Annotated in this window: 411 protein-coding genes, 1 tRNA gene, 1 other RNA gene and 1 pseudogene (2 of these 414 cut by a window edge); 215 read left to right on the top strand and 199 right to left on the bottom strand. The window is 44.7% G+C overall.

Annotation, left to right across the window (positions count from 1 at the left end):
* The 3 genes from FHS68_RS10960 to FHS68_RS10950 form a co-directional block, all read right to left on the bottom strand.
* Positions 1-463: the start of a SusD/RagB family nutrient-binding outer membrane lipoprotein gene (locus FHS68_RS10960; protein ID WP_167269907.1), read on the bottom strand. The gene continues 1,100 nt to the left of window position 1, outside the view; the window shows 463 of its 1,563 coding nt (coding positions 1-463); the start codon lies at positions 461-463; its stop codon lies off the left edge, out of view.
* A gap of 21 nt (positions 464-484) precedes the next feature.
* Positions 485-3,931 (bottom strand): SusC/RagA family TonB-linked outer membrane protein, encoded by a 3,447-nt coding sequence (locus FHS68_RS10955; RefSeq protein ID WP_229211852.1) that lies wholly within the window; start codon positions 3,929-3,931, stop codon positions 485-487.
* A 209-nt stretch (positions 3,932-4,140) separates the two neighbouring features.
* Positions 4,141-5,244 carry a FecR family protein gene (locus FHS68_RS10950; protein ID WP_167269903.1) on the bottom strand — a complete coding sequence of 368 codons (1,104 nt, stop codon included), beginning with the start codon at positions 5,242-5,244 and terminating at the stop codon, positions 4,141-4,143.
* A gap of 206 nt (positions 5,245-5,450) precedes the next feature.
* Between FHS68_RS10950 and FHS68_RS10945 the strand changes: the two genes are divergently transcribed.
* Genes FHS68_RS10945 through FHS68_RS10935 form a run of 3 tightly spaced genes read left to right on the top strand, consistent with a single transcriptional unit; the run spans position 5,451 to position 9,491 of the window.
* Complete coding sequence (locus FHS68_RS10945) at positions 5,451-5,861, top strand: hypothetical protein (protein ID WP_167269901.1); 411 nt, start codon at positions 5,451-5,453, stop codon at positions 5,859-5,861.
* Positions 5,862-5,878: 17 nt separating this feature from the next.
* Positions 5,879-6,325 carry a hypothetical protein gene (locus FHS68_RS10940; RefSeq protein ID WP_167269899.1) on the top strand — a complete coding sequence of 149 codons (447 nt, stop codon included), beginning with the start codon at positions 5,879-5,881 and terminating at the stop codon, positions 6,323-6,325.
* 28 nt (positions 6,326-6,353) lie between these two features.
* Positions 6,354-9,491, top strand: coding sequence for a T9SS type A sorting domain-containing protein (locus FHS68_RS10935; protein ID WP_229211851.1), 3,138 nt, complete (start codon positions 6,354-6,356; stop codon positions 9,489-9,491).
* A 14-nt stretch (positions 9,492-9,505) separates the two neighbouring features.
* Here FHS68_RS10935 and FHS68_RS10930 read toward each other — a convergent pair whose 3' ends face one another.
* The 9 genes from FHS68_RS10930 to FHS68_RS10890 all read right to left on the bottom strand — a co-directional run bounded on the left by FHS68_RS10930 (position 9,506) and on the right by FHS68_RS10890 (position 19,302).
* Complete coding sequence (locus FHS68_RS10930) at positions 9,506-10,114, bottom strand: RNA polymerase sigma factor (RefSeq protein WP_167269897.1); 609 nt, start codon at positions 10,112-10,114, stop codon at positions 9,506-9,508.
* Between the two features lie 201 nt (positions 10,115-10,315).
* Entirely contained in the window at positions 10,316-10,798 is a 483-nt protein-coding gene (locus tag FHS68_RS10925; RefSeq protein WP_167269895.1) for a RidA family protein, read from the bottom strand.
* A 23-nt stretch (positions 10,799-10,821) separates the two neighbouring features.
* Positions 10,822-12,312 carry a PQQ-dependent sugar dehydrogenase family protein gene (locus FHS68_RS10920; RefSeq protein ID WP_167269893.1) on the bottom strand — a complete coding sequence of 497 codons (1,491 nt, stop codon included), beginning with the start codon at positions 12,310-12,312 and terminating at the stop codon, positions 10,822-10,824.
* Between the two features lie 18 nt (positions 12,313-12,330).
* Positions 12,331-12,762: a c-type cytochrome gene (locus FHS68_RS10915; RefSeq protein WP_167269891.1), complete on the bottom strand. Its 432-nt coding sequence runs from the start codon at positions 12,760-12,762 to the stop codon at positions 12,331-12,333.
* Positions 12,763-12,878: 116 nt separating this feature from the next.
* Positions 12,879-14,618, bottom strand: coding sequence for a PQQ-dependent sugar dehydrogenase (locus FHS68_RS10910; RefSeq protein WP_167269883.1), 1,740 nt, complete (start codon positions 14,616-14,618; stop codon positions 12,879-12,881).
* 34 nt (positions 14,619-14,652) lie between these two features.
* On the bottom strand, positions 14,653-15,903 hold the full coding sequence (locus FHS68_RS10905; protein ID WP_167269881.1) for an amidohydrolase/deacetylase family metallohydrolase: 1,251 nt from the start codon (positions 15,901-15,903) through the stop codon (positions 14,653-14,655).
* A 29-nt stretch (positions 15,904-15,932) separates the two neighbouring features.
* A complete protein-coding gene (locus FHS68_RS10900) occupies positions 15,933-17,153 on the bottom strand; it encodes an aminotransferase class V-fold PLP-dependent enzyme (RefSeq protein ID WP_167269879.1) in 1,221 nt (406 codons plus the stop codon).
* A 286-nt stretch (positions 17,154-17,439) separates the two neighbouring features.
* The gene (locus FHS68_RS10895) at positions 17,440-18,543 is read right to left on the bottom strand and encodes a lactonase family protein (protein WP_208408281.1); all 1,104 of its coding nucleotides are present in this window, start codon (positions 18,541-18,543) and stop codon (positions 17,440-17,442) included.
* A 24-nt stretch (positions 18,544-18,567) separates the two neighbouring features.
* Positions 18,568-19,302, bottom strand: coding sequence for a carbohydrate-binding family 9-like protein (locus FHS68_RS10890; protein WP_167269877.1), 735 nt, complete (start codon positions 19,300-19,302; stop codon positions 18,568-18,570).
* Positions 19,303-19,536: 234 nt separating this feature from the next.
* Between FHS68_RS10890 and FHS68_RS10885 the strand changes: the two genes are divergently transcribed.
* From FHS68_RS10885 to FHS68_RS10870, 4 genes are all read left to right on the top strand, one after another.
* Positions 19,537-19,821, top strand: coding sequence for a hypothetical protein (locus tag FHS68_RS10885; protein WP_167269875.1), 285 nt, complete (start codon positions 19,537-19,539; stop codon positions 19,819-19,821).
* Positions 19,822-19,956: 135 nt separating this feature from the next.
* Positions 19,957-21,489: an MFS transporter gene (locus FHS68_RS10880; RefSeq protein ID WP_167269873.1), complete on the top strand. Its 1,533-nt coding sequence runs from the start codon at positions 19,957-19,959 to the stop codon at positions 21,487-21,489.
* Between the two features lie 19 nt (positions 21,490-21,508).
* On the top strand, positions 21,509-21,748 hold the full coding sequence (locus FHS68_RS10875; RefSeq protein ID WP_167269871.1) for a DUF6814 family protein: 240 nt from the start codon (positions 21,509-21,511) through the stop codon (positions 21,746-21,748).
* On the top strand, positions 21,745-22,932 hold the full coding sequence (locus FHS68_RS10870; protein WP_167269870.1) for an acetyl-CoA C-acyltransferase: 1,188 nt from the start codon (positions 21,745-21,747) through the stop codon (positions 22,930-22,932). Before FHS68_RS10875 ends, FHS68_RS10870 begins: the two co-directional genes overlap by 4 nt.
* Here FHS68_RS10870 and FHS68_RS10865 read toward each other — a convergent pair.
* Positions 22,929-23,435, bottom strand: a complete 507-nt coding sequence (locus FHS68_RS10865) for a GtrA family protein (RefSeq protein ID WP_167269868.1) — start codon at positions 23,433-23,435, stop codon at positions 22,929-22,931. The genes FHS68_RS10870 and FHS68_RS10865 overlap by 4 nt on opposite strands.
* 242 nt (positions 23,436-23,677) lie before the next feature.
* On the opposite strand from FHS68_RS10865, the gene FHS68_RS10860 reads away from it, so the two are divergent.
* Entirely contained in the window at positions 23,678-24,211 is a 534-nt protein-coding gene (locus FHS68_RS10860) for a hypothetical protein (RefSeq protein WP_229211850.1), read from the top strand.
* Positions 24,212-24,213: 2 nt separating this feature from the next.
* Here FHS68_RS10860 and FHS68_RS10855 read toward each other — a convergent pair whose 3' ends face one another.
* The 3 genes from FHS68_RS10855 to FHS68_RS10845 form a co-directional block, all read right to left on the bottom strand.
* On the bottom strand, positions 24,214-25,224 hold the full coding sequence (locus tag FHS68_RS10855) for an SMP-30/gluconolactonase/LRE family protein (protein WP_167269866.1): 1,011 nt from the start codon (positions 25,222-25,224) through the stop codon (positions 24,214-24,216).
* 92 nt (positions 25,225-25,316) lie between these two features.
* A complete protein-coding gene (locus tag FHS68_RS10850; protein ID WP_167269864.1) occupies positions 25,317-26,822 on the bottom strand; it encodes an alpha-amylase family glycosyl hydrolase in 1,506 nt (501 codons plus the stop codon).
* Positions 26,819-27,409 carry a Maf family protein gene (locus tag FHS68_RS10845; protein ID WP_167269862.1) on the bottom strand — a complete coding sequence of 197 codons (591 nt, stop codon included), beginning with the start codon at positions 27,407-27,409 and terminating at the stop codon, positions 26,819-26,821. The genes FHS68_RS10850 and FHS68_RS10845 overlap by 4 nt, the downstream gene beginning before the upstream one ends.
* 102 nt (positions 27,410-27,511) lie before the next feature.
* On the opposite strand from FHS68_RS10845, the gene FHS68_RS10840 reads away from it, so the two are divergent.
* Both FHS68_RS10840 and FHS68_RS10835 read left to right on the top strand, forming a co-directional pair.
* Positions 27,512-27,970, top strand: coding sequence for a MarR family winged helix-turn-helix transcriptional regulator (locus tag FHS68_RS10840; protein ID WP_167269860.1), 459 nt, complete (start codon positions 27,512-27,514; stop codon positions 27,968-27,970).
* A gap of 53 nt (positions 27,971-28,023) precedes the next feature.
* On the top strand, positions 28,024-28,629 hold the full coding sequence (locus FHS68_RS10835) for a YceI family protein (protein WP_167270903.1): 606 nt from the start codon (positions 28,024-28,026) through the stop codon (positions 28,627-28,629).
* 73 nt (positions 28,630-28,702) lie between these two features.
* Here FHS68_RS10835 and FHS68_RS10830 read toward each other — a convergent pair whose 3' ends face one another.
* Positions 28,703-29,152 (bottom strand): type I restriction enzyme HsdR N-terminal domain-containing protein, encoded by a 450-nt coding sequence (locus tag FHS68_RS10830; protein WP_167269858.1) that lies wholly within the window; start codon positions 29,150-29,152, stop codon positions 28,703-28,705.
* Positions 29,153-29,202: 50 nt separating this feature from the next.
* Here FHS68_RS10830 and FHS68_RS10825 point away from each other — a divergent pair, with 50 nt between their 5' ends.
* The 4 genes from FHS68_RS10825 (at position 29,203) to FHS68_RS10810 (ending at position 32,311) form a co-directional block, all read left to right on the top strand.
* Positions 29,203-29,976, top strand: coding sequence for an AMP nucleosidase (locus FHS68_RS10825; RefSeq protein ID WP_167269856.1), 774 nt, complete (start codon positions 29,203-29,205; stop codon positions 29,974-29,976).
* Between the two features lie 94 nt (positions 29,977-30,070).
* Positions 30,071-30,442, top strand: coding sequence for a globin domain-containing protein (locus tag FHS68_RS10820; RefSeq protein WP_167269854.1), 372 nt, complete (start codon positions 30,071-30,073; stop codon positions 30,440-30,442).
* 180 nt (positions 30,443-30,622) lie between these two features.
* Positions 30,623-32,038: a CCA tRNA nucleotidyltransferase gene (locus tag FHS68_RS10815; RefSeq protein WP_167269852.1), complete on the top strand. Its 1,416-nt coding sequence runs from the start codon at positions 30,623-30,625 to the stop codon at positions 32,036-32,038.
* 75 nt (positions 32,039-32,113) lie between these two features.
* Entirely contained in the window at positions 32,114-32,311 is a 198-nt protein-coding gene (locus FHS68_RS10810; protein WP_167269850.1) for a hypothetical protein, read from the top strand.
* Here the strand turns inward: FHS68_RS10810 and FHS68_RS10805 are convergent.
* The gene (locus FHS68_RS10805; RefSeq protein ID WP_229211849.1) at positions 32,292-33,602 is read right to left on the bottom strand and encodes a DUF2851 family protein; all 1,311 of its coding nucleotides are present in this window, start codon (positions 33,600-33,602) and stop codon (positions 32,292-32,294) included. The two genes, FHS68_RS10810 and FHS68_RS10805, sit on opposite strands and share 20 nt — an antisense overlap.
* Before the next feature lie 116 nt (positions 33,603-33,718).
* Between FHS68_RS10805 and mtgA the strand changes: the two genes are divergently transcribed.
* Entirely contained in the window at positions 33,719-34,405 is a 687-nt protein-coding gene (mtgA, locus tag FHS68_RS10800; protein ID WP_167269848.1) for a monofunctional biosynthetic peptidoglycan transglycosylase, read from the top strand.
* A gap of 6 nt (positions 34,406-34,411) precedes the next feature.
* Here mtgA and FHS68_RS10795 read toward each other — a convergent pair whose 3' ends face one another.
* The 3 genes from FHS68_RS10795 to FHS68_RS10785 form a co-directional block, all read right to left on the bottom strand.
* Positions 34,412-34,816, bottom strand: coding sequence for an OsmC family protein (locus FHS68_RS10795; RefSeq protein ID WP_167269846.1), 405 nt, complete (start codon positions 34,814-34,816; stop codon positions 34,412-34,414).
* Positions 34,817-35,012: 196 nt separating this feature from the next.
* The gene (locus FHS68_RS10790) at positions 35,013-35,687 is read right to left on the bottom strand and encodes a hypothetical protein (protein ID WP_167269844.1); all 675 of its coding nucleotides are present in this window, start codon (positions 35,685-35,687) and stop codon (positions 35,013-35,015) included.
* A gap of 104 nt (positions 35,688-35,791) precedes the next feature.
* The gene (locus FHS68_RS10785) at positions 35,792-36,631 is read right to left on the bottom strand and encodes an endonuclease/exonuclease/phosphatase family protein (RefSeq protein WP_167269842.1); all 840 of its coding nucleotides are present in this window, start codon (positions 36,629-36,631) and stop codon (positions 35,792-35,794) included.
* 161 nt (positions 36,632-36,792) lie between these two features.
* Between FHS68_RS10785 and FHS68_RS10780 the strand changes: the two genes are divergently transcribed.
* From FHS68_RS10780 to FHS68_RS10765, 4 genes are all read left to right on the top strand, one after another.
* Entirely contained in the window at positions 36,793-37,500 is a 708-nt protein-coding gene (locus FHS68_RS10780) for an NUDIX hydrolase (protein ID WP_167269840.1), read from the top strand.
* A gap of 99 nt (positions 37,501-37,599) precedes the next feature.
* Positions 37,600-39,285: a ribulokinase gene (locus FHS68_RS10775; protein ID WP_167269838.1), complete on the top strand. Its 1,686-nt coding sequence runs from the start codon at positions 37,600-37,602 to the stop codon at positions 39,283-39,285.
* Positions 39,286-39,309: 24 nt separating this feature from the next.
* The gene (gene araA, locus FHS68_RS10770) at positions 39,310-40,800 is read left to right on the top strand and encodes an L-arabinose isomerase (RefSeq protein WP_167269836.1); all 1,491 of its coding nucleotides are present in this window, start codon (positions 39,310-39,312) and stop codon (positions 40,798-40,800) included.
* Between the two features lie 12 nt (positions 40,801-40,812).
* Positions 40,813-41,517: an L-ribulose-5-phosphate 4-epimerase gene (locus tag FHS68_RS10765; RefSeq protein WP_167269834.1), complete on the top strand. Its 705-nt coding sequence runs from the start codon at positions 40,813-40,815 to the stop codon at positions 41,515-41,517.
* Positions 41,518-41,803: 286 nt separating this feature from the next.
* Here the strand turns inward: FHS68_RS10765 and FHS68_RS10760 are convergent, their stop codons facing one another.
* The 6 genes from FHS68_RS10760 to FHS68_RS10735 all read right to left on the bottom strand — a co-directional run bounded on the left by FHS68_RS10760 (position 41,804) and on the right by FHS68_RS10735 (position 48,942).
* Entirely contained in the window at positions 41,804-41,992 is a 189-nt protein-coding gene (locus tag FHS68_RS10760; protein WP_167269832.1) for a hypothetical protein, read from the bottom strand.
* A gap of 307 nt (positions 41,993-42,299) precedes the next feature.
* A complete protein-coding gene (locus FHS68_RS10755; protein WP_167269830.1) occupies positions 42,300-42,689 on the bottom strand; it encodes a response regulator in 390 nt (129 codons plus the stop codon).
* Between the two features lie 7 nt (positions 42,690-42,696).
* Positions 42,697-43,788, bottom strand: a complete 1,092-nt coding sequence (locus FHS68_RS10750; RefSeq protein ID WP_167269828.1) for a sensor histidine kinase — start codon at positions 43,786-43,788, stop codon at positions 42,697-42,699.
* Complete coding sequence (locus FHS68_RS10745) at positions 43,785-45,962, bottom strand: sensor histidine kinase (protein WP_167269826.1); 2,178 nt, start codon at positions 45,960-45,962, stop codon at positions 43,785-43,787. Before FHS68_RS10745 ends, FHS68_RS10750 begins: the two co-directional genes overlap by 4 nt.
* Positions 45,953-46,645: a hypothetical protein gene (locus FHS68_RS10740; protein ID WP_167269825.1), complete on the bottom strand. Its 693-nt coding sequence runs from the start codon at positions 46,643-46,645 to the stop codon at positions 45,953-45,955. Before FHS68_RS10740 ends, FHS68_RS10745 begins: the two co-directional genes overlap by 10 nt.
* Positions 46,645-48,942, bottom strand: a complete 2,298-nt coding sequence (locus tag FHS68_RS10735) for an Rv1355c family protein (RefSeq protein WP_167269823.1) — start codon at positions 48,940-48,942, stop codon at positions 46,645-46,647. The genes FHS68_RS10740 and FHS68_RS10735 overlap by 1 nt, the downstream gene beginning before the upstream one ends.
* A gap of 386 nt (positions 48,943-49,328) precedes the next feature.
* Here FHS68_RS10735 and FHS68_RS10730 point away from each other — a divergent pair, with 386 nt between their 5' ends.
* From FHS68_RS10730 to FHS68_RS10715, 4 genes are all read left to right on the top strand, one after another.
* Positions 49,329-49,793, top strand: a complete 465-nt coding sequence (locus FHS68_RS10730) for a response regulator (protein ID WP_167270901.1) — start codon at positions 49,329-49,331, stop codon at positions 49,791-49,793.
* Between the two features lie 232 nt (positions 49,794-50,025).
* Positions 50,026-50,454 carry an SRPBCC family protein gene (locus tag FHS68_RS10725; protein WP_167269821.1) on the top strand — a complete coding sequence of 143 codons (429 nt, stop codon included), beginning with the start codon at positions 50,026-50,028 and terminating at the stop codon, positions 50,452-50,454.
* Positions 50,455-50,496: 42 nt separating this feature from the next.
* Positions 50,497-50,808, top strand: a complete 312-nt coding sequence (locus FHS68_RS10720; protein WP_167269819.1) for a MerR family transcriptional regulator — start codon at positions 50,497-50,499, stop codon at positions 50,806-50,808.
* A 35-nt stretch (positions 50,809-50,843) separates the two neighbouring features.
* Complete coding sequence (locus FHS68_RS10715; protein WP_167269817.1) at positions 50,844-52,070, top strand: M28 family peptidase; 1,227 nt, start codon at positions 50,844-50,846, stop codon at positions 52,068-52,070.
* 3 nt (positions 52,071-52,073) lie between these two features.
* Here FHS68_RS10715 and FHS68_RS10710 read toward each other — a convergent pair whose 3' ends face one another.
* A complete protein-coding gene (locus FHS68_RS10710; RefSeq protein WP_167269816.1) occupies positions 52,074-52,583 on the bottom strand; it encodes a metallophosphoesterase family protein in 510 nt (169 codons plus the stop codon).
* 274 nt (positions 52,584-52,857) lie between these two features.
* On the opposite strand from FHS68_RS10710, the gene FHS68_RS10705 reads away from it, so the two are divergent.
* The 3 genes from FHS68_RS10705 (at position 52,858) to FHS68_RS10695 (ending at position 57,509) form a co-directional block, all read left to right on the top strand.
* Positions 52,858-55,662: a TonB-dependent receptor gene (locus tag FHS68_RS10705; RefSeq protein ID WP_167269814.1), complete on the top strand. Its 2,805-nt coding sequence runs from the start codon at positions 52,858-52,860 to the stop codon at positions 55,660-55,662.
* A 13-nt stretch (positions 55,663-55,675) separates the two neighbouring features.
* Complete coding sequence (locus FHS68_RS10700; RefSeq protein ID WP_167269812.1) at positions 55,676-56,422, top strand: GLPGLI family protein; 747 nt, start codon at positions 55,676-55,678, stop codon at positions 56,420-56,422.
* A 199-nt stretch (positions 56,423-56,621) separates the two neighbouring features.
* The gene (locus FHS68_RS10695) at positions 56,622-57,509 is read left to right on the top strand and encodes an OmpA family protein (RefSeq protein ID WP_167269810.1); all 888 of its coding nucleotides are present in this window, start codon (positions 56,622-56,624) and stop codon (positions 57,507-57,509) included.
* A 53-nt stretch (positions 57,510-57,562) separates the two neighbouring features.
* Here the strand turns inward: FHS68_RS10695 and FHS68_RS10690 are convergent, their stop codons facing one another.
* Positions 57,563-58,240, bottom strand: coding sequence for a response regulator (locus FHS68_RS10690; RefSeq protein WP_229211848.1), 678 nt, complete (start codon positions 58,238-58,240; stop codon positions 57,563-57,565).
* 78 nt (positions 58,241-58,318) lie between these two features.
* Entirely contained in the window at positions 58,319-60,316 is a 1,998-nt protein-coding gene (locus tag FHS68_RS10685; RefSeq protein WP_167269808.1) for a tetratricopeptide repeat-containing sensor histidine kinase, read from the bottom strand.
* 137 nt (positions 60,317-60,453) lie between these two features.
* Here FHS68_RS10685 and FHS68_RS10680 point away from each other — a divergent pair, with 137 nt between their 5' ends.
* Together FHS68_RS10680 and FHS68_RS10675 are read left to right on the top strand one after the other, a co-directional pair.
* Positions 60,454-61,407 (top strand): threonine ammonia-lyase, encoded by a 954-nt coding sequence (locus FHS68_RS10680; RefSeq protein WP_167269806.1) that lies wholly within the window; start codon positions 60,454-60,456, stop codon positions 61,405-61,407.
* Between the two features lie 143 nt (positions 61,408-61,550).
* A complete protein-coding gene (locus FHS68_RS10675) occupies positions 61,551-62,027 on the top strand; it encodes a hypothetical protein (RefSeq protein ID WP_167269804.1) in 477 nt (158 codons plus the stop codon).
* Between the two features lie 67 nt (positions 62,028-62,094).
* Here the strand turns inward: FHS68_RS10675 and FHS68_RS10670 are convergent, their stop codons facing one another.
* Genes FHS68_RS10670 through lpxK form a run of 4 tightly spaced genes read right to left on the bottom strand, consistent with a single transcriptional unit; the run spans position 62,095 to position 68,706 of the window.
* Entirely contained in the window at positions 62,095-65,001 is a 2,907-nt protein-coding gene (locus FHS68_RS10670; RefSeq protein ID WP_167269802.1) for a PD-(D/E)XK nuclease family protein, read from the bottom strand.
* A 31-nt stretch (positions 65,002-65,032) separates the two neighbouring features.
* Positions 65,033-65,632, bottom strand: a complete 600-nt coding sequence (locus FHS68_RS10665; RefSeq protein WP_167269800.1) for a MiaE family protein — start codon at positions 65,630-65,632, stop codon at positions 65,033-65,035.
* Between the two features lie 20 nt (positions 65,633-65,652).
* Positions 65,653-67,641 (bottom strand): putative porin, encoded by a 1,989-nt coding sequence (locus FHS68_RS10660; protein ID WP_167269798.1) that lies wholly within the window; start codon positions 67,639-67,641, stop codon positions 65,653-65,655.
* Positions 67,642-67,665: 24 nt separating this feature from the next.
* On the bottom strand, positions 67,666-68,706 hold the full coding sequence (lpxK, locus tag FHS68_RS10655; protein WP_167269796.1) for a tetraacyldisaccharide 4'-kinase: 1,041 nt from the start codon (positions 68,704-68,706) through the stop codon (positions 67,666-67,668).
* 68 nt (positions 68,707-68,774) lie between these two features.
* Here lpxK and FHS68_RS10650 point away from each other — a divergent pair, with 68 nt between their 5' ends.
* Positions 68,775-69,869: an o-succinylbenzoate synthase gene (locus FHS68_RS10650; RefSeq protein WP_167269794.1), complete on the top strand. Its 1,095-nt coding sequence runs from the start codon at positions 68,775-68,777 to the stop codon at positions 69,867-69,869.
* Here FHS68_RS10650 and hemF read toward each other — a convergent pair.
* Entirely contained in the window at positions 69,843-70,757 is a 915-nt protein-coding gene (gene hemF, locus FHS68_RS10645) for an oxygen-dependent coproporphyrinogen oxidase (protein ID WP_167269792.1), read from the bottom strand. The two genes, FHS68_RS10650 and hemF, sit on opposite strands and share 27 nt — an antisense overlap.
* Before the next feature lie 185 nt (positions 70,758-70,942).
* On the opposite strand from hemF, the gene FHS68_RS10640 reads away from it, so the two are divergent.
* Positions 70,943-71,143: a type II toxin-antitoxin system RelE/ParE family toxin gene (locus tag FHS68_RS10640; RefSeq protein ID WP_229211847.1), complete on the top strand. Its 201-nt coding sequence runs from the start codon at positions 70,943-70,945 to the stop codon at positions 71,141-71,143.
* A gap of 13 nt (positions 71,144-71,156) precedes the next feature.
* Complete coding sequence (locus FHS68_RS10635) at positions 71,157-71,492, top strand: HigA family addiction module antitoxin (RefSeq protein WP_167269790.1); 336 nt, start codon at positions 71,157-71,159, stop codon at positions 71,490-71,492.
* A 111-nt stretch (positions 71,493-71,603) separates the two neighbouring features.
* Here the strand turns inward: FHS68_RS10635 and FHS68_RS10630 are convergent, their stop codons facing one another.
* Positions 71,604-72,101 (bottom strand): hypothetical protein, encoded by a 498-nt coding sequence (locus FHS68_RS10630; RefSeq protein WP_167269788.1) that lies wholly within the window; start codon positions 72,099-72,101, stop codon positions 71,604-71,606.
* Positions 72,102-72,234: 133 nt separating this feature from the next.
* On the opposite strand from FHS68_RS10630, the gene FHS68_RS10625 reads away from it, so the two are divergent.
* The 4 genes from FHS68_RS10625 (at position 72,235) to FHS68_RS26405 (ending at position 76,419) form a co-directional block, all read left to right on the top strand.
* Positions 72,235-72,882 carry a CPBP family intramembrane glutamic endopeptidase gene (locus tag FHS68_RS10625; protein ID WP_167269786.1) on the top strand — a complete coding sequence of 216 codons (648 nt, stop codon included), beginning with the start codon at positions 72,235-72,237 and terminating at the stop codon, positions 72,880-72,882.
* A gap of 101 nt (positions 72,883-72,983) precedes the next feature.
* The gene (locus tag FHS68_RS10620; protein ID WP_167269784.1) at positions 72,984-75,296 is read left to right on the top strand and encodes a TonB-dependent receptor; all 2,313 of its coding nucleotides are present in this window, start codon (positions 72,984-72,986) and stop codon (positions 75,294-75,296) included.
* Positions 75,297-75,543: 247 nt separating this feature from the next.
* Positions 75,544-75,915, top strand: a transfer-messenger RNA (tmRNA) gene (ssrA, locus tag FHS68_RS10615).
* A 192-nt stretch (positions 75,916-76,107) separates the two neighbouring features.
* Positions 76,108-76,419, top strand: coding sequence for a phage integrase SAM-like domain-containing protein (locus FHS68_RS26405; protein ID WP_310588538.1), 312 nt, complete (start codon positions 76,108-76,110; stop codon positions 76,417-76,419).
* 389 nt (positions 76,420-76,808) lie between these two features.
* Here FHS68_RS26405 and FHS68_RS10605 read toward each other — a convergent pair whose 3' ends face one another.
* The 3 genes from FHS68_RS10605 to FHS68_RS10595 all read right to left on the bottom strand — a co-directional run bounded on the left by FHS68_RS10605 (position 76,809) and on the right by FHS68_RS10595 (position 79,265).
* Positions 76,809-77,489, bottom strand: a complete 681-nt coding sequence (locus FHS68_RS10605) for a flavin reductase family protein (protein WP_167269782.1) — start codon at positions 77,487-77,489, stop codon at positions 76,809-76,811.
* A gap of 285 nt (positions 77,490-77,774) precedes the next feature.
* Positions 77,775-78,785: a helix-turn-helix transcriptional regulator gene (locus FHS68_RS10600; protein ID WP_167269780.1), complete on the bottom strand. Its 1,011-nt coding sequence runs from the start codon at positions 78,783-78,785 to the stop codon at positions 77,775-77,777.
* An 87-nt stretch (positions 78,786-78,872) separates the two neighbouring features.
* Entirely contained in the window at positions 78,873-79,265 is a 393-nt protein-coding gene (locus tag FHS68_RS10595) for a RidA family protein (protein WP_167269779.1), read from the bottom strand.
* A gap of 220 nt (positions 79,266-79,485) precedes the next feature.
* Between FHS68_RS10595 and FHS68_RS10590 the strand changes: the two genes are divergently transcribed.
* Entirely contained in the window at positions 79,486-79,782 is a 297-nt protein-coding gene (locus FHS68_RS10590) for a nuclear transport factor 2 family protein (protein ID WP_167269778.1), read from the top strand.
* A gap of 40 nt (positions 79,783-79,822) precedes the next feature.
* On the opposite strand, the gene FHS68_RS10585 is transcribed toward FHS68_RS10590, so the two are convergent.
* The gene (locus tag FHS68_RS10585; RefSeq protein ID WP_167269777.1) at positions 79,823-80,170 is read right to left on the bottom strand and encodes a cupin domain-containing protein; all 348 of its coding nucleotides are present in this window, start codon (positions 80,168-80,170) and stop codon (positions 79,823-79,825) included.
* Positions 80,171-80,657: 487 nt separating this feature from the next.
* Here FHS68_RS10585 and FHS68_RS10575 point away from each other — a divergent pair, with 487 nt between their 5' ends.
* Positions 80,658-81,179: a Cif family virulence factor gene (locus FHS68_RS10575; protein WP_167269775.1), complete on the top strand. Its 522-nt coding sequence runs from the start codon at positions 80,658-80,660 to the stop codon at positions 81,177-81,179.
* A gap of 223 nt (positions 81,180-81,402) precedes the next feature.
* Here the strand turns inward: FHS68_RS10575 and FHS68_RS10570 are convergent, their stop codons facing one another.
* Positions 81,403-82,266: an AraC family transcriptional regulator gene (locus tag FHS68_RS10570; protein ID WP_167269774.1), complete on the bottom strand. Its 864-nt coding sequence runs from the start codon at positions 82,264-82,266 to the stop codon at positions 81,403-81,405.
* Between the two features lie 96 nt (positions 82,267-82,362).
* Between FHS68_RS10570 and FHS68_RS10565 the strand changes: the two genes are divergently transcribed.
* From FHS68_RS10565 to FHS68_RS10540, 6 genes are all read left to right on the top strand, one after another.
* Positions 82,363-83,322: an NADP-dependent oxidoreductase gene (locus FHS68_RS10565; RefSeq protein WP_167269773.1), complete on the top strand. Its 960-nt coding sequence runs from the start codon at positions 82,363-82,365 to the stop codon at positions 83,320-83,322.
* Between the two features lie 8 nt (positions 83,323-83,330).
* A complete protein-coding gene (locus FHS68_RS10560) occupies positions 83,331-83,687 on the top strand; it encodes a DUF1016 N-terminal domain-containing protein (protein ID WP_167269772.1) in 357 nt (118 codons plus the stop codon).
* On the top strand, positions 83,624-83,812 hold the full coding sequence (locus FHS68_RS26775) for a PDDEXK nuclease domain-containing protein (RefSeq protein ID WP_167270899.1): 189 nt from the start codon (positions 83,624-83,626) through the stop codon (positions 83,810-83,812). The genes FHS68_RS10560 and FHS68_RS26775 overlap by 64 nt, the downstream gene beginning before the upstream one ends.
* 259 nt (positions 83,813-84,071) lie before the next feature.
* Positions 84,072-84,905: an alpha/beta fold hydrolase gene (locus FHS68_RS10550; RefSeq protein WP_167269771.1), complete on the top strand. Its 834-nt coding sequence runs from the start codon at positions 84,072-84,074 to the stop codon at positions 84,903-84,905.
* Positions 84,906-85,088: 183 nt separating this feature from the next.
* Positions 85,089-85,682 (top strand): hypothetical protein, encoded by a 594-nt coding sequence (locus tag FHS68_RS26255; RefSeq protein WP_208408280.1) that lies wholly within the window; start codon positions 85,089-85,091, stop codon positions 85,680-85,682.
* A gap of 238 nt (positions 85,683-85,920) precedes the next feature.
* On the top strand, positions 85,921-86,343 hold the full coding sequence (locus tag FHS68_RS10540; RefSeq protein WP_167269770.1) for a RidA family protein: 423 nt from the start codon (positions 85,921-85,923) through the stop codon (positions 86,341-86,343).
* Positions 86,344-86,402: 59 nt separating this feature from the next.
* Here FHS68_RS10540 and FHS68_RS26400 read toward each other — a convergent pair whose 3' ends face one another.
* A complete protein-coding gene (locus FHS68_RS26400) occupies positions 86,403-86,486 on the bottom strand; it encodes a hypothetical protein (RefSeq protein WP_167270897.1) in 84 nt (27 codons plus the stop codon).
* Positions 86,487-86,904: 418 nt separating this feature from the next.
* Here FHS68_RS26400 and FHS68_RS10530 point away from each other — a divergent pair, with 418 nt between their 5' ends.
* From FHS68_RS10530 to FHS68_RS10435, 19 genes are all read left to right on the top strand, one after another.
* Positions 86,905-89,352, top strand: a complete 2,448-nt coding sequence (locus FHS68_RS10530; RefSeq protein ID WP_167269769.1) for an ABC transporter permease — start codon at positions 86,905-86,907, stop codon at positions 89,350-89,352.
* Between the two features lie 261 nt (positions 89,353-89,613).
* Positions 89,614-89,817, top strand: coding sequence for a hypothetical protein (locus FHS68_RS26660; RefSeq protein WP_310588537.1), 204 nt, complete (start codon positions 89,614-89,616; stop codon positions 89,815-89,817).
* 972 nt (positions 89,818-90,789) lie between these two features.
* Positions 90,790-92,388, top strand: coding sequence for a cysteine peptidase family C39 domain-containing protein (locus tag FHS68_RS10515; RefSeq protein WP_167269768.1), 1,599 nt, complete (start codon positions 90,790-90,792; stop codon positions 92,386-92,388).
* Between the two features lie 110 nt (positions 92,389-92,498).
* Positions 92,499-93,371 carry a thiopeptide-type bacteriocin biosynthesis protein gene (locus FHS68_RS10510; protein WP_167269767.1) on the top strand — a complete coding sequence of 291 codons (873 nt, stop codon included), beginning with the start codon at positions 92,499-92,501 and terminating at the stop codon, positions 93,369-93,371.
* Positions 93,372-93,376: 5 nt separating this feature from the next.
* The gene (locus FHS68_RS10505) at positions 93,377-94,726 is read left to right on the top strand and encodes a glycosyltransferase (protein ID WP_167269766.1); all 1,350 of its coding nucleotides are present in this window, start codon (positions 93,377-93,379) and stop codon (positions 94,724-94,726) included.
* A 22-nt stretch (positions 94,727-94,748) separates the two neighbouring features.
* On the top strand, positions 94,749-96,926 hold the full coding sequence (locus FHS68_RS10500) for a peptidase domain-containing ABC transporter (protein ID WP_208408278.1): 2,178 nt from the start codon (positions 94,749-94,751) through the stop codon (positions 96,924-96,926).
* Positions 96,927-96,929: 3 nt separating this feature from the next.
* Entirely contained in the window at positions 96,930-98,210 is a 1,281-nt protein-coding gene (locus FHS68_RS10495; RefSeq protein WP_167269765.1) for an HlyD family secretion protein, read from the top strand.
* An 81-nt stretch (positions 98,211-98,291) separates the two neighbouring features.
* The gene (locus FHS68_RS10490; protein ID WP_167269764.1) at positions 98,292-98,558 is read left to right on the top strand and encodes a hypothetical protein; all 267 of its coding nucleotides are present in this window, start codon (positions 98,292-98,294) and stop codon (positions 98,556-98,558) included.
* Between the two features lie 198 nt (positions 98,559-98,756).
* Positions 98,757-100,127 (top strand): DUF2927 domain-containing protein, encoded by a 1,371-nt coding sequence (locus tag FHS68_RS10485; protein ID WP_167269763.1) that lies wholly within the window; start codon positions 98,757-98,759, stop codon positions 100,125-100,127.
* Positions 100,124-101,299 carry a glycosyltransferase family 1 protein gene (locus FHS68_RS10480; protein ID WP_167269762.1) on the top strand — a complete coding sequence of 392 codons (1,176 nt, stop codon included), beginning with the start codon at positions 100,124-100,126 and terminating at the stop codon, positions 101,297-101,299. Before FHS68_RS10485 ends, FHS68_RS10480 begins: the two co-directional genes overlap by 4 nt.
* A 5-nt stretch (positions 101,300-101,304) precedes the next feature.
* Positions 101,305-103,812 carry a lantibiotic dehydratase gene (locus FHS68_RS10475; RefSeq protein ID WP_167269761.1) on the top strand — a complete coding sequence of 836 codons (2,508 nt, stop codon included), beginning with the start codon at positions 101,305-101,307 and terminating at the stop codon, positions 103,810-103,812.
* Between the two features lie 69 nt (positions 103,813-103,881).
* Complete coding sequence (locus tag FHS68_RS10470) at positions 103,882-105,762, top strand: glycosyltransferase family 2 protein (RefSeq protein WP_167269760.1); 1,881 nt, start codon at positions 103,882-103,884, stop codon at positions 105,760-105,762.
* 622 nt (positions 105,763-106,384) lie between these two features.
* A complete protein-coding gene (locus FHS68_RS10465; RefSeq protein WP_167269759.1) occupies positions 106,385-106,849 on the top strand; it encodes a nuclear transport factor 2 family protein in 465 nt (154 codons plus the stop codon).
* A 38-nt stretch (positions 106,850-106,887) separates the two neighbouring features.
* A complete protein-coding gene (locus FHS68_RS10460) occupies positions 106,888-107,760 on the top strand; it encodes a helix-turn-helix domain-containing protein (RefSeq protein ID WP_167269758.1) in 873 nt (290 codons plus the stop codon).
* Between the two features lie 105 nt (positions 107,761-107,865).
* Positions 107,866-108,627, top strand: coding sequence for an alpha/beta fold hydrolase (locus FHS68_RS10455; RefSeq protein WP_167269757.1), 762 nt, complete (start codon positions 107,866-107,868; stop codon positions 108,625-108,627).
* 124 nt (positions 108,628-108,751) lie between these two features.
* Complete coding sequence (locus FHS68_RS10450) at positions 108,752-109,570, top strand: alpha/beta hydrolase (protein WP_167269756.1); 819 nt, start codon at positions 108,752-108,754, stop codon at positions 109,568-109,570.
* 93 nt (positions 109,571-109,663) lie between these two features.
* The gene (locus FHS68_RS10445; protein ID WP_167269755.1) at positions 109,664-111,244 is read left to right on the top strand and encodes a M12 family metallopeptidase; all 1,581 of its coding nucleotides are present in this window, start codon (positions 109,664-109,666) and stop codon (positions 111,242-111,244) included.
* Between the two features lie 325 nt (positions 111,245-111,569).
* Positions 111,570-112,526: a c-type cytochrome gene (locus tag FHS68_RS10440; RefSeq protein ID WP_167269754.1), complete on the top strand. Its 957-nt coding sequence runs from the start codon at positions 111,570-111,572 to the stop codon at positions 112,524-112,526.
* An 81-nt stretch (positions 112,527-112,607) separates the two neighbouring features.
* The gene (locus FHS68_RS10435; RefSeq protein WP_229211846.1) at positions 112,608-113,153 is read left to right on the top strand and encodes an MDR/zinc-dependent alcohol dehydrogenase-like family protein; all 546 of its coding nucleotides are present in this window, start codon (positions 112,608-112,610) and stop codon (positions 113,151-113,153) included.
* Here FHS68_RS10435 and FHS68_RS10430 read toward each other — a convergent pair.
* Together FHS68_RS10430 and FHS68_RS10425 are read right to left on the bottom strand one after the other, a co-directional pair.
* Positions 113,054-114,013, bottom strand: coding sequence for a gluconolaconase (locus tag FHS68_RS10430; RefSeq protein WP_167269753.1), 960 nt, complete (start codon positions 114,011-114,013; stop codon positions 113,054-113,056). The genes FHS68_RS10435 and FHS68_RS10430 overlap by 100 nt on opposite strands.
* A 23-nt stretch (positions 114,014-114,036) precedes the next feature.
* Positions 114,037-115,242, bottom strand: coding sequence for a PQQ-dependent sugar dehydrogenase (locus tag FHS68_RS10425; RefSeq protein ID WP_167269752.1), 1,206 nt, complete (start codon positions 115,240-115,242; stop codon positions 114,037-114,039).
* A gap of 498 nt (positions 115,243-115,740) precedes the next feature.
* Between FHS68_RS10425 and FHS68_RS10420 the strand changes: the two genes are divergently transcribed.
* The 5 genes from FHS68_RS10420 to FHS68_RS10400 all read left to right on the top strand — a co-directional run bounded on the left by FHS68_RS10420 (position 115,741) and on the right by FHS68_RS10400 (position 123,198).
* Positions 115,741-119,850: an ATP-binding protein gene (locus FHS68_RS10420; protein WP_167269751.1), complete on the top strand. Its 4,110-nt coding sequence runs from the start codon at positions 115,741-115,743 to the stop codon at positions 119,848-119,850.
* On the top strand, positions 119,847-120,272 hold the full coding sequence (locus tag FHS68_RS10415; RefSeq protein ID WP_167269750.1) for a response regulator: 426 nt from the start codon (positions 119,847-119,849) through the stop codon (positions 120,270-120,272). Before FHS68_RS10420 ends, FHS68_RS10415 begins: the two co-directional genes overlap by 4 nt.
* Before the next feature lie 170 nt (positions 120,273-120,442).
* Positions 120,443-120,805, top strand: coding sequence for a PAS domain S-box protein (locus FHS68_RS10410; protein ID WP_167269749.1), 363 nt, complete (start codon positions 120,443-120,445; stop codon positions 120,803-120,805).
* A 19-nt stretch (positions 120,806-120,824) separates the two neighbouring features.
* Positions 120,825-121,688: a PAS domain-containing protein gene (locus tag FHS68_RS10405; protein WP_167269748.1), complete on the top strand. Its 864-nt coding sequence runs from the start codon at positions 120,825-120,827 to the stop codon at positions 121,686-121,688.
* Positions 121,603-123,198: a hybrid sensor histidine kinase/response regulator gene (locus FHS68_RS10400; protein ID WP_167269747.1), complete on the top strand. Its 1,596-nt coding sequence runs from the start codon at positions 121,603-121,605 to the stop codon at positions 123,196-123,198. The genes FHS68_RS10405 and FHS68_RS10400 overlap by 86 nt, the downstream gene beginning before the upstream one ends.
* 191 nt (positions 123,199-123,389) lie before the next feature.
* On the opposite strand, the gene FHS68_RS10395 is transcribed toward FHS68_RS10400, so the two are convergent.
* Positions 123,390-123,689 carry a chemotaxis protein CheB gene (locus tag FHS68_RS10395; protein WP_310588536.1) on the bottom strand — a complete coding sequence of 100 codons (300 nt, stop codon included), beginning with the start codon at positions 123,687-123,689 and terminating at the stop codon, positions 123,390-123,392.
* A gap of 134 nt (positions 123,690-123,823) precedes the next feature.
* On the bottom strand, positions 123,824-125,089 hold the full coding sequence (locus FHS68_RS10390; protein ID WP_167269746.1) for a sensor histidine kinase: 1,266 nt from the start codon (positions 125,087-125,089) through the stop codon (positions 123,824-123,826).
* Positions 125,090-125,160: 71 nt separating this feature from the next.
* Between FHS68_RS10390 and FHS68_RS10385 the strand changes: the two genes are divergently transcribed.
* On the top strand, positions 125,161-126,633 hold the full coding sequence (locus FHS68_RS10385) for an amidohydrolase family protein (RefSeq protein WP_167269745.1): 1,473 nt from the start codon (positions 125,161-125,163) through the stop codon (positions 126,631-126,633).
* A gap of 65 nt (positions 126,634-126,698) precedes the next feature.
* On the opposite strand, the gene FHS68_RS26245 is transcribed toward FHS68_RS10385, so the two are convergent.
* The 8 genes from FHS68_RS26245 to FHS68_RS10345 form a co-directional block, all read right to left on the bottom strand.
* A complete protein-coding gene (locus FHS68_RS26245; RefSeq protein ID WP_208408277.1) occupies positions 126,699-126,890 on the bottom strand; it encodes a glycoside hydrolase domain-containing protein in 192 nt (63 codons plus the stop codon).
* A gap of 288 nt (positions 126,891-127,178) precedes the next feature.
* Positions 127,179-128,834, bottom strand: a complete 1,656-nt coding sequence (locus FHS68_RS10375) for an FAD-dependent monooxygenase (protein ID WP_167269744.1) — start codon at positions 128,832-128,834, stop codon at positions 127,179-127,181.
* A 2-nt stretch (positions 128,835-128,836) separates the two neighbouring features.
* On the bottom strand, positions 128,837-129,451 hold the full coding sequence (locus FHS68_RS10370; RefSeq protein ID WP_167269743.1) for a TetR/AcrR family transcriptional regulator: 615 nt from the start codon (positions 129,449-129,451) through the stop codon (positions 128,837-128,839).
* Positions 129,452-129,740: 289 nt separating this feature from the next.
* Positions 129,741-130,346 carry a DNA-3-methyladenine glycosylase I gene (locus tag FHS68_RS10365; protein ID WP_208408276.1) on the bottom strand — a complete coding sequence of 202 codons (606 nt, stop codon included), beginning with the start codon at positions 130,344-130,346 and terminating at the stop codon, positions 129,741-129,743.
* A gap of 135 nt (positions 130,347-130,481) precedes the next feature.
* Positions 130,482-131,735 (bottom strand): lactonase family protein, encoded by a 1,254-nt coding sequence (locus FHS68_RS10360; protein WP_167269742.1) that lies wholly within the window; start codon positions 131,733-131,735, stop codon positions 130,482-130,484.
* Positions 131,736-132,047: 312 nt separating this feature from the next.
* Entirely contained in the window at positions 132,048-132,956 is a 909-nt protein-coding gene (locus FHS68_RS10355; RefSeq protein ID WP_167269741.1) for a helix-turn-helix domain-containing protein, read from the bottom strand.
* Positions 132,953-133,927 (bottom strand): NADP-dependent oxidoreductase, encoded by a 975-nt coding sequence (locus tag FHS68_RS10350; RefSeq protein ID WP_167269740.1) that lies wholly within the window; start codon positions 133,925-133,927, stop codon positions 132,953-132,955. Before FHS68_RS10350 ends, FHS68_RS10355 begins: the two co-directional genes overlap by 4 nt.
* 403 nt (positions 133,928-134,330) lie before the next feature.
* Positions 134,331-137,438, bottom strand: a complete 3,108-nt coding sequence (locus tag FHS68_RS10345) for a choice-of-anchor Q domain-containing protein (protein WP_167269739.1) — start codon at positions 137,436-137,438, stop codon at positions 134,331-134,333.
* A gap of 125 nt (positions 137,439-137,563) precedes the next feature.
* Here FHS68_RS10345 and FHS68_RS10340 point away from each other — a divergent pair, with 125 nt between their 5' ends.
* Positions 137,564-137,995, top strand: a complete 432-nt coding sequence (locus FHS68_RS10340; protein WP_229211844.1) for an integrin alpha — start codon at positions 137,564-137,566, stop codon at positions 137,993-137,995.
* Positions 137,996-137,997: 2 nt separating this feature from the next.
* Here the strand turns inward: FHS68_RS10340 and FHS68_RS10335 are convergent, their stop codons facing one another.
* From FHS68_RS10335 to FHS68_RS10325, 3 genes are all read right to left on the bottom strand, one after another.
* Entirely contained in the window at positions 137,998-140,169 is a 2,172-nt protein-coding gene (locus FHS68_RS10335; protein ID WP_167269738.1) for a T9SS type A sorting domain-containing protein, read from the bottom strand.
* Between the two features lie 202 nt (positions 140,170-140,371).
* Complete coding sequence (locus FHS68_RS10330) at positions 140,372-141,190, bottom strand: T9SS type A sorting domain-containing protein (protein WP_167269737.1); 819 nt, start codon at positions 141,188-141,190, stop codon at positions 140,372-140,374.
* A 55-nt stretch (positions 141,191-141,245) separates the two neighbouring features.
* On the bottom strand, positions 141,246-141,785 hold the full coding sequence (locus FHS68_RS10325; protein ID WP_167269736.1) for a type VI secretion system tube protein Hcp: 540 nt from the start codon (positions 141,783-141,785) through the stop codon (positions 141,246-141,248).
* A gap of 273 nt (positions 141,786-142,058) precedes the next feature.
* Here FHS68_RS10325 and FHS68_RS10320 point away from each other — a divergent pair, with 273 nt between their 5' ends.
* Positions 142,059-142,316 (top strand): hypothetical protein, encoded by a 258-nt coding sequence (locus FHS68_RS10320; protein ID WP_229211843.1) that lies wholly within the window; start codon positions 142,059-142,061, stop codon positions 142,314-142,316.
* A 62-nt stretch (positions 142,317-142,378) separates the two neighbouring features.
* On the opposite strand, the gene FHS68_RS10315 is transcribed toward FHS68_RS10320, so the two are convergent.
* The 7 genes from FHS68_RS10315 to FHS68_RS10285 form a co-directional block, all read right to left on the bottom strand.
* Positions 142,379-142,807, bottom strand: a complete 429-nt coding sequence (locus FHS68_RS10315) for a DM13 domain-containing protein (RefSeq protein WP_167269735.1) — start codon at positions 142,805-142,807, stop codon at positions 142,379-142,381.
* Positions 142,808-142,831: 24 nt separating this feature from the next.
* A complete protein-coding gene (locus FHS68_RS10310) occupies positions 142,832-143,569 on the bottom strand; it encodes a hypothetical protein (protein ID WP_167269734.1) in 738 nt (245 codons plus the stop codon).
* A 24-nt stretch (positions 143,570-143,593) separates the two neighbouring features.
* A complete protein-coding gene (locus FHS68_RS10305) occupies positions 143,594-144,010 on the bottom strand; it encodes a DoxX family protein (RefSeq protein ID WP_167269733.1) in 417 nt (138 codons plus the stop codon).
* Positions 144,011-144,088: 78 nt separating this feature from the next.
* Positions 144,089-144,532, bottom strand: coding sequence for a YHS domain-containing (seleno)protein (locus FHS68_RS10300; RefSeq protein ID WP_167269732.1), 444 nt, complete (start codon positions 144,530-144,532; stop codon positions 144,089-144,091).
* A 27-nt stretch (positions 144,533-144,559) separates the two neighbouring features.
* A complete protein-coding gene (locus FHS68_RS10295; RefSeq protein WP_167269731.1) occupies positions 144,560-145,018 on the bottom strand; it encodes a YHS domain-containing (seleno)protein in 459 nt (152 codons plus the stop codon).
* Between the two features lie 18 nt (positions 145,019-145,036).
* Entirely contained in the window at positions 145,037-145,585 is a 549-nt protein-coding gene (locus FHS68_RS10290; protein ID WP_167269729.1) for a YceI family protein, read from the bottom strand.
* Between the two features lie 17 nt (positions 145,586-145,602).
* On the bottom strand, positions 145,603-146,106 hold the full coding sequence (locus FHS68_RS10285; RefSeq protein WP_167269727.1) for a hypothetical protein: 504 nt from the start codon (positions 146,104-146,106) through the stop codon (positions 145,603-145,605).
* Between the two features lie 349 nt (positions 146,107-146,455).
* Between FHS68_RS10285 and FHS68_RS10280 the strand changes: the two genes are divergently transcribed.
* From FHS68_RS10280 to FHS68_RS10270, 3 genes are all read left to right on the top strand, one after another.
* The gene (locus tag FHS68_RS10280) at positions 146,456-150,322 is read left to right on the top strand and encodes a hybrid sensor histidine kinase/response regulator (protein ID WP_167269725.1); all 3,867 of its coding nucleotides are present in this window, start codon (positions 146,456-146,458) and stop codon (positions 150,320-150,322) included.
* Positions 150,323-150,426: 104 nt separating this feature from the next.
* On the top strand, positions 150,427-150,738 hold the full coding sequence (locus FHS68_RS10275; RefSeq protein ID WP_167269723.1) for an antibiotic biosynthesis monooxygenase family protein: 312 nt from the start codon (positions 150,427-150,429) through the stop codon (positions 150,736-150,738).
* An 80-nt stretch (positions 150,739-150,818) separates the two neighbouring features.
* Entirely contained in the window at positions 150,819-151,910 is a 1,092-nt protein-coding gene (locus FHS68_RS10270; protein WP_167269721.1) for a glycoside hydrolase family 113 protein, read from the top strand.
* 171 nt (positions 151,911-152,081) lie between these two features.
* On the opposite strand, the gene FHS68_RS10265 is transcribed toward FHS68_RS10270, so the two are convergent.
* The 7 genes from FHS68_RS10265 to FHS68_RS10235 all read right to left on the bottom strand — a co-directional run bounded on the left by FHS68_RS10265 (position 152,082) and on the right by FHS68_RS10235 (position 159,654).
* A complete protein-coding gene (locus tag FHS68_RS10265; protein ID WP_167269719.1) occupies positions 152,082-152,696 on the bottom strand; it encodes a LysE family transporter in 615 nt (204 codons plus the stop codon).
* Between the two features lies 1 nt (position 152,697).
* Positions 152,698-153,810: an ATP-grasp domain-containing protein gene (locus FHS68_RS10260; protein WP_167269717.1), complete on the bottom strand. Its 1,113-nt coding sequence runs from the start codon at positions 153,808-153,810 to the stop codon at positions 152,698-152,700.
* Positions 153,797-154,516: an NRDE family protein gene (locus tag FHS68_RS10255; RefSeq protein ID WP_229211842.1), complete on the bottom strand. Its 720-nt coding sequence runs from the start codon at positions 154,514-154,516 to the stop codon at positions 153,797-153,799. Before FHS68_RS10255 ends, FHS68_RS10260 begins: the two co-directional genes overlap by 14 nt.
* A gap of 141 nt (positions 154,517-154,657) precedes the next feature.
* Complete coding sequence (locus FHS68_RS10250) at positions 154,658-156,136, bottom strand: sigma-54-dependent transcriptional regulator (protein WP_167269713.1); 1,479 nt, start codon at positions 156,134-156,136, stop codon at positions 154,658-154,660.
* A gap of 35 nt (positions 156,137-156,171) precedes the next feature.
* On the bottom strand, positions 156,172-157,422 hold the full coding sequence (locus tag FHS68_RS10245; protein ID WP_167269712.1) for a dipeptidase: 1,251 nt from the start codon (positions 157,420-157,422) through the stop codon (positions 156,172-156,174).
* A gap of 10 nt (positions 157,423-157,432) precedes the next feature.
* The gene (locus FHS68_RS10240; protein ID WP_167269710.1) at positions 157,433-158,737 is read right to left on the bottom strand and encodes a hypothetical protein; all 1,305 of its coding nucleotides are present in this window, start codon (positions 158,735-158,737) and stop codon (positions 157,433-157,435) included.
* A 179-nt stretch (positions 158,738-158,916) separates the two neighbouring features.
* The gene (locus FHS68_RS10235) at positions 158,917-159,654 is read right to left on the bottom strand and encodes an SDR family oxidoreductase (RefSeq protein WP_167269708.1); all 738 of its coding nucleotides are present in this window, start codon (positions 159,652-159,654) and stop codon (positions 158,917-158,919) included.
* 171 nt (positions 159,655-159,825) lie between these two features.
* Between FHS68_RS10235 and FHS68_RS10230 the strand changes: the two genes are divergently transcribed.
* Positions 159,826-160,356 carry an SRPBCC family protein gene (locus FHS68_RS10230; RefSeq protein ID WP_208408275.1) on the top strand — a complete coding sequence of 177 codons (531 nt, stop codon included), beginning with the start codon at positions 159,826-159,828 and terminating at the stop codon, positions 160,354-160,356.
* Positions 160,357-160,429: 73 nt separating this feature from the next.
* Here FHS68_RS10230 and FHS68_RS10225 read toward each other — a convergent pair whose 3' ends face one another.
* Positions 160,430-161,320: a helix-turn-helix domain-containing protein gene (locus FHS68_RS10225; RefSeq protein ID WP_167269704.1), complete on the bottom strand. Its 891-nt coding sequence runs from the start codon at positions 161,318-161,320 to the stop codon at positions 160,430-160,432.
* A 257-nt stretch (positions 161,321-161,577) separates the two neighbouring features.
* Here FHS68_RS10225 and FHS68_RS10220 point away from each other — a divergent pair, with 257 nt between their 5' ends.
* Positions 161,578-161,766 carry a hypothetical protein gene (locus FHS68_RS10220; RefSeq protein WP_167269702.1) on the top strand — a complete coding sequence of 63 codons (189 nt, stop codon included), beginning with the start codon at positions 161,578-161,580 and terminating at the stop codon, positions 161,764-161,766.
* Positions 161,767-161,791: 25 nt separating this feature from the next.
* On the opposite strand, the gene FHS68_RS10215 is transcribed toward FHS68_RS10220, so the two are convergent.
* From FHS68_RS10215 to FHS68_RS10200, 3 genes are all read right to left on the bottom strand, one after another.
* Positions 161,792-162,982, bottom strand: coding sequence for a winged helix-turn-helix domain-containing protein (locus tag FHS68_RS10215; protein ID WP_167269700.1), 1,191 nt, complete (start codon positions 162,980-162,982; stop codon positions 161,792-161,794).
* 145 nt (positions 162,983-163,127) lie between these two features.
* On the bottom strand, positions 163,128-164,825 hold the full coding sequence (locus tag FHS68_RS10205; protein WP_167269698.1) for a glycosyltransferase family protein: 1,698 nt from the start codon (positions 164,823-164,825) through the stop codon (positions 163,128-163,130).
* A 139-nt stretch (positions 164,826-164,964) separates the two neighbouring features.
* Complete coding sequence (locus FHS68_RS10200) at positions 164,965-165,561, bottom strand: beta-class carbonic anhydrase (RefSeq protein ID WP_167269696.1); 597 nt, start codon at positions 165,559-165,561, stop codon at positions 164,965-164,967.
* Between the two features lie 270 nt (positions 165,562-165,831).
* On the opposite strand from FHS68_RS10200, the gene FHS68_RS10195 reads away from it, so the two are divergent.
* Complete coding sequence (locus tag FHS68_RS10195; RefSeq protein ID WP_167269694.1) at positions 165,832-166,071, top strand: thioredoxin family protein; 240 nt, start codon at positions 165,832-165,834, stop codon at positions 166,069-166,071.
* Positions 166,072-166,147: 76 nt separating this feature from the next.
* On the opposite strand, the gene FHS68_RS10190 is transcribed toward FHS68_RS10195, so the two are convergent.
* Complete coding sequence (locus FHS68_RS10190) at positions 166,148-166,900, bottom strand: SDR family oxidoreductase (RefSeq protein ID WP_167269692.1); 753 nt, start codon at positions 166,898-166,900, stop codon at positions 166,148-166,150.
* Positions 166,901-166,978: 78 nt separating this feature from the next.
* Complete coding sequence (locus tag FHS68_RS10185) at positions 166,979-167,929, bottom strand: helix-turn-helix domain-containing protein (RefSeq protein WP_167269690.1); 951 nt, start codon at positions 167,927-167,929, stop codon at positions 166,979-166,981.
* Between the two features lie 115 nt (positions 167,930-168,044).
* Here FHS68_RS10185 and FHS68_RS10180 point away from each other — a divergent pair, with 115 nt between their 5' ends.
* Positions 168,045-168,209, top strand: a complete 165-nt coding sequence (locus FHS68_RS10180) for a hypothetical protein (protein WP_167269688.1) — start codon at positions 168,045-168,047, stop codon at positions 168,207-168,209.
* A 29-nt stretch (positions 168,210-168,238) separates the two neighbouring features.
* On the opposite strand, the gene FHS68_RS10175 is transcribed toward FHS68_RS10180, so the two are convergent.
* The 5 genes from FHS68_RS10175 to FHS68_RS10155 form a co-directional block, all read right to left on the bottom strand.
* Positions 168,239-171,310: a right-handed parallel beta-helix repeat-containing protein gene (locus FHS68_RS10175; protein WP_167269686.1), complete on the bottom strand. Its 3,072-nt coding sequence runs from the start codon at positions 171,308-171,310 to the stop codon at positions 168,239-168,241.
* 119 nt (positions 171,311-171,429) lie between these two features.
* Positions 171,430-172,284 carry a HEPN domain-containing protein gene (locus tag FHS68_RS10170; RefSeq protein WP_167269684.1) on the bottom strand — a complete coding sequence of 285 codons (855 nt, stop codon included), beginning with the start codon at positions 172,282-172,284 and terminating at the stop codon, positions 171,430-171,432.
* 551 nt (positions 172,285-172,835) lie between these two features.
* Positions 172,836-173,492 (bottom strand): DUF2306 domain-containing protein, encoded by a 657-nt coding sequence (locus FHS68_RS10165; protein WP_167269682.1) that lies wholly within the window; start codon positions 173,490-173,492, stop codon positions 172,836-172,838.
* Positions 173,493-173,533: 41 nt separating this feature from the next.
* A complete protein-coding gene (locus FHS68_RS10160) occupies positions 173,534-175,444 on the bottom strand; it encodes a sensor histidine kinase (protein WP_167269680.1) in 1,911 nt (636 codons plus the stop codon).
* A gap of 14 nt (positions 175,445-175,458) precedes the next feature.
* Positions 175,459-176,097 carry a response regulator transcription factor gene (locus tag FHS68_RS10155; RefSeq protein WP_167269678.1) on the bottom strand — a complete coding sequence of 213 codons (639 nt, stop codon included), beginning with the start codon at positions 176,095-176,097 and terminating at the stop codon, positions 175,459-175,461.
* 182 nt (positions 176,098-176,279) lie between these two features.
* Here FHS68_RS10155 and FHS68_RS10150 point away from each other — a divergent pair, with 182 nt between their 5' ends.
* The 4 genes from FHS68_RS10150 to FHS68_RS10135 are packed head-to-tail and all read left to right on the top strand — an operon-like array spanning position 176,280 to position 179,778.
* Positions 176,280-176,588, top strand: a complete 309-nt coding sequence (locus FHS68_RS10150) for an EthD family reductase (RefSeq protein WP_208408274.1) — start codon at positions 176,280-176,282, stop codon at positions 176,586-176,588.
* A gap of 26 nt (positions 176,589-176,614) precedes the next feature.
* Entirely contained in the window at positions 176,615-177,463 is an 849-nt protein-coding gene (locus FHS68_RS10145; RefSeq protein WP_167269676.1) for an SDR family oxidoreductase, read from the top strand.
* A 21-nt stretch (positions 177,464-177,484) separates the two neighbouring features.
* Positions 177,485-177,937, top strand: a complete 453-nt coding sequence (locus tag FHS68_RS10140) for a hypothetical protein (protein WP_167269674.1) — start codon at positions 177,485-177,487, stop codon at positions 177,935-177,937.
* Positions 177,934-179,778: a LamG-like jellyroll fold domain-containing protein gene (locus FHS68_RS10135; protein WP_262889593.1), complete on the top strand. Its 1,845-nt coding sequence runs from the start codon at positions 177,934-177,936 to the stop codon at positions 179,776-179,778. The genes FHS68_RS10140 and FHS68_RS10135 overlap by 4 nt, the downstream gene beginning before the upstream one ends.
* Positions 179,779-179,832: 54 nt before the next feature.
* Here the strand turns inward: FHS68_RS10135 and FHS68_RS10130 are convergent, their stop codons facing one another.
* Positions 179,833-180,249 (bottom strand): hypothetical protein, encoded by a 417-nt coding sequence (locus FHS68_RS10130; RefSeq protein WP_167269670.1) that lies wholly within the window; start codon positions 180,247-180,249, stop codon positions 179,833-179,835.
* Between the two features lie 136 nt (positions 180,250-180,385).
* Here FHS68_RS10130 and FHS68_RS10125 point away from each other — a divergent pair, with 136 nt between their 5' ends.
* From FHS68_RS10125 to FHS68_RS10070, 12 genes are all read left to right on the top strand, one after another.
* On the top strand, positions 180,386-181,573 hold the full coding sequence (locus FHS68_RS10125; RefSeq protein ID WP_167269668.1) for a DUF5005 domain-containing protein: 1,188 nt from the start codon (positions 180,386-180,388) through the stop codon (positions 181,571-181,573).
* A gap of 6 nt (positions 181,574-181,579) precedes the next feature.
* Positions 181,580-183,331, top strand: a complete 1,752-nt coding sequence (locus FHS68_RS10120; protein WP_208408273.1) for a class I mannose-6-phosphate isomerase — start codon at positions 181,580-181,582, stop codon at positions 183,329-183,331.
* 70 nt (positions 183,332-183,401) lie between these two features.
* Entirely contained in the window at positions 183,402-184,133 is a 732-nt protein-coding gene (locus tag FHS68_RS10115) for a GntR family transcriptional regulator (RefSeq protein WP_167269666.1), read from the top strand.
* Positions 184,134-184,515: 382 nt separating this feature from the next.
* Positions 184,516-187,686, top strand: a complete 3,171-nt coding sequence (locus FHS68_RS10110) for a SusC/RagA family TonB-linked outer membrane protein (RefSeq protein ID WP_167269665.1) — start codon at positions 184,516-184,518, stop codon at positions 187,684-187,686.
* A 12-nt stretch (positions 187,687-187,698) separates the two neighbouring features.
* A complete protein-coding gene (locus FHS68_RS10105) occupies positions 187,699-189,564 on the top strand; it encodes a RagB/SusD family nutrient uptake outer membrane protein (protein WP_167269663.1) in 1,866 nt (621 codons plus the stop codon).
* Positions 189,565-189,675: 111 nt separating this feature from the next.
* Positions 189,676-193,257: a VCBS repeat-containing protein gene (locus FHS68_RS10100; RefSeq protein WP_167269661.1), complete on the top strand. Its 3,582-nt coding sequence runs from the start codon at positions 189,676-189,678 to the stop codon at positions 193,255-193,257.
* A 34-nt stretch (positions 193,258-193,291) separates the two neighbouring features.
* The gene (locus FHS68_RS10095) at positions 193,292-194,611 is read left to right on the top strand and encodes a vanadium-dependent haloperoxidase (protein ID WP_167269659.1); all 1,320 of its coding nucleotides are present in this window, start codon (positions 193,292-193,294) and stop codon (positions 194,609-194,611) included.
* Positions 194,612-194,957: 346 nt separating this feature from the next.
* A complete protein-coding gene (locus tag FHS68_RS10090) occupies positions 194,958-196,196 on the top strand; it encodes an ROK family protein (protein WP_167269657.1) in 1,239 nt (412 codons plus the stop codon).
* A gap of 43 nt (positions 196,197-196,239) precedes the next feature.
* A complete protein-coding gene (locus FHS68_RS10085; protein WP_167269655.1) occupies positions 196,240-197,646 on the top strand; it encodes a sugar porter family MFS transporter in 1,407 nt (468 codons plus the stop codon).
* A 26-nt stretch (positions 197,647-197,672) separates the two neighbouring features.
* Positions 197,673-199,991, top strand: coding sequence for a PSD1 and planctomycete cytochrome C domain-containing protein (locus FHS68_RS10080; RefSeq protein WP_167269653.1), 2,319 nt, complete (start codon positions 197,673-197,675; stop codon positions 199,989-199,991).
* A 162-nt stretch (positions 199,992-200,153) separates the two neighbouring features.
* The gene (locus FHS68_RS10075; protein WP_167269651.1) at positions 200,154-201,614 is read left to right on the top strand and encodes a DUF1501 domain-containing protein; all 1,461 of its coding nucleotides are present in this window, start codon (positions 200,154-200,156) and stop codon (positions 201,612-201,614) included.
* 35 nt (positions 201,615-201,649) lie between these two features.
* Complete coding sequence (locus FHS68_RS10070) at positions 201,650-203,812, top strand: FN3 associated domain-containing protein (RefSeq protein WP_167269649.1); 2,163 nt, start codon at positions 201,650-201,652, stop codon at positions 203,810-203,812.
* Between the two features lie 74 nt (positions 203,813-203,886).
* On the opposite strand, the gene FHS68_RS10065 is transcribed toward FHS68_RS10070, so the two are convergent.
* From FHS68_RS10065 to FHS68_RS10055, 3 genes are all read right to left on the bottom strand, one after another.
* On the bottom strand, positions 203,887-205,122 hold the full coding sequence (locus FHS68_RS10065; protein ID WP_167269647.1) for a PQQ-dependent sugar dehydrogenase: 1,236 nt from the start codon (positions 205,120-205,122) through the stop codon (positions 203,887-203,889).
* 247 nt (positions 205,123-205,369) lie between these two features.
* Positions 205,370-206,227 carry a DUF8740 domain-containing protein gene (locus FHS68_RS10060; protein WP_167269638.1) on the bottom strand — a complete coding sequence of 286 codons (858 nt, stop codon included), beginning with the start codon at positions 206,225-206,227 and terminating at the stop codon, positions 205,370-205,372.
* A gap of 5 nt (positions 206,228-206,232) precedes the next feature.
* The gene (locus FHS68_RS10055) at positions 206,233-206,946 is read right to left on the bottom strand and encodes a T9SS type A sorting domain-containing protein (protein ID WP_167269636.1); all 714 of its coding nucleotides are present in this window, start codon (positions 206,944-206,946) and stop codon (positions 206,233-206,235) included.
* Between the two features lie 348 nt (positions 206,947-207,294).
* On the opposite strand from FHS68_RS10055, the gene FHS68_RS10050 reads away from it, so the two are divergent.
* Both FHS68_RS10050 and FHS68_RS10045 read left to right on the top strand, forming a co-directional pair.
* On the top strand, positions 207,295-207,969 hold the full coding sequence (locus tag FHS68_RS10050; protein ID WP_167269635.1) for a hypothetical protein: 675 nt from the start codon (positions 207,295-207,297) through the stop codon (positions 207,967-207,969).
* A gap of 152 nt (positions 207,970-208,121) precedes the next feature.
* Complete coding sequence (locus FHS68_RS10045; RefSeq protein WP_167269633.1) at positions 208,122-208,397, top strand: hypothetical protein; 276 nt, start codon at positions 208,122-208,124, stop codon at positions 208,395-208,397.
* A gap of 44 nt (positions 208,398-208,441) precedes the next feature.
* Here FHS68_RS10045 and FHS68_RS10040 read toward each other — a convergent pair whose 3' ends face one another.
* Positions 208,442-208,723, bottom strand: coding sequence for a hypothetical protein (locus FHS68_RS10040; RefSeq protein ID WP_167269632.1), 282 nt, complete (start codon positions 208,721-208,723; stop codon positions 208,442-208,444).
* A gap of 162 nt (positions 208,724-208,885) precedes the next feature.
* Here FHS68_RS10040 and FHS68_RS26240 point away from each other — a divergent pair, with 162 nt between their 5' ends.
* Positions 208,886-209,536 (top strand): response regulator transcription factor, encoded by a 651-nt coding sequence (locus FHS68_RS26240; RefSeq protein ID WP_208408272.1) that lies wholly within the window; start codon positions 208,886-208,888, stop codon positions 209,534-209,536.
* Between the two features lie 75 nt (positions 209,537-209,611).
* A complete protein-coding gene (locus FHS68_RS10030) occupies positions 209,612-211,099 on the top strand; it encodes an alpha-amylase (protein ID WP_167269630.1) in 1,488 nt (495 codons plus the stop codon).
* Here the strand turns inward: FHS68_RS10030 and FHS68_RS10025 are convergent.
* Positions 211,096-211,893 (bottom strand): transglutaminase domain-containing protein, encoded by a 798-nt coding sequence (locus FHS68_RS10025; protein WP_229211841.1) that lies wholly within the window; start codon positions 211,891-211,893, stop codon positions 211,096-211,098. The two genes, FHS68_RS10030 and FHS68_RS10025, sit on opposite strands and share 4 nt — an antisense overlap.
* Before the next feature lie 27 nt (positions 211,894-211,920).
* Positions 211,921-213,045, bottom strand: coding sequence for an AI-2E family transporter (locus FHS68_RS10020; protein WP_167269626.1), 1,125 nt, complete (start codon positions 213,043-213,045; stop codon positions 211,921-211,923).
* A gap of 149 nt (positions 213,046-213,194) precedes the next feature.
* Between FHS68_RS10020 and FHS68_RS10015 the strand changes: the two genes are divergently transcribed.
* Positions 213,195-213,446 (top strand): hypothetical protein, encoded by a 252-nt coding sequence (locus FHS68_RS10015; protein WP_167269624.1) that lies wholly within the window; start codon positions 213,195-213,197, stop codon positions 213,444-213,446.
* A gap of 198 nt (positions 213,447-213,644) precedes the next feature.
* On the top strand, positions 213,645-214,376 hold the full coding sequence (locus FHS68_RS10010; protein ID WP_167269622.1) for an OmpA family protein: 732 nt from the start codon (positions 213,645-213,647) through the stop codon (positions 214,374-214,376).
* An 8-nt stretch (positions 214,377-214,384) separates the two neighbouring features.
* Here the strand turns inward: FHS68_RS10010 and FHS68_RS10005 are convergent, their stop codons facing one another.
* The 6 genes from FHS68_RS10005 to FHS68_RS09980 form a co-directional block, all read right to left on the bottom strand.
* On the bottom strand, positions 214,385-215,272 hold the full coding sequence (locus FHS68_RS10005; RefSeq protein WP_167269620.1) for a dienelactone hydrolase family protein: 888 nt from the start codon (positions 215,270-215,272) through the stop codon (positions 214,385-214,387).
* 211 nt (positions 215,273-215,483) lie between these two features.
* Positions 215,484-215,777 (bottom strand): putative quinol monooxygenase, encoded by a 294-nt coding sequence (locus tag FHS68_RS10000; RefSeq protein WP_167269618.1) that lies wholly within the window; start codon positions 215,775-215,777, stop codon positions 215,484-215,486.
* Between the two features lie 113 nt (positions 215,778-215,890).
* Positions 215,891-216,379, bottom strand: a complete 489-nt coding sequence (gene msrB / locus FHS68_RS09995) for a peptide-methionine (R)-S-oxide reductase MsrB (RefSeq protein WP_167269616.1) — start codon at positions 216,377-216,379, stop codon at positions 215,891-215,893.
* A 51-nt stretch (positions 216,380-216,430) separates the two neighbouring features.
* Positions 216,431-217,198, bottom strand: a complete 768-nt coding sequence (locus FHS68_RS26655; RefSeq protein WP_310588535.1) for a molybdopterin-dependent oxidoreductase — start codon at positions 217,196-217,198, stop codon at positions 216,431-216,433.
* Positions 217,182-217,907, bottom strand: a complete 726-nt coding sequence (locus FHS68_RS09985; RefSeq protein WP_229211840.1) for a cytochrome b/b6 domain-containing protein — start codon at positions 217,905-217,907, stop codon at positions 217,182-217,184. The genes FHS68_RS26655 and FHS68_RS09985 overlap by 17 nt, the downstream gene beginning before the upstream one ends.
* Positions 217,908-218,158: 251 nt before the next feature.
* Positions 218,159-218,710, bottom strand: a complete 552-nt coding sequence (locus FHS68_RS09980; RefSeq protein WP_167269614.1) for a dihydrofolate reductase family protein — start codon at positions 218,708-218,710, stop codon at positions 218,159-218,161.
* A 225-nt stretch (positions 218,711-218,935) separates the two neighbouring features.
* On the opposite strand from FHS68_RS09980, the gene FHS68_RS09975 reads away from it, so the two are divergent.
* The 14 genes from FHS68_RS09975 (at position 218,936) to FHS68_RS09910 (ending at position 229,677) form a co-directional block, all read left to right on the top strand.
* Complete coding sequence (locus tag FHS68_RS09975; RefSeq protein WP_167269612.1) at positions 218,936-220,018, top strand: ATP-binding protein; 1,083 nt, start codon at positions 218,936-218,938, stop codon at positions 220,016-220,018.
* 80 nt (positions 220,019-220,098) lie between these two features.
* On the top strand, positions 220,099-220,428 hold the full coding sequence (locus tag FHS68_RS09970; protein WP_167269610.1) for a response regulator: 330 nt from the start codon (positions 220,099-220,101) through the stop codon (positions 220,426-220,428).
* Between the two features lie 41 nt (positions 220,429-220,469).
* Entirely contained in the window at positions 220,470-220,733 is a 264-nt protein-coding gene (locus tag FHS68_RS09965) for a response regulator transcription factor (RefSeq protein ID WP_167269608.1), read from the top strand.
* Positions 220,730-221,329: a hypothetical protein gene (locus FHS68_RS09960; protein WP_167269606.1), complete on the top strand. Its 600-nt coding sequence runs from the start codon at positions 220,730-220,732 to the stop codon at positions 221,327-221,329. Before FHS68_RS09965 ends, FHS68_RS09960 begins: the two co-directional genes overlap by 4 nt.
* A gap of 7 nt (positions 221,330-221,336) precedes the next feature.
* A complete protein-coding gene (locus FHS68_RS09955; protein WP_167269604.1) occupies positions 221,337-222,056 on the top strand; it encodes a hypothetical protein in 720 nt (239 codons plus the stop codon).
* A gap of 173 nt (positions 222,057-222,229) precedes the next feature.
* Positions 222,230-223,276, top strand: a complete 1,047-nt coding sequence (locus FHS68_RS09950; RefSeq protein WP_167269602.1) for a hypothetical protein — start codon at positions 222,230-222,232, stop codon at positions 223,274-223,276.
* A 164-nt stretch (positions 223,277-223,440) separates the two neighbouring features.
* Positions 223,441-224,439, top strand: coding sequence for a bestrophin family protein (locus tag FHS68_RS09945; RefSeq protein ID WP_167269600.1), 999 nt, complete (start codon positions 223,441-223,443; stop codon positions 224,437-224,439).
* A 104-nt stretch (positions 224,440-224,543) separates the two neighbouring features.
* Positions 224,544-225,725: an acetate/propionate family kinase gene (locus FHS68_RS09940; RefSeq protein ID WP_229211839.1), complete on the top strand. Its 1,182-nt coding sequence runs from the start codon at positions 224,544-224,546 to the stop codon at positions 225,723-225,725.
* A gap of 92 nt (positions 225,726-225,817) precedes the next feature.
* A complete protein-coding gene (locus FHS68_RS09935) occupies positions 225,818-226,522 on the top strand; it encodes a helix-turn-helix transcriptional regulator (protein ID WP_167269596.1) in 705 nt (234 codons plus the stop codon).
* Between the two features lie 104 nt (positions 226,523-226,626).
* Positions 226,627-227,031: a VOC family protein gene (locus FHS68_RS09930; RefSeq protein ID WP_229211838.1), complete on the top strand. Its 405-nt coding sequence runs from the start codon at positions 226,627-226,629 to the stop codon at positions 227,029-227,031.
* 42 nt (positions 227,032-227,073) lie between these two features.
* Positions 227,074-227,652: a YdeI/OmpD-associated family protein gene (locus tag FHS68_RS09925; RefSeq protein ID WP_167269592.1), complete on the top strand. Its 579-nt coding sequence runs from the start codon at positions 227,074-227,076 to the stop codon at positions 227,650-227,652.
* Positions 227,653-227,716: 64 nt separating this feature from the next.
* Positions 227,717-228,706, top strand: coding sequence for a phosphotransferase enzyme family protein (locus tag FHS68_RS09920; protein ID WP_167269590.1), 990 nt, complete (start codon positions 227,717-227,719; stop codon positions 228,704-228,706).
* Between the two features lie 93 nt (positions 228,707-228,799).
* The gene (locus tag FHS68_RS09915; protein ID WP_167269588.1) at positions 228,800-229,273 is read left to right on the top strand and encodes a hypothetical protein; all 474 of its coding nucleotides are present in this window, start codon (positions 228,800-228,802) and stop codon (positions 229,271-229,273) included.
* Entirely contained in the window at positions 229,270-229,677 is a 408-nt protein-coding gene (locus FHS68_RS09910) for a hypothetical protein (RefSeq protein WP_167269586.1), read from the top strand. Before FHS68_RS09915 ends, FHS68_RS09910 begins: the two co-directional genes overlap by 4 nt.
* A 19-nt stretch (positions 229,678-229,696) precedes the next feature.
* On the opposite strand, the gene FHS68_RS09905 is transcribed toward FHS68_RS09910, so the two are convergent.
* Positions 229,697-230,026, bottom strand: coding sequence for a helix-turn-helix domain-containing protein (locus tag FHS68_RS09905; RefSeq protein WP_167269584.1), 330 nt, complete (start codon positions 230,024-230,026; stop codon positions 229,697-229,699).
* 183 nt (positions 230,027-230,209) lie between these two features.
* Between FHS68_RS09905 and FHS68_RS09900 the strand changes: the two genes are divergently transcribed.
* Positions 230,210-230,497: a hypothetical protein gene (locus FHS68_RS09900; RefSeq protein ID WP_167269582.1), complete on the top strand. Its 288-nt coding sequence runs from the start codon at positions 230,210-230,212 to the stop codon at positions 230,495-230,497.
* Here FHS68_RS09900 and FHS68_RS09895 read toward each other — a convergent pair.
* The 3 genes from FHS68_RS09895 to FHS68_RS09885 form a co-directional block, all read right to left on the bottom strand.
* Positions 230,464-230,817 carry a hypothetical protein gene (locus tag FHS68_RS09895; RefSeq protein WP_167269580.1) on the bottom strand — a complete coding sequence of 118 codons (354 nt, stop codon included), beginning with the start codon at positions 230,815-230,817 and terminating at the stop codon, positions 230,464-230,466. The genes FHS68_RS09900 and FHS68_RS09895 overlap by 34 nt on opposite strands.
* A 1-nt stretch (position 230,818) precedes the next feature.
* A complete protein-coding gene (locus tag FHS68_RS09890) occupies positions 230,819-231,223 on the bottom strand; it encodes a hypothetical protein (RefSeq protein ID WP_167269579.1) in 405 nt (134 codons plus the stop codon).
* Positions 231,224-231,397: 174 nt separating this feature from the next.
* Positions 231,398-232,018, bottom strand: a complete 621-nt coding sequence (locus FHS68_RS09885) for a hypothetical protein (RefSeq protein ID WP_167269577.1) — start codon at positions 232,016-232,018, stop codon at positions 231,398-231,400.
* Between the two features lie 405 nt (positions 232,019-232,423).
* Between FHS68_RS09885 and FHS68_RS09880 the strand changes: the two genes are divergently transcribed.
* Together FHS68_RS09880 and FHS68_RS09875 are read left to right on the top strand one after the other, a co-directional pair.
* Positions 232,424-234,001: an FG-GAP repeat domain-containing protein gene (locus tag FHS68_RS09880; RefSeq protein WP_167269575.1), complete on the top strand. Its 1,578-nt coding sequence runs from the start codon at positions 232,424-232,426 to the stop codon at positions 233,999-234,001.
* Positions 234,002-234,289: 288 nt separating this feature from the next.
* Positions 234,290-234,682, top strand: a complete 393-nt coding sequence (locus FHS68_RS09875) for a T9SS type A sorting domain-containing protein (RefSeq protein ID WP_167269573.1) — start codon at positions 234,290-234,292, stop codon at positions 234,680-234,682.
* 97 nt (positions 234,683-234,779) lie between these two features.
* On the opposite strand, the gene FHS68_RS09870 is transcribed toward FHS68_RS09875, so the two are convergent.
* Positions 234,780-236,339, bottom strand: coding sequence for a M12 family metallopeptidase (locus FHS68_RS09870; RefSeq protein ID WP_167269571.1), 1,560 nt, complete (start codon positions 236,337-236,339; stop codon positions 234,780-234,782).
* A gap of 231 nt (positions 236,340-236,570) precedes the next feature.
* On the opposite strand from FHS68_RS09870, the gene FHS68_RS26390 reads away from it, so the two are divergent.
* Both FHS68_RS26390 and FHS68_RS26385 read left to right on the top strand, forming a co-directional pair.
* Positions 236,571-236,984 carry a DUF1016 N-terminal domain-containing protein gene (locus FHS68_RS26390; RefSeq protein ID WP_229211837.1) on the top strand — a complete coding sequence of 138 codons (414 nt, stop codon included), beginning with the start codon at positions 236,571-236,573 and terminating at the stop codon, positions 236,982-236,984.
* Positions 236,985-237,082: 98 nt separating this feature from the next.
* On the top strand, positions 237,083-237,577 hold the full coding sequence (locus FHS68_RS26385; RefSeq protein ID WP_229211836.1) for a PDDEXK nuclease domain-containing protein: 495 nt from the start codon (positions 237,083-237,085) through the stop codon (positions 237,575-237,577).
* Between the two features lie 202 nt (positions 237,578-237,779).
* On the opposite strand, the gene FHS68_RS09860 is transcribed toward FHS68_RS26385, so the two are convergent.
* The 4 genes from FHS68_RS09860 to FHS68_RS09845 form a co-directional block, all read right to left on the bottom strand.
* Complete coding sequence (locus FHS68_RS09860) at positions 237,780-238,115, bottom strand: PadR family transcriptional regulator (RefSeq protein WP_167269569.1); 336 nt, start codon at positions 238,113-238,115, stop codon at positions 237,780-237,782.
* A gap of 84 nt (positions 238,116-238,199) precedes the next feature.
* Positions 238,200-239,381 (bottom strand): efflux RND transporter periplasmic adaptor subunit, encoded by a 1,182-nt coding sequence (locus FHS68_RS09855; protein WP_167269567.1) that lies wholly within the window; start codon positions 239,379-239,381, stop codon positions 238,200-238,202.
* 44 nt (positions 239,382-239,425) lie between these two features.
* Positions 239,426-243,814 carry a CusA/CzcA family heavy metal efflux RND transporter gene (locus tag FHS68_RS09850; protein WP_167269565.1) on the bottom strand — a complete coding sequence of 1,463 codons (4,389 nt, stop codon included), beginning with the start codon at positions 243,812-243,814 and terminating at the stop codon, positions 239,426-239,428.
* An 88-nt stretch (positions 243,815-243,902) separates the two neighbouring features.
* Positions 243,903-244,217 (bottom strand): DUF6660 family protein, encoded by a 315-nt coding sequence (locus FHS68_RS09845; RefSeq protein ID WP_167269563.1) that lies wholly within the window; start codon positions 244,215-244,217, stop codon positions 243,903-243,905.
* A 290-nt stretch (positions 244,218-244,507) separates the two neighbouring features.
* Here FHS68_RS09845 and FHS68_RS09840 point away from each other — a divergent pair, with 290 nt between their 5' ends.
* A complete protein-coding gene (locus FHS68_RS09840) occupies positions 244,508-246,085 on the top strand; it encodes a PGAP1-like alpha/beta domain-containing protein (RefSeq protein ID WP_167269561.1) in 1,578 nt (525 codons plus the stop codon).
* A gap of 28 nt (positions 246,086-246,113) precedes the next feature.
* On the opposite strand, the gene FHS68_RS09835 is transcribed toward FHS68_RS09840, so the two are convergent.
* Positions 246,114-248,870 (bottom strand): vWA domain-containing protein, encoded by a 2,757-nt coding sequence (locus FHS68_RS09835; RefSeq protein ID WP_167269559.1) that lies wholly within the window; start codon positions 248,868-248,870, stop codon positions 246,114-246,116.
* A 192-nt stretch (positions 248,871-249,062) separates the two neighbouring features.
* Here FHS68_RS09835 and FHS68_RS09830 point away from each other — a divergent pair, with 192 nt between their 5' ends.
* Positions 249,063-249,788 carry a 3-keto-disaccharide hydrolase gene (locus tag FHS68_RS09830; protein WP_167269557.1) on the top strand — a complete coding sequence of 242 codons (726 nt, stop codon included), beginning with the start codon at positions 249,063-249,065 and terminating at the stop codon, positions 249,786-249,788.
* 14 nt (positions 249,789-249,802) lie between these two features.
* Here the strand turns inward: FHS68_RS09830 and FHS68_RS09825 are convergent, their stop codons facing one another.
* Positions 249,803-250,210, bottom strand: coding sequence for a RidA family protein (locus FHS68_RS09825; protein WP_167269555.1), 408 nt, complete (start codon positions 250,208-250,210; stop codon positions 249,803-249,805).
* A 101-nt stretch (positions 250,211-250,311) separates the two neighbouring features.
* Positions 250,312-252,333: a polyphosphate kinase 1 gene (gene ppk1, locus FHS68_RS09820; protein WP_167269553.1), complete on the bottom strand. Its 2,022-nt coding sequence runs from the start codon at positions 252,331-252,333 to the stop codon at positions 250,312-250,314.
* Positions 252,334-252,447: 114 nt separating this feature from the next.
* Here ppk1 and FHS68_RS09815 point away from each other — a divergent pair, with 114 nt between their 5' ends.
* From FHS68_RS09815 to FHS68_RS09795, 5 genes are all read left to right on the top strand, one after another.
* Complete coding sequence (locus tag FHS68_RS09815) at positions 252,448-253,026, top strand: carboxymuconolactone decarboxylase family protein (RefSeq protein ID WP_167269551.1); 579 nt, start codon at positions 252,448-252,450, stop codon at positions 253,024-253,026.
* Positions 253,027-253,154: 128 nt separating this feature from the next.
* Entirely contained in the window at positions 253,155-255,305 is a 2,151-nt protein-coding gene (locus FHS68_RS09810; RefSeq protein ID WP_167269549.1) for a sensor histidine kinase, read from the top strand.
* Between the two features lie 139 nt (positions 255,306-255,444).
* Positions 255,445-255,771 carry an ArsR/SmtB family transcription factor gene (locus tag FHS68_RS09805; RefSeq protein WP_167269547.1) on the top strand — a complete coding sequence of 109 codons (327 nt, stop codon included), beginning with the start codon at positions 255,445-255,447 and terminating at the stop codon, positions 255,769-255,771.
* A complete protein-coding gene (locus tag FHS68_RS09800; RefSeq protein ID WP_167269545.1) occupies positions 255,761-256,264 on the top strand; it encodes an SRPBCC domain-containing protein in 504 nt (167 codons plus the stop codon). Before FHS68_RS09805 ends, FHS68_RS09800 begins: the two co-directional genes overlap by 11 nt.
* An 11-nt stretch (positions 256,265-256,275) precedes the next feature.
* Complete coding sequence (locus FHS68_RS09795) at positions 256,276-256,698, top strand: VOC family protein (protein WP_167269543.1); 423 nt, start codon at positions 256,276-256,278, stop codon at positions 256,696-256,698.
* A gap of 43 nt (positions 256,699-256,741) precedes the next feature.
* On the opposite strand, the gene FHS68_RS09790 is transcribed toward FHS68_RS09795, so the two are convergent.
* The 4 genes from FHS68_RS09790 to FHS68_RS09775 all read right to left on the bottom strand — a co-directional run bounded on the left by FHS68_RS09790 (position 256,742) and on the right by FHS68_RS09775 (position 260,605).
* Positions 256,742-258,817, bottom strand: a complete 2,076-nt coding sequence (locus tag FHS68_RS09790; RefSeq protein WP_167269541.1) for a prolyl oligopeptidase family serine peptidase — start codon at positions 258,815-258,817, stop codon at positions 256,742-256,744.
* Between the two features lie 169 nt (positions 258,818-258,986).
* A complete protein-coding gene (locus tag FHS68_RS09785; RefSeq protein ID WP_167269538.1) occupies positions 258,987-259,487 on the bottom strand; it encodes an SRPBCC family protein in 501 nt (166 codons plus the stop codon).
* Positions 259,477-259,815, bottom strand: coding sequence for an ArsR/SmtB family transcription factor (locus FHS68_RS09780; protein WP_167269536.1), 339 nt, complete (start codon positions 259,813-259,815; stop codon positions 259,477-259,479). Before FHS68_RS09780 ends, FHS68_RS09785 begins: the two co-directional genes overlap by 11 nt.
* 130 nt (positions 259,816-259,945) lie before the next feature.
* Positions 259,946-260,605 carry a hypothetical protein gene (locus FHS68_RS09775; RefSeq protein WP_167269534.1) on the bottom strand — a complete coding sequence of 220 codons (660 nt, stop codon included), beginning with the start codon at positions 260,603-260,605 and terminating at the stop codon, positions 259,946-259,948.
* Positions 260,606-260,744: 139 nt separating this feature from the next.
* Between FHS68_RS09775 and FHS68_RS09770 the strand changes: the two genes are divergently transcribed.
* The gene (locus FHS68_RS09770; protein WP_167269532.1) at positions 260,745-261,326 is read left to right on the top strand and encodes a DUF4142 domain-containing protein; all 582 of its coding nucleotides are present in this window, start codon (positions 260,745-260,747) and stop codon (positions 261,324-261,326) included.
* Positions 261,327-261,448: 122 nt separating this feature from the next.
* A complete protein-coding gene (locus FHS68_RS09765) occupies positions 261,449-261,949 on the top strand; it encodes a VanZ family protein (RefSeq protein ID WP_167270881.1) in 501 nt (166 codons plus the stop codon).
* 105 nt (positions 261,950-262,054) lie between these two features.
* On the opposite strand, the gene FHS68_RS09760 is transcribed toward FHS68_RS09765, so the two are convergent.
* Positions 262,055-262,303 carry a hypothetical protein gene (locus FHS68_RS09760; RefSeq protein WP_167269530.1) on the bottom strand — a complete coding sequence of 83 codons (249 nt, stop codon included), beginning with the start codon at positions 262,301-262,303 and terminating at the stop codon, positions 262,055-262,057.
* A 594-nt stretch (positions 262,304-262,897) separates the two neighbouring features.
* Here FHS68_RS09760 and FHS68_RS09755 point away from each other — a divergent pair.
* The 6 genes from FHS68_RS09755 to FHS68_RS09730 all read left to right on the top strand — a co-directional run bounded on the left by FHS68_RS09755 (position 262,898) and on the right by FHS68_RS09730 (position 268,514).
* Entirely contained in the window at positions 262,898-263,590 is a 693-nt protein-coding gene (locus FHS68_RS09755; RefSeq protein ID WP_167269528.1) for a class I SAM-dependent methyltransferase, read from the top strand.
* 11 nt (positions 263,591-263,601) lie between these two features.
* Entirely contained in the window at positions 263,602-264,426 is an 825-nt protein-coding gene (locus tag FHS68_RS09750) for an NYN domain-containing protein (RefSeq protein WP_167269526.1), read from the top strand.
* A gap of 407 nt (positions 264,427-264,833) precedes the next feature.
* Positions 264,834-265,205, top strand: a complete 372-nt coding sequence (locus FHS68_RS09745; RefSeq protein WP_167269524.1) for an ArsR/SmtB family transcription factor — start codon at positions 264,834-264,836, stop codon at positions 265,203-265,205.
* Positions 265,168-265,710, top strand: coding sequence for an SRPBCC family protein (locus tag FHS68_RS09740; RefSeq protein WP_229211835.1), 543 nt, complete (start codon positions 265,168-265,170; stop codon positions 265,708-265,710). The genes FHS68_RS09745 and FHS68_RS09740 overlap by 38 nt, the downstream gene beginning before the upstream one ends.
* A gap of 242 nt (positions 265,711-265,952) precedes the next feature.
* Positions 265,953-266,693, top strand: a complete 741-nt coding sequence (locus FHS68_RS09735) for an ImuA family protein (protein ID WP_167269522.1) — start codon at positions 265,953-265,955, stop codon at positions 266,691-266,693.
* Between the two features lie 84 nt (positions 266,694-266,777).
* Entirely contained in the window at positions 266,778-268,514 is a 1,737-nt protein-coding gene (locus FHS68_RS09730; RefSeq protein WP_167269520.1) for a serine hydrolase, read from the top strand.
* Here FHS68_RS09730 and FHS68_RS09725 read toward each other — a convergent pair.
* The gene (locus FHS68_RS09725) at positions 268,494-269,351 is read right to left on the bottom strand and encodes a helix-turn-helix domain-containing protein (protein ID WP_167269518.1); all 858 of its coding nucleotides are present in this window, start codon (positions 269,349-269,351) and stop codon (positions 268,494-268,496) included. The two genes, FHS68_RS09730 and FHS68_RS09725, sit on opposite strands and share 21 nt — an antisense overlap.
* Before the next feature lie 93 nt (positions 269,352-269,444).
* Between FHS68_RS09725 and FHS68_RS09720 the strand changes: the two genes are divergently transcribed.
* On the top strand, positions 269,445-270,353 hold the full coding sequence (locus tag FHS68_RS09720) for an SDR family oxidoreductase (RefSeq protein WP_167269517.1): 909 nt from the start codon (positions 269,445-269,447) through the stop codon (positions 270,351-270,353).
* 123 nt (positions 270,354-270,476) lie between these two features.
* On the top strand, positions 270,477-270,848 hold the full coding sequence (locus FHS68_RS09715) for a carboxymuconolactone decarboxylase family protein (RefSeq protein ID WP_167269515.1): 372 nt from the start codon (positions 270,477-270,479) through the stop codon (positions 270,846-270,848).
* Positions 270,849-270,850: 2 nt separating this feature from the next.
* Here FHS68_RS09715 and FHS68_RS09710 read toward each other — a convergent pair whose 3' ends face one another.
* From FHS68_RS09710 to dinD, 4 genes are all read right to left on the bottom strand, one after another.
* Positions 270,851-271,240, bottom strand: a complete 390-nt coding sequence (locus FHS68_RS09710) for a VOC family protein (protein ID WP_167269513.1) — start codon at positions 271,238-271,240, stop codon at positions 270,851-270,853.
* 139 nt (positions 271,241-271,379) lie between these two features.
* Positions 271,380-272,252, bottom strand: a complete 873-nt coding sequence (locus FHS68_RS09705; protein ID WP_167269511.1) for a CE1 family esterase — start codon at positions 272,250-272,252, stop codon at positions 271,380-271,382.
* A 102-nt stretch (positions 272,253-272,354) separates the two neighbouring features.
* A complete protein-coding gene (locus FHS68_RS09700) occupies positions 272,355-272,954 on the bottom strand; it encodes an alpha-ketoglutarate-dependent dioxygenase AlkB family protein (RefSeq protein WP_167269509.1) in 600 nt (199 codons plus the stop codon).
* A gap of 10 nt (positions 272,955-272,964) precedes the next feature.
* On the bottom strand, positions 272,965-273,801 hold the full coding sequence (gene dinD, locus FHS68_RS09695) for a DNA damage-inducible protein D (protein WP_167269508.1): 837 nt from the start codon (positions 273,799-273,801) through the stop codon (positions 272,965-272,967).
* A gap of 173 nt (positions 273,802-273,974) precedes the next feature.
* Between dinD and FHS68_RS09690 the strand changes: the two genes are divergently transcribed.
* Together FHS68_RS09690 and FHS68_RS09685 are read left to right on the top strand one after the other, a co-directional pair.
* Positions 273,975-275,474, top strand: a complete 1,500-nt coding sequence (locus FHS68_RS09690; protein WP_167269506.1) for a Y-family DNA polymerase — start codon at positions 273,975-273,977, stop codon at positions 275,472-275,474.
* 51 nt (positions 275,475-275,525) lie between these two features.
* Entirely contained in the window at positions 275,526-278,762 is a 3,237-nt protein-coding gene (locus FHS68_RS09685; RefSeq protein ID WP_167269504.1) for an error-prone DNA polymerase, read from the top strand.
* 20 nt (positions 278,763-278,782) lie between these two features.
* Here the strand turns inward: FHS68_RS09685 and FHS68_RS09680 are convergent, their stop codons facing one another.
* Complete coding sequence (locus tag FHS68_RS09680; RefSeq protein ID WP_167269502.1) at positions 278,783-279,982, bottom strand: amine oxidase; 1,200 nt, start codon at positions 279,980-279,982, stop codon at positions 278,783-278,785.
* A gap of 201 nt (positions 279,983-280,183) precedes the next feature.
* Between FHS68_RS09680 and FHS68_RS09675 the strand changes: the two genes are divergently transcribed.
* Positions 280,184-280,714 (top strand): DUF5655 domain-containing protein, encoded by a 531-nt coding sequence (locus tag FHS68_RS09675; RefSeq protein WP_167269500.1) that lies wholly within the window; start codon positions 280,184-280,186, stop codon positions 280,712-280,714.
* 2 nt (positions 280,715-280,716) lie between these two features.
* Here the strand turns inward: FHS68_RS09675 and FHS68_RS09670 are convergent, their stop codons facing one another.
* Positions 280,717-281,511 carry an MOSC domain-containing protein gene (locus tag FHS68_RS09670; protein WP_167269498.1) on the bottom strand — a complete coding sequence of 265 codons (795 nt, stop codon included), beginning with the start codon at positions 281,509-281,511 and terminating at the stop codon, positions 280,717-280,719.
* Positions 281,512-281,609: 98 nt separating this feature from the next.
* Between FHS68_RS09670 and FHS68_RS09665 the strand changes: the two genes are divergently transcribed.
* Both FHS68_RS09665 and FHS68_RS09660 read left to right on the top strand, forming a co-directional pair.
* A complete protein-coding gene (locus FHS68_RS09665; RefSeq protein WP_167269495.1) occupies positions 281,610-282,905 on the top strand; it encodes a YihY/virulence factor BrkB family protein in 1,296 nt (431 codons plus the stop codon).
* A 48-nt stretch (positions 282,906-282,953) separates the two neighbouring features.
* Complete coding sequence (locus FHS68_RS09660) at positions 282,954-284,672, top strand: FAD/NAD(P)-binding protein (protein WP_167269494.1); 1,719 nt, start codon at positions 282,954-282,956, stop codon at positions 284,670-284,672.
* Between the two features lie 302 nt (positions 284,673-284,974).
* Here FHS68_RS09660 and FHS68_RS09655 read toward each other — a convergent pair whose 3' ends face one another.
* Complete coding sequence (locus FHS68_RS09655; RefSeq protein ID WP_167269492.1) at positions 284,975-287,557, bottom strand: PAS domain-containing protein; 2,583 nt, start codon at positions 287,555-287,557, stop codon at positions 284,975-284,977.
* Positions 287,558-287,708: 151 nt separating this feature from the next.
* Between FHS68_RS09655 and xth the strand changes: the two genes are divergently transcribed.
* The 5 genes from xth to FHS68_RS09630 all read left to right on the top strand — a co-directional run bounded on the left by xth (position 287,709) and on the right by FHS68_RS09630 (position 293,120).
* Positions 287,709-288,485, top strand: a complete 777-nt coding sequence (xth, locus tag FHS68_RS09650) for an exodeoxyribonuclease III (protein WP_167269490.1) — start codon at positions 287,709-287,711, stop codon at positions 288,483-288,485.
* Between the two features lie 63 nt (positions 288,486-288,548).
* A complete protein-coding gene (locus FHS68_RS09645; protein ID WP_167269488.1) occupies positions 288,549-289,187 on the top strand; it encodes a (2Fe-2S)-binding protein in 639 nt (212 codons plus the stop codon).
* Entirely contained in the window at positions 289,184-290,182 is a 999-nt protein-coding gene (locus tag FHS68_RS09640) for an FAD binding domain-containing protein (protein WP_167269486.1), read from the top strand. Before FHS68_RS09645 ends, FHS68_RS09640 begins: the two co-directional genes overlap by 4 nt.
* 5 nt (positions 290,183-290,187) lie before the next feature.
* Positions 290,188-292,452, top strand: a complete 2,265-nt coding sequence (locus FHS68_RS09635) for a xanthine dehydrogenase family protein molybdopterin-binding subunit (RefSeq protein WP_167269484.1) — start codon at positions 290,188-290,190, stop codon at positions 292,450-292,452.
* 47 nt (positions 292,453-292,499) lie between these two features.
* Entirely contained in the window at positions 292,500-293,120 is a 621-nt protein-coding gene (locus FHS68_RS09630) for a TetR/AcrR family transcriptional regulator (RefSeq protein WP_167269482.1), read from the top strand.
* Between the two features lie 5 nt (positions 293,121-293,125).
* Here the strand turns inward: FHS68_RS09630 and FHS68_RS09625 are convergent, their stop codons facing one another.
* Positions 293,126-293,320, bottom strand: coding sequence for a hypothetical protein (locus FHS68_RS09625; protein ID WP_167269480.1), 195 nt, complete (start codon positions 293,318-293,320; stop codon positions 293,126-293,128).
* A gap of 191 nt (positions 293,321-293,511) precedes the next feature.
* On the opposite strand from FHS68_RS09625, the gene FHS68_RS09620 reads away from it, so the two are divergent.
* The gene (locus tag FHS68_RS09620; protein WP_167269478.1) at positions 293,512-294,684 is read left to right on the top strand and encodes a glycosyltransferase family 1 protein; all 1,173 of its coding nucleotides are present in this window, start codon (positions 293,512-293,514) and stop codon (positions 294,682-294,684) included.
* A 4-nt stretch (positions 294,685-294,688) separates the two neighbouring features.
* Here FHS68_RS09620 and FHS68_RS09615 read toward each other — a convergent pair whose 3' ends face one another.
* Positions 294,689-295,819, bottom strand: a complete 1,131-nt coding sequence (locus FHS68_RS09615; RefSeq protein WP_229211834.1) for an endonuclease/exonuclease/phosphatase family protein — start codon at positions 295,817-295,819, stop codon at positions 294,689-294,691.
* 37 nt (positions 295,820-295,856) lie between these two features.
* Between FHS68_RS09615 and FHS68_RS09610 the strand changes: the two genes are divergently transcribed.
* Positions 295,857-296,321, top strand: coding sequence for a DUF4488 domain-containing protein (locus FHS68_RS09610; protein ID WP_167269477.1), 465 nt, complete (start codon positions 295,857-295,859; stop codon positions 296,319-296,321).
* Between the two features lie 4 nt (positions 296,322-296,325).
* On the opposite strand, the gene FHS68_RS09605 is transcribed toward FHS68_RS09610, so the two are convergent.
* The 3 genes from FHS68_RS09605 to FHS68_RS09595 are packed head-to-tail and all read right to left on the bottom strand — an operon-like array spanning position 296,326 to position 301,384.
* The gene (locus tag FHS68_RS09605; protein ID WP_167269476.1) at positions 296,326-297,870 is read right to left on the bottom strand and encodes an alkaline phosphatase family protein; all 1,545 of its coding nucleotides are present in this window, start codon (positions 297,868-297,870) and stop codon (positions 296,326-296,328) included.
* A 4-nt stretch (positions 297,871-297,874) separates the two neighbouring features.
* Positions 297,875-298,672 carry a hypothetical protein gene (locus tag FHS68_RS09600; protein ID WP_167269475.1) on the bottom strand — a complete coding sequence of 266 codons (798 nt, stop codon included), beginning with the start codon at positions 298,670-298,672 and terminating at the stop codon, positions 297,875-297,877.
* A gap of 21 nt (positions 298,673-298,693) precedes the next feature.
* The gene (locus FHS68_RS09595) at positions 298,694-301,384 is read right to left on the bottom strand and encodes a PQQ-dependent sugar dehydrogenase (protein ID WP_310588533.1); all 2,691 of its coding nucleotides are present in this window, start codon (positions 301,382-301,384) and stop codon (positions 298,694-298,696) included.
* A 180-nt stretch (positions 301,385-301,564) separates the two neighbouring features.
* On the opposite strand from FHS68_RS09595, the gene FHS68_RS26565 reads away from it, so the two are divergent.
* Complete coding sequence (locus FHS68_RS26565) at positions 301,565-301,690, top strand: hypothetical protein (protein ID WP_262889581.1); 126 nt, start codon at positions 301,565-301,567, stop codon at positions 301,688-301,690.
* A gap of 88 nt (positions 301,691-301,778) precedes the next feature.
* On the opposite strand, the gene FHS68_RS09590 is transcribed toward FHS68_RS26565, so the two are convergent.
* Positions 301,779-302,534: an MBL fold metallo-hydrolase gene (locus FHS68_RS09590; protein ID WP_167270873.1), complete on the bottom strand. Its 756-nt coding sequence runs from the start codon at positions 302,532-302,534 to the stop codon at positions 301,779-301,781.
* 235 nt (positions 302,535-302,769) lie between these two features.
* Between FHS68_RS09590 and FHS68_RS09585 the strand changes: the two genes are divergently transcribed.
* Together FHS68_RS09585 and FHS68_RS09580 are read left to right on the top strand one after the other, a co-directional pair.
* Entirely contained in the window at positions 302,770-302,898 is a 129-nt protein-coding gene (locus tag FHS68_RS09585) for a type II toxin-antitoxin system HigB family toxin (protein ID WP_310588532.1), read from the top strand.
* 7 nt (positions 302,899-302,905) lie between these two features.
* Positions 302,906-303,265: a helix-turn-helix domain-containing protein gene (locus FHS68_RS09580; RefSeq protein ID WP_310588531.1), complete on the top strand. Its 360-nt coding sequence runs from the start codon at positions 302,906-302,908 to the stop codon at positions 303,263-303,265.
* 297 nt (positions 303,266-303,562) lie between these two features.
* Here FHS68_RS09580 and FHS68_RS09575 read toward each other — a convergent pair whose 3' ends face one another.
* Together FHS68_RS09575 and FHS68_RS09570 are read right to left on the bottom strand one after the other, a co-directional pair.
* The gene (locus tag FHS68_RS09575) at positions 303,563-304,315 is read right to left on the bottom strand and encodes a DUF3575 domain-containing protein (RefSeq protein WP_229211833.1); all 753 of its coding nucleotides are present in this window, start codon (positions 304,313-304,315) and stop codon (positions 303,563-303,565) included.
* A 260-nt stretch (positions 304,316-304,575) separates the two neighbouring features.
* Positions 304,576-305,457 (bottom strand): 3-keto-disaccharide hydrolase, encoded by an 882-nt coding sequence (locus FHS68_RS09570; protein ID WP_229211832.1) that lies wholly within the window; start codon positions 305,455-305,457, stop codon positions 304,576-304,578.
* 407 nt (positions 305,458-305,864) lie between these two features.
* Between FHS68_RS09570 and FHS68_RS09565 the strand changes: the two genes are divergently transcribed.
* Both FHS68_RS09565 and FHS68_RS09560 read left to right on the top strand, forming a co-directional pair.
* Entirely contained in the window at positions 305,865-306,638 is a 774-nt protein-coding gene (locus FHS68_RS09565) for a hypothetical protein (protein ID WP_167269473.1), read from the top strand.
* 2 nt (positions 306,639-306,640) lie between these two features.
* Positions 306,641-307,018 carry an iron chaperone gene (locus FHS68_RS09560; RefSeq protein ID WP_167269472.1) on the top strand — a complete coding sequence of 126 codons (378 nt, stop codon included), beginning with the start codon at positions 306,641-306,643 and terminating at the stop codon, positions 307,016-307,018.
* 26 nt (positions 307,019-307,044) lie between these two features.
* Here FHS68_RS09560 and FHS68_RS09555 read toward each other — a convergent pair whose 3' ends face one another.
* On the bottom strand, positions 307,045-307,560 hold the full coding sequence (locus FHS68_RS09555; RefSeq protein WP_208408270.1) for an RES family NAD+ phosphorylase: 516 nt from the start codon (positions 307,558-307,560) through the stop codon (positions 307,045-307,047).
* Positions 307,520-307,933, bottom strand: a complete 414-nt coding sequence (locus tag FHS68_RS09550) for an Xre family toxin-antitoxin system antitoxin (RefSeq protein WP_167269471.1) — start codon at positions 307,931-307,933, stop codon at positions 307,520-307,522. The genes FHS68_RS09555 and FHS68_RS09550 overlap by 41 nt, the downstream gene beginning before the upstream one ends.
* Before the next feature lie 158 nt (positions 307,934-308,091).
* On the opposite strand from FHS68_RS09550, the gene FHS68_RS09545 reads away from it, so the two are divergent.
* Positions 308,092-310,974, top strand: a complete 2,883-nt coding sequence (locus FHS68_RS09545) for a PVC-type heme-binding CxxCH protein (RefSeq protein ID WP_167269470.1) — start codon at positions 308,092-308,094, stop codon at positions 310,972-310,974.
* 2 nt (positions 310,975-310,976) lie between these two features.
* On the opposite strand, the gene FHS68_RS26770 is transcribed toward FHS68_RS09545, so the two are convergent.
* Both FHS68_RS26770 and FHS68_RS09535 read right to left on the bottom strand, forming a co-directional pair.
* The gene (locus tag FHS68_RS26770; RefSeq protein ID WP_208408269.1) at positions 310,977-311,231 is read right to left on the bottom strand and encodes a HepT-like ribonuclease domain-containing protein; all 255 of its coding nucleotides are present in this window, start codon (positions 311,229-311,231) and stop codon (positions 310,977-310,979) included.
* Between the two features lie 68 nt (positions 311,232-311,299).
* The gene (locus FHS68_RS09535) at positions 311,300-311,590 is read right to left on the bottom strand and encodes a nucleotidyltransferase family protein (protein ID WP_167269469.1); all 291 of its coding nucleotides are present in this window, start codon (positions 311,588-311,590) and stop codon (positions 311,300-311,302) included.
* A 167-nt stretch (positions 311,591-311,757) separates the two neighbouring features.
* On the opposite strand from FHS68_RS09535, the gene FHS68_RS09530 reads away from it, so the two are divergent.
* A complete protein-coding gene (locus FHS68_RS09530) occupies positions 311,758-312,909 on the top strand; it encodes an FG-GAP repeat domain-containing protein (protein ID WP_374757511.1) in 1,152 nt (383 codons plus the stop codon).
* 47 nt (positions 312,910-312,956) lie between these two features.
* On the opposite strand, the gene FHS68_RS09525 is transcribed toward FHS68_RS09530, so the two are convergent.
* On the bottom strand, positions 312,957-314,165 hold the full coding sequence (locus tag FHS68_RS09525) for a DUF748 domain-containing protein (protein ID WP_167269465.1): 1,209 nt from the start codon (positions 314,163-314,165) through the stop codon (positions 312,957-312,959).
* 159 nt (positions 314,166-314,324) lie between these two features.
* On the opposite strand from FHS68_RS09525, the gene FHS68_RS09520 reads away from it, so the two are divergent.
* Both FHS68_RS09520 and FHS68_RS09515 read left to right on the top strand, forming a co-directional pair.
* Entirely contained in the window at positions 314,325-314,666 is a 342-nt protein-coding gene (locus tag FHS68_RS09520; protein ID WP_167269463.1) for a YciI family protein, read from the top strand.
* On the top strand, positions 314,653-315,921 hold the full coding sequence (locus FHS68_RS09515) for an RNA polymerase sigma factor (RefSeq protein ID WP_229211831.1): 1,269 nt from the start codon (positions 314,653-314,655) through the stop codon (positions 315,919-315,921). Before FHS68_RS09520 ends, FHS68_RS09515 begins: the two co-directional genes overlap by 14 nt.
* On the opposite strand, the gene FHS68_RS09510 is transcribed toward FHS68_RS09515, so the two are convergent.
* From FHS68_RS09510 to FHS68_RS09485, 6 genes are all read right to left on the bottom strand, one after another.
* Positions 315,887-316,612 (bottom strand): LytR/AlgR family response regulator transcription factor, encoded by a 726-nt coding sequence (locus FHS68_RS09510; protein WP_167269461.1) that lies wholly within the window; start codon positions 316,610-316,612, stop codon positions 315,887-315,889. The genes FHS68_RS09515 and FHS68_RS09510 overlap by 35 nt on opposite strands.
* 57 nt (positions 316,613-316,669) lie before the next feature.
* Positions 316,670-317,122 carry a hypothetical protein gene (locus tag FHS68_RS09505; RefSeq protein ID WP_167269459.1) on the bottom strand — a complete coding sequence of 151 codons (453 nt, stop codon included), beginning with the start codon at positions 317,120-317,122 and terminating at the stop codon, positions 316,670-316,672.
* A gap of 5 nt (positions 317,123-317,127) precedes the next feature.
* The gene (locus FHS68_RS09500; RefSeq protein ID WP_167269457.1) at positions 317,128-317,610 is read right to left on the bottom strand and encodes a copper resistance protein NlpE N-terminal domain-containing protein; all 483 of its coding nucleotides are present in this window, start codon (positions 317,608-317,610) and stop codon (positions 317,128-317,130) included.
* 11 nt (positions 317,611-317,621) lie between these two features.
* Positions 317,622-318,692, bottom strand: coding sequence for a sensor histidine kinase (locus FHS68_RS09495; protein ID WP_167269455.1), 1,071 nt, complete (start codon positions 318,690-318,692; stop codon positions 317,622-317,624).
* 148 nt (positions 318,693-318,840) lie between these two features.
* Positions 318,841-319,494 (bottom strand): hypothetical protein, encoded by a 654-nt coding sequence (locus FHS68_RS09490; protein ID WP_208408268.1) that lies wholly within the window; start codon positions 319,492-319,494, stop codon positions 318,841-318,843.
* 108 nt (positions 319,495-319,602) lie between these two features.
* Entirely contained in the window at positions 319,603-320,541 is a 939-nt protein-coding gene (locus FHS68_RS09485) for an alpha-glucuronidase family glycosyl hydrolase (protein WP_310588530.1), read from the bottom strand.
* 169 nt (positions 320,542-320,710) lie between these two features.
* Between FHS68_RS09485 and FHS68_RS09480 the strand changes: the two genes are divergently transcribed.
* The gene (locus tag FHS68_RS09480; RefSeq protein ID WP_167269450.1) at positions 320,711-321,115 is read left to right on the top strand and encodes a DoxX family protein; all 405 of its coding nucleotides are present in this window, start codon (positions 320,711-320,713) and stop codon (positions 321,113-321,115) included.
* A gap of 179 nt (positions 321,116-321,294) precedes the next feature.
* On the opposite strand, the gene FHS68_RS09475 is transcribed toward FHS68_RS09480, so the two are convergent.
* On the bottom strand, positions 321,295-325,278 hold the full coding sequence (locus FHS68_RS09475; protein WP_167269448.1) for a hybrid sensor histidine kinase/response regulator transcription factor: 3,984 nt from the start codon (positions 325,276-325,278) through the stop codon (positions 321,295-321,297).
* 95 nt (positions 325,279-325,373) lie between these two features.
* On the opposite strand from FHS68_RS09475, the gene FHS68_RS09470 reads away from it, so the two are divergent.
* Positions 325,374-326,135 carry a DNA alkylation repair protein gene (locus FHS68_RS09470; protein ID WP_167269446.1) on the top strand — a complete coding sequence of 254 codons (762 nt, stop codon included), beginning with the start codon at positions 325,374-325,376 and terminating at the stop codon, positions 326,133-326,135.
* Positions 326,136-326,137: 2 nt separating this feature from the next.
* Here the strand turns inward: FHS68_RS09470 and FHS68_RS09465 are convergent, their stop codons facing one another.
* From FHS68_RS09465 to FHS68_RS09415, 11 genes are all read right to left on the bottom strand, one after another.
* Positions 326,138-327,121: a 3-keto-disaccharide hydrolase gene (locus FHS68_RS09465; RefSeq protein ID WP_167269444.1), complete on the bottom strand. Its 984-nt coding sequence runs from the start codon at positions 327,119-327,121 to the stop codon at positions 326,138-326,140.
* 34 nt (positions 327,122-327,155) lie between these two features.
* On the bottom strand, positions 327,156-328,280 hold the full coding sequence (locus FHS68_RS09460) for a Fic family protein (RefSeq protein ID WP_167269442.1): 1,125 nt from the start codon (positions 328,278-328,280) through the stop codon (positions 327,156-327,158).
* A gap of 93 nt (positions 328,281-328,373) precedes the next feature.
* A complete protein-coding gene (locus tag FHS68_RS09455; protein ID WP_167269440.1) occupies positions 328,374-328,637 on the bottom strand; it encodes a DUF3072 domain-containing protein in 264 nt (87 codons plus the stop codon).
* Positions 328,638-328,685: 48 nt separating this feature from the next.
* Positions 328,686-330,338, bottom strand: a complete 1,653-nt coding sequence (locus tag FHS68_RS09450) for a T9SS type A sorting domain-containing protein (RefSeq protein ID WP_167269438.1) — start codon at positions 330,336-330,338, stop codon at positions 328,686-328,688.
* A 96-nt stretch (positions 330,339-330,434) separates the two neighbouring features.
* Positions 330,435-331,841 (bottom strand): sensor histidine kinase, encoded by a 1,407-nt coding sequence (locus FHS68_RS09445; RefSeq protein ID WP_229211830.1) that lies wholly within the window; start codon positions 331,839-331,841, stop codon positions 330,435-330,437.
* Positions 331,838-332,506, bottom strand: a complete 669-nt coding sequence (locus FHS68_RS09440) for a transmembrane-type terpene cyclase (RefSeq protein WP_167269435.1) — start codon at positions 332,504-332,506, stop codon at positions 331,838-331,840. Before FHS68_RS09440 ends, FHS68_RS09445 begins: the two co-directional genes overlap by 4 nt.
* A gap of 24 nt (positions 332,507-332,530) precedes the next feature.
* Positions 332,531-334,462 (bottom strand): hydroxysqualene dehydroxylase, encoded by a 1,932-nt coding sequence (locus tag FHS68_RS09435; RefSeq protein WP_167269433.1) that lies wholly within the window; start codon positions 334,460-334,462, stop codon positions 332,531-332,533.
* An 82-nt stretch (positions 334,463-334,544) separates the two neighbouring features.
* Positions 334,545-335,894, bottom strand: a complete 1,350-nt coding sequence (locus tag FHS68_RS09430) for an alpha/beta hydrolase (protein WP_167269431.1) — start codon at positions 335,892-335,894, stop codon at positions 334,545-334,547.
* Complete coding sequence (locus FHS68_RS09425; RefSeq protein ID WP_167269429.1) at positions 335,891-337,252, bottom strand: hypothetical protein; 1,362 nt, start codon at positions 337,250-337,252, stop codon at positions 335,891-335,893. Before FHS68_RS09425 ends, FHS68_RS09430 begins: the two co-directional genes overlap by 4 nt.
* Before the next feature lie 124 nt (positions 337,253-337,376).
* Positions 337,377-340,685, bottom strand: coding sequence for a patatin-like phospholipase family protein (locus FHS68_RS09420; RefSeq protein WP_208408267.1), 3,309 nt, complete (start codon positions 340,683-340,685; stop codon positions 337,377-337,379).
* A gap of 205 nt (positions 340,686-340,890) precedes the next feature.
* Positions 340,891-341,319 carry a VOC family protein gene (locus FHS68_RS09415; protein WP_167269427.1) on the bottom strand — a complete coding sequence of 143 codons (429 nt, stop codon included), beginning with the start codon at positions 341,317-341,319 and terminating at the stop codon, positions 340,891-340,893.
* A gap of 180 nt (positions 341,320-341,499) precedes the next feature.
* On the opposite strand from FHS68_RS09415, the gene FHS68_RS09410 reads away from it, so the two are divergent.
* The 5 genes from FHS68_RS09410 (at position 341,500) to FHS68_RS09390 (ending at position 344,052) form a co-directional block, all read left to right on the top strand.
* Positions 341,500-341,572 (top strand) — tRNA-Lys (locus FHS68_RS09410).
* Positions 341,573-341,666: 94 nt separating this feature from the next.
* Positions 341,667-342,185 carry a PH domain-containing protein gene (locus FHS68_RS09405; RefSeq protein ID WP_167269425.1) on the top strand — a complete coding sequence of 173 codons (519 nt, stop codon included), beginning with the start codon at positions 341,667-341,669 and terminating at the stop codon, positions 342,183-342,185.
* A gap of 69 nt (positions 342,186-342,254) precedes the next feature.
* Complete coding sequence (locus FHS68_RS09400; protein WP_167269423.1) at positions 342,255-342,659, top strand: response regulator; 405 nt, start codon at positions 342,255-342,257, stop codon at positions 342,657-342,659.
* Positions 342,660-342,821: 162 nt separating this feature from the next.
* The gene (locus FHS68_RS09395) at positions 342,822-343,580 is read left to right on the top strand and encodes an oxygenase MpaB family protein (protein ID WP_167269421.1); all 759 of its coding nucleotides are present in this window, start codon (positions 342,822-342,824) and stop codon (positions 343,578-343,580) included.
* Between the two features lie 46 nt (positions 343,581-343,626).
* Complete coding sequence (locus FHS68_RS09390) at positions 343,627-344,052, top strand: YybH family protein (RefSeq protein ID WP_167269419.1); 426 nt, start codon at positions 343,627-343,629, stop codon at positions 344,050-344,052.
* 120 nt (positions 344,053-344,172) lie between these two features.
* Here the strand turns inward: FHS68_RS09390 and FHS68_RS09385 are convergent, their stop codons facing one another.
* On the bottom strand, positions 344,173-345,708 hold the full coding sequence (locus tag FHS68_RS09385; protein ID WP_167269418.1) for an MFS transporter: 1,536 nt from the start codon (positions 345,706-345,708) through the stop codon (positions 344,173-344,175).
* A 69-nt stretch (positions 345,709-345,777) separates the two neighbouring features.
* Positions 345,778-346,530 (bottom strand): DUF72 domain-containing protein, encoded by a 753-nt coding sequence (locus FHS68_RS09380; RefSeq protein ID WP_167269416.1) that lies wholly within the window; start codon positions 346,528-346,530, stop codon positions 345,778-345,780.
* A gap of 185 nt (positions 346,531-346,715) precedes the next feature.
* Between FHS68_RS09380 and FHS68_RS09375 the strand changes: the two genes are divergently transcribed.
* Positions 346,716-347,291 (top strand): porin family protein, encoded by a 576-nt coding sequence (locus FHS68_RS09375; RefSeq protein ID WP_167269414.1) that lies wholly within the window; start codon positions 346,716-346,718, stop codon positions 347,289-347,291.
* Between the two features lie 91 nt (positions 347,292-347,382).
* Here the strand turns inward: FHS68_RS09375 and FHS68_RS09370 are convergent, their stop codons facing one another.
* From FHS68_RS09370 to FHS68_RS09340, 7 genes are all read right to left on the bottom strand, one after another.
* Positions 347,383-348,168: a hypothetical protein gene (locus FHS68_RS09370; protein ID WP_167269412.1), complete on the bottom strand. Its 786-nt coding sequence runs from the start codon at positions 348,166-348,168 to the stop codon at positions 347,383-347,385.
* Complete coding sequence (locus FHS68_RS09365) at positions 348,165-349,151, bottom strand: polymorphic toxin type 23 domain-containing protein (protein ID WP_167269410.1); 987 nt, start codon at positions 349,149-349,151, stop codon at positions 348,165-348,167. The genes FHS68_RS09370 and FHS68_RS09365 overlap by 4 nt, the downstream gene beginning before the upstream one ends.
* Before the next feature lie 295 nt (positions 349,152-349,446).
* Positions 349,447-350,013: a DUF4256 domain-containing protein gene (locus FHS68_RS09360; protein WP_167269408.1), complete on the bottom strand. Its 567-nt coding sequence runs from the start codon at positions 350,011-350,013 to the stop codon at positions 349,447-349,449.
* Positions 350,014-350,637: 624 nt separating this feature from the next.
* The gene (locus FHS68_RS09355; RefSeq protein ID WP_167269407.1) at positions 350,638-351,216 is read right to left on the bottom strand and encodes a YdeI/OmpD-associated family protein; all 579 of its coding nucleotides are present in this window, start codon (positions 351,214-351,216) and stop codon (positions 350,638-350,640) included.
* A complete protein-coding gene (locus tag FHS68_RS09350) occupies positions 351,213-351,599 on the bottom strand; it encodes a DoxX family protein (RefSeq protein WP_167269405.1) in 387 nt (128 codons plus the stop codon). Before FHS68_RS09350 ends, FHS68_RS09355 begins: the two co-directional genes overlap by 4 nt.
* A gap of 7 nt (positions 351,600-351,606) precedes the next feature.
* Positions 351,607-352,089: an SRPBCC family protein gene (locus tag FHS68_RS09345; protein ID WP_167269402.1), complete on the bottom strand. Its 483-nt coding sequence runs from the start codon at positions 352,087-352,089 to the stop codon at positions 351,607-351,609.
* A gap of 1 nt (position 352,090) precedes the next feature.
* Positions 352,091-352,414, bottom strand: coding sequence for an ArsR/SmtB family transcription factor (locus FHS68_RS09340; RefSeq protein WP_167269400.1), 324 nt, complete (start codon positions 352,412-352,414; stop codon positions 352,091-352,093).
* Between the two features lie 255 nt (positions 352,415-352,669).
* Here FHS68_RS09340 and FHS68_RS09335 point away from each other — a divergent pair, with 255 nt between their 5' ends.
* Positions 352,670-354,739, top strand: coding sequence for a sensor histidine kinase (locus FHS68_RS09335; protein ID WP_167269399.1), 2,070 nt, complete (start codon positions 352,670-352,672; stop codon positions 354,737-354,739).
* Positions 354,740-354,759: 20 nt separating this feature from the next.
* Here FHS68_RS09335 and FHS68_RS09330 read toward each other — a convergent pair whose 3' ends face one another.
* The 4 genes from FHS68_RS09330 to FHS68_RS09315 all read right to left on the bottom strand — a co-directional run bounded on the left by FHS68_RS09330 (position 354,760) and on the right by FHS68_RS09315 (position 358,655).
* On the bottom strand, positions 354,760-354,966 hold the full coding sequence (locus FHS68_RS09330; RefSeq protein ID WP_167269397.1) for a helix-turn-helix transcriptional regulator: 207 nt from the start codon (positions 354,964-354,966) through the stop codon (positions 354,760-354,762).
* Positions 354,963-355,358: a hypothetical protein gene (locus tag FHS68_RS09325; protein ID WP_167269395.1), complete on the bottom strand. Its 396-nt coding sequence runs from the start codon at positions 355,356-355,358 to the stop codon at positions 354,963-354,965. Before FHS68_RS09325 ends, FHS68_RS09330 begins: the two co-directional genes overlap by 4 nt.
* A gap of 214 nt (positions 355,359-355,572) precedes the next feature.
* The gene (gene katG / locus FHS68_RS09320) at positions 355,573-357,855 is read right to left on the bottom strand and encodes a catalase/peroxidase HPI (protein WP_167269393.1); all 2,283 of its coding nucleotides are present in this window, start codon (positions 357,853-357,855) and stop codon (positions 355,573-355,575) included.
* A gap of 128 nt (positions 357,856-357,983) precedes the next feature.
* Entirely contained in the window at positions 357,984-358,655 is a 672-nt protein-coding gene (locus tag FHS68_RS09315) for a DNA alkylation repair protein (RefSeq protein ID WP_229211829.1), read from the bottom strand.
* Positions 358,656-358,804: 149 nt separating this feature from the next.
* Between FHS68_RS09315 and FHS68_RS09310 the strand changes: the two genes are divergently transcribed.
* The 6 genes from FHS68_RS09310 to FHS68_RS09285 all read left to right on the top strand — a co-directional run bounded on the left by FHS68_RS09310 (position 358,805) and on the right by FHS68_RS09285 (position 364,607).
* Positions 358,805-359,377, top strand: a complete 573-nt coding sequence (locus tag FHS68_RS09310; protein ID WP_167269392.1) for a hypothetical protein — start codon at positions 358,805-358,807, stop codon at positions 359,375-359,377.
* Entirely contained in the window at positions 359,377-359,670 is a 294-nt protein-coding gene (locus FHS68_RS09305) for a winged helix-turn-helix domain-containing protein (protein WP_167269390.1), read from the top strand. The genes FHS68_RS09310 and FHS68_RS09305 overlap by 1 nt, the downstream gene beginning before the upstream one ends.
* Before the next feature lie 66 nt (positions 359,671-359,736).
* Positions 359,737-360,405 (top strand): hypothetical protein, encoded by a 669-nt coding sequence (locus FHS68_RS09300; protein WP_167269388.1) that lies wholly within the window; start codon positions 359,737-359,739, stop codon positions 360,403-360,405.
* Between the two features lie 231 nt (positions 360,406-360,636).
* On the top strand, positions 360,637-363,198 hold the full coding sequence (locus FHS68_RS09295; RefSeq protein WP_167269380.1) for a TonB-dependent receptor: 2,562 nt from the start codon (positions 360,637-360,639) through the stop codon (positions 363,196-363,198).
* 351 nt (positions 363,199-363,549) lie between these two features.
* Positions 363,550-364,056, top strand: coding sequence for a VOC family protein (locus FHS68_RS09290; RefSeq protein WP_167269378.1), 507 nt, complete (start codon positions 363,550-363,552; stop codon positions 364,054-364,056).
* Between the two features lie 92 nt (positions 364,057-364,148).
* Complete coding sequence (locus tag FHS68_RS09285) at positions 364,149-364,607, top strand: SRPBCC family protein (RefSeq protein WP_167269376.1); 459 nt, start codon at positions 364,149-364,151, stop codon at positions 364,605-364,607.
* A 50-nt stretch (positions 364,608-364,657) separates the two neighbouring features.
* Here FHS68_RS09285 and FHS68_RS09280 read toward each other — a convergent pair whose 3' ends face one another.
* Together FHS68_RS09280 and FHS68_RS09275 are read right to left on the bottom strand one after the other, a co-directional pair.
* Positions 364,658-365,965 (bottom strand): sensor histidine kinase, encoded by a 1,308-nt coding sequence (locus FHS68_RS09280; protein ID WP_167269374.1) that lies wholly within the window; start codon positions 365,963-365,965, stop codon positions 364,658-364,660.
* Between the two features lie 170 nt (positions 365,966-366,135).
* Positions 366,136-366,825 carry a hypothetical protein gene (locus FHS68_RS09275; protein WP_167269373.1) on the bottom strand — a complete coding sequence of 230 codons (690 nt, stop codon included), beginning with the start codon at positions 366,823-366,825 and terminating at the stop codon, positions 366,136-366,138.
* A gap of 216 nt (positions 366,826-367,041) precedes the next feature.
* Here FHS68_RS09275 and FHS68_RS09270 point away from each other — a divergent pair, with 216 nt between their 5' ends.
* On the top strand, positions 367,042-368,112 hold the full coding sequence (locus FHS68_RS09270; RefSeq protein ID WP_167269371.1) for an NAD(P)-dependent alcohol dehydrogenase: 1,071 nt from the start codon (positions 367,042-367,044) through the stop codon (positions 368,110-368,112).
* Positions 368,113-368,138: 26 nt separating this feature from the next.
* Here FHS68_RS09270 and FHS68_RS09265 read toward each other — a convergent pair whose 3' ends face one another.
* Genes FHS68_RS09265 through FHS68_RS09255 form a run of 3 tightly spaced genes read right to left on the bottom strand, consistent with a single transcriptional unit; the run spans position 368,139 to position 371,805 of the window.
* On the bottom strand, positions 368,139-369,116 hold the full coding sequence (locus FHS68_RS09265; protein WP_167269369.1) for a glycosyltransferase family 9 protein: 978 nt from the start codon (positions 369,114-369,116) through the stop codon (positions 368,139-368,141).
* Positions 369,113-370,093: a glycosyltransferase family 2 protein gene (locus FHS68_RS09260; RefSeq protein WP_167269368.1), complete on the bottom strand. Its 981-nt coding sequence runs from the start codon at positions 370,091-370,093 to the stop codon at positions 369,113-369,115. Before FHS68_RS09260 ends, FHS68_RS09265 begins: the two co-directional genes overlap by 4 nt.
* Positions 370,093-371,805, bottom strand: coding sequence for a carbamoyltransferase family protein (locus FHS68_RS09255; protein ID WP_167269366.1), 1,713 nt, complete (start codon positions 371,803-371,805; stop codon positions 370,093-370,095). Before FHS68_RS09255 ends, FHS68_RS09260 begins: the two co-directional genes overlap by 1 nt.
* A 365-nt stretch (positions 371,806-372,170) precedes the next feature.
* On the opposite strand from FHS68_RS09255, the gene FHS68_RS09250 reads away from it, so the two are divergent.
* The 11 genes and pseudogenes from FHS68_RS09250 to FHS68_RS09200 all read left to right on the top strand — a co-directional run bounded on the left by FHS68_RS09250 (position 372,171) and on the right by FHS68_RS09200 (position 388,376).
* Positions 372,171-373,178, top strand: coding sequence for a glycosyltransferase family 4 protein (locus FHS68_RS09250; protein ID WP_167269365.1), 1,008 nt, complete (start codon positions 372,171-372,173; stop codon positions 373,176-373,178).
* The gene (locus FHS68_RS09245) at positions 373,150-374,472 is read left to right on the top strand and encodes a glycosyltransferase family 4 protein (RefSeq protein WP_167269363.1); all 1,323 of its coding nucleotides are present in this window, start codon (positions 373,150-373,152) and stop codon (positions 374,470-374,472) included. The genes FHS68_RS09250 and FHS68_RS09245 overlap by 29 nt, the downstream gene beginning before the upstream one ends.
* Positions 374,459-375,040, top strand: a complete 582-nt coding sequence (locus FHS68_RS09240) for a D-glycero-alpha-D-manno-heptose-1,7-bisphosphate 7-phosphatase (RefSeq protein WP_167269362.1) — start codon at positions 374,459-374,461, stop codon at positions 375,038-375,040. The genes FHS68_RS09245 and FHS68_RS09240 overlap by 14 nt, the downstream gene beginning before the upstream one ends.
* Positions 375,033-376,112, top strand: a complete 1,080-nt coding sequence (locus FHS68_RS09235; RefSeq protein WP_167269360.1) for a glycosyltransferase family 9 protein — start codon at positions 375,033-375,035, stop codon at positions 376,110-376,112. The genes FHS68_RS09240 and FHS68_RS09235 overlap by 8 nt, the downstream gene beginning before the upstream one ends.
* Positions 376,113-376,344: 232 nt before the next feature.
* Positions 376,345-379,488 carry a SusC/RagA family TonB-linked outer membrane protein gene (locus tag FHS68_RS09230; RefSeq protein WP_167269358.1) on the top strand — a complete coding sequence of 1,048 codons (3,144 nt, stop codon included), beginning with the start codon at positions 376,345-376,347 and terminating at the stop codon, positions 379,486-379,488.
* Between the two features lie 28 nt (positions 379,489-379,516).
* Entirely contained in the window at positions 379,517-381,058 is a 1,542-nt protein-coding gene (locus tag FHS68_RS09225; RefSeq protein WP_167269356.1) for a RagB/SusD family nutrient uptake outer membrane protein, read from the top strand.
* A 148-nt stretch (positions 381,059-381,206) separates the two neighbouring features.
* The gene (locus tag FHS68_RS09220; protein ID WP_167269354.1) at positions 381,207-384,638 is read left to right on the top strand and encodes a VCBS repeat-containing protein; all 3,432 of its coding nucleotides are present in this window, start codon (positions 381,207-381,209) and stop codon (positions 384,636-384,638) included.
* An 8-nt stretch (positions 384,639-384,646) separates the two neighbouring features.
* Complete coding sequence (locus tag FHS68_RS09215) at positions 384,647-385,699, top strand: glycoside hydrolase family 43 protein (protein WP_374757504.1); 1,053 nt, start codon at positions 384,647-384,649, stop codon at positions 385,697-385,699.
* A gap of 87 nt (positions 385,700-385,786) precedes the next feature.
* Positions 385,787-386,875 carry a Gfo/Idh/MocA family protein gene (locus FHS68_RS09210; protein WP_167269350.1) on the top strand — a complete coding sequence of 363 codons (1,089 nt, stop codon included), beginning with the start codon at positions 385,787-385,789 and terminating at the stop codon, positions 386,873-386,875.
* Between the two features lie 137 nt (positions 386,876-387,012).
* A pseudogene (locus FHS68_RS09205) lies at positions 387,013-387,279 on the top strand (alpha/beta hydrolase-fold protein); the annotation flags it as partial.
* Between the two features lie 23 nt (positions 387,280-387,302).
* Entirely contained in the window at positions 387,303-388,376 is a 1,074-nt protein-coding gene (locus tag FHS68_RS09200) for an endo-1,4-beta-xylanase (RefSeq protein WP_167269349.1), read from the top strand.
* A gap of 75 nt (positions 388,377-388,451) precedes the next feature.
* Here the strand turns inward: FHS68_RS09200 and FHS68_RS09195 are convergent, their stop codons facing one another.
* The 5 genes from FHS68_RS09195 to FHS68_RS09175 all read right to left on the bottom strand — a co-directional run bounded on the left by FHS68_RS09195 (position 388,452) and on the right by FHS68_RS09175 (position 394,034).
* Positions 388,452-389,369, bottom strand: a complete 918-nt coding sequence (locus FHS68_RS09195) for a DUF808 domain-containing protein (protein ID WP_167269347.1) — start codon at positions 389,367-389,369, stop codon at positions 388,452-388,454.
* A gap of 32 nt (positions 389,370-389,401) precedes the next feature.
* Complete coding sequence (locus FHS68_RS09190) at positions 389,402-389,830, bottom strand: EamA family transporter (RefSeq protein ID WP_167269345.1); 429 nt, start codon at positions 389,828-389,830, stop codon at positions 389,402-389,404.
* Between the two features lie 182 nt (positions 389,831-390,012).
* Positions 390,013-390,582 (bottom strand): Crp/Fnr family transcriptional regulator, encoded by a 570-nt coding sequence (locus FHS68_RS09185; RefSeq protein ID WP_167269343.1) that lies wholly within the window; start codon positions 390,580-390,582, stop codon positions 390,013-390,015.
* A gap of 36 nt (positions 390,583-390,618) precedes the next feature.
* Positions 390,619-393,066, bottom strand: coding sequence for an ABC transporter permease (locus FHS68_RS09180; protein WP_167269341.1), 2,448 nt, complete (start codon positions 393,064-393,066; stop codon positions 390,619-390,621).
* Positions 393,067-393,080: 14 nt separating this feature from the next.
* Positions 393,081-394,034, bottom strand: a complete 954-nt coding sequence (locus tag FHS68_RS09175; RefSeq protein WP_167269339.1) for a GIN domain-containing protein — start codon at positions 394,032-394,034, stop codon at positions 393,081-393,083.
* Between the two features lie 295 nt (positions 394,035-394,329).
* Between FHS68_RS09175 and FHS68_RS09170 the strand changes: the two genes are divergently transcribed.
* Positions 394,330-396,348 (top strand): M13 family metallopeptidase, encoded by a 2,019-nt coding sequence (locus tag FHS68_RS09170; protein WP_167269337.1) that lies wholly within the window; start codon positions 394,330-394,332, stop codon positions 396,346-396,348.
* 7 nt (positions 396,349-396,355) lie between these two features.
* On the opposite strand, the gene tal is transcribed toward FHS68_RS09170, so the two are convergent.
* Positions 396,356-397,453: a transaldolase gene (tal, locus tag FHS68_RS09165; protein WP_167269335.1), complete on the bottom strand. Its 1,098-nt coding sequence runs from the start codon at positions 397,451-397,453 to the stop codon at positions 396,356-396,358.
* A 393-nt stretch (positions 397,454-397,846) separates the two neighbouring features.
* Here tal and FHS68_RS09155 point away from each other — a divergent pair, with 393 nt between their 5' ends.
* Positions 397,847-398,302 (top strand): ferritin-like domain-containing protein, encoded by a 456-nt coding sequence (locus tag FHS68_RS09155; protein WP_167269331.1) that lies wholly within the window; start codon positions 397,847-397,849, stop codon positions 398,300-398,302.
* 62 nt (positions 398,303-398,364) lie between these two features.
* On the opposite strand, the gene FHS68_RS09150 is transcribed toward FHS68_RS09155, so the two are convergent.
* From FHS68_RS09150 to FHS68_RS09135, 4 genes are all read right to left on the bottom strand, one after another.
* Entirely contained in the window at positions 398,365-398,787 is a 423-nt protein-coding gene (locus FHS68_RS09150) for a response regulator (protein ID WP_167269329.1), read from the bottom strand.
* 77 nt (positions 398,788-398,864) lie between these two features.
* Positions 398,865-399,590: a LytR/AlgR family response regulator transcription factor gene (locus tag FHS68_RS09145; RefSeq protein WP_167269327.1), complete on the bottom strand. Its 726-nt coding sequence runs from the start codon at positions 399,588-399,590 to the stop codon at positions 398,865-398,867.
* Positions 399,565-400,752, bottom strand: coding sequence for a sensor histidine kinase (locus FHS68_RS09140; protein WP_167269325.1), 1,188 nt, complete (start codon positions 400,750-400,752; stop codon positions 399,565-399,567). Before FHS68_RS09140 ends, FHS68_RS09145 begins: the two co-directional genes overlap by 26 nt.
* 4 nt (positions 400,753-400,756) lie before the next feature.
* Positions 400,757-401,848, bottom strand: a complete 1,092-nt coding sequence (locus tag FHS68_RS09135; RefSeq protein WP_167269323.1) for a sensor histidine kinase — start codon at positions 401,846-401,848, stop codon at positions 400,757-400,759.
* A gap of 232 nt (positions 401,849-402,080) precedes the next feature.
* Here FHS68_RS09135 and FHS68_RS09130 point away from each other — a divergent pair, with 232 nt between their 5' ends.
* A complete protein-coding gene (locus FHS68_RS09130) occupies positions 402,081-403,400 on the top strand; it encodes a vanadium-dependent haloperoxidase (RefSeq protein WP_167269321.1) in 1,320 nt (439 codons plus the stop codon).
* Positions 403,401-403,487: 87 nt separating this feature from the next.
* Positions 403,488-403,925, top strand: coding sequence for a GNAT family N-acetyltransferase (locus FHS68_RS09125; protein ID WP_167269319.1), 438 nt, complete (start codon positions 403,488-403,490; stop codon positions 403,923-403,925).
* Between the two features lie 91 nt (positions 403,926-404,016).
* Here FHS68_RS09125 and FHS68_RS09120 read toward each other — a convergent pair whose 3' ends face one another.
* The 6 genes from FHS68_RS09120 to FHS68_RS09095 all read right to left on the bottom strand — a co-directional run bounded on the left by FHS68_RS09120 (position 404,017) and on the right by FHS68_RS09095 (position 412,132).
* Complete coding sequence (locus FHS68_RS09120; protein WP_167269317.1) at positions 404,017-404,973, bottom strand: 2-hydroxyacid dehydrogenase; 957 nt, start codon at positions 404,971-404,973, stop codon at positions 404,017-404,019.
* Positions 404,974-404,995: 22 nt separating this feature from the next.
* A complete protein-coding gene (locus tag FHS68_RS09115) occupies positions 404,996-406,111 on the bottom strand; it encodes an AI-2E family transporter (RefSeq protein ID WP_208408266.1) in 1,116 nt (371 codons plus the stop codon).
* A 193-nt stretch (positions 406,112-406,304) separates the two neighbouring features.
* Positions 406,305-406,640, bottom strand: coding sequence for a hypothetical protein (locus tag FHS68_RS09110; RefSeq protein WP_167269315.1), 336 nt, complete (start codon positions 406,638-406,640; stop codon positions 406,305-406,307).
* A gap of 83 nt (positions 406,641-406,723) precedes the next feature.
* Positions 406,724-407,947 (bottom strand): ice-binding family protein, encoded by a 1,224-nt coding sequence (locus FHS68_RS09105; protein WP_167269313.1) that lies wholly within the window; start codon positions 407,945-407,947, stop codon positions 406,724-406,726.
* 87 nt (positions 407,948-408,034) lie between these two features.
* Positions 408,035-408,604 carry a helix-turn-helix domain-containing protein gene (locus FHS68_RS09100; protein ID WP_167269312.1) on the bottom strand — a complete coding sequence of 190 codons (570 nt, stop codon included), beginning with the start codon at positions 408,602-408,604 and terminating at the stop codon, positions 408,035-408,037.
* Between the two features lie 243 nt (positions 408,605-408,847).
* Entirely contained in the window at positions 408,848-412,132 is a 3,285-nt protein-coding gene (locus tag FHS68_RS09095; protein WP_167269310.1) for a PAS domain S-box protein, read from the bottom strand.
* 224 nt (positions 412,133-412,356) lie between these two features.
* Here FHS68_RS09095 and FHS68_RS09090 point away from each other — a divergent pair, with 224 nt between their 5' ends.
* Positions 412,357-413,163, top strand: a complete 807-nt coding sequence (locus FHS68_RS09090; protein WP_310588526.1) for an alpha/beta fold hydrolase — start codon at positions 412,357-412,359, stop codon at positions 413,161-413,163.
* A 14-nt stretch (positions 413,164-413,177) separates the two neighbouring features.
* Positions 413,178-414,389, top strand: a complete 1,212-nt coding sequence (locus FHS68_RS09085) for a PAS domain-containing sensor histidine kinase (RefSeq protein WP_167269308.1) — start codon at positions 413,178-413,180, stop codon at positions 414,387-414,389.
* A 56-nt stretch (positions 414,390-414,445) separates the two neighbouring features.
* On the opposite strand, the gene FHS68_RS09080 is transcribed toward FHS68_RS09085, so the two are convergent.
* The 8 genes from FHS68_RS09080 to FHS68_RS09045 all read right to left on the bottom strand — a co-directional run bounded on the left by FHS68_RS09080 (position 414,446) and on the right by FHS68_RS09045 (position 424,070).
* Positions 414,446-416,212, bottom strand: a complete 1,767-nt coding sequence (locus FHS68_RS09080; RefSeq protein ID WP_167269306.1) for a glycosyltransferase family 39 protein — start codon at positions 416,210-416,212, stop codon at positions 414,446-414,448.
* Between the two features lie 38 nt (positions 416,213-416,250).
* Complete coding sequence (locus FHS68_RS09075) at positions 416,251-417,000, bottom strand: class I SAM-dependent methyltransferase (protein ID WP_229211828.1); 750 nt, start codon at positions 416,998-417,000, stop codon at positions 416,251-416,253.
* Positions 417,001-417,382: 382 nt separating this feature from the next.
* Positions 417,383-420,586 carry a histidine kinase dimerization/phosphoacceptor domain -containing protein gene (locus FHS68_RS09070; protein WP_167269304.1) on the bottom strand — a complete coding sequence of 1,068 codons (3,204 nt, stop codon included), beginning with the start codon at positions 420,584-420,586 and terminating at the stop codon, positions 417,383-417,385.
* A 91-nt stretch (positions 420,587-420,677) separates the two neighbouring features.
* A complete protein-coding gene (locus tag FHS68_RS09065; RefSeq protein WP_167269302.1) occupies positions 420,678-421,160 on the bottom strand; it encodes a YybH family protein in 483 nt (160 codons plus the stop codon).
* On the bottom strand, positions 421,157-421,666 hold the full coding sequence (locus tag FHS68_RS09060) for a YybH family protein (RefSeq protein WP_167269300.1): 510 nt from the start codon (positions 421,664-421,666) through the stop codon (positions 421,157-421,159). Before FHS68_RS09060 ends, FHS68_RS09065 begins: the two co-directional genes overlap by 4 nt.
* A 55-nt stretch (positions 421,667-421,721) precedes the next feature.
* Positions 421,722-422,261 (bottom strand): nuclear transport factor 2 family protein, encoded by a 540-nt coding sequence (locus tag FHS68_RS09055; protein WP_167269299.1) that lies wholly within the window; start codon positions 422,259-422,261, stop codon positions 421,722-421,724.
* A 133-nt stretch (positions 422,262-422,394) separates the two neighbouring features.
* On the bottom strand, positions 422,395-423,147 hold the full coding sequence (locus FHS68_RS09050; protein ID WP_167269297.1) for a tetratricopeptide repeat protein: 753 nt from the start codon (positions 423,145-423,147) through the stop codon (positions 422,395-422,397).
* Between the two features lie 185 nt (positions 423,148-423,332).
* Positions 423,333-424,070: a LytR/AlgR family response regulator transcription factor gene (locus FHS68_RS09045; protein WP_167269295.1), complete on the bottom strand. Its 738-nt coding sequence runs from the start codon at positions 424,068-424,070 to the stop codon at positions 423,333-423,335.
* A 312-nt stretch (positions 424,071-424,382) separates the two neighbouring features.
* Here FHS68_RS09045 and FHS68_RS09040 point away from each other — a divergent pair, with 312 nt between their 5' ends.
* Positions 424,383-425,270, top strand: coding sequence for an NmrA family NAD(P)-binding protein (locus FHS68_RS09040; protein ID WP_229211827.1), 888 nt, complete (start codon positions 424,383-424,385; stop codon positions 425,268-425,270).
* Between the two features lie 763 nt (positions 425,271-426,033).
* Here the strand turns inward: FHS68_RS09040 and FHS68_RS09035 are convergent.
* Positions 426,034-426,429: a DUF6544 family protein gene (locus tag FHS68_RS09035; RefSeq protein WP_167269293.1), complete on the bottom strand. Its 396-nt coding sequence runs from the start codon at positions 426,427-426,429 to the stop codon at positions 426,034-426,036.
* A gap of 219 nt (positions 426,430-426,648) precedes the next feature.
* Between FHS68_RS09035 and FHS68_RS09030 the strand changes: the two genes are divergently transcribed.
* The 12 genes from FHS68_RS09030 (at position 426,649) to FHS68_RS26555 (ending at position 440,550) form a co-directional block, all read left to right on the top strand.
* Positions 426,649-427,473, top strand: a complete 825-nt coding sequence (locus tag FHS68_RS09030) for a PstS family phosphate ABC transporter substrate-binding protein (protein WP_167269291.1) — start codon at positions 426,649-426,651, stop codon at positions 427,471-427,473.
* A gap of 6 nt (positions 427,474-427,479) precedes the next feature.
* Positions 427,480-428,367 carry a phosphate ABC transporter permease subunit PstC gene (pstC, locus tag FHS68_RS09025; protein ID WP_167269288.1) on the top strand — a complete coding sequence of 296 codons (888 nt, stop codon included), beginning with the start codon at positions 427,480-427,482 and terminating at the stop codon, positions 428,365-428,367.
* Positions 428,364-429,209, top strand: a complete 846-nt coding sequence (gene pstA, locus FHS68_RS09020) for a phosphate ABC transporter permease PstA (protein WP_208408265.1) — start codon at positions 428,364-428,366, stop codon at positions 429,207-429,209. Before pstC ends, pstA begins: the two co-directional genes overlap by 4 nt.
* Before the next feature lie 10 nt (positions 429,210-429,219).
* The gene (gene pstB / locus FHS68_RS09015; RefSeq protein ID WP_310588558.1) at positions 429,220-429,966 is read left to right on the top strand and encodes a phosphate ABC transporter ATP-binding protein PstB; all 747 of its coding nucleotides are present in this window, start codon (positions 429,220-429,222) and stop codon (positions 429,964-429,966) included.
* A 55-nt stretch (positions 429,967-430,021) separates the two neighbouring features.
* Positions 430,022-430,633, top strand: a complete 612-nt coding sequence (locus FHS68_RS09010) for a pyridoxamine 5'-phosphate oxidase family protein (protein ID WP_167269284.1) — start codon at positions 430,022-430,024, stop codon at positions 430,631-430,633.
* 518 nt (positions 430,634-431,151) lie between these two features.
* The gene (gene kdpA / locus FHS68_RS09000) at positions 431,152-432,840 is read left to right on the top strand and encodes a potassium-transporting ATPase subunit KdpA (RefSeq protein WP_167269282.1); all 1,689 of its coding nucleotides are present in this window, start codon (positions 431,152-431,154) and stop codon (positions 432,838-432,840) included.
* A 78-nt stretch (positions 432,841-432,918) separates the two neighbouring features.
* Complete coding sequence (gene kdpB, locus FHS68_RS08995) at positions 432,919-434,958, top strand: potassium-transporting ATPase subunit KdpB (protein WP_167269280.1); 2,040 nt, start codon at positions 432,919-432,921, stop codon at positions 434,956-434,958.
* A 32-nt stretch (positions 434,959-434,990) separates the two neighbouring features.
* Positions 434,991-435,548 (top strand): K(+)-transporting ATPase subunit C, encoded by a 558-nt coding sequence (locus tag FHS68_RS08990; RefSeq protein ID WP_167269278.1) that lies wholly within the window; start codon positions 434,991-434,993, stop codon positions 435,546-435,548.
* 136 nt (positions 435,549-435,684) lie between these two features.
* Complete coding sequence (locus tag FHS68_RS08985) at positions 435,685-436,809, top strand: sensor protein KdpD (RefSeq protein ID WP_167269276.1); 1,125 nt, start codon at positions 435,685-435,687, stop codon at positions 436,807-436,809.
* 21 nt (positions 436,810-436,830) lie between these two features.
* Positions 436,831-438,564, top strand: a complete 1,734-nt coding sequence (locus tag FHS68_RS08980; RefSeq protein WP_167269274.1) for an ATP-binding protein — start codon at positions 436,831-436,833, stop codon at positions 438,562-438,564.
* A gap of 35 nt (positions 438,565-438,599) precedes the next feature.
* A complete protein-coding gene (locus FHS68_RS26560; RefSeq protein WP_262889580.1) occupies positions 438,600-439,532 on the top strand; it encodes a KUP/HAK/KT family potassium transporter in 933 nt (310 codons plus the stop codon).
* Positions 439,426-440,550 carry a KUP/HAK/KT family potassium transporter gene (locus tag FHS68_RS26555; protein ID WP_310588557.1) on the top strand — a complete coding sequence of 375 codons (1,125 nt, stop codon included), beginning with the start codon at positions 439,426-439,428 and terminating at the stop codon, positions 440,548-440,550. The genes FHS68_RS26560 and FHS68_RS26555 overlap by 107 nt, the downstream gene beginning before the upstream one ends.
* A 192-nt stretch (positions 440,551-440,742) precedes the next feature.
* On the opposite strand, the gene FHS68_RS08970 is transcribed toward FHS68_RS26555, so the two are convergent.
* On the bottom strand, positions 440,743-441,591 hold the full coding sequence (locus FHS68_RS08970) for a CHRD domain-containing protein (protein ID WP_167269272.1): 849 nt from the start codon (positions 441,589-441,591) through the stop codon (positions 440,743-440,745).
* Positions 441,592-441,718: 127 nt separating this feature from the next.
* Here FHS68_RS08970 and FHS68_RS26765 point away from each other — a divergent pair, with 127 nt between their 5' ends.
* Positions 441,719-441,880, top strand: coding sequence for a VOC family protein (locus tag FHS68_RS26765; protein ID WP_374757503.1), 162 nt, complete (start codon positions 441,719-441,721; stop codon positions 441,878-441,880).
* Positions 441,881-441,882: 2 nt separating this feature from the next.
* Complete coding sequence (locus FHS68_RS08965) at positions 441,883-443,043, top strand: DmpA family aminopeptidase (protein ID WP_167269270.1); 1,161 nt, start codon at positions 441,883-441,885, stop codon at positions 443,041-443,043.
* Between the two features lie 65 nt (positions 443,044-443,108).
* Here the strand turns inward: FHS68_RS08965 and FHS68_RS08960 are convergent, their stop codons facing one another.
* Both FHS68_RS08960 and FHS68_RS08955 read right to left on the bottom strand, forming a co-directional pair.
* Complete coding sequence (locus FHS68_RS08960; protein WP_167269268.1) at positions 443,109-444,203, bottom strand: serine hydrolase domain-containing protein; 1,095 nt, start codon at positions 444,201-444,203, stop codon at positions 443,109-443,111.
* Between the two features lie 226 nt (positions 444,204-444,429).
* Positions 444,430-446,835, bottom strand: a complete 2,406-nt coding sequence (locus FHS68_RS08955; RefSeq protein ID WP_167269266.1) for a TonB-dependent receptor — start codon at positions 446,833-446,835, stop codon at positions 444,430-444,432.
* Positions 446,836-447,095: 260 nt separating this feature from the next.
* Between FHS68_RS08955 and FHS68_RS08950 the strand changes: the two genes are divergently transcribed.
* From FHS68_RS08950 to FHS68_RS08920, 7 genes are all read left to right on the top strand, one after another.
* Positions 447,096-449,471: an ABC transporter permease gene (locus FHS68_RS08950; RefSeq protein WP_167269265.1), complete on the top strand. Its 2,376-nt coding sequence runs from the start codon at positions 447,096-447,098 to the stop codon at positions 449,469-449,471.
* Between the two features lie 132 nt (positions 449,472-449,603).
* Positions 449,604-449,948: a winged helix-turn-helix domain-containing protein gene (locus FHS68_RS08945; RefSeq protein WP_167269264.1), complete on the top strand. Its 345-nt coding sequence runs from the start codon at positions 449,604-449,606 to the stop codon at positions 449,946-449,948.
* Positions 449,949-450,023: 75 nt separating this feature from the next.
* The gene (locus FHS68_RS08940; protein ID WP_229211826.1) at positions 450,024-451,580 is read left to right on the top strand and encodes a TonB-dependent receptor plug domain-containing protein; all 1,557 of its coding nucleotides are present in this window, start codon (positions 450,024-450,026) and stop codon (positions 451,578-451,580) included.
* A gap of 143 nt (positions 451,581-451,723) precedes the next feature.
* Positions 451,724-452,848, top strand: a complete 1,125-nt coding sequence (locus tag FHS68_RS08935; protein WP_167269263.1) for a cytochrome-c peroxidase — start codon at positions 451,724-451,726, stop codon at positions 452,846-452,848.
* 3 nt (positions 452,849-452,851) lie between these two features.
* A complete protein-coding gene (locus tag FHS68_RS08930; protein WP_167269262.1) occupies positions 452,852-453,361 on the top strand; it encodes a molybdopterin-dependent oxidoreductase in 510 nt (169 codons plus the stop codon).
* Between the two features lie 182 nt (positions 453,362-453,543).
* Positions 453,544-454,107, top strand: coding sequence for a lactonase family protein (locus FHS68_RS08925; RefSeq protein ID WP_167269261.1), 564 nt, complete (start codon positions 453,544-453,546; stop codon positions 454,105-454,107).
* A gap of 304 nt (positions 454,108-454,411) precedes the next feature.
* Positions 454,412-455,449, top strand: coding sequence for an SDR family oxidoreductase (locus tag FHS68_RS08920; protein ID WP_167269260.1), 1,038 nt, complete (start codon positions 454,412-454,414; stop codon positions 455,447-455,449).
* Between the two features lie 195 nt (positions 455,450-455,644).
* Here the strand turns inward: FHS68_RS08920 and FHS68_RS08915 are convergent, their stop codons facing one another.
* Positions 455,645-455,791, bottom strand: coding sequence for a hypothetical protein (locus FHS68_RS08915; protein ID WP_167269259.1), 147 nt, complete (start codon positions 455,789-455,791; stop codon positions 455,645-455,647).
* A 30-nt stretch (positions 455,792-455,821) separates the two neighbouring features.
* Here FHS68_RS08915 and FHS68_RS08910 point away from each other — a divergent pair, with 30 nt between their 5' ends.
* Positions 455,822-457,075, top strand: a complete 1,254-nt coding sequence (locus FHS68_RS08910; RefSeq protein WP_167269257.1) for a T9SS type A sorting domain-containing protein — start codon at positions 455,822-455,824, stop codon at positions 457,073-457,075.
* Between the two features lie 138 nt (positions 457,076-457,213).
* Here FHS68_RS08910 and FHS68_RS08905 read toward each other — a convergent pair whose 3' ends face one another.
* Positions 457,214-457,582, bottom strand: coding sequence for a VOC family protein (locus FHS68_RS08905; RefSeq protein WP_167269255.1), 369 nt, complete (start codon positions 457,580-457,582; stop codon positions 457,214-457,216).
* Between the two features lie 99 nt (positions 457,583-457,681).
* Between FHS68_RS08905 and FHS68_RS08900 the strand changes: the two genes are divergently transcribed.
* The 3 genes from FHS68_RS08900 to FHS68_RS08890 all read left to right on the top strand — a co-directional run.
* Complete coding sequence (locus FHS68_RS08900) at positions 457,682-458,278, top strand: MarR family winged helix-turn-helix transcriptional regulator (RefSeq protein ID WP_167269253.1); 597 nt, start codon at positions 457,682-457,684, stop codon at positions 458,276-458,278.
* Between the two features lie 172 nt (positions 458,279-458,450).
* Positions 458,451-460,859 carry a TonB dependent receptor gene (locus FHS68_RS08895; RefSeq protein WP_167269251.1) on the top strand — a complete coding sequence of 803 codons (2,409 nt, stop codon included), beginning with the start codon at positions 458,451-458,453 and terminating at the stop codon, positions 460,857-460,859.
* Between the two features lie 112 nt (positions 460,860-460,971).
* Positions 460,972-461,373, top strand: the 5' portion of a protein-coding gene (locus tag FHS68_RS08890) for a helix-turn-helix domain-containing protein (RefSeq protein WP_167269249.1). It continues 762 nt past the right edge of the window; only the first 402 of its 1,164 coding nucleotides appear in the window; it begins with the start codon at positions 460,972-460,974; its stop codon lies off the right edge, out of view.

The raw sequence follows: 461,373 nt of genomic DNA, 5'->3' as shown, positions 1-461,373 counted from the left end.
CTTTTCCAGCCTCTGAATAGGGAATGTCACCATATAGATCTGTCAGTCTATGATACAGGTATGCTCTCCAGATACGTGCCACGGACAGTTTGTTCACGTCTTCGGGAGCAGTTTTCACCGCACCGATTACCTGCTCAATGTCGATTACCGCACCTGCGCTGGCTGGGTCGCCGCCGTACAAAGCCCAGCTGCCATTGGAATAGCCATAATTGAAATACTTGTCACCAGCAGCAGGTACCTCCTTATAAGTGGCAAAGTGTTGCATGGATTGGCCGATCGTAAGGTAGGCGGCTCCGGTGAAGTTATTACTCACTGTGGTAAGCTGGGTCCTGGTAAAAAGAAAACCAGGAACAACTTCCGTGGAAGCATTGGGATTGACATTCATTTCTTCAAACCCGTTGTCACAGGAAGCAATGAAGAAGGCCATAGGGGCCAGATATAGTAGCTTGAAGTATTTTTTCATCTTCAATAAATATTTTAATGATTAAAATTTCACTTGCAGGTTCACACCGATATTTCTCGTCCGCGGCACACCGAATGCTTCCAGGCCCTGCGCATTGCCATTGGTATAGCTGGACTCAGGATCGAAGTAATTGTTTCTCTTGTCTTTGTAAAGCAGCAAAAGGTTACGTCCAACGAGCGAAAGTGAAGCGGATTGCAGCTTGGTGCCCAGGATCGACATCTTCGCCACAGGCAGGTTGTAGCTGATGATAACCTGACGCAGTTTGATAAAATCATTATTGAATACAAAAATACCCGTATAGTTCTTGTCATTGTCGTAATAGGTATCCACATCTTTTTTCTCCCAGGTCTTCGTGAAAGGAGCTCCCTCAGGCGTTACACCAGTCACAGTTACACCGGTTTCACGACCTGGAAGCGTCTCTTTCGGCAAACCGAAACGATATGCGTACTGGTACATATTGGAGTAAACCACGCTTCCGAACTTCCCGTCTATCAGGACATTCAGTGAGAAATTTTTGTATTTGAAGTGATTCGTGATACCCATTGTCCATGGTGGAATACCATTCCCCAGTCTCGCCAGGTCACCTCTTACTGCATAGCCGCTGGCTGTATTGAATACGGTATTTCCGCTGGCGTCTTTTTTCTTGTTATAACCCCAAACTTCGCCGTACGTACCTCCCACATAATTGTTGATAATACCGCCACCTACGCCGGTACCAATGGTTAGGCTTGGGAGTTTATCATCCAGTTTAATGATCTGGCTTTTGTTATAAGCCATATTATAGCTAACGTCCCAGGTAAAGTCAGAAGCTTTGACCGGCGTTGCAGTTACCAAAATCTCGACGCCTTTGTTACTCAATTCACCCAGGTTTAGCAGGGCGGATGTGTAGCCGGAAGAAGATGCAATGTTGCTTTGAACAATATCATTGGTTGTTTTCCGATTGTACAATGTCAGATCAAGACCGATACGGTTTTGAAGAATTTTGGCTTCGAGGCCAATTTCATAGGTTGTAGAAGTTAATGGTCTCAGGTTGGGGTTAGGTACCAATGCCGATCCCAGTTGTTGCACCGGCCGACCATTATGGCCACCTTGTGCCATGCTGTAACTTTGATATATTTGGTAAGCAGCCACGTTTGCACCACCCACCTGCGCCCATGAACCACGCAGTTTTGCAAAGCTTACGGCAGATGGCAACTTGAATGCTTCTGAAAGGATCAGCGATCCACCGATGGCCGGGTAAAAAATGCTGTTGCTCGCCGTGTTCAGCACCGAGAACCAGTCCTGACGACCTGACATTGTGATGTAGGCAAAACCTTTGTAACCCAAATCAACCGAACCAAATAAGGAATTGATGCCACTTTCGGTATAAGTAGGAACCGTGGTAGTGGTTGCCAGATTAGTAAAGCTGTAAAAGCCCGGAATGGTAAACTCGGTTCCGTTAAATGCCGTTTGATCGTAAATACTCCGCTGCATGTTACCACCCGCCAGCGCTGAAAAATTAAGGTCCTCGGAGAAATCCTTGCTGTAATTCAGCGTAAGCATTCCGTTGGTTTCCGACGAGGTAATTTTCTTCGACTCGTATTTTCCCAAAGGCTCGTAAGCATTGGCAGTGGGTACTACGAATTCGTAATTGAAGTTGTAGTAATCCTGGCTTACACTTCCTTTGACAAACAGGTTGTCCAGGATATCATACTTAATGTTAGCCTGTCCAAGGAAACGGTTCTTGCGGTCTTCGTTTTTGAATTTATTAATTACAAAATAGGGGTTTGGAGCGGCAGGTACCGGGTTCCATTCCACCTCTTTGCCGGTTGTTGCATCATAACCTGGCGAAAGGCTTCTGATGTCTACAGTGTTGGCAATCAAATGGGTAGCCCAATGCGGGTTATAGTCCGCATAACCTACTTTTGGCCGGGCGTGGCCATTTTCAATGTTGTACTGGACAACCGTTTCAATGCTCAATTTTTTACCCAGATAGGCATTCAGGTTCAGATTGGCAATTCTTCTGTTAAATGAAGAATTGGGCACAATGCTGGTTGCGCTGGTATTATTCAGGCCAAAGCGGAAATTGACAGTTTCGTTGCCTCCCGTGAATGAAATGGAATTAATGTAATTCTTACCGGTCCGATAAAAGTTTTTCAAATTATCCTTTTGAGGCGAATAGGTGCGCATTTGTCCATCAAATTGGATCACATTCGTACCATCCATTCTCGCTCCGTATGATAGACGGCCCGAGCTCTTGGCCTGCGTTTGCGTCGTCGGTTTTACACCATCCACACCTTGTCCAAATTCATATTGCCAGTCGGGAATAATCGAAAGATTATCCACACTGAAATTACCATTGTACTCCACACCAATCCCTTTTTGCGCGCGTCCCTTTTTGGTTGTGATCAAAATAACACCATTGGAAGCGCGGGCACCATAAAGCGCAGCAGCAGGACCCCCTTTCAAAACGCTGATTGATTCAATGTCATCCGGGTTGATACCACCGATCCCGTCACCCCGGTCCGTATTGTTACCGTTACCATCCGAAGCATTGCCGCCACCCGGAACGCTGTTGTCCATGGGCATACCATTGATCACATACAAAGGCTGGTTGTTCCCGCTGAGCGATCCATTTCCACGAATGATGATACGGCTGGAACCACCCGGACCAGTCGACATACCAGTAGCGTTGACACCTGCAATTTTTCCTGTTAATGCATTGGCCACATTGTTTTCACGGGCTTGCGTAAACTCACTTCCTTTTACCTCCGTTACCGCATACGCAAGTGCTTTCTTTTCTTTCGAAATACCCAAAGCAGTTACAACAATTTCATTCAGTGCCTTTGCCTCAGGCTCCAATTGTACATTCAGGGCAGTTTGGGTGCCGACGGTGATTTCTTGTGAAGTATAACCTACAAAACTGAATACCAAAACTGTGGATGCCACTTCTTCGTCAGCGATATCCATTGTATATTTTCCATCGGTGTCAGAAGAAGTTCCGCGCTGGGTACCTTTTACCAAAATGCTCACACCAGGCAAACCCACGCCTGTTTCGTCGGTTACCTTACCGGTAACATTGCGTTTAGGTGCAACCTTACTTGCCGGAATATCTGCCTGCACTGGTAACTGCTCACGTTTCAGGATAATGCGGTCCTGAACCACTTCATAAGTCACTTTATGAGGGGACAAGACTTTGGTAAGTACATCTGAAAGAGTTTCTTCCTGAAATTTATAGGACGATTTCTGATTGCTGAAAATCTGAGGGTTATACATAAACTTAACCTTCGTCACATTTTCAATTTTTTCCAGCGTCTTGTCGATATCGGCATTGGATAGGCGTAGCGTTACTTTTTGTTCTAAAACTCTTTGTCCACGGGCGTCGTTGGCATGCACTAGCGTGCCAACAGCGATGGAGAGTAAGGCTTGATACAGCGTAATGCGCATGATTTTCTGTAAAGCATGATGAAATTGTACTGGTTTTGGCATAATTTTGATTTTTGTCGGGTTAAAATTCGGCATCAAATGATTCCCGGACAGTTCCCGCCAAAAGCGGGAATGTCAGCTTGAACAAACGGGGGATTAACTTGGGTCGATGAAGTTGCAGCTTCATCGGCTTTTTTCAACGGGTCATTGGTGATAGATTATCGTCATAGGCGTCAGAAAGATTTTTAATTAATTATATAGGAATGCGCTGATTACCAGCAGCCTTTGCTGGTAATGATGATACTGGCGTCCATCTGCTCGTACTGGGCACCGATTGTCTTACAGATCAGGTTTATTTTTTCAAAAAGCGGTTCATCGGAAAGCGAGGCAGTCAGGTAACAATTTTGCATCACTTCCCCATCAAATATGATCGTTACCCCATAGGATTTTTCCAAAGTGGCAAAGACCTCCGTTATAGGCGTTTTCTTAAATTCAAATGATTGGCTCTGAATGGGTAGTTCTAGCAATTTCGGGTTTGGGACGAGACTTCTGGTGAGCCGCAGCTCTTTGGCAGTGTACGTAATCTGCTGATTAGGCGTCAGTACCATGCCACCAAGCTCGTCGTTCGCATGCTCGCTTGCCAATGCTTCCTTTGTCATCGGGAACACCGAAACTTTACCCGTTTTTACCACCACTTTCACTTCCTTGTCATCGTCAAAGGCGCTCACTTTAAAGCTGGTACCCAAAACTTTCGTCGCCAATGTGTGTGCGTATACATAAAAGGGTTTGTCAGGATTTTTGGCCACTTCAAAAAATGCTTCCCCATTCAGGAACACTTCTCTTTTGTTATTTTCAAATTTTTTTGGATAGGTGATGCGGCTTTCAGGCTGTAATAAAACAGAACTCCCATCTTCCAAGATCACGAGCTGTGCTTTGTCCGATGTGTTTTTCACCTCCACCAGAGGCTCGGTAATCTGGCTGAGAATCGCTTTATATTGATCCGATTGCTGTTGGGAAGTCGTTTGTTTGTTAAACAGCCAACCTGCGAACAACAGGATCAGTACAGAGGCCGCCATATGATACCAATTTGGTCTAAAACGGATCCAGATCGACGATTTCTTGGCCGTCTTTTCGCCAATTGCATGCGAAAGCCTGTAAATTTCATTGGCAATCTCCTCATCCGAAATCCTATCAAATTCACTTTCCGTCATCGCCAGAAAATGCTTCGCTTTCATGACCATTTCCAGCCTGTCAGGGTTTAATTCCAGCCATTCGGTCCAAAGCTTCTCGTGTTCAGGATCATTGTATAAAATCCAGTTTCTGAACGAAGGATCGGCAGCAAGCTCCTCCGGAAGAAAATTGCGGTAATTGGGCATATAAGGCAAATGAAAATGCGGCTAATTTCAATAAGGATGCATAATGATTGGGGCGATACTCTTTTTCTAAAAATTATTTTTCGAATGTTCGACCGGCAGATCAATGAATCTACCGCAGGATCATTCAAATCCATCATCCAAGGAAGTATTTGATTTATTTGACGAAGTAAGTTTTGGAGTTCGTCAATAATTAAAAGGAGGGAATTATGACTTTATCAAAATTAGTATTTGGGATCATGTTAATGGTAGCCCTGGCAAGCTGCGGCCCATTATTGAATAGAGTAACAGTTGTCTATGGCTTGATCACAGATGAAGATGGGCAGCCGGTGGATAGTGTTTTGGTTGAAATGTATGGGGGCCGAGCTATATCAGTATCAGGTAGTATTGGGGAAGCTTACTCGAATAAGCAAGGATTCTATGAAATCGAGGTTGATGTGTCCCACGAGTGGTGGGTTGCAAAAGTCGGCATTCCTTTCTATTCATTTGAAAATAAAAAACCTCTGAAGCCATTTAAATCTTACGAATCCACAAGAAATCAAACGAAACCTAGCTCGGGGGAATCTGGGTTAACAATGGGTTTAAGAACAAGATGTGACTTTAAACTCATTCGCAAATAACTTTTAAACACATAGTCATGAATCAAAAACTCAGACTCCCAGGCTTACAAAAGGCAATTAAACAGTCTCGCACGACGGTCATTCTTCTCGGAATCACTTTTTTTCTTACGAATTGCTTTTCGAAACAGGATCGAACGACGACGGTTTATGGTACAATTACCGATCATAATGGGCAGCCGGTTGATAGTATTTTGATAGTAGTTCAGGGCCTCAGGGACTTGACTTATGAAGAGCTACGAAGAACATATTCAGATAAGAATGGGATGTACGAAATGATTGTCGAAGTACCGAAAAAATACAATGCTGTAAATTCAGGCATCCCGTCTTTCCCGATTGAAAATAGAAAATTCGAGAGATTTTATAAAGGGTACGAAGTATTTCAAGATGGCAAGTCAACAAGCAGCTGTTGTTTTTCGTCAATCGGCGAAAAAGCGAATTATGATTTTCAACTAATATCTAAGTAATCAATTATCCATTTTAACATACACAATCATGAAGCATCTCCCCAAATGCGAAAGAGGAAAACTATGCAGTTTTCTTTCGGCTCTCGTTTTTACCTTTTGCTCCACTTTTGCCCAGGATTTTCAACAACAAAGGCAGAATCAAATCGACAGGCTTGATGTGACAGGTCTTGAGAAAACATTATTGCTAAATGCAGGTCTTACAAACGAAATAGAAAGCAATTACTTCAAAGAGCGTTCAACGAGTAATTTTCCAACATCCGAAAAGGTAACTGCAGAAGAATGGCGAAATCTTTATGAAAGGCTCATTTATGCCGATCTCAGAACAGAAGGGTCAAAAATCAAGGGCATTAATACCCTTGAAGAGACAGACCCATATAAATTAACTAAAAGCAATGTGATCCCAATTGGTATTATGAATCTGGAAAGTATATATATGTCCGTTAGTGAGATAGCCGATAACGAGGCAAGAAAAAAGAATGGGGAATCAATCGATTTTTCTATTTATAAAAAGTTCAACATTATCTACGCATCTGTCTTACAGGAAGATGTTTATCAATCAGAGGTTGAATTTAGTTTTAGTCCGGAGTTATACATTACCAATCATCCTTCCAAACTGGACAGCGTTGCGCTGGATTTTCAGGATGGAAAAGGGTTCAAAAATTACAGCGTTTCAGACAAACTTATTTCTCATCGCTTTGGCTCAACCGGACTAAATCCAATCGTTATTCGTTTCGATGCCAATGGTAAAACTTGGCTATTCGAAACCAGCGTGAATGTGCGTCAGCTCGAAAGAGTTACACCCTATAAGGAATTTCAACTATTTGCCAACCGCATTTCAACGGATACTGCCAAGTTCGACAGGTCAGCTAGAACGATGCTTGCAGGAGGGAACGTAAGAATCATTCTCGGATGTGACCAGCTATTTAATAAGCCTATAATCATTGCAGAAGGATTTGATATGGGACAAAATGTGACATTGGACGCGATTGAGGCGAATTATAGAATTCCCCTTTCGCAATACCTCACGGAGGGTTATGACTTGGTTTTACTAGATTATACAGATGCCCGAACTGCCATCGAGGACAATGCTCAGGTTTTGAAAGCTTTAATACAGCAAGTGAACCAGATGAAAATAGGCAACGATCAGTCAGTCGTAATTGGTGAAAGCATGAGCGGCCTCGTCGCACGTTGGGCATTGAGGCAAATGGAGAATGAGGGCATTGCGCACCATGTCAAATTGATGATTTGTTACGACACGCCTCATCAAGGGGCAAATGTTCCTGTTGGACTTACCCAGCTTCTGTGGGAAGCGAATCCTAGTTTATTCACACAGGTAATACTCAAATTTTTTGCAAAAAAATGGCGCAATTTTTATCAGGCACTTGCCACACCGGCAGGAACCCAGTTGCTCTTGCATTGGGGTGGTCAGCTCACCGGAGGAGTCGGAAGTAAAGCGCCTGCTTTTGACGCATTCCGCTCACAATTACTGGCATTGGGCAATGGAGGCTATCCGCAACAATCCAGGAATATCGCAATCATTCATGGTAGCATGAATGCGGGTGATAGGACTATTTTCAACAACTATAATTATGGAAGCCGGATATTGAGAAGCTGGACACCATTTGCGTTACAGAATAGCAATATTGATGTGCACACAAATGCGCTGAACCAAAACGAAAGCGTATTTCGGTTTGCTACATGGGGTATTTTCGCAAATGCCGTCGGCATAAACAGAAAATATAGCAGTCCGCTAAACGACGATTTTCTTCCTGGTGGACGATCGTCCGCTCCCGTTCCGAATAAGCTGTTTAAGGAAACTTCCAACTTTAATTTCTGCTTTGTGCCTACTTTTAGTTCCATAGATTATCAAGGGCCTAGAACAACACAAAGTGAACGGGAATTATTGAATGTATCATCTATTACTAATTCTCAGACTCCTTTCTCGACGATTTATGGTGGATTAGCAGCTAATACTAACACGGCACATGTTTCCGCAGCTTTCATAGGCTGGACTGCAATTGGACAATCCGAAAACCTCTTAACAAACATCCCCGCCTGCCCAGCCCTCCCAATCCCGCCAGTCCCAACCATTTCCACATATAATACCTGCTACCCGTTTAGCGAGAAGCGGACTACGGAGGATAACACAGCCAACATCAGCGTTTCCCTGGCTACCCCGTCGAACGGGCAGTACATTCACAACTGGACTGTGCTGCCAACGCAGCAGGCTTTCACCTCAACGGGCGACCAGATTACCTTTCAGGCTGAGCGGCCTGGGGCTTACCAGATAATATGCGTCCGGACTTATCCAAACCGCCGGGATCTGCAATCAGCTTTTACCACCACCATGATCGTGGATAATTGCGATGATACCACAGTAGTTCCTGAAAGCTCGAACCCGCCCATAATTCCCGACCCAGATCCTGCCGACGTTTGGGAAGGGGACTTTTTATTGACAACAGCAGCAGACCTATCCGTTTTCGCACACTACACGCCTGCACCTAAAACATTGTACGCGACCCTGGCTGACGGTACGTTTATTTCCAGCACTGTCCTGGAAGCCAGCGGGATGTTTGAAGAATTTGCGGCTTTGTTTGCAGAAATAGATCCGCGCATCGCACTCCCTGTCACATTAACTGCATTTAATGTAACAGCGAAAAGGAAAACAGGATCGTCGGCCGCAATCCTCTTAACATGGTCCACCAGCAGTGAAATCAATAGTGACCACTTTGAAATTGAAAAAAGCAACAATGGAAAAGATTGGGAAACGATTGCCGGTGTTCAGGCTAAAAATGACAGCTCCGAAAATGAAGATTACTCTTTCGTGGACACAGATTTGGATTTTACTACGACGTATTACCGCCTGAAAATGGTCGATCAGGACGGCACATTCGCATATAGCAAGATACAATCGCTTAGATTCGGAGTAGAACATGAGATAGTAGCTTTTCCCAACCCGATCGATACAGGGAATGAATTGCAATTACTGCTGGGAGATCAGCAGATAGCCAGCATCAGGATATTTAATTTAACAGGAAAGCTGGTGTTTGAATCGGATCGGCCGACACAAAAATACATTGTGCAGGACTTACCAGTCGGGAAGTATGTATTGGAAATTCGCCTCAAAAATGGAAGCAAAAGCAGCCGGACGTTTGTGAAGAGATAGTCGATAAGCTACTATTAGAAGCTGATGTAAATAAAAATTAACATGTGCGCTGCCCAGAGCATCTGACTTTTCAAAGAGTTAATCGCCTTAAAAAGCAGATTTGCAACAGATTGCCGATTCACCTGCATCAGATCGGCAATTTGCTCATTATCCATTCCTTCAAAATATTTAAGGAAAATAGCTTCTTTCTGGCGGCGGGGGAGCTCGTTCAGTGCGCTTCGAACCTTCACCTGATTTTCGGCGAAAGCCTCGGAATGTTCGATTTCGGTTTCAATGTTCTGGTAATCAGAAATTTGGCCCGCTTCGTTGAGGTCTAGTAGCGAATGTGCTGCATTGTTACGCCGAAATTCCTGCATTAATTGATTGCGTAATGCACGAAGAAAATAGATGGTAACAAACTGAATGTTAATCCCCTCGCGCTTTTCCCAAATGTGAATCATTAGTTCCTGGATGGAATCCTTGATAAACTCCCGATCGGAGGTGAATTGGGTAGCGTAACCGAAGAGTGTCCGGTACTGCTTATCAGCGAGCTGGCAAAATGCGAGGCTATCTCCGGCTTGGGATTGGTGCCAGAGGTTTAAGAGAAAAACATTCTCTTCCGCGATGCGTTGTCTCTTGTTCAAAGTTGATTCGGTAAGACAACAAAGTAACTGTTTGTCGCGGAATTTTAAAATATAACAGCAACTTAATTTTTTTATTTAAAATTATCTGTCGGGTAATTGGACAATAGCGAAATATTGTTGGTTTTTCCGGTTTTTTTTATTGAAGGGACTTACAAAGTCTTAAAGACTTGGCAAGTCCCTTCAATAAAAAAAACCGCCCGACTAGATATAAGCAATGCAGTCGATTTCAATCAGCGAGTTACCGGGAATTCCTTTAACGGCAACTGTGGTACGAACCGGAGGTTTTTTTCCGAAGCGGCCTTTGTATACCGCGTTCATCGTTGCCCAGTCCTCGATTTTGTCCAGATATACATTCACTTTCAAAACCTTATCCATCGAAGAACCTGCTTTTTTCAACTCCTCCTCGATCGCATCCAAAACAATTTTTGTATGCGATGTCACGTCACCCGGAACGTGGGCGCCTTTACCGGCGATAAAAACCATATTATTGAAAATGGTGTGTCCGGCAAATAAATCCTGCGACATTTCCATTCCGCCACTTTCATGTCTAGAAGCGGAAGCCTCTATCGGAGCCGCCTCTGCCCCTGCCGGGCCGGCCACAACCTTGGATGCAGCGCCGATTCCAGCGATACCAGCAACAGACGCAAACAATTTTTTGATAATTGATCTTCTTTCGGATTTCATATTGGTTTTATTAAGGTTAGATATTAATGGTCATTACGATTTTTTCTTTTGTTTCTTCTAGCCATTTTCTCGTTAGCCGGCATTGTAATCTTCCAAATACTTCCTCCCGCCTTATTTCCCCCTTGCTTACCTCCGTATTCGATGATATACAAGCTGTTTCCGACCAGCAACGCGTCCGTTGGGGCTGTGAAATTTTCTATCAATCTGGTTGTCTTCATCTTATAGTTGTCCGACGCTTTATCGTAGACCATATCCAGGTGCAGCAGATCCTTCCCTTGTCTGCGCAACGGGCTTGGATTAACGACGCCGTTTCTCGGTCCACCTGCATATCTGATCACAAATCCATCACCAGTGAAATCTTTGCCCAGGGCATTCTTATTATCAAAGAAAAGCGCCAGCGGTGAAGAATGTGCATTGAACGTTCCGACTGTTGCGCCGGTAGTATCCCCATCCATAACCGCACCCGTTTTCCGGTCGCGGTACTCGTTGGCATCAGGCCCGAGGTTCTGTACTGATGGGCTGAATGTTACACCAGCAGGTCTTTTTGGGAATTCGGGATCGTTGTGAAAGTACTTCATGAGCCACGCGGAAGCAAATTTGCTCAGGAAAGGATCTTTTTCAGGGTCTGGCTGGAAGTCGGGATATTGCTGAGGATTGTCGATGCCGCCCATCACCCAGGGAAAACCATAATGATGACCCTGCCTGATCCAGAACATATCTTCAGGGTGATCGTAATCGCCTGAATTGGATACGCCAAACAAATTTCCCTTTGCATCGAAAGCCATGTCGTAAGCATTCCGGATGCCTTCTGCATAGAGATAGCCATCAGCTTTCAATTTGGCTGCATCGGTTGAAAGTAGAAGGTCTTTGGCATTAATGGGAAATCGAAACACGTTAGAAGTCAATGCATTGTCGCGGGCATTGGGGTATTGGCCATCATTGTCCTGCACTTCTCCATGATCCGTTCTCGCACCGGTATTCACAAAAATGTATTTCTCGTCTGGACTGATCTCCAATGCATTCCAGCCGTGATCGAAAGTTGTTTTGTTAGCACCATATTCAACGGTATTGAACACAACCGTCATTTCGGGCTTATCCACACCGGTTTTCATTTCGTAACGGACCATTCTTCCTTTGTTTCCTTTGTTATTGTTCACACTCACATTGCCAGCCAAAAACAATGTATTGCCGTGAAAAGCAGCTCCCTGCAAACGGGGAATGCCATGATCTTCCACCGTAAGAAGTTTTTTGCTTTGTGGTTTTCCGTCGACATCCACAATTTTCAACACGTCCCCAAAAAAGGTAGTATAGTGAATCTCCCCTGAAACCGGATTTTGAATGATCCGAACCGCCTCGGGTTCTACTTTCATATACTCTTCGATGACAATGTCTTCACGCAGGGAAAGCGGTGTTTTGGTAACGACTTCCGTCCGTTGCTGGGCAAAAACGCCAACGGCTATACCCAGAAAAAGCAGGGTATAGCCGGTTTTTAGTAAAAATTTGGAATATAACATTTATGGTATGGTTCAGGATTAATCGGTTTTGCCTAAATGGCGAATGTATGCCACCAATTGCCAGCGCTGCTCGTCGGAGAATACATCTTTAAAAGGGGGCATATTACCCCGGCCGGTCGAGATTTTCCAGAATAAAGCGCCGTCACTTTGCACCTTAACGAGCGTGTCGTGGAAATTAGCGGGTTTCTGGCCTAATGCTCCGCCTGCTGCCCCGTCGCCATAACCTTCGTCGCCGTGACAGGAAGCGCAGTAAAGTGTGAAAAGCTCTTCTCCCTGCGCGAGGGTAAGCGGCTCTTCATGATAGGGACTTTTTAGGGTATCTGCCCACGCCGGGGCTTTCCATGGATCCTGGATGGAATGATGAACCGGCATTATTTCCGGTGAAAACCCTGCAAGGCCAACCCCTGAAAAAATGATAATACTGGCGGCGAAAAGTTTATTTCTGCGCATTCAACTTAATAAAAATGGTGATTTATAAACTTTGCCATTCTCCCTCCAACCCCTTAAAGGAACACTCAATTGCCGGAGAGTAATATCCGCTTAAACAGGTTGGAAGGAGAAAAGCGTTATTTCAAACTATCAATGGCAGCCCGTGCTTTGGACACTTCTTCAGTGCTGATCGGGCCTGCACTGTTTCCAAAATTGCTTCTGATGTGTGTAAGTACCTCTGAAATTTCCTCATCCTTTAAAAAACTATGCTGGGGCATCACATTGTTGTAAGATTGACCTTTCACATCAATCGGCCCCTCCAATCCCTTCAATAAAACATTGATGAGCTTTGTCTTATCTCCCATCACCCATTCAGCCCCACCGAGTGGGGGAAAACGCTGCGAATCACCCATTCCATTACGCTGGTGACAGGCGCTGCAATACACACCGTATACTTTTCCGCCAGCAATCGGTTCATCTTTGTCGAGATTATCATTGACAAAATCCGGCGTACGAATGTGGGTTAAAGACTTTCTTTTCTCCTGGGAAGCCAGTGAAGATTTACCAAATTTCTTCTTGTTGCCTTTATAAGTCACTTTCCAGATTTTGCCTTTTTCAGTTTCCCCAATGTAAATAGAGCCGTCAGGTCCCATCGCAATCCCCATCGGGCGATATATCGCGTCGCTCACATTCACAATTGGGTCGATTCCGGCAAAACCATCAGCGAAAATTTCGTATGGACCGGCTGGCTGGCCGTTTTTGAAAGGCACGAAACCAATGAAATAGCTGGACTGCGGATAAGGTGCTCGGTTTGTGGAGCCGTGAAATGCAATGAAGGAGCCGTTTTTATAATGTTCAGGAAATTGATTTCCCTGATAGAAATGCAGATCATTCGGTGCCCAGTGGCCTGGAAAACCAATCAGCGGTTTTTCATATCGTTCACAATCTCCAACTAGCTTTCCATCGCCGCCGTATTCAGGATTGAGGACTTTTTTGCTCTGCATCTGGTCCCAATAGCAATAGGGCCAGCCTGCATGGGTACCTTCTTTGATTCTTAAAAATTCCTCTGATGGCAGCATCGCACTTTCCCAGCCATTGAAAAGCTGTGGCCAGAGTCGCAATAAATCGTCGCGACCATGCTGTAATGCGTAAAGATTGTTATCTGTGAAATTCCAATCCAGCCCCACCACGCTGCGCAAACCTGTTGCAAATTTGACACCATCCTTCTGATGTTGCCCGGGCTTACTCGCATCAAACTTCCAGATACCACCGTGATCTTCCAAAATGGGGCATGGGGTCAATCCTTTATCCCAAGGCGTCCGATTGTCTTCCTGACAGGCATTGGAATTGGCCCCAAACGGGACATACATAAAACCTTTGTCGTCGAAGGTAAGCGGCTTTGCAATGTGCTCATGCATGCCGTGCGGGTGGTCGTCGGTCAGGATCACCTCTTCCTGGCTCGTTGGGACCAGTTCTCCGGGTGTTAACTTATAGCGATAAACAATTAGTTCGGAACTGAAATACATATATCCTTTGTAAATGCGCATGGCAGTTCCATAAGACCTTTCTTTGGCCGCTCCGCCAAAACGTTTGATAATATCTGCACGTCCATCCCCATTGGTATCGCGCAGCGCAATCACCGATTCACCTTTGTCTGCAAATCGCGCTTTCACATAAATATCGCCATTGTCATTCACCGCAATGTGCCGGGCTCGTCCTGGCAAGCTATCCGCAACAACAACAGCCTCAAAACCATCAGGTAAATACAATCCGCCGTTTTTGGAATTGAAAGGCTTGTCGTCATGATCAGAATGCTGCGTAAATCCCAGCGCAAAAAGCAGGAGGAATTGGGCAAGGAGGGTCAGGTAGGTTTTCATAGGGTTTAGATGCTAATAGCTATTAGCTAAAAGCTTACTTCAAATAAATCGGCTTTGTGATTCCATTCAAATCATAGACAATTTTACCTCCCATGACCGTCAGTTCGCATTCGAGTTTTTCTTTGCCTTCCATCTTGTAACCTGTTTTGTCATAAAATCCGAAGTTTCCTTTTCGCATGGAAAAAACGGCTACATCTGCAATGGCATTCTCGGAAATGTGTCCCAGGTTTTCTCTGTTGATCACCTGCGCAGGTGCCCAGGTGCTGGCTTTGATGATCGATGGCAGGTCCCAGCCCATGACGTAAAATTTGGACATAATGCTGAGCATATCCTTCATCGAGCCATTCATACTTCCCGTATGCAAGTCAGTACTGATCGTATTGGGATAGAAACCTGCTTTTAGAGCGGGGATAGCCTGTGAGTAATTGAAGCTCGCGCCCCCGTAACCCACGTCGAAAACAATCCCTTTTTTGCGTGCTTCGAGTGTGAAGGGTTTCACTTTGCCGGTTGCCTCGTCCACGATGGTCTCTCGGACATTGCCTTCAAGCAAAGTATAGGCATGTGTGAAAATATCTCCGGCACGAAGATGCTTCAGGAATAGATCTTCCAGCGGAAGTGGCGGCATGCTTCCCCCAAAATCCACCATAACAGGCATATTGGCCAGCTTGCCGGCTTTCACTGCATTATCAACAGGTTTCCAATCATGCCCCATAAAGTGCGCTACCTTGAAGCCGACCACGTCGTTACTGTTTTTCAATGCGACTGCGGCGGCCAATCCCGGATCCATATCACTGGTATCCTGTTCCATTTTGCCGCCGCTCATGCCTTTACCGACAATGTTCATAAAAGACAGCACCCGCGTTTTGGAATGGAAAATCACATTGTTTTTGAAAACATCAAAATTTGACCACCCCGCACCACCAGCGTCAACAATCGTAGTTACGCCAACGCGGAACGTGAAGCCGTCGGGAGGTAATGCCGTAAAACTATTGCTGAGATAATGATTGACCTCGGTACCAAAAAACACGTGTCCGTGGATATCAATGAGGCCGGGTGTGACGTACATACCTTTCGCGTCCACCACCTGACGTGCTTCTTTGGGATCAATATCCTTCGCGACTTTCTTAATCTTCCCTTCAAATATCCCCACATCCATGACCTGGTTGAGGTTGTTTTTAGGATCAATTACGGTTCCGCCTTTGATCAAAATACTGTAAGTCTGCGCATTGCAAACGAAACTTTGCGCGACCAACAGAAATGAAAGGAGAAGGGATTTATATTTCATTTGTTGGAAATAGCTGGCTAAGGGATTATTTAAACAGTAGCTTTTGATAATTCTTCTTTGAGTCTGCTTGCTACAATCTTTTCTTCACCCGGTTTCAGCATCCATGTCGTAATCGTCAGCGAATTATTTTCCGCAGGCATAATTTCGATCGACGGATCGCCTTTGCGCAGGTTTTCCTGCAATAGTTTTACTGCCAAACTTATTTTTGCGGGATCCCAGGATATTTTCAAGGTAGGGGTATGGTTTCCAAGTTCAGGAACAGTTACTTCTGTGGTTACGCCAGCCACACTTTTGGCCGCATTACCAATGTGCGCAACGCGGTCTTCCCACACTTTCCACTCCTTCTTGTGATCCATTTTCACAAAATTGTCGATCGCGACATACATGCCCAGAATTTCCTCTTTATTCACTTTCATTCCGCGTCCAATGGTCGATCCGCGAGGGGGCATGCTTAGTCTTGCTGCGTCGATCAGTTGTTTTTTCCCCATCAAAATACCCGCACTCTGAGGACCTCGCATGGCTTTTCCACCAGACACACACACCAGGTCAAAGCCCATATCATTGAATTTCCAAAGGTTTTCAACCGGCGGCACATCGGCTGCCATATCAATCATTGTAGGGATGCCATTTTTCTTGGCGATATCCAGCCACTGCTGATGGTTGATCTGTCCTTTGTCCGATTGTATATGCAGGAACCACATTAATGCAGTTTTTTCATTAATCGCTTTTTGCAATTCTTCCGCGGTTTCAACGACCACGATTTTACAGCCTGTATTGGTCAATGCATGTGAATAGCCGATGTTATGGCCTTTCTGGATGATCACTTCTGATTTCATTCCAGTTCCTTCCAAAAGTGGCAGGGCTTCAACCTTTTTCTGATCCATTCCGGTCAAAACTCCTGCCAATCCTAACGTCAATGCCGAGAAACAGCCTGCTGTTACCACGGCAGCCTCGGCATGTGTAATGGCGGCAATCTTTTCGCCCACTTTCGTCTGAACTTCGTCGAGCATCATGAATTCCTTGGCAGCGCCCTGGATGGTTTCCATTACTTCTTCCTGCATCAATGAGCCGGTCATGGCCGTGTAGGTACCCGCAGCATTAATAAAAGTTCGGATGCCAAGTTCTTTGGCCAGGTTTCTTGCGGCTCCTTTTGCAACGAATGCGGTCGTGGTCAGGCTGCTTTGTCCTAAAAATCCACCTAAGAGCGGAAAAGCAGACAGGTGTTTGATTAAATCTCGGCGGTTTATCATAATAGTCAAGGGGCTGAAATAATGAGATTAAGGCATTTAAAGAAATTGAGCAACTCGTGAAGTAAGGATGCAGAAAATATGCATGAATACTCTGTTTGTAAGATTAATTTTTTTGTTTATAGCAAATTAAAAAATAAAGTTTGGTCATAGTTGGTTCTAAACCCTTTTTAATTCTGTCAAACTATGTCTCACCAGATGAAAGCGGCGGTATCCTTTTCCGACAATTAAGGCCGCTCCTGGTGTACTAACGATGTCGATATACGTCGAGATTTTAACGTTTTGGTCATCAGTTCAGAAAAAGTTGCTTCACGCAAACCGGGGTGGGAATGCTGATCTCTTTTTCGGAATAAGTCAGTTGTCCGTTTGACTTATCTAAAGAGAAGAATACAACATTGTCCTTGTCCTTATTGGTCACAATGGCAAATTGGCCTTTCTGATCAATCAGAAAATTACGGGGATGTTTGCCTCGCGTATCGGCATGTCCGGCGACGGTCAGCTTACCTGTTTTGGCATCTACCGCATAAATTGCCAGACTTTCGTGACCTCTGTTGGAAGCATAAAGGAATTTGCCATCCGGGGAAAAATGGATATCGGCCGCGAAACTTTTACCCGTAAAATCCTCTGGCAGCATCGTCACCCGCTCCAATGGCACCAACGCACCCGTATTTTTTACAATCTGAAAGGAATTGACAACTGATGTAAGCTCACAGGCGGAATAAGCAAAATTTCCATTGGGATGAATTGCGAAATGGCGAGGGCCGTCACCTGCTTGAACTTCTGCATAAGGCACCGCACCAGGCGTCAATTTCCCGGTTTTGGGATCAACTGCATACACCATGATCTTGTCAATGCCCAAGTCGGAAGCGTAAATAAATTTACCGTCCGCGGAAGGGGTAATGGAGTGCATATGAGGCTTTTGGCTGGCTAAGCCCTTATCCTGAATGCTATCTGCTGCTGCGCCAATCGTGCCGTCGGTATTAAGCAGATACACCCCCAATTGTCCGCTGCCGTAATTGGAAACATACAAAAACCGGCCTTTCGGATCAATGCTGACGTGGCAGGGCCCTCTGCCTAGGGAGGGTTGCGCATTCAGGCTTTTGAGAGTCCCGGTAGCAGGGTCAATTGCAAAGGATGTGACGGTATTGTTGCCTTCATTAGCCGCGTACAGAAACTTTTTATTGGGATGAAATTCGAGAAATGATGGGCTGGTTTTGCTCGTCAAAACCTGTATTTCTTTCACAGAATAATCTTTGCGGTCCAATTCGTACACATATATGCCCTCACCCTTTTGGGTGTAAGTGCCTACGTAAAGAATCTCTTTTGTTGATTTTTGTGCAAATGCCATGATTGCAGAAAGGAAACAAATGAATGTAAGAATGGTTAATCGCATGGTTCAGGAAATGTTTAAAGATGGTTATTCAAAGATCAATGTGCCGAATTTGCGGAATTCGTGAAAGCTGCCGCCTGTTTTTTGCCAGGAATAATAAGCTGTTTCTGAATCATAATCAATGCGGTAAAAATTGCCTCGCCACTTGGTACCCGACTTCGGAATGGCAGGAACGATGGGGTTCATCAGGATATAAGGAATGAAAAATTCAGCTTTCCAACCCTCTACCGAGGCCATGCTTTTCTTCTGCCCGCCCTGGACACTGGTGGCATGCTGGACACGGTTCTTGTCATCATAATGCCATGGTTTCCAGCCTTGTGCTTTCCCATTCATATTGGGGACGAGGATAGGCAATTCGTAGTTGAGGGGGGAAACTTCGTATTCAAGGTAGATAGGAAATGAGGTGTCCGGCCAGAGAAAAACTTCTACTACATCCTCCTTGAACAATGCACCATAATCCTCCATGATTGTGGCAGTCAGTTTTTGATCGGCGCAGTCGAAAAGAAAATAAATCCCTTTGTCGGAGTACATGATCTTTACTTTTGTCGCAAATTGCTTCCCGGGAGCGGGTTGCTTCGGGCCTTTTTGAACGGTGAGGTCTAACCATTGCGCCGTTGCCCAGTTGGCCGCGGTACCTTCGCCATTGACCTTAAAGTCGGTCGTTCTTTTGATGACAAGTGTAGAGTCAGGAGCGGCAGCACATAAAGCGTGGTAACCTATAACCCCGGCAATCAGGCACCAGAGCGTAAGTTTTTTGAACATTTTATGAAAGGGATTAGGGTGAAAAAACCAATAAATCAACGAAAGTGCATTCCTTAATATATGGTGTGGTCGTAAACGCGGCCGGATAGCAATTTCATTAGGATTTTAGATTTTACCAAATGAATATTTTTGAGTAAAATTATTTTCCAAATAACTTAATACCGTTGTCCGGGCGTTGGAATGATTATTTATACCCGGAAATTGAATCATTGAAACCTTATAACTACAACTATCATGATACGCGAAAGAGGAGAACCGGCTATTGCGGACACTAGCAAGCCGATCATAGAACCGCCTGTTTTTCCGGACCTTCCGGAGAGCACGCAGCAAACACGTGCTGTTGCCCAAGACCCGGATTTACTTGGAGACGACGAAGAAGACGATGAGGATGTGGATTTGACAGAGGATGAGGATGTTGTTGTCGACGAATTTGATGATGATATTGACGACAGCAAAATTGTCATCGAAGATCCAGACGATATCCTTAATGCAGACGATGACGAAGACGACGATTTATAGAACATTGTTCAAATGTTGTATAAAAGCCCTCAGGAAACCTCTCCTGAGGGCTTTGTTTTTGCTAAAAATGAGTAATGAAATGATTCCTCGGACTTATTCAGCTAAATTGTGTTATTCTCATCTTTTCCTAAACTAATGACTGCCGATAAGAATGTTACCCAAAACATTACACAGGTAATTGCTGCTTCCTCCCTCGGTACTTTAATTGAATGGTATGATTTCTATATTTTCGGCAGTCTGGCGGTCATTATCGGACAACAATTGTTTCCCAGTGATGCTGGTGCTTCTGCGCTGATCAACACTCTTGCCATTTTCGCTGCCGGCTTTATTGTTCGTCCGTTCGGCGCATTGGTCTTCGGAAGGCTGGGTGACCTCATCGGTCGTAAATACACTTTTTTACTGACCTTGGTTTTAATGGGTGGGTCAACATTCCTAATTGGTCTGATCCCGTCCTATTCCAGCATTGGATATGCCGCCCCAATCCTGGTTTTGATATTGAGGCTGATTCAGGGACTGGCTTTGGGAGGGGAATATGGTGGGGCGGCTACCTATGTCGCCGAACACGCCCCTGTTGGGAGACGCGGGTTTTTTACAAGCTGGATACAAACCACCGCCACATTGGGACTATTCTTGTCGCTTGGGGTTATTGTATTGACAAAGAATCTGTTAGGTGCAGAGGATTTCGCGTCCTGGGGCTGGCGAATCCCTTTTCTGGTATCAATCCTGCTCGTGGTTGTTTCGATCTACATCCGGATGAAAATGCATGAATCGCCTGTTTTTACGAAGTTGAAAGCCGAGGGAAAAGTGTCTGCTAATCCGTTGAAAGAAAGCTTTCAGAAACGGGCGAATTTTAAAATGGTATTGCTGGCATTATTCGGGGCGACGATGGGGCAGGGGGTTATCTGGTACACCGGGCAGTTTTATGCGCAGTCTTTTCTTGAAAATACGTGCAAGCTGGATTTTAATGAATCCCGCTACATTTTACTCTGGGCGATCCTATTTGCAACGCCGTTTTTTGTCGTTTTTGGTTCATGGAGCGATAAGGTGGGGCGCAAATGGATTATGCTCACGGGTATGCTGCTCGGCGTGCTTTGCTACCGACCAATCTACCAGTATTTTCTGGACGCGACCAATGTAAAGGAAATGCAGAAAACAGCATTGAAAAGCACTTCGGAGCCTGTTGTGGAACGGGGATTGGTAAAAGATAAGCTGGATTCACTCATTACAACGACCGTTGTAAAAACACTGGATAATGGAATAACTTTCAGAGAATCGAATGTTGTCATTCTGCCCGATGATATACTGGCGCCTGTTCCCGAGCCACAAACGGTGATTAAGGACGTCACACTTTCCGGGCAAACGTACATTACGGTAATTCTGCTGGTTTTCTTCCAGGTTTTGCTGGTAACTATGGTTTACGGGCCTATCGCAGCGTTTTTGGTAGAGCTTTTTCCAACTCAGATCCGGTATACCTCCATGTCACTGCCTTACCACATTGGAAATGGCGTTTTTGGTGGGCTGGTGCCATTTATTGCAACGTTAGTGGCTTCTTTCAGCGGATCAACCCCGCTTTCGGGGCTTTGGTACCCGATCGGGATAGCAACCCTTTCGTTCATTATCGGGGCTATTTACATTGATAACCGGATTGACAAAACCGTGATGGACTAACAAGTATAAAACATTGATAATGAATGCTATAAAGAAATTTCTTGGTATTGTCTGGATGTTGCTGGGGCCAGTGATCATTCTGTTTTTATTTATGCAGGCAAGTGATAAAATCGCTGTTGCAGCGGAGGGGATTGCCCGTACCAACACCACTTTACAATGGTCGATCATTATCCTGATCTTCATCCCAATTTGTGCGGGATTAGTCATTTTTGGTTTCTACGCATGGAAAGGGGAGTACGATAAATTGCCGGAATCATGAGGGACGAAGTTTTTATATTATCCGCAGCCCGCACGCCAATCGGAAGTTTCGGGGGATGTTTGTCGTCAGTCCATGCCGCGCGCTTGGGTGCAAAAGCCATTCAGGGTGCTTTAGCGAAAGCAAATGTTGCGCCCGAATCGATTGAGGAAGTGTTGATGGGTAATGTTGTCTCAGCCAATCTGGGGCAGGCACCGGCGCGTCAGGCTGCGATTTATGCCGGCTTACCAGCGCATGTCATTTGTACTACCGTGAACAAGGTATGTGCTTCGGGCATGAAGGCGGTGGTTTTCGGGGCCCAGTCGATACAATTGGGAGATGCTGAATTGGTAGTGGCAGGTGGGATGGAATGTATGTCCCAAATCCCTTATTATCTTCCCAAAGCGAGAAATGGATATGGTTATGGAAATGGCGAAATCGTTGATGGTCTGGTTAAAGATGGGTTGACTGATGTTTATGATCAGATAGCCATGGGAATATGTGGGGATCAGACCGCATCCAAATATTCGATTTCACGCGAAGAGCAGGATGCATTTGCAATTCTTTCCTACCAACGGAGCGCTGCTTCCACAACTGATGGCTTATTTTCCAATGAAATTGTTTCCATTGAAATACCTTCACCCAAAGGCGGGGAATCCACTTGGGTTACAGAAGATGAGGAGTTTAAACGCGTCAAATTTGATAAAATCCCTTCCCTAAAACCGGCGTTTTCCAAAGACGGGACGGTGACTGCCGCCAATGCATCCACCATTAATGATGGCGCGGCCGCACTGGTACTTTCGGGCGTGACCACCATTAATGGCTCAGGATTAAAACCAATCGCCAGAATTGTCGCTTATGCCGACGCGGAACAGGAGCCAGCCTGGTTTACGACTACGCCTATCATTGCGACACAGAAAGTCCTGAAAAACGCAGGAATGTCTATCAATGACATTGATTATTTTGAGGTGAATGAGGCTTTTGCAGTGGTTGCGCTCGCCTATATCAAGGAATTGAATCTGGATGTTGATCGCGTCAATGTATTCGGCGGCGCTGTTTCGCTGGGACATCCATTAGGCGCATCCGGCGCCCGCATTATCACAACCTTGATATCTGTTCTGGGTAAAATGAATGGGAGATATGGCCTGGCCGCGATCTGCAATGGCGGCGGCGGAGCATCCGCTATTATTATCGAAAAGCTTTACTAATCTTTAATCAGCTCTTTCAGGCGGTCGTAGAAACCGGTGCTTTTGAAAGTGAAAGTTTTGTGAAGAATGTAGTTGCTGATAAAACTAAAACCCATCCCGCATATATAGGAACTCATTTCGGTAACATTAACCTCTTTTTTACCAAATGGCAGCTTTGCAATGTAAACGTCCATGCCCAGTACATCGACTGCCAGCGTGTAGGAGCCAATCGTGAATATTTGGGTAACGAGATAGGAAACCACGGCCACCATTAAAAACTTTACCATTTCGCGGCGCGTTTGGTTGGTGCGGCGGGCGTCAAACGCAAATAACTTCGTGAGGGTAAAACCGACTACAAAGCCGACAAGATAGGATGGAAAGATAGATGCGCTCCACGAAATATCGAACCAATCCTGAATTAAACTGCTGGAAACTAACTGGATGACTGCACCGGTACCTGCAACGATAAAATAAGCTATTAGATCTTTGGCATTAAAAATTTTACTCGTCTTCAATGGGTCCACGTGCGCGATAAGTTGGTTTTAAGATCGGCTGAATATGTAAATGAGCTCCAATATTAGCATTAAATAGATCCTGAAACAAAACGAACCGGTTAATTTGATCGAATGGATATGGGTCGGTTAGAGTCGGTGAGAATGGCACTGTTTTTGTTAAAGAGGATAAGTGCCTTGAATTAATTCCGAAATTCTTTTACTTTAATCTTAATATTGGAATCCGACTCTTACAAATTTCAAATCATAAACCATTGAAAAAGAACATAATATTCTACTGCACGCTTATTCTCGCTTTTATTCAAATGTCCTGCTCGGAAACATTGCAAAAAAGGTATGACCAGAGACACGGGACGACTACGGCCAGTGACCGTGATTTGGACGAACGCGAGCGAATACGCACTTCGCCAACCTCGACTGGAAAAGACGCCTACAAAAGGGATTACGATAAAATGATGGAGGAGGATGTTAAAAGCAATTATGCCAAGACGGACTATAACCAGAAACTGGTTATCCAGTATGAAGAAATGGATAAAATGGGTGAATTGGTTTTGTACGAACTGGACATCCTGGAAAGCCGTTGGACTGTGTTAGTCGGTGAATACAAAACGTCCAGTCAATCGGGTAAGGAGGTCATTTCAGAAGAGTTGGATAAAGTTACGGAAGACCGGCTGACACTTTACAAGGCTTATACCAATATCTATAAAAACGGCAAAACCAACTGGCTCGTCGTGAAGCGGGAAGTGGAAAACACGTTAAGGTCGGTCCGGAAAATTGGTGATAAATAAGATTACCAGCCAGCGCCTTTTGTATTTGTCTTGATCCGGCAAACGTATCCGTCAACTGTCATATACAATGTAGAGCCATCGTTTCCCCAGGCGCAATTGGATGTAAGTTCTCCCATATCGATCCGGCCAAGCAATTTTCCTGCTGGGGTCAAAATAAGCATTCCGCCAGGGCCCGACGACCAGAGATTTCCGTCTTTGTCCACCTTCAATCCGTCAGGCAATCCTGCTTTTCCTGCCTTAACCATTGCGGTAGCATCATAAACCAATTTCCCAGCACCAATTTTTCCGCTTGTCTCCACCGGATAGGACATAATAATTGCTTTATCCGGGTCCGATTGGGCTACATATAAAGTCTTTCCGTCTGGCGAAAATGCTAGTCCGTTTGGACGGCTTAGGTCCGCAATTTCCATCGTCACTTTGCCATCTTTTGCAATGCGATATACGCCCAGCTCCGGGATTTCCCTGCTCGTATCTGCATGTTTTTTGCTTAATCCATAGGGCGGGTCGGTGAAGTAATAGCTGCCATTGGAATGTTCTGTAACGTCATTCGGACTGTTGAAACGTTTCCCATCAAAACTGTCAGCCAAAGTTAATTTTCCGCCACCGTTCAAAGGCATAGCGGAAATTCTGCGGTCGCCATGTTCGCATGAAATCAGACGTCCTTTGCTGTCTATTGCGAGACCGTTGCTCCCTTCCTCATCACTGTAAAGCCCCAAACCGGTATAACCAGACGGTTCCAGAAAAACGGACAGGCCTGTTTTCTCCTCCCATTTATAAACTTTGTTTTTTGGCACATCAGAAAACAAAAGATAATTGCCTTCTTTATTCCAAACCGGGCCTTCTGACCATTCAAAACCCGAGGCAAGCACTTCTACCTTGGAATCTTTGGGTAGCAGTTTTTCAAATGAAGGATCTTCATAAATCACTTTTCCGAGTGTGGGATAGGATCTCTGGGCAAGTGAAATTTGGGCCAGGAAAAGGATCAGGATGCAAAGACGTAAACCGTGCTTCATGGAAAGAATGTTTTGTTCAAACAATAAGATATTTTTATCAAAAAGAAGCATCCCGGGTGCAACCTACTGCTTGTGTGAATTATACTGAAATTCTAAATAGCAGAGAGGATCAGGCTGCTGTATGGAGCTAGTGTCGCGTTGATGAATCCATCCGAATGAGACAAATCGGATGAAAAGAGCACATTCCGGAAATCAGCTTTATCTTCCGGAAGGTCTATGTGTTTAGGATAACCACTCAAATTGTGAATAATAACCAATGACTTATCCACATGTGGCCTGAAATAAGCTAGAAGCTGGTCATCGTGCAAGCATACCCGGTGCAGATTTGGTGCGAAAATCTGACATAATGCGGGCTCTGTTTTCCGGAGACTGATCAGGAAATGATAGTGATTGTAAATGGAAGCTGCATCTCTTTTTTGCTCAACAAGAGGCATTATCGTCTGATTAGTAGAAAATTGCGCATCGATCCAATGGGTATTTTCAGAATGATTCTCCTCGTCCTCGGACCATAAAAATGGCTCGCGAATATAGGGATCAGGTTTTGTGCCCAGCATACCTATTTCTTCTCCATAATAAATGTAGGGTTGCCCTGGTAGGGTAAGCAGGATACTCGCTGCCAGCTTTATTTTATCTTTATTATTTCCTACCACACTGCCAATCCGGTCCTGATCGTGGTTAGTGAGCATGATCGCGTCGATGAAAAGTGGGTTGTATTTCTCAAATAATGCATAACTGTCCAAAAGCTTTTCGATCATGGCTTCATCCTTCTCGTGGAGCACAATCCGCTGCAATGCAAAACTCAGGTCAAAGTGAAAGGTAGCATTGAGGTATTTGAAATAGGGGGCAACTTCTTCTGTTTCAGCCCAAACTTCGGCAACAGTGAATGCTTCAGGCTTGACATCTTTCACGAGCCTGGAAAAGTAGTCCCAGAAACCAATGCTTTCTTCCTTTTCCCAATCCGGATAAATGTGTCTGGCCGCATCCAGCCGAAACCCGTCCACGCCAACTTCGACCAACCAAAAGCGAATGATTTTTTCTAATTCATGGCGCAACTCTTCGGAATGATAGTTCAAATCGGGCATGCCTTTGAAAAACAGGCCATAATATTTCTCCTGGTCTTCGGGATTGTCGTGCCATGGATACACGACCTGGGAATCATCGGAAGTTTCCCTTTTCGAAATCCCAAGCGACTCGATCTGCGGCGGGGTCATCCACCAATAAAAATTTCTGAAAACATTGTCGCGGCTTTTTCTCGCTTCGGCAAACCAGGGGTGTAATGTGCTGGTGTGGTTGATGATCAGATCGAGGTAGACCTGGATATTCCGGTTATGGGCCTCTCGAAGGAGCATTCTGAAATCATCCAGCGTTCCATATTCCGGTTCGATGGAATAGTAATCGGTGACGTCGTATTTGTGGTAACTCGGCGATGGATGGATCGGAGTGAGCCAAAGGGCTTCAATGCCGAGTTCTGCCAGGTAATCCAATTTTGAAATAATGCCCTGTAAATCACCAATCCCGTCGCCATTTGAGTCACAGAATGAACGGACAAAAATTTCGTAACAAATCCGTGGAATAAATTTCGACTTGTCTGCAATCATGATGAGCTGGCAATGCCGAAATAGGGTTTTAACATTTGATAAACGACCTGGATGGGAAGCCCCATAATGGTATAAAACGATCCTTCAATTTTTTCAATCCCGACCATGCCAATCCACTCCTGAATACCGTAAGATCCCGCCTTGTCGAAGGGTTTGTAATGCTCAATATAGTAGGTTATTTCGGAATCTTCCAATGCGCGGAAGTAAACTGTTGCCTGATCAGATATGGTTTGCAGATAGTCGCCGGAGAGCAAACTTACCGCGGTGATGACCTGATGGCTTTGGCCCGAAAGCATTTTCAACAGGGAAAAGGCTTCATGGAAGTCGGCAGGTTTGTTCAATACCTGATTTTCTGCAATGACTACCGTATCTGCCGTCAGGATCAGGTGATCGGGCCGGATATTCCTGAACATTATCGCTTTTTCTTTGGAAATGTAGGCTGCTACCTCTTCAATGGGCAGATCTGCGGGGAAGCTTTCGTCGGTACTGATCACCTCAACCTCAAATTCAAATCCTGCATCTGATAATATTTGCTTTCTTCTTGGGGAATTGGAAGCGAGAATCAGGGATTTTTGTAATGAGATCATCAAAGATTTTTAAATATTTTTTTCAAACCGGAACCATTGTTTTATAAATAGATGTTTTGACATTAAATGTATCTACATTGTTCGCATTTAGATCAATCAGCTATGTCTATTGAAACTGATATTAAGCAAAATAAATTTCGGAACGCTTACCAGCGGTTGGCCCTGAACATTCTTTATACCAGTAACTGGCTGGAATACCAGCAGATGGAAACACTCAAGGCATACGATATTACGTCTCAGCAATACAATGTGCTCAGGATTTTGCGCGGTCAAAAGCAGAACCCGATTAAGGTAAGCGACATTACGGAAAGGATGCTTGACAGAAATTCTAATACTTCCCGGCTGGTGGACAAGCTATTGGCTAAAAATCTTGCCAAACGTACATCCTGTCCGAGCGACAGGCGGGCAGTAGATGTAGTAATTACCGAAGAAGGGCTGCAACTGCTTAGTGAACTGGATCCTTTTGTGGATGCCTGGGAAGAACGTTACAGCATTATTACTCCTGAAGAAGCAGACCAATTCAGTGCAATGCTGGATAAGCTTCGGGAATCCGGAAAATAACAATAATCACAATAAATCAATTTAATTTAATTTAATTCAAAATGAAAACTACAATGAAATCGGTTAAGCTTTTTGTTGCATCTCTTGCAGTAGCCTTGTTTGTTTCTTCTACTGTTTCGGCTGACGATAAAAAAGCCGCTAATCTTAAAGTGAACACTGCTAAAAGTGAGCTTACATGGCTGGCTAAAAAAGTTACTGGGGAGCATACTGGCAAAATTGCCCTGAAAGAAGGTTCAATGACTTTGGATGGTACTAAATTAACAGGCGGAAAATTTGTTGCAGATCTTACAAGTATCACTTGTACAGACCTTACCGACAAGTCTTACAATGAGAAATTAATTGGTCATTTGAAGTCCGAAGACTTCTTTTCAGTAGAGAAACACCCGACTGCGACTTTTATAGTAACAAAGGCGACTGCAAAATCGGCTGGCGTTTATGATGTAACAGGTGATTTGACAATTAAAGGAATTACCAAGCCGGTTACTTTCCCTGTGACGGTCACAACATCGGCCACAGGAGCAGAAGCTACGGGTAAACTGATTGTTGACCGTTCTAAATTTGACATTAAATACAATTCGAAATCATTTTTCGAAAATCTCGGCGATAAAATGATCCATGATGATTTCAGCATTGATGTGAAATTGGTTGCGGCCAAATAATTTTTCATGGCTAATAGTTGTTTTAAAGCCTGTCCGGTTGCGGCAGGCTTTATTTTTGTTCCTGAAAGGATGGTTAAAGGTTGTTTTCCCGATAAGCCGGAAAGTCATCCATAAAATGGACTTGGCCGTTGACCGCCTTAAAGCAATAGTGGCTCATGCCGTTGGTAACTGCCAGGAATTGAGGTTGTAAGGTGAAGTTATACCTGCTAATCTGAGCGAAGGTAGCGTCGTTGACGGTAATAAATGGTGCCTTGCATTCGACTAGAAGAAAGGGCAGTGAATTGGAGGATAGGATCATAATATCCGTTCTTTTCGCCAGCGTATTGTACACCATACCCGTTTCTACGGCGAAGAGTGATTTGGGATACCCATAATGGGTGATGAGTAAATGGATGAAATGCTGACGAACCCATTCTTCCGGCGTCAGAGAAACGAATTTCCTCCGTATAATATCGAAAATATATGGTTTCCCGGTAACCTGCTTAACTTTATAAGCAAATTCGGGAAGATTCAATGCTTCCATAAACGAAGATACACATACCGGCAACCCACGCCAATAAACCTTAAAAATTCATGACTACCAAAGATCAAATTGTCGAAAATTGGCTTCCACGTTATACAGGAACTCCGGTTGAAGAATTTGGAAACTACATCCTGCTCACCAATTTTGGGAATTATGTGACCATGTTTGCCGAGAAATTCGGTGTGGATGTAAAAGGGCAGGGCAGGGCGATGCAAACGGCTACTGCCAAAGACATTACCATCATTAATTTCGGCATGGGAAGCCCAATGGCGGCGACGATCATGGATCTTTTATCGGCAATTAATCCCAAGGCTGTGCTATTTTTGGGCAAATGCGGTGGATTGAAAAAAACACAGGTGGGGGATTTAATTCTTCCAATTGCAGCCATCCGCGGCGAAGGCACCAGCGATGACTATATGCCTCCCGAAATTCCCGCATTGCCATCCTTCCGTCTCCAAAGTACCGTTTCCGCAAGCATTGCCAAACATAAAATGGATTATTGGACTGGGACCGTTTACACTACTAACCGCAGGATCTGGGAGCACGACGACAGCTTCAAAGAATACCTCCGGGAAATCCGAGCCATGGCGATCGATATGGAAACAGCTACTATTTTCATTGTCGGTTTTGCCAATTCCATTCCACATGGTGCCTTGCTGCTCGTTTCCGACAATCCAATGGTACCTGAGGGTGTGAAAACGGAAGAAAGCGATAAAAAAGTGACTACTAACTATGTCAAAAAGCATTTGGACATCGGCATTGAAGCATTGACGGAACTTGCACGTTCAGGCGCTTCCGTAAAGCACTTGCGCTTCGAAAGCTGATAACCACCATGTCCATGTCACTAATTATTTTTAACACTGATGTGCTCTACCTGTAAAATACATTTTTCAGAAGGAAAGGAATTAATCTATTGGAATGGAAAACGAAACATTGTATGAACGTATTGGCGGTGACGAAGCGCTTAGGAAGGTGACAGATAAATTTTATGACCTCGTCTTTGAGCATGAGCTCATTTCGAGGCTTTTTAAAAGTGACAAAGACCTGATTAAGGAGAAGCAGAGATTGTTTTTAACGCAATTTCTGGGCGGTCCACAAATATATTCAGACGTGTATGGGCACCCCATGATGCGTGCCCGCCACATGCCCCACACGATCACCGAGGATGATGCCATTGCCTGGCTGCAATGCATGTCAGAGGCGGTAGGTCATCTGCCGATTAGCAAGGAATTGAAAGATGAATTGTTTGACAGGTTTCCCCGGACGGCGTTTTTTATGGTAAATAGCTGATGAAATGAAAATCATGGATTAAATAGCTATCGACGAGATATGGATCATCCAGCCATTCGGAAATCTCCATTTCTGATGTCAGTGATTTCTGACAAAAATTGGCCATAAGCCTTCCATTCGATCAAAAGCATTTTATTTAGACTACAAAACCTGACCATAAGAATTCAATACCTTTGCCGCATGAATTTTAAAGAGCACTTATTGGGCTATCCTATCCTGGATGTTGTGGCAAAGTCGGCAGCTGAGCTTGGTGTGGAGGCTTATGTGATTGGTGGTTTTGTAAGGGATCTAATTCTTAAAAGGAATAGTAAGGATATTGACATTGTCTCAATTGGAAGCGGAATTGAATTGGCTGAACTGGTAGCAAGTCAGCTTGGGCCTGATGTCTTTGTTAGTATTTTCAAAACCTTTGGAACAGCACAGATCCGGCAAGGCGATCTGGAAATTGAATTTGTTGGAGCCAGAAAAGAATCTTATCGGACCGATTCCCGGAAGCCGGCTGTCGAGGACGGAACATTAAGTGACGATCAGAACAGGCGCGACTTTACCATTAATGCAATGGGGATCAGCCTGGATAGAAATACTTTTGGAGACCTCGTCGATCCGTTTGACGGAATGCGGGATTTACGCAAAAAAATACTTCGAACACCGCTTGAACCTGAGATTACGTTTTCCGACGACCCGCTTCGAATGATGCGCGCGATCCGCTTTGCAAGTCAGTTGAACTTTGATATTGAGCCGGATACGTTCGATGCGATCATCAAAATGAAGGACCGCATTTCCATTGTTTCCATGGAGCGCATCTCCGACGAGTTGAACAAGATCATCCTTTCCCCAATCCCTTCCTATGGTTTCAAATTGCTGTTCCATGCGGGATTGCTGGCTATTATTTTCCCGGAAATGATTGAGCTACAAGGCGTGGAGAACATTGAAGGCAAAGGTCATAAGGATAATTTTTACCATACTTTGCAGGTGCTCGATAATGTTTCTCAGAATACAGACGATTTGTGGTTACGCTGGGCAGCGATTTTGCACGATATTGCAAAACCAGCGACTAAGAAATTTGACAAAAGAATCGGCTGGTCATTCCATAACCATGAGGAAGTGGGCGCACGGATGGTTCCTGTGATTTTTAAGAGGATGAAGCTACCGCAGAATGAGAAAATGCGCTTTGTGAAGAAGCTGGTACGTTTGCATTTACGTCCAATTGTTTTATCCAAGGAACAAATTACGGATTCGGCCATGCGCAGATTGCTCGTTGAGGCCGGTGAAGACATCGAAGCGCTGATGAAACTCTGCCGGGCGGATATTACTTCCAAGAATCCCGAAAAAGTAAAGCGTTACCTGCATAATTTCGACCTGGTAGAACAGAAATTGAAAGACCTTGAAGAGCGGGATAAGTTAAGAAACTTCCAGCCGGTCATTACCGGCGAAATAATCATGGAAACTTTTGGGTTAAAGCCAACCCGCGAAGTTGGCATCATTAAAGAAATGGTCAGAGAGGCTATCCTGGAAGGTACCATACCCAATGAATATGAGCCTGCCCTTGCCTATATGGTCGAGGAAGGTGAGAAAATGGGCCTGACAGCGCATTAGGAATATCATTATTTTTAAAGCACATTTTCTTATTTCTATTTTTACAAAACATCATTCTGACTTCTAAATTACCCAATGGAAAATACCCAGTTTAAACGTTTCTTCGGTGCATTATTAACTATCCTGGGCATCGTTGTCCTTCTTTTTGCCTGCGTGGCATTTCTCTCAGAAAAGCCGGTATTGGGCATGACAGTATCTAAGTGGGAGTCGGTCGTGCCATTTTTGGTGGGGACCGTTTTTCTTTTGACGGGTGTCAATCTTGTAAAAGGCTAGAAGTTCGCACCAATATCCCGCCAACGGTGCAATCAAGGCATTTTCGGGTGCTGCAAAAATTGTTGTACCATTCTATCAACGCCTGCGAATCCGCGGCTGTGTTCACGCGCATTCCCAATGTCGCCCAATCTCTCGTAATCCGGTTGTTTTCCGCCGGGACCTGGGACAGCCAGTAAATGGCCTTATCAAGTAACTCGGGTTGCTGGCGCTGTTTCGAAAAAGCGACCAATAGCGGCACTACAACATTGATAACCAGTAGGGCAGATGCGTCCTTGCCCATTGCTGGAACTTTGTTTTTTGATTTTTTTCCAAAAACATAATGTTCTGTCCAATATTCGGACTGTGTTCCGTGGAAAATTTCCTGTAAATCCGTGATGGACTGGGCTGAGGTCAGCATGAGAAATAAGCTACCCTCCCGGCTCAGTAATTTTGCAAGCTGCGCAAGCCTGACTGTCGGAAAACCAGCCGGTCGCAGCTTTGCATACTTCCATTCATGCGCCCACATGACCTTTTCAGTCAATTCGTATTTGGTAGTCAGAAATAGAAATTCCTTTCGCAACAGCCTGACATAGTTTTCGTCAGAATCTTCAGGTATCAGTCCGGCCATCCCAAAGAGCAACGCTTCGATCTGAACGAGCCGGACACGGTGTTTTTGAATGATTTTCCAGGGTGCAATCTGGGTTAGCCTTAAAAATGCATGGTCATTTAATTTGAAGCCAAAATGTCTGCCCAGCCATTGGTAAGCAGTCTTTTCCCAATCGTTTTGATTGTTTTCAAAAAGGTGCATTACTTCTCCAGCCTTGCGGTCCAGCCTACCCATTAATACCCTGTCCAGCATGGCGTATTTGTGGATGTCCAAAATTTCCTGAAACATACCGGCGCAGGGAATGCCCTCTTTTACATCCTGCAACATTGCATATCTTTCAAGGACGGCTGCGTTCACTAATCCTTTCAGGGATAATGTGGGGATCATGGTACCATCCTTTCGGATAATAGGTCTATCATTTTCCCAAACCACATGCAAAATGACACCTTCATAGGCAAGGTCTTTCTCATGCGTATGCAGGAACCAGTCCGAGGAACGCACATGGATTTCGATGCTCCCATGCCAATGAACGTTGTCAATGATCACAGCAGCCTGGGAGAAATCGGGTCCTGCATTTGCATTTTTGTATCCTGTCCGGAGTATCGAAACACTCACATTATCATCGGTTTGAAGGTTTGTAGTATTGAAATACTGGAAACGCCAGACAAAACTTAGGATATCCTCATTCATAAGATACAGGGACAAGGGTTGAAATATTTGGTGAATAATGGTCTTCGATTCTTTGTCTTAACCTGATTAGTTTCTGTTATTTGTACGCTGGTTTTGTCGTTTGGTTTCTGTTTTAGAAGTAAAAAAGTTTTATGCTCCGCCGTCTGCAATTTATTGCGCTCCGTATTTTCATTGTTTTTATTGTGCTTTCAATTGTTTGGGTGGTCATTCTAAGGTTCTTACCTGTCTGGGTAACGCCTTACATGATTTCCCGAAAAATCGAAGCATTCCGAGCGGATGATGACACTGAAATCTTTCACGACTGGGAGGCATATGAGGATATCTCAAAGGAGGTAGCACTTGCCGTGGTAGCTTCGGAAGATCAGAACTTTCCAAATCACTGGGGATTTGACTTTGACCAGATATATAATGCGGTTACTGAAAAGCGAAAGCGCGCCCGTGGCGCAAGTACCATCTCACAGCAGGTCGCCAAAAATGTTTTCCTGTGGCATGGAAGAAGTTTTGTCCGAAAAGGCCTCGAAGCTTACTTTACGGTTCTGATAGAAGTGATTTGGGATAAGGAGCGAATCCTGGAAGTGTACCTGAATGTGGCAGAAATGGGGAATATGACTTTCGGGGTAGAGGCAGCTTCGCTTCGGTATTATAACAAATCATCAAAAAAGCTCAGTAGATACGAAGCGGCTCGGATCGCGGCCGTCTTACCCAATCCGATCCGGTTTTCCATTAAAAATCCTTCTGCGTACGTCAAAAAACGTACAGGGCATATCGTACGCCAAATGCGTTATCTGGGTGGGCAAAAGTACATTGCGGGCTTATAATGCTTTTCAAAGTTGTCCTGCCCAAGTAACCTGTACTCCCTTTCGCAATGTATTGTGAATCTCGGCTATTTGGTCAGTATGCATGATCAGCTCTTCAATTTCTGAGGCGCTTGCGTCGGAGATCACGTTTGCTTTGTACCGAAAATTGTTTCCTGCCTCACCCGCCGCGCCGAAATCAGCGGTGCAGATTACTTCCACGCCGCTGACTTTAATATTTCTTTGCGCAGCCTCCCGGTAAATGTCATTACAAAAACATGTCGCCAGTGCAAGCAGAAGCATCTCTCCACCATTAACAGAAGATCCGTACCCTTCAGGTTTGGGGGCAATGTCCACCTGTTTGGACGAACCGTCCGTTTCGACTTTGATCTGATGTTGGTTAAATTCGCTTTTTACAATTGCCGAGATTTTCATTTTAAAATGAAGTTGATGGGAAGCAATATGCTTTCATGTAAAAACCTTATCCAAGAAAATCTAACTGTCAAATGGCTAGAACTCGGTAATTTAACGAGCAATGGTTTATTTTAAATTTTTCACTGCGGTACTTTTCAAGATCGATTTCATTTGTTTGATCGCAATTGCATTCAACATACCATTCATTATCCGATTCCTAATATCTCGTCACTCCTTTATTCCTGTCTTTCAAGAATTTATAGTTCCGATGGTGGGCGAGTGAGGAGTCTAATTTTTCAAACAGGCCCTCATTCTTCAATGCGAACCAATAAGTTTTTAGAAGATATAAGCTGACATATGAGCTCGGGTGCAGGGATATGAACGCTGCGGTTTTGTTCATTAGATCCGCTCGTTCGATGGTTTGCAGGTTAAGCCAATAAGCAGCACTGTCAGCCTTGCTTTTCTTGCGGAGCCGGCCTTCTTCCAACACATATGAGTTAATCCGCTGATCGAAGGGAATTTGAATGCTGTCCTGAAAAATTTGCCATTCCAGGTGGCTTTTTGAATGGGTTACCAATGATTTAGAAACATTGGCCGTATCTAATTTTACCTGAATTCCTGATTCGAAAAAGAAGATTAATGAACCCTTCATTTTTGAAACCTGCAATTGGTAAAGATCCGGCAGCAGGTTTTTGTCCATTTGCAAATGTGTGGTATCGAATCCCAATTGGATCGAATGGACAATAGCCGCAAAACCTTTTTCTCGGGTCAAGAGGATTGCCTTTCTATCGTTCAAAACCCTTGGGGCGGTAATGCTTATTTTAACATTTTGAGAAAAAGCGGAAACTAGGGGGATTATCGGGAAGAGAATAGACAGAATGCTTCTGATCATGTATTCTGAAATAATTTATCAACTTAGGCAACCGGCTATCGGCTTTCCAAGATAACAAAGTCCAAATGTATTTTAGAGAATTTTTATGATTGCCGACGGCGAAGTCATTGCAATGCTACCTTCACAACTAAAGGCTGATGATCAGATGGATAACGCTGTTCCCTTGCGTCGGTTAAGACGCCGTATTTAAAAACATCAATGTTCTTGCTAACGAAGATGTAGTCGATCCTTTTATCCATTGGAGCGTCGAATTTGAAACTGTTAAATGTGCCCTCAGGACCATAAGGTTTTTGTTTGGTCACCTCGTGCGCATCGCTCAAAATCGTCTGAATGGCTTTGATCTGCTCTGTATCCGGCGTTGAATTGAAATCACCAGTCAAAATAACAGTCGATTTGGCCGCGATCTCATTAATTTTTTTAACCATTAAATGCCCTGATTGTCTCCTTGCTTCAACGCCCTGATGATCAAAATGTACATTAAAAAGGAAGAATTCTTTTTTCGAAGTGATATCCTGAAATTTCCCCCAAGTGGCTATCCGATTGCAGCAGACTGCATCCCAGCCTTTGCCCGGTTTTTCGGGCGTTTCGCTCAGCCAGAAATCTCCCGATTTCAACAATTTAAATCGATCTTTCCTATAAAAAATAGCTGAATGCTCACCACCTTCCTTGCCATCGTCACGGCCTTTACCAAAAAAAACGTAATCGGTTAATTCAGCCACATCCCTCAATTGTCCAATCAATGCTTCCTGCACCCCAAAAATGTCAAATTCGTGGAATTGGATAAGGCCTTTTACATTTTCCTTACGATTGGGCCAGGCATTCATGCCGTCATTGGGAGTATTGTAACGCAGATTGTAGGTAGCAACGGTAATGGTATTGTTTTGCGCAAAAGTTGAAGATGAGCATGAGATTATAAGGCAGGCACAAAGAATAAGGTTTTTCATAGGACTAAGGAAAATGAAGTAATAAGCAAAACTCGCAATTAAATTAGTTAGCGACTACCTTGCCCAGATTAAGTATTCTGTTTCTTTTTTTTACTTTCTTAAAAGAAAATTAATACGCGACGGTAATCCAGACTAGCGCGAACCTCCATAATTTATTGTAAATGACAAATTATCCGCAGGCTACTCGCATTCTTGTGGCCATAGACTGTATCATTTTTGGTTTTGACGGCAGGGATATTAAACTCTTGCTGATCAAAAGAAATTTTGAACCGGAGAAAGGAAAATGGTCATTGATGGGCGGTTTTGTAAATAGAGACGAAGACCTATCAGACGGCGCAGCAAGGATTTTATATAATCTTACAGGTCTAAAAGATATATACTTCGAGCAGTTCGAAACATTTGGAAAAGCGGGACGTGATCCTGCCGAACGAACGGTTTCGGTCGTATTTTTCGCGCTAATTAAGATCGATGACCACGATGCCGAAGCAGTAAAAAGCCATAATGCTTTCTGGATATCTCTCGAATCCCGTCCGCAACTCATTTTTGACCATGAGCAAATGGTCATCCGCGCAACCGACCATCTCAAATACAAAGCCGCATTACATCCGATTGGTTTTGAACTACTGCCCGAGCGGTTCACGATTCCGCAACTGCAAAAACTGTATGAAGCGATCTACGGTATTCCTATAGACCGTCGAAATTTCAGTAGAAAATTGCTTTCAACCGGCCTGCTGATTGATACAGGTTATAAAAACAGTAACGGCGCAACCAAAAAGGCCACCTTATATAAACTGGATGAGGAAAAGTACAAAGCGAAATTTCACGCTTTCTGGAACTTCATGCCCGATTCTATGAAGGCGAATGAATAATCGTGTCAATCCTACACTAGAAGCAAAATTACTTATATTTGTTAGTTGGTAAGTTAAATAAAAACATAAAATTGCTCTAAGCTTATCCTAAACCTTCACATGAAAGAAAATTACGTTATCGGCATCGACTTTGGTACGGATTCGGTGAGGGCGCTTGTTGTGAATGCGCAAACAGGCGAGCAGGTCGGAACTGCTGTGAAAGAATATTCAAGATGGAAGCAGGGCAAGTATTGCAACGCAGCGGTTTCCATGTTCCGTCAACATCCACTCGACTACCTTGAAGGCGTTGAATCGGCGGTGCTGAACGCGCTGGATCAATGTCCGGGCAATGTAAAGCAAAATGTTCGCGGGATTTCAATAGATACGACAGGGTCCACGCCAGTTGCTGTAGACCGGAACGGCACACCACTCGCATTGTTACCCGATTTCGCTGAGAACCCCAATGGTATGTTTATCCTCTGGAAAGACCATACCGCTAATGCTGAGGCAGAGGAAATAAACGCGCTTGCACACTGCTGGTCAGTGGATTACACCAAATATGTCGGCGGCATTTATTCCTCAGAATGGTTTTGGGCAAAAATCCTTCATACACTGCGAACGGATTCAACGGTTCGGGAGAAAGCATTTTCCTGGGTAGAACACTGCGACTGGATTTCTGCCGAGCTGACCGGGCAAACAGATCCGCTTACGTTAAAAAGGTCGCGTTGCGCGGCAGGGCATAAAGCATTGTGGCACCGGGATTTTGATGGTTTACCATCCAATGAATTTTTCAGAGAGCTCGATCCTCTGCTGGACGGTCTGCGTGATCAGCTTTTCAGCAATACGGAAACTTCCGATCAAGTAATGGGCCCAATCTCCCAAAAATGGGCTGACAAACTAGGAATTCCGCAGGACACCGTGATCGGTGTGGGGGCTTTCGATGCACATATGGGTGCCGTGGGTGCTTTGATCGAACCTTATTCTTTGTGTAAGGTAATCGGCACCTCTACCTGCGATATGCTTATTGCGCCCAACGAAGAGGCAGGGCATTTGCTCATCAAAGGTATCTGTGGTCAGGTAGATGGTTCCATTATTCCGGGTATGTTGGGTATGGAGGCCGGTCAATCGGCATTCGGAGATATTTATGCGTGGTTTGTAAAGCTTATAATTGAGCCTGTTGCAGCATTGATCGGAGCGGAAGCTTCGGCTGAAATGTCCCGCAAACTTATTCCTTACCTCGCCGAACAGGCAGCGCTCCTGCCAATAACTGAGCAGGATATCATTGCTGTGGATTGGCTTAATGGCCGCAGGACCCCGGATGCAAAACACACCTTGAAAGGTGCAATCCTGGGTTTGAACCTGGCAAGTGACCATGCCCGGATATTCAAGGCATTGGTGGAGTCAACCGCGTTTGGATCCAAGCGGATCGTAGAGCGGTTCCGAAGTGAGGGTGTCCCGATCCATGAGGTGATTGCAATAGGTGGGGTGGCTAAAAAGTCATCATTTGTAATGCAGACGCTGGCGGATGTGCTAAATATGCCCATTAAAGTTGCCAGTTCGGAACAGGCCTGTGCATTGGGCGCTGCCATGTTTGCGGCCGTTGCATCCGGTATTCATTCAACATTGCAGGAGGCGCAGGATGCGATGAGTTCGGGCTTTGATCTCACTTATCAGCCCAGGCAAGAGCAATCAAAAGTTTATCAAACACTTTATCAAAAATATCTTCAGTCCGGTGATTTCCTGGAAAATCATTTTTTGGCCCAATCCAGGCCAGTCACTGTCGATTCTTTCTCAAATACCTTCTAACAAAACAACGCATCATCACTTCTAATGCTGGATTTAAAAAAATTTGAAATTTGGTTTATTACAGGCAGTCAACATTTATACGGTGAGGAAACGCTACGGCAGGTTGATGAACATTCCCAGATTATCAGCAATTATCTTGACCAATCTCCGGCAATACCTTTACGAATCATCTTCAAACCAGTTGTAAAGACGCCTGACGAAATTTACAACATTATTCAGGAGGCTAATAATGCTGTTAGCTGCGTAGGTATCATTGCCTGGATGCATACTTTTTCACCAGCCAAAATGTGGATCAGGGGATTGCAGATCCTGCAAAAGCCACTGCTCCATTTACATACCCAATTCAATCGCGATATTCCCTGGGCAGATATCGATATGGATTTCATGAACCTCAACCAGTCTGCACATGGCGACCGGGAGTTTGGATTTATGATGACCAGGATGCGAATGAACCGAAAGGTGATAGTAGGCCACTGGCAACAGGATAATGTGGCGGAGGATCTGGCCCAGTGGACTCGGGTAGCTGCAGCGAAACATGATATGAAAGGTGCCAAATTTGTGCGGTTTGGCGACAATATGCGACAGGTAGCTGTTACGGATGGAGATAAGGTGGCTGCCGAAATGACATTCGGCTTTTCAGTGAACACCCATGCCGTGGGCGATCTGGCAACTGTAATTGACCAGGTTTCGGATGAAGAAGTGGGTGTTTTGGTAGATGAGTATGAATCCATATATAATCTTGCTGAGCAACTCAGGAAGGGCCGGGAGCGTCACAACGCGTTAACGGATTCTGCCCGTATTGAATTGGGATTGAAGTACTTCCTGGAAGATGGGAATTTTAAAGGTTATACGAATACTTTCGAGGACCTGTATGGAATGAAGCAGCTTCCGGGCATAGGTTCACAGCGTATGATGGCGGCTGGGTATGGATATGCTGGTGAAGGGGATTGGAAAACGTCCGCAATGGTGCGCGCATTAAAAGTCATGGCTGTTGGTTTGAAAGGCGGGAATTCATTTATGGAAGATTATACCTACCATTTTAATCCGTCCAATAATCTTGTATTGGGTTCTCACATGCTGGAAATCTGTCCGAGTATCGCAGCCGGAAAGCCTTCCTGCGAGATTCATCCACTCGGAATAGGAGGGAAAGAGGATCCAGTACGGTTGGTGTTTAATGCACCGGCAGGTCCAGCTATCAATGTGTCACTGATTGATCTGGGCAACCGTTTCAGGATCCTGGTCAATGAAGTGGAGGCTGTAGATTTTTCTGAAGAGCTTCCCAAATTGCCGGTTGCCAGGGTTTTATGGAAACCTGCCCCGAGCATGCAAATTGGGTGTGCGGCCTGGATTTACGCAGGCGGGGCTCACCATACCGTATATAGCCAGAATATTACGACGGAACACATCGAGAGTTTTGCTGACATGGCTGGTGTTGAATTGGTTGTTATTGATAAAAATACAACGTTAAGGCAACTCAAAAACGAATTGAGGTGGAGTGAAGCCGCCTATAAATAAAAATCAGGTGCGATGTCAAAGTATATTTATCTGAAAGAGCAAGTCTACGAGGCTAACATGGAGATTCCCAAAGAGGACTTGGCCATTGTTACTTTTGGGAATGTAAGTGGGATCGACCGTACCGCTGGTGTAGTGGCAATCAAGCCGAGCGGTGTTCCCTATCATCGTCTGCGCGTTGAAGATATTGTGGTTGTGGATCTGGACAATGCATTGGTGGAAGGCAATTTGCGCCCATCATCGGACACGAAAACACATACGCTGCTTTACAAAAATTTTGAATCAATTGGAGGTGTTTGTCACACGCATTCCACTTATGCGGTCGCATGGGCGCAGGCCATTAAATCGATTCCTAACCTTGGGACGACGCACGCAGATCATTTGACTTCGTCGATTCCAGTAACCGAAATAATGTCGGATGATATGATTCGTCGGGACTATGAATTGGAAACGGGCAACCAGATCCTGGATTTATTTACAAAACAAGCATTAAGCTACGAGGAAATTGAAATGGTGCTAATTGCTTGCCATGGGCCATTCACATGGGGCAAAGACCCGGCAAAAGCAATTTATAATTCAATTGTTCTGGAAGAAATTGCTAAAATGGCCTATCTGACTTTGCAGATCAATCCGGACGCCGACACAATTAAGCAGAGCCTTATCGACAAGCATTATTATCGTAAGCATGGGAAGGATGCGTACTACGGGCAGGGCTGCTGATTATTTCTTTTTATCGGGCCTTTTGCTCGCGATGTTTCGCATTTGCTGAAGGGCCTCCTGGCGTGACATCCGTTTTTCATTTGATTTGGCCTCACTGATTGCATCTTTTGTGAAGCGGCCTTTGAGAAGATTGAAAAGAGAAAGCAGCATAGGTTTTCTAATGGAACGTATTAATTGCACATTTAAATCCAAACATAACAAACAACTACCTATAAAAAAACTGCCGGTAGCGTTGGCCAACCGGCAATCTGAACTTTTCTCAACGTTGAGTATGAATGTCTTGTAGCTAAGCTATCACTCCTTTGCGCAATTTGCTACCTGGATTAAATTCATCTTTGATCCAGCGCACGAAGTTGTGAGAGTTAGTCTTGTAAATTTCCATGGATAAAGGTTTGATACCACTGAATTCTACTTCTTTAACATATTCTGCATGCAACTTCAAAATTTCAGACAGTGTTTTGCTATCAGTTTTCATTAAATGTTGGTGTTAAAGGTTTGGAAAAAGGATCTAGCTCCCAGTTCTTCCAAACATGTACCGAAACACCAGTAGTTTTTAAAAATATTTAAAAAATTACATTTATAATTCTATTGTTTACATAAAACACCTTTAGTGGCGGCTATTATGCTGGCCACAGTTCTGTGAGAAAAAGCAAGTGTTACAAAATAGGACAATTTGTGGGAAAGGCTTTTGAAACGCCTGATAAATTGATTTTTTAGGCGTATACTCAGGCAAATAAACGCTTCCGCCATCGAGCTATTAGAAAAAGGGAAAAGTCCGGAGTTTACAGAGCCAATTTCTTTTTCAAAAAGTTGACTTCTAACGGTTTTGGAAGCAGATCAATGATGTGCGGACTTGCCTTTGCCTTTTCGATATCCCTGGTGTCAATGGTAGAAGAAAGCATGAAAATTTGAATTTTAGAACGCAGAAAATCGGGCAGATTGTCGAATTCCTCGATAAATTCAAAGCCGTTCATATCGGGCATTTGCAAATCGAGTAGAATGATGATTTCAGGCAGGCTAGTACCTTGACTTAAGATGTGTTTTAGGGCCTCCCGCGCTGAATTGAAGGTTTTTACATTTTCGGTGATGCCACTTTTAATCAGAAGCTTTTCATAGATGAAAAGATCAAATGCGCTGTCATCAATCAAAAAAAAGTTGAGCAGAGGCTTCATGGCGGTATTATTTAGCTATTGAAGGTATGTTAATTTCAAAAATACTACCCTGTCCTATTTTTGAACTTACACTAATTTCCCCTCCTAATTTTGCTATGGCTTCGTGCACAATATATAGCCCGATGCCCGAGCCGCTGTTGGTAGCGCCAGCCCGGTAAAACATCTTAAATATCTTATCCTGATCGGACTCTTTGATTCCTGAACCATTGTCCGCAACGATGATCTGCGCCTGGGTTGGCGTTGACTTTACCGTGAGATGTACAAACGGGTCCGGTTTAGATTTATCCTGGAATTTGATTGCATTATTGATCAGATTGTTGAAGATAATTCTCAGCTTCATGACATCGGACTGGAAGATTCCGGCCTGGTCAATGTCTGTCGTCATCTTAAGATTTCCATATTCCGGCAAATACTGAATGGTCGCCTGGACTTCGGTAACAAGCTCTTCAAAACTGATATCAGTGACTACCGGGACGCCGCGCGCATTTTTGTAATAGTCAATGATGTTGATGATGAATGTATCGAGTTTCTTTACCGATTGACGGATCAGTTCGAGATATTCATTCTGGGATTTTACATCTTCTTCCAGTAACGCGAGATTTACAATACCCAATACCGACATAAGCGGGGCACGCAGATCGTGGGATGCGCTGTATACAAATTTGTCCAATTCTTCATTGGCTTTTTGAAGCTCAATGTTGCGTAATTTCAAATCTTCTCTCGTTCTGTAAATTTCGTAAGCATTAGCAATGGCAGTTTCTACATAGGTGTAGTCCCATGGCTTATCGATAAAACGAAAAACCTCTCCCTTGTTAATAGCATCGATGGCAGCGCCAATGTCGGTATGGCCCGTGATGAGAATACGAATAGGTTTCGGATGTTTCAGCCTGATCTTTTCAAAAAACTGGACACCCGTCATAATCGGCATACGCTGATCTGCAAGTATGATGCAGAAATCCTTGCTATTCAGGATCTGCTCCGCCTCCACCACCGAAGAGGTAATGGTGATATCATATTGCTTTCGGAATGAAGCCTTGAACGAATGCAGATTGTGCTCCTCATCGTCAATATAGAGAATGCTTATTGTTTTTTCACTCATTGAAAGTCAGGGATAGGGCGTACTTTTTTCTTGACCGGCAGCGTAATTAAAAATTCGGTACCCTTGCCAACTTCTGTATTTACCTGGATATTACCACTGTGAACTTCGATAATTTTAAAGACAATTGAAAGACCTAGCCCCGTTCCATCTCCAACTTGCTTGGTCGTAAAGAAAGGTTCGAATATTTTTGCGCGAACTTCCGGTGTCATCCCAGGGCCATTGTCACGCATGGAAATGGATATATTTTCAGGATCTTTGAGCCATGTTTTTATCCAGATTGTCGGTCTTTCGCTGTCATGTTTTTCTTTTTGCAGCGCATAAATCGAATTAGTCAGGATATTCATGAAAACCTGGTTCAACTTTCCGGCATAACATTCAATGCTTGGAATGTTCCCAAGCTCTTTCACCAAATGTATGGAATTACCCATCTGATAATTTAAAATGATCACCGTCGATTCAATACCTTCGTTAATATTTACGAGGTTAAGGTCGGTTTCATCAACACGGGAAAATATTTTGAGCCCTTTAACAATTTCCACCGTCCTCTGCGCACCATCCTCCATTCCTTTCAGAAGTGTTCCAAGTTCAGTTTTAATATAATCAAGATCTAATTCATTCTTCAAAGCTTCAATTTCAACGATTTTCTCATTTAAGACCTCAATTGACCCAACATTCCGTAAGTCGCTATATGAATCCAATATTTCCAGAACGTCGTCAATGTCCCTCCGTAAAGGCCTGATATTGGAACTTACAAAATTAATCGGGTTATTGATCTCATGCGCAATTCCGGCAGTCAACTGACCTAACGAAGCCATTTTTTCGGAATCAAGTAATTGGCTCTGAGCATCTTTCAATTGGGTAAGCGCACCATTCAGTTCAACATTTGCAAATTGCAATTCTGCGGTCCTTTCGTTGACGCTTTTTTCCAAAAATGCATTTTGTTCCAAAATCATCTTCTCGTTCTCCATTGAAACCCGCAGGGCTTGTGCCTGAGATTCTTCTTTTTCCTGCTTAAAGATGTTGATTTTATCGGCCAGTGCAAAAGAAAGTAAAATTACTTCTATTGCAGTACCCGCCTGCATAGTATAGTTTGTAAAAGTATTATAAGGTAAAATATTAAGGTTTCGCAGCGTATATAATACTATTCCAATAAGAAAAATAGACCATGCTACGAGATAAAACTTTGCCGGACGATAGTTTTTCAGAGAAAGCTGGATAGCAACTACGAGAGCAAGCAATGCCGCGGTAACGCCCGTTACGTCGATCATTCTGTAACTGACCCGCTCCATGCCAGTTAGGTTGAAAATTACAGCCAGCACATTGGCCACGATGATAGCCGAAAGGATTTTATGAATTGACAGGGACCGTTCTCTGGTATGTAAAAAGTTCTGAAAGAATAAGATGGCGAAAATTCCAGCCAGCGCAGGGAAAACAATAATCGAATATTTGTTGATAGACGGGGTTTCAGGCCAAAGAAATTTGAATGTATAACCTGTAATCGTCGTTTGCGTAAGTCCTATAAAAAGAATATAAAATACGTAATAGAGATAGCTTTTCTCCCGAATCGAAAAGTAAACAAAGAAGTTATAAAGCATCATGACGAACAATACGCCAACATGGATGCCCGAAATGATTTCGTTGGTAAAGGTAAATTGGAAAAAACCCATTTCGCTTCTTACAAGTAAGGGCAACACAATGGGCTCATTCCCGCGGATTCTCAGATAGTAAGTTTCAGATTGTTGAATGGGGATATTGAGTTTATAAACAATATTCTGATGCTGGACATTTCGCATGCCGAATGCATTATTCCAGGAGATTGCCTGGGACATAAACCCTGTTTTTTCCTGAGAAAAAAGGGTACAGAATTCAATTCGGGGGTAGGCCAGTTCCAGGAAGATATCGTCTTCCTGCGTTTCGTTTTTAATTTTCAGCCTGATCCAGAATGCAGAATTGCTCAGGCCGAAATTGGGAGTTTCATCACGGCTCCGTACAAACGTTCCGGAAGCCATGACCTGGGCAAGTGTAAGTGTTCCCAGCGTATCTTCCATAATCTCGACGCTCTTTCCAATGGATAGGTCTTTTCCACTAAAAATTACCTCTTCTGCTTTACCGGTCAGGGAAATAAGTAAGAGCAGTGAAATTAGAAAAAAACGCTGGTAGAACTTTAGATCCATTTGTTGATGTCGTATATTATTTCAAGGTCTCCCCTTCTTCCACTTTCAACTACCGTCTGTTTTGGGTTTTCCCTGAGGCTAAAAATCTTTTCTCTTTCTTCATCTGTGGCGAACGGCAGATTCGTCAAATCCCGGGCTATCAATGATGTTGCAATGAGGCCTTCTTTGGGATAATAGAATGTTCCGTTGTTTCCCAGATCCGTTAAAACCTCAAAGCCGATTCGCTGACTGATGACGAGGGTTATCGGAGAGCATAGGCCCATCAGATATTTGATTCCTACCATCGACGAAATTGCCATAGCAGTTCTACCAAGATAAACACTTCCGATGCCATATCCAGCCACTTCCTTGGAATTAAACAATCCGCAAAATTCTGCGACATTATAATCGCCAATATTATCGACATACCCGTAAATGTTCTTATCGATTTTCGCAATGGCATCCTCCATCGGCATTTTCAGGTTTGGAGACCTTACCTGCACTCTGGTACCTCCATAAATTTTGCTGCCGTCCTCCGATTCCACAATGATAACATAGGTATTAGGGTCTTCCAGCCAATTGTGACTATAAGAAGTCACCTGTTTTACGCCATACGCTTCAAGCACTTTTCGGTGCCCTTCTGCATACTTTAAACTGGTTTCGACGTCGTCGGGAGCACGGTATGCTTTAATTTGAGCAACCATTAATTTTCAGGATTTACGATAAAAAGTGTTTCTTCCAATGGTAACCGATAACTTTTGATCTGAGGTTTCTCAGCCTTTGCGATTTTGAATAAAAACACTTCTGCAATATTATCTTCAAATGGAACGAGTTCCCGGAATTTTTTTCGAACATCCTTCAATTTTGCGCTTTCATCGGCATCTAAGCCTGCACCATCGCCTTTAGTTATTCTGGGAAACAAATAAAATGGTGAAATCAGCGGGTGAATCGCAAATCCTGCCTGCTCTGCTTGCAGCCAAAGCCGCTGCATGGACATACCTCCCAGAAAAAAATTCTTGTGGTCATATTTGGGTAAAGTAATCATTCCGAGCGCAGAGGCGGTCGCCACTGTCTTCATTGCGACATCAATCAAAGCACTCCCACCGTTTATCGACTTTAGCGTTTTTGTAATTTCACCATCCCGGATAATTGCCAGCGCAGCCATTTGGGCACTATTCATTCCCAAAGTACGTATATCAATCCCGTCTTTTGAACTTTCCGCCTCCAAAGGCGACCATTTCATCTCCCGCTGCACAAAATCATGGTGACCATTGGGATTCAGCAGCCTGATCCGGTCACATTCCCCTATGATCTCTCCCAATGCCGACATTTGCAGTTTATCATCAAAATAGTGAAACCGGGCCCCTTCAATGCTCTCTGCGGCATTTTTTAGTGCGTCCATTTCATTTGAAGTGATGCGGGCTGGGAAGGAAGGATTTCTATTGGTGCAGCGCTCAAATATATATCCGACAGAATCGGGTGCGTAAACGGGCTCACAAACTGCCAAAGATTGGCCAGCGTTAAAATTGATAGCAGCAATCAATGTGGAATCGGGACCCAAGGGAAACAGCTGACTTTTGATGCCCAGGCCAGATTCGTGGCTTTTTAGTATCAGGTTTTCGTATGCCGCGCCGAATGAAATGTTGGAAGCAATGTGATCAAAATCTCCAAAAGAATAGGACCTGTAACGATCATGAAATAAATGCAGCCTGCCATTCCGGTAAAGCCATTTCCAGGGCTGGTCGTTTCCTGTTGAGGGAGCATAACAGGCCGCATAGACCAGCTCTCTGATCATATCATCGCTTACAAGTATCTGTCCGGAAGCATAGGGAAGAGAATCAGCCTCATTAACCGCTTCTTTGGGATCGAATGGCAGGTAAGGATTCTGGAAAAGTGGTGCTGGTGTAACAGGGGATTTGTTTCCGACAAGTTCTTCCAAATCTATGTAGTACCTGCCCGATTCCTGATATTGTTTCAGAAGGATCCGGCGGCAAACATCCGTGACAACGCCTGCACCCAACGTTACTGCGCTGGCGAGTTGTGGCCAGGTACTGATGGTTTGCCCAATTTCAACAAGCGATACTTTCCCTCTCTTAGAGCCATTTATCGCATTCACGATCCGAAGCACCAGCGGCAGACGCTCCTCATCGGAAATGTGATCGAACTTTTCGGCCGGTATGCCTTTGAGCAATCCATGAAAAATAGGTCTGTCCTGTTCAATGTCAAACCGTTCCACATCCAGCATGCCCCTGTCACTTGTTTCCATCACCACCGGAATCTGATGACTGGCTGCCATCACTCTACAAGCTATTTTTACACCAATATCATCGCATTCATCAATCAGAATATCCAGTTTCCCTCCTTCCAGCAGAAAGCGAGACATATTTGTCTTACTGATGCCCTCGGTATAGCATTCAATTTCAAGGAACGGGTCTATTTCTGCAATTTCCCTTGCGGTGACAATGCATTTATTCACGCCAATATTATGGAGCCCGGTTTTGATCCGGTTGAGATTACTGAGTTCAATGGTATCAAAATCGGCAAGTTTTAGTATTCCGCAGATTCTCTCCGTCGCAATGCTTACCGCTACCGCATGTCCTACCGAAAGACCAATTATCCCTATTTTTCGCCGCGCTAGATCGCGCTGTTCTTGTGGGGTAATTTTGTATTGGTTGCGGCTTGTTCGGAGCTCAACAAATTCATCTTTATCGACAATATGGATTAAGCGACCGGACCAGGGATATAGAATCCACAAGCCCTCTGTTTCCTGCTCCCTTTCCGCTAGCCATTGATCGTATAAAGCGTCTGTTTCGATCGCGCTTAATCGCTTTTTTGGACTGCGTAACCGGATCAACTCTTTTTTTTGTGAGGCGAAAACATCAAGAATGGTCTTGTCTTGATAATTTTCAATAAATAAATCAAATTTTTCCTTGTCCGCGTATTGTTCTTTTGGTATAAAAACTGGTTTGTAAATGGCATTGCTGCTAGCTTCCTGGTACATCTTTAAATTATTGTGGGTCTGGTACTTAGCGTATTATAACTCTGCCTAAAACAACTGCCATGAGGAGCGAAGAAAATTGCGCCTGACTCACGAAGGCCTGTTTCAAATGTCGTATATTCACCAATGATTTTTCACTAAATAATTACACAAATTGCTGAATTTATTTTTGTAAAACTAACCAGTGGTTAAATGACCCGTAAAATATTTGGAGTATTCCAAGTAAATTTTACTTATTAGCAGAAGCTTCGGGATTTTTCGAATTTGAACTTGTAAAAAGTGTCGGGGGCCTGGTGATGATAATATAGAATTATTAATATAATATTATCAATTAGTTTGTCAATGTCATCAACTGTAACGACCACCTCTCAGTATAAGAATTTTTAATGATGGAAAAAGGAAAAATCAGCGTACTTTATGTAGATGATGAAATCAACAATCTCAACTCCTTCAAAGCGGCTTTTAGACGAGATTTTAACATTTTTATTGCCACATCAGGGCGTGAAGGCCTGGAACTATTGAAGCATAATGTGGTCCACGTGATCATCACTGATCAGCGTATGCCGGAAATGACCGGCGTGGATTTTTTAATTGAAGTTTTAAAAGAATATTCCGATCCGGTACGTATCCTCCTCACCGGTTATACGGATATTACTGCCGTCATTGACGCGGTAAATAAAGGGCACATCTACTATTATCTCAACAAGCCCTGGGATGAACAACAACTTCGGATAATTATAAAAAATGCATATGAAATTTTTCATTTGCGGGAGGAAAATAAGGAGTTGATTGAAAAATTAATGGACGTCAATGGGCAGCTAGAGTTCCTTCTCAGACAGAACCTTCTTTCTTAGTCATTAACTGGTATTCTTTTTGTGGTGTACATATTATCCCGAAGAACCCGGGCATTTATCTTTCCAACAAAAATGAGTTTCATCATGAAAAAGATCTTAGCAATAGGAATAATTACTGGTGTTGTCGTATTCTTTTTTTTAACATCACTTACAAAGCAGCTGGAAGAACCGGAAGCAGCGGCATAATTTTTACATTGCTCAACGTATATTGGTAAATGTTAATGCAATTGTCATGAATAATCAGCTGGTTGTTAAGGAAGAAGTTTTAATAGAAGCGCCCGTGTCCAAGGTGTGGGAAGTACTGATTGCCCCAAAATACATCAGGCAATGGGACGCGCTTCCCCACGATTTTGATGATTATTATCTTGAAACAGGACGAACAATTGAATGGTCTGGCATTACCAAAATGACCGTTAAAGTTTGTGAACCTCACAAGTCACTGGTTTTTAGCCTTTATGTTTCGAAATGGGAACAGCCGCCCGCAGCCTACAACATCGGCTATACTTACAATCTCTCGGAAGAAGAAACTGGAACCAGGCTGTCAATTGAAATTGGCGATTTCTCAGTTCTGCCAGACGGTATCGAGTATTATAAATCTTCCGAAGAATTTGTAGATAATGCATTGAACAAGATCAAAAGTTTAGCTGAGAACAGGGTTTAAATGAAACGGTTATTATCTTTGTATTAACTGCATTTGGCCGATATGGAACCCAACACAAAGCTTTATTATGACACCAACGAAGTCGCCAAACTCGTAGGCTGCGAGCCATCAGCATTGCGTTTCTGGGAGAATAAATTTCCGCAGCTCAGCCCCAAAAGAGATGCCCGAAACAGGAGAAGATATACTGAACGGGATATCGAAATCATTAAAAAAATCATCAATCAGCGCGACAAACAGGGCCGGACCATCAAGGGCACGCGTGAACAATTGAGACGTAAAGAAGAGGCTCAGCTTCTGATCCAGCGATTATTGCGGGTCAGAAAATTTCTTGTGGAGATCCAAGACAAACTCTGATGCGTTTACCATTTTAGCTACCAATCTGACCTTCAATGAAATCCTTTATACTCGTACTATTAATCCTTTGTTTACCCTTTTTAGGAGAATCACAGAATTTTCAGCCTGCATTTATTCGTCAACATATCGAGTTTTTGGCTTCTGACGATCTGGAAGGTCGGGGTACTGCCAGTTTGGGCGAGATCAAAGCCGCGAATTATATTGCTGACGTCTTTGAAAAGTTAAACCTGAAACCTGCCGGTAAGAATGTTAGTTTTTTCCAGCCTTTTGAAATTTCATTTGCAATTGATGGAAAAGCGCATCAGCTGATAGGACGAAATGTAGTTGGTTTTCTCGATAACGGCGCTTCCAAAACCATTGTGATCGGAGCACATTATGACCACTTGGGGAGAGGATACCAGGGAAGATCACTGTCACCCGACAGTAAGAACAAAATACATAATGGTGCGGATGACAATGCATCCGGCACCACGGGGGTGCTCGAACTTGCCAAATACTTTTCGGAAAACGATGTGGTAGAAAAGCATAACTACCTCTTTATCACATTTTCCGGAGAAGAACTCGGGCTGATCGGTTCTAAACGTTTTACCGAGAAACCAACCGTTCCTTTAAACTCCATTTCCTGCATGATCAACATGGATATGATTGGTCGGCTGGATGAAAATAAGGGCATCATCATTTCTGGCTGGGGCACGAGTAAAGTGTGGGGAAAACTCATTCCTGATCTAGCAAAATCACAAAATCTGAAATACACAGTCGACTCGTCCGGAATTGGGGCATCGGATCATACCTCATTTTATTTGAAAGACATTCCTGTTGTACAATTCTTCACCGGCGGGCATGGCGATTACCACAAAATTTCTGACGATCCTGACAAAATTAATGTGGATGGAGAAGCGAGGATACTTAATGTGATCGCAGGTCTGCTGCAAAATCTGGACAAAGAAGCTGCTGAGCCGGAATTTTTAAGCGCAGGCAATGCACATAGCGGCGTTACCACAAGCAATTTCAAAGTAACATTGGGCGTCATGCCTAATTACAGTTATTCTGGAAAAGGCCTTAAAATAGACGGCGTTACAAAAGCCCGCCCTGCCGAAAAAGCAGGTATTCTCGTGGGCGACATCATTACCAAACTTGCTGGGAAAGATATAGCGACCATTTACGACTACATGGAAATTCTTGGAAAACACGAGAAAGGCCAACAAGTCGAGGCCGAGCTGCTGCGGGGCAAGGAAATCAAAAAAGTTAGGGTTACCTTCTGAATTTCAAGCAATTGCTCCTCTTTTTCCTAGCTCAATAACTTCCATCTGGCTAATAATCCCGTCGTGCAAGTTGAAGCGTAAAATGGTGCGAAATTTGTGAAAGCCTTCCTGGCCCGCAGCGCCGGGGTTTATGTAAAGCATATTATTCAAAGCTGGGTCGCGGATCACCCGTAGGATATGTGAGTGCCCGCAGATGAAAAGATCAGGCGTATTTGATTTGAGAATCGGTTTAACCTGAGGGTTGTATTTAGGTGGCGCCCCTCCAATGTGGGTCATCCAAATGGAAAACCCTTCCAGTTCAAAATGCAGGTTTTCCTCGGTACGTGCTCTTATCTCAGCGCTATCAATATTGCCAAAAATGATTCTTGTTGGTTTGAAAGCTTCCAGCTGGTCAATGATCTTCGAAGAACCCAGATCGCCGGCATGCCAGACCTCATCACAATGTGAAAAATGATCGAATACCCGACCATCCAGATAGCCGTGCGTATCTGATATCAATCCAATTGTCTTCATTATAAGGGTGTCAGAACTTACTATCATAAGATAATGAACACCGCCAATATTACCGCAAAATTAAAATTTTATATTTTTATAGAATATAAGTAACTTATATATAATAAAATTTGATATTTACAGTTGACCTCTTAATTAATGTTAAATTTTGTAACAATCTTGTAAAAGTTTACTTCAAACTAAAAATTTAGTTGTAAAGTTATTTTGGTTTGCATATTATTGCAAAAAGTAATTACTCAGTTACATAATTCCCCACCTAACCCGTCAGCCAGCCTTGAAAAAAATCTTACTTCTGCTCTTTTTATGTGTTTCTACTTGGTCTGCCCATGCGCAGACAGGGGGACGGTTTTCGTTAAAAGGAATCATTTCCGACAGTTCCGGCGCAGTATTGCCGGAGGCCACGATCATGCTGCTTTTACCCAAGGATTCATCGCTTGTGAATTTTGGGCGGACCAATAAGGAAGGTGCTTTCGAGCTAAAAAATCTCAAAAGGATCTCCTACATTTTCAAGGTTTCGTACGTAGGCTTCATCCCATATCAGGACGATATCAACCCAAAAGACCTGGAAACAGTGGATTTGGGTAAGATCCGGATGAAAGTGCTGCAAAAGGAACTATATGAGGTAGTCATCAAAACAGCCAGGGCTCCACTGAGCATTCGGGGCGATACGGTAGAGTTCGACGCAAAAGCATTTAAAGTACCGCCCGGTTCGACTGTAGAAGATCTCCTCAGGAAATTGCCGGGTGTACAGGTAGATGGGGATGGAAACATTCGCGCGCAGGGAGAGGAAATCAAACGTGTAACGGTGGACGGTAAGAGATTCTTTGGGGATGATCCTAAAATGGCCACCAAAAATCTGCCCGCGGAAGCCATTAATAAAGTGCAGGTTTTCAATGGTAAAACAGAGCAGTCAAAAGCAACGGGTGTCGATGATGGGAAGCGGGAGAAGACCTTGAACCTGGAATTAAAGGAAAGCCATAAAAAAGGCGGATTTGGCAAGGCGGTGGCTGGGGTTGGGACAGATTCCAGAATGGAGGGGAAGGTGAGTTACAACCGTTTTGACGACAAGCAGCAATTCGCATTGCTGGGTTTTGGGAACAACACCAATCAATCCGGCATTGCCAGGAATGATTACCAGGATTTCAAAGGAAGCCAATCGTTCAACTGGGGCGATGATGGGGATTTTGGGTTCAATAGCGGCCGATATTATGGCGGCGACGACATTACTATTCAGCCAAACTGGGGTGGCGCCGGATCCGGCGGATTTACCAAAAACTGGGCTGGCGGCGCCAATTATAATTTTGATACAAAGAAAACCAAACTTAGCACGAGCTACTTTTATAACCAGAGCCGATCCATTATGGACGTGCGGTCGAGCACTGAAAACTTCTTGACGAACGACTCATATAGCTCAATAGAAAACAACAAAACGCTGGGTTTTACAGGAAATCACCGGCCAAGCTTTCGCTTTGAGAAAATCATCGATTCGCTCAACACGATCATTTTGATCAGTAATTCAAGGATCAATTCTGGAGATAATCAATATGACAGTTTTCAGCAATCGTTCCGAAGTGAGGATGTCCTTTCTAACCAATCAACGGTAGATAATGTGAGTAATTATAACTCATTTGCAATGGCAAATCTTCTTTTGTACAGGCATAAGTTTAAGAAAAAAGGAAGGAATTTTGCAGCCAGCGTGGGTTATAATATCAACAATTCGGACGAGGATAAGAGGCTGAATTCCATTAACTTATTTCCTCAGGATTCGCTCCGTAACAGTGTGATCAATCAGATGAACGAAACGGAAAGCACCCGGGGCAATTTCAAAGGAAGTTTATCTTATGTCGAGCCGTTTTCAAAAAAGTTCTTTTGGGAAACATTCTATAATTACAGCATGCGAAAGGACAAAGTGGACAGAAATGTGTTCGACGTCGAAGGTGATATGCCGGAAGTAAATCAGTTTTTAACACGGTATTACTCAAATGATTTCACATACAATCGGGTGGGTACCAGCTTGCGTTACTCCAATAAAGGCCTCAACATTGCGGCAGGTCTGGCTGGTGTGCAGTATGATCTGCAAGGTAAGTTTGCCGCCGACAAATCTTCGAGCAACTTCACCATAGTCGACCGCAAGTTTTTCACCTGGGTACCCAATGTTTCCCTCAATTTTGATCTTAAAAACAACAGGTATCTGTATGCTGAATACGGCTTGAATGTTAGGGAACCTTCGATCACTGACTTGCAGCCGATCGTAGATAACAGCAATCCATTGTATATTGTTGAAGGAAATCCGGATCTTATCCCGGCTTCTACCCATAGCATGTATGGCGGATATCAAATGTTCAATCCGGCAAGTTTCACCAATTTGTATGTTAATGTAAATTACAATTACAATGTGAACCAGATCGTGTACAACCGGACTATTAATCTGGACAACCTGATCACGACTACTAAACCCATGAACATTACCGGTGGAAATAGTTATGGTACCTACATTGGTTTTGGATTCCCTTTGAAAAAAACGAAGGCAACATTAAATCTTAATACCGGGCTCAATTTCAGCAAAAACCTGACTTTCATTAACAACGTCGAAAACCAGACAAAAACGGATGGTTACAACTTTGGCGCCCGGCTGGATCTGACCCCAAGCGATATTTTCACGCTATATACCAATGCAAACTGGAATATCAGCGATACGAAATATTCTATTAATACAAGTCAGAACCAGAAGATCTTCAACAGCAACTATGGTGCGGATATGAATGTAAAAATGCCGAAGGATATCTATTTCAATGCGCGTTTCAACTATTTCAGTTACAAGAACGATCAGTTCGGCTTCAACCAAAAACAACCGATTCTCAATCTTTCTGTTTATAAGATTGTCCTCAAAAGCAAGAAAGGAGAAGTGCGGCTTACTGCCAATGACGTGTTTAAAAAGAACCTGGGCATTACCCAGACGGTAAATCAGAACTACTATACCGAGCGGCGGGTATCTACCTTATCCCGATACTTTATGTTGAGTTTCACGTATAATATGAGAGGAATGTCGGCCAGTGTCAGACGTAATAATAACTTTTAAGCGAATTAAAAATATGAGATCAATTACACTTTTTATATTGCTGTTTTTGGCTTCCGCAAATGTGTTCGCGCAGAAAATGGAGGGGCAGATTACCTACGAAAAAGTCTATCATTGGACGCGACTTTATTCCCGCCTGAGCTATCTCAGCAATGAGGAAAAGGACAGGATGAAAATGACCTGGGCCAATGATGACGAGCATAAGCAGGAAATGACTTTGTTTTTTAATGAAAAACAAAGCTTTTATGGCTATCCGAAAAATGAAGAGTTAGATGGCGGCTACTCATGGAGAAAAGGGGAATATAAAATATACCGTGACTTCGAAAACGAAAAACGCACAGACATTATTGAAATGCTTGGCAAGACCTACATTGTCGACGACTCGCTGAAACTGCCCAAGTGGAAGGTTATGAATAAGATCAAGGAAGTGGCAGGATATATGTGCATGATGGCGGTAACGGAAGACACGATTAAAAGCCAGAAAATAACGGCTTGGTTTGCCGACAACCTGCCTGTTTCCGGCGGGCCGGAGCAATATTCCGGGCTACCGGGAATGATCCTTGAATTGGATATTAATGACGGGGATATCGTTACCACGGCAAAGGAAGTGAAAATGAGACCGGTGACTGAGGAGGAGATTTCCATTCCCAAAAAAATAAAAGGGAAAAAGATCGCCACTCAGAAATATGAAGAACTTATGTCAACACATATCCGGGACAGCATTAAATCGCATCGCAACCCATATTGGGCAATGCCGTATTAAAAAAGGTTTATTATTGTATTCTATCTTATAAAAGGGAGGATTGTCTGTGGCAATTTTCCCTTTTTTTATACCTTTGCGACTTGAAACCGGCACCCCGGGCTACTCTTTACGCCATTTGGCAAGATATTTGTACTATACGTTTACTTGTTCTTTTATTCAACTTAACAGTGTTTCAATCTTTTAATAACCCTAGATGATTATGAAAAATACCATTTTAGCCGTCGCAATGCTTTTTGTATTGGGATCTTGCGCCAGCAAGAAGAAATTGTTGACTGCTCAGAAACAGGCGAACGAAATCCAGATCCAATTGGATAAAGCCCGGGCCGACCTCAACGACTGTGATAGCAGAACTGCTACTCTGAATAATGATTTGAAAGCCAAAAACGACGAGCTTACCAGCAAAAATTTGAAGATGAAAGAACTGGAAGATCAGGTAGAGTTTTTGAAGAAGAACAACAACAACCTGCTGGACAGAATGTCTGACCTGTCTGTCATCAGCAAAGAAGGTTCTGAAAGCATTAAAAAGTCACTTGCTATGATGGACGCCCAGGGCACGCAGATTCGTGACCTAAATTCAAGCATTCAGAAAAAAGATTCCCTGAACATGGCGCTGGTTTTGAACCTGAAACGTTCGTTGGCTGATGTTAGCGATGAAGATGTGCAAATCGAAGTAAAAAAAGGGGTTGTGTATGTTTCATTGTCTGACAAAATGCTCTTCAAGTCGGGAAGTTCTGTAATCAATACCCAGGCTGAAGTTGTATTGGGTAAGGTTGCTAAAATCCTGAATGATTACAAAGAAATTGAAATCCTGATCGAAGGTCACACGGATAATGTGCCTATCGCTACCGATAAAATTACTGATAACTGGGATTTGAGTGTTTTACGCGCAACGACTGTGGCGCGTACGCTTCAAAAGAAATATGGTGTTGAGCCAGTGCGTATGATTGCCGGTGGCCGTGGAGAATATCTGCCTAAAGTGGCAAATGATTCAGCGCCTAACCGCAGCCTGAACCGTCGTACTGAGATCATCATTACACCAAAATTGGATCAGTTCTTCAACCTTTACACACCTAATGCAGGTAAGTAAGGTTTAGAAAGCTTTAATGATTAGGCCCGTCGCTACGACGGGCTTCTTTGTTTTTACACAATCCGCTTTTTAATCGCCAGCGAGACCGCCTCCGTCGCAGAATGAACGTGTAATTTGTCGTAGATCTTCTTAATGTGCGACCGCACAGTATCCAGACTGATATTCAGCTCATACCCAATCATTTTATAGCTAAATCCATTGACGAGCAATTGAAGCAATTCTGTTTCGCGCTTGGACAACTTGTAATCTTCCTGCTCTTCACTTTTGGCAGTTGGCAGCATTTGAAGCACTTTCCTAGCTACCGATCCGGTCATTGGCGCGCCACCGCTCATCACCGTGCGTATCGCCGACGGAATTTCCTCACTGGCATATCTCTTCAAAATATAGCCCGAAGCTCCCGCACATATTGCATTGAAAATGTTTTCATTATCGTCAAAAACCGTCAGCATGATAACAGGTAGCTTTTCATCATATGCCCGAATATTTTTCACTGCCTCCACGCCATTCATGCCCGGCATGTCAATGTCCATTAAAATGACGTCCGGATGAAGCGTTTGAATATCACTGACCACATTTTGAGGCGTGTGCATTGCCCCCAGAAGATTCAGATCCACGCTCTCAGAAATAAGCGCTTCCATGCTGATCCGCAAAGCTTCATTGTCGTCATAAAGCAAAATATTGGCGGTTTCCATTTCAAGATAATCGGTGACGGGAAGAGATAGGTTATTCATACTATGCGCTTGTTGTATTTCACAAAGTTGTGCCTTTGCATGATGTCAATCAATCGCATGATGATGTGGTTTTCCGGGCTAACCTGCTGGAATCTTTAATTCGATTGTAGTACCGGAACCGTTTGCGGACGTAATTTCACAAGTACCGGCAAGGCCAGCGGCCCTGGACCTCATGTTTTTCAGGCCATTGGAGGAAGTCTCCGTCTCCATTTCAAATCCAGTACCATTATCTGAAATGGTCAGCATAATGTTTTCATTCAACTTTTGCAACAGGATTTTTACTGTTGTTGCATCGGAATATTTGGCCGCATTGTTGATTGCTTCTTTAAATATCAGAAAGAAATCGCGCCGCTGCTGCATATCCAGGCTTGAAGATAGTACCAGTTCATCGATCACAAATTCGGCACGGATATTCTTCGGTTCCAGCGTATGGCTTACAAATTCCCGCATCCGCACCAGCATATTTGCAAGCTTGTCATTATCCGGCTTGATCGCCCACACAATGTCACTCATTTCCTGCTGCATATGGGTGGACTGCTCCGTGATCTTTTTGAGATAACTACCTGCCTTAACCTGATCTTTCACAAGATTGGAATGCGACACTTCCGACAATATTTTAATGCTGGTCAGCGTGGAGCCAATGTCGTCATGCAAGTCCCTGGCAACGTCATTTCTGAAATTGATAATGGCTTGCTGCTGCTCTAATCTTTTCTTCAGTTGATAACGGTTGAATAAAATTCCAGTGATAAGCAGTAAAAAGCAGGTTGCTCCAATTATTCCGTTCCGCATTAATCGCTGGTTTTTCAATTGCTTTTCGGTTTCTAGCAGGCGGACTTTTCGCTCAGTATTAAGCAGTGCAATTTCCCTGTCTTTCTTCTCCGTCTCGTATTTGAGCTGTAATTCAGCAATGTTGCTTTGCGTTGTTTCACGCATCAGGCTGTCCTTATAGGCAGTATATTGGGTCAGGTTTTGATATGCTTTGGGGAAATCCTTACGATCTCTGTAAAAGAAGGACCTAGTCAGAAACACATCCCTTAAGTTCGCACGAGCCTTTATCCTGGTGGAAATATCCTCTGCGTTTTGGAAGAACCGTAATGCGTGCTTGTCGTTACCCAGCATCGCGGCCAATTTTCCCGCGCCAATGCTGCGATATGCAACCTGATTCAAGTCGCCGGCCTCCATAAACAGCTGGATGCCCTTTTTTTCATGTTCAAATGCCTCAGCAGTTTTGCCCTGCTGAGTGAGAAGATTCGAAAGGGTACTATGACTGGTCGCAATCCATGCCTTCACTTTGGTTTGTTCCGCATAATACATACCCAGCTTCTGGTATCGGATCGCCGCAGCGAGAGAATCTTTCTGCAGCATTCTGGCCAGGCTGTTATAGTTGTTGGCCAGTCCGATCAGGTTTCCGATTTTCAGCCTTAGCGAAATCGATTCCCGCAGGTTTTCGACGGCTTCCCGGTTGTTTCCAAGGGTATTGTTTGCGATAGCAAGGTTACTCAATGCCATGGCAGCGATCGATGGATCATTTAATTTGTCACCAAGCCTTTTTGCCTTTAACAACCATTCCACCTGCTCTTCAAATTTCCCCTGACGGTTGCGGAGCATTCCCAGGTCACTATAGACCATGGATGTATAGTCGGACTGGTCTTTTTCAAATTTTACCTGAAGCGATTTTTTATAGTTGTCTTCCGACTCTTTGAAACGGCTTTCAAACATGTAAAACTGGCCCAATTGGAAATGGCCAAGCGCTTGCATAAAGTCATCTTTCAACTGGGATGCAATTTTCAATCCGGCCAGATTAAGCACCTCAACGCTATCCTTTGAATTGATATATTTTTTCAGGTCCCCAATTTTAAGTAATGCCCAGCCTTCGCCGCGTTTCATGCCTTTTTGCTTGCTCATTTTGAGGGCTGACCTTGCATAAAACATGGCCGAATCAACATTCACATCAGTAACCTCGTCCGCTTTTTCAAGCAACTTGTAAATGGCGGTAGAATCTCCCTTTGAATAAATATTCTGTGCAAAGGCCACTTGGAAAGCCGCTTGGAAAGTGAATAGCAATGCAGCTGTCATCAAAAAACGACATTTGTACAAAGTTTTGACGAGCAGCGACATGCGTGTAGAGGAGGTTTTGATGCTACCTTTGTAAAGTGCGTTGAGGAACTGTGATATGTAAATTTAAAATAAATATTTCCATAAAAAATTGCGATATGTCCGAAACAGTACCTACCCGGGAAGCTATTGAGATTGCACACAAAAGGGTTGAGCCCTTTATCCACCACACACCCGTTATGACCTCGCAGTTTCTCAATGATTTGTCCGGAGCGGAGCTGTTCTTTAAGTGTGAAAATTTGCAAAAAATCGGTGCTTTCAAGGCCCGTGGCGGGCTGAACTCCATACTATCACTATCGCCCGACCAACTTGAAAACGGCATTACTACCCATTCGTCCGGAAACCACGCACAGGCAATTGCGTTTGCCGCGGCGAAAGTAGGTGCAAAAGCCTTTATTGTGATGCCGGAAAATTCGCCTCTTGTCAAAATCAATGCTGTGAAAGGCTATGGCGCAACGATCACATTTTGCGAAAATACCCAGGAGGAGCGGGAGCGGGTGGTTCAGGAAATTATAAGCGAAACCGGCGCGACATTCATCCACCCGTTCAATAACTATGAGGTAATCACCGGGCAGGCGACCGCCGCAAAAGAACTAATTGAAGATGTGCAGGACAAGTTGGACGCAATCATTGCGCCGGTCGGCGGAGGTGGCTTATTATGCGGGACTGCTTTGTCGGCACATTATTTTTCTCCCGGGACAAAGGTATATGCCGGTGAGCCCGAAGGTGCGGCCGATGCGGTACTGTCTTTCCGAAGCGACAAGATTCAAAAAGCGCCTTATGTTAAAACCATTGCCGATGGACTTCTAACCACCCTTGGAGACAAAACATTTCCCATAATCAAAGCTTATGTGACTGATATCCTGACTGTTTCCGATGAGGAAATTGTAGGGGCAATGCGCTATTTGTGGGAAAGGATGAAGATTGTCGTGGAACCTTCCGGCGCGGTTTCATTGGCGGCGGTTTTGAAGAACAAAGAACTGTTTGCAGGCAAAAAAATAGGCATCATCCTCACCGGTGGCAATGTAGATCTTGGTAAGCTCCCGTTTTGAACCAGCCTGTATGCAAGTAGAAATTTTTTAAAATTGAATTTTCATTACAGAAAATACGCGCATTAAGTCAAATTGCCGTTATAGTAAAAATTTCGACGTTTCTTGAATATTATTGCCTAACATTTTACTCTTAAATTTTAAGTATGAAAAAGCTGATCTTTTGTTGTCTGGTTGTTTTGATGGGTTCATGCAAGGATAAAGATGAGACCGTTGAGCCGGAAACAGATTTTGCACCTGAATTTGCAGGGAATTACGAAACCACAACAGTTGTGCAAAACGTGGCTTACCAACATAGCTGGCAAGTAACGACAACAGATAAAAACAAGTTGGCAATTGTTTACATTAAAACCGCAGCAATCGAGATTCCTGGCACCACGGTTGATTTTACCCAGGAATACAACCTGGTGGATGTCAAAACCACTGGAAAGGACGTATTTGTAATTGACGAGACGGTTGATGTGAAGCAGAGTAATGAAAAAGCTTCGCGGCAAAGAGTGGAAGGGACTGGAAATATGATCGTTAACAGTAAAGGCGTTCCGCAGATAAACATCACAGTTAAGCTTACAGAAGTCGGCAAATCAACATCCGTAGAAGAATACCTGGAGTTCAAAAAGAAATAAAGAATTGGAATTACATAAAAGAAGGCGGCGGAGGATCTCAGCCGCCTTCTTTTGTTTGGACCCTTCACTACCTTCCGCAAATGCCTTTGAAGTCACAATACCTGCAGATATTAAGGTCGTCCGTTTTACGAAACGGAATGTCCTGATCAAGCATGACATTCAAAATATCCGTTAAAATTGCCTCTGATTTTTCGATGAAATCAGCGGGCGCAAGTTCTTCTGTCAACTCCAGTGGATTGGCAATCAGATTTTTAGGATCACGAAAAGAATAAAAACCTGATTTGACAGCATATTCTCCGAAATTATAGGTTTGATCCTTCAACCTGAGCCCGCGTTCATCCAGCATTTTACGGTACATCAGGTATTCGTACATCCAAAGCTGGCGGACATAACCCATCTTCCGGTCGGGATCATTTCGGATCACTTCCTCTCTCCGGACGGGGTCGGCGAGTTTATTTTTGCCGGTCAGTTCTACACTTCCCGTTTTGTAATCCATCACAAACAACACATTGCCTTCACCTTCTTCAATGCGGTCAATTTTACCGCCGAGTTTAACGGGTGTGTGGGCGCCTTGCAAAATCAGGTTAATGCTGGTGCTCAAGGCTTGTTCTGCGGCCATTATTTTTCTTCTCGGCCTCTGGCTCATTTGGTGTTTTAGAAAAACCAGCACTTGCTGTTCCCCGATCTGATAATAGATCCGGTTGAGGCCCATATCTGTTACATAACCCTTGAATTTCTCGTCGAAGATCTGCCTTAAAATGGTTTTGATCTGCTCCTCAGCCGGGTCGATGCCATTGAGGAAGAATGTCTTATCGAGCGTTTCCAGGGAAGCGTGGAGCCAGGTACCGATCTTATCCATGCCAAGTTCTTCCTCCACCTCTTCCTTTTCCCGCACACCTACAATGTGTTTGAGGTAAAACTGCATGGAACAGCGGATAAATTCATTCAGGTGCGTTGGGAAAAGACCTTTATTGGCGAGGTAATTCCGGATCACCCCAATCATCGCTTCGTCTTTGCGAACAATCTCTTCCAGGTCATCCTGACGCCGACTTTCAAAAATGACCGTTTTATTTTCAATCCTGATCTGCGGATTGTACTGCGCCAATTCGTATTCAACTTGTTGGATAAAACGGCTTTTTTCACCTCCGCCGGGCGCATCATTTGTGCTGGTGTACAGGATGTGTACCTCCTTAGCGCGCTGCAAAAGCCGGTAAAAATGATAAGACATCACGGCTTCCTGGTGCTGATGGGTTGGTAACCCTACGGCCTGTGCAGCATCGTAAGGAATAAGCGAATTCTGCCTTTTCGCCTGGGGAAGCATTCCTTCGTTCAGTGACAAAATAATGATCCGATCAAAATCCAGCGCGCGCGTTTCCAGCATTCCCATGATCTGGAGGTTACTCACAGGCTCGCCGCTGAATGGTATCCTCGTTTGCCGGATCAGTTCGAACATGAATGAGCGCAATGTTCGTAATGTGATCAGTTCTGACCTTTCGTCAATGGTTTGCTCAAATTGTTTTAAAAGGGTGTAAAAAAGATAGAGGTACTCGGTTTCCAGTGCGTTTTTGTAATCCTTATACACATCTCTTAATAACTCAATCAGCTGATAAAATGTCTGAATGACCTGTCTTGAATTGTTTTTTTGCCAATGTGTAAAAAGAATCCTGAATAGCGGATGATTTTCACTCATCCCAGTAAGCTCCTCTGAGCTTAAAAAAACCTGATTACCCCGTGTAATCTCCCATAAAGTTTTCTGAATGATCGTTTGTCCGTCACCTAGCGGGGATAAAGCAACATATTCGTAATGACGGATAAACGGGTGGTTAAGTACCTTGTCAATGGACTTATGGCTGAACTTGGGAATCCGGATCGTTTTGCCACTTTTATTCGTGAATTCAACCACATTTTGCTGTAACTCAAAAACACTGTCAATCAGCGTGTACAATAGGGAATTCCGCATGGAAAGTCCCATGGTAACATTCAGGTCCGTTACTTCTTCGTCCAGCGAATAGAGCATCGGAAGGAGTAGATTTTCATCCGCCAGGACGATTGCGGTAACAATGGATCTATCAGCATCGTCCTTCTTTTTCATGGACTGGTAAAGCTGGCCCGCCACTTTTGTCTGCAACGTGGCATTGGGAACACCGTAAATTGTAATGTTCTTGGCAGAAGTCAGCAAATGATCAGTCGACCAGTTCCATGCGCCAAAAGCTTGGCTTTTCTGATATTCCCGCAGGCTATTCCCAGCTTCTACGCCCGTGTTTTCGGACATATAATAGCGGTCGGCGTCCCACAGTACCTCCGCTTTTCCGGCTTTGATCAGTGAAGTGACAATTTTCCTTTCCGACTCGGTAAAGGCATTGAATCCAGCAAAATAGAGTTTCTCGTAATCATTTCGCCTGGTAATGACGGCGTCCGCATCTTCGGCAAGTTCGCGATAAGCCATGCCGCGATAGGCCTTCCCTTTATCAGAAAGCCTTTTTCTAAATGATTCGTAGACCTTTTTAATGTTTACAAAAAGTGAGAAATACTGTTTGGACCCACCTTCACTTTGCAATGTGCGGCCCTGCGGCAAAGTTTCCTGCCAGCGGCTTATCGCATGCGCTTCGGACAGATAGTCAAATAAAAAGTCGGTTTTGACAAGATACTGGTCAATCTTATCAAGGTCGTTTAACAACACCGACGCCCAGCCCATAAATCGCTCAAACTGCACATCCGGGTCTATTTCCCTGAACGTTTTATACAAGTCAAACAGCAAATGAACCGGATCTTCAATTTCCAATGTGCAAAGGCTTTCCACAAAATCGTCCACAGCCATCACGACCGGGCTCATCATCGCTTCGGAGGTTTCCCTCGCCAATTCCTGCATTAGAAAAAAAGCTGCCCGACGTGTTGGAACAATAACTTGAACCCTTTCCAATGATGTATGATTGGCCAGAATACGTTGGGCAACGAGATTCAGAAAGGATTGCATAAAGGTTTTAAGAAGTTGAATTGATTCCGGTTTAGTGGATGCGATCGCCGCGGGGCGCGAGTGATTTCATGATTTCTGCTTCGGCGTGAAGCAATTCTTTCCATCTTTTCCTGACTTCCGCTTCGGGGAGATACTGTTCAGCCAGTTCGATAAAAGTGCGGTAATGTCCGGCTTCGGAAACCATTAGTTCCCTGTAAAACTTCTGCAGCGATTCATCGTCAAGCGATTCCGAAAGTAATTTGAAACGTTCGCAGCTTCTGGCTTCTATCAATCCACATATCAGCAGCCGGTCGAGCAAAGCCTGTTCATAATCGCCCTTATTTCGCACCAATTGCATGAGTTGGCCTACATATTCATCTTTCCGTTGCCTTCCGAGCGGGATATTCCGTTTTTTCAATTCTTTCAAAACCCTTTGAAAATGTCCCCATTCTTCGGCCACAATGGGCGTTAATGTCTCCACCATCAAGGCTTTTTCGGGGTAATGGACGATCAGGGAAATGCAACTGGATGCGGCTTTTTGTTCACAATAGGCATGGTCAATCAGAATGTCGCTGATTTGCATTGCCGCAATGTCCGTCCAGCGGGGATCCGTGGGCAGTTCTAATCCAAGCGTAGTTAACGTCGTAGCCATATGGAAGGAAGTTAACGATTTTAATCAAACATGGGCCAGTTGATCCCAAATGAAAAGGCCCTGGCAAGCCCGAGATAGCCGGGTGTGACGTAATAACCCTTTGGGAAAAGCTTAAATTGTCCGCCCTGGTTAAGGTAAGCCATTTTGAAAAACAACCTGACCCTTTTGATACGAACGTTCCCAAACACATCCACCACCACATTCTGGTCGAGCCTGGTTTCGTTTTGTAAGTGAAACTGTTGGGTAACAGGCATATAAGCGTCGGCGAGATAAGCAGAACGGTATCTTGCCGCAAGTCCAAGCTGGACGAACAGCACCTTGGCATACACAAAATCGAAGGTAACCTCGCCACTTGCAAACGCGGTTGGGACGCGGATCACATCCTTGTTATCATTCAATGTGAGGTAACCCATCGCTGTGAAATTCCATCTTTTCAGGTGAATACCCGAATTGAAACCAACTCTTAATAAACGGAAACCAGCATTTAATTGTCGAGGAACGGCCGCCGTATCATAATAAATATAATCATTGACCTGATGGATCTGAATCTCTGGTACAAACTCGACTTTCTCTGTTTTGAGGGGCAGCGACGCATAAATCGTCTGCACTTTGGTAGGATCGAAATTATTTTTCCAGACAAAATGATTGCTCAGGTAACGCTGCGCCAGCAAATCAGCAGCTGTTTGAATGCTTTGAAATCCGGCCTTTCCCCACTTGGTATTCAACTCGCCTTTCAGCCTGTATTCCACATTGGCAGCCAGGTTCAGATCGGCTTCTGCGGTGAGGTATTGGACAGAATCTTTCAGGTAATATCCAAGCCAGGCACCGATGATATTGTCGAATTTAAGTCCTGTGCGGTATGTGGTATAAGGATTTCCAACGTCGTTCCCACCCTGGCTAGTTGCCCGCATGCCATAGAAACGTTGCCGCACATAAGCACGGTAATTGAATCCTGAGTAAAATCCTTTGATCCCGACTTTGTTGTCAAACAGTTTGTAAAACAGATTTTGCCTTGTTTCGGTAGAATCAAACCTTGCGACCGGGTATATTCCTTTGTCCAGCCCGCGTTCCAGAGCCAGGTCGGTAAACCGGTTGAGGGTACTGTTATAATCCGCCTGTTGGAAAATCTGAAACCCATTCGCCAGGCGGTACTGCTGATAAATGTGAAAAACATGGCGTCGCTCCCAGGAATTGGCATCATCGCTAATATTGGCTGCGCCATCGTAAGAGAAATCCTCAACAATCCCATCCGCACCCACATTGGGTATAACGCCACCCTGCTCGCGCACTTTCTGGTTCATGTGCCTGTAATGGGCGAGGATCAGGTATTTTTTGTTTTTTGAAAAAAAGCTGGTGTGCATCAGGAGCGTCCAATTCTGTCCTAGGAATGCACCGGCATTTAAATTATTGACAAATCCATATTGCTTATTGGAGGTAAGTCTTTGCGCTCGAAGGCCGAAATTGAAGCGGGAATGCACGTTTTGCGTGTAGGCAAACCTTCCTAATGATGTTTTTCTTGCGCCGGATATGAAGTCGAGTTCAGTATGCTGCGAGCGCGTGTCCATGTATTGCACCTCATCCTGCTTGATGGCATACTCGTCGTAGGCGCGCATCCCAAGCTGTGTCCCAATGTCCTGGCGAGGCTGAAAAAAGAGGTATCGCGTGGCAGTAACCGTGTTTCCAAGATCGACGAGCTTGCCCCACGACCGGTCCATAGGCGTCCACCTGTGAAAGTTGGTAAGGCTCGTATCTACCCTGTAACGTGTTGAATCTCTGTTATTTAGAATATCATTCTCAAAGTAGTGAAACGTCGTTTGCGGACCGTAAATGCTTTTGGTACTATCGTCCAGCACTGCTCCTCCCTGTGCCGCTCCGCCCGTGCTTCTCGATCCTTGGCTGCCGCCCGGCATTTGTACATTGCCTGGCAATCTTACTTGCGCAGTGGCATTTGGTTTGATCAGGATGAAGCTGCATATAACCCACAGTGTGGTGTAAAAAACAATTCTCATAGAGGAAACTATCGTTCTACCGTTTTAATGTTGGTCCCAGATTTGTCCGGATAACCATTGCATGAAAGCGTCCGTTTCGTCTCCAAAATTGATGGCGACGGGAATGTAGGCAAACCTGTCAGCGCATCCGGACCGCTCCGCCAATGGTTTTAATTTGACCATATCTTTTTCGGTTGTTACCACAAAAGTATCGCTTTTTAAGTACTTAATCAGTTCTTCCGGATCTCCGGCTTTGTAATTATAATGGTCCGGAAAGATGACTTTATCTACAACGTCGAACCTGCTGTCGAGATATGCAGCGAAAGGGGAGGGATTTGCGATGCCGGCCACCATTTTAACTTTCTTTAACGATACCGGCGCCCCCGTGTAGCTTAGCGCCTCCGCGTAATCGGTAAATGCGAAAAAAACGGGCGTTAACGGTCGGGTGTAATTTCTAATGCTGGGCTTGACTAACGCTTTTTCCTCATCGGTAAGATATACCGGACATTTGGTCACAATGATGGCATCGGCGCGTTGTGCACCGTTTCGATTTTCGCGTAACCTTCCGCCAGGGAATGGTTCATCGTGATAAAATGGGCGGTTGTAGTCGTTCAAAAGGATGTTGATGTTCCGATGAATGGTGCGGTGCTGGTAGGCATCATCCAAGAGCAGCAACTTTGTGTGCGGATATAACCTTGCAATTTCAATAGCCCCATCCACACGTTTTTCACAAACAGCAACAATGACAGTCTTCCCAAACTTTTGATAAAACTGCAAAGGCTCATCACCAATTGTCGCAGCATTGGCAGCATCATCTGCGAGAACAAACCCTTTGGTATTCCGCCCGTAACCCCGGCTCAGGATGGCAGTCGGGTATCGGTACATGAATGATTTGGTGAGGTATTCGATCACGGGGGTTTTGCCGGTTCCGCCGACCGTCAGATTACCAACCGATATAACAAACTGAGGGACTTTTTGGGATGAAAAAACCTGTCTGTCGTAAAGCTGGTTGCGAAGGCCGGTGAGGACGCCATATAGCCACGACAACGGTTTTAGCAGTGTTTTTATCCAGTTATCTTCTTGCATATAGGGTGCATATTTACGTATTTTTTGTCTAATATTGTGCCCCCGAAAAAGTCTGACACCCCACAAACATGCCGTTAAATATTGTGTATCAACCTCATACGCTACTTTTTCGTAAAGGAGCAGGTACTTCGAGAGGTGTTCTTACACAAAAAACTTCGTGGATTCTTAGGGTGACAGATAGTGATAAGCGAGGCATAGCAGGCTACGGTGAATGCGGCCCGCTTCCCGGACTCAGCGTAGATGATATCCCCGATTTTGAATCCCAACTTTCATCTGTTTGCGACCTTTTTAACGGGTTGGACGTCGATGTGTTTCCATTTAATCTGAGCATCATTCTCGATCAGGTTGTACCGCATCATTTGCCTTCTGTCAGATTTGGTGTGGAAAGCGCATTGCTGGATATCATGAATGGCGGTTGCAGGATTTTGTTCAAAAATGCATTTTCTGCTGGTAAACAAGGCATTCTGATGAACGGGCTGATCTGGATGGGTTCTTTCGATCAAATGCTGGAACAGGTTTCGGATAAGCTTTCACAGGGTTTTACCACCCTTAAAATGAAAGTCGGTGCAATTGATTTTCAGCAGGAATGTAGAATTCTGGAATCAGTTCGTGGGGAATTTGATAAAAATGACATTATTCTTCGCGTGGATGCAAACGGCGCATTTCGTGCAGAAGATGTAAGTTACAAGCTCAACGAACTGGCGACATTCGACCTGCATTCCATAGAACAGCCCGTAAAAGCCGGTCAAGAGGGTTTAATGGCTGAATTGTGTGCTGCATCACCCATTCCGATCGCATTGGACGAGGAGTTGATCGGGCATTTTGATTACCATGCTAAATTTGCGCTGCTCAAAAAACTGGCGCCGCCCTTCATTATTCTCAAACCCACCTTGCTCGGCGGATTTCAACATACTAATGAATGGATTGAGATCGCAAACCGCCTGCGAATCGATTGGTGGATCACATCTGCATTGGAATCGAACATTGGCCTGAATGCGATTGCCCAATATACCGCTTCAAAAAACAATCCGCTGCCGCAAGGATTAGGTACCGGCCAGCTTTTTACAAACAATTTCAATTCACCGCTGACAGTGGAAAGAGGGAAGTTGTTTTATGATTTGGATGAAGATTGGGACTTAACACCACTCAACGCCTTTCCGTAACCACCTCAGCGTTTCTGCCTCTTTTGAACCTTCTTCGGGACTAAAATTATACTCCCAATTCGCCTGCGGCGGCAAACTCATCAGAATAGATTCTGTGCGGCCGTTTGTTTCCAGACCAAATTTAGTACCGCGGTCCCAAACCAGGTTGAACTCTACATATCTGCCCCTGCGTAGGTACTGCCATTGTTTTTCCTCTTCAGTAAATACATCATTACGATGTTTTTTCATGAAACTAACGTAAATGGGGCCGAAGCTTTCTCCTATCTCTTTTACAAATGCAAACAGTTCGTCTTTGGAGCGGTTTTGCCCATTTCCGGCTTCATCAGGTTTGAGATAATCAAAGAAAATGCCGCCTATTCCACGGGTTTCGTTGCGGTGTGGGATGTAGAAGTAATCGTCAGCCCAGCTTTTGAATTTTTGATAAAAAGTCGGGTAGTGTTTGTCACAGGCTGATTTCAAATGGGTGTGAAATGCTTTTGCATCTTCCTGATCTACATAATGCGGGGTAAGGTCAATGCCGCCGCCGAACCAGCAGGTACCATTGCTCAATTCAAAGTAGCGCACATTCATGTGAATGATGGGAACGTGCGGATTTTGAGGGTGCATGACGATTGAAACGCCAGTGGCGGTGAAGTGAAAATCGTCGTTTTCGTTCAGGTTCATTTGTTGTCTCAAACGCGGATGAACTTCTCCGGTTACCTTAGAAAAATTCACCCCGCCTTTTTCGATCACGCTGCCATTTTGAATCAACCTTGTTCTGCCTCCGCCGCCTGAATGGTGCTCCCACAAGTCTTCTCTGAATTTGCCTGTGCCATCCTCATTTTCAACAGATTGACAGATTCGTTCCTGCAAATTTTTGAAAAATAACTCTATATCTTTAATTGTCATGTGTCTTTGTTCCAATGCCGGGCGAAATTACAATAAATCTGAAACGCCAGGTAAAGCATTGAGAAAGTTAAGTGTTGACACGCGTTACGTAACGTGTTACATTTACAAATGATAAAAAGTATAGTCAGCAAACCACTCAGGCTATTTCATTTAAAGACGACGGGACTAAACTACCGGCATCTCAATTGAAAAAAATAAGCCTGGTAATGACTTTACTTGATGCAGCGGCCAAACCAGAGGACATGGAATTTCCGGGATCGGGTTTGCATAAACTATCTGGGGAGTTGAAAGATTTCTGGGCTGTTAAGATTAATGCCAATTACCGTATTATTTTCAGATTTGAAGGAATGGATGTTATCGATGTCGATTACCTGGACTATCATTAAAATTATAAAACCAATGGAAGATATCACAATTAAAGGACCAATGAAGAATCCGGTTCATCCTGGGCAAGTTTTGAAAGGTTTATACCTTGAACCTTTGGAATTAACTATAACACACGCAGCCAAGGGTTTAGGAGTAACCAGGAAAACGTTGTCTCAACTCATTAACGGTCATTATTCGGTAACCCCCGATATGGCGTTACGATTGGCGGAGGCTTTTAATACAAGTCCTCAGTTATGGTTGAATATGCAGCAAAATTACGATTTAAGGCAGGCAGAAAAGAAGGAAAGAAATTACACGATTACTCGTTTTTGGCCCGAACCTAAATCCGCCAGGATACAATCGGCTTAGTTGACGCTCTTTTCAATATGGCTTGCACCCATCCATCCCACCCTTGTAATAAAGACGCGGTCATGCACCCGCTGCTCATAGGTTTTATCAAAGTATTCGTTAGTTCTCAGGTCAAGCAGCCTCGTTTTGCTCCGGGCTCATTTTAATAAACAGTGCGTGCATCCGGTCTTCCAGCTTTGTGTCCATATTCACCATCGGGTCAGTCCGGCCTCTTTTGTTGGTAATATAGGTGGTGTGCTTTTCAATGGTATTTTTAAATTCCGCCATTTCTTCCTGTGATAATCCTTCATTGGATTCCAAAGAGTTTTTTGCAACCTCAGGTAACGCTTTCACTGCTTTCTTTTCAATCTGTGAATAAATCTTCTCCGAAAACGTAAAAGTTAACACGAATGCAAGCAATGCAACGGCTGCCTGCTTGGCATATTGCCTGTTCAAATTTTTGATCCTGATCATCATAGCTAATCGTTTTTTGGTGATAGAATAATTGAAACTACTGGTAAGATTGAACTGCTTTCCTTGCGAAATCGTGTCGAGCAAAAGCAGCTGGTAACTTCTGACATTGGCATATTCCGCCAAAACAGCCTCGTCGGCGAGGAATTCGTGATTCAATCGGATTGCTTTTTTATAAGAGCGGCAGGAAAACCTTTGATTCAATGAAGTTGGCCGCTCAATCATTGGATATCGTTATTTGGAGAATTTTTGATACGTTATGGATTTAAAATATTGAAAATCAAATCGTAACATGGAAACTAAATACAAATACCGTCGAACTTTTGATTATTTAGAAATAATAGTATTGTTGACTTTACCCTTGCCATTTCTGAACCTTAATATTTTCTATATCCTCATTGTATTGACGATTGTTGGATTTTCAAAATACTTAAGGCATGAGAGGTGGAGGAACTACGGATTTAACTCCACCAATAAGAGGAATCTTGTTGTTGCAATAGTAGTTGGTGTGATCTTTGGTATCAGCGACAATTACTTTTTGGAGCCCTTTTTAACCAAATTGCTTGTCGGCAAAACTCCGGACTTGTCGGCATTACAGGATACTAAGGGGAATATTAAGAAAGCGCTGATATTACTGGTAATTGGATGGCTGGTAGGAGGTTTTTTTGAGGAATTTTTTTTTCGAGGTTATTTGTTTAACCGAATAAATTCGGTGATCCATAGTATAAAACTGCAAAAATGGATTGTAATCATAATAACCAGCATTGTTTTCGCTTTTGCGCATGCATATCAGGATTTAGCGGGAATAATTAGTGCATTTTACTTTTCTGTGATTATGGGGCTCCTGTATTTTTATTTTAAGAAAAATATATGGTATGTGGTCTTAATTCACGGCATCTACGATACATTTGGAGTTCTCATGCTCTACACCGGCTGGTAATAATGCCGGCCTCTCGAATAACCCATTTACTTCTTTTTGAGAGTAGGATAGTTAGTAAACAGTAAGACACTATTTTTGTATTAGTATCTTACTCATTCCAAATGCTGAGAATTCTGCCTCTGTTATTATTATTTGCAACCTCTTGCCTGGCCCAAACTTTTACATCGACCATCCGTGGTACCGTGCGTGATGCCGATACCGGGTTGCCCCTGGTTGGTGCCACGGTTTCAGTCTCTCCCACGGAAGCCGGTACCATTACAGATCCGCGGGGCACATTCAGATTCGATAATTTGAATGTTGGTCGATATCAGCTCACCGTTTCGTATACGGGTTATGGAACAGCATTGGTTTCAGAGTTGCTGCTCGAATCGGGCAAAGAAAATGTGCAGCAAATCCGATTGATTCCGTCAGGTAAACAATTGAATGAAGCGACAGTTACCGCGGCGCGGCCATTGTCATTTAACAGCATTCAGGAAATAACTATTGAGCAAACTTTCAGATATGCAGCCACTTACATGGATCCGGCTCGTGTAGCCACGTCCTTTCCAGGTGTTGCCGCTGCCAATGATCAGGCCAACGGATTAGTGATCAGGGGTAATTCACCCAATAGTATGCAATGGAGGCTGGAAGGCGTGGAGATCGTGAACCCAAACCATTTATCCAATGCAGGCACATTCAGCGATCGTCCAACGTCGACGGGTGGGGGAGTGAATATTTTGAGTACCCAGCTTTTAGGAACCTCCCAATTTTTGTCAGGGGCATTCCCAGCCCAATACGGCAATGTTACAGGCGGGATCCTGGACATGAATTTGAGAAATGGTAATGATGAAAAAACCGAATTCACAGTCCAGGCAAGCTTGTTGGGCCTCGATTTTGCGGCGGAAGGACCATTATCGAAAAAATCAAAAGCATCCTATCTCATTAATTACCGCTATTCATTTACAGGATTACTCGGTGCAATGGGCGTGAGTTTCGGAGGAGAGGACATTCGCTTTCAGGATTTATCGTTCAATCTCAATTTTCCGACTGCAAATGGAGCAAAATTCACAGTTTTTGGCATGGGCGGGATAAGCAGCAACACATTTGAGCCCGAAAAAGACACAATAGCCTGGGAGTTTGAAAAGGATGGCTACAATATCATTTACAAAAACAAAATGGGCGCTGTCGGCGCTTCATTTGATCAACCAATTGGCAAAAGGGCATCCCTCCGGACGGTACTGGTCGCATCGGGGTTGAATACTTCAAGAAAGGCATTTGAAACAGATAAGCAGACTTTTGGCCGACGGGACCAGATCGGCAATGACGGTATCCTGAATGGAAAAATATCGTTTAATACCACTTTTTCTTACCGGGTTAATAAGCAGACGAGGTTTAAAGCGGGACTATTTTTGACAAGCCAGAAATACGAAACGCCGCCTGTATTTCCAACTAGTGAAGTGAAATCATGGATCATTCAGCCATTTGTCGCATGGTCTTCTCAAATTGCCCGAACCCTTACCACTGAGATTGGCCTGCACGCCATGATCAGCAAAATAGAGCAGGATAATACAAACGGAAGTATCCTGGTTGAACCCAGGGCGGCAATAAAGTGGCAGCCGTCAAACGACGAACAGCTCAGTTTTTCCTACGGTCTGCATAGCCAGTTGCAGTCGCCATATGTATACTCTTCCGTTTATGGAATGACCGACATTGGCCAGAATTTCGATTTGAAACCCACGCGTTCGCATCATTTTGTATTGGGTTACCAGCAGACTTTCAACAAAAGCAACAGCCTGAAGATCGAAACCTATTTGCAACATCAGTTCGACGTTCCTGTTGGTGGTGATATGCGCGATAATTATTCGACGGTTAATCTGGTAGAAGAACGACCCAATGTTCGGCTCTACAACCAGGGTACGGCATTGACCTACGGCCTGGAAGTGAGTTTTCAAAAGTTTCTGACCAATGATTTTTACATGCTCGTTTCCGGATCGTTGTATAAGGCTACCTATGTCGATTACATTGGTTTGCGTCACGACAGCCGCTTTGATGGCGGGCACACGTTCAGTCTGACGACAGGGAAGGAGTTCAAATCAGGTAATCAAAGCCTTTGGGGCATCAATGCAAAAATTTTGTGGTTGGGAGGATTCAGGGACAGGTCCATTGATGCGGAATACTCAGCATTACTTCAAATAACCATTTATCAACTCCAAAGCGCCTATTCTGTAAGGATGAAAGATTACTTCCGTCCGGACTTGCGGATCTACTGGAAAAAAAGCAAAACGCGGTACAGCAGGACATTGGCGCTGGATTTACAGAATGTGTCCGGGACAAAAAATGAAGCCTATCGGTATTTCGACAAGCGGAAAGATGCTGTTGTGACCCAGTATCAGCTTGGTTTGATTCCGGTGCTGAGTTATCGGTGGGAGTTTTGATGAATGTTGAATTTTGAATGAGTGAATTTTGACCGGGTCGCCGGGCGATGAGTGAATAAGTGAATTTGAGATGGGAATGATTTTGTTTTCAAGTAGTTAGGAATGGTTTAGTTAAAAAGTTTTTTGGTGCCTGAACTTTCTTTCTTTTCCCGGTGTAAATACCCTTGCAATGAAACTTTAACCTGGTAACATTCGATCAGGCTAAAAGCTAAAAGCTAAAAGCAAAAAGCAAAAAGTTAACAAAATTGGGGGTGACTGGAATTGACAGCGGGTTGGAAGTCTGTGTGTAAGCATGTCGGGAGTTGAGATTACCTCCCGTAAATAATGGTCTCAAACAATAACTGGCGAATCTACTTACGCCATGGCTGCTTAATCCGGAGGATTAAACAAATGCCATCATCCCTCCAACCTACGTGCTGATGGTTGGGCCCCGGGGTGTCGCAAATCAGCGCTGGTTGGAATAGTGATACGGAAAACCAACGAGACACCAGTATCTAAGGCTTTGATGCGGGTCCGCCGTGTACCTTGTCAAGCCCTACAATTCAATCACGGATAAGCATGTAGAAGGCGCAGGGTTTCCCTGATCTGGACCAGGGTTCGACTCCCTGCATCTCCACTGAAAGCCGTTTCCTGATCGGGAGGCGGCTTTTTCATGTAAAGGCGCAGTGTTTCCTTGATCTGGATCAGGCGGGGCGGCCCGTGCCGTTCGACTCCCTGCATCTCCACCAGCATCAATTACAAAAAGCATCAAAAGCCTGCAAATCAATGATTTTGTAGGCTTTTTGCTTTTTTATCATCTAAAAAAAATTCTATGCTAACAAAAAGCCTCACGCTGCTATTTTATCCAAAGAAGCGCAGCAACTACGTAAAGGGTAAACTTCCGATTTACGTGCGATTAATGGTGGACGGGAAAAGGATTGAAATCACGCTCGAGCACACTCGTGGTTTCATAAAGTCGAAATATGGCCTAAGTGATCTAAGCATCCAGAGCTTGGACTATGAGTTTATCGCTCAGTGCGAATTTTGGCTGAAAACCCAAAAAAACTGTGGCCACAATTCTAGTATGAAGTATCTCGCAAACTTTAAAAAGATAGTCTTAATATGTGTGAAACGCGGATTTTGAATAAAGATCCGTTTTACGGTTTCAAACTTCCTAAACACGAAGTAGATAGATCTGCATTATCAGAGGCAGAATTGAAAAGGCTTATTCTGTTGTTTCACAGGATTGTCATATGTTGATGTCTTCAAACTGCGGCGGTCAGAAGTGATAGTTGGGCCGGTAAGCGGTAGGTTACGTTGAAAATCAACTGTCCCAGTACATATGTCTTTTTCTAGTCTGGATTGTAGCTATTTTTTTATCCAAGCCACCTGCCATTTGATTATAGGATTCACACTCCTTAAGAACAATGTATCGCCTTTGGCAAGCGAATACGCAAATAATCCCAACCCCACGAATCATTTGTGTATTTACCGAACGTCAACCGAATGCCCGGGCATTTTTAAAGGGGGTTTTTAAGCGCCAAATTGCCTTAGGTAATTTGCAGATTCCGTATCGGGAGTTCTGTATAGCCGCTCGGGTACAGATGCAAGCTTAGAAGGATGTATTTGCGAGCCAAGTCCGTAAAATTGCTGAAAACTCATAATGAGTGGCCTCCACTTTTCAGGGTCGACATGGTTAGGATTTTGGTCACAAAGTATGGAGTCGTCCAAATGTACGCGGACAATTTTTAATTCCATTGTAAGACTTCGGATATTGTCAATGCCAGTTTCGGCGGCAAAAGGATGGATTGCCACAAATTTGGCTTCGAGGTGAACCGGACATTCTAAAACACGCGGCGCCCCGACAATCTCCGACTTCCCGGGCGTTAAACCTGCCCTATTAAATTTGTCGGCTTCATGTGCATAACCTTTTGCAACTTTCCCGGAAGGTACAGGATTGGTTCCCGTTAAAAGTGCTAGCCGGTCGACAGCATCGACTTGATCCACAGACGGAAGGTTCAGCACACATTCTCGTGTCCGTAGGATGTTTTCTGTTGTTTTGGAATGTGCTGAAATCCCGATCATACAGCGATAGCCCAGCCAAAATGCGGACGAAATGGGTGCGAGATTGAAGGTTTCGTCGCTATTTGTAGTTCCTACTAAAACGACGGGAGTTCCAAAGTATAAAATTGAAGGATTACTTATTTGATGCATCGTACGTGTTGTTTTTTACATCAAATCACCTCAATCTTCCGTCACATACAAACCCGTTTCTTGCTATGTAAACACGCGGTCGTGCCTAGGCTTTTAGAAAAGAAATCCACAGCAGCGTGAATATCCTTTACCACCCAATTGTCGATGGTTTCCATGTCTGTTGATTTTAAAATTCGTGCTTCAGCAAAGCTATCATTTGTAGCATTAAGATAATTAGGGGGTATAAGACAACAGGTAGGGCAAATTGGGACAACAGTTTCTCGATCCGTAAAAAAATGATAGATATTACGATCGTATGCCTGATTTCGGCGTCAATGTGATTGTCGGGTTGTAAAAAGAAACATGCGCCCGCTGCGCAAGGTCGGATAGATATTCCTCCAACGCAGCGGGTTCAATGATTGCAACAGCGCCTGCAAAGGGTAACAGCCAGGTCGCAAGGTAAGGCAGTGAACCTACCAGAAACACAACTTCCATGCTGCCGTCGTGCAGAATTTGTTCATGTGTCCAGCCGTATTGATGCTTCGTGTCGTGAAAATGCTGAATCTGGGCGGGTAACACCGACTGGGGGTTGAAGCGGATCACCACTTTTTCCTTCTCCCGTCTTTTCGCTTCATCAGCCCAATATTGTTGCAATGTCTCCGGACGTGCAGGGAAGAATTCATGAGAAATAATCAGACTACTAATGCGGTCTAAACGGAAATTCCTGAATGCTTGCCGCAGCCGACAATAGGCTACCACATGCCAATGCTGGCTGAGATAAAGACCAATAGGCTCAATTTCGCGGAGAGTAGCCTCGCCGGTTTCCGCTGCCTGATAACCGATCTGCACAACCAGGTGCGCTGTGACGGCGGTGACCAGTTGCTGGTAGGTATTGGGCCTTTCGGAACTAGTGGCCGGTTCCATCACCAGTATATAAGGGGCGACTGTTTCCAGATGGTCGCGGTCCGAATGTCGCAGGGCAGCTCGAAGCTTGTCCATTGCCGCGCCCATGAGCTGCCCCGTGGCGGAATCTGTGAGCCTTGCTGCCAGTTTTTCGGCGATAAGCAATGCCATTGCTTCTTCCCGGGTAAACATAACGGGTGGCAGGCGGTAGCCTTCCAGCATCGCATAGCCTTTCCCCTCGTGGGTGACGATCGGGATGCCCCCACTTTCCAGGGTCCTGATATCCCGGTAGATGGTGCGGGTGCTTACTGAAAAACGCTTGGCCAACTCAGTCGCGCTCACCGTACGCTTCGTTTGCAGCAATGTCAGCAGGGCTACCAGGCGGGAAAGACGTGTAACTTCGGAATCGTTCATATCATTCGAATATAGCGTTTGTTGACCAATACCAAGTAAGCAAAAGAGCCCGATTTCGGGCTCTTTCAACTAAAACGCAAGCAGTGACTATTTAACTACAGTGGCCTCCAGTTCAACAGTAAGTCCTCCAAACAACGCCTTAACTTCCAGCAGGGTAGTCGCTTGTTTGATTCCGTGCTTTGCAATCCAGCCCTGATAAGTCTGAACGCAGCTGGTGAAAAATTCCTGGGTGGATGTCGTGTAAACATTCAACCGTACAACACCGCTGGGTTGATAACCTGCCTCGGCGATAAGCTGCTCCAGATTCTGGATGGTCAGTTCCAATTGCGTATTCATATCGGCGGCAACAGGCTGGCCGTTGGCATCGATTGCAACCTGCCCCGAACAGTAAAGTGTTCCTTCAGGCTGCTTAATTTCTACTGCCTGTACTGAATTGGTGTACTTGCCCCATTCCCAGGGATCCGTCGTGTTCTTTTCCATTTTGATTTGCGTTAACGATGATTTGTTTTTGTTTCCACAAAGGTCAGATGGTGTAGTGACAGCCTTATGTCATACCTTATTACTTATAATGAATTTTTTTACTGTGTAGGTAAAACCTTCGGCACTGCTTTTGTGAAGCCTAATCACAAGAGGGGAAGAGAGAATAAGAGATCTGGCTGTCGTAAGCTGCAAATGCAATAAACGTCAAACAAAACTAGTCATGGGTGTGAACAACAAGCAAATATTGGAAGAAGCAAATGCTGCAATTACCAAAGGTGATTATGAGAGATTTTTATTGTTCTGTACAGATGACACGGTTTGGACATTTGTAGGTGAGCAGACTTTGCATGGAAAGGAAGCCGTCCGGCAGTACATGGCAGCAACCTATTTGGAGCCACCGAAATTTATGGTTGAAAAGTTAATAGCAGAAGGAGATTTTGTTATTGCACTTGGCAAAATCGACATGAAGGATGTAGATGGAAAAGTGGCCAGCTATACCTACTGCGATGTTTGGTGATTTCGCGATGGTAAGATGGCCGAATTGGCGGCATTTGTTATTAAGGCTGAGTAGTCGTAACTGTCTCGAGCTGGGAATGTTCTATCGTAATATTCACTGAACGTTCTCCCTTGGGCCGGGTCCGGTGGACGATGTTTTTGGGAATTGTAAAAAGTTGCCCAGGTAGTAATTCAATGGTTTCCGTTTCCAGATCAATTAGCAAAACACCTTCAACTGTCATGAACGTCTCATCCGAATTGGGATGGTAATGCCAGTAATAACTTTCGGTCATTACACTTAGCCTCACAACGTGGTCATTCAATTCAGCGACGCTGAAATTTGCATAGCTATCTGTTACCGCTCGGGTTAGTTCGGCAATATCGATTCGGGTAAGTGGAGCAGCTTTCATCAAAGCTTTTAAGAAAGAGAATAAGATCGGATAAAATGTACACAAAAAATCCGTGACTCAGTCAAAAATCATAGAATATGTCGTCCACAAACAGAATCGGATTAGGAGGAAGCTGCCATTGGTCATCGAAGCGATATTTCAATCATTAAAGGGAGTGATTAATGTAAGCCAGGATGAGAGACTACGAAAGCAATCATTGTTCCTACGCCCACTGTCGGAAATGGTACAGAAGCAATTGCATTTTATCAGAAGGCATTTGGTGCTAGTCATGGATGGCCTGATTTTGCCGAATAGTATTATTGCAAACGGTCCAATGGAACGATCTGGGGTATCGACATTACGTATGTACCCAGACCAAAAGGCTTTATGTACTTGATGTCCTGTCCACACAATTCAAAAGGCAATATCCAGCATACACCGCTTGTCATGCCAGCGAATGCATTGGTCATTTAATAAACTTTTAATAAATTCCTACTAAAAACAGAAAATGAAAACAAAAAACCTAGCATTCGTTACGTTAACACTGTTGGTTATCCTTTCAAGTTGTCAAGAATCCCAGAAAGGCAAGAGAGCCGTCGAAGGAAATCAGGAGACAACTGTTGATGAGGAGAAGGCAGCCATCTTAGCGAGATTGAACAACGAAACAAAAGATGCTTTTCAGCGAAACTACGATGCGTGGACTGAAAATTGGTTGCACGACCCGGACATCACCAAAACCTACTTGAATTTTACGGATAGTACTTTTTCAGAATCAGTAGGTTGGGACGAGATTAGTCAATTTGTCAAGACGTTTTTTGAAGAGCATCCAGCACCTGAACCTGTCCCGAAGCTATTGGATAAAATTGACGTAAGGCTTTACGGGAAGGGAGCGTGGGTTACGTATGAGCAACAGGACTCCCTACGCGGCCTGAAACGCGAAACAAGGCTGATGGAAAAAGTAGACGGGAAATGGAAAATCGCTGGTATGCAGACGACCATTTACGGATTTAAAACCAACAAGAACAACTAAATCCAGTTGCCACCATGGGATAAGAGCAATCGATGGTGAAGGGGTCCCACCCTTAAATGTCAACGCGGTGTTCTCGGGGAGGCTGCGTCCGGAGGATAAACTTGGGTTTTGTAACCGCTTAGCGCTGTCTATAAATCCGGTGGTTTAAATGAAAAATCACTCACATCTAAATGTAGTGTCGGACTTGATACGGCGATTCCGGTAAAGGTTGAAGATGCGGGGCTTATTGAGCAGTAACCGCAGTGCTCCTCCGATATTCAGAAGGAGGAATTCCTTTATATTTCTTAAACATTTTGGTCAGATGACTGTCGTCTGTAAATCCGAGCTCCGAAGCAATTTCGTTCAAACGCATATCACTGTGTGTAAGTCTGATTTCCACTAATGCAAGTTTGTAGTTGATTATATACTGCTGAAGGTTCTCATTGGTGTGTTTTTTAAAAAATTCACTAATGTAATTGAGTGAAATATGAAAGCGAGAAGCGATGCTTTCAGCCTTTAATTTTTCAGAGTTGTAAATATTCAGGTGAATGTAATGAATGATATCGAGCGACGTATTTTGAGTCACCTTGGATTTTTCAGGAAGATGCAGCGAAATATTTCTTGCCACAACCATCAGTAGCGTGTTCAACAGCTGCTGGACGAGTTCTTTATGCATGGTTTGTTGACTCTGATATTCGATAACGATTGCTTTAATCACGGCCCTAACCAGGGGCTTATCGCTCATGTTCCTGAGAATACATCCCTGAAGGTGATTGCTGTTGTGAAAGATATATTCCAGCTTTTCTATCCAGTCGCCCAGGTTACTATATGATTTCTGAGCCTTTTGGGCATTTAAATAAATATTATTAAAGCGAATAAACACAAACGAGGTGGTTTCACTCACCTCTGTAAAATGCATATGCATAGGCATGGTCAGAAAAAGATTTTCAGGACCATATTTAAACTGGTGTTCATCTATGTGATAAATCCCCTTTCCTTCCAGAATATAAACCAGCTCTATAAAAGTATTCTTATGCGCCTTTACCGGACACTCGTCAACTTTGACAAACCGAACCTCAAAAGGTTGAAATAGATTTTGTACATGCATACCGACAAAATTACCGAATTAACCCAAAATTTTACAACAGAATTGCAAGTAAGGAGCCGCAAATTTGTATCAACATTAATTAAAAAGCGAAGCCTTATGAAAGCGATAACATTGAACCAGACCGGAGGAGTTGAAAATTTTATTTTTAGCGAAGTGGAAACGCCTGCTATTAAGCCGAACGAAGTGCTGATTGAGGTAAAAGCGATCGGAATTAACCCTGTTGATGCATTTGTGAGAAATAATCAGCAAGCACTTACCGACTATTTAAGCCTGAATGGCGATGAGAAAAACGTAATACTGGGCTGGGACATCTCAGGAACGATCGTCAACACCGGAAATGAGGTTACCACCTTTAAAACCGGAGATGACGTTTTCGGCATGGTTAATTTCCCTGGTCAGGGTAAAGCTTACGCGGAATACGTAGCTGCACCTGTCGGGCAATTAGCCTTGAAACCAGCCAATATCTCTTTTGAGGAAGCTGCCGCCGCTACACTGGCGGCATTGACGGCCTGGCAGTCACTGGTAACTTACGCCAAAGTAAAAAAAGGAGACAGAGTACTCATTCACGCGGCTGGCGGAGGTGTCGGGCATTACGCGGTTCAGATCGCAAAACATTTCGGTGCGTACGTTATAGGCACTAGCTCTGCACCGAAAAAAGACTTTATCATTGAACTTGGTGTGGATGAATTTATCGACCACACATCAGAAAAATTCGAGGAAAAAGTAAAAAACGCAGACATTGTGCTAGACCCAATCTTTGGTGAAGAACATCTATTACGATCTCTGGAAGCCGTCAAAACAGGCGGTAGCGTTATTACTTTACTAACCTTCTTCACCGATGAAAAAGTAAAGGCCAGTGTTAAGGAAAAGGATCTTTATACGCATCGCCTGGAGGTAATATCAAATGGAGAAGATATGAGACAAATAGCCGGTATGCTTGCCGATGGAAGCATTAAATCTTTTGTAACCCTGACTTTTCCATTCTCCGACCTGCCAAAGGCCCATACGAAAATAGAAACTGGCAAAACAACCGGCAAAATTGTAGTTGCGTTGTAGTAACTCGAATGCAAAAAGTTGCAGTCAATTTTGACCGGGAAAAAATTGCGACATTGTCGCAACAAATGCGCTGGAGTCATTCGATAGAGCTAGCCGGCATTGAACGTGATATGAAACGTGAATTCTATGGGCAGTTGGCATTTAACTGTAAATGGACTGTAAGAAGCCTTAGAGACCAGATTGATACCATGCTGTACGAACGGTCTGCAATAGCTAAACATCCTGATGCCATTATAACAGAAAGCTTGAACTCACTGATGCAAAACCAGGATCTTAATCCAGACTTGTTATTTAAAAATACATATATTTTGGAATTCTTAAATTTGCCGGCGGCATACTCGAGAAGGATCTTGAAAACGCACTAATTAATAACATCGAAAAATTTATCCTTGAACTAGGTAATGGTTTTGCATTTATTGAACGTCAAAAGAAGATTAGCATTAATACTATTGATTATCATTTAGACTTGTTTTTTTATCACAGAAATTGAGGCGTCTGGTCGCGATAGACTTAAAGTTGGGAAAATTGCTGAGAAACTTCATCGTGCAATTGAAATAGCCCAATAAGAATCTAATTATACAAATTAAAAATCCTTACCATGAGGTGGATGCATGTCTACTTTTTGAAAAAAATATGGCGGTTGTATGAAAAGGATCGCTAAATTTATTTGGATTGTAATAATCATTATGTTTACAGGAGGAATGGCTTATTTGGGTAAACGATTTGTTTTGAATCAACATAGAGGTGATATGCAAACGGTAATTTCAAAAGACGGAACACAAATAGCGTATGAAAAATTAGGAAAGGGTCCTGCTGTTGTTTTAATAGTTGGGGCATTAGCTTCGCGTTCGGATCACGCCAAGCTTGTTCAACTTTTATCCCCTGACTTTACCGTATACAATTATGACCGTCGGGGTCGTGGCGATAGCGGCGACAATAGGCCGTATTCAGTGGAGCGTGAGGTCGAAGACATAGAAGCCCTTATCGATGAGGCTGGTGGTTCGGCCAATGTATATGGCATTTCTTCGGGGGCATGCCTTGCGCTGGAAGCGACAGCCGCGCTTGGCGACAAGGTGAAAAACCTGGCAGTCTACGAACCACCCTATGATGAAGCGGAAGGCGAGGCAGAAAAATGGAAAGAGTACAGTTTGAAATTGGATCAGCTCCTTGCTGCAGATCGCCGCAGTGATGCTGTCGAATTTCATATGAAGTTCGTTGGCGCATCAGGCATAGCCATACTAGCGATGAAAGTGTTGCCCGGGTGGCAGGGTATGAAAGCGTTAGCACCAACAATTGCCTACGATGTAAAAGTTGTTGGTGAAAATCGTTCAGTACCTGTCGAGCGAGTAGCCCGAATAAAGGCGAACACACTTGTGATGGACGGCGGTGCTAGTATAGAATCTATGCCATTTATGCGCGCCACAGCAGATAAGCTTGCCAAAACAATCCCAAATGCGCAGCGTCGTACGATTGAAGGTGAGGGCCATAATGTGGGTGAAAAAGTACTTGCTCCGGTAATCCGGGAGTTCTTCCATGAAGAAAATCAGCCCGCATCCTATACGGGTTCCATCCTGCCGCAGTAAGCCACAATCCCCAATGCTTCGACCACCAGCCAAAAATAAATGAACAAGTTTTCTACCGATAAATCTTAATGATCCTAGCATACCGCTAAGCGCGGTATGCTAATGCGTGTGCTGATTTTTGAATGCATTTACGCGATCAAAGTTCATTTTAATAGTTAAATTAAAAAGTACTAAAAGCCGTATATGAAATCTGTGATGATCGCTTTATTGCTTCTTATTTGCAAGGCTTCAACTGCCCAACAAAATAATGAATTACCTGTACCCAAATTATTTTTCGATTCTGCAGGAGAATTGATCATTTCCCCTTCTTCCACGTCATCAAAAAATGATTTTGATTTTTTTATTGGAAAGTGGAACCTTAAGAACAGAATATTAAAAAAGAATGAGAACAACAGTGTTACATGGAACGAGTTTGAGGCTACTCAGGAAATGCACGTTATACTCAATGGACTTGGCAACATCGATAATTATTTGGCGGAGCGCAACGGGAAACCTTTTGAGGGTATGACTCTTCGCTTATTCAATCCTCAAACCAAATTATGGAGCATCTATTGGGCGGATTCTAATTATGGCACTTTAGGGTTGCCTCCTGTAATTGGGTCCTTTGAAAACAAAGTGGGTCATTTTTTTTCAAAGGATCTCTCTGATGGTAAAGTCTTGATTACTGTTTATCGCTGGGATGCACGAGATGTTGACCAACCGGTATGGAGCCAGGCGACATCGGAGGACTATGGAAATACATGGGAATGGAATTGGTTTATGTACATGCGCAGATAAGTTAATAAAGCATAGCTTACCTCAATGAGGCCTTTCGAACAGTGGGTAAAATCTTGATCGTAAACTTTTCTTTAGTGCCTATTGGCGATACGTGAAGAGAGAGCAAACGATCCTCTTTGCACACTTCAATAATTTAAAATAAACTTTCATGAAAAAAGATAATGTCGGAATATCAATTGCATCCTTGATATTTTTTTTAACAGTGGGTTGCAGCAAAAATCAAAAACAACAAAACGATATGGAAAAACACACAAAGAGTGAAGTAACTTATCTTAGTCCGGATGGATTATTTAAAAATCCGGCTTATTCCCAGCTGGTCATTACGAAGGGTCCCTTCACAACCATTTATGTTGGTGGACAAAATGCTACCGACAAGGAAGGAAAAGTGGTAGGGAAAGGCGACCTCAAAGCTCAGGCCGCACAGACATTGAACAACATCAAGATCGCACTGGAAGCAGGCGGAGCATCGCTAACGAATGTGATCAAATGGAACGTCTACATCATTGAGGGGCAGGATGCCAAGGTAGCCTTTCAAGCACTTCAGGAAGACCTGAAAAAAATGAGTCACCCGCCAATCATTACCGGTGTATTTGTAGCTGCATTGGCACAGCCCGATTTCTTACTGGAGATGGATGCAGTAGCAGTGGTCCCTGAACAATAAAAATCACCACCGGCAACACTCCGGAAAAATTGAGGAGCGTGGAGTTGCAGAAAATCGTCCTAAAACATATGAACCATTCCAAACCCGGTTGTAGTATCAAGTAGTGTAAGAGGGGATTGTTGATGGAGTTCTGATAAGGGAATTCTTAACCATCGGGATACTTAATGAGCTGGAACCTCGAAAGTGAAGCTTTTGGTGTACACTCGACAGGTATTATGGATAATGGTGGGTGACGGCATTTCAAATACCTTTTAGTGATTATTCCGGTTATCTCACACCTATCCATTCCGATTGGGCATTTCATGGTAACAGAGACAAGGTTGCGGTTGTGTCTAATGTTCCGATTCCGGCGAGCACGGTAGATTAGATGTAATTGTTCTGGAATATTATCCAAAACAAGCATTTAAATGGCTCAAACACTGTCCGCCCTAGGGGAATGCTGTTCGCTTTTGAACACTGATGAAGTCTATAATCTGGCTCTAACCGTTTTAAAAGCAGATTTCACATACTGGCATTGGGTTTTAGAGGATTGCTAATAACGGCAACCTTTTCAAAGCTGATATGATCCGGAACTATTTCAAAATCACGCTGCGCAATATGTGGAAAAGCAGAACTTTTTCACTAGTAAATCTGACGGGCCTCGTTACTGGCATTACTGCCTGCCTGCTGATCCTTCAATATGTGAATTTTGAGCTTAGTTTTGACCAATTTCATCAGGATGGATCGCGCATATACCGTGTTGCAAACGATCGTTTTCAGAAAGGCAAGCTCGTGCAGCATGGCACGATTACTTATCCGGCGGTTGGGCAGGGAATGGTTGGTGATTTTAATGAAGTGGAGAGCGTGACGACCATGGGCAATGTGGGCACATTCAATCTTCAATTGGATAAGCGGATTTTTCAGGAAAAAGCAATTTATGCGGATGCGGAGTTCTTCTCAATGTTCAACTTTCCGCTGCTTGCGGGGGATGCACGAACGGCGCTTAAAGCGCCCCGATCCATCGTAATTTCAGAAAGCAATGCGAAAAAGATATTCAGGGTTTCTGGAGATTATGCAAGTCTAATCGGAAAGACATTAAAAGTGGACACAGATAGCGAGCCTTACCAGGTCACGGCCGTAATGAAAGATTTTCCGGCAGCTTCGCACCTGGAATTCGGCGCTTTAATGTCCTATGAAACGTTATCCAAAACCTGGGGCGAATGGGTGAGAACCAGCTGGCAGAATTCGGACATGTGGCATTACATTAAGCTTCGGCCCGGTGCAGATGTGGCTGCATTCGAACGCAAACTTCCGGCTTTTAGCCAGCGGCATTTTAAGGGAGATAAAATTTCAGGAAGTGTTGAAAAATTCAGTTTGCAGCCGCTCCACCGCGCACATCTCTTCTCGGATTACGAATATGAGATCGGCAAGGTTAACAATGGAAAGGCAGTCTGGACGCTGCTGATCATTGCTGCTTTTATTTTGGTCATCGCCTGGATCAATTACATTAACCTTTCCACGGCCCGCTCCCTAGAACGTGCTCGTGAAGTAGGGGTTCGCAAGGTCGCGGGTGCAACTTCCGGGCAGCTCATCTGGCAATTTATGTCCGAATCCATCATCCTTAACCTTATTGCTGGGGTGCTGGCCGTGGTGTTGACGATGCTCTTGCAGCCCACATTGAACGAGCTTATGGGAAAACCTTTGTCGTTGTCTTTGCTAATGGGGGCAGGATTTGGCGGCTATTATTTGCCCGTTATTCTCGCAGGCGTATTTGTGACCGGCATTTTGCTTTCAGGTTTTTATCCTGCCTTTGCATTATCAGGCTTTAAGGCGATCCAGGTTTTGAAAGGTACATTCAAAAGATCATCACAGGGCATTTGGGTGCGCCAGTCGCTGGTGGTTTTTCAATACACAGCATCCATCATTTTGATTATCGGGACATTCATTATTTTCCGGCAGCTGAAATTTATGCGAGAAGAAAAGCTGGGTTTTAATATGGACCAGGTTTTGGTAATCCGCGGACCCGAGCTTACACTTTGGGATTCAACCGCAATTGATCGGCTCAATGCATTCAAAACCGAGCTGGAACGCATTCCTGCTGTGCAGCAGGCGAGCGCATCCGGTAATATTTTTGGTAATCGCCTGGGGCGCAGCTTTAACATCAAACGTGTGGGTTCCAATGAAGAGAAAGGCGTGACATTCAGCTCAATGGCCGTTGACCTCGATTTTTTTGATACTTATAAAATAAAGAAACTCGCAGGCCGCAAGTTCCTGGCAACGGATTCAAATGTTGACGGCGGCAAAGTAAAAAACACGATCCTCAATCTGGCTGCTGCCAAGCTGCTCGGTTTTAACAGCGCAGCGGAAGCGATTAATCAAAAGTATGTTGTGAACGGCAGGGAGTGGGAAATCGTGGGTGTTGTCAGCGACTTTCATCAGCAATCGCTCAAACATGCCATCGAGCCGATCGTTTTTGCTCCGTTTTATTCCATGGCTGGATTTTTCTCCATGAAAATGAATGCGCCTGAGGCAGAAGCGACAATTCAACAAGTCAAACAGAAATACGACGCCTTTTTTCCTGGAAATAATTTCAACTATTTTTTCATGGATCAAAAGTTCAACGAGCAATATAAAGACGACCATATTTTTGGGCAAATTTCTACATTCTTCTCAATGCTAGCTGTAATGATCGCTTCGCTTGGAATATTTGGCTTGTCGTCTTACACCATTGCCCAGCGCACCAAGGAAATTGGGGTTCGCAAGGTGCTGGGAGCAACGGTTGGCAGCATTGTGGCAATGCTGTCGCAGGATTTTATCAAACTGGTGCTGATTGCAATTGTAATTGGCTCGCCCATGGCGTGGTACGCAACACAGCTTTGGCTGGACGATTTTGCTTACAGGATTGATATTGAATGGTGGATGTTCGCAGTGGCCGGCATTGTCGCCATTGCCTTGGCTCTTGTCACCGTCAGCTCGCAAGCCATCAAGGCTGCGTTGACTAACCCGGCACAAACCTTAAAATCAGAATAAGAACAAGTAAAGAAAAATATTATGCTAGAGGTGCCAGCAGCTTTCCCTGACAGCATATTATTTCATAATAAAATTTAACGGATGAGCGACCAACATTTGTAAGAAACTTGAAATACGTAAAAAGCATTTGGCCATGTTGGCAAATGTTATCCGGGAGCATTGGCCAAGAAATGAATCCTTCAAGCATGATCTGATCAAGATCCTCCCAAAATTTTTCTACAAACGTACCGCCCCTTATTAAGTGACCTGCGGATTGCTAATGTGTTCAAAGCCGGACTCCAACCGTCCGATTTCGAGTATTTTTCACTATTCAATTTGAGAGAGTTTGAGGAAATTGTACTGCTGGCCGTCGCCGCCTTGTCGACCAATGCATACACAATAACCATAGCCGAAGACCTAGAAAGTGAAACAGGCAATGTTGTAACTACCGGCGCCGTCCATGCAGCAATGCAGCGCCTTGAATGAAATGGTTACCTGCGCTCGGTCTGGGGTGAGGCGACTGCGGAAAGGGGCGGACGCAGAAAGCGCATTTACTCCGTGACGGCTTTGGATGGGCGAATTTTCGAAGAGTCGCGTGCTGTGCGTAACCGGTTTTGGGACCGTATCCTGCCCGGCTCTGCGCTCGGAATGGAACTGATCGCTTAAAATATCTCAGATGAAATCGAAACCCAAATTTACAGATCAGAAATCTGACCAGCCACCACGTTAAAAGAGTTTTTCAATAGATTTATTACTCTATCACTTAAAGCTAAGAGCGTATTTTGGTTATTGAGTTGAAAGCAGTTGAATTTGAACCGGAGTTCGTAGGTAAACTGAATTTCTATTTTGAACCTTTATTGGGAAAAAGTAAAGTCTGGCTAAACATTTTGTTATTTTTCTAAAATAATATCCAAGCCAATTTATATTAAAATTCTGCCAATTTGTGGACACAAATATTGTTGGAACAATAAATAAGTTGATGATAAGCCCAGGTTTAATTCTCTTTCAATATCTTCCGGAAACGTTTATATACGTTTCCGCTATTTTTATGCTTTTTCTCCCCCAATCGAGTTCATATTTTATTCGAATTTTCGACACGATAGTTTAATTTCGACACTTTATTTAATGTAGAATCAATAATTTGCTATCTGCTCATACAAGGAGTATGGGGCGAATTTCGAATAAATTCTACCTTTTTTTCTAATTCATACCGAAAAAACTAGGATTATTCGATCAGAAAATTTAGGTTTACCCAGGTTTATTTATCAGGCGAATGGATGGGGCAATTAAATCTGCGGGTTTAATTGATACGAGGGGGCGGTCATAAAGAATGATAAAATTTTTCGGGAATCTGATTAAATGGTGGTTATCAAACCACCGCTCTCTTGCTAAAATCATCATCAACTAAAAGCTAACAAGATTGAATTTCAATCTTGTTAGTTCACTCATCGTATCGGTATGAAACTTAACTCAGTTGAGCGAAATGCGCTGGAAACGGTTCAAAGATCCTGCAAGATTGCCAATATCAAAATTACAAAATCGGGCCTACAGGATAAGTTACTTCAACATCCTCATTTTCCTTCAATGCAAGCATTGAAAGATACTTTCACTTCTTTTAATGTACCCAACCTTGCAGTTAGAATAGAGCCTTTATTACTTGAAAAGATTGCTACTCCACTTATTGTATATATGGATAGCAGCCTCGGATACGGGACTGTAGAGAAAGTTGAAAGTGGTTTTGTGGAATGGTTTCACAATGATCTTGGTGCTTTTCGAGAGCATATATCTGACTTTTCCAGAAAATGGCAGGGTGTATCATTGGTGATCGAACCAAATAGATTATCAGGAGATGCACACTATAAAAAAAATAGATTTCTTGAAATTTACGGAAAATTGAGAAAGCCATTTGGATGGACAGCGGCTGCGTTACTGCTCGCGACATGGTTAATTGCCGATCAACGAATTACCTCATGGACATTTGATCTACTTTTAATGATACAAATTGCCGGCGTATTACTTAGCGTCAGACTTATTCAAATTTCAATGGATAAGTACGATAGTTTTTGGAGGAAAGGCAGGGATTTGAACTTTCCAACTGCTACCGAAGCCATTCTTCGATCGGAATTGGCCAAGACATCGATTGGTATCAACTGGCCCGAGCTTAGTCTTTTGTGTTTTTCGGGAAGCTTTTTGTTCTTAATTATTTCCAATCAGATTGACCACGTAATCGGGCCTCTGAAGTTACTGAACTATTTTGCCATCGCTTCTACTTTCTGGCTTGTTTATGTCCAATTTAAATTGAAATCATGGAGCTTGCTTTGTGTGATAATATTGTCCCTTATCTGGATTGAGTTTCTTATATTTTTTAATTGGACTATAATTCTATTTTCGAATTGGAATGATATAAAAGGATTTGTTATTTCTTTTTTTATTCCAATAATTGTCTGGATGTTTGTAAAGCGACCTATACAAAGTGTATCGTTGGCGCAGGGGCATTACTATACAATTAAAAAAATGATGTATGATCCGATATACCTGCAAAGTATTCGGTCGGATAGAAAAAACCTTCCGTCCTTTTTTACCGGGATGAATGGAATTACGATTGGAAAACCCAGCGCCGACGATTGTATTACACTTGTTTTAAATCCAATCTGTTACATGTGCCGTAATGCATATTTTCAGACGCAAAAATTAGTTTCAGAAAATCCGGGTATTAAATGTGAGATTATTCTGGCCGTGTCACCAAATTCGCAATCAATTGACAATATTGTTACATACACGATATTGGGCTCCGAATCGGGTGAGGAGGCCAATGTGTTGGACGATTGGTATAGATGTATGCCTGTTAAATTAGAAGATTGGCGGGCGACGCGAAGGTTTGATCTTGCAAGAGGGTTGGACCAACTGACACACCATTTGCGATGGTATGAGCTGGCGGGATTGAAATCAGAATTGCCGGTAACGATTTTAAATGGAGCTGAGTTACCCGCTATTTACAATGCATCCGATATTAAAAGAATATTAAGTATCCGCTTTGATAAAGAATATACCAGTTAGCAGTGCTGCTTATTCTTCCTAATTTTAGTCGCAATTTGACTACAAAAGTTACCCCAAACACCCCTCTCTTCAGTCATACTTAATTTCCGGTGAAGCTTAAAGCAAGCGAAATGAGAAATGATTGGATTTCTGTGTACGTATATAGCGATCTCAAATTTGAGCGGGTCATTGTAAACCTGATCAATGTGATTGTATGTGACCTTTCTAATCTGAAGTATTTGAAATCGTATTTCTTTATACGGTACTGGGAGGGTGGGGAACATCTGAGATTAAGGGTATTGGCAAATCATGGGGGTGATGTTTTGGCTGTCGGGAATATGATTGAAGAGCAGGCAACAAACTACTTCAACGCTCAAAATGACTGCCAGGCATATCGAATAGAGTTTGTTCCGTATGAAAGGGAAATTGCTCGGTACGCCGGGGAAAATGGAATGAAATTGTCGGAAGTTCTTTTTGGATACTCCTCTCAAACCGTTATCAGCATCATTAAAGAATATTGTTCTGTCTGGAACAACGGGCTTGCTATGGCCTTTGCCATAAAAATGCACGTGATATTTTTGACAGTAGTGGTCACAGAAAACGCGGCGATAGCAGCCGTTTTGAAAGGGATTTTCGAAAACTGGCTGATGCATTCGGTAAAGCAGGATGAAGTTAGCCTGCCTTCATCCGGAAACATAGACAAGGTCAAAAATGCATTTGAAAAGACGTTTTTAGATCAAAGGAGTAAAGTTTTGGAGATTGTTAAAAGTGTGTATAACAATGACCGGGTGGCGGAGAATAGGGAGTGGGAGGGTAGGTGGTTGCAGTGTTGCCGACATATCAGTAGTGAGATGAATACCGAAGATGGGGGCAGTCGCATGCATTTAGCTACTTTTTGTGACAATCATATCCACATGACAAACAATCGATTGGGGGTGTATTTGCGGGACGAATCATTTATTGCATTTATGTTGTACAGGATATTTAGCGAAGAAGAGTTTTAAATTCTATGTCAAAAAAAACTGCTCTTTTTATTCCATCACCGATTCGAAGCCATGTTTTGCCTTCGTTTTATCTGGCAGAATTACTTTCGGAGGAATATGATATTGTGTATGCGGTTGGAAATCATATTTTGGAAGAACTATGTATTGAAAATGGGTTTAAATGTTTTACGATAGGCGGATTTAAAATAGGCCTGGGAATGGAGGAGCGTTATATCAGGGAAAAATATGGTAAAACCAGTTTTACACGGTTATTCATGGCCTATTTCTCAAATGAATTGTATAGTCTAAGGAAAGATATTTACGACCGAATAGTTCAGGATTGGAAACCTGATCTGGTAATACTTGACGTTTTCACGAGCACAGAATTTTTTATTCTGAATCAGTACAGTGGGTTAAAGATTGCATTTTTTAATCCAATGCCCTCTATATATAATGTGGATGAAGATCCGACAGTACTAGCAAATGCGCCCATCGAAAACAAGCCGAAATCATCAAAAATTTCAAAAACAAATTTACTGAGTTGGTTTACCGGGGCCAGGAAATATATCATGCGATTGGCTGGTAATTTTCAATATGATGATTTGATAAAAAAGAGCGGGATAGCGGGCAGTGATACACTTATTAGGAGCAAATTTACACTTTTGTTTAAGGATATTCCTGAGATAATCCTGGTGCCTGAGGAGTTTGAATTCAGGCTGGGTGGTGCAAAGCATTACCAATTTTATTTGGGTTTGTGTCAGCGCGAAGGCCGTGTAGACACTGAATTGGACGCTTTATTTAGTGAAGCGTGGCCCGATATATTGAAGCGAAAAGACAACGGAGAGCGGATCATCTATTGCAGTTTTGGGACATTTTTTGAAGGTGCCGATCGAAGTCTGCTCAATTTTGTCAAATTACTCTCGATCGCACTGAAAGGTTTTGAAAATACACATTTGGTTTGTTCAGTCAATAAATATGTTATCGGGGCTTTAAAGAGTGAGGGGTTTGATTCAGATCGTGTATCACTTTTTTCGAGAGTTCCTCAACCTACTGTGTTACAGAACGCTACTGCTTTTATTACACATGGCGGTATGGGAGGTATTAAGGAAAGCATATTTTATCAAGTCCCGATGCTGGTATTTCCTTTGGACTTTTCTTACGACCAAAACGATAATGCATTGAAAGTGGAATATCACCAATTAGGCATACGCGGGGTTTTTCAGTATGAGCGTGTGGATGGAATAAAAAAGAAATTGAAAGAAATTCTGGAAAATAAAACGTACAGGGAGTCATTGCGAAAATTTAAAGCGGTTACCGACATAAGATATTCAAGGGAGAATGTGCGGCATTTATTAAAAGAGAATTTTAGTATTTAGTATTCATTTAAAAGTAATACCTGTGAATATTGGTGGATTTCCATTCTTTAAGCAACTGGATGCAATGGATTGTGGTCCGGCATGCTTAAAGATCATATGTAAACATTACGGTAAGAACTTTTCAATGAAATTCTTACGTGATAAATGTAATATAGCCAGGGAGGGAGTTTCTCTGAAAGATATCAGCAGGGTTGCTGACGAAATCGGGCTGCGGTCTTTACCAATTAAAATGTCTTTGAACGATCTGGTTGGGAAGATCCAGCTTCCATGTGTTATACATTGGCATTATTCTCACTTTGTTGTGGTGTATAAGATCCGGAAGGATGTGTTTTTCTTATCCGATCCACAGGTCGGGCTGGTAAAATATAAAAGAAGTGAATTTGATGAATTTTGGAGAGGCAGACAAGAGAAAGGCGTAGTGTTGGTATTGGAACCAAGTCCACAACTGTATCAACAGGACGATGTAAAGGTTAGCAGAAATATTTATAGGTATGTGGATTACATCAGGCCGTACAAGAATTTTATTGGTCAGGTTTTGATCGGAATGCTGACTGGAATTGCTGTAAGTCTTGTTTTTCCTTTTATCACACAGTCAATTGTAGATATTGGAATTGAGACAAAAGACTTTGATTTTATTAATGTTCTTTTGATTGCCACTCTGGTACTGACACTCAGCTCCATTATTTCCAATTATATTCAAAGCCGGATCATTTTGTATGTTGCTGATAGGGTTAATATTAGTATGGTGTCGGACTTTCTCAGGAAATTGCTGCAATTACCGGTAACGTTTTTTGATAGAAAGATGACAAGTGATATTCTGAACAGAATCCGTGATCATGACCGGATCCAAGGTTTTATCATGAGCGCTTTCCTGGGTATTATTGTTTCGACATTAAGCTTTATCGTATACGCGGCAATTTTGTCATACTATGATATTAAACTGTTTTTTTTATTTCTTGGCGGGACATTCTTATACGTAATCTGGATCTTCCTATTTCTTGGAGCCAGAAGGAGGCTGGACCTTCGCTTGTTTGATGCGAATACGGTAAATCAGAACGACATCATTCAAATAATAGATAGTAGCACGGAAATAAAAATAAATAACCTGCATCAAAAGAAGCGATGGGATTGGGAGAAGAGCAGGGTTGAGATTTCAAATCTGAGTTTGAAATTATTGAATTTGTCGCAGACACAACAGTTTGGAACAACGGTTATTGACCGGGTTAAGAATGTTCTGATCACATTTTTTGCGGCGAAATCGGTTGTGGCTGGTGAAATGACCATTGGTATGATGCTGTCCGCGCAATACATCATTGGCCAGATGAACGGGCCTGTCGGTCAGATCATTGGATTGGTGCAATCCTACCAGGATGCAAATATCAGTTTGGAAAGGGTAAATGAGGTTGTCGAAGAAGAGAAGGAGGAAACGATTCATACTGGCGTGGAGTCTGCAATTCCCCTGAACAGGACGATCAAAATCACGGATCTTTCATTCAAATATCATGAAAGTACGCCACTCGTATTAAAAAAAATTAACCTGGAAATAGAAGAGGGTAAAATGACTGCACTTGTGGGCCAAAGTGGCAGCGGAAAGACGACCCTGATGAAATTGCTTTTGAGATTATATGAAAATTATGAAGGTGATATTTTGATTGGAGATACGGCCCTGACATCCATTAATCTTGACAACTGGCGGCAAAAGTGCGGGGCGGTTTTACAGGACGGAAAGATTTTCAATGATACGATATTGCTCAACATCGTCCTCGAACCAGATGATGTCGATCAGGAAAGGCTAAGATCGGTGATCGACATTGCGAATTTGAGGGAGTTCATTAGTGAAACTACATTAAAGTTATATACGCCAATTGGTAATGGTGGCTTTGGTATCAGCGGGGGGCAAAAGCAGCGCATACTAATTGCGCGCGCACTTTATAAGGACCCTGATTTTTTATTCTTTGACGAAGCAACGAATTCATTAGATGCGAAGAACGAAAGAGAAATTACCAACAATTTCGAGCGCGTTTTAAAAGGAAAGACAAGTGTGATCATTGCACACCGGTTGAGTACGGTGAAAAGCGCCGATAAGATTGTTGTGTTAGACAAGGGTGAAATTGTGGAAGTTGGAAACCACTCCGAACTTCTGGCGATGAAAGGGTACTATTTTAATTTGGTTAGCAATCAAATAGAGCTTGACAGTTGAAATATGAATCTGGAAGATTTTGACTTAAGGGACGAGTTTTACGGCGAGGTGTACATGATGAAGCCAAGCTGGTGGATGCGATGGGGCGTTACCGTTTTTCTTGGGATATTTCTTCTGCTGTTCGTTCTGGCGTACATTGTCAGGTATCCGGATATTATTAAATGTGAGATCAAAATTTCAACAAATAAGCCGAGCATTACTTTTCAACCTCCCGAGGAGGCGGAGATCCAGAAGATATTGGTCCGCAACAATGCACCGGTGAAAGAAAATATGAATCTTTTGGTTTTTCGGAATGGTGCAAATTACCAGGATGTCCTTACGCTTGACAGGGAATTGAAGAATTTCTCTTTTAATGACAATAGATTAACCGCTTTTTTCGAGAAATATGTGGGATCGAATATGCAATTGGGTGAGACAATTGAGAATGAGTGGACATCTTTTTCCAATGAGCTTTTATTGTATTATAAAATTCGGAAAATGAATTCTTTTCAATCGCAGATTCAATATCTGGATGATGAGCTGGATGGGTTGAAAAGATTGCAAAGTCATTATTCTACATTAACTAAAATTGACGATAAGCAACATGAGATCAATGAAGAGAAAATGAAAATTGATTCGATTTTGTCCAGTCAAAAAGTTTTGAGCCGGGTTGACAATTATACCAACCGACAAAATTACTATAATAAGCTATCGGAATTGAAGCAGAATGAAATACAGGTTACCAGAATCGGGGCGGATATTGTAAAACTCACAAATACAAGGAAAAGTCTGATGAGCGATGAGAGGCAAAGCCTGCTGACACAATCTGTTTCCATCCGAACATCACTAGGCCGCTTGCATGCAGCGATCGAAGCCTGGAAGAAGCTCTATTTGTTTGTTGCACCGCTTCATGGCAAAGTTCATTTTTTGCAAAATCTAGAAGAGGGAAATAAATTTTCAGGAAAGTTGCTAACAGTGCTTCCGGACAGTAGTTCACATTTTATTAAGGCAAATATATCTGTTGAGGGTGCGGGAAAGGTGAAATTAGGGCAGCGGGTTTTGATAAAATTGAACGATTATCCTTATAAAGAGTATGGCGTCATTGAGGGGACTTTATCAGAGTTTTCGCTGATTTCCGATGAGAAATTTTATGTAGGACGTATTGATATAAATTTCCGTGAAATCTCGAAGAATAGGATTGTAATTAAGGATAACATGAAAGGAATTGGGGAAATAATCACAAATGACAGAAGCCTTCTCGAAAGAGTATTTTCTAATATGCTATATGTATTCAATAAGAAATAAAAACATCAAAGATAATCATTGCCATATGGTCGATTCCGAAAAACCAAAAACGAGTAGGAATATTTCTTAATTTTACTTAATATGAAACTATCAATTGATGACTTAATGGTGGATAGCTATGCTATTCAACTTTGTGAGCGGGAGCTGACAGAAATTAAAGGTGGAACAACCATTCCTTGTGGCGTTTATGTCTTGGTTGGTACTGTTATAACAACCATTGGATACGTTTGGGGTAGTTATAATGGTAAATCTAAGACCCCTAAGAAGAAAGTGCAGAGTGTGTCTACTTATAAAAACAAATCGGGTGGGGATAGTACTGTCACTACGACAACTTACACCTACCAATAATTACTAAACAATTATATTGGATAGTAAATTGAACACGTCATCTTCAATTTCATGGCAATGATTAGTAAGGAGATGATCAATGTGCCTACTGATAAAGTAAAGTTTCTATCCGCCAAATTACGAATGGGTCCTTCTAACCTTAGCGGGGCCCATTTTGAAGTTTAACTGGAATTCTAGCAAAATAAATTTAGAGCCGTAATGCCAGAAAAGATCAGAATTATTTTCTTAATATTTATGACTTGTGCTATGGCGACATTGTTTTCGGCTTGCGGGAAAAAGAAAGGCCCGGAGATTAATGCTGATGAAATCCTAGGGTTAAAGGGCAGGTATGATATGGCTACCATCAATTATTTTTATGAAACTGTTTTTCATGAGGACTTTGAGAGCAAGAATCTTGATAATTTGTTGAAGTGGAATTCGGATCCTAAAATTGTTTTGGTTGGCAATCCGTCCGAAACAGAAATAGGTTATGTAAAAAATGTAATTGCGAGAATCAATAAATTGGACCTTCCGATTAAATGCACGCTGGAAATCAAAAGTGATGCAAATTCGATAGAAATTTTCTTTGGAAATGTTAAGGAGGTAGGAGCGTATCTGAAAGCGGATAGTCTTATTCAAAATGATGTCGATACCACCAGTCATTTTGGAATGGCACGCTCGGTCAGTTACGACGGCATTCTCAGCAAGGCATATGTCGGCATATACTATAATGGAAACGATACACTGCATTCGACGAGGGAGAATATTGTATTGGAGGAGATTGTACAATCACTGGGTGTAACCGGGGATAGCTATACTTATCCGGGCAGCTTATTTTTCCAAAACGATAATCCGGATAAATCCTTTACCAGACTTGATATGGCTGTCGTTTCGATGCTTTATGATCCGGCAATCCCGCTCAATTATCCCAGGGAATCCTTTGAGAAGGATTTTTCGGATGAACTTTATTCTATCAATACGAGTGAAAAGATCAAGAAGTTATTAGGTAGGTTTCCGGAGGATCTTTATACGAGTGGCGACTTGGAAGCTTGTTTTACCGGACAGGAATTGCTTAAGCACCCCAGGGAAATTTGGGTTAATCTATGCGGTTCAGTTCAAAATGAGGATTCGGTAATTGTTGAGAGAGCAATTGCATCAATCCATAAAATAGTCCCTGACTTGCATGTCAGATTAGCTCCGAAGAATGTTTCCGAACGCGATTATGGAATCGTTTTAAACCTCAAACATATGGATCAGCAAAAGGAAGCGATCCACAGGAATATTGAGGTTGTTAAGGGAGACGATTGCATGTTTCCGAAGCTGATCAAAAGCAGGGTAAGCCTGTCATTCAATGGCAGCGAGAAAAGCAAGAAATTCAGGCAACAGAGTATTGTGGATGCATTGTATTTTAGTCTGGTGCCCATTCCACAGAATCGGTTAGGAGGAAATAAGCTATTCGAAATTGGAGATAATACGGTCGAATTTAACAAACGTTACGCGGACTTGCTCCGGCTTATTTATTCAAATGAATTTGTCGACGGCCTGAAACTTGGCGATTTCAAAAATATAAAATCAACATTGACCAAATGAATATCTTATCGATACCAAGTCTGGTTGGTGGTCATTCGCATCTGATCCCGCTTTTTGTGATGCATCAGCGTTACTTTAAAAGGCTACCGTATGTTAATAATTTTTTTCTGGTGGGCGAGCAGAGCAGAGCTCTTTTGAGTAGCAGCGGGATTAATTGTGTTGATGCTAAATATGAAATCAGTCAGGATATGAGTGTGAGTGCAATGAGCGAAACTGTTTTCTCTGCCGAAAAAAAATCATTTGATCTGGTAAAGCCGGACATCATTTTGGAAGACAATTGTTTTACAAGCCCACTGATATCTGAGAAAAATGGCGTCCCACGAATTTCAATACACAGGACCGGTTTTTTCAGATCAATTGATAAAACGCAAAGAAGGCACCATCACTTTCATTCGGCGGAAAAGGGTGATGATGGAAGAAAAGGTAATGATCTGCTGGCATTTCTGCATGAAGGTTTGCAGCCGTCGGATACAATGCCTGATTTGAAACTTTTGAAGAAATACCTACATGCTAAAACCAAAGTTGTACCTGGAATCCCATCCATTGAATTGCTGCCGGATAACATTTCCAATAAGGAGTCCTATTTTTTCTCCGGGCCACTGATCGTTAAGGACAATGCTTCGGAGGCACTGATTTCGGAATTGAAGATTTTTTTCGATTCAAATAAGAATAGAAGGAAGGTATTCCTGACCCTCGGTCTGATTGACAATAGTGCGGTGGGTGTGTACATAGCTTATTTGCTGGCGCAGGGATATTGTGTTATTACGACTGTTCATTATGAAATTTTGAATGAAGCTGAGCAACAGCGACTTTTTCAAAACCGATTTTTACCACTCGATCTGGTGTCGTCCTCGGTCGATCTAATTATTCATCAATGCGGATCCGGAATTTATCATTATCCGATCCTTCATGAAAAGCCGGCAATTACATTGGGCACATTGTGTTATGACCGTGAAGATGTAGCGCTGGTATTACAAATGAGGGGCGTATCCAAGCATGTTCCGCATCCCAAGGACGATGACAGTCATTTGAATATATTTAAGGAATTTGTACGTCAATTTGAAGATGGAAATTTGTGCAATTTCGAGCAGCTCTCGGATCTGAAAAGTGAAGTTTGTCAGACTATGCTGGCTTTTGATATTGAGGAGGTTATTCAGCATACATTGAATTGATTTTTATGGCACCTACATTTCCTTTGCTATTTGGTCGGGAGGGTGGATTGGAAACTGATATACTTAAATTGTTGACTTTGGAAAATGGTGCGGCAGATCTGCATACGATCCGGTCGATGGAAAAGGTATATTCGAATTTGAAACAGAAGATTGTTGAAATCCTGTCTGGTCTGATAGGCATGGAATCGCGTGAGATGCACAGGAACAAATTGCTGACTTTCAAGAGAGATATTTATAACAATAGAAATTTATCGAAGTACAATAAAGTAACAGCTGAATACGAGACTTTGAGAAATGCTGTCGATGCATACATTTCTTTCTCTACCCGGATCGAAAAAGTAAAGGAGCAATTTGGAATTGCATTTGAAAGTCAATTGGAAACGGGTATCAGGACATTGCAGGACGCGCTGAGCCGACATGCATTAAGCAATGGAATTTTGTTTTCTTCGTGTATTTTACATGATGAATTGAAAAAAAATATCTTGCTGCGGGTCGGCATGAATAAAAGTGGCAGGAATCTCATCTTGACAGCAACAAAGTATCTAACCCGAAGCGCAACAAAGACAACTCCGTTTAGTAGCCTCAATGGGGTATTTGCAATGGAATTGATTGGAAGGAAATATAGGGGTATAGATTTCTCGGATCGGGAATCGAGGATCCAGATTTCAAATCTGGTGTATTTTCGCGCACGAGAAATGCTGCTTTCAAGTAAAAAGTTTATTGGACAGTTGGAAGTGACAGTTAACAAAGCTATTTTCCTTGGAAATGACAATGAAGAATATATTCATTTCTTTTTAAATACAAATAACAGTGAGTTCTTTAAGAAGGTAAAAAGAACGGAGGTGATTACCGAGATTCTGGAACTCGCCAAACTGCCAATAAGATACTCGGATTTTGTGGATCTGATTGCAGCCAGATTTTCACAAACGATTGAAACGGTGGATGAATACCTGACCGGGCTGGTGGATTTAGGAATTGTACACATTAAATTCCCGGTCGGATTGGATGATATGGAGTGGGTCTCTACCCTGATCAAATATATTGATTCCAGAAGACTAAATTTTGACGCGAATATCCTGGAAGTACGTGATTTTCTAAGAGATTTAAAGGCTGCGTCACTAAAAATAGAATCAACGTCAGATATCTCAAAGCGAAGGACTTACATAGAAGAGTGTTCCGTGAATCTTACCAATTCTTTAAATGCTGATCGGAGCCAGAATTATCTTAATGAGCTCGCTCGTTCCGGAAGCCTATTTTACGAGAACGTTTTCGCCAATGCTGACAGCGAATTGGAAGCTGAGGATGTTGAGTCGGTGCAAGGGAGAATACTTGAAGTTTTTTTTGTTCTCAATAATAATTTTCTAAAAAAACGAACCAGGCTTACCCTGTCGAAGTGCGTACAAGGAGTGGGAGGAAAGGTACCCTTGTTGAGAGCATATGAGGAATTCTATCTGGGTAATGGAAATCTGGCAGAAGCGGAAGGCACCGATTTTGACAGGCTTATTAAACTGGTTCACAATGTTACTGGTGCGCTCAATGAACACGGACCAGAAAGGCCGGTGGATATTTTTCAGTTCCTGGATAACGGGCAGATTTTTATTGATGATCATGTCAGGTTTGGCACATTTATTCAGACTGTTGACCCTCGATTTGAGGAGATTGTCATTAACTCCTTTTCGAACGGATTTGGATCTAATATTTCCAGATATCTTGGATTTTGCCCGCCACAGATCGTTGATAAATGTAGAAAATATATAGCGGATCTGAACCAACATTCGGTCATTGCGGATGTCAGGGATGCTTCAATCCATAATGCAAGTTCCTTCCCGGTTTTGTCGGATCACACCATGGATATTGCAGGTAATTGTAGTAATGAATTTGGTAATTTGATTCCTTTAAATGCTCTGTATTTATCGATTGGAGATCATGAGAATGTTATCATTTCTAATGAATATGGGGTAAAAGTTAACCCCGTTAATTTTTCAATGGAAGCATTGGCCAGGAGATCTAAGTTCACACAATTTCTGGAATTGTTTAATGATACGGAGCTTTTTGGATATAAGTATTTTTTACAACGGATAGGCGAGTTTTTGATCAGTGCTTCATTGGAAAAAAACGTGGTAGCCAGCCCCAGGGTTGTTTTCAAAAGTAAGGTTACCTTGAAACGGAGGCAGTGGCATATTAAAACGAAATTTCTGCTGGTATGGATCGGTGAATGTCATGGACTGGCCCATTTATTCTGCATGCGGATGAATGAATTTCTTTCCGCACATTCAATTCCGCGGGAGGTATTTGTGAAGTTTGGACAGATACCGAGGGCCGGTAGCGGGCATGGAGACGATCGGACCAAACCACAGTACATTGATTTCACGTCACCATTGCTGGTAATTCTTTTTATGAACATGCTCGGTAAAAGTGATCATGTAATTGAATTATCGGAGGTTTTTCCCAGCTTTAATTCGTATTATGACCAATCAAACGGTCGTGTGAAGGAGTATGTGATGAATTTCTAACGTGAATATGCGTTTAGTTTTTTGAAATTGACTGCTGTTTTATTTTATATATTTTAAAAAATGAATTGAATGGAAGCGCAACATATTTCGATTATTATTCCAGTATATAACCAGGCATCATTTATTCGCAGGGCGATCGTAAGTGTTAAAAAGCAGGATTTTTTGGATTGGGAAATCGTGGTGATCAACGATGGTTCAACGGACAACCTGGAATCAGTTCTAAGGGAATTCATGGATACGGATAGCCGGATCCGTTACTATGAGAATGAACGGAATGAGGGTATGGGTTATAGTCTTAATAAAGGCATTGAGCTGGCGAGCTATGATTACATTGCCTATTTGCCTGCCGATGATATTTTTTTCAAAAATCACTTGTCCTCGCTTTGTACTGCGCTGGACGAAAATCCCGATGCGGTACTGGCGTATTCGGGTCTACGTTACGAATATTATGACTCCATTCAGGCCAGCCTTGCAAAAACAACATTTGAGAAAATAGAAGATGGACCGCATTTCCAGCTGGTCCAGGTATTACACCGGAAGGTGGACGAGACGTGGGTTGAACGGGCCGAGTTAGTTACAGACGATCTGAATTTTATGTTCTGGGGACGCATAAAATCTTTTGGGCGGTTTGTGTCAACCAATCAGGTTTCGGCTGAATGGGTTTCGCATCCATTGCAGAGACATAAAATCATCAATGAGCTCGGTTCGTGGGGCGGAATTCATTGGTACAAACAATATTACAAGGTAAAACAACGCCTTCGGTTCAAATCTGCATCAGGTCATTTTATTAATGAATTCAATGACTTTAAAACCCTACAATATCTTCCTGTTGTCCGCTCATCCGGGTCTCTGAAGATTTTGCTGGTGGGCGAGCTGGCTTACAATGCGGAGCGGATTTGTGCACTGGAAGAGCAGGGACATCAACTATATGGTCTTTGGATCGGTCATCCATACTTTTTCAACGCAGTGGGGCCGCTGCCTTTTGGAAATGTGCAAGATATTCCGATGGACAATTGGGAGGCCCGTGTGAAGGAAATTCAGCCAGACATTATATATGCACAACTTAATTCCTACGCCGTACCGCTGGCCCATGAAGTGATGCAGAGAAATCTGGGGATACCATTTGTGTGGCATTTCAAAGAAGGTCCATTTGTGTGCCGGCAACAAGGATTGTGGGACAGGCTAATCGATCTTTTTCAAAATTCAGATGGTCAGATTTACATCAATGAGGAGAATAAAGTCTGGTTCGAACAATTTTTGGATAGTGAAAAAAGAAATTCATTCATATTGGACGGTGACCTGCCTTCAAGATTTTACTTTAAAGAAGAAAAAACCGAGCTTTTATCGGAGAAGGATGGGCAAATCCACACCGTCGTTTCGGGGCGACCATTCGGGATTGAGCCGAATGATGTAAAGGAAATGTCCAAACAAGATATTCATCTGCACATTTATGGGGATATCAGTCATAAAACCTACAAATTATGGCTCACTCAGGTGTTAAATCTGGCCCCTAAGCACGTTCATCTTTACCACAATTGTTCGCCTGCACAATGGACGAAAGTGCTATCGCAATACGACGCAGGCTGGCTGCACGTTTTTCAGAGCGCGAACCAGGGCGAGCTAATGAAAATGGATTGGATGGACCTGAATTTACCCGCGCGCCTGACGACACTGGCGACAGCTGGGCTGCCTATGATCCAGCGGGACAATAGCGGAAATATAGTTGCCAGTCAGAATATGATGAAGAAGTTTGATACAGGCGTGTTTTTCAAGGATTTCGAGGATTTGGGCCAGCAATTGCGGGACAAAGCAAGGCTGAGAAAGATTCGTGAAAATTGCTGGAACAACAGAATGTATTTTTCATTTGACTACCACGTAAAAGATTTGGTTGACTTTTTCAGGAAAACCATTGCAAAGAAAAGAGAGGAATCGAGCGTGGCTGTGTGGTAGGGGATAAGAGGCAAAAAAGCCTGTAATTTTTGGATTTGCAAGATTATTTGGTTTTTAAGTAATGGAGCGCATCACACCTAAGGAAAAATTGCTTTATTCGAAAACCACCTTTCTGTACGAAGGCGTGAAAATGGGATATTCGACCAGGATTTGTGCCTTTGTTGAGCAGCAAAGGCGTCTTGTGGTGGGCGTCTTTTAACAATGACGTTCGAATTAGAATTCCTTAGCTGATGATGGGTTAGCAGAAGCTCTGTACATCGAAATCTCGCGCTGAAGTCAAACCTAGATTATTGCCAGGCTGGGTGCCTGCGATGTGCTCTGCTCGTCGGTAAAATCTTAAGGATAAGTAAGGAAACTTAATTGTCAATTGAGAGTCTTTACTCATTTTCCGAAAAATCTTTCACCGTATTAAAAGGGGTGTAGTATACGATGATTTGACCTTTCATTTGAACTGTATCAGCGTGCTAAGTCACTATTTTATAATTCTAGAATGTCCTTTTCTTACCACCTGTCATTAGCAGAAACCGATGAAATTTGCCTCAGAATTTATTTCAGCATGAAGTCAGGTACTGAAAAATGAATTACTAGTTTCAGTAAACTCTTAATTTTTGTAAACAAGAACATGGCAAAAACCCTATTTTTTGGACTATTCTCATCAATCAGTTTGTTCACACCGGGGCAGGGCAACAAAGCAAACAAGGACCTGATAAACTTCTTCATTCAACTTGATGATCAACATAACCGGGCTATGGAGCAGAAAGATTCAGCCACATTTGCCTACCTGTTTGCTGATAAGTATATCAATTGTACTCCAAATGGGGAAATCAATGACAAGCAAGCCGAAATCAGTACGCTGATCCATGGCTCCTGGAAATCTGTTGAGCGGGTCGCATCCCAATTTGATATTTTCGCTTTTTCCGATGTTCTAACTTCATTGACATTGACGAAGAAAATCAGAATAGACTCGCCTTCCGGAGAAAATGTTTTATATGTTCGTAGGACCACCGTCTATCAGAAAATAGATTGCCGATGGCAAGCTATCGCTGGGCAGGGAACTATTGTGTCGCCTAGATATGTGGAGAATTAAAAAATGTATTTTTGTGTAAAAGAAATACTTAGCTGTAAATGATTTTAAAAGACCTTGCGCCTCACCGCTCGCTGAACGAATTTGTGCAGTGTTATCGGATTGTTCACTTTGGCTTTGTGAATGCGCCTGAGCCAATCCTGAAAGCGTATGCGCCCAGGCCGGAAGTTTGCCTTCATTTCTTTCTCCGCGAACGGGAGCTGGTCCAATTAGGCAGTGGTCCAAAAAGGGACCATAAATTTGGTATAGTCCTTGCAGGCCAGCAGACCTCGGTGATTAATCGGTATTTGCTGGGCAAAGATTTTATGACATTCAATATTATTTTTCAGCCAACTGCATTATTTAGGCTTACCGGGATTTCTTCATTCGAGCTAACCGATAAATACCTTGACGCTGAACTCATTTTTTCAAAGAATATCCGGTTGATCTATGAGCAGTTGCAAAATGCAGCCGGCTACGACCAAATGGTATTGATTGCTGACCGGTTTTTAAGCTCCTTAGTCCATAATACACGGAAAGATGCGCACCGGCTGGATACTGTAACCAAATTGATGATCAATTCCGGTGGCAAAGTTTCGGTAGATTGGCTCGCTGATGAGTCCTGCTTATCTCCAAAACAGTTTACCAGGAAATTCTATGAGCGAACGGGAGTTAATCCTAAATCATATATGAGGATCATTCGCTTTAACAATGCAGTAATAATGAAGAATGCTTATCCGGAAAGGGACTGGCTGCAGATAGCCTTTGACTGCGGATATTTCGATTATCAACACCTGGTCAAGGATTATAAGGATTTTACGAAGCACACACCAACCGAATTTCATCTCCTGGAAAGCAAGTCACCAGAGCGGGAACTTAATCTTACTTCTGAAATTTACAGGAGCCGTGCTGAGTCATCTTTCTCGCTGGCATAACAATGTCCCTTTTTTACCACTTGCGATTGATTGTTAATGCTCAATTTTGCTTCATAGTTCATTCAATACCAAAGCAATCTATTTTCAATCATTATCTTATTAGTCATGACAAACATTGAATTTTCTCAACCTGGTAAAACATACATCTTAGTTCACGGGGCATGGCATGGTGCCTGGTGCTGGGATAAAGTAACCCCATTACTGCAAGCCAGGGGGCACAAAGCAATAGCAACCGAGCTGCCGGGGCACGGAGGCGATATCGAACGTACGTCGGATCTCAGTTTGGATGATTACGTAAATGCAGTAGTAACAACTGCCAATGATCAAAACGGGCCGGTGATATTAGTTGGTCATTCAATGGCGGGTATCGTAATTTCGCAGACAGCGGAAAAGTTAGGTCCTGAAAAAGTCCTGTCCCTTATTTATATTGATGCATTCCTGCCCAGGGACGGTGAATCACTGTTCGCACTGGTAGAAGCAACGCTCAAACATTTGACACCAGATTCAAGAAAACCCACGCTTGTCGAAAATATTATCCCTTCGGAAGATCACACAACGAATACAGTCAATCCGGAAATGGCTGCGCAGATCTTCTATCATGATTGCTCCGAAGAGGACCAAAAGTTCGCATTAGCCAGAATTTTAAAAGAACCGATCGTTCCTTTGGCAACACCTGTGCGCTTAACTGACGACGTTTATGGAGTGATACCTAAATACTTTATCCTTTGCACGGAAAGCAGGGACATGGACAAAACATTCCTGTCGACAAACATGCCGTGTAAGAAAGTGTATAAGCTTGCGAGCAGCCATTCTCCTTTTTTCTCCATGCCAGACAAACTGGTAGATGTTTTAAGCGGGATAGAATAACGTCTTAGTAACTTATTTGGTTAAAACAAACTTACGTTTATAGTATACCGTCTTCATAATTGGGCTGCCCGGCCCACTGTTCTACCAGGGCATATTGTAATCTATTTATTCATCTTTTACTGCCATGAAAACAAATTTTCTGCCCTTCTGGGCAACAGTCCTTCTATTGTCCTTTTCGCTGCTGATTTCGTGTAGCGAAGATCATGAAATCAAAAAACCGGCCAAAACTTACTTGTTGATCCACGGGGCCAGCCATGGCGCATGGGCCTGGACGAAAGTAGTACCACTTTTACTGGCCCAAGGCCATCGGGTTGTAGCGATCGACCTGCCTGGCCATAGTGACGACAAGACACCTGCGGAAAAGGTGACGCTGGACGATTATGTGAACAAAGTGGTTGATGTCGCCAATTCACAAACCGGTCCCGTTATTCTGGTGGGACATTCCTCCGGCGGAGTTACGATTGCTCAGACTGCTGAGCGGTTGGGTACGGCAAAGGTGGAGAAGTTAATTTTCCTGGACGCCTTCCTGCCAAAAAACGGGGAATCTGTTTTTTCTCTGGCTGCGAAATTTCTGCCATCCAAACCAGGGGAAGCTACTTTTACGAACAGTTTTATCTTCGATCAGAACCAGGCTACTTTTACTTTAGATCTCGCTCAGGTTGCTAACTTCCTTTATCATGACTGCTCTCCCGCAGACATTGCGTTTGCGAAAGCAAATCTCGGTAAACAACCGGTTGCACCGTTCGCAACTCCTGTTCAGGTTACGGATGCTATTTACGGGGCTATCCCCAAGTATTACATCATTTGTTCGGAAGCCAGAAATGGGAACATGTCGGAAATGGCGAAAAATGTGGCCACGAATAAAACAGGTACGCTTCCAACCAGTCATTCTCCTTTCTTTTCGAAGCCAGAAACGCTCACTAAACTGATGCTCAGCTTTTGACTTAGATGAAGTTGGATTCGGCTGCGTATGGATATAAGCGTTCAGATATTGCCAAGTAGTTTATTTATTTATTTATTTATCATTTTCATTATTATGAAATCAATTTCATTGCCCGTTTGGGCATCAGGCCTCATATTGGCCTCTTCATTATTTAGTTCTTGTGAAGACAAGCTGGGGGAAACAACCCTTGAAAAACAAACTGCCATAGTCAGCTCGGACAGCACCGGTACAGTCAAGGATGGACAGTTCAGTGGGCATAGGATCAGGTATAAAGAGATTGATGGCCAAGCAGTCTGGCAGGACGATATTATTCTTACCGCTGAACAATTAGCAGGCGGGTCTGATGAAAATGCACGGGTTTCCGGAGCTGGTTATGCCAATAAAGATTACAGGTGGCCTGACGCATTCGTACCGTATGAAATCTCCGCGAATTTATCAGAAACTAATATCAACGCAGCGATAACAGAGTGGGAATCCAAAACCTCGGTAACTTTTGTTAAACGAACAAACCAGGCCGATTATATACGGTTCGTTTCTTCGAGTGTAAACCGGTCTAACATCGGTATGATCACGGGCAAGCAGGTTATCGAGTTGGAAAGTGGGGCATCGGTTGGTACGATTGTTCATGAAATCGGTCATGCGATAGGTTTAGTACACGAGCAGGCCCGTGCCGACCGGGACCAATATTTGACCGTTCACTGGGAAAATATAGAAGCAGGAAAAGAACATAATTTCGAGCAATATGGGAGCGGAGTAACCTTCGACGGAGGAAAACAGTTGGATTTCAACTCTATAATGCTGTATGGCCCTAAATATTTCAGCAAGAATGGGAAAGAGACCCTTACCAAAAAGGACGGCACCACCTGGACAAAGAACGAAACTGTGCTTTCAGTTGGAGATGTAAATACGATTACCGCCATGTATTCTAATTTATATATTCGGTGGTTCAAATCAATTTACAGCGTAAGTACAAAGGACGGATCCTATCAACTGCTAAATACACCTGAGGTTGGGGCAACTGGTGCAGCAAAAACCATTGCAGAAGATAACAATTATATCTGGACCATTGAAGGCAACGGTGTTCTGACGAAGGCGCACCGCTTGTCGGGGGACGTTATTCAGAAATACCCATTCGGAACCGGGGCTATTGGCCTCACCGGCGAAGATCAGCAGGGTTTTATGTATGCACAGCAGGGAACACGGCTTTGGAAGATCAATAAATTTAATGGAACGCGTACCAGGCTCGGCGGAGTAAATGCTCTTGAGAACTGGACTGGAACCCAGGCTCTTTACTACCATAACAATGGATTGTACATTATCTGGAAAAATACATTGTACAAGATCAACAGGACAACAGGCCTGGTTGAAAGACAGTATGGTGGCAACTGGACAGATGTGAAAGGCATGGCCGCTCCCTATGGAACATCACCATTTTTGTACATGATGTTGGCGGACAAATTATGGCGGATTAATAAAGACACCGGAGCAATTGATTTTGTGAGGGACGGTTTCCCGAACGTTACTGCGATGAGCGGGGTAGGTGGAAACTTGTTCATGGTGTCGGGAGATAATTTATATCGGGTCAACGAAAAAGGTTCCAGAGCACTGCTGTCACAAGGCTGGAACGGCGCAAACTCCATGGGTGCGATACACCATGCTGCCGGACTATTTTAAGATCAATAGCCATTCTCTAAAACCGGAGTTCCAGCTATTTATTTATCATCCATAAGTTTCTGACCAAATGGATGAAAGTGGCAAGAAACAAGTGCTGCCGGGTTTACAGGATAATATAGAATCCATAGGATTATCCCATCATCTTACTCTTTTCACTTAACGAAGGCTAGGGCGAGCTCATCTTATAAGATTAGCTTGCCCTAACTTCCTGGTGAGAGCAAAGCGAATCACTCATTTTAGTTACATAGTTAAAACATTCCTCCTTAAAACTGGGTTACTGGCTTGATCCGGCTGGAAGACGTAATATAACCTCATTACAGCAGCCATGAAAAAAAAGTTAATCAAACAGATCATTCGATCCTGTGTTATCCTCATTATGATGGTATCCGTATCACTCATTTACGTTCAACTAAGTTATAAAAAGGAATTTAGTTTGAAAGAGACCGGTATCAGATCATCCCGCGATTCTACGCTGATTACCAGGGGACAGTACCTGGTCATGGGGCCTTCGCATTGCTGGACATGCCATACGTCGAGTGGCATTAAAAATTTTCAGACCAGCGCGCATACAAGCCTTTCTGGTGGATTGAAAGTCGAGCTCCCATTTGGGACAATTTACACCCCGAATATCACACCTGACAGTGAAACCGGCATTGGCGCCTACAGCGACGAACAGTTGGCACGTGCAATAAGGCATTCGGTAAAGCATGACAATACTGCCATGGTGCCATTTATGACCTTTAATACGATGAGCGACTATGACATATCCGCTATAATTTCTTACCTGAGAAGTATTAAGCCCGTTAAAAACCGGGTGCCTGCCACAGAATTGAATATCCTGGGCAAAGTCGTTGCGCGTTTTGCGCTGAAACCTGTGTTGACCGAGGCCCCCAAATATGTAAAGCCGGATACAACCGCAGCTTACGGGCAGTACTTGGCTGTTTCGGTTGCCAACTGCGTGGGTTGCCATACCCTGCGTGGCAAGACGGGGGAGTTCATCGGTAGCCAGTTCGCAGGAGGTTACCAGATGCCTGTCAAAGGCGGTGTCTTTGCAACGCCAAATTTGACACCGGACGCAAAAACGGGAGTGATCGCTTCCTGGACAGTTAATGACTTCATTGGAAGATTCGCAGCGGGGGAAACTTTTCCGGATTCGCCTATGCCTTGGAAGTCGTTTCAGTCATTTAAAAAAGAAGACCTTAAAGCGTTGTACTACTTTCTGCAATCGCTGGAACCAGTTAAAAATGACGTTCAGCCGTTTATTCCCACGGCTCCTGAGTAACCCGTTCCCGGACAAGGGCGGTCTACTATTGTTTCTTATCTCGACTCCCCTTTCTCTGCATCAAGCGCACCGGTGGGCATTATGGCTATGAAAGCAGCCTGGATTCGGGGTGCGAGCCGGGTGGAAGCGGTGGAACTGATTCGACAGATGACCGGGGGCTATGGTGCCGATGTTTGTGTGGATGCGGTTGGAATGGAAGCTGATCGCAGCCTAGTCGAAAAGGCACTGGGTGTGGTCCGTGCGGAAGTGGGTACAATGAAAACCCTTGGATATTGCCTGGATGCCGTCCGGCGTGGGGGCGTAGTAACGGTCGTTGGCGTATATGGGACTCCGTTCGATAATTTTCCTTTACATCAGTGGTTTGATAAGGGCATTCAGATGAAGGGCGGTCAACTAACAGTTCACAAATACTTGGATCATCTGATCTCACTTGTCCAGCAAGAAAAAATGCAGATCAAGTATTTTATTGAGGCGCTTGATTCATATCAGGAGGAGATGGGCACAAACCAATCTCCTCCTAATGATTCTTATTTCACAGGCTTGAACTCGGCCCGCTGGATGGAAAATTCTTTGGATGGGCGCTTTACCGGATCAGCCAGCTCGTTCATTTTCGAGTTCAGAATGTAGACCTGCTTTGCAACCAATGTGAGAGTGCTCGGCTGTTGATAACGGTCTTCAGCGGCTGTGGCAGATTCCAGCTCCGCAGTCTGCCAGTCGTCATTACTGATCAGCCTGAATATCTTGTCCACACTTTTGTTTTGGACCACCACCAGTCTCCCGTTGTCATCGAAGAGCATGCCGTCCGAACCCGGGAAGAGGTTTTTAATCTTTACACGGCTGATTTTTTCCGGGTTTTTCAAATCCACCTTATACAAGGCTCCTTGGCTGTTGTTATTCACGATAAAAAAGCCTTTGGGATTGAAAGCAATCCCATTTAACCCGATATCCAACGCTTTGAAAAAATCACTTTTGACAAAAACTGAAGCTTTGCCAGTCTTATCAACGATGTAAATTACCGGGCTGAAACTGTCTGTAGCGTACAAATTGCCCTCCGCATCGAATACAATGTCATTGATAAAATGTTTACCCTCAACAAGACTTGCCAGGTCAATGTCTTTTACTTTTTTACCGGTGCCCAGGTCAAGGGCGATAAGCCTGCCTAGTTTTCTTAAAGTGGCCGGTTCACTGTATTTGCTGTAATTGGCATCCGACACACAGGCCCACAACAGTTTTTTTGAAGGATCAACCTTCAATCCATAGGTTGATTTTAATGTCGAATCAGAAAATACGGGTTTGTAATTGCCATTCAGATCGACACTTCCGATCGTGGCCGTTGTCACCGAGCCGACGTAGAAAAGTTTGTTATCAGGATGATATGCCACGCCTTCGGGATACAGACCGGGAACTGCGAACTTTATTACCGGAGTTTGAGCAAATGCAAGATTTATTGAGAATGCAAGAAATAGCGCGATGAAGATTTTTTTCATGTCGGTGACGCTGGTTTTGATGGTTATTTGGAAGGCGCGATACAATAAATAATGCCATTCTCATCGTCGGAGACATAGATCTTTCCAGTTTTGGCAACGATGATTCCGGCTGGTCTGCCAAATCTGGTTTTGCCGTCGGAATTCAGAAAGCCGGAGAAAAAGTCGGTCACTGAAACGGGCATTCCTTTTTCGAAATGAATTCGCTGAATCTTATAGCCTTCGGGGTTTTTGCGGTTCCAGGAGCCGTGCCAGGCAACAAGCGCATCGTTTTGAAACTCGGCGGGAATGCCGCTCACCGCTCCGAGGAACCGGAAATCGATCGGGGCACTGTGCGCCGGGAATGTCATGATGGAGGGCTTGGTGGATTTCGCATATTCCTCTTTGGTAGTCCCGCTGGGGTCCTCGCGGGTAGGATCAACCTGCTGTTTGCCAAATACCAAAGGCCAGCCATAGTCGCCGCCATCCTCGATCTTATTAAGCTCTTCGGGCGGGATTTCATCTCCCCGCCAGTCGGTGCCATTGTCGCATCCCCATATCTCGCCCGTTTCGGGGTGCCAGTCAAAACCGATGGTATTGCGTAGCCCGCGAGCGAAAATCCTTCTTTTGGTGCCGTCTGCATTCATGACCAGCATGGTCGCATTCTCCTTGTTGGTCTCGCCGCAGTCGTTGCAGGTACTGCCGATTGTCATGTACATTTTGCCATCTTTTCCGAAGGCGATCATCCGGTTATTGTGCTGCGCTCCTTCGGGAAGATCTTTAATGAGCGTAATCGTGTCGGAAAGCATTCCGTCGGTGCCGATTTTCGCCTTTTTGACGATCTTGCTTGATGCTGCAAAGAGGTAGCCATCATGAATGGTAATCCCGTGCACATCGGGGAATTGTGGCCAGACTGTGACCAGGTCTTCAAACATCCCGTCACCATCTTTATCGGTCAGCAGCAGGATGTCGCCTACATCCCGCCGGGTAATGTACAGGCCGCCGTTATCAGACACTGCCATCATCCTCGGCTTGCCCAGGCCGGACGCAGCGACAGAAACTTTAAAGCCAGCGGACACTTTCAGGTTGCTTACCATCGATTCCTTAAAGTCGACATGTTGCGGATAGACTGTGTTGACATTAGCCGAAAACGGTTGTTTGGACGGCAGCCCTTTTTGTGAAAATGCGGGCGCGGGCAAGGTAAGCAGGAGGTATGCGGCCAGAGGTACCGCTGCCAGTAAAATGTTTTTCATGTTTTGGAAAATTAGTACTAGATGAATTGAACCTTAGGCGGGTTGCGACGTCGCTTTTCTGGCAAAATCGGCCAATCCTTAGTTTCTGCATTTGTGCTCAATAATTTGACTGTTACTCCTGGGGACTTTCCTGTCTGCGCGGGCTTGACTGGCGAAACATAGTCTTGTGCATGTAGCAAAGGAGCCAATGTACAGATAAGCAAAATTGCCACTATGCAACTTTTCATCATCGTTTTGATTGTTTAAAGTTTGGTAATGAAGTGAGGGAGCTTACAAATATCATGCCGTTTCACTGCTCCCTTATTCCGCTTTTCAAGACACAACTGATTTGCCCGTTACGTTCCATGTGAGCGGAATCTATGCCTTCCATTGATGTGGTATGAATGTTTCGGCGTAGGTTGGAAAGTAAGTCATTGTTCATAAATCTCAGATTATCATTAGTTTTGAATCATATTCATCATTTACATAGAATTAACTGAGATAGGCTTTTTTGATAGTATGGATATACAATACGGCTCTAAGACAAATCGTGATAATTACAAGTTTTTGTCAGGTGGAGGCAAAACGGGCGAACTTATCCGCTCACTTGACTGGTCTGCAACACCGTTGGGACCAGTGGGATCTTGGCCGCAGAGCCTAAGGTCTGCACTAAGCATCTGTTTGAATTCTAATTTTCCGATAGCCATATACTGGGGCAAAGGCCTGCACCTGCTTTATAACGATGCATGGAGCCCGATACCAGGAAACAAACATCCTGCATCGTTGGGACTCACTGCCAAGCAGGTTTGGCCAGAGATCTGGGAAGATCTGGCCCCTCAATTTGAAAAAGCATTCAAAGGGGAGCCGGGAGGTTCTAAGGATGCGCTGCTGCCGATGCAGCGTCACGGCTACACGGAGGAATGCTACTTCGATTTCACCTTTACCCCGGTTTATGGAGAGGATGGGGAAGTTGAAGGCGTCTTTAACGCTGTCATCGAGACAACCTACCGCGTAATCAATGAGCGGCGGGCTTCCTTGTTAAAACAGCTATCTATTTGTATTGCCACTGCCCATACTTGTCATAACGTATATACATTAGCGGTTGACTTTTTCAAGGGGTATTCAAAGGATATCCCTTTTGCCTTTCTATATACGATTGATCAGTTAGGGGAAGCTGAATTCCTGGCTTCGACCGGAAACCATGCCTCTTTGGGGAAGCTGTGGAAAAACCAGTTACCCGTCGATGATCTTATAGCATCAGGAGCTTTGCTGCATATCCCTGATTTAAGTCAATATTTGACGGATATACCACAAGGATATTGGCCCGAACAACCCGTTGAGGGTGTTCTGGTCCCACTAAGTAGCAATAATGGTATTGTCGATGCTTTTATCTTTTGCGGCATCAGTGCCAGGCTGGGGTATGATGAAGACTACAAGGATTTCTACAATAGTACGGCAGTGGCCGTCATGACGGTTTCTCAAAACATTGTTTCCCTGCAAAAGGAGAGGGAAAGGTCCCGGTCACTGGCAGAACTGGACCGGTTAAAGACCGCTTTTTTTACCAACATTAGCCATGAGTTCCGGACACCGCTTACACTGCTGCTTGGCCCGGTTGAAGAGTTTCTGGCCGACCCGGCAATGGATCAGGATGTGAAGGCACGTATGGGGCCTGTTTACCGGAACGTCTTGCGTATGCAGAAGCTTGTCAACACACTTTTGGAATTCTCCCGCATTGAAGCCGGGAGGATCCATGCCACTTTCAGGGCTATTGATATCAGTGCATTTACAACCGATTTGGCAAGCACCTTCCGTTCTGCCATAGAAAAAGCAGGATTGAAGCTATCGATAAAGTCCTTTCCGATAAACGACCCTGTCTTCGTAGACACGGATATGTGGGAAAAGATCATATTGAACCTGATCTCCAATGCGTTCAAATACACTTTTGAAGGAGGTATTTCACTGGAAATAAGACAGATAGGCCCCCGCGTTTATGTATCGGTCACTGATACCGGCACGGGCATTGCGGAAGACCAGCTGGATAAGCTCTTCGACCGCTTTCACAGGATCGAAAATTCAGTAGGAAGAAGCCAGGAGGGGACAGGCATTGGCCTTGCACTGGTCAAAGAGCTGGTTGGCATTCATAAAGGGAGTATTTTGGTAAAAAGCCAACCCGGCCAGGGTTCTGTTTTTACAATAGAGATGCCAACAGGAAAAGCGCACTTGCCTGCCGACCATATAGCAGCAGAGGATTTTTCAACAACAACAATTATCCGCAGCGCCTATATAGAGGAAGCACTTGGATGGACGTATATGGACGACTTGCAAGATACTGCAGGTGTTGGGCTGATGGCAGCTTCCCCAGAGGAGCAAAAACGCATGGTACTTGTAGCTGATGATAATGCAGACATGAGGGCTTATATTAAACGGTTATTAGAAGGGCAATTTACTGTCCTGACCGCAGAAGATGGGCAAGAAGCCTACCTTAAGATGCTCCAATACAAACCGGACCTCTTGGTTTCTGACATCATGATGCCCAAGCTGGACGGTTTTGGCCTGTTGCAAAAAATCCGCCTTCATCCTGAGTTGAAGGCTACCCCGGTACTATTCCTGTCTGCGTGTGCAGGCGAAGAATCTAAGGTGGAAGGCCTGGACGCCGGTGCTGACGATTACCTGGTCAAGCCTTTCTCAGCAAAAGAGTTAATCGTAAGGGTAACCAACCATATCCGGGCCAACCAGGTGCGAAGGCAGACTGAAAAACAATTTTATGACTTGTTTCTACAAGCGCCCGCGATCATAAATGTCTTCAAAGGGCCAGACCATGTATATGAATTATTTCATCCTAAGAACAAGGAGATATTCGGAGCGGTGGATTTTACTGGAATGAAGCTAATCGAGGCGCTTCCGGAACTTGCGGACCAGGGGATCGTTAAGATGCTTGATGATGTATATCTGCTGGGAAAAACGGTTGTTGAAAACCAGCGGCAGGTTACCTTCGTTAATAAAGAAGGTGAAAAGACAGTTCGGTACCTGGATTTTATTTACCAGCCCTGGTATGATCACAGGGGCCGGATTGAAGGCGTTCTTAACTTTGCTATTGACGTGACAGCCCAGGCAAAGGCACAAAAGACAATCCGGGAAAGTGAGCAGAATCTGAGAAATATTATTACCCAGGCGCCGGTAGCCATGTGTCTATTCAGGGGCGACGACTTTGTTGTCGAAACGGCCAATGACAAGATGCTGCTGTTTTGGGGGAAATCTAAGGAAGAAGTATTGGGCAAACCTGTTTTTGAAGGGCTCCCCGAAGTCAAGGGGCAGGGTTTTGAGAAGCTTTTTTCGGATGTGTATGCATCTGGCGAGCGTTATACTGCTTTTGAGGCGAGCGTAATGCTTCAAAGGAACGGCGCGCTGGAAACTGCCTATGTAAACTTTGTTTACGAGGCACTCCGGGAAAACGACGGCAGCATTTCCGGGGTTATGGCTGTTGCTGTTGAAGTGACCGAGCAAGTTGTAGCACGTCGCAAGATCGAAGCAGCCGAAGAAAAGGCGCGTTTGGCAATAGAATCGGCGGAATTAGGCACCTACGAAGTCGATCTGCTGACCCAGGAAGTGGAAACTTCCGAAAGGTTCAATAAAATTTGGGGCATTGGGCGCAGAGCAAGTTGGGCTGAATTAATATCGTGTATCCACCCCGATGACAGAGCGGTTCGGCAAGAAGCGCATCAGGAGTTCTTACTTACCGAACGTTTGCATTACGAGGTGCGCGTAATCTGGCCGGACCAATCAGCGCATTGGATAAAAGTGAACGGGAAATTGATCCGTGACCTGAAAGGAGCGCCGAAATCATTGCTGGGGGTGATCCAGGATATCTCCGGGCAGAAACAATTCTCACAGCAGTTACAGGCCCAGGTCAAAGAAAGGACCTTTCAGCTCCAGCGTTCGAACGAAGACCTTCAGCAGTTTGCTCATGTGGCCAGTCATGATTTAAAAGAGCCTGTCAGAAAAGTGAAACTGTTTAGCAGCCGGTTACAAACAGAACTGGCGGGCCACCTTCCAGAAAAAGGCCAGCTATATATCAGCAAGATCCAGCATGCGGCAGACCGGATGTTTTCGATGATAGACGGGGTGCTGACTTATTCTTCGCTGAACGCTATCGAACAGTCGGCAGAGCCCATAGACCTGAACGAAATCATTAATAATATAGAAGATGACATGGAGGTCCTAATTGCTCAAAAAGGGGCCGTTATTAAAAAAGAGCATCTCCCTGTCATAGAGGGTGCGCCGGTGTTGATCTATCAATTGTTTTACAATCTTATTGGAAATTCTCTTAAATTTTCCAAAGCTGGCCAAGCCCCGATAATTTCCATTTCTTGCGCGGTCCCACTAAACCAAGGGATTGTCGATATCATGGTAGCCGATAACGGGATCGGGTTCGAGCAGCGGTATGCAGAACGGATTTTCGAGACGTTTGCCCGTCTGAATGGAAAGGATGATTACGAAGGGACTGGTCTGGGCTTATCGTTATGTAAAAAAATAGTAGAACGCCATAACGGAAAAATTGCAGTCCAAAGTGCGGTCGATAAAGGCACGAAATTTACAATTACAATTCCAAATGTGGCAACGGGGATATGATCAAGGTAATGCTTATTGATGATGATGCCGATGATAGGGAAATATTCTTTGAGGCTGTTTTGGAAATTGGTCCTTTAGCAGAATGCATACTTGCAAATACGGCGACGCGGGCGCTGGAACAACTTACAGCGTCCGGCACGGGCCTGCCGGATATCATATTTCTTGACGTCAATATGCCGGTGATAGATGGTTGGCAGTGCCTAGGATTGCTAAAAGGAAAGGCTGCCTTTAAAAATGTGCCGGTTATTTTATATTCTACTTCTTCCCACCAGCTTGAAAGACAAAAGGCTAGCGCGCTAGGGGCTGTTGGTCTTATGAAAAAACCAGTGGACTTTGAGGAACTTAAAGAGGGCCTTAGAGCAATAGCAGCTCATCTGAGAAAGGGGACGCTTTCGTCAGACCTTGACTTTTTCCAAGCCTGAATGAACCAGCGCCAATCTTTGTCGGGCAGCGATTTTTTTAGCCCTTCTTTGGAGTTAAAATTTAAAATAGGATCAGAACCTGACCAAATAGTACCTAACAGCAAGCAAAAGAATCAAACAGATAAGGAGATTATTTCTTTGGCTATTGCAAGGCTGTTTTGTAGAAGTAATTGTTTTTTTTAAGGGCTAACCTGATTGGTTATCATCCGGATGAGTTAATAAACACCAATTTGCTTCAAATATTACCAGCAAAGCACCACCCCGCATTTCATCAGTACTTGCGCGAAATTTCCCAGACAGGAAAGTCGATGGGCCTGATGACCACCTTGCATAAAAACGGCTCGTTGAAGATATGGAGCTACCATAATACCCTGGTTACAGGCCGGGATGGATCAAAGTATGTTGTGGGGAACTCGATTGATGTGACCGAGAGCCACCTGATGGAAAAGGACCTTCAAAGGACCCAGGAAATGCTTTTGCAAACCAATCAGGTTGCCCGGGTGGGCGGCTGGGAGGTTGAACCTGGTCAATAATACCATCTTCTGGTCACAAGTGACAAGGGACATTCATGAAGTTGAAGACGGCTTTGTCCCAAATTTGAAAGCAGCCATTGACTTTTACAAAGAAGGGGAAAGTAAAAATAAAATAGTAACTGCATTCGAGCAGGCGGTTGCCGGCGAAGGGGATTATAATGTAGAAGTTGAGCTTATCACGGGCAAAGGCAGGTCGATATGGGTGCGTGCGATCGGGCATGCTGAATTTGACAACGGCAAATGCAAAAGGCTTTATGGGACTTTCCAGGACATTGACGAAAAGAAGCGGATTGAGCTGGAAGTTAGTGACTCCCGGAACATGTTAGACAATGTTCTCAATTCAGCTTCGGAGGTAAGCATAATTGCCACCGATAGGAATGGGGTTATTACCGTTTTCAATAAAGGGGCTGAAAAATTATTGCGCTACTCGCCTGAGGATGTGGTGGGAAAGGCCAGCCTTGCAGTCTTTCACCTGGAAAGCGAAATCGCTAATCAAAGTAATCAACTCTCATCCCAGTATGGTATACCGGTTACAGGGTTCCGCACATTTGTCCATAAAACGGAGCTCGAATCTTCCGAGATAAGGGAGTGGACTTACAAGACAAAATATGGCATCCAGATCCCAGTCAGTCTGGTAGTTACGGTCATCCGTAATTACCACAATGAGATCATCGGTTATTTGGGGGTAGCAACCGATCTATCGGCACGTAGGAAGGTGGAACAGGAGCTGAAAGAGGAGCGGGCCAGGCTCATGGCGTTCGTAGAACATGCACCAGCGGCTGTGGCAATGCTCGACAATGACATACATTCCATCCGGCCTACCTCGTTTCGCATGGGTGGATGGTGTCCGCTTGAAGCAGGTATTGATCAATTTGTTAAGTAATGCAGCTAAATTTACAGAAATTGGCGAGATAGAGTTGAAAGTCGAAGTGCTCTCAAATCAAGGTCAGGCCATTGACGAAGTGATCTGCCGGTTTTCGGTCCGCGATACAGGGATCGGGATAAAAGCCGATAAACAGGAAAAAATATTCACTGCATTTGCCCAGGAGGATGGCACGACAACAAAGAAATACGGCGGTACCGGTTTAGGGCTGACCATTTCAAACAAGCTTTTAGCGATGATGGGGGGCAGGCTTCAACTGGATAGCATTCCCGGAAAGGGCAGTACCTTTTATTTCGACCTAAGCGTTAAAGCCGAGCAAGGCTTGCCGACAGCTTGGGGAAATACCAATGCAATAAGAAAGTTATTGGTTGTTGACGACAACGAGCATAACCGGACCATTCTTCAAAACATGCTGATGCTGTTTTCGATTGACTGTGACCTGGCCGGCAGTGGCGCTAGCGCGCTGGACTTAATAGCTACAAAAGATTATGATGCCGTTTTAATGGATTACCATATGCCTCAGATGGACGGACTGGAAACAATTGGAAGGATCCGGCAGAATAGATCATCTGAAAAACTTCCGATCATCCTGCTGACCAGTTCAGCAGATGACGCTACGGTCACCACGGCCAGCGGTTTACTTGGCATCAAACACAGGGTTATCAAACCTGTGAAGCTTAATGACGTTGCCTTATGCCTTTCCAGGTTGTTTGAAGATGGTGTTCCGGTTACTGAGCAGCCTATACCGTTCAGCGCCCCGCAGCCATTGAATCAAGAAAGCCTGATCCTGATTGCGGAAGACAATCCTGCTAACATGTTCCTGGCAAAGACCATGGTCACCAGGGTTATGCCGCATGCAAAGATCATTGAAGCAAAGAATGGGGTGGAAGCTGCCAACTTATACCGGGAAAATGATCCAGACCTGGTTTTCATGGATATTCAAATGCCTGAAATGAATGGCTATGATGCCTCTAGGGCAATCCGGCACCTAGCGCAAGGAAAAGCTGTGCCGATCATAGCGCTTACTGCTGGTAATGTGAAGGGGGAAAAGGAAAGGTGCCTGGCTGCGGGGATGAGTGATTTTATTGCCAAACCCTTCGTTGAAGATACCATTAGGCAGGTTTTGAACAAGTACCTAAACCTAACAGTAAAGTCCGTTTCTGGTGCTGACATGAAAGTCCTAAAAAACCAACATTTTGACAGAGAGAAGGTGAAAGAAATCTATATGGATGATGAACTGTTCATAGCTGAATTCTTAACACTTATCAACCAGACATTAACCGGAGGACTGTCTGATTTAAAGAAATCCTACGAAAAAAAAGACCTTGATGCCATTAAATCGATTGGCCATAAAATAAAAGGGGCGGCAGCTTCCGCTTATTTGGCGCAGGTGACGAAGATTGCCCAGGAGCTTGAAGACGCTACGGTTTTTGAAGGCGGGCAATTGCCAGACTTAATAAATCAGATGGAAAATGAAATTGAGCTTTTATCTCCGATGCTTGTTCAATGAAGCGAAGCATGTTGTGGCAAAAAGTATGGTTATCATAATGGCCAGAAAATGGGATATTTTACAAGCATTTGAATACCCCATTTGAAAATTCAGTTAACGTATTATGTTTTATAGCTTATCTACCCAAGCCAAAACAGTGATAGAGCGTTTACAACTTCACTTCATTGATCTGGCCCTGGGCATAGATAAATTCAAGCAGGGCTGTCGACTACAGGCTGATCGATTAGTTTATTGAGGAGGGCCCCGATATCTGCAAGTGGCAAATTATGGTCTACGTCAACGTATTCGAGCACGTTACGAGGCATATCGGGATAAAGGGCATCCTGTGGGTTTTGAATGATGGTAACCCCGCCAAATCGCTTGATAGACCAGAGCCCGGAGGTGCCATCATTAAGAAATCCTGTCAGCACGACGCCAATGACGCGCGCCGATCGCATTAATGCATCAATCGAGGGGCGGAAACGGTTTTCTTTTGGTCCCCTTTTAACCAAATCGTTAATGTGGTTTATATCTTATAAATAAGCATGCATCTTCAAGTGCCAATCATAATCTCTAATGTCTATTGCCTGCTATCAAGCTATTGACAGGTGCATTATACTTCTAAAGTCATTGCGGATTCGGATATTTACTCCAAGATAAACCTGACCCTGACGAGAGTGCCTTCACCAGGCTCGCTTTCAATATCCATACTGGCACTTAGCAACTCACACAACTTTTTAACGATAAACAGTCCTAATCCTTCACTTTCTTTCATTTGGGAAGCATAAGGATTTTTAATTTGATCCGTCGAAGGCGGCGCATCGAATGGATTCCCAGATCGTCCGCCTGCCTGATGTGTATTGATCGGCTGACCCAGAGGCTTCAATTGCTCTACTGATAAATGAACGGGGCTATTGGGCTTATATCCTGGTCCCGTATCCTGGATGCTAAGTGTCCAGTGAGTGTCATTTTCCTTTGTCCAGGAAATATATATACCTCCTTTTTTTGTGTACTTTAAAGCATTGTATAAAAGGTTCTGAACAATCCGTTGAACTTTGACAGAATCACTTTTTACAAAAAGGGTGCTAGGTCCATCCGCTCTTAAAGTTAAATTGTGCTGATCTGCGATGGGCTGAGCAGTACTTACAACTTTTTGAAGCATAGCAGCTACATCAAATTCTTTGATATCTAATGTTTCCTGATTGGCTTCGATAGGGGCATAATCAGTCAGCTGAAAGAGCATGCCACGTATAGAAGAAAGGTTTAAGTTCAGCATATCAACCAGCTTAATTATTTCTTCTTGTGTATTAGGCATTTGCAGTAACTGGGTGGCCCCGACCATGAAGCTAAACCCAGAACGTAAGTCGTGCGTACTGTGGCGTAAGTGCTCGCTACGGTCTTTACTGAGTTGTTCGAGCCCTTCAAGTTCGTGTTGCATGGCATTTGCCTGCGCCGCTGCACTGGTTTGCCGCAGCTTGTCATAATAAAGTACACTTCCACGGCTGGTTTCACCGAATAAATTGAAAACCTGGCGGTGGACAATAGAGAAGATGTCTACATCGAGCTTATCGTAAGTCTTCTGAAACCCCTGTACTTCATCGAGTATCACCCCATAAAGTATTTCCAGTTCTGTTAGGAGTTCCGGTAGTGAGTAGCCATGCTGCCACCGGTGCAGACCGTGGTCCCTGGCCTGGTCTATCAGGTTGGGTTCATCAGGTTCACCTTTGAGACGCTGCGCCAGGATGTCTAGTATAGCAGGCACGTGGTCGTTAAACTCCTGCTGAGAAAAGCTTGTATTGGTAATTTGGGTTTGGGTTTGAATGCATATAGTTCGCCAACTGCTAAGTATGGTTTCTCTTCGTGCGTACAGGTGCTGGATTAGGTGCTCTACGTCCTTTTCTGATTTAACCATAGTGAAGATAGGCCTTATTATCTGTCTTGCAACCCTACAGAGGATGAAGATTAAGTAACCTGGAATATTTAATGGGTAAATTTGTATTTAACGATCTGGCACAATTACCAATGGGCAGCAAACTTTTTTACCGAATCTGGATCAGTTTTTTCTTGGTTGCTGTGGCGTGTCGCGCATTACCCTCAAAGTCTGATGTTCCCCAGGGGATTATACGCAATAACGCCATCTACGCCATTAAAAATGTGAATATTATTCCGATGACCTTGAAGAATGAGGTTATCTATAATGCTACTGTGGTAATTAGGGATAACCGAATAGAGTCTATAAATGGGCAAATTCCGGCGGGGGTAGAGGTAATTCAGGGCAAAGGTAAATGGCTTGTTCCTGGTTTTATAGATATGCACGTACATGTACCCACTGACTTTTATGTTGGTACAAAGCTTCCTACACAAGATGCCTCCGTTTTCTTTGACACCCAGGATCTTGTGACGCCTTACGTTGCTAATGGCGTCACTACAATATTCAACCTGAATGCAAGTTTTGGTTCGTTTTCTCAAAGAAACGCCATTGCCAGGGGGAATGTTATTGGTCCACGAATGGCTTTGGCTGCACTTATTGACGGGGGGCAGGGGATAGGAAGGAAGGTAAATACTGCCACTGATGGCCGGCAAGCCGTTCGCAGTGCGAAAGCCGAAGGGTACGAATTTATAAAAGTGTATTCAGGTCTAAATGTCGAGACTTACAAAGCTATTATCGATGAAGCCCATGCGCAGGGATTAAAAACCATCGGGCATATTCCTGATGCGTTTCAAGGAAAGCTGAAACAGGCTTTCGTTCCTTACTATGGAATGGTCGCGCATGCTGAGGAATTCACTAAACACTCAAAAGATTTTAGCGAAGAAGATGCGCAGCGATTTGCAATACTAGCAAAAGAGAATGGAACCTGGCTTACCCCGACTTTAACCGCCTTATCATGGATTTCGAGCCAGGTACGTTCCATTGATGAGCTTCGCACATCACCGACGCTTCAATATGTACACCCGCTCTTGCAGAGCAAATGGTTGACCGCTAACAACTACCATCAGGATACCACTTCCGAGCGCAGAGATTATTTCAAGAAAATGGTTGATTTTAATAAAAAACTGGTGCGCGCCTTTAAACTTGCTGGCGTGCCGATTGTAACAGGAACAGATACGGGGGTTTCAGGAGTTGTGGCGGGATTTTCATTGCACCATGAAATGGAGCAATTGGTGGAAGCTGGGTTGACACCAGAAGAGGTACTGAGTTCGGCCACACGCCTTCCTGCGATTTGGCTTGGCCTTGAAAGTGAAATCGGAACTGTTGAAAAAGGTAAACGCGCTGACCTTGTCTTGCTCGACTCCAACCCACTCGAAGATGTGAAAAATGCGAGGCGGATTTCTGGTGTAGTTGTAAATGGTCAGTGGATTGATAAGTCCTCAATTTCCAAAATGCTTTCAGAATTATCCAAACGGAACACTGCGGCAAAGGATAAATACGATTGGAATAAACTCATGGGAAAGTAAAATATTTGGTTTTTCTTATTTTCAGTGCCTATGTCACCGCTTGGAGCAATGCATAAATTCGGTGGTTAAACCGAACTACGCATAAACCTCGTCGAAGGATCGAACATATTCCTGTAATTCTTCGAGCGCGCCATCAATACCTGGTAATGATCAGTGTCACCCTGGCTTTTGGCGATCTGGGCGGCAGCCTTCAGCAAATCTTCCTGAGCATCCAGCTGTTGATCGTGGGTCGAGACCCTTGCATAGCCAATAAGCATAATTGAGAAAAAAAACTTGTTACAGCGACAATTACTTTACCTTGATTTATTGACCAAGTTTATTTACTGGAATAGATATGATTTTAGGAGTTTTGACATCAGCGACCCTGGTAAAGAAAACGGAAGTTTTCTTTACCAGGGTCGCTTCTTTTGAGGCGAAACAAGCCGTGTCACGTTCGATTGATTATTGAGACCCAGCAAATTGATCCAAAATTAAAAACCAAGCATCCCCGGTCAATACCTAGACCCTGAACTTGTCTCAGCAAAGCGCTCTTTTCTTGATACAGATTATATATGAGGGAACCAATTTTTAAGGTAGGTAATCATTACATCTGTATTGGAAGGGCTACAACGAAGGCCAACGTAATTATCAGGTCTTATTAATAAAAGAGTTGGTTCTTTGATTCCATATCTCTTATGAGCCAACTCATCAATATCATAATATAGATTTTGAATTGGATAAGTTGTGATCGTCGAGCTCGTAAGAATTAACTTATTAATCCAACTAAATTCTGGCTCAAATAAGAGTTTATCTAAATCGCATTGTTTGAGATTGTCAAATAAAATCAGTTTCCACTTTGGTGTTGCCAGTTCCTGAAAAAGTGAAACTTCTGTATTTGTCGATGCCTTAACAATATCCGCATCCAAAATTCGAAAACCAGCAATTACTCCTTTTTTGCGTAAAAAATCTTTCGATAAATCGCTATCCTTATAGTTTAAATTTAATTGACTAAAAACGATTGCAAGGTTATTCCAAAATTTATTGAGTAACAGGTTTCCAAACTTCTTCAAAAACCACTGGTTAAATTTAGGTGCCGGTAACGTATATTTTAAAGTGTTCAATTGTACTTTTTCCAAAGCTAATCTAAGTCCTCTACGTTCTTGATTGTAGGTATCTAATAAAATTTTTGAAGCGTAACCTTGCAGGACGTCGCTCAATTTCCAAGCTAAATTAAGTCCATCCTGTATACCAATGTTTAATCCTTGTCCACCATTTGGAAGAATTGGATTACAGGAATCACCAGCAAGTATAATTCTATTATCTATCAGCGAGGGCGCAACACCGGTTAAGAGCTCACCGTGACTAAGCCATTGGGGATTGCTTAATGTCGCCGTTTCATCCCCACACATTTTTCTTAATTTCAGTTGCATTTCTTCCAGTGTTGGAAGTCTGTTAGGGATACTCTCTTTTGGTTCAAAAGCCATTACCTTGGTTAGGTTATTGGGCAAGTGAATAATTGCACCGAAGCCTATATCGTAGTAATAAAGCCACATTTGCTTCATTGTTTTAAGTCGCTTCCAGGATAAAGTAGCATCTGCCTGCCAAACGTATTTTCCAGTTCTAACAGGCTCGAAATTGCATTTTGTAAAAGTTCGGGTAATGCTTCGGGCACCATCACAGCCAACAACATATTTAAACCAATAAACCTTTTCTACCCCGTTTGCATCTATGGTAGCTTCTACACCTTCATCTGTTTGTTCTAATTTAAGCAGACGATTTTTAAAATGTATTTCATTTCCTGTTTTCAGGAATTCTTCTGCCAGGTTTCCATCAATCAAATCCTGACCCAAGAAAATAACATTATGATGCGGACTCTCTTGTAAATGCATGTCACGCGGACTCACATTGCTGCCGTAAGTGTTCATCATGTAACGCTTCATACTGCCACCTTCCCTATACATAATGTCACTTAACCCATAAATGCTAAGCTGCTCCAATGTCCCTTGCATTAGGTTTGTAGCCTTTGTATGTATCGAAGTGCTTGTATTGACCTCGATGAGCATTAATGAAGTTCCAAGTTTGTGTAGAGCATTAGACAAGGCTAGTCCGGTTGGACCAGCGCCAACAACCAGAACATCAGCAGCATAACTAATCATCTTACTATCTTTTACATGTGATGTACAAACATAGTAAAATAATTTAGAAAAATGACTAGCAGTCATTTTTATTTAATGCCATCTAGGAAGACTTTGATGTAATTGTCAAGGACTATATTTTCTGATAAATTTGGATGATTGCTAATGGTAGCTGCTTTTACCTTCAGCAACTGCATAATACCCACTGTCATGCCCCACATGGTGAAAGACAAAATGGAAGGATCGATCCTGCTATCGATTTCTCCCGCGAGCTGGCCATTTTTTATGATGCCGATTACCAGTTCCGTAATTCTAAGAATAACAGCTGACATTTCTTCGGTTTCTGTTTCTCTATCATTAATTTCGTAGAAAGAAACTAATTCGTAATACAGAGGATTATTTTTGAGAAAGGTATAGTTTGCATGTATGATTGCTTTAAGTTGCTGAATAGGTTGATTTTCGTTTAAAACAGCTTTCTCGAAATGAGCTAACAATAATATTCTTGCTTTTAAGGCCAATGCAGCAAGAATTTCTTCCTTACTTCTGAAATAGAGATATAGAGTACCTTTTGCCAAGTTGGAAAAGTAAGATACTTCATCCATATTTAAAGAATAAAGCCCTTTCTTTTTCATTAATGTTTCAGCAGCATCAAGAATCAGTGTGTATTTTTCTTGCTTTTTGGTAGTTTGCTTTTCTTTTGGCATATCAATTTGAGTTACTCTAGCCCGTTGTGCGATTGAAATTCGAAAAAAATAGTGCGCATTTTAAAAATAACACTTTGAGGGGGCTAATCAAAGTCAAGAAACTTTACAATCGTTATAATCGCCAACATAGGGCATTGCATGTAAATTTTTATAATTTAATAACGCCGCCGAGAATTGTATACCACTCACAAATATCAGTAAATTCCGCGCTGTGAAACCCATGCCGATTTTTACAGTGGCCGCTGCCGTTTTTTTTTAATTTAAGTAACATTTAATTCTAGTCACTTACTTAAAACGAAAGGGTGCCCGCCAGTTCGGCGCAAACCGCGTGACGATAACAAGTTAAGGCATGGTCGTTGACCAGCCCTGCAGTTTGCATCAGGCCGTAGCAGGTGGCGGGCCCCTTCAGGGTAAAACCTCGCTTTTTGAGCACCTTACTCATGGCCTCACTTTCGGGCGTGCTAAGCGGGGGTGAATCACCATCGGCCCGTTGATTGTCTATAGGCTGACGATTTACGAAGTCATAAAAGAACGCGACGATTTGTCTGTCACCACCGAGTTCGTCGCGCAGACGCAACCAGGCCTGGGCATTGGTGACGGTGGCTTCCATCTTGCGCCGGTTGCGGATGATGCGCGGGTCGAGCAGCAACTCGTCCACCGCGTCGGGGCTGAGTTGCGCCAGGCGTTCGGGCACAAAGCCGAACAGGGCTTCGCGAAACTGCTCGCGTTTCTGTAAGACCAATTTTATACCGATCCCGGCGCTGAAGGCGTACAACACCACGTACTCGAACACAATGTCGGCCTCGGCGACGGGTTCGCCCCATTCGTGGTCGTGGAAGTCGCGCATGAGGGCTGGTTTCTCAAAATAACTGCATCGGGTGATTGTCTCCATCATCAAACGGGTTTGGTCAACACTTGGGCGGCCCATTAGCACAAACGAATGTTTAAAGCGGTGTTGATCGGAGGCGAACTTCCTTCGCTTTTCATTAATAGGACGATTTAAATACGCCCAAGGCAGACATATCATTAGCTATCGAACGATAACCATAGAATGGACACCTCGGGTAACAGGCACTGAGTAATTGGTTTTTACTAATTGCACCCGCTTTGGATCAAAATAATCACTTGTCAGGCGCCAGAAATCGATAGAGCCTGCCGGCCGTTTAAGATCGTAGTGATCAAAGTTAGCCACAGCAAGGAACCTGCCTGAGTTATCAAAAACAACTGATTCTGGTAAGATCCCATCGAATGGAAAGTCCCCTACCCAACTTAGCAAACCTGATTCAGGATTTAAATGCATCAGGCTTAGAGAAGCAAAAAAGCCTTGTTTTGGGCTAGTGAAAGGCTGCGTGCTTTGCTCCAAATTTGTGGTGACAACCCATCGTCCATCAGGGCTCATCGTTAGCCCTTCGGGCAGCACACCGGCCAGGGCTCGCGAAACGATTTGATGCACCGGCGAGCCATCGCTTGCCGTCTCGATAGAAAGACCTACGGATGTGACTGAGCCTCTAACTGAACCTGGATACATGGCGTTGACGACCACAAAACGACCGTTTGGCGTAAAACAAGCTTTGAACGGTTCCTTATCGATCACAACAGAATTGCCCCAGCTGGTTAGGCTTATAACATCATTAGTCTTGGTCAGCTTAAAAAAGACAAGCATCGACTTTGTGACATTTAATAAGGCGATCATGGGCTCAACAGGATGAAAGACGGCACCATTGATTATATCGCCAGCGACATAACCGGGAACATCAGGAAGCGATAAATTGGCTAACCTACCCCCGGTAAATTGATACATAGCCAGCGGGCTTTGATTTGCATCCTGGGGCCGGTAGGTGATGACCACCAGTGAGCCGTCTTTACTGAATGTTACCGATAATGGCCGCTGTGGACCATCGATCTTTTGATGTATTTTCAAGTGGTCAGGATCAGTCAAATCAATTACGGTGATGACTTTCCCAGAAGGCAGATCGCTAAATAGCGTGTTAGGGCTGCTTAGAGGTCTCCCACCCCTTGTTTCTATGACGATGGCATAATGGCCGTCAGGTGAAACAGCTACGGAGGATGGTGGCCCCGTCACCGAATTACTGGCCGGGATTTCGACCGCTTTCAATTCACTCACAGCTTTGTCTAAACGAATAACAGATAAGGCATCTTTGCCTTCAACCCTTCCAAGTTGCCCATCCAGATAGGCAGAAGCTACCATATCTGCGTCCGACACAGAAACGATCAGACGGCCTTTGAAATCAAAGTCGGCATCCGTTCGCGTCGATTGCCCCATGACCAAGTAAGGTAGGCTAGTGTAAAAGCCGATGAATAACCATCGGAAACTAAATTGCTTGAAGTATTTCATCTCAGTTTATCAGTGCTTTATATGACTCTATCTTACAGATTTTGATGCGATTTCCCATTTTTCATTTGCGTTCAGAAAGCGATTTGGGATGACTTGGAAAGCGAGGAAGGCAGACGCTTGAATAAAGATCTAATATAGTATTTGTTTAAAGCCTTAGATTATCTTATCTGGATTTTTCTGATTACTACTTATCAATGCCAGTCCCACTTTGTGAATTGGGCATTAATGAGACGTTGATTTCTAATTAAACGAAGCTCTGAATGACAAAGGCGACAGTTTCGTTCTTGTCTTGAACAATTTGCTAAATGATGCCAAATGCTCAAAACCCAGCTGATAAGCAATTTCACTGATTGTCAGGTTCGTGGTTGATAATTTTTCTTTAGCTTTATTGATCAGTTTTTCATGAATATGTTGCTGAGTGTTTTGCCCTGTCAACACTCGTAATAAATTACTTAGATACTTTGGGGAAAGATTCAGCTGTTCAGCAACATATCGAACACTTGGCAAACCTCTGTTAATCAAATCAGCGCTGTTGAAATAATTATCCAGTAAAGTTTCCAACCGGTCAAGTAACTGATGGGCTGCTTTTTCCCGTGTGATAAACTGGCGGTGATAAAACCGGTCAGCATAATTCAATAAACTTTCAATGTGCGAGATGATGATCGGCTTGCTGAATTTATCGATGTTGGAATCACATTCCTGCCTAATATTCAGGATGATATTGGTAATGACGGCTTCTTCTTTTGCCGAAAGAAATAAAGATTCGTGAAGCGAATAGTCCCAAAAATCATATTGCTTGATGGTGTTAGCTAACGGCGTATTCCATATAAAATCAGGATGTATGTAAATTACCCACCCTGATTTTTTCACTTCTTCGTTTTTATTGTCCACCGCAATGCTAAAGACCTGCTTGGGCGACATAAAAGACATAATGCCCTCATTGAAATCAAAAGGTTGTTGACCATATGTTACTTTGAAGTTATCCATTCTTTTTACAGAAATGGAATAAAAATCAAATACCATATTCATCGGCTCATCGCGATCAACATGCGGGACGGTTCCAACATCCAGTACACTGATCAGCGGATGCAATGGCGCAGGCAGATTTAAGAACCGGTGAAATTCACTTATCGTTTCAATGTGTTTCATGCAGACTTATCCTCTTTAACGACTTCCAACACAAGCTTGCCACGTACATGCCAGCTTTCGCTTTCACGGTGTGCCTGGGCCACCTGTTCCAACGGAAACACTTTGCTGACAAGAACCCGCACTTTGCCTTCATCAACTAACTGTGCCATCTCTTGCAGCCACTCCTGCCTGGGCTGGTTAGGTGCCAGTTCACCTTTTGCGCCTTTTCTGGCAAGGGCTTCGATCAGTTTATCATTAAAAGGGAAATCCGTATTGACGCTTACCAATATCCCTCCATCTTTTAATACGCTTACCGATTTTACCCGCTCGTTGTTGTCGCGAACCGGTGAGGCCTCTAAGACAACGTCAACATTCTGCACCAAATCTTCAAATTTCTGGGTTTTATAATCAATCACTTCATCAGCACCGAGTTGCCTGACATACTCAACATTATCTGTGGAAGCCATTCCTATCACATACGCTCCTTTCGCTTTCGCGAACTGTACTGCGAAACTACCCACGCCGCCGGATGCACCCTGGATTAGAATGCGTTGCCCTACTTCTAGTTTTCCATGTGCAAACATACCTGTCCACGCAGTAAGTGCTGCCAATGGCACCCCCGCTGCTTCATTAAATCCGATGCTCTTAGGTTTAAGGGCGAACTGTACCGCTTTTGCTACACAATATTCTGCGTAGCTTCCATCACCTGGAAAGTTGGGAACACCATAGACGGCATCTCCTTTTTGAAATCCGGTTACATCGCTACCTCTTTCTTCTACTACGCCTGCTGCATCCCATCCTAATGTCATGGGCAATGCCAGGTATGGCCTCAGATTGTCATTTGCGCCATTGCGAATTACCCAGTCGACGGGGTTCACGCCACTAGCAAACACTTTCACTAAAATTTCATCCGCTGCGGGAACAGGACGTTCTATCTCTTCTACTTTCATCACCTCCGGTCCACCAAACTGGTAAATTCTTACTGCTTTCATAAAATTTGTTTCCTGTTTATTGATGTTACAAGGTCATCATTTATTGAAAATGGAGGCTTAGCCTGAATGCCTTTTGTTTTAGCCAATACAGCGGATCATATGAGTTAGTAGCTAGTTACTGCATTTGGCCAGGGTTAATAATCTTGTAGACAGTTGCAGATTGTGCTTTGGATGAGCGCACTATTCCAAAGGCAATTAAAGCCATTATGGATGCCAAACGGGTACAAACTTCTAAATCGATAATATAAGTAACTGATTGTAAGGCAGGTAAAAGGGAAGTTCGACTCCCCGTATCTCCACTCCAATAAGTTTCGAAACTTCAAAAGCCCGAAAATCATTGATTTTCGGGCTTTTGTTTTGTGCGTCCAGTCCCAAATTATGAGGGGGGGTATTCTGGGCTAACTCACTCTTTTACAAACTTTTGCGCTGATCCATCCGCAAATTTCAAAACATATGTTCCACTTGCCAATGACTTGGTGTCGATTTGCTGCTGGTTGGCGGTGATTGCAATTCTTTGCATCAGCCGCCCGGTTGCATCATGCAGCGTAGCAGTACTTTCCAGCAACGTATTGCTAACCCGGAATGTCACCACAGCTCCCGCCGGATTAGGATATAGTGCAGCGAAATTCCCATTGCCAGCCAGCGAGATGATCTTGCTGTAAGTATATGCCCCGTCGAGAAGGTTCCGGTCCGGCGTACCGGCCGCGCGATCGGACATTTTCAGGCGGTAGTAAATATTTCCTGTATAATTCGTCCTGTCATTGTAGCTGTACTGATGATCTCCGCTGCCACCTGCAGCCAATGTTGCAATCTTAATGAATTGCCTGGCGTCGGCGCTGCTCTGGACTTCAAAGTTGTCGGTGTTGACTTCGCTGGTAGTGGTCCATTGAAGCAGGTTGCCTCCTGCTTCATGGGTTGCTGTAAAGCTGATCAGATTCAGCGGCAATGCGGTTTGTATTGTTTTTACAAAAAATCCACTAAAACCTGTTACATCAAAGCTCACTTCCCAGCGTCCCGCATCTGCCTTCCACTCCACTTTTCCATTGGCTTCCGACGGTGTGATGGTTTCGATGGCGCCTGTGTACGAACTGGGTAATCCAAATTCAGTATCGCTAATCCCCGAACGTTTTTCGATACGGAGGTTTGCTTTGTAACCTTCCACATCCGCGGCATCGACGGGTAGTGGAATGGGATTTTCCTCATTGAAATCTGTGAACTCCTGCTGGGTAAAATAGAGGGTCACTTTTGCGGTGGCATTGAGCGCATTTGTCTCAGGTTGGATCTGGTAATGTCGTTTCAGGTAGTTGGCCGGCTGGGTGCCCGCCACCCAAACCTTGGCAGATACGGCTCCATTCAATGCTGCTCCGCCATTGGGTGAAAGGTACGCCAGGAGCTTGCAATTTGATCCATTCGTGGTAAGAAGAAGGTCTCCGGAAACAGTAGCCGTCGCCACATCGCCGTCCAAAGCAAGTTGGCGCGCCGCGCCGCCAAACTCGTATGCACCCATATCCACTGCATTTTCTCTTATTCTCGGCTTGCTGTCCAAATCAGTGGTGATGCCTGAAAAATCAGGAGTTTGACCAACTGCATAATAATTGTATCCTGTGTTGACTGCTGGGCTGCACGGTTGTAAACGGTAATCGCCCCCGGCAGCATTCACAAACAGCGGATCGATATCCGGGACAGGCGGATCGACCGGGTTAATTGTTTTGTTTGATTCCACAATGCTGTATTCAATCGTTGTAGTACCGGTAGCACCAGCAGTACTAAATATTCCATTCTGATTGCCATAAATAATACTGTTACGCAGCTTGGGCGCAGAAGTTCCAGCGTTAGCTATGCCTGCACTGATACCACTTGGACTACTGTTACCGGCAATCGTACAATTAATAAGCACTGGGGAAGCATCGGAGTTATATACTCCGACGAAGGCACTGGTACTGACATTGCCAATGATTGCACAGTTAATCAGGACCGGAGCTCCTTCAAGATTTCCGATGCCAAACTGGCTGATACCGGTAATCACAAGATTGACCAGCATTGGGGATCCCCTAAAATTAAAAACTCCGGCGCTACCACCTGTTATTGTAAAGCCATCCAATAGTGCTTGCGACTGTACATCAGGATAGAACTCCACAACATTATTGTTTCCCGTTCTCCGCAGGATACTTTTGTTAGAAGTAATTGACAAATCCCGGTCAGCAAGTCTTGTTTCCGTTCCGGCAAAACCACCATACACATTCACCCCTGCCCTAGGAGTGAACGCCCCCTGTTCCGCCAGGTAAGTACCGCCTGCTACCCATATCTGGCCGCTCCGAATATAAAGGATGGCCTGCTGGAGATTGCCCATCGCACATTCCCAGCTTGCTCCATTACCGGTCCCTCCCTCTTTCACAAACGTGACTCCCGGAATTGAAGGATCGCGTTCCTGCTGATACTCATAAGCCCCAATATCCACGGTGCCACCGCCAAAAAAACGGGGTTGGCCGTCCAGATCAGTGGTAATATTAGATATGTCGGGCGTTTGACCGCTGGCGTAAACGGTGTTGCTTCCACCGTTCACGGCCGGGCTGCAACGCTGCAGCGTGTAATCTCCCAATGCCGGATTGCTGAAAAGAGGGTCTACGTTGGTTGTAACAGGATTGTTGTTTATATCACCACCGGTTTCAGAGTGCAATAAACTGTACTGTATGTCAATCGAAGAACCGTTATCATTGCTGAAGCCGCCGTATCTGCCGGACAAGATGCTATTACGTACTTGAGGTAAAGACTGGTTCACATTGAAGATACCAACTCCAAGATTCGACTGTGCATCTTTATTTCCGGCAATTGTACAATTGATAATAACTGGTGATGCTCCTGAATTGAATATGCCGCCAAAACTGTTGTTGTCTACAATAGCGCAATTAATGAGGATTGGAGAAGACTCCAAATTACCCACTCCTGGGCCAGTATTACCAGTGATTTTAAGGTTAACGAGCGTGGGAGATGATGAGCTACTATTAACTATACCACCCCTTAGGGCTCCTGAGATCGTAAACCCATCCAACCGGGAAGCAGTTGTGAGTCCGGTACTATTGCTTAGGACAAAATCCTTGACACCGCCTGCGCTAAGGATGCTTTTATTGGCAGTGAGTGTCAGGTTCCGACTGGCAAGGGCACCTTCTGTGCCGGCAAAACCGCCATAGACCTTTACTCCCTCCTTCAATGTAAAACTGGTTAAACTTGATGGGACATTATAGGTGCCACCAGCCACCCATATCTCATCACCACTCGCGCTGCCATCGATCATAGCCTGCAGATTATCACTCGCAGTCTCCCACGAAACACCCGTTTTTGCACCGGCTCCCAATGGTGTGACATATGATATTTTCGGTGGTGGGTTTGGTAAAGCAAAAGCCTCTGATGAAAGAAAATTCAGAAACAAAAGAAGTGATAAGAAAGCCGGCACATTCAGGGGGAAAGAATACCAGGAAGACTTACTTTTTGCAGGATGTAAATGTTGAGCCATATAGTACTAGAAGAAGAATTTATGAGATGCAACAAAGTTCATCCTTTCGATACTCAAAACCTAAAAGAAAATGAGCTAAACACCTGTTTTATCGAAGTTTATCGCCTGCATTTATAGTCTTCCATTTGTCAACAGGCGGCTGTAGGAACGGCTCTGCTGGTGCGCTCGGCACATTGAAACAACGGTTGAGTAGTGACCGGCTGCAATTTGTGCATGAGCAAGGTGGAGTGGTTTTAAACTATGAACAATTAAAAGTTTGGGATGCCAATCGCAGGATACTGGCCGCAGGTTTTGAAAAAAACAATGATGCTTATGCAATCAATGTTGAAACCGCAGGTGCAGCATACCCCATTACCATTGATCCCATCAGCACGACTGCCGCCGCCACGTTAGAAAGCAACCAGGTGAGTGCACAAATGGGCGTTTCCGTGGGCAGCGCAGGAGATGTGAACGGTGATGGGTACAGCGAGGTCATTGTAGGCCTTCCAAAAGTCTTGGCCCAAGCAACTGAAAACAGTAAAAGCGGTTGCCCGATCAAACAGGCAACCGCTTTTTAAATTTAACGAATGAAGAGGATTTTCTTCGTTTCTAGCAAATCCGGTTTTTTTACTTGCAGCAGATATATGCCCGCTGGTGCGTCGGGGAGGATGATACGCTCCTCATGTGCGCCCTTGCCTTTCACCCCACGCTCGTGCCACACCCGTCCCTGGGTATCAGTGACACGCATTGTGCCCGATGTGCCGATTGGAAGGTGGAAAACGGCTTTGAATTCGCCAGGGGCCGGATTGGGGTAGGCTTGCAGCGAAGGAGTATCGGTTTGCAGTTCCGGGGCACCAGGGGCTGCCATCCGGGTAGAGATATTTTGGTTTGGGCCAATGCAAATTTTGTCCTGACGCAATGGGGCACCAGGCAGGCCTCGAATGCGGATCGTGTTCGTACCTTCAAACAGGGTGAGGTAGAACGTTTCTTCCCGCGCGACAATATTCCAGCTGTAAGTAGGGGCCAGATTTAGTTTCGGGATTAGCACAACATTGTTTACAGATATGCTAACCTGCGCATTTGACCCTGCGTAATAGCGCAGTGTTACTGGGAAGGAGCCTGCATTTGGTACGCTGTATACCTGGTAATCGACAAAATAATTGTAATTATTTTCTGCTCCCCTTGTCTGACCATTCGATGCATTGGGATCAGTGGATAATGGCCCGTTGCTGGTTGAATTCTCCGCTTCCAGGCAGGTGCTGAATGGCTGCGAGGCAGGCTGGCAGCCGGTGGTTGTGAAAGCAACCAGCACATTTTTGTACGCGCATCCATCCTTTCCGGCAGCAACATTATAACCATCCGTTGTATGGACAGACGGCGCAGTAACTTCAATGTTCTGGGTATAACGGGCAAACCCATTGGCGCCTGACCAGTTGTAGAAGATACCTGCGCAATCGGGGCCGGTACAATTGGCTGTCAGGGTAAGCTGGGCGCCGCACTCGGGAGAGGATGTGGAGGGCTGGGCCTTGATGGTAAAGTCACAGGAAGGAGGCGTGCCGGGCATTTGTTCGATGCAAATTTTATCGTGCCGCACAGGACTGAATCCAGGTATTCCCTTCACAAAAATAACATTGAACCCTTTTTTCAAAGCAAAAACGAGGGTGTACTCGATCGGGGTGATGTTCCATGAATTGGAGGACGGGAGCTCTATCTTGTAAGGAGTGACTTCGTCATTGATATGCACATTAATGGCAGTATTTGCTTCGGCATAATACCGGAATGTAATTGCATGCGGGCCTTCAACCTGCACGTCGTTTACTGAGTAAAATACACTATAATCGCCCTTATTCCTTTCGCCCCTTGTTTTGCCGCCTGATGCATTAGGGTCCTCGGTAATCGGGCCGGTCCCGCCTGAGTTTTCAGCTTCAACGCACGCTTTGTAAGATCCCTGGCTACAATCAGTGATGGTAAGTTTGAAATCACTGGTCTGATCCGGACATCCGGCTTTGGAAGTGGTTCTCGTATAGTTGAAGGTCCCGTTTTGGGTAGGTGCGTAAAAGCTGACAGCATTGCCGGAAGCATCCAGTCCGGGGCCGGTCCATTTGTAAGTGATGCCGGTGCAATTGACCTGGCCGCATTCGACGTTAAGGCCTATTCCCTGTCCGCAGGACGGATAAAGGTCAATTACATTCGTTTTGACAATATAGTCACAGCCGGGCGCCTCTTCAACCGGATCACTTGGTCCGTTTTCGGTCCAGCAGGTTTTATCCTGCCTGACATTGTATCCCGGAAGTTCCTTGATACGGATTGAGTTAGTGCTTGCCCTCAAATTCACCTCGAAAGTGTATTCCTTCCAGGCAATGTTCCAGGAACCGGAAGACGGAAGTTCGACTTGTGTCAGGGATTCGTTATTTACAGAGACACTTATCTGCGCATTCTGCTCGCTAAAGTAGCGGAGCGTGATCAGGTACTTCCCGGCCTGGGGAACCTCTGTCATATACGTCACGTAATAATCGAGTGCATCCCGGAAGCCCCGCGTCAGGCCATCAGAGGCATTCGGGTCAGGCGAAATACGCCCATCGCCGTCGGACTTTTCAGCTTCAATACATCTGGTAAACGGTGCCGGATTCGCATTGAGATGATCGGCGGCGGTAACATCGGCTGGTTTTTCGTCGTAGCTACCCGACGGCGCGGCGGCATAAGAAGCAATCGCTGAGAGCAGAAAGCAAACAATGAACGTACAAGTTTTCATTACATGGTGGGAAATGTGAATGATGAATGAGACATCCCAACGGATCGTTGGAAAAGACAATTCAACCTTGGATTGTCTACATTATCTAAGACACCACATGCAATCTAAACCGTGGCGATTTGAGTGAAAATTTCTAAGACGGGGTGTTGGCTCTACAAGTGTTGGGGAGGAGGGATTCCGATGGATTAAATAGTCAGGTTGATTATTTTGTAACCACAAAAGCGACGGTGGAAGTGCCTTCTTTGGAAATCACTTTGGCATGATATAAACCGGCGATAAGGCCAGGAATTTGCCTGAGGGAGATCTGTCGGGCCGCATTTGGCGCAACATGCTCATTGCGATAAACGACCACTCCTTTAACATCCACAACGACCAGCTCGACTTCGGTGATCTTGCCGCCTTTTATCTGCAAATACATATCACTGATCCGTGCCGGGTTAGGTATGGCAGTTACGGTCAGCTCTTCCTTAAGACCAGCTATCGCGATGATCCTGGAATAGGTGAACTTGCCATCATAATCGACCTGTTTTAGCCGGTAATAGCTCATTTCCGGACTATTGTTCAGATCTGTCATTTCGTATTTTTTGGTGTGATAGGTATCACCTGACCCATCGATGGTACCTACCATCGCGAAGTCGCCCGTTCCGGTTTCCGAACGTTCCACATCAAATCCCCGGTTGTTTGTTTCCGACGAAGTTTCCCAGTACAACTTAACTTTCGTTGCATCAAGCCTTGTCCCTTTGAAAGAAATCAAGGTGGCCGGTAATGCTTCTGAGCTACACAGATAGTTATTCTCGCATGTCGCGGCGGTTCTTAAAGCAGAACTTTTGCTTTTGACGAGGTTACCATTTACCAGGGTATATGTGTCCGTATAATAGCCGGGCCTAGTACGCGTCACCATTTCTTCAGCCCTTAATTGAGTGGGTGATTTGTATGTTTTATGAAAGTAAGGCAGTTTGTTTTTTGATGCTGGCGGCCCGCCCGAAAATGACTGGGCATTCGCATACAGCATGCTTGTCATAAACAAAATCGCATAGTTTACCCAGGTCTTGCAGTGTTTTATATGGCCCATGGGATTAAAAGTTCGGACGATTTCTGACTATGTCCCACTCGTAAACTGGCAATTGATCATTCGTTTCGTCCGTAATGCGGATCTTCGTGAAATTCAAGGAAAGGCTTTCCGAAACGATCGGACAGTTGCCTGTGGGGCAAGGCTGACCAGCTATGCTGTATCCGGAAATCAGCACTTCGGCGAGTTCAATGCGAAGTACCAACACTTCTCCTGCACCCTCGCCGCTGTAAAACCTAATCTCATAATTCTCAAGAGATGCGGGTCCGTATGTAGCTAATCGCAAAAATGCTGTACTTGATTTATCATAAACTTTTGATAATGTATATTCTGATAGAGCTGGCGCTGAGGCTTCTCTTCCCGATCCCGCTGAAATGCCCCGGCCGATTCCGCCCTGAACTGAACCCAAAGGAACCTCATCCGCGTGTATTCCCCCGGGACCTGCTCCGGTTGTGACAGGGGGATAGTACAGATAGATGTTCTGCGCCTCCGAGGCCAGTGCAACAAGTAACAAAGCAATACTTAGGAAGTAAAATTTTCTTTTCATAATGTTTGGGGAATGCGAACGTGACAGGATAGAATCAGTAAAAAAGTATACAATAATTGATATCCAAGATATTAAATAATATCAACATTATATTGTTCTATCTTACTATTTTACTTTTTAGTCCCTTTGATTATCAGTTCATTAGCAAAATCGGCTGCATCTACATTTGAAGTTACAATTAACTCTATTCCGGAGTAAACATAATTTTATAACGACAAATAAGAGCGCTATCATATTGCATTCCGCCCTGGGTCATTCTACATCGAGAATACAATGACGCCTCTATTTAAAAAGCTAAACTACAAGGAGCACAAGCAAATTGTGGCAATCAATGCACCTGAATCATTTGCAGACGAATTATCTGCAATGAAAACCAAGTGCGATTTTAACCGGGACACAGGTTTTGCTGCGGTTGGAAAATATGGTTTTGAGCCGGTCAGGCAAGTAGCAATTGACGATGACTGGAGTAGCTTAAAATTTAAAAAGTCGAATTCATCAAAACAATTACTAGAAAAGAAAGCTACGCATTAACCGATCAAGCCAAACAACGGACAAGCCAAAAGGGGAAATAATTTCTTCAAACAAAGTAATTTCTATTCTACTTCACCCAAAAGTGCGGATCCAAACAAATGATTAAACTGTTGACAATGGATTAGCGCGTATTTGTATTCCTTAAAATCCGGTGTCCCGTTTATCTCATAAACCTGTGTTCCGCGTGTCGATTTTAATGAGCCAAGATCTATAAAATCCTTTGGCGTCGCCTGCTTGGACAAGTATACATGCAGGTCAGGCCCATTGTTTGTGCTGAATTGGTCCAGCACCAGACTGTATCGTCCGTCGCTGGTTATAATCTTGGCCATACCGGAAACCGATTCTCCCGATATTCCCATGAAATTTCCTATTACATTAACTACGGCCAAACTATCGACTGTTTCCATTAACGGTTCCACAGGGGTATTCTCTTCCCTTTTGCAGCTGCTGAAAATCAGTATTAGGATAAAAACAAATATGCTATTTTTCATGATCTTAGTTTTTTGGTTTGAACATTAAAATGAATAAGAGACACCTGCGCCGAAATTGTTGGCTTTATTTCTGAAACGGTCAATCGCGGTTCCGTCCGGGGCAATTTGCCTGACGCTTCCGGCAGTGTACTCGGTAAACAAAAATTGATAAATCGCCCTGACACCCCATTTGTCATTAATCTGATATTTGAGGAAAAACTCTGAATTCAATGACCCCTGGTCATGATCACCCGTCAGGAGCAGGTTGAACGTCGCGGGTTTTGAAGCCGCGTCAGTGCTGGTTAGGCCATTGCTTTGGAAAATAGAAGAAGACTTTTGCCCGAACGTCGCGCCGATGAGGTCAATATTAAATCCTGCGCTAAACTTCGGGCCAAATTGATAGCCCAAATTGATAGTAACATTCAATGCATTGACAAAAGGCCGCTGGACGGTCAGGGTATCCCAATTCTCAGTTTTCTGCCCGGCAAAGAAGATTACAAATGGTGTCGTAAATGACCTGGTAAGCCTCGCGGGACCAGCGGTGGTGTAAGTGAGCTTTGTGCCCGCAACACTCGTTAATCTCAGGCCTAAGCCTGCTTCGATTTTCCTTTTCCTTCCAATTCGCCAATTGTGAACGTAGGACAATGCCCCGGAGCCCTGAGAGCTGCCGATTGTACCCGCTAGGTCAATGAACTGGTTTGTTTTTTTCGGTTCAATCTGCTGAGCGTGACCGGTAAACGGGACCATTAGCAAACAAAAAAGACATGAGATACAGGTTTTCATAATGTTGATGAAGTGTTGGTTAAATCAGCGTTTCAAGATGTTGCTCCTGAGGCCTTTGAATAAAAAGAGTAACTTATCTTTCTCAAAAAACACAAGCATGGCACAACTGACAAACACGATAAGCGCATAAATAAACAACTGTCCGCCGTCGCCCAGTACTTCTATTCCAAGTACCGTAAGATGAGAAACCAGCGCGCCGGAAATCACACCCAATGCTATTAAAGCACCGATGCCGGTCGTTGCGGGAATCAGAATAAGCATTGCTGCAATTAATTCCGCAAACCCTGAACCAATGCGTCCCCAAGGTTCTATCCCCAATTTCGAGAAGATGTAAACCGATTCCTCAGCCGCCGTAAATTTGAAAAACAGGGTTTGAAGCAAAATAACGGCCGATACAATACGCAGTAGCCAGAATACGATTTTGTTAGGTTGTTTTGACATTGTGTTTATGGTTGTTTTTTGAATTTCTTTTTGAAAGCTGATAGCCATTAGCTGTTAGCTATTAGCTAACTGGCGCTATCAAGGCTTATCCTTGATTTCCAGCCAGTTTTTATCTGCTTTTTCAATGTACCCAGGTATGTTCTTGCTCCACATCTCCTGTACCTTCTTGTTGTAATTGAAATAAAGCTTGTTGTCTTTCACCGTCCACGTATCCGTTTCGGTTGGGGCTTTGTGGCCGTCTGCGGTTCCGTAGGCGCAGTAACCGCCGTATTGGGGAGCGTATTTTTCAGGGGTTTCTTTGAACCTGTCCTGATTGGCCTGGTTTTTGAAAAGCCAGTTGGCGTCTTTCCAGCGGTAGGCGAATTTTTCGCTGCCCTTCACGGCTTTGGACTCGGTGTGAAATGCGACAGCGTCATATCCTTTGATCGCAATGCCGTCACTTTGATAAACTTCTGACTTTTGAGCGAACACCCCAGCGACTGTAAAAAAGAAGAGTAAAGAGACTAAAATTGAATTTTTCATAAGTATTCCTTAGATAAGTGGAATGATTTATTTGGAAAATTTGATCCAGTTGGTGTCTGCTTTCTTTTTCAGGTTGGGCTCGTCTTTGTTCCACGATTTCAGCGTGTTATTAAAGTATTTGTTGTAAAAAAGATAGAGTTTGCCGTTGATAATTTTGAAAGTCCCCGGGTCGATTTCCACCTTCTCGCCACTCTCACCCATGGCATAGGCACACCAGCCACCATATTGCGGCTTGTATTTCGCAGGATCAGCTTTGAATAAATCGCGGTTTTGTGCGGATGAGAAATAGTAAGTGACACCAGCGTCGGAAGCAGTAATGTCTTTTTTGCCTTCGATGGCTTTCCCCACCGTGAAATATGCTACGGGGTCATAGCCCTCGACGGCAAGGCCGGATTTTGAGATGTTACCTTGCTTTTTGGTAGCATCTTGTGCGAAAATCTGCGTTGCGCTGAACACCAGAAATAGAATGATAAGTAGCTTTTGCATTGGATTTGATGGAATTATTTATTTGTTTTCAGAGATCGGCGACGACAGGTTCAGTTCAAGGTCGAGTTTTACTTTATCCGACATTCCCAGCGTATTTCCCCCGAATTTCCAGTCCTTCCGGTTGATTTCGACAGATCCTTTTAGGATTGCATTGGATCCTGTCTTAGTAAATGTGAAGGGGATCATTATGCTTTTAGTAACGGTTTTGAGGCTCAGATCAAATGTTCCGATATATCCCGAAGCCGTTTTCCCTATTTTGGTCGACTTCATTACAATCCTCGGATACTTGGCTACCTCGAAAAACTGGTCTTTCTCTTTTAAATGCCGGTCCCTCAGGCTGTTGTTGGTAGATAGGGTTGCTGCATCCACACTTCCTGAAATGCTTGCCGTTTCTGGGTGGGCAGGATCAAAAACAACGGTTCCTTTAAACCCTTTGAATGTTCCGTCCACATCAGCCCCAAACATACTGGCCTGAAAAGCCATATGGGAGGTTTGTACATTCCATGTCTGAGCCGTCAGCAAGAATGGGGCTATGATGCAGGCGGTAAGCAACAGGTACTTTATCATAGGTTAGGTTAAATCGTTTATGCTGTTTGCTTATGCTGTATAGTTGAATAGGCGATCCCGAAATTTTCAGACAACCTGATATGGCGGAACTCAACCTTCACGGCAATGGCCATAATGGCCATGTGATGTACGGCATGCTCCACGTTATAAAGTAGCTCACGATAGAAAGTAGTTGTGATCTTCACGTCGTTTCTGACATCCGCGGAGTAAGAAGCTTCCAGCTTGAGCACCATGTCATCTTTCATCATCCGGATAAATACAATGAGCTCCTTCATTTTTAAAATGGCTTCACGCGGATCGTTTTCAAGTAGTAGATTTCGCTCCCGTTTGTCGTAATTCAGTTTGCCGGTGTTGCCTGCCCGGACAGCCAGATCATAAAATTCGAGGATATGCCTCAAATGACGTCCAACAGAATTGGTCGACAACAGATCCAGGTTTCTCGTGTATTCATCCCGCGAAAACTGTTCCGTCATCTCAATGAGCTGACTCAAAATCTCAACGGAAACGTCCTGTAATTTCATAACCTCAGAATATGTTTTGACTTGCGTTCTTTCAATCTTCTACTTCAAAGTATATGCCGTCAAGTCCCAGAGATCGAAAACCGCTTTTTGAGGCTCAATTCGCGATATTTACATGCAAGTTGGTGTTATGCCAGAAAATCCGATTCACGATATTTCGTAAGCTTTCTGCGGTTTCGTGATAAAGCAGCAATGATTCAGGTGAGGCTGGGCCCGACTAAAATGGGGAAATGTACCAATGCGTATCTTTATCAGCGATATTTGAAGGACGTCAGCCAGGCAGAAGAGTAGGAACAGATATTGAGCCAGTTATAACATATTGGATTAGTGATTTACCAGGACCTCGGGATACATGAAAATTTTTGAAAGGCTGTTGTTGATATTCCTCTGCGGCGTACCAGGCTTATTTCACGCAGTCTTTGCGCAGGGTGTAGGAACACCCTTAATCCAGCATTTCAGTCCGAAGCAATATAACGGACACCCCGAGAACTGGGCGATCGTGCAGGATAAGCGAGGTGTACTTTATATTGGGAATCAAAGCGGGGTATTGGAATATGATGGGAGTAACTGGAAGCTCATCGAAGTGCCTGGAACCGCAGTGAAGGCAATCGGTGTAGGTAAGGATGGCGTCGTTTATGTAGGTACATCCACTGATTTCGGGTATTTGTTAACCAAGCCAGGCGGGCAGCTTCAATATGTATCGCTCAGCAGCCGGTTGCCATTATCGGAACGCAGCATTTTGCCTGTAAACCGCTTATTCAGCGATTCAACGGGTATTTATTTTTGCACATCTCAAAAAATATATCGTTACGACGGGAAAGACGATTTCAAGATATGGGCGGCAAAAGACCGTTTTTCGACAGCGAATTTTATCCGTAACACCCTGTACGTTCAGGAGTCAGGGGGTAAACTATTGCAACTGGTTTCCGATGAACTTAAACCCGCGCCAGGCAGCGAGCAGTTTCTGAATCTCAAAATACAGGCAATGCTTGAATATTCAGATGGCCGTCTGATGGCTGTAACTGAGAAGAATGGCCTGCTTATTTATTCTGCAAAAGCGCCTACTTCCAATTTGCAACCCTTAAAGACTGCGTCCGACAACTGGCTTCGAAATTCAGACATTACCAATGCAATCTGCTCCTACAATGCCGAGTCGAAATCCTACCTGTTTTTCATTGCAAGTCAGCGCGGTGGTATCCGTATCCTGAATGAACAAGGTATTGAACAGATGCAGTTGGATGCGTCGACGGGATTTAATCAGAATAGCATTGCCTCCTTGTATCTTGATAAGCAACTTTCGCTTTGGGCAATGACTGGCAGTGGTATCTGCCAGATCGGGTATAACCTGCCGGTCAGTAAATTTGGTTTTAGCCAGAATATCAATTCTACGGTTTGGAGCATTACCCGCCATGAAAACCGCTTATATATCGGGACTGGCATTGGGTTGCTGGGTTGGAACAGCTCAAAGGATTCATTCGAACCGGTGTCCGCCATTACCTCAGCATGCAGGACTTTGCTTTCGGATGGTGCAGATCTTTATGCCGGTACTTCGGAGCATATTTTCAGGATAGTTAATAATAAAGTGGTGCAGGTACTATCTACTGGAGGCGAGTCGGTTTATGCATTATTAAGGCCAAAATCGCGGGTTGACTTGCTCTTTGCGGCGCTGTCAAACGGGGTGTTCTTATATCACTTGAAAAATGGTTCCTGGCAGGAGGTAGGCAGAATCAAAGGGCTGGCCGCAGACTGCCGGTCGCTGGCCGAAGATCCGGATGGTACGATTTGGGTAGGTACCAACAAAAACGGCTTTTTCAGGATTGATCTGAAAAATGGTCCGAAAGCGGACCTATCCCATGTCCGCGTCGGTGCGGGGCTGAATGACCTCTCATGGAACTATGTCTTCCCAACCGCAGGAGAACCCCGGTTTACGTCTAAAAATCACCTTTATGAATTCAATCGCGAAAGGAAAAAGTTTGTAGAAATAGCAGGTTTTCAGGACATGTTCCACAATCCGGTGAACAGTGCACCATACTTTGTAGAAGATAGCGCGAGAAACTGGTGGTTTGCAAGCCCGCTGGGCGTTTTGAGGCGGAAGCCCGATGGAAAAGCGGAGTGGGACAGTCTAAGTCTCATGCCGATCCAGCGGACAGGCTACTGCATTTATCCGGAAAAAACAGGCATTGTTTGGGTTGGAAATGACGAGGGCTTGTATCGCTATGACGGTATCCAGATGGCTATGCACCCCTCATATCCCGTACTGCTGAGGGAAGTCAAATTGTTGTTAAATGATTCATTATTAAATATTAATAAACAAAACCCAAATCAGGCAGGTGTGCTGCAAACGCCTTTACCCTACAACTTGCGTGACCTTTCTTTCAGGTTCGCGGCAACAAGTTATGTAGGGGAGACCGGAAACGAGTTTCGCTACAAGCTCATCGGGAACGGCGTCATGCCGACGGACCTGGAATGGTCGCGCTGGTCAAAGGAGAGCTGGAAAGATTACACCAATCTGCCCCCGGGACATTACGTTTTTCATGTCATGGCCAGAAACCCTTATCGTGAATTAAGCCAGGAAAGTAGCTTTGCATTTGACATTCTGGATCCCTGGTTCCGAACCTGGTGGGCGTACCTGTTGTATGCAGTATGTGCGATTATTGTTGTTTACCTTCTCGTTTGGTTGTATACCAGGCGTCTAAGTAATGAAAAAGTCAAACTGGAAAACCTGGTGGACAGCCGTACTGCGGAAGTAGTCCTGCAAAAAGAGGAGCTTGTGGAACAGGCCGCCCGCCTGCAATTGGCCAAAGAGACCGCCGAAAAGGCTAACCAGGCGAAAAGCGAGTTTTTGGCTAATATGAGCCACGAATTAAGGACACCGCTGAATGGGATCCTTGGATTTGCGCAGGTACTTCAGCGTGAACCGACTTTGAATGCAAGTCAGGAGAAAGGGCTTACTATTATCCGGAAAAGTGGCGAGCATCTGCTAAACCTGATCAATGAAGTATTGGATATATCGAAAATAGAAGCACAACGGCTCGAAATTCAAGATAATGCGTTCAGTCTCTTGGGTTTACTCCACGATATGACCAGCCTGTTTCAGTCAAGGGCTGAAGAAAAAGGGCTTTCTTTTAAAATGATCATGTCCGGAGATTTGCCGGAAATGGTTGCAGGAGACGAAAAGCGCATCACTCAGGTGCTGAACAACCTGCTGGGCAATGCAATCAAATTCACGGAAAAAGGAGGGGTTATCTTTCGGGTTAGTGCGGAAAAATTGAATGCAGATTTTTTCGAGACCAAATTCGAAGTAGAGGACACAGGCATTGGGATTTCTGAGGAATACCTTGGTGAAATATTTCTTCCTTTCCATCAGGTAAGGGACCGGCGGCTATTCTCGGAAGGTACCGGCCTGGGGCTTGCGATTGCCAGTAATCTCGTTGGACTAATGAATGGTACGTTGGATGTAACCAGCAAGATAGGGCAGGGCAGTGTGTTCATTTTGGGACTCACGCTCAGGCAGGTTGTCGGCGAATCCGCAGCTGCATTGTCTGAGCGGGACATTGTCGGTTATGCAGGGGTCAGAAAGACCGTCCTGATCGTGGACGATCATATAGAGAACCGTATGGTCGTGCATGAATTGCTGGCTTCGCTGGGTTTTCTTGTATTGGAAGCTTCCGATGGCAATGAAGCAGTGGAACTTGCCGCCACTTCTGTTCCTGATTTGGTGATTATGGATCTCGTGATGCCGCATCTGAATGGTTTTGAGGCTGTTGCGAAAATGAAAGAAAACATTTCACTAGGCAATACCAGAATGATCGCATTTTCGGCAAACGTATTTGAACCCAACCAGAAACGAAGCCTGAATGAGGGTTTCGATGATTTTGTGCCCAAACCCATCGATGTTGTAATATTGCTGAGATCAATAGGCCGGTTACTTGGTCTGGAATGGACGTATGCAACCCAACGTCAGGCAATCACTTCTTTGACAACGGACGAAAAGCCTGAATTAACAGGCTATTTACCACCGCATGCAGCGCTTGAAACAATGCGGGAATATGCTTTGAAAGGGGATATTCAGGGAATCCTCGATTCGCTCGACGATATCTCGCTGCAATTTCCTCAGGCAGCTTCGTTTGTAAAACAGATGCGAAAGTGGGCCGGGGAATTTAATATGGGAAAGATACGGGAGTATCTGACGGAGGTTTTGGAGGTTGCCGGGCGTTGAAAGAGCCGCTTTTTTTTAATTCTTTTTCATCGATTAACTTATTGGTAGAAATTGTAAATTAACCTGGGAATCGAATCGTTCACGCTCATTAAAATTCATCGGTAATGGAGAAACAGTTAAAAGTAGGCCAGGCCATTGAGGTGATCCGGCTCAAAGTAATAGAAGAAAATGTAGCTGCATTTTTAGACGGGCGAATTAAGGTGGATGAATTCGCTTCTGCAATAAATGGATATGTTGGGACAGAAATCTTAAAAATAACAGACTCGGAATTTTTGATGCTTATTCGTTGGGAAAGTGAAGAGGCGGCTCTGGAGGCGCAACAGATTACCTTCAATGCACCCATCATTACGGAGTGGCTGAACGCAACAAGTGAATTTGTTTCATTTGATACGGGTGTTTCAAGATACGAAAACTAGCACTTTGCGTGGCTGGTTTAAGCTTGTATTCGGACGAAGTAATCTGAGTTGCCTGACTTAGGCATAAATCGTATTGCGATATGAGATTATTCAAAATGACATTGGCCTTTTGTTTAACATTTGGAACGACCGGATGTTCAGATAAAGCTGGGACGGATCAATTGCCAGATCGAAATGTGGGGCTCGTGGGACTATCCCTGCTATTGAATCAAAACGCACCGGCAGGACTAACCGGCATTCTTGCCGCGGTAGATGATGTTTCATCAAAAGGGATAAATTTATTTGGTATGTCCCCGGAATGGCCGGAATTGGAAGCCAGCCCCTCCGTTTATTCACTTCAAAATCAAATTGTAAACCCGCTTACCCTTATTGATCCGGATCAAAAGAAATTCAAGAGTTATATTCTTGTATTAAAGGTGATTGACAGCAACCGAAAAACAATTCCGTCTGATCTTATGGCCCGTTCTTTTGACGATCCATTGGTTATTAACCGTTTCAAAACGTTAATTGACAACATCTCCACTTTGCCGTCGATCAACAGGATTTCGCACATACTGATTGGAAATGAGGTGGATGGGTTTTTAAATACAAACCCTTTGCAGCTAAGTGCTTTTTCGGCTTTTTATCAGCAATCCATTAACCACATTCATGCAAAGATACCGCACGTCAAAGTGGGTACAATTATTACTTTTAATTCGTTAGTTGATCATCCAGCCATTTTTGATCTGCTTGCACCGGCCAGCGACTTTATCTGTTATACCTATTATCCCACCGACAATTCAAATCCAAATTGGAAAATGCGGCCTCCTTCTGATGCAATTACCGACATTGCATTGATGGCGAAAAAAGCGGGTGGGAAATCATTTGCTTTTACCGAAATTGGTTATCCCTCATCCGTAGAAAATAATTCCTCACAGGAATTGCAACAGAGATTTGTCGAGAATATGTTTGATGCGCTTAAACCGCACAAAGACAATGGAAAAGTAGAGTTTGTATTTTATCACGGGCTCTATGATTATCCTCCGGGATTTTGCGTAGAATATGCGAAATCACAAGGTATCGATCCTGCCTATTTATGCGCTTTTATGAATAGCCTCGGACTGAAAGACTACATAACTGGGCAGAGTAAGTCAGGTTTGAATGCCTTCTTCAGTAAGCTGAAAAGTTATTAGATGCCATCTGCATGTCTAAACACCATAATCCTCGGCCGATTTTTCCGTTTTTCTGAAAGATATACATTGGGTTAAAAACAAAAGGGGAAATATCACGGAAACGATGATCATCTGTTTATCATACCACATGCTGCGTACTGCGGATTTTGTACTCATCGCTTTCGGATTGATTTATACTATTATTGAGACAAATTGACAAAGCGACAGCAATATGAAAATGCAGCCAATCATCCGGTCCATCCGATGTTGGTGCACCGCAATAATCCTGCTTAGAAGGCGGCTCGCATAAGCAAATGGTAATAATCCGGCGATGGTACCGATGGAAATTCCGAGGACATAAAACGCAATAAGCGAATCCTGCGAAAGCCCTACAATACCCTTTCCCTGCAAAAGTGTGGTATAAAGGATCCAGAATGGAAAGGCAAGTACATTAAGAATGCTAAGAATCGTTCCGAGGTAAAATGAAGAGACCGTTTTTTGTTTGCCGGCCGTCGGGTTGTTGTGTTTCCGGACGTAGTAAATGCCCATTCCAAACAAGGTAACGATAGCGATAACCTCAGTTGCCGGTCTTAGCGCTGGAAACTCGATGATGGATTTGGTCAGCTGTACGGAAATGTAGCTGTAAACCAGCTCTACTATTGCGCAAGCCAATGCAAACCTGAATGCCGATTTCATTCCTTTTTTCAGGGATACATCCATGATCGTAATGTTGAGCACGCCTAACGGAAGTGTACCTAAAAAGCTGACGATCAGGCCGGTGATGAAATTAAGTGGTAGTGAGATCATTTTATCGGTTTTTTTGCTTATCAGCTTTGATACGTTTCCAAATTGCACGAGCTTCTGAAACGCTCATATAACGAATGCCTTTTCTGTGGTTATGGGCGCTTATTTCATAGAGTACTTTCCAATGATGCAGCAATACTTTCCATCCCTCCCATATCGAAAATGTAGGATCATAAATGTGTGCTGGCTCGGCTCCCGCACCATTGAGCTCCATGATTTTGATGTTTTTTCCCTGATTGAAATCAAGCAGACTAAGACACCTCAGATCATACCGGCCATAGTAGAACCCTCCGATACCTTTGCTGATTTGGTCGAAAACAGCTGTCAGTTCCGGTGTAATCAAATGATTGGCATTCAAAAACTTAGTTCCTAAACAATGGTTCCCCACCGAGACCAAAGTCAATTTCCTGCCATTTGCGACAACCTCGTTAAGCGATTGTGCATATTTAGTTTTCAGCAAATCCCATTGCAATATTGCGCGGTCGTTGGCCAGGATCAGTTCCCCCAGGTTATCCCGTCCGTTCCCGGTCACACTCAGGAATTCTTTTTGCACAATGGAGGATACTGTACCGTACAGCTGGTTGGGCATTCGGTAATAAAACACGCCGAATTCAAGGGGGAAATTCACATGCTCCTGGATTAGATAATCGACAGGACTTTTTTGATGATAAGCCAGCAACGCATCCATAGTTCCTATCTTTTCGACACCCCAGCCGCGCTCTCCCGCATCCGGTTTTGCAATAACCGGGAAATTCAGATCGGCATTGAAGAACCGGGTTTTGACGGCGCTATCATTGCATGTGCGTTTAATAAAAACCGTTACCGGTTTGTACGCTTCATCGATCAGGTCTAAAATATCAATCTTGGATTCACCCCGCATACCGCCAGACTCAATGGAAGGATTTGAAGCTGAAAAGAAAAAGAATGATCTTGCTTTGAGTGATAGCCACAGCCAATACACAAATACAGGAATGTAAACCAAGGAGAATGGCCAGTATTCCCAGCTTTTCAGCCTGATCAGTGTGGCACTTTTGGCGGGTCTGAATGCGATGGGTTTTTCAAAAATCGGGTCCTCCCGGAATTCGATTTCCGCATCAATTTTGTTAGTTGGATACATGGTGTTGCAGCAATGATCGGGTGGCTGGTTCGGCGTGAATGAGATCCTCGTAAGTCATTTCCATGTGCGTACCGGACCGCACCACGCTGGTGAGACTAACGGTTGCGTACAGGTTATCACGCCGCATACGGACTGCATTCTCCGGGTCGCCGTCTCCGGCTGTCAAGTGGAATTTGCGGATGTTGTCTAGTGACAGGTTATTTGTTGAGATAATCCAGTCGCTAAACCATTTCTCCCTCTTTGCGATGATATCAGGCTGATAAAGCGTCACCGACGACCAGATGTGTTTTCTTGATGCGTCCTTTTCTGTAATAAGAAGCTGGCTTCCGTCCCAGTGCAGCACCAGCAATTCCCCAACTTCCACCAACAGCAAGGTAAAGGGTTCGAGACCGCTGAAATCGTAATGATGGGCGAAGCTCTGAATTGTAAAATAATCGAATGCGTGCAGCACGACCAGCCCTCGACTATACTTATAAGGAGGTCTGGGCTGATGGTTCTTAAATGCGCCATTAAGCAGACAAACCGTACGGGTATTTGAGCTGGCAATCCAGGTACCTTGCCCCAGAGGGTCTTGCGGAAATGTCACTTCACGGTCGTGAATGATGACCGGACCGGAAAGCCGGGCGATTGGACGGGTGATTTTTTCGTCCCTGCTGGAAGTGAGGATAAAACCGCTTTGACCTGGAAGATAACTTACTGTGCACATTTTGACATCCTTTTTTAAAAGGGATGTCAAAAAGCTGTTCCAAGGTCATTTTTATAGACAACTAATTGTAAAACAGCTCAATGCGAAAACTGAAAAGGGATATTTCCGGAAATGGTATTCCGATATTTCGTGAAATCTCTTTTAAATTGGAAATTGCCCGGGTCGCTTGATTCCTAATTTGCGCATCCTGGAATCCAGCGTTGTCGGTACCATGTCCAGGATTTGGGCCGCGCCATTGTTGCCGCTCACTTTCCAGTTGGTTTTGTTCAAAATATGAATGATATGCTCGCGCTCGCATTCTTCCATCGTCATTAAGCTTCCCTTTGGCGCTGTCGCCGGTTTCCTGGGCGACCAGTCGTCGAGCATCAATGTTCTTCCGGGCGACATGATAATCGATCTTTCCACCACATTTTCCAGCTCCCGGATGTTGCCTGGCCAATGGTAAGCGACAAGCGCATCGATCACTTTTTGAGGTACCTGGTCAATGACCTTACCCTGGTCTGCGCCGTGTTTCATACAAAAGTGGTTGACCAGCAGGGGTATATCTTCTTTTCGGTCCCGCAATGGAATGCTCAGGACGGGAAATACATTGAGCCGGTAATACAGATCTTCCCGAAAACGCCCCTCAGCAATTTCTTTTTCCAGGTCACGGTTCGTAGCTGCAATGATCCGGACATTTACTTTCAATGTTTTGGTACTTCCTATGCGTTCAAATTCTCCTTCCTGCAATACCCGAAGTAATTTGGGTTGCAATTCCAGCGGCATTTCCCCGATTTCGTCCAGAAACAGCGTGCCACCGTCAGCCAGCTCAAACCGGCCGTTTTTTTGGGCCGTAGCACCGGTGAATGCCCCTTTTTCGTGACCGAATAATTCGCTTTCAATCAGGCTGGCTGGTAAAGCTGCACAATTGAGCTTGATGAGCGGGCGGTTTTTGCGGTTGCTGAGGTGATGCACTGCACGTGCCAGCAGTTCTTTTCCGGTTCCCGATTCCCCGGTGATCAGTACGGTACTGTTGGTAGGTGCTACCTGTCTGATTTTATTGAGTACTTTTTCAAACGATTTGCTTTGGCTGATGATATCATCCGGATTTTTTGATTCTTTGATTTCCTGTTTGAGATACACGTTTTCAGCCTGTAACTGATCTTTAAGCTGACCCACTTCTGCCAGCGCATTGTTGAGGTCTGCGGTGCGGTCTGTTACCATTTGTTCCAGTTTCTGTCTTAGGTTAGCCAATGCAAGGTGGGTCCCTATGCGTGACTGCACTTCATGGATTTCAAAAGGCTTGGTAATGTAATCGACCGCGCCCATATTGAAACCATTGACTTTGTTGATGGTTTCTGTCAAAGCCGTCATGAAAATGACAGGTATAGCTTGGGTCGCCGTGTTGTTTTTTAAAAGACGGCAAGTCTCAAATCCACTCATACCCGGCATCATTACATCCAACAGGATTAAATCGGGTAAAGCATATGCAGCTTGTTCCAACGCACTTTTGCCGTCGGTAGCTACCAGTACTTTGTAAGCAGATTTGGTCAGCACATCAAACAGTATGCTGATATTATTGGGCGTGTCGTCAACGATCAGGATCGTGTTCATTGTTTCGCCTGATAAGCCGTTTTTCATGGTAAAATATGGGCAGGATTAAGTAACACTAATTTTCACCTTCCCTCAGTTACGTTCCGGATCACCCGCAGCCAGTTCAACCCCAGGATTTTTTTGATCCGTTGATCGTTGTAACCCAGCTTCTGCATTGCCGTGGTGATCTGTGGAAAGTCGCTGATGTCTTTGATTTCACGTGGCAGCTCAGGGCCGCCATCTAAATCAGAACCCAGGGCTATGTGGTCCTCTCCGACTAATTTTACGCCATAGTCAATCACCTTTGCAAGTTGATTCACATGCATCCAATACTCGTCCGGTATGGTCCCTTTGAAAGTAAATGGAAGCTCGCGCGCAAACTCCTTGTCTACATCTTCAATAGTCTGCGTCGTGACATAAGAGTTAAAGATTCGCGGGGTTTTAGGCTGAGGATCAGGCTGTACCCTGATTGGATTCTTCGGCTTCTGCCATGTCCAATACTTCGGATTATTGAAGAGACTGCCGAAATGCACGCCAATAACGCCTCCTTTTGCGGCAATTGCTTTTGCGGCTTCGTCCGTAATGCAGCGGGGATGGTCCACTATTTTGTGAAAGCCGCCATGACTATAAATCACCGGGTGCCGACTGGCAGCTGCCGACTGAATAATTGCGTCGTTGGATGCGTGGGCCACATTGATCACCATGCCAAGATCATTCATTTCTTTGATCACCGCCTTTCCATGCGCGGTAATTCCGCCCCAGGTGTACACATCGTTGCAGGCATCGATAAAAGCGTTGGTAGTACTGTGAGCAGTTAACTGCATGGAGCGCAGGCCTAATCTGTAAAGCGCGCGAAGCAAATCAAGATCGCCATAAAGATCATAACCCCCTTCCAGATCGAGGAAAGCCGCCATTTTCCCTTTTTTATTGATACGTTCAATGTCAGAAGCCGTGAGCGCCAGCTCGATCATCGCATTATTCTTTTTGATCTGGTCCAATGCAAGATTTACCACGCGGAACGTGTTCTTGGTCTCAAACCGGCCGGGATAATAGTTTTCAGGCGTATAAACCGAAAAGAACATCGCGTCCAATCCGCCTTCCTTCGCCCTGGGAAGGTCGACGGTACCATCCGGATAACGCTGGCCGATATCAGTTTTCAACACCAACTCGCGGCTCATGACATGCGTATGCCCATCCATGACAAATGCGTCTCGATGCAGGTCGGGTATTGGCTTGCTTCCAGCGGCGGGAGGGGATAAGAGGTGTTTCTGTGGAAAAATGTTACCGGCCGCCGGCAAAAGGGATAATGTTTTTATTACGTCTCTTCGTTTCATTGCTTCAAAATTATTTATCAAACCCCCGCACATATGGAAAACTTGGCGGCAGCTCGCCGGTACTAAATTGCGCGCCTCGAGTCGAGCGGTATTTCATATTCAAAAACGGCGTTTCAATCTTGCGCCCGACGGCAGAATACCTACCATTCTCCCAGTTGGAATCCATGTAATAATCCGTAATCCCGGTGGATAACAGCAGCCGTTCTGCATTGAATGGTTCTTTTTTGGTCACCATCATCTCGGTTATCCAGTGTGGCTGGGCGTTGGAAGCGTGATATTGGTCGAATGGGCCTGGCCAGCCGAGCATCGAAATGATCGTCGGATCTTTTTGCCCTGCGATTTCGCCGGCGTAAGTCCAGCCTACGCCTTGAGCTGAATATACAGCAGCCTTCGTCCCATCATTATATTCCACGATACAGACATTTGGCTTGGCGATTTCCTGAAAGTGTCCCGGTTTTAAGTCCAACTTAACTCTCACAGATTCAAGTAGTTTACCAGCCCACGGATTTTTTTCGGTCCATTTCCAAGTTTCAGGTCCTTTAATGCACTGCACCGACTTCACGCCCGTCTCACCTCCCTTCCGGCGTTCGACAAAAGCCTGCAATACATCGATGCAATGAAAAATGGCCCCCTCATCTGACGCGCCTCCAAGAACGATCGATGCCGTTACTGGTGCATCGATATCGATTTCTATCTCGGGTTTCCGAAAGTAGACCGGTATGGAGGAACCGCCGGTCAAAGGAAAGTTTAGCTCACGGGATTTATCAAACATCCATTTGGCTTCATCCCAGTTGTAGGAGAGATGCTTATCATTAAAAACCGGCACCGAGCGCTTGCTTTGCTCAAAAACCCGGATCACTTTCTCATAAATCCACCAGCGTGGCAAAAGCCACTGCCCTTTCAGATTGGTAGGATAATCCCCGTGTTCGCCGACGATGACAACGCCATCTACCGCCAGCTCCTTTCCTCCGAGTGTGACCGCTTCGCCGGGTGTTTTAAAGATTGGAATGTTTTTGGCTGTGCATATTTTCTGGCCCAGCTGGCTTGTATCCAATTGGTGGATATAAACGCCGACCACGTCAACCCGCGAGGGAGTGTGAGCGCCCTGCCACCAATAACCGTCCAATAATTTGGTGAGGATCCAGTCCGCATGAGAATTCGGAGCAGCCCAGTAGGTGACGAGGCAGGCTATTCGGGGCCGTGCTTGCGCAGTGGGCGGAACTGCGTCAGCTGGAAATCCTGCCAGGGCTGTTAAACCGGCCATACCGGTTATTCCAAGCATTTCGCGCCGGGTAATGGGTGGGTTTAATTTCATGGGTTTAGTGGTTAGAGAGATAATATACCTCAGAAGGTGTGTATGATGCAAGTAATGAAATAAAAAAACCGCCTCAGACTTGTTCTGAGACGGCTTCCTTTTGTATTATCGGCTAGTTATTGCCAGCTCAACTGGGCGACGAAACCAGCGTGGTCCCAATCAATGGTAAGTTTGAGTGACTACCAGGGACTGATCCCTGTTCCCAGCTCATTATCATCGCTGAAAAACTGACTTGTAGGTCCATCAGCTGCTAATGTGGCCGCTTTTACCAACCGGGCTGCAGCGTCTTCAACGGTTCCCGGTCCGCTATGCTGGTTGAAGTCTGTAGCGGTGTAACCCGGGTCGACCACATTTACCTTAAAAGCTGTGTCGCGCAGCTCGTAGGCCAGCACGATCGTGTAGGCGTTCAATGCAGCCTTGGAAGAAGTGTAAACGGCACCTTTGACGTGATAATACTTCCAATTGGGGTCATTGTGCAGGGTTAGAGACCCCAAGCCTGAAGTTACATTGACGATCCGCGGTTCCGGGGAATTTTTGAGCAGGTCCATAAATGCCTGGGTGGTCTCAATCACGCCGAAAAAATTGGTTTCAAATACCTGGCGAAAAATGTTGATATCTACGTCTGCAGCAGTTTGCGGGAAGCCTCCGCTGATCCCTGCATTGTTGATCAAAACATCCAGCGATTCGATTTTACTGCCCAAAGTCTGGCGTGCGGCTTTAATGGAATCAACATGATCGACGTCAATCGTAATGACTTCGATATGGTCATATCCTTCTGATTTAAGCTGCTCGGCTGCTTCCTGGCCTTTTTGTTGATCCCGACTGCCGAGATATACAAAATAGCCCATTCTGAGCAATTGCCTGGCGGTTTCGAATCCAATGCTTTTGTTGGCGCCTGTGATCAATACGGTTTTCATAGTTTATCTGTTTTGTTGGGACAAAATTAGATCGTTCCTCAGCCACAGATAGAACACATTACGCAGCATCACTGGTACATTTCGCGGGTTATTTATGATAAGGTACTTTACAGCTCAATTTGAGTATATTTGGTCAAATAACGCTTCTGCCACAATAAAGACAAGATGAATATGATAACCACAATTATATCCATAGTAGCAGGCATCATTGCTTTGGTCTTAATCATTGCATTTTTCATGAAGAAGGGATATAAGACCTATAGTGAAATTACCATTCATGCTCCCCGACAAAAAGTTTTTGATTATATAAAACAAATCAGAAACCAGGACAACTTTAGTAAGTGGGTCATGGTTGATCCCCGGATGAAAAAGGAATTCAAAGGAACTGACGGAACTGTTGGATTTATTTACGGATGGAATGGAAATAAAAAAGCAGGTGACGGCGAGCAGGAAATTAAAGCGATAACAGAAGGTAAAAACATTGAAACGGAAATTCGTTTCATAAGGCCTTTTGCAGGAATTGCCCATGCACAGATGACAACTGAATCTTTAACGGACGATCAAACAAAAGTAAGCTGGAGTACTGCCAGTAATATGAACTATCCGTTGAACATTATGCTTCCGATGATCGTGAAAATGCTTGAGAAAGATATGGATACAAGCTTGACAACTCTGAAAAGCATTCTTGAAAAATCATTCTGAGTATATGTTGGATGCACTTGAAGCGGCAATAAGACATAGGTTAGAGTGAGCAGAACAATAAGTTACCCCCGCATCACTGGTACATTTCGCGGGTCAGTGCCCGGTATTCAGCCGGTGTGGCGCCCGTTTCTCTTTTGAAGAAGCGGCTGAAATAAGAAGCATCCGAAAAACCAAGGTCGAAACCGATTTCTTTGAGTGAATATTCCGTATGGAACAGCATCCGCCGCGCTTCGAGCACCATGCGTTCCTGGATGTGCGTAATAGCAGGTTTTCCGCTCTGGGCTTTTACGACATCCCGCAAATGCCCCGGAGAAACGTAAAGCAATGCCGCGTATTCGCTTACCTGGTGTATTTCGCGGAAATGTTCTTCAATGGCTGCCTGATATTTGTTCAGGAACGAACTGTCACTTGAAGTCATCATGCTTTCATACTGCTCGCTATAAAGTCGGCTTAGGTAGGTCACCAGCACAGTGAGATAAGCAGTGATCATCCTTTGCTGCCACTCGCCTGGCTGGTTAAACTCTTTCTGGATTTTCGCCAGCATATCCTCCGTAAATGCGATATCTGCCTCCGACAACACCAATTCGCATGCGTTCTGCTCATTGCGAACGATCGGCAGCCGGGCCAGCGATGCATTGTCGTGCAATGCCAGATACTCTTTATCGAATGCAAGTGCCGTGCCCCACATGCATTTTGGTTCTTCCTTCACAATCACCTGGTTAGGCCCGAAGAAATAAAGCGTGTTGTCCCTGGTCTCATAAGGCGTCATATCGACCCAATGCCGTGAACCACCGCGACGGGCAAGTACAAACATGTAATATTCCTTCTTATGCGGTACAAGCAGTTCCGACTGATGCGGCCGGACGCCTTCGAAGGTTTTTATGCTGAATAATTTTCCAGGGAGTACCGGGTCTTGTTCGAGGGAGTAGGCAGGGACTTCCTGAGTGCTCTTGAGTAAATACATGATTGATGTACATAATCAGGCAGCAATTTGGTTCCGACCGTTACTTTTTAAAAGGATGTCCCAAAATAAATTAACGCCAGCGGAATCGGTAAAAATGGGATCTCCATGTTTTGAAATTTTAATAGAACAAAGTTCAGCAGCCAGCGCAGTTGTGCACTTGCGAAAATCGACTTGTGGGTCACTGAGAAATCTTTAAATTTGAGATGAGACATAGACATTAATAAAATCTTAAATAACTCCCGCTAAACAAATTGAAAATGAACAATGAAAAGAATGGGTTCCCGATGATCTTAGGCATTTTGGCAGTTATTATAGGCGTAGCATTGTACAAGGAGTTTGATTTTGAGACTTTTAGATTCAAAAAGGTAGGTTTGGGAATTGTTTATCTGATCACCTTCGTAGGGTTAGTTACTGTAATAGTGAGAAGTAGGATAAGCAAAGGGTAAGCCATTTGGACAAAAGGCATTCAGTTCAGGAAAAACTTTCGATAATCGCTTCCCGGTAACTTTCGTTATTGGATTTCTTGAACAAAATATCCCGGCATTTGTTGAATTGGACGAATGCTTTTAAGGCCTGAATAAACTTTTCAATCGTGATTGGGTCGAGATCGACAGGTTCGAAATGGAGGTTGTGGACGATCAGTACTTTTTGTTTGCGGTCGGCTTTGGCGTCCATTCGGGCAATAAAGGTTTCCCCAGCAAGTATGGGCAGTGAAAAATATCCATACTGACGTTTGGGGGCGGGCACGAAGCATTCGATCTGGTAATCAAAATTGAAAAAGTCCTTTAAGCGGTGACGGAAGACATTGAGGATATCAAAAGGTGAAAGGATGAAGACTTCATTGGAAATGTCAATGTTTGTTTCCTGATCGGGGAGCGTGTAGAGCGGACCTTTCAAGCCTTCGATGATGACGGTTTTTACTTCGCCGGTCCTGGCCATTTTTTCCAGTTCTTTTTTCACCAGATTACCTTTTGCATAACGGGCACGCCAGGCCATTTCTTTGGAATAGGCGATACCGAGCGCGCCTAATGTGCGGCGGATGACAAAACGGGCATATTCTTCATCCGTGGGCATATTCAGGTCGGTTTCCCTCGGCACGAGGTCTAGTGGCAGGCCATATACTTTCTGGAATGCTTTGGTGCGGCTGATCATCAGGTTTCCGTCGAGGTAAAGCCGTTCGAGCGCAACCTTCGCGGGCCGCCAATCCCACCAGCCGGAGCTGGCTTCCACGCGGTCGTTCTCAAAATCCCCGACCATGAGCGACTCTTCCCGTTCCGCCCGGTCGAGGATCTGCTTCATTAAATTGATTTCCGGCTCGGTAAGTGGTTTACGCTGGGTTTTAAACGCTTTTTTCACCGGCAGTGAAAAGCGAAAATCGTGCATGGGAAGGTAGCCAGCATCCGAAGTAAAGTACTCAAACACAAGGCCATCTTCGCAAAGTTCTGCCAGCCATTTTGTTTGATAATCCGGCACTCGCGCGGCCATAACGTGGTGATGGGCACGCTCCACGACATAATTCGTATCCAGCTGCACGAAGCCCAAATGGTCGATCACCCGAAAAACAGCTTCGATCCCTGTTCCAAACTGTGCTTTCCGGGCAAGTCCGGCGGCATTGAGGATGATTTTCCGTGCTTGCGTTTTGGTGAGGACAATAGGTTCCATTATGCTAAAATAGCGATAGATTCAATTGCCGGACTTATTTGCCAAAACCCGATGTTGATCCAGACTAAATGGTTTCTTGAGGTAATCAATTCCCGCCCAATTCAAAACCACGTACCACATCGGCCGTTTGCGACCGAGCACTGGATTACTCGTGGTGCGCAATAGACGCCTTCAAGCGATCGGTTCGTACATAAATGCGTTCGTCATTCACAGTAGCAACGTGTTTGTAGTTTTGTTCTATGAAATGACTGATTTTCGGCGTGTGCTCATGTCCATAAGAGATTGTATTGTTAAACCAAAAGGAATGCGCCGTGACCTGGTCGACAAGAACAACCGGTCTCCTGCTTTCCAGATCGCTCAGATATTTATTCTGGTATATTTTCTGGTCTGGTGCAGCCGTTAAAATCCGGTAGGAAATGACGTCGCCGGTTCCCTGAGGCAACCCGGTTTCAAGGTGATAAGCAGGATGCCATCCCCAGATTGTAATCGCATCTCCTGGTTGTGTATATCGAGTGATTTCCTTCGAAACTTGCGAAATTTCAAGGGGCTTGCCCAGATCTGAATGATTTATTTGTGCGGAAATTTTGCTTGTATATCCACCTATTGAAGCCAGTTTAGCAATGAGATGAGGCAAAAACAACATGACAAGCAAGGTCATGGAAAGCAGCCGGACTCTCTGTGCGCTCCATTGCGAATTTAGTAATGCAGTTTCCAGCAATACGCCCGTTAACAAACCCAGAGGGATAATTATATATTGTTGGTAATGCGGAAATGTATAACCTGATTTGATCACTGCATAAAACGCGATCAGCGTTTGCAGCAGGCCGAAAATGAATAGCAGGTTGGGTCTTCCAGACTTGCCAAGTTTTAAAAACCTGGTAAGTCCGTTATACCCGGCAAACAAAATCAGCAGCAGATAACCAGCTGCCAGACAGGAAAACTGACCGGACATTTTCAGGAAATTCAGATAATTAAGCGCCTTTTCCAGGATTGATCCGCCGCTAGAATACCGGCTGTTTCCAAGAATATAGAACTTCCACAGATATTCAATGGCGTTAAAACGAATGGCTAAAATGGCCACGATCAAAGGAAATAACAGTCCGCCTATCATTAAAACGGCCATGGCTTTCCACTTTCGAGTGCTGCGCATCAGAACGAGTATTCCCGCAAAAAATACCGTCAGCAGGGCGGTAGGGACGCCTTGTAATTTCGCAAACGGCACTGCTCCGGCAAGGAAACCAAGCAAAAAAAGAGTAACTGGATCTGGCGTTTGCTGTCGGTATAGTATCGAAAAAAGCCAAAAACACAATGCGAGCAGGCAAAGGCACACATATTCATTATAAAGCGTTGTAAACGCACCCTGGCTTAACAAATAAAAGAACGCTATGGGGGTAAACGTCAGCAGAGCGGCCTGCCAGTTGAATAAATTTGCGAATGTCCGGAAAGTGGCAAACAGCGTAATGCACAGAAAAACATAGCCCAATAGCCGGGCGGAAGTGTAATCAAATGGCATTCCCAGCCAGGATGGGATAATCAAACAGTAACTTGCAAGCGGGCCTTGCGTGAGACCATCGACATAGGTCCAATAAATCCAGTAATTTTTCAGGCTGAGTGCCTGCGCGAGCATCTGGCTTTCGTCAATGTCCATCTCCTTGTTGTAGGCAATGAAGGGATAGCGCATAAATAAAAGGATCACGAAAAAGGCTACGCCCCATACCCAGCCAACCTGAGGGGTTGACGATTTTTCGTTAAATTTTGTTTTGAAAAACAGGAGGGATAGTAGTAGCACCAACAAAAAACCGAACAAAGTGTAGCCGGTGAGCCACCTATCGAAATTGAGCATTGCAAAGAAAGATTAGTTATGGGGGTCCCTAGACTACTGCAAATATAGTCCTCTACGACCAATAACTAAAAAAGCATCTCCCACGCCTGCATATAACATACGTGGGAGACGGTAATTGTATTAAACATTTAAGTCAGGACTATGCCAACGCTTTGCCAGCGGCGGTGGCCTCGGGAACTTCAATAAGGCTGCCTGATTTTACGTCATAAATGAAGCCGTAAACAGGAATTGCTGGGTTTACCAGCGGGTGTTGGCGGATCCTTGCGACGTCATCCGCAACGCTTTTTTCCAGATTATTGAATGTAAGGAAAGAAACGAACCTCGCTTCATCCGATCCGCCGTTCTGGCTCACGTTCCGCCATCCGTTTTCATCCACGGTAGCCGTCTCCAGACTTTCCGAAAGCAAGCCCCGTATAATGTCGTCTGTGAATAGCTCCATGCCGCAATCTGTGTGGTGGATCACGAACCATTCCTTGGTCCCCAAAAGCTTGTGTGAGATGATTAGTGACCGGATCGCATCGTCGCTTGCGCGGCCGCCTGCATTACGGATCACGTGCGCGTCGCCTTCGGAAAGTCCTGCATATTTTGCTGGGTCCAGGCGGGCGTCCATACAGGTAAGGATCGCGAACTGCCGTGCAGGGGGAAGCGCGAGCTTCGACTTATCGCCGAAATTGGCCTTGTACTCCTTGTTTGCACGGAGTACTTCTTGTAAAAGCGGACTTGTTGTTTCTGACATGATGAACGAGATTTTTGAATGGATATAATTTAAAAATGGATAAGGATGGTCATAGCAGGTCTCTCCGCCCAAATATGCGGGATTGAATTGTATGGATGTGAAGGGGTAATGGCTGTCAAAAGCCGATAGACCGGGAGGTGGTTTCTTTTAGTCTATTAAAATTATAGGGTAAAGATATGTAAAAAACTATTTCTGTTTAGCTACATTTAAATATTTAATCTATAATATTGATAGATTAATAGAGCAAACAAAAAAGCTTCGCCAATAACTATGAGAAATCTGCTATTCCTGGCATTGGCCCCTACCGTTGATTCTGTTAAACAAGAAAACAGCGGCTCGCTTAAAGTGGTTAAGATTGAAGCTTATGAAAACAAAGGGCTGACCAAAGAACTTGGTGTTATAAAATTACCAATACTTATTTTATACAAAAATAATAAGGTAGTTTGGCGAAAAACCGGCGTCACACCAAAAGCTGAAATTGACAATGTTTTGCGCGAGCAGACTTTGTAATAGAACTAACCGTCATACTCGGTGGCAGCCAAAATACACGCAGGACAGGTACTGGAAGAAGTAGCAGGGAGGTACTTTAAAGATTTACCCCTCCCGTTACCTCAATGCGCTGACCGTTGATCCACTTTGCGTCCTCGCTGCAAAGAAAAGCCACGACACCGCCTATATCATCCGGAAATCCCACTCTGCCCAGGGAAGTGATGCCCGCAACAAATGATCTGATCTCGGGCGAATCCTCCATTGCGCCACCGCCAAAGATTGCGCCGGGTGCCACTACATTGGCGGAAATTCCCCGCGGTCCCAGTTCAAGGGCGAGATACCTGGTGTATACATCGATCGCGCCTTTCATGATCGCATAGGCCGAGACGCCTGAGAAACTTTGACGTGACACGGCTGATGAAATATTGACAATCCGCCCGCCGTCCCGAATGTGGCCCAGCGCCTTTTGGGTCAGGAAGTAAACGCCTTTCAGGTGAATGTTCATCATTTCATCGAATTGCGCTTCGGTAGTCTCGGCAACCGGTGCCGTGAGGCTGGTACCTGCATTATTGATAAGGAAATCAAAACGGTCCGCGCCAAATGTAGATGTTAATGCTGCGCCCGCCTGTTCGAAAAAAGCATCGAAGCCACTGGTATCTGCCGTATTCAGCTGCAGGGCAACGGCTTTGCGGCCAAGTGATTGTATGGCAGCCACCGTTGCTTCCGCTTCGGTTTTGTTGCTGTTATAGGTAAGCAATATGTCGGTACCCTTTTGTGCCAGGTTCAATGCGATGTCCCTGCCGATACCACGGCTTCCGCCGGTGATGAATGCGATTTTTTGAGCTGCCATTTGACTTTTTGTATGGATTAAAAACAATACAAAAGTCCGTCAAATGATAAAGCCCCTGTTTGTTCCGGCCAATCTATTTTATGTATAATTCGAACTTTCTGTCTGGCGGCGGAATGCGCCGGGGGAGAACGAAGTTTCACTTTTGAAGAATTTAGCAAAATGCGCAAAGTCGGAAAAACCCAGACTGTCGGAAATGTCGGCAATGGTCCAGTCGGTGTGGCGCAGCAATGCCCTGGCCTCTTGCACAAGCCGTCCGGAAATGAGTTCCGTGGTGGTAAGCCCCGTGGTTTCCCGGAGTACTTTGTTCAGATGATTGACATGTACCGCAAGCTGGTCGGCGTATTGTTTTGCGGTTCGCAATGCTATTTTTTGTTGCGGGTTTTCAAGTGGGAATTGTCTTTCGAGTAACTCAATAAATAAAGAGGTTGTACGGGCAAATGCGCTGTGGTTGGGGTGCAGCATGGTGGTCGATTGCAGCTTCTGGCCCATATGGATCAGTTCCAGCGTGTAGGCGCGCATCAGGTCGTACTTGTATGCGTAATTAGAGGTGATTTCCGCCTCCATGTTCTCAAAAATGCTTTGAACGCGCGCAGCCTCTGCTTCCGATAATGTATGCACAGGATGTTCGGGCGATCTGAAAATAGGCAGTTCGTCGATGATCACCCCGCTTTTGGTCGGGTGAAGAAATTCCGCGGTGAATACACAAAACTGCCCGGTTTGACGGCCAATAGGTAACCAGTTGAAAGGCGTTTTGGGCGTGGAAAATACGAGCGTCGGTCGCGAGATATCAATGGTGCGATCGGGATACTCGGCACGTGAACACCCGGTAAGAAAGCTGATCTTATAGAACGCACGACAAGGGTAAGGCACAGTGGGTTTTTCCCCGGTCGTTTGTGTGATTTCCGTCAGGTTAAATACATTGAAATGCCCAACTTCATGCTGGATCCCGGCGGGTAGCAACGCACTCAGATCCGTTGAAGACCCGCTGGAAAGTCGGCTGCATAGTTCTTCAAAAGAGGTTGGGGTCATGAGTTTAGATTTGTAAAAATCAAATTTACGGCAAAATAGGATAGGATCAAATCCTCGTTAATCGACCGGTCGTCGGGGTTATACGCTCCGGCCGGGAGCCGAGGGTTATCATGCTTTGCTGGAATATGAGAACAAGTTCACAATCAATAGCTTCGGCGTCAGGGATGACGACCAGTCGCTGGCAAATCCCTGTGGATTGGCATTTGAATCCGGAGGGGCATTGGAAGATTTCTGGGAAGTTGAGCGGGATGGTGCGGGGGAAGGGTTGTTCGATAGTTAGATGGAAAAGAAGAGCAAAATTACGATAAATCATTCTTTTACAAACTTTTGCGCTGATCCATCCACAAATTTCAAAACATATGTTCCGCTTGCCAAAGGCCTGGTGTCGATTTGCTGCTGGTTGGTCGTGATCACAATTCTCTGCACCAGCCGCCCGGTTGCATCATGCAGCGTAGCAGTACTTTTTAGCAATGCATTGCCAACCTGGAAAGTCACCACAGCTCCCGCCGGATTTGGATATAGCGCAGCGAAATTCCCATCGCCAGCCAGCGAGATGATCTTGCTGTAAGTATAAGCCCCGTCGAGATCGGACATTTTCAGACGGTAGTAAATATTTCCAGTATAATTCGTCCTGTCATTGTAGCTGTATTGATGATCTCCGCTGCCAGCCGCATCTACAGAGGCGATTTTGATGAACTGCTTAGCATCAGCGCTGCGCTGGACTTCAAAGTTGTCGGTGTTGACTTCGCTGGTGGTGCTCCATTGTAGCAGGTTGCTGCCCGTTTCACGAGTTGCCGAAAAGCTGATCAGATTGAGCGGCAATGCGGTTTGTATTGTTTTTACAAAAAATCCACTAAAACCCGTCACGTCAAAACTCACTTCCCAGCGGCCAGCATCTGCGTTCCACACCACTTTTCCTTTGGCGTTCGATGGTGTGATGGTTTCGATGGCGCCATTATACGAACCTGGTAATCCAAATTCAGTATCGCTAACTCCCGAACGTTTTTCGATACGGAGGTTTTCTTTGTAACCTTCCTCATCCGCGGCATCGACGGGTAGTGGAATGGGATTTTCCTCATTGAAATCTGTGAACTCCTGCTGGGTAAAATAGAGGGTCACTTTTGCGGTGGCATTGAGCGCATTTGTCTCCGGTTGGATCTGGTAATGTCGTTTCAGGTAGTTGGGAGGCTGGGTTCCCGCCACCCAAACTTTGGCAGTTACGGCTCCGTTTAATGCTGCTCCGCGGTTAGGTGAAAGGTAGGCCAGAGCCTTACAATTTGATCCATTCGTGGTAAGAAGAATGTCTCCGGAAACAGTAGCCGTCGCCACATCGCCGTTCAAAGCAAGTTCGCGCGCCGCGCCGCCAAACTCATAGGCACCCATATCCACTGCATTTTCTCTTATTCTCGGCTTACTGTCCAGATCGGTAGTGATGCCTGAAAAATCGGGGGTTTGACCAGCTGCGTAATAATTATATCCTTTGTTGATGGCAGGGCTGCACGGCTGTAACCTGTAATCGCCCCCGGCAGCATTCACGAACAGCGGATCGATATCCGGGATAGGAGGATCGACCGGTTCAAGTGTTTTGTTTGATTCCAAAATGCTATATTCAATCGTTGTAGTGCCGGTGGCACCCGGAGCATTAAATATTGCATTTTGATTGCCATAAATAATACTGTTACGTAGCTTGGGAGCAGAAGTTCCGACGTTATACACGGCGACACTGGTACTTGCAGCACTGTTACCGGCAATCGTACAATTGATAAGCACTGGGGAAGCATTGGCATTATATACTCCGACGAATTGAAAGTTACGGACATTGCCAATGATTGCACAGTTGATCAGGACGGGTGCTGCTCCAGAATGAGAGATGCCAAACTGGCTGACACCGGTAATCACAAGATTGACCAGTATTGGGGATACCATATAAGTGGCAACTCCGATGCTACCACCTGTTATTGTAAAGCCATCCAATCGTGCTGGCGACTGTCCATCAGGATTAAACTCTACAACAATATTGTTCCCCGTTCTCCGCAGGATACTTTTGTTGGAGGTAATCGACAAATCCCGGTCAGCAAGTCTTATTTCCGTTCCGGCAAAACCACCATATACCTTCACCCCTGCTCTGATACTGAACGCCGCCTGTTCTGCCAGGTAAGTACCGCCTGCTACCCATATTTGGCCGCTCGGAGTAGAACTGATGGCCTGCTGGAGACTGCCCATCGCGCAATCCCAGCTTATTCCATTACCGGTTCCTCCCTCTTTCACAAACCTGACTCCCGGAATTGAAGCAACGAGTTCATGCTGATATTCATACGCGCCCATATCCACTGTGCCACCGCCAAAAAAACGGGAATGGCCGTTCAGATCAGTGGTAATATCGGATATGTCGGGCGTTTGACCACTGGCGTAAACGATGTTGCTTCCGCTGTTTAAGCCTTGGCTGCAACGCTGCAGCGTGTAATCTCCCAATGCCGGATTATTGAAATGAGGGTCTACATTGTTTTGAACAGGATTGCCGTTTATATCAACACCGGTTTCAGAGTGCAATAAACTGTACTGTATGTCAATCGTAGAACTATTATCATTGTAGAAGCCGCCGTTGCTTGCGGACAAAATGCTGTTACGTACTATGGGTGAAGACCGGGTCCTATTGTAGATACCAACTGAAATCTGCTGTTTATCGTTATTTCCGGCAATTGTACAATTGATAATAACTGGTGATGATTCCGAATTGACTATGCCCGCAGGATTGTTGTTGTCTACAATAGCGCAATTAATCAGGATTGGAGAAGACTGCAGATTGTTCACTCCCGAACCGGTATTACCCGTGATTTTAAGATTAACCAGCAAGGGAGAAGATGAGCTACTAATAACTATACCACCAAATACGGCTCCTGAGATCGTAAACCCATCCAACCGGGTAGCAGTTGTGAGTATTGTAAAATTGCTCACGACAGCTTCCTTGACACCGCCGCCGCTAAGGATGCTTTTATTGGCAGTGAGTGCCAGGTTCCGGATGGCAAGGACGCCTTCTGTGCCAGCAAAACCGCCATAGACCTTTACTCCCTCCTTCAATGTAAAGCAGACATTACTTGATGGCACATTATAGGTGCCACCAGCCACCCATATCTCATCACCACTCGTGCTGCCATCGATCATAGCCTGCAGATCATCACTTGCAGTCGCCCAGGAAAGACCGGTTTTCGAACTAGCGCCGGATGGTGTGACAAATGATATTTTTGGTGGTGGGCTTGGTAAAGCAAAAGCCCCTGATGAAAAAAGATTCAGGAACAAAAAAAGGGATAGGAAAGCCGATACTTGCTGAGGGAAAGAATACAAGAAAGACTTACTTTTTGCAGGATGTAGATGTTGATCCATATGATACTTTAAGAAGAATTCATGAGATTTAACAAAGTACAGCCTTTCGTTATTAAAAACCTAAAATTCAATTTCCTCCGATCGGCTTATTCTACAACTGGAAGTTGTATCCGCTGGCCTCACCCCTTGGTAAATTCCGCAATCCGCTCATTACAAATCCGTTCCGTCAAGTCTTTCAGCAGTTTCACCCGCTCGCCAAGGTACTCCAATTCGGCTTTTTCGATCTTGTAGTTCATATTATACCTCGAATCGATGTATGCCTTTTGCAAGAGTTCAAACAGTCGCTTTTCTTCTGGCGTATTTTTCGGAAAAACCTTTGCGAAGTCATGATGAAGTTTTTGAACCTGATTTCCTAATTTCTCTATGTCGTGGATTTTTGGCTTGTAGTCGGTGAAAACGAGGAGAATGGCGGAATAATACCTTTCGGTAGCTTGGTGAAGATTGAAAGCGGCTTCTTTAAACCACGTTTTGTCAATATGAATAAAGGCAGTTTCTAAAAAACGGCTTGAACTTTCAAACCATGGCTCAAACTGCTCTTTTGCTTTCTTCTGTCTTTCCTCGGAATTCATATTTTTTGGCTCGGATATTTTGAATTTTCCCGAATTGAAAAGCAAAATCCCTTCTTTTAAAATGTCGACGAAAAAATATTCATTCCGTTCAATCTTATCATTTACGAACCCAATGCTGTGATGAATGATTGTGACGCTTGTTTGCTCGTCATTACTATTTACACTTTTGCTCAGGTCCCACCACTTTTCTCCGTCTTTGGCTGATTTTCTGTCTTTGGTAATGACGAGAATATCATAGTCGCTTACATACTCGTAGGTCTCCTGAAAATCCTCCACCCAATCGCCGCGTGCATGGCTGCCGAAAAGGATGACCATTTCGGCAGGTACTTTTTCGACAATGATTTTGGTGAGTGTTTCTAATTCTTCCTGTTTGTCGTCGGGGAGGTGGGAGAGGGTGGTTTTCATGGGTGTGTGGAGGGTTTTGGCTTTTCTAAGTTTATTTTGGTTGCGTGCATTGCCAAAAGGTCTGCATTCAAAAGTAGAAAATTATCGCCGAAATGAGCTTTTACTTGACGCAACACCCAGCCCTTTTAATTCCGCTACCGGCCATTTGTCCTCCACCAAGTAATCAGGTCATTAAATGCCGCAGAGCGGCATCCTGTTTATAGCCAAAACGCAACCCCCCAACAATAAAGGCCCTGTCGGGGCCTCCTGATTATTGCCAGTTGCAGGAGGGCCCGACAGGGCCCTGGTAGGCTCGTTTGATTGGGTCTCTATAAACAGGAAGCTCCGCCGGAGCTGTTTTGCCTTCATCCTCACCTCCGCCCGATCTTCGACATTGATCCCCGCATAGAATTTGAAACTTTTCAGCCTCAGCCGCCCACCTGCGAGGTCATGGCTAAAGCCGAAATGTTGTGTCGGTGGCGCTCCGCCGGCTAAAGCCGACGGTTAAGGAGAAAACACTATCTTCTGCTTATCCTTTAAATGTTGTCCCTAAAATTTGGAATGATACCTCGTCAAGCCCGTACAGCCTTCCGCTCCCCAACCCGCCCATACCCATCAATCTTTTTCGCCTGGATAACCAATTCGGTCACAAGCAACGGCACAGACCAGCTGACCCAGACCGTGAAACTTCCAGTGTCGGATTGGAAGGCGAAATGCTTGGAATCCAGCAGGGCGTAAAAGATTAGGCGGAATATGATGAAGTTGCTTGTCAGGACGTAATTCCGGACCATCCATTCGCGGTGTTGGGTATACGCACGTTTTTTTACGGCCCAAAATGCCATTGCGCCTGTGACGAACCAGGCCAGGTCCATTGCCAAAGCACCGGCTCCGAACATAAAATCTTTTTTCCGGATGATATTATCGAAAATGGCCAGGTAACCGCCTGCCAAACCCGCCAGCGAGACGCTCATAAGATAAAGCAGACCTAATTTCCGATGAACCGAGGCATATTTGATCCTTATCGCGGGCATGAATTGAAACGGACCGACTAGCAGTGCGAGGACGCCAAAGAAAATGTGCCCAATAATGAACGCTTTAAAATACTGGAAGCCGTTGCTGTAGATAGTGCTGGACAGGTCGAAGTAACCGATTGCATTGTGATGGATGTAATAAAAGGCCAGTCCAAGAAAAATAGCCCAGCCTGCGTAGCGGATTGATTTGGGTTTCATAACATTTCGTTTTTTACCCAAAACTACTCTGTATGTGCAAGTTACGCTCTCCCCAATTTTGGCAGTATTCTACCTGGAATCATAAGTTCAAGTACAGTTCCCAGGCCCGGTTTGGAAGTAATATTCACCGTAAATCCTCCTTTTTCTGCTCTTTTATAGTAATTATTTAGCCCGTTGCCATATTCTATAAATGTTTTCTCAAAACCCCTTCCATTATCTGCAATGTCAATATGAATACCTCCCAATGCTACGGATATGTGTACATCCACATGGTTAGCCTGGGAATGCTTGACTATGTTATGCATGGCTTCCCTGAAGATCAAGTATATGTTTCGTCGCTGCTCCATGGTGAATGACAGCAGTTCGAGATCGCCCAGGTTGTTCTGAAAATTGAATTCGATGTCCTGCTTTCCCATCATTTGAGAACCTGAATTTCGCATTCGTTCGAAGAGCTGTGAAGGCGCATCATTCTCCGGGTTTAATGCCCAAACGGTATCACGGATCACCTGGATGGTTTCCTGCGAATCTGTTCGCATTTGTTTGAGAATAGGTCCAAGCTCCTCGTACCCGTCACCGATCCGCTGCTCAACCATCGTCGTCGAAATGGCAATGCTTGTGAGCGTCGTGCCGATTTCGTCATGCAGGTCGCTCGCAATGTTGTCGCGGAGGTCGAGCAGTTTGTTCTTTTGGGCAAGATTTTCACTAAGCTGGCTGATCAGTTTCTGCTGCGTTTTTCCATACAGGCGACGATGGTTCAGGGCACGTTCGCAAAGGATATAGCTAAGGATGATAATCTCCACGACTGTACCCAGCACAAAAAGATTATTATAGGGAACAAATGGCAGCCAGTTAAATCCATATACGGCAAGCATACTGACCAGCATCCCCACCAGACTGCTCAAAAACGCGATAGAATATAAAAGAAGCCGTTTGAAATCTTTCACCCATACATATATCAGGCTTATCAGCAGGAGCAGCAGCACGATTAAAACCATCCCGCCCCAATCGATCCCGGCCCAGTACAATATTTTGTAAAGAATAGAAGAGTATTCTCCTGTGTAAGCTGTGACGATTATATAAAAGAGCCAGTCGATCCAAAATATCCCGGTAAAAATCATTGTGGTTAGGTAGAGCAGCCGGGAATGGAGGCGGAGGTCCAGGAATTTCATGTGAAAGATCACCCAGCATTGCAGGTAAAAAAGGTGTTGCGGAATATAGTCCCGCCAGATAGTGGGATCAGAAAAGACTTTGACATAATCGTAAAAATTAAGATAGAATATCAGAAAGGAAAAGAGCAGGAGCGTGTACCAGCCGGTGACCGGTTCGCGCAAACTGACGAATAAGAGCAAGGAAAGCAAAAACGCCAGAAAGAAAACACCCAGCGCCAGACTTTGCCAGCGGTCAGTTGCCTGTTTAAATTCGAATGCATAACTCAGATCCGCCACTTGAAAATAGTCACCATAACCGTCACCGGTGTCAATCCTGAGAAAGACGCGTACTGGCCGCCTTCCCAATGCGACGGTCGGAATAGTCGTGCTGATTTGCTGAGCTGCCTTTGGGATTTCATAACCCGTCATCGCCTCGCTCAGCTTCCCATTTTCGTCGATAATGTAGCTGGTGAGACGCTTGTAAAGTCGGAATGTTGAAATAAGGTAAAGATCTGTTCCTGAAAGGTTTTTAATATCAAAGCGCAGCCAAACGGTCCCGGGCCGAAAACCCAGCTGTACGATTTTCTGGTTACTATTGACCTGAAATGAATCGAGATGATACTGAGAAACCTCCTGGTAGCTAAGCTTATGAGATAAATCTTCCAGGAAATAAACGGCTCGTGCAATGGCGACTGGCTTTCGCGGGTCTGTCACAACGATTTTCGGCTGCGCAAATGTGGCCGTTTGTGAAAGAAAAAATAACCCAAAAACCAGATTACGGATTGTTGCATCATCAGGGATCATCGTGGCAGGAGGGTTTATTGTACCAATTTTTGCTGAATTGCCTTGGCTACCGCCTCAGGTGCCGAATTGACGTGCAATTTTTCATAAATGTGCTTAATGTGGTAATGCACGGTGTGAAAACTGACATTACATTTTCCGGCAATCATTTTATAGCTCATGCCATTGACCATACATTCCAGGATTTCCCGCTCCCTTCCGGTGAGGTCGACATAGCTGGGTTGTTCTTTCACAAACTGGTCCTGGAACATCCTCAGCGCTTTCGCAGCAATAGCAGGTGACATGTTTGCGCCTCCATGATGCACGTCAATAATGGCCCTCAACAAATCGTCCGGATCGGCATTTTTCAATACGTAACCTGATGCCCCGCTGCAAAGCGCAGAAAAAATACGATGCTCATCTTCAAAGACCGTATAAATCAGCACCTTAACCTGTGGGTTTGCCGCAATCACCAGCCGGGTTGCCTCTATTCCGGACATACCGGGCATTTGAATATCCATTACCACAACTGACGGCTGATGTTTACGGGTTTTAGCAACCACGTCTGATGCATTTTCGTAGGCGCCAGATAAAAAGACAGACTCACTTTTAGCAAAATAATGTAGTAATGCCTGCCTGAGGCTTTTGTTATCTTCAAAAAGTACGATTGGAATCATTGGCCGCTGGTGAAAAAATAAATTTACTAATAATCAAGAAGTTATGTACCTCCCAATTTGGGTAGTCGGCACAGGCAACGAGCATTACGTTCCCTAATACTACCATAATTGGGGATTTTAGGATTGCTTTCAAAGTGTAAACTTTATGCTGCTAAATTTGGAAAAATTAAAACATATTGATCATGAACTTGACGTGCCTTTATCCCAAAACTGAGACCATGTGGTTTGACCGTGACTATTACCTGAACGAACACATTCCACTTGTTCGGAAACGTCTTACTCCACTCGGTTTGAACAAAATTGACATCGAAGAAGGCCTTGCAGGCGGGGTTCCCGGCACACCTCCGGCTTATATCATTGTCGCAAAGCTCAGCTTTGATTCTCTGGAAATCCTGCAAAATGCATTGGGTACCCATGGCCCTGAACTCATATCAGACATTGCCAACTTCACGGATGTGCAGCCAGTCATGCAACTTGGAATCAGTATTTGATTATCAACCCTTTACCAGTTAACAAAATGTCAAAAATAATTTTTATTACAGGAACCAGCACAGGTTTCGGTAAGTTGATGACCAATACCTTTTCAGAGGCGGGTCACACCGTAATTGCGACCATGCGTGATATGACAGGCAAAAACGCAGATGTCGCCATGGAACTCGCTGTATTACCGGGTGTACAAGTCCTGGAGTTGGATGTTACCAGCGATTCGGATGTGGATACGGCCGTAGCGAATGTGCTGGAACAACATGGCAGGATCGACGTGCTGATCAATAATGCAGGAATATATGGTGTTGGCATTCAGGAAGCATTTTCGGTTGCCAAAGTGCATCAGATCATGGATGTGAATTTCTATGGTGTCCTGCGCCTTTACCAGGCCATTCTTCCTTCCATGCGAAAGGCGCAGGATGGGTTAATTATCAATATTTCCAGTGGCTATGGATTGGTATCATTTCCTTTTGTGGTGCCGTATTGTGCATCAAAATTTGCTCTGGAAGCACTCACAGAAGGATCTTATGCTGAATTGTTGACCCAGGGGATCGAAAATGTCCTGATTGAACCCGGCGCCTACCCGACAGAGCTTTTTAATAAATCACAGTTTTTCGACCGTCCAGATATTGCGGAAGCCTACGGCCAGCAGGTCACTGATTTTATGGTGGTGGCCGGGAAGGCATTGGAGGATGCCATGACACGTACCGGCGCCAATCCCCAGACGGTCGCAGATGCGGCACTCACATTAACAAATATGGAAAAAGGCAAGCGTCCCCTGCGTACGCCACTGGACATGGCGGCAGATGGCGTCGATCAGGAGTATGTCACGGCGAAGGAACAGATTAAGACGAAGTGGCTCGCGAAATATGGATTTTGAGTTTACCAAAACATACTCACAATGAAACAGTTTTACATTCTCATGATCATGCTTGTTCCTTTTGCATGTTTTGCAAAAGTGAAGGTTTTAGCCCCTGAACCAGTAGCCTGGTATCCTTTTAACGGAAATGCCAATGATGCGCAGGGCTCCTTACATGGAACGGTGTTTGAGGCAACTCTTACCACAGATCGCTTCGGCAATGCAAATTCGGCTTATTATTTTGATGGAATTGACGATGTAATTGAGACTGCAGACGTTGCTACGACCAATAATGTAACCTGGGCACTGACGGCGTGGATCAAACTATCAACATTGAACCAGTTAGGCGCTGTGGTTACAAATGGGTATGACAATGTCCTGGATTATGGTACCGGCTATTCGATTCATGTCAACAATGGTAACGGCACAGTTACCGGGAATGTAATGACCGGGGCGTCGGATGGAGTGGCGTGGTACAATAGTGCGGCGTACTGAGCACGGCGGACATCTGGTATCATGTTGCCCTGGTCCGGAGGAACGACGTCACCCAAATGTATATCAATGGGGTAGCAACACCCAACTCAGCTGGCTTTGGCAGCTACGTACCTGTGGGAACAGTTCGGGTGGGCGGCCAAAATGGCGGCAGATACTTTGCCGGCGCGATCGACGAGGTGAAGATATTTGATGTCAGCCTATCTCCGGAAGAAGTGATGGAAGAATATACTTCCAGCGCGCCTCAGATCGTCTACAGAGGAAGTGGCAACGCATTGCAGTTTGACGGCTCGGATGACTTTGTTGATATTGGAGGCGCTTTTGCAGACCCGAATTTTACGGTCGACTTGTGGCTGAAACCGGGCGAAACACAAACCCCGTTTGCCAACGTTATCGACAACAACCATACCGACTCTCAAAACTGGTTTTGTCAGCAGGAAGCAGATAATACCAATGTGTATTCCTTCGGGATCAGCGGTGCGGTTGCTACCTTCCAGCTCACAGCCGGGGTTTGGCAACAGCTTACGCTTGTGAAGCGGTCTTCTTCCATTGAAGTTTATTTAAATGGAATCCTCATCAGTTCATCGCTACTGCTTCAGCCTTTGAATTATGTTTCGCCATCGCTCCGGCTGGGCGCCTGGGGTGGGACCGGGAGAAATTGGAATGGCAGCATGGATGAGCTGCGCATTTGGAATACCGATCTGAGTGAAGCGGAGATCCGCGAGAGAATGTGCCGCAAGATCACACCGGCTGACGAGATATATGACAATCTCGTTTCCTACTACAATTTTAACTCGGAAAATAGCAACACATTGACAGACCTAAAATCGGACCAGGATGGTACCCTTCAAAACAGCCCAACCTGGGTTACCAGCTGGGCTTCGCTCGGTGATGCTTCAGCGTATAGTTACGGTGGAAGCGACCTTAGTATTTCCAATGCGCAGGGGGAAAGCCTCACCCTTTCCGACTTCACAGGTTCTCCAACTGGTGTACATATTTATTATGTCGGTACTGTCCCTAATTCCATCAGTGGAATAGAGGGTGTTGGCGCTAATAACAGATATTTCGGGGTTTTTCACTTTGGTGGGACGGACGCGTCTTATACAACAACCTACCATTATGGCGGAAATCCATTTGTCAATGCAAACAATGAGCCGGGTTTGAAGATATACAAACGTGCTAATAATGCGGTGCCGACCTGGTCGCCAGGTAGTTTAGAGTTCACCAACGATCCGGTCGCCAACACAATCACCATTGAAAGCGATGACAGCGAATACATGCTCGGTTCCACTTCCGAACCTTTGCCGGTGCGTCTGTTAAGCTTCAATGCGAAAGTTAAAATGGGCGACGTGAAATTGAGTTGGTCTACAGCTGAAGAAGTGAACGCAAGCCATTTTATTGCAGAACGGAGTGCGGATGCCAGGATTTTTGAAAAAATTGGCCAAGTTGATGCTGCTGGCAATAGCAGAACTCGCCAGGATTATGCCCTTGTCGACGAGACACCTTTACAGGGAACAAGCTACTACCGGCTCCGGCAGGTTGATCTCGATGGTAAGGAATTCATCTACCGCGTTGCGGCTGTCCGCATAGAAGCCGCCTTCAGCCAGACGGTCTATCCAAATCCCGCTAACGCAGGAGTTCTTTACCTGGACTTCAAAGGCGACCTCGCCGACTTGGCCCTGACAGATATGACAGGAAGGAAAATGAAAATCGAAACGCAACGAATATCGTCGGGTTTGGTAATGATCAGAAGCAAATCGCAATTAGCTCCCGGCTTGTATTTACTTACTGCTGTGATGGGACGACAGGTGGCGACACATCATGTTGTTGTTTTGGAAAGATAGGGAGGAAGGGGACTATGGAGAAAGGAGGCAATTGGCTTTAGGCTGGTTGCCTTTTTAATGTCTTGTACTATCTGATAGGGATTTTTTAAAAGTCACCCCGCCGTTCTGATCCCTCTCATAAACAGCAACGCAATTAGCGTTAAACGCACCATCAAAGTGTGGCTCGGTTGCTGCTAACTTGCTGGGAGCTGCTTTTGAAGCATCAAAAAAATACACAGTAGTCCTTCCATATTTTGTGTAGGGCATCAAGTCGCCGTACTTTTGCATTTCTTCCCAGACTTGGCCTTCTACCGACACGGCATAGATCCGTACAATCGGGCCGGTATTGTTTTCATTTCTGTAAATAGCCACTTCCTTGAAATTGCCTTTGAGATCCCCCACGTTTGGCTGTGATGTGGAATCGTAGATAATGAACCCAACTACCGCGGCGAGGAGGATCAGGATTACCAATTTTTTACTTTTGAAGTTCATTCAAATGATTTGTGTTTTCGTAAAGATAGGTCGGCGGACCTAATTATATAGCTTCATAAAACTGATCAAACGGGCTAGACATAATGTTCATACATATATACATATTGTTTATATTTATGAAAAATTAAAGCCCTTGATGAAATATAGCATTCTGTTTTTCGCAATTGCCATTTTTTCATGCGGAACACAATCATCCGACAGCAAGCAGGCAGAGGCCTTGCCGGATGTTGATGAAACGGAATTTACGGCAGCACCGGCGCCAGAATGGTCAAATCTGTTCGTTAGAAAATCGGGCTGGTTTGGCGGTGATGGTATATTTGCAATCCCATTTTCGGGGAAGGATTCTGAAAAAAGCGATAGCGTGTTCTTTGTTTTCAGCGATACCATGTCTGGTGAGATAAAGGGCGATACATTGATGCCCGGCTCCAAGTTTGTGAACAATTCAATCGCAGTACTGAAAGGGAAAACGCCTGAGTCTGCTGCAATAGCATTTGGCGTAGCGGGTGACAAAGCGGTTTTTATCCCTGAAATGAATAGGCCGGACAAGGATACTTATTTCTGGTTGGGCGACGGTTTTGCCAATCCGGATGCTAATAAAGACCTCTTTATCTTTGCATATAAAATCACCAATACCCATGACAAATCCGCTTTTCCTTTTAAAGAGACGGGCAATTCGCTGATCCGGATTCCGGCAGGAAGTCATTTTCCTTATCCCGACCAGCAACATTGGGACCTTCCGTTCAATAACTACAAAAATGGAGCGGAGAATATTTCATTCGGCGCGGGGGTGTTTAATAATAGCGAATCGGCGGGAGAGACAGCGGCCGACGGTTTTTTATATGTGTATGGAACGAAAGGCCCATCTAAAAAGCTGGTTTCAGCCAGGGTGAAGCCTACCCAGGTCGCGTCGTTTGACCAGTGGGAATTTTGGAATGGTAAGGATTGGTCGAAAGACGTGAAGTCGGTGGCCGCTGTTAGTGATTCTGTTTCCAATGAGCTGAGCGTGAGCATGCTGTCGCCTGGTAAATATGCGCTGGTGTACCAGCTGGGCAGCCTTCTCCCGGATATTTGTATGCAGGTAGGGCCAACACCGGTGGGTCCATTTGGCCCGAGGATTGTGCTTTACAAAACATCGTCCGACATTAATGATCCTGATTTGTTCACATACAATGCCAAAGCGCATCCCGCATTGTCGGCGCCGGGGGAGTTGCTGATTTCCTATAATGTGAATACTTTCAAGTTTTTCGACGTTTTGCAAAAACAGCCCAACTTTTATCGCCCGCGGTTTGTGCGGGTCAAATTTGGCCGCAGCACTAAAAAATAACTGATAATGCGCTCTAATTACGACAAGTTTCCTTTCATTGAAGTAAGCAGTTCTCCGGGCGTATTTTTTGCTGGCTGGGAAAGTATTTTCCAGGAAATAAAACATCTAATCCAGTCAAAAAATAAAACAAAAACTGTAATCTGTATTGACCTTTACCATGGGGTTGATGCAGGCATGACACTTCATGCGGTAAAGGCAAATCTCGACACCGTTGCAGTTATTAATACAACCGATTTTCTCAAAAATCCCAATGAAATCGCTGAAATGGTGTATCCGTTCGTGACGGATGATCAGGTTTTTGGGAAAATGAACCAGCTGGTAATGTTCGATTTCTTTGAGATGAAAAGCCTGGAAAACGTGCGAAGAAGGATCCTGGGTATCGAGTCAGGATTGGTGGTGGTTTGTGGTGAGGGTGCCGCACTTTTCGCTGATGCCGATGTGCTGGTTTATGCTGACCTGGCCCGTTGGGAAATTCAGAAGAGGATGAAGAGGAACGAGGTTGGCAATTTCGGAATGGATAATCTCGACGAGAATTTTTCATTGAAATACAAACAAGGCTATTTCCTGGATTGGCGCGTTTTCGACAGACATAAGCTCCGGTTTTTTGACCAGATCGATTATTTTATAGACGCCAATACAGCGGGAGAACCGAAAATGATCGGTTCGGAAATGTACGGCAAAGGACTGGATCAGGCCGTGAACCGACCATTCAGGGTGGTGCCCTTTTTTGATCCCGGACCATGGGGGGGACAATGGCTGAAAGAAATCGTAGACCTTGACCGCGAGGAAGTTAACTATGCCTGGGGTTTCGATTGTGTCCCTGAGGAGAATAGCCTGCTGTTCAAATTTGGCGAGTCCATTTTTGAAATCCCTTCCATTAATCTTGTGCTGACCCGCCCGCGACAACTGCTTGGGCAGGCCGTTTACGGGAAATTCGGCACTGAATTTCCAATCCGGTTTGATTTCCTCGACACCATGGAAGGTGGTAACCTGAGTCTGCAGGTGCATCCCACGCGGGCCTACATCCAGGAGCATTTTGGGATGGATTACACCCAGGATGAGAGCTATTATTTCCTGGAAGCAGAGGAAGACGCGTGTGTATATTTGGGTACACATAAAAACGTGACGGCCACGGCGATGATCGCAGACCTGGAACTGGCGCAGGGCGGTACGGCGGACTTTGATGCGGAAAAATATGTAAACAAGATGCCCGTCAAAAAGCATGACCACATTCTGATCCCAGCCGGTACGATTCATTGCTCTGGAAAAAACGCGGTAGTCTTGGAAATTTCTGCTACCCCCTACATCTTCACTTTCAAACTGTGGGATTGGGGAAGGTTGGGGCTGGATGGCAGACCCCGGCCAATTAATATAGAACACGGTAAAAATGTAATCGACTGGACCCGTGACGAAGATTGGGTAAAGGAAAACCTGTTCAACAACATTACCGAAATCTCGGTCAATGGACATTCAAGGGAGGAATCTACGGGCTTGCATACGACGCAGTTTATTGAGACCAGAAGGCATTGGTTTGACAGAAAAGTAACACATCATACCCACGGAAACCTGAATGTGGTCAATCTGGTGGAAGGTGATGAAGTGGTTGTAGAAAGTCCTGAGGGGCTTTTTGAACCCTACGTCATTCATTATGCCGAAACATTTATCGTACCAGCGAATGTCGCATCCTATGCGATCACGCCAATTGGGAAATCCGTCGGGAACCAATGCGCGACCCTAAAAGCTTACGTCAGGGTGTAGGAACATCATATTGTTTCGGAAGGTAGCCAAATTTGCTATTTTTGTTTTTGTCTACCTGGTTTTCGCCTTTATGAAATTTAGTATCGATCACAAGAGTCCGGTCCCTTTGCACGTTCAGGCGGAAAATCTGCTGCGCACGATGATCAGCGATCCCGAGCATTTGAATGGCAAGTTTTTGCCCAATGAAGTGGAGTTGGCAAAACAACTGGCAATATCCCGATCGACGCTGCGACAAGCCCTAAACAAATTGGTTTATGAAGGCCTGTTAATCCGGAAAAAAGGCATAGGTACCAAGGTGGCAGAGCCGGTAATCAGCTCAAAATCAAAGAACTGGCTGAGCTTTACGCAAGAGATGAATGCACGAGGAATTATTGTCAGAAATTTCGAGCTTCACGTAACCTGGGTGACGCCGGACGAAAAGATTGCCAATTTTTTTGACATTACCGCTGACAAAAAAATCCTCAAATTAGAGCGCCTCAGAGGCAAAGCAGACGGTCCATTTGTATATTTCATTTCTTATTTTCACCCAAGAGTCGGCCTGACCGGGGAGGAGGATTTCAAACGGCCGCTGTATGATATCCTCGAAAAAGACCATATGGTAGTGGCTACACTATCAAAAGAGGAAGTTGGCGCCATCGCTGCCGACAAGTTCATCGCCGCAAAGCTGGAAGTGGAGCCAGCAAGCCCCATTCTTTTCAGAAAACGCTTTGTATTTGATCAGGGCGAAAGACCGATCGAATACAACCTCGGCTACTACCGGGCCGATAGCTTTGTGTATACTGTTGAAAGCGTACGGGAGTAATAAGTCCTTCGCCTGCGTTTAGCGTCACCCGTTCAAACATATGTGACATTCCCTTTTCTACTCATTAATGATCCCAAAATCAGCGTAATAAAGTTGAGAATAGGCTCTGAGACATTCTAACAGATGTTTTGTAGTTAAAAAATAATCTCGCTTTAACTGCTAGTAATAATTATATTATATCCATGAATTATTATTTGGCGTAATTCTTGATACTTAAAGATTATGTTTATATGTTTGTACATATGCCGCCTTTTTGATTAAACATAGTCTGATCAGGTGCATAGGCATTTTTACTCAACAACTTCAAGCCGCTTTCAGTGAATAACCTATGATAACCGAAGCATAACGCTGAGGACATTTTTAATAACTAATCGTTGCATTTATGAGACCAAAACTACTTAAAGACCATGGACACAGGTCATCGTGCGCTTTTTTGGGAATTGCGCTGGTAGGCCTTCTGACTCCTGCAGTGTGGGCAAACAATCATGTGCACGTCGTGCCAGGCGTCGCTGTTCATCATGCTCCCGGAACCCGCATTATCGCCGATCAGGCCGTTTCCGGAACCATTACCGATGAAAAAAACGGAGTAATTCCAGGCGTAAATGTCCTGGAAAAGGGTACTACTAATGGTGTGGTTTCGGATACGGACGGTAAGTTTTCAATCAATGTAAAGGATGGCAACAGTGTGCTTGTCTTTTCATTTATTGGCTATGTAACCAAAGAAGTCAAAGTGGGCTCAGGCTCGATATTTGATATTAAATTGGAAGTATCGTCGCAGGAACTGAACGACGTGGTCGTGGTAGGGTATGGAACCCAGAAGCGGTCGGAATTGACCAATGCAGTTGTACAGACAACAGGTGCAGAGATTAAAAAATCCAGCGCCGCGTCTCTGTCCAATTCGCTCGCAGGACGCATGGCGGGCGTATATGTCACGCAAAGGAGTGCTGCTCCTGGTTTTGATGACGCACAAATACTGGTGCGGGGTGCAAATACATACCGTAATACTTCTGCCCTGATCGTAATCGATGGCGTTGCCAATGCAGACCCGGATGGTCTGAACCGTTTGGACCCCAATGATATCGAATCCATTTCGGTGTTGAAAGATGCTTCGGCAGCCATTTATGGTGCACAGTCGGCCGGTGGAGTAATCCTGGTCACTACCAAAAGAGGTACGTCGGGCAAGCCAACGTTTGATTTTTCAACAACGCAGTCATGGCAATCCCCAACCATGAAAGTGAAAGCGGCCGATGCATTGCAATATATGAAAGTGTTGAACGACAGGAGGGCGCTTGAAGGTACTCCTGCTGACTTCCCGGATGCATTGGTAGAATCCTTTAAAAATGGAACACGCAGGGCCGAAAACTGGTGGGATGCGTTAATCGGGCCCCCGGTGAGGCAGGATAGATACTCATTGACCATGCGTGGTGGTACAGACAAGGTCAGGTATTTTGTTTCATTGGGCACCGCTTCGCAAGGGGGTATCTTGCGCGGTGACGATAAATCGAAGCTAAGGCAATTCAACGTAAGAAGTAACGTGGATGTGACTGTGACAAAAGACTTCGAAGTGGGGCTTGACCTTTCGATCCGTGAAAAATCTACCCAAACCCCACAGGGAGGTCCCGGCGGGGATATAGGTTACATAGCCACTACCAGCCCGTTGCAGGAAGCATTTATTGGCGGGGACTACCGTTATCCCGGTGAAGGATGGGCGCACTTAAATCCAGCCGCCCGTGTTAAGAGCCCAGGTTATCGCAGATATAAGGCCGACGTGGCAAGCGGAACGCTCCGTTTCAAGTACAACATTCCATTTGTACCGGGATTAGCATTGGATGGTTTTTTATCTGTTGTCAAAACCATCGGTTATGACAAGCAATTCAACTGGGTTTGGCCATATTACGAGAAAGCGCCGGACGGAACCCTTGTTAAAAAACAATCCAGGACGGTGGAGGATATTGGTCTGCGGGAAGATTTTAGACAAAGTCTGCGTACAACCGGAAACGTAAAGCTGTCGTATGCCAAGACCTTCGCCAGGGACCACAAAGTTAACGCTTTTGTTGCCTATGAGCAGATGACCTACGGCGACAACAATTTCTGGGCACAGCGCCTTGGGTACGATTCAGACCAGATCGATCAACTTTTTGCGGGAAATACGAACCGGTTGAACTGGAATACAGACGGTACTGCGACTGAATCGGCAAGACAGAATTTTTTCGGACGTGTAAGCTATGATTTCCGGGAAAAATACCTTTTCGGATTTAGCGCCAGATATGATGGGTCCCCTATATTTCCCAAAGAAACCCGTTTTGGATTTTTCCCACAGGTTTCGGCCGGTTGGGTAATCAGCAATGAGTCATTTATTCCAAAAAATATAATCAGTAATTTGAAGCTGAGAGCTTCCTGGGGACGTCTCGGGAATGACCGGGTTAGTCCCTTTCAATACATTGCCGCTTACGGATATGATGCCGGTTGGGTAGTGAATGGAGTGGATGCGCGCGGTATTGCCGTGAAATCGACGCCTAATCCTAACATTACGTGGGAAGTGAGCGAAAAGACTGATATAGGCTTGGAAGCAGCATTTTTAAATAACCGCTTAACTTTTGAAGTGGATGTGTTCCAAGCGAAAACTTCCAATATTTTGGGTAGAAGACAGGCTTCGATCCCAGGTTATACCGGGCTTCTGTTGCCGGATGAAAACATCGGTAAGATGAATAGCCAGGGGATTGAATTCCAGGCAGGGTACAGGCACAACTTTTCGGATCTTACCTTGCGAGTCAACGGCAATTTGTCTTATAACAAAAACGAAATTGTTTATTTCGACGAAACACCCCAGGCAGAAGAATATCAGAAGCTGGAAGGCCAGCCATTCGGATCGAGACTGGTGTACAAGTCCATCGGCATTTTTCGGACCCAGGCAGATCTTGACCAGAACATAAAGTACCCTGGCGCAACATTGGGTGGTCTGATTTTCGCCGACCTGAATGGGGATGGTCAGATTGACAGCAATGACCGGTATATGTTCAACACTACCAACAATACCGCGAGAGATCCTATTACTGGCTTGGATGTTACTACCATCTTCCCCAGCACACAGTATGGCCTGAGTATTGGATTGAATTACAGGAATTTTGATTTGAGCACCTTGATGCAGGGGCAAAGTGGTGCGAAGTTTCGTTTGAGCACTGGATTCAATTCCGGCGCGGGCGGTAATGGCTTGGAATATGTAGCAATCAATAGCTACTCAAAAGAAAATGTAAACTCGATACTTCCGATGATTGCGCCGACCGGTTTAGCCAATTCGGACAGCGACTTTTATTACCACAAAGCAACGTGGATGCGTATGAAAAACGTCCAGCTGGGCTACACACTTCCGAGAGACCTTCTTTCAAAAGCGAAAATTGCAGCATTGAGAATTTACGTTTCCGGCGACAATGCATTCATGATTTTCAATTCGCTTAAAAAGTTCGGTAATGGTGATCCGGAATTCCTGAGCGGAAACGGGGGAGCTTATCCCAATATGAAAACGCTGAGTTTCGGAGTCAATCTTACTTTCTAATCACAGAAACCTATGAAATATTCAATAACAAATAGATTGGTCAAGAGGGCGCTGTCACTGTCATTCATTAGCATTTTGGCCGCTGCCACCTCCTGTAATGTCCTGGACAAAAAGCCACTGGATTCGATATCTGATGAGGCGGTGTTTAATGACCCGGTTTTTTTGCAGAACTACGTTTATAATGTTTATAACGGTATCAAACCACCATGGGCGCCTGGGACCGGTGGGTACGATGTGCTTACCGATATTGCCGTGAACCAGCCTGAGACCCATGAGCGGTCGGCAGGGATCCGCAATTACCTGGAAGGAAACCTTACTGCAGATAATGTAAACGATCTGGTGGCGATTGTCAACGGGTTGCCAGCAGCCACGCCGCTATGGGATTACGAATATGGTTTTATAAGAAAGGCGAATGTGTTCTTCGAAAATATCGAAAGTTCGACCATCACCGCCGACAAGCTGGATCCTATGAAGGGAGAAGTCCACTTCTTACGGGCCTGGATGTATTTCGAGCTGATGCGCACTTTCGGCGGGGTGCCTATTATTAAAAACAGCTTTCAGTTGAACTCAGAAAGCTTCGATGTACCCAGGAACACTTTTGACGAATGCGCGCAATTTGTCTTGGCTGAGTCAGATCTTGCAATCGGGTTTTTGGACGGTGTACCGGTCAATACAGGTAAAATCAGCAAAGCCGCAGCATTGGCTTTCAAGGCGCGGGTGCTATTGTACCTGGCTAGCCCACTCAATAACCCAAGCAATGATTTAACTAAGTGGAAAGCGGCTGAAACGGCAACCAAAGCGGTATTTGACCTCGGCTTTACCTTGCATCCCCAATATGCCGAACTCTTCAAAAAGCCTTTGAAAACAGACGAGACCATTTTCGGAAAATCATTTACACCGGCCACCAGGATACCAGGATGGGGTTACAACTACGATTTTTGGCCCAGCGGCTTCGATGCCCAGCAGCGGATTGTCCCAACCCAGACTTTTGTAAACATGTTCCAATTGACCAATGGTGAATATCCTTACGCTGCTGATGGCGTCACTGTCAATGCGGCATCTGGATATGATCCTCAAAAACCGGAAAAAAACAGGGATCCGAGATTTTATGACACCGTAATCTACCCTGGTGCAGGTCCATTGAATATCATTGATGGTTCAAAAAGTACCCAGCGGCTTTATGAATATTGGGAAGACGCCAACCCGAACCCGGACAATGCTGCTCCTTATATCAACCCGAATAAAGTGGACCCTAAAAACGGCCAGAACCTTTTCGATTTCGGCCGGGATTCTAAAACCTATTGGGTTAAGGGGCTTACCCCATTCCATTGGCGGGTTCAAACGGGTTATACATTTAAAAAGACAGATGATTTCGCCGGGCCTCGCGCAAGTTTCGACAATGACTACAACCAGATCGTGGTTTTTATGAGGTTGACCGAGTTTTATCTCAACTACGCTGAAATTCAAATGGCATTGGGTAATGAAGCCGCGGCGCGGGAATACATTAATAAGGTCAGAAAACGTTCGTCCGTTAACATGCCAGACATCAAAAGTACGGGCGCTAACCTGGTGAGGGATTACCGGAACGAAAGAGCGATAGAATTGCATTTGGAAGATTCCCGTTTCTTTGACCTGATGCGTTGGAAAGCAGCTCCGGGCAATGTTGATATCGCAATCCGCGGGTTGACGAAAGTGACTATGGACTGGTCGGTTGCCAAGCCGGGAGACGCAATGGGTAAACTGACGTATACCTATGGTGTAATTCCTGAAGCTGAGGTAAGAAAACCATGGAAAGGCGATCATTACTACCTTTTCCCAATCCCAAATACTGAGATCAGAAAAAGCAACGGTGTCCTTAAACAAAATCCTGGTTACTAAAGATAATACTAGTTTTAATAATTTAGATTTAACAATTAAGTAGATGTAATTTACAGCCAATGGCGGGCACTGCTCCGTCATTGGCTTTTTAACAATATTAGTAACATTGCTATGAAATCCACCTTTACATTTCTTTTGATCGGGACCATGCTTTCCTGCATTTTCTCCTGTAAAAAGAGTGATAAACTTTTTCAACTAGTAAGCCCGGAAGATTCAGGTATTGACTTTAATAACAGGATTACAGAGAGCGATTCAATTAATCCCATTAACCTCATCAATATCTACAATGGAGGCGGTGTCGGGGTTGGGGATTTTAATAATGATGGCTTGCAGGATATCTATCTTACTGGAAACATGGTGTCCAATAAGCTGTATTTGAATAAAGGTAAAATGCAGTTTGAGGACATTACGGCCAGTGCGAGCGTAGGCGGCGATGGTAAATGGTGCCGGGGCGTGGCTGTGATCGATATCAACAACGACGGTTGGATGGACCTGTACGTGTGCGCTTCCGTGCAGGCGGACCCGGAAAAAAGGAAGAATTTGTTGTATATCAATCAGGGTAAAGCCGGAAACGGTGCGGTTACTTTCAGGGAATCTGCGGCGGAATACGGGCTCGACGATGCTTCGCATACAACCATGGCGAGCTTTTTTGATTATGACAATGATGGAGATTTGGATGTGTATCTGGTTGTCAATCAAATGGTTCCAAAGATTGATCCCTCTACATTCAAACCTATCATCGCCGACGGCTCATTCCCAAGTACCGGCCGGCTTTACCGCAACGATCCGAACCCGGCATTAAAACACCCGGTATTCACAAATGTCACCAGCGAGGCCAGACTGACGATCGAAGGTTACGGGCATAGCGTGAACATTACGGATATCAATCGGGACGGATGGAAAGACATTTTTGTAAGCAATGACTTTATCTCAAATGACCTTTTATATATCAATAACCACGACGGGACTTTTACGGATAAAGCGGCTTCTTATTTCAAGCACACTTCCGCGAATGGCATGGGGCAGGATGTGATCGACATTAACAATGATGGGCTGTCGGATGTGGTGGAATTGGATATGAACCCGGAGGATAATTACCGCAAGAAGATGATGCTCGGGCCGACCAGTTATCAGACATTTCAACTCAACGATTTCTACAAATACCAGTATCAGTATGTCAGAAATACCATCCAGGTAAACCAGGGGCCGAGGGTAAATGCCAATGACTCTATTGGCGACCCGATTTTCAGTGAAGCAGGTTACATATCAGGCATTTCTGCGACCGATTGGAGCTGGACGCCGCTCGTGGCTGATTTTGATAATGATGGATTAAGGGATCTGGTCGTTACCAATGGTTTCCCCAAGGACATTACCGATCACGACTTCATGGTTTACCGCCTGGAAGCTGCTCCGGTGACGCCGCAATCGGAAACATTGCGCCAGATACCTGAGGTTAAGCTGCATAAATACGCATTCAAAAATGGTGGAAATTTTGCGTTCACTGACGTTTCCGAAAATTGGGGACTTACGGATATAAGCTTCTCTAATGGCGCTGCCTATGCCGACCTGGACAACGACGGCGATCTGGATATGGTGGTGAACAACATCAACGACGCAGCGTCGCTCTACGAAAATACAATGATGGACGAAAAGCCTATTGATAAACATTACTTAACCATTCAATTGGTGGGTAATGCGCAAAACCGGAACGGAATGGGCGCGTGGGTGGAATTGTATTATGCGGGCGGGCATCAGACCTACGAGCAGACACCTTACCGCGGCTACTTATCAACCGTGCAATTGAATCCCTACTTTGGCCTTGGCGGAGTATCAGTTGTTGATTCGCTGATTGTGAAATGGCCGGATGGAAGCAAACAAAAAATGACCCAAGTAAAGGCTGATCAAATCGTTAAAGTCGATAAAAACAGTTCCAATGGCAGATATAACTGGAATCGCCCGGTTTTGGCACAAAGTGCAATGTTTCGTGAGATCGCTAAATCATTGGGCATTCAGCATGAGCATGCGCAAATGGACCACATTGATTTTACCATTCAAAAATTACTCCCCCACAAACTTTCCGAATACGGCCCGTCGCTGGCTGCGGGGGATATCAATGCCGATGGTTTGGACGATATCATTGTTGGTGGCAGCTCTACCTCGGGTACCACGATATTAAAGCAGCAAAGTAATGGCACATTTGTAACGAAACCCCTCGTTCCGCCGGGCGCAGATCCTAACATGTATTATCAGGATATGGGAATGCTGTTGTTCGATGCCGACCAGGACAATGATCCGGACCTTTACATTGCCCGCGGCGGATATAATGCCAAATCCGATACACCCGCTTATCGTGACCAGTTTTATGTCAATGATGGCAAAGGGAATTTCAAACTGGATACACTTTCATTTACCCAAAATTTCACCAGCAAATCTTGCGTAAGGGCTGCGGATTTTGATAAGGATGGAGATCTCGATTTGTTCGTAGCTGGCAGGGTCGATCCGTGGAATTATCCCAAACCTGTTTCCAGCTTTATTTATCGGAATGATTCAAAAAATGGGAACATCAAATTTACAGATGTTACCCCAAAGATCGCGGGAGCATTGAGCAACATCGGACTGGTATGCGACGCTGTTTTTAGTGATTTCGATAACGACGGCTGGCCCGACCTTGTGCTGGCTGGCGAATGGATGCCCATTACATTTTTGAAAAATGAAAAAGGTGTTTTCAAAAATGTAACGGCTGCGACCGGCATTTCTGGCCAGAAGGGCTGGTGGAACAGCCTGACAACCGGCGACTTCGATAATGATGGCGATACGGATTACATCGTCGGAAATCTGGGCAAAAACTCCTTTTTCCAGGCGACAGAGCAATATCCGGTGTCTGTTTATGCCAAAGATTTCGATAACAATGGCAGTTATGATGCCTTCCCTGCCCTATACCTGCGCACCAGCCAAAGTGATTCTGCCCAGAAGGAATATCCGGCACATATGCGCGATGACGCTGTAAAGCAGATGATCGGCATGCGTGCCAAATTTCAAAACTACAAGACGTACGCAAATGCTACAATAGATCAGCTTTTTACAAAGGAGCAATTGGAAGGGGCTTTGGTATTAAAAGCAAATAACCTCAGTTCCAGCTATTGCAGAAATGATGGCGGCGGCAAATTTACGCTGGCGCCCCTGCCATTTACCTCCCAATTATCAGCATTAAATGGTATGATCGCTGATGATTTTGACGGCGACGGAAATCTCGACCTCGTTATCAATACCAATGACTACGGAACCGACGTATCCATTGGCCGTTACGATGCTTTAAATGGACTGGTACTGAAAGGCGATGGCAAGGGAAATTTTACCGCTAAGTCAATTCTGGAAAGCGGCATTTTTATTCCTGGTAATGGAAAAGCATTGGTAAAACTGAGAGGAAAGGATGGCAAATACCTCGCCGCTGCGGGGCAAAACAGGGGGCCATTGAAGGTGTTTGAGCTCAAAAACACTATGAAGACCATTCCTATGAAGCCGGGTGACGTGACCGCTGAAATAACATTCACCGATGGACGAAAACAGAAGACAGAGGTAAATTATGGCTCGTCGTTTCTTTCCCAATCAGCGAGATTTCTTACCATTGGAAAAAATGCAAAGTCGTTAACCGTCACCGAAACGACCGGCAAAACGAGAAAAGTCGACTTTTGAAATACCCATTACCCTTTAACCCTCTTAAAAAAGAATGAAAAAAGCAGTAAATGCGATCTGTGTTTCGATCCTATTTTTAAGTTTGATCGCTGGCTGTAAGCAAAAAGACAAATTCAATGTGGATGATCCTGAGATATTGCATCAAAATCAGGATATGCTTACCCAGGTGATCATTTACGATGTTTTTTCCCCGCCTGTCGCAAGCCGCATTTACGCATATTCCTCGCTCGCATCCTATGAAGCCGTTCGTTTTGCAAAGAAGGGAAGTCCGTCGATTGTCGAGAGGCTTAACGGATTTGGCAAAATGCCGCAGCCGACGACAGGAAAGGATTATAACTACACCTTAGCCGCTACCAAAGCATTTTTTACCGTTGTCAGGATGGTAAGAGTATTTTCTGTGGATTCGTTAAGTGCTTATGAAGAGTCGGTTTACAATAAATTCAAAGAAAATCTGGACGACTCCACCTACCTGCGCTCTGTTGCTTTTGGCGATACGGTTGGTAAAGCAATCCTGGCAAGGGCGAAAGTGGATGGGTATATCAAGTCACGCGGGAAGCCCAAATATCTTGGCAGCGCGGATCCAGGCAAATGGAGGCCAACCCCGCCGGATTACATGGATGGGGTAGAATGGTGCTGGAATACCATGCTGCCCATGGCGCTCGACTCTGCATCTCAATTCATGCCGCCCAGGCCGCCCGCATTCAGCAAGGATACCAATAGTGCATTCTATCAGGAAGCAAAAGAGGTTTTTACAATTGGTAAAAATTTAAGCGAAGAACAAATTGCCATCGCCCGTTTCTGGGACGATAACCCTTTGGTGATGGAACATTCCGGCCACCTGACCGTCGGTAAAAAGAAGATCACCCCCGGAGGTCACTGGATGGGGATTGCGGCCATTGCCGCCAAACAGACAAAGGCCGATGGTGTCGAGACAGCCCAGGGATATGCTCTAACCGCTATAGCATTGTACGACGCGTTCATTGCGTGCTGGGATGAAAAATATCGCAGCAGCGTGGTGAGGCCGGTCACAATCATCAACGAAATCATCAGCCGTGAATTTGTACCTTTTTTGCAAACACCCCCTTTTCCCGAATATCCGAGCGGACATAGCGGCATCACCGCGTCTGCGTCTACGGTGCTGGCGCATTTGTATGGAGGTAATTTCGCATTCCAGGATACCAGTGATTTGAGGTATATCGGCATGCAGCGCCGTTTCAATTCATTCCAGGAAGCCGCCGCAGAAGCATCTATCAGCCGATTGTACGGCGGCATACATTACCGGAGAAGTGTCGACGAAGGCGCGAAGCAAGGGAAAAAGGTAGGAAATCAAATTATTGGGAGGTTGAGGCTATAAGGTAATGTGTAGTCAAGAGTTGTCAAAAGTAGTCAGGGGTGGTCAGATGTTGTTTAGGGTGGTTCGGAAATGCTTCGGGGTTGTTTTGAGAGTATGTATGTACATTGTATACATGTAATGTTTATTTTGACGATTTTTTGAATTTTGGATGTAGGGTTTTGGATAGATTTTCGGCGTATTTTAGTTCATATTTTTAATGTATAGTATTGATAGTAAGCTTTTTAGATGAGTATTTTGAGTTAGTTTTAATATCGTATTAATGCTATTTTTTGGTGCCCTAATGATATAATGGTATATTTGAACATATAATACATAGTATTGGATTTTGTAAATCTGGGACGTTTATATGGTGAGTTTGGGGTTGGATATCGGTGGAAGTCATGTCACGGCAAGTGTCATTGATCTGTCGGCTCCGGGTAAACAACCGCTGCGTTTGTTAAGAAAGGGCATTGATAGTTTTGATACCGCTTTTAAAATAATAGAGGCGATCAGTAATTGCGTCAGGGAGATATTAAATGATGGGACTTTGGTTGCGGAGGTTGGTATTGCATTTCCCGGCCCGTTCGATTATGAAAAAGGAGTTAGTACCATCCGCAATGTGGGTGGAAAATTTGAGCAGACATTTGGTATTCACCTGAAACAGGCATTGAAAGACGCCACCGGACTACAAAACACGCTATTCCGGTTTTCAAATGATGCGCATTGCTTTGCCGTTGGGGCTTATGCCCGAACCAGGCTAAGCGGCGAGCGGGCTGTTTTTCTTACATTGGGAACCGGGTTTGGATCTGCATTCATGGAGAATGGAATGCTGGTCTCACATCATCCTGCATTGCCAGAGATAGGGGCATTCTACAATGAACCGTTCAGAAGCGCAATTGCGGACGACTATTTTTCAACGCGTTGGTTTCACAAAACATACCAGCAGGCTACGGGTTGCGAGATTAGTGGTGTAGAGGAACTGGCTAAACTGAATTCGGATCTATCGACAAACATTTTCAATGAATTTGGGGCGAATCTTGGCTCGTTTCTCTTGCCATGGCTACAAAAATTTGAATGCGACGAATTGGTCATTGGCGGAAATATTTCCAGGGCCAATCTACGATTCATCGCATCGTTAAAAAGGCAATTACCTGGTCATGTGAACATCACTTTTTGCGAAGACACCGAGGAATGCATCTTAACAGGAGCGGCCTATCTGGCAAAGCAGGAAAATGGCGTTGTGCATGACGATATTACTTACTTGAATCATGCCGCCGAATACGATATTCTTTCATTGGCAGAAAGACTGTCCGATGAAAAAGTTGCGGTGATCGATGGCGAGGGAATTGTATCCTGGGAAGCTTTCCGGCATGAGCTGCATCTTGAATTGATTGAAAAGGGCAAGCGTGTCTTTTGGTATGATATCAATTCCTGCCGCATGGGCAATGAAAACCCGTACCGCGTTTTTGATGATAAAAAGATAAATATGCTGCGTCCGGACCCTGCAGTGGATTTATGCATTGTTTATGGGACTGGGGCTGCGTTAAGCAAATGGGAAGGGAAATTGGTCCATCTGAACCTGGCCCAAAAAGTGAATTTGGCCTAATATAATGAGTGTGGCGGAAAAGGGAAGTTTAAACTAACGTGCCTTGCAAACAAAACCTGTAAAACATTTTATTTCCCTTATCACGCTCATAGCGGCGCTGGGAGGATTTTTGTTTGGGTTTGATATGGCAGTCGTGAGCGGTATCATCGAGCCGGTAAGGACGCAGTACGGTTTATCGGCTGCGGAAGAAGGTTTATTTGTTTCATTCGCATTGCTGGGGTGTATTGCCGGAGTTGCCTTTTCAGGATACCTGAGTGATAGGATAGGAAGGAAAAAAGTCCTTTTTGTTGCCGCAGCTTTATTTTTTGTAAGTGCTATTGGATTTTCATTCTCAGGAACATACACAATTCTTATTATATTTAGAATACTCGCCGGTGTGGGTGTGGGAGTAGCCTCTAATGTGTCGCCGCTCTACATTTCTGAAATCGCACCGGCCCGAAAGCGGGGAGGATTAGTGACTTTTTATCAGCTTGCTATTACCGTCGGCGTACTGGCGGCTTATTTGAGTAATTTGTTTTTGCAGCGATATGCGGTCGCGCATTTGGGGACCGGAAGCGGGTTAGTACATTGGTTGTTTGCAGAAGAAGTATGGCGTGGTATGTTTTTCGTGAGCGTGATCCCTGCGTCGCTGTTTTGCTTTTTATTAATGATTGTACCTGAAAGCCCGCGCTGGCTTGTAAAGAACGGCCGGAATGAGGAGGCATTGGACATCTTGGTAAAAATAAGCGGTGAAGAAGGCGGGCGTTTCGAACTGGAAGCGATCAAAGAAGTAGCTGCTCAAAAATCAGGCGGTTTGAAAGAATTAATGCAATTCCCGTTACGCGGATTGTTAGTGATGACCATGATATTGACAGCCTTATCCCAATTCAGTGGTATTAATGGCGTTATTTTTTACGGTCCAACCATTTTGAAATCGGCAGGGATTGTTACCAGCGATGCATTGCTTTACCAGGTCATGCTGGGGACGGCAAGCATGCTTTTTACATTGATCGCCATTTGGAAAGTGGATACCTGGGGACGCAGGTCGCTGTATTTGATCGGGTCATTCTGGGCGGCGGTGGCACTGGCATTAACTGGCATTTGTTTTATGTATAATGTCAATGGATGGGGTATGTTGTTCTGTATCATGTTGTTCCTCTTGTTTTTCGCATTTTCGCTCGGGCCGTTGAAATTCGTAATCGCGACCGAGGTTTTTCCCATGCATATCAGGGGAACTGCATTGTCGATCTGCATTATGACCATGTGGGTTTCTGATTGGATCGTCAATTTATTATTTCCAATCATGCGGGATGGATTAGGGATTGCAAATACGTTTTTTGTGTTCTCTTTCTTTTGCGTCTGTTCCTATGTATATGCCAAAATGAAATTGTTTGAAACGAAAGGGAAAAGGCTGGAAGAAATTGAGCAGGCCTTAAATTCGGGCAGTGTAATTAGTGAAGTGAAGGTTTGAAGTGTTGTGTTAACAAAGTATCAAAAATGAAAAAGCAGTTCTTATTTCTTGCCGCGATAGCTGGCGCAATTACATTACTGGTCGTTTCCTGTTTTCAAAAGAACGGGACGTTGAAACGATCCGGCAATGAGCCTGTGAGTTATAATTTTGAAATCCGCCCGATCCTGTCGGACAAATGTTATGCTTGCCATGGCCCCGATGCAAAGAAGCGGGAAGCGGGTTTGAGGCTCGACATGGCGGAGAGCGCCTATGCCAAATTGAAAGAAGGCAAGGGTTTTGCGATCTTCCCAGGCAAACCCGAGCAATCGGAGGTTTATAAAAGGATCACCTCGGTAGATCCATACTACCAAATGCCGACGCCTGAGTCACATTTAGGGCTTTTGAATGAAACGGAAATCGGCCTCGTTCGCACCTGGATCGAGCAGGGCGCCAAATATGAAAAACACTGGGCTTTTACAACCCCGGTTTTGCCAGCCGTTCCGGAAGTATCGAATACCGACTGGCCCAAAAACGCAATCGACCATTTTGTATTGAAGAAAATGGAAGGGGTAGGACTGGCGCCGAACGAAGAAGCGGACAAAAGTCATTTGCTGAAAAGAGCAGCGCTAGACCTCACCGGTTTGCCGCCGTCATTGGAAATGCAAAAGAAGTTTGAAGCCGACGGAAGCGATAAAGCCTACGAAAAAATTGTGGATGAACTGCTTGCTCAAAAGACATATGGCGAAAAAATGGCGATTTACTGGCTGGATGTAGCGCGGTATGCGGATTCATATGGATATCAGGATGATGAAGTGAGGACCCAATGGCCGTGGCGCGACTGGCTGATTAACGCGTTTAATAAGAACTTATCTTATGATCAGTTTTTGTCGTGGCAGGTAGCCGGGGATATGCTGCCCAATGCGAATAAAGAGCAAATTCTGGCAACGGCATTTTTCCGCAACCATAAATACACAGAAGAAGGCGGGGTAATCCCGGAAGAGTACCGCATTGAATACAACATTGATAAAACCAAAACATTCAGTACGGGCGTATTGGGACTTACCGTGGAATGTGCACAATGCCATGATCACAAATATGACCCGATTTCGCAGGAGGATTATTACCGGATGTTTGCTTTTTTTAATAACTCCAAAGAGAAAGGTTTTGAAGGAGATATTTCTCAAACAAAACCTGCCAAAATGCCGGTCATGACGATTTCAGATGAGGAAGCAAAATCATTGCTTTCATTCATCAACCGACCGGATACGAGTAGGCTGATGGTTTCCGTGTTGGGTGACCTGGACACGCTCCGGCCCACACATATCCTTAATCGTGGAGTGTATGATGCACCCGGGAAGGTAGTTACTGCGGCGGCACTGCCAGCGGTCATGAAATTTGACACTGTAAAACTTCCCCAAACGAGACTAGGACTTGCTAAATGGACGACCAGCAAAAGCAATCCCTTGACAGCTAGGGTTTTTGTAAACCAGATCTGGCAGGAATTCTTCGGTCGAGGCATTGTAAAAACAACCGGTGACTTTGGAATGCAGGGTGACTTGCCAACAAACCCAGCATTGCTGGACTGGCTTGCGGTAGATTTTATGAATCATGGCTGGGACATTAAAAGACTCGTGAAGCAGGTTGTGACCTCAGCGACGTACCGTCAGTCGGCAAAGATCACAGAGGAAAAAATGAAAGCAGATCCCGACAATATTTATCTCTCACACAGTCCTCGTTATCGCTTGCCAGCCGAGCTTGTACGGGATATGGTATTATCTACCAGTGGGTTATTGAATCCAAAAATCGGTGGGCCTAGTGTGAAACCTTACCAGCCAAAAGGACTTTGGGAGGCTGCCACATCGGGTCGCGGAACGCTGAGGACTTACCAGCAGGACAAAGGTGAAGCGCTGTACCGGAGAGGAATGTATACTTTCATTAAACTGACAGTGCCGCCACCTTCCATGATTATTTTCGACGCCAGCAACAGAGACCATTGCGAGATCAAACGCTCCAAAACAAACACGCCGTTGCAAGCGCTCGTGATGCTGAACGACCCGACGGTGCTGGAGGCGTCCAGGGTACTCGCAGAACGCCTGATCGTGAAATCGACAAATGTGGAAACCAACATTAAAACATCCTTTCAAAAAATCGTTTGCCGCGCCCCGACGGATAAGGAAATAAAGCTGCTGACAGACTATTACAATAAAGAAGCATCGATGTTTTCAAAGGATAAAAAGTTGGCTTTTAGAGTATTGAATATAGGAGAGTACCCACACGAGCCGAAGACCAATGAAGTACAAGCCGCCGCCCTGATGCGGGTGATCAATGCTTTGTACAATATGGAAGAGACGATTACGAAGAGCTAGATTTTAAGCTCTTAAGCTATTAGCTATTAGCTATTAGCTTTTAATAAAATCGGCCTAAACCGCAGCGACAGAATTTAAAACTAGAATTGAGACGAATATTTAATAAAAAAATTAAAAGCTAACAGCTAATCGCTAACAGCTAATAGCCAAAAGTTCAAAAACATGGAAAAGCCAATATTTGATCATGGAATGAATACAACCCGCAGGCACTTTTTGTCCAAGATGAGTCTTGGGCTTGGAAGTGCTGCTTTGGGGTCGCTTTTGATACCTAACCTTTTCAAAGGTGGCGGCGGAGAGGGTGATGTAGAAGAGTTGATGGCGGGATTGCCGCACTTTGCACCAAAGGCCAAGCGGGTGATTTATCTGTTCCAAAACGGTGCGCCGTCGCAGTTGGATCTGTTTGATTACAAACCCATGCTTAACAAAATGCATGGTGAAGACCTGCCGGAATCCATTCGTGGCGGCCAGCGGTTGACGGGTATGACGGCGAATCAGGCAAAGTTTCCTCTTGCTGGTTCGATATTTAACTTTAAGCAGCACGGAAAAAGTGGTGCATGGATGAGCGAGCTGCTGCCACATATGGCCAGCATTGCAGATGATCTTTGCATCATTAAAACGCTCAACACAGAAGCAATTAACCATGACCCTGCGCTCACGTTCTTTCAGACAGGCGCACAGGTTGGCAACAGGCCTAGTTTCGGTTCCTGGCTGAGTTATGGCTTGGGAAGTGAAAATCAGAACCTTCCTGGTTTTTGCGTGCTGTTATCACGCGGAAAAGGGAATGGACAAGGGGTATATTCCAAACTCTGGACAAACGGCTTCCTGGATTCGGTACATCAGGGCGTCCAGTTCAGCAGCGGCGAAAACCCGGTTCTGTATCTTAATGATCCGGATGGTATGGACCGGACGCAGCGCCGCGAAATGCTAGATAATCTTGCGGAACTAAACCAGGGGACATTTAATGATTTTGGTGATCCGGAAATAACTGCCAAAGTGCAGCAGTACGAAATGGCATTCCGTATGCAAACTGCAGTGCCGGAAATCACGGATATGACCAAGGAGCCCGAATCGATTGTGAAAATGTATGGTCCGGAATGTCTTGTACCAGGAACTTATGCGGCTAATTGCCTTTTAGCCCGGAAGCTTTCCGAGCAGGGTGTGCGTTTTGTGCAGCTCTATCATCAGGGCTGGGATAGTCATGGCGGGCTGCCAACGGAAATTAGAGGCCAATGTCTTGATGTGGATCAGGCTTCTGCTGCGCTTATAACAGATCTAAAACAACGTGGATTGCTGGATGAAACTTTGGTGATCTGGGGCGGCGAGTTTGGGCGTACCAACTATTGCCAGGGAACGCTTACAAAAGATAATTATGGCCGTGATCATCACCCGAGGGCATTTACTGTCTGGATGGCTGGCGGCGGCGTAAAGCCCGGGATTGTCTACGGTGAAACCGATGAGTTTGGATACAATATTGTGAAAGATCCCGTGCATGTCCACGACTTTCACGCGACCATACTGAATCAGCTTGGCCTCGATCACGAAAAACTCATTTTCAAACATCAGGGACGCCGGTATCGGCTTACGGATGTGGCTGGTAAGCTAGTGAAGGGACTTATTGCCTAATGGCAAGAAAAATTCAAAAACTAACCTCTCATCAAGTGCGCAGATATTTTTCAGACTGGAAAGAGCTGATTTACAATTTAGCCTTCTTCCTGAACGGCTTACTGATATTTCTTTTGCTTTTTGAAAGTCGTTTTTCCGTCCCTTTCTGGATGCAGTCGGTGGGCAGGATGCACCCGCTGGTTTTACATTTTCCGCTCGTAGTCCTGATCCTTTACAGCTTATGGGTTGTGATAATCGAAAAGCCGGACTCGACCCGATGGAATGCGGAGCTTGGAGAAAGTTTATTGATCATCGGTACGTTTACTGCGGCTGTCGCAGCATTTTCTGGGTTCGTGTTGTCGAAAGAGGATGGTTATGAATCGGATACGTTACAGTGGCATAAATGGCTTGGCGTTGCCATCTCACTGACCAGTTTGATCTGGTATGCATCCAGAAAGTATCTGGCGCCCTGGAAGTTATCTTCAAAAGCAGTCGCGGGTGTATTCCTGGTATTGCTTTTTGTGGGTGGACACCTTGGCGGGAATCTGACCCACGGGGAAGACTTTTTAATGTCACCTCTTGGACCATCGGTTGACGAAACCCCAAAAGTAGCGTTTGAGGAAGCCAAGGTATATGACAACCTGGTTAGACCGGTTCTGGAGCAGAAATGTCTTTCATGCCATAATGAGGAAAAATCCAAAGGAAACTTGCAAATGCAGACCCAGGCTTTACTTACCAAAGGTGGTAAGGGAGGAGTTCTTTGGGATACTACCAAAGCCGATCTGGGATTGTTGATCGGTCGCCTGCATTTACCGCTGGACGATAAGAAACACATGCCGCCACGTGGAAAAGTGCAGCTGACAGAGGAAGAATTGGTATTACTGGCAGCCTGGGTGAAAAGCGGACCCCGATTCGATCAACTAGTGAGCTCGCTATCTCCGCAAAACCCTGTGTATACGTATGCGCAAAACGTCTTGGGCGGTGACCGTACCGAAGAGCAATACGATTTCAGTGCGGCCGATCCGGATGAGATCAAAAAGCTGAACACCACTTATCGCCTCATCAAACCCTTGTCTGCGGGTTCCCCGGCATTGTATGTGAATTTTTACAACCGGGCAAATTTTAAGAGCGAAGAAATTGCCGGTCTAATTCCATTGAAGGATCAGATCGTCTCGATGGACCTGAGCAAAATGCCAGTGAAAGATGAAGACTTGAAAACCCTCGCCGGATTTCCTGAGCTTCGTAAGGTGATCCTGAATTTTACGGACATTACCGGCGCTACATTAAATGAGCTGAAAAATCTCAGTAAACTCAGGGAATTATCATTGAGCGGTACGGGGGTAAAGATGGCGCAGGTAAAGTCGCTGGAAGGCATTAAGTCCCTAAAAAGGGTATATATCTGGAATACCGGCCTGAGTACCGACGAACTTGCCACATTGAAAAAGGGTCAGAAAATTACTTTTGAAACAGGTTTCCGGAGCGATACCCTGATTCTCCCGCTTAACCCACCCATCATCGTTACCGAAAAACAACTCATTACCAAAGACGAAACGGTTTCCATGAAACACCAGATCAATGGGACCGTCATTCGCTATACGCTTGATGGCAGCGAGCCAGATAGCGTACAATCCTTAATATACGACAAACCAATTGCCATCACCAAAAACGTCGACCTGAAAGCAAGGGCATTTCGGACTGGTTGGTATGGTAGTAAAGGTGTGGACAAGTACTTTTTCAAAGCGGGTTATCCGATCGACAGTGTGCGGCTGATCACACCGGTGGACTCACGATACAAAGGCAAGGGCGCGGAATCGCTTTCCGACGGCAAGGTAGGAGATACCGAGCGGGTCAGCGGGACTTGGCTGGGATATGTTGAAAATGATTTTCAAAGCTACCTCTTCTTCAATAAACCCGTAAAGGCCAGCAATGTTACATTCAGTATGCTGCGGAGCATAGGAAGCTCTATTTTTCCTCCGACCCGATTAGAAGTTTGGGGAGGACCCAATGAGAAATCCCTTAAACTATTAAAAGTAATCACCCCTGAGGTGCCAACAAAAGATATGCCTGGCGCTGTAAACCTCGTTTACGAAGCTTCGTTCGAACCTCAAGAACTGAGCTGCATCAAATTGGTCGCAAAACCTTTAGGAAAATTGCCGGCCTGGCATGGAGGCAAAGGACAAAAAGCCTGGGTGTTTATTGATGAGGCTATTGTGAATTGAGTGCTATTGACAATTTGAAACTCATCTGCGATGCATTGAAATAGCTATTCTATCTCTAGGACCACGCCCCCTTTCTACTTTTTATAAACGCGATAAAGCTTGCCCTGATCGGTCACGGCATATAATGCACCGTCTTTGCCCTGGGTAACGTCCCGGAAACGCTGGCCTTCGCCGGAAAGGAGTCTTTCTTCACCGACTACCTTGTTGTTTTCGATCACAAGCCTGGCAATGTGCATGCTGCTCAATCCGCCGATAAAAAGGTTGTTTTTCCATTCAGGAATGCTGTCGCTGCTGTAAAATGTAATACCGCTCGGCGAAACCACAGGGTCCCAATAATAAACCGGCTGTTCCATACCTTCCTTCACCTGAATAGAATCTCCCATTTTCTTGCCGCTGTATTCTATACCATAGGTAATGGTCGGCCAGCCGTAGTTTTTGCCTGGTTCAATACGGTTCAATTCATCGCCGCCTCTCGGGCCAAACTCAACTTCCCATAAATCGCCTGAAACTGGGTGAAATGCAAGACCTTGAACATTCCGGTGTCCATAGGAATACAGTTCCGGCTTCGCACCCGCTTTGCCTTCAAATGGATTACCTGCAACAGGTTTGCCTTCCTTTGTAATGCGGACCACTTTTCCCAGGCTGGAATTCAGTTGTTGGGCCTGTGGACGCGAGATTGTATCTGAACGTTCGCCGGTACTGATGATGAGGTCGCCATTTTTATCAAAAAGAATGCGTCCACCATAGTGAAGGTTACTTGGAAATGCTGGTGTAGCGCGGTAAATGACGGTTACTCCTTCAATTTTCTTTTCGTCGGTGGAAAGTTTTCCTTTTGCAACCGCAGTCAGGTTGCCGCCGGGCCGGGCTTCTGCAAATACCCAGTATACCATTCTATTTTTCTCAAATTCGGGATCAACGCGGATGCCCAGTAAGCCGCCTTGCCCTTCGGCATTGACGGTGGGAATGCCGGTAATCGGGGCACTTACCACACCGGCAGTTGTTGCTATCCGCATAGTACCCGCTTTTTCAGTAATGATCAGGCGGCCATCCGGAAGGGCTGTAATGCCCCAGGGATTTTTAAGGTCACTGAATAAAACTTTCCCTTGGTAAGCAGTCGCCGATTTGACACGTTCGATCCTTGTCTGGCCTTCAAATGCAGGTTTGTAATCCGAATTGGCCTTTTGGGTTTCAACGGGACCGGTTGTGGTGCTGTCTGTTTGTGAAACATCAGAAGTTTCCGAGTTCTTTTTCTGGCAGGAAGCAAAAGCAAAAGCCGCCACAGCTAGGGTTAGCAGAATACTTTTTGTCATTGGTAAAAAGGTTAAGAGTTCATATCAGATAATGGCAAATATAGCTTACCTATTGCATTGCCAAACCTAATCCCCTCACCAGTAAGATGTCAGCATGATTTTAAACTACATCAACCTTAACGCTGCCTTTGAACACATCTTTTAGGAAGTTTTTGAATTGGGTCAATAAGGAATTCATTTTCATAATCGGGAATTTTGTTTGGAATAATTGAGTAAACCAAAGTACGTAAATTTCTGATTTGTAAATTTAATGAATCTGGGTCACCGTTATGCTCGAAATGATCTCGTTTCCATCAACGTCATATCCGGCAACGGTCAAAGCTGAATTAAAGGAAGCATTAATCAGCGCAAGGCGACCACCTTCAGTTACAGTAGTAATTTGCGCTATTCCGATAAGTTCGGAGCTACCTGGTGAGCTTGCTACCCGTGTGTAAGGCAATTCTACTTCATTGATAGTGAGAATAACCGCACCTTGGCCAACAGTGTTTACTTTGAAGAGAACCTGATATGTGCCAGGATTACTCAGGTAGAAATGGCCGAAGAAATTCCGGTCAATATTGGTGTTATTCGGAAGGCTGTTAAAAAAATTGATGTTCGCGCGCGGCAGGACCGACATATCACCAACACTTGCCTGGGTGTAAAAATGTCCGAAGGCCAATGACGTAGTGGTTGCCGTCTTTGCATGAAGTGCATAGGGCACACTTAATAATTGGTTCGTTCCTGAAATGGTATAGTTATTTCCTCCAGATGGATCCGTTTCACTTCTAACAAAAAATGGACCGGCTATACTATTGTTCAGAGAAGGAGCCCAGTTGATTGCGGGAAAGGAACCGTTAACTATGGTTCCAGTGCCGATGACTAAGCTAACGAGCCCGTTGGCATTCGTAGTGGGCATGTGGGTTTCTACATAAACGGCGTCGCCGGTCACAGAACCTTGTAAGATACTGATTCTCACCCCCACCGTTTTATTGGTAACCAAATCGCCAGTTGCGCCCCGAACCACCGCCTGATAGCTCATTTTTTCCGGCGCCTGTGCGAAGAGGGAAAGATTGATCAATATGATAAGTGTGAGAGTAGTGCCTGTTAGTCTTAGTGTTGTTTGCATGTGCCTTAATTTTTTATGATTTTAAATTCTTTGAAATCGTTGCCGTTGATAATTTGCAAAAGATATACTGCGGGACCGAACCCTGAAAAATCGATCTGATTATGGCCGCGCGGAAGCTGTTTTTCCTCAATGACCCTGCCATTTAGATCGAATATGCTGTAAAAAATTACTTGCCCGTCGTCAGGTCCGCCTTTTATATTGAGATTGTCGCTGACAGGATTTGGATAGATCTGAATAGAGGTCAAACTCTGATTTATTTTAACAGCCAGTATACGAGAGTAGGTAAACGTTTGATCAAAGTCGGTCTGTTTGAGCCGGTAGTAATTGATACCGGGGTAGGGCTTAAGGTCTGTCCAGCTGTATTTTTGAAGCTTATCGCTATTTTCACCAGACTGTAACCGAGTTGCCTCTTCGAAAACAGAACCGTTATTACTCCTTTCAACTGTAAAAAAGTCGTTGCTGAATTCATTTGCTGTCTCCCAGTGAATTAGGACTTTGTCATGGTTCACCGGAGAAGCTTCAAAAAGAACAAGGGTTACTGGGAGTTCACTTTCGCTGATTGGAGGTTGTTGTAGGCCCTGGTTAACAGTCCCTGTGCCTCCGGTGCTGGTGCTGAAGAAAGGTTGCCCTATTGAAAAGGTTACACTACCGTTAACTCCGGATGCGGTACCGCCGGATGAAACAAAGCCTTGTTGGGCCTCGGCTGTTAAATTACCCAAAGCAAGCATAACCGCTAAACAGAGAGCAAATTTAAGGCAAACATTATTTTGTTTAGATTCCACTCTTAGTTCCAGCAGGTGAATTGGCAGATTTAATATCTCGAAATTGTTGAATGTGTAGAAACTTAGTGTAAACCATTGATTATGCGGCTCCCTTAATTATTCAGCGGTCTGGTGCTATTTTTTGGGCGTTTATAGAATTCAAACATACACCCCAAATCCTTCTAAAATCTACTCTAATTTTATAGGCAAATCTTAGTATCACAACCCCCCTGGCATGCTTTTACTGTACCGCACATATCAATTCCATTACAGAATATTCTGCATTACATCCTTTTGAGATTATTTATGAGCTTACTTGAAGTTAAGATATTGTCCTTTGAACATATCAGTGAATTGCCCGGTTCGTGGTCTAAAAGCGACTACATTAATCTCCTTAATGCCATGGATTTTGATAATCCGGAGGAAATCAAGGATGCCGAGATCAAAGAAATGTGCATGATGGCCTTAACCGATTTTGAGCCAGAAAAAGCGTCCAAAATTGTATTGTCTTATGTTATTGAGGACCGGCTAACCGAGGGGCAGATTGAAAACTTATCTCATGAAATTCTTACCGAAAAGCTTTGGGAGGAATATCCTGAATTATCGCTTCATCCAGATTTGTTTCGTGCCACACAGTTGTTGTATGAAGCATTCAATGGAAAATTCCCGCGTGGCGAAGCGGTTCATTTTCAGGCGCAAATTAATGGGGACCTGAGCATTTTCAATGAAGATCCCGAGGCGCCGCTGGTAAGGGCATTGGTGGCTGGAATGTCTGAAAGCAGCCTTGTTAACCGTCTTTTCTCAGAAAAGTTGAAAGGTGCAACATTTGAAGAGGCGAAAGATATTTTATGGAAATTGGACACTGTTTCCAGTGATGATACTTCTGTGACTTATGATATCGTCAGCTCATCCTATTGGCTTGATGACATAAAATATGCGGACAGTTTCGAAACGGAGGCTCAGCCGGACATTGTCGAGTAGGGGTTGAGGTTGCTGTTCTGTCATTTGGGTGCGTTAAGAAATAGGGTATTTAATTTGTTTATCAGAAATTCCGGGTAGAATTTGAGGTCTAGAATGCTTCTGGAATGGTTAAAAAAGGTATGTTTGCCTTTGATCGGTCAACCTTGTATGCGATGATACTCCTGGATCTTTTATTTGTGCTGTTCGTGGGCATCTGCTGCTTTTTAGTGAGCCATGTCATCGAATACTTATTCAGGCCGAAACGCAGACGGAGAGTTCGCCGCAAGCACCGTCCGATACCAATACAGCGGAACCGTCATCACATTGAGGCCGATCTTGACAGGTTATTAGTCTTATATAAGCAAGGAAAACTGAACGAGCAGCAGTACGACTATGAAGCAAATCAGCTCATTGATCAGTTGTCCAGTCACCTATCCCTGCAATCATGAGAAGGGGGTGATTGTAGGTAAATACTAAAACAAGAGAATACCATTTAATTTTTTATAGGAATTCTGATTAATTCCCTTGCACGGTCGGTCAGCGAATGTTGTCCTTCCAGTTTTAACAGTAATGCCATCAATTCGCTTTCACGAAAATTAAAATTGGAATTTACAAGCGAAATAAGCAGCCAGGGACTATTGGTAAAACCATTCGTGTTAACCCACCCACAAATCCGACGCACTTTCTTCTGCAATGCCCAGCACATTGGTTGATTGTCAGGTAAGGCCCGACCGGTAAATCGTAATGTTCTTTCCGTCGAAGCGATTGATGCCATCTTTGGTACCCAGCAACATAAAACCCTGGGAGTATCAAAATCAGGGTTTTTTGAGGCTTATCCATGGTTTCCATCATATAGATATTTCTACGGATTTTTGAATTTTGAAATGGAGTAAACCATTGCTATTTTACAAACAGATCTAACCCAGAACCCGGCTTTATGACGTCACAACCTATTCGTCTGTTACTGGTTGACGACCATAAGATTGTGCTGGAAAGCCTTTCTTTGTTACTATCGACGGATTCTGGTTTTGAGATTGTAGGAATGGTAAGTTCGGGCAAACAGGCTTTGCAGTTTTTGAAGGAAAATGAGGTGGATATCCTGATCACCGACCTGAAAATGCCGGGGATGACGGGTATTGAGCTGTGCCTGAAAGCCAGAAAGGAATTTCCTTCATTAAAAATCCTTATCCTGACCATGGTCGACGATCCCGTTCAAATCAGGGAAGCCATTGCTGCTGGTACCACAGGCTATATCTTAAAGAATGCAGACAGGGCAGAATTGTGTTTCGCAATTTCGACCCTGGGGTCCGGGAAGAAGTTTTTTAGCGAACACGTTGTTTTTGGCCTGGCCGACACGCTCAAACAAGACCGTGGTTCCGAAATTCCCGACAAAATATCCAAATTAACCACCCGCGAACTCGAAGTATTGCACCTGATCGCTAGGGAATTCTCCACCAGTGAAATTGCTACTAAGCTGTTTATCAGCCTCCCCACCGCCGAATCCCACCGAAGAGACCTGATCCAGAAACTGGGTGTGAAGGGGACCGTGGGATTGGTATTGTATGCGGTGAAGCATCATATAGTTTGACCTACCAAACACCTCGGTATAATTTTTTAAGTTCGAAAACGGCTGCATTAAATCCCGCAGCACTTTTGGCTTTATATGGAAAATTTTACAATGCTCCAATTTTTTGAATGGTATTATCCCGCGGATGGAAGTCTTTGGCGGCATTTCAAAAATGAGGCGACCCGTCTGAAAAATATGGGATTTGATTCAGTCTGGCTGCCTCCGGCGCACAAAGGCATGGACGGGGCCAATTCACAAGGATATGATTCTTATGATTTATACGATCTGGGGGAATTTGATCAAAAGGGTTCAGTAAGAACAAAATACGGAACTAAACAGGAGCTTATCGAGGCCATTGCTGCCGGCAGGGAAGTTGGTATGCAGGTGTATTGTGACATTGTCCTCAATCATATGGGAGGCGCGGACGAAACGGAGATCATTCCTGTAAAAGAGGTTACGCCTGAGAATCGGAATGAGTTCGTGAGCGATACTTTCGAAATTAAGGCCTATACCAAATTTACGTTTCCGGGCAGGGGAGGCCAGTACTCGAAGTTTGTCTGGGATTATCAATGCTTTTCAGGTGTGGATTATAATGCATCAAGTGAGCAAAACGCCATTTATAGCATCCAGAACGAATATGGTGATGGCTGGCAGAATGTACTTGACCTGGAAAACGGAAACTACGATTACCTGATGCTGTCGGATATTGAATTCCGAAACCCGCATGTGCGGCAGGAGCTTAAAAATTGGGGAGAGTGGTTTATCGAGACAGTTAACTGTGACGGTTTCCGGCTGGACGCTATAAAACATATGGATCCTGCATTTTTCAACGAATGGCTTGATCATCTGAGAGCAAAATACCAAAAGGAGTTTTATGCCGTCGGAGAATATTGGGCACCTTATGATCTGGGTTCCATGCTTGCATACATTGATGCAACAGACAAACGAATGTCCCTATTTGATGCGCCTTTACAAGGCAATTTTTTCAGGGCATCCAAAGAAAACGAGCATTATGACCTCCGGACGATACTGGATAACACACTCGTTCAGGCAATGCCGGAACTGGCGGTAACCCTGGTTGAAAATCACGACACACAACCCTTACAGTCTTTGGAACAAACAGTTGAACCTTGGTTCCGGCCGATTGCGTATGCGATTATTTTGCTAAGAGAAGCGGGTTATCCATGTATTTTTTACACAGATCTCTATGGTTCCAAATATCGGGATGTCGGTAGGGATGAGCAGGAACATGAAATCACATTAGAAAAGCTTGAGGCATTGGAAATATTATTGCACACCAGAAAACATCTGGCTTATGGTGCCCAGCATGATTATTTCGATGACATTAATTGCATCGGCTGGATCCGGCAGGGAGATGAGGAACATGAAAAATCAGGATGCGCCGTGTTAATATCCAATCACACGGAAATTTCAAAAGTCATGTATATAGGTGAGCAGCACGCGGGTGCCACTTTTGTGGATTACCTGAACCCTGACACAGAGCCTGTTACAGTCCGTGAAGATGGTAATGCAGAATTCCGTGTCAGTGGTCGTTCGGTAAGTTTGTGGGCGAGACCAGTTTAAGCTGGTTCCGCTTCAAGCAATTGTACTTCTACATGCAAAGAGTCCAATGTCGCATTTCCGAATTGCGTTACCATAGCCACATCCGCAGCATCCCGGCCATGTGCTATCTCAATCCGATAACCTTCTGTTTGTTGTTGTACGGCATCGAACGTATACCAACCTCCGCCAATGTATACCTCAAACCAGGCATGAAGATCCATTTCCTGTAGTTTGTCCAGATATCCCACGGTCATACGGGTTGGGATGCTCAGGTTACGGCAAAGGGCAATCGCTAAATGCGTAAAGTCACGGCATACGCCGATCCTGTTTCTTGCAATATCCAAAGCAGTTGTGAACGAATCGGTAGTTCCATATTGGTATTTCACATTTTGATGGATCCATTTCCTGATTTCTTCGACCTGATCATAACCAGGCTTGAAGTTTCCGGCTATATCCATCGCCAGCTTTCCAATTTCAGGCAGATCTGACTGGCAGTACCTGCTTGGAAGGATGTAATGCATTACTTCGTCGGGCAAATCGCCGATCATGACAAACTCAGGGACAGGATTGGGGATGGGCTTGGTAGCATTCACCTGAGCCTGTACTTCCGTGGTAATGGTCACTGTGCCTGGTGGCAGGATCGCCCGCTGGCATGGGTTGCCATAAATATCCGTGAATTCGGAAAAAGTGACTGAAGGCTCAATCTGGAAACCCTCTTGAATGATGGATTGTCCATCCTGACGTCGCGGACGCAGCATCGTTGTCACATTTGTAGGCGCATAAACACTATAAGTGATTACACTCCTTCCTTTCATTTTCATATTAAGTTGATTTGTTTGTGGTTACGAATTTTTTACTTGATTAATCTTCCACCTCTTCATGATGATCTTACCGGAAAAGCGTTTGAGGTGATAACGCTCAGGTTCGCCTATCAGAAAGCCATAAGCTTTCATAGAAGGGATTGCGTCGAAGATGACTTTCAATACAGCAGTGATAGGAATGGCCAGGATCAATCCCGCCACACCGAAAAGCATGCCGCCTAACAAAAGCCCGATCAGCGCCATCAGCGGATTGATGCTTACTTTTCCGCCGACAATGTTGGGCGTCAGGAAATTGCCTTCCAAAAACTGGACAATCTGGAACCAGGCGACAACGCCAACTGCATACCAGACGCTGTCTTTGGTCGCTAATGCAAACAAGGCAGGCAAAATAGAGCCGATTGCAATCCCGATATAGGGGATCAGCATGAGAAGTGAGGCCAGAATGCCAAAAAACCAGGCGTAGGGAATGCCCAAAACAAGGAGCCCAACCGTGTTTAGGATGGCAACGATGCCCATCACCGTTACCAGACCGACCAGATAACTCTGCACGACATAGTAAATCTTATCCAGCACCTCGCTAACCAATTCTTTGGATGTCGAGGCAAATGCGTGAAAAAAGAATTCACGGAAAAAGTCGCGGTAGTATAGCAAAAAGAAGGTGAACAATGGCACGATCACAACACTCGCTAGGATGCCGCCCACAGAACCAAACGCAGTACTGAGAATGGTACCCGCATTGCCGACAACCCTGTTGGAAAAAGTAGTAATCTGTTTCGTAATTTCCCCCTGTTCGATCCCAAAACGCATGGTTACCCATTTTTGTATGGTGTCCAGAATGTGCATGAAACGCACCTGAATATCACTTCCGTTTGCACCGATCACGATGACCTGGTGAATGATAAACCAGACAAGGCTTCCAATCAGCACAATCGCAATCAGCACCGAGAGCAGCGAGGCATAGACGCGGTTAAACTTATATTTTTCGAAAAAACGTGTAATTGGAAACAACGAAATCGCAAGAAGTATGGAAAATAACAACGGCACCAGCACGCCTTGCAGGACGTACAAAAGCGCAATGATCAAAACCAGGCTTAGCAAAGATGCAGCCAAATTAATGCTTCGATGATTTTCGGAAAGTTTTATCATGGTTTGTTAGGATAAGGCACTTTGTATTTATTTATAAATAACGTGCCTTTTTCTTAAACCCAGATTGTAATGCCGATTTTATACCATTTAAACTCACAAAAATTCCTAAACTTTGTAAATAAAGGCTTGATTAAGAACAAGTTTAATTAATGATCTTCACCTACTTTCAACTGTCCGCTCATTTACGGGATTACATCAAGGGATATTGGCTCATGCATTTTTACTTCAATGCGCTTAGTTCAGAAATCCATAGAGTGAATGAGGAATTGGCGAATGCTGACAACTATGATCTGTTGACCAGCATTGTGGAAGATTATCTCTGGAAAAAAATCCAGAAACTTGGATTTGATATCCGGCCAATGGATATCGCAAGCCGTCTGGTGCTGGCGGATGCAGCTTAAGACGGGCGCACCGACACGGTGGCAATGCAAAAGTTATATAAAGATTATGACTCAATGATCGTCGGGCCGCCGGTTGGTTTATAAACCGATTCAATCGTTTTCATTCGTCAGTTTTCAAAGCTTAGAGTAAGTTAGCATATTGTAAAACTTTATATATAAGCAATATTATTTAGGCGGACCGAGAACATTGAGATATTTATGAAGACAATCCTGTATGCTTGTTTACTGATATTTTTTTGCTGGATAAGTGGTTTTGGCCAGGACTTTGCAAAGGTAAATGCGCCTAATGGGCCTATAATATCCAGGACCAGGGTTACTGTCCGGGTCCTGGATAAGCATACCTTGCAGCCGGTCAATGCGACGATCATCGTGGTTGGTCAAAAGCCTGGAAAGCAAATCGTACCTGCATTCGAGGATAAGGTTTATAAATTTAAAATTCCTCCCAAAGACACAAGTAACATTACCATCTATGCCGATGGATATGAGACTTTAAATGAATCCATTTCAGCAGGCAAAATGAATTCAACAGAAGTTTTTTATCTCTCCCGAACGCCGGGTAATAACTTGGAATCACCAAAAGCCATTTTATCGGAAGACATTACATCGGTACTTTATTTCAACCAGGGTCAGGCGATCATGTTAGCAAAATCGACGATGGAATTAGAGCGGATAGCTGACTTTTTGACAAGTCATGAAGTGCTTGACATTGAGCTTGCCGGACATACGGACAGCACAGGCGACCCAGCCGAGAACTTCGAACTTTCCAGTGACCGTGCGGAAATGATCAAGGAATACCTGACCAAGCGCCAGATAGCCTCTTCCAGAATAAAAAGCAGAGCATTTGGAAGCAAAGTCCCCGTCGCTCCAAATGATAGTGAGGAGAACAGGAAACGCAACAGACGTGTGGAAGTACGGGTTAAGGTTCGTTAACCGGTGACTTATTTGAGTTTTTCGGTGAAAAAATCAATCGTTCGTTTCCAGGCAAGTTCCGCGGCAGCTTTGTCATACCGTGGCGTCGTGTCATTATGGAAACCATGGTTCACTTCCGGATATACGTAAGCCGTATATTCCTTTTTATTTGCTTTTAAAGCTGCTTCATAAGCAGGCCAGCCTTCGTTCACGCGCGTATCCAGTTCTGCATATTGAATCAGGAGTGGAGCTTTTATTTTGGGGACATCCTCCACCGGTGGCTGACCTCCGTAAAACGGTACTGATGCCGCTAAGTCAGGTATCCGGACCGCCATTAAATTGGCTATGCCTCCGCCAAAGCAGAAGCCCACCACACCGATTTTTCCGTTGCAATCTTTATTGCTTTTCAGATAATCATATGCTGCTATAAAATCTTCCAGCATCTCATTTCTGTCGCGTTTGCTCTGCATGGCCCGGCCATCGTCGTCATTTCCGGGATAGCCTCCCAATGGTGTCAATGCATCCGGGGCAATTGAGATAAAACCGGCGAGAGCGGCCCGTCTGGCCACATCTTCAATGTGGGGGTTGAGGCCACGATTTTCGTGGACAATGACAATTCCGCCCAATTTTCCTTTTGCATCCGCGGGCTCGGAAAGCAATGCTTTAATCTTTCCGCCACCTTTTGGAGATTCGTATGTAACATAGTCCGATTTCAACCGCGGATCATTGGCCGGAACCTGGATTGCGCCATGATAATCAGGCATAAGAAAACTCATCAGCGATGCGATCGTGATCCCTCCCACTGCATAAGTCGATAATTTTTGCATAAAATCCCGTCTTTCAAGCCGGTTATGTGCATAGTCGTCATATAGGTCGAAAACCTCCTGTTTAATATCTTCTTTTTTGATTTCGCTCATGTCGATGATTAGTCTGGGTTGTTTGATCCGAAAACATACAGATAAGAGGCCAAGTGCTGTCATTTACTTGCGTTGTGCAGCAGAGCCGAATATTGCCGTGGGTTCTGCCCGGGGGACCAGAAATTGTTGAGCGACTTTTTTATAACTTTAAGCGGATGCATTTTTCTTGTTGTTGACTGCAATTATTGTGAAGGGTAGTATTCAGATGCTTTTACTTGACCGCCAACAGATCGACCATCTCAATGACGGGATCAGCTGAGAGCAAATCGGGCGCATGTTCCATCAGCGCTTTTGCAATCTGGCCGCCCAAATGTGCGGCTCTGGCTTCTGACGTTTCGAAAGTGTCAAAAATGCCGAATGTTGACGGGCCCATTTGCAAGGCAAACCAGTTGATGGTCCCTTCTTCCTCCATAGCCAATGGAAGTGCACCTGCGATGAAGTCGGCTACTTCCTGCTCCTTACCAGGCTTGGCCTCAAGCCGTGCCAAAATTGCTAATTTGACCATACTGTTTATTTGGTTTAAGTGAAATCTAACTGGTTTTTGGCATGTTCATACCAGCAACGAACGGGTGATAAGAGGTTATGAAACCGGGGACGGAATTTCCAGGATTTTAAATTTTATTTTGCCGGCACAAATTTTAATGCATAAGAATTCATGCAATACCGCTTTCCGGTAGGCTTTGGGCCGTCGTCGAAAAGATGGCCAAGATGCAGACCGGTTTTGCTTTCCACCACTTCTTCCCGCACCATTCCAAGCGACCTGTCTGACACTACCTTCACTGCCTTCTCATTGTAAGGCTTGTAGAAACTAGGCCAACCGGTTCCTGACTCGAATTTTGTGTCGGAAGTAAATAGCGTATCACCGGTTGCGGCGCTCACATAAAATCCTTTTTGGTGGTTATCCCAATATGGGTTCTGGTAAGGACGCTCGGTGCCTTTTTTTACCATAATGCTATAAGCCTCTTTGGATAACTGTTTCTGCCATTGTTCATCCGTTTTCATAATCGGATAGGTCTCTTTCTGGGCAGATTTTTTTTGCCGGTCCTGGCTGCACGCAAGTGTTGAACAAAAAATAATTAAAGAAAAAATAATCTGAAACGCTCTCATGTGTTGATGATTTAATTGTTGTTTGTTATTTAAAATTTGGTTCGAAATCAATTATAACCCGGAATAATAGTCATAACCATGTCTAGCCCAAAAATCTCCCGGACGCTTATCGCTGAATGATATGGTGCCAATCCTTTTCAGATTTTTGATGCCGTATTTGACAGGGATAATCAGTCGCAGTGGCGCTCCATGTTCGGAAGTTAGCGGTTTGTCATTCATTTCGTAGGCCAAAATGGTTTGCGGATGCAGGGCACTGGCCATGTCCAGCCCAACATAATACTTTGAATTTGGCGTTTTCATACCTACGTATTGCATTCTCGTCTCATTTTCAAGTTGATAGTGCGCGATAAAATCGATAAACCGCACACCGGCCCAATGCTGGATTTGATCCCAGCCCTCCACGCATTTAAAATCAAAAATAATTTCAGTTTTGGGCAATGCCCTAATATCTTCCATTTTAAGTTTGAAGACATCGTCTTTGCTTTTTGCAACCGTCAGCTCCCATTCTTCGGGATTAAAACCCTCCTTTTCCAAACCGATCATACTGTTTACCCTTACCTTTTGAGCAGCCCGATCTTTCGGATAAGTTTTGACCAAATGATTGCCGCTGAAAAAATTCCTGAAAAACACTTCCGTCTTGTTCATGGCTTTACGCAGAGGCACGCGTGCCCGTGCGGTTATGCCGGCTTCCTCTTTGGGCGAGTTATAAAGCCATTTCCAACCTCCAAAAGCAGCACCAGAAAGCACTGCAAACGTGGCAAATGAGATAAAACTCCTTCTTTTTATCTTCTGTTCGACGGTATTAGTCTTTTGGTCCACTGGGATCGGTGATTAAATTTGGCTCATCCTGTATTTGTTCCAGCCCCGGTACGGCTGGCTCCTGTAAAACCTCAAATCCTGCAATAACAGACCTGAAATTGTTCCAGCCCGCCAGAATTACCTGCACAATATGAATAACAAAAAATAAAACATAACCGATCGTTAAAGCGAAATGAAGTATCCTGGCGAAACCATAGCCGCCGCAAAGCCAGGTGATCCAGTAAAACTGAACGGGTTTGTAAATCGCCAGCCCAGTGACCAGCGATCCAAATCCCATGACGATGATAGCAGTATAGGCAATTCTTTGTGCGGCGTTATACTTGTTTTGCGGGGGCAGGGTTTTGCGGATGTGCAGATCATGCAAAACAACCAGCCAAGCCTCTTTGAACGATGATTTTTTTGGAATAAGCTCCCGCCACGCGCCTGATATGATGGTGTAAAGGACATACAAAAACCCGTTAACAGCGAAAAACCACATAAACAAAAAATGGAACGCCATGCCTTCCGCCAATCGCCTGCGGAGGTTGAAAAACTGGTAAAACCAATCCGGGAAAAATTTCACAAAAGTGTGTCCAAAAAGCGTGATGGAGTAAACGCCGTGGGCCCAATAAATGAGCAGGCCACTCCAGATCATGATAGCCAGGATCGGAAAGTTGACCCAGTGGGTCCACCGCATTGCCAATGCATGTTTTTCTTTGATGACTTTCATATTTTGCCCGATTACCTATCCGTGGTTCAACACTTTGCATAAATATACGCCACGATTATACCAGACGATTTAAGAAGTCCGCTGTTTTTTTTTGCAGTCGTTCTTTTAGCTTATTTGGATAATTGGTGCCATCATCGGTAAAAGTGAGCAAGGCCAGGGAGCTATATTTTAAAATATATCTTCCTATTTAAATCGCCCCAGGCTTAGGCCCGGGGCGATAGATTTCGTTTGCTTCGGAAAAATAATGGAGATTACTTTTTTGACTCATAATGCATGACGACAATGCCGCAGTCAAAGGCATTGGATTTCACTAATGTCAGATCTTTTTTGCTGTTGAGTTCTTTAAAAATCGGCAATCCTTCACCGATCGCGGCGGGATTGAAGAATAAATGATATTCATCAATCAATCCATTTTTGATCAGGGCTGATACAAAATGGGCGCCGCCGTAGGCAATGATATCCCCACCATCCTGTTCTTTCAATTTGGTGATTTCCTCAACAATGTCGCCTTTTGCCAAAACCGTATTTTCCCAATCCGACTTTTCGAGCGTTTTGGTAAAGACTACTTTATGTGATCCATTGAATATGTCAGCACCATCCTGTTCCGGATTTGCGGCCCAGTAGGGAATAAATCCTTCCGCAAGTTTTCGGCCCAACACAATGCAGTCGACAGGTGTGGTCAAATCCCCTACATAATTTTTCAGCTGGTCATCCCAATTCATTGACACCCAATCCATTTCGCCGTTGGGTCCTGCGATAAATCCGTCAACGGTCATTTGTACCTGCAATTTTAACTTTCTCATTGTGCTGTTCGTTTTTGTTTGTCATTGTATAATGCAAAGCTAGTGGGTAGGGTTTTCTTTAATAGGTTGTCGATGCGGCTTTAAACGGGGGCAATTGCGGCAACAGCGATAAAAAAATCGGCGGGCTAAGCCTAGCAAAATTCAGCTATAATCGATTAAACGGTTCATTAACAAGTGAGTAAGGGACTTACATTTAGGTGATTTAGCTGAAATGGTAAATTGCCAATGCTCAAACGTCCCCATACCCTTTTCCTTTGCGCTATCCTGCAAATGACAATATCCAGCCTTTATGGCCAGATGCAGGTCGACAGCATCCTGGTGTCGGGAAAAGTATTGCGGTATCAGGCTGGCAATCCAATGCGATTTACTGCTTCCGACCATGACCTGACTTTTTTTTTCTCTTCAAAAAACATTAAAACTGACCATTACCGCTACCAATTACGTGGCTTTGATGACAATTGGACTACTAGTTCCTATCCGGCGACGCGCTATAACAATCTGAAAGGAGGGAATTACGAGCTGCAAGTGGAGGGAATCACGGCAGGCAATGTGTCCGGGCGGACCCAAATCTCATTTTCAGTTGAACGCGAATTGATGGAAGAATGGTGGTTCATACCGTCGGTGATTGTTTACGTGCTGGTGTTGCTGAGTGCGTTGATGTACTTTTTCATTCTTTATCATTTCAAGCAAAAGCTAAAAGTACAGGCGATACGAAACCGCCTTGCGGCTGATTTGCATGATGAAGTAGGGGCGACGCTAAGCAGCATTGCCATGGCAACCAATATGGTCCAGCGCAAAGTGGGTGATAGCACAGAAGTACAAAACTTGCTTGCACATATCAGGTCAGATTCGGAAGAGACCATTAATACGATCAGGGATACTGTCTGGACCATTAATCCCGACAACGATTCTCCGGCAAAGCTGTTTGAAAAAATGCGTTCTCTGGCTTTTCAGATGCTGGCGGTAAAGGAGATTGCTGTGCAGTTTGAGAATGAAGCCCGAACAGGTAACCGATTGGGGATCAATATGGAGCAGCGCCGAAATCTATACCTGATTTTCAAAGAGGCCATCAACAACATTGCCAAACATTCGTCAGCCGGTAGTGTCAATATTAGGGTCTCGCAATCCAGGGATGGACTTTGTCTGCGGATTGAAGACGACGGTGTCGGGTTTGACATAAGTAAACCAAGCGAAGGAAATGGGCTTAAAAATTTTCGAACCCGTGCGGCGGAAAGCTTTATTGACCTTACGATCGAGTCGTCGCCCGGAATGGGAACACGAATTTCGATGATCGTGCCTGACCTCTAAGCGAAACCACCAATATTGCTGGGTAGCTTGGTGGGCGGTTATGAGGAGCTTTGTGTTTCAAATTATTGACGGTGAGCATTATGATACGGATTGTTTTATTTGAGGATAACAAGAGTTTCCGGCAGAACCTAAGCCTTTTTCTGACTGGTACCGAGGGTGTAAATTTGGTAGGGTCATATAGTGATGCCAATGAGGCGGTGGCCAAAGTGCTCAGGCTCAAACCTGATGTAGTGCTGATGGACATACAGATGCCTGGAATTTCGGGGATTGAGGCTATGCAGCTCTTAAAAGCGGCTTGCCCAGAAGTAAAAGTGTTAATACAAACGGTTTTTGAAGATGAACACAGGGTTTTTGCTGCGATTTGCGGTGGGCTTCGGGATATGTCCTCAAAAGTCCCGATCCCGAGATAATCCTGCAAGCGGTAAAAGATGTGGCGAACGGAGGAGCACATATGTCACCTACTATTGCAGTCAAAGTGTTTCAAATGTTCCAGCATCAGTTTGTACGCGCGCAACCCACATATGTGGAACTTACCGACAGAGAGCGTGAAATTCTGGGTTGTATGGTAAAAGGAATGAGCTATAAAATGATCGCGGATGCGTGCTTTTTAAGTTATCACACCGTGCATTGGCATGTCAAAAATATATATGAAAAACTGCACGTAAACTCGGCCCCGGAGGCCGTAGCAAAGGCAATCAATGGAAAATTAGTGTGAACTTTAAATCAACTGTCAAGATGGCAAAGCAATTTGGAAGAAAGGTAGAATCAAAAGTTTCAAAGGTGAAAGGCCCGACCCCAAACGCTGATTTGGAGAATCGTACGCCAGATAACATGAAAGAGGATCGGTGGGTTTTAGCCTATTGGGATGGTGTTGAACCTAAAATTAACAGAATCGAATTAAATGAAATAACAAATGCCGAAGCGAACGGTTCTAATTATCTTGAAATCGTCGTAGTCAACATTAACGAACCAAGTTCTGTAACATTAAATCACAAGTTCTTCAAGAGGCGACAAATAGTCGGTAAGCCTAAATTTGATTTCAAAAGTATTCTCACAATACCTGTTTCATCGCGTTTGGAAATTTCTGATCAAAATGCCGTTGAAATCACCCCCGAGCTTGCGGCGAAGTATAAGACAATCAGCTTTGTTTGTCCCTTAAGCGCTTTGAAGAGATATCAACAGACCAGAGTTTATTTTTACACATTGGGCAAAATAAAAGGACTTACATTCTCATACATTGATTTCTTTACCGGTTTTATAGCTTCAGGCTCAACGACCAGAGGTGTAAAAATTCCTTCAAGCGCGGAATGACTAGGCTATGAAAGACGAAGCCTTCTACAATAAGCTTTTCATTCAGTTTGGGCAGTTCACAATAGCCGCCATGTTCATTCCGGTGGTGGCTGCCATGCTGCATTACAGACTGCTGGATAAAGCAAGCCGTATTTTCTTGCTATATCTCTCAGTCATCATTTTGGTAAACCTCATCGAACAAGCGTTTATCTGGTCAGTTAACAATCAGACCGATCTTTGGAGGCCTTTCCTCACGAAATTTGAAATAGGAGATACCAACTTTCTGGGAATTCTTTCTTTTTTAACGGATTTCATTTTTCTGGGATTGTTTTTCAGTGTAACAGTCGTACCGGCGGGAATTGGTAAATGGATCGGTTGGGCGTCGGTATTGCTGGCGTTGATTGCAGTGGTAGATTATTTCTGGATAACGGGTTATAATGCCACTGGTGTCTTCACGCCTACATTGGACGGGATTTTTGCATCACTGTTGCCGCTCATTCAGCTTGGATATATGGTCAGGCAGGATTACAAAGTATCCATTTATAAAATACCTTACTTCTGGTTTAGCAGCGGCCTGATCGTCACCCATTTGCTGGCCCTGCTATTTTATCTCGCTGGCGACAAAATTTATGATACCGACTTTCCACTTTACGTCAAGCTATACCTGATCGGCAACTGCTTAAATATTGCATCTCAAATCCTCTACGCAATAGGCTTCCGACACGCGAGGACCTTGCGTTACATTTAAAATTCTGTACATATAACCTTAAAGCTGCTTTCCACCCGAAGCAGCTTTTTTTACTCCACCACCACAATACCACCAGATTTGGTGGGGACTGACTGCGAGTTGATTGTGGAACTTTGTCGGGTCGATAATCGGCAAAATAAACTAATCATTTTCACTATTTAACTTTTAAAGTCATGTCAGAAATCACAATGTCACAAGTACTGGAGTTGAATGATCCTAAACTCCTCAAAATTGCAAACCGCATTGTCCGCGAAGCCGAGCTTGCTGCTGAAAAAGTGGCTGCTAACTTTACGCAGGCCGCCAAATTCCCTGTTTCCACGAATGCGAACACATTCGAGAATGTATTGAAATCCCGGTTTGCTGCATTGCCGGACGACGTTAAGAAAGGAGCAGCGGCCAAAGCCACAGCCACAATCAACGCCTCGTCTGTTGCCAGGGCAAAGCATTTTGGGGAGCTTGCATCCGTCAATCTAGGTAGCGAACGATCAATCGACGACCAGGTCAAGGCAATTGCTTTTCCAGCTGCATTGAAATTGAGCGCCACTGAAATCACCAATATCAAGAAACTGTATGGCGTTGCTGCCGTTGCAGCTGCCGGCGCGGCACCAACTACAAACAAACTCGAACTACGAATCCACAGCGTGAAATGCGTGGATGAAACCGGGAGCTCCTGGGCGGAAAAATTTGGAGATGACGAAATCGATCTGGGCGGAACCAGTATTGACGAAACCGGGGACACCAATAAAATCACCAAATTTCGGGTAAGCAGCAGTTTCGACGATGGTGAAACAACTAAGTATAATCCTCCACGCCAGTTCACTTTTTTCAATTTGCTGGAAGGCAATACTTTTCCGAAGAATTACATTGTCACGCTGGTTCTTTCCGAGGCAGATATGGGCGGTTTCCCCGAGTATATCAACAGACTTTTTGAACTCGTGAAAGAAAAAGTTAAAGCAGCCCTTATAGCAGCAGGATTAGGTTTGGGAGCGACGATCGGAGCTGCGCTAGCCTATGTGATTGGGTATATTGTAGATCGCATTTGTGGGATTTTGTCTCGTGCCTGGAATGACGATGTCTTCCCACCTCTCAGCGCTAAAATAAAGATTCCTTCGCTTTCTACAAGGTGGAATGGAAAAACGGATAGCCCTGAGCAGGTTATACGTTTCAGAGGACATGGCGGAGAGTATCACCTTACTTACGACTGGAGACTTTACGCTTAAGACAAACGGATAAAAAAGCCCCGCTTGCGTCTTGTACGCAGGCGGGGCTTTTTTCAAAACATGGCGTTGTAGATTTTGGATTTGTTGATGATGATAAAAATGGAATCCAACCAAATTTTTAAATAAATTGTGCGGTATCTCTTCGTATCCGATATCACTAAACTATGTACGTCAACCGCTACCTGTCCCCGCTGATCGTCTATTTTTATTCCTGGCGAATGGTATTATTTTCCTTATTTACCGGCTTAATGGCGGTTTTTGTTTATGAATACCTGGACTGGAAATGGGTGGCTGTACCCTGGCTGCCCGTGTCAATGATCGGTACCGCGACTGCTTTTTTTGTAGGTTTTAAAAACAACCAGTCTTATGACCGCAGCTGGGAAGCGCGCAAGGTTTGGGGTGCCATTACCAATCACAGCCGGTCATTTGGGGCGGCGTTGAGAGGGTTTATGGCAAGCAATGCCGATGAAGATGAAACCATAAATCACGAAGCCAAGGTGATCATTTACAGGCATGTAGCCTGGTTATATGCACTTAGGAATGCGATGGCACAACGCACCAGCTGGGAGCATGAAGACCGTGCGAGCAAGAGACAACGCGATGCGCTGAAAGGCACAAAACTGTTGTGCGAAACTGAAATCGCCCGACATTTGCCTTCGGGAGAACATGGCAGTCTCCAGCATAAGGGAAATATGTCGACGCAATTGCTGGACCGGCAATCGCAGCATTTGAGCAGGCTAAAAAAGAATGGTATCATTAACGCTTACCAGCATGTCGCGTTGCAGGACCTGCTTTCCAAATTATACGACGAACAAGGAAAAAGCGAAAGGATCAAAAACACGCCTTTCCCGCGCCAATATGCGACTACATCCAATCTGTTCATCCTCGTGTTCATGACGCTCCTGCCATTTGCAATGCTAAACCAATTTGTAGATATGGGTGAGAAATACATGTTTTTACTTATCCCGTTCAACCTCATTGTCTCCTGGGTTTTTATGTTCATGGAATACGTCGGCGATATCAGTGAAAATCCGTTCGAGGGACTACTTAACGATGTCCCGCTAAGCACAATCGTCCGCAATATAGAAATCGACCTAAAAGATATGTTGGAAGACGAGCAAGTCCCCGAGCGCCTGAAACCGTATCTAGGCGTATTATTCTAACCTTTTCCTCCCCTTTGCGCACTCGAACATTTCCCTTACCTTGATATATATCGCATTCAGAACGGGACCTTCGCATGGCAGATTTGATAATAAATGAAACAGAAATGATTTTGACGTTGAATGGCGGTTCGTCCAGCATCAAGTTTGCTTGTTACACGATTGATGAAACATTGCGATTGCTATTGAAGGGAAAAATGGAGGGTATTGGTACTCATGAGGCCATTTTTAGTTTTACCCAAAAAGAAGGCGAGGGGAATGAAAAAAAATCGGTTGGTAAGCAAACTATGGAGACGGCTGCTGAATTTTTAATTGACTGGCTGGAAGAGAACATTGGTTTTGAAAAGATTAAAGCGGCGGGTCACCGGATCGTTCACGGCATGGACCACAGCAATGCGGAGGAGGTTACCCCGGATCTTTTGGAGGAATTACAGGAAATCAGTGCTTATGATCCGGACCATATGCCTGCCGAAATTTCATTGATTAAAAAAATTCAAAAACTGAAACCTGATCTGATACAGGTTGCCTGTTTTGATACCGCTTTTCACGCAGGCTTGCCGGCTGTTGCAGCTCAATTTGCATTGCCCCGAAAGTTTTGGGAAGAAGGCATCAAACGTTATGGATTCCACGGGTTGTCATACAGTTATCTATTGGAAGCGCTCCGTGAAAAATATGGTAATGAAGTTGCAAACGGACGTTTGGTCCTTGCGCATTTGGGCAGTGGATGCAGTATGGCCGCTGTGAAAAATGGCAAAAGCATGGATACAACAATGGGATTTACGCCAGTCGGCGGCATGATGATGGGTACGAGGTCAGGCGACCTTGATCCGGGGATTATTGATTATCTACTTAAAAATGAGCTGGTTAAATCCGAAGGAATTTCTGATTTGATCAATCATGAATCGGGATTGCTTGGGATTTCCGGGATAAGCAGTGATTTGGGTGAGCTGCTCGATAAGGAATTAACCGATAAACCTGCGGCGGAAGCCATTGATATGTTCTGCTACCAGGCAAAAAAATGGATTAGCGCCATGACAAGTGTTTTGGGAGGATTAGATGGTCTTGTTTTTACGGGTGGGATAGCGGAGAATGCGGCTTCCGTCCGGCTCCGGATCTGCGAAGGCCTGCGATATCTGGGCATTGAATTGGATGCATTGTCCAATGAGTCTGGCGAAATGATCATTTCCAAGACAGGTAGCCCAGTAAAGGTGTTTTTAATTCCAGCCAATGAAGAATACATGATCGCAAAACTGACGAAGCAAAAAGCATCCGCGTTGTTTACGAGTTAAATGGCGATGAGTACAATTTGTCTTTTGCTTAGGTCAGCACATTGGCGTTACCAGGGAGGTTTTGATGTATAATAAAAGCGTCATACGATTGCATGCCAGAAAACGAAACTAAACGCCTTTCCAGACTTACCGCTATTCTCACGCAGTTGCAAACGAAGAGGCTGCTGACCTCCACCGAACTGGCAAAAAAGTTTTCGGTCAGTGTCAGGACCATTTATCGTGATATGAGGGCATTGGAGCGAAGTGGTGTTCCTATTGTGACGGAGGAGGGAAAGGGTTATTCGCTCATGGATGGCTACCGGCTGCCTCCGGTGATGTTTACCGAAACGGAAGCCAATGCACTGATTACCGCGGAACAACTGGTCTTGAAAAATAAGGATGCGTCTTTCGTCAGGGAATATACCGCAGCGATTACGAAGATCAAGGCTGTTTTGAAATACAATGAAAAGGAAAATGCCAACCTCCTTGCCGAGCGGGTACTTTTTAGCCACAACAGCGAAAACGACCGGACGAGTACGAATCTTTCGTCTTTGCAACTTGCATTAACCCGTTTCAGTTTAGTTCAGATTGACTATTACTCGCCCGACACGAACATTACAACCCTCCGGACTATCGAACCCTTTGCCTTACTCAGCACGCAGGAAAACTGGTTGCTAATAGCTTGGTGCCGTTTAAGAAAAGCTTTTCGGACATTTCGCCTGGACCGTATCCGCAACCTTGCGATCTTGAATGAGAAGTTTGAACCTCACAACATGACCCTTCTTGAATATTTCAAGATTTCTCAAAATAATTCCTGATACCCCTGACATAACGCTGACACACGGGCGCCTTATGTTTGTAGGGTAATCAATCAATAACTAAAAACAACAGACAAATGGCTAGCGAACAAACTTTAAGAGGCATGACAACATTAAATTTCTGGGCAGCCGACGTGAAAGCAGCAAGAAATTGGTATTCGGATTTCTTCGGAATAGAAGCCTATTTCCAACGTCCGGACGCCGAAAATCCAGCGTATGTCGAATTCCGTCTTGGAGATTATCAGCATGAATTTGGCATCATCGACAGTCGTTATGCACCCAATGGCGGAGGTAGCGGAACGCCAGGCGGGGCAATTATCAACTGGCATGTGGATGATATTAGCGCGACGTTTGAGAAGCTGCTATCTGCGGGAGCAACTGTGTACGAGCCTATTACGGAGCGCGGACCAGGGTTTGTTACTGCCTCGGTCGTTGATCCTTTTGGCAACATTCTCGGGATTATGTACAATCAGCATTATCTGGATATTCTGGCAGGTAAAAAAGCATAATTGCAACCGTCGATTCTTTAATCCCAAAACCAACAAAATGCCATGGAGACCAAGAACGACATTCAAGCTGTTTACGCCAAAACCCGCAAAGAATGGCGTGAATGGCTGGTAGAAAATGGCCAGACAGAGAAATCTGTCTGGTTGATTATCTATCACAAGAATAGTGAAACGGAAAGCATTTATTATCCGGAGGCAATAGAAGAAGCACTTTGTTTTGGCTGGATCGACTCGAAATCCATCAAAAGGGATGCAGATAGCAGTTATCTGATGTTCACTTTACGAAAAGCAAACGGCACATGGAGCAGCATCAACAAAGAACGTGTGCAGAGATTGACAGTGGACGGATTGATGACACCAGCCGGACAATATTTCATCGATCTTGCCAAGGAAACCGGAACCTGGGATGCATTGCTGGATATTGAAAATGCCGTAATACCGGACGATTTACAGCAATTGCTTTCTAAAAATGAAGTTGCTTACAAGAACTTTCAAGCCTTTCCAAAATCCGCAAAACGCCAGATCCTGAACTGGATTTTCAGCGCAAAAAGGCCTGAAACGCGTGAGCAAAGGGTGCGGCAGACTGTGGAAAAGGCAACTGAGAACGTGAGGGCGAAGGTGTGATTTTCCAATCTGCTACGCAGTATCTGTAAGATGTTGTTATGTTTGGGTTATAAAAAATCACCAGATGACACATTTTCCAGTTAGTAACTCCAATCTCTCAGCGACTCATCTGGGGGGATTTTTGAAAGGAAAATATCGCTTTACTGGCGATACAAAATGCGAGTTGATCCGCGCCGGTATAAACGATAGTTACTTGGTCGCAGATGGGTCAGCTAAATTCGTATTCCGGATTTATAGTTTGAATTGGCGTACCCGGACGGAGATTTTGGAGGAAATTAAACTTTTAAACCTGTTTAAAGAGAATCAGATTTCCGTTTCATATCCAATTCCTGACGAAGAAAATAACTTCATTCAAACCCTTAACGCCCCGGAAGGAGATCGGTTTGGTGTGCTGTTTTCATTCGCAGATGGTCATAAAATTCACAATGTTTCGGCAGAAACACATTTCCAGGTAGGTGCATTGATGGCCCGCATACATGAAGTTACCTTGGATCTGACGCTCGATCGGATCAAGTACACACCGGAAATCATACTTGTTGATTCTCTCCCGAAATTGGAGCGGTTTCTGCATGAGGATACTGAGGAAATGCAATTCATGAGATCGACTCAGAAGTATTTGCTGGGTGAATTTTCGAAAATAAACCATAGTGAGATCCGTCGCGGAATAGTACACCTGGACATTTGGTTTGACAACCTGAATATTACCAGCGACAATAAGGTCACCATTTTCGACTTTGATTTCTGCGGAAATGGCTGGCTTTGTCTTGATATATCCTACTACATTCTTCAATTGCATAACATTGAGAAGTACGACGAGAAGGCTTATCAACCGAAAATTGACAGTTTTTTGGAAGGGTATGAATCAGTAACTAAAATCAGGGCCGAAGAAAAAGCGCTGATTCCAATGCTGGGGTTGAGCTTGTATTTCTTTTATCTAGGAGTTCAATGTCAGCGATACGACAACTGGTCCAATTCCTTCTTGAGTGAAAACTATTTGAAGAGGTTTATCAACGGGCTGGTTAAGAAGTATTATGAGATTAACCAACTTGGATAGATTTAACTGATGATCAGACCACTATTTAAAACAATCCTTTTCGTAAATTGTTGACCATTAACTCACGTTCCATTGGATGAAATTTGCAAACCTATGAAAATCAAACCAATGAGTATGTTATCAGCAAAAGAAGAACTTGCACTAAGTGATCTGGACGGCACAAGGAAATATCTTGACGAAATAAGTTTTAATATCCGTAGTATTTTTCACGGGGATCATTCCGAAGCATTAACTCCGACATATAAACCAGTTGATATTGCGGAGCATTTGATGAATGCAATGGAAGTTCTCACTTATGCGGTAGAAAAGCTTACTGCATTTGAGGTCGGTGAAGAGGAACTTCATAAAATCAATAGTATCATTTCTTCTCTTCGCTACGTCATTGAGAGCATCAAAGCGACTGGCTCTGAACTCGAAAGCAGCATTTCCGATGAGTACAACGATTTATTCATGTACAAACTCGATGATCTGATTGAAGTTGTTGATGATGCAGAGAACATTTTTTTTGATCTGAGAAGAGACAAGGACTTCATGGCATCCGTGAACCGATTGTTTGGATTGCAATGAATATATATTGCACCGAACGCTTCAAATCAGAATTTAAAAAGCTGATTAAGTATAATTCGTACAAAATACTCGAGCGTCAAGTCATCGACAATTTCTTTAACTGTTCAGACGATCAGATCCGCCATGGCACGACAATCTCCAGTAGCAGCTATCGGAGCGTTGTTAAGAAAAGGATTGGCGGTAGAGGCGGATTTCGGGCATACTTTTATGTGTATGTTATGGATAATAAGATCTATCTCAGTTACATATATCCGAAAACAGGGTCCGAAGGGAAAATTTCGTTAAGCAAGGCTTTCCGAAAATTGATCATTGACGAAACGGATGAAGCCATTGACCGTAATGACTTATTCGAAATATCAGTTCTTAATGGAAGGCTGGATTTCATTTCAACGAGGTCAAATTAGTTAGATCGTTGTTTAAACTTCATTTATTCCGACGTTCCTCCGCCAATTGCTTGTAAACTTCTCCCAATTCATTTTTCAATTCCTGGATTTGCTTGTCGCGTGCTGCCAGTTCACTTTCTGGGACAAGGTTTGACATATATATCACTTCGTCGGCCGTTCCAATATATCCAAAAAGCCAATTTGGGTGAACATTGAATTCCCTGATCAGTATGCCAAATGCTTCTCCGGACAACGTCTGTTCGCCAGATATTACCTTGCTGATTTTTGGGCCTGATAGGTCTAATAATTGAGCCGCTGACTTTTGATTTAAATGCTTTGCTCTGAAAAGAGCAACAATTCTTTCAGTCATTTTAAAATTCCTAATATTCTTAAAAAATATGTTTAAGAATTAAATAATTACATTTGTTACTTATAAATAGCAAATAGAACTATATTTGGTGCATCGCCCTTAAAACCGAGTGACGGGTCGTAAATATAGCAAATCTACCTCCACTAGACATTTTTCAAAATCACGCCAAAACCAAAACCCATCATGAACTTCAAGATCATCACCCTACCCGAAACGCAAACCGAAGTATCCCTCCATCGTGATTGCATTGAAGATGGTAAAGAAATTGTCCGGATTTCAGCTTTTGTGATCAACTCAGTTGGGGTTGAGCTGATGCTTGAAAGGGTTGCAGAGTTCAGGGATGCAGGAACTGCGAGACTTTTTGTCGACGATTATTCGGAGCGATCAGCGAAAGGATTTTTGGGGCAATGTATTGAGGAGGAAGGAATTCGGGTGGGCTATTTGGCTAAACCCTTCATGGAATCCTGTTGAAAAGTTGCAGGTGAAGCCGATCGCCTGGTTGGCTTCACTTTACGGACCTTGTCCGCGGTGTTATAAATCGGATCTTCCACTTTCAGATAAGGATCATTGCTCAGGAAAAGAATGCCTTGGTAAGGGAATTTGGATATGAACTCCACAATAGCATCAAGCCTGTCATTCATGTATTCTTCACTTTGGAAACCTTCCCTAGACCTTACTTCTATGACATGCTGATTTGCCCATACGTCAAAACCGTATAAAAAGGACATATGGCTATGCTTTGCAGCAAGCCAATCCAGAAGTTTGATTACCAGCTTGTTTTCCTTTTTCATGTCATTTGGTGTTTATAGTGTCTGAGAGAACCAAAATAAGTTTTTTTGCTATTTCGTATGATATACTGCTTCTAGTTTGATCGATGTGATGTTCCTTATAATCGGCAATCACACGCTCTGCTTTTAATCTGCCGATTTCTGAATAGAAAAAGTCGGCTTTCTTACGGTTTATTGTAAGCAGAATTTCAAAGGTAGCATTTATGATCAAAACATGCGAGCCGGTTCCTGCCAGTTTATCCCTATCCCTGAATACTCGTGTCCCTCTAACTTTATGGAAATGCATCATGTACTGAAAAACTGAATAGTAGGAGCAATGAATGCTATTACTGTAATGCGCGTGATTGGAGATGAGCACCTCCGAGGATTTGAGGCTCTCCTCATGCCTTTTAAGATAATTATTATTCATGAAAAGGATTCAATGGTATTTACTTTGTGCCGAAACGGGCAGATTTAAAAATGGATTTTGTGACTGATAAGTTGAAAGACGTGGGATTTACTTACGTAAAAAGGATAGGAGATAAGAGGAATTATTCTCCGGCAGTGATGGGATATTTTAAGGTTTATTTTTATGCGCAGCGTTCTATTTCCCCGCCTTAATATGCTGAAAATCCTCCTCTCTGGCATAATATTCTAATGCGACAACCAGAATTATCGAGTTGGCGATCGTAATCTTCTGCACGATCGGCCAAAATTCCATGTAAAAACCTGCCCCAAAAAGAAATAGCATTACGTAAAAAGTAAGAAGACATACCGTGCATAGGAATTTGAAGAAATACAGCCTTGTCTTGAAAACATAAACAGTAATGTAAAATATACTGACGAGAAACAGGGTGCTCGCAATGGTAATCATCTGATCATGCCATTTGGTTGCTATGAATGCAGAAAACACCATTCCGCTGGCACCAAAGAATCGGATGATTTTGGCGGATCCTCTTGCTGGTATTCTCTTTGAAAATCTGAAAAAGAAAATAGTAAAGCTAATAGAAAGTGAGGCCATAGCACCAACTGCCCAAAAGCGCGACCCACTTTTTGCACCATTGAATGATTTTTCACCGAAAAGATTACTGATGTAATTATTTTTCCAGTCATAACCAATGGAATTAATGTCAGCCTGCGATCCGCCAGGATAGTGTAATGTTGCCAGTACCAGCAGCGCCGCTGCAATGATTATCCCAATAAGCACTAAGTGTCTTCCGATCATAGTTTGTAAACAATTTCATCCTTATTCGTGCCCTATTCGTGTATTCGTGGCTACAAAAAATATTCGGCCACGAATACACCGCGCGGCCGCTGCGAGTGATCAGGAATAATAATTCAAGTCTTTGTCCCGCCAAAGATGCTTGTTTCCCAATATTTACGCATTTTTAATTTCCAATTCTGACCCTGATTTAGCAAAAAAAGTCTTACGTAGAAGTTCAACTCATGAAAAAATCCCAACCCTATTTCGATCGTGTGGTTATGGATGAAGATGAGCAGTGTGATTGGCTGAATATTAGATGATAACCTTCCAAATAATTTATTGAAATGAAAATTATTGGACAAATTCTCGCATTTTCGGACTTGACCTGCGTCATTTGCCAATAGCTCGGCTCCGCTTTTTTGATATATGAGATTTATAACCTTGTTTTGCCTTTCCCTGATCTTCCTAAGTGTCTCCTGCACGTCAGAAAAGCAAACTGAAAAAGTTGATTTTAAAGAACCGCCCGCTTCCGGGCTCTCCGGAAAAGAACTATCAATTGCCCATTGCAGCCGCTGCCACGGATTTGTAAAGCCGGAATTGTTAACCAAAACCGTCTGGAACGATGTACTCCCATCCATGGGCAATCGCATGGGCGTATATAGTGGCAGGTTCAGACCGGATAGCCTGTTTGATGCGGGTGTAGGCGGCGATGCAGTACGCAGTGCAGGTATCTTTCCTGAAACGCCAGTTTTGGCGAAAGAGGATTGGGCCAAAATTGTAAAGCATTATCTGGACAATGCGCCGGATACCATTCCAGATCCGATTCGGAAAAGTAAAATACTGATGGGGCTCAAACATTTCAAATACAGGGAATCATCATATAATCATCGGCCAGCGTTGACGAGTATGGTCAAAATCCTCCCCGATAATCGGGGTATTGTTTTCGGTGACGGGAAAAACAGACGCAATGTTCTGACATTTCTTAAACCCGATTTGAAAGAAAATTATACTATTCCACTAGCCTCAACGCCAATTCATTTTTATGAGAAAGCAAATGAGTTATACCTGACCACAAGCGGTCGGGGCGTTTTTCCAACTGATGCAAACGACGGTGGATTGCAACGTTTACTGAAAAATGGATCTCAGCAAGGGTATAAACAAGCAGACACTCCCGTTTCAAATTTGCGTCGGCCGGTATCTATGGCTTATGGGGATTTAGATAAAGATGAATTTGAAGATATTGTTGCTTGCGAATTTGGGAACGAGACCGGGCAATTGGCCTGGTACCGAAACAATGGAAAAGGTGGATATGACAAACAAATTTTGCGGAACAAACCCGGTGCGATCACGGCGATCATCAAGGATGCCAATCACGATGGGTTGCCGGATATTTACGTATTGATGGCGCAGGCTGATGAAGGTGTTTTTCTCTACGAAAACCAAGGGGCTGGAAAATTTCAGGAAAGAAGAGTGCTTTCTTTTCTGCCGCTCAACGGCTCGCAATACATTGAGCTCGCTGATTTCAACAAGGATGGTTTTGATGATATCGTCTATGTCTGTGGTGACAATGCGGATAAGACGCCAGTTTTAAAGGAGTACCACGGCATTTATATTTTTCTGAATGACGGGAAATCCAATTTCAAGCAATCCTACTTCTATCAATTAAACGGTGCTTACAAGGCAATGGTCCAGGATTACGATCTGGACGGTGACCTGGATATTGCCGCAATCTCATTTTTCCCGGATTATCTGCGCTATCCGGAGGAAAGTTTTATCTATTTGGAAAATAAGGGAAAGTTGAAATTTGAAGATTACTCTTTTCCCGAAGCTACAAAGGGACGCTGGGTCGTCATGGATGCAGGCGACATGGACGCCGATGGGGATGTTGATCTTGTTTTAGGGTCATTCGTTTATTTTCTACCGCAAGGAGATACTACCGGGCTTGGGAAAAAGTGGCTGTCCGATGGGCCTTCGGTTATTGTTTTGGAGAATACGATTAGATAGTTACCTCGCTTCCAACCACCCATTTTTTGTAACCAAAACCTCCTACACTCAATGAAACCCCAACGCCACTCTACCAATTCCTGATTTTAATCTACAAAGGCGTAAATATTTGTTCAATTACTTCATTTTGAGTCATTTATGATGATATTCGGGCCGTTTGTCGTTGTTTGATGCCTCTCTGTCGAGTCTGCTTTGTGGGGCGGGAAAGGACGGTTAACATTGTATCGGAAGTCGGGAGCAATGTCGCTCTCAACAAATTTAAACAATCACATTTAAACATAAGTAACCATGAAAACGCTCATCGCATCAGTACTTTTAACATGTTCACTTGCCCTTTCTTCAACAGGATTCGCAAAAGCAGACACAGGAACTTCAACCTCAGTTTCGGATGGTGTTCAAACCAAATTTTGGGTGGTGACAACCATCAAAGGAAAAATTGACGTGAATGTTATCAAAGCAGAAAAAGAAGTTTCGCTGAAAGTTGTCGACGAATTCGGACATACCCTTGCATCACAGACGATTGCAAAAGATGCAGCTGCTACCCGTACCAGATTTGACCTGAGTGACCTGCCCGACGGAGCCTACAAGGTGATCCTGATTGACGGCAATCACAAAGAAGTGAAAGACATTGAATTGAATACACAGACTTCTGAAACACAACGCATTGTCTCGTTAGGTTAACACCTGATTTTCATGAAAATAAAAACCCTTTCGCTCTTACCGGGCGAAAGGGTTTTTTTGTAAACATTGGACATTGTCCTAATAATCAATATCCAGGCTACCAGGTTTCCGGAATAGTTGCTGCAATCTTATTAATACCCGACCAACCATTTGAGATAAAGTTGCGGCAGGCAATCGCATCAACATTATATAAAACACCCTGATCAACAAGTAACAAGATATCTTTCGAAGCGGTCAATCTGGCTGAGGAGCTCCATGTGCTAATGCCGTATACGGAAACGCCACTGGTTATGGGATTCACTTTATAAAGTTTGCTGGCCTTGATGACGTATACCAGATCTTTTAAGGATGTGATCTCAGTGACGCCTGTGTAGCCTGTGCCCAAGGATACAAAGGTCTGTGTGCCGAGAGTTACTCTGAAGAGATTGTCGCCACTTACGATAAAGAAGAAACCGGATGCGTACGTTATTGCCGTTGCAGTCTTCCATATCTGCCCGCCTACTTTCATAGCGTATCCACTCTTTGCATTGACTTTCCATAGGTAACCATTTTGCAAAACATAGAGGTATCCTTCCAGATAGACCATTCCTTTTACTCCCGAAAAATTGGATGCGAGGGAATGTGCCTCACCCGTTAGCGGATCTAGCCAAAATAATTGTCCCCCCAGTGCAACATAAGCAACTAATGGGGTAGAGATTACAGCCTCACTTCCAGCCCAATACGAAGGGTAAAAGGTTTTTTTGCCTTTTATAAGATCTGCCGCGTACAGTTTGTCTGCACTTATTGCAAGAAGATTGGAATACATAACCGTGATGCAGGAGATATCACCAGCGGAGAAATGGTCACGCTGTACACCAAATGTCGAGCCATCTTTACGTGTCATTACAGGCAGCCCATTTTTAGAATAAGCATAAGAGTCCATCATCATGATCGACTCAAAATCCATCGATCCAAGATCAAAACCAGCGTAATATTGACTTGAATAAGTTTTTAAGGAAGGCAACATCGAATCATAAGCATTGGCTGGATTAATGTTGAGGGTGGAGGCCTGACTTTCCCGTGTATGCTCGTGTAACAAACCTAGTGCGTGGCCAATTTCGTGCAGTACCCCGCCCTTCGTAAATAGTATTGGTAACATGATAAACTGCTGCCCGCCTGTCCGGCCAAGGGAGGAAGAAAGCCCTCTTCCCTGAGAAAATGTGACGTAATCGGACTGATTGGTCCGCTGGATGAATCTTATCGGAGTGGAAGCTTCAACTTCCGCGATAGCAGCCTGCACGATTTCCTTACCGTTGGTGGAGGTGTTTATGGTATAGAATACAATCCCTCTTTCCCATCGCGTATTCTCCAAACGTGAACCGGCGCCCTCGACTCGGGCATTTTTAGTAGCATTCAATTGCTCAGGAGTGAGAATAATGTCTCCCTGGAAAACAGCCTTATTGTCGATTTCTGTGTAAGTGATTTCCTTCCGGAAGAGTGTTCCCTTTTTCAAAACACCTTCTTCTCCGGGATAAGCTTCTTCAGGTTTGGTACGGGTTGAAGTCGATGCTGAGGCGGTAACAATTTCATTCTCCTGCTCCATCTCGCGGCAGGATGTCATGTAAGCGATTGACAATAAAAAAACGCTTGTTCTGGCTAAAAAATAGATTCCGTTCATGATTGATACGATTTTAAAAGTGATTTAGAGTTGACAAATGCGGTTGTTCGCATTCGGATGATCAAATGTAAATCGGTCGCTTTGTGAGAGGCTTAGGTAATCGACGAAGGGAAGGTGATAATCGCTGAACGAAGATTGGATTGAGTTAACGGTAAGGAATTAGGGACGCTACGGGCCGGGTTTTTAGCAGGAATTTGATAAGCCACAAAATGAAGGTATTTTGCAGTGTTTATGGAAATACTGCATGATATAAAAATTATCCTTCGTCAAGCCAGACAAAACGTTTACCAAAGTCTTAATGCAACAATGGTGACCGCATATTGGCTGATAGGGAAACGTATTGTCGAGGAAAATCAGAAAGGAGAGAGTCGCGCGGAATACGGTAAAGGACTAATCAAAGCATTGTCCCAAGATCTTCAATCAGAGTTTGGCCAGGGATTTTCGCAAAGAAATCTGGAACAAATGAGGTTGTTTTTTCTAGAATATTCAATTCCGCAGACACCGTCTGCGGAATTGAATATTCCATTAGCTACCCAGCCAAATTTCCGCCTCAGCTGGTCACATTATCTTTCCTTGATTTCCATTAAAGATGTTGGGAAAGAAAATTCTATGAAATTGAGGCCATTGAAAACGGATGGAGTATAAGGGAGCTTAAACGCCAGTACAATTCGGGACTTTATATGCGCCTGGCTCTAAGCGCAGACCGAGAAGGTGTTAAAAAATTATCTGAAAAAGGTCACAAGATGGAAAGTGCTACAGATGCAATTAAAGACCCTTATATTCTCGAATTTTTAAACTTGAAGGAACAATATCGTTACTCGGAAAACGACCTGGAAAATGCGCTGATTGATAAACTAGAATATTTTTTATTGGAACTGGGGAAGGGATTCACCTTCGTAGCTCGGCAGAAACGAATTTCTTTTGATGATAAACATTTTTATGCCGATCTAGTCTTCTATAACAGGTTTCTTAAATGCTTTGTAATCATCGATCTGAAAATCGGCGAAATTCAACATGAGAATATTGGCCAAATGCAGATGTACGTAAACTATTACGATCGTAATATCAAATTGGATGATGAAAATAAGACTATTGGAATTATACTTTGCCAAAAGAAAAGTGATCTGCTAATAGAAATGACTTTACCGGAAAACAATGATCAGATCTTTGCAAGCCGATACCAAACTGTTTTGCCTAGTAAGGAGCAATTAAGGGAATTGCTAAATTCAAAAGTTTAACAATACTGCATGTTAGTCTTTCATCTACCTGTTTAATCCAGCCCCTTACTCCCTCTTCAAAACTTTCACAGGATTATTCCTAGCAGCCCTAACCGTCAGTGAGCCAATCAGACGGAATGCGAAAATCAGGATGCCAAGTGAGCCTGCCAGCATTTGGATCCGGCTGGTGGGTTGTCGATACAGGAATTTAGGTTATTCCCCTTCATATCGAACCTTCCAAATTAAAGCCAGGTATAGTTCGCCAGATATTTTCACGCACTTCTTTCGATCGGGTAAGTGCTACTTTGCCGGTATGGCTTACCTCATAAAAGCGCTTCCGCTTGCCGCCTCGGGCGCTGGTCGCTTCGCCTAACCGGCTTTTTGCAAGACCTTTTTCTTCCAGGCGGTTCAGCACAGCGTGCACAACGCCCAACTTGGCGGTCCTGGCGGTGTACTTTTCGAGTTCGTCGCAAATTGCCACACTGTAAGCCTCGCTGGCCAGCGAGGCAATGGTGAGCAATACCAGCTCTTCAAATTCACCAAGATTGGCTCCTTTCATGAAATCAATGCTTATGACTTATATTGTAACCAAATGTATGTAAAATGAGGTTATTAATTTATGTTTTGTATGTTAAATATTTTCTCATTCTTCTTCTTCCTCATTTTTAAGTTTGGATAACAGCGAGTAAGCTCCTTTTATGACGATTTTTACATGATCAGATTCGAAATCTTCCGAAAATTTAACTTGTGAATACCCGTTTTCAGACACGCCCCTGACCACTTCCAACATATCAAATGTTAGCCCCGAAGCTTCGTTATGCCCGGTAGGTCGATTATTTTTTTGGATAAAAATGTACGATTTGCCTTCGAAATCAACAATAGCCTGGTCGGGTAGGGCTGTTACCGGGTTAGCACCCGTTTCAATAATCGCTTTTACAAAATTTTGCGGTAAAAAACCGGCAGCATCGTGATTTAAATGGCAATGTACCCGCACCGTCCGGTCTTCATTAATTTTTTGATTGATCAGATAAACCTTTGCCAAATGCTCTCTTCCGGGATTGTTACTTACCGTAAAACGTACCAGCTGCCCCAGCTTGATTTTAGGAATATCCTGTTCAAAAACCGAAAGCTCCACATGCAAATGGTCAGTATCCACAATCTCAAACATTACATCCGTTGGGTTGACATATTTTCCCAGATTGACATTGACGGTTGTTACGGAGCCGCTGATGGGAGAAGTAATCGTTGCACTGTTCACAATGGTCCCTTTTTCCAATATTTTAAGGTTAATACCTGCGGTTAAAAGCCTCTCACGCAATCCCGAAAGCCGAGCTCTTTGTGTTTTAACCTCAGATGCGGCCTGTTGAAGCACTTTTTGCGCATTGACATTTTCTTTACTCAATTCATTCTGGCGCGCGAATTCCAGCTGTGCATATTCCAGTTTACTTTCAGTTTCCAGGAAATCCTGCTGGATCTGGATAAAATCGGGATTTTCGATGGTAGCCAAAACCTGCCCCTTTTTGACATTCATTCCTTGCAAAAGCTCCGTTTTCCGGACAAAGCCACCCATTGGTGCAGAAATGCTTACCAAATTTTGCGGCGGAATGTCAATCACGCCATTGGCAGTTACCACCTCGCTAATATTACGGACAGACGTGGTACCCAATTCAATCTTAGCCGTCTCGTATTGGGCTTTTGTCAATTCTACCGTGCTGCTTTCCGCCTCTTCTGGCGTTTCGAGTGCGGCTTCCGGCTTTTCTTCCGCTTTTTTGTCACAGGAAGAAAACCCCGCAAACAGCATTAGAACAATCAATATATTTTTCATCTGATCTCTTTATTAATCTTGAATGTGATGGTAATGGTAATCCGTTATCGCTTATCCGACAAAAATTCAATCTGAATAACCGATTGATTGTAAGAATCAAGCAAATCGAGATATCTGGTCCGGATATCGAATGCCCTGCTAAGCGATTGCGCAACTTCCATATATCCGATTTCTCCCGCTTCGTACGCCCTTGTGGCTTTGTTGCTGATCGCGTCCGCTAAGACCACGGTTTTCTCCTTATATAAATTAAGACTTTCGCTTGCGACTTTGTAAGTTTCCAAGGCCCGTTCGAACTCACTGCTCAATCGTAATTGATTGGCTTTCAATTGGTTTTGAGCTATTTTTTCATTGATTTCAGAAGCTTCGATCCTGGCCCTGGATGCACCATTAAAAAGAGGTATCCCAATACCAATCTGAAAACCCTGAAACCGCTTACCCGCATTGAAAAAGACCTCATTTCCATTGATGTTCTGGTTACCGATCAGCGATTGGTTGAAATAGCCAATGCTAAAATCAGGCAGGAGGCCCGTCCGGAATACTTCGGTTGATTTTTTGTCGGTTAATATCTGCTGCTGCAAATAGGTGAGATATGGGTTTGCGCCGATCGCTGATGTATCCAATGTTACACCTTCGAGGCTGCGGGTGAGCAGGGTGTCTGCGTTTGGCATTAAAGGTTCGGGACTGTAAGTCAATGTCTGGAGCTGCCTCCGCAGGTTCTGAATATCTCCCTGATTTTGGATCATTTGTGTCTGCAATTCACCCTGGGCACTTTGTGCGACTGAATACTCCAATTCACTTGCTTCGCCCGTTTTGTACCTGAGCATGGCGGCTTTTACGAATCGCTCTGACCGGTTGCTTTCCTGCAAAAGCAGCTTATGCTTTTCAGAAGCAAGCATTAAATCGTAATAAGTAATTTTAACCTCCCGCACCAGCTCCGCCTTGGTAACTTCGAGTCTAGCCTGAACCCCATTGGACTGCGCCGTTAACAACTCACGCTTTTTTGAAATAGCTTTCGGATGCGGCAACGTCTGCGACAAGGAGAAGTTATTGTCAAAACGCTTGCTGTTAAACTGCCCGCCCATCCATGAAAAGTTGGTTTTGCCAAGATCGGCCGCTGTTCCTGTCAATGCTTTCTGATAATCAATCTGATATGTTCCAGATTCGACTTCCGGATTTTTTGCTAATGCCTCATGAATGGCCGTTTCAAGCGATATTCTTCGCGATTTACTTAATGTATCCTGGGCTTCGGCTCCGGAAGACCACATCGTCGCAACCGAAACCAATAGCAATAAGATCAGGGATTTAAGAACGCCGCCGGAAGCAAAACGCTTTTCGACCATCACATACAAAATGGGTAGGATAAGCAAAGTCAGCAATGTTGCCGAAACCAACCCGCCAATAACCACCGTCGCCAGCGGCCTCTGCACTTCGGCCCCGGAGCTGGTTGACAATGCCATGGGTAAAAAGCCAAGTGAAGCTACTAATGCGGTCATTAATACTGGTCGAAGCCGGGTTTGAGTGCCCTGAAAGATAATTTTGTGGAAATCCGCCAGTCCTTCTTTTCGCAGGTTGTTAAACTCCGCGATCATTAATATGCCATTCAAAACCGCCACTCCAAAAAGCGCAATGAAGCCAATGCCCGCCGAAATACTAAAAGGCATATCCCGAAGCCATAATGCAAAAATACCCCCAATCGCAGACAGCGGGATCGCGGTCAGGATCAAGAGGCTCTGCCTCAGTGAGTTGAAAGTGAAATATAACAGCATAAAAATCAGCATTAACGCAACCGGAACTGCGACGCTCAACCGGGTAGTCGCTTCCTGCAAGTTTTGGAATTGCCCTCCGTAAATGGAGTAATATCCAGTCGGCAGCTGGATCCGTGCGTCAATTTTTGCCTGTATTTCATTTACAATGCTTTCCACATCCCTGCCGCGTACATTAAACGCCACCGTAATGCGCCTTTTCGCATCTTCCCGCTGAATTTGATTGGCTCCTGTTTTCATTTCAATGGCAGCAATCTGGGCCAGCGGGATCTGCTGTCCGGTAGGCGATGTGATGAATAAAGCACGGACATCGTCCAGTGTTCTGCGGTTTTCGGTATTGAGCCTGACCACCAGGTCAAATCTTTTTTCACCTTCATAAACTAGTCCGGCGCTGCTTCCTGCAAAAGCCGTATTGATGGTCCGGTTTGCCTGCTCAATGCTGATGCCGAATTGCGACAAACGTTCACGCTCAAACGTCACTACGATTTGGGGCAGCCCACTGATGGCTTCGACATACAAATCCTCGACACCAGATACCGAGCTGACCAGCTTTCCGATTTTACCGGCCTGTTGCGCCAGCACATTCTGGTCTTCACCGAAAATCTTGATCGCCACATCCTGCTTAACGCCCGTCATCAATTCGTTAAAACGCATTTGAATCGGTTGCTGAAATCCGAATGTAACGCCTGGTATGGACTCGGCAAGAACATTATGCATCTTCTCGGCAAGTTCTTCCCGGTTGGAAGCTTTCGTCCAGGCCGATGGTTCTTTCAAAATAACCATTACATCACCAGCATTTACTGGCATTGGATCAGTTGGAATCTCTGATGTCCCAATTTTGCCGACAACTTCAATAACTTCGTCCGGAAAATTCTTTCTGATTAATCCAGCAGCCTTTTGGGCTGCATCGACGCTTTCAGAAAGCGAACTTCCGGTCAATAAACGCATTTCAACTGCAAAATCCCCTTCATCCAGTTGCGGGATAAACTCGCCGCCCATATTTATGAATATCCACAAGCTGATGCCAAGCAAACTGAATGCTGTTATCATTACGATGGCCTTTTGCCGAATAGCAAAACCCAGGGCAGACACATATATCCTGTGAAAGAAGCCAATGATCTGATCGGAAATGTTGGGTTTGTGTTCATTTTGTTTACTTAAAAACAAGGCGGAAACCATTGGTATATAGGTTAATGATAAAATAAATGCGCCTAAAATGGCAAACCCTACTGTTTGCGCCATAGGCCTGAACATCTTCCCCTCAATCCCGACCAATGCCAGGATGGGCAGGTAAACAATGAGGATTATGAGTTCACCAAATGCTGCAGAGTTTCGGATCTTCGATGCGGATTCATATACCTCCGCATCCATTTCCCGCTGGGACAGCGGGTGCGTGTACTTTTTACCAATAATATGATGCAGCGTCGCTTCAACGATGATCACCGCACCATCCACAATCAGGCCGAAATCGATCGCGCCAAGGCTCATGAGGTTACCCGAAACGCCGAACAGGTTCATCATGCAAACAGCAAATAGCATAGCCAGCGGAATGACGGAAGCCACAACCAACCCGGCCCTGAGATTGCCAAGAAGCAGTATCAGCACAAAAATGACAATCAGCGCACCTTCAATCAGATTTTTCGAAACCGTGTGAATTGCATTGTTAACAAGCTTCGTACGGTCCAGGAAAGGCTCTATCACCACGCCTTCGGGCAGCGATTTGCGGATTTGCACGATCTTTTCTTTCACATTGCCAATCACTTTGGACGAATTGGCGCCTTTCAGCATTAATACCAATCCTCCTACTACCTCGCCCTCATCATTTCGCGTCATGGCGCCATATCGCACCGCGCTTCCATATTGCACTTTCGCAATGTCCCGCACGAGCACGGGAAGTCCGGCCTCAGTCGTTTTGACCTGCACCATTTCAATGTCTTTCAAATTGCCAATCAATCCTTCGCTCCTGATGAAATAGGCGTTAGGTTTTTTGTCAATGTAGGCACCGCCGGTATTTTGGTTGTTTTGCTGAAGGGCTGTGAATATTTCATTGATTGAAATCTGGGCACTTCGCAGTTTGAAGGGATCAATAGCAATTTCATATTGTTTCAAAAACCCACCGAAGCTGCTTACATCCGCAACGCCTTCTGTACCCAATAGCTGCCGCCGCACGATCCAGTCCTGGATACTCCTCAGTTCCATCGGCGGATATTGCTTCTCGAAGCCTTTTTTAGTATGCAATACATATTGATAAATCTCTCCCAAACCGGTGGTAACGGGCGCCAGATCGGGCGAACCTGCGCCGGGTGGTATCTGCTCGACCGCGCTTTTCAGCCGCTCCGAAACCTGCTGCCGGGCCCAATACACATCCACATTGTCCTTAAAAACAATGGTAACCACCGAAAGCCCGAATCTCGAAATAGAGCGGATCTCTTCGGTATTTGGAATGGTTGCCATGGCGGTTTCGACTGGAAAAGTGACAAGCCGTTCCACTTCCTGGGCAGCAAGTGAGGGGCTCGTGGTGATCACCTGTACCTGGTTATTGGTAATGTCAGGCACGGCGTCGATGGGTAGCTGGGTAAGTGAATAAATCCCCCATGCCAATAAGGCAAGAGTGAAAATTACGATAACCAGCTTGTTATGGATTGAAAAATAAATGATCTTATCTAACATCAGAATAAAGCTAACTGTTTATGAATGAGCTTATAACAGCGCACCGAAGCGTATCGCAGCAATAAGCCAAACCAAAAAGACAATGATGCTAGATCCTGGGTGGTTGCCAGATGGAGGTCAGATCACCGCTGTTTGCGCCGGAAGAATAAGCGAAGGTGATTTCTTCAAATACTGAGAAATTTGAAAGCAATGGTGCAGAATCCATCTCCTGCTGAAGTGTAATGCCCGCGCAGCAGGTGCATACGCAAAATGGCGAACATAGATCAAGGTCAACGGGCTCTTGCGATGTATGTTGCTGGATTGATGCGGCGTCATGCAATTCCCCAAGAGCTTCATCCTGACAGGGAATGCAGGAAAGTGCGATGGTGTAAAAAGCAAGAAGGATCAGAATGGTCCGAATCATTTTGCAAAGCTAAATGAAATAGACATGCAACAGGTAGGCAAAAATCATTGATCTCTTACCATAACTTTTTTATAGGATGCCGAATACTAAGTTTGTTGCGGATCAGAGAAGTAACTCCAATAGAAGTCGGTACTTTTTGTTTCAAATTTAACGCTCCCCGCTCATGAAAAATGCTCCGCCCACCGCGAGAAGGATTTAACCAAAGCAGACCTGGGTTCCCGGGCGCCGGTTAATGTGGGCCAACTGGGTTGATTCAATGGTAAATTTTTCACACTCCCTCCAGTATATGTATGATGGCTAAAACAAAAATTGATACAAAAAAGGGCTACTATCCAATCGTCTACGTCAGGGGCTTCACGCCTACATCAGGCTCACGGGAGGAGGCATTTTATGATGCATATTATGGTTATGCCGAAACCTCGGTTGAAAAGCGCAATGCCGTGCCCCCGAATTACCTCGAACCAATTGTTTTTGAAGGTCAGTTGATCCGTTTTCTAAAAGAATATCGCTATGTAGACGCTGCTAACGGTGGTTTGGCGTTGGCGCTGAGCAATGCGTGGGGTACAACGCAGGATCCGGCCAGAAGTTTGTGGATCAGCCGTTTTTATGACAAGGATGTTATTTCGGATAGGGTAAGGCGTATTGAAGATCACGCCGGGGACCTGAAAGAATTGATATGTAAGACGATCCCGGATGAGCTTAAAAAGGCGGATGTTGACCTGGGTGAAAATGATGAAGATTATAAGGTGATTATCATTGCGCATTCTATGGGTGGCCTGGTCAGCAGGTGCTTAATCCAAAACCTGTTGTCTGCAAATGAGGAAGATCCTGAGCAGTGGATTCACCGGTTTGTGACGATCGGGACGCCCCATGGCGGCATTGAACTGGGTGCAGTTCCCGATTTTCTGGAAGATCTGCTGGCTGGTCAGGCCAATCTCCTTAACGGGGCGATATTTAAAGAAGAGCGCATGCGCGATTATCTTAAGCTGACAAAAAAAGTGGGCGGAGAGCTACCGAGCTTGCAGAGCCTGAATGATACCTATCCCGAGGGCAAATGTCTTTGTCTGATAGGGAGTGATTACAGCAGTTATTCGGCTGTCAGAAAAGCAACCGGAAATCACAGCGACGGACTCGTCAGGCAGGATCGCGCCTACATTAAGGGCGCATATTGGGCCAATGTTCACCGCGCGCACTCAGGTAGAAAAGGAATTGTGAACAGCTTCGAAACCTACGAAAATATAAGACGGTTCCTGTTTGGCAATACCAGGGTCAGGATATGGTTTGAAAAAATTGAATTAAACATTGTAAAGCCAGGGGATAAGATCAAGGAATTTTTTGACATTGAATTTTCCTTATCCATCAGGGGAACGGGGATCTATCTGCACCAGCGCAAACAAAATCCCTGCGAAAATGCCTTTCGCAAGAAAAGGGAAGAATTTCCTCTCACAGATTTGCATCTTCATACCGGGTTTTTGGATACCACATTAAAACCCAAAGGAGACCCGTTTTCGCAGTTTTTGCTTGCATTTAAAGTTTCGCAGCATCAGGTGAAGGAAAACTTTCTTTTCGAAACGCAATTTCCGGAAAGGACGGTTTACAGCGAAAGTATGGACGTTCGGGTTAACCTGAATAATATAGAAATACCGGGCAAATCCATGGTCGATTTCAGATGGTTGTCGGAAACACTCGACATGAGCGATGAGAATAGCTGGATACCGGCAACTTTGGACAATGGTATCTTTAAATTTCCTTTCCGAAAGGCAGAAACGATTTCTGGTACGCTATGCATTGAAGCGACGGCATGGAATGAAAAAATAGCGCAATTGAGGGGGGCGGATGTAGCCATGCGAACGGTCAAAAATGATTGACTTTGGTTGCCGACGGGACTGTCGGCAGCTATTGCGTTTGCTTTTTTGCCTGGGCTTCCAGGATTAATTGCGAATCAGCAGTTTCTGCTGTCACGTGCGCATAAGTTCCCTGACCCAAATTGCTCAGTTTTCGGAGCTTTTGACCTGTATGTTCATTCCGGCCAAATGTGAAGACAGTCAAGTAAACATCCTTGCGGGCGTTTTCACCGATCAGCTGAAATACCTCGTCGCTGACAGGAAATTCACCGTCGGTAGCTAGGATAATCCTGTTGTTCCCACCTCTGATATACTGCTTGTTAGCGGTTTTATAAGCCAGCCGGATGCCCTCATTGCCATCTGTATCCCCATCTGATTGTAGTAAGTCGATCATTCTGGAAATTTCGGCTGACTTAGCACCGGATGTAGGCTTCAAAACCACCCGCGCTTTTCCGGAATACAATACAATGGAAATCTGGTCTTCCGGACGAAGTAATGTGAGCAGCGATTTGATAGACCGCTTTAACAATGGCATTTTGTAAGGCGAGTTCATGGAAGATGATACATCGAGCAGGAGCACCATATTGTTATGCGCGAACCCTGCCAGCGAGCGATTGCCGTCCGGCTGTCCCGCCGCACGGTCCACATATACCGTATCCACCCTGACGCGCTCTACAAATACGGTATCGCGTTTCACCATTATTGGAACATCCGTTGCAGGTTTGGACGGCTCTGGAACCGGCGGCTTTTCAGCAATCACAGTTTTGGTATCCGGTTTGGAATTGACCAGAATATCGTCAATTGGGCGATTATCAGGTGTTTCCGGCGATTTTTGATTCGGTAATCTGTGAAATGCAAAAACATCGGGTTGATTAACTGTTTTGAGCAATCCAGCATTTGCCAGCTCGACAAATTTGTTGTATTGGTAAACCAACTCATTGTTATAGAAATAATAAAACGACTCGTACGGATGCGCCGACGTTCCGGAGGTAACCGTTTTTACTTTCTGGGCCTTTTCGGCAAATCTTGACGAATTTCCAGCCAGGTCTTCATATGGTGAATAAGGACAGAGGCCATTGCTGCGGCCGTACCGTTTCAATCCTTTCATATTTTGATACTCGTTGGCGATCAGTTGTTTCGCTCCGGCTTCCAGTTTGTCTGTTGCCGGTTTCTGGGTTTTTTCTTCTTTAAAAAAAGCTTTTACCGCAAACATGGTTTCCTTGTTATCGTCAAATGTTTTCAGCAATGCACTTCCTGCAACATACCAGGAGCTAGTCGGGGCTGGATTCGGGAAACTTTCGTGAACGCGGCGCACATCGTTGTAAAGCTGTTCTTTTTTCTGGTCGAAAAGATCAAACAGCAATGCATACCTGTCCAGGATTGCATCGGAACGTTGGAGGTGATCCGTCAGGTATTGTTTGCCATTTGTGTACTGGATGAGTTCAATGCTCAGTTCATCCATTTCTTTTAACATATTCAGTAAGACTTCCGCCTGGCTGGTGATGGATGCACGACACGGTTGAGGAATGCTGTTTCTGGCATTCATGAGCAACTGATAAGTAGACAGCGGAATTTTGAAATCGTCGTGGGAATAGGTAAGTCCAGCCCTTTTTTGGCTTCGGGCCGGATCGCGGTAATATTCTGCTGAGGACTGGTAATTTCTAGTCAATACCTGCAATAAATGCATTTGGCGCAGCGACTCATTGATGAATTCCACATATCCGTTCAATGTATTGTTGGTGGCTGGCGGCGCCGGGGAGCTCGCTATTTTTGTCTTGAAGTCAATTAAAGGCTTATCCTGAAATGCCGCAGTTTTCTTACCTTCTTGTTTTGCGGGCGTGGCTGTTTCCTGTGTTATTACCGGACTGAATGTCGAATAATTAAGCATTCTTCTGGCTGATTGACTGTAACTTACGAATGATTTGTGCATAGCGACAAGATCGTGGTTATATTGGTTTAGCAGCGCCATATAGACCTCATTACCGTGTTGGGCGGATTGCCTGGCGGTGAAATTGTAATCATCCAACGCCCGCTGTTTCAAAGATTGCATGGCTTGCAGGGCAGCTTTGAAATCAGGTATCACGTCAGAAGCCGGATAGGTCAGCTTCGCCTTTGATTTACCCAACTCAGCCAATAATTTTTCATCGGCCAGCATACTTCGCTGTACCAATGCTACAGGCCATTCCGCCCGATTTTCAGAATGAAGATAATAGGGCAGGGAGTCGAGCAGTTGCTGCTGGCTTAGCAACGCCATCGCCATTTCTTTTTCAGTATTTAAGTAAGGATCGGTAGCCTGATGGGGCTGGTAACGGACATATACTTCTTTTATTCGCTTATAAAAAACAGCATTTTCTTGGCTGAACTTTCCAAAAAGCGATTGCATTGCGGAGATATATGCATCGGATTGTTTGAGGTTATCGTCCTTGTAAGCATTCAGGCGGACGTGTGTTTCAAGGGCTTTTCCTGTTTCGTCTAGCTGGTTCACAACCTGCCAGATTGCTTTCGCGTCCGCATTCAATCGCTGTTTTTCGGAGGAAGTAATCCCATTTCCCGAGAGCGCTTTTTGATAATAAAATTCTTCGAGCGGGCCGGAAGAAGGTAAGCGTAGTCCGAAATCAGGGTTCTTTTTATAGCGATCGATGTCTTCCTTATGTTCCCGCAGCATCTTAAACCGACTGGTGACCACCTCCACCGATTGGTTCAGGAACTCGACATATTGGTTCAAAGTCTGCTGAGGCGGTTCTGTCTGCGAAAAAGCCGTTGTGAACTTTGAAATAAATAGAAAAAGGAGGAGAAAATGTTGTTTCATAGTGTGATTTGTAAAGAATGTGGAGGTGCGGTTTGTTTAGTTGGGAAAATAGCAATTACTTCTTTTGTAAAGCAAGTTTCGTTTATTTTCCGTCCAGTTTTTACTTATACGGTCCCACTTTCTTGGAATCCGATCAGTATTTTCTCGATTTAAAATACTTGTTTGGTTTAAAACACTAACCCTTTGCCGCATATGTTTAAATTTTCTGCCTTTGCATTGCTCTTAACCCTGACGTTCGCAAAAGCGAATTCCCAAGCGCTCAATACCCTTAGCGCAGCCGAGAAAAAAGAAGGCTGGAAGCTTTTATTTGATGGAAAAGACCTGAGAGGCTGGCATGCTTACGGCGGAAAAGCACCTGGCTCTGCCTGGATTATCGAGCAGGGAGCGATCAAATTGAATGTTCCGGAACGGGCGGGGAATAAAGCCAAAAATGGTGGCGACATTGTCATTGATGAATTGATCACCGGGGATTTCGAGTTTAAAGCGGAATGGAAGGTGAGCAAATTTGCCAACAGCGGCATTTTCTTCTTTGTCAATGAAGCAGCCAAATATCCAAATATGCACGACACCGGCCTGGAATTGCAGGTGATAGACGATAAAATTTATGACGGCGCGAAGGAAAATACCCACCGCGCCAGCGATTTCTTTGGGATCGCCAATGCCCGCCTACGCGAAGGCAAGCCGCAAGGTGAATGGAACAAAATTCATTTTATTGTTAAAAAGGGTAGGCTTATTGTTTACCAGGACGAATTCATCGTTCAGGAACACGATCTGAACAGTGCCGACTGGAAACAGAAGGTTGCAAAAAGCGGCTTAAAAGCCGCCCCTATCGCCAAAGGCTCGTACGCAGGACGGATTGGTTTGCAGGATTGGGGAAGCACAGTTTGGTATCGCAATGTGAAGTTGAAGAAGTTGTAGAAGGCGGATGAATCTCAATCGCATAAAACAGCAACAGCATCCACTTCAATCAAAAACCTTTCGTCGGCCAGGGACTGCACACCAATCCAGGAGCTGGCGGGCATACTTCCCTGGTTATAATACTTACTGACGGCCGAACTGATTGCGTCGGAATCGGATGGGGTGTAATTTTTGACATAAATCGTAAGCCTAACCACATCTTTTTCCGTCGCGCCCGCAGCTTCCAACGCGAGATGTAAATTTTCAAATGCCTTTACAGCCTGTGCGGCGAGATCCTCAGGTCCAATGACATTTTTATTTTCATCGACACCTACCTGTCCGGATACATATATAGTAACCCGTGGATTAGTGCAGACGACGACCTGAGAGAAAGCCTGCTGCCAGCTTGGGAGATTGTCGGGATTGAGATATTGTTTGGACATTGTTTTTATAAATAACAGTAAGATACCAGTACTCAAATTCCCCCTTCCTCCCATTCTTCCCCTTCCTCCCTTTCCTCCCTTCCTCCCCTCCCTCTAATCATTCAACTCCCAATATTTTCCAATAGATACCGATAAACCCCTTCCTGAGAAGCAATACCATTTTCAGGCCCCGAAATTCTCACATTATGCAAACCCTGATCAATCAAAACAGCTTGTTTTGTGTCATCCCATTGAAGAGAAACAATGTGCATTAGTTGTTTTTTCAACTGATCGTCTAAAATAGGAAAGCAGACTTCGATGCGGCGGTAAATGTTGCGGTTCATCCAATCAGCGGAACCCATAAAAACCTGCGGATCGCCGTTATTGTGAAAGATGAAAATCCTGCCGTGTTCCAGGTATCGGTCTACAATTCTTTTCACGGTAATGTTTTCACTTTGTCCTGAAACACCCGGCACAAGCCTGCAAATACTTCGGACAATCAGATTGATTTTAACGCCTGCATTGGAAGCCTCATACAGTTTGTTGATCAGTACCTCTTCTTCGAGGTTATTCATTTTGATGGTAATCCCGGTGCTCAGGCCATTCGCGGCATGACTGATTTCCCGGTCTATCAGGCGCAAAAATTCTGTTTGCAGATTGAATTGGGCTACGAGTAAATATTTGAAAGCAATCTTGTCCGTAATTTCCGGCTTTTTCTTTTTGCTAAGAAACAAAAACAACCGCTCCGCTTCGGCCAGCATCGGCTGATTTGTTGTCAGTAAAATATGGTCTGTATAAAAGCGTGCAGTACTTTCATTGAGGTTTCCGGTAGCCATTAAACCCAGAAATGGAAGTTCAGAATGCCTCCTTTTCACGACGGCGAGTTTCGCATGTACTTTCAATGTGTTGACACTGTGCATAATTTTCACCCCGGCCGACTTCATTTTTTTCGCCCAGCGAATGTTATTGGCTTCATCAAATCGGGCTTTTAACTCAACCAAAACGGTTACCTGTTTCCCATTTTTGGCAGCACTCATCAGCGCCAATGCAATTTTGGAATCATGGGCAACTCTATATAAAGTCGTGTAAACTTCTTTTACCGACGGATCAATGGCAGCTTCATTGAAAAACCGGAGTACAGTATCGTACGTCTGATACGGCGGATGGACCATTAGATCCTGCACTTCGAGCGATTGAAAAAGGGTTTTTTCCCGGCTGGTGCCATCAAACCCGCGGATCGCGGGCCAGGGTGTGTAGGAGATAGAGGCGCTGCTGACAGGCAGCGATGCAAGGTCTTTGAGGTTATGGTGCACGCCGCCCCGGACGACTGATGCATTTTTTAAATCCAGATGAGCGGAAATGCTTTGCAGATGACGCAGCGATAGTCCGGGTTCATATAGAAACCTTGTGGCATATCCACGGTCACGTTTTCTTAGCTGTTTCTTAAAGTTTTCGGTCACATCATCACCATCATCATCCATCAAATCCAGTACAGCATCCCTGGTAACTTTTATATTGAAAGATTGGATTTTGACTGCCGCCGGAAATAATGCTTTTAGGTTTTGTTTAATAATATCTTCTAAAAAAATGATGTGCTCACCGTCAGCATCCCTGAATTTTTGAAAACGGCTGATGTGATTGGTAGGAACATTGATAAAGGCTAATTGCTCGCCTCCTGGTTCCAAATTAAGCACAACGGCAAGGTATAGGACATTGTTTTCTGGAAAGATTTCTGAATCATTTTTCAAGAAAACCGGCTGCAAAAGCCCTGCTACCTGAGAAAAGAAGTATTCCGTTGTTGTTGCGACCAAATTTTCAGGGATTTCATCGCGATAGCAGAAATGATAGCCTATTTCATTCATCGCAGGAATAATGGACTGAACGAGCGTCTCTCCAAACCGGTCCTGCTGCCGGTTGATGACTTCTGCTGCAAGTTCATAATCCTGATTTGCGTCATTCCCTTGTGCACTTCTCTGCAGCACAGGCATGCGAACTCTATAAAATTCGTCCAGGTTGGAGGAGTAAATGGAAAGAAACCGGATGCGTTCTATGAGGGGGAGCGTCACATCTTCAGCTTCCATTAAAACCCTTTCATTGAAAGAAAGCCAGCTGATATCCCGATTGAAGAAACTGTAATTTGCCATGTCCGGGAAAGATAATCACGATCAAATTATTTTAAAAAAACTTTTTCCCGTTTGTCCAATCCTGGAAAGCTCGATCGTCATGGATTAAAATTTAAACTTTTAAAGAGAAACAACATGGACACATTTCTTTCACCCATCGAAAAACCCGCCAGTTTTGTCATGAAACTCGCCTATTATTTTACCAAAAAGCAATTTGGAAAAGTGCTTATGCCGATGAAAGTGCATTCTGCCCGGCTTCCGACTGCATTTGGGATGTTTTACGCAAAGATTTCCAAACTGGACAAGAAACTTGGCCTTCCCACCGAAACGGTGATGCTGGTACGTGAGTGGGTTTCACGGATGAATATTTGCCTGTTTTGTATAGATATCGGAAGGCTGGTAGTTATTCAGAACGACCTGAATGAGGCCAAGTTTGAAGCGCTTGAAGATTACAAAACAAACCTGCTTTTCACCGAAGCCGACCGCGCAGCACTCGATTACGCAACAGAACTTACCAGGGACAGAAAAGTGGACCCGGCAACATTCTCACGACTATCCAGGTTTTATTCCGAGCAGGAAGTTTGTGAAATCGTGTATCTGATCGCGAGCGAGCATTTGTATAACCTAACGAACATTGGCCTTAACATTCATTCGGATATGCTTTGTGATATCAGCAGGAAGAAAAATGATGTGTTAGAGCACAGTCAGGCTTAGAATTTGGGGGCAAAAATGAGGTTGTGGCTGAATGCCATTGGAGAAAGAAAAAAGCGGGTAAAGGAAAAAATCAAATGCCTTTTAGGTATTTTAGAACGATTTAATACTGCTCGCTTTACGGACCCCCAATGAAGTTTAAGCTACTGCTCGTTTTTGTCCTCTTTGCTCATTTTTGCTTCGCGCAGTCAGCGACATTTCCTGATCCATTTCTGATTAAAACGGATACCATTTCGAAGCGGCTATTTATTCCGGGAAAATACTACCAGTACCTCCCTGACCCGGGTGAGAAACTTACATTAAGAGAAGTTGTATCACCGCAGTATTCAACCCGCTTTGCATTTTATGATACAACAAGTAAGGGCGTCAGCGATGTGCTCTGGCTGCGATATAGGATCAAAAATGAAGTGAACAAGCCAGTAAATGTCCTCATTCCGGAAGGCGTTGACCGGGCAGATGTATACATTCAAGGTGTAAAAAAGCATTTTGAACATTTTACCACCGGCGCAAAGGTTCCCTGGGATAAACAGGATGGTATCCGGGAACTGAGGAGCATTGCCTACGAAATTCCGGCAAATACTGAAATCACTGTTTACGAGCGGAATGATCTGGGAAATACATTAACGCCGTTGGGAATTGGCCTTAGCTTCAGGGAAAAGGCGCTGGAACGGTACTTATCTACCGCGGAAGCCATACGGATTAACAGCATTTTCTATTCCGCTTTTGTCGGATTTCTGTTTTTTTCGGCGTTGATCAACCTGTTCTTTTACTCTGTGGTGAAGGAGCCGGTATACCTGTTTTATTTTGTGGTCAACGTGTTCAGCTCTGCCAATTTCGCGGCCGATGAGCTAAACCTTTTGTTCTTTCGCTACCATCCTGGCTATTTCGATTTTTTCGAAGGGATTACCAGAGTGATCGCAAATTTTGCTTTGTACCATGCCATGAGGCATTTCCTGCGCATTTCACAACAATATCCGCGATGGAACAAAGTAATTATCTGGACCAGTTTCGTGTATCTGCTGACCGAACTTGCTTACCTGTTTGTAATGGATTCAGCAACCTATGCAGTCAGATATGCTTTTTATATAGCAGTTGGTGTGCCTCAGATCCTGTTAATGGGTGGAATCTGCATTACGCTGATCATTGGGGTCATTAAAAACCGGGGAGTTAGTCGCATATTCGCCATCGGTGCACTTCCATTTGTATTGATTTGGTTAGTAAATGTATTGTTCCAGACACATTATCCTGAAATCTCGACTTTTGCCAATAACCTTTTTATTCCCGCACTCGTTTGGACGGTTGTGGTCAACTGCTGGATCCTTTTTGGCCGTTTTCGGGACCTTCTCAACGAAAACGCGCAGCAGGTATTGGAAAAAGAGCGGCTGGAACACGAAAAAGAAACGCAGCGTCTGGAACTGCTCGCTCAGCAAAAAGTATTTCTTGAACAGCAGGTAGCGGAACGCACCGCCGAACTTAGCCAGTCCCTCGACCACCTGAAAACGACGCAAAACCAGCTGATCCAGGCGGAAAAAATGGCCTCGCTGGGTGAGCTGACTGCGGGCATTGCCCACGAAATTCAGAACCCGCTCAATTTTGTCAATAATTTTTCTGAAGTAAGCGTCGAGCTGATCGCTGAGCTGAAAGAGGAGCTTTCCGCTGGTCGATTGGAAGATGTAGCCGCCATTGCAGATGACCTTGACCAGAACATGGGAAAGATCAATCACCATGGAAAACGCGCAGATAACATCGTGAAAGGCATGTTGCAGCATTCACAGAGCAGTTCCAGTGAAAAGGAGCCTACGGATATCAATGCATTGGCTGATGAATATTTCAAATTAAGCTATCACGGCTTGCGGGCAAAGGATACTAATTTCAATGCGGAACTGATAACGCATTTTGATCAGTCATTGCCAAAGGTGAATGCTATTCCGCAGGACTTGGGAAGGGTGTTGCTGAATATGATCAACAACGCATTTTATTCTGTAAATCAAAAGTCAAAAACGGCTGGAAGTGAATATAAGTCAAGAGTTGAAGTGAGTACCAGGCAAACAGATTCCGAGGTACATATCTCCGTAAAAGACAACGGAATAGGCATTCCGGCGTCAATTAAGGAAAAGATTTTGCAACCATTTTTTACTACAAAACCTACCGGGGAAGGTACCGGCCTGGGGCTATCGCTAAGCTATGACATCATCACCAAAGCCCACGGCGGCAACTTGCGGATTGATAGCATAGAAGGCGAGGGGGCTGAATTTGTAATTAGTTTGCCGGTTACGCAATAGCCCCCGTCCTCCCTCTTCCCATTCCTCCCTTTATTCCCCCTTTAAAGTTTCCTCCAAAAAACTTTTGAAAAAATATTTGCGCAACCGATCAATTGCACTTATATTTGCAACCAATCAGTAGCATATATAATTTTGAGAGATGAGAAGAGACGTTTTTCAAGCCATAGCAGACCCGACGCGCAGGGCGATATTAACGTTAATAGCATTTCAGGCCATGACGCCCAATGCATTGGCGGAGCATTTTGATACCAGCAGACAAGCGGTTTCAAAACACATTAAGATACTTACTGAATGCCAGCTCGTAGACCAGCAGCAGAATGGAAGGGAAATTTATTATCACTTTAACCCCCAAAAAATGAAAGAAGTAGCCGATTGGTTAGCACCGTTCCAGAAAATGTGGGAAGAGCGTTTCGACCGTTTAGATAAAATATTAGATAACTTAAAATCACAACAAAATGCCAAGTAAAAACGCAACCAAAATTACCGCCGACAAAGGCAAACAGGAGTTTTTCATCGAACGCGAATTCGAGGCTCCGCGCGAACTTGTTTATCGTGCATTGAGTGAACCCGAATTTCTGGTCCAATGGATGGGGCCGAATGATATGGAGATGAGAATCGACAAGCTCGACAATCGTTCGGGCGGTTCGTACCGTTTTGTGCATTCACTTTGCAACGGTGGCGGCGAGTTTGGATTTAATGGGACAATCCACGAGGTAGCCGCTCCCGAGAGAGTAATCCGCACTTTTGAGTTCGAAGGACTTCCCGAACGCGGCCACGTTTCATTGGAATTTCTTACATTAATCGAATTACCTGAAAACAGGACCAGGTTAATGGTTCAATCGGTTTTCAAATCCGTTGAAGACCGCGACGGCCTGTTGCAATCGGGCATGGAAGGTGGACTGAAAGAAGGGTATCAAAAACTGGATGAATTATTGGCCAGCAGCATTGTAAACAACTAACGTCAAATAAAATGATCAAGCCCCTTTACCCTTGCCTTTGGTATGATGGAAACGCTAAGCAAGCGGCCGAGTACTATTGTTCGATTTTCAAAAGCTCAAAAATCACTGCGGAAAACCCGATGGTGGTGACATTTGAACTGAACGGATTCAAATTCATGGGCCTGAACGGTGGTCCGCATTACAAATTTTCACCCGCTACTTCCTTCGTCGTTGAATGTGATACCCAGGAAGAAATCGATTATTACTGGGAAACACTGGGCGACGGCGGTATATACAATCAATGCGGCTGGCTGGATGATAAATTTGGCATGTCGTGGCAAATTATTCCAGCAGTTTTACCAAAATTGATGTCCGATCCGGAAAAAGGCCCGAGGGTCATCCAGGCATTTATGCAGATGACTAAATTTGATATTGCCGCATTGGAAAACGCTTAACGTCAGCCTGAGCGAACGGCCCCGTGCGCTCAGGCTGACATTGCTAGTCCTTCAATTTCATCAGCAAATACGAGAACTCAATAGCAGACATCTTCGCCCGCTGCTCATTCGTTGACGAACCTGCGTGTCCTCCTTCGGTATTCTCAAAATAATAAATCGGATAACCCATATCAATCATTTTAGCGACCATTTTTCTGGCGTGGCCTGGGTGCACCCGGTCGTCGCGGGTGGAAGTGATGAAAAGGACTTCCGGATACTTGGTATCTTTTTTCAGGTTGTGGTAGGGAGAGTATTTTTTTATGAATTCCCATTCTTCCGGCTTGTCGGGGTTGCCGTATTCTCCCATCCAGCTTGCGCCAGCTAGTAATTTGTTGTAGCGCTGCATGTCGAGCAGCGGCACTGAGCATACAGCGGCATTGTATAATTCTGGGCGCTGGGTAAACGCCACACCAACCAGCAGGCCACCATTGCTACCTCCGATAATGCCGAGGTTCTTGCTTGAAGTGACTTTCCTGGTAATCAGATCTTCGGCCACCGCATGAAAGTCATTGTAAATATTCTGACGCTTGTCTTTCAAACCTGCCTGATGCCATTTCGGCCCATATTCACCGCCTCCGCGAATGTTGGCCAGCACATACGTACCTCCGTTATCGAGCCAGGCGGCTCCGTTTACACCGGAATAATAAGGTGTACTGGACACTTCAAATCCTCCATATGCTTCAAGGAGCGTAGGATTTTTGCCATTATTCTGTACCGTTTTGGATGATATCACAAAATAAGGGATCAGCGTACCATCTTTCGACTTGGCTTTGAACTGGTCCACTTTGTATTTTTCCCCATCAAAAAACGCTGGTAACGACTTGTACGGCTTTGTTGTATTTGTTTTTGCGTCTGCGAAATACAGCGTGGACGGTTTTAGAAAATTAGTGAAATAGAAAAAATACTGATCCGAAAACTCATCTGTACTGCCCGCATACAATGCGCCGAAATCGGGTGCATTGACCTTTTTGTGTGTCCAGGCTTTATTAGCATATGAGTAAATATGCAGCTCACTTTTAACATTTGTCAGCAAGTTGAGCAGCAAATGATTTTTTGTGACCGAAATGCCGTCTACACTCGAAAACTCGTCAGGCTGGAAGATCAGGGCAGCCACTTTTTCGCCGACAAGTAGGTTGGTAAGGTTCAAACCAACCACTGCACCTTGCTTAAAATTAACCCCATTCACATTCCAATCCGTTTTTAGCTGGATAATGAGCTGGTTTTTAAGTAAACCGGAAACCTGGCAATCGAGCGGAATATCGAGCTCCACCAATTTACCTTTAAACCACACATTCGTTTTACCGGTATAAAATGTGATATGCCTCGAAACGAAAAGATATTTGGTCGTATCGTCCCGCAACTTATAACCTGAGCTTCCGACATCGGTTGTATCGCCTTTGAAAATAAGCTCCGCATTTTTCAGGTCAGTGCCTCGTTTCCATAGCTTTACCTGGCTCGGGTAGCCTGAGGTTGTCATCGTGCCTGGACCAAAATCAGAAGAAACAATTAATGTATTGATATCCAGATAACTGGCGTCACCTTTGGACTCGGGAATATAGAAGCCCCCATCAATAAATGACTTGGTTTCAGGATCAAATTCGCGCGTTACGATCGCGTCACCACCTCCTTTGGAAAGGTTAACTAAAAAACGGTCAAATTTCGGATACAACCCGTCAACACCCTTAAAAACCCATTTGACACTATCCTTGGCAGACATTGCATCCAGATCCAGCAGAATATCCCAAACCGGCTTGCCGCTCAGGTAGTTTGATTTCGTACTCCTTCGCCAAATTCCCCGAACATGTTCCTTATCCTGCCAGAAATTATATATAAAATCTCCCAAAATGGACGGATTGGCAATGCGATCGGTGGAATTGTAGATTTCGAGGCTCTTATCAAAAATCTGCTGATAGCTTTTTTCAGTGGTCAGCTTATCAAGCGTGTGCTTGTTCTGCTGCTCTACAAATTCAAGCGATTTCTTGCTATCGACCTCTTCCAGCCAGAGATAAGGGTCATCCGTTTGTGCGTTAATGAACTGAGTTGTTCCCAAAGTAATAAGCAGTGTAAAAAGTAATTTCATGAATGTACTCAGATTAGAAAGGTTTGAAAGCAAGTGTTGAAATCAAAAATAGGTTTTTAATTGATTTTCTCCCCACGTAGATTTACCCATTTATCACTGACAACAAGTAAGAGGGCTTTAAAACCGGCAGAAACCAGTTTTAAAGCCCTCTTACTACTTACAGTTAGGATTACTTCTGCGATTCGAGCAATGCGTCCAGGTTTTCCAGCCCCATTGTGAAGCCTTCTTTGAAACCCATTTCAATGTGTTTTTCCAGATCTGAAAGTTCATTGAACGAAAGCACAATGCTAACCGATGTACCTTCGCCGTCTGCATTGAAAGAGGTCAGCCAGCTTGAACCGGGCAGGAAGTTACTAGGAGCTCCGTTTTCGTCGCAGAACATATCGTCGGCAGAATATGATTCTTGCGGCGTGATTGACTTGTAATCCATTCGTGCCCAATGCTCTTCGCCTTCCGGGCCGACCATTGCATATAGCCAATGCCCGCCTTCGCGGAAATCCATTTCTTTGGATTTGGCTTTCCAGGGTTTCGGTGCCCACCATTGGTCGAGCAGTTCTTTTTGCGTCCACGCAGCCCATACCTTGGCTACCGGCGCATCAAATTCCCTTTCCACATTGATTTTGCTGTTTTCCTTATCAACTGTGAAATTCATCAAAAGGTTAGTCTTCATAATCATTTGGTTTTAAGTTAATTAATACTTGGTCTAGTTGGTTAAATCGATCTTCCCAGAGCTTCTTAAACTGTTCAAGCCACTGATCTACTTCCTTCATCTGCTTTGCATTGAAGTGATAATAAATTTCCCTGCCAGCCGACTCCTGTCTCACAAGCTGGCACTCTGTCAATATCTTTATGTGTTTCGAAACCGCCTGTCTGCTGGTGTCAAAATGCTCGGCCAAAGCATTGGGCGTCATGGACTGCAAAGCAATCAAACTTAGGATCGCCCTGCGCGTCGGGTCGGCAATGGCCTGAAAAACGTCTCGTCTAAATTCCTTTGGCATAGTCCCTCTAATCATGTGCAACGTTATGATTGCAAATATAAGCGCAACTTTATAGTTGCGCAAGTTTTTTTGAAAGTTTTTTTGAAAGTTTTTTGAAAAATGACTTTTAAGGCCGAATCGGGAAAAAATGCTAAAACCGCGTCCCAATACTCACAGCAAGCGTCGGAAAGAACACATCCCCATTTGAATCCGCTTGAATTCCAGTCACAAACCCAGCTGCCAGATTTTTTCGGAAGGTGTATCGGCCGAAAAGCTGCAGCATTCCTCCGACAGCAACCGTCCGCTGCGGTCCTGTGTTGCGAATGATTGTTACTGGCAAAGGATAGCCTGTGAGGATGGGAAAGAGTATCTCCCGGTCATTGGCCAGCGATGAAGACTGGTAACGTAGCAGGCCGCCCAGTTTCAAACCTGCGTCAAAATGATTGGATTTAACAAAATGATAGCCCAATTTTCCGGCAAGCTGAATTCCTGCAGTCGTGTGGCGATAGGACAAATCCTCCTGTCTCCCATCATCCCAGGTTACCAGCAGTAGGTCCGATCCGTCATGAATTGTCATTCCCAATTCCGATGCCCATGAAAGCTTCGGACGAAACAATTTTTCATATTCAACACCCACAGCTAGTCCGTTCAAATCGCCTGACCCAGCCCTACTGCGACCAATGTTGACCGCGAGCATTTTTCCGGGCGACGATTCGCCGGGCGACGGTTCGCCGGGTATTGGCTGCGTTTCCTGGGCGAATGATTTTTGAAACAGGAATATACTGAATGCAAGGAGTAATAGTCTTTTCATAGTTTGTTGATGGGTTAAGTCAGACCAGCAACCATCTCTTGGCAGCTAATGGAAGTAATATTAAGGCTTTCTCAATTAAGAACCATCCCTGGAACGCTTATTGTAACCACTTTTTCACATCAACACAAAAAACCAAAAAATGAAAAAGATCACACATTTCGCATTCGCAGCTTTTACCGTTTTCAGCCTGAGCTATTGTTCGAGTTCTACTGAAACGGCGGGGGATAAGGATACCCTTGGCACCGAAAGTTCCATGGAAGCGACGCAGGAAATGGCAGAGGATACAGCCGAAGCGAAGGGAGACGATCCCAAGCTGGTTTATGACCTTGTCGAAAGCATGTATGGTGGTATTGCGGTGATGAAGCAGGGTGAGGAAAAAGCCACGTCACCCGCAGTAAAGGCCCTGGCTATCAAGTTGGTGAAGGAGCATACCAAGCTGACGGACGATCTGAAAGCTCTTGCGACTAAAAAGAACTGGACGCTGCCTCGGGGTGAATCAACCGATGACAAAGAAAAGCGCGATGATCTGGCGGAAAAAACCGGTAACGATTACGAGAAAGCCTGGCTCGAAGCATTGGCCGACCGTCATGAAACCAACGCCAAAAAACTCGAAGACGCAAAACCCGAAGATGCTGACTTGAAAATGGCCGGCGAAAAAGGCCTTCCAAAGATCAAAGAGCTCTTAGGGAACATTGAAGCGGTGCAGAAAGAGATTAAGTAAGGGACGACAATTTTGCGACAAAGCCAGACGATCTTTATTGATTATCTGGCTTTGTCATAATATTGCCGAAATTTCCATCTTGCCAGGTAATTATGAAAAAGCCAATTGCTGACCAGGGAGTTATAACAAGAATCTTATCAAGTGCATTGCTGGCTTTCTATATCGCCTTACTAGTGTGGTTGGTGCTGTTCAAATTAAAATTCAATATTCCAGCCCTATTTCAAGATGAACAGAGAAGCCTAAACTTGATTCCATTTGCTGCTCCTGCCATTGTAAACGGGCGAATTAGTTATGGAGAAATGATTATGAATTGCGTAATCTTCATACCGTTTGGCTTGTTGATGAGCGCCAATTTTAAAAGGATATCATTTTTACCAAAATTGGCTTTCATATTTGCATTCAGCTTTATCGTTGAATTACTGCAATACATATTCGCCATCGGAGCCACCGATATAACCGATTTAGTCACAAATACTTTGGGCGGATTTATCGGACTTCAATTGTATGATTTGAGCAATAAGTATGTTTCGGACAAAAAAATAGACCGCGCAATTATTGCTATTGGAGTGCTCATGCTCGCCACGTTCATCTTTATGCACTTTGGTCATTTTATTATGCCATAACAAGAAGGATGTTAGTCACAAGAAATCCAGGCGATCAATCAAGATCACCTGGATTTGTTAATAATCTCACTGGAATAGAACATTTTCGTTTCGTGGCGGACTCATTCACACATTCTTTTTCATCGCCTCAACCCTCTGGAAGAAAAACACCAGTTCTTTGAACGACGTGAAAATGTCGGCGGCGCGGAGGTTGTGGCCCAGCTCACGTTGCGCTACCATGTAGCCGGTGTAAATGTCCCATAGGTCATTAACCCAGCTGGCAGCATTACTCTGGCTGAGCAACTCTGAAACTTCCCGGCCGTAAGCCAGGTGCCTTGCATCCGGAAATTCGTTGGAATTTGATTGTGTTTGCATTTTTGTTACATTTTTTAGGATAAAAAATTAAACTGGGGTGCCCTGTTTTAGGTGTCCTAGCAGATGTAACACCGCTCGGGGAGCTTTCGCCGACCCCCACCATAACAGGGCATTTCTTGCAAGATTCTTCATATGTTACATTTGATTAGGAGCTTGAAGATTCAGAAGAAATTTGGAGAAATGCAAATTGGGGGAGGGGGAGATTTTTGGACTTTGCCAGCTCATGTAACAGCGCAAAACAATGCCTGACCACATGACCACTCTTGACAAAAACCGCAAAACCCATTCACCTTTTCACCCTTAACCTTTCAACAACGTGCTTGAATTCGGTCTGGAGACCTTCTGACGCGGCGTCGTAGTCGGGAGACTACGACGAACTGGGCATTCGAACCGTCTCGGTTAGCGCGAATCAATATCTGACTACGCCTGAATAACAATAACCAAAATGCGCCTAACACAACCCCGAACCACTTCCGAACAATTTTGAACCCCACCGAACAATTTCGAGCCCCACCGAACAACCAAGGAATTCCTCCCAAAACCAGTACCTTGTGTGGCAGAATAAACTCAATGTATCTCATAAGCAGTTAAGTCATGAAAACCGTCGAAATCTTCGAAGGACCCAGGGCCCAAACTTATGACCAGTCGATCCGGATCTGGTGTCCGGAATATGATTCTATTCAGGGACTTTTACCTTCTTTGCTCGGTTATCATCTTGGGACTTCCGAGACAAAAAATGTATTGGTTGTAGGCAGTGGCACCGGCGCTGAAATGGTCAATTTGCTTCAATTTACCCAAGCCTGGAAGATAACCGGTGTGGATCCGTCGCCGGAAATGGTGGCGCAGGCATCAGAAAAACTAAAATCCTTTCCTGAAAATCAATGCAAGCTTATAACAGGAACTGTCGATGATTTGCCATTGGAAGAAAACTGGGATGCTGCACTTTCAATTTTGGTATTTCATTTTCTGCCGGATGACGGATCAAAATTACATTTGCTCAAAAGCATTGCGCAGCGATTAAAAAAAGGCGCTCTGCTCGTATTTGTAGACATTTTTGGTGCCGGGGAATCATTTATTTACAACCTATCATTACTAAAAGCACTTTTGTTGAGCAAAGGATTTGAATCTCAACTTGTTGAAGGCGGGATTGAGCACATTAAAAAATCGTTATTTCCGATTTCACAGGAAAGACTTGCTGAACTAATTAAGGAAGCTGGCTTTGGCAAACTTCATATATTTATGCAATCTCTGATTTTCGGTGGCTGGATCGCGACCAAACTGGACTAAATGCAAACCAAATGAGCGAAACTAAATTCAACATTGCGGTATTGATCGACGGCGACAATGCGCAGGCCAAGTTCATGAAGGAAATGCTGGAAGAGGTTTCCAAATATGGAAAAGCGACCGTCAGAAGGATTTATGGCGACTGGACGAGTTCTCACATGAATAGCTGGAAAGAAACGGTCAATAACCATTCGATCAGCCCGATCCAGAAATTTTCTTATACTACCGGAAAAAACTCGACGGACAGTTCGCTCATTATCGACGCCATGGACATTCTGCATAGCAAAAGCGTCGATGGGTTTTGCATTGTTTCCAGTGACAGCGACTACACCGGTTTGGCGAAGAGGATCAGGGAAGAAGGGCTTTTTGTAATGGGTATTGGAAGAAAAACCACCCCACTCGCATTTGTCAATTCATGCGAGATCTTCACTTTCAGCGAGAACCTGATTGCAGAACTGGATGTGGTAGTCGAAGAACCGGAGATCAAAAAGGTTGACGTAACACCACAGGAGAAAATTCAAAAAGAGGTTAAAAAACCTGACATTAAAACAAAATTCCCAAAAATTGACATAACCGTCATTGATAAGGCATTTGAAATATCCACCAACGAAGAAGAGGAAGCGCTAATCTCCAAAGTCGGCTCCTCACTCCGAAAAATTGACCCCAGCTTCGATTCCCGCACCTATGGGTTTAAGACTTTGACCCAGCTTCTTAAAAGTCTTTCAAAATACAAAATCGTCAATAATGAGGTTAACGGGCTGAATCATCCGCTAATCAAGCTGAAACCCAAACGCGAACCCGAGCGAGATCGCAATCGTGATCCTGAACCCAAGGCTTAAGCCTTGCCCCAGGGGTCACCGACTAAGCACCGGATTGAAATCCGGCGCTGTAAAATCGGTCGCTGCTCTGCAGCTTGTCTTGCCAGTGCCAGCGCACGACACATCTCCTAACCCGGGGTTTCAACCCAGGGGACACCCGACTAAGCACCGGATTGAAATCCGGCGCCGTAAAATCGGTCGCTGCTCTGCAGCTTGTCTTGCCAGTGCCAGCGGCACGACACATCTCCTAACCCTGGGTTTCAACCCAGGGGCGCTCCCAACAAATCGCCGGATTGAAATCCGGCGCCGTAAAATCGGTCGCTACTCGGCAGCTTGTCTTGCCAGTGCCAGCGGCATAAAAAAAATCGCCAAAAAATTTGCGTAAGTAAATGCTTACATATATTATTACGTAAGCATTTACTTACACAATGTCTATCGAAGCAAGAAGAGATGTTTTTCAGGCCATAGCAGATCCAACAAGGCGGCAGATTATTAATCTGATTGCCCATAAGTCGATGAACCTCAATGCGATTGCGGACAATTTCCAGATCAGCAGGCCTGCTATTTCACAACACATAAAAATTCTGACAGAGTGCGGAATGGTGGTTGTCCGTCAGGAGGGACGGGAAAGGTTCTGCGAGGCGAAGCTGGACGGTCTGAGTGAAGTCTCCAATTGGGTGGATCAATACAAACAATTCTGGAATGAGAAACTCGATTCCCTTGGAAGCTATCTTGTTAAAATTCAAGCAAACAATCCATTAAATGAAGAATCAAACACAAACCAATCAAACAATCAATAACATGAGCGAGCAAACAGAAAAAAAAGAAGGATTGAAAATAGTAAGAGAGTTCAAAGCGCCTAAAACACTTGTATTTGATGCTTTTGCATCACCTGAGGCGTTCAGCGAATGGTGGGGACCGGCAGGCAGTAACCTTTCAATTGAAACATTTAATTTCAAAACAGGCGGAAAGACGCATTATAAAATGGAGGGAAACGGCCACGTGATGTGGGGATTATTCCAATACAAAAACATCCAGCGCGCTGACTTACTAGAATTCGTCAACTCATTCGCTGACGCAGAAGGAAACATCACTACTTCTCCATTCCCAATGGATTTTCCTTTGGAGATTCTCAATAAAATTACATTGGAAGAAAATGAGGGAGTGACGACCTTAACAATTCAGGGATACCCGCTTAATGCCACGCCCGCGCAGGAAGAAACCTACTTTTCGATCATGGAAAACATGCGTGAAGGTTTTGGCGGGACATTTGATCAGCTAGAAGCTTACTTGTCAAAACAATGACAATTTACTACATGGCCAGGCGGCTATTTGACAAAATTTCAAGGATGGTTTACTGAATTGGAATAGCTATGCTGCCTGGCGTGATTTACCACAGCTTGTGAATACTATCAGGGATTTACTTTTTAATAAAATTTTATAATCATAAAAAAAATCAAGACTCGTTTAAATCGATAACAAGAATAATTGTTACTTTTGAGATCAATAAATTGTTACTTAAAATAACAATTCTCTCAAACGCCAACATGAAACCGCAGGCTGTAAAAAATGATATCGTCCAAAAACTGCAAAAAGAAATTCTTTCTTTGCAGGGCTTTCGGGCGCCGTCAGATGGTCAGCGCGCCCGGTTTGGTTTAGGCGCGATAGATGCAGCATTCCCTGAATCTACTTTTCCGACGGGCGCTGTTCATGAATTTTTTAGTACCGCTCGTGAAGATGCTGCTGCCACGGCCGGTTTTATGGCTGGTTTGCTTGGTAAGGTCATGCATCAGAAAGGTATATGTTTGTGGATCAGCACGAATAGGACCGTATTTCCTCCTGCACTAAAATTCTTTGGGGTTGAGCCTGACCGCGTCATCTTTATAGATATTAAGAAGGAAAAGGATTTGCTTTGGGCAATAGAAGAAGCTTTGAAATGTGATGCGCTTGCCGCAGTGGTGGGCGAATTGAAAGAAATTACACTCACAGAATCCAGGCGGCTGCAATTAGCAGTGGAACACAGTCGGGTTACCGGATTTCTGCACCGCTACAACCCCCGGAATGCCAATACCCTGGCTTGCGTTTCCCGCTGGAAAATTACACCCATTCCCAGTCAATTGGAACCTTGTATGCCCGGTGTCGGACATCCTCGCTGGAATGTGCAGTTAGTGAAAGTCCGTAATGGCGAACCGGGAGAATGGCAGCTGGAATGGTCGGATGGGGAGTTTAAGCATTTAGGAAAAGAAGTTGTGGTTATGCAGGACAAGGATTTGCGTCAGACCGGTTAACCCTGCCACTTATCATATAAATTCGGATGCAAAATTGATAAATTCGTATTTTGAAACATCCTATACTCTCTAACAGATCCTAAGATGAAATCACCTTCACCTAAACTGATTTTTGCATTCTTCCTACTGCTTACAAGTTCATCCATTAGGGGCCAATCACCAGTTCCGGCCGCTAAGATTGACTCGATTTTTGCCGAATGGAATAAACCCGGTGTGCCGGGGGCAGCGGTTGGAGTTGTTCATGGAGGTAAGCTTATCTATGCCAAAGGATTTGGAGAAGCTGATCTGGAAACGGGTGCCAAAATCGGGCCTGAAACCATCTTTCATGTGGCATCTGTATCCAAACAATTTACGGATTATGCCATAGTAATGCTGGCTGAACAAGGTAAGCTGTCCCTGGATGACGATATCCGCAAATACATTCCAGAAATTTATGATTTTGGAAAAACTATTACAATTCGCAACCTGGCAAACCATACCAGCGGACTGCGTGATCAATGGAATTTGCTTGCCATGGCGGGCTGGCAACTGGACGATGTGATTACCAAACAACATGTTTTCAACATCATTACTCGTCAAAGAGAGCTCAATTTTGAGCCTGGTTCGGCTTATGCTTATTGCAATACCGGCTATACGATTTTGGCTGAGATTGTTAGCCGGATCACCAAACAACCATTTGATTATTGGATGGAGCGTAATGTTTTCAAACCGCTTGGGATGAAAAACACCCTCTTTTACGACAATCAGGAAAAAATAGTCAAAGGCCGCGCTTATTCTTTTCATAGAACGCCCGGCACGTTTGGGCCAACTATGTTTAGTAAAAGCATTCTCAGTTATGGCAATGTGGGAGCAACAAGTTTGTTCACAACAGTCAATGATCTGGCGCTATGGATTGATAATTTCCGATCGCCGCAAGTGGGTACCAAGGCGACCATGAAGCAAATGCTTGAAAAAGGGCGACTTACCAAAGGCGACACATTGCCGTATGCGCTTGGATTGGCACACGGAAAATATAAAGGACTCGATTTTTACGGTCACGGCGGGGCCGATGCCGGTTTCAGGTCTAACATCGCTTATTTTCCAAAAGAGGATTATGGTTTCATTGTGCTGAGCAATCAGGCAGAGTTCGATCCAGGGAAAAAGAGCTTTGAAATGGCTGATCTCTACCTTTCTAAATATATCAAAGAACAAAAGCCTGTTACAAAACCTGCAAATGCATCTTCGGGCGAATTCAAATTCGATTCAACTCATTTCAAAAATTATGTCGGATCGTACTCATTAACCGAAGCCCCGGGTTTTGTGATGACTTTCAAGAAGGAAGGCGATAAATTTATGACCCAGGCTACAGGCCAGCCGTGGTTTGAAGTTTTTCCGTCATCGGATTCCACGTTTTTCTTAAAAGTGGTTGAAGCATCGGTTATTTTTCACAAGCCGAAAGAGGGAAAGGTTACCCGGATCACATTGTTGCAAAACGGCGAACATCCTGCAACAAGAGTAGAGTCTCAGCCAGACACTTCTACCCCAAAAGAGCAGTTAGTAGGTTCCTATTACAGTCCTGAATTGGAAACGCTTTACACCATTGCATTAAAAGATGACACGCTCAAACTACGTCACGTTCATCACGGAGAAGTCAATTTAATAGTGACCGGAAAGGATAAATTGCAGGCGCCCTGGTGGTTTGTTCAAACTATCGACATGCTGAGAGACGCTTCAGGCCATGTAAACGGACTAAAAATGACCAACGGACGCGTAATGAATTTGCGGTTTAAAAAACTGGCCGATGATTTTGCAGCGGGTGCATTATCGGCTACGGTTAAATGATGTTTTTCCTGGACGGCTTACACAAAATTCTTTGCCTAGAAATTCCTTAATAAATTTTTTTGGAGTCGTTGCCAGATAATGTTGGAAGTCCTTGATCAGATGACTCTGGTCGTAGTAACCGAACTGATCCACTACCGAAAGCCAGTCAACTTCTTTTTCCTGCTTTTGAATAAAGTCGATCACCTGCTTGAAACGTAAAAATCTGGACAGTTCCTTGGTTGAAAAGCCAAGGTATTTTTTGAAACGCATTTGGATAGTCCGTTCTGATACGTTGGTTTCTATGGCGATCGCTTTTGAAGGTTCAGCAAATGAGCCATCCAGCTGGTTTATTCCATCCAGCAGCTGCGCGGTCTGTTCATCGGCATCTTGAAAGTATATATTTCCGTATTCCATAAGAAGGTCGATCCGGTCTTCGAGCGTTTGCATTGCGTTCAGAAATTCCCATAACTCATGAAAGCCGCTAATGTTCAGCAGTTTATCCGGATCTTGTACCGTATCATCCTGAATTTCTTCAAGAGGTATTTGAAAAAGTCTGTAAAACCCATGCGGGTTGAAAACAACTGCGACTAAGTCGGTGCCTGGTAGAACTTCATAATTCATCATTTTCCTGAGCGGCCCGATAACCCCCAACCTTTCTATGGTAAGCTGTCCATATTCCTGATCTGCGAAAGACAGCCTTAATATTGGGCCAAAATTGAAAATCAACATCATTTCAAGGCTAGGGGACAAATGTTGGTTGACTGTCTTAAAATCCCTGGTAGTTTGAATGCAATAGAAATGCTTGATCACTTCGCCGAGTGTTTCGGATATTTCAATGTGTCTCCCAATTGGCTCCATGAAAACCTGTGCTTTCGTTTACTTACAATTTTATTTTAACCGCTGGCCATACTTTTGATTATAGATTAATCAACCATTAAAATAATCATCATCATGTCAGACTCAAAATCACCTAAAATTCTGATTACAGGCGCTACCGGCAATATCGGAAAAGAGTTAATCAAATACCTTTCTGCAAAGAAAATTCCTTTTAAAGCGATGGTCCGTTCGCTGGATAACACTGCGGAAATTAAAGCGGTACCATTTGCGGAGGTTGTAAAAGGTGATTTCGATGACAAAGTTTCTCTAGTCAATGCGCTTTCTGGCATCGAACATGCATTTCTTTTAACCAGTTCTTCTGCAAAGGCCGGGGAGCAGCAAATGAGATTTGTGGACGAAGCTGTAAAATCAGGCGTAAGACATATCGTAAAATTGTCGCAATGGGCTGCTGATGAGAATTCGACCGTTCGTTTTTTGAGATATCATGCAATTGTTGAAAACCATATCCGGGAATCCGGTATTCATTTTACATTCCTCCGCCCTAACCTTTTTATGCAGGGTTTATTGGGTTTCCGCGATTCAATTCGCTTTCACGGACAATTTTTTGGAGCAATTGGGGACGCGAAAATTAGTCTGGTTGATACGCGGGACATTGCCGCTGCGGCAGGAGAATCGCTGATCGATCCAAAGCACGAAAATAAAACTTATGATCTTACCGGGCCCGAGGCATTGTCACATCACGAACTTGCCGAGAAATTATCTGGTGCCATTGGCAATGAAATTCAATTTGTAGATATTCCTTCAGATGCGCTTCGTGAAATGCTGCTCCAAGTAGGTTTTCCGCAATGGCAAGCCGATGGACTGGTTGAAGATTATGCGCATTATAAGAGAGGGGAGGCTGCGGTCGTAACTTCTGGCGTTTTGGACGCCACGGGTTTTGCACCACGCAGCTTCGACAATTTTGCACAGGATCATGCGCAGTTATTTTTTCCTCCTGTTCTCAAATCCCGTTCTCCTCAATAGACACCCCCTTCCCTTAATTGGGGATTAAAGCACAGAGAAGAAGTTATCGGGAAGTAGCTTGATTGGATAAAGAGTAAATCCGGTCATTTTTCATCTTGAATAATATACCTTTTTCCAAATCATATGGCGACTGAATTCCAGACTCCCCAAGACCGTGAATATGTTGATACCCTTGTCAATGCTGCCCGCAAAGAGGCTGCAGCATTTTTTAACCTCAAACATACAGCCGAGCGCGCCGATGGCGTCATTCCGGTTAAGTACCGTGAATTGATGTCTGTTGCTGTTGCCCTCACAACCCAATGTTCATATTGCATTGAATCGCACATCAAAAAAGCTGCTCAGGCAGGCGCAACCCAAGAAGAGATAGCAGAAACCGTTTTCATTGCAGCAGCAATCCGCGCTGGTGGCGCAGTTGGAAACGGTTTGATGGCAATGCGGATGTTTGAGGAGGAAAGTAAGGTAAGTGGGGAAGATACGAGTGGGATTGTATATTGATCCTAAATCACAGCATCAACCATCCAGATATGCCCAAACGGGTCTTTCACTTCCCCTTGCCGGTATCCATAATCATAATCTTGCGCAGGTGAAAGCAGCTCGGCCCCTGCAGCGATGGCGCTAGCCATGACCGCATCCACATCCGGAACAAATATCCCAATGGTAACAGTAGTTCCCTGATACCGCGCGGGACTAAACGATGCAGAATTATGTGTTTCTTCATGCAGGTGAAAAATAGCACCTTCAATCGAAAGTTCGGAAACGTGTATGCTGCCATCCTCATTGGAAAACCGCCTGAGCTCCACAGCCGCAAAGGCATTTATGTAGAAGTCGACATTGGTTACTCCGTTTGGGATCCAGAGTTGTGGGGCGAAGGTTGGGTTTTTTGACATAAGGCTATGTGAATTTAATTGATGAATTCTTTTTGGTAACTATTTTTCTGGAGGCAGTAAGTCAGAGGATCTAAAAAATGAAGTAAGCGGGAATCGTCGCTGATGGATATTTCGCGTTCACAGTCTCTCCTCAATGGATTCAGTCATGAATCTGCCTTTTAAAAAACTCCCAAGATTCCTCAAACATATCGAAGTCAGTCGAAAACTCATGCTTACCATTAATGACTTTAATCAGTGTCACTTCGGGTTTACCTTTTGTGTGATAGGTGTATTTTTCGACGGTAATGTTGTTGGTTTTGTCACCGTCTGGCATCGTTGACTTGACCGGGGCGCCGGTATAACCATCGAGATTTGCCCAGTATTGGAAGGATTGATCTGTTGCGCGTACATTGCCAAGCGTTACACCTGATGTTTTGACTTCGCCGCCATTATAAGGATTGGTTGCATCTGCTGTTCCATTGGTGATCATCACTGGCAGTGGCACATTCATCGGTGTGCAGTCCATATTTTCCTCCGTAGGCAAATTCGCCACAATAGCGGAAATGGCTTTAATTTTTCCCGGCATTGTCAGTGCCAATTTGTAAGACATATGCCCTCCACCCGAGAACCCAGTTGCAAAAACATGGGCTTTATTGATCTTATACTTATCAGAAAAGTAATCGATCATAGCCGAGAAAAATGCTTCCTCATTCAAATTTTCAGTATTAGCCACCGCCGTGGATGCCTTGCGGCATTCATTCCAGTAATGTTTAAACCCAGCTGGATATACTAGCACAAGGTTTTCAGTCTCAGCCCTGGCTTGCAACTTTGCTGCTCGTGGTGCAAATCCCATCGGTTCACCACCAGAGCCGTGCATGACGAAAACAAGACTTGCGCCTGGTTTGATTTTGACGGATTTGTCGTAAACGAACACGCGGTAATGGTTATCGATTAATAGCGAATCGGCTACGAGCTGCGCCTTTGCAGAAAAGATCGAGCAAAAAAACAGCACTGGAAGAATATGCTTAAACATCTGAAATGGGATTAGTAATGTCGCAAGTTATATTTTAGCTGTTAAATCCAGCTGACTCGTCACTAAAACTTTTGTGCGGTAAAAAGCAACCTGAGCGAAGCATTAATGCAAAACCTTTCTGAATGTCAGGTTAATCCTCGCATTCATCGGTGCAGATGATTTGGCAATCCTGTGTTCCCAATACTTCTGTAAATCGCCTTTCATTAAAAGCAGTGAGCCGTTTTGCAATTCCAGAGAATATTGCTGCCGATGATTTTCCTTATTCCTGAAATCAAAGTTTCTGGCCTGCCCGAAGCTGATTGATGCGATTTCTGTTTGGAGACCGATGATGGTGTCCTTGTCGCTATGCCAGGCAACGGAATCATTGCCATCGCGGTAGTAATTGAGCAACACGCCATTGAAAATCATTCCTGTGTGATCTTCTACTTTTGTTTTAATTTGCCACAATTCATCTGTCCAAATTACCGGTCGTCTTTTATCATCTTTACGTATTGGCTGGTCTCCAAACCATGCAGATAACCTGGGAGTGATGACCTCTTTTTCATACATCATCACTTTGGTTTGCTGCCAGGGAACGGTTCCCAGAAACTTGGTTAAATAATGTTCACTTTCCTTTTCGTTAAAAAAGGCAGGTATATATTCCATGAGATGTTCGGGAAGCAACAAATGCTCCTGATCATCAAACAACTTGAACTGCTCCATTATACTTCCTTTATTTTTTTCTGATCCGTTTAGGTTCATTTTCTTTTGCTAACTTTTTAATGTTATCGGCAACAGGCAAATTTTCTGGCATCGTTCCCCCAAGCTCCTGAATGGTCTGACGCACTTTCTGGCCTACCTCGAAATGCGTTTTGTGAGCTTTTTGCTTTCCAGTAATATTTTCTCTTTTCAGTTTATCATCGGTTTGAGTAGTACGGAATAGGTTAGCGGCTAACTCAGAGCTGCCCATATGATCCAAAATATGTTGGCTTTTTTTGAGTTCCTTCCTTTCATGAATCTGTTTGGCATCAAGGCCGCCGTACAATCCCATATATCCGTGGTTTTGGAAAACAGCGTAATCGATGGGTTCTACAACACCTGCAATACGGGCAGAGTCGGCCAGAAGTAAATTGTGCCTGGTAACTTCTCCCCGCAAAAAGATACGCTTTTCATTTTCGTCCGGGAGGTCTTTGTATTCCTTCATTTGCCTGATCTCCTGCAGGCGAGTTTGGACAGCAAAATAGGTTTGACCCAGTGCAACCACTTCTTTTGATGGATCTGCATTTTGAACGATGAGGTAGCAGGCATAACGTGAAAGCTTAAAATTATCACTTTTCCGTTTTGCTCCTTTTCCTAGTTCGATCATTTCGTGCATTTCCCCGAAATGATCAGAAATGCTCTGTTCGCTGTTTTTGCATGCTTCTTTTGCTCTTTCGATGACTGCTTTGAAATAGCGGTACTCTGTATAATCTAGCACTTTTGCCAGATCACGGGCGCTCCAATACTCGTTTCCTTCATCATCTGTCTTTCTGATTTTTTCAAAAAGTGAGGGGCTCTGATTCGTATTCATGGTCAATCATTTAGGTGTGTTAAATAGATTTTTTTGTCGTAACAAAGTAAAATAAATCCTTGTACTTATCCAAACAATTTGATATTATTGTGATCAAATATCAGATATTTAAAATATCAATATTATTATATTCTATTGAATATCAATTATTTAAAAAAAATATTATCTTAACAATGCCCCAGCGTTTCGCCACCATATGGTTTCGACATTTAATCACAGATTGGACTGTGATTGAGCGGCCTGATCTTAAAGGTGAGCAGTTTGTATTGGCTGCGCCCGAGCGTGGACGATTGGTGGTGAAGGCATCCAGTTCACTGGCTTTGGCCAATAGTATTGAGGTAGGAATGTTGGTAGCGGATGCAAAGGCATTATTTCCTTCACTAGAAGTAATTGATGATAAGCCGGGCAAGGCAGATGAGCTGCTGGAAGCACTGGCGGAATGGTGTATACGTTACACTCCTTTTGCCGCAGTGAACCTGCCCGACTGCTTGATTTTGGATATTACAGGCTGCGCATATTTATGGGGTGGGGAACGGGCCTATCTGAAAGAAATAGTTGTAAAGCTCAAAAATATAGGATATGATGTCAGTGTGGCAATCGCTGATACTATTGGCGCGTCCTGGGCAGTTTCACATTATGGACAACGGAAGCGAATTATAGACGTAAATGGTCAGGAAAATGCGCTTTTAACATTGCCTCCTGCTGCACTGCGCCTTGATGATATTGTTTTAGAGCGGATGCAAAAGCTGGGATTTTACCAGATCAGGAATTTTATAAATATGCCGCGTTCAGTGCTGCGCAGGCGATTTGGTCAGCAGCTTCTGGATCGGATCGATCAGGCTTTGGGGAATGCGATTGAGATCATTCAGCCGGTTCAGCCAATTGTGCCTTATCAGGAAAGATTACCATGCTTGGAGCCAATTGTGACGGCAACGGGCATTCAGATTGCATTAAGAAGGCTTCTGAAAATGCTTTGCGGTCGTTTAGCGAAAGAAGGTAAGGGGTTAAGGTCTGCTATTTTTAAGGGACATCGGGTCGATGGAAAAATGGAACAAATTGACATCGTAACCAATAGTGGGTCTCACCATGTGGAGCATTTGTTCAGACTTTTTGAATTGAAAATCTCTACCATTGAACCCGACCTGGGTATAGAGCTATTCCTGCTTGAGGCGCCGGTTGTGGAAGATGTTGACCCTGTTCAGGAAACGCTTTGGAATCTGTCGGGAAGTGCCGATGATGTAAGTCTAATGGAATTGCTTGACAGGCTGGCAGGAAGGGCAGGAATGCAGTCGATCCAGCGCTATTTACCGGATGAACACCATTGGCCCGAACGATCGATAAAAGTCGCAGCGTCTTTGACGGAAAAACCAGAAACCAATTGGCGTACAGACCGACCAAGACCTGTCCATTTGTTGCTTGATCCGCTGCCTATCCAGGCTACTTCTCCGGTACCCGATTATCCGCCTATGCTTTTTCGGTACAAAGGCGAAGTGCATACGATTAAAAGAGCAGATGGTCCAGAAAGGATTGAAAGGGAGTGGTGGCTGGAACAAGGGCTGCACCGGGATTATTATTGTGTTGAGGATCAATTCGGTGCCCGATACTGGATTTTCAGGCTTGGACATTACGATGAGAATAATTCGAAATGGTTCATACACGGTTTTTTTTCTTGACAGCCTTGGTAAGTCTTAAAGACTTGCCAAGGCTAACAACCAGCGAATACGATGAAATATACCGAACTACAAGTAACGACAAATTTCAGCTTTCTGCGCGGCGGATCGCATCCGGAAGAACTGGTACAACAGGCTTTGAAATATGGCTATAAAAAAATTGCAATCACCGACCGGAATACACTCGCGGGAATTGTTCGTGGTTATGCGGCAGCGAAAGGAAAAGAAATTGAAATTATCCCAGCTTGCCGATTAGATTTGCTGGATGGGCCCAGTCTGTTGGCATATCCAACGACCCAACAAGCCTATTCACAACTTTCGGCATTGTTGACCGAAGGCAACCTTCGCACAGAAAAAGGGAAGTGTGACTTGTATAAAGCGGATGTTTACCGTCATGCAAAAGGGATGAAACTAATTGTGGTGCCACCTGCTGCATTGAATAAACATTTTGATTTTGAACAGGAATTTAAGAATGCACTAAAAGAATATAAATGGGCTTTTGGGAAGGACATTTACATCGCTGCTGCCCGCTCATATCAGGGAGATGATACCAAAAGATTGTACCGGATTTCGCAACTGGCTGAACAGTTGGGTGTTCCAATGGTTGCGACCAATGATGTGTATTATCATCATCCGGCTCGGCGGGAATTGCAGGATATCCTGACCTGTATCCGCGAAAAATGTACCATTACCAATGCAGGTTTTCGACTCTATCAGAACGGGGAACGGTACCTGAAAGAGAATGAGGAAATGCTTAGGCTTTTTCGGAATTATCCGGATGCCGTACATCGCACACTGGAAATTGCCGACGCCTGCCAGTTTTCCTTGAAAGAATTGAAATACGTTTATCCTGAGGAAATTACAAGTGGAAACCGCCCACCGTTAATAGAACTTGAAGAGTTAACATGGAAAGGAGCGTTGGAGATATTTGGAGCATGTATTCCCAAAAAGATCGAAGATGCGATCAATTATGAAATGAAGTTTGTAGAGGAAATGGACTATGCACCCTATTTTCTTACAGTATATGATATTGTTCGTTTCGCGCGAGAGCAAAGGATTCTTTGCCAGGGCAGGGGATCTGCGGCTAACTCTACGATTTGTTATTGTTTGGGGATAACTTCTGTCAATCCGATAGAGATAGACTTACTTTTTGAACGCTTTATTTCTTCAGCACGCAATGAGCCGCCGGATATTGATGTCGATTTTGAGCATGAGCGGAGGGAAGAGGTGATCCAATATATTTATCAAAAATATGGCAGGGACCGGGCTGGTATCGTTGCGACTGTAACCCAGCAACACCAGAGAGGGTCTATCCGGGATGTGGCAAAAGCCATGGGAATGTCTGCTGATGCCATTAGCAGGCTTTCTAATTCCATTTGGGAATTTACGGATGAATGGTTTGAGGGAAAGCGGGTTGCTGAGGAGGGTTTTAATCCTAATGACCCGCATCTTATCAAAATCCTGGATTTGACCAAACAATTTATGGGTTTCCCAAGACAGCTTGGACAGCATACCGGTGGCTTTGTAATCACGCAGGGCAAACTTTCCGATTTGTGCCCCGTACTCAATGCCCGGATGGAAAACAGGACCTGCATTGAATGGAACAAAGACGACATTGACACATTGGGTTTTTTAAAGATCGATGTACTCGCATTGGGTATGCTAACCTGCATCCGCAAAGCATTTGATTTAGCCAAAAAACATTACAACAAAGATTATACGCTGGCAAATATCCCTCCGGACGAAACTGAAGTGTATGACATGATTTGCAGGGCAGATACCATAGGTGTTTTCCAGATCGAAAGCCGTGCGCAACAGGCTATGTTACCCAGGTTGAAACCTCGCTGTTTTTATGATCTGGTGATTGAAGTTGCCATTGTGCGCCCAGGGCCAATTCAGGGGGATATGGTGCATCCTTACTTACGTAGGAGAAATAAGGAAGAGGATGTTGACTATCCGTCTCCCGCATTGGAAAAAATTTTAGGTAAAACATTGGGCGTCCCACTCTTTCAGGAACAAGCAATGAAAATTGCAATTGTAGCAGCGGGTTTTACGCCCACGGAGGCCGACGAACTGCGGCGTAGCATGGCGACTTTCAAGGTGAAAGGAATGGTTGAGAAGTTTGAGCAAAAGCTGACTGCGGGAATGACAGCAAATGGATATACCAAAGAATTTGCACAGCGCATTTTCAAACAATTGGAAGGTTTTGGCAGTTACGGTTTCCCAGAAAGTCACGCGGCCAGTTTTGCATTGCTGGTGTATGTTTCCTGTTATCTCAAATGCTATTATCCCGATGTTTTTGCCACAGCTTTATTGAATAGCATGCCGATGGGCTTTTACCAACCCGCTCAGATTATTATCGATGCCAGAAATCATCATGTCGAAGTGCGTCCGGTGGATATTAATTATTCCGATTGGGATAATCTTTTAGAGGATAGGAAAAGTGAAAAAGATTATTGTCCGATCCGGTTGGGTTTCAGGCAGGTAAAGGGTTTGCGGGAAGACGATGTACAACTTTTAGTTTCCGGCAGACAAAAACCATTTACCAACATACATACCTTACGCGATGTGGGTGTTTCGCAGAGTGCATTGGAAAAACTGGCGGATGCGGATGCATTCAGGTCTATTGGGTTGGATAGGAGGGAGGCGCTGTGGGAAGTGTCTGCTTTGAGTGACCGGCCTGTCGGATTATTTGAAGGGCAGCCTTCTGAAAGTTCAATGGAAGCTTTTGTGCAACTTCCTTTAATGACCGCCTCCGAGCATGTCGTGCAGGATTATGCTTCAACATCGTTGTCATTGAAAGCGCATCCGGTCAGTTTTGTGCGGGAGAAATTGTCATCGCTTAAAGTTTTTTCAACCAAGGAACTGGATTTAATTGGCAATGCGAGAATGGTAAAAGTGGCTGGTTTGGTATTGGTGCGCCAGCGGCCTGGGACAGCGGGAGGCGTTTGCTTTATTACCATTGAGGACGAGACAGGTTATGCCAATCTGGTGGTTTTTCAGAGTCTTTTTGAGAAATATAGAAAGGAAATCCTGCGGGCAAGGCTGTTAATGGTAGAAGGAAAACTGCAGCGAGAAGGCGATGTCACCCATGTTATTGTCCAAAAATGTTATGATTTGTCGATTTTGTTAAAGAAGCTCACTGCAACCGAAGAAGAAAATCCGGATATACTCACCCTTTCCCGCGCCGACGAAAAGGATGAGTACGTATCTCAGGCAATCAACAAAAGAGCGCAGGTAAGGAAAGACGTGCAAACGGAGATTTTTCCCACTGGAAGGAATTTCAGATGATCTTACACGAATTTTAACGGTTATCCAATATGCGTACCAACCAGTTTCTGACTTAAAAGCAACGCATCCGCGGAAGGCTGATGCAAAATACGGCTGTGCAAGCCTTTTTCGGGATTCATGTCCCATAGGCCGGAACTATGCCAGTTATCCAGGTTATCCCAGTCGGGGCGGTCGATGATGGGGTAGAGGCAAACTCCCCATAGCGGAATGTTATCACGGATAAGCTTAAATGATTCTTCACCCACCATTTTAATCCATAACGGCCTGTCGCTTCCGGGGTGGCTTGTTTCCGAAAGTACCACCGGACGCTTGTAACGCAAATAAGCTTCTTTTAAAAGACTTGATAACGATCGCCAGCGTGGGTCAGGGACCGGATCATTCCATCCCAGAAAATCAAACGTGCCCGCAACCCACTGATTATTATAGTAGTAATTGAAACCCAGTATATCCAGCAGATCTTCGCTGCCGCCAAGCTCGGGGCAAATTCGGCCACACAACATGTCAACCGATTGATATTGTAACTCATGTGCTACCAGTGCACGGTTTTTTTCATCATAATCCTCCAGATTAGCCGGAACCATGTTGACCAACGGCTCGGTTGTCATGATCCGCACATCGGGATTAACTTCTTTAAGTGCTTTAATACCAGCAATGTAGGCACGCATTAAAGCGTATTTCACGTCCCAGCCGTTGTTGCGGCAATAGGGACTGGTGCCAGCAACGTCTCCCCCTAGCCACGAAATGAAACTGACTTCATTGATAGGCGTAACGATCAATGTTTCAAATGGACTAACCCGATAGAAGAACTCCCCAAAAGCCTTGCAAAGCGCGGTAAAACGAGCTGTAAAGTGTGGGTGCAATGGGCTGAGATCGTCGGGGTAACCAAAGTGACAGATATCCCATAGCTGCTGAATGCCAGATTGTTGCCCGGAGAGGATCATTGAACGCACAGAGCTGAAATCGTAGCAGTATGGCTTGTATTCGACCATACTCCATCGGATACCTTCCCGTACTGTCGTGATGCCGATTGACTTTATACGTTCGTAATCCTGCTCAATAAGTTCAAGATGGCGGGTTACAGTTGAAAGATCGACCCGATCTCCATGTATGTTCAATTGGTCTGTGCATTCAAATCCACCCATCCAGAAGGATTTGAACGGATTCTGAATGTTGTGTGGTGGTAAAAAAGCGCTGATGTCTTTGGGTAACAAATCGGTCATGCTGAATTGCGAAATGATTTACCATGCCTTGCAGTAACAATTGTGCCAATGTCGGGTTACGGTTTAGCAACGAGTCGCTTATCCAGAAAATCAGCCTGCGGTAAATCAATTCCTTGAAAATAGATGTCCCATCAATATTTGAAATCCTCGTATATTGGTTTTATTTTAACTCAGGTCAGACCATTCTAAACGCTTGATTGTATGGAAGATACCTTACTAGAAAAAACAGGAAAAACGCTCGGTCAATGGATCGAAATTTTAAACCAGTCGGGGCTGGAAAAGCATAAGGAAATGATGCATTATTTGCAGACTGAGCAAGGTGTAACATATGGTTTTGCCAATCTCATCGCATTGAAAGTCAGAAAGTCTGATGCGGGTTCTTTTGAAGATGAAATTCTGGTCGAAAATCAGTACAAGGGTAAGGAGCAGCTAAAACCGATATACGAAACACTACTCAACGAAATCAGCGAATTTGGTGACGATATTACCATTACCCCGAAGAAGGATAGCGTTAGCATTATCCGTAAAAAGCAATTCGCGCTGATCAAACCCGCCTCAAAAACGCGCGTTGATCTTGGTTTAAAATTCAAGAGCCGGCCGACCGGAGAAAGACTCGGCAATTCGGGCCCATTTGGTGCCATGTGTACACACAGGGTTCAAATTTCCACAATTGAAGAAATTGATGCGGAACTTTTGGGCTGGATAAAAGATGCATACGACGAGTCAATATAAAATTACACCAATACGATTTCGTCACCTTCGCATACAATTCCACTTTCTACACAGACCATATTTCTACCGAAAAATATCTTCTTATCGATCCAGCGGTAACCAAAAAGTGCTTTAAGGGGCTCAGGGCTTTTCATACCTGTTTTGGGATCAATGTTAACCATGATGCACCTTTCGCAGGCGTTAGCGGCTTCGAAACCAGCATTTCCGATCTTAATGTATTTCCAGGCATCCTCGGCGAAAGGCAATGTTCCGGATACGACAAAGTTGGGCCGGAACCGCTTCATTTCGACAGGAGAATCGAGTTTACCATTCAGATCGTCCAGCGATGCTTGTGAAATGAGCAAATAGGGAAAATCGTCGGCAAAGCTTACCAGTTCACCATGGCTTGTATAATCAGGATTTCGTTTCCTCTTGGTCTCGTCTGTCATGGCCACAATCCTTACTTTTTTACCCAGTTGATTGGTGAGCCATTGGTCGGCAACGTTACAAACTGTGAATGCGGTTACCACATCATCCCATATTCTAACTTCAACGGCCTCATCGGAGACCCGATCGAATGGAACGAGGACTTGCTGCTCTGTATCGAGCCGATTGGATAGAATTAATCCATTTGGGTCTAACGAGACATCCAGTAATGCCATATTTGCATGGACCCGCTGCGTGAGAAATTTCCCGTTTTCGTCCACAACCATCCAACGACGGTCGTATTGCAGGCCACAGTCTTCCACCTGAGCGGCTAACAGGCGTATCCCACCCAGGGATTTTACAGGATATATCCATATTTCGGACAGTTTCATGCGGGTTGAAGCAATAAAACCATTCCCAAAAGTATCTTGGTACAATTGTTTGAGTAAACGGGAGAGCCTTTTAATGAGGTGGACGTCAACTAACTCATATGAAGCGGATCAAATTTATACTCTCTCTACTTAAAGAGACCTTATCCGAATTTTCGGACGACAACGCGATGAAGCTGAGCGCAGCGTTGTCTTATTACACCATTTTTTCCATTGCACCCATGCTGCTGCTGATCATTTCGATTGTCAGCATTTTTTATGGTAAGGAAGCTTTTCAGGGTGAGCTATATGGCCAAATAAGCGGGCTTGTAGGAAAGCAGGCCGCGGCGCAGGTCCAGGAACTGATCAAAAATGCTGCAATTACAAACAAATCTAATATGGCAGCTGCTATTGGAGGCGTCACGTTGCTCATTGGAGCGACGGGGGTTTTTGCTGAAATCCAGGATTCGATCAATTACATCTGGTCAATCAAATCCAAACCCCAAAAAAGCTGGCTGCAATATCTAAAAAACAGGTTATTGTCATTTTCCATCATTCTTACGCTTGGGTTTTTGCTCATCGTATCTCTTGGCGTGAATGCGATGGTAGACCTGCTGAGCAACCGCCTTGAACGCTATTTTTCGGAAGTTTCAGTTGTGATATTTTCGGTATTGAATGTTGGTTTGGTGATCGTGATTATTGCAGCACTTTTTACAGTGATATTCAAGGTACTTCCCGACGGCCACGTTAGGTGGAAAGAATGCATTGTTGGTGCAACGTTTACCGCGATTTTATTTGCGGTAGGAAAATTTGCAATTAGTTTTTACCTCGGGAAATCCGATCTGGGTGCGGCGTATGGAACATCCGCATCCATTGTTATCCTGCTTACCTGGATTTATTATTCTTCCATTATCCTTTATTTCGGGGCTGAGTTTACAAAGGTTTATGCCAGGTCGGATGGGACTGCCATTTCTCCCAATGAACATGCAGTGCTGATGATCCGGAGAGAGGCAGAGATTACCAATCCGCTCGCAGCTGCACCCAGCCTGGACGACGCTGCCAAGGAAAAGAAAGAAGCGAAAAACAAACTCTTTTCATTTTTTACTGACTTTATAGATGAAAAGCTGGACAAAGTCAGGGCCGAAATCAAAGCCGTAATTGCTAAAATAGCCTCACCGGTAACATATTATGGGATATTTGCATTGCTGACATTCACCATTGCTATAACGATCATTCTAATTCTTGGTGACCTGATCAACAGAAGTCTGGACAGCGATTACCTCGGTTTTGTGATATTGCTGGCACTAAGTTTTGTTATACTCGGATTGATTTTTGTTTATCGTAAAAATTTGATTGGTGGAATACGCAAAATGCTGCTTCGATTTGGAGCGGCCAATAGTGAAGCAGATAAGGATTAATTTACAAATCGGCAATATTAACACACATACAGCTTAATTTATTTGTCAATGACCATTGGAAGAGAGAAGCAGCATATAGCAATTCTTGGGGGAGGACCAAGCGCAATGTTTATTTTTAAGAGATTTGTCGAGGGGAAAAATAAAGATTTTGTAATAGATATTTTTGAAGAAAAAAAACAATTGGGAGCTGGAATGCCATACAGTTCCTCAGGTGCTAATCGCGAGCACATTACCAATGTATCTGACAACGAAATTCCCGAAATAGCCACTTCGATTGGAGAATGGGTCCAGACGTTACCTGATAAACTCCTTGCAGATTTTAAAATTGATAAGGAAGGGTTTAATGAATTTAAGGTTTTACCAAGGCTGTTGTTCGGCCAATATCTTTCCGATCAGTTTGATCTTTTATTGAAAAAGGCCGAAGAAGCGGGGCTGAAAACGACCGTGCATTTTGATAGCAAAATTGTAGATATTCAAGATTGCCCAGGTCAGGATAAAGTCGAAATTAAAGTAGCAAAAAAAGGAACGCTGAAATTCGATAAGGTTATTGTCTGTACCGGACATAAATGGCCGATTAAGCATGAAGGCGTTGTTCTAGGATACTACGACTCGCCTTATCCGCCTTCTAAGCTGGAATTAAAATTGAATCACGCCATCGCAATCAAAGGTTCGTCGCTTACTGCCATCGATGCCATCCGGACACTTTCCCGCCATAATGGTACATTCGATAAAGGGAATGATGGTAAAATTGTCTTTCATCCGTCCAAAGATTGCCCGGATTTCAGGATGGTAATGCATTCCAGAAATGGCATGCTTCCAGCCATCAGGTTTCATTTGGAGGAGCCTTTACTATCTGAGGATTCCATGCTTACCAAAGAGGAGATTGATCAGAACATGGAAAAGAATGATGGCTTTCTTTCCTTAGATTTTCTATTTAAAAAGAATTTTAAAGATCAATTCCGCAGGAAGGACCCAAAATTCTACAAAAAAATCAAGGACCTTGACCTGGAAGAGTTTGTAAAAGCAATGATGGATTTGCGGGAGGATAAGGAGCCGTTTCAGCTCTTCAGGGATGAATATCTTGAAGCTGAGAAATCCATTAAAAAGCGCGAATCTATTTATTGGAAAGAGGTTCTGGCGGTACTGAGTTTTACCATGAATTATCCTGCAAAGTACCTGTCCGCGGAGGATATGCTGAGGCTTCAAAAGGTGTTAATGCCGCTGATATCCATTGTGATCGCATTTGTTCCCCAAAGTTCCTGCGAGGAATTGTTTGCCCTGCATGATGCCGGGAGGCTGGATATCGTTTCCGTAGGAGAGGACAGCAAAGTTGAGCCGGAGGCCAAGGGCGGTGTTACCTACCTGTACGTAGATGAAAATGGAAAAGGGCAGGCCGATTATTATCAGACTTTTGTGGACTGCGTAGGCCAGCCCCATTTAGATTATGAGGAGTTTACATTTCAGGGATTAATTGCCAATGAATCCGTCAGTCCGGCCCGCATTAAATTCAGGGAACAAGAAAGAGGGATCGCTGAATTACTCAAAGACAATAAGAAGGTGGAGAGAATGCAGGATGGCGAATATTATCTTAAAGTACCGGGCATTACCATTAGTGATAGTTTTCAGATCGTAGACCAACAAGGCAAACCCAATCCCCGCGTATACATCATGGCGGTCCCATACATAGGGGGCTACAACCCCGACTACTCCGGCCTGGATTTCTGCGAAGAAGCATCGTCGAGCATTGTGGAAGCTATTAACGGTTAGCGTAAAAAGGGAGGAAGGGGAGGAAGGGGAAGAGGGGGATGAAAGGGATGAAGAAAAAATCCTCCCTTTCCTCCTTCCTCCCTTTCCCCCTTCCTCCCTTTCCTCCTTCCTCATTTGAATGGAGTATCAGGTTGAGTTCATCGGGATGCAAGGCAAAGTTTGTCTGATCCGAATGATTAAACAATCATCGTTTCCATGATTTGGTATCATGGTTTGCAAGCATTGACAGGATTGTTTTTTGGAAGGAGCAGCTCTTCGGGCTGACGCTACTAAATCTTTTGAGTTATATAATTCCACATTGGTCACGCAGGCAGAAATACACTAAAAGTTGCGCCTTCACCTTCTTTGCTGCTGGCTGTGATCGCACCTCCATGGTTGGCTACCACCTTTTCGCAGATAGCCAGGCCGATCCCTGTTCCGGGATATTGATGTTTTCCATGTAAACGTTGAAAAACCTGAAAGATACGGTCTGCGTTGTTCCCATCGAACCCGATGCCATTATCAATGATATCAATGCGATGATAGGCACCTGCATGCCGAAGAGGTTTGATCGGAATGGGTAAGTCATTCATAAAAATCAACTTGTGCATAATCTGTATTTTTGGCGCTTCTCCGGGTTGTCGAAATTTTAATGCATTGCTTAGTAAATTTTGAAAAAGCTGCTCCAATTGAGATATGTCGCCTATGATGACAGGAAGTTTGGCGGCGGTTATCTGAGCTCCCGCCTCCTGAATCGATAATTCAAGAACAGCAATCACGGATTCGATCACATGGTTCAGAGGAACCCGCTCAGAGGTATCCTGCCTGACCGAGAGCCGAGAAAAAGTCAGCAAATCCTCAATTAAAACCGACATCCGTTTGGAGGCCGCCTGCATTCTTTTTACATAATCCACACCATCTCCGAGCTGAGTGCTATACCGTTTCGTCAGCAGGTCTCCAAAGGACTGCACCTTTCTGAGAGGTTCCTGTAAATCGTGGGAAGCCACATAAGCAAATTGCTGCAGGTTTTCATTGGATCTCGCGAGCATGTTATTAGACTGGCTCAGCTCTTCATTGATGGCTACAAATTCTTTATTGATAGCTGCCAGCTCGAAATTACTTGAAGCCAGTTCCTTATTTGCCATCTGTAATTCTTCTGTCCGCTGTTGCACCTGATGTTCCAGTTCGAGCTGGATTTTCCGTTGTCGCGTTACATCCTGTACTGTACCACTGACTTTATATGCTTCGCCTTTATCATTATAATGAACCTTCCCGTGTGCATGAAGGATCCTTTCTTTTATTCCAGTGCTGGTATCCACGGTGTATTCCATGTCGAAAACACCGTCGTTGCCCGGAGCTGTTGCGCGTTCGATTGTCTTTCTTGCGGATTTTCGATCGGGCCGGCCAATCAGTTCATAAACCCGGACAACATCGATCAATTCATTTTCGCCAAGGTTGAACCAGTCCCTGATCCGTTTTGAGAATTCAACACTTTTAGTATGGAGGTTAATCTGCCAGGTACCCAGCTCAGCAAGCTCCACTGCACCGCGTAATGCGCTTTCAGCTTCCAGGTTTTTCTGTCGGGCCAAAACCTGCTGCGTCATGTCTGTGGCAACCACCAATACCCCGTTGATCTGACCTTTAAGGTCTTTTTTTGGCTGATAAGTAAGGTCTACGTAGATGGTTTGCAAGCGCCCGTCGCGGACAATATCCACAGATTGTTCCCCGGATCTAAAGGGAACGCCCGTTTCCATAACCTTATTAATCAATTGGTCAAATCCCTGGCCCGCAATTTCCGGCACTGCTTCCAGCAATGGCTTTCCCACAATCTCTTCGGGAGTACGTCCTACCATTTCCGCATAAAATGGATTGGCCATCGTGAATGTCAGGTCTTCCTTTTTGATAATAGCGATCGCAACGGGCGACTGTTCAAACAATGCGAGTAACTGCATCTGGCTTTCCTCGATCTCCATCCAGGCGGCTATTCGGTCCGAGCGCATCTTGGCTTCGTTTTCTTTCAATGCCCTTTGTGCCAGGATTTGCCGGGTTACATCTGTAGCCAAAATGGTTATTCCAACAATACGTTCGGAGACGTCACGGAGTGGCATGCAGACAAAATCGAAATATACATCTTCCAGCAATCCGTTTTTTTCGAGTTTTGCTAACGCACCGTTACCATAATAAGGGTTACCGCTGCGGTACACATCTTCCAGCAATTGAGCAAACTGCTGATCCCTGATTTCAGGCAATGCTTCGAGAATGGGCAGGCCTATGATAGATGAGTTCCTTCCCCAAACTTCAAATAATTTATCATTACCTACGTCAATGACCATTTCGGGGCCACTTAGCAAACCAATGGCCATGGGCGCCTGCTCCACAATGCTGCGAAAACGCGCCTCACTCAATGCCAGTTTTTGATGTGTAGTAACAGCTTTGGTCGTTTCCTGGCAAATCACCAACACCCCGCCAATCTGGTCTGACTCATTTATAACGGGACTATAACTAAAAGTCCAGTATACATCTTCAAGGTTTCCGTTTCGATAGATAGGGATCAGTTGATTCTCGCTCCACGTTGCTTCTTCGCCTGCCAGCACGTTGTCGATCAGCGGTTTAATTATGGACCATGTCTCAGGCCAGCAATCCTCCGCACGCTGTCCCAAGGCAGTAGGATGTTTTCCATTATCCCCTAAGCTGGGCCTGTATGCATCATTGTAAAATTGAATAAGCTCCTTTCCCCACCATAAAAACATGGGAAATTTGGAAGAAAGGATCATGGCAACAGTAGTCCGGAGGCTTTGCGGCCAGGTGTGTGGCTCGCCAATAAATGAGCCCGACCAGTCGTAAGCCCTTGTCAGCGCTCCCATTTCGCCGCCACCCATTAAAAACTGCGGGGAAGTATTATTCATTATTTATTAAAACTAAATATGTTTTTCCTGCCCACCAGCTAAGCCGTCTTTTTAAGGAGATATATAAAAACTAAGCCAGGTGAATACGGCATTATATTTGTCGTTGGCCAGTCTTTAACTTATTGAGGTTAGTAAACCCGCTCGTGTCATCATGAAAATAGCAACTTATAATATTAATGGCGTCAATGGCCGCTTACCGGTCCTGTTACGATGGCTTGAAGAGGCGAAGCCGGATGTGGTTTGTTTGCAGGAATTGAAAGCGCCGCAGGAAAAATTTCCAGAAAAAGCGTTGTTGGATGCCGGTTATAATGCGATCTGGCACGGGCAGAAAAGCTGGAATGGTGTTGCCATTCTCGGACGTGGTGTGGAGTTGCAGGAAGTCCGTAATACACTTCCCGGAGATGACGAGGATTTGCATAGCCGCTATATCGAAGCCATCGTTGATAACGTACTCATCGGATGCCTCTATTTGCCAAATGGCAATCCAGCTCCCGGTCCCAAATTCGATTATAAACTGCGCTGGTTTGAGCGACTGAAAGCGCATGCCGCTTATCTGCTTTCCGAGGAAGTGCCGGTGATACTGGCTGGCGATTATAATGTGATTCCCACTGAAATAGACGTTTACAAACCTTCAAGCTGGCTGGACAATGCATTGTTTTTTCCTGAATCCCGCGAGAAATTTAAGGAACTGGTGGATCAAGGCTGGGTGGATGCATTGCGCAAGCTTTACCCCGAAGAGCGCATTTACACATTCTGGGATTATTTCCGGAATGCTTATGGCCGGAATGCAGGCTTACGGATCGACCACTTTTTGTTAAGCCCGCAAATTTCCGGCCGCCTGGTTTCCGCGGGAGTTGACAGCCACGTACGTGGATGGGAAAAAACGAGCGACCACGCCCCAACCTGGATTGAGCTTCAGAACTTTTGAAATATCGCCTTTGAAATTCAGACATTGTGATCAGAATCGGCCCATAATCATTATTTGCACTAAATGGAAGAAAACACAAAAGCTGCAGACGACACGTTGGATCCACTTCAAGAAGATAGAAGGTTTTTTTTGAAGCAGTCCGTGGCCTTTGCTGGTCTGTCCTTAGCGCCCGCCAATTTGCTGAGGTCGGGGGATTGGGATAGCGAGGATATTCCAATTGGGAATGCTGAAAAAGTGAAATTGGCATTAACAGTTAACGGAGTCAGAAAGCGTATCAGCATTGATCCGCGGACGACCCTGCTCGATTTGCTTCGGGAGCAGCTTCGGCTGACCGGTACAAAAAAAGGATGCGACTTTGGTCAATGCGGTGCTTGTACTGTTCATGTGGACGGGCATCGGATGTTGTCCTGCCTGAGCTTTGCGGTCATGCAGCATGGAAAGAAGATTACCACCATTGAAGGGTTAAGCAGCGGGGATCAGCTGCATCCATTACAGGAAGCCTTTATCAAACATGACGGTTTTCAATGCGGGTATTGCACGCCCGGACAGCTCATGTCGGCAGTATCCTGCATTCGGGAAGGGCAGGCTGGGTCGGAAGTGGAAATTCAGGAATATATGAGCGGCAACCTTTGTCGCTGTGGGGCTTACCCTAATATTGTCAATGCGATCACAGAGGTCAAAAACAGCGGTAGGAAAGTATGAGACCATATCAATATTACCGCCCGCGGAATCTCAAAGAAGCAATCGATATCGTTTCCTCGGAAGAGAGCGCCCGGTTCATTGCTGGCGGAACTAACCTGGTTGACCTCATGAAGCGCGGGATTGCCATTCCTGAGAAGCTGGTGGATATTAACCATCTACCGCTCAAAAAAATTGAACAAAAAGCTGGGATACTTCGGATTGGAGCATTGGCCTTGAATAGTGAAGTTGCAGAAAATAAGATCGTTAAAGCCAAGTATCCGCTACTCGTCCAGGCATTGAATGCAGGGGCTTCCGGTCAGATCAGGAATATGGCGACGGTGGGTGGGAATTTATTGCAGCGGACCCGCTGTACCTATTTTTACGACACAGCTTTCGCCTGTAACAAAAGAAAGAATGATACGGGTTGCAGCGCACTGGGTGGGATCAACAACATGCATGCAATTTTTGGGTTAAATGAAAAGCAGAATGAAGATTCATGCATTGCCGTTAATCCAAGCGATTTGAATGTTGCATTAGCGGCGCTTGATGCGGTGATTTTGGTAATGGGAATGAAAGGAGAACGGCGTATTGCATTTAAAGACTTTCACAGATTACCTGGGGAGCGGCCTGATCTGGATACGAACCTGGAGAGGGGCGAGTTGATTCTTGGCGTTGAGCTATCCATGGAAAATTTATCAAAACACAGTCATTATTTAAAAGTCCGCGACCGGGCAGCCTATGCATTTGCAATCGTATCCGCAGCTGTCGCTTTGGACATTGACCAGGGCACTATAAAAGCAGCGCGACTAGCATTAGGTGGAGTAGCACATAAACCATGGCGATTATACGAAGGGGAAAAAATGCTGGTTGGTCAGCCCGTTTCTGATAGTGTTTTCAAGCAGGTTGCGGAGATTTCCATGCTGGATGCAAGGTCTTTTGAACACAATGCATTTAAAATGAAATTAGTACCAAATGTAATTGTGGAAGCTTTAAAAATTGCAGCTGGTAGACCTTGAATGCTATGACCGATAAATCACAATCCACTAACCCAGAACCTGATCTTTCATTTGATCGGGTCGATGGTCATGTCAAAGTAACTGGCGCAGCTACGTATTCGGCTGAATATCCCTTTGATCATCTTGCCCATGCTGTCCTCATTACCAGTACCATAGCAAAAGGTAAAATCACAAGCATCGAAACCAAATTAGCCGGGCAGGCACCAGGTGTTTTGGCAGTGGTTAGTCATTTAAATAATCCGGGAATACCTGGTTATGGTATTGCAAAGCAGCCTGCGGAGCGCGCACCAATGGGAACAGCATTCAGGATTTTTTACGACGGACTCATTTATTTCGACGGGCAGCCGGTAGCAATGGTCGTCGCCGAAACATTCGAGCAGGCAGTGCATGCCGCTTCGTTAGTTCATATTGATTATGAGGTTGAAGTGCATCAAACAAATTTTGAAGCGAACTTACCTAAAGCAACCATTGCACCCAGCGTGCAAAAAAATAAAAACTCTCCATTTCAGGATTATGACCGGGGCAATGCAGAGGCAATGACGAATGCGGATGTAAAAATCAATGCTACTTATATCATTCCAACCCAGCATCACCAACCGCTCGAACCTCATGCCATTATCGCGGTTTGGGAGGCTGACGACCGGCTGACGGTTTACGATAAAAATCAGGGTGTGAAGTCTGCACAGGGTAATCTGGCACAGATTTTCAAATTGCCGCGTGAAAATGTGAAAGTGATCTCTAAGTTCATTGGCGGTGCATTTGGGTCGGGGATACGGGTGTGGCCTCATACGATTGCGACGGTGCTGGCAGCTAAAATTGTCAAACGTCCTGTTAAGCTGGTTCTCGGTCGCGAATTGATGTTCACTTCGGTAGGTTACCGCCCTTATACCGTTCAGAAAATTGAAATTGGGGCAACTAAAGAGGGAAAGCTGAGCGCGATCACGCACGAAGGTACAGGTCAGACTTCTGCTTATGAAGAACATCTGGAACGGACGATCCTGGCGACCCGTGCTATGTACGCCTGCCCGAATGTTTCTACGCGTTACCGCCTTCTCAACCTGGATGTGAACACGCCCACCTGGATGCGCGGTCCGGGCGATGCGACCGGAATGTTTGCACTGGAATCAGCGCTTGATGAGGTAGCCTTTGCATTGCAGCTTGACCCGCTGGAACTGCGTTTGCGCAATCATGCAGATTCTGATCCTGAGCGGAATTTGCAGTGGTCGGCCAAGTCTTTGAAGGAATGTTACGAAATGGGCGCTCAAAAATTTGGCTGGAAAAACCGGTCGTTACAACCTCGCTCCATGAAACTTGGCGGCATGCTGGTGGGATATGGCATGGCTTCAAGTTTGTACGGTTTTCACAGGCATCCTTCTAAGGCAAAGGCGATTATACTTGCGAATGGTTCGGTCGTGGTGCAAAGTGCAACGATGGATATTGGCCCCGGGACGGGAACTGCAATGACGCGCATTGCCGCTAAAATTTTAGGGGTCCAGGCAAAAAAAATCAGGTTTGATCTCGGAGATTCCAGCCTGCCCGATGCGCCCGGACAGAATGGTTCTTCCACCATTCCAAGTGTTGGCTCAGCGGTGCACGTTGCTTGTGAGTCGCTGAAAAATAAAATCATCGCACTGGCAGCCTCAATGCCGGATGGAGATTTTTCTAAACCGGATCCTAGTGAAATCAGCATAAAGAATGGGGTGCTGTATGCATCCTCAAATGCTGAGAAGGGCCTTTCCTATGTTGATATTTTAAAATTCCATAATCTTCCGCAACTGGAAGTCACAGAAGAGTCGAAATCCGGGCCGGAGCGCGATCAGTTCTCAATGTATTCTTTTGGTTGTCATTTTGTGGAGGTCCATGTGAGCCCTGTCACCAGTGAAGTGCGCGTGAAAAGGGTTGTTACCTGCGCAGATGTTGGGAAAATCATTAATTACAAAACCGCCAGAAGTCAATCCATCGGCGGGATAGTGGGTGGGATAGGCATGGCGCTTATGGAAGCTTCTGTGATGGATCATCGCCGAGGCCGTTACCTGACCAGGGACTTTGCCAGCTATCACATCCCAGTTCATGCCGATATCCCGCAAATTGATGTTTTGTATATCGACAAGCCTGACGTCCACGTTAATCCAATCGGTTCCAAAGGCCTGGGCGAGATTGCGATTGTTGGCGTAGCAGCAGCAGTAGCAAATGCCGTGTTCCACGCGACAGGAAAAAGAGTGAGGGAATTGCCGATTACAGTGAGTAAGTTGACCGATGATGAAATTTAGAAGATGAAAAATTTGATTGAGGACATTGACCTAAATATTTTGAAAAAATGAATGTAACTCAGCAGAGAATACTGGGAAAGGCTTTGGAAATGTTTAATTTGAAGGGAATCGAATACGTTGGCATGCGCGAGCTTGCTGCTGAATTAGGCTTGCGTATTGGGAATCTTACCTATTATTTTCCCACCAAAGATGATCTCGTTTATGCATTGACAGAGTTATATTCAGCGTCCAACTCCGAGATACACAAAGCCTATCCGGTAAAAAGTCTTTACGACTTTCTCAAAAAAAATGAAGCATTGTTTAAGAATGGCCTTCGGTATCGAAGCTTGCTATTGAGTATGGTACACTTGATTGAACGGAACCCAAAAATTGCGGCCAATTATGAAGGAGTAAGAAGCGCGCGATTAGCTGGCCTTAATGGTGATACGACGGTGTTGGCGAAAAATAATTATCTGAAATTCAAGTCGGAAGCAGAGCAGCTACTCTTGGCTTCTACAAATAGTCTGCAGAATAGGTTTTGGATGTCGGAGGCGGTTTTATCGGGGAGCCGTCAGGAGCTGGACGGCCAGATGAACCATTATTTAAGTCTGAAAGCCTTTTTATTTACACCCTATGCAACCCAGGCCGGACTTAATGACATTGAACGCTTTTTACAAGAACTTCAATAGGCCAGCTACCCCTCTTTCATGTTCAACTTTTGACGGATCTCGGCTTCTGTTCCGCAGATAAAATGCTTTTCCCCGTTTTTCAGGATGACAAGGCTAAATCTGAAATCGGCATCCGGAACAATTTCTTCAACGTCCTGTGCGTCAATTAAAATTTCCTCCGAATCGTCTTCCTTCAAATTAAATAAGGCGGTCGTATCCATTAGTATCGATTAATCGTGTACAACATTTTGAAAATTTTCATGCCCGCAGGCGGACATGACATCATTTTCTGGTGGGACGCAGCATTTTGCGTATATGAAACACCGTTCAAATTTTTCGATTCATTTCAACAAATTCGTGACTGGCACAGTTGTTATAATGTCCCGGGAAGTTACACTTCATCAACATCATTATGCAATTACCGCAATACATTGTTTGCTTTTCACATTTGAGATGGGATTTCGTTTATCAGCGTCCACAGCATCTGATGAGCCGATTTGCCAAACATTCAGTCGTTTACTATTTTGAGGAACCTGTTTTTACGGATGATGTTCCATCCACATTATCTATCTCCCAACGAGCAGACAATCTATGGTTGTGCGTACCTCACTTGGTACATGGGCTGACTCCAAAAGAAGTCAACATTGAGATTAAAAATTTGCTTGATGTTTTGCTGGAAAACAAAGCCCCGGAAGATTTACTGTTCTGGTATTACACGCCGATGGCGCTCAAATTCTCAAATACTTTCAATCCCGGCTGTGTCGTGTATGACTGCATGGATGAGCTTTCGGCTTTTAAGTTTGCTCCACCTGAACTCCGAGCATTGGAAACGAAATTGTTTGATATCGCCGACGTGGTTTTCACAGGAGGTCATTCACTCTTTGAGTCCAAACGCAATGAACATACCAATATCCATCCTTTCCCAAGCAGCATCGACAAATTGCATTTTCAATCGGCGCGTGCGGGGAACCAGGAGCCGAGCGACCAGGCCGCGATATCGGGGTTTAAAGTAGGCTTTTACGGTGTGCTGGACGAGCGTTTTGATATTAAACTCATTGCTGAAATGGCCGCTGCGAGACCAGAATGGCAAATTATCCTGATAGGACCTATTGTTAAAATTAACCCCGATACGCTTCCCAAACATGCCAACATTCATTATTTGGGACCTAAGGGCTACGACGAATTGCCGTTATACTTGTCGGGCTGGGATGTGGCACTTATACCGTTTGTGCTCAATGAATCCACATTTTTTATAAGTCCTACCAAAACGCCGGAGTATCTGGCCGGTGGCAAACCAGTGGTATCGACAGCCATCAAAGATGTAATTTATGAATACGGTAAAAATGACGCGGTTAACATTGGGACGGATTCTTCAGAGTTTATCGATATTATCGACAATCTGAAAGCGTCAAAACCTGATGCTGAATGGCTTGCGAAAGTGGATTTGGTACTAGCGCGCAACTCTTGGGACCATACGTTCTCAGAAATGCAATTGCTGATTCTGAAAAGTATTTCTAACCGCACGCTACTGCTTACACCAAACAGGCTTATGGACGAGAAGGATGAATATCTGAACCAGAATTAAACGATCAATCCGGAACCTCCTTTTTGATCTTTTCTTCTGCCAGCGCGATATCTTCCAGATCGGCTTTCGGCTCTTCCTGCTGCTGCGAAGCTGAGGCCTCATATTGCAGGCAGATTAATATTGGAAAATGGTCAGAATTGAAATTTTCGAGCCTGGCCAGTGTGATTAGTTTGAAATCTGTAGAACAGAATATGTGGTCAAGGGGGAACCGGAGAATCGGATATTTGGCATGAAATGTATTGTAAAAGCCCCTCCCGATGCGCGGATCCAGCATTCCGCTGATCTTCGTAAAGAGTTCGGTGGTGTAAGACCAGGCTACATCATTCAGGTCGCCGACAACAATGCAGGGAACCGCTTGGTGCTTTACTTCTTTGGCGATCAATAACAGTTCCTTATCTCGTTCCGTTGAATGCGTGTTTTCACCAGGAACCGGTGGCGTGGGGTGTACACAATGCAGGTTCACCTGCTTCCCAGATTTGAGCTCTACTTTTGTCACAATGGATGGAATTTCAGGATCAACCAAATACCTGACTTGCGGATCGATCAGTTTCAGTTTAGAATACAGTAACATTCCGTAGGTATTTTCAAGGGGGACGAGCACCTGATGCTCATATTTTGAACCCAACTCTTTCGTGCCCTCATACCAGAACTGATCTGTTTCCAGCAACAGGATTACATCCGGGTCATACTTTCGAAGCAGGGCCATGCACCCCTCTGCATTCCTGTTGTGCTGAAAAACATTGGAAGAAACGATGGTGATCCTATTATCCGGGTCGTCTTTGGTCGTGCCTAGCAGTGCATTTTTCGCAAAAAAAGTAAACGGAAAAATCTTTACAAAGAGGTAAGTTGCGTTGCCGGAAAGAAGCATAACAAAAGCCCAATAACGCAATCCATATGCAGGGACAAGATAAATAAAGAGGATACCAATGACCAGATTGAGGAAGAGCTTTTGAATGCGTGGATACTCGAATATTCTAAATGTCCAGTAATCGTGTTTAATAATTGGTATGAGGGTGAATAGTATAATGAGCCCTCCGGCTATTTCTAATCCAGTTTTAATGGCGTGCATGGGTTTTTGTTGCAGGTCTGTCTTCCCACTTTGCGGGATAGAATTTCTGGTGTTAAATTTAGACAAAATGAAAAAGCATTCAGCATTTTAACCCTTCAAACGCATGAAAATCTCGTTCCTTTTTGCAATTTGTCTTATTTCGATCCTTTCGTGTATTTCTAAAAAAGAGGAAGCCGAGAATGGCAGCAGCATTCCACTTGCCGGGACCTGGAAACTGGTAGAAGGGGTTATCATTGAAAAAGGAGATACCACAGTCACAAAATATGATGGAAATGTCTCTTTCATTAAAATTATCAACGATACGCACTTTGCCTTTTTACAACATGATCTCGCCAAAGGAAAAGGCAAAGATTCAATTTTTGCAGCGGGAGGAGGCAAATTTATCCTTACCGACAGTCTGTATACGGAACATCTGGAATATTGCAGTGCAAGAGAATGGGAGGGAAATGATTTTCCTTTTACTATCGAGATTAAAAACGATACCCTCATTCAAACCGGCATTGAGAAGGTAGCTAATCTGGGCGTGGAGCGGGTGAATACTGAGAAATACGTCCGGGTGAAAAAGTAAATACTTATTTGGTGAAACCCCTCTCAGTTCTACTGAAATCAAAATATCTGTATTTGCCGAAAACCGACATTTCCAGAGATAAACTGTAAATGCCCCAGGGATACCTGACTTCTGTCTTAACAATTTCTTTTTTTGTTTTGCCCGCTGGTTTACCGGTTTTTTTTAAAATTTCCGAAATGACACGGCCGTCCATTTGAGGTGGGATTGGAAGGTCATAAATGCCTAAAATCGTGGGCACGATGTCAACATTCGATGTCGGTAACTCGGTGGGAACTGCGTTTTTGAAATCGGGTCCTTTTGCGAAAAGTGCAATGTGGATTTCGTAAGGACTTGATCCGCCGTGGCCTGCCTTACCTTTGACATAATCTGTACCCTCTATACCTTTGTCATTTTTGTGATCATTCCAATCCATTGCGACCAGAATATCCCCCGTGCGTTGGTGGTTGAAGTGGATGGCGTCAAATGAAAGCGTCCCTTCCACCCAGCCTTGCATACCTCCTTCTGTTTTTGCTTTTGTAAAAAGTGCCCCAATCCATTCCTCTTTATGCAAAGCGGAAACAATATTCTGAATTTTTTCGGGATCGTGGTTTTTTATATAAATGCTGCCTTCTGCCAATACTACGTCATCCGAATCTTTGTCTTTTTTCAGACCTTCCTGTATCAGAAAATCAGGAAGACTCATGCTCCCCACTTGCGTTACAAAACCGTGATCCGTTGATATGATCACATTATAACGGTCGGTCAGTCCACGCGTTTGCATCGCTTCCAGCACACGCCCAAATTGCGCATCGACAAATTTGATCGCCTCGACCGCCTCCGGCGAACCGATCCCGTTTGCATGTGCCGCTCCATCAGGATCGGACAGCCATACCGCGCTTACCAATGGTCCGTTTTCCGCCAGGCCATATTTTAGCAATGCGTCAATAACCCATTGATGGCGGTTGAAATCTTCCGATCCGGTTGTTTTAACCTCACCCAAATCTGCAATTACCTGTGTTTTAAATGATTCGGGCAGTATAAGATCGGGATTTACGATTGCGCCACCGCTTACTTTATAATTTTGCAAAAACGCCTGCCCAGTTGTGCCAGAACTGAAAACCATCATACGTTCACCTGCCGTCTGCAAAATCTCACCAAGCGAAACCGCTGTTAATAATGGGCCAGATATGGCAGCAGCAGCCCGGCCAAGGTCTTTGTAACTGGTACCAATACTTTTGGTAGAATCAACGGTTGGAAAGTAAACCGCATTACCCAAAATACCATGGGTACCAGGATAAGAGCCTGTCGCATACGAAGCTGAATTGACGCGGGTTACGGTTGGGAAAACGCTGTGATGCTGTTTTCCAAAACAAGCTTTTTCTTTAAATGCGAAGAGATTCGGCATTTGCTCCGCCGTAATGTAGTCGGGGCGTAATCCATCGAAAAAGAAGATGAGCGTTTTGTTTTTCACCTGGGACGAAGGTCGCCCCTGGCTACTCTGCCCAAATACATTAACCGAGATCTGACTAACAATAAGTATAAAAATGCAGATCGATATCCTGTTTTTCATAGCATTACTTAATTTCTGAGACCGTCACCATATTTGTCGCCCGGTTGATCCCATAAAGCAAAACTTTGCCTTTTGCCGAATGATCAATCGCAATGCCTTGACCCTCGATTGGCGCAGGAAGTGTACCGATGTGTTCCAGTGTATAGCCTGATTTTGGCAATTTCAAAGCATACAATTCTGCGCGGTCGTGGCCGGTGCAATAGAGTATTCCACCATTTCCCCACGATCCGCCTGAGTTGCTTTTGGGCGTAAATAGCTCAGTTAAATTCTTTGGAAAAACCCAGGATTCAAGCTCACGCCATTCCGGATCGTATTTCACCAGTGAAGTCCAGCGCACATCCCTGCCCTCGCTTGCCTCTTTACCCGCATAATGTGCGAAACCGATCCACCAAAATCCATCTTTTTGGTCGATCCAGGTCAGTGAGCCGTGTTGGGCAATGCCAAAACTATGGGTACCTGCATGCTGCATGGTGTTCACATCAAAAATTTCGACTGAACTCGCCATGGGAATTTCGGGATAATTAGAGTTGGCGCAGTACATTTTGCCTTTGATCACCACGCCACTGTTGAGATGTTTAATGCCCTCTTTTGTGCCGTCCCAGGAAGTGATCAGCTTGCCATCCGTTTTTTCGTACTTACTGATCGTACTATTATTAATCACGTAAAAGAACTTTTCGTCCACTGCAATGGCCTGCTTGGCCTCAGTAACCTGATATTTTCTAATTTCGGAAATAGTCTGCGCAGCGCATTCAGAACCGTAGGCGAACAACACAAGATGTGTAATTAGGCGGAGAAATGTCATGGCCTTGATTTAAATGCCGTATTATGGTTCGAAATACATCCAGTCGAGATGAAACAGCGGCCCTTTTGTAGTTTCATTTTTAAAAACAAAATACAGGTCATGTATACCCGTGCCACCTGAGATTGGCATCACTATTTCCTTCCAGCCCTGTTTCAAATCGGCGATCTGCCCGGCAGCCAATACGGCTTTTCCCAGCACTGATCCGTTTTTGCTATCCTGCCTTAACTCAATCGTTCCGCCCGCGCCATGTTCCTGCACCCTTAACCTGATCGATTTAATGCCTTTCAGATCAATGTCATTAAATCGCGTGTATTTTCCGTTGGTAATGTTGGCGATAGACGAAATAAAACCGGTGTTCAGCGTCGCAATCACTACGCCCACATTTCCTTCCTGGTAGTCTTCAAATTGGACCAGTGGATTTTTCAAAACAATATAACTGGACGATTTCAATGGTTCGATCCCGTTTGCACCTTTATCAGCATAAGAAGCCAGAAGCACATATGCGCCCTCATTGCCCTTTCCAATATGTTCAGTCAATTTAAGGGTTCCGGAAAGTGGCGTTGCTTTTTGCGTTTTGACAAGTGACATAATGTAATCAGCCAATTCAACAGATTGCTTTTCCGACAAATCCGGATGTGGCGGCATGGGATAACTACCCCAATTGCCACTCCCGCCCGAAATGATCTTCTTCCCCAGCAACGCTACTGCGCCTTCTGTATCCTTGTATTTTTTTGCAATTTCTTTCAAAGCTGGCCCAATGGATTTGACAGCCAAGGTGTGACAAGATTTGCAATCCAATGACGTATAAAGCTTTGCGGTAGAAAGATATTGGATGTTCTCGTCAGTCGAAGCCAGTGCGCCAGCGAGATCCTTTCCGAAGGGCAGATAGCTGAAACTTGTTTTTGTTTTCGCCGGATCAATTTTTCCATCTTCCTTATCGCTGACCTTAATATTGTAAACCAATGATGTGTTGTCCCAATAAAAACTTCGGTTACCCACAGTTTCGATCTTAACCACAGGCGGCGCATTGCCCACTTTTATTTCCGTTGTAGCCGTCGATTTTCCGCCGTGCTGGTCAGAAACAGTCAAGATGACCTGATGAATGCCGGGCTTTTTAAATGTGAATGTGCTTGTCGGCCCTTCCACTTCGCCTTCATCGCTTTTCCATTTATAGGTTAGCTGATCCCCTGCATCAAAATCTTTGGATCCAGTTGCCGATAGTTTGATAGTCAGCGGAGCCGGTCCAACTGTATTCCCTTCGACCTTGACTACGGCAATGGGATTACGGTTTCCCTCCGAATATTCCACTCTTATAATCCCTGAATCCGTATTTCGGGCAAACCAGTTTGTCCCATATGCTAAAAGGTAAATGGCGCCATCGGGGGCAAAGCGCATATCCATGGGCGCGACCACATTCAGCTGCGGCAAAAACGGTTCCATACTCAGATAATTTCCATTACTATCCATTGTGACTGCCATAATCCACTTCCGGATCCACTCATAAATGAAAAGTTTGCCATTGTAATAATCAGGCAGTTTGTAAGGCGCATTGGGAAATTGATCGCTGTAATACACCGGACCTGCCATGGCACTGGCAGCACCTTTGCCTACCATCGGCCATTTTTTTGACGGGCCTTTGCCGTACCAAATGAATGCCGGCTGGGCTGGCGGCAGTTCTTTTACACCTTTGTTATTGGGGGAGTCATTGATGGGCCGGAGCGGGTCTTTTCCAGGACCTTCTTTTTTGGTTTCAAAATCATAATCAGGGAAAACCTCGTTATCGCCCAAAAAATACGGATATCCAAAGAATCCTGGCTTTCGCGCCTGGTTGATCTCATCATAACTCAATTTTCCCTCACTCGCAGGAATTTCAGTATCTGGCCCCACGTCGCCCCAATACACATATTTTGTTTTCGGATCGATGGAAATTCTGAAAGGGTTGCGCATGCCCATCGCATAAATCTCCGGCTTGCCCTTTGAGCCATCTTTTGGAAAAAGGTTTCCGTCCGGAATTGTGTAAGGGGCTCCACCAGTCGATCCGTAAACTTCCGGCTTGATGCGCAGAATCTTACCTCTGAAATCATTGCTGTTTGCCGTAGAACCCTGATCATCAGCCAACTCCCTGCCCGGACGTTCATCGGTAGGATTATGTCCTTCAATTTCCTCCGCATTAGTATTGTCTCCAATAGACAGATAAAGCAATCCATCCACATCAAATGTTAGGTAACCTGCTGAATGACAGCAATATTTCCGCTGTGTAGGCACTTCTAGCAAAACCTTTTTTGAAGATTGGTTTAGCTTTCCGTCTTTCAGTTCAAAACGCGCCAGATGGCTGATACTCCGGTCCCCGGCTACACCATAATAAAAATAAAGCCAGTTGTTATCCTTGAAATTAGGATCGGCAGCCACCCCCAACAAACCGTCCTCAATGCCACTAAAAACATTGAATTGGGCAATGGTTGAAAGTTGTTTAGTAGAATTGTTGAAGTACCGTACCGCGCCTTTCCGCTCTGCAATTACAATATCATAATTTGGCAGCAACGCTATTTCCATAGGTTCATCCAAGCCGGAAACCAATGTGGTGTAGGTAAAACGGCTCGAATCCGGACCGGTGACTTTGGAAGAAGAATCTGAAGATGGATTCCTGGATACGGAAGCCAGACAAAAAATCGATAGAATGAACAATCCGAAAAAGAAGCTGCTTTTTTTCACGTGATCAGAGCAAGAGGTTAGGACGTTGACAGCCGGCAGATCAAGGTTCGTGATTTCGGCATTATGCAATTTCCAAAAAATGAGGCAAAGAGTTGCACAACTTAGAAAATTGTTTTGAAAGTGCCTTTTGAGCCTGATTTTAACATTTTTTAATGCAATAGGTCAACTAAACTCTTCCCAATGGTACTCTTCGCCCGCGACTCCACCGCAAATCTCACCGCAGATATCCTTAAAAACCTGGGCGTCAACGCACCTGCTGCTTCAACCAGAAAGACGGGGATTCCACAGGTTTTGAAACAGAAGTAGTGTTTGACATCGAGTAAAATAAAAGCCCTTTTTGGTGATGCCAAAAAGGGCTTTTATATAAATCGAATCTTACTTAATCAATTATATATTACTTAACCGAGTACCAATCCCTTAGCCTTACATCAATCTTCGCATCTCCAGCATTGACAAGTTTCTTGAACGCCTCAGTGTCGCTGAATCCGTTTTGGCCGCGGTAGTGGTAAGGATATACGATTTTTGGTTTGAATTCAAGCACCGCAGAAGCTGCTTCGTTGATATCCATGGTATAAGGCAAATTCATGCAGACAAACGCTGCATCGATATTTTTCAAAGCGCGCATTTCAGGGACACCAGAAGTATCGCCGCTAATGTACACCGACTTATCACCAAATTTCAACACATAACCATTGCCTCTGCCTTTGGTATGCCTCGATTCTGCCGATTCAGGGAGATTGTACATTGGAACGGCAGTGATTGAAATATCCAGCTTACTGATCGTCTGACCATTTCCAATTGCCACGGCCTTCGCCTTCAACTTATCCGACATCTTATCAATTACCGCCTGAGGAGCCACAATAATTGCTTTGGCCAGGTCCAATGTGTCCAGCGTAGCCGGATCAAAATGATCGCCATGGATATCAGAGATTATAATCAGGTCCGGCGTTGCGATTCCGGTAAATGTTTTTGCCCCGCCATATGGGTCCGCATAGATTGTTTTACCATTCCAGGTCAGTGCCAGGGTAGCATGGTTAAGCGGCTGCACTTTTAAGTCCCCTTTTGAAGTAGGTATCGCGTCCGCGGCAGGAAGTTGCGCCCAGGCCGTCGCGGATATCATTAGTAATACAAGAGCGAATATTGTTTTCATCATTTGATTGATTTGTTTAGTTCAAAGTTAAGCCTCGCAGGGCTTTATGCAATTGGTTTTTTAGCCCAATAGAAATTATTTAATATTAATTACTGTGCGACCTGTGACTTTTCAAAAATTGTTTCGTCTAAGATTTAACTGATGATGGAATATCTCAGAATAATGAATACATTTGTTCACTAATAGTGAACTTTACAATGTTTAATATTATAGCCCGTAAAACCCTACTTGCATAATGGGTAATCATTATTGGCTGGTAGTAAGGATCGTATTTGAGTATAAATCGATTCAGATCAAATGGTTCGGTACTCATTCTGAGTACGATAAGGTGGATGTCAAAACTTTAAAATACAAGCATCAATAAAATATGAATGATGGAACTGAAACCAATTAAAAAGGAAGAAGACTACGATCGTATGCTCGCATGGGTCGATGAACAATTTGACAAGATGCCAGCCCCTGAAAGTCCTGAGGGCAATACGCTTCAAATCGTCTTGTTGCTAATCAAGGCTTATGAAGACGAACATTATGTAATACCCTTGCCTGACCCCATTGAAGCTATCAAGCTCAAAATGAATGAGAAGGGCTTGAAAAGTAAAGATCTTGTTGAATGGGTTGGAAGCAAAAGCTACGTTTCTGCTTTACTCAACCGTAAAAAGCCATTGACCTTAAAACTTGCCAAACTATTTCACGAGAAGCTTGGGATTCCTGCGCAAGTCCTTCTTGGTTAATTTAGCTAAGCTCCTAAACTAAAGCCCTTCCGTGTACCTATTAAAGTTATCCAAAATCGCATGCCAACCTGCTTTTTGAAACTCAACCGGACGCGTGCCTTTGGCATTGAATACTTCTGTAACCAATGTCTGGCTTTCTTGTTCCTCGAATGTAATCCTGACTTTTCTCTCGTCGCCGAGCGCATAGGGAATATTACTGCTCGGGAAATTTTCACTTAAAGTCTTATAATGGAAAAAATCCCGGCCATTTTTGGGACCAGGATGCAGGAATTACGTCTAATTTATCAACACTCCTAATCAAAACCGATAACCGATTGCCAATCCAAATGCCCTCACGCCATAATATGGCCCGACGAGTTTGGCGTGGATGATGGGCAATGGTAAATCTGCCGTGGTTTTGTATCCAGGCAATGTGGTCCCTTCAATATCGCTATGAAGTTTGGTAACGTCGGCAGGTTTCAGACTCGGCCAAAGTGGGTCTTCCCCGACAAAATCTGCTTTAACTTGTGATCCATAAAACGGCCCCAACAGCCAGAGATCCAGGGCAACCCGCTTGCCCAGCATCCATTGGTGCCCCAGCATCACACCGCCCGCAACCGCTCCGAACTTTGCATTCAAATGCGCCCTATGCAATATCCCATCACTAGGCGTGTACGTGTAATCCTGGCTGATATCCATGTGTATATAGCGTGCAAAAGGAGCAATGTACCAGCCTGTGGGCGCATGGCCAGCCAGGTATAAGCGGTATTCAATCGTTCCATTGTATTTTGTAAACCGTGTTGTGCCAATTGCGCGCCGTGCGTCCTCATTATCCCCAAACTGGTCCATTAAGGCATCTTTAAATGGCAGAGGCGCATCTTGCGAGGTGCTCGCCGTCACTGTTATCGAACTGTGCGGTGTAAGTATCCGCTCATACTGTACCGCAAAGCTTTTGAAAGCTACCCCGGTAAGGTTAAATTTTACAACCGTTTTATTAACCAGCTGCGCATGTGAAAGGTGTGCGCTAAAAAGAAAGAGGATTCCGAAAAACAACATGCTTTGATTTTTCATAGTGACCGGGAGTTTGTTTAAAACAAGAAATGATACAAATACGCCACATACCTTAACCTGCTGGCGCTCTGCCCAATAAAATTCGTTAGGATAAATCGGGGTGGAAATAGTTACTTCTAACCAATTGTGTTACCGTGTAGAAAACAAAAAAATCCGGAGCCGCATGGCCCCGGACTTGCAAGTCAATAGTATCAGATGAATGTTTGTAATTATGCCATTAGGTTAAACTTAAAAAAATCGCAATCAATAATTATTAACTTTCATATTCCTTTTGGTAACATGTTGAGCGTGATGGGTTCCACCGTCAAATTGCGATAAAATACCTCCGCTCCTTCCGACTGGATCTGTATCTGTCCCCTGACCAAAGGCTCTTCCTTTCCATTCACCATGTGACGGGTATTAGTCAAAACCATGTTTATCTTGCCATTGATCATGTGCACGGCTGTGCCCCCGAAACAATAAAGATCCACGGTGTTCCATTCGCCCGATTTTAGTTCATTGTCCAGGCCTTTCAGACAGGTACGTCCATTGGGCGTTTTGTCCCTGAATGTGATTCTTTCAGCACCCTTTTTATAAACGTATTTTCCTTGTTCATTTTTGAATGCCTCAGCTTCTGCCAGCACATCCATTACGCCCCAATAATCCCCGCAATCGCCTTCCTGAACTTGAAATTCAAACGATTTTTTCCATAAAAAGGAAGAACCGTAATCGCCTACACTGTGAAATAGCAGTCCGCTGTCCCTGGGCTGATCTAGCTTCGGTGCCCATTTCTGTTTGCCCCATTTGAATTGGAGCTGCAAATGATAGTTTCCGAAGCTTTCCAATGTGCTCACCGCTCCAAAAGTCTCGCCGGATATCCGGATCGCTGGTTCACCGTCTTCGATCACGACTGAAAAAACTTTATTCGGGTCGTTGTTTAGCCCTAGGGGAGCCTGGTCCTTGTTATTCTGGTCTGGCCGATCGAGGTACGTTTCCCATCCAGTCAGATCTTTGCCGTTGAAAAGCGAAGTGCCATGACCCATTTTTTGCTGCCCAAAAGCTTTGGCTGTCAAAACGCTTACGCAACACAACAGGAGAATAAATCGCATGGTAGAATAGGTTAATGGTATAAAAAATCTTTTCACTACAATGATATTGTCCATTTGCCAGGGGTAAAGCTCATCCAAAGATATGCTGCCTAGCGCTATCTGGCAAGCCAGTTTATTGAATTGAATGTCACCCGGCTTTGCTGATGGTTTATTTCAAATCTCCCGGGATTTCTTCTAGGAAATCAGACCTGATTTTTCTATGCATTATTTGTTTCACTTTCGGCATAAGGTTTCTGTATCTCAGGGAGATGGAAACGGATGTAGACACGAGCACCACGTCTAAGGCGAAAGACTGCCGAACTCGGTCTGGGCGGGCATTTGGAATTGAACCTCAGGTTATGAGCATTTTCTGAATTTCGCAGCTCGTTTTTCGGTGAAGCGGTAAGAATGGTCTTATATCATGGGATTTTTGAAGTTTTTGTCAAGTTTCCGTAACTTTTCAATGACTTCTTGCCTCCCTTATGAAATACCTGAATTACCAGAACTTTTCATTCGATTATGATCCCTTCCCGCTCGGTGTAGCGCAGCAATTCGTTGAGCCCGAGCATTATAAGCTACTGGTTGAAAATTTCCCTTCGGTAGAAACATTCGGCAATTTTTTTGACAAACAATCCAATAAGAAGGCGCTTTCTGAGCTTTATAACGCCGACGCGTATCATGCGTACGTGAGGCAAACGCCCATTTATCTCGATTTTTACCATTACATCAAAAGCCATGAATTTATTCATGATGTGCTCAATACTTTCGAGCAGAATTACATTGAATTGAAACTATCGGATACCGCTATACTTTCGTCGACGTCGCGCCTGGGTGGTAGCTTTTCGCAATGGCTGGAAAACCAGCGAAACAGGTTGCTTAGGAAAAAAGGGCTTCGTGCCCGTTTTGAGTTTTCCGCACTGCCATCTGATGGAGGCAATGTTCGCCCGCATACCGACGCTCCCCAGAAAGTGATTACGCTGGTGCTTTCCATCTTAAGGGAAGGCGAATGGAACCCGGCCTGGAAAGGCGGTACCGATGTGCTGAAACCGAAGGATATGCGGCGCAATTACAATTTTTACAATGCATATTTCGATTTCCACGAAGTGGATGTAATCAAAACCGTCGAATATTTGCCAAATCAATGTATCCTGTTTTTGAAAACATTCAACTCCCTGCATTCGGTGCCTCCGCTGCGAAATCTAGGAGGAACTGAACTGCGGCGGACTTTGACCATTAATATTGATCAGGTAAACTAATTATGGAAACTTTCAAAGCTAAAACGATCGATGAATACATCGCCACCTTCCCCGTTGAAGTCAGGCCACTTCTGGAAGAAGTTCGGGAAGCTATTCTGAACGCCATTCCCGATGCTGAGGAGGCAATTTCTTATGACATGCCAACTTTTAATCTGAATGGTTCTTATGTAATTTACTTTGCTGGCTGGAAAAAGCATATTGCATTGTATCCCATAACCGAAACAATGTCGGCTAAATTGAAGGAGGAGCTGGCGGGCTACAAAGGCACCAAAAACTCCGTGCATTTCCCACTAAACAAGCCCATGCCAGTTGACTTAATCGCAAAAATTGTAGAAGCAAAATTGATCGAAACGCCAAGAAGGTCGAAAGCTAGAAGATAGCATTCGGGATGGTTCTTCCATTTCTTTTATCCTTTGGGATACTTTTTGAGGATTTCCTCAATCCTGGAATCGGGAACCAGATTGGTTACTCCCACCAATGTTACCCGCTTGTAATCCGGATGTAATGTGTTGATTACAAAATTATAGGCCTCTGGCATCACAGCCGATGGGACTTTTAGAGCCAGCGATTTTCGCTCCTGATACCATTTGTCTCCTTTGGGCTGGCAAGCAGAAAAATCATAAGGACTTCTCCACGACGGAAGTAATTCATCTGTTGATATAGTTTCCATAGCCAAATTCTCAGGAAGTAAGATAAGCATAATCCGAAAATCATTGTTGAACCCGACGCCCTGCCGCCTTACCATATTTTCCAGGAATGCCAATGGAATAGATTCGGCGGCATATAATACTTTGTTGCCTGCACTATTCCATCGGCCCGTCATCCCGGATGCATATAAACTCTTGCTGAATGCGTGTTGCACAATCCTGTAAACCAGCATGCTAAGCAGGATATCCTTGTGCAAGCCGGTCCAACTCTTCATTCAGGAAATCCACTCCGCCATTGGTAGTAAGCCATTCTGATGGTCTTTCATAAGAATTCCAAAGCGGTTTCTGAAGCCAATAATTGAATTCGTCAATATTGCCAAACAGCATTTCTCCCTTTTTAAACAGGGAAATTAGTTTCAGCAAATGCTCACCATACAGTGGTTCGAGCTTTTTTTGAGAATCCTTATAATTACTGATCGTCCTGGATGACAGGTTAATGATCGACGCCAGATTTTTTTCAGGCATTTTTATAGCATTCGCAAAGTCATAAAAAACCTTTGTATTTATGCCCTTCCTGGCAGAACTTACAATTGCGAAGTTGGTATCCATATCAATGTCATTAAACTTGTTCCTTAATTCATATTCCATAAATGTAACATTGAGTAACCCAAATATACGAATTTTTTCCAAAGTAAAAACGAAATTTTTCAGTTGATCTCGATCAAGCCTTCCCTCTAATAAGTAAAATGTCATTCAACCAATCTTTTTCCTTTGACCAAAATGAAATTTCCAATAACAGCCACTATATGATAAGATTCAGCAATCTCGTGGCATTTTTTGCCATTGTCCTTTCAACATCAGAAAGTTACGTTCTGGCGCAAAAATCCAAAACAACCCCTGCCAAAGCAACAGCCACAGCAGCAGATACCACAAAATTCGACCGGGACTATGCCCTGGAAGCGACGATGCTAGGTTACTTCGCGCCAGACGGAGCCAGAAACCCGACTTTAAAAGCCAATAAAGGTGATAAAGTACGCATAAAGATCACCAATGGCGAGCTGATGACGCACGACATTTCCCTGGAAAAGCTTGGGCTGAAAAGCAAGGTAATCCTCGAAAAAGGGTCGAGCACAAGCATTAATTTCGTTGCGAAGGAAAGCGATACCTATTTTTGCTCGATACCAGGGCACCGCGCTGCGGGTATGGTAGGAAATTTTGAAGTAGTAGAAGGGGAGGTCAATGAAAAGACCGTTGCTGGTCAACTTCCCATGAAAGACGGCCAACCGGTAAACCTGAATTTTGAAACAGGTACAATAAAGGATTGGACGGCAACAGGCGATGCCTTTACGAACCCGCTTTTTAATTCAGATCCTTCTCCGGTTCATGAAAAGGAAATGCAGATCGGTTTTGATGGCAAATATTTTCTGAGCAGCGGCGGAAACACCAATTATAAACTCACCGGAACATTAACTTCTGTCCCATTCAAAGTAACCCAACCATTCGCCGCATTCAAAGTATCCGGCGGCGCATTGGTGGACACGCGGGTAGAACTTGTATTAGCCGGGACGGACAGCGTTATTTACCACATTACCGGACAAGGCCGCGCAACTTTACAACCTGCTGTCGTTGATTTGCAAAAATATTTAAACAAAGAAATCTTCATCCGGATCATTGATAATGAGACCGGAATCTCGCAAATCCCATACATTGCCAATGATAAATGGGCACATATCAACTTCGATGAGTTCCTGCTATACCCAAGTCGGCCCGAATTTTCCAATGAACTAAGACAAAAGGATATCATTATCCTCCCGCCGTTAGACCCTGTTCTCAATGCCGGACTTTCGGGCGAAAAAGCCGCCGCAGCAATGACGCCACCCAAAGGTTTCAAGATAACCCTGGCGGCGTCTGAGCCGGAGGTGGTAAAACCGATTGCGTTTACAATTGATCCAAAAGGCAGGCTGTGGGTGGTGGAAGGGCATACTTACCCCGTTCGCGCTCCGGAAGGACAGGGCAGGGACCGCATCCTGATCATGGAAGACACCAATGGTGATGGAACATTGGATAGTAAGAAGGTTTTTGCAGAAAATCTCAACCTGATCAGTGGAATAGAAGTGGGAATGGGAGGCGTTTGGCTGGGTTCAGCACCAAACTTTTTGTTCATTCCAATTGATCCCAAAACCGACAAACCTGCCGGTCCTGCGCAGATATTACTGGACGGCTGGGGCTTGCATGATACCCACGAAGTTCTGAATAGTCTGAGATGGGGCCCCGATGGCTGGCTTTATGGCACGCATGGGGTTTTCACACATTCAGTTGTAGGAAAGCCAGGTACGCCGGAGGCCGAAAGGGCTAAAATCAACGGCGGAGTTTGGCGATATCATCCCACCGAGCACAAATTTGAAGTATTTGCGGAAGGCGCCAGCAATCCCTGGGGCATCGATTTTAATGATTACGGACATTCGTTTATTACCGTTTGCGTGATTCCGCATATGTTCCATGTAATTCAGGGCGCTCGTTACCAGCGTCAGGCCGGCAAGCACTTCAACCTATACACTTACGATGACATCAAGACCATTGGCGACCACGTGCACTGGCTGGGCGAACGCGGGCCGCACGCAGGAAATTTTCGGTCGGCCGCGGCAGGAGGAGGCCATGCCCATGCAGGCGCGATGATTTATCTTGGAAACACCTGGCCCAAAGAATACCGGAATGAGATCTTCATGAATAACATCAATGGCGCCAGACTTAATGTCGACCATTTTGAAAAAAGCGGGTCGGGTTACATTGCTTCCCACAAACCTGATTTCATGGCGATGAACGATTCCTGGTCGCAATGGCTGAACTTTAAATATGATGCCAGCGGCTCAGTTTGGGCGATTGACTGGTATGACAAGAACCAATGTCACAGCCCAAACCCGGATGTGCACGACAAAACGATGGGAAGGATTTTCAAGATCACCCATGAAAATGATAAATGGGTCAAAGTAGATCTTTCAAAGGCTTCCGATATAGAACTGGTTAACTATCAGCTCCATGACAATGACTGGTATGTAAGACAGGCCCGTACCATTTTGCAGGAACGCGGGCCAAGCAAAAAGGTACATAAGGCATTAAAAGAAATGCTTGCCCAAAACCCCGACGTTACTCGCAAGCTCCGCGCGTTGTGGACATTGCATGTGACCAAAGGTCTGGACGACAAAGAGTTAAATGAATTGCTATCTAATGAAAGCGAATACATCCGTAGCTGGTCTGTGCAATTGCTGACCGAGGATAAAATGGTTTCCCCTGAGACATTGAAGAAATTTACTGAAATGGCAAAAACTGATCAATCCCCTTTGATACGGCTTTACCTAGCCTCTGGAATGCTTAGACTAGACGCCGTGCAAAGGTGGGATGTGGTAGAAGCATTGATGCAACGGGACGAAGACAAGGACGATCATAACCTGCCCTTGATGGTGTGGTATGCAGCAGAGCCGCTGGCGGCATTAGATATGAAACGTGCTTTGCAAATGGCGGAGAAGGCAAAATTCTCAAAAATACTGCCATATACCATTCAACGTGTCGCGGCGATAGGTACCGAAGATTCCAAAAAAGTTTTGAAAGACCTGAACCAGAAACTCGGCCAAAGCGGCTCTCATGAAAAGCATGAAAGCCAGATGCTGATTGGTAAGGTGTTGGATGAGTGAGCTCATACCAGTTTGTTCAGTGTCTTAATCAAGTCAGGCAAAAAAGAGGTTTTTACTTCCCAGACAATGCTGTAATCAATGCGGAAATAATCATGGACTATTCTGTTTCTGAATCCTCGGATACGATGCCAATCTAATTCAGGGTGTGAATCTTTGAAATCATAAGGAAGGCGGTTCGCTGATTCACCAATTATCTCAAAATTTCTGATAACAGCGTCGACAGTCTTACCGTCTTGTATAAATTCATCAAATGACAAGCTTTCTGGGTTGCAGAATTTTGCGCCCGCTTTCGATCATATCCTCGATTAGTAGCTGCTGGTTTCGTTTAGACATAGATGATCTCGCCTAAAATAGCCTGATAATATTTGTCCTTGATGCCTTTTTTTGATACGAGATCAATCTGCTTTTTAATTTTTTCCTCAATGTAATTTGCGAGGTCAACAAACTCAATTCCGATGGGCTGACTAAAATCAACAATGATATCTATGTCACTCGAAGAGGTGAAGTCATTTCGAACGATGGATCCAAACAAGCCAATCGAACTCACATGAAATTTCTCTATGAGTTCTGGTTTCAGCTGTCTAAGAGTTTGTTGGATAAATATTAATTCTGTCATATCACAAATATATAAAATGTTGCTACGCTTAACAATGCAGGCAAAACCGGTAGTTCTGACCCTTTAATGCCTTCTCAATACAATTAGTTGCAAGCACTTATATGATTGAAAATCAGATGAAAAAGAAAATTTATTATCATTGGACACGTGTTGCGAGTTTGTCCTTCATGTTGTGTTTTGCACTTCACAATTCTTCTGCTCAACCCGTCCAATCCCCCGTCACCCACGGCTTCAAAAAAACCAAAATTACCGGCGATTTTATATCTGAGGGAGCTGCTGTCGCCGACCTCAACAAAGATGGAGAGCTTGATATCATCGCCGGATACTATTGGTTTGAGGCACCGTCCTGGACTAAGCATGAAATGGCGCCGTCGCGGGTTTTTGATCCCAAAAAAGAATATAGTAATTCCTTTCTGAACATCGGCATGGATGTAAATCTCGACGGCTGGGCGGACGCAGTGATCATTGACTTTCCTGGAAAACCAGCATTTTGGTTTGAAAATCCGCAAAACAAAGCGGGGGAATGGAAGAAACACTTTATCGCAGATACGACTGGTATCGCCAATGAGTCACCTGGCTTCATAGATATCGACGGCGACGGCCGCATGGAAATTCTATGCGGCGATAAGGCGAAGAAGCAGATCGTATGGTTGCAGGCGCCCACTAAAAAAGAAGAAACGGAATGGAAAAAATATCCTTTAAGCAAGCCCAATGTCGCAGGGACGGAAAATTTTTCGCACGGAATTGGGTATGGAGATGTAGACAAGGATGGACTGCCGGATGTGGTCGTTCGCGAAGGCTGGTTTAAAGGTACCAAGGATAACAAGGCTGGAAACTGGGAATTTATGCCAGCTAACCTGGGTGAACCTTGTTCGCATATGCAGATATTGGATGTGAATGGGGATGGAAAAACTGATGTCGTCAGTGCCTCGGCGCATGCGCTGGGAATTTGGTGGCATGAGCAGATCAACGACGGTGGTAAGATCGATTTCAAAACACACTTGGTCAGCAAAACCACGGCACAAACCCATTCCGCTATTATGGCGGACCTGAACGGCGATGGAAAGAAGGATTATATCACCGGAAAGCGCTTTCTAGCCCACCACGGCCGTGACCCCGGTGATAGCGATCCTGCTTTTTTATTATGGTTTGAAATTACGCCAGGAAAAGCACCTTACTTCATTGAACATCAAATCGATAAAGATTCCGGCTCTGGGTTGAATGTGACCGTTGAAGATATGAACGGCGACAAACAGCCAGACATCATCGTCGCCAACAAAAACGGCGTTTTCCTATTCGAAAACTTTCTAGAAAAATGACTGGCAAGTATCAACAACCCGAGCGCATTAACCGAAATTCCTCATATCTACTTTTTCTTTTTCTCCTTCTTCCCCTTATCCCTTTCCTCCTTCTTCCCTTGTCCCCCCTTCTTCTCATCCTTTGAAAAAACCTTCTGCAAAAAAGTCTTCTTCTCTTCTTTGGGCGATTTTACAGAGGCAATGCTGATTTCATTGTCAATGCTGGGCTGCAGGGCGCTAATAAATGCGTTTTGAAGAATATTAGTAATTGCAAGCCAGATGTTGGTTTTCGGTTCGTCCAATCTGCCCTTGAAAGGAATTTTAGTGGCAACCTGGTCTTTGCGCTGATTTTCAAAAAGTTCACCAACACCTCCTGCAACCGCTTCCCACATTTGGCGGAAAATATTGTCCTTCCTGTCTTCCTTACCCAAAATGTCCAGATCCTGGATCAGCGGCTTTACATAGCCAGTAAATGCATTGTCCTTCGCAGCGACTTCTGTATATAGCCCAAAACTTCCTTTGTTCACATCAATCTTAGCATAAGCCTGGAAAAAGTCGTTTAACTTGACAAGATTGGTATTTTTTAGCTCCGCACTCATATCGAAAGTCGGGTTTTCCGCCAGTGGGTTCAGCTTCGCGTCCATCCGCAATGTTCCTTCGTACACATTGGCGGTGGCATTGATGGAAGCCGGAAGTACGGCCGAGGAATCGTAACTGTTTCTCAGGTTTTGGGCCAATAAATGCAGATTGGTCATTGCAATATCAACCTTTGGCTTAGAAGTGAAATCGTTGTATTGGATCTTGCCATTGTTGATCTCGCATCGGTTAATGTTGAGCGGCATAAATTTGTCCAGGACTTTTCGGAAATCTGCTGAATCCTTTACAATCTCTTTGGGTTCGACCTTATCTTTTGTAAAAAGCAGAAAAGGTTCTTGAAAAGTAAGCTCGCCTACAATGGTCCCTTTGAAAAGTGCCTTCCATTCTACCGAAAGGTCAATTTTAGATGAAGCAAAAAATGGGGTTTGTTTTCCGGTTATTGTATCAGCCTTATTGAGGTAAATGCTGTCGATCTGATAAGCGCCACGAATACTGGCCAGATCAATATCCTCAATATGACCGTAATAGCCATTCATATTGGCCAGACTCTTATTGGCATAATGCAGTACGATGTATGGTAATATCAGCCGGATAACGACGATTAGGGCAATAAAGGCGATAAAAAATATTGCAATCCTTCTTTTCCTTGATCTTTTATGTGGGGTGGGTTCCTGAACCATGTTTGAGACTGTTATATATTCACTATTTTCAACTGAAAACAGACCAATAAACAATCATACCAAAAGGTTTTTTGAAAGAATTTGAAATTTTTTACCAGCTTTTGTCCAATCCCGAATTACCCAATCGTCATTGGTTTTTAACCTTTAAAATTTACTGTAATGAAAGACTTCTTATTAATTTTCAGAGCCGAAGGACGTCCGGGACCAGCACCTTCACCCGAAGAAATGCAAGCTAGTATGAAAATGTGGATGGATTGGATCGGCGGTATCGCCGCACAGAACAAATTGGTTGATCGGGGAAACCGCTTATTGTCCGATGGCAAAGTAATGCGTCCCGGCCAGGTCATTACCGATGGCCCGTACACAGAAATCAAGGAATCGATTGGTGGCTACACCATTGTAAAAGCCGAATCTCTGGAAGACGCCACCGCACTGGCTGAAGGCTGCCCGATATTGGGTTTTGGCGGCAGCGTGGAAGTGAGGGAGATTGGAAGCATGTAAGGATTTGCAGGATCAGAACGAAATATTACCGCATCTTTTCAGGACAGAATATCGGAAAATAACCGCTGTTCTGTCCAAACTTTTTGGTCTCGAGCATATCGAGATTGCGCAGGATATTGCGAGTGACACATTCTTGCAAGCGTCGGAAACCTGGGGAATAAAAGGGCTGCCCGAAAACCCAACGGCCTGGCTTTACACCGTCGCGAAAAACAAGGCGAAGGATTATCTCAAACGGAATACGCTTTTCAATCAGAAAATTGCCAAGCAAATCACCTATGAGCAAACCAGTTCAGTACCATCCGGCTGGGAGGATATCGAGATCGACCTTTCGGACCGTAACATTACCGACAGCCAGCTTCAGATGATGTTTGCAGTTTGTCATCCGTCTATCCCTGCTGAGGCGCAAATTGGGTTGTCTCTTAACATTCTTTGCGGTTTCGGGATCAGTGAAATTGCAGCGGCATTTTTAACCAATAAGGAAACCATTAACAAGCGGCTTTTCAGGGCGAGGGAGAAATTGCGCCTTAATGATGTGAAAATAGAGTTTCCAGGCACGTCAGAGATCAACAAACGCCTTGAAAATGTTTTGACAACCCTTTATCTTCTTTTCAATGAAGGTTACTATGCCGCTGGCAGCGATGTCACATTGCGGAAAGACGTATGCCTGGAAGCCATGCGACTTACTAATCTGCTGCTGGAAAGTAAAATTACGAGTCAACCGCCTGTGTATGCATTGCTTGCATTAATGTGTTTCCATTCGTCCAGGTTTGAAGCCCGGATTGATTCTCAGGGCGAAACCGTACTTTATCAAGACCAGGACGAGTTGCTTTGGGACGAAGACCTTATCAGGCAGGGGGAGTATTTTATGAACCAGGCTTCTTTCGGACACCAGCTCTCCAAATACCACCTGGAAGCGGGAATTGCCTATTTTCATACAATTAAAACTGACACAAAGGAGAAGTGGGAAAGCATTTTGCAGCTTTATAACCAATTGCTGATCATCGAATATTCGCCGATGGCAGCGTTGAACCGGACATTTGCATTATCAAAAGCAAATGGGAAAGAGGCAGCAATCAAAGAAGCCGAAAAGTTGGATCTGACCAATCATCATTTGTACCACATGTTGCTGGGCGAGATGTATACGGGCATTGATAATCATAAAGCGATGGGACATTTCAAGACTTCCTTCGAACTGACCAAATCCAAAGCGGATCAGAGAGTTATTTCGAAGAAGATTGCACTCCTATCACCTTAAGCAGATTCTCCTTGTAATTTCTTCCAATCGGAATCTGATTTACTCCAAGGATGATCCTGTTTTTTTCAATGCGTTTAACCCTATCCAGTGCGACGATGAAGGATTTGTGGACGCGGATAAAGTGGCTTGCGGGAAAAATTTCGTGCATCGCTTTAATGGAACCTTTGATCACAATCTTGCCTTTTCCGGCATGGATAATGGCATAATCCTTCAAGCCTTGAATGTGTGTTACCTCATTGAAATCCAGCAAAATACGCTGTACGCCGCTTTTCACCATTACCGATCCCAGTTTCTGCTCGCCCGGATCTTTCTCAATTTTCGTATTTTCATCCTTTAAGGCCAGAAAATCCTGTACTTTTTCCAATGCGTGTGAAAACCGATCATAGGAGATCGGTTTTAGCAAAAAATCAATAACACCCAACTCAAATCCTTCGAAAGCATAATTCCGATAGGCAGTTGTGAAAACGGTTACCGGCGGTTGTGAAAGTGCTTTCAGGAAATCAATACCATTCATTTCCGGCATCTCAATGTCTAAAAAAAGGACATCGGCGTCATGTTCCTGAAAGTATTTTAATGCTTCTGACGCATTCCCGAATTGGATAACGGTATGCGCTATACCTGATTTTAACAGATAACCTTCAATAATTTCCCTAGCCAGCGGCTCGTCGTCAATGATGACACAATGGATCATTCTAAACAAATTAATTAACTACCCGATTGAATGTATAACTCAGGTAATCATCGCCTTTCATGAGATTTTTATTACTGTCAAGAATGAACAACACATTATCATCTCCCCTTTCAAAAGAAACAATGATTGATCGGGCTTATCCGGGTTCAATTGCACAACAACGGCGTCGGGATTGTTGGGCGTTCCTTTTAATATAATGCATTGACCTTCCATAGCTTTGTCGCGGAACAAGGAGCCTTCCCATTTGTAAGTAGTGAGTTTCCCGGTTGCCGGGTCCTGGAAAAAAGTAAAGCTCCATTTTAGTTTCTCGCAGGTACTCTCCACCGGCATTTTTAATTCTTCCGCCATTTCCTGGCACCGTACCCGTCCGTGAAAAACTCCCCAGATATTGGCGCCTTCCGCAACTGGAATGCGGGTCGTGGTTTTTGATGGAACGTTCAGCAGATTTTTTGATTGGGAAAAAGCATTTGCGAATGCCAGCGTCAGGATCACTACCAATATTTTTTTCATCGCCCTCATTGTTTGTTCAAAGTATAACTGTAACCTGCATTTCCGATCATTAAATTCCCTTTTAAATCGAGCAAATGGAGTACGTTTTCATCCAGTTTTAGAAAAGAAATTGATCCCTTGCCTGAATCGGGAGTCAGTTTATAAACATCCGTTCCGGCGCTTGGAGCAGTACTTTTAGTACTAGACCATTGTCCTTTTAATGCTTTGGTAAAGCCCCCATTCATAAAACCTTCGGTGCCTGGCTTTGTCATGCCATAGGTGTAGGTCAATTCGAAGCGGGTGGGCGACTGGTTCCGTGGATCTTTGTGCAACGAGAGCCGCCATTTGATCATTTCGCAATCCAGGTCTTTTGGTATATCGAGATAATGTCGCGCAACCGCGTCGCATGGACTGGCGGATACATACGTGACAGGATCGGGGGAAGAACTGGTGGCCATTACCGAGGCAAAAGTCAGTGTCATCAGGATTAAAAATCTTGTAAATTTCATGGCTAAGAGGTTTAAGCAGGTTGCAATTTGATTTCCATAAATACTTTGAAACTATCCTTCGTATCGTCAATCCGCAAAAGGTGGGATGCCGGATAGAGCAGTTCCAGCCGTTTGCGCAGGTTTTCCAGGCCAATCCCGCCTTTTCCCTCCGCGGGCAAAGTGGCCGATTTGTTGTTTTCAACCGTCACTTCCAAAACAGATTGATTTACATTGATCTTCCCATGCAGCCAGCCATTTTCCGCTTTTTTACTAAGTCCATGTTTGAATGCATTTTCGAGCAGCGGCAGTAGCAGAAGTGGGGCGATTTCTTTACCATCCGGATTCCCGGCAACTTCAAACGAAATGTCCGGATTGTTATCATAACGGATCCTTTCCAATGCAATGTAATTATGCAAGTAACTGATTTCCTTATCAAGCGCAACTTTCGGATCGTCGCTGTCATAGAGCATATATTCCATCATTTCCGACAATTTCATAACCACTTCCGGCGCCTGATCAGATTTCTTTAACGTCAACGCATACAGGTTATTAAGGATATTGAAGAGGAAATGCGGGTTTACCTGTGACCGCAGAAAGTTGACTTCCGCATTCAGCTTTTCGACCAGTATTTTTTGAAGAATCCTTTGCTGTTCGTACCAGTCAATACTCAGTTTGAGTGCAACCATTAATGCCAGGTACCACATCGTACTGAAAAAATTGTATGATAGTGTTTCGATCCAATTGCTGTTCCGCATGGGGCCGATGATGAATCCGTAGAGGTAGTAATCGAAAAGACATTGAACGACGAGGTAGCACAGGATGGATAATATTACCAGGCTGAAGTATTTCAAATAACGCTTTTTGAGCAGGTAGCGCGGTAAAAAATAGTGCAGGTTTAGGTAAGCGATCAGGATCAGCAAGGTGATACGGCCGACCACGCATAATGTAAAGTAGTTTAAACTGGCCTTGTAAATCAGGTACCTTTTTTCATACATAAAAAACCCCGTAATCAGGATCCAGTATGCCGCATGCACCAGCGCATATTTGGCCGTCACCGGCCGGCTGGAGAAAGGAAACCGGACCTGCTTATCAAGGACGCTCATATCATTTTCAGGCTTTTACATTCGGGTGTAAATGAATGTAAAAGAATGCACTAACCGAAATTATATCGACCAATGTGCCAAAAAGTAGATGTCGGGAGGGTTGAATGTTCCTCGATAATCAATGGCTATCGATTCCGAGAAGAAATCTCTAATTCAGGTTCAAGCCAACTGCCAGGCCGAGATAAGGTTTCCCTTGGTAAATCCACAAATGTTTATTTTCATCCAAAAGATGATCTATCCCTCCGACCAGACCGAAAGTGAAGTTTTCCAGTCCCATGATGAATGCGATGCCTTTGGACCAGGCGAGCCCGTCGTATTCAATGTTGATGCCATTGTTAGTTACCCAGGAATTCAGCGGCGTGAGGCCGAAGCCGGTGATGAATCCGGCCGAAATGCCGTAATGCTTGGTTTTTTCATGAATGCGACCAATTGGGTCTTTCTCAAAAGCGAGACGGTAAACGTCGGTGCGATAACCCAGATACACAGCTCCGTTAAGATGGTTACTGAACTGTTTCGGAAAAGTAGGCGCGGATGGACGGAATTTGATCGGTATTGTTAGGATGTCCACATCAAAGCCTTTCTGCCAGTACTTGTTGGCGCCGATCGTTTCAACGGCGGTTTTTTGAGGATATGTTTGTTTGACAAGCTGGGACGGCTTGATGGGGGCGTGCTGCCAGCCCTTTTTTAAAGCATAAATCGAAATTGAATCATCCGTATTCTCGACATATACCTGCTCCCTTTTCCCATCCAATTTAGTATAGTACACGCCATCAGCAAAATTAAATTTTGGACTGTCTTTCAAGCTTTTACAGCCGAAAAAAGCTAAAATCGCAAAGGGAATCAAAAAAATCAATCTATATCTCATATGATTTCAACTGCCCCGGGCTTTTGCACGGGGATAAGAGAAAAATTATCTTAATAAATAGACATTAACAGATTGTTTTACTTCTTCCACTGTCATTTCCGGCTGCTGAAATGGCGCTGGAACCGGCTGTTTGGAAAATGTTTGTAAGTAAAGCACCCACGCGTCCCGCCACCAGATCGCTTCCTTTTGTTGTTTGGCCAAACGCGAAGTTACATTGGCATGAATTTCCGGATCGACTGCATTTTTAACAGAAGCCCATTCATTCTGCATCCATCTTACAGAATCCGCACCGGTGTAAAATCGCGTGCATAATTCATTCCAAAGCGTTTTACCTGATGAAAGTTTTTGATCCCAGCGAATATGGTGAAACCAAATCAAATAGGGCAGGGGGCAGGTTTCTGCATTTTCCCGTTGCTTTCTGACTTGCGGCTGATATTCGCTCAATGCATTGCTGCCGGTAGCAGTTCGATCAAAACCAATGCCAAGCGAATCGGCGCGATGATAATAACCTGCTGTCCAATCGGGGCGGGAACTGCGATTTTGCCAGGGTTCAGGGGCGTAATGAGCGCCTGTCCATGGTCGGGTAAGTCCCAGTGGCGTATTGTAATTCACATAAATTTCACGCGATCTCATCATTAGGTTTATAATCTTCCCAATCGCGTTCCGGTCTTGTCCTGTGGAAAACGATTGCGGCAAAATTTCAATCCTGATGCCGCTCTTGCCCACAACTAAGTTCTTAACAATTGGGATTTTTCCACCCAAGAGACCTTCTAAACCGATTTGCAATTCAGTCGACGCCGTTTTGCCGATTTGGCTGGTATCAGAACAGGCTATAAACGGAATAGCTTTGGTATAACTATCTCTTGTTGAGACATCTTTAATTTTATCATATTTCAGCCAAAGCCGGTATCCGCCATCAGCACAGACATTTAAAACAGTTGAAGAAAGAAGGAATAAGCTGATATAAAGTCTTGAAATTGACATTAAAGTGCTGTTTTTGCCGAACTAGATAAGCCCGGGCAGCTTAGGTTCTACTTCCTGGCGCAAAAGCCCCCTACTATTGCCGTTTTTGCACAGCACGCAAATTTCATCCGCCCGTTACCTTTGAAATATCAATTTAATCAACCAAAAAAACACTTTAACCTTTGAAATCATGGAAGCTACATTTGTTAACCCAACCGTCAAAAGCCGAACCAACAAAACAGTACTGGCCGGAAAAATCATCAGCGCAATATGCATTTTGTTCTTATTGTTTGATTCGATCATGAAAGTCATCAAAGAATCGCATTCCATCGAAGGCTCTGCGCAGTTGGGCTGGCCGGTTGACCAGGTTCAGAGCATCGGTATTGCGCTGCTCATCTCCACCATTCTCTATATCATTCCAAGGACAGCAATGCTCGGGGCTATTTTAATTACGGGCTACCTGGGAGGGGCAATTGCGGTTATGGTAAGGGCAGGACAGCCACTCTATTTCGCATTGGTTTTCGGGATCCTGGTTTGGGCAGGTCTCTATTTGAGAGATGAAAAAATCCGCGCCCTGATCCCCTTCAAAAAATAGAAGCATGTACATTTGCATAGTACTCAAGAGCGCAGCGGACATCGCTGCGCTATTTTTCATTCCCAACGTTGAGCATTATATCATTCTCGCACGACTTTAAGCAGATTTACTCGCATTTGTCCCAAATACTATCGTAATTGTCCAAAATGGCAAGTGATGTTGTTATTTTGAAGAAAGGACTAATCCTGATCAACAAATTGGCTGGGCGTTATACTATATTGTTCACGGAAGACTTTGGCAAAGTGGGATGGGGTTTCAAAACCAACCATATATGCGGTTTCTGCTATTTTTCTACCAGACTTAAGCAATTCGGTCGCTCGTTTGAGCCGGTATAGCCGGATCAGGTCTCCGGTGGAAAGTCCTGTTAAGTTTTTTACTTTCCGATAAATACTCATCCTGCTCATTCCAATTTCAGCTACCAATTCATCATTACCAAACGCCGAGTTGTCGAGTTTTTTTTCTAGAATGGAATAGATATGTAGAATGAATGGATCGGTATGTTCCGGCTGAGCAATATCCGAGAAGTTACCTGGTTCATTCAATTCATTTTTAACCCTTTCCCGAAGCCTTTGCCTGCTTTCAAGCAAATTTTGGACCCTTAATTGCAATTCTTTTACATGAAAAGGCTTGGTAAGATAATCGTCCGCACCTAATGACAGTCCCTCCAACCGACTTTCCACAGAGGATTTGGCGGTAAGCATGATCACAGGGATGTGACTGGTATGAAAGTCTGCTTTAAGTTTCTGACAAAGTTCATAACCATTCATTAATGGCATCATTACATCACTAATGATCAGGTCTGGCATCTGTTCAATGGCCTTTTTATAGCCAGCTTCGCCGTTTTCCGAACGTTCGATTTGGTAATGGGCTGGAAGGCTTTCAGTGATGTAGTCAGCAAGGTCATCGTTATCTTCCACGATCAGTACCGAAGGAGATTCATTGGCCAGGCTTCTTAAAATGTCGGATTGGGGTTCAGGTTGCTTAAAATCAACTTTCTCCATCCCCTCACCGATTTTTTTGAATGGCAGCCATGTTTTGAAAACACTTCCCTGCTGTTCGGTGCTGTAAGCGGTGATCCATCCGCCCATGAGGAGTACCAGTTCTTTCACCAGCGACAATCCAATGCCGGTCCCTTCCTGGTTTTTGACTGCAATCCAGGAGCTATCGGCCTGGTAAAAACGGTCGAAAATGAATGGCAACTGGTCCGACGGGATCCCGATGCCGGTATCCGATACGGTTATTATAATTCCTGGTTGGGAAGATATCGTTTCCTCTGCCAATGTAATTGTTATGATCCCTTCTGCGGGAGAGAATTTCAACGCATTGGATAGTAGGTTGTTAACAATAGTCTCTGTTTTGCCAGCATCAAACCAATATTCTGCATTCAATTCGCTAACAAAACGGATTTCAATTTTCTTCTGCTCGGCCTGATTTTCAAATGGCTTGATCCAATTTTGAAAGATTTCGCTCAAAAAACCGCGCTGTAAGCTCAGCTTCATTGCATTGGCCTCCAATTTGGAAAGCTCCATCAGCTGGTTAATCAGCAGCAACAGCTTTTCCGCATTCTTTTCGATAATCGACAATCGCTGATGTTTGACAGGATCCTCAGCTTCAGTCAGCAATTGGCGGGCTGGTGAAAGAATGAGGGTGAGCGGGGTGCGGAATTCGTGGGTAATGTTGGAGAAAAATTTGGTTTTCATCTGGTCCAATGTGCGGAGTTGCTCAGCTTCCTGCTTTCTCAAAGCCACGGCTTGCTGCAACCTAACCCGCTGTTTGTACCGACTCGCCAAATAGATGATGAGCGCAACCGCAAGCAAGAAATAAATCAGATAAGCCCACCAGGTCGCCCAGAATGGCGGGCGAATGACAATATCCAGCGTTCTTACATTTTTGCTCCATAGCCCGGAAGTATTGGTTGCATTCAAATCAAGCCGGTACGTTCCGGGTTTTAGACCTGTGTAAATGGCATCGGGGCGTTCCGTGTAAACCCAATTGTCATTCAAGCCTTCCAGTCGGTACCGAAAACGATTTTTACCGGGCTTGTTAAATTGCAGGGCAGCGAACTGTATTTTGAGAAAGTTTTGGTCATAGGTAAGATCCAGGCGCTGAAACGATTGTGAAGCAGCACCATTTAAGATACCACCAATTCCCGGCTTCTTTTTGACATTATTGATCTCAATGTCCGTGATCTCAATAACAGGCTGATAGTTATCGGTTTTAAGATTGGCGGGGTCAAAAGCGGTTATCCCCTCAATTCCACCTAGTATAATCCTGCCAGCTGGCAATTGGAGAAAATGAAGGCGGTTGAATTCATTGGCAATCAATCCGTCTTCGGATGTATAGTTCTGCGTTTTCAGCGTTCGGGCATCCAGCCTGGATAATCCCTGATTTGTGCCAATCCATATGTTGCCTGAATGATCAGGTATCGCGCTATAAATCACATTATTAGGTAGTCCGTCATCCGCGTTGATCCTTTTGCAGCGACCGGTTTTTTTATTAAATAAACATAAACCACTTCCAAATGTCCCAATCCACAGCTTTTCCGGATCAAACCTATCCGCAAATAAGCAAAAAAGGGAATTACTGCTTAAAGATGAAGGGTTATCCGCTCGATTGACATACCTGGTTTTCTGCCCGGTCTTTTTGTCGACTTTCAAAAGTCCTTCCAATTCTGTTGCAAACCATAGAGCCGAATCGTCTACCACAAACTGCATAACATTTAGCACCGGTTTGTCCGAAATCGGGTAGGGGAATTTCACCCATCGCATTTTAAGACCATCGTATTGATATGCGGTATTGTAATGATATGCCCAAATAGTCCCGTCGGGATCGGCTGCCAACGGAATGGGTGGTTCTGCATTGTTATTGTAGCCAAAATTATTGCTGGTTTTAGCGGAAAGTATTGCTTTATCAGGGATGGCGGAAATCTTGCCAGTTTTCAGATTGAGCTTGTAAATCGGCCAGCTGCCGCCATTGAACCACATATTGTCTTGCCGGTCAAAAGCAGAGCGGAAAAAGTAGGATATTGATTTGGCGACCGAAACAGGGATTTCGGCCGCCGGAACACCAAGCCACTTTGTTAGCAGGTCCATCGTGAAGTTGACCTCATATTTTGAGGCTTCAAATGGCGTTCCGCGTAAGTCGTATTTGCGGATTCCGGCCCCGTCGGTACCGATCCATAACACTTCCGACCGGTCGATGAACATGCTGGCAGACTCCTCCCCATTGTGCTTCCATTTCGCAGCCAATGTTAGGCCTTCCTTTTCAGTAAATCGGAAGAGCACATCATCCTGATCGAAATAGATCACTCCTTTCTGATCCTGGACAATGCTGGTTTTCCACCATTCATCTCCTCTAACCGGCAAGGGGTAGGATTGGACATTACCTGTTGCTGGGTTAAGTACATATAGGTTCTTGCTGGAAGAGATTAGAATGCCCCCGTCACCTCGGATCAGAAGTCCGCCGATTTCGTATTTTTCCTCTTTTTGAGGACTTAATGCAAATTGAAGAAAAGTACCTCTGGGCTCATCAAATTTTTGAATCCCGCTTTCGGTGGCGATCCAGATGTTCCCGTTTTGATCTTCTGCCAAACTCATTCCTATTTCATCCGAAGCAATTTTCTGAGTAGTGGAATGGTCGCCTAACTGGTTAGAAATGTTTGTTTTGAGATCATAATAGAAAATCTTTCCGTCCATCAGTATTCCCCAAAGCCGGTCCCTTTTGTCGATTAGAAAGCGGTGCAATTTTTGCCTGCCCGGGAACCGGGCGTAGGATGGGCGTTTGGAAACATTTTCGAATTTTTCAGTTTTTGGGTCAAATTGATCCAAATCCCCGGTTTCCGACATAATCCAAAGGTTACCCTTATGATCCGTCACCAGATCAGCCATAGCGGACGATGAAAGGGATGCATGACCGCCGGGATCGGGCTGGAATACTTTGAAACTCCGGCCATCATAGCGGCAAAGACCATCGCGGGTTGCCAGCCATATAAATCCCTGCCTGTCCTGGACAATGGCAGGGACAAATGCCTGGGGCAGTCCTTCCCGGGAGGTGATAAGCTCGGGAACAGGTAATGTCCCGGATTGTGAAAAAACAGGAAAAACCGGCTGATAGAAAGGCCAGCTTAAAATACAGAAACGTATGAACCTGTAAACCGTCGGCATCCCTCTTTTGGAAAGTGTGTATACCCAACTGACTGGGTTTCAGCTTCCCGAAGATATATGATTATATTTGAAAAATGCATTCATAATCAACTATCATGGCCGGAATTCAACCCATTTCTGAAAAACCCGAAAACCCCACGGCTGCCGAATTTGCGGCGAAAATGGAAACCTATCGATCCCCGGCGGAGGCTATGAAACTGATGCGTTATTTTAAAACGGGAGAAGGGGAATACGGCGAAGGAGATATCTTTATGGGTGTGCGTATGGGCCAGATCTTTGCCCTGGCCAAAGCCTACATTAATATGTCCGCAGAGGAAGTTGAAAAGCTGCTGGATAATCCGATACATGAAATAAGAACTGGCGCTTTGAGTATCATTAATCAGCAGGCGAGGATTAAAAAAACACCAATGGCCAAGAGGAAAGTACTTTACGACCTTTATCTCCGCCGCACCGACCGTATCAATAATTGGGATTTGGTGGATATCTGTGCGCCTTATGTTGTTGGAGGCTATCTGTACCTTTCTGGCGAGCCACGTGATGTGCTTTTTGAGCTGGCACAGTCAGAGGATGTTTGGGAGCGGCGAACAGCTATTGTTGCCACAGGCTATTTTATCAGGCAGGGCGATATTGCAGATACTTTCAAAATTGCTGAGGTACTTCTTGGGGACAAGCACGACCTGATCCACAAAGCGACAGGCTGGATGTTGCGCAGCGCGGGACAGATTAACCGCCCGATGCTGCTCAACTTCCTGGATAAATACGCTGCTACCATGCCCCGAACGCTGCTTCGTTATGCCATCGAGCATTTCGATAATGCTTTACGCAGCCATTATCTAAGCCTGAAACAAGAGAAATAATGTTATTTGGCCGGTGTAATCACAATGTTCTGGTATTCTACCGGCCCATGATCTCCCTGAATGTATAATGGTCCGGGTTCGCCTTCATTGCTGTCCAGCGCGCCTCCTGTAATGCCCGGAATTTCCTGGTTGCTAATCACCGTTTTTCCGTTTGCAACGAGTGTAATCATTCTGCCAATCAAGGTGATATCATACGTATTCCACTCGCCTGCTTCTTTGGCGACCATTTCGCTCGGGATGATAAATCCGTAAATTGAGCCCATTTGATCTAGCGAAGGCTCCATGCCTTTGGCGTCGGTCACTTGTACCTCATATCTGCCGCGAAGATAAACGCCGCTATTGCTTCCTTTTGGAATACGGAATTCGACATGCAATTTGAAATCACCGAATTTTTGATCAGTAACGAGGTTTGCGCCTGACTTAGGACTGCGTAAAATGCCGTTTTCGGCAATCCACTGGTTGGTAGGGGAACCCATCGTGTGCCAGCCTTTAATTTCATTGCCAGCGGTTAATTTGATGGGCGTACCCCAGGCAGATTGTGCAACGGAACGAAGTGCCGGGGCGCGTACGCCTTTCCAGGTATGGGTTTTGCCCTCAGGTGTAGTTAATGAACCGGCCAGCGATTCGCCGGAAAGCGTTCCTTCGACGGTCAGTTCTTTGTCACCTTTTTCCCATTGTTTTGGAATAGAAAAACTGAATTTTCCCTCCTTAAAAATCACTTGTGAAATGGGCCGGGCGCTGCCTGAAAAGCCGGTAAACTGGCCAACGAGCGTGTTGGTTCCTGAATGTCGCACTTCCAGCCACGATGGCAGCGGCTTACCATCCACGTCAACGGTAACGTCCCAGCGTCCTTCTAGCGTTGTGGCTAAGGGTTCGGAAGGGTTAGCCTTAATTTGGATTGTAAAAACAGTCAGTAACAAGGTCAGGACTGAAAAAAATGCTGGCCGGGAAGTGCGGCGCAGGTCGTTTTGGAATGGGTTGATCATGAGTTTTTAGGTATTAAAAATGTCAATTTATGGATTAAATTTCAATAAATTCATTGTTTAGGTTAAGCACGTAATGTGTGCTTCGCCCGCCTCCTGTAACCTTTAAGCAGCCGGATTCAAGCAGATCCTGCAAATCGCGGGTTGCCGTTGCCTTGGAGGCTTTGGTGATGGAAATGTATTTTTGAGCGGTCATTCCGCCTTCAAATCCTTCTGGCCCAGCCGCCAGCATCTTCTTGACCGCCTTCAATTGACGGTCATTAAATGTATTTTTAAAGTGGTCAAAAAAACGGGTTTTGTGTAAAGTAAAATCCAGCAATTCCTTGGCTTCGATCTGGGCTGCCAGAATGATTTTTACAAAATAAATAATCCAACGCGTGATCTCATTGCTCCGCTGCGCGGTTTCCAGAGACTTATAATAGGCTTTCCGATCTGCTTCAATTTTCCGGGAAAGACTAAGCATTACAGGTCGGCCCAGCGTTTGTGATAATGCTTTTTCTGCAAGCACCCGGCCGATCCGTCCGTTGCCATCCTCAAATGGGTGAATGGTTTCGAAATACAAATGCGCAATCGCGGAGCGTACCGGCGCTTTCTTGATCTCCTGTTTTCCACCCGGCGCAGTTTCGTTAAACCATTGAATAAAACGGTCCATTTCTTGTTGTACCCGATCGGACGGTGGCGCCTCAAAATGTACTTTTTCTTTGCCAATTGCTCCGGACACGACCTGCATAGGTGCCTGATCTTTCCGCCACACGCCGGTATTAATGGTTTTGCTTTCGTTGAGTAGCATTTTATGCCAGTCAAAAAGTTTTTTTTCGGTTAGTTTATCCGCAAATGCATTCCGCGCATTGACCATCAGTTGGGCCGCGCCCTGTGCTTTTTTATCTTTTACAGGCTCGGGATGCTTATTAATGCCCAGGTTATTGCGAATGGACGAAGCAACATCCTGCCGACTCAAAAATTCACCTTCAATTTCGGATGTTTTGATCGCCTCATAAACCATGGTATCAATCAGGGTTTCGACCTTAACATGCTCAGGGACAGCTTTCAGGATACCGCCAATGTGCCCTGTTTCTTCTGCAAAGGCAAACAAAAAATCTTCGATTTCAGATAGGTTATAGCTGAAATCAGGCCAATCCTGTTGTTGCCAATTGTATTGCATGAGCCGATTAAATGGTTTATTCGGCTCAAATATAGCCAAAATTTGAGCCGAATAGGAAATTTATTCGGCTCAAATTTGGATTATGATAGCTGATTAGTTATTAAGTCCTCTGCCTGTTTTGTGCTGCAATTCATCAATGCGTTTTGAAGCCTCGGCCTTGTTAAGGCTACTGTCAAATTCTACACCCGCTTCATCCGAAAGTGTTTTAAGATAAGATTGTTGTGCACCGGTCATCGGTTCTTCACCAGTCGTCCATTCATCCGGGTCCTTAATTGCATTGGAACCGTTTGGTATCACTTTGCTATCATTGGACGGATCCTCGATCTCGTTGGGCAAATTGTTTTCTGTATTGGCCATGTTTGTTGAAGTTTTTTAAAGACCAGGTACAAAAACTGCGCCAATAGCTTATTTAACCAAAACCTTATGAACCCTCGTTTTGTCATTTTCCCGCACTTGCAGCAAGTACATACCAGGTGTGAGATTTTGTGATGGCTGAATTGCAATGCTGTTATCTGAATTTCTTTGGGAATTGAAAGGAATTCCAAGTCCTGAAAGACTCTGCAGTTGAAGTTTTGCCGCCGACGGGTCAGCGACGTTTACATTGAAACCACCGGAAGGTGCGGGATTCGGAAAAGTGGTGAACTCCATTTTTGGTTCAGGAGCATTCATCTCGGACTCTTCAGCACTCAATCTGGTTCCAACCACTCGTTTGGTTTCGGTAATTAATCCAAAATTATTAACACCAATCGATCGCGTACTGAACAGATATTTGAAAGGATCAGAACCTGTTGCAATCCCACTCGCAACGGATCCGGACCAGGAGGATCCATTCCATCTGCGGACTGTGACCGGGTCTCCGGCAACCATGCTAGACGTCGCGTCTGCTGCGTCCCACTGGAACTGATAAACCCAGGTCAGCGGTGTACCCGACGGCGGAAGCGCGGTGCCGTGATCAACGGTGTAAAGAATATTGACGTGATTTTCAGGTGTGAAGATAGCAGGACTGTAAGAGGCTTTGGCGCGCATTCCGGAAAAATCCCGGTTGGCCGATGCAAACAAAACCATCATGGGTGTATAACGGTCGTCGCTTGGGCCAACTGGAAACCGGCGTAGCATTGCTTCGCCCGCCCATCGCGGGAAAAATTTCAGCATTCCTGTGCCATTTGTAACAAAGAACCTTGTTTCGTCCGCATCGACTATGTTTTCACAGAGAAAGTCATAATTGCCGAGGTATATTTTACCCTTTATGAAGATCAGCTCACTCCGTACTGTGCCATATTTCATAAAACCAAATTCCGAGCGGAGCTGGATGCCAGCGGGATTATTGATCCTGATTCGGGCCGCATAAGTAATCTTGTAACGATCATTCGTCTCAATGCTTTGCACTGCATTTCCGGCAAATTCGAGTTCATGAAGATCCAGTAAGGTACCGTTGCCTTTGAACAGGTTTCCGTACAATTTAAGCTTTGTTTCATGTACGCGGCCTACCAGACTTCTTGTTGGGGATGAGGAGGTGCCGGTCCTCACGGTAAGGCTATGGCATTTGCCCGGTACATCAAGAAGTATATTTCCATCAATCGTGACATTATCATACGCCCGGGGCACAATACCGGAGGTCCAGGTGCGAGGATTGCTCCACACACAGCCGCTGTAGCAAGAGGTATTTTGCTCGATCGTATTGTAAACTTTTAATGGCCATGTTACGTACACAGTTCCTGAACCAGGAACGGTTCTCCAGCCACTGGCAATGACGCTAATGGAGGAAGTTACATCGCTCCATGCAACCAATTCAGGTGCTCCGCCAGATCTTCTGGTAAGGTACAGCCCCCAGCGGCCGGTGGCCAGATTATATCGGATTACCTGGGCACTGTAAGTTGCATCAGACCGGTTGGCTCTGTACTCTATACCTCCCCCTGGCAGGAAGTAACTGAGGTAACGCCCGTTTGCGATATGTTGCTCGTTGGGATAGCCTTCCAGGGCAATTTCTGCTTTGCTTGTTAAAGTAGCGGCCAAAAATGTCATCGCTACTACAATGATAATTCTGAAGAAATTTTTCATGTCGATTGAGTTTTAGAACATGACAAAGTTGAGACAACTAATGCCGCTGATCAATCGCATGATGATGTGGTTTTTTGGGGGAATGGCTAAGCCTGACTACCTACGGATAGGCAAGGTCACAACAAACTCGGTCCCTTCACCAACTACACTTTCTACTTCAATAGTACCATTATGCGAGCCGGTGATGATATCGTAAGATAGAGACAATCCCAGGCCAGTGCCTTCACCAGTAGGTTTTGTAGTAAAAAACGGCTGAAAAATGTTTTTAACGACATCCTCGGGAATGCCGGTACCATTGTCCTTAATGCTGATTTTAACTTTGTTTCCAGCTACCGCCGTACTGAGCCAAACTGTTGGATTATAGTCTTTCACATTTGAAAGCGTCTTCTTTTTGGTCGCGTAAAATGCATTGTTGAGCAGGTTCAAAATTACCCTTCCCAAATCCTGCGAGATGGTTTTAATCTTAGGCATATCAGCAGCAAAACTGGTGACAAGTCTGGCATTAAATGTGCTGTCCTTGGCACGCTGGCCATGGTAAGCGAGATGTAGAAATTCCTCGGCCAGATGGTTAATGTCGGTCAGTTCGTGCTGTCCTGTTCCCGAACGTGAATGTTCGAGCATTCCTTTAATGATGGCCGACGCGCGCTGACCGTGGTGGACAATTTTTTGCTGATTGTCGAATAAATCACGGATCAGTTCCTTGATTATCACGGAATCTGCATCCGGCTTCGACATTTCCTCCTGGATTTCCTGTGTAAGTTCCGTATTAAGCTCCGAAAAGTTATTCACAAAATTGAGCGGGTTCTGGATTTCGTGTGCAATGCCGGCAGTAAGCTGGCCAAGGCTAGCCATTTTTTCCGCCTGTATCAACTGGCTTTGAGTGGTCCGTAGGTTGGTCAGTGATTCCCGAAGCTCAGTTCTTAGTTCTTGCTGTTTTTTTAGAAAACTCTCGAGAAGCGCATACAAAATCACGAAGATGAGTATAATGTTTGACGCGAAGGACATCAAAATGATACTCCTGGGCAGCGTGTGTTGGGGTTTACCATAAAAATATTCCCAGCATGCAGCACCGATTATCTCTAATATAAAAATATAGAAACACAATCTGGCAATGTTTTTTCGAGCATAGAGGAGTGCACCGGCGGGCGCATAAAATGCTGCCAGAATGACCGCACCTGCCTCTATATATCCTCCGATCGTAAGCTGGGTGGACATTGGAAACAACAGGATCAGTACCAGCTGTATGAAACCAAACTTATCATAATTATGCGTAATCCGGAGGTAAAGCAGGTTCAGCTGCGACACGACCACGTAAACGGCCACAGCGTATACCACATTGGGAAACCCAAGAAACAAGTATACAATGCAAAAAATGATCCCTCCCAAAGCGCTGTATAGTGCAAGCTGAACAGCCGTAGTCCGTTTTTTAAACTCTTCTTCGTCGAGGCCCTCAAATCCTAATAGTTTCCAGAAGTAACCCTTTTCAAATAGCAATCTTTTCATGTCAAAACGGAAGAATTGCTGCGTTCTCTTGCGAAAAGATAAATGTAAAATGCGTCAAGCACGCCTGTGATCACACACATCGTCAGCAAGAAGCCATCGGTAAAATGCAAAAAACAAAAGACGGAGATCAACAATGTGCCCACGCCTTTGCACCAGGCCGCCGGGTAGGAGAACATCTTCCATTGGTTCATTCTCAGCGACATGGTAACGTAAAGCGCAGAAATAATGATATTTAAAATATAGCCCGAATAGGCTCCCATTTTACTCAATGGGTAATCGTAAATATCAATATAATAATATAAAAGAGGGATCCAGGCCAGGATGCCCAGTATACTTAATAGTTTGAAATTTTTGACAAAAATCGGCAAGTTCATTTGCCTTTGACCGTATAAAAAAGCACCGATTACAATAAAGCAATCCATAAAAAACCAAATCCTGTAACCCCAGGCAAAAAGGCTTCCAATGTCTGGAACGAATACCCAGCTCCACAGGAATTCCCAAACAATGTTGCCCCAAACGGTCACAACCGGTATTTCTATGAACTTATGTTTGTGAATGCTTTTTAATGTGAAAAAATAGACGATAATCCATAGGAAGCAGCCTACTCCAAATGTGGCCAGTTCCAGTACGGTGTAGTCTTTCAGGTTTAGTAAAGAATTTTCCATTTAAGCATTACTAAAATCGAGGGGTTAAATTTTCTTACTGGTAAACCAGTTTGTAATGAATGTCCATGCTGTGAAAAGCATAAATCCGGCCCCATAAATCAGCCCCCAAATCGCCATGATCGCATCAAACCATTTCGGAGGACTTTTATACGGCATTCCTTGACGGTATCGCCATGCATCGTACCATTTGAAAGGGACAAAGAAGATCGGCTCGTGCAGATTCCAGATTTCGCAGGCAGGTACGTCGGCACCGGAAAGGTCGATAATGCAATTTACCGCCCGACGGGCAGCTTCATTGGCTCCTTCCATAGTGGCAAGGTCGGTGTTGGTACGGACGTAATCCGAAGCGAGAAAAAGGTTGCTCATGCCAGGTAAAAACGCATCAGGACGGCTTGCCCAGCTGTTTACAGTATTGATTAACAGCGGTTCATGGTCGACCAGCGTGAATTTCCCAGGCTGCTTTTTGCCCGGAACGGAGGCGGTATCGTCTTTTGCCGCCGGTGTGACTTCTTCATTTAGGGAGTGATCGAGGTAATAGCCTTTGTAAATTTTGTCACCATCCGCATAGCTTCCCGTCTTCATGTCATCTGTCAGGATCTCGACGCCATCCACATTGAGGCTGCGTTTGAGCTGTTCCCATACCCGCTGTTCTATCTCATCGTAGGTTTGACACTCGTTTGCTTTCATCGGCGCAAGACCGGATGCATTTAGTACCGGTTGTCCGGGCGAATGACCTTTGGGTAAAGCCGGATAAGGTTCATCCCAATCTGAAATATCTACGGAAAGAATAGACTTTACATTGCCGTCACCACGCAGTTGAATGTCGTAATCTCCCCAGAAAGGAAGCTGTGAAATAGAGGTCAGAGCCCATTCGCTGTCGACATAAATGCAATGGCCTTTCACGACGTCCAGCTCTTTATTGAGATAAAACTGGATACCATTCATCCAGGCAACATCTTTAGCCAGCTCATCGATATGCTCGAGACTGCCGTTATCTTTCTTTACTTCATCAGGAATCACCACCGCGGCAACTTCCACCGGCGTTGCAAGCAGGTAATAGTCCCCTGAGGCAGGCGGATCATAAGCGGAAGGTTCGTTCCTATTTTCTTTTTGCCAATCCTTAATTTGTACGCCCGTTACTTTTCCACCTTTACAAATCAGTTTTTCAACAAGCGCGCCTTTGAAAAATCTCACGCCTTTCTTGGTAAGATACTCCTCCCACGGTTTAAGCCAGACTTGATTGGTGGGGCCATTCAGCACCCGGTCGGTATGCATACCGGGATTGGCAATGTTAAAAAGCAATTGAATAAAAATATCGCCGCCGGTTTTGGTACTGGCCAGTTTTGCATTGGCAGCAACCAGAGTCCGGGTAAGTCCTTCCACGAGCAAATGCTGGTATCCTTCGCTGTGTTTATCAGCATCCATATATTTCCACCAGCCAATCTTTTCATATTCAAGGTCCCGTCTGCGCTGGCAGGAAGTCATGAGCTGTAAGACTTTCTTTCCAAAAACCTTCGCTTCACCAGGTTCCAAACCCGTATCATGAGTATGCAATACCGAAATGGCAGATTCAATATCAGCCAGTGACTTAGGAAAGCTAACGATCGTGATAATTGGTTTCTTTCCATTTCGAAGCACCCCGACCCTAGACACATCCACCAGATTATCAAACACACCCCGAGGGTTTTTTTGCCCTTTGGAATCCGTAAACGGAATGCGTTTCATTGTGTCGGTAATGTGCTGGTAGAAGCCGGGGAAAAACCGAAACCCGTGTTCGCCAGGAAGAAATTTGTCGAGACTCTGAAGATTGGAGCCGGGGACGTTTACACTTCGCGCTTTTCCACCGAGGTAAATAGGTTTCTTTTCGTAAACATCTACCTCAAATCCGCGTTCAACTAGTTCATGTGCCGCGCTCATGCCGGCCACTCCGCCACCGAGAATAACAACCTTAGGCATAATGTATAGAGGATAAGTAGTATATAGGCAAGATACGTTTATTTTCAATTCTGTTGTCGTGTTGGAGACAAGCTTTCCTAAGCTATATCAACAACGACTGCACTTTCCTCACCACCGGCCTGCATGTAAATACGTATTTGTGATAGTTCTGTAATCGTCTGGCATTGAAAACGATATCTAGTAGTCCAAATCCACCGTAATCTGCGGTCAGGGCAACATTGTCAATGTGCCTTCGGAAAAAAGAGGTCGTTTCATAAGGTTGCCATGGGAAATCACAGAGATTGGCAATATCATTAGGCGCGATGAGCGTTTGCACAGACTGAACATTGAACCCTAACTGCGGCTTAAATATGTCTTTAAGCTCACCAATGCCATAGTTTCCAAGGTTGCGATAATTATCTGTCAGGCCACGCCGGTCTCTTTCCAGCGGTCTTTCTGCCAGACGGTCAGCACCAACGAACTTTTTGGTACTTACATAAAGCAGATAGTCGAACTCATCAAAGAAGACATGGACTTTCCTTCCCAGCCTTTTCAACTGGGTATAATCGTACATAAACCGATCATTACGACCGAAAAAATTGGGTAAGTCAAAGCCTTTTTCATTCAATGCCAAATGCGTGACATCAGAGGCCATCAGGAAAATGTTCTCGAAGACATCTTTGGGAAGTTTTAGCGAATCAAAAGGATTGAGCATTCCGTTAAGCAATTGATGTCCAAATGAATGGACAACCAGATCAAGGAACATTCCCTCTTTTCTGAGCTCCTGCGACAGGACTTCGAAAGGTTTGAATAGCTCATTCCTTGTGAAATTTCGCCCTGCCAGAACCGCCCGGTCATCCGCCCTTTTCCTGCCTAACCCCTGAGCCGGCCACACCAGAAACAGTACCTTAGCGATCTTATTACCAGGAAAATTCATATAGTTATTGGCATAGCTCGTCAGCAGGTCCAGTTTCAATGATGAGAACGGCTGAAAACCATGGATATACACAACTACATGTCTGCGATTCTGATCTTTTAATTTTTTGACAGATTGAATAACACCATCTGCAAAGTGCGTTGGGATCAGCTTGTTAAATTGAAGCGTCGCCTCTTTCGCCGGCAATTTAAGAGGTGTGAAATGCAGCTCATTAGCAGGATCTTTAATAAACATATCCGCGCTTCCGTCGCTCAAAACACGGCGATATGAGATAACGAACTGTTCTTTATCCTCAGGATCGGGTGTATTGCATTCGGGTTCAACATCTACCGCCCCATTCCATACAAATGCACCATTGTCCAGGGTATACCAAAGATTATCGTCATCGAAGAAATCACCGCGCACGGCACCCGTTACTTCGAGGATGTCGTTCTTTTTATAAAAACGAGCTATGCTGGCGTTCACGCTTGGACTTTGCAAACGCTCATTTAAATCCTGATTTACGATCCCTCTCATCCTGCCCTATTTAAGGTGTTACGATTAGATATATTTGAGTCACCAGTCCACGCCCCACCTTCTGTGTTCGCCGAAGATGAATTTGAAGTACGCAGTTTTACCAGCTTATTGAGGAGGTCGAACCAAAAAGGGGCCCCTAACGAGAGGGCAAGAATCGTGAGAACATAGCCAAAGAAATTCCATTCCTTGGTACGTGGCGAGGAGAGGATATTTTGGGCGTTATCAATGTCAGTTTTCAGGGTGTTTTTAATGGCCATCAGTGAATCCAGGCGTGCATTGAGCATCTGAGGACTTACAGCATTATCCGCTACACCTTGAGTTTGTCTGAAACCCTGATTATTTTGATTGAAATCAACGGCCATTTTGACTAGCTGTTCCCTTGCTTCGGTATCTTTTGAAAGCTTTTTAATGATAGCGATCGTATCTACATTAAAGCCAATCGCCAGCCCGGCCCCGATGATGATCAGAATAGCCTGAGTGGTTTGTTTGAACCAGCCACTCGCTCGCTCCATGGTATCATTGTACCAGTTTCCTAGCAGGATTTTAAATTTTACCAGGTCATTATTGGCTTCATTTAACAGGGATTCAATATGATAAATCGTTTCGGAACGCTCCGATGGCAATACTTTTTCTACGTCCAAAGGATCGATATACCATTCCCTCAATAGGATTTTTACCTCATTGATATCAGTATTGGCATCATTCAGCAAAGTGTTAATGTGTTTGATCGCTTCCGATCGACGTGCATTGGCCACAGAATTACCCGGATTAGCCGCGTGCCACTTTTTCAACCATATCTTGAATTTGACAAGGTCGACGTTTGCATTGCTTAGGAAAGCCTCTATGTTTTTTACATTTTCGAAATCAGCCTGTGTAAGCGATTTCGCTTTCAGATCTTTTGGTTCCTCGTCACTCTTAAACCTCCAGGTTCTCAAACCCATCTGTATCCGGGCCAATTCTCCGACCTCGGGCATGTCTACTTTGATGGCATCGATCAGTGCTTTTGAGAAATTTTCAGCGGAGAGGTACGACGGTTTGTTACCTATGCCTCCGCTCGATAAGTATTTGATGGAGGGCTGATTGAAAAATTTCTCATATAGCTCCTCATTTTCCATATTCGTGGATTTACCAGCAACACGCAAAAAAGTCGTAGCCAGCCGGGATCCATCACGCCGCACTTTCCTCTCTCCATAATCCTTCTCGTCCATAAGCATCCGGGACAACGCATAGCATAAATTTCTCGCTCTCAGTCCCAGCAAGGACGAGACGATTTCCATAATAATGGTGGCATAAAGGCTGTAAAGCAAATAAATGAAGACAAGGCCAATAACCACATCGAGCGCTACATTTCCAATCATAGTTTCAAGGGTTGCTTTTAGATTTTAGCTCTTAGCTTTTAGCTTTTAGCTTTTTTTATTATTTTTTGCTAAAAGCTATCCGCTAATAGCTTATGAACCGAATAAAACCGGGTTTCAAATTCTACTAAACAGGTGCTTTCTTGTTGTCCTTTATAAACTTCCAATACTTTTTGGGCCCATCCTTTTCAAAAAGCTCAGTGAGTGTCACGCCTGCTTCCATTAAGATTGAGTTGGCTAAATCTTCAACAATGTGTTTTCCGAGCGCTCGATAACTTTCAAACTGGCTTTCGGAAAAGAACTGATCGCCCGTGGATTCGTGCGGGAATGTGGGCTTGGCAGAGGCGTAGTTGAACACGTCGCGCGGCTCGCGGCCATACAGGCCAGGTTTAACATAAAGTAATATCCCATCTACATCGTCGGCTCCAAGCTTGCTTTTTTTATCTACCTCCGAGTAGCGAATGCGTCCCAGCGCCCAGGGCTGACCTTTTAATGTTGGGTCGTTGGACCTTGCCCTGATTTTAAATTCTTCATTAAAATCGACGGGTATGCCCAGATCGATCCGAATTTTTCGGATTGCATTGCCAAGATCCTCCAATGTGCATTTTTCATCACATCCTGCATCGCTTACCAGAATAAAGCGGTTTCGGCGAAGTACCATTTCGTACAATCCAAGATTTTCAAAATGGCCGCCGTCGGATAAATACACATAATTGTTAAGCTCATCGGTATTGGCAAGCAATTCATCCCAAATGGGTTTTACTGCAAAAAAAGGCGTCGTGCGATCAAAGGTTTCGTCACCCGCCGGACCGGGATTTCCTAGCCACCAACCCAGTCTAACATTGAACATTGTCATCAAAAAAGCAATCAGCGGCGAAGAATGATAGCCCATATTCGGACTGGCCGCAGCGCCTGAGATTGTCATTGCGGTGCCGAGACTTATGCCATTTTTGCCTCCATACAGACGCGGAACGATCTCATCATTGCCCGCATTTTTGCTGACCTGTTTTAATGGGTCCGGCCTTGTGCGGCGATATCCCAGGTTCACTGCCCCGGCGTGTAGAGTGGTTACCGAGAAAGCCGCAGCTTTTCGTTCCTGCCAGGCCAGGTTGCGGCTGCTGACCAGGTTAAGTGCAAGATTAACAACGTGGAAAGGAGGTTTTTGCATTGATTTGGCCCTCGTGGAGGCAGTTTGCTGCTGATCCAGCTCGCCCATAGGCATATTATCTTTTTCATCAAAGCCTGTGAAGGGGTCGGGCGAGCGTTCAGTTTGTGGCCGCGAGGCTCCGAGATATGCCCTGATTAACCTTGCCCGGTACATGGCGTGAAGTGAAAAGCGGTTGGTATCAATCGCCGCTGCCATTATAAAGCCCAGAATGATGAATGCGGCAAGAATCAAAAATGGGATGTAAACGGGAAATGTCGGGAAGCTTGCGTGGGATATCCAAAATACATTGGCCTGCCCGTATTCTACAAAATTTTCAAAGACCTGCATTAACTTCAAATTCAACACGGATAGCATTGTCAGCAACACTACGAGGGTTATCAACGCGACAACGGGGAGGCTTAAAGAAGACATGAAACTTCCAATGCCCGGTGCAGGCCCTTTTCCCTGTCGCGACCCCGCTGCTTCTCCCTTGCCGGCGGTTTTTGTACTGCCGCCTAGCAGCGCGGTCAAAATACCGGACGTAAGACCCAGGCTGGCAATTTTTAGTTTAATATCTGCAATTAATCCCGGTCCGTAAAGAATGATGGCCGTTAAAACCAGCCATGCAAGAGCTGCCAGCAACAAAAATCCGCTATGCCGGGCAGTCCATTCCCGTCGAGAGTCGTCATTCCAGCGGCTAATGGTGCCTTCAAAAACAAATCCCGCAAGAACAATAGCAAGTAATGCGCTTGGGAAAGCCAGACAGATAAATGCTGGTAAATGTCTTTCTCCTAAAAAATGCTGGCGGAATTGTCCTAGGATAAGTAGTAGAAAAAAGCCTGCAAAAGCCCCTGTGACCAGAATAACGATGAACTGTCCGGCGATAAGGATCGGCTTTTTTCGAGTTGGCTTTGCCAGCAACCATCCGATAAGATGACATAATGCCGTATTGGCCATGATATATCCTCCTCCAAATGACCATATTCGCAGTTCCGTGGGAGTGTCCAAGCCCAGCGTTTTGTGTATGTCTTCAATATACTTAAAGGGAAAGACATCCAATTTGACAAACCATATCCAGGAGATGATCAATAAAAAAGTTGCAATCAGGCATGGCGCAAAGCAGTTTTTAATGAAGGCTTTTGTATCCCTGGTTGATGTCAGGGTATCTTTTACCGACCCTCTTTCGGATTGCGGTATGATTTGCGAGTCAGGAATAAATGCATGCAGGAACCGGACAGCGATGATCAGCAAAATGGCCGCTGAAAGTGCGAGCAAGGCAATAAACCAAAATGCATATGGGCCGGAAGAACCGAATTTTGCGGCAGCAAGGTTTACCGCAAGCCACGGTGCCCCTGAAAGTGCTGCGAGAAATGGTACGATAACCAACCAGATCAGCAGTAAATTTCTAAGGTAAGTGGAGAAAAGCGTCCAGCTATCGGCCGAAAACAGGCCAAGTTTTGGGGAAAGAAAATTGCTGTATCGCCGAAGGTGAACGATCGGATCGGCTTCTACTGTGAAAGGTGTGCTGGACTCGGATTTTAGCTTTTTGAGTACCGTTTCAAATCCTTCGTGATGACTCCACGCACTTAACCAGGATCCCAGATAACCGCCTCCTGACACCGTAGACATGTAGCTGAATTTATCCAGCAAATTCAAATTAGCTAATCCCTGGACAATACCCAGTCCGAATGTTGCGCTGCGAATGCCGCCGCCTGAAAAGCAGATCGCAGATTGACCGGAAGCGCGCATTTTTTCAAAAACGCTTTCTAATGTTAAGCTGTCTTCGGATTTAATGTATTCTGAAAATGCATCACGGATCAAAAGCCTGTTCAATTCCAGTATTTCTTCCGATTTTAATGCCCTTTTCGTGTTTTTGCCAATCAAATATCGTGACAGCAGACCGCGCGTATACGGCTGTAACGAAAGGCTATCCTGAAGCCACGGTTCCTGCTCAATAAGCTTCTCATCTTCTATCTTGTTTTTCAGAACATCTGAGATGGTTGCTACGGAAATTTCAAAGTTGACTTTTTCAGGCTGGTGTGGCTTAATCCAATTGGCCAATTTTGTATAGGGATAACAGTAGTCTTTGAGCGATTTTGAATAATCTTCGTTAGCTTGATTTTCTAGCTCCACCTTCAGACGCACAACCAGCCCCGGGTCTATCTCATAACCCAAGAATTTGATCCCCTCGGTTTGGGTTCCATGAATGTATTTATACTCCTCTTCGAGAACGTTAAACAGTTGGAGCGAAGGCTCTTGGAGCGTGTCGGCGGCAGAGGTTTTCGACATAGCCAGGCGTAAAGAAGTGAGGGTTGAGTTTTCAATATCTTATAAGCAGATATCGAATTCAATATATCATACTTGATGTGTTTTTCGAGACTTTCTTATTAAGCGGTACTAACGATAGCCGTAATTTGGGATGATTGATAACTGTGATAAAAACAAAAAAAGCCGTCCCAATATTTGGAACGGCCCTGACATGGTGATGTCGAGTTTATGAATGCTGTTGCGGATAGTTGATCATCCAACCAATGCCGTATTTGTCCCACAAGCTACCGAAGTAATCTCCCCAGAACGTATCCTCCAATGCCATTTCGATTTGGCCGCCTGCGGATAATCCGGCGAAAAGGCGATCGGCTTCTTCGCGGCTCTCGGTAAAAACAGAAATGTAAGAATAATTGCCTTTGTTGAGGACGTGGCCTGCAGAAGGCATGATATCCGATGCCATGAGCATATCATCCTTACCGATTGGAAGTGCGATATGCATGATTCGGTTTTTCTCATCTTCTGGAAGATTTTCAGCTCCGGGCATGTCCGACATCTTGTTTAGCATCCCAAATTCACCACCGAAAACGGATTGGTAAAATTTGAAAGCCTCCTCCGCAGTCCCGTCGAAGTTAAGGTAGGTGTTTATTTTTGGCATGGTGGCAAGTGTTTATGGTTAGCGATGTGATACATCAATTTGACAGCTCAAAATTAGGAGATCTTTTAAAAGTTAATCATCCTAAAAGGAGACAATCGGAGGGGGTGATCGGGACAGATTTATCAAAATTATCCTAACAAATGTGAGACAAGTCGAAGATTTAACGATATTCGACTTGACGACTCCGTAGCTCAGTTGGTAGAGCAACAGACTCTTAATCTGTGGGTCCTGAGTTCGAGCCTCAGCGGGGTCACTCAAATGAAGCACCTGGCAGTTAGCGCGAGGTACTTTCGTAATTTGAATATAATGTTCAATGATTATATCCACATAGATTAATCCTTCAAACCATGACCTACAAAGCATCCTGGGACACTCTCACTAAAATTGTCACAGTAGGGGTAACCATTTTGTACCTGGGAATTCTTGTAAACCTTTTCATTTTTAACGGTGAGCCAACTAATGGGTCGCGTTACATTATTGGTGCTATATTGTTTTTAACCTACTTTATTACTTATGCATTCAGGCCAATTGATTATGTAATAAATCCGGAGAAACTAATCATACGCAGGCCGTTTGACAAGGTTGCGATTGACTTTAAGCAGATTGCAAGTGCTGAGATTCTGGACGACGAAAGGCTCAAATGGACGTTTCGGACTTTTGGAGTAGGCGGCTTGTTTGGGTTTTATGGCAAATTCTATAATTCCAGAATTGGCAGTATGACCTGGTATGCAACTCGCAGAAAAAGGGCAGTGCTCATAATAACAACCGGTGGAAAGAACATCATCGTCACGCCTGATGAAGCGGCTAGTTTCGTAAACCAGTTCAGAACAGTCATGCATAACGATTCATTTGGCCGCTGGAACTGATGGTCGGCGCAAGATCATCCATATACGACGATCATTTAATATATTTGTCTTTCAAGTAGCTACATTGACATGGGAGAAGGCCAGACAGTGCACCTCGCGGACGATGATGAGGACGATAGGATGCTTATTAAGGATGCTTTGGAAGAAGCAAACCCAGATTTAACGGTGATTGAGGCGGAAGACGGCAGGGAATTAGTCGAGAATGTGAAAAGTTCGGAGGACTTGTCCGAAACGATCGTAATGGTAGACATGAACATGCCTAAAATGAATGGCATTGAAGCCATTAAGGAAATTCGGTCCGAGCCTGAGCTTGCAGAGGTACCGGCTGTAATGCTATCGACATCCGATAACCCCGATTTAAAAAAGAAAGCCCTGGATGCTGGCATCAATGAATTCATTGTTAAGCCTAATACTTTCAAGGCACTCTTAGACATTGCAAAAAGCATCCTCGCAAAATTTTTCGGCAAAAAGTAATCTGATACCAAAGCATGATTGCTTGAGATGGAACTTCGTATAACATATTTGAATTTTTACTTTGTGTTTCAAAGTACTTTTTAGTAAGTTGCAATGTAAACAAGCTTTTAGGATAGCATTTGTTACGGTTTTAGGAAAAATGGCTCAACCCGCTCAGGAACTATGAAATGGTTTGTAGATAAAAACTCCATTGTAAGAGAAATCTGGGGAAAAGCGGATACCATCTTTTTTATTTTCGCAGGGGCCTCCGCTGAATTTGCCGTAAATAAGTCGGTGGACTGGCTTTATTTTACAGGCAAACTTCCCGCCGATCCGCTTGGCAGATTATTTTCTACAGTAACCTATGCCAGACAGATTGTTTTTTCCCGACATGACGATGCTTTAAAGGCCATTGATCAAATTACAGCAATTCACAAAGAAGTTGAAAACAAACGCGGAGCGCAAATCCCGGACTGGGCTTACCGCGATGTTTTATTCATGCTGATAGACTACTCGATACGTTCTTTTGAAATATTGGAAAGAAAACTGACACTGGCAGAGCAAGGCGAAGTGTTTGATGTTTTTTATCAGGTTGGGGCAAGGATGGCGATCTCCGGATTACCAACAACTTATCAGGATTGGCTGGTCATGAGAAACCAGCAACTCGCTGATAATCTCGTAAAAAGTAATTTCTCCATTGATTTATATAAACAGTATAGAAAGCACCTTGGAATACCGAGATACATGTTGCTCAAAGAAGTACAGGTGCGGCTAATCCCTGAAAAAGTGAATGAAATCCTTGAACTGGGCAACTGGTCAACACTTACAATTATACTACCGGTCTACAAGTTGATGCAGGTTTTCAGGCTGCATCATATATTAAGAAATTTGATCCTGCCGCAGAAGTATAAACGGGAGATTGCCACTTTGGATGTCGTTTGAGCTTGTTGTACCAGATTCATAATTAGGCGAGGTCTTGCAATTCAACATGATGGAACAGATAAAATCCCTAATCGCAGCCCAGTGCGAAGCGATCAGAAATAAAGACGTAGCAGGCGCAACCAGAAATTACGCCGAAGAAGTATTACTATTCGATATTGTCGGACCCTTGCAGCACAAAGGGGCCGATGCAGTCAGGAAAAGACTGAAAGAATGGTTTGGTACTTTTGATGACAATGCACAACCCGGTTTTGAGACAGTGGATCTGAGTGTACATGCGGATAATAATCTGGGATTCAGTTACGGCTTCAACCACATCTCAACAAAATTGAAAACCGGCGACACATTGGATATGTTCTGGCGGGAGACATTATGCTGGGAAAAACAGGGCAGTCAATGGAAAATTGTGTCGGCGCACAGCTCCGTGCCCTTTGATGTAAAGAGTGGGAAGGGGCAAATGGGGCTAAAACCTTGAAATGATTCGCGGGATTCGTGATCAATCTCTGCGAGCAACTTAGGTAAAAGAATATTTCAAAAGCTGATCCCGGCAGAAAAGCGGCCAGACGTTGGAAAATGCTGCCGCGATTGATCCCGACTATTGCTGTTTTAAATCTTTAACAAACAAAACTGCCATGAATGCCGCTATTAATCCTAACGCCGCCGAAATGCGCATAATAATAGCGTAAGCGTGAATAAATGATTGGTGATAGGCTTTTTGAATTTCCCCTTTTTGAGCAGGCGCAACATTTCCTGGAACTTTCGCATTGCCCAGGTTCTTCGCCTCACTGATGATAACCTGCTTAGTGGCCTGATCGACAGGTAGGTTTTTGGTTTGATCCGCCAGTTCCACAGAAAAGAACAGTACCGCCAAAGCACCAAAAATGGCATTGGCGAACACATTTGCGACGCGCGTCATGGCATTATTGATGCCAGAGGCGGTCCCTGAAAAATGCTCGCTGGCGGATCCCATGACAGCCGCGGTAAGTGGAGCTACGGTAAAGGACATGCCCAAACCAAAAACCAGGATGCCGGGGAAGAAGGTAACCCAGTAGTCGTCAGGACCGCCGGTTTGTTTTACAAATGAAAGGATAAGCAGACCCACCCCCGCCGTAGCTGGGCCGATGATCAGAAAAAGTCTTGGCCCGTATCTGTCCGCCAGATTTCCTGCAAACCGTGCCACAGCGATCATTAGAATTGTAAATGGGAGAAATGTAAGCCCGGATTGCAACTGACTGTAACCTTGCACTTGCACGAGGTTCAGCGAAAGAAAAAGCATTCCGCCGCCCAATCCGGCGTACAGGAAAAAAGTAAGGAGATTAGCGCCGCTGAATGTCTGGTTTTTAAACAATTCGAGCGGCATCATCGGATGTTTGCTTTTGTATTCAATGTAAATGAAGGCGAGCAACAGCGACAAACCGGCTCCCAAGGAGCCGTAGGTTTGAATGTTGTTCAATCCAATGTCCGGAATGCGGAGAAATCCCAAAGTCAGAGCGGCCAGCGCCAGGGCAATGGTTAAAGCGCCAATAATATCCAATGGCTGATCGGAAGGCGTTTCTTCTGTGACTTTTGCTTTAAACCATAATACCAACAATGCGGCAACTCCTATGGGAATATTGATAAAAAAGATATAACGCCAAAGTCCAGCATCCGCCAAAGCACCACCCAAAAGCGGGCCGCCCAAAGTGACGACCGTGGTAGCGGCAGACCACGTTCCAATCGCCTGGCCACGTTCTTTTTCATGAATGGATGAGGAAATGAGGGAAAGGCTTCCCGGAATCATCAGCGCGCCGCCTACGCCTTGCAGCAATCTGAATATGACCAGCCAGAAAACATCCGGGGCGAATCCACACGCCACGGATCCGCAAATAAAAAGTGCAATGCCAATCATGAAAACCTTCTTACGCCCCAAATTGTCGCCCAATGTGCCGCCGATCAGGATCAATGCGGCCAGCATGAGAAGGTAGGAATTTAAAATCCAGAAAAGGCCGCTGCCGGTGGCTTGCAAGTCTTTTTGTAATGCGGGCAGAATCACATTCAGCGCAGTGCCGTCGATGAATGCCATTGCCGATGCAAGTATGGAGGATACCATGATCCACTTTCCTTCACTACTTCCCAGAGAAACTGTCGGCATAAAGTGAAGTTACTGTAATATGCCAAAATTTCCATCAATGAAATTTATGAAAAACAAATTTGCCTATCTTCAAATGCTAGCTTTCAGCAGATTCAAACTCTTCATCGCCTCGCCCATCGTATTATTGAAATAAGAATAGACCGTTTTGCCTTCCTCCATCCAATTCTGAATGATTTCCGCATATTCATATAGGGCATCCTCTTCATATTGACCCCTATAATCTCCATTCGGGCCGTGAAAACGGAGATATATAAAGTCCAGGTCCGATTCCAGCAGGCCAGGAGCAGAGCCGGGTTTGTCGTGTAGCACGATCTGAAACCCAAAATGATCAATCAATTCGTATAGTTCGTCGGTGTAACAGGAGGCGTGACGAAATTCGAGAGCTACCTTCCAATTTTTTAGCGGATCTGCTTCTGCGATGGCGATCAGTAGTCTTTCGAGCTGCGATTGCATACTGGACTTTACCGAGGGTGGGAACTGCACAAGTAAGCATCCTTTTTTATCACCGATCTCGTCGATCACCTGTATAAATCGCGCTATATTTTCCGGGTCGAAGATCAGGCCTTTGTTATGGGTGATTTCTCTCCACAATTTAAAAGTGAATTTAAAGCCATCCGGTACCTGCGTCGACCAGTTTCTGACTGTTGAGGCAAGCGGAACTTTATAGAATGAACTGTTAACCTCAACGCTGTTGAATAGTGATCCATAATAGGTTAGCCGACTTTTATTCTGAAATTCCGGAGGATAAAATTGCTTGTTCGGCACTGGCAAAACCAAGCCGCTAGTGCCTGCATAAAACCCGGCGGAATTCTCATTTGACATATTCGGTAGGTAACATTTGCGAACGCATAAAATAAAATCATTCCAATGCTTCGCGGACATGTGCCCACTTGGCACAACATTTTCATTGTCTTTATTACCAGACAGGTAGTAGGGTATTTTTTAGTCAAGCCATCGAGACAACGATACGATGGATTTTGGACATTTTAAACAATCAATTCTCAAACATGAAAAAGTTATTATTTGCAGTTGCACTGTTTTTTTCGGTACAAGCAGCTTCTGCCCAAACATTTAGCATCGGACCAAAAGCAGGTCTGAATATCAGCAATTATACAGGCGGGGACATCGAATCGGATGCATTAGTAGGGTATCATTTGGGTGGGGTGTTGAATTACGGTTTTGGAAAGGCGTTTTCTATACAACCTGAGGTACTTTTTTCCACGCAGGGAGCAAAGGTTGATAACGGAGGCACTAAGTCGGATTTCAAAATTAGCTATGTGACTATTCCAGTCATGTTCAAATTCAAGAGCAACGGAGGGTTTTATTTTGAAGTGGGGCCACAGGCTGGATTCAGGACATCGACCGATATCCCGGATCAGACAATTAATAACTTTGCGAAAAATTTGGACCTGGCAGGTGCCGTTGGCATCGGTTATCAATCCCCAATCGGTCTTGGCGTGGGAGTGCGTTATGTGGCGGGTGTTTCGAAAGTTGGGAATTTCACGGGACAAAGCATTGATCCCGACTTTAAAAACAGTGTGATTCAGGCCAGTATCTTCTGGGCCATCCCGCTGGTAAAATAAAATTTAATGAGTTTTAATAGAAAATGTCCACGGAGCGATCTGTGGACATTTTCTGTTATTGGCTTACTAAGGTCGGTCCGCGTGTAATAGATCACTCGTTATAGTATGAATAAACCCGCTTCCCTTTAAAATGAATGTACTGTTTGTTCTCACTCACTTCCGTAGAAAGCTTTATGTATACATCCTTGGTCTTCCGGTTGACTGAAATGGTATTATCGAGCACATTATAAATGAAGGTTTCCTTGCCGGTTTGGAAATAGGGCTTCTGGTATATGAGGATGTAATTGTTTGTCTTGTAAAATGTGGGTTCCAGAAACAATGCTTTTTCGGTTTGTAATTTCATTTCACCCGCGTCTGTGAGTTCAGCAACAGATTCTATCGTTGCATTGCCATGATCGAATTCAAGGTTCCATTCATCCACGACCGATTCTTTGGTGTTTATCCTGAATGTGATCTTTTGCTTGCCTGCATCGTAATCGCCAAAGCGCAGTTGGTTTAAATACCAGATATTGACCTGAACCGTCACATTACCGTCCAAAGCGAACCTGGAGGCCGATTTTGGTTTGGTGAAAATCCGCTGATTTCTATTCTTAATGTAATTGATAACCACGGCCTTTCTTTGAGACTTAGAAAGGAACATATACTCATTTTCGATCACCGATGAATCTGTCAAATTAGCGTCAGAACAATTGCACGGGACAGAATAGCCATTGGGGTCCGGTTTAAGGCAAATCGATTTAGTATAGAGTACAAAGCTCGAATCAATAACGGTGTCTTCCAAGTTCGGGCCAGCTTCACTTTTTTTATTTCCGAGACGCTGTGCCAAAGTGTCAGGGAAGTATATTAAGGCAAACAACAGAAGGTATATCTGTTTCATTTTAGAGTAATTAAAGATTTTTGATATCCAATGTTGCCGGCTCCTCCCCAGGTGCCGTTGTAGGGCACAAGGTGCAATGGATAATATCCCATCTTATGAATGGTGTGCTGAACATCGAGATGCCGGTAATTATAAAGGTTGCCGGTTGCGACCCAGCCTCTGGCGGTATTCCCGACGTTCAGGTAGACAAGGGATTTGTTGAAAAAATTTTCCTCGGTTTCTTTATAAAACACATAGCTATTTCCCAGCTTGTTGCTGATTTCGTAGGATCCTGGACTAAATCCTGTGAATTTATTGTAACCAATTTCCACCAGGTTAATCGCCCAATGGTCATCGCCATGGAAAGACAGCCAGGCTGCGCCTGTATTGAAGCGGTCGAACTTGTCACCGAATGGCGGCTTAAAAGGAGGGCCGTCATTGGTGTAGCTGGCCTGAACCCTGCCAATATGCAAGTTCGCAAAGCCAACGTGCTGGGCCTTGTATCGTTCCCTTCTATAATAAATTACTGCGTTGCCGCCCCAGGAGAAAGAGTATCGGTAGGGATTTTGAAGTGTTGCGAAACTGCGATTGCTGTAATAGTATAACGGATAGTTTCGCAAGCCAGGCCGTCGGTCGTTTTCGATTTTCATGCGGTTAAGGAACCCGGCTGTAAAGGTGTAGGCAATAACTGTTTCAAAGTCGAGCCATTTGCCGCCGCTGGGCCGGAAGCTGCTTCCAATACCTCCGTGGTAAATGCCAAAATCGCTGTTGACAGATGGGTAAAGCCAGTTTTGGCCGACAAATGCGCCCGCTCCTCCGGAAAGTGAAATTCTTAGCGCCAGTTTGAATTCGTCGGAATAGTCTATTGTAAATTTTACGCCATAAGCCAGTTGATATGCCGATCGTCTTGTTCTGTAAGTTGCGTTAGGCTGCCCAAAACAGCTTTGTGAAAAAGCCAGCAAAGTGACGATCATGATAGCCTGACATTTGAAAAATGCGTTCATAAACCATCCGGATAAGAAAAGTTAATTGATTGACGAGTCTCAGTGTTTTTGAGTGTGCTCAGGCTTCGCTATGGAAGATAATTGCCGAAAATCGAGGTGAATGGCGTTAGTTAAGTATCGTTTCCCGTGGGGGTATTGGAGTAAATAAAGTTTTTGCATAGTTGAGTAGGGAAGGGGAAGCGAATGATATACAATTAGCCCCTTTTTTCGATTTATTCAAAAAAGGGGCCCGGTATATTGTTAAAGAACTGATTAATCGGTGATTACGAGCCCCAATCTCGAATTTAACTAGAATTCAAACCCGCAATGAGCCACGAAATCCTCGGGCGGCGTAGTAAGAATCCGCGCCATTATGATAGATGAAAACCCGGTCGAAGCGGCGGTCACCAAAGATGGCGCCGCCCAATTTTCTGACGTTAGCAGGCGTTAGCAACCAACTGGACGTTTTCAAATCGAAATTTCCAAGCTCTTGCAACTGCTGATATTCTTCTTCGGTCAAAAGCTCAATGCCCATCTCAGCGGCCACGTCCATAGCTGTATTTTCCGGACGGTTTGCTTTTCTGGATTCCCAAGCAGCACGATCGTAACAAAGGCTCCTCCGATCTTTCGGACTTTCTGCCGAACAATCAAAAAAGATGTATTCGCCTGTTTTTGTGTCCTGACCTACCACATCCGGCTCACCGCCAGTCACTTCCATTTCGTCAAGTGTCCAAAGCTTTTCAGGGTTGGCTTCCAGTTTGGCCTGTACTTTGTTCCAATCAATGCCTTTATGGCGGGCTTTGTTTTTCTCAAAACGTATTTTCAGATTTTCGAGGAGCTCTTGAGTTTGGTCGGGCGATAGCTGTTTTTTGCTGGTGCTCATACTGGATTTAGTTTTACGAATGCGGTGTAAATATTAAAGGTTAGTTCACTGATATTCTAATTCCATCAATTCCAAAGTACCTGTTGCAACTTCCAATAAAATCCTATATTTGCCACGCGAATTTCAATACAAGTAAAATGTTATATTATCACAAAATCCGCCAAAAATGGCTTTGGAGGGGCATACGGGTGAAAGTTCCGGGGCCGGATTGTGATGGTAACATTGTAATGAAGTTCGCAGTGACCTCTCCATTTTTCGTCACCTCAATCCATTTACAATGCGAACACCGAATGGCCCAAATATTGACTTGGATGCACTTTCAGTCAACACAGCGATTGATACACGTCACGTATCAAAGTCAGCAAACAGCTGACGCCTTCACAAGAAGAATTTTGGTATCTCGTTGAATGTCATGGCTATCGGGAATTGTCCCAGTCGCTCAAAATGATTCACGATCTGGCGCTGTATCATTCGGATATTCCCGTTGGTAATGTTGAAAAATCTGCGCTGTTTGATTTAAAAGTGCTTTGGGAAGGTTTCGAAAAAATGGAAGAAAATGCATAGCTCAGTTGAGCCTAGTCGCAAGTTGAGCGTAGTCTTAGACTACGCCCAACTAGGAAATCCTCAATCTTCCAAGCCTTTACCCTGCAATATCCTTTCGATACTCTTCTCAACCCTCGCCTCACGGGTTTTAGCTTGCTTCGGTTGGGAGAAATGAAGAAGGTAACCTCTTTGGCGGCCTGGTGTTAATGCTTCAAAAGCGGTTTTCAATGCAGCGTTTTCGTCCAGTTTGATTTGGAATTCTTCGGACATTTTGAATTCCGTTGTCTTTTTTAATTCCATTTTCAAACCAGCTTTTTCCACTTCGATGGATTCGAAAACATATGTTTTCAGCGTAGCCTCCGTATCAGTGATTTCCTGAATACTGGTAAACCGCATCTGACGGGCTACCTGCACATTTTCTGTTTGCTGGATCAGAATACCGCTGGGATCATTCAACAAAGCGCCTTTAAAAAACAATACCGCGCAATATTCTTTGAAAGTGTGAATCAAAACAATATTATTCTTCTGAAATGTGTAGCAGGGGCATCCCCACTTCAATTCCTCCATCAGCCCGCAATCAAGAATAATTGTTCTCAATTGTTCTATTTCTTTTTGCCACTTTTCGGCTTTATTAAAGTACCAATCAACTTTTGGGTTCATGGGTTTTTTGCGGTTAAAAGCTTCCTTTCCTCCGGCCTGAAATACCAGGATACCACCGTAAGAACGATTAATAACATTGGACCGAAAAGTTCTTTTAATTCATCTCCTGCTGCAATATGAGAGAAAACGGCGCCTGACATGGCAAAAAAGAATCCCGCATATGCCCATTCCTTAACCAATGGAAATTTGGGAATAAGTATTGCTACCACGCCAAGTATCTTCCAGATTCCCAAAATGATTAGCAGATAAGCGGGATAACCCAAATTCGTGAACATATCTACTTCTTCTTTCATTTTAATTAATTGCACAATTCCGGTTGATGTCATTCCTAAGGCAAGCCAAACGGTTGCAATCCAGTAAATGATCTTATTTCTCTTTGTCATGATTGGTTTATTTTAAATTGTTTACAATTTCCTGTAATCTGTTGTGCGCCATATTAAGACCTTGTGCAAAAGGCATTTTCAACATTTGATCTCTAAGTTCCACCGATTTGTAGACAATTTGCATGGTGAGTTTGCTGGTATTGTCGGTCAATTTTTCAAATTCCAGGTATTCAAGTTGGACGGGAAATCGGACCGCCGACGCGGGTGTATTTTCCATTTCAAATGTCCGGGTGATTTTCTGGTTAGGGATAAATTCGGGTAGTACACCATTTGCCCGAAACACCACATTTCCTTGCGGATCTGATGTTTCAAACTGGTAAGCGCCATGTTTTCTATTTTCCAGTTTCAGCACTTTTGTTCCCATCCATTGCGCCACAATTTCTGGCTCAACATATGCTTTGAAAAGTAATTCCAATGGTAAATCAAATTCCCTTGTAATCATTATTTCCTGCTTACCGTCCTCAGCAGCGACTTTCGTTTTTCTTTCCATATCATTTTTCTGGTTTATACTTTTTCATAATTGCTTCCAACTTGTTAAACCTGTCATCCCACATGTTGCGGAACGGCTCGATAAAGTCTGCTACTTCCCTCATTTTCTTTGCATTAATGTGATAGTAAACTTCCCTTCCATTTTGATGTTGTTCAAGCAATTCGCATTCGGTGAGTATCGATAAATGTTTTGAAACGGTCGGTCTCGCCGTATCAAAGTTGGCCGCAATAGCACCTGCGGTCATGGTTTGTGTAGCCACCAGCAGAAGAATTGCTCTCCTTGTTGGGTCCGCTATGGCCTGAAATACATCTCGTCTTAAATTCATTATGTAGTTATTTGGCTACAAATATATATGTAGTCATTTAACTACGCAAATTTTTTTGCAAATTTTTTTAAATGGCTGCTTTTGGCACTCGATCCCAGCGCCTCTTGAACCCTTATTTTTTAAAACTGAAACAATACTACATTTTCCGAAAGTGTGGCATTCATGCTTTGTGTGTAGCTTACAGCGGGTTTGCTACCAAGTAATCTACCACTTCCCCAGCCGCAGCTGATCCGGGGTTTATGACGTAACTATACGATGAAAAAGTGCCTTTACCACTTATCACATGCTACATTCAATCAGATTCTTCCATTGTGCTTTTTCTTGCTTTTGGGATTCACAGGTTGTCAAGAGTCCCTAAAATCAGATCATTCGATTCAGTTAAAAGCATGGATTGATAGCATTGACCGGGATGCCCGAAAAATCGGTATTAAACGATCTATCTTCCTATTCGATTCGCTGGTTGCTACGCACGGTAAAAATTCAATTGGCGATAGCATGGACTATTATAAATTCATGAAAGTGCTGAGTCACCGGGATCCTTCGTTATCCCAGAATGCCCTGACTTATACAGATAGCCTACTCCAATTGTTTTCAAATCCCCGTATCCGTGAATTGTATGCAACCGAATATTCCAAGGCGCTGCTTTTGAAAGGGGACGATTTATTTAAGCAAAAGGAATATTACAAGGCCTATCGCAACTATTACAGTGGCAAATCTTTTTTGCTGGGGTTAGGTGAAATTTGTGAATGTGCCAGGTATAGCAGCAGAATCGCGAATATTTCCTACAAAGAAGAAAATTACTATCAGGCCATTGAATACTGGAAACACGAGCTAAAAGAATTGGCTCAATGCAAGGAACCAGAGAATTTTCAATTACAATTTATTGAAAAGCAGGGCAGCCTAAGAAATATTGGCAGCGCGTATCTTCTTCTTAGTAAGGCGGACGTTGCATTACATTATTTCCAACAAGCAAAGGATTTTATTAATAAACATGCCCCTGAATTTCCCCGTGAAAAGAATTATGTAAAATTTGCCAGGATCGTAATTTTAAAAAGCCAGGCAGAAGCCTACGCGTTAAAGGGTGAAACGAAGATCGCGGAAGGACTTTTAAAACAATGTCTTCAGCATGATGTGGAAATTGATTGGTCTATCGACGTGGAGCGGGAATCCCGCCAAATATTGACAAGGATATACATTGATTCAAAACAATATTCAGAGGCAGAAAAGCAACTGTCTATTTTGAAAGCCTTGCCAGGTGCAGCGGATTCTACCACAGTCAGCCTATATCAAAAGTTGCAGGCTTATATTTCATTTGGGCAAGGAAACTTTGAAGAAGCAGGCAGGCTTTTTATTGCCAATCTTGAAACTGACCGGGCTAACAAACTGGCAAAAAATGCAGATCATAAAAGTAATGTCGGACAGCTGCTTCAGCAGATTGAGCGTGAACACGAAATAGAACTGGCAACTCAAAAGGATGCCCGCGAAAACCTGATACTAAAATTTGCAATACTGATTTCAATTACCCTTTGCATAATTGTTTACCTGATCTGGCGCAGCGCTAAAAAGAGCGCAGCGAATTTGCGGGCTGTAACAGAATTGAATCGCGTTATTACCCAGAGCAATATCGTTTTGCAGGATACGGTCAATGCATTGGAGCAAGCAGAAATCGAAAATGAATCGGTATTAAGGATTGTCGCTCACGATTTACGAAACCCAATCGCCGCGATGATTTCAGCGTCCCACCTTGTTTTTTGGGAACAGATACCGTCTGATGAACAGCTGGAAATTATCAATGCTATTCAGCAATCCGGTGAAATGGCGAATGGGCTTATCAGCCATATCCTTCAATCAAGTCCCGACCGCAATAAAATTACCAAAAGTAACGTCGCATTGGAAGAGATCGTCCAATCCTGCATTGATATGCTGAGTTATAAAGCCAGGGAAAAGGATCAGAAGCTCGACTATCATTTTGAGCCGGCGATGGTGCCGGTCGACCGGGAAAAAATATGGCGGGTGTTTAGTAACCTGCTCAGTAATGCAATCAAATTTTCGCCTTCGGGAGGTACGATCTGGGTCAATTTGAAGCCGCAAAACGGTCATGTACTGTTGTCGGTCAGGGACAATGGCATCGGGATTCCCGAGGAACTAAAAGATCAGATTTTTCTACCGTTGAACAAAGCCAAAAGATCCGGAACGGCGGGTGAGCAATCGTTTGGTATTGGTCTTTCGATTTGTAAACAAATTGTCGAATCACATGGGGGACGCATCTGGTTTGAGTCAATAAAAGGTTCCGGTGCCACATTCTTCGTTGAATTGCCGTCATGAACATTTAAGTTTCGGGATGATTAAATAAAATCTATATCATCCAATTGGAATAAAACTTCGACGGTTGTATCAAAAACTTTCGCCATCCGTAAAGCCAGTAAAGTGGATGGGACAAATTTCCCGGTTTCAATGGAATTTAAGCCCTGTCTCGAAATCCCAATGTGTTTTGCAAGGTCCGCTTGTGTCCAATTTTTCTTGGCACGTTCAATCTTTATCGTGTTTTTCATACCCCATACTTTTTTCTCGAAACGAACCAGCCAATAAAATAAAAGCCCCAGCAGTAGCACACCAAATGCCCATAGCCAAACCAGGCAGGATTCGAAATGTCACATAGCCCCAGCAAAAACAAAAGCATTACCAACATTGCTGTCAATGAAAAGCCAATAACCACGGCTTCCAATTGTACCCGTTGCTTCACTTCGTCCATTACCGAAATGGCTTTTATGTACTTAAAAATAAAAATGGAGAATGTAATGATTGGCACAATCGCGATAAATGCCGAAACAGGCTTGCTAAATACATGATGTTTTAACAACCATGTTGCCGGCAGATAGGTGGCTCCGTAAATGAGGGCAAATATAACAGATTGCTGGTTTGCGATTTTCTTAGACTGTTCCATGATGTTCAGTTGTTTAGTTCCATGTAAAGATATGTAAACATTTCTTTTTGTCAAGTATTGTTGACAAAAAGTCTTAAATAGTGGCTCCAATGAATTGGCTGCAATGATTGTGGTGTAGTCGATTCCCTGGCAGGTGTGTATTGAACTGACAGATAAGACAATGGGCGCCTCGGAAATTCCGGGACGCCCATTTCTTTAAATTAATAATTTTTGATCAAGCCAAATCAAACCGGTCCAGATTCATCACTTTCGTAAAGGCTGCAACAAAGTCCTTCACAAATTTGCTTTGCGCACCGGAACTTGCATATACTTCTGCAATTGCGCGCAATTCAGAATTTGAGCCAAAAACAAGGTCTGCGCGGGTAGCGGTCCATTTTGGCTGGCCGCTTACACGGTCGCTTCCCAAATACAGTTCCCGGTCTTCGCCCATTGCTTTCCATGCAGTGTTCATATCCAGCAAGTTGACAAAGAAATCATTGGTTAGCTGGCCCGGACGCTGCGTAAACACCCCGTTTTTTGAACCGTCAAGATTTGTGCTTAATGCACGCATGCCGCCGACAAGCACAGTTAACTCGGGCGCTGTCAACGTTAGTAACTGCGCCTTATCGATCAGCAACTCTTCGGTTGAAACATTTAATTTTGCCTTGCTATAATTCCTGAAACCATCAGCAGCAGGTTCAAGATAACCAATGGATTCAATGTCAGTTTGCTCCTGCGAAGCGTCTGTCCGGCCGGGAGTGAAAGGAACTGCGATCGAATGTCCCGCGTCTATTGCTGCTTTTTCAACCGCCGCACAACCAGCCAGAACGATCAAATCGGCCAGCGAAACCTTCTTGCCAGTTGATTGCGTACCATTGAATTCGCCCTGGATGCTAGTCAAAATACCTAACACTTTTTGAAGCTGCGCCGGATGGTTAACCTTCCAGTCTTTCTGCGGGGCCAGGCGAACACGGGCACCATTGGCACCACCGCGTTTGTCGGAGCCCCGGAAAGTTGAAGCCGAAGCCCAGGCAGTCGATACCAATTCAGATACACTCAGTCCGGAGGCCAATATGAGTGCTTTCAGGTTTGCGATATCATTTTCATCAATCAACGCATGGTCCACCGCAGGGATAGGATCTTGCCAGATCAATACTTCTTGCGGCACATCCGGACCCAGGTAACGAGCGCGCGGGCCCATATCGCGGTGGGTCAGTTTAAACCAGGCGCGGGCAAACGCATCTGCGAATGCGTCGGGATTTTCCAGGAAGTTCCTGGATATTTTTTCGTAAGCCGGATCAAACTTTAATGCAAGATCGGTCGTAAGCATCGTTGGTGCATGCTTTTTCAAGCTATCGTAGGCGTCGGGGATAATATCCCCTGCATTTTTTGCAACCCATTGATGCGCACCGCCTGGGCTTTTTGTCAATTCCCAGTCAAACGCGAAAAGGTTTTCGAAGAAATTGTTACTCCACTGGGTCGGCGTTTTTGTCCATATTACTTCCAACCCACTGGTAATGGTGTCGGCACCACTGCCTGAGCCGAAGCTGTTGCTCCATCCAAGGCCTTGCAATTCCACATCCGTACCCTCAGGCTCTTTACCGACATGGTCGGAAGGCGCGGCACCATGGGTTTTTCCAAAGCTATGTCCGCCTGCGATCAGCGCAACCGTTTCTTCATCATTCATAGCCATGCGGCCAAATGTGTCGCGGATATCTCTTGCGGCAGCAATTGGATCGGGATTGCCGTCGGGACCTTCGGGATTAACATAAATAAGCCCCATATGTGCGGCAGCAAGCGGTTTTTCAAGGTCGCGGGTATGGATACCTTCGCCCGGATCTTCATCTGATGAAACTACGCCATGATTTGCATCACCTGAAACGCCTTCCACGCCCTTTGCATAGCGATGGTCATTGCCCAGCCAGGTAGTTTCTGCTCCCCAATACACATCCTCGTCCGGCTCCCACACATCAGCACGCCCACCGGCAAAACCAAATGTTTTAAAACCCATGGAGTCCAACGCTACGTTCCCAGTAAGGATCATCAGATCCGCCCAGGATAATTTATTGCCATATTTTTGCTTGATCGGCCACAAAAGGCGTCTTGCTTTGTCAAGACTCACGTTATCGGGCCAGCTATTTAGCGGAGCAAAACGCTGCTGTCCCGCGGCGCCGCCGCCTCTGCCGTCGAATACACGGTAGGTACCTGCACTATGCCAGGCCATCCGGATGAACAAAGGACCATAATGTCCAAAATCAGCCGGCCACCAGTCCTGTGAATCTGTCATGAGGGCGTGCAGGTCGCTTTTTACAGCTTCTAGGTCGAGACTTTTGAATGCTGCTGCATAATCAAAATCCTCACCCATTGGGTTTGTTTTTGACGAGTGCTGACGCAGGATGCTTAGCTTTAACTGGTTAGGCCACCAATCGCGGTTCCTTGTGCCACCGCCGCCCACATTGTGTTTCATCGTGCCATTGTGGACCGGGCATTTGCCGATGTCATTTGAGTCATTTTCCATTTTTATGATTTCATGATTGTACTTATTATCTCCCTGCATCGGGTACTGTGCAGAATGGCAAGATAGCCTAATAAAGAAAATAATCACAATCGATTAATTCTATATTTTGATAGTCAAAATCTATTAATTCACCCTTGTCGGCTCACCATTTCGTTGATCCAGATCGGTGCGAAAGGGGAGGTGCAGCCTTTGGAAACTGGATAGTCGCGGTATATTCCCAATCGTTCGCCAACGCTGAGGGCCCGCTCACGGTATTCGGGAAAGCAAATGCCGATTTGTGCCAGTGCCGAATTCATTGTCCATTGCACTTCGGACGCCGCATGCGGCATTTCGGACTCGAGCCGGTCAAGAATGGCTGGCAGGTCAAGCCCTTCGGGTTCGCGGGCAATTCGTCCGCCGGTCAGGCTCCATCCGGCACGGGCAGCCATAACATCCCCTGAATTCATCCATTCCTGCCGCAACGCTTCTTTTTCCGGATATACCTTTATCACGTAAGCGTACAGCCAGTCCGACACGCCAACAAAGTTGACAGACCGCACCATTCGGTTCAGCTCTTCTTTTGACAGTTCTTTTGGCTTGATGATCAGTGTTGCAAGCAGCTGGGCATCAATGATGTCGGTATCCCAGAGTTCCAGGGCCAGCGGGTGGTTGACCTTTATCTTCTCTGCCAATTTCCGGATCTTGCCCAGCAAAACACCGAATTGATTGTCACCGGCACCACTCTTCGCATTTTGGGCGCGCACTCTCTCGTTTCCCATTAATTCTAGTTGAGTGAGTGCTTCCTGGAGTGTCATGTTCATAAAGTAGCGGATATAAATGCCCTTCCATTGAGTATGTTGAAGAACGTACAGGAAAAATAGTCCTTCTTTTTCGCTTTTCTAAATAAAGACGCAATTCAGTTTGCAACACAAACCAAATTAGTATATTTGTACAATATAAATTCACCCAAATGGATACAGGAAAAATTTTAACGCCCGAAGAAAGCCTCTCCCTGATTGCTGAAACGATCTCAAAAAGCAGGGATAGTATCCGGGAAAATAGTTTTGGCTTTTTGCTTTGGGGCTGGCTCGTTTCGTCTGCTAGTTTTGCGTCTTTCCTTTTGCAGCTACTGACGAATTTTAAATACCACTTCATTCCCTTTCCAATTGTTGGAACTGTCGGCATTGCAATTACCCTGGTTCTTTTCAAAAGAAGAAATGCAGAAAATACGCAGACATATACCGCCTATTTCATCAATAAAATGTGGCTTGTACTTGGGTTGTGCTTTATTCTGGCTGTTTTTATCAATGTATCGCAAGGCAGGGTGCCATTCACGTTTACGCTACTGATAGCAGGCTGCGGCACGTTAATCTCAGGCTGGGTCATGAAATTTCGGCCACTTATATTGGGAGGATTTTTATTGATGGTGTCGGCAGTGGCCAGTATTTACCTCACCGACGAATACAAAACCTTGCTTCATGGAATAGCAATCGTACCAGGTTACCTGATCCCGGGTTATTTGTTAAAAAACGCAAAGGCATAATGGCTGATACGTTTGCAGACCTTGACCCGGTGCTCAATACCCCCGTGAGACTGGCGGTTGTTTCGATTCTGGTAAAAGTGAAACAGGCCGATTTCAACACTTTAATGGAAGCGACCCGGACGACGCAGGGGAATTTGAGTCATCAGCTGAAGCGATTGAAAGATGAAGGTTACATTCATGTCGAAAAAACATTCAGGGGCAATTATCCGCTTACGCTTTGCACGCTTACAGCCAAAGGTCAGGAAGCCTTTGAAACCTATGTAGAAGCAATCAAAAAATATCTTAATCTCTAAATTTTTTTACCCTTTTAGTTTGTATTGCAAACTAAAATTATTTACAAACTAAACATTACTAAACTTATGGAAACAACCATCCGTCACAAGGGGCCGCATTTAGGACTGCTTGCCACTCTTTTTATGTTATTATTTATTACCGGGTTGTGCTTTGTCATTTCGCTGACAGGTGTTCCGCCTTATTATCCGGGACCGTGGGAGTCCGCATCCACAATCCTCCAATACTTTCACAATCAGCGTGATGATGTATTAATGTGTGCTTTTTTCCAGTTTTGTTCCGCCATACCACTGGGCATCTTTACGGCTTCGGTAGTCAGCAGAATGGGTTTTCTAGGTTCCAATGCTGCGGGAAAACACATTGCGCTTTTTGGTGGTTTTACGGCTGCCGTGAACCTGATATTGTCTTCGTTTTTGCTGTGGGTCATGACAGTGCCGGAGCTTTCTGCTTATGATCAGGTCATTCACACATTGTATTATCTGGTATTTATTATTGGTGGTGTGGGCTATTCCGTTTTGTTGGGTCTGTTGATTGCAGGCATTGCGGTGACCAGCTTATTTATGAAAACACTTCCAAAATGGATGGCTATTGCGGGAATTATCCTGGCCTTAGTCGGGGAACTGAGTTGTTTGAGCATGATATTTCCTAAGTTGCTACCCCTCATTCCGTTAATCAGGTTCCCAGGCTTTATATGGTTGGTTCTGGTAGGATTCAAAATGCCGAAAAGCGCCCGTTAGGTGCGTTTACAGTATAGTTTTAGGATAATTATCATTTCAGACCATGAGGAATGCGGAAAATAATTTATTATCCTACAAACTCTATATAGTTAATGTTTTTTATATATTTGTGGCCAAGCAAGTCAAACTCCCCTAATGCAATCAGTTATGCGTATCACGAATTATTGTTGTCGGCGGAATGATGTTGCCTAATAAAAACCACAAAAACATTAACACCACCAATACAATAGCATGAACCATTTTTTAAAGTCAGCCATTTTAATAGGAGCACTTTTCTTTCCTCTATTTCTATCCGCACAGGATGCCACAATCAATGCAACGGTAACCGGAAAAGTTCTGGATGCCACCTCCAACGAACCCTTGGTTGGCGCGACGATTACCATTAAAGGCACGACCAATGGGGACGTGACGGATGCAAACGGCGAATTCAGCCTGGTTACTGGCCAGAAATTACCATTTACCCTCATCGTATCGTACGTTGGATACCTTAAAAGGGAAGTTTTGATCAATGATAGCAAGGTTGAAATCAAGCTGGAAGTGAATAATACACAGCTGGAAGATGTTGTGATTTCCTCCCGCCGTCGTCAGGAATCTGCTCAGGAAGTACCGATACCTATTTCCGTAATTGGCGGGCAAAGGGCCGAAGATGCCGGGGCGTTTAATGTGAACCGTCTGAAAGAACTGGTGCCATCTGTACAGTTATATGCTTCCAATGCACGTAATACAACATTGAACATTCGCGGATTAGGCTCGACCTATGGATTGACCAATGATGGTGTGGATCCGGGTGTGGGTTTTTATGTGGATGGTGTTTATTATGCCCGTCCGGCTGCCACCGCACTTGATTTTATTGATATTGAGCGCATTGAGGTCTTGCGCGGACCACAGGGAACACTTTTTGGAAAAAATACAACGGCAGGCGCATTCAACATTACCACGCGGGCTGCCAGCTTCACGCCCGGCGGCAACTTTGAGTTAAGCTATGGTAACCTGGGTTATGTTCAGGCAAAAGCGTCGGTCACCGGGCCACTGAGCAAAAAACTCGCTGCACGCGTTTCTTTCACGGGTACACAGCGTAACGGAACGTTTTTTAATGCGCATACCCAATTGCCGATCAACGACATTAACAACATTGGTGTAAGAGGTCAGCTGCTGTTTGCGCCGACGGAAAAAGTCAATATCACTTTGATCGGGGATATTTCGGATCAGAAACCGACGGGTTACGGTTGGCCTGTGGCTGGTGTAGTAAAAACAAAAAGGGCTGATTACAGACAATTCAACAATATTATTTCTGATCTGAATTATTCACTTCCTTACAAAAGTGCGTTCGATCGTATTGTAGATCTTGATACGCCTTCGAAAGCGGATAACCAGTTAGGCGGCGTTTCGGTAAACGCTGATATTAAAATTGGAAACGGAACATTAACCTCCACTTCTGCCTGGCGGTACTGGAAATGGACGCCGTTGAATGACAGGGATTACATCGGTTTGCCTGTATTTACAATTTCCTCAGGTAATTCAAAACACGACCAATGGTCGCAGGAAATACGGTATTCAGGAAAAATATCGCCGAAATTAAGCGGCGTGGTCGGTGTTTTCGGCCTTTGGCAGGATCTGACATCCGATCCGGTACAAACGGAAGAAGCCGGTTCGGCACAATGGAGGTTTGCACAAAGCTCCACAAGTGCACTTTGGAAAACGGAGGGCTTGTTCGACAATTTCGGTATCCGCACCACCAACGAAATCAAGAGCACGAGCTTGGCGGTTTTCGCACAAGCCGATTGGGCAATTGTTGACAAATTGCATATTCTGCCGGGTATCCGCTACAATTACGACAAGAAAGTGGTTGATTACAACAGGGTAACTTATGGTGGGTTACAAACCACAGATGCTGCCCTGATTGCATTGAAAAACGGGGTGTATACGAACCAGGCTTTTAATACGGATTATGCGAAAGGAAATTTCTCGGGACAACTTTCTTTACAATATAAAGCCAGCGCAAATTTCAATGCCTATGCCACTTATTCCATTGGCTATAAGCCTATTGGAGTAAACGTAGGTGGTTTGCCGACCGCGAGCGGCAAGATTTTGATCGACCTGGCCAATGTGAAACCTGAATATGTGGATCACAAAGAAGTTGGTATCAAAACCAAACCGTCCCGCAATTCAGTGCTGAACTTAACATTTTTCCGTTCCGACATTGAAGATTACCAAACACAGGTGCAAACTCCGGAACCCGGCGTAAACCGTGGTTATCTTGCCAATGCGGAAAAAGTGCGCGTGCAGGGTGCTGAGATTGACGGTAACATCCGTTTCAGTGCGCTGACATTGAATGCATCGGTAGCTTATACCGATGGTGAATATGTGAAGTTTGCCAATGCACCGGTGCCGTTGGAAGAAGTGGGAGGTCCCCAGGCCTTCAAAGATGTCTCCGGTGGAAGCCTGCCGGGTATCTCCAAATGGGCAGGTTCCGTAGGCGGTGAAGTGGTTTTCAAAGGAACATTTGTGGGTGTTAAGGGAAATTATTTCTTAGGAATTGATGAATATTATCGTTCGGAGTTTTCGTCAAGTCCATCGCCCTCAGAGTTCCTGAACATTGACGGCTATGCACTTACCAATGGACGTGTAGGCTTCAGGGCTTCAAACGGGCTTTCGTTTTTCTTATGGGGACGAAACATTTTTAACAAAAATTATTACGAGCAACTCCTGATCGCTCCCGGAAGTTACGGCCAATACGCAGGTATCGTGGGCGACCAGCGCACCTACGGAGTAACCGTAAGATTTACATATTAAAAGCTACATTAATAAGGTTCAGAAGAAAAAGCAGTAGCAAACTTCGGTTTGTCACTGCTTTTCTTTTTTATTAGCCTCAGTATCAATTATTTAACAATAAGGCGGGTGATCGGTCGCCACGTTCCCTTTAATTAAGGCTCTGCTTCTTAAACAGCACAGGGGTAACGCCAACTTCTTTCTTAAAAAGTCTTGGTAAAATAGGATATGCGCTTACAACTGCATAACATTTGATCGGTAATATTGTCAATCAGGGAATATAGTCGTAAACCGCCCCTCATATTGGCGCGAATACACCCGAAGCGGGAAGCCCTTCCCTGTTACCTTTGCTAAACAACAAACAAAGAGAAAAACATGGACGATATCAACAACACCATCGCCGGACTGGAACTGGCTCAGATTGGCTGGGTAGTCAGGGACATTCAAGCCGCGGTGAAATTCCTTTCGGGCGCCCTGGGCGTTGCAGGCTTTCCCGAGCCTGAACACGTCAGCGCACAGGATTTAAATATGAGCTATCACGGTGAGGTCGTACCCGGCGAATGGCTGACCACTCAGACCTACAATGGAGGCGTCTTTGTCGAGCTCGTCCAGCCCCTTTCCGGCCAAAGCATGTTCCATGACTACCTAATTAAGTATCCATTAGGCGGAACGCAGCACCTGGCCTACCGTTTGCCGGTCGACGGTTTCGAACGGGTAACCAGCGAGCTCCGCGAACAAGGTTATAAACTCATCAGCGAAGTGGATCATCCTATTGCACGCATGGCTTTCTTCGACACCTACGAAACCCTGGGTGTTGCCACAGAAATCATGGGCATCACGCAAGAAGGATGGAAGGCTGTTGAGGAAATGGAGAAGGTATAAAGCTGTTCGACGTTTCATGAGACGGCCTAGTAGTACTCATAAGTATATCCACAAGTAGACTTCTTTTTTAAATTTAAACAAAAAATAGTATTATGAAAAAGTTACAATTCGAAGTAAACATCAATGCACCTGTGACCAAGGTATATGATTTTATGCTTGGCACTACCAGTAAATCAACTTATGAGCAATGGACTTCTCTGTTTAACCCGACATCTACCTATGAAGGAACTTGGGATAAGGGAAATAAAATTCTATTTGTTGGAGTAGATGAGAAAGGAGAAAAAGGAGGTATGGTTTCCAAGATAGTTGAGAACATTCCCAACCAATTTGTTTCAATTCATCATTATGGTCTTTTAAAAGCCGACAAAGAAGTTACAGAAGGACCAGAAGTGGAAAAATGGGCAAACGGATTTGAAAACTATACCTTCGAAGAAAACAATGGGACTACAACCGTTATTGTTGATTTAGATACCACAGAAGATTTTGTAGACTATATGAACCAGTCCTATCCAAAAGCACTCGACAAGTTGAAAGAACTTTGTGAAGAGTAACGATTTCAAGAATAATTTAAAATACAAAATAGACCGGGTAAGCAATCGTATCACGAAACCTTATTAGGTTCCTGCCGGGTCTGAAAGCGAATCCGGACCAGCGTTCCCTGGCCTTTCTTGCTTTCAATATCCATCGTTGCCTTCATCAATTCACATATTTTTTTCACAATAAAAAGTCCTAAGCCTTCACTTTCTTTGAAATGCCCGTTTTCTTTCTTCTCTGCCAAAGTCGGAGCGGGTGGCTGTAGCATTTTTCCTTCCTGGTGAATGGCCGTCGTTAGTATTGCGGGTTTTAATTGTTCTGCAAAAAGGGCAAGGGCGCTGTTTTCGGGAAGTCCTGGCCCGGTATCCTGTATACTAAGTAGCCACCGCGAATCATTTTCATTCGCCCACGACACGTATACACCACCCGACTCGGTATATTTTAATGCATTGTGCAGTAAATTTTGAAAAACGCGCTGTATCTGCACCGGGTCACTGCTGACAATCAGATGTTTTGGGCCTTCTCCTTCAAGAATGATCTTCTTTTGTTCAGCCAGTGGTAACGTATTATTTATCAGGGAATTCAATAATTCAGATACATCAAATTCTTTAACGTGAAGGAGTTCCTTGCCCGCTTCAATTCTGGAATAATCAGTGAGTTGCAGAAGTAAGTCACGAATCGAAGACAAATTTCTGTTAAGCATGTCCATAAGCTGCGAGCGGTCCTCTTCGGACGACGGTATTTCCCATAACTGAGAAGCCATCATTAACACACTAAAACTTGATCGCAGATCGTGCGAGCTGTGCCGCAGCTGCTCATTGCGCGCTTTACTTAATTGCTGAAGTTGATCGAGCGCATGCTGCAAATTCGCTGTTTGTTCAGCGGCCGAGGTTTGTCTGAGGCGATAATAATATGTTACACTTCCACCGGTGGAATCAGAGTAGATCCGGAAGATTTCCCGGTGTATATGTAAGATGATTTTGGAATCAAGTTTGGGGTTATCATCGGCATACTTGTGAACTTGGTCCAGCAATATTTTAAACAAATGTTCAAATTCAATCACAAGTTCATGAAGCTCATAACCGGACTGCCAGCGGTGAAGTCCGTGTTCATTCGCAATTTCAATTACATCGATTGTTTCAGGCTCGCTGAGCAGCCTCTGTTCCATAATGTTGAGCAGGACTGGTACCTGGTCATTAAATTCTTCACGCGAAAAGCTGGCCTTACTGCTCAAACGTTTATCCTGCGCACAGGCTTCACGCCAGTTATTTAATAGTGCTTCGCGTTTGGTACGGAGGAAGCCTACAATATCCTCAAATCGGTCCTGGGTTTTGGGTTTTGGCATATTGATATGGGTGTGTTCTTTTTTGTGCATAAATACCATACCTGATTATAGCAAAAACCCAGTGATTATCCATTTTATGGACAATCACTGGGTTTAAATTTTACTGAGTGGCTCTTCAGTATTGGGGTCGGGTGACCATCCTACCAACAAAGCCCGAATTTATATTTTTAGAAAACATTTCTATGAAATCCGCTCCGGTTTTACTCCCCCGACTTCGTAACAATCTTCACATACGTTTCAGCGACATTACCAATGGCGCTCGGATGTCCGTCGAGTACTTCGGAGGTGGCATCATTGTAGATTAGAAAGGCTGTCAAGCCGCGGAAAGTGACGGGCTTCAAACCGGACATGGTATTGGCGATCTGGTATAGATAGGATAGCTCAAATGTCTGTTCGGCGGTTCCGCCTACCGGGATAGCGAGCGGAACAGATGCGCCGACCTGATAACTTTCACCTGGCGTAGTCAGTGCCAGAACGCCGGATGGGTGGGTAGTGTAACGCAGCTGGTAGCCTAAAACAACTGGGAATGATGGCGTTGCAATGCGTCTGATCGTTGCTTTCACGTCGTAAGCCAATATTCCAACCTCATTTAATGCTACTGCAGACGGATTAGAATCGTCTTTGGCGGCTGATCTGGTTAAGGTGATTTCACTGGAAGTTGGAGTAACGTCGCCGATTACCGCGCCGTTTTTGTCATAAAATGTAAGCTTCTCAATTTTGAATTCGCAGGGGTAGGTGCGGGGTGTCGTGACACTCGTTGCGAGCATACATTCAGATTCTGGAAAATTGGGTACTTCCGGTATCTCGTGGTCTGTACAGGATAGTACGATGCCTAAAAGACAGATGGTAGTAACAGAAAATGCTTTGCCGATGGTCGAATATTTTTTCATAAACGCTCAGGTTTTTTTTACTAAATGAGGTACGTTATGATAATAATAATTAACTCTTTGCAGTGAAGCAATGTTACGCAGGGATTATGATTGACATTCTTATTTTACGGTTTCGCCATAGAATTTCGCGAAACGCTCATCCCCGGATACTGGCGGCATCATTATTGAGATGGAATGGGTAAGAGTCAACTCTAAATTATTCAACTATTTAATGATATGACTGAAACAACAAACATTAAGGCTTACGGAACAGAAGCAGCCGAAGCGCCATTAAACCAAATGGGCATCAGCCGCCGGAAACCTACGCCGCATGATGTGGAAATAGAGATATTATTTTGTGGGGTTTGCCATTCCGATTTGCATACCGCGAGAAGTGAATGGGGGCCTTCCATGTATCCCTGCGTACCGGGTCATGAGATTGTCGGTAGGATTGTCACTGCTGGCGATCATGTTCAAAAATTCAAGGTGGGAGACATGGTAGGCGTAGGCTGCATGGTGGATTCCTGCCGCGAATGCCAATACTGCAAAGAGGATCTCGAACAGTTTTGCGAACCGGGGATGACCGGTACTTACAATTCGCCTGACAAGCACATTCCAGGCAACCCCACTTTTGGCGGCTATTCGGAAAGTATTGTAGTCAATGAAAATTATGTGTTGCGCATTCCTGAAAATATGGACCTGGCCGCTGCCGCTCCTTTACTATGTGCCGGTATCACAACATATTCGCCGCTGCGTCACTGGAACATTGGCCCAGGGAAAAAAGTGGGGGTTGTGGGTATTGGAGGTTTGGGGCATATGGGCATCAAGATCGCCAAAGCAATGGGAGCCGAAGTAATTGCTTTTACTACCTCGGAATCAAAATTTGCCGAGGCCAAACGCCTGGGCGCGGACGAGATTGTTTTGTCCAAAGACAAAGAGCAAATGGCGGCTTACAGAGGAAAGCTGCACTTCATTATTGATGCCGTTTCTGCGCAGCATGACATCAATGCTTATCTGAACTTGCTTCGTGTAGACGGTTCACTGGCACTCGTCGGCGCACCCGAGTATCCGCTACCCGTCGCTGCTTTCAGTGTGATTCAGGGGCGTAAAAGCTTCGCAGGTTCTATGATCGGCGGCATTGCTGAAACGCAGGAAATGCTTGATTTCTGTGCGGAGCATAATATCGTTGCCGATATTGAAATGATCGATATCCAGCAAATCAACGAGGCTTACGAGCGGTTATTGAAAGGAGATGTCAAATACCGTTTTGTAATCGACATGGCTTCGATTAAAGCTAGTGAAAGGTAATTCATCCGCAATCACCGAAGAACGGTTCATATTAACGTTTCCAACAAACCAAGCACACGATCAAAAGCGGGTGACTGAGTCCAGTCGATGGTCTTGTGCAACGATTTATTCAGAGGGCCCCATCGCTCCGGCTCGCCATCCATACTGATTACCATGCTTGGGGTTTGCATAGCGGCTGCGATGTGAGAGACACCTGTGCAGTTACTGATCAGCAATCCGGCTTCTTTAATAAGCTGGCCAATTTCTCCAAGGCCCGTTTTGCCGGTGAGGTCAAGTGCAGGATGTTTCATGAGCTCAATGACCTGATTTGTGATAACTGCCTCATCTTTTGTTCCTGTTACGACGATCTGATATCCTTTTTCGGCGCACACATCGGCCGCAGAAGCAAAGTGAGCGGGTGGCCACTGTCGCCAAGTGCCACGGCTGCCCGGATGCACACACACATATTGTCCCGGAATTAACCTAGGAACCGTTTTGTGCAAATTCTGCACCTCTGATTCACTTACAGGAAATTCCAGTTCTGTTCCTTGCGATGTGATCCCAATGTTTTCCAGCATTAGTAAATGTCTTTCCATTTCGGATATCCCGGTCGGATATTCCAGGAAAAAATCCGGATTCCGGTAATTTCCTTCGCTATGAAAACCAGCAACTGGCCCGGCTTGCAAATTTTCAAGCATTTCATTAACAATGTTCCCGTTTCCCTGCATTTGCAGGATCAGATCGAATGGTTCCGCTCGCATTCGCCCTTCGAAATTTTCCCACAAAACTTCATCAACCGTCTGCTCGGGAAGACCAGGGAAACCCGGGAAATGAATAAAACGGTCAATGTATTTTGAAAAGCGTTCACGAAAAGAGGCGGCCCAGGGTAAGCCTAATAATGTAATTTCCGCCTGCGGATAGCTATGCCTTAGTGCCCGAAATGCCGGGACCGAACATAACATATCGCCCAGTTGCAACGCCCTGAAAATCGCAATCTTTCGAGTCGTATGTGCGGGAAATTTCATAGAAAAAAGACTTTATAACGCATCGCTCCCCGAAGCGTCCAATAAACAGATAGGTAAGGGATCAGCACCGAGGTGACAATCATTTCCAGCCGGTGTGAAAATGATGCATTCGTGCCCTTCAAACGCCTGACCGCAAAACTAACAACGGAGGCGAGCCAGATCAACATTGCAATCCCGGCGATCAAGTTAGCATGAACGACAAATGCAAAAACTGCAATGACACTGGATAGGATCGTAGTGTAATAATTCCAAACCGGGCCGTTCGCAATGCGTTTTCTGTAAAATTCAGGGTGTTTTTTAAATAAAAGCGCATTAAACATACTTTTCTGCTGATCCCGGATGCTGGACCCCCAGGAAGTCTTGCGCACCGGATGACAGACCAACGCCTCCTGAACCTGGATGATGGGTATCTGCTTTTCGAGCAAACGGAATTGCAGATCAGAATCCTCGCGCCATGCAATAGGGAATGCTTCGTCGAAACCATTTACCCATTCCAATGCAGCCCGCGTGCAGGCGCAATTTGCTGTGATGAATTCGGCGGTAGATAAATGGGAAACGTTTTTCTCATAATCAGTAGGCTTCTCGGGAACCGGAACTTCCACCCTTCCTGTAAACGCAATCATTGTTTTCTTTGTGAATTGGTAAGTATACCAATACGCTTTTAGCCAGCTGGCCGACGGAATGCAATCGTCATCCGTAAATGCAATCAGTTCTGCATTACTTTGCTTCCAGCCGAAATTTCGTGCAGCAGCCGGTCCTCGTTTTGTTTCAAGGGAATGGAAAGAAATCAAGAAGCCAGGGTTTTCCTGCTTGACCTGAGTGATCAGCGAATTCGTAGCCGGGTCTGGCCCGTCCGACACGACAATCACCTGGTACGAGCAACCCGGATTATCTTGCCGGATGATTGCATGAAGGCATTTTTGCAATAATGCCGGACGACGGTAAGTGGGAATTACGATGCTGATATTTACCGTCATTATTTTTCAAGAATGAATGAATTAATGATCAGGGCATCGAACGGTGAAGTCCAGAAACATTCGATAGCGTCGCGCGGCGTGCAAACGATCGGTTCCCCACGAGTATTGAAAGAGGTATTAACCAATACCGGCACTCCTGTGATAGCCTTAAATTCCTTGATTAATTCATAGTAAAGCGGATGTTGCTGTGCATTCACCGTCTGCACGCGGGCGGTTCCATCAGTGTGCCGCACTGCGGGGATTTGGTCAGCTTTGTCGTCTTTTACCGGATATACGAAAAGCATGAATGGTGAGACCTCCGCATGTTCGAACCATTCGGGCGCATCCTCTTCCAATACCACCGGTGCCACCGGCCTGAAATCCTCCCGGTCTTTAATATCATTGAGCCTGGCCTGCATATCAGGATGGATTGGCGATGCCAGAATAGACCGGCTGCCCAAGGAACGCGGACCGAACTCCATTCTGCCCTGGTACCAGGCAATCACCTTGTTATCAGCCAGTATCAATGCGGTCTCCTTGGCGATGTTCGTAAGACGTTTGTACGGCGTCTTCGCCCAAATCATAAATTTCTCTATTTCATCATCCGTGTACGCCGGGCCCCAATATACATGGTTCATTTCGGCAGTATAGCGACTGTCTTCTTTTGCATTCAACATCACATCCAGCCATTGTGCCGCACCCAATGCAGTGCCAGCGTCACCGGCCGCCGGCTGGATCCACACATTTTTGAATGGGCCATTGTCGCGGATCACAGCATTCATCACACAGTTCAAAGCCACACCGCCTGCCATGCACAAATTTTCAGTGTTGGTTTGATCATAAAGCCAATTAACCAGTTTTAGCACCGTTTCCTCCAATACTTTTTGAAGCGAATGTGCAATGTCATGGTGAAGCTGCTCAAATGGATCCTCCTTTTTCCGTCCCGGTCCCCACCGTAGCTCAGGATCAAACTCGTCGATGGTATATTGACCGTCGTCGCTAACGTGGATAACAGATTGAAAATTTTCAAGGTACACCGGCGCCCCATAAGAGGCGAGCGCCATTACTTTATATTCATCAGATGAATTCAGGAAGCCGAGATAAGTCGTGATCTTTTCATAAAGCATACCTAGCGAATGCGGCATATCTACTGCCGTCAGCTGAGCAAGCGAATTTCCCTGACCAATGAAATAACCTGTGGTCGCTTTTTCGCCGCGGCCGTCGAGCGTCAGTACCGCCGCGTGCTTGAACGGTGATGGGAAAAATGCACTTGCAGCATGGGCAACATGATGGTTTACAAATGCCCATTTTTCATTTAAATCCCCTGCATCAGCAAATCGTTTTTGCAAATGGTGAGGGTAACCGTCACGAAGCTGCTCTGGTGCCTTCCGGATGTAGTTTAAAAACAAAGTATCCCAACCATTATATATATCCGCCATTTCCAGCACGTCCGAGTCTGAAATGAGATCGTCCTCATAAACAGAAGCTTCGCTAACGCCATCCGGATCGAATGAGTAGGCAATACGATCCACATCCTTTAATGTGATTCCTGCCGTTTTGAGACAGTAATCAATTGCGTGAAAAGGCAATTCCCAGGTTGAAAATGGGACAGGGCGTTTACCATGTTTAATATGCGTAAAACGTTCTTCTTCCGCGGCGGCAATGATCTTGCCATCTTTTACAAGTGCAGCAGCGGTGTCATGAAACGCTGCATTAATTCCCAGAATATACATAAGCGATGTGTCAGGTTTGAAATGCACCCCCGGTCTACAAGGATGATGCCAGGTCCGCGTGAAACCGCAACAAATTTCGATTTTAGTCTAAATGAATGCAGATTATCACATTATAAAGGTTTTAATGGCCTAATGTGCAAATCATACAAACTAACCGGTAGTCACATTTCGGGAATATCATCAACTGGGGATATTCTTCCATGCCCAACATTTTGTGCATGAGAGGGTTATACGTCGTCTTTCGGGATGTTTAGCTACTTCTTTTCGTAAATTTTGTAAAAGCCTGACTGCCAGGGAAGCGTTTTGTGTGGAATGGCACTGTTTTTTACTGGCGGCGTTCTGTCTTGGGCAAAACCGCTGGAATTATGGATGAAACTGACATTGAAAAAAAGAGGCTGAAAATATTTACATGGCATATTCACGGGAGTTATCTGTACTATCTCTCGCAAGGCAATTATGATATCTTCATACCTGTTACAAACCGCAAATCGGAGGGTTATTATGGCCGCGGGGAGACTTTCCCTTTCGGCCCTAATGTGATTGAGGTTCCCGCTGAACAAGTCAGGAATATGCAGTTCGATTGCATTCTTTTTCAATCAGAGAAAAACTATCTGATTGATCAGCATGAAATCCTTGCCGACTGGCAAAGACAACTTCCACGCATATACGTAGAGCACAATACGCCGGAAAAACATCCAACCAACACGCGTCATGTGATGACGGATCCGGAGGTTACGATGGTTCATGTAACACATTTCAACAAACTAATGTGGGATAGTGGTGGAATCCCAAGGGTCTACGTCATCGAGCATGGCGTGTGCATCCCGCCTGTTTCCTATCAGGGAGACATCCCGCGGGGCATTGTGGTGATCAATCACATTGAACAGCGGGGCAGGATCACCGGCTGGGACGTGTTCGAGGAAGTCAGGAGACATGTTCCCCTGGACCTTGTGGGAATGGGAACTTCGGAATCCGGCGGGCTTGGGGAGGTACTCAATCCGCAGCTGCCTGAATTCATCAGTCACTACCGCTTTTTCTTCAATCCGATCCGGTATACCAGTTTTGGTCTGGCCGTTTGTGAAGCGATGATGACGGGTATGCCGGTCGTTGCGCTTGCAACCACGGAATATGTGACCGTGATTAAAGATGGGGAATCCGGATTTATTGATACAAATATTGAAAATCTGATCAATCAAATGAACGCCCTCATTTCTGACCCTGCCAAGGCGCAGCGAATGGGCGAAAATGCAAAAAAGGTGGCTCTGGAAAAATTTGGTATCGACCGCTTCACAGACGATTGGGAAACCATTTTCAGAAAAACGATTCAATTGAACTTCCATGAATATGAAAAAAAGGATAGCATTTATCAGTGAACATGCATCGCCCCTGGCAGTCCTGGGCGGTGTAGACAGCGGAGGACAGAATGTATATGTGGCCGAAATCTGTAAATCGCTGACCCAATTGGGTTATTTGATAGATGTTTTTACAAGACGCGACGATGAATCCCTGCCGCAGGTCGTTTGCTGGCTGCCCAATATCCGGGTCGTGCATTTGGATGCAGGTCCGGCCAGGGAGGTTCCAAAAGAGGCATTGTTGGGCTATATGGAAGAATTTACAGGGAGCATGATCCATTTTATCCATCAATATCAGCTCGATTATGATCTAGTTCACGCTAATTTTTTTATGTCCGGACTGGTTGCCTCGGGAATAAAAAAACGACTGGGGATTCCATACGTGATCACATTTCACGCACTAGGCAAGATCCGGATGATCCATCAGAAGGAAAAAGATGCATTTCCCGCAGAGCGATTGGACATTGAACAAATGCTTGTGAATGATGCCGACTTCATTATTGCCGAATGTCCGCAGGATAAGCAGGACCTGATCCAACATTATCACGCAAACCCGTCACGCATCACCATAATCCCGTGCGGATTTAGTTCGGAGGAATTTTATCCTTATTCCAAGGTGAAAGCAAGACAGCGGCTTGGACTGAAAATGGACGAAGTGGTTTTGTTGCAACTGGGCAGGGTAGTACCCAGAAAAGGCATTGATAATGTGATCCGCGCCATGCGGTTCCTCAAAAACATTCCAAGAATCAAACTTTTGGTCGTAGGAGGCTCAGAAGAAAAACCTGATTTTGCAAAGGATGCTGAACTCAGACGACTAAAAGACATAGCCGAATTAGAGGAAGTTTCAGCAGCTGTGGAGTTTGTTGGTCGCCGGAACAGACAACAGTTAAGATATTACTACCAGGCAGCGGACTTTTTTATTTCAACGCCTTGGTACGAACCGTTCGGCATCACGCCATTGGAAGCGATGGCGTGCGGAACGCCGGTAGTGGGGTCTGATGTGGGAGGGATTAAATATACTGTTTTAGATGGGAAAACGGGTTTCCTGGTACCGCCCCACAATCCAAAAGCCCTGGCAGAAGCATTGATGGAAGGCGTTTCCTGTCCTGAGAAATACCGCCAGTTATGCCAGAACGCATTGAAACATGTGAACGAAAATTTTACCTGGGAGTATGTTGCCGAAAAGGCACATCAGCTTTATGATAAGGTTACCAGCCGCACTCAAATAAAGCCGGTTTACCTGTTACATGTAGAACAATCGAAGAAATTGCGGAAACACCAGGGTTCTAACACCGTCACATATGCTATACCCTGAGGCACCGCCGACAAAGGCGATATTTTTGGACAAGGATGGTACACTTGTCAAGGATGTACCCTATAATGTTGACCCTGAGCAGGTTATTTTCGAATCAGACGTTTTAGAGGGGCTCAGGACATTGCAGGAAGACGGTTACCGGCTGGCCATCATTTCCAATCAGCCGGGTCTGTCAATGGGTAAGTTTACCCAGGAGCAGATGGACAATTTGATTGACTATTTCAATGCTGTTTTCGAGGAAAACGAACTGGAACTTTCCGGATTTTATTACTGTCCGCATGCACCGGCTGAGCCGGGAAGTTCTTGCGAATGCCGTAAACCTGAGCCTGGATTGCTGCTTCATGCAGCAAAGGAATTGTATATTGATCTTACCCAATCCTGGATGATCGGTGATATACTGAATGATGTTGAAGCAGGAAACCGTGCCGGATGCCGGACTGTCCTGATTGATAATGGAAATGAAACCGAATGGGTTAAAGGTAAATACCGGGACCCGGAATACACGGCACGGGACTTTATGGATGCCGCAGATTACATTACCACTAAGACCATAGCAGCCGATGCCTGACCGGGAATTCCGAAACGTGTTGTGCATACGTGCCGATAATATGGGCGATGTGCTCATGGCATCTCCGGCCATAAGGGCATTAAAAGAATCGTTTGGAAGCCGCATTACCCTGCTCACATCAAAAGCCGGGTCACTGATTTCGCCCTATTTGGACTGTATCGACGACACCATTGTCTTCAATTTGCCCTGGGTTCAGAGTACTGGTTGCGAAAGTGACGCACTGATAGCGCTGGCGGCAGATATTAAAAATAGAAAGTTTGATGCGGCGATCATTTTTACCGTGTACAGTCAAAGTGCGCTACCCGCCGCCACGCTCGCATTCATGGCGGGAATACCTATGCGGGTAGCATACGCGCGTGAAAATCCATATCAATTACTGACCAATTGGGTGGTCGATCCCGAACCTTATGAGCAAATACGCCATCAGGTGGAGCGGGACCTTAACCTGGTGGCCCAGCTGGGAGCATTGCCTGCAAATGACCATTTAAGACTGCAAATCAATGCTGCCGAAGAAACTTCATTTCTTCAAAAAATGGAATCCCTGGGGATTGACGCAGGGCAGCCCTACCTGATTTTTCATCCAGGAGTTTCTGATAAAAAAAGAGAATATCCAACTGAATATTGGGTTGAAGCAGGCAGGCTCGTTGCAGAAAAATATAAAATCCCAATTCTCATTACCGGATCTGAACCAGAAAAGACACTTGCAGAAACCATTGCAAATGGTATCGCAAAGTCGGCCACATCGGTGGGGGCCATATCTATGGCGGGAATTTTTTCGGTGGGGGAATTTGCTTGCTTGATTGATAAAGCACTCTGCGTTGTCTCAGTAAATACCGGCACAATCCATATCGCCGCTGCCATGCAAACGCCGGTTGCCGTTCTATATGCTCAAACTAACCCGCAGCATACGCCTTGGAAATCGCCTCACCGCATACTCCCATATTCGGTTTCAAAGCATTTGAATAGTCTCAATGTGATTATCAAGTATGTCACCGATCGTCTTTACGCGGAGGACATTCCAACCCCAACTCCCGCGCATATCCTGTTAGCATTGGATGGTTTGATTGGATAATGGACAAGTCTTCATGATTATAAAAAAATATTTCATCAAAAATTGATATTTTAGTTAAGTGTACTATTGACATATATTCAAAATGTGATACATTTGTTAAATAGGATTGATCTGGTGATTAATTGGATATAATCCTCGTATTTCATTTTGGCTGTATTTTGTTTCGGTCTCCCGCTGGGGAGGAATTTTGCGCTGTTCAACAAGTGTCATTTTAACATTTAACTGAAAATCTATGATGAGTCGATTACAAATTTTTTCCTATCTCAGAGGAAGCTGGTTTAGCGGGTCCCTTGCATTACTGCTGCTGTCATTGCAGGTGGTTTATGCCGGGACAATCGCAGAACAACAGGTTGCTGGGAAAGTTACAGCCGACAATGGAGAGGCCTTGCCGGGTGTGAACGTTACGTTGAAAGGAAGTAGTGTGGGAACGACCACGGACACAAAAGGAGAGTATGCACTCAGTGTGCCTTCTGAAAGCAGCGTCCTCGTATTCAGCTTTATTGGATATGCCAGGCAAGAAGTTGCTGTGGGTACCAAAACCCGGATAGATATTAAGCTATCCGCTGAAGACCAGGCTTTGGAAGAAATGGTCGTGATTGGTTATGGTACCCAAAAGAAATCCTCTCTTACGGGGGCGGTTTCTTCGGTTTCACCAAAAGAACTTACCGCATTACCGGTGATCAGTGCAGAGCAGGCTTTGCAGGGGCGGGTTCCTGGCGTTAGGGTTGTCAATAACGGTAGCCCGGGACAATCGCCTATTGTACGTATAAGGGGTATCGGTTCTATCAATTACGCTTCCGGACCACTTTACGTGATCGATGGGATTCCAGCAGGCGACCTGAACAACCTGGATCCAAAGGACATTGAATCATTAGAAGTTTTAAAAGATGCGAGTTCCGCAGCCATTTATGGTTCGAGGGCGTCTAACGGAGTAATTATCATTACAACCAAAAAGGGATCAAAAGATGGGAAACTGCATGTGAACCTGGATACCTACTTTGGAACCCAATCGGCCTGGAAAAAGCTGGATGTTCTGAATACAGATCAATATGTACAGTACGCGAGGGCACTCCTCGGCAATGCAGGCATTGCAATGCCAGGCAGACTTTCGGATCTGAACCAACCGACTTATGCGGGCTCCCCGCAGACTTTCGCGCAAACCAATACCAATTGGCAGGATGTAATGTTCCGCAGCGCGCCAATCCAGCAGCACCAGATATCTGTTTCCGGCGGTAATAGCGTTTCGCGTTTCTTTACCTCTGCTGGCTATTTTGATCAGGAAGGTATTATAATCGGGACTAATTACAAACGTGCAAATGTTCGTCTTAACTCTGATCATCAGGTGACCAAATTCCTGAGCATTGGACAGACTTTGACTGTATCTTACGACAAATCCCGCGGAGAGCAGGGTTTTGGCGGAGGCCGTACTGCGGTGATGCAAATGATCAGGAACCTGCCTTACTGGCCTGTTACTGATCCGACTAAACCCGGCGGTTATAGCTCGCCAACAGCAGCCGATGGAAGTGACCCGGATAATCCGGTTCGTATTGCATTGATGGACGTTACCCGAAATCAACGTCTGAAATTGCTGGGGTCTATTTTTGCTGAGGTAAAAATTGCCAGCTTCCTGAAATATCGTTTCAGTTTTGGGGCGGATGTTGTATCAAATAGGACGACTAATCAGTTCCCGATTTATAATGATGGTTTCAAATCGCGCACCCAATATGAGATCAGGGACAGCCGTACCAGTTATTTCTCGCCGGTACTGACCAATCAGCTGACTTTTGAGAAAACTTTTGGCAAACACCTGCTGAATGTTACTGCGATTGTGGATAAGCAAACTTTCCGTGCCAATACTTTGAACGGATCAGGATACCGACCAAATAATGACATCGATGAATTGCAAGGGGTGTCTAATCCAAGTGCTACCAGTTCGCTGGACGAAAGCTCGCTAATTTCATATGTGGGACGTTTGAACTACGAATATGCCGGAAAATACCTGTTGAGTGGCTCGATACGCCGGGATGGTTCTTCCCGCTTTGCACCGGGCAACAAATGGGGTACATTCCCGTCGCTTTCGGTAGGATGGCGCATCAGCGAGGAGGAGTTCCTGAAATCAGTACCGCAGATCTCCGAACTTAAACTCCGCGCCAGCTACGGGCAAACCGGCTTTAATGGAATCGGAAGCTATGCATGGCAGGCGCTCGTTTCTGCTGATAACAGTAATTATGTTTTCGGTGGCAATAAGGTTTTGGGTTCGTATTTCAGTTCCCTCGCCAATACGCAATTGAAATGGGAAAGCACCACGATGACAAACCTTGGAATTGATCTGGCTCTGTTCAATAACAGCGTAACATTCACTGCCGAGACTTACAATAGGAATACCGACGGGTTATTGCTGCAGGTACCGATCCCTAATTCAGTGGGTTATTCGTCGTCACCGCTTTCCAATATCGGAAGCATGAAAAACTGGGGCTACGAATTCCAATTGGGTTACAGTAAGAATGACGGTGACTTCAAGTGGAACGCGTCTGCGAATCTGGATATAACCAGGAACAAAGTATTGAGCCTTGCTACACCGAGTGCCACCCTTTTCTCAGGCGCCAATTCGGATTTCGGAGGTTTTGATATAACCAAAACAGAAGCAGGACAGCCTATCCAATCCTTTTTTGGATGGCAGGTGGACGGTATCTTCCAAAACCAGGCGGAAATCAATGCAGCCAATGCATTGGATGGGAATGACAAAACCAAGTATCAGGATCAGGCAGCACCGGGAGACATCAAGTTCAAGGATTTGAATGGCGATGGCAAAATCGATGCTTCCGACCGCGCTTACAATGGTAGTTTTATACCAAAATTCAGCTATGGTGCTAACCTTGGTGGAAACTATAAAAACTTTGATTTCACATTGTATCTGCAAGGGGTACAGGGTAACAAGATCTACAACGGAACAAAAGTGATCGAGCAGGGTATGCTGCGGTTGTTCAATGCCGGTACGGAAGTATTAAATGCATGGACGCCAAGCAATACCAATACCGATGTGCCAAGAGCAATCAGCGGCGACCCGAATAATAACAGCCGATCAAGCGATCGTTTTGTTGAAAGCGGATCGTATATGCGTATCAAAAACATCAGTATTGGATACACCGTACCGACGAAAATCCTCTCGGCATTGACGCAGGAATTCATTACAAAAGCACGGATCTACGTATCTGCGACCAACCTGCTGACGTTCACAAAATACACAGGACTGGATCCTGAAATCGGGGTGAACGGATCGTCTACGGACACGGCAACACAGCTGATCAATGGCATTGATTATGGGATGTATCCTCAGCCAAGAACACTTCAGGTGGGTTTAAGCGTAGGATTTTAACATTGAAACTTTTTAAAAGGAAACTGAAATGAAAAAGAAACTGATCATCATTTACGTCTTTCTATTCGGGATCGTATTTGCCTGTAACGACGATACGCTTGAAAAAACGAACCCCAATGGCGTGACCGTAGAAGGTTACTACAAAAATGGGGCTGAGCTGAACAGCGGTGTCACCAGTGTGTATTCCCTTCTCAAATCCAATAACCTGGTAGCCAGGGAATGGTTTTTCCTCCACGACCTTCGCAGCGATGATGTTGCAGCGGGTGGCGGACAATTGGAAACCCCACGTAACCAATTGTTGCTCGGGACACACGATACCGGAAACTCTGTATTAGGAACGGTGTGGCTTGCCTACTACCGGATGATCCACCGCGCCAACGCGGTTGTGGACAACTCGGAAAAAGTGACGGACCTGGCGGATGCGAACAAAAAGAGGTTGCTTGGAGAAGCGCGTTTTTTAAGGGCTTACTCTTATTATGAGCTGGTTAGCCTTTGGGGCGCGGTGCCGCTTTACAAAAATTATGTCCTGGCTGTCGACGGCAGCTTGCCAAGGTCACCAGCTGAGGAAGTTTACGCTTACGTAATTTCCGAATTGCAGGCGATCCAGGCAGATTTACCAGCAACTTACGATGCGGGTAACCAGGGCCGGGTAACCAAAGGTGCGGCCCAAATGCTGTTGGCAAGGGTTCATTTGCAAAAAGGGGATTATGCCAGTGCGAAAACTGAATTGCTCAAAGTCTACAATGCAGGCGTTTACGGGCTGGTTGATAATTACAACGACAACTTCCTGGAAGAAACCGAGTTCAACAAAGAGTCTATTTTCGAGGTTAATTTCTTTCCATCTGGTGGGGTTTACAACTGGGACGGAGATGGAAACGGCGCAACGGCCGGAACAGAAACCGTTCGTACCCAGGAATATTCGGCAATCGGATGGCGTAATGTGATCCCTTCCAATAGCCTGCTGTCGGAATTTGAAAAAACCACAAAAGGCGATGCCAAGACGGATCCTCGTTACGACGACTCCTTTTATTTCACAGGTGAGAAATACAACAAAGGGGCCAACACGCTGACCGATGGACAGCAAAATGGTAACTCATCGGTGGTAGACGGCGTTACTCAAAAAATAAGCTGGCAAAAATATTCGCTCATGTACAAAATGAACGAATCATTCCTGACCGGGGCTATCAATCAGCGAATTATGCGTTTTGCTGAAACAATCCTGTCGCTTGCCGAAGTGGAAAACGAATTGGGAAATACGGCCGAGGCTGTGAAATACCTGAACATGATCCGCGCGCGCAAAAGCGTCAGCATGCCTGCTTACCCGACAGCAAAGTTCCCTGTCTCAACCAAAGATCAGGTTTTTGCTGCCATTATGCATGAAAAACGGGTTGAACAAAGCGGAGAACAGATCCGGAACCGGGATATCCTGAGATGGAGGAAGTTGAACAAATTCAAAGCGGAACCGTTGAGTTATTTCCAAGCCAACAAACAAGAATTGTTGCCTATTCCACAACAGGAAGTAGATAACAACGCGAAAATCGAGCCGACGGATCAGAATCCGGGGTATTAATGTTCGAATAGGTAAATGAATTGATAACACATCGCCTATTGTCAAACTGAGCGGAGTCGAAGTGCAGGAAGCACAATGCAAAAATGCGTAGTGCCAAGCCAGTAGCGTCCTTCGACTTCGCTCAGGATGACAAATTAGAGCATCCTGTATGTATAAAACTTTCCACGCAAGTTACATTCATATTTTAATTTTACTCTTCCTCCTCTCTTCCTGTCGCAAGAAGCAGGAAACCCTTTTCACTTCCCACACCTCAGACGAAACCGGAATTACTTTTTCCAATACATTAACCCCCAATGATTCGATTAACCCCTTTACTTTTACCAATTTTTATAATGGCGGCGGAGTAGGGGTTGGGGATGTAAACAATGACGGAAATCCGGATATTTTCTTTGGGGGTAACCAGGTAAGCTGCCGGTTGTACCTGAGCAAAATTGATACACTTTCCAAAAAATGGGCATTTGAGGATATCACCGAGGCGGCCGGGGTGAAAACAAACCGTTGGTGCACAGGGATTTCGATGGTAGATATCAATCAGGATGGTTTGCTGGATATTTATGTAAGTGTTGCAAAGCATGTTAAAATGTCCTCGGCTGACCCTTTGGCCACAGAGAATTTGCTTTTTGTAAACCAGGGTTTGGATAAAAATAAAAACCCGAAATTTCAGGAAATGGCGAAAGTGTATGGTTTGAACGACCCATCATTCACAGTGCAAACCGCCTTCTTCGATGCCGATCTGGACGGAGACCTGGATGCTTTTATGATGAATTCTGCACCGGATCTTCAAAATCCCAATTACCTCCGCAAAACTTACAGCGACGGCTCTTATCCAAGTACCGGCAAACTTTACCGCAATGACGGAACTGGTGAAAATGGTATTCCTGTTTTTACCAATATTTCAAAAGAAGCTGATGTGAGGTACGAGGGACTCGGTCTTGGACTCGCAATAAGTGACTTAAATAAAGACGGTTATCCGGACATCTATTGTTCCAATGACTTCATCAGCAGCGATATCCTTTATCTGAATAATGGCATTAAAAACGCCGGAATGCCCGGATTTAACAACGTAATCCGCGAGTCAACTACACACACAAGTTTATACGGCATGGGTCTCGACGTGGCCGATATCAACAATGATACTTACCCGGATATCTTCCAATTGGATATGCTTCCGGAAGACAATTTCCGCCAGAAAAAAATGCTTGCGGGGCAGGATTATGACCGGAAGGAAATGAGCATTTCGGAGCAATATGGTTACCAGCTGCAATACATGCGAAATATGTTGCAGCTGAACCTGGGTGCGAATGGAAATCAAGATGAACTGCCAATGTTCAGTGAAATCGGTTTGCTTGCGGGGATTGCTAAAACCGATTGGAGCTGGGCGCCGCTGATCGCGGATTTTGATAACGACGGACAAAAAGATATTTTCATTACCAATGGATACCGTCGCGACGTAACCGACCGTGATTTTATTCAATTCAAGGAGGATTTTTCAAATTTTGGCACCAATAACTTTAAACAGCAAAATGCATTGGAGCTCATCAAAAAGGTACCCGAGGTGCAGATTGCCAATTATGCCTATAAAAACGCGGGCAACCTCACTTTTTCCAATACTTCCAAAGATTGGGGACTCGATGAGCTTTCCTATTCCAATGGCGCTGCCTATGCTGACCTGGACGGCGACGGCGATTTGGATTTGATCGTTAACAATATTGATTCAGAAGCATTTGTTTATCAGAACCATAGTAGGGAAAAAGGAACATCAAATTTTCTGGGCATTGCATTGGAAGGTATTAAAGGTAACCTGTCCGGAATTGGAAGTAAGGTCACAATCTGGACGGGTAAGGATGCGCAATATGCCGAGTTAAGTGCGGTTCGAGGATTTCAGTCTTCTGTGGATCCGGTGTTGCATTTTGGGCTCGGAAATAAAAAGCAGATTGATAGTCTGGAAGTTGTTTGGCCGGGCGGAAAATCGCAAAAGTTGTACAAAATCGCTGCAAATAAGCACCTTGTTTTAAATCAGAAAAACGCAGATGATTCCGGGAAACCTGTTTTGATCAAACCACAAAAATCCTATTTCACAGACATTACCAAACAGCTTAATCTCGATTTTAAACACACCGAAGGCAATTTTGTAGATTTTAAGCAAACCGCCACAATGCATAAAATGCTTTCCAAAAGCGGCTTTGCCATTGCAACCGGAGATGTGAATGGGGATGGTTTGGAAGATATTTTTGCTGGTGGCAGTTACCGCGGCGGTAAGCCTACGATTTTCCTGCAAAAAGCTGGCGGTACTTTTGAAAAGCGCATGGTTTCGCAGGATTCATTGCATGAAAATGCGGCGGCGGTTTTCCTGGATGCGGATAAGGATGGTGACCTTGATTTGCTGATTTCCAATGGAGGCAACGAGTTACCCGTTACGGAAACAGCATTTTATAAAATCCAACTGTATTTAAATAAAGGCACCGGCAACTTCACTCCGTCGCCAGAAACGGCTTTACCAAAACTCTCATTAAGCAGTTCCTGTATTGCCGCCAATGATTTTGACAAGGACGGTGACTTGGACATTTTCATCGGAGGCCGCAGCATTCCGGGTAGATATCCTTTACCTGCCAGCAGCTACATGCTCAGAAACGACTCGAAAAACGGCCAGCCGCATTTTACCAATGTTACTTCCGAATTTAGCCCTGAGTTGCTCAATGTCGGTCTGGTTTGCAAAGCATTGTGGGCCGATACCAATAAAGATGGGTTCGACGATCTAGTACTTGCGGGCGAGTGGATGCCTATCCGGATTTTTGAAAACAAAAAGGGCAAAGCCTTGCAATCGCAAAAAGCTGAGAATGGGTTAAACCAATTGAAAGGCTGGTGGAACAGCATTGCTTCCGGTGATTTTGATCACGACGGAGATATTGATTTCATTGCAGGAAACGAAGGGTTAAATACTTTTTACCGTGCTTCAGACAAAGAACCGATCAAAATTGTTGCGAAGGATTTCAACGGTGACGGCACTTTTGACCCGCTGATGGGCTATTTTATTCAGGGTAAACGCTACCCGAGCGTTCCCCGCGACGCATTGAACCAGCAGGTGATCCAGTTTCGCAGGAAATTCCCACATTATGCGGATTATGCAGAAGTATCATTCGACGACCTGCTTACCGCCGACGAAACCAAAGACGCATACAGCGCCGAAGCGACTTACCTGCAAAGTGCTTATATTGAAAACACGGGTAATGGAAATTTCAAAGTCCGCGCGCTGCCAGTTGAAGCGCAGAAGGCGCCGGTCTTCGGGATTGTGATCGGGGATGTGAATGCGGATGGCCATAAGGATGTGATACTGACGGGCAATTTCTATCCCAATGAAGTGCATATGGGCAGGCAGGACGCATCCACCGGACTGCTGCTTTTGGGAAATGGCAAAGGAAATTTCACGCCAATACCTTGTGCGAAAAGTGGATTAATGATCCACGGCGACGCCAGAAACAGTATTTTCTTAAATGTTACCAGTAAAGAAAAATGGCTACTAACGGCGGTTAATTCCGGATCGATCCAAATCAACAAACTCAACAACTTCAAATCTAAATAACCAGCTTATTGATGTCCTCACATTACAAAATAGCATTTATCGCAAGCCTTTTCTGCTGTATTTCTTATAATGTGGCTGCCCAATCCAACGCCGCCAAACCGAAACCGCTGGTGAAGGATATTTACACAGCAGATCCGTCGGCGCATGTTTTCGATGGTAAGATTTACATTTATCCATCGCATGATGTAGAATCAAATGTGCCTGAGGATGATGAAGGAGCACATTTTAACATGCGTGATTACCATATTTTCTCAATGGATGATATTAATGGTCCTGCCAAAGACAATGGCGTGGCGCTGGATGTCAAAGATATTCCCTGGGCGGGGCGGCAGCTTTGGGCGCCCGACGCGGCTTTCAAAAATGGCACTTATTATCTCTATTTTCCGGTAAAGGACAAAAAAGATGTTTTCAAAATCGGCGTTGCGACGAGCAAGTCTCCGACCGGTCCTTTCAAAGCTGAGGCAAATCCAATTCCCGGCAGTTACAGCATTGATCCCGCGGTTTTTATGGATAAGGATGGTAAAGCCTATATGTATTTCGGCGGTATCTGGGGCGGGCAATTGCAGCGCTGGCATACCGGCAATTATGATGCAAGCCTGAAAACCGATCTGGGAAAAGGGCATGAAAATGAACCTGCGCTGAACGCAAAAGTGGCCCGGATGAAAGACGATATGTTGGTGTTTGACGAAGCACCAAAAGATGTTATAATCCTGGACGAAAATGGTAAACCATTATTGGCAAGCGACAGCAACCGCCGCTTTTTCGAAGGCGCGTGGATGCACCGGTTTGGCGATAAATATTATTTTTCTTATTCAACCGGCGATACCCATTTGCTGGCCTATGGGGTTAGCAGCTCGCCATACGGGCCTTTCACCTACAAAGGAGTGATCATGAAACCAGTAACGGGCTGGACAACCCATCACTCAATCATTGAGTTTAAAGGGAAATGGTATATTTTTTACCATGACGTGGAGCTATCAGGCAAAACGCATTTGAGGAATATCAAAGTCCGGGAATTGCTTCGTGAAGCAGATGGTTCGATCAAAACGATTGAGCCGTGATTGGAAGGTAAGAAATCGATCGAAATCGATCGAATAGATCTAAATGGTTCAAAAAAAACAGTTAATTCAATCCTTAATCAAAACATTATGTTAATAGAAAGAAGGGATTTCCTATCCACATTGACACTGGCTAGCGCTGCTACATTATTTTCGGGCAATTCATTACTGGCTGCAACGTCACCTAAAAAAGATAAATTGGGTATAGCCCTCGTTGGTCTGGGTTATTACAGCACCGATTTGCTGGCCCCCGCGTTGCAACTGACTGAAAAATGCTTTTTAGCTGGCATTGTCACAGGCACACCGGCAAAAGCCGAGACCTGGAAAGCGAAATACAACATTCCCGAAAAAAACATTTACAACTATCAAAATTTCGATAAGATCGCGGACAACCCGGATATAGACATTGTATATGTAGTCCTGCCTCCGTCCATGCACCGGGAGTTTGTGGTACGGGCGGCAAAGGCAGGTAAACAGGTTTTTTGTGAAAAGCCAATGGCTCCCTCTGTCGCCGACTGCCAGGCCATGATCGCGGCCTGTAAAAGCAATAAAGTAAAGCTTGCGATTGGGTACCGCTGTCAGCACGATCCCAATATCCAGGCCGTGATGAAAGTCGCCAAAGAACAGAAATTTGGTAAAATAAAAATGGTCAACAGCGCCGCAGGATATTTCGATGCGCGTACAGACCATTGGAAACAGAAAAAAGCATTAGGCGGTGGCGTCATGGGCGATATGGGTGTGTACGCATTGCAGGGAGCCAGGCTTGCGACAGGCGAAGAACCTATCAGCGTGTTTGCGCAGGCTTCCACAACAAGGCCGGAAATTTATAAGGAAGTAGAAGAAACCATGATGTTTATGCTCGACTTTCCAAGTGGAGCAAGAGCTGCCTGCCAGACCAGCTTTGGGATCAATATGAATAATTTGCAGGTGAATTATGAAAAGGGCTGGTTAAAACTGGAACCGCAGTCAGGTTACAATGGCAATAAAGGAAGTATGTCTGACGGTACCATCATCAATTTCCCAATCAAAAGTCAGCAGGCTAAGCAAATGGATGAGGATTGTATGGCAATTATGAACAATACCGACATGATCGCACCGGGAGAAGAGGGGCTTCGCGACATTCGGGTTGTGGAAGCGATTTATAAATCAGCAGCGTCAGGCAAGATTGTTAAGATCTAATTCATTCGGGTAAGCTAAAATCAACCGCTAAATTTGCTCAGGAAATCCTGATGGAAATGCCCAAGGGTTTTGATTCTGTCCGGGAAGGCATTGCTGCCGGGAAAATTGATTCAATCCAGTATCGTGCCGCACGGAGAAATATGGGAGCTACCGGCGGCATTGCTGGCTTTAATGAGAATGCATTGAAAATGTTCGAAAATGAGCTGAAACTGGGAGCGATCCCATTCGTAGAAAGCAGCTACCGGGTGGAAACCACTTCTGCTGGCCGCGCGCTGGCAGGGCTTTCGATGGGAGGGTTGCAAACATTGTATGCAGGTGTAAAAAACAATGATATGTTTTCGTATCTGGGTGTATTCAGTTCTGGATGGTTTGCCAACAATACCACGCCGCCTGCCCCGCATTATGAAAAAATCGATAAGTATTATTTATGAAAACGTTGATAAAGTTGCACATTCTGATCTGGGGTGTCGTAGTGTCGGGCCCGGTTTTAGCGCAAGCCCAAAAGTCCCTGAAAGAGGCCTATAAAGATTATTTTCCTATCGGCGTAGCGGTTTCGCCCAGGAGTTTGACGGGTTCGGAGACTGAGCTGATTACGCAGCAATTCAACAGCCTCACGCCCGAAAACTCCATGAAAATGGGCCCAATCCACCCGGAGCCTAACCGGTATGCATGGGAAGGCCCGGACGCAATTATCGCATTTGCTCAAAAAAATGGAATGAAAGTGCGTGGGCATACACTGTGCTGGCATAACCAGACGCCTAAATGGTTTTTTACCGATTCTTTGGGAAAGCAGGTCAGCCGGGAAGTGCTTTTGGATCGGCTTAAATCACATATCAACGAGGTGGTAGGTCGCTATAAAGGTAAAATATATGCCTGGGACGTAGTTAACGAAGCCGTACCCGACACAAGCGCCAGCATATACCGCAAGTCAAAGTTCTACGAGATTATTGGGGAGGATTATATCGAAAAGGCGTTTGAATATGCGCATGTGGCTGATCCGTCGGCGAAGTTGTTTTACAATGATTACAATACTGAAAGTGCTGCCAAAAGAGAAAAGATTTTTCAGCTGGTGAAAAAATTGAAAGAAAAGAATGTGCCCATAGACGGTGTGGGTTTGCAAGGGCATTGGTCCATCTACGAGCCGACTGCTGCTGAGCTGGAAAAATCCATTACGCAGTTTGCCAGCCTTGGATTGGCAGTGCAAATCACCGAGCTGGACGTGTCGGTTCATCCAAAAGAGCATGAGCGCCGTGAGAAGAAACCGACGGATACGGGCGAGTTGACCTCCGAAATGGTAGAAAAACAGACAGCCCAGTATAAAATGCTTTTTGATGTATTCAGAAAACACAAAGGCACAATCACCGGCGTCACTTTTTGGAATGTATCGGACAAAACCACCTGGCTGGATAATTTTCCGGTGCCAAACAGAAAGGATTATCCGCTGTTGTTTGATCAAAATAATAAACCCAAAAAAGCCTTCGAGGGTGTCGTGAATTTTTGATCTGCTATGCATCTGGACAATGCGCTTCCCGCATTGGACTCGCTGAACCTGAAAGGGACATTTTATCTGACGGCTTCATCGGACGCCGCCTGCTGAATCTGGGCTTTCCATTGCACTAGATTTCGCCTTAAAAAATACCTTCTTAAAACCTGAAAAGATTAGGAAAACGAGTAAGCCCGCAATTAAACCGATCCCGAATTCTTTCACAATCTTAGGGATATTTGGTAGGAGATCGTGAAAGTATTTGATGTTATGTTCAAAAATCCCGCCGGAAACTAATAGTAAAGCAACTGTACCCACAGCACCTAAAATCTTGATCAAAACTGGTAGCGACTTCACTAGCAGGTGGCCTAATTTGGCAAACAAACCTTTATCACCTGATTTTTCAATAAGCCTGCGACCGGCATCGTCCATTCGTACGATCAGCGCCACAATGCCATAAACGCCAACTGTTGCCAGCAATGCAACTGCGGAGACCGTCAATATCTGCAAGGTTAAATTCTCTTCCGCAACACTTCCCAAAGCAATGATTACAATCTCTATGGACAGAATAAAGTCGGTTGTTACAGCGGATTTTATTTTGGTTTTTTCATTATCTGTATTGATAACGTCACCGCCAGGCTCATTTTCTTTAATGACTGAATGTTCTTTTTTAGGGTGATGGAAAGTGTATTCGACTATTTTTTCAACACCTTCATAAGCCAGATAAAGCCCTCCCAGAATTAGAACATAGGTAATTGCTGCCGGCAAAAAGACATTTAGCAGCAAAGCCACGGGGACAATAATGAGCTTATTGATCAATGAGCCTTTCGTAATAGCCCACAGTACCGGCAATTCCCGTTCTGACAAAAAACCTGTTGCTTTTTCTGCATTCACGGCTAGGTCGTCACCCAAGATGCCAGCAGTTTTTTGCGTTGCTATCTTGGTTGCCAGTGCAACATCATCCATCAAAAACGCTATATCATCTAAAATTGCAAAGAAACCGGACGCCATAATTTTGTTTTACTTGTGAAGATTCGGGCAGCCTACTTGCCAGGTGCCGAAAGGGCGATCAAGACCGCACCGCCGATAATCATTACGGCACCTACGACTAATTGCCAGGTGACTTTTTCTTTCAAAAACAGAACGGAAAGAATCACTGCGATCACCAATGAGGACCGCTCGACGGTGATGACATAGGATGCTTTTCCGATTGATAATGCTTTGAATGAGAACAATGTAGAAAGCGTTGTCGCCACGCCAGCCAGCGACAGCAACACCCAGGTTCTGGTTTCAATCTGCTGTACTTGCGAGAATGTCCCCTGCCATGCAACCACAATCCAGGTGATGGAAACAATGAAAATGGATTGAAGGGCGAAAGCCAGACTGGAATCGACGTTTTTCAAGCCTGCTTTTGTAAGTACTGTTACTAATGCCGCCGAAACAGCGGCCAAAATTGCCCAAACCAACCACATATTCGCCTTAAAGATTAGATTTTACCTTAATTAAGATCAATAATTAAAATATTGTTCCATTAAGACGATATGAGGAAGTTGAGTAATTGCAAGTGTTGCAACCAATGGCTTTGGCCTGGCTGATCTGTCAAAGGGGAAATGTATCTTCCAAGGTTTAAGATTTTATCCATCAAGACTACGTTTTACAATTTCGCCCTTAGCCTGCTGAAAACATCCTTGTTGATACCTAGATAAGAGGCGATCAGTTTGCTCGAAAGTCTTCTCATCAGCGTGGGCCGGTATTGCATTAACCATTGTATCCTCTCCAATGCACTCAGGGAAACAAAGGTATTAATCCGATACACTGAGTTTGCATAAGATGCTTCCAGGATTTGTTTGTACACTTTGTCGAACTGAGGGACTGTTTCGATTAACTGCTGAAAATTATGTTTCTTAATACCAAAAAGTTCGCACGGTTCCACAGCCCTGATATTTTCGGTAGCAGGTTTACTGCTTCCAAAACTCACCAATTCGGAACACCAATTGTCTTCGATGATAACGTCTCTTGTGGTTTCATTGAAGTTCCTGTCGTAAACATAAACTTGTAAACAACCTTTTGCGACGAAGTAAACGTATTTACAAACTTCGCCTTGTGTTAACAGTTGTTGGTTGCGCCTTGCTTGAATATGTTCAAAAGCATTGAGCACTTGGTCTAAGTGCTCAATGTCGTTTCCCAGGCGGGCAATAATATGCTGTCTTAAAACCTCCATCATTTATTTTTTAGCAATAAAGCAGAATTTCAAAACAAACTATTCATTGCGCAAAGATTCTACCGGGTTCATCAATGCAGCTTTGATACTTTGGAAGCCAACAGTGAGCACCGCAATAAAAATGACTAACCCACCCGCTGCCACGAACATCCACCAGGCAATATCTGTCTGATAAGCAAAGTCCTGCAGCCATTCGTGCATAACATACCCGGCAATGGGGCAGGCGATGACAATGGATATTATGACCAATTTCAAAAAGTCTTTTGATACCAATGTTAGAATTCCGGCAATACTAGCACCCAGGACTTTCCGCACGCCAATCTCTTTGGTTCGCTGCTCGGTCAGGTAGCTGGCCAACCCGAACAAACCCAGGCAAGCAATGAAAATGGCGAGCATCGACGCCAGTGCAAATACCTGACTGTATTGCTTCTCGGTGTTATATTGCTCATTATATTTCTGATCGACAAAGTAATATTCGAAAGGGTTACCGGGATAGGCAGTCTTATAAAGACTTTCCAATTCTTTCAGCTGCCTTTGCATATTGGTGGTTGAAAGCTGCAAAACGAGCTTTCCGCCTGATCTGCGGGGCATAAATACAATTGGGTCGATCGCCTCTTGCAATCCCTGGTGATTGTAATCTTTCACCACTCCGACAATCTCAAACGGTTGTCCCCAGCTAATCATGGCACCTGCTGCTTTTTGCGGTGACTCGAAACCAAGCTGACGGGCTGCTGATTCATTGATCATTAGTTTGCCGCTTTTCTCCCAGGCCTGTTCAGCCTCCCGCACGGTGAAATTCCGGCCAGCGGCCAATCCGATCTGAAATACCGATAGATATCGGTCATCAATGATGCCCATGGCGTAACTCTTTTTAGCGTCGTCTGACTTTTCACCTTGTTTAACAATGCCCGCCGCATTGAACGAATAGTAATTCCCTGGTACGATACCCGTGTGGCAGAGGCTTTTAACGTAAGGCAATGCACTCACCTGATTGTCGAGCAGCGCGGAGCTGCTTTCAAGCAATTTGCCATCGCCTAGTTGAGGGCCTTTGATGACCAGGCGTTGATCTGCCTTAAAACCAAGGTCTTTCGTTTGCATATATTGCAGCTGCTTGTAAAGTACTAATGTTGAAATGATCAGGATTACCGAAATGCTGAATTGCAGGACGACCAGAATTTTGCGAAGCCAGTTCTCTTTACCTGAATTGAGTTTCAAACCGGAAGCACCTTTTAATATTTGAATAGGTTGCAGGGATGTCACTGAAAATGCCACGTAACCTCCCGACAAAAATGCCCCCAATACCAGCAGTACCGCCGCGGCAATCCAGGAAGGGCCGGCCAGTAATCCTTGCAGCGAAAAATTCTTTTGGGTAAAGTCATTAAAGCTTTTCTGAACGGCAAATACCAGCAGCAGCGCCAGCGAAAATCCAATGATATTCAACAGAAACGACTCGCCCAGGAATTGATTGATCAATTGAAACCGGCCCGCACCAACCACTTTCCTGACCCCAACTTCCTTGGCCCTTTTGAGCGAAGCAGCTGTGGAAAGGTTGATGTAATTGAACCATGCAATGACCAGGATCAGGATTGCGATACCGCTGAGCAAATATACAAACGACAAGCTGCCGCTGGTTTGGTAGGAATCGTTCATGGATGAGCCCAGGTGAATGTTGGCCATCGGCTGCAATACAAATTTGCTTTTGTCCTCGGCATCAAGCTTTTTCTTGAGTGTATTGATTTTATTTTCAAGCGTTGTATAGCTGCTTTTTTCGGTCACCTGAATAAAATTGGTAACATATGAGCCGTCAAAACCATCTAAACGCGCCCAATCGTTGCCATTAAGGTTGGCGGGATTGGCGAGTGTCTGAAGCGACAGGATTGCGTCAAATTTGAGGTCTGAGTTTTCGGGTATATCCTGGTACACAGCGGCAACCGTGTATAAGGTTTTCCCAAACTGATTATTGACCACCAATGTCTTCCCCAGTACCTTTTCTGTACCAAAATACTTTTTTGCCCGCGAGGCAGACAATGCTATGGTATTGGTTTCAGAAAGAGCAGTTTGCGCATTGCCTGAAAGTAATGGAAAAGTGAAAAGTGTAAAAAAACTGGCGTCAGCATAGCTCAGTCCATCTTCCCGGAAGGATTGCACAGCGCCATTTTCGCCGGGATTTTCAATGGTCACAATCCCATTTGCCGAGCCTTCTGCGATCCTGCAATAGGCTTTTACTTCGTTGAATTCCTTTTTGATCAGAGGTGCAATCGCCGGAGCCATTTGGACAAAAACATCGCCAGTAGGCCTGCTTTCCAGCATCCGGTATAGCGTAGGCAGGTTTTTGTGGAACATATTCACACTTTTTTCAAAAGCGACATATTCAAAAATGAGGATGAAGGCAGCAATGCCAAGGCCAAGGCCGGCAACATTAATGATTGAAAACAACCTGTTCTTACGCAGGCTGCGTATCGCGATTTTCAGGTAGGATTGGAACATGATCGTAGTTGTTTTTATTTACCGGACAACAATATTTTACGGCCTTCATCGTCGGCCTGGACGGTCAGGAAAGGCTTGTCCTGCAAGATTTTATCACCCATGACCATATCAATCTGCGCTTGGGTAGCAATGTAAACTTTCGTCCCTGGCTGATATTGCTTCTCCTTTTTTTGATAGGGCGCGAGCGTAAAACCATTGGTTTCATTGCCCGTTTCCTGTGGTGCGTAAGAAATAAGAGTGATCTGTCTGGAAGAAGCGCTATTATTCACGAATTGTAAGGTAACCAGCTTGGAGCGGGGTGATACCGACATTTCCACTTTGGTTTTTGAAGCCGTCATCGCGTCGTTCACATTTTCAACACGCGCAAATGCTTTTGATGCAACCTGCATTCTTTGGGTATTCAGCCTGATCGTGGCATTTGCGTCGGCAGTTACGTTAGCTGTTTCTACCGAGAATTTTTCAGCATCAATATTGCCGTTTGCGTGGCTTACAAGGTTAAGCGTAGTTGATTTCCCCTGCAAAGTAATGCTGCCATTTGCATCGTTAATTAGATTAAATGACTCATCTTTTAGCCCAGTGACCGTAACATTCCCATTTGATCCATTTCTGAGGCTTTTCAGGTTCTTTGTTGAAATCTTTACATTAATGTCGGCCTTACTTACCCAAAAATCCTTATCGTCAGGATCTTTCAAAGCCAGTTTTAATATGCCGTTTTCGGAAATGACTTGTAATTGAGAAACGAGGTTCTCGTCCAGGGAGACGCTCAGAAAGGGTGTTTTGTCTGAAACCTCGACAACGACATTTGGGGGAAATTGCTCAATTTCAATTGCTTCAAAAGTCGCGACCGTGTAGGACTTAGTAATTACTTTCCCGTTGCCGCGGAGCTCCTTGTTATTTGAACGCGTTTGGGCGAAAATTTGGGTTGACAGGCAAAGCGTCAATGCCAACAGAGTAGTAAATGTTTTCAAGATCAGTTAGGATTTGTTGCACCTGAATCTCTCAACTATCATACCATCATTGCCAAAATGCACTGGGATATGCAAAAGCGCCTTTTATCGCCTATTCATGTACGATTTCGGACAATTTTGGCCGCAAGTGTTCGCCGGTTTAATATGAATAAAAAATTAGGCAGCTTTTGAAGGCAGCCTTTCAGCTCGGATAAATTATTTATTACCTATCAACCATTTCAAATCAATTTAAATTAAACCATTTTTGATTTGTAGGAAAATCCTTCCGCCGAAATTCTATCTTACCTATCAATTTATGAAACCATTTGTCTTTTTCTTATTGGCAATGTTGGTGGCTGGCACTTATCAGCAAACGTATGCTCAGACTGCAAAACGGGTAGTCATCACCGGAATAGATGCTTCCAAAAAGCCCGGAGATGATTTTTTTAAGTATGCCAATGGTATTTGGTACGATTCCATCCGCATACCGGACAGTCAAACCGGCGTGGGGTCTTATTCCTTCCTGAATTACCCGCAGCGCACACGGTTGAAGGGGATTTTGGACAGCATTTCGGCTAGCCAGAGCCCGGCGGGGAGCATTGAGCAAAAAGTAGGTGATTTTTATGCCTCAGGCATGGATACTGCCACCATTAACAAACGCGGACACGAACCGCTCAAACCCCTGCTCGCCCGCATCGACGGTATAACCGATGTTGCCTCTCTATTGAAGTCGGTAACTGACGAGCAAAAGGCCGGAAATGGTTCTATTATTGACCTATATGTCGGTCCGGATGACAAACACAGTACCGTCACGATTGCCCAGTTTTCCCAAACCGGCATTGGACTTCCGGAAAGGGATTATTACTTCAAAACTGATTCATCAACCCTGGCGATTCAAAAAGCTTATCAAAACTACCTTACCCGGTTATTTGAGTTGACAGGGACGGATGCAGCAGCAGCGCGAAAGAACGCAACAGTGACCTATGACATTGAGAAACAATTCGCATCTGCCCACAAAACAAATGTTGAGCTCAGGGACGTAAAAGCAAATTACAATAAACTAGCTGTCGCAGCGCTTTCAACAAAACAGCCTGCATTGCATTGGGCAGCATTATTGGATAATCTAGGTGCAAAAGTTGACTCAGTCAATATTGGGCAACTGGCTTATTACGACAAACTGAATGCCATGTTAGATTCGGTTTCCCTTGCTGATTGGAAAATCTATTTAAAAGCGCATGCGCTGACCAATTATTCAAATTTTTTAAGTCAGCCGTTTGTAGATGCGTCTTTTGCCTATTCAAAAATTCTGACCGGGCAGGCAGTCAGGCAAACACGGGCTGAGGAAATGACGCAAGCCGTCGATCAGTCTCTTGGAGATGCCCTGGCGCAGTTATATGTAAAAAAGTATTTTCCCGAATCTGCAAAAAAACGGATGGCCGTTTTGGTAGATAATCTTAAAAAAGCGTTTGAAGCCCGCATTGACCGCCTGGATTGGATGAGTGATTCTACCAAAGCAAAAGCCAAAGACAAATTACACGCATTTACGCAAAAAATCGGTTACCCGGATAAATGGCGCGATTATTCGCAGGTTGTGGTGAAAAGAGATACTTACTTTGAAAACCGGTTGTCGGCTAACAATCATCGTTTTCTCTCTAACCTAAATAAATTGGGAAAACCTGTTGACCGGTCCGAATGGCACACGACACCTCCCACTGTGACGGCCTACAACAATCCTCCGCTCAATGAAATTGTTTTCCCGGCCGGTATCCTTCAACCTCCCTATTTTGATGTGAATGCGGATGATGCACTGAATTATGGCGGCATTGGCATGGTGATTGGTCACGAGATCACGCATTCTTTTGACGATCAGGGTGCCCAATACGATAAATTCGGCAATGTAACAGACTGGTGGACAAAGACGGATTATGCCAAATTCAAATCGAGGACACAGCAGGTGATTGACCAATACAGCAAGTTTACCGTATTGGATTCGCTGCATATCAAAGGTGCATTAACCGTGGGGGAAAATACGGCCGATATTGCTGGCGTTGCCATTGCGTATGATGCATTCAAGCTGACCGAGCAAGGCAAGAGCACAACAAAACTGGACGGATTTACCCCCGATCAACGGTTCTTTATATCGATAGCCAGAATATGGCGTGTTAAAACAAGGGATGCGTACATGAATATGTATGTCAATACCAATCCGCACTCGCCAGCGAAGTGGCGGGTGAACGGACCGTTGATGAACTTCACGCCTTTTTACAAAGCGTTTAATATTCAGCCAGGTGATAAAATGTTTAAACCTGAAAAGGACAGGATCACTGTCTGGTGAAGAATGTTTAGCTGATTTTTGTTTTTTGTTCTGCAATCGCTTCCAGCAATTTCTGGAAGGGTTTGTTGAACTTATCAATCCCTTCCTGTTCCAGTTGTTCGGTGATTGCATCAATGTCGATTCCGGCAGCCTTGATCTTTTCCATGACTTGGGTTGCAGTATCCAGATCGTCTTCCAATCGGCTTGCAGGATCGCCGTGATCACGAAAGGCTTCCAATGTATCCATGGGGATCGTGTTGACGGTATCTGGTCCGATTAGCGCTTCTACGTATTTTGTATCCTTAAAGGCGGGATTTTTGCTGCTGGTACTTGCCCATAACAAACGTTGCGGGACAGCCCCTTTTTCTGCCAGTATTTTCCAGCGATCGGTGCTAAATACGCGTTTGTATATCGCATAAGCCTTTTTGGCAGAGGCAATTGCTACTTCGCCTTTCAGGTCACCAAGTCCATTTGCATCCAAAAGCGGGTCCACCAAAACATCAATGCGGCTCAGGAAGAAACTGGCAACAGAAGCAATATGGTTGACCGGCAGACCATTTGCTGCTCTTTGTTCCAAACCGGAGATATAAGCTTCTGTAACAGCTTCATAACGTTCGAGACCAAAAAGCAGGGTTACATTAATATTGATCCCGTCACTTATTGCTTCCCGGATCGCTGCCAGTCCAGGTTGGGTGCCTGGAATTTTGATCATCACATTTTTTTTATCAACCGCTTTCCAAAGCTCACGCGCCTGGCTAATAGTACCCTCCGTATCGAGCGCCAGGAAAGGGGAAACTTCAAGACTTACATAACCGTCTGCACCAACAACATCCTGATCATAAACCGGCCTTAGCAAGTCACAGGCTAACTTAATGTCTGCAATAGCCAGACCGAAGAATATTTCCTCGTCGGTTTTATCACTTTTCGACAATTCGGTGATGTCTGCATCATAATCGGCGCTGCTGCTGATTGCTTTTTCAAAAATGGCGGGATTAGAAGTTACGCCCCGCACGCCATCTTCTTCAACCAGTCTTTTCAATTCACCTGAAAAGATGATTTTACGATCGATAAAATCCAGCCAGATGCTTTGACCGAAATCATGTATTTGTTTTACTTTATTCGCCATAATGATTTTTGTTTGAGTAAAGCAGCCTTTTGGATCGCCTGCCTTTTGGCTAACAATTCGTTTACGTTAATAATTACATTTTGTCTCGAATTGGAAACGCTCAGGTATTCGTAATCTTACTGATAATCCTCCACCCAATTACCCCGCGCATATCAAAGTTGAAAGTCTGATGGTGCTTGCGTCTTTATAATCCGGCACAACAGCGCACCTTAAAACCAGCGGCGCACCTGGGGTTGGTAACTCATGTAGTCGTTGCCAAATTTGCGGGTCAAATACGCTTCTTCGCGCTCGATGATGCCTTTTTGTACCACGATAAGCAGCGGGATGAGCAGAAGGAATAGCTTTCTGGCACGGTATTCGTAAAGAATTAATTCAAACAAACCAGAAATCAATATGTCAACTACAGAAAGTGGATCAGGAGTAATCAATGATCTGATTGAAATTAATAATGACCGTGTAGCCGGTTTTGAGAAAGCAATTGCAGATATCAATGATGAGAATATCGACTTAAAGGTACTCTTTGAGGAATATGCGCAACAAAGCAGTAAAAACGTGCAGGAACTATCCGCACTAGCGGGGTCTGCACCGCATTTGGAAACTGACAAAAGTGTAAGTGGTGCCTTGCACCGCGCCTGGATCGACGTAAAATCATTGTTTGGCGGAAGTGACCGTGCGAGCATTTTGTCCGAAGCCGAACGTGGCGAGGATGCCATCAAAAAAGCCTATCAGGATGCTTTGAGCAGCAATGATCTTGCTTTGGATGTACAGGAAATAGTAAGCAGCCAGGCTCAGGGAATCAATGCTGCACATGACAAGATCAAAGCTTTAAGAGATTTCGCCAAAGCCTGATCTACAAGTGCCTATAAAGAAGCTGCCCTTTTACGGGGCAGCTTCTTTTTTGTTAAGCCCATTTAGAAATTATTTGGAGCGGCACACCTTTTCCAATAGTCCACCATTAACTTGATTGTTTCCTTTATTTCTTCAAATCCACTGGGCTTAACGAAAAAGCCCTGCGCAGATGTGCTATATGCATCGATAACGATCTGCTTATTAATTGCCGTGGTAAAGTAAATGTAAGGGATACATTTAAGGCTGAGTTCTGCATCGGTCTGAACCTTCCTTCTAAGTTCCAGCCCGTTTAACATGGGAAGATTTATATCTGAAATAATGAGGAAAGGCGGGTCCTGCGTTGTATAAAGATAGTCAAGCGCAGATAGCCCGTCCAGAAAGTAAATCCTTTTATTCAGATACCCTAATTCGTTAAAAGCCTCTTCCAATACGTGCTGGTCATCTGGGTCATCCTCAATAACGATAATTGTGCCGCTTTTATCCATGATAATGTCAGATCGATGAATCTCGGCATATTAAAAAATAGTGCCATCAAAGTCGGGCTGGTACAATTGCTTACAATTTACCAGGAAACATGTAGTATCCGTTCTACTTCTTTTTGATACAGTCGGCCGATGGGTAATTCCTGTCCGGCGACGTCGATATGGCGGGGTGTGTAGGTGGTGACGCGAGATATCGCTGCGATATATGACCGATGGACCCGTACAAACTGATCAGTCGGCAACATGGCTTCGACGGCACTCATCGTTTGCTTGACTACCAATGGCTTACTGCCAATGGTAATAATTTGAATGTAATCTTTCAGACTTTCGATATAGAGGATGTCGCTGGTGAGTACCTTCACCAATTTGCGGTCGGCCCGGAAGAAGAGAAAACCGGCTTCGGTATACCGAACGGGTGCTTTTTCTGGAAGCGGTGCCAAAACCGGATTATCAGTTGTTTTCAGCACTTTGCCGACAGCCCGTAGAAACCGGTCGAATGGAATGGGCTTGAGCAGATAATCCAATACGTCTAACTCATATCCATCGAGTGCATACTCACGGTAAGCGGTGGTGATGATGACTGGGGGCGGATTCCGAAGCGTTCGCAGAAAATCGGTCCCGATCAACTTAGGCATTGTAATGTCCAAAAACATCAGGTCAATGGGTTGCTGCTGGAGTACCTGAAAGGCTTGCACAGCATTTTCGCAGCGGGCGGCTAGGGCTAAGCCTTCCACCGATTCGATGTAAAGTTCCAGCACATCCGAAGCGGGTGGTTCGTCGTCAACGATCAGGCAGCGTAATTTCATAATTGAGTGAGGATTGAGAATTTTCCAATCGACCAGCTGACGATGCAGTTGATCTAACGAAGGGCAGGCTTAGCGTAACAATGTAAGCGTCAGGCTCTGCTTGTACTTGGAATTCATAACTATCGGCATAATAAAAGTACAATTGTTTCTGTAAATCAGCAAGTTGTTTTGAGTTATCGGTCAGGTTGACCGACTGCCCGTCAATGACTTTCAAAGTTATCCATACTTCGGTCATGGCTAAGTCGATGCTTACCCAGGCCGGTTCGTCGGTTTCCAGGTTGGGCCGACTAGCGGACAGATCGCGAAAGGCATGTTCAACGATTTGAAATAGTAACAGGGGTGCCACCGTCCGAATACCTGGATTGCCCCGAACAGATAATGATACTTCCAATCCCGCCGGGTGAATGGATCGTTGCAGCGACACATAGTGGTCAATAATTTCTATTTCTCTGACAAGAGGCATCTGGTTGGCCTGGCTTTCGTAGAGGACGTAGCGCAGGAAATGGGCGAATTTTAGCACAGCTTCCGGCGCCAGTGTAGACTGTTGTTGCGTGAGGGCGTACAAGGCACGCAGGAAACCGAACAGGAAGTTTGGGTTTAGTTGCAGTTTGAGGAGTTGGAGCTCATTCTGTAATTTTTCGCGTTCGAACAACTGGTTTTCCTGCTGTTTCTGCCGCCACTGCTTAAAAAGTTTGATACTAACCATCAGTCCTGCGGCTATGTTGATTCGAAAAAAAGGGCTTGCAATAAAATCGAGTAGGAAAAGATTATGGGATAAAATTTGTGTTAGGGTTGCATACCATAACCGCGCTGGCTGTTTCATGAGGGTTGGTATGGCAACATAACTGAGTCTGAGCACACCAAACAAAAGCCAGGTCAATATCACTACCAATGCTAAATGCAGCGAGAAACGGGTATATTGTCGTTTTAACACAAGAGGAACCATTTTATACGCAACGGAGTAGCTGTAGAAGAGCATTATCGGCAAGTGAATCAAGAGGTAATTTTCCCAACGCATGACCCAATCTGTACTTACATCGGTAAGGAGCCTTCCGAACAAAAGTAGAGGAATGACTACCTGAAGTCCAAAGAAGAACAAATAAACAAGTGTCCAAAAAAGCAGGTGACGGACAATCCGGTTGGTAGGCAGATGGATTGACATATTATTAGTGGATTGCTTGTAAATCTACTGACATGCGATTAAGATCAATATTTAGCTCAACCACGAATCGCTCCGATTCAGAATGAACCAGCAATTCATGTGCATTTGGGTAAATGAGTTGAAGGCGTTTTCGAACATTGGCCAAACCAATACCAACCGTATTATACACATTGGGCACAAATAACTTATCGAGGCTATTTTCGAGCCGAAATGCTAACTGGTTATTTACCAACGATACGGTTAGCTCAATATAGGCGCGGCCGGTTTGCTGAGATGATCCATGTTTGAAGGCATTCTCAACCAATGGAATTAGCAGAAACGGGGCAATCAGCTGGTTATCGGCCACCTTATTGATGATTATCGTTACAGATAACCGGTTTCCGTAGCGTAGTTTTTCAAGCTCGATGTAGCTCTTTATATAACTAATCTCCTGCTCAAGCGCTACTGAGGGCCTATTACATTCATAAAGCATATAATGTAACAAACCAGATAGCCTCAGAACAATGTCAGAAGCCTGCACTGATTGCTTTAAGGTAAGCAAGTACAGGTTATTTAGTGTATTGAACAGAAAATGGGGGTGTATCTGGGCTTTAAGCACCTGTAACTCGACCAATTGCGTCTCGTGAGCCAATTGTTGGTTAGCTTGTTCTAATCGATACGAGTGGCGTAGTAATTTAATGCCAGCCGCTATCCCCACGATAGCCTGCGTTCCCAAAAAACTACCAACTGCAAAAATTTCATTCCGTGTATCGTTGTGGGATGGTAGCCAGATACCTGACTGATAGGGAATTAATATGAAGGCGCGAAACAGAAAATTACCGCCTAAGGCCAACAGCAGGTAAGCGATCAGACCCCATAGAAACCAGCCGTATTGTTCCAGGAGCAGCCGGGGAAGTAACCCGTACAGCAACAGGTAAGTAAAGAGTGCATTGAAAGGGAGCCACAATAAGGCCACAATAAGGCAATTAGCAAAACTTCCGTTATAGGGCAGGGTCACAAGGGTAAAAAAAACGACGTAAAACAGCCAGAACAGCGAATGCCTCCCCAACCAATCACGAACCTCTGTTTTAGGAACTGACTCGAACCATTGCATCATAATCGGTTATTTTATACCAAAAGGTACAAGTGTTTGGGATAATAATACATTCGTCCTCAGGTTTTTAGGCGAACTATCCATATTTGTTGCCCAATGCCGTTCGTCGCCGGTGAATGGCATTGGGCAAATAAGAAGCGGGATCTGACAGGTGGGTTGTCAGTTTGGTCGAATATGCCAACAAAGCCTGCTGGCATGCACTATTTTCGACATACTTCTAAAATCAACTATGTATATGAACAAATCTACTCACACCAGACGCTTCTTGCGATCCTCCACCCGACTACTCGTTTGCCTATTGCTGACAACTTCCTGCCAGGACCACCCCCCAACAAATGATCCGGTATTGTCGGCTGACGTAGCCCATGCCTGGATGCAGATGCATATCCGGCTGACCCGCAGCACCGCAGGTTACAATTCCGTCGTTTCAGACCGGTCGTTTGGCTATGCTGGTATTACCATGTATGAAGCAATTTTGCCCGGCATCGAAGGCAGTGCCTCACTGCTGGCCCAGATTGGGGGGAATTCACTTACACCCGGCAAAAGTGCCGATCAGTATTATTGGCCTGAAAGCCTTAATGCAGCCATGGCCAGCATTACAAAACAGTTCTTTGAAAGTACATCGGCTGCCAACCTGAAAACCATCGATTCCCTGGAAATGGTTTACAAAAATCAGTTTCTGGCCGCTACCAGTCCTGACAAACTAGCGAATGCCGAGACTTATGGTCGGCAGGTGGCCGATGCAATCTTTGAGTGGTCGAAAACGGATGGAGGCCATCAGGCCTATAAAAATGTTACCGACCCCACCTATACGCCCCCGGTCGGGTTAGGATTGTGGGAACCTACGCCTACTGCGGCGCCTATTCTACCGCGCTGGGGTAATACAAGGACGTTTATAGCCAACAGTGCAGTCATCTCGCAGCCTGGGCCACCGACCCCTTACTCTGAGGACCCCGGATCCGCTTTCTACGCGATGGCGAACGAGGTATATACGACTTCACAATCGCTCACCAAAACGGATACGATCACGGCAAGGTTTTGGGCTGATATACCAGGGAATCTGAACGTCCCGGCCCATGCCACCAACATCCTGACCAACCTTTTGGAAACGACGAATAAGGACTTGTTCAAAGCCGCAGCGGCCTATGCGCTGCACGGCATTGCCCTTAACGACGCAGCCGTCTCCACCTTCAAAACAAAGTACGCCTATAATCTGCTTCGACCTTTTACCTACATCCGCAAGGTGCTGAAAAAGACCACCTGGAACCCTGTCGTTCCTACTCCGCCCCATCCAGAATACTCGGCAGCTCACGGTGTTATATCGGCAGCCAGTGCAGCCGTCCTGGAAAAGCTTTTTGGCACCAGCTACAAGTTTAATGACGTAACCTATGCGTCGAGCTTTGGCGTTCGGTCCTACAATACATTTCAGGAGTATGCCCAGGAAGCGGGCCGGTCGCGGCTGCTGGGCGGTATCCACTACGGATTATCCATTAGCACTGGACTCACCCAGGGAGCAAAAGTAGGCAGCATGGTTAATGAGCTGAAAATCAAGTAGGCCGCGAGCTTGAAAGAGAGATCGGCACTATCTTTGGGTCGATCTCTTTTGCAAGCGAACTCACTTTGCGTGAAAATTGAATAACAAATGGAGCTTAAAATAATAGAATTGAATGCTAATAAGTTAAACGAAACATATCGTTCAGACAATTGTCAAATGTTGTTGAAAACGTATGATGAATACTATCAGGAAATTGGCTTTCATTTACCGTGGGTTGGATACTTCGTGATAAAGGAAAATCAGATTGTTGGCACATGCGGTTTCACAGGGCAGCCAAAAGAAGGAAAAGTCGAAATTGCATATTGGACATTCGAAGAATATGAAGGACAAGGCATTTCCTCTTTTTCCTGTCGGGAGCTTTTACTCCTTTCACAACGGTTTGACCCTAATATATTGATAACCGCTAAGACGGCACCTGAACATAACGCCTCAACAAAAATATTGCAGAATAACGGATTTGCATTTACCGAAGTAGTAAAAGATCATGAGATTGGTGACGCCTGGTTATGGACGTATGAAATATAAGACCCGATTTATTGGATTCGTGATTGGTGCTTCGACTTTGCACCCACTTACTTTTCGGACAAAACATTCAAATTACTGGACTGTTTAAATGCTAGCTGTCTTGCCAGAAATCCAGGTTTTTCACGGTTTGTCCTGCAATTTGCTGCAAAGCTTCTTGGGTCAGAAATGCCTGATGTGGGGTGATGATCACATTCGGGTATTCAAGCAACCTTTCAAGCAATGAGTCTTTTTTTAGATCAAGCTGATGATCTTCAAAAAACAGGCCTTTTTCATATTCATAAACATCCATTCCCAAATAACCGATTTGCCCCTGGTCGAGCGCCAGTGGTAAGTCTTCGGTATCAATTAACGCCCCTCTCGAAGTATTGATCAGCATTACGCCATGTTTCATCATTGCAATCGCGGAAGCATCAATCATATGCCTTGTCTGATTGCTTAATGGTAAATGCAGGGAGATAATATCCGAGCGTGCATAAAGTTCAGAGAGCGGAACCTGCTCGATGTTAGCAAGGCCTTCAGTGTAAACGATGTCATTTCCGAGCACATGGCAGCCCAAACCGTTAAATATGGATGCCGCAGCCAGACCTGTGTTTCCCAGGCCAACCAGACCGACCGTCTTGTCCTTAAAATTGAACCCGGTCAGGCCATCAAGCTTGAAATTGTAGTCATGGCTGTTCTGGTTGGACTGTACCAGGTGACGGTTAAGTGCCATGGCCAGGGCAAGCGCGTGTTCGGCAATGGCCTGCGGTGAATAAGCCGGAACATTGGCCAGTTTGATGCCTCTCAATCCGGCCGCATCTTTATCGATATGATCCATTCCGGTAGAGCGGGTTGCAATGTACCGGATGCCTTGATCAGCCAATTTGTTGATGACCATAGCAGAAACGTCGTCATTGGTGAAGACAAGCACAGCATCTTTTCCCAGGGCATAATGGCAGGTTTGCAGACTCAAAGCATTGGATATAAGAGTAATATCATGCTTTTCCTGATTGGCTTTTGCCAGCGGTTCTTTTTCAAATGCCTTGATACTATATGCTACAACTTTCATAAAACGATCAATTTTAATTTAATCAATGCCCCAAATTATTTTCATCCTCCATTACCTCGCTAATCGCTGGTTTGGACTCAGGATGACTGTCATCTTCTCCCAATAAAATTCCCCAGGGGTTAAGACCTTCTACGCGGTCAAATATAACTTTAAAAATAGCGATGATTGGAATGGACAGGAACATACCCGTGATCCCCCAGATCATTTCGCCAAGTACTAGTCCAATCAAGGCGACAAGTGTGTTGATTTTGACTTTCGATCCGACGATTTTCGGCATAATATAATTGCTGTCCACCAAATGGATCGCTACCACTGCGATTAATACAAAAACCAACTGCCCGGTACCGGCAGTTGCAAAAGTGATCAGGCTAGCCAGAAGCAATGCTGTCAGTATGCCGATATAGGGGATTAGATTCAGAATTCCGGTTATGAGACCGAGCAGAAATCCGTATTTCACTCCTAGCAGCCAAAATGCGATACAGGAAAGGCCTGTCACCAGCAGCATTTGAAGGAAAAGCCCTGCTATGTATTTTTTTACGATGTATTGAACCTGGCTGACAATGTCATAAACGATTACGCTGTGCTGATGATCAAAGACGGAGACGATAAAGCGGAGCAGCAATCTGCGGTGCAAGAGGATGAAAAAGGTATATAAGAAAATGAACAGCATCGACAGTAAAATGGAGGAAACCGAAAGGATCGTATGTCCCAGTAATGTGGTGCCAGTATTGACGGCCTTTGATGCCGAACCGTTGATATAGTTCATCTGCTCCTGGCTGTTGACATGAAAGGTCGCTTCAATCCAGGTTTGAAGATCGATGGTCGTATCCAGCACCTGTTGTTTGAAGGCAGGCCAGTCTTGCGCCAGTGCAGTAAGCTGCGATCCCAATAACGTAAATATCCCGGCGACTGCCCCAATCAGTGTCAAAAGGGAAACCAGGGAGGACAATGCCCTCGGAAAATGAAACCTATATTCGAGCGCTCCGGCAAATGGCAGGAGTAAAAGGGAAAATAAAAGCGCGAAGATTAGCGGTGCCAGAAGCGTCTGACCGATAATGGCTATATAAAAAAGACAGATAATGCTGATCAATACCTGTGCAAGCCGGGTGTAGAAAGGTATAAAGTTTGTCATCATCATAAAAGTTTTGTTTACTCCTTTTATAATCATGCCGCGGTTATAGAATCAGGTTTAGGGCAATGTCGGATTCATTTGTTTTGCAATTGTTGCCTGTTATTGATAGGATTAAAGTGTGTGCCCGACCCTTGTAACTAATCGGATCTTTGCGCCTGATATCGGCGCAGAGGGAGAAATGCTCTCGCAGCTCGCAGCATTATCGGCTGCTTTGCGAATGGGCGGTGTCAACACAGAACAGATATAACTCTTTGAGGCCCTCCTGATATCTGGCTGCTGCATCCAGATTGACCTTTTTAATCGCATTGAAATCTTCTTTTTTCAAGACAACATTGTTAGCAATGGAATCATGGAAGACATCGCTTCCACTTTGTGTTAAGTCGGCAATTACGTCCCTGGCGTTATCAAGTACAAATAGGTTCCAGGTATCTACGGTTTTCGAATATTCCGTATCTCTGTATTTCGCCATGTACTTTTGAATAATCGCAATTGTTCTATTCCGATGTTCAAACAGCAAGTCATGAAATGTAGTCATTTGAGTGGTTTGCCTTTATAATTGAGTAATTTCTTAAAAAGTGTGCGCACAGTGTAACAAACTACCCGAACTCTGCCCTGTTATTATTGCTTCAATACTTTCATAAAAGCAATAGCACCTTCTGAACGTGTAATCCGAACGACGTAGAAGCCGGAAGGAAGATTTTTAACATCAATTTCGGTAGATAGATTTGCTGACGCGCCCTTCTCTTTGCTGAATATTACTTTTCCGGAAATATCATTTAGTTGAATGCGCTGCACCTGGCTGATATCATCGACAACCAATGTAAGTTTATCAACAGTCGGGTTCGGATAGATAACCAATCTTTCCGTTGCGCTATTCTTCACAGTTCTAATACGGCTATAAGCAAAGGACCCATCGCTGTCGATCATTTTTAAACGATACATGTTTACACCTTTCCATGGAGACTCGTCTATATATTCATAGTTCACCAGGCTTGCACTGTTACCCTTTGCAAGCACGGTTCCCAGCTTGTCCCATTTTTTGCCATTGGCGCTATGCTCGATGTCAAAACGGTCACTATTTGTTTCGGCTGTGGTTGCCCATCTCAGTCGAGCGGTTTGGCCTTCCCCTTTTTTCGCCTCAAAGCTTATAAGCGTGACAGGTAAACTTGCTTCTGAGGAGACGACCATATTGTTATGCAAATCGATGGCTCCGGCCGTTGTAAGCACCCTTCCTACGACTGCGGAACCTTCCGCCAGCTCAATGGCGCCACCACCGACAACAGTACCCCTGAAAACAGAGTTATCACCTAAATCAAACCGGCCCGTTACCTGCCAGTAGACATTATCAAAAGTAGCTGAATTGATCAAAACAACATTTGAACGTGAACTGGTGGAGAATGCGCCGTCAATTTTGAATATAAACAAAGCATTAGGATCGCCTCCTCCATCTAGTATTAATGTGCCATCCAATGTTGCGGCTGCCCCGATGCAGTAGACATTTGGTCCAAGAATTTGATTGTTTCCTAACGTAACGGCTAAAGGTGCGCCACAGGACTGTGCTGTTAAAGATGAATATGCCGAAGCGAGATCTGTTTCTGCTTGGTCAGAAACAGCATCAGCTACGTGTGTTTCGCCAATCACCAAACCGGGAGAAAAGGAAAATGCACCGACATTCGTACCAATGTCGCCCGTAACAATGCTTGTTCCGTCATTGTTGAAGGCACCAGCGGAAGTAAATACTGCAAAGTCTGCAGCGGATGCGAGGTCAGGAGCTTGACCAAACGAGGAACCACAGAACGCAGTCCACGAAAGTAATTGAATTAGTAAATGTAGCCGTGTCATATTACATGTAGTTTATTGACTAATTAGTTTGATTACACAAATTTGACTACATGTAGAACTAATTCGTTATATAATTAAAATCTTATTTTATATAATTCCCATGTCCTCAATTGGGGTCCTTTTTCGATGTTTGAGGCCTTTGAAAAAGGAGGCCGTTAAACCCGTAACCTTTTTAAATTGAAAAGATAAATGGGCTACACTGCTGTAATTGAGCAGATAAGAAATCTGTGTCAGAGTGAGCTCATCGTAAATCAAGAGTTCTTTGACACGTTCAATTTTATGTGCAATGATGAAATGTTCTATCGTGGTGCCAGTGACCTCTGAAAAAATGTTGGCCAGGTAAGCGTAATCATGGTTTAACTTTTCTTTCAGAATAGTCGAATTATTGAGCTTCGGCACTTCATAGTCGTTATAGACCATTTCAATGATTGTCGTCTTTATCTTTTCAATAAGCTGGGCTTTTTTGTTGTCCATCAATTCCAGACCTGACCTCAGTAATGCCGCATTGATTAACTCTCGCTGTTGGGATGTCAAGTCTTGATCGAGTTCCACTTCGCCGAGTTCCATATGGCTATGAGCTAATCCCAATGCTTCTAATTCAGCTTTCACAGCAAGTTTGCATCTCCTGCTGACCATGTATTTTATGTACAGTTTCATTGTGGATAAGTTTTGTAACTACCTGTAAACCAATAGATTTAGTGAATCTAGTGAGTTTTTATGAGACGGCCGTAATTGCCGCCAGTCAAGCGGCTTTGCTCATTTGAATGGCATCAACTTGTCACTATAAGAGAATGGAATTGGAAAGGAGAAGCGGATATATTCTGCAAAAAAAATGTGAACGCTTCTGGCGTTCACATTTTGCCAGCTAGGGTAGCCGGCCGACCAGGTCATGAATTTCGGTTACAGTACCGTTACTCTGTCTTCCGCGTTAGTGGTTTTATCAGAAATAGTCTTAATCGCATTGTCCAGTTCGCGCGCTGCAATAACCAGGTAATCGAGTAGGATATCTTGCTCATCAATGTATGAGTCCGCATCCTTGATCATGGGTACAAGACCCATAATCCTGGCCAAAGGTGCCCTTACCACATGGGATTGTATCCAGGCAATTTCCCTGAGTTTTGTATTTTGTCTTTCAATCGCATGAATGTAATTATACCGTTCGGTCATGTCGGTCGCAATGACAATCTTCGCTGTTTTTCCATGGTATCTTATCGCATTACTACGAATTTCGACCTGCATCAGCGTGCCGTCTTTTTTCTGATGTGCAAATATTCCCGGACCAAAAAATTGGAGGGCCGGAGCTTTTTCACTGTTCAGGATAGCCACTGTCCTTTCTGTATCCTGCTGAAAGAAAATATCTTCGGTGGTCATGGTCCGAAATTGTTCAAGACTATACCCGTAAACGGTAATGGCGGCTTCATTCACATCCAAAAATTGTAAAGTTTCGGGATCAAAAACCCACATGGGCAGCGGGCTTAAATTAAACAGCCCACTATAATTCCGCTCCGATTCCTCCAGGGCAGATGTTATTTGCTTTCGCGCGGTAACGTCTTTAAAATAAACTGATAATACATTAGCGGAGGGATAGGCACTTATTTCATACCACTTTTTCAACCGCGGATAGTAATCTTCAAAATGTGCAGCCTCGTTGGTGTCAATCGCTTGTTGATATCTCCGTTTTGACTCAGAGCCCGTGGCATCTGGAAATACATCCCAGAGTTTATTGCCGAGGGTTTGCGCCTTTGTTTTGCCCAATACCTTTTCGGCCATGCTATTCCAATAGCTTATGATCCAGTTTTGATCTACCGCAAAGAACGCGTCCCCAATACTTTCGAGAATAACATCTTTTTCCTCATATACCTTCCGGACTTCCAACTCGGCTGTTTTGATTTTGGTGATATCAGAAGAGATACCTATGATTCCGGATAATTTCTGATGCTGATCGTAAATGGGCGAATTGGTAATAAATGCTGGAAAATGAGTCCCGTCTTTACGCTGGACCTCTAACTCCCCGGTCCAAGTTTGGCCAGTCTTCAGCAAAGCCATGACTTCACCGGCACTTTGCCGCGATTCAGTAGCCGGTGTCAGGTCCATGATATTTTTATGCAATGCTTCACTGGCATTCCAACCATAAATTTGCTCAGCGGCCTTGTTCCAAAATGTGACAAATCCTTCCAGATCTGTGGCTATCGCCGCCTGTCCGATGGTATCTAATAAATTCGCCTGAAACTTGTTTTTTTCATCGGCCTGTTTTTCGTTGGTAATGTCATCGACATAGCATGAAAGACCAATTACAGACTGATCCTTCCACATTGGATTAATGGAAAAACGGGTATATGTATACGAACCGTCCCAATCAAACGACCTCTCAAAAAGTACAGTCTCGCCTTCCAATGCCCTCGAATAGATTTCGTCCCATTCCTGAACTCCATCTGGGTCAAACGTTTTAATGAATTCGAGGATACTATATCCCGGATGGATGCTAACGCCGTAAAGGTTTTTCATGCTGTCCCCAAGCCGGCTGTTGAAGGTAATATAGCACAAGTTCCGATCCAGCGAATAAATGAAAGCGTCTGTATTTTCGATGATCGCGTTCAGATTAGCCTCAGAATTCATGACTAGATCGGCAGCTTTTTTCCGCTGCGTTATTTCCTGGCAGGTACCGCTGGCGCGAAGCCCAACCCCCTCTTCGTTCGTAATGATTTGCCAGCTCTCTTCCACGACCTTCTCAACTCCGCTAGCCGTGACAATACGGTGTTCAATGCTATGATATCTATTTTCCCTGATCGAATTTTGAATGGCGAGATCCACCATTTTACGGTCGTCAGTGTGGATGAGTGCCAGAAATCCCTGATATGTGGGAGTGAACTTGTCAGGAATTTTTTCGAAAATGCGATATGTTTCTTCGGACCAGATCAATTTAGAAGATACCAGGTCGGCTTCCCAGCTACCAATTTTCGCAATCGCCTGCGCTTCATTCAATCGCGCCTGGCTCAAAACCAATTCCTCTTCGGTAGTCTTAAGTGCCGTGATGTCCTGATGTGAAATGACCACTTTGGAATCATCATCACCAAAATGCATTACGTGAAGGATAAACCACCGTTTCTCTTCGGGAGAATGGCAGGGATATTCCATTTCAAAAACATATGCCTCTTTTCTTAATACGGATAAAATCCCGGCAAGCGCCTTTGCGGCGTCGTAGACTCCTGCTGCTATTGCTTTTTCACAAACCTCAAAATAATTGGTTCCTTTCGAGTTACGTTCCAGCGTAGCCACTCCATTTTCTCTTGCGAAATCGTCCCACGCTTTGTTCACGGCAATCACAACCCCAAAATCATTGATCACAGCAATCTGGGACGTAAGCCAGGAAAGTATTCCCTTATTGAATTGCTCACTTTCGAACAATTGCAGGTTTGCTGCTTTTTTTTCGGTAATGTCCCGGAAATTGTCCACAATCCCATTAATGGCCGGGTCGTCCAGGCAATTGGTAACAATAGCCTCGATCCAACGCCATTCTCCATTCTGATGTCGCATTCTCCCGGTGTGACCGTTGATGGCAATACCCGGGTTGGCGAGCACCTTTTCGAGGATCAGCGCCGTTGGCGCCAAATCATCCGGATGCATAATCGTGTACAAGTCCATTTGCATGATCTCTTCCGACGAATAACCTAACATCTTCGTGGTGGACGAAGACACGTAAGTTGGTTTTCCTTCCTTATCAAGTATGACGACCGCATCAGTGCTGTTCTCGATCAGGGCTCGGTATCGCTTTTCACTGATAACCAACTCATCAATAAAGCTTTTCCGCTCGGTTTCATGCTGAACCTTTGTCAAAGCCTGGCGGATAGCGATGGGCAGCCGACTCAGGCGATCTCTTAGAATATAATCGTCGGCACCATTGCAGACCAGGTTTACCGCAAACTCTTCGAATAATGCCGAAGCAATGATGATAAAAGGTATTCTCCGGCCGCCTTCGACGGAAATTGCCAATGCTTCATGGCAGCCGAAAAAAGGAATTGAGTGGCTCGCAAGAATAAGATCAGGAGGGGAAGCTGTTATTGCCGTTGAGAACTCAGCCTCGGTACTGACCACAAACAGCTTGTAATCACCGTTATCTGTTAATAAGACTTCCCTGATACGTTGCGCGTCCTCACTATTATCTTCGAGATATAGTATGTCTAACATTTTATTCATCACCTTCTTCTGCTCAATGCCGGGTTTCCGGCAGTTTCCTGGCTTTTTTGCAGTACAGCTGCCAAAGCGTTCTGGTTGAAGGTAGCATTTTTTGATGGATAAATGTTGTTTTACTTATAGATGTAAATCAAACCTGGCAGTAAATTGGAGTGCTTAGTGCATTAATCACATTATAATATTTAAAATTTTGATTGATCACGGCTATCTTTATCGGTATGATGCAGCTGGATGGAGATATTATCAAAAGAAATAACGTCCGCGATTTTGGCCGCGGTAGTAGGCCAATGGTTTTTGCGCACGGCTTCGGCTGTGGTCAGCAGATGTGGCGTTACATTTGGCCGGCTTTTGAAAACGATTTCCGGATTATTCTCTTCGATTATGTTGGAAGCGGAAATTCGGATACCTCAGCATATAATCAGGAGCGGTATGGTAGCCTTACCGGGTACGCCCAGGATGTTCTGGATATCTGTCGGGCGCTCAATTTAAAAGATATAGTATTTGTCGGGCACTCTGTAAGTGGAATGATTGGGCTTTTGGCGTCAATAAAACAGCCGGAGTTTTTTGAAAGTTTGGTACTCATAGGACCATCAGCCCGCTATATCAATGATGATGGCTATGTTGGCGGTTTCGAAAAGACCGATATTGACGAATTGCTTTCAACCATGGAAAAAAACTACATAGGCTGGGCCAATTTTCTGGCGCCGGTTGTTATGCAGAATGTCGACCGCCCTGAGCTGGTGGATGAGCTGGCAGAAAGTTTTTGTTCAACCGATCCGTTGATTGCCAGGCAGTTCGCTCAGGTTACCTTCTTGTCTGATAATCGAAAGGACCTTCACAAGGTGCGCCATCCGTCGCTTATTTTGCAATGCTCACAAGACTTGATCGCACCCAACGAGGTAGGCCAGTATCTTCAGGATCATCTTCCGAACAGTACGCAAAGGGTCATGCAAGCCACAGGTCATTGCCCCCATCTAAGTTCACCTGAAGAAACAATCGGCTTGATGAAGGAATTTTTAGCTTAATTAATCCCAACGCCTTGAATTTATTCGAACGGATACTACAAGATTTGCCATGTGGTTGCATCGTTTTTGAAGACAATGGGAAAATTACGTTCGTCAATCCAACTATCTGTGAGCTGCTGGGATACAACGTTGATGAAATGATTGATTCCGGCATTGAAGTCGTTTTTACAATTTCCAGCCGTATCTTCTACCAGACCCATTTTTTTCCTTTGCTTAAACTCAAAGGTCAGGTCAGCGAAATATTTCTGACCCTGAAACCCAAGACCGGCCCGCCGGTTCCGGTTTTGGTCAATGTTAAATTGAGTGAGGTAAATGGCCTTGTTTCCTATATCGGCATTTTTACCGCTGTTTGGGAAAGGCAAAAGTATGAAGAGGAGCTGCTTCTCGCTAAAAAAGCGCAGCAGAAGGTCCTTGAAGAAAACGATGTTCTGATACAACTCAAAAAACAACTTGAAATCCACCAGCAAGAGCTTGATTCGAAGGTTTCGATGCTGAGGGAACGTACCGATGAATACCTGCAGATAGGTAAAGTGCTTACGCATGACATGCAGGAGCCGATCCGGAAAATCGCGTTTTTTTTCGAAGCATTAGTCGAGCAGAAAGAGATACAACAAAACAGTGAAAATCTGAAAAAAGTAGACATCATTAACAGGTCTGTCACCAGGTTGCGGTTTCTTACCAATGCCTTGTTTGATTTTGTTAATCATAGTTCGTTACGGGAGGAGTTTACTCATTTGGACGTCGGTCAATTGATCCGCAAAGCAGAATTGGATGTGAAGCAATCACTTGGCATAACTGGCTTCACTGTCTTTTTTGAAAGCATCCCCCGATTTTTTGGCGATGCAGCACAAATGAAACGTCTGTTTATTGAGTTAATTAAAAACGCAGTCCAAAACAGAAGTTCACATCAGACACTGGAAATTCAGGTTAATGCAGTTGTAATTGAAGAGAATATCTATCAGGCCAATGCAGGTAAATATCACTATACAGACCACGTAAAATTAGAAATTTGTGATAATGGTATCGGTTTTGAGCGCAAATACGAATCATATGTATTTGGTCTGTTGAATAAGCTCAACAAGAAATCGGACGGTGTTGGACTAGGGCTCACCCTTTGCAAACAGATCGTCTCAAATCATCACGGATCAATCCAGATTCGTTCAAATCCCGAGAATGGTACTTGTGTGACCATTGTTATACCCGTGAACCGAATAAGCTCCTTGTAAGAGCTTATTTAAGGCATTTGAATTTGCAAAAAAGTGGATTGGAAACTTACCTGCGATCAGTAACGGTACGTCTTTCCCTGCAGGTCGAATAAAGTGATTTTTACTCCTCTTGGTTTTGTTAGTATGATTTTATCCGTCTCGGTAGTGTCCAATCGTTGGACGTACTTAGCATCGCGGGGCAGATATAAATTCGTGAGTTGGGCATCCTGAATAGAATAAGGCCAATAGGTCTTTTCTATCTCGTCGTGGAAGTAAAGTTTTCTGGAAGGGTACACAACCGTATCGCCCACTGCATATAACTGCTTGATTTTCTGGGCAGTCACGTAATATGGATTTGGTTGACGAGTAATCGAGAAATAGGTATACTTCGGTGCGCGGTCCTGATAAACATCATTCAGCAATTTTGCTACAAAAAATAACTGAATACAGAGCACAGCCGCTAAGGCTCCGCGGAATGCAAGCGGCAGCCGGGATAACTGCCTGATCATGAACGCAATCAATATTACAGTGTAGGGAAATGAAAAACCGGAATAACGTTGGGTAATCCCATAAGTATGTCCGTTTCTGAACGCCATTACAATCAGAAACAGGGTCGGTACAAATGATAGAATCAGGGTAAATACCAAAAGTGGGGCCGGGAGATCCGCATCTTTACTACCAAGGCTTATGATAAGCAAATATATAAAGGATGGCAGGGCTGCGAGTGCCACGAGTTGTAGATTGGTTACTGAAAAAAATGGTAACCCAGCAATTAACAGAACAGGATATAGCAACGCAACCCATAGAGGCAGCTTTTGTTTCCTCCTGAAAAGATGGAGCATTAATACAGCCGCAGTGCCAAGGAACAATGCCAGCGCCATATTGCGGATCCCAAGCGTTTTGAACTGTCCAAGCCCATTGGAAAAGATAAACAGGTCGGTAAAAAGCGGGAGCGATTTTTGGCTGACGTTCGCTAATGTGGCAGGTAATATCTCTCCATAACCATTATTTGTGGGATTGTTGAGCGCCACGTCTTTGTAAAGCTTCGCCTGATGGGCAAGGGTTTTGAATGTGTAAGATCCCCCGCCATAAATGAACCACAGAGAAACGATACTTATTCCTGCCAAAGTTGTTGCCAGATAGACAATCCATCGCTTGAAAGGCCTTATGTAGAACAGAACGAACAGACCATGACATAAGAAAACGGTCAGCGTAAGGTAATGCGAGAGCAGTGAGAGGGCCAGGATTAATCCATACGCGACAAAATAAGCTGCGGACTTTTTCCCAGCCTTGGTCCTTTCGTAAATGATCAGAAAGACGTGCGTAGCCAGCAATGTTAAGAAAAAGCTCATCGAGTAATTGCGCGCCATGTGACTATACGCCACAAAAAATGGCTCAATGGCGGCTAGAAAAGCACTTAACAATGCGAGGTTGGTTGATTTGAAATGCCTTTTTACAAATATGAAAAGCAGCCCAACAAGAAGCGTACTGGCCAGTACCGAAGGAAAGCGTGCTGAAAAATCGCTCAGGCCGAAAATCTTCATCCAAAGCCATAATACAACATAATAGCTGGGGCTATTGCCAATATCACCCCTTATGTTTGCCTCAATGAAGTCGTCGAGAGACTTTGGTTTCCAGAATTCGGCAGGGGTAAAAGTAGTCTTTGAGGGCGCAAAAAAAACATCTTTCTGGTTCGCGCCTTCCATAACAATCCCCTGAGAAATAACCATTGTATATTTCTCATCCAGGTAAATTCCATGACTGCCAGACTGGTAAACTCTCAGGAAAAAGGCAAAAACTAATATCAGTATGATAAGGATATTTTTCCGAAGTAGTAAAATCATATCATGGTCAATGATTGTTATTTATCCCAAGTTGGCGTTTACTTTCGCTTGCGGCAGGCAATGATGAATTGAGCGGAAAAAATGTGTTTAAGTACCGGGATTTTCTCAAGGAAAGGCTGAAAAAAATAAATGATTTTTGCGGGCGCGGTCGGAAAGAAAAAGGGTACATAACCCACGTATTTCCATTCTACAATCTCCCCGCCAGCATCTTTGATCCAGCGTTTCAATTGCCATTGATAGAATGATTGCTCCTCATGTTCAATATGATACGCAGATGTTTTCTCAATTAGTTTCAAAACCGGATTGTTCCCGTTGGGCTCCATTATGATAACATTATCTGCAAATTTGAAAGCATTTTCAATCGCTTTCTGCTGATCAGTAAGGTGGTGAAGGACGCCGCGTATCACTGCGACATCGTATTTTTTCTCCGGCAATGGCACCGAATCGTCCAGCAGGTTGGTTGTTTTAAAAAGGATTGACGGGTAATTTTTAGTTGCAATCTGAATTGCACTTTCCGCCGGATCAAACCCATGGACTTCGAGATTGGGGAAGTTTTGCTTGATATTATAAGTGTAAGTCCCATCCCCGCAACCAATATCAAGCAATGTTTTATAGTGAGGTTTAATCAATTTGAATATTTCATCCGATATTCTTTTATTGGCGACGTGGGAAGAGAACGTTGCATTTGTCGTGTATAGGAAACCCCCGTTCTCGGCTACATTTTTATTGAATTCCTGTACGTTTTTTTTCAGATTGGCTTCCATAAGATGAATTTTCTGCATGGTCATTCCTGGCCGAACCAGGTTAAGAGCAAGCAATTATTAAAATTAGATTAATTCGTCCAAGAAAGGCATAAACGCTTAAAAAATTAAACGCATCAGTGAATTGCTTGATATAGTTTAGTGATTTAACAATATAATTATAATTTGGATCTATTTTCATCTAAATTTTGGTGAGTTGTTCGAAAACTATGTACCAGCAAGACACGACAGTGCTAGCGGACGTTTTCGTTATTCCATGTTCACGAGGGACAAGTAGAACGGCCTGGTATAAACGTAATACACCGTAATAATTTACGTCCATGATGCGGTGGGCTTGTGGGAGTGAAAATGCTTCAACCATGATTTCTCATCATGGTTCAATCGAATTTTTTGGAGGCTATATGCCGGATCAGTTGATCCGACCATGTGCCGTGGCTGGTCGGTTGAATTGAAGTTTGACTAGCGTCCCTTCCTGGTTTTCGTAAATAATACTACCATCGAGCTGTCGGGTGAGCAGGTCTATCAACTGCGTACCGAAACCCGTTTCTTTGGCTGTTTCCACGGTTATCTTGCCAATACCATTATCGGCCACTTGCAGCAGCAATGAATTATCGCCCAACCGGGTCAGACTTATACGAATAGTGCCGATATCTCTTCCAACGAATGCATATTTTAGAGAGTTAGTCAACAACTCGTTGGTAATCAGTCCGATGGAAATTGCTGTGTCGATGTCCAACATGAGTTCGGGCATGGGGCAATCGATGCTAATGCGGTCGGTCATGCCGAAGGAATGCAGGATACTTTCCGCAAGCTTTGCAAAGTAATCGCGCATTTCTATGGCCCCCAATTGTTCGCCCTGATAAAGTTTTTGGTGAATAATGCTCATACTGAGCACCCGGTTCTGACTGGCCTGGATGGCTTCCAATACTTTGGGGTCGTGGACTTTTGCGGACTGCAATGCGAGCAAACCTGAAACAACTCCCAGATTATTCTTGACCCGGTGATGGACCTCCTTCAGTAAGAGCTCATTCTGGCTGTTTTTCTGCGCGATCTCATCGCGCTGCTGTCTGATCACAACGGCTTCACGCAAGGCCAGTTCGCGGGCTTGTCCCCGCAGTCGGGCTTTCATCAGATACCAAAAACCAAATAACAGCAGCAACGCATAAGTAACATATGCCCAAGGACTCAGCCACCAGGGAGGGCTGATAGCAATCCGAAGGGGTGTTTCCAGTTTGGTCCAGATCCCGTCGCTATTGCGGGCTTTTAAATGAAACAGGTAAGTCCCAGGCCTCAACTGGGCAAAATCGACGGTATGGTTCAGGCCGATATTGACCCACTGCGGCTCTTCATTGGTTGAGGTCAGCGCGTAAGCATACTCTCTATTGTTGACGTTGCGATAATCCAGCAGCGCAAATTTGATTTCAAGGGTATTTTCCATGTATGACAATGCGAGTTCTTTACCCCGCCAGCGATCTTCCGCTAGGGGCTTCATTGCTTTTATTCCGTCGGCATCGAAAGAAGACACCGCCTCCAGCCGGAGTGGCGAAGGAGTTCGCAGGGCGTTTTCAATGAGGGCTGGTGTAAACCGCCGGAGGTTATTCTGGCAGCTAAAATAAACCTCGCCTGTGCCAAGCCGCGCAGCAATGGGCGTGGCGTACGCAGAAGTGCCTACAAACTGCGGAAATGTATTTACTTTCTCTGTTACTGGGTCAATACAGGAAACGACATGGTTCTGATTGAACCAGATTTTGCCGGTTTCATCCATCGTGGCATGCGCGAAATATTCATCCGTAAAACCGTCGGCGATGCCATATTTTTTAAAACGCCCGGTCTTGACGGAAAGCCGCTGCAAAGGAGCACTAAATCCGCTCATAACCCACACATCGCCCTGTTTGTCAATGAGAGGAGCGTAAGTGTAATTTCCAGCAATCCCGTCCGGGTCACCTTGCCGGAGCATAAACCGCTGCACGCGCCGGTCACGTTTGCTTACCCTGCACAGGCCATTGGCGGCTCCGCACACCCAAACGTTATTCTTCGCATCTACAGCAATTTTCTGCAGCAGGTTCGACGCAAGGCTGTTTGGATCTGCAGGGTCATTTTTCCATTGCTCGTAGCGCTTCACAACTCCTGTTTCCAAAGACAGACTGCCCTGTGGAATATGGAAAAGGCCGTATCCCCAGGTCGATATCCACAAGTCACCGTCCTGGTCAAGAACCGAAAATATCGGAGCCTGGATGGTGCCTCCGCTATTCAACCGGACAGGAGTGATGCGCCCTGTTTTTTTATCAAAAATAAACAAACCGTCATCTTCGGAAATCACCAGCAGATAATTACCGGGTAAGAGGCTGGCAGACGTTATGGTTAGCCCGGTCAGCACAAACCTTGCGTCGTTGCGGATGGGATTGTGGTGAATGAGGCCCAAATCTGTACTGATCCAGGTTGAGCCCGACCGATCGCGGCCCGTTGGGTCATGTAGGATGTGCGAGGCCAGCGGGTTGCGGTTACCCAGCTGAGGCATTTGGAGGTTGGGATAGCGTTCCTGGCGGGTATCGAAGAAAAGCGGATTTTTGTCACCGTGACGTACCAACCAAATAAGGCCCTGCCGGTCTTCGTAAAGCGTCTGCAACTCCGTGAGTCGCTCCTCATTTTCGACGGCTACCGGCGTACAGTTCTCTACCAAGGTCCGGTCTGCCGAAATTCTGTAAATGTCGTTCGCGCAACAGAGCCAAAGCCTTCCCGAGCGGTCTTCCAGGATCACTGTTGGATACGGAATGGGTTTTCCGTCAGCAGTACGTGCGTCGAATGCGATAATTTGCCCGGTTTTAGGATTGAACACCCTTAACCCGGTTTGGTTGGGAATACCCATCCAGATCAGTCCCGTTCGGTCTTTACAAAGACTGTTTGAGGAATTGTTACCAACAATGACGTTTGGAATAGGTATGCCCTTTCTGTCCAATGCAGGAAAACAGTGCCATTTTTTGCTGGTCCGGTTGTAGTACTCGAAGCCTACAGTAGTGCTGACATATATGTGGCCGGTTTCGACCACAATAGGCGACAATGGGTTGCCTTGTAACTGCCCCGCCTCGCCTGGCCTTGGTAAAAACCTTACTGTCTGACCTGTTTTAGGGTCGAACTGATTCATACCCCAATCGCTCCCGATCCAGATCTTACCCGATTCATCGCGTTGCAGGAAACGGAGTTTATCGGTCGACAAGCTGGCTTTGTTGGTAGGCACATGGCGAAAATGGGCGACCTTTCCCGTTTGCGGATTATAGGCATTCAGGCCGCCGTCTCGGGTGGTGATCCAAAAATTACCTTTTTCATCCTGGATCATATCGATCACACTGGACGAGGAAAGCGAATTCAAGTCAATAGGATTGGAACGGATGGATACGATCTCGTGGCCGTCGTACCTGTTCAGGCCATTGCTGATGAACCAGAGAAAATCGTCACGGTCGCTGAAAAACTGATTGACGATCAGCTGATTTCGATTAGGTCTCAGCGTCTCTTTGGGCGGCTCATTGAAGTAGAGTACCGTGGATTGTGCCTGCCCCGCGATTGAGGAGGGGTACAATAACAAAATGAGCCACCATTGAACGACGTATTTACCCATGTTGGGACAATCAGTTTCGGTAGCTCACAAGATACAAAAAAGTCGGACCGCCGCCGCGGACGGTCCGACGGCTCGGAGTCCGCCTCCGCGGTTAGGGAGCAGGTGGCGCATCCGCATTCCACATTCCCATAATCGATACCCATTTGCCGTCCGAATTGCGTTTGAGCAGTTCGGCGTAGCGGCCCATGTCGACGACGACTTTCCCGTCGGGCATTTTTATATCCATCTGAAAATGACCCGTTTCCCAGCCCAGGCTGCCATTGCTGCCCGTGCCAATTGTTTTAACCGATACATTGGTGGCACCCGCGTCGATAGTACCTTGCCAGTATTTCAGAATGTTGTCCCGCCCTGTCACGGCGGTTTCGTTGGGAGGGTATAAGGTGGCATCGTCCGTATAGCAGTCCGCAGCAGCTGCTGCATCTTTTGCATTGAGCGCAGCTGCAAAGTCTCTGTTCATCTGGGACAGCTCTTCGGTGGTGGCAGGTTTTTCCTTCACAGTAGAATTGCACCCGGCAAAAAATACCAGTAAAGCACCAGAAGCAGCCAGGATTTTTGTGAAGGAATTGATTTTCATTTAGCCGGAGCGTTTGGGCTTGACATATCTCTGAACATCATCCATTTTCCATCTTCTTTTTTCCAAAGAACGATATATTTATCAACCGCGACTGCCGCATCTTTTACATAAACCGTCACTTCACCTTCTTCTGCTAATAAATCCTCATTACCGAATACTTCTTTTGTTTCAAAATTTAATCTTGTTACTCCTGACTTTATCACAGCTGAAACAGCTGTCTGGATAGCTGCTCTTCCAACGAAAGAAGGCGCTTCGGGAAACATTAGCTTCCCATCTGTAGAGTATAAGCTCGCTACTCCGACGGAATCACCTTTGGCAAAAGAAGCCATAAAGGTTTTGTTGATTTCTTCAATTTCGGTTTTGGCGGCTGCTAAATCGAATTTGGTACCAGCTTGTTCTGCCTCTTTTGGCTTTTCAGTACAGCTTTGAAATACAATTCCTAAAATGAAAAGTGCGACAAATACAGTTTTTTGATTGGGTAAACCTGAAAATGAGGAGGGTTTCATAGTTGAATATGTTTAGTTTAATTGTTTGATTTTATACGCTTTTAATTCAATAGCATTACTTTCTCACTACCGGCGCCGCCGCTGACTCATGGTAAAAAGTCGCTTTCCACTCGTCATTGATTTTAGCAAAAAGCATCGTCCCGGCAACATTATCGTAACTGACTTTTTCGCCGGTCTTCAATATTCCAGCCTGACCGACTAAGAAGGTATAGAGTACAAGCGAGTCGGACAAAACCCGTATCGCCTCCTTTTTGGGAGTAACTTTATAGGTAGCAAGCTGGCTAAAACCATCTGCATTCAATTTTTTGAGTGCATCAAAATTACCGAATGTACCATCTGGATTAACCGCTTGAAAGTCAGTAGTGTTTTCGAAATACGTCATGCATTTCTCGATATCCAAGTTTTCAACATCCTGGAAGAATGCTTTTACGAGATCAGCAATTTCCTTTTCAGTTGCCTGCTTTTGTCCGGAAGTTAGTCCTGGCGTGTCGGTAGCTTTTGTGGCGGTTTCCTTCGCTGGTGCATTGCAACTGGTGATAAACAGGATCAGGGCGGCAAAAGCTGCATAAATTATGGGGAATTGGTTGGTTTTCATTGAGCTTGATTTGGTTTTTTGAGATTCACCGATCGCCGAACCGTAATTGATTCCGTGAGCGTTTCTGGTTTGGGCTTTAAATGAAGCCACCGGGCATTTTATTGCCCGGTGGCGGAGGGTGGACCATCTCCTTTTATTTGATCATAGCCCGTGCTTTATCTGCGCGCTCCTTGGCATCAGCAATGCCCATCGCCGCCGCCTTGTCGTAGTTTTCGGCGGACTTCTTGTATTCCTTATTGTTTAGGTAAAATTCGGCCATGCTGTCGTAGGCATTCGCCTCTTTCGGTGCCAGTTCAATGTACTTTTCCAAAGCTGCTTTGGCTTTATCCATTTCCTTTTTGTTCATATAGAGGTAGCCAATTGTATTATAGGCAGGCGCAAATTTCGGGCTCATTTTAGTTAGTTTTTGGGCATAGTCCAGGGCGGCGTCGACGTTTTTATCAGTGTAAAAGGAATGCAGCGAGGCCCACTCCAGCGCCTGAGGTGTTTTCGGATAAGCCGCTACCAGCGCTTTCATGGTTTCGGCTGACTTTGCACTGGTATCCGCCTTCCAGCTTACGAAAAATTCCCGCATTATTTTCTCAGCCTCGTTTAGCTTGGTCGCGTCCAGGGCGAGCGCTTTGTCAATCACTGCTTGCCTTTCTTTCCTTGGTCCAAACTGCGCCGCATATACGTAAGCCATGAATAAGTTGGGATCGTCGGCCAGGGCTTTGTCGAGTTCTACTTGGCCTTCCTTAAAATGCACATTGGAGTACAATTCCGAAGCCCGGTGCAGCGAAGCGATTGCCGTTTTGTTGGTGGACGATACAGGCAGATAAAAATCCTGCGCTGATGCAAGGTTGAGGCACCCCCATAGGAGCGCAATTACTGAAAATAATGTTTTCATCGGAACGATTGAATGTTTGAATGATAGATCTGGAGAGTTAATCCTTGTTCCAAGCTACCGCCAATACACTTTCATACCAAATGTGTCAGGACGAACAAACTCATTTACTGTCCGAAGGTCGGGGGTTTCTTACCGAAGGAAATACCAGCGCGGGTTGTCTCAGTAGGATGGGAATAATGTGGGCCTTAAATGGTCTGAATTCGTTTCAGCAGTGCATCCCGCAGGTTGTGGCTGAGCGGGATCGACTTACCCTTGACGCCAATATGTGCATCGCCAACCTCGTCGACCTGCGCCAGGTTTACCAGATAGGACCGGTGGACGCGCACGAAAGAGTTTGCGGGAAGTTTGTCTTCCATCACCTTTAGGGTCGTTGTCATCAAATATTCTTTGTTTGTCGTGAAAAGGTGGCAATAATTACGGTCGGCTTCGACATAAAGAATATCAGCTATAAATATCTTGACTATTTTTTCCCGATGCCGCACGAAAATCCGATCGCTCAGCACAGGCGGTGCGACAGGGGCGTCGTTAGAAGTAGGGTGATGTTCGTCGGCCAGGCGGCTGATGGCCAGCTCGATAGCGCGTTGCAATTCAATGGATCGGATCGGCTTGGAGATGAAGGCGTACGGGCGGGTTTTTTTCGCCCGGGCAAAGGTGGCCTCGTCGGTATTGGCGGTGACGTAAATAATTGGAATGTTCCAATGCTGGAGGATTGCATGGGCCGTTTCGATGCCATCCAGCGGGCCTTTGAGGTTGATATCGAGCAGAATCAGGTCGGGACGATCGGTTTCGACGTGCCGGAGGGCTTCTTCACCCCGGGGTACAATCCCGCTCACCTCATAGCCAAGCTTGCTGAGTTGCAGCGCGATGTCGGCGGCGATAATCATGTCATCTTCCACAATGAGCAACTTCACTGCTACATTCATGCTATTTGATTGTCATTTAACATAACTTTAAGAGCCTGTGAAATGGTGTAGTTATGCTGCTTGATGTGAATTTCTTAAAGTATCCACTAAAAAAGTAAAACATTAACAAAACAATTTCACCATCCCATTGATACTTGCTTTTTCGCTAATTTTTTTTGTCGCTTGCAGAATAAATGAACTATTGCAGTCTCGGACTCAACGGAAACTTTGGAATGTCCATTCGGTACTAATGACCAGGTTATTTGAAACAGTATCCTGACCCATGTGTCGCTCCGAAGACCTTTGGAATCCTTTAGTAAAACATAATTCAAAATGATGACAAGTATTTTGGTGATTGGTGCCACTGGAAACGTTGGGGCCGAAGTAATTAAATCCTTGCTTAAACTCAATTTCGGGCTAGAAATATTGGCGGGTGTAAGGGATGTAACAATTAAATATAGTGCGCTGGTCGATCAAAGAATAAGTTTAGTCAGGTTTGACATTACCGACATCTCGTCGTATAAGCCTGCTTTACAAAAATGCGATTTTCTTTTTCTGATGCGGCCTCCGCAAATTTCGGAAGTACCCAAATATTTTGGACCACTGCTAGATATTGCAAAAAGCGTTGGAATCAAACATATTGTATTTCTTTCGGTACAGGGCGTTGAGAAAAGTAAACTCATTCCCCATTATAAAATCGAGAAACTGATTGTGGCTAGTCAGATCCCCTACACATTTCTCAGGGCTGCCTATTTTATGCAAAATTTTTGTACAACATTAAAAAACGATGTTCTGGACAGAAGAAGAATATTTTTACCGGCTGGTAATGCCCGGTTTGCAGTGGTCGATGTTCGTGATGTCGGCCATGTGGCAGCCATTGTCCTCATGAATGCTACTGAACACATCAACAAATCTTATGATCTGACAACCAGTCAATTATTTACGTTCCGGGAGATGGCGGCGAGGCTAACCCGCATTTTAGGAGTCAAAGTACAATATACTTCGCCGGGATTGATAAATTTTTTCCTCACCAAGCGCAGAGAGGGAATTCCAAACCACTTCATACTGGTCATGATCATGTTACATTATTTTCCGCGCTTTCAAAAGCAGCCCAACATATCTGATTGCATCGAATCCATCATCGGAAAGGAGCCTATAACGTTCAACGAGTTTGTTGCAGACCATCGGGTTTTGTTAGGCGGTGTAACCCAATCGCCCTGAAAATCATTAATCAATTAAAGCGAATGAATAAAGCGAAAGTCGCGGCCAAAAGAGTCAAATGTCAGTGTTACCGTTTCAATGGCCTACTCATGGGGACAAGAAATTGCCCGGCGGATGTTGGCTCACAAATAGCACCAAGTATGCCGTTACGAAAAAGCTCCTGCCAAAAGAATCAAAAGTAACCCTGGTTTAGAGACCTAAATATACCCTCGATGTCAAAAAACATCCGACGAAAAAAATCACAAATAAAATAAGGTTCGTAGTCTTGTTTTGCTGAAGCTGTTTCTGAGAAGGAAAAAGCATTCTATAAGTGCCAAGTGTGAAGATAAGCCAACCTGAAATCGTTATAATAAGTGTCCAGTTGGCAATCCAAAAATTATGGTAACGAATTATAGCTAGCCCTCCAATAAATATTACTAAACCATTTAAAACGACAACTGTAGGATCAACTGTTCTCCATATTTTAAAATTAAAATATTCTGATGTCGATATTACCATTAAAATTGGACCCAATAATCCAGCTATTTGCGTTGAGGTATTTTCTAACATTTGCTTTGCTATAAATGGTTAATTACAATATTTTGATGGTCCATTCCGGCCGATTTTAGAATTGTCCCTATATCTGGTAAAATAAAGCAGCTGCACTTCTGCCTTGATGGGATCGGCAAATGAAGCAATAAGTTCCAGCTCTTTATCCAGGTTAGCAAAATAGGAAGCATTGCTGCCAGGCAGCCTTCGCAGTTGCCGGCATTATTACCAAAATTTAAAACATTTCACTTTTATCATACTCTATCTTTCTGATCTTAAACCTCGCGTAAGGGAAGTATCCTTCCTTTAATTGCCAGCCAGCTTCGAGTATTGTTGGGATCAGTACGTTATGGTGGACTTCATATCCGCTGGTCTTGTTGATCCATTTTTCCTTGCGCGCATCATCCATGTAGCGCTTTGTTTCCATTTGAACAATCTCATGGATTTTATTAAATGTTACTATAAAAGAAATTGGGATTTCCTTACGTCGAAAGTTCAGTTTCGCTGAATAATCGTCAACAGGTAACCATTCCAGACTTTCATTGGGCAGTAAATTGGTCGGGAGACAAACGCTTTCTCCCAGCCAGCGAAGCAATTCACCCTCGTCATAGGTAGGTCCTTTTCCGTCCAAGGATACCAATCGCGATGACAGCCAGGACTAATTTCCATGTCATGATTTCTTTTTTGATAAAGTTATCTATTCCATGATGAATTATCCTTGATGCTTCATGCATGATAGGAATGCCTCAGTAACCTGGGCGCGCTAACAGATTTCATAACAAAATGACAACATGGCCTTTCTTTCATTTTGGCTAATATTGATCTCTTTTTCAGGTTGATCAGTCATATCATGAGGTATTTTTCGGCTTGTGTGTTTTTGCTTCTGACTTCATGTGCCCGGGACAGCGATACGATCAAAATCAAGGGATCGGATACCGAAGTAAACCTGGCGGTCCAGCTTGCAGAGACGTTTCACAGTGATAACCCCGAAGTCTTTGTTTCGATTTCCGGAGGAGGTTCTGGCCTTGGGATTGCTTCCCTGCTCAATGGAACTGCCGATATGGCCAATTCTTCCCGGAGCATTAATAGCGAAGAAATCGTACTATTTCACAAGAAGACAATTACAATCGATTCTTTCATATTTGCTCAGGATGCCATTGCTTTCGTGGTATCCGACGAGCTGCCGATTGATTCGATCAGCACCAAAACCCTGGCCCTCGTCCTGAGTGGAACTTACAAGAATTGGTCCTCGGTGACTTCGAAAAAAATGCCTGTTAATATTTATGGAAGGCAAAGTAATTCCGGTACACACGATTTCGTCAAAAAAAAGCTGAAAATCGCGTTTAGCCCGCATGCAAAAGAAATGAACGGGAATGCGCAGATTTTGGAAGCCATCAAGCAGGATAACTCGGGCATTGGGTATGTAGGTGCCGGTTATGTCATCCACGGCGGTAGCAAAGGCTTGAAGGTTTTGACCGTCTATTCAGGAGAGGATATCGCCGTTTCGCCATTGAATTCCAAAATGATTGCCGCAGGAAAATATTTTTTCCAAAGGCCTTTGTTTCAGTATTATAAATCGAATTCATACGATAAAGTCAAGCCATTCCTGGATTTTGAGAAAGGTCAGATCGGGCAAAAAATCATTAAAGAGGCGGGCTACTATCCCGTAAACTGATTGTCAATGGACGTAAAGAAGCGGGAAACTACGGATTGGCTTTTAAAACAATTGTTTAAAGCCATTGGATTAATTACCATCGTTTTGCTCGGGGGTATTTTTATGATGCTGATCTACAACAGCATTGCCTTTTTTGCAAAAGTAAACCCGGTTGATTTTTTCACCGGTTACCAATGGGATCCGGGAAGTGTTGATGGGAATTATAGTATCCTGCCTTTATTGGCCAGTACCGGGCTGGTAGCGGCGGGTTCAATGCTGATCGCGGTGCCGCTGGGCATATTTACCGCCGCTTTTCTGTCAGAATTTGCACCAGGAAAGTTACAGGCTGTTTTAAAACCTGTAATTGAAATGCTTGCAGCCATTCCTTCCGTAGCCATTGGTTTTCTAGGGATCGTTTTGGTCGGGCCTGGCATTGCCAAACTATTTGGCATTCAAAATGGATTGAATGCCTTAAACGGTTCGGTGCTGCTCGCAGTGATGGCCCTCCCCACCATTATCACCATCAGTGAAGACGCCATTAATGCAGTTCCGAAAACGTACCGGGAAGCCTCCCTGGCACTCGGTGCGGATAAGTGGGCAACCTTATTTCAGGTAACCTTGCCTGCGGCGTTGCCCGGCCTGATCGCGGCCGTTATGCTTGGACTGGGCAGGGCGCTTGGGGAAACGATGACGGTTTTGATGGCCACCGGAAATGCGTCCGCGATGCCCGGCGGCTTCCTGGATTCCATCCGCACGATTACAGCCACCATTGCCATTGAAATGGGGGAGGTGCCTTATCAAACCACCCATTATTTTGCGCTTTTCGCCATTGCAGCCGTGCTATTCCTGATCACACTAGCTATTAACTTTCTGGGGGAATATTTCGCCAACAGCTTACGCAAATTTCAGGCATGAAAAAAAGACTATCCCGTTTTCTGAACTGGACGATTTTACTGGGGTGTACCATCCTTGTCTGCTTGTTCCTGGGAATTATTTTGTTTGATATATTTTCAAAAGGCATGTCCTCGCTTTCCTGGGGATTTATAAGCCAGCCGCCTACGAAGGGAATGACCCACGGGGGAATATTGCCCGCAATCACCGGCACGCTATGGCTTACGCTGATTACCACGCTCTTTGCTGTTCCTTTCGGCATTGCTTGTGCTATTTATCTCAATGAGTATGCAAGGCCTTCTGTGCTAACCAGCATGATTAGGGCATCTATCCGTAATCTGGCTGGCATTCCGTCCATTATTTATGGTTTGTTTGGGCTGGCTTTATTTGTTCAGGCGCTGCACCTGGGGACGTCCGTTTTGTCGGCTGGGCTGACATTGGGGCTGCTTTCGTTACCCTACATTATTACCACGACGGAGGAAGCGTTGAAAAGGATCCCTGACAGCATGCGGGAAGCTACACTTGCCTTGGGCGCCACGCAATTTGAAACCATCAAAGACGTGGTTTTGCCGAAAGCGCTGCCGGGTATTCTCACGGGTGTAATCCTCACATTATCCAGAGCAGCGGGCGAAACGGCACCTATCTTATTTACCGGTGTTGCTTTTTATATCAACGGCTCCACAACCTCCGTGAACCAGGAATTTATGGCTTTGCCTTATCATTTGTATATGCTGTCAACACAGCATCAGTCCATTGAACAGGTCAGGCCTTTGGCTTACGGCACGGCGGTTGTTTTGATTCTATTGGTTTTTGTGCTCAATATCATTGCCTTTTATATCCGCTTTAAGCAAAGGACTCAGCAGTAATATGGATCAGATTAAATTATCAGCTCATTCATTGAATCTCTATTTTGGGCAAAAACAAATATTGAAAAATATTAATATCGATTTTCCCAAAAATCAGGTTACCTCCTTAATCGGCCCTTCCGGTTGTGGGAAATCCACGCTGCTTCGCTGTTTCAATCGGATGCATGATTTGTCTTCCGATGCGAAGATTGAGGGTTCTATTAAGTTGGACGATCTGGATATTTATGACAAGAAGAACTCTGTTACCGAGATTCGTAAGAGGATCGGGATGGTATTTCAAAAGCCAAATCCATTGCCAAAAAGCATTTATGAAAACATGTCCTATGCTTTAAACATCCATCAATTCCCAAAAAATGAAATTCAAAAACTCATTGAATCGGCTTTAAAAGAAAGTTATTTGTGGGAAGAGGTAAAGGATGAGTTGAAAAAGCCAGCGGTAAAGTTATCAGGAGGGCAGCAGCAAAGACTATGTATTGCCCGCACAACCGTGCTTCGACCAGAGGTAATTTTAATGGATGAGCCGTGTTCAGCATTGGATCCCATCAGTACGCGAAAAATAGAAGAGTTGATTGTCAGTTTGAAGAAGGACTACACGATCGTGATCGTAACCCATAACATGCAGCAGGCCCAGCGTATTTCCGACAAAGTAGCCTTTATGTACCTGGGAGAATTGGTTGAATTTGGAAATTGCCAGGATGTGTTTCAAAACCCGCAGAACGAGTTGACCAAAAACTATGTAGGAGGGCATTTTGGCTGAAAGCATCAACCAGTACGATTAGATTTGAGTTAAATTTGTAAAAATTGACTTAATCATGGCGCGGAACTACGCATCTGTGGCTTTCACGAAAGAAGTAAAGGCCCTGCAAGAACGGTACGGGAGCCGCAAAGTTTATGCCCACGTCGAGCAGAAAACTTCAGGAACCGGACTTACAGACAGTGAAAAGCATTTCATTCAGGATCGCGACAGCTTTTACATCGCGAGTACCGGCGAAAATGGATTTCCCTACGTCCAGCATAGAGGTGGTAAGAAGGGGTTTCTTCGTACGATCGATTCAGTAACATTAGGGTTTGCAGACTTGCATGGCAACAAGCAATACATCTCGGTAGGCAATACTACGACTAACCCGAAAGTTTCGCTTATCCTGATGGATTATGCGCATCAGGCACGTTTAAAGATATATGCCGAAGTAGAAACGGTGGATATTGACAGCCATCCGGATTTAGCGAACCTAGTCATCCCAGAGGGCTATGAAAGCATCGCAGAACGGATTATTCTTCTTCATATAATAGCCTTCGATTGGAACTGTCCAAAGTATATCACGCCTCGTTATACTATTGAAGAAATCAACGAGATGCTGATGCCGCTGCAAGAACATATCAAGGAACTCGAATCAGAAGTCGCCCGGCTGAAAGAGGACCAATAACCTGCTAATATCAATAAAGCTCCGCTCACCACTGGCCAGAATCATTAGTCTTTTTTGATAGGGGTACCTATCAAAATGATAGTGTTTAACATAGCCAAAAATGACTCATTAAGTACATAAAACTTTGATAATGAGCACGTTTCTTTCTGTATGAAAGTTTTGGTATGCATTTGGAATGCATGAAGTAAAAAGTAAATATCATGCATAAAACATATCGATCTACAAGAAGGCTTGCCGCCATCCGTCAGGACATTAAGCCCTTTCATATCCTGATTGCATTTTACGTATTGATCGCAATATCAGGCCTTATTTATCAAGCTTTCACCTAAATATTATACATCATGCTTACAATCCTCTTGGTGGCCGCAGGCTGCGCCTGCTTTGCGCTATTTTATCAAACCGTCAAATTTTTTGAAAAGATCTAAAATCATGGCAGCATTATTCATTGTATCCATCGGCGTGTTTTTCTACATGTGCTATGTATTAATCAAACCCGAAAAATTTTAACACCATAGGTCATGAACACAGAAATTTTAGGCGTCATTGCCATGTATGCAGTTACGATCCTGCTGGCCATCCCATTTGGAAAGTACATTGCGAAGGTCTATGCGGGTGAAAAAACGCTGCTGGACGTTGTACTCACTCCTGTTGAAAAGTTATTTTTCCGCATCAGCGGAATCGACCGCAAGGCCGAAATGAATTGGAAGCAGCACATGGTGGCCTTGCTGACCATCAACTTTGTCTGGTTTTTGCTGGGCATGTTTGTGCTGATGAACCAGGGCTGGCTGCCATTAAACCCAGATGGCAACCCCGGACAAACCGCTGACCTGGCATTCAATACCAGCATTTCTTTTGTTGTCAACTGTAATTTGCAGCATTATTCTGGCGAAAGCGGCGTAAGCTATTTGTCGCAACTGTTTTTGATGTTCCTGCACTTCTTAAGTGCTGGCACCGGTATGGCCGCGGCAGTGGTAATATTCATTGCATTGAAAGAAAGGACTGCCGAAAAATTGGGTAATTTTTACAACCTGTTGGTGCTGTCATGTACGCGCATCCTGCTGCCCGCTTCCATACTTGTTGCTATTTTCCTTGCGTTTAATGGCACGCCGATGACTTTCGGTGGCAAGGACAGCATTATCAGCATGCAAGGCGACACCGTTGGTGTTTCAACCGGCCCGGTAGCAGCCTTCGTTGCTATCAAGCATTTGGGTACCAATGGTGGTGGATTTTATGGCGCTAACTCAGCCCACCCATTAGAAAACCCGAATTATGCAACTAATATGGTTGAGATGTTCGCTCAAATGATTATACCCTTGGCTATGATCTTTGCGTTTGGATTTTTCTTGAAAAGAAAGAAAATGGCCTGGATGATTTTCGGGGTGATGACCCTTGGCTTTCTATTGCTTTGTGTCCCCACTATTATCTGGGAAGTGAATGGTAACCCGGCCATCGCGCAAATGGGCGTTGATATGGGCTCGGGTGCGATGGAGGGTAAGGAAGTAAGATTTGGCAGCGCTGCTTCCGGCTTTTGGAGTATAGCCACTACCGTTATTTCAACCGGGTCGGTCAATTCCATGCATGATAGCAGCATGCCGCTCTCCGGGATGATGCAGCTGCTGGCCATGATGACCAATGCCTTTTATGGTGGTTGCGGGGTAGGAATTTTGAATTTCTTTATTTTTATCATCCTTGCCGTCTTTATCAGTGGCTTGATGGTAGGTCGTACGCCTGAGTTTTTAGGTAAAAAAATTGAAGGACGTGAAATGAAAATTGCGATGATCGTTGCGCTGCTCCACCCACTGCTGATCCTAGCAGGCACCGCACTGGCGACGGCTTTTCCTGAAATTACATCGGCTAACCTGAACAATCCTGGCTTTCACGGATTCAGTGAGATGCTGTATGAATATACATCTTCAGCAGCCAATAACGGAAGCGGTTTTGAAGGTTTGGGTGACAATAACCCCTGGTGGAACATTACCACAGGCTTTATTTTGATCCTTTCGCGTTTCATCCCGATTATCGGGCCGATTGCCATTGCAGGACTTTTGGCTAATAAAAAATACATCCCCGAAAGCGCGGGAACGCTGCGTACGGATTCAGCTACATTTGGAATGATGGTACTGGCCGTGATCGTGATCATCACAGCACTTTCATTCTTCCCATCGCTGACACTAGGTCCAATTGCTGAGTATTTCAGCATGCGTTAATTAAACTGAACAAATTAAAATAACAGCTAGCAGCCAAAAGCTAATCGCTAACCGCTAATAGCCAATAGCTCCAAAAAAATGAAAAATCAAAATGCATCCTTGTTCCAAAAGGATCTGGTAAGTGAAGCTCTCAAGCAATCCTTTATCAAATTAAATCCACAGATATTGTTCCGAAACCCGGTGATGTTCACCGTAGAAATAGGGACGTTCGTCATGTTTGCGGTCTGTATCTGGATATTGTCCGGCGATACCACGCAAGGTAGTTTCGGTTACAACTTTGCGATCTTTTTGATCCTGCTGCTCACGCTGCTGTTTGCCAACTTTGCCGAAGCCATTGCCGAAGCCCGCGGAAAAGCCCAGGCCGACAGTTTGCGGAAAACGCGCGAAGAAACACCAGCAAAACTGGTCATCGAAAATAAGCAAGGCTTCTCTGTTTCAACCCAAAGTGTGATGTCGGCCCAAATGAAAAAGGGAGATGTCTTCATTTGCGAAGCCGGTGATAACATTCCGACCGATGGTGAGATCATCGAAGGTCTGGCAACCATTGACGAGAGTGCCATCACAGGTGAGTCCGCGCCAGTGATCCGTGAAGCGGGGGGCGATAAAAGCAGCGTGACAGGCGGTACCAAAGTGTTGTCCGATAAGATCAAGGTAATGGTCACCACTGCACCGGGCGAAAGCTTTCTGGACAAAATGATTGCATTGGTAGAAGGTGCAAGCCGTCAGAAAACACCCAATGAAATAGCCCTGACGATTCTTTTGGCTGGGTTTACGCTGGTGTTTGTGATTGTCTGCATAACCTTAAAACCTTTCGCCGATTACTCAAATACGCCCATTACCATTGCCGCATTTATTTCGCTGTTTGTCTGTTTGATCCCGACAACGATTGGCGGCCTGCTATCAGCTATTGGTATTGCTGGTATGGACCGCGCGCTACGGGCTAATGTGATTACCAAATCCGGTAAGGCAGTGGAAACAGCGGGGGATATCGATGTGCTTTTGCTTGACAAAACAGGTACCATTACAATCGGAAATAGAAAGGCCACTCATTTTTACACTGCTAAGGGCATTACCGAAAACCATTTTATAAAGTCTGCGGTACTCAGCTCGATCTCCGATGAGACGCCCGAGGGAAAATCGATCCTGGAACTGGCCAATGCCAATGCTTCAACCTATCAGCTATCCGACCCCAAGTTCATCAAGTTTACCGCCGAAACCCGCAGCTCCGGAGTGGACTTCGAAACTACCCGGATCCGTAAAGGTGCTTTTGACTCGATCCGCAGCCTGGTTGTCAATGCAGGGAACCAATTTCCATCAGAAATTGAAGAACATGTAAAAACGATTTCCAGCAATGGTGGTACGCCCCTGGTAGTTTCTGAAAATGAAAGGGTATTAGGGGTGATCGAATTGCAGGATATTATCAAGCCGGGTATCAGCGAGCGGTTCGAGCGCCTTCGAAAAATGGGGGTCAAAACGGTGATGGTAACCGGTGATAACCCACTGACAGCCAAGTTCATTGCGGAGAAGGCAGGTGTGGACGATTTTATCGCCGAAGCGAAGCCGGAGGACAAAATGAATTACATTAAAAAAGAGCAGGAAGGCGGAAAGCTTGTGGCGATGATGGGGGACGGTACCAACGATGCACCTGCCCTTGCGCAGGCTGACGTGGGCGTGGCTATGAACAGCGGTACCCAGGCAGCGAAAGAAGCTGGTAACATGGTCGATCTGGACAATGACCCGACCAAACTGATCGAAATTGTAGAAATTGGAAAGCAGCTGCTGATGACGCGCGGAACGCTGACGACTTTTTCCATTGCGAATGACGTAGCCAAATACTTTGCCATCATCCCGGCGCTGTTTATTGCCAGTATCCCGGCACTTCAAGGATTGAACATCATGCGTCTGAATAGCCCGGAGAGCGCCATCCTGTCGGCAGTAATCTTTAATGCAATAATTATCCCTTTCCTGATCCCGCTCGCTTTGAAAGGGGTGGCTTATAAACCAATTGGCGCGAGTGCACTTCTGAGACGTAACCTTTTTATCTACGGTCTGGGTGGGATTTTGGTGCCTTTTATTGGGATCAAAGTGATTGACCTGGTGGTGAGCATCTGGATTTAGGAATTAGTTAGAAGAGTTAAAAAATTAAAAAAATGAAAACGAACATATTTCCCGCAATCAAACTTACGCTGGTTACTTTGATATTTTTCAGCGCAGTTTACCCGGCTTTGATCTGGGCTGTTGCCCAACTCGCACCCAACAACGGCCATGGCAGGGTGGTCACTGCCAATGGTAAAAAATACTACGCAAACATTGGTCAGACATTCACAAAAGACCGGTTTTTCAACAGCCGCCCGTCCGCAGTAGGTTACAATGCTGCCGGAAGTGGTGGCAGTAACAAAGGCCCTTCTAACCCTGAATATCTGGGGATCGTGCAGGCCCGTATCGATACATTCCTTGTTCACAATCCGGGCGTTGATAAAAAGGACATCCCAGTAGAGCTCGTTACTGCCAGTGGCAGCGGGCTTGATCCGGATATTTCGCCCAAGGCAGCATTGGTACAGGTCAAAAGGATTGCGTCTGTCCGTAAAGTTTCCGAAGACAAAATCAAACAGATTATCGATTCGAATACTGAAAAGCCATTATTAGGTCTGTTTGGGCCGGATAAAGTCAATGTGCTTAGTCTGAATTTGGCTTTGGAGAAACTATAAGGCATTTGCCTGCGCCTACAAACAGCGACGCAGGTACAGCAAATTTCCAAAGGCGCCACAGATATTCAATGATAAACAGGCTGAAAGCCAGTTGCAGTTGAATCCCGGCTGCCAGCGATTTTAACCCTACTTAAACATGGCCGAAACCAATCCAAGCGCACAGCATTTCCTGGACCTGATCAAAAGGTCCCGACGTGGCAAATTCAAAATTTACATCGGCATGAGCGCCGGGGTTGGCAAAACATTCCGGATGCTTCAGGAAGCGCATGCGCTGCTGCGCAATGGTATTGACGTTAAGATCGGATACATTGAGACCCACAACCGAAAAGAGACCCATGATCTGCTTGAAGGCCTGCCCGTCATTCCGCGCCGTAAGCTTTTTTATAAGGGAAAAGAGCTTGATGAGCTCGATGTGCAGGCGGTGATCAGTCTCAGGCCTGAGGTCGTGGTAGTCGACGAGCTGGCGCATACCAATATTGAAGGCAGCAAAAATGACAAACGCTGGCAAGATGTTCTTGAAATCCTGGAAGCGGGGATCAATGTGATCAGTGCTGTCAATATCCAGCATATTGAATCGCTTAACGAAGAAGTCAAAGAGATTACCGGTGTTGAAGTAAAGGAGCGGATCCCGGACAGCGTGCTGGGAGCAGCCGATGAGGTGGTTAACATTGACCTTACAGCCGATGAGCTGATCACCAGACTGAAAGAAGGCAAGATTTACAAGCCCGACAAAATCCAGACTGCGCTTAATAATTTTTTCAAGGCTGACCATATCTTGCAACTCAGGGAACTTGCCTTGAAAGAAGTGGCTAGTCAGGTCGAACGCAAAGTCGAATCTGAAATTCCGAAGCTGGTCGCATCCAAAAGGGAGAAATTCCTCGCCTGCATCAGCAGCAATGAAAATACGGCACGGCACGTGATCCGCAAGACGGCGCGACTAGCCAGTTATTACAACAGCAAATGGTTTGTGTTATATGTGCAGACGCCCAATGAGAGCCAGGACAAAATAGCGCTGGACAAGCAGCGGCATTTGATTAATAATTTTAAACTTGCGACCGAAATGGGGGCAGAGATCATCCGGGTGCAGGATGCCAATATCTCCCAAGCTATTATCCAGGTTGCCGAGCAACGGGAGATCACAACCATCTGTCTTGGAAAGCCACACATTAACCTGCTCAAGGTAATATTAGCCACCAACCTTTTCAATAACTTGTTAAAAAAACTCTCATCCTCAGACATTGACCTGGTTATCTTGTCGTAGACATACTCTGACTCTCTCCTTATGAAAATTAAAACCAAACTGCGGCTTGGACTTGGTGTCCTGTTTTTGATGATCCTGGCACTATCGCTAATCGCGGCCAGGTGCATTTATGTATTAAAAGAAGACACTGAAAACATCTTGCTGGACAACTACAAGACACTGGATTACACCAGGAGTATGTTTTTGGCCATTGACCAAATCCAAATCAACCCGGAAGCTTGGACGAAGTTTGAGCAAAACCTGAAAAATCAAATGGCTAATGTGACAGAGCCCGGGGAAGGGGAAATCACCGAAAAAATCCGCGCTCATTACGCTTCGCTGAAAACAGACCCTAACAGTAAGCACCTGGCAGTACTGATTAGAAATGACCTGGCCGAGCTGACTCGGATCAATATGGAAGCGATCCGAGCCAAAAGTGATAAGGCCTTAGCGACGGTCCAGTCTGCATTTATATGGATTGCACTGACGGGTACCGTTTGTTTTTTGATCGCATTTACCTTGCTGATCAACATGCCGGGCAATATAGGCAACCCGATCCGGGAACTAACTGAAAGTATCCGCGCGATCGCAGCGAAAAAATACGCCGAACGGTTGCATTTCTCTGGCAAGGACGAATTTGGCGAGCTGGCGAACTCTTTTAATACGATGGCTGAAAAGCTCGAAGAATACGACAATAGCAATCTATCTCAGATCCTTGTCGAAAAAAAGCGCATTGAAGCTTTGATCAATAACATGCATGAGCCAGTGATTGGGTTGGATGAAAACCAACGAATACTGTTTGCCAATGAAGAAGCAGTCAAGATTACCGGAATTGCCGGTAGCGACCTACTTGGCAAGTCTGCCATTGAGTTGGCGGAACACAATGATCTAATACGCGCCCTGATTCAAAATAAAACCGGCATGAATGGTGACATTGGGTATAAAACCACGCCGTCACTTAAAATTTACGCGGACGACAAAGAAAGTTATTTTGAAAAGGAAGTTGTCGATATAACAATCATTCCGACCGGGGAGCGTCAGAAGAAATTTATTGGACAGGTAATCCTTTTGAAGAATATTACCCCATTCAAAGAACTGGATTTTGCCAAAACCAATTTTATTGCGACGGTTTCCCATGAGCTGAAAACACCAATTTCTTCTATTAAAATGAGCTTGCAACTTTTGGAAAGCCAGCAAACCGGTATGCTTAATGAAGAGCAAAAGCAGTTGATGGAAAGCATCAAGGAAGATAGCAACAGGCTTTTAAAAATTACCGGTGAGCTTCTGAATATGTCACAAGTGGAGACGGGTAATATTCAGCTTAGTATCCAGCCAAGCAGCCCGGCTTCTATCATGCAATATGCCCTGGATGCCGTGAAGCTTTCCATGGAACAGAAGGGGATCGAACTGGTGGTACAAACAGATGAAAATTTGCCGGATGTAAAAGCGGACATGGAAAAAACAGCTTGGGTGCTTATCAATTTTTTGACCAATGCGATCCGCTACTCACAGCAAGAGGGCCGGTTGCTGCTGGAAATCAGGGATGGGCAAAACGGTGTCAGGTTCTCGGTGCGGGACGAAGGAAAAGGCATCGATAGCCGGTACCGAAACAAAATATTTGACAGGTATTTTCAAGTGCCTGGCAGTTCGAAGACCGGAACGGGCTTGGGGCTTGCGATCAGTAAGGAATTTATTGAGGCCCAAGGAGGGGCCATTGGCGTTAACAGCGAGATTGGCATGGGCAGTACCTTTTATTTCCAGCTTGCCAAGGCGTAGGTAATATCTTTTTGCTAAATAATCAGCACCTTATTTTGGACCAACACTACAACATTCAGGAGTTTCATAGCAGGGTTAAGCTGGCGGGGGTATTGCTTGCAACGGGCATTGTATTTGGCGATATCGGCACTTCTCCTTTGTATACCCTTAATGCGTTGTTTCATTCCGGTGAGGTGGTCAATCCAGTAAAAGCGCTGGGCATTCTGAGTTGTATTATCTGGACACTTACCCTTCAAACAACGCTCAAATACATCATTATCACGCTCACGGCCGACAATAACGGGGAGGGGGGCATTTTCTCGCTTTACACGTTGATCCGCAGTTATTTTGGCAAGTGGGCAGTGGTGCTGGCAGTGATGGGGGGCGCTTTTTTAATTGCAGATGGGATCATCACACCTCCTATTTCGGTAGCATCAGCTATCGAGGGTTTGCAAAAATTCAATCCGGATCTTGATACAGTGCCGATTGTAATTGCCATTATCGTTTTCCTTTTTCTGATCCAGCAGCTCGGTACCCAGCAGATCGGCAAGTTTTTCGGCCCTATTATGCTGATCTGGTTTTCCTTTATTGGGGGCATTGGCTTGCTCTCGATCTTTTCAAATCCGTCCGTTTTAAAGGCGATAAATCCGTACTATGCTTATAAGCTTTTAAGTGATTTTCCTGGCGGGTTCTGGTTTCTGGGGGGCATATTTCTTTGCACCACCGGAGCGGAAGCCTTGTACAGCGATATGGGACATGTGGGAAGAAATAATATTCGAGTTAGCTGGATCTATATTAAAATAACCCTCCTGCTTTCCTATGGTGGCCAAACGGCCTGGCTGCTTAATAACGGTGTTGCCAATGACCTGAGCCCATTTTACAATATTATCCCGGAGGCCATTTATATCCCTTCCGTCATCCCGGCATCGCTGGGCTACCGTCATTGCCAGCCAGGCACTGATCAGCGGCTGCTTTACGCTGGTCAATGAAGCAATCCGCCTGGGCTTATGGCCCCGAAACCGGGTCGTTTTCCCCGGAAGTATTAAGGGACAGATGTACATTCCTTTTTTTAACTGGTTTTTGATGGTGGCCTGTATCCTGATGGTACTCCATTTTAGGGAGTCCAAAAACATGGAAGCTGCATTCGGGCTTTCAGTGACCTTGACCATGCTTATTACTACGTTTCTGATCACGCTGTATCTAAAGATAAGAAAAGTGCCATTGATCGCTATCGTGCTTATTACTTCGCTTTTTTTGGCCGTTGAAATGTCTTTCTTGATTGCAAATCTTCAAAAACTTCATGAGGGCGGCTGGATAATGCTGGTCGTTGGGGGCTTGCTTACGGGACTTATGTTGATCTGGTATTATGGCAAAACTTCTCAAGATAAGCTGATTGCCAGGACGCAGTTATCACCGCTTGTTTTGCAAAAACTCAAAGATTTGAGCACCAATAGCAAGATTCGCAACCATGCTACTAACCTGATTTATTTGACTTCATCAGATAGCCCTGACACCATTGAAAACAGGGTGCTTGATTCTATTTTCCAAGCACCTGCCAAGCGGGCAGACATTTACTGGTTCCTGCATGTAAAGGTAACTGATGAGCCATACACATTACAATACGAGGCCAGCGCCTTGGCTATCAACGACGTTTATCATGTCGTTTTGCACATCGGTTTCCGTATTGAACCGAAAGTGGACCTGTTTTTTCGCAAGATCGCCATGGAGCTCATGGCCAAAGGAGAACTGAGTTATGAAAAGTCCGAAGAGAGAAAATATGATACGGATGATTTTGGGGATTATCGTTTCGTGGTTGCCAATTCCTTTTTGTCTTATGACAATAATTTGCCATACTGGCGTAATTTTCTAATCAAATCCTATTATAATTTGAAATTGATCGGGGTAAAGGAGGATGTCAATTTTGGGTTGGATGCGAGTAATGTCATTTGGGAGAGATATCCGCTCGTCTTCGCCAAGGCTGATCAGATCACACTGGTGAGGATTTAGGATTATCAAGTTCCATTTATTCTTCAATCCTAAATTAACAATTCTTAATATTCGTCCTGGTGCGGAGTAGGTGTCGATGCCGTTTTAAGCAAACGCGGCCGTCTCATTTCACATTTGAGACGGCCGCTTCATCATGCAATATCAACCCTGATTTCCCCGAGACCACATCGGTCAGGAGTTAGGTCAGCATTTTTAGAATTCAATTTGTCCACGAATTTCTCCACCCGGATAAATGATGTTATGGATGTTGAAATAATACCTGCCATTCAGTAAATCAGTTTCATTAATGGCGGTTCCGTCAACCAAAACAGAACCGGAGTAGGCTCCTGCAAGTTTCTTGGGAATTAAATCGAAAAAATCATGCTTAATCGGAGCATTTACGCCTCTGGCAGCTGTGCCGTGAATGTGCGCTCCGGTTGGAATGCTAGTCAGGTTTTTCCAGGTGAGGTAATAGCTGAGCACTTTTGTATTCTTATTGTAAGATACATCTGCCGTACCCATCGCAAGGGTATTTTTGGCAGGTACTTCTTGCATTACATCAATGGACAAACCCTTTTTGCTGATAATGTGCGGCTGATTATAAAATTCTATCTGGCCTCTGATCTCGCCACCCGGGTTAAGAGCTGTATGGAAATTGAAATAATAGAGGCCATTCAACAAATCCGTCTCATTGATCGCAATGCCATCGACCAGCACACTACCCGAGTAAGTACCTGTTGTTGTTTTTGGGATTGATGCAAAGAAATCGTGTTTAATGCTGGCATTGGCACCACGCAATGCGGTACCATGCATGTGCGCTCCTGTGGGCAGACCAGATAAATTATACCACTTAATCGTGTAACTAAGAAGCTTCGTTGTCTTGTTGTAGGATACATCAGCCCAACCATAAGCCTCGCTTTGCTTTACAGGGAATTCTTGTTCAGGGCTCAAAAGCAATCCCTTTTGTTCGATTACATCGCTTGGTAGATTGTGATCTTCACAAGCCGAGAATACAGTTAGCAGTAACAGTACCGTCAATAATTTGAATAAATTTGTCTTCATTGGTTCTTCTTAGTTTAGTTATGATATTCAATATGATTGTCATAAAGTTAAGATTAATGAAGACATAAAACTAGAATTTTGGGTTCTCAAGATTGCGTTTTCCAATAAAATTGAGAATCATAATTTCTTGAATCTATATGTTGAAGATGTTGAAAGGACCTATCAAAAAGCGCTCAAACATGGAGCAAAATCAATGACCGAAATCACTACATTGTGGTTTGGGGAGAAAGTTTGCAGGATTTTAGATCCTTTTAGCAATGTCTGGTGGATACATCAACTGTACAATTAACTATGTATACATTAAATCAGGTACTAACAGCCATTTGCCTATTATGCTTATTCCCTCATATTTCAATTGCTCAGGATAAAGAAAGGGCCAGGGATTTGGGAATTTCATTTGAAGGGAAGCCGGGAAAAAATAATGCCATCACTGATGTACCTGGAATAGAAGTGGGCTACAAAACACTCATTAGCGGCAATGGAAAATTACAGCCCGGAAAGGGCCCCATAAGAACTGGGGTTACGGTGATCCTGCCCAAAGGAAAAACAGATAAAAGCTATCCGGCAGCCTGGTTTTCATTGAATGGCGATGGAGAAATGACCGGGCTTCCTTATGTGGAAGATTATGGCAGCGGTTATGGCGCTATCGGCATTACCAATACCAATAGTGTTGGCGTTGTCAGAGATGCCATCGGGGCATGGAGCTTTAAAAAATTTTCCAAACCCAAATTTGATGACTTTTCATTCGGGTTGCCCATAGTCGGTGAAACCTGGGATGGCATGCTCAACGATATTAATGGCCACCACGTCAAACAAGCAGATGTGTGGGACGCTCTGGACAATGCAACCGGCGGAAAAGTTAAAGAAGGGAATGTTGGCGGAGGTACGGGTATGGCGTTGTATGAATTCAAAGGTGGAAGCGGTACCTCCTCCCGTGTGTTTACTATTGACTCTGTTCAATATACTCTGGGTGTGTTTGTTCAGGCAAATTTCGGAGGTAGAAAAGACCTAACTATTTCCGGGGTTCCAGTGGGCAAAGAGATCACAGACAAAGAACCGGTTGTGAATGAGGAAAAAAGAAAAGACGGTTCTATCATCGCGATTGTGGCGACGGATGCGCCACTTTTGCCCGGGCAATTAAAATTGATTGCAAAGCGGGTAACGCACGGGATCGCCAGAACAGGCACCTATTCGTCTAATGGTTCAGGGGAGATATTTTTAGCAATCAGCACGGCTACCCCAATATATAATAAAGAATACACCGCTGAGTCCTGGAACGTAATCCCAAAATGGCACCTAAACCCTATATTCAAGGCCACGGTTGAAGCCACAGAGGAAGCTATCATTAATGCGCTGGTTGCAGCCGAAGATATGGAGGGCATTAATGGCAATAAGTGGTTTGCCATACCTCATGCGCGTGTGAAGGAAGTGTTGAAAAAGTATAATCGATAGGTTGGAAACAAGATAGATTTATTCCGGGTTTGCAAACCGATCCAATTCACTTTTGGCCGAAACCGTTATTGGCCAGCGTTATAAGGTCGCACCCCAAAACACCTGAATAGGGGATCGTCATAACCTAGTCCCAATTTGACTATTCGTTCTGCTATTCGTAGCCCCTGATTAGCAATATTAACAAAGTACACCACGGCTATTCGTTGGCTGGAAGAACCAATCACGTAGCCGCTCGCGGCCGGACTTTTGGCCCACTGGCAGAACAGATCACCGGTTGCCGTATGTTGAATGGCGAAACCGGTGCCCCAGGATACCTGACCAGGTTGGCAGATATCTGTCTTCACCGGGGAACTGACCAGCGACATGGTCATGCGCTTACCCAGGTCTGGTTCCATCATAGTTTCCACGATAAAGCGGGCATAATCCTCCGCCGTTGTCCGTAAGGTATGGGCTACATTGGGTGCCTCCGGCTCATCAACGACGGGCTTTCCCGTCATATCGTAGGAGCGAGCGTATCGAATGGTGTCAGTTGCTTGATACGCATAACTCGTATTTTTCATTCCCAATGGGTCGAACACCATTTGTTTCATGAACAACTCAATGGGTTGTTTGACCAGGTATTCAACTACCTTTTGTAATAAGTAATACCCTTCTCCAGAGTAGCTGTATCGGCTTCCTGGCAAGAATAGCGTAGTCAACGGCTTTCCTTCCGCACGCCAGTTTGGCAGGCCACTGGTATGATTCAACACCATTCGGGCCGTTATTAAACTGATCCTTTCATCGGCTTGAGGCCCCATTAAAAACTGGTTTTCTAAATAGGTTTTGGGAACATACTCTACCAAAGGACTATCCAACGCGATTTTTCCCTGGCTGCTCAATTGAAGGACAGCATAGGCGAAGAGGGGTTTTCCCAAAGAGGCTCCTCGGAAAATGGTGCTGGCGGAAACAACTTCTTTGGTGTCTTTATTTTTAACGCCAAAGCCTTTACTCCAAGCTACTTTACCATTCTCAATGAGCGCAATTGAGAGGCCTGGTGTGGCGGTGCTGTCCAGCATGGACGGCAAAGCGCTTTGTAACAACTCAATTCGTGATTGGGCTACCGACGGCAACCAAAAAATGGCAAATAGAACGGCGGGCGTTAGGCTAAAGGGAAAGCTCATACCAAGAGTTATTCAGGTCAGAAAATAGTCTCTGTAAGAGGGACAATTACTATACCATAGTTGAAAAAATGACTCATTACTGCTGTGAAGGGCATAAATTTGGAAACGTCGTACGATTTCGGACATTGAAAGGGCTAAACTGTCCGGTTTCATAAGAGATTGCATGGCTGCAAAGCTTATTTAAAACAATTTATGGCGTGGCTATAAGTGGGAGGTGGGCTAATCATTAAAACTTGTAACTATAGCCGATCCGGATTACCTGGGTCTCGTAATAATCGTTGCTGACGTAGCTAAACCCGTCCCCCTGAACCGTCCGCCGAATGACCAGTGTGTTGAACAGATCCGTGGCATTGATGTAATACTCTCCTTTTTTTACTGTCTTTTTCATCCCTGCATCTACTGAAAACCTGGAACCGGTTTTTCCCTGCGGGACAATGTCAGGTGCCAGATACACTGCCGAAAGCTGTCCTTCCAATGATTTTTTGAACTTGAACATCGCATTGACTTTACCACTGCCCGATGTTACCGACTGTTTGTCAGCAGTAAAACGGTTAGGTCTCGGGTACAGGTTTTCCACCGTGAAAGCATCGATCGTATTCTTATACATATTTACATTGCTTGTCAGCGAGAACCAAGGCGCGATTTGTTGTTGCCAGATCACTTCTGCGCCGGTGTTCTGGCTTCGGCCTGCATTCTGGAAAATGTTGTAAATCAGGGTGCTGCCTGGCGCAATGCTTCCTATCCGTGTGATCGTCCCGTTTGCCATTTTGTGATAAAACGCCGCATAGATATAGCCACTGCCCCAGCTGGTTTTATATCCTGCTTCCAGCGTATTGGTGAACTGGGGACGCAGGCCGGGGTTTCCTACTTTAATGATTTCGGCATCGTCGTATTTGGGGAAAATCCGTATATCGACCTCGTTGGGCCGGTCTACACGGCGGTTGTAGAATAAGGACACCCTATTCTTGTCATTGATTTTATAGGCCAGTCTCACATTTGGAAATGGCTGTGTATAGCTATATCCACTGCTTTTGTAGGTAGGGTGGTTTGGATTGACCGAGTAACGCAAGTCCACATATTCCAGCCTCAGGCCAGCTTCGAGTTCAAAATCTTGATCCTCAAATATGTAATTTCCATAAATGGCCGGGATCGTTTCATTGTAATTGGCCCAGCCCCCAGCCGCGCTGTCGATGGGCGAGTTTGCGCCCGGGAAAAACTGCATATTGGTCGGAATGTAGCGTTTCCGGATCTTGATGCCCCCTTCGATATGCCCAAACTTCAATGGTTTTACATAGTCCGCAGTAAGGTCGAACACACTTTCGTCCGACAATAGTTTAAATGAGTCCTGTCCGGTCGAAGCCGGGAGCGTGTTGGTGAAAAAGTACTTTTCATCTTCACGGTGGAACGTGTAGTTTAGCCCAAGATTGAGCAAATGTCCCGGTTGCTGAAATTTATGCTGAAAAGAGCTCGTGGCTGTCACCGTGGTTTTAAGCTCGTCTTCCAGAAACTGCCAGAGCCTGAATCTTTCGCTCAGCGTGGCATTGTAGAAAGGCTCGTCTCCCCGGTCGATGATCTTTTCACTACTGAATAAAGCAGAAATATTGAAGGTATTGCTGCTGTTGATGTTCCAGTCAAGTCCGGTTTTACCCGTAATGATGTTGGTGTTCCGGTTTCTTTTCAGTTGCTGTCTTACCACACTTCCGTCGTCGTAAAAGCGGTCTGTAAATTCATTTTTATTCAGGGTAGGGGTGTGCAGGTAATCTCCCTGGAAGAAAATGTTGGTTTTATTTTTCCGGTAATTAAGCGAAACAGATGGGTTAAGCTTGAAAGTGTTCCGGTACTGTGGACGAATGTCGGGAAAATTTGCGTTTTTAATCCAAAGGGCCCCTAATCCTGTGGAAAGTCCGATTTTGCCATTAAACCCTTCCTGTTTATTTTTCTTGTAAATGATGTTGATGATCCCCGCGTTGCCATTTGCATCGTATTTGGCCGATGGGTTATTGATCACTTCAATTCTTTCAATTGCCGAAGCGGGAATGTTGTCAAGGCCAGTCTGATTGCCGAATCCCGTCAGCGCCGTTTGTTTTCCGTCGATCAGTACCACTACTTTATCATTGCCCCGGATCAGAACCTTTCCGTCCTGGTCTGTGGTGATGCCGGGCAGGTTTTTCATGACTTGTAAAAGTGAACCGCCGCTCTGGCTGATGTTGTCGGTCACCGAAAAGGTCTTTTTATCCATCCTACCATCAACACCATCTGCATTTGCGCCCGTAACCGTCACTTCGTTGAGTTGTTTCACGTCTTCGCTCAAAGTAATGGTCCCCAGATCAAGAAACGGACTGAGCGAACCGATGGGTACAGTCTGTTTTATAGTTTCAAAACCAATGTAAGAGGTTTCAAGAACATAACTTCCCGGATTAATTTCAGCAAAAGTGAAAAGTCCGCCGTCGCTGGTAATGGTACCCTGGACAAAAGTACTGTCTGCCGCATTTTTCAGCGCAACGGTAACAAAGGGCAATACTTTACTGTCTTTCGCATCCTTGACAGTTCCTGATAAGGTCACTTTAACAGATTGCGCATCAATGGTTGATGAGATTAAAACGGTACAAATGAAAAGCAATAACGGCTTCATTGAATTTCAGTTTGGTGAATAACTCGTACAAAGTTGAGATACGATTTAGAATTTATTTTAAACTTGGGCTGATCAGGGATATGAAAAGGTTTGACATTTAAATTAAATACCTAATGACTGGACGTTTTCAGTAAGTTCGATTGTTCAATTCCGAACAGGTAATTTGAGGATTCGTGATGTAAGTAGCTGTTTGTCAGTTCGTATTTAGTGTTGGAATAATTCTTTTAATTTTGAAGAGAACCGGACAAAACATTGATTTTATGTTTCAAAACTATTTCAAAATCGCGTTCCGCAATCTCTGGAAACACAAGCTGTTTTCGCTGATCAACATTCTCGGGCTCGGGCTGGCCATGGCGTTTTGCTTTTTACAACTCATGCAAGTTCAAAGTAGTTTCGAAAAAGATTCTTTTCATCCTTTTCCTGACCGTACCTACCGGATCATCACCGATGCAACCGGAAAAGATGGGAAGGCATATGCCCTTGCATCTTCACCCCTGCCTTTGGGCGAAAAACTTAGCGTTGGCCAGAGCGTCGTTGAAAAATCAACCCGGGTTGTCCGCAATTTCGGTGGAAACCTCAATAATGGGATCAAAACCTTGAACGTCGATGGGATGTATGTCGATCCGGCGTATTTTGATATCTTCGGTTTCAAACTTGAAAAGGGCAAGCCTTGTATTGAGCCCCGCACGGTGGTTTTATCAAAAGAAACAGCTGAACGCTTCTTCGGCAATGCCGATCCGGTTGGAAAAACACTTGTAAGCCAGGAATTAGGCACGTTTATGGTCTCTGGTGTCTTTTCTTCGATAAAACCCTTCACAACACATTTGAAGTCTGATATGGTTGTCTCAATGGCTACCTTTCCGCAATTAAACAAAATGGTTCAGAATGATAACTGGCAGGATTACAATACTTACACATTTGTACTATTGACAAAAGGCGGTCAGCAAGAGGTTCTGGACAAAGCGATTCACGAAGTTGCCCGTGATAATAACAAAAATGTCACCTTTAAGGATATCAAAAGCCATAACTATCGGAGTCAGCGGTTAAGTAAGATCTCTCCTGATTCGGAAGGACTGATCAACAATCCCTATGTGGAGCCACTCTGGAAGATCGGTGTGAGCATGCTGGTGCCATTGATAGTGATTTTGCTTGCTGGTTTCAACTACGTCAACCTGACACTTACCCGGTCCTTAAGCCGAGGTCGGGAAGTGGGTGTGAGAAAAGTGGCAGGTGCGAAACGCTGGCAGCTTGTGTTGCAGTTCCTGACTGAAACGGTGGTTATTGCCTTTTTTGCACTGGGAGTAGGGTATCTGGGATTATTGTTCATCAAATCTTTTGTCCACGTAGGCTGGCTCAACTTTGAAGTGCAGCAAACAGAACTCCTTTGGGTTTCATTCGTGATTTTCACACTGCTTACCGGCATAATGGCCGGAATGCTTCCTGCCAGGATTTTGTCGTCGTATGAACCTGCCCAGATTTTGAAAGGAGACCTTGGCCCGGCTGGACTTGGCAGGATCAGCTTCCGGAAATCCCTGGTGGTGATCCAGTTCGTGGTCGCGTTGGTTTTTATGACGTTTACCGGCATTTCCAATAGTCAGTTTGACTATATGGCTACTGATAATGAGAATTTTAATAGAAAGGATATTGTCAATATTCCCGTTCCTGCCAGGGATTTCAAATTGCTGGCAAACGAAATGGGTAAGCAGGCCGACGTAGAAAGGGTAGGGCTGGCTTCGGCTACGCTAAACGAAGGTGCTGGCAAAGCTAAGATCAGTAACATTGGCTCAAAAGGACAGCGTTTAGCCGCTCAGGATACCTACATCTACGCAGTGGACGGCAATTTTATAGAAAACATGCAGCTGAAGTTTGTGGCGGGAGGAAATTTGCCGGAAGCGTCGGCGGATACTTCGGTACATTTCGCGGTGATCAACGAGCGGGCGGCCAAAGTTCTTGGTTTTGATAACCCCAAAGACCTTGTCGGGCAGGCGATCAAACTCAATGAGACAGAGGTGCAAATTGCCGGGGTAATCAGTAATTTTTGTTTCATGCGTTATGAGCTGCCGGTTGCCCCGCTGGTATTTGCATATGATCCCGGGGAGATAAAAGTACTTTCCCTGAAAATCACCGAGGGGGCTGATAAGGAGCATGTTACCTCTTCCCTGAATAAGATCTGGAAGAAATTTCACCCGCGCGAGTCCTTCGTTCATTTCTGGTACGAGGAGCAGCTTTACGAAGACTATGCGGAAGGCGGGGATCAACGTTTTACGGGAATAATCGTATTTATTGTCTTTGTGATTGCTGCCATGGGCTTGCTCGGTATGGTCAGTTACACAACCGAAAAAAGAACAAAAGAGGTAGGGGTCAGAAAAGTCATGGGAGCAAGTGTGGTGCAGATCATTAGCTTGTTGTCTTCCGGCTTTATAAAATTGATTTTAATAGCCTCCGCGATTGCATTTCCGCTTGGTTACTTTCTGGGAGGTCTTTTCCTGAATATTTTCACTTATCAGGTGCCCCTTAGCCCGGCTGTTTTTCTGAGATGTCTGAGCAGTCTGCTGCTGGTGGGCCTTGGTACTATCGGTGTCCAGGCTTACCGGACGGCGATGACAAATCCTGCGGACACGCTGAGGTCAGAGTAGACTTTACACCTTTTGTCGACCTGGACTTCAAAATAGCCTTTCATGTAAAATATTTTAGCGGATTATTTTGCATCATTTGAATAATTAATCATGTGCCTTATCACATGCCAATTAATCTGCAAGCATTTTCATATGAACCGAAAAACAGAGATACGTATAAGCCAGTGGGTTTTTATAGACAATATAAAGTTCTTCGGCCCGGGCCGCTACGAGCTTCTAGGGCATATCGCCCAAACCGGCTCCATATCCAAGGCAGCAAGCGCGATGGGGCTTTCCTACAAAAAGGCCTGGGCTATGGTGGATGCCATGAACACTTTTGGAAATAGCCCTTATGTGATCACGCAAAAAGGCGGGTCGCATGGTGGCGGGGCTGTACTGACAGAAGCCGGGATACGTGTTATGGAAGCCTACAAAAGTTTCAATGAGAGACTTCTTGAAGTCGTCAAAGCGGAAAAAGAACTCTTGTCTGTAATCTGATTTTTTCAAAAACATCACAGGCAAATAAAGAGTTTTTATATTTGCGATATTTCCGTAAATACATATCGCTTAATAATGAAAAAACTTTTAGCCTTCTTAGCATTAACGATCTGTTTGCCTGGATTTGCCAACGCGCAGCAAACATCAGACTCCGCTAGCGCCAGCAGGATTTTGCAACTTGGGGAATTAAGGATTTCCGGTATCTCTGGCAAGGACAGCAACAATTTTCTCACCTATCAAAGAATAGAAAAATTCAACCGGACAGATCTTTCTAATGCACTTAACATCCTGCCTGGTGTTAGCATTGCCAATGTTGGCCCAAGAAATGAATCCGTGGTTTACGTGCGCGGATTTGACCTAAGGCAGGTGCCGGTATTCATTGACGGTGTTCCTGTTTACGTTCCATATGATGGCTATGTGGACATGGGACGCTTTACAACATTCGATCTCGCTGAAATAAACGTTTCAAAAGGTTTCGCATCGATTCTTTACGGGGCAAACACCATGGGCGGCGCTATTAACCTGGTTTCCCGAAAACCAGTCAGCAAATTTGAAATCAATGGCCGTGCTGGCATTTACAGCGGGGACGGTTATCGGTGGAATGTCAATGCCGGTTCCAGGTTTGGCAAGTTCTTTTACCAGGTTGGCGCATCGCAGCTAAAACAGGAAACATTCCCTCTGTCCGAGGACTTTAAGAAAAGAAGATACCAGCAAACTGATGACCGCGAGAATGCTTACCGCAATGATCTTAAATTCAGCGTAAAAGCAGGTTTCGCTCCAAACGCAACCGACGAATATGTGATCGGCTATGTCAATCAAAATGGAGAGAAAGGAAACCCTCCATATGTGGGTGACGATTCCAAAATCACGACACGTTTCTGGCAATGGCCAAAGTGGAACAAGCAAAGCCTGTATTTCATATCCAATACAGCTGTCGGCGAAAAAAGTAAAGTGAAGACACGTCTATACTATGACACTTTTGTAAACCAGCTGTTTAGCTACGATGACACAACATACACCAAGCAAACCAGGCCTTACGCATTTCAAAGTTTTTACGACGATTATACATTTGGTGGCAATGCAGAATATGAATCCAGAGCATTGGCTGGCAACGTGTTCAAATTGAACGTGCAGTACAAGCGTGATGTGCACCGGGAGCATGACTTGGGCGAGCCCGTGCAAGGTTACATTGACAATACCTTGTCCGCAGGCATTGAAAACACCTATCAGATCACCCCTTCTCTGGCCGTTATTCCCGGCTTGAGCTTTAACACACGCGGCAGCGACAAGGCGCAGGAATACAATGCAAACACCAAGGAAATCACCAATTTTGCAGACAGTAAAAACAATGCGGTCAATGCGCAGATAGGCTTGTTTTGGGACATCAACACCAGCCATTCGCTTAAAGGGTCAGTAGCACGCGAAACGCGGTTTGCAACCATTAAAGACCGCTATTCCTACCGGATGGGCCAGGCCATTCCCAATCCTGACCTGGGTGCAGAAGCGGCTGTAAACTTTGATTTGAGCTATTCAGGAAAAATTGCTGACAAACTCAGCCTGCAAGCGAGCGTTTTTAACAGCAACATTGATGATATCATTCAGCAGGTCGATAATGTACAAAGGCGTCGGTGAAACTCTATAAATTCATTTCTGCCGAAGCAGGATTGAATAACATTTTTGATGTTAATTATACATTGGTTGAAGGCTTTTCGGAAGCCGGGCGCAATTTCTTTGTGAACCTGGTGTTCAATCATTTTTAAGATGCATTTACCTTGATGAAAAACTTTCTGAAAACGGTTTTAACAAACAGACCAGGTTGGCTTAAAGTCAGCCTGGTTTGCGCTGTTTTCATTTCTTGCGGACTGATTCAGTCCTTTAGAGCTAAAAATGCGGAACCTTATGTTTTGCAATATCCCGCTAATTTCGGCTCGCGGTTCGTCATTCCGGAGGGCAATCCGATCACCAAAGAGGGGATTTATCTGGGACGGCTTCTGTTTTATGAAAAAGCACTATCGGCCAATAACAACATATCCTGTGAAAGCTGCCACCAGCAAAAACTAGCTTTTACGGATGGAAAAGCATTCAGCACCGGCACAGACGGCTCATTAACTGCCAGAAATTCCATGTCGCTAGCCAACTTGCTATGGGTCCGAAACTTTTTCTGGGACGGGCGTTCCCCTGGCCTTGAAGATCAGGCGAAATTCCCTTTGACAGATCCCCACGAAATGGGTCAGCCACTGAGCGAGTCGGCCAGAAAACTAAACAACACCACCCTTTATCCGCCGCTGTTCGCAAAGGCGTTTTGCAGCAGCGTGATTACGGAAGACCAAATACTGAAAGCGCTGTCCCAGTTTGAACGGACATTGATTTCGGCAGGCTCGAATTATGATCGATATCTGGCTGGCAATTACCAGCCGACCGCTCAGCAGTTCAGGGGTATGCAGCTATTCGAAAGCGGTCCGGATCCAAAAAGTGGGATCAGAGGAGCCAATTGCGGTCACTGCCATGGCGGCGTGAAGACTTTTAAGGAGCTTTTTCACAACAATGGTCTGGACAGTGTGGCCACAGACATAGGTAGGGAGCAGTTTACCGGGCAAAGCACAGATCGTGCCCGATTCCGCGTCCCTACCTTGCGCAACATTATGCTAACCGCACCTTACATGCATGACGGTCGGTTTTCAACCATTGAGCAAGTTCTCGATCATTATAATGCGCACATTCAGCAAAGCCCGACGCTCAGCGCTTTTCTCCAAGACATTTCAAATGACCCCGGTGGTAAAAACCTGGCGTTGACCAAAGACGAGAAAGCGGATTTGACAGCCTTCCTGGGTATGCTGACCGACTCATTATTCACAACCAATCCTGCATTTTCCAATCCCCATCCTGTTTTAAATCCTTAAACAATGTCCAAAACTAAATTCTCAAAGCAGAGCATTGCAGCCAGCCTTTTGTTGCTTTTGTGTGCTGCATTTTCATCATTTGCCCAAAATACGGCGACGCTTTCTATCAGTGGAGAAGTAACAACACCTTTGGAGCTCAAATCAGCAGACCTTGCCAGCTTTAAACAGGTAAGCCATAAAGTAAAAGACCGCGACGGGAAAGAGCATGAATTTTCGGGGGTTGCCTTAATCGAAATCTTAGAAAAGGCAGGCGTTACAACCGGAGCCAAGCTGCGTGGTGAAAACCTGGCCAAATATCTGCTGATCTCGGCTTCTGATGGTTACGAAGTGTTGTATTCACTGGCTGAAATTGACCCTGATTTCACAGACCAGGTGATTTTGCTTGCAACAACAAAAGATGGGCAACCTCTTGCAAACGGCGAAGGTCCATTCCGTATCATCACACCAAATGATAAAAAGCCTGCCCGATGGATACGGGAAGTGCGTTCTATTAAAGTTGCATTTGCAAAATAAAGCCCCCATAAGCTCCATTATAACGACAACATTTGCTCAAAGTGGGATAAAACTTAGAGCGCAAGGTTCATTCCTCGGTTCAAAATGAGTGGAACAGTATTTGTGATTTCGGTGAAATCAGCTACGAATTGTTCAATTGAGTATTCAAATAATTTTATCATTTTCAACTAAATTCCATAACTATGAGGCGCGCACTTTTTCTTCTTTTGTTTTCTGTGGTACTCAAGAGTCAAGACCCCTTGCATGCTACTCCGGAGCTCCTGAACTATTCTACATTTACAATCGATGGTGCGGGAAAATTGACTCCTGTTCCAGGTGCGAAATTTGAAACCACAGCTGGTACTTCTCCTTCCAATGCGCTGGTATCCCGCGACGGCAAATTTTTGTTCGGCACCGATTTCCTTGGTTTTATGTTAATGCCCCCGGTTGGTACCCTACGCACTTTTACAATCAGCGGATCGGGTAATTTAACCCCGGTAGCCGGTTCGCCTTATGTAGTACCAGGCATGAACGGCACAGCGTTGGGATTATGGCAGCATCCGTCAGGATCTGTATTATATGTGGGCAACCCGCTACAAGGAATGGTGAATGTGTATGCAATCAATGGTGTCACTGGCGCTCTAACCCTTCAAACATCCGTAGCTGCCGGAAAAGCGGCATGCTGGATCCGTACCAACAAAGCTGGCGATCGCATGTATGTTCCTAATACAGTCAGGCCAAAAGGGTCTGTTATTGTAAGCAGATAATTTAGCAGCACGTGTCCCCCATTTGGCCTGCCTTCGGAAATGATTATCGAATCATTCCGTGTGATTACGTCGGTAGGGCAAATGTTAAATTCCTGCGTATAACAAGGAGCGTTATAACAATCTTAAAGCTGCGATGCACAGGACAGAATTTTTTCTGTGGTACAATCTATTTGCGAAGGCGGCACAATGCAAAACGTTGTGCGTCATTTAATACCTGATGGTATCATAGACTGATTTTTTATCATTGCGAAGTCAGCCCTTGTTTGCTGTTTGGATATTTGCAATTCAATAAATATTTAAAAAAATGGAAAATAAGAGAAAAGTTTTGCTGACAGGAATTACAGGTTTTGTAGGTTCACATACAGCTATTCAGCTACTACAAAAAGGCTATCAGGTAATAGGTACATTAAGAGATATGAAAAGGGCAGATTCTATAAAAAGGGTTCTGGCACAACATACTTCGCATACAGACAATCTAAGTTTTGAAGAAGCCGACATTCAAGACGAAAGTATATGGCAAAAACTAATGACTGGTGTGGACTATGTGCAACATATAGCTTCGCCATTCCCTAAGGTAATGCCCAAAGATGAAAATGACTTAATAATACCGGCACGCCAAGGCAACATAAATATTCTGTCAGCCGCTTCATCCTGCGGGGTTAAGAGAGTTGTAATTACAAGTTCAACTGCCGCGATTTCCTACGGGCAGCCGAAAGAAAGAAGGAGAAGAATATTTGACGAAACGGATTGGACGGATTTGAATCACAAAGACGATATAACACCTTATTATAAAAGCAAAGTCATTGCTGAGCAAGCCGCTTGGAATTTTATAAAAAACGACCATTCGGGTTTAGAGTTGTCAGTGGTTTGTCCGGGTCTCATTCTAGGCCCATTACTGGAGGTGGATTTTAATGCTTCAGCTAATGTAGTTATCAAATTATTGGATGGCAGCATGCCTGCTTTGCCACAAATGGGATTTGATATGGTTGACGTCAGGTCTATTGCATCCTTGTTAATTCTTGCTATGGAACAACCGCAGGCTGCCAACCAACGCTATATTGGTTCAGCTGGCTACCTAGCATTTAGCGAAATGGCTGGGGTTTTGAAAAAAACTTATCCAAAAATGAAAATCCCCTCCCGCAGATTACCCAACTTTTTGGTACATATTCTTTCATTTTTTGATTCTACCTTAGAGCCCGTTTTGCTTGACCTTGGCACGGAACGAAAAATGAATAATTCAAAAGCTGCAAATGAGTTGAGTTGGAAGCCTATCAAACCGGAAGAAGCTGTTTTATCTTCTGCTGCAAGTATTCTTCAACTAGGAATTGTCAAACACAAATAAATGGAGGCAACAAGGGCCGAATGAAGCCGGCGGCAGAAGTTGCACAATTTAGTAATCCGAGAGGGCCGATGTTTAATCCTCAAACTTGTATGGGACAGGATTTTTGTCCAAAATCTGCTCATATTTTCTGCTTGTTTCAAAAAGTAATCAGGCATAACAAAAGGCTCAGAGTAAGACCCTTGGTGGATTACTTGGTCATGGGTGTATCCTGCGTTTTCCCTGTTTCGCCTGTTGTTTTTCCATCGTTTCAGTCGCGATATCATCTTTTCTAACTTGCATGTCCATACTATTCGGCGCAATATACTTTCCAAATCTTTGCAAGGTCAAGAGTAGATCCCACATAAAACTCCTTATTGATCCTAAATATATTTTATGGAAAAAGATCTACTTCTGAACCGACTGGCTGGATTCTGCTTTTTCATGCTGCTAGCCACCTCCCTGCCTGCGCAGGTGATCTATGATAACAATGCGCAATGCGCCGGAAGTAGTGCTGACGGCTCAACTCTGTCCCTAGCCAACTTTACGGTCCCTGCCAATGACCGGGCGGCGCTGGTTGTCCTGATCAGAAGCACCCAAACCCGCACAGTCAGCAGTCTGACTTTTGGCGGACAAAGCTTGACGCGCCTGAACAGCGTATTTTCTTATTTCAATGCCCGGGCCGAGGTTTGGTACCTGGCCTTGGGCGATCTTGCCGTGCCGATTACCGGCAACATTGAAGTGGTGTGGGATGGTAATAATATTTATCGAATGCTCACCGTGCTCTCAGCGCATAATGTGGATCAGGCTACACCGCTTGACAATCTAACGGGCAACGGATTTCCAGTAGGCAGTACTTCCAGTAGTTTGAGCGTAGCTGGCAGTTCCGGCGATTTGGCAGTGGAGGCCATTTCATGCTTTGGGCCCAGTAATCTTACACCGCCAGTGTTTACGCCGACCAGCGGTCAAACCGGGCTGGCACTTTGTTCCGAAACCCCTGTTTTTACATTCGTGCAGGCTGCTGCTTATAAGATGCAGACGGGCCCAACCACTTTAAGTTGGAGCATAAGCAATTTAGAGCCAACGACTAACGCCGGTATTCAGATAGCCGCCAACATCAGAGCCGATGCGAGCCTACCGGTGACTCTTATAAACTTTCAGGCACAGCACGACGGTGAAGCCAGTAAGCTAACCTGGGAAACCGCCAGCGAATATCAAAGCGATTATTTTGAAGTGCAACACAGCAGCAATGGGCAGGATTTTAGGGAAATCGGACGAGTGGCTGCGGCTGGTGAAAGCACAAAAACCTGGTCTTATACATTTTCCCACGACCAGCGGACCAGGCAGGCGCAGGCGGATTACTACCGCCTGAAATGCGTAGATTTAGACGGATCTTATATGTTCAGCCGCATTGCTTCGGTATGGAACGGGAAAGCGACCGAGACTATAACGGCTTATCCGAACCCCACGAAAAACGGCTTCACTTTACAAGCTGCCAACCGTCAGCAAACGGTCAACTTGTATGACGGTCAGGGTAGGCTGGTTTACAATAGTAAGAAAGTGCCGGAGCATGTAGAAATGTCTCATTTGCCACAAGGAATGTATGTTTTGCAAGTGGGGACTGCGGTCATCAAAGTGGTGAAAGAATAGCGAAATTTTCGACCTGTGTCGTCCAGAAAACCTGACAGTTTGTTCCGTACTAGAATTTCTTTACGCGGTTTTGTAAGAATAGAGTGGCTAAGCCGAAAAGTGTGAAATCTCAGTCTCACACTTTTCAGTTACTGTTGTCTATGAATTTTTATTCATCCAAAAACGCAGTATGTTACCGTCTGGGTCTTTAAAGCTAGCTATATAGGCTCCTGCTCCTAAGTCCATAATAGGGTGTATCAGCTTAATATCATGTGTGCTTACAAAGTTTTGTATATCATCCACAACGAAAGAAAGCACGATATTCTCGTTTGGTTGTGTACTTGAAGTCTGCGGGAGTACAGCGTAATGAATACCGTTATAATCGCATTCCCAATGATCTGGCGTGTTCCCATGGCGGTTGAGCTCCAATGGCAATCCCAAAACTTCCTTATAAAATTTTACCAAGCGCTTGGGTTCGGGAGATGACATGATCACACCTGTCAATCCTCTCACTCTAAGGTTTTCCATATTTATATCATTTATGATGTTTATTGCAAATATAAATATCATAAATGATATAATAACACATGGTAATGTATATTTGTTGTCTTTTGATAAATATGATGTATGAACAAAACAGCTGAGTTAGTTAATCTTTGGGCGCAATTTGAAGAAGAAAACCCTGAGGCAGAAATTAGCCGGTTCTGCCAAGCGTATTTGGTTAGTCAGGAACAAAAAACTGAGAAGGCTGCCTTCTGGCAATCACCTCTTCCACCTGACAAAACCAGCATGTTGACTAAATTGATAGGCAGAATCGCCAAGCTTCACAATCTCTACGCCATAGCTGCTTTTAAAGACCACGGGGTAGGTAGCTTTGATGAATTTTTATATCTCAATTCTATCGCAAGCACGCCAAATCCAAAGAAAACGGATGTTATAATCGCCAATTTCAATGAGTTGTCGTCAGGCTTATTGATTCTCGACCGATTAAGAAAGGCTAAATTAATTGAGGAGCTGAGCGATGACCTGGATAAAAGGACGAAAAGATTAGCCATGACCAAAGAAGGGATAAGCATATTGGTGGCCTGTTATGAAAAATTGAATGACGTGAACGAGATGTGTTTTGACGGGTTGTCAGAAGAACAAATAAGCCTTTGTATCCAATTGCTACAACCTGTTGAAGCTTTATTGGCCAAAAGCTGGTTAAATAATAAGAAGAAATAAACTAGTAAATATTATTTCACAAAAAGTCGGTATTGTGCGACAAGTCCCACTCAGCCTATGTAGAAAAGGTCTCAAATTGTAATTTGAGGCGTCTCATATCAATAATGAAGCGCGTCTGTACTTCCATTCCCACAATTTTGGGTCATTAACAACTGCTAATCGACCTATATATATGGCACGCTTTACAACCTTACTGTTTTTCTTTTTTACTGCACTATCATTAAATGGCCAATCCATCAGCGGCAGTGTCATCGATGAAGCGCAACGACCCGCTTCTTTTTCAGTAGTTAAACTTTTGAAAACGACAGATTCAACCTTGGTAAAGGGCACGATCGCTAATGAAGCCGGGGAATATGAATTTACTGGTATCAGCGAAGGTACTTATTATGTCAAAGCCTCGCTAGTTGGTATGCTCGATAAGAATAGTTCTTTAGTAACCCTGCATGCGGGGCAGTCGGTCAGGCTCGATCCGCTGATGATGATCCAAGCACAGCAGGCATTAAATGAACTGGTTGTCCAAGCAAGAACACCTAATATTGAGCAACAGGTTGATAAAACAGTATTAAATATAGCCGCTGACCAGGTCGCCCAGGGCAAAACGGCCTATGAATTATTACAGCAAGCACCAGGCGTCATGATCGATCCAAACGATAACATTCGCATGGGCGGCAAGCAGGGCGTGAATGTATTCATCGATGGTAAGCCGACCAACCTTTCTTCAATAGATCTTGCCAATCTGCTCCGTGCCACAGCTGCCAGCAACATCGATAAAATCGAATTGATTTCAAATCCTTCTGCACGTTTCGATGCTCAGGGTGGGGCGGGCGTTATCAATATTCGGCTCCGTCGCAATAAAAATTACGGCCTGAATGGGAATGTCTCAGGTGGTTACGGACAAAGTGATCATTACCGCGCCAATCTTGCGCTTGACCTCAATTACCGTGCAAAACGTTTAAGCCTGTACGGCAATGCTTCGGGAAGCGATAATTATCAGATCACTAAAGTGCTGCTTGACCGAAATGCCAATGGCCTGCAATTCGTGCAACGCGGCTTTGACACAGATGGGACGCGTGCAGTTGTCTACAAGACTGGGATCGATTATTCTTTAAGCACCAGGCAAACGATCGGCCTGGTTGTGGCGGGCAATGCTGCTTTCAACCGGTTTGGTACTAACTCCGGCACGAGCATTATAAACAGCAAGGGCCAGGTGGATTCGAGCATTGTAAACCGGGTCTTTAACCCAAACCACAACAACCGGATCAATGTGGCCCTGACTTACCGCTACGCCGATACGCTCGGACTGGAATTGAATGCAGATGCAGACTTCACGCATTTCAGTAATGATTCTCCTAGCAACATTGTAAGTAATTATATTAGTCCCGATGGGCTGCCTTTGTTCAACCGGCTTGTACGTTTTGAAGCCTACACCGGCATCCGGATCGGCACTATCCGTGCGGATGTTGTGAAGGAATGGAAGAAAAAACAAGTAAAGCTTGAAACCGGCCTCAAACATACAAATGTGGCTACTGTCAATAATTTACTGGCTTTTTCAGGAGCCGACGATCAGCCAGATGTGAACCGTACCAACCGGTTTACTTATCGTGAAATTGTCAGCGCGGCTTATGCTTCACTAAACCGTTCAAATGGAAAATGGTCCATGCAAGCCGGGGTTCGCGCTGAAAGAACAGCGGTACATGGCCGCTCGGTAGACCGGTTGAGCCGCGTCATTGATCGCCCGGACACTACCTATTTCAATCTGTTTCCTACCGGCTATATTCAATATCAGATCTCGGGCAATGGCCAGCTCGGGTTGAATTACGGCAGGCGGATCGGTCGGCCCAGCTACCAGGACTTGAACCCGTTTATTTACCAGATTGATCCATACACTAGCCAGCGCGGCAATCCGTTTCTCATGCCTTCTTATACGCACAATGCAGAACTCAGCTACACTTATAAATGGGCCACAAACGTGAAGCTATCATATGGGCATACGGATGGGTTTTCAACGGATGTAATGCAGCAACAAGGTCTGATCGCATACCAAACTGTCGCAAACGTGGGTCAGGTAAATGCGCTAAACGTGTCACTAAGCACACCCTACGAATTTACGAAATGGTGGAGCACTTACCTTTACGCAGCAGCAACCTGGAACCGTTTTCAGGGCAACTTCTCAACTAATGAAATATTCGACCAGCAGGCGTTTGCCTTTGAAAGCTACGTGCAAAATACCTTTAGCATCTCCAAGTCATGGCAAGCACAAGTATCTGGTTTCTGGAATGCTCCGACCACCCAAACCGTCTACCGTATCGGCAGCCTGGGCGCATTGAATTTGAGCATTGAGAGGAAAGTTTTAAAAGGTCAGGGTAAGCTCGCATTGAATGTTGACGATCTTTTTAATACGATGCGGTGGCGGCAATCTGCATCTTTTGAGTCGCAACGATTCAATATTAACCGAAAATGGGAAAGTCGCCGTGTCTCGATAAGGTTTGCCTACCGATTTGGACGGAGTGAGATAAAGGGTGCCCGGGAGCCACGCACAGACACGGATGCAAGCCGGATCAGGACAAAGGGGAATTTATAATGCATGTTAAGAATAGTTGGCCTTTCTACTGCTAAACCGCTGTGTCAGTAGTTAAAATAACACTCTTAGGGACCAAGGCCGGACTCTTAAATTATTTTAGTAATATTAACCGATGAGCTTTTATTTCAATGTCTACTCGGTGGTTCTTTTATTTGGCTTTTTGCAGGGCTGGATTTATGCCCTGCTTCTGTGGATTCGCGGCCAACGGGAAGAACGCCTGTCTGACCATTTGCTGGGCTGGGTACTTGTTGCTCTTTGCTTTAACATTTGGGCGTATATGTTGGGTTTTGGTGGTGTTGAGATCCTTTGGCAAAGACTTAATTTTTTCCAGCGAAACCTAAGTTTTTTGCTTCCTCCTCTTTACTACTTCTATCTGCGTAGCCAGTTTGATACCGGTTTCAGGTTCAAATGGCAGGATTTGGCACATGCGCTACCATTCTTACTTGAAGTTATTTATCGCCTTACGATTTTTGCGCAGGGACCTTCCTTTGTAAATTATTGGGAGACGACATTT

This window comes from Dyadobacter arcticus (assembly GCF_011762185.1).
Classification (GTDB): domain Bacteria; phylum Bacteroidota; class Bacteroidia; order Cytophagales; family Spirosomataceae; genus Dyadobacter; species Dyadobacter arcticus.
The sequence above is the reverse complement of the archived record's forward strand: the minus strand, read 5'-3'. Positions and strand labels throughout refer to the sequence as shown.

Excerpts from the sequence above, each read along its gene's own strand:
- FHS68_RS09520 (WP_167269463.1), top strand. The coding sequence starts at position 314,325 with ATGAAAGACTTCTTATTAATTTTCAGAGCCGAAGGACGTCCGGGACCA.
- FHS68_RS10280 (WP_167269725.1), top strand. The coding sequence starts at position 146,456 with ATGAAAATTTTTGAAAGGCTGTTGTTGATATTCCTCTGCGGCGTACCA.
- FHS68_RS09750 (WP_167269526.1), top strand. The coding sequence starts at position 263,602 with ATGAGCGAAACTAAATTCAACATTGCGGTATTGATCGACGGCGACAAT.
- FHS68_RS10490 (WP_167269764.1), top strand. The coding sequence starts at position 98,292 with ATGAAACTATCAATTGATGACTTAATGGTGGATAGCTATGCTATTCAA.
- FHS68_RS10560 (WP_167269772.1), top strand. The coding sequence starts at position 83,331 with ATGCAAAAAGTTGCAGTCAATTTTGACCGGGAAAAAATTGCGACATTG.
- FHS68_RS10625 (WP_167269786.1), top strand. The coding sequence starts at position 72,235 with ATGGAAACTAAATACAAATACCGTCGAACTTTTGATTATTTAGAAATA.
- FHS68_RS10875 (WP_167269871.1), top strand. The coding sequence starts at position 21,509 with ATGAATGCTATAAAGAAATTTCTTGGTATTGTCTGGATGTTGCTGGGG.
- FHS68_RS09030 (WP_167269291.1), top strand. The coding sequence starts at position 426,649 with ATGAGGTATTTTTCGGCTTGTGTGTTTTTGCTTCTGACTTCATGTGCC.
- FHS68_RS09495 (WP_167269455.1), bottom strand. The coding sequence starts at position 318,692 with ATGAGCGTCCTTGATAAGCAGGTCCGGTTTCCTTTCTCCAGCCGGCCG.
- FHS68_RS10320 (WP_229211843.1), top strand. The coding sequence starts at position 142,059 with ATGACGCCTCTATTTAAAAAGCTAAACTACAAGGAGCACAAGCAAATT.
- FHS68_RS09285 (WP_167269376.1), top strand. The coding sequence starts at position 364,149 with ATGAAAAAGTTACAATTCGAAGTAAACATCAATGCACCTGTGACCAAG.
- FHS68_RS09905 (WP_167269584.1), bottom strand. The coding sequence starts at position 230,026 with ATGACTGAAAGAATTGTTGCTCTTTTCAGAGCAAAGCATTTAAATCAA.
- FHS68_RS10310 (WP_167269734.1), bottom strand. The coding sequence starts at position 143,569 with ATGAAAACCTGTATCTCATGTCTTTTTTGTTTGCTAATGGTCCCGTTT.
- pstA (WP_208408265.1), top strand. The coding sequence starts at position 428,364 with ATGAAAAAAAGACTATCCCGTTTTCTGAACTGGACGATTTTACTGGGG.
- FHS68_RS10455 (WP_167269757.1), top strand. The coding sequence starts at position 107,866 with ATGACAAACATTGAATTTTCTCAACCTGGTAAAACATACATCTTAGTT.
- FHS68_RS08945 (WP_167269264.1), top strand. The coding sequence starts at position 449,604 with ATGAACCGAAAAACAGAGATACGTATAAGCCAGTGGGTTTTTATAGAC.
- FHS68_RS10265 (WP_167269719.1), bottom strand. The coding sequence starts at position 152,696 with ATGATCTCACTACCACTTAATTTCATCACCGGCCTGATCGTCAGCTTT.
- FHS68_RS10445 (WP_167269755.1), top strand. The coding sequence starts at position 109,664 with ATGAAATCAATTTCATTGCCCGTTTGGGCATCAGGCCTCATATTGGCC.
- FHS68_RS09330 (WP_167269397.1), bottom strand. The coding sequence starts at position 354,966 with ATGAAAAACACGATAAAGATTGAACGTGCCAAGAAAAATTGGACACAA.
- FHS68_RS09050 (WP_167269297.1), bottom strand. The coding sequence starts at position 423,147 with ATGAAAACATTATTTTCAGTAATTGCGCTCCTATGGGGGTGCCTCAAC.
- FHS68_RS09590 (WP_167270873.1), bottom strand. The coding sequence starts at position 302,534 with ATGAAAACAATATTCGCTCTTGTATTACTAATGATATCCGCGACGGCC.
- FHS68_RS10745 (WP_167269826.1), bottom strand. The coding sequence starts at position 45,962 with ATGGATCTAAAGTTCTACCAGCGTTTTTTTCTAATTTCACTGCTCTTA.
- FHS68_RS08955 (WP_167269266.1), bottom strand. The coding sequence starts at position 446,835 with ATGAAGCCGTTATTGCTTTTCATTTGTACCGTTTTAATCTCATCAACC.
- FHS68_RS10345 (WP_167269739.1), bottom strand. The coding sequence starts at position 137,438 with ATGGCTCAACATTTACATCCTGCAAAAAGTAAGTCTTCCTGGTATTCT.
- FHS68_RS10010 (WP_167269622.1), top strand. The coding sequence starts at position 213,645 with ATGAAGACAATCCTGTATGCTTGTTTACTGATATTTTTTTGCTGGATA.
- FHS68_RS09455 (WP_167269440.1), bottom strand. The coding sequence starts at position 328,637 with ATGGCCAATACAGAAAACAATTTGCCCAACGAGATCGAGGATCCGTCC.
- FHS68_RS09715 (WP_167269515.1), top strand. The coding sequence starts at position 270,477 with ATGGCGACTGAATTCCAGACTCCCCAAGACCGTGAATATGTTGATACC.
- FHS68_RS10295 (WP_167269731.1), bottom strand. The coding sequence starts at position 145,018 with ATGCAAAAGCTACTTATCATTCTATTTCTGGTGTTCAGCGCAACGCAG.
- FHS68_RS09580 (WP_310588531.1), top strand. The coding sequence starts at position 302,906 with ATGATGGAACTGAAACCAATTAAAAAGGAAGAAGACTACGATCGTATG.
- FHS68_RS09740 (WP_229211835.1), top strand. The coding sequence starts at position 265,168 with ATGAAGAATCAAACACAAACCAATCAAACAATCAATAACATGAGCGAG.
- FHS68_RS09940 (WP_229211839.1), top strand. The coding sequence starts at position 224,544 with ATGATTTTGACGTTGAATGGCGGTTCGTCCAGCATCAAGTTTGCTTGT.
- FHS68_RS10700 (WP_167269812.1), top strand. The coding sequence starts at position 55,676 with ATGAGATCAATTACACTTTTTATATTGCTGTTTTTGGCTTCCGCAAAT.
- FHS68_RS09140 (WP_167269325.1), bottom strand. The coding sequence starts at position 400,752 with ATGTCAATCCATCTGCCTACCAACCGGATTGTCCGTCACCTGCTTTTT.
- FHS68_RS10885 (WP_167269875.1), top strand. The coding sequence starts at position 19,537 with ATGATACGCGAAAGAGGAGAACCGGCTATTGCGGACACTAGCAAGCCG.
- FHS68_RS09705 (WP_167269511.1), bottom strand. The coding sequence starts at position 272,252 with ATGTTTAAGCATATTCTTCCAGTGCTGTTTTTTTGCTCGATCTTTTCT.
- FHS68_RS09565 (WP_167269473.1), top strand. The coding sequence starts at position 305,865 with ATGAAATACCTGAATTACCAGAACTTTTCATTCGATTATGATCCCTTC.
- FHS68_RS09415 (WP_167269427.1), bottom strand. The coding sequence starts at position 341,319 with ATGCCAAAAATAAACACCTACCTTAACTTCGACGGGACTGCGGAGGAG.
- FHS68_RS10095 (WP_167269659.1), top strand. The coding sequence starts at position 193,292 with ATGAAAAAAGCAGTAAATGCGATCTGTGTTTCGATCCTATTTTTAAGT.
- FHS68_RS09800 (WP_167269545.1), top strand. The coding sequence starts at position 255,761 with ATGCCAAGTAAAAACGCAACCAAAATTACCGCCGACAAAGGCAAACAG.
- FHS68_RS10940 (WP_167269899.1), top strand. The coding sequence starts at position 5,879 with ATGAATCAAAAACTCAGACTCCCAGGCTTACAAAAGGCAATTAAACAG.
- FHS68_RS09935 (WP_167269596.1), top strand. The coding sequence starts at position 225,818 with ATGCCAGAAAACGAAACTAAACGCCTTTCCAGACTTACCGCTATTCTC.
- FHS68_RS10050 (WP_167269635.1), top strand. The coding sequence starts at position 207,295 with ATGAGCTTACTTGAAGTTAAGATATTGTCCTTTGAACATATCAGTGAA.
- FHS68_RS09385 (WP_167269418.1), bottom strand. The coding sequence starts at position 345,708 with ATGCCGACAGTTTCTCTGGGAAGTAGTGAAGGAAAGTGGATCATGGTA.
- FHS68_RS10060 (WP_167269638.1), bottom strand. The coding sequence starts at position 206,227 with ATGCAAACAACACTAAGACTAACAGGCACTACTCTCACACTTATCATA.
- FHS68_RS09195 (WP_167269347.1), bottom strand. The coding sequence starts at position 389,369 with ATGGCGTCCGGTTTCTTTGCAATTTTAGATGATATAGCGTTTTTGATG.
- FHS68_RS09405 (WP_167269425.1), top strand. The coding sequence starts at position 341,667 with ATGACCTACAAAGCATCCTGGGACACTCTCACTAAAATTGTCACAGTA.
- FHS68_RS09610 (WP_167269477.1), top strand. The coding sequence starts at position 295,857 with ATGAAAATCTCGTTCCTTTTTGCAATTTGTCTTATTTCGATCCTTTCG.
- FHS68_RS09925 (WP_167269592.1), top strand. The coding sequence starts at position 227,074 with ATGGAGACCAAGAACGACATTCAAGCTGTTTACGCCAAAACCCGCAAA.
- FHS68_RS08985 (WP_167269276.1), top strand. The coding sequence starts at position 435,685 with ATGGCCGAAACCAATCCAAGCGCACAGCATTTCCTGGACCTGATCAAA.
- FHS68_RS10260 (WP_167269717.1), bottom strand. The coding sequence starts at position 153,810 with ATGTATCCAACTAACAAAATTGATGCGGAAATCGAATTCCGGGAGGAC.
- FHS68_RS09145 (WP_167269327.1), bottom strand. The coding sequence starts at position 399,590 with ATGAAATTACGCTGCCTGATCGTTGACGACGAACCACCCGCTTCGGAT.
- FHS68_RS10855 (WP_167269866.1), bottom strand. The coding sequence starts at position 25,224 with ATGAAGCACGGTTTACGTCTTTGCATCCTGATCCTTTTCCTGGCCCAA.
- FHS68_RS10235 (WP_167269708.1), bottom strand. The coding sequence starts at position 159,654 with ATGAAAACCGTATTGATCACAGGCGCCAACAAAAGCATTGGATTCGAA.
- FHS68_RS09735 (WP_167269522.1), top strand. The coding sequence starts at position 265,953 with ATGAAACCGCAGGCTGTAAAAAATGATATCGTCCAAAAACTGCAAAAA.
- FHS68_RS10305 (WP_167269733.1), bottom strand. The coding sequence starts at position 144,010 with ATGTCAAAACAACCTAACAAAATCGTATTCTGGCTACTGCGTATTGTA.
- FHS68_RS09355 (WP_167269407.1), bottom strand. The coding sequence starts at position 351,216 with ATGAACCCAAAAGTTGATTGGTACTTTAATAAAGCCGAAAAGTGGCAA.
- FHS68_RS10790 (WP_167269844.1), bottom strand. The coding sequence starts at position 35,687 with ATGATCAGAAGCATTCTGTCTATTCTCTTCCCGATAATCCCCCTAGTT.
- FHS68_RS10840 (WP_167269860.1), top strand. The coding sequence starts at position 27,512 with ATGTCTATTGAAACTGATATTAAGCAAAATAAATTTCGGAACGCTTAC.
- FHS68_RS09315 (WP_229211829.1), bottom strand. The coding sequence starts at position 358,655 with ATGAACATGACACTCCAGGAAGCACTCACTCAACTAGAATTAATGGGA.
- FHS68_RS10360 (WP_167269742.1), bottom strand. The coding sequence starts at position 131,735 with ATGGGGCAATCGACGCGAACGGATGCCGACTTTGATTTCAAAGGCCGT.
- FHS68_RS08900 (WP_167269253.1), top strand. The coding sequence starts at position 457,682 with ATGAACAAAACAGCTGAGTTAGTTAATCTTTGGGCGCAATTTGAAGAA.
- FHS68_RS10330 (WP_167269737.1), bottom strand. The coding sequence starts at position 141,190 with ATGACAAGCATGCTGTATGCGAATGCCCAGTCATTTTCGGGCGGGCCG.
- FHS68_RS10730 (WP_167270901.1), top strand. The coding sequence starts at position 49,329 with ATGGAAAAAGGAAAAATCAGCGTACTTTATGTAGATGATGAAATCAAC.
- FHS68_RS09250 (WP_167269365.1), top strand. The coding sequence starts at position 372,171 with ATGGATGAAACTGACATTGAAAAAAAGAGGCTGAAAATATTTACATGG.
- FHS68_RS09720 (WP_167269517.1), top strand. The coding sequence starts at position 269,445 with ATGTCAGACTCAAAATCACCTAAAATTCTGATTACAGGCGCTACCGGC.
- FHS68_RS09620 (WP_167269478.1), top strand. The coding sequence starts at position 293,512 with ATGCAATTACCGCAATACATTGTTTGCTTTTCACATTTGAGATGGGAT.
- FHS68_RS10140 (WP_167269674.1), top strand. The coding sequence starts at position 177,485 with ATGAAACAGTTTTACATTCTCATGATCATGCTTGTTCCTTTTGCATGT.
- FHS68_RS10880 (WP_167269873.1), top strand. The coding sequence starts at position 19,957 with ATGACTGCCGATAAGAATGTTACCCAAAACATTACACAGGTAATTGCT.
- FHS68_RS09775 (WP_167269534.1), bottom strand. The coding sequence starts at position 260,605 with ATGAAAAGACTATTACTCCTTGCATTCAGTATATTCCTGTTTCAAAAA.
- FHS68_RS09980 (WP_167269614.1), bottom strand. The coding sequence starts at position 218,710 with ATGAGAAAGTTAAAATTGCAGGTACAAATGACCGTTGACGGATTTATC.
- FHS68_RS09920 (WP_167269590.1), top strand. The coding sequence starts at position 227,717 with ATGACACATTTTCCAGTTAGTAACTCCAATCTCTCAGCGACTCATCTG.
- FHS68_RS09870 (WP_167269571.1), bottom strand. The coding sequence starts at position 236,339 with ATGAACGGAATCTATTTTTTAGCCAGAACAAGCGTTTTTTTATTGTCA.
- FHS68_RS09560 (WP_167269472.1), top strand. The coding sequence starts at position 306,641 with ATGGAAACTTTCAAAGCTAAAACGATCGATGAATACATCGCCACCTTC.
- FHS68_RS09835 (WP_167269559.1), bottom strand. The coding sequence starts at position 248,870 with ATGAAACAACATTTTCTCCTCCTTTTTCTATTTATTTCAAAGTTCACA.
- FHS68_RS09685 (WP_167269504.1), top strand. The coding sequence starts at position 275,526 with ATGAAATATACCGAACTACAAGTAACGACAAATTTCAGCTTTCTGCGC.
- FHS68_RS09755 (WP_167269528.1), top strand. The coding sequence starts at position 262,898 with ATGAAAACCGTCGAAATCTTCGAAGGACCCAGGGCCCAAACTTATGAC.
- FHS68_RS10005 (WP_167269620.1), bottom strand. The coding sequence starts at position 215,272 with ATGAGCGAAATCAAAAAAGAAGATATTAAACAGGAGGTTTTCGACCTA.
- FHS68_RS26385 (WP_229211836.1), top strand. The coding sequence starts at position 237,083 with ATGGAAAGTGCTACAGATGCAATTAAAGACCCTTATATTCTCGAATTT.
- FHS68_RS10830 (WP_167269858.1), bottom strand. The coding sequence starts at position 29,152 with ATGGAAGCATTGAATCTTCCCGAATTTGCTTATAAAGTTAAGCAGGTT.
- FHS68_RS10565 (WP_167269773.1), top strand. The coding sequence starts at position 82,363 with ATGAAAGCGATAACATTGAACCAGACCGGAGGAGTTGAAAATTTTATT.
- FHS68_RS09945 (WP_167269600.1), top strand. The coding sequence starts at position 223,441 with ATGTACGTCAACCGCTACCTGTCCCCGCTGATCGTCTATTTTTATTCC.
- FHS68_RS09985 (WP_229211840.1), bottom strand. The coding sequence starts at position 217,907 with ATGAAAGTCATCAAAGAAAAACATGCATTGGCAATGCGGTGGACCCAC.
- FHS68_RS10190 (WP_167269692.1), bottom strand. The coding sequence starts at position 166,900 with ATGGCAGCTCAAAAAATCGCATTCATCACCGGCGGAAGCCGTGGTATC.
- FHS68_RS10020 (WP_167269626.1), bottom strand. The coding sequence starts at position 213,045 with ATGATAAAACTTTCCGAAAATCATCGAAGCATTAATTTGGCTGCATCT.
- FHS68_RS09570 (WP_229211832.1), bottom strand. The coding sequence starts at position 305,457 with ATGGACAATATCATTGTAGTGAAAAGATTTTTTATACCATTAACCTAT.
- FHS68_RS09805 (WP_167269547.1), top strand. The coding sequence starts at position 255,445 with ATGAGAAGAGACGTTTTTCAAGCCATAGCAGACCCGACGCGCAGGGCG.
- FHS68_RS10245 (WP_167269712.1), bottom strand. The coding sequence starts at position 157,422 with ATGAAACGAAGAGACGTAATAAAAACATTATCCCTTTTGCCGGCGGCC.
- FHS68_RS09730 (WP_167269520.1), top strand. The coding sequence starts at position 266,778 with ATGAAATCACCTTCACCTAAACTGATTTTTGCATTCTTCCTACTGCTT.
- FHS68_RS09790 (WP_167269541.1), bottom strand. The coding sequence starts at position 258,817 with ATGAAATTACTTTTTACACTGCTTATTACTTTGGGAACAACTCAGTTC.
- FHS68_RS09895 (WP_167269580.1), bottom strand. The coding sequence starts at position 230,817 with ATGAAAAAGGAAAACAAGCTGGTAATCAAACTTCTGGATTGGCTTGCT.
- FHS68_RS08915 (WP_167269259.1), bottom strand. The coding sequence starts at position 455,791 with ATGTGGGATCTACTCTTGACCTTGCAAAGATTTGGAAAGTATATTGCG.
- FHS68_RS10400 (WP_167269747.1), top strand. The coding sequence starts at position 121,603 with ATGACATACATTCCATCCGGCCTACCTCGTTTCGCATGGGTGGATGGT.
- FHS68_RS10025 (WP_229211841.1), bottom strand. The coding sequence starts at position 211,893 with ATGAAAGGAAGGAGTGTAATCACTTATAGTGTTTATGCGCCTACAAAT.
- FHS68_RS08990 (WP_167269278.1), top strand. The coding sequence starts at position 434,991 with ATGAAAACGAACATATTTCCCGCAATCAAACTTACGCTGGTTACTTTG.
- hemF (WP_167269792.1), bottom strand. The coding sequence starts at position 70,757 with ATGACAATTAAAGATATAGAGTTATTTTTCAAAAATTTGCAGGAACGA.
- FHS68_RS10850 (WP_167269864.1), bottom strand. The coding sequence starts at position 26,822 with ATGATTGCAGACAAGTCGAAATTTATTCCACGGATTTGTTACGAAATT.
- FHS68_RS09065 (WP_167269302.1), bottom strand. The coding sequence starts at position 421,160 with ATGAAAATCAATTCCTTCACAAAAATCCTGGCTGCTTCTGGTGCTTTA.
- FHS68_RS09645 (WP_167269488.1), top strand. The coding sequence starts at position 288,549 with ATGGAAGAAAACACAAAAGCTGCAGACGACACGTTGGATCCACTTCAA.
- FHS68_RS09185 (WP_167269343.1), bottom strand. The coding sequence starts at position 390,582 with ATGATGGAGGTTTTAAGACAGCATATTATTGCCCGCCTGGGAAACGAC.
- FHS68_RS10435 (WP_229211846.1), top strand. The coding sequence starts at position 112,608 with ATGGCTATGAAAGCAGCCTGGATTCGGGGTGCGAGCCGGGTGGAAGCG.
- FHS68_RS10755 (WP_167269830.1), bottom strand. The coding sequence starts at position 42,689 with ATGAAGCCTCTGCTCAACTTTTTTTTGATTGATGACAGCGCATTTGAT.
- FHS68_RS10465 (WP_167269759.1), top strand. The coding sequence starts at position 106,385 with ATGGCAAAAACCCTATTTTTTGGACTATTCTCATCAATCAGTTTGTTC.
- FHS68_RS09430 (WP_167269431.1), bottom strand. The coding sequence starts at position 335,894 with ATGAGAGGGATCGTAAATCAGGATTTAAATGAGCGTTTGCAAAGTCCA.
- FHS68_RS09440 (WP_167269435.1), bottom strand. The coding sequence starts at position 332,506 with ATGGAAAATTCTTTACTAAACCTGAAAGACTACACCGTACTGGAACTG.
- FHS68_RS10450 (WP_167269756.1), top strand. The coding sequence starts at position 108,752 with ATGAAAACAAATTTTCTGCCCTTCTGGGCAACAGTCCTTCTATTGTCC.
- FHS68_RS09680 (WP_167269502.1), bottom strand. The coding sequence starts at position 279,982 with ATGACCGATTTGTTACCCAAAGACATCAGCGCTTTTTTACCACCACAC.
- FHS68_RS10595 (WP_167269779.1), bottom strand. The coding sequence starts at position 79,265 with ATGGAAAAGAACACGACGGATCCCTGGGAATGGGGCAAGTACACCAAT.
- FHS68_RS09660 (WP_167269494.1), top strand. The coding sequence starts at position 282,954 with ATGACCATTGGAAGAGAGAAGCAGCATATAGCAATTCTTGGGGGAGGA.
- FHS68_RS08910 (WP_167269257.1), top strand. The coding sequence starts at position 455,822 with ATGGAAAAAGATCTACTTCTGAACCGACTGGCTGGATTCTGCTTTTTC.
- FHS68_RS09825 (WP_167269555.1), bottom strand. The coding sequence starts at position 250,210 with ATGTCCAAACAATATCTCAATCCCGACAATCTCCCAAGCTGGCAGCAG.
- FHS68_RS10600 (WP_167269780.1), bottom strand. The coding sequence starts at position 78,785 with ATGAACGATTCCGAAGTTACACGTCTTTCCCGCCTGGTAGCCCTGCTG.
- FHS68_RS09555 (WP_208408270.1), bottom strand. The coding sequence starts at position 307,560 with ATGAAGAGTTGGACCGGCTTGCACAAGGATATCCTGCTTAGCATGCTG.
- FHS68_RS10480 (WP_167269762.1), top strand. The coding sequence starts at position 100,124 with ATGAATATCTTATCGATACCAAGTCTGGTTGGTGGTCATTCGCATCTG.
- FHS68_RS10710 (WP_167269816.1), bottom strand. The coding sequence starts at position 52,583 with ATGAAGACAATTGGATTGATATCAGATACGCACGGCTATCTGGATGGT.
- FHS68_RS09220 (WP_167269354.1), top strand. The coding sequence starts at position 381,207 with ATGTATAAAACTTTCCACGCAAGTTACATTCATATTTTAATTTTACTC.
- FHS68_RS09745 (WP_167269524.1), top strand. The coding sequence starts at position 264,834 with ATGTCTATCGAAGCAAGAAGAGATGTTTTTCAGGCCATAGCAGATCCA.
- FHS68_RS09270 (WP_167269371.1), top strand. The coding sequence starts at position 367,042 with ATGACTGAAACAACAAACATTAAGGCTTACGGAACAGAAGCAGCCGAA.
- FHS68_RS09625 (WP_167269480.1), bottom strand. The coding sequence starts at position 293,320 with ATGGATACGACCGCCTTATTTAATTTGAAGGAAGACGATTCGGAGGAA.
- FHS68_RS10650 (WP_167269794.1), top strand. The coding sequence starts at position 68,775 with ATGCCGTTAAATATTGTGTATCAACCTCATACGCTACTTTTTCGTAAA.
- FHS68_RS09470 (WP_167269446.1), top strand. The coding sequence starts at position 325,374 with ATGGCCGGAATTCAACCCATTTCTGAAAAACCCGAAAACCCCACGGCT.
- xth (WP_167269490.1), top strand. The coding sequence starts at position 287,709 with ATGAAAATAGCAACTTATAATATTAATGGCGTCAATGGCCGCTTACCG.
- FHS68_RS09100 (WP_167269312.1), bottom strand. The coding sequence starts at position 408,604 with ATGAAACTGTACATAAAATACATGGTCAGCAGGAGATGCAAACTTGCT.
- FHS68_RS10090 (WP_167269657.1), top strand. The coding sequence starts at position 194,958 with ATGGTGAGTTTGGGGTTGGATATCGGTGGAAGTCATGTCACGGCAAGT.
- FHS68_RS10750 (WP_167269828.1), bottom strand. The coding sequence starts at position 43,788 with ATGAGTGAAAAAACAATAAGCATTCTCTATATTGACGATGAGGAGCAC.
- FHS68_RS10495 (WP_167269765.1), top strand. The coding sequence starts at position 96,930 with ATGAATCTGGAAGATTTTGACTTAAGGGACGAGTTTTACGGCGAGGTG.
- FHS68_RS10420 (WP_167269751.1), top strand. The coding sequence starts at position 115,741 with ATGGATATACAATACGGCTCTAAGACAAATCGTGATAATTACAAGTTT.
- FHS68_RS10105 (WP_167269663.1), top strand. The coding sequence starts at position 187,699 with ATGAAATATTCAATAACAAATAGATTGGTCAAGAGGGCGCTGTCACTG.
- FHS68_RS09710 (WP_167269513.1), bottom strand. The coding sequence starts at position 271,240 with ATGTCAAAAAACCCAACCTTCGCCCCACAACTCTGGATCCCAAACGGA.
- FHS68_RS10100 (WP_167269661.1), top strand. The coding sequence starts at position 189,676 with ATGAAATCCACCTTTACATTTCTTTTGATCGGGACCATGCTTTCCTGC.
- FHS68_RS09485 (WP_310588530.1), bottom strand. The coding sequence starts at position 320,541 with ATGTCAATTTCAAGACTTTATATCAGCTTATTCCTTCTTTCTTCAACT.
- FHS68_RS10205 (WP_167269698.1), bottom strand. The coding sequence starts at position 164,825 with ATGCTCAATTTCGATAGGTGGCTCACCGGCTACACTTTGTTCGGTTTT.
- FHS68_RS10040 (WP_167269632.1), bottom strand. The coding sequence starts at position 208,723 with ATGGCATCAATCGCTTCGACGGAAAGAACATTACGATTTACCGGTCGG.
- FHS68_RS09375 (WP_167269414.1), top strand. The coding sequence starts at position 346,716 with ATGAAAAAGTTATTATTTGCAGTTGCACTGTTTTTTTCGGTACAAGCA.
- FHS68_RS09390 (WP_167269419.1), top strand. The coding sequence starts at position 343,627 with ATGATGGAACAGATAAAATCCCTAATCGCAGCCCAGTGCGAAGCGATC.
- FHS68_RS10160 (WP_167269680.1), bottom strand. The coding sequence starts at position 175,444 with ATGATCCCTGATGATGCAACAATCCGTAATCTGGTTTTTGGGTTATTT.
- FHS68_RS08925 (WP_167269261.1), top strand. The coding sequence starts at position 453,544 with ATGAGGCGCGCACTTTTTCTTCTTTTGTTTTCTGTGGTACTCAAGAGT.
- FHS68_RS09010 (WP_167269284.1), top strand. The coding sequence starts at position 430,022 with ATGGCGCGGAACTACGCATCTGTGGCTTTCACGAAAGAAGTAAAGGCC.
- FHS68_RS10015 (WP_167269624.1), top strand. The coding sequence starts at position 213,195 with ATGATCTTCACCTACTTTCAACTGTCCGCTCATTTACGGGATTACATC.
- FHS68_RS10470 (WP_167269760.1), top strand. The coding sequence starts at position 103,882 with ATGGAAGCGCAACATATTTCGATTATTATTCCAGTATATAACCAGGCA.
- FHS68_RS10660 (WP_167269798.1), bottom strand. The coding sequence starts at position 67,641 with ATGAGAATTGTTTTTTACACCACACTGTGGGTTATATGCAGCTTCATC.
- FHS68_RS26565 (WP_262889581.1), top strand. The coding sequence starts at position 301,565 with ATGGTACTCTTCGCCCGCGACTCCACCGCAAATCTCACCGCAGATATC.
- FHS68_RS10315 (WP_167269735.1), bottom strand. The coding sequence starts at position 142,807 with ATGAAAAATAGCATATTTGTTTTTATCCTAATACTGATTTTCAGCAGC.
- FHS68_RS10125 (WP_167269668.1), top strand. The coding sequence starts at position 180,386 with ATGAAATATAGCATTCTGTTTTTCGCAATTGCCATTTTTTCATGCGGA.
- FHS68_RS10780 (WP_167269840.1), top strand. The coding sequence starts at position 36,793 with ATGACAAATTATCCGCAGGCTACTCGCATTCTTGTGGCCATAGACTGT.
- FHS68_RS10290 (WP_167269729.1), bottom strand. The coding sequence starts at position 145,585 with ATGATAAAGTACCTGTTGCTTACCGCCTGCATCATAGCCCCATTCTTG.
- FHS68_RS10945 (WP_167269901.1), top strand. The coding sequence starts at position 5,451 with ATGACTTTATCAAAATTAGTATTTGGGATCATGTTAATGGTAGCCCTG.
- FHS68_RS08965 (WP_167269270.1), top strand. The coding sequence starts at position 441,883 with ATGTATACATTAAATCAGGTACTAACAGCCATTTGCCTATTATGCTTA.
- FHS68_RS09105 (WP_167269313.1), bottom strand. The coding sequence starts at position 407,947 with ATGACACGGCTACATTTACTAATTCAATTACTTTCGTGGACTGCGTTC.
- FHS68_RS09770 (WP_167269532.1), top strand. The coding sequence starts at position 260,745 with ATGAAAAAGATCACACATTTCGCATTCGCAGCTTTTACCGTTTTCAGC.
- FHS68_RS10900 (WP_167269879.1), bottom strand. The coding sequence starts at position 17,153 with ATGATAAACCGCCGAGATTTAATCAAACACCTGTCTGCTTTTCCGCTC.
- FHS68_RS10080 (WP_167269653.1), top strand. The coding sequence starts at position 197,673 with ATGAAAAAGCAGTTCTTATTTCTTGCCGCGATAGCTGGCGCAATTACA.
- FHS68_RS10550 (WP_167269771.1), top strand. The coding sequence starts at position 84,072 with ATGCAAACGGTAATTTCAAAAGACGGAACACAAATAGCGTATGAAAAA.
- FHS68_RS10675 (WP_167269804.1), top strand. The coding sequence starts at position 61,551 with ATGAAAAAGCTGATCTTTTGTTGTCTGGTTGTTTTGATGGGTTCATGC.
- FHS68_RS09040 (WP_229211827.1), top strand. The coding sequence starts at position 424,383 with ATGATGACAAGTATTTTGGTGATTGGTGCCACTGGAAACGTTGGGGCC.
- FHS68_RS09350 (WP_167269405.1), bottom strand. The coding sequence starts at position 351,599 with ATGACAAAGAGAAATAAGATCATTTACTGGATTGCAACCGTTTGGCTT.
- FHS68_RS08935 (WP_167269263.1), top strand. The coding sequence starts at position 451,724 with ATGAAAAACTTTCTGAAAACGGTTTTAACAAACAGACCAGGTTGGCTT.
- FHS68_RS09335 (WP_167269399.1), top strand. The coding sequence starts at position 352,670 with ATGAAAAAGTGCCTTTACCACTTATCACATGCTACATTCAATCAGATT.
- FHS68_RS09500 (WP_167269457.1), bottom strand. The coding sequence starts at position 317,610 with ATGAAATTTACAAGATTTTTAATCCTGATGACACTGACTTTTGCCTCG.
- FHS68_RS10270 (WP_167269721.1), top strand. The coding sequence starts at position 150,819 with ATGAGATTATTCAAAATGACATTGGCCTTTTGTTTAACATTTGGAACG.
- FHS68_RS09210 (WP_167269350.1), top strand. The coding sequence starts at position 385,787 with ATGTTAATAGAAAGAAGGGATTTCCTATCCACATTGACACTGGCTAGC.
- FHS68_RS10375 (WP_167269744.1), bottom strand. The coding sequence starts at position 128,834 with ATGACTGCTAGTCATTTTTCTAAATTATTTTACTATGTTTGTACATCA.
- FHS68_RS10000 (WP_167269618.1), bottom strand. The coding sequence starts at position 215,777 with ATGGTCAAATTAGCAATTTTGGCACGGCTTGAGGCCAAGCCTGGTAAG.
- FHS68_RS09120 (WP_167269317.1), bottom strand. The coding sequence starts at position 404,973 with ATGAAAGTTGTAGCATATAGTATCAAGGCATTTGAAAAAGAACCGCTG.
- FHS68_RS09640 (WP_167269486.1), top strand. The coding sequence starts at position 289,184 with ATGAGACCATATCAATATTACCGCCCGCGGAATCTCAAAGAAGCAATC.
- FHS68_RS09125 (WP_167269319.1), top strand. The coding sequence starts at position 403,488 with ATGGAGCTTAAAATAATAGAATTGAATGCTAATAAGTTAAACGAAACA.
- FHS68_RS10690 (WP_229211848.1), bottom strand. The coding sequence starts at position 58,240 with ATGAATAACCTATCTCTTCCCGTCACCGATTATCTTGAAATGGAAACC.
- FHS68_RS09225 (WP_167269356.1), top strand. The coding sequence starts at position 379,517 with ATGAAAAAGAAACTGATCATCATTTACGTCTTTCTATTCGGGATCGTA.
- FHS68_RS10485 (WP_167269763.1), top strand. The coding sequence starts at position 98,757 with ATGCCAGAAAAGATCAGAATTATTTTCTTAATATTTATGACTTGTGCT.
- FHS68_RS09880 (WP_167269575.1), top strand. The coding sequence starts at position 232,424 with ATGAGATTTATAACCTTGTTTTGCCTTTCCCTGATCTTCCTAAGTGTC.
- FHS68_RS10365 (WP_208408276.1), bottom strand. The coding sequence starts at position 130,346 with ATGATGGAGACAATCACCCGATGCAGTTATTTTGAGAAACCAGCCCTC.
- FHS68_RS09055 (WP_167269299.1), bottom strand. The coding sequence starts at position 422,261 with ATGAAAACCAACCAATTCCCCATAATTTATGCAGCTTTTGCCGCCCTG.
- FHS68_RS09325 (WP_167269395.1), bottom strand. The coding sequence starts at position 355,358 with ATGGAACAGTCTAAGAAAATCGCAAACCAGCAATCTGTTATATTTGCC.
- FHS68_RS10115 (WP_167269666.1), top strand. The coding sequence starts at position 183,402 with ATGAAATTTAGTATCGATCACAAGAGTCCGGTCCCTTTGCACGTTCAG.
- FHS68_RS09795 (WP_167269543.1), top strand. The coding sequence starts at position 256,276 with ATGATCAAGCCCCTTTACCCTTGCCTTTGGTATGATGGAAACGCTAAG.
- FHS68_RS09425 (WP_167269429.1), bottom strand. The coding sequence starts at position 337,252 with ATGATTGGAAATGTAGCGCTCGATGTGGTTATTGGCCTTGTCTTCATT.
- mtgA (WP_167269848.1), top strand. The coding sequence starts at position 33,719 with ATGCTCCGCCGTCTGCAATTTATTGCGCTCCGTATTTTCATTGTTTTT.
- FHS68_RS26245 (WP_208408277.1), bottom strand. The coding sequence starts at position 126,890 with ATGCTTATTGGCTATGCAAGGGTCTCGACCCACGATCAACAGCTGGAT.
- FHS68_RS09245 (WP_167269363.1), top strand. The coding sequence starts at position 373,150 with ATGAAAAAAAGGATAGCATTTATCAGTGAACATGCATCGCCCCTGGCA.
- FHS68_RS10170 (WP_167269684.1), bottom strand. The coding sequence starts at position 172,284 with ATGAAAACCACCCTCTCCCACCTCCCCGACGACAAACAGGAAGAATTA.
- FHS68_RS10185 (WP_167269690.1), bottom strand. The coding sequence starts at position 167,929 with ATGACCCCAACCTCTTTTGAAGAACTATGCAGCCGACTTTCCAGCGGG.
- FHS68_RS10820 (WP_167269854.1), top strand. The coding sequence starts at position 30,071 with ATGGAAAACGAAACATTGTATGAACGTATTGGCGGTGACGAAGCGCTT.
- FHS68_RS08950 (WP_167269265.1), top strand. The coding sequence starts at position 447,096 with ATGTTTCAAAACTATTTCAAAATCGCGTTCCGCAATCTCTGGAAACAC.
- FHS68_RS09655 (WP_167269492.1), bottom strand. The coding sequence starts at position 287,557 with ATGAATAATACTTCCCCGCAGTTTTTAATGGGTGGCGGCGAAATGGGA.
- FHS68_RS10695 (WP_167269810.1), top strand. The coding sequence starts at position 56,622 with ATGAAAAATACCATTTTAGCCGTCGCAATGCTTTTTGTATTGGGATCT.
- FHS68_RS10530 (WP_167269769.1), top strand. The coding sequence starts at position 86,905 with ATGATCCGGAACTATTTCAAAATCACGCTGCGCAATATGTGGAAAAGC.
- FHS68_RS10475 (WP_167269761.1), top strand. The coding sequence starts at position 101,305 with ATGGCACCTACATTTCCTTTGCTATTTGGTCGGGAGGGTGGATTGGAA.
- FHS68_RS09815 (WP_167269551.1), top strand. The coding sequence starts at position 252,448 with ATGGACACATTTCTTTCACCCATCGAAAAACCCGCCAGTTTTGTCATG.
- FHS68_RS09575 (WP_229211833.1), bottom strand. The coding sequence starts at position 304,315 with ATGAAAAATCAAAGCATGTTGTTTTTCGGAATCCTCTTTCTTTTTAGC.
- FHS68_RS09975 (WP_167269612.1), top strand. The coding sequence starts at position 218,936 with ATGCTCAAACGTCCCCATACCCTTTTCCTTTGCGCTATCCTGCAAATG.
- FHS68_RS09265 (WP_167269369.1), bottom strand. The coding sequence starts at position 369,116 with ATGAAATTTCCCGCACATACGACTCGAAAGATTGCGATTTTCAGGGCG.
- FHS68_RS09875 (WP_167269573.1), top strand. The coding sequence starts at position 234,290 with ATGAAAACGCTCATCGCATCAGTACTTTTAACATGTTCACTTGCCCTT.
- FHS68_RS10195 (WP_167269694.1), top strand. The coding sequence starts at position 165,832 with ATGAGAAATCTGCTATTCCTGGCATTGGCCCCTACCGTTGATTCTGTT.
- FHS68_RS10785 (WP_167269842.1), bottom strand. The coding sequence starts at position 36,631 with ATGAAAAACCTTATTCTTTGTGCCTGCCTTATAATCTCATGCTCATCT.
- tal (WP_167269335.1), bottom strand. The coding sequence starts at position 397,453 with ATGGCGAATAAAGTAAAACAAATACATGATTTCGGTCAAAGCATCTGG.
- FHS68_RS09850 (WP_167269565.1), bottom strand. The coding sequence starts at position 243,814 with ATGTTAGATAAGATCATTTATTTTTCAATCCATAACAAGCTGGTTATC.
- FHS68_RS09340 (WP_167269400.1), bottom strand. The coding sequence starts at position 352,414 with ATGAATTTAAGACGAGATGTATTTCAGGCCATAGCGGACCCAACAAGG.
- FHS68_RS10510 (WP_167269767.1), top strand. The coding sequence starts at position 92,499 with ATGAGAAATGATTGGATTTCTGTGTACGTATATAGCGATCTCAAATTT.
- FHS68_RS10910 (WP_167269883.1), bottom strand. The coding sequence starts at position 14,618 with ATGAAAACCTACCTGACCCTCCTTGCCCAATTCCTCCTGCTTTTTGCG.
- FHS68_RS10155 (WP_167269678.1), bottom strand. The coding sequence starts at position 176,097 with ATGATTCCAATCGTACTTTTTGAAGATAACAAAAGCCTCAGGCAGGCA.
- FHS68_RS09845 (WP_167269563.1), bottom strand. The coding sequence starts at position 244,217 with ATGATTCGGACCATTCTGATCCTTCTTGCTTTTTACACCATCGCACTT.
- FHS68_RS10735 (WP_167269823.1), bottom strand. The coding sequence starts at position 48,942 with ATGTACCAGGAAGCTAGCAGCAATGCCATTTACAAACCAGTTTTTATA.
- FHS68_RS08980 (WP_167269274.1), top strand. The coding sequence starts at position 436,831 with ATGAAAATTAAAACCAAACTGCGGCTTGGACTTGGTGTCCTGTTTTTG.
- FHS68_RS09095 (WP_167269310.1), bottom strand. The coding sequence starts at position 412,132 with ATGTTAGACATACTATATCTCGAAGATAATAGTGAGGACGCGCAACGT.
- FHS68_RS10635 (WP_167269790.1), top strand. The coding sequence starts at position 71,157 with ATGGAAGATATCACAATTAAAGGACCAATGAAGAATCCGGTTCATCCT.
- FHS68_RS10350 (WP_167269740.1), bottom strand. The coding sequence starts at position 133,927 with ATGAAAGCAGTAAGAATTTACCAGTTTGGTGGACCGGAGGTGATGAAA.
- FHS68_RS09635 (WP_167269484.1), top strand. The coding sequence starts at position 290,188 with ATGACCGATAAATCACAATCCACTAACCCAGAACCTGATCTTTCATTT.
- FHS68_RS09360 (WP_167269408.1), bottom strand. The coding sequence starts at position 350,013 with ATGAGCACCAGCAAAAAACAGCTATCGCCCGACCAAACTCAAGAGCTC.
- FHS68_RS10220 (WP_167269702.1), top strand. The coding sequence starts at position 161,578 with ATGAACAATGAAAAGAATGGGTTCCCGATGATCTTAGGCATTTTGGCA.
- FHS68_RS09630 (WP_167269482.1), top strand. The coding sequence starts at position 292,500 with ATGAATGTAACTCAGCAGAGAATACTGGGAAAGGCTTTGGAAATGTTT.
- FHS68_RS10130 (WP_167269670.1), bottom strand. The coding sequence starts at position 180,249 with ATGAACTTCAAAAGTAAAAAATTGGTAATCCTGATCCTCCTCGCCGCG.
- FHS68_RS10300 (WP_167269732.1), bottom strand. The coding sequence starts at position 144,532 with ATGAAAAATTCAATTTTAGTCTCTTTACTCTTCTTTTTTACAGTCGCT.
- ppk1 (WP_167269553.1), bottom strand. The coding sequence starts at position 252,333 with ATGGCAAATTACAGTTTCTTCAATCGGGATATCAGCTGGCTTTCTTTC.
- FHS68_RS09900 (WP_167269582.1), top strand. The coding sequence starts at position 230,210 with ATGAACTTCAAGATCATCACCCTACCCGAAACGCAAACCGAAGTATCC.
- FHS68_RS10685 (WP_167269808.1), bottom strand. The coding sequence starts at position 60,316 with ATGACAGCTGCATTGCTATTCACTTTCCAAGCGGCTTTCCAAGTGGCC.
- FHS68_RS09290 (WP_167269378.1), top strand. The coding sequence starts at position 363,550 with ATGGACGATATCAACAACACCATCGCCGGACTGGAACTGGCTCAGATT.
- FHS68_RS10440 (WP_167269754.1), top strand. The coding sequence starts at position 111,570 with ATGAAAAAAAAGTTAATCAAACAGATCATTCGATCCTGTGTTATCCTC.
- FHS68_RS10335 (WP_167269738.1), bottom strand. The coding sequence starts at position 140,169 with ATGAAAACTTGTACGTTCATTGTTTGCTTTCTGCTCTCAGCGATTGCT.
- FHS68_RS09810 (WP_167269549.1), top strand. The coding sequence starts at position 253,155 with ATGAAGTTTAAGCTACTGCTCGTTTTTGTCCTCTTTGCTCATTTTTGC.
- FHS68_RS09525 (WP_167269465.1), bottom strand. The coding sequence starts at position 314,165 with ATGGTTCAGGAACCCACCCCACATAAAAGATCAAGGAAAAGAAGGATT.
- FHS68_RS26405 (WP_310588538.1), top strand. The coding sequence starts at position 76,108 with ATGCTAACAAAAAGCCTCACGCTGCTATTTTATCCAAAGAAGCGCAGC.
- FHS68_RS09600 (WP_167269475.1), bottom strand. The coding sequence starts at position 298,672 with ATGACATTTCTCCGCCTAATTACACATCTTGTGTTGTTCGCCTACGGT.
- FHS68_RS10575 (WP_167269775.1), top strand. The coding sequence starts at position 80,658 with ATGAAAACAAAAAACCTAGCATTCGTTACGTTAACACTGTTGGTTATC.
- FHS68_RS09435 (WP_167269433.1), bottom strand. The coding sequence starts at position 334,462 with ATGCCTAAGGTTGTTATTCTCGGTGGCGGAGTGGCCGGCATGAGCGCG.
- FHS68_RS09060 (WP_167269300.1), bottom strand. The coding sequence starts at position 421,666 with ATGAAACCCTCCTCATTTTCAGGTTTACCCAATCAAAAAACTGTATTT.
- FHS68_RS10075 (WP_167269651.1), top strand. The coding sequence starts at position 200,154 with ATGGAAAAGCCAATATTTGATCATGGAATGAATACAACCCGCAGGCAC.
- FHS68_RS09200 (WP_167269349.1), top strand. The coding sequence starts at position 387,303 with ATGAAAACGTTGATAAAGTTGCACATTCTGATCTGGGGTGTCGTAGTG.
- FHS68_RS26255 (WP_208408280.1), top strand. The coding sequence starts at position 85,089 with ATGAAATCTGTGATGATCGCTTTATTGCTTCTTATTTGCAAGGCTTCA.
- FHS68_RS10905 (WP_167269881.1), bottom strand. The coding sequence starts at position 15,903 with ATGAAATATAAATCCCTTCTCCTTTCATTTCTGTTGGTCGCGCAAAGT.
- FHS68_RS09970 (WP_167269610.1), top strand. The coding sequence starts at position 220,099 with ATGATACGGATTGTTTTATTTGAGGATAACAAGAGTTTCCGGCAGAAC.
- FHS68_RS09915 (WP_167269588.1), top strand. The coding sequence starts at position 228,800 with ATGAAAATCAAACCAATGAGTATGTTATCAGCAAAAGAAGAACTTGCA.
- FHS68_RS10845 (WP_167269862.1), bottom strand. The coding sequence starts at position 27,409 with ATGATCTCATTACAAAAATCCCTGATTCTCGCTTCCAATTCCCCAAGA.
- FHS68_RS26390 (WP_229211837.1), top strand. The coding sequence starts at position 236,571 with ATGGAAATACTGCATGATATAAAAATTATCCTTCGTCAAGCCAGACAA.
- araA (WP_167269836.1), top strand. The coding sequence starts at position 39,310 with ATGCTGGATTTAAAAAAATTTGAAATTTGGTTTATTACAGGCAGTCAA.
- FHS68_RS09860 (WP_167269569.1), bottom strand. The coding sequence starts at position 238,115 with ATGAAAGGAGCCAATCTTGGTGAATTTGAAGAGCTGGTATTGCTCACC.
- FHS68_RS09950 (WP_167269602.1), top strand. The coding sequence starts at position 222,230 with ATGTCAGAAATCACAATGTCACAAGTACTGGAGTTGAATGATCCTAAA.
- FHS68_RS10765 (WP_167269834.1), top strand. The coding sequence starts at position 40,813 with ATGTCAAAGTATATTTATCTGAAAGAGCAAGTCTACGAGGCTAACATG.
- FHS68_RS08895 (WP_167269251.1), top strand. The coding sequence starts at position 458,451 with ATGGCACGCTTTACAACCTTACTGTTTTTCTTTTTTACTGCACTATCA.
- FHS68_RS10815 (WP_167269852.1), top strand. The coding sequence starts at position 30,623 with ATGAATTTTAAAGAGCACTTATTGGGCTATCCTATCCTGGATGTTGTG.
- FHS68_RS09480 (WP_167269450.1), top strand. The coding sequence starts at position 320,711 with ATGGAAGCTACATTTGTTAACCCAACCGTCAAAAGCCGAACCAACAAA.
- FHS68_RS10760 (WP_167269832.1), bottom strand. The coding sequence starts at position 41,992 with ATGAAAACTGATAGCAAAACACTGTCTGAAATTTTGAAGTTGCATGCA.
- FHS68_RS09785 (WP_167269538.1), bottom strand. The coding sequence starts at position 259,487 with ATGAAGACTAACCTTTTGATGAATTTCACAGTTGATAAGGAAAACAGC.
- FHS68_RS09230 (WP_167269358.1), top strand. The coding sequence starts at position 376,345 with ATGATGAGTCGATTACAAATTTTTTCCTATCTCAGAGGAAGCTGGTTT.
- pstC (WP_167269288.1), top strand. The coding sequence starts at position 427,480 with ATGGACGTAAAGAAGCGGGAAACTACGGATTGGCTTTTAAAACAATTG.
- FHS68_RS09690 (WP_167269506.1), top strand. The coding sequence starts at position 273,975 with ATGCCCCAGCGTTTCGCCACCATATGGTTTCGACATTTAATCACAGAT.
- FHS68_RS09445 (WP_229211830.1), bottom strand. The coding sequence starts at position 331,841 with ATGAAAAGATTGCTATTTGAAAAGGGTTACTTCTGGAAACTATTAGGA.
- FHS68_RS10570 (WP_167269774.1), bottom strand. The coding sequence starts at position 82,266 with ATGCATGTACAAAATCTATTTCAACCTTTTGAGGTTCGGTTTGTCAAA.
- FHS68_RS10665 (WP_167269800.1), bottom strand. The coding sequence starts at position 65,632 with ATGGCTACGACGTTAACTACGCTTGGATTAGAACTGCCCACGGATCCC.
- FHS68_RS09240 (WP_167269362.1), top strand. The coding sequence starts at position 374,459 with ATGCTATACCCTGAGGCACCGCCGACAAAGGCGATATTTTTGGACAAG.
- FHS68_RS10250 (WP_167269713.1), bottom strand. The coding sequence starts at position 156,136 with ATGAAAAACGGCTTATCAGGCGAAACAATGAACACGATCCTGATCGTT.
- FHS68_RS09345 (WP_167269402.1), bottom strand. The coding sequence starts at position 352,089 with ATGGAAAGAAAAACGAAAGTCGCTGCTGAGGACGGTAAGCAGGAAATA.
- FHS68_RS09170 (WP_167269337.1), top strand. The coding sequence starts at position 394,330 with ATGAAACCATTTGTCTTTTTCTTATTGGCAATGTTGGTGGCTGGCACT.
- FHS68_RS09255 (WP_167269366.1), bottom strand. The coding sequence starts at position 371,805 with ATGTATATTCTGGGAATTAATGCAGCGTTTCATGACACCGCTGCTGCA.
- FHS68_RS10825 (WP_167269856.1), top strand. The coding sequence starts at position 29,203 with ATGACTACCAAAGATCAAATTGTCGAAAATTGGCTTCCACGTTATACA.
- FHS68_RS10150 (WP_208408274.1), top strand. The coding sequence starts at position 176,280 with ATGAACTTGACGTGCCTTTATCCCAAAACTGAGACCATGTGGTTTGAC.
- FHS68_RS10925 (WP_167269895.1), bottom strand. The coding sequence starts at position 10,798 with ATGAAATCCGAAAGAAGATCAATTATCAAAAAATTGTTTGCGTCTGTT.
- FHS68_RS10425 (WP_167269752.1), bottom strand. The coding sequence starts at position 115,242 with ATGAAAAACATTTTACTGGCAGCGGTACCTCTGGCCGCATACCTCCTG.
- FHS68_RS10920 (WP_167269893.1), bottom strand. The coding sequence starts at position 12,312 with ATGTTATATTCCAAATTTTTACTAAAAACCGGCTATACCCTGCTTTTT.
- FHS68_RS10505 (WP_167269766.1), top strand. The coding sequence starts at position 93,377 with ATGTCAAAAAAAACTGCTCTTTTTATTCCATCACCGATTCGAAGCCAT.
- kdpB (WP_167269280.1), top strand. The coding sequence starts at position 432,919 with ATGAAAAATCAAAATGCATCCTTGTTCCAAAAGGATCTGGTAAGTGAA.
- FHS68_RS08970 (WP_167269272.1), bottom strand. The coding sequence starts at position 441,591 with ATGAAGACAAATTTATTCAAATTATTGACGGTACTGTTACTGCTAACT.
- FHS68_RS09910 (WP_167269586.1), top strand. The coding sequence starts at position 229,270 with ATGAATATATATTGCACCGAACGCTTCAAATCAGAATTTAAAAAGCTG.
- FHS68_RS09275 (WP_167269373.1), bottom strand. The coding sequence starts at position 366,825 with ATGAAAAAATATTCGACCATCGGCAAAGCATTTTCTGTTACTACCATC.
- FHS68_RS09550 (WP_167269471.1), bottom strand. The coding sequence starts at position 307,933 with ATGGAATATGAATTAAGGAACAAGTTTAATGACATTGATATGGATACC.
- FHS68_RS09675 (WP_167269500.1), top strand. The coding sequence starts at position 280,184 with ATGGAAGATACCTTACTAGAAAAAACAGGAAAAACGCTCGGTCAATGG.
- FHS68_RS09930 (WP_229211838.1), top strand. The coding sequence starts at position 226,627 with ATGACAACATTAAATTTCTGGGCAGCCGACGTGAAAGCAGCAAGAAAT.
- FHS68_RS26240 (WP_208408272.1), top strand. The coding sequence starts at position 208,886 with ATGACGTCACAACCTATTCGTCTGTTACTGGTTGACGACCATAAGATT.
- FHS68_RS10200 (WP_167269696.1), bottom strand. The coding sequence starts at position 165,561 with ATGTCAGAAACAACAAGTCCGCTTTTACAAGAAGTACTCCGTGCAAAC.
- FHS68_RS10145 (WP_167269676.1), top strand. The coding sequence starts at position 176,615 with ATGTCAAAAATAATTTTTATTACAGGAACCAGCACAGGTTTCGGTAAG.
- FHS68_RS10740 (WP_167269825.1), bottom strand. The coding sequence starts at position 46,645 with ATGGTTGCTCAAATTAAAGCATACCGTGCTCCCGACGACGTCGAAACC.
- FHS68_RS09670 (WP_167269498.1), bottom strand. The coding sequence starts at position 281,511 with ATGAAACTGTCCGAAATATGGATATATCCTGTAAAATCCCTGGGTGGG.
- FHS68_RS09260 (WP_167269368.1), bottom strand. The coding sequence starts at position 370,093 with ATGACGGTAAATATCAGCATCGTAATTCCCACTTACCGTCGTCCGGCA.
- FHS68_RS09310 (WP_167269392.1), top strand. The coding sequence starts at position 358,805 with ATGGATACAGGAAAAATTTTAACGCCCGAAGAAAGCCTCTCCCTGATT.
- FHS68_RS10065 (WP_167269647.1), bottom strand. The coding sequence starts at position 205,122 with ATGACAAAAAGTATTCTGCTAACCCTAGCTGTGGCGGCTTTTGCTTTT.
- FHS68_RS09080 (WP_167269306.1), bottom strand. The coding sequence starts at position 416,212 with ATGATTTTACTACTTCGGAAAAATATCCTTATCATACTGATATTAGTT.
- FHS68_RS10225 (WP_167269704.1), bottom strand. The coding sequence starts at position 161,320 with ATGTATTTACTCAAGAGCACTCAGGAAGTCCCTGCCTACTCCCTCGAA.
- FHS68_RS10795 (WP_167269846.1), bottom strand. The coding sequence starts at position 34,816 with ATGAAAATCTCGGCAATTGTAAAAAGCGAATTTAACCAACATCAGATC.
- FHS68_RS10165 (WP_167269682.1), bottom strand. The coding sequence starts at position 173,492 with ATGAAACCCAAATCAATCCGCTACGCAGGCTGGGCTATTTTTCTTGGA.
- FHS68_RS09190 (WP_167269345.1), bottom strand. The coding sequence starts at position 389,830 with ATGTGGTTGGTTTGGGCAATTTTGGCCGCTGTTTCGGCGGCATTAGTA.
- FHS68_RS09450 (WP_167269438.1), bottom strand. The coding sequence starts at position 330,338 with ATGAAAAATTTCTTCAGAATTATCATTGTAGTAGCGATGACATTTTTG.
- FHS68_RS10430 (WP_167269753.1), bottom strand. The coding sequence starts at position 114,013 with ATGAAAAAAATCTTCATCGCGCTATTTCTTGCATTCTCAATAAATCTT.
- FHS68_RS10460 (WP_167269758.1), top strand. The coding sequence starts at position 106,888 with ATGATTTTAAAAGACCTTGCGCCTCACCGCTCGCTGAACGAATTTGTG.
- FHS68_RS09855 (WP_167269567.1), bottom strand. The coding sequence starts at position 239,381 with ATGAAAAATATATTGATTGTTCTAATGCTGTTTGCGGGGTTTTCTTCC.
- FHS68_RS09280 (WP_167269374.1), bottom strand. The coding sequence starts at position 365,965 with ATGCACAAAAAAGAACACACCCATATCAATATGCCAAAACCCAAAACC.
- msrB (WP_167269616.1), bottom strand. The coding sequence starts at position 216,379 with ATGAGAGCGTTTCAGATTATTTTTTCTTTAATTATTTTTTGTTCAACA.
- FHS68_RS09890 (WP_167269579.1), bottom strand. The coding sequence starts at position 231,223 with ATGAATAATAATTATCTTAAAAGGCATGAGGAGAGCCTCAAATCCTCG.
- FHS68_RS10890 (WP_167269877.1), bottom strand. The coding sequence starts at position 19,302 with ATGTTCAAAAAACTTACGCTCTGGTGCCTGATTGCCGGGGTTATAGGT.
- FHS68_RS08920 (WP_167269260.1), top strand. The coding sequence starts at position 454,412 with ATGGAAAATAAGAGAAAAGTTTTGCTGACAGGAATTACAGGTTTTGTA.
- FHS68_RS09045 (WP_167269295.1), bottom strand. The coding sequence starts at position 424,070 with ATGAATGTAGCAGTGAAGTTGCTCATTGTGGAAGATGACATGATTATC.
- FHS68_RS10620 (WP_167269784.1), top strand. The coding sequence starts at position 72,984 with ATGCTGAGAATTCTGCCTCTGTTATTATTATTTGCAACCTCTTGCCTG.
- FHS68_RS09475 (WP_167269448.1), bottom strand. The coding sequence starts at position 325,278 with ATGCCGACGGTTTACAGGTTCATACGTTTCTGTATTTTAAGCTGGCCT.
- FHS68_RS09725 (WP_167269518.1), bottom strand. The coding sequence starts at position 269,351 with ATGGAGCCAATTGGGAGACACATTGAAATATCCGAAACACTCGGCGAA.
- FHS68_RS10585 (WP_167269777.1), bottom strand. The coding sequence starts at position 80,170 with ATGAAAGCTGCTCCACTTACCCGAATCGATATTGCCGAACTAACCCGA.
- FHS68_RS10325 (WP_167269736.1), bottom strand. The coding sequence starts at position 141,785 with ATGAAAAGAAAATTTTACTTCCTAAGTATTGCTTTGTTACTTGTTGCA.
- FHS68_RS09400 (WP_167269423.1), top strand. The coding sequence starts at position 342,255 with ATGGGAGAAGGCCAGACAGTGCACCTCGCGGACGATGATGAGGACGAT.
- FHS68_RS09110 (WP_167269315.1), bottom strand. The coding sequence starts at position 406,640 with ATGACTACATTTCATGACTTGCTGTTTGAACATCGGAATAGAACAATT.
- FHS68_RS10895 (WP_208408281.1), bottom strand. The coding sequence starts at position 18,543 with ATGCGATTAACCATTCTTACATTCATTTGTTTCCTTTCTGCAATCATG.
- FHS68_RS09530 (WP_374757511.1), top strand. The coding sequence starts at position 311,758 with ATGTTGTGTTTTGCACTTCACAATTCTTCTGCTCAACCCGTCCAATCC.
- FHS68_RS10385 (WP_167269745.1), top strand. The coding sequence starts at position 125,161 with ATGGGTAAATTTGTATTTAACGATCTGGCACAATTACCAATGGGCAGC.
- FHS68_RS10915 (WP_167269891.1), bottom strand. The coding sequence starts at position 12,762 with ATGCGCAGAAATAAACTTTTCGCCGCCAGTATTATCATTTTTTCAGGG.
- FHS68_RS09180 (WP_167269341.1), bottom strand. The coding sequence starts at position 393,066 with ATGTTCCAATCCTACCTGAAAATCGCGATACGCAGCCTGCGTAAGAAC.
- FHS68_RS10390 (WP_167269746.1), bottom strand. The coding sequence starts at position 125,089 with ATGGTTAAATCAGAAAAGGACGTAGAGCACCTAATCCAGCACCTGTAC.
- FHS68_RS10950 (WP_167269903.1), bottom strand. The coding sequence starts at position 5,244 with ATGCCCAATTACCGCAATTTTCTTCCGGAGGAGCTTGCTGCCGATCCT.
- FHS68_RS10590 (WP_167269778.1), top strand. The coding sequence starts at position 79,486 with ATGGGTGTGAACAACAAGCAAATATTGGAAGAAGCAAATGCTGCAATT.
- katG (WP_167269393.1), bottom strand. The coding sequence starts at position 357,855 with ATGGAAAATGACTCAAATGACATCGGCAAATGCCCGGTCCACAATGGC.
- FHS68_RS09885 (WP_167269577.1), bottom strand. The coding sequence starts at position 232,018 with ATGATCGGAAGACACTTAGTGCTTATTGGGATAATCATTGCAGCGGCG.
- FHS68_RS09295 (WP_167269380.1), top strand. The coding sequence starts at position 360,637 with ATGAACCATTTTTTAAAGTCAGCCATTTTAATAGGAGCACTTTTCTTT.
- FHS68_RS08940 (WP_229211826.1), top strand. The coding sequence starts at position 450,024 with ATGAAAAAACTTTTAGCCTTCTTAGCATTAACGATCTGTTTGCCTGGA.
- FHS68_RS10215 (WP_167269700.1), bottom strand. The coding sequence starts at position 162,982 with ATGGAACCTATTGTCCTCACCAAAACGCAAGCACGGAAAATCATCCTC.
- FHS68_RS09760 (WP_167269530.1), bottom strand. The coding sequence starts at position 262,303 with ATGCAAACACAATCAAATTCCAACGAATTTCCGGATGCAAGGCACCTG.
- FHS68_RS10670 (WP_167269802.1), bottom strand. The coding sequence starts at position 65,001 with ATGCAATCCTTTCTGAATCTCGTTGCCCAACGTATTCTGGCCAATCAT.
- FHS68_RS10030 (WP_167269630.1), top strand. The coding sequence starts at position 209,612 with ATGGAAAATTTTACAATGCTCCAATTTTTTGAATGGTATTATCCCGCG.
- FHS68_RS10175 (WP_167269686.1), bottom strand. The coding sequence starts at position 171,310 with ATGGATCAACATCTACATCCTGCAAAAAGTAAGTCTTTCTTGTATTCT.
- FHS68_RS09305 (WP_167269390.1), top strand. The coding sequence starts at position 359,377 with ATGGCTGATACGTTTGCAGACCTTGACCCGGTGCTCAATACCCCCGTG.
- FHS68_RS09605 (WP_167269476.1), bottom strand. The coding sequence starts at position 297,870 with ATGAAAAACAGGATATCGATCTGCATTTTTATACTTATTGTTAGTCAG.
- FHS68_RS10230 (WP_208408275.1), top strand. The coding sequence starts at position 159,826 with ATGATAACCACAATTATATCCATAGTAGCAGGCATCATTGCTTTGGTC.
- FHS68_RS10605 (WP_167269782.1), bottom strand. The coding sequence starts at position 77,489 with ATGCATCAAATAAGTAATCCTTCAATTTTATACTTTGGAACTCCCGTC.
- FHS68_RS10415 (WP_167269750.1), top strand. The coding sequence starts at position 119,847 with ATGATCAAGGTAATGCTTATTGATGATGATGCCGATGATAGGGAAATA.
- FHS68_RS10810 (WP_167269850.1), top strand. The coding sequence starts at position 32,114 with ATGGAAAATACCCAGTTTAAACGTTTCTTCGGTGCATTATTAACTATC.
- FHS68_RS10120 (WP_208408273.1), top strand. The coding sequence starts at position 181,580 with ATGCGCTCTAATTACGACAAGTTTCCTTTCATTGAAGTAAGCAGTTCT.
- FHS68_RS09380 (WP_167269416.1), bottom strand. The coding sequence starts at position 346,530 with ATGTCAAATGAGAATTCCGCCGGGTTTTATGCAGGCACTAGCGGCTTG.
- FHS68_RS09135 (WP_167269323.1), bottom strand. The coding sequence starts at position 401,848 with ATGATGCAATGGTTCGAGTCAGTTCCTAAAACAGAGGTTCGTGATTGG.
- FHS68_RS10720 (WP_167269819.1), top strand. The coding sequence starts at position 50,497 with ATGGAACCCAACACAAAGCTTTATTATGACACCAACGAAGTCGCCAAA.
- FHS68_RS09090 (WP_310588526.1), top strand. The coding sequence starts at position 412,357 with ATGATGCAGCTGGATGGAGATATTATCAAAAGAAATAACGTCCGCGAT.
- FHS68_RS10515 (WP_167269768.1), top strand. The coding sequence starts at position 90,790 with ATGAAACTTAACTCAGTTGAGCGAAATGCGCTGGAAACGGTTCAAAGA.
- FHS68_RS09585 (WP_310588532.1), top strand. The coding sequence starts at position 302,770 with ATGGGTAATCATTATTGGCTGGTAGTAAGGATCGTATTTGAGTATAAA.
- FHS68_RS09395 (WP_167269421.1), top strand. The coding sequence starts at position 342,822 with ATGAAATGGTTTGTAGATAAAAACTCCATTGTAAGAGAAATCTGGGGA.
- FHS68_RS08930 (WP_167269262.1), top strand. The coding sequence starts at position 452,852 with ATGTCCAAAACTAAATTCTCAAAGCAGAGCATTGCAGCCAGCCTTTTG.
- FHS68_RS10045 (WP_167269633.1), top strand. The coding sequence starts at position 208,122 with ATGATACTCCTGGATCTTTTATTTGTGCTGTTCGTGGGCATCTGCTGC.
- FHS68_RS09235 (WP_167269360.1), top strand. The coding sequence starts at position 375,033 with ATGCCTGACCGGGAATTCCGAAACGTGTTGTGCATACGTGCCGATAAT.
- FHS68_RS09420 (WP_208408267.1), bottom strand. The coding sequence starts at position 340,685 with ATGTCGAAAACCTCTGCCGCCGACACGCTCCAAGAGCCTTCGCTCCAA.
- FHS68_RS09075 (WP_229211828.1), bottom strand. The coding sequence starts at position 417,000 with ATGACCATGCAGAAAATTCATCTTATGGAAGCCAATCTGAAAAAAAAC.
- FHS68_RS09780 (WP_167269536.1), bottom strand. The coding sequence starts at position 259,815 with ATGCCAAAGGAATTTAGACGAGACGTTTTTCAGGCCATTGCCGACCCG.
- FHS68_RS10935 (WP_229211851.1), top strand. The coding sequence starts at position 6,354 with ATGAAGCATCTCCCCAAATGCGAAAGAGGAAAACTATGCAGTTTTCTT.
- lpxK (WP_167269796.1), bottom strand. The coding sequence starts at position 68,706 with ATGCAAGAAGATAACTGGATAAAAACACTGCTAAAACCGTTGTCGTGG.
- FHS68_RS10370 (WP_167269743.1), bottom strand. The coding sequence starts at position 129,451 with ATGCCAAAAGAAAAGCAAACTACCAAAAAGCAAGAAAAATACACACTG.
- FHS68_RS10715 (WP_167269817.1), top strand. The coding sequence starts at position 50,844 with ATGAAATCCTTTATACTCGTACTATTAATCCTTTGTTTACCCTTTTTA.
- FHS68_RS08905 (WP_167269255.1), bottom strand. The coding sequence starts at position 457,582 with ATGGAAAACCTTAGAGTGAGAGGATTGACAGGTGTGATCATGTCATCT.
- FHS68_RS09840 (WP_167269561.1), top strand. The coding sequence starts at position 244,508 with ATGATGGCTAAAACAAAAATTGATACAAAAAAGGGCTACTATCCAATC.
- FHS68_RS09370 (WP_167269412.1), bottom strand. The coding sequence starts at position 348,168 with ATGAAACAGATATACCTTCTGTTGTTTGCCTTAATATACTTCCCTGAC.
- FHS68_RS09665 (WP_167269495.1), top strand. The coding sequence starts at position 281,610 with ATGAAGCGGATCAAATTTATACTCTCTCTACTTAAAGAGACCTTATCC.
- FHS68_RS10110 (WP_167269665.1), top strand. The coding sequence starts at position 184,516 with ATGAGACCAAAACTACTTAAAGACCATGGACACAGGTCATCGTGCGCT.
- FHS68_RS09955 (WP_167269604.1), top strand. The coding sequence starts at position 221,337 with ATGAAAGACGAAGCCTTCTACAATAAGCTTTTCATTCAGTTTGGGCAG.
- FHS68_RS09465 (WP_167269444.1), bottom strand. The coding sequence starts at position 327,121 with ATGATCAACCCATTCCAAAACGACCTGCGCCGCACTTCCCGGCCAGCA.
- FHS68_RS10835 (WP_167270903.1), top strand. The coding sequence starts at position 28,024 with ATGAAATCGGTTAAGCTTTTTGTTGCATCTCTTGCAGTAGCCTTGTTT.
- FHS68_RS09460 (WP_167269442.1), bottom strand. The coding sequence starts at position 328,280 with ATGCAATACAATTGGCAACAACAGGATTGGCCTGATTTCAGCTATAAC.
- FHS68_RS09535 (WP_167269469.1), bottom strand. The coding sequence starts at position 311,590 with ATGACAGAATTAATATTTATCCAACAAACTCTTAGACAGCTGAAACCA.
- FHS68_RS10955 (WP_229211852.1), bottom strand. The coding sequence starts at position 3,931 with ATGCCAAAACCAGTACAATTTCATCATGCTTTACAGAAAATCATGCGC.
- FHS68_RS09505 (WP_167269459.1), bottom strand. The coding sequence starts at position 317,122 with ATGAAAAAAATATTGGTAGTGATCCTGACGCTGGCATTCGCAAATGCT.
- FHS68_RS10725 (WP_167269821.1), top strand. The coding sequence starts at position 50,026 with ATGAATAATCAGCTGGTTGTTAAGGAAGAAGTTTTAATAGAAGCGCCC.
- FHS68_RS10240 (WP_167269710.1), bottom strand. The coding sequence starts at position 158,737 with ATGAAATTAAACCCACCCATTACCCGGCGCGAAATGCTTGGAATAACC.
- FHS68_RS10275 (WP_167269723.1), top strand. The coding sequence starts at position 150,427 with ATGGAGAAACAGTTAAAAGTAGGCCAGGCCATTGAGGTGATCCGGCTC.
- FHS68_RS09700 (WP_167269509.1), bottom strand. The coding sequence starts at position 272,954 with ATGGAGCAGTTCAAGTTGTTTGATGATCAGGAGCATTTGTTGCTTCCC.
- FHS68_RS10775 (WP_167269838.1), top strand. The coding sequence starts at position 37,600 with ATGAAAGAAAATTACGTTATCGGCATCGACTTTGGTACGGATTCGGTG.
- FHS68_RS09965 (WP_167269608.1), top strand. The coding sequence starts at position 220,470 with ATGTCACCTACTATTGCAGTCAAAGTGTTTCAAATGTTCCAGCATCAG.
- FHS68_RS10255 (WP_229211842.1), bottom strand. The coding sequence starts at position 154,516 with ATGTGCACAGTAAGTTATCTTCCAGGTCAAAGCGGTTTTATCCTCACT.
- FHS68_RS10540 (WP_167269770.1), top strand. The coding sequence starts at position 85,921 with ATGGAAAAACACACAAAGAGTGAAGTAACTTATCTTAGTCCGGATGGA.
- FHS68_RS09155 (WP_167269331.1), top strand. The coding sequence starts at position 397,847 with ATGTCAACTACAGAAAGTGGATCAGGAGTAATCAATGATCTGATTGAA.
- FHS68_RS10870 (WP_167269870.1), top strand. The coding sequence starts at position 21,745 with ATGAGGGACGAAGTTTTTATATTATCCGCAGCCCGCACGCCAATCGGA.
- FHS68_RS09365 (WP_167269410.1), bottom strand. The coding sequence starts at position 349,151 with ATGAACGCATTTTTCAAATGTCAGGCTATCATGATCGTCACTTTGCTG.
- FHS68_RS09830 (WP_167269557.1), top strand. The coding sequence starts at position 249,063 with ATGTTTAAATTTTCTGCCTTTGCATTGCTCTTAACCCTGACGTTCGCA.
- FHS68_RS09150 (WP_167269329.1), bottom strand. The coding sequence starts at position 398,787 with ATGGATAAAAGCGGCACAATTATCGTTATTGAGGATGACCCAGATGAC.
- FHS68_RS09510 (WP_167269461.1), bottom strand. The coding sequence starts at position 316,612 with ATGATCCATTGTGTCATCATTGACGACGAGCCGCTGGCTAGGGAAATT.
- FHS68_RS08960 (WP_167269268.1), bottom strand. The coding sequence starts at position 444,203 with ATGAGCTTTCCCTTTAGCCTAACGCCCGCCGTTCTATTTGCCATTTTT.
- kdpA (WP_167269282.1), top strand. The coding sequence starts at position 431,152 with ATGAACACAGAAATTTTAGGCGTCATTGCCATGTATGCAGTTACGATC.
- FHS68_RS09545 (WP_167269470.1), top strand. The coding sequence starts at position 308,092 with ATGATAAGATTCAGCAATCTCGTGGCATTTTTTGCCATTGTCCTTTCA.
- FHS68_RS09115 (WP_208408266.1), bottom strand. The coding sequence starts at position 406,111 with ATGATGATGACAAACTTTATACCTTTCTACACCCGGCTTGCACAGGTA.
- FHS68_RS09070 (WP_167269304.1), bottom strand. The coding sequence starts at position 420,586 with ATGGGTAAATACGTCGTTCAATGGTGGCTCATTTTGTTATTGTACCCC.
- FHS68_RS09130 (WP_167269321.1), top strand. The coding sequence starts at position 402,081 with ATGAACAAATCTACTCACACCAGACGCTTCTTGCGATCCTCCACCCGA.
- FHS68_RS10680 (WP_167269806.1), top strand. The coding sequence starts at position 60,454 with ATGTCCGAAACAGTACCTACCCGGGAAGCTATTGAGATTGCACACAAA.
- FHS68_RS10285 (WP_167269727.1), bottom strand. The coding sequence starts at position 146,106 with ATGAAATTACAGGACGTTTCCGTTGAGATTTTGAGTCAGCTCATTGAG.
- dinD (WP_167269508.1), bottom strand. The coding sequence starts at position 273,801 with ATGAATACGAATCAGAGCCCCTCACTTTTTGAAAAAATCAGAAAGACA.
- FHS68_RS09300 (WP_167269388.1), top strand. The coding sequence starts at position 359,737 with ATGGAAACAACCATCCGTCACAAGGGGCCGCATTTAGGACTGCTTGCC.
- FHS68_RS10355 (WP_167269741.1), bottom strand. The coding sequence starts at position 132,956 with ATGAAACACATTGAAACGATAAGTGAATTTCACCGGTTCTTAAATCTG.